412 protein-coding genes, 21 tRNA genes, 1 other RNA gene and 5 pseudogenes (1 of these 439 cut by a window edge) are annotated in these 461373 nt (G+C 50.5%); 272 read left to right on the top strand and 167 right to left on the bottom strand.

Annotation, left to right across the window (positions count from 1 at the left end):
- Together AT746_RS07285 and AT746_RS07290 are read left to right on the top strand one after the other, a co-directional pair.
- A protein-coding gene (locus AT746_RS07285; RefSeq protein WP_062478449.1) for a DUF4386 domain-containing protein crosses the window boundary here: on the top strand, positions 1-241 show its final stretch. Its footprint begins 485 nt before the window's first position; only the last 241 of its 726 coding nucleotides appear in the window; its start codon lies beyond the left edge, outside the window; the stop codon is at positions 239-241.
- A gap of 21 nt (positions 242-262) precedes the next feature.
- Complete coding sequence (locus tag AT746_RS07290) at positions 263-742, top strand: hypothetical protein (RefSeq protein ID WP_062478452.1); 480 nt, start codon at positions 263-265, stop codon at positions 740-742.
- A 175-nt stretch (positions 743-917) separates the two neighbouring features.
- Here the strand turns inward: AT746_RS07290 and AT746_RS07295 are convergent, their stop codons facing one another.
- Complete coding sequence (locus AT746_RS07295; protein WP_062478456.1) at positions 918-1748, bottom strand: PEP-CTERM sorting domain-containing protein; 831 nt, start codon at positions 1746-1748, stop codon at positions 918-920.
- A gap of 326 nt (positions 1749-2074) precedes the next feature.
- On the opposite strand from AT746_RS07295, the gene AT746_RS07300 reads away from it, so the two are divergent.
- Entirely contained in the window at positions 2075-2752 is a 678-nt protein-coding gene (locus AT746_RS07300; RefSeq protein ID WP_062478458.1) for a type 1 glutamine amidotransferase domain-containing protein, read from the top strand.
- 391 nt (positions 2753-3143) lie between these two features.
- Complete coding sequence (locus AT746_RS07305; RefSeq protein WP_062478461.1) at positions 3144-5204, top strand: tetratricopeptide repeat protein; 2061 nt, start codon at positions 3144-3146, stop codon at positions 5202-5204.
- Between the two features lie 31 nt (positions 5205-5235).
- Here the strand turns inward: AT746_RS07305 and AT746_RS07310 are convergent, their stop codons facing one another.
- The 4 genes from AT746_RS07310 to bfr all read right to left on the bottom strand — a co-directional run bounded on the left by AT746_RS07310 (position 5236) and on the right by bfr (position 10808).
- Positions 5236-5808 (bottom strand): PEP-CTERM sorting domain-containing protein, encoded by a 573-nt coding sequence (locus tag AT746_RS07310; protein ID WP_062478464.1) that lies wholly within the window; start codon positions 5806-5808, stop codon positions 5236-5238.
- A 58-nt stretch (positions 5809-5866) separates the two neighbouring features.
- Complete coding sequence (locus AT746_RS07315) at positions 5867-8938, bottom strand: PKD domain-containing protein (protein WP_062478467.1); 3072 nt, start codon at positions 8936-8938, stop codon at positions 5867-5869.
- Positions 8938-9993 (bottom strand): PPC domain-containing protein, encoded by a 1056-nt coding sequence (locus tag AT746_RS07320; RefSeq protein WP_062478471.1) that lies wholly within the window; start codon positions 9991-9993, stop codon positions 8938-8940. The genes AT746_RS07315 and AT746_RS07320 overlap by 1 nt, the downstream gene beginning before the upstream one ends.
- A gap of 347 nt (positions 9994-10340) precedes the next feature.
- Positions 10341-10808 carry a bacterioferritin gene (bfr, locus tag AT746_RS07325; RefSeq protein ID WP_062478474.1) on the bottom strand — a complete coding sequence of 156 codons (468 nt, stop codon included), beginning with the start codon at positions 10806-10808 and terminating at the stop codon, positions 10341-10343.
- 239 nt (positions 10809-11047) lie between these two features.
- Between bfr and AT746_RS07330 the strand changes: the two genes are divergently transcribed.
- A complete protein-coding gene (locus AT746_RS07330; RefSeq protein ID WP_062478477.1) occupies positions 11048-12112 on the top strand; it encodes a saccharopine dehydrogenase family protein in 1065 nt (354 codons plus the stop codon).
- A gap of 69 nt (positions 12113-12181) precedes the next feature.
- Here AT746_RS07330 and AT746_RS07335 read toward each other — a convergent pair whose 3' ends face one another.
- The 5 genes from AT746_RS07335 to AT746_RS07355 form a co-directional block, all read right to left on the bottom strand.
- Positions 12182-12766: a CBS domain-containing protein gene (locus AT746_RS07335; protein ID WP_062478480.1), complete on the bottom strand. Its 585-nt coding sequence runs from the start codon at positions 12764-12766 to the stop codon at positions 12182-12184.
- An 84-nt stretch (positions 12767-12850) separates the two neighbouring features.
- On the bottom strand, positions 12851-13177 hold the full coding sequence (locus AT746_RS07340) for a hypothetical protein (RefSeq protein WP_062478483.1): 327 nt from the start codon (positions 13175-13177) through the stop codon (positions 12851-12853).
- Positions 13178-13290: 113 nt separating this feature from the next.
- Complete coding sequence (locus AT746_RS07345) at positions 13291-14037, bottom strand: DUF3307 domain-containing protein (RefSeq protein ID WP_062478486.1); 747 nt, start codon at positions 14035-14037, stop codon at positions 13291-13293.
- Positions 14030-14464: a hypothetical protein gene (locus AT746_RS07350; protein WP_062478489.1), complete on the bottom strand. Its 435-nt coding sequence runs from the start codon at positions 14462-14464 to the stop codon at positions 14030-14032. The genes AT746_RS07345 and AT746_RS07350 overlap by 8 nt, the downstream gene beginning before the upstream one ends.
- Positions 14458-14655 carry a hypothetical protein gene (locus AT746_RS07355; protein WP_062478492.1) on the bottom strand — a complete coding sequence of 66 codons (198 nt, stop codon included), beginning with the start codon at positions 14653-14655 and terminating at the stop codon, positions 14458-14460. Before AT746_RS07355 ends, AT746_RS07350 begins: the two co-directional genes overlap by 7 nt.
- A gap of 293 nt (positions 14656-14948) precedes the next feature.
- Here AT746_RS07355 and AT746_RS07360 point away from each other — a divergent pair, with 293 nt between their 5' ends.
- Positions 14949-15524, top strand: coding sequence for a PEP-CTERM sorting domain-containing protein (locus AT746_RS07360; protein ID WP_197414341.1), 576 nt, complete (start codon positions 14949-14951; stop codon positions 15522-15524).
- Positions 15525-15621: 97 nt separating this feature from the next.
- On the opposite strand, the gene AT746_RS07365 is transcribed toward AT746_RS07360, so the two are convergent.
- Positions 15622-16890, bottom strand: coding sequence for a YeaH/YhbH family protein (locus AT746_RS07365; RefSeq protein WP_062478498.1), 1269 nt, complete (start codon positions 16888-16890; stop codon positions 15622-15624).
- 18 nt (positions 16891-16908) lie between these two features.
- Positions 16909-18831: a PrkA family serine protein kinase gene (locus AT746_RS07370; protein WP_062478501.1), complete on the bottom strand. Its 1923-nt coding sequence runs from the start codon at positions 18829-18831 to the stop codon at positions 16909-16911.
- Between the two features lie 263 nt (positions 18832-19094).
- Here AT746_RS07370 and AT746_RS07375 point away from each other — a divergent pair, with 263 nt between their 5' ends.
- Both AT746_RS07375 and AT746_RS07380 read left to right on the top strand, forming a co-directional pair.
- Complete coding sequence (locus tag AT746_RS07375) at positions 19095-21038, top strand: RecQ family ATP-dependent DNA helicase (RefSeq protein WP_062478505.1); 1944 nt, start codon at positions 19095-19097, stop codon at positions 21036-21038.
- 55 nt (positions 21039-21093) lie between these two features.
- The gene (locus AT746_RS07380) at positions 21094-21765 is read left to right on the top strand and encodes a glutathione S-transferase (RefSeq protein ID WP_062478508.1); all 672 of its coding nucleotides are present in this window, start codon (positions 21094-21096) and stop codon (positions 21763-21765) included.
- A gap of 119 nt (positions 21766-21884) precedes the next feature.
- Here the strand turns inward: AT746_RS07380 and AT746_RS07385 are convergent, their stop codons facing one another.
- Positions 21885-23333 carry a PLP-dependent aminotransferase family protein gene (locus tag AT746_RS07385; RefSeq protein WP_062478511.1) on the bottom strand — a complete coding sequence of 483 codons (1449 nt, stop codon included), beginning with the start codon at positions 23331-23333 and terminating at the stop codon, positions 21885-21887.
- A gap of 100 nt (positions 23334-23433) precedes the next feature.
- Between AT746_RS07385 and AT746_RS07390 the strand changes: the two genes are divergently transcribed.
- Complete coding sequence (locus AT746_RS07390; protein WP_062478514.1) at positions 23434-24348, top strand: DMT family transporter; 915 nt, start codon at positions 23434-23436, stop codon at positions 24346-24348.
- A gap of 1 nt (position 24349) precedes the next feature.
- Here AT746_RS07390 and AT746_RS07395 read toward each other — a convergent pair whose 3' ends face one another.
- The 9 genes from AT746_RS07395 to AT746_RS07435 all read right to left on the bottom strand — a co-directional run bounded on the left by AT746_RS07395 (position 24350) and on the right by AT746_RS07435 (position 33442).
- A complete protein-coding gene (locus AT746_RS07395) occupies positions 24350-24979 on the bottom strand; it encodes a DUF2490 domain-containing protein (RefSeq protein WP_062478517.1) in 630 nt (209 codons plus the stop codon).
- A 226-nt stretch (positions 24980-25205) separates the two neighbouring features.
- Positions 25206-26471: a metal-dependent hydrolase family protein gene (locus AT746_RS07400; RefSeq protein WP_062478520.1), complete on the bottom strand. Its 1266-nt coding sequence runs from the start codon at positions 26469-26471 to the stop codon at positions 25206-25208.
- An 84-nt stretch (positions 26472-26555) separates the two neighbouring features.
- Complete coding sequence (gene lnt / locus AT746_RS07405; protein ID WP_082633185.1) at positions 26556-28088, bottom strand: apolipoprotein N-acyltransferase; 1533 nt, start codon at positions 28086-28088, stop codon at positions 26556-26558.
- Entirely contained in the window at positions 28066-28941 is an 876-nt protein-coding gene (gene corC, locus AT746_RS07410; protein ID WP_062478523.1) for a CNNM family magnesium/cobalt transport protein CorC, read from the bottom strand. The genes lnt and corC overlap by 23 nt, the downstream gene beginning before the upstream one ends.
- Before the next feature lie 51 nt (positions 28942-28992).
- On the bottom strand, positions 28993-29454 hold the full coding sequence (gene ybeY / locus AT746_RS07415) for an rRNA maturation RNase YbeY (protein ID WP_062478531.1): 462 nt from the start codon (positions 29452-29454) through the stop codon (positions 28993-28995).
- On the bottom strand, positions 29451-30515 hold the full coding sequence (locus tag AT746_RS07420; protein ID WP_062478534.1) for a PhoH family protein: 1065 nt from the start codon (positions 30513-30515) through the stop codon (positions 29451-29453). Before AT746_RS07420 ends, ybeY begins: the two co-directional genes overlap by 4 nt.
- 9 nt (positions 30516-30524) lie before the next feature.
- Positions 30525-31958, bottom strand: a complete 1434-nt coding sequence (miaB, locus tag AT746_RS07425; protein WP_062478537.1) for a tRNA (N6-isopentenyl adenosine(37)-C2)-methylthiotransferase MiaB — start codon at positions 31956-31958, stop codon at positions 30525-30527.
- 186 nt (positions 31959-32144) lie between these two features.
- Positions 32145-32996 carry a DMT family transporter gene (locus AT746_RS07430; RefSeq protein ID WP_062478540.1) on the bottom strand — a complete coding sequence of 284 codons (852 nt, stop codon included), beginning with the start codon at positions 32994-32996 and terminating at the stop codon, positions 32145-32147.
- 125 nt (positions 32997-33121) lie between these two features.
- Complete coding sequence (locus AT746_RS07435) at positions 33122-33442, bottom strand: hypothetical protein (protein WP_062478543.1); 321 nt, start codon at positions 33440-33442, stop codon at positions 33122-33124.
- Between the two features lie 193 nt (positions 33443-33635).
- Here AT746_RS07435 and AT746_RS07440 point away from each other — a divergent pair, with 193 nt between their 5' ends.
- Positions 33636-34811: an FAD-dependent monooxygenase gene (locus AT746_RS07440; RefSeq protein WP_231731040.1), complete on the top strand. Its 1176-nt coding sequence runs from the start codon at positions 33636-33638 to the stop codon at positions 34809-34811.
- 298 nt (positions 34812-35109) lie between these two features.
- Here AT746_RS07440 and AT746_RS07445 read toward each other — a convergent pair whose 3' ends face one another.
- Positions 35110-36018: a LysR family transcriptional regulator gene (locus AT746_RS07445; RefSeq protein WP_062478546.1), complete on the bottom strand. Its 909-nt coding sequence runs from the start codon at positions 36016-36018 to the stop codon at positions 35110-35112.
- A gap of 112 nt (positions 36019-36130) precedes the next feature.
- Between AT746_RS07445 and AT746_RS07450 the strand changes: the two genes are divergently transcribed.
- The 3 genes from AT746_RS07450 (at position 36131) to AT746_RS07460 (ending at position 38782) form a co-directional block, all read left to right on the top strand.
- On the top strand, positions 36131-36988 hold the full coding sequence (locus AT746_RS07450) for a pirin family protein (RefSeq protein WP_231731041.1): 858 nt from the start codon (positions 36131-36133) through the stop codon (positions 36986-36988).
- Between the two features lie 80 nt (positions 36989-37068).
- Positions 37069-37695 (top strand): isochorismate family cysteine hydrolase YcaC, encoded by a 627-nt coding sequence (ycaC, locus tag AT746_RS07455; RefSeq protein ID WP_062478553.1) that lies wholly within the window; start codon positions 37069-37071, stop codon positions 37693-37695.
- A gap of 112 nt (positions 37696-37807) precedes the next feature.
- A complete protein-coding gene (locus AT746_RS07460) occupies positions 37808-38782 on the top strand; it encodes a hypothetical protein (protein ID WP_062478556.1) in 975 nt (324 codons plus the stop codon).
- Between the two features lie 34 nt (positions 38783-38816).
- On the opposite strand, the gene AT746_RS07465 is transcribed toward AT746_RS07460, so the two are convergent.
- The 14 genes from AT746_RS07465 to lolB form a co-directional block, all read right to left on the bottom strand.
- Positions 38817-39431 (bottom strand): FMN-binding negative transcriptional regulator, encoded by a 615-nt coding sequence (locus AT746_RS07465; RefSeq protein WP_062478559.1) that lies wholly within the window; start codon positions 39429-39431, stop codon positions 38817-38819.
- A 33-nt stretch (positions 39432-39464) separates the two neighbouring features.
- Positions 39465-40094 carry a glutathione S-transferase N-terminal domain-containing protein gene (locus AT746_RS07470; protein WP_062478563.1) on the bottom strand — a complete coding sequence of 210 codons (630 nt, stop codon included), beginning with the start codon at positions 40092-40094 and terminating at the stop codon, positions 39465-39467.
- Between the two features lie 22 nt (positions 40095-40116).
- Positions 40117-41559 (bottom strand): alanine/glycine:cation symporter family protein, encoded by a 1443-nt coding sequence (locus AT746_RS07475; protein ID WP_062484066.1) that lies wholly within the window; start codon positions 41557-41559, stop codon positions 40117-40119.
- Between the two features lie 517 nt (positions 41560-42076).
- A tRNA-Gln gene (locus AT746_RS07480) sits at positions 42077-42151 on the bottom strand.
- 30 nt (positions 42152-42181) lie between these two features.
- Positions 42182-42256: transfer RNA gene (locus tag AT746_RS07485), tRNA-Gln, on the bottom strand.
- A 6-nt stretch (positions 42257-42262) separates the two neighbouring features.
- Positions 42263-42347: transfer RNA gene (locus AT746_RS07490), tRNA-Leu, on the bottom strand.
- Between the two features lie 8 nt (positions 42348-42355).
- Positions 42356-42432: transfer RNA gene (locus AT746_RS07495), tRNA-Met, on the bottom strand.
- 223 nt (positions 42433-42655) lie between these two features.
- Positions 42656-43747, bottom strand: coding sequence for a redox-regulated ATPase YchF (gene ychF / locus AT746_RS07500; protein ID WP_062478567.1), 1092 nt, complete (start codon positions 43745-43747; stop codon positions 42656-42658).
- A 16-nt stretch (positions 43748-43763) separates the two neighbouring features.
- Complete coding sequence (pth, locus tag AT746_RS07505) at positions 43764-44348, bottom strand: aminoacyl-tRNA hydrolase (protein WP_062478570.1); 585 nt, start codon at positions 44346-44348, stop codon at positions 43764-43766.
- Positions 44348-45001, bottom strand: coding sequence for a 50S ribosomal protein L25/general stress protein Ctc (locus tag AT746_RS07510; protein ID WP_062478573.1), 654 nt, complete (start codon positions 44999-45001; stop codon positions 44348-44350). The genes pth and AT746_RS07510 overlap by 1 nt, the downstream gene beginning before the upstream one ends.
- A 137-nt stretch (positions 45002-45138) precedes the next feature.
- Positions 45139-45528 carry a hypothetical protein gene (locus AT746_RS07515; RefSeq protein ID WP_062478576.1) on the bottom strand — a complete coding sequence of 130 codons (390 nt, stop codon included), beginning with the start codon at positions 45526-45528 and terminating at the stop codon, positions 45139-45141.
- Between the two features lie 387 nt (positions 45529-45915).
- Positions 45916-46863 carry a ribose-phosphate pyrophosphokinase gene (locus AT746_RS07520; protein ID WP_062484068.1) on the bottom strand — a complete coding sequence of 316 codons (948 nt, stop codon included), beginning with the start codon at positions 46861-46863 and terminating at the stop codon, positions 45916-45918.
- A gap of 22 nt (positions 46864-46885) precedes the next feature.
- The gene (ispE, locus tag AT746_RS07525; RefSeq protein ID WP_062478579.1) at positions 46886-47755 is read right to left on the bottom strand and encodes a 4-(cytidine 5'-diphospho)-2-C-methyl-D-erythritol kinase; all 870 of its coding nucleotides are present in this window, start codon (positions 47753-47755) and stop codon (positions 46886-46888) included.
- The gene (gene lolB, locus AT746_RS07530) at positions 47740-48333 is read right to left on the bottom strand and encodes a lipoprotein insertase outer membrane protein LolB (protein WP_062478582.1); all 594 of its coding nucleotides are present in this window, start codon (positions 48331-48333) and stop codon (positions 47740-47742) included. The genes ispE and lolB overlap by 16 nt, the downstream gene beginning before the upstream one ends.
- A gap of 130 nt (positions 48334-48463) precedes the next feature.
- Here lolB and hemA point away from each other — a divergent pair, with 130 nt between their 5' ends.
- The 8 genes and pseudogenes from hemA to kdsA all read left to right on the top strand — a co-directional run bounded on the left by hemA (position 48464) and on the right by kdsA (position 56927).
- Positions 48464-49720: a glutamyl-tRNA reductase gene (hemA, locus tag AT746_RS07535; RefSeq protein ID WP_062478585.1), complete on the top strand. Its 1257-nt coding sequence runs from the start codon at positions 48464-48466 to the stop codon at positions 49718-49720.
- A gap of 56 nt (positions 49721-49776) precedes the next feature.
- A complete protein-coding gene (gene prfA / locus AT746_RS07540; protein WP_062478588.1) occupies positions 49777-50865 on the top strand; it encodes a peptide chain release factor 1 in 1089 nt (362 codons plus the stop codon).
- The gene (gene prmC / locus AT746_RS07545; RefSeq protein ID WP_062478592.1) at positions 50855-51721 is read left to right on the top strand and encodes a peptide chain release factor N(5)-glutamine methyltransferase; all 867 of its coding nucleotides are present in this window, start codon (positions 50855-50857) and stop codon (positions 51719-51721) included. Before prfA ends, prmC begins: the two co-directional genes overlap by 11 nt.
- 77 nt (positions 51722-51798) lie before the next feature.
- Positions 51799-53385 carry a DUF3369 domain-containing protein gene (locus tag AT746_RS07550; protein ID WP_062478597.1) on the top strand — a complete coding sequence of 529 codons (1587 nt, stop codon included), beginning with the start codon at positions 51799-51801 and terminating at the stop codon, positions 53383-53385.
- A 131-nt stretch (positions 53386-53516) separates the two neighbouring features.
- Positions 53517-53894: a SirB2 family protein gene (locus tag AT746_RS07555; protein WP_062478600.1), complete on the top strand. Its 378-nt coding sequence runs from the start codon at positions 53517-53519 to the stop codon at positions 53892-53894.
- A gap of 78 nt (positions 53895-53972) precedes the next feature.
- On the top strand, positions 53973-54788 hold the full coding sequence (locus AT746_RS07560; protein WP_062478603.1) for a SirB1 family protein: 816 nt from the start codon (positions 53973-53975) through the stop codon (positions 54786-54788).
- A 44-nt stretch (positions 54789-54832) separates the two neighbouring features.
- The gene (locus AT746_RS07565) at positions 54833-56080 is read left to right on the top strand and encodes a DUF819 domain-containing protein (RefSeq protein ID WP_062478608.1); all 1248 of its coding nucleotides are present in this window, start codon (positions 54833-54835) and stop codon (positions 56078-56080) included.
- Positions 56077-56927, top strand: a pseudogene (gene kdsA / locus AT746_RS07570) (3-deoxy-8-phosphooctulonate synthase). Before AT746_RS07565 ends, kdsA begins: the two are co-directional and overlap by 4 nt.
- Before the next feature lie 169 nt (positions 56928-57096).
- On the opposite strand, the gene AT746_RS07575 reads toward kdsA, so the two are convergent.
- Complete coding sequence (locus tag AT746_RS07575; protein ID WP_062478611.1) at positions 57097-57360, bottom strand: hypothetical protein; 264 nt, start codon at positions 57358-57360, stop codon at positions 57097-57099.
- 192 nt (positions 57361-57552) lie between these two features.
- Here AT746_RS07575 and AT746_RS07580 point away from each other — a divergent pair, with 192 nt between their 5' ends.
- Genes AT746_RS07580 through rlmM form a run of 4 tightly spaced genes read left to right on the top strand, consistent with a single transcriptional unit; the run spans position 57553 to position 60488 of the window.
- Entirely contained in the window at positions 57553-58464 is a 912-nt protein-coding gene (locus AT746_RS07580; protein ID WP_062478614.1) for a transcriptional regulator GcvA, read from the top strand.
- Complete coding sequence (locus tag AT746_RS07585) at positions 58445-59062, top strand: alpha/beta family hydrolase (protein WP_231731043.1); 618 nt, start codon at positions 58445-58447, stop codon at positions 59060-59062. Before AT746_RS07580 ends, AT746_RS07585 begins: the two co-directional genes overlap by 20 nt.
- Positions 59059-59430 carry a DUF423 domain-containing protein gene (locus tag AT746_RS07590; protein WP_062478617.1) on the top strand — a complete coding sequence of 124 codons (372 nt, stop codon included), beginning with the start codon at positions 59059-59061 and terminating at the stop codon, positions 59428-59430. The genes AT746_RS07585 and AT746_RS07590 overlap by 4 nt, the downstream gene beginning before the upstream one ends.
- Positions 59427-60488, top strand: coding sequence for a 23S rRNA (cytidine(2498)-2'-O)-methyltransferase RlmM (rlmM, locus tag AT746_RS07595; RefSeq protein WP_062478620.1), 1062 nt, complete (start codon positions 59427-59429; stop codon positions 60486-60488). Before AT746_RS07590 ends, rlmM begins: the two co-directional genes overlap by 4 nt.
- 5 nt (positions 60489-60493) lie before the next feature.
- Here rlmM and AT746_RS07600 read toward each other — a convergent pair whose 3' ends face one another.
- The 4 genes from AT746_RS07600 to AT746_RS07615 form a co-directional block, all read right to left on the bottom strand.
- The gene (locus tag AT746_RS07600) at positions 60494-61336 is read right to left on the bottom strand and encodes a hypothetical protein (RefSeq protein WP_156413648.1); all 843 of its coding nucleotides are present in this window, start codon (positions 61334-61336) and stop codon (positions 60494-60496) included.
- 870 nt (positions 61337-62206) lie between these two features.
- Positions 62207-62282, bottom strand: a tRNA-Lys gene (locus tag AT746_RS07605).
- Between the two features lie 145 nt (positions 62283-62427).
- Positions 62428-62503 (bottom strand) — tRNA-Lys (locus AT746_RS07610).
- 342 nt (positions 62504-62845) lie between these two features.
- Positions 62846-63583 carry a ferredoxin--NADP reductase gene (locus tag AT746_RS07615; protein ID WP_062478627.1) on the bottom strand — a complete coding sequence of 246 codons (738 nt, stop codon included), beginning with the start codon at positions 63581-63583 and terminating at the stop codon, positions 62846-62848.
- A gap of 193 nt (positions 63584-63776) precedes the next feature.
- Here AT746_RS07615 and nadA point away from each other — a divergent pair, with 193 nt between their 5' ends.
- Positions 63777-64835, top strand: a complete 1059-nt coding sequence (gene nadA, locus AT746_RS07620) for a quinolinate synthase NadA (protein WP_062484072.1) — start codon at positions 63777-63779, stop codon at positions 64833-64835.
- Positions 64836-65000: 165 nt separating this feature from the next.
- Entirely contained in the window at positions 65001-66329 is a 1329-nt protein-coding gene (locus AT746_RS07625; RefSeq protein WP_062478629.1) for a M28 family metallopeptidase, read from the top strand.
- 66 nt (positions 66330-66395) lie between these two features.
- On the opposite strand, the gene AT746_RS07630 is transcribed toward AT746_RS07625, so the two are convergent.
- Both AT746_RS07630 and AT746_RS07645 read right to left on the bottom strand, forming a co-directional pair.
- Positions 66396-68267: a cation:proton antiporter gene (locus AT746_RS07630; protein ID WP_062478631.1), complete on the bottom strand. Its 1872-nt coding sequence runs from the start codon at positions 68265-68267 to the stop codon at positions 66396-66398.
- Positions 68268-69185: 918 nt separating this feature from the next.
- A tRNA-Ser gene (locus AT746_RS07645) sits at positions 69186-69273 on the bottom strand.
- Between the two features lie 447 nt (positions 69274-69720).
- Here AT746_RS07645 and AT746_RS07650 point away from each other — a divergent pair.
- The 11 genes from AT746_RS07650 (at position 69721) to AT746_RS07700 (ending at position 80074) form a co-directional block, all read left to right on the top strand.
- Positions 69721-71694 carry an ATP-dependent DNA helicase gene (locus tag AT746_RS07650; RefSeq protein WP_062478638.1) on the top strand — a complete coding sequence of 658 codons (1974 nt, stop codon included), beginning with the start codon at positions 69721-69723 and terminating at the stop codon, positions 71692-71694.
- Complete coding sequence (gene tsaB, locus AT746_RS07655) at positions 71691-72392, top strand: tRNA (adenosine(37)-N6)-threonylcarbamoyltransferase complex dimerization subunit type 1 TsaB (RefSeq protein WP_062478641.1); 702 nt, start codon at positions 71691-71693, stop codon at positions 72390-72392. Before AT746_RS07650 ends, tsaB begins: the two co-directional genes overlap by 4 nt.
- A gap of 94 nt (positions 72393-72486) precedes the next feature.
- A complete protein-coding gene (locus AT746_RS07660; RefSeq protein WP_062478645.1) occupies positions 72487-72804 on the top strand; it encodes a hypothetical protein in 318 nt (105 codons plus the stop codon).
- Between the two features lie 155 nt (positions 72805-72959).
- Positions 72960-73664 carry a Slp family lipoprotein gene (locus AT746_RS07665; protein WP_082633188.1) on the top strand — a complete coding sequence of 235 codons (705 nt, stop codon included), beginning with the start codon at positions 72960-72962 and terminating at the stop codon, positions 73662-73664.
- 138 nt (positions 73665-73802) lie between these two features.
- Positions 73803-74654: an alpha/beta fold hydrolase gene (locus AT746_RS07670; protein WP_062478647.1), complete on the top strand. Its 852-nt coding sequence runs from the start codon at positions 73803-73805 to the stop codon at positions 74652-74654.
- 127 nt (positions 74655-74781) lie between these two features.
- Positions 74782-76437 (top strand): long-chain-fatty-acid--CoA ligase FadD, encoded by a 1656-nt coding sequence (fadD, locus tag AT746_RS07675; RefSeq protein ID WP_062478650.1) that lies wholly within the window; start codon positions 74782-74784, stop codon positions 76435-76437.
- Between the two features lie 39 nt (positions 76438-76476).
- The gene (gene rnd / locus AT746_RS07680) at positions 76477-77613 is read left to right on the top strand and encodes a ribonuclease D (RefSeq protein WP_062478654.1); all 1137 of its coding nucleotides are present in this window, start codon (positions 76477-76479) and stop codon (positions 77611-77613) included.
- A gap of 42 nt (positions 77614-77655) precedes the next feature.
- Entirely contained in the window at positions 77656-77931 is a 276-nt protein-coding gene (locus tag AT746_RS07685) for a YcgL domain-containing protein (protein WP_062478658.1), read from the top strand.
- A 13-nt stretch (positions 77932-77944) separates the two neighbouring features.
- The gene (locus AT746_RS07690) at positions 77945-78913 is read left to right on the top strand and encodes a lytic murein transglycosylase (protein WP_062478661.1); all 969 of its coding nucleotides are present in this window, start codon (positions 77945-77947) and stop codon (positions 78911-78913) included.
- Complete coding sequence (locus AT746_RS07695) at positions 78913-79587, top strand: fumarylacetoacetate hydrolase family protein (protein ID WP_062478663.1); 675 nt, start codon at positions 78913-78915, stop codon at positions 79585-79587. Before AT746_RS07690 ends, AT746_RS07695 begins: the two co-directional genes overlap by 1 nt.
- On the top strand, positions 79580-80074 hold the full coding sequence (locus AT746_RS07700; RefSeq protein WP_082633189.1) for a YcgN family cysteine cluster protein: 495 nt from the start codon (positions 79580-79582) through the stop codon (positions 80072-80074). The genes AT746_RS07695 and AT746_RS07700 overlap by 8 nt, the downstream gene beginning before the upstream one ends.
- Before the next feature lie 75 nt (positions 80075-80149).
- Here AT746_RS07700 and AT746_RS07705 read toward each other — a convergent pair whose 3' ends face one another.
- Entirely contained in the window at positions 80150-80875 is a 726-nt protein-coding gene (locus AT746_RS07705; protein ID WP_062478667.1) for a hypothetical protein, read from the bottom strand.
- Positions 80872-81789 (bottom strand): aminotransferase class IV, encoded by a 918-nt coding sequence (locus AT746_RS07710; RefSeq protein WP_062478669.1) that lies wholly within the window; start codon positions 81787-81789, stop codon positions 80872-80874. The genes AT746_RS07705 and AT746_RS07710 overlap by 4 nt, the downstream gene beginning before the upstream one ends.
- 103 nt (positions 81790-81892) lie before the next feature.
- Here AT746_RS07710 and AT746_RS07715 point away from each other — a divergent pair, with 103 nt between their 5' ends.
- Positions 81893-82645 carry a transporter substrate-binding domain-containing protein gene (locus tag AT746_RS07715; protein ID WP_197414342.1) on the top strand — a complete coding sequence of 251 codons (753 nt, stop codon included), beginning with the start codon at positions 81893-81895 and terminating at the stop codon, positions 82643-82645.
- A gap of 50 nt (positions 82646-82695) precedes the next feature.
- Here the strand turns inward: AT746_RS07715 and AT746_RS07720 are convergent, their stop codons facing one another.
- The 3 genes from AT746_RS07720 to AT746_RS19920 form a co-directional block, all read right to left on the bottom strand.
- A complete protein-coding gene (locus AT746_RS07720; protein ID WP_231731044.1) occupies positions 82696-83091 on the bottom strand; it encodes a DUF3718 domain-containing protein in 396 nt (131 codons plus the stop codon).
- A gap of 179 nt (positions 83092-83270) precedes the next feature.
- The gene (locus tag AT746_RS07725; RefSeq protein WP_197414343.1) at positions 83271-84002 is read right to left on the bottom strand and encodes a sulfite exporter TauE/SafE family protein; all 732 of its coding nucleotides are present in this window, start codon (positions 84000-84002) and stop codon (positions 83271-83273) included.
- Positions 83996-84346 (bottom strand): hypothetical protein, encoded by a 351-nt coding sequence (locus AT746_RS19920; RefSeq protein WP_197414344.1) that lies wholly within the window; start codon positions 84344-84346, stop codon positions 83996-83998. The genes AT746_RS07725 and AT746_RS19920 overlap by 7 nt, the downstream gene beginning before the upstream one ends.
- Before the next feature lie 195 nt (positions 84347-84541).
- Between AT746_RS19920 and AT746_RS07730 the strand changes: the two genes are divergently transcribed.
- From AT746_RS07730 to AT746_RS07740, 3 genes are all read left to right on the top strand, one after another.
- Positions 84542-85240, top strand: a complete 699-nt coding sequence (locus tag AT746_RS07730) for a tellurite resistance TerB family protein (protein WP_062478678.1) — start codon at positions 84542-84544, stop codon at positions 85238-85240.
- Positions 85240-85698, top strand: coding sequence for a DUF6265 family protein (locus tag AT746_RS07735; RefSeq protein ID WP_062478680.1), 459 nt, complete (start codon positions 85240-85242; stop codon positions 85696-85698). Before AT746_RS07730 ends, AT746_RS07735 begins: the two co-directional genes overlap by 1 nt.
- Positions 85699-85788: 90 nt before the next feature.
- Positions 85789-86331, top strand: a complete 543-nt coding sequence (locus tag AT746_RS07740) for a DUF6942 family protein (RefSeq protein WP_062478683.1) — start codon at positions 85789-85791, stop codon at positions 86329-86331.
- Here the strand turns inward: AT746_RS07740 and AT746_RS07745 are convergent.
- From AT746_RS07745 to smpB, 7 genes are all read right to left on the bottom strand, one after another.
- Positions 86275-87282 carry a hypothetical protein gene (locus AT746_RS07745; RefSeq protein ID WP_062478686.1) on the bottom strand — a complete coding sequence of 336 codons (1008 nt, stop codon included), beginning with the start codon at positions 87280-87282 and terminating at the stop codon, positions 86275-86277. The two genes, AT746_RS07740 and AT746_RS07745, sit on opposite strands and share 57 nt — an antisense overlap.
- Before the next feature lie 275 nt (positions 87283-87557).
- A complete protein-coding gene (locus AT746_RS07750; protein ID WP_231731045.1) occupies positions 87558-87944 on the bottom strand; it encodes a hypothetical protein in 387 nt (128 codons plus the stop codon).
- 129 nt (positions 87945-88073) lie between these two features.
- Positions 88074-89300 (bottom strand): threonine/serine ThrE exporter family protein, encoded by a 1227-nt coding sequence (locus AT746_RS07755; RefSeq protein WP_062478689.1) that lies wholly within the window; start codon positions 89298-89300, stop codon positions 88074-88076.
- Positions 89301-89431: 131 nt separating this feature from the next.
- A complete protein-coding gene (locus AT746_RS07760; RefSeq protein WP_062478692.1) occupies positions 89432-89800 on the bottom strand; it encodes a helix-turn-helix domain-containing protein in 369 nt (122 codons plus the stop codon).
- A 41-nt stretch (positions 89801-89841) separates the two neighbouring features.
- The gene (locus tag AT746_RS07765; RefSeq protein ID WP_062478696.1) at positions 89842-90144 is read right to left on the bottom strand and encodes a type II toxin-antitoxin system HigB family toxin; all 303 of its coding nucleotides are present in this window, start codon (positions 90142-90144) and stop codon (positions 89842-89844) included.
- A 121-nt stretch (positions 90145-90265) separates the two neighbouring features.
- Positions 90266-90626, bottom strand: a transfer-messenger RNA (tmRNA) gene (gene ssrA, locus AT746_RS07770).
- A 67-nt stretch (positions 90627-90693) separates the two neighbouring features.
- A complete protein-coding gene (gene smpB, locus AT746_RS07775) occupies positions 90694-91173 on the bottom strand; it encodes an SsrA-binding protein SmpB (protein WP_062478700.1) in 480 nt (159 codons plus the stop codon).
- 183 nt (positions 91174-91356) lie between these two features.
- Here smpB and AT746_RS07780 point away from each other — a divergent pair, with 183 nt between their 5' ends.
- Complete coding sequence (locus tag AT746_RS07780; RefSeq protein WP_062478705.1) at positions 91357-91794, top strand: type II toxin-antitoxin system RatA family toxin; 438 nt, start codon at positions 91357-91359, stop codon at positions 91792-91794.
- Positions 91784-92143 carry an RnfH family protein gene (locus tag AT746_RS07785; protein ID WP_062478708.1) on the top strand — a complete coding sequence of 120 codons (360 nt, stop codon included), beginning with the start codon at positions 91784-91786 and terminating at the stop codon, positions 92141-92143. The genes AT746_RS07780 and AT746_RS07785 overlap by 11 nt, the downstream gene beginning before the upstream one ends.
- A 45-nt stretch (positions 92144-92188) precedes the next feature.
- Here the strand turns inward: AT746_RS07785 and AT746_RS07790 are convergent, their stop codons facing one another.
- From AT746_RS07790 to nadK, 3 genes are all read right to left on the bottom strand, one after another.
- Positions 92189-92548, bottom strand: coding sequence for an outer membrane protein assembly factor BamE (locus AT746_RS07790; RefSeq protein WP_062484078.1), 360 nt, complete (start codon positions 92546-92548; stop codon positions 92189-92191).
- Between the two features lie 133 nt (positions 92549-92681).
- Complete coding sequence (gene recN / locus AT746_RS07795) at positions 92682-94337, bottom strand: DNA repair protein RecN (RefSeq protein ID WP_062478713.1); 1656 nt, start codon at positions 94335-94337, stop codon at positions 92682-92684.
- A gap of 126 nt (positions 94338-94463) precedes the next feature.
- A complete protein-coding gene (gene nadK / locus AT746_RS07800; RefSeq protein WP_062484080.1) occupies positions 94464-95345 on the bottom strand; it encodes an NAD(+) kinase in 882 nt (293 codons plus the stop codon).
- 179 nt (positions 95346-95524) lie between these two features.
- Between nadK and grpE the strand changes: the two genes are divergently transcribed.
- The 3 genes from grpE (at position 95525) to dnaJ (ending at position 99588) form a co-directional block, all read left to right on the top strand.
- Positions 95525-96139, top strand: a complete 615-nt coding sequence (gene grpE, locus AT746_RS07805) for a nucleotide exchange factor GrpE (RefSeq protein ID WP_062478716.1) — start codon at positions 95525-95527, stop codon at positions 96137-96139.
- A 278-nt stretch (positions 96140-96417) separates the two neighbouring features.
- Positions 96418-98358, top strand: a complete 1941-nt coding sequence (dnaK, locus tag AT746_RS07810) for a molecular chaperone DnaK (protein ID WP_062478719.1) — start codon at positions 96418-96420, stop codon at positions 98356-98358.
- Positions 98359-98454: 96 nt separating this feature from the next.
- Positions 98455-99588, top strand: coding sequence for a molecular chaperone DnaJ (gene dnaJ, locus AT746_RS07815; RefSeq protein WP_062478723.1), 1134 nt, complete (start codon positions 98455-98457; stop codon positions 99586-99588).
- A 116-nt stretch (positions 99589-99704) separates the two neighbouring features.
- On the opposite strand, the gene AT746_RS19780 is transcribed toward dnaJ, so the two are convergent.
- On the bottom strand, positions 99705-99845 hold the full coding sequence (locus AT746_RS19780; RefSeq protein ID WP_156413649.1) for a hypothetical protein: 141 nt from the start codon (positions 99843-99845) through the stop codon (positions 99705-99707).
- 97 nt (positions 99846-99942) lie between these two features.
- On the opposite strand from AT746_RS19780, the gene AT746_RS07820 reads away from it, so the two are divergent.
- From AT746_RS07820 to AT746_RS07905, 17 genes are all read left to right on the top strand, one after another.
- Positions 99943-100857, top strand: a complete 915-nt coding sequence (locus tag AT746_RS07820; protein WP_062478726.1) for a LysR substrate-binding domain-containing protein — start codon at positions 99943-99945, stop codon at positions 100855-100857.
- 326 nt (positions 100858-101183) lie between these two features.
- On the top strand, positions 101184-101813 hold the full coding sequence (locus AT746_RS19615) for a methyltransferase domain-containing protein (RefSeq protein ID WP_082633191.1): 630 nt from the start codon (positions 101184-101186) through the stop codon (positions 101811-101813).
- Complete coding sequence (locus tag AT746_RS07835; RefSeq protein WP_197414345.1) at positions 101810-102907, top strand: sugar-transfer associated ATP-grasp domain-containing protein; 1098 nt, start codon at positions 101810-101812, stop codon at positions 102905-102907. Before AT746_RS19615 ends, AT746_RS07835 begins: the two co-directional genes overlap by 4 nt.
- 78 nt (positions 102908-102985) lie before the next feature.
- Positions 102986-103732, top strand: coding sequence for a prolyl oligopeptidase family serine peptidase (locus AT746_RS07840; protein WP_197414346.1), 747 nt, complete (start codon positions 102986-102988; stop codon positions 103730-103732).
- 6 nt (positions 103733-103738) lie between these two features.
- Positions 103739-104455, top strand: coding sequence for a substrate-binding periplasmic protein (locus AT746_RS07845; RefSeq protein WP_062478743.1), 717 nt, complete (start codon positions 103739-103741; stop codon positions 104453-104455).
- Positions 104456-104577: 122 nt separating this feature from the next.
- Positions 104578-105378, top strand: coding sequence for a 4-hydroxy-tetrahydrodipicolinate reductase (gene dapB / locus AT746_RS07850; RefSeq protein WP_062478746.1), 801 nt, complete (start codon positions 104578-104580; stop codon positions 105376-105378).
- A 289-nt stretch (positions 105379-105667) separates the two neighbouring features.
- Complete coding sequence (gene carA / locus AT746_RS07855; RefSeq protein ID WP_062478749.1) at positions 105668-106798, top strand: glutamine-hydrolyzing carbamoyl-phosphate synthase small subunit; 1131 nt, start codon at positions 105668-105670, stop codon at positions 106796-106798.
- A gap of 11 nt (positions 106799-106809) precedes the next feature.
- On the top strand, positions 106810-110031 hold the full coding sequence (gene carB, locus AT746_RS07860; RefSeq protein ID WP_062478752.1) for a carbamoyl-phosphate synthase large subunit: 3222 nt from the start codon (positions 106810-106812) through the stop codon (positions 110029-110031).
- Positions 110031-110507 carry a transcription elongation factor GreA gene (gene greA / locus AT746_RS07865; RefSeq protein WP_062478756.1) on the top strand — a complete coding sequence of 159 codons (477 nt, stop codon included), beginning with the start codon at positions 110031-110033 and terminating at the stop codon, positions 110505-110507. Before carB ends, greA begins: the two co-directional genes overlap by 1 nt.
- A 1070-nt stretch (positions 110508-111577) precedes the next feature.
- Positions 111578-114043, top strand: a complete 2466-nt coding sequence (locus AT746_RS07870) for a TonB-dependent receptor (protein WP_062478760.1) — start codon at positions 111578-111580, stop codon at positions 114041-114043.
- Positions 114044-114112: 69 nt separating this feature from the next.
- Positions 114113-115468: a hypothetical protein gene (locus AT746_RS07875; RefSeq protein WP_062478763.1), complete on the top strand. Its 1356-nt coding sequence runs from the start codon at positions 114113-114115 to the stop codon at positions 115466-115468.
- Between the two features lie 188 nt (positions 115469-115656).
- Entirely contained in the window at positions 115657-116859 is a 1203-nt protein-coding gene (gene chrA / locus AT746_RS07880) for a chromate efflux transporter (RefSeq protein WP_062478767.1), read from the top strand.
- Between the two features lie 147 nt (positions 116860-117006).
- On the top strand, positions 117007-118902 hold the full coding sequence (locus AT746_RS07885; protein ID WP_062478770.1) for a PhoX family protein: 1896 nt from the start codon (positions 117007-117009) through the stop codon (positions 118900-118902).
- Between the two features lie 11 nt (positions 118903-118913).
- Positions 118914-119912, top strand: a complete 999-nt coding sequence (locus AT746_RS07890; protein WP_062478773.1) for a CobW family GTP-binding protein — start codon at positions 118914-118916, stop codon at positions 119910-119912.
- A 263-nt stretch (positions 119913-120175) separates the two neighbouring features.
- Entirely contained in the window at positions 120176-120385 is a 210-nt protein-coding gene (gene cspE, locus AT746_RS07895) for a cold-shock protein (RefSeq protein WP_062478776.1), read from the top strand.
- A gap of 644 nt (positions 120386-121029) precedes the next feature.
- A complete protein-coding gene (locus AT746_RS07900; protein WP_062478779.1) occupies positions 121030-121707 on the top strand; it encodes an ABC transporter ATP-binding protein in 678 nt (225 codons plus the stop codon).
- Complete coding sequence (locus tag AT746_RS07905; RefSeq protein ID WP_062478782.1) at positions 121701-123056, top strand: ABC transporter permease; 1356 nt, start codon at positions 121701-121703, stop codon at positions 123054-123056. The genes AT746_RS07900 and AT746_RS07905 overlap by 7 nt, the downstream gene beginning before the upstream one ends.
- Positions 123057-123071: 15 nt before the next feature.
- On the opposite strand, the gene AT746_RS07910 is transcribed toward AT746_RS07905, so the two are convergent.
- The 6 genes from AT746_RS07910 to AT746_RS07935 form a co-directional block, all read right to left on the bottom strand.
- Positions 123072-123461 (bottom strand): hypothetical protein, encoded by a 390-nt coding sequence (locus AT746_RS07910; RefSeq protein WP_062478785.1) that lies wholly within the window; start codon positions 123459-123461, stop codon positions 123072-123074.
- 24 nt (positions 123462-123485) lie between these two features.
- Complete coding sequence (locus AT746_RS07915) at positions 123486-123695, bottom strand: DUF3820 family protein (RefSeq protein WP_062484082.1); 210 nt, start codon at positions 123693-123695, stop codon at positions 123486-123488.
- 2 nt (positions 123696-123697) lie between these two features.
- Complete coding sequence (locus tag AT746_RS07920) at positions 123698-125500, bottom strand: ABCB family ABC transporter ATP-binding protein/permease (protein WP_062478789.1); 1803 nt, start codon at positions 125498-125500, stop codon at positions 123698-123700.
- Positions 125501-125524: 24 nt separating this feature from the next.
- Positions 125525-127147: a response regulator gene (locus AT746_RS07925; RefSeq protein WP_062478793.1), complete on the bottom strand. Its 1623-nt coding sequence runs from the start codon at positions 127145-127147 to the stop codon at positions 125525-125527.
- Positions 127148-127912: 765 nt separating this feature from the next.
- Positions 127913-127988 (bottom strand) — tRNA-Val (locus AT746_RS07930).
- A gap of 144 nt (positions 127989-128132) precedes the next feature.
- Positions 128133-128208, bottom strand: a tRNA-Val gene (locus AT746_RS07935).
- 266 nt (positions 128209-128474) lie between these two features.
- On the opposite strand from AT746_RS07935, the gene gltX reads away from it, so the two are divergent.
- From gltX to AT746_RS07970, 7 genes are all read left to right on the top strand, one after another.
- On the top strand, positions 128475-129878 hold the full coding sequence (gene gltX, locus AT746_RS07940; RefSeq protein ID WP_062478796.1) for a glutamate--tRNA ligase: 1404 nt from the start codon (positions 128475-128477) through the stop codon (positions 129876-129878).
- Positions 129879-129944: 66 nt separating this feature from the next.
- Positions 129945-130020: transfer RNA gene (locus AT746_RS07945), tRNA-Ala, on the top strand.
- Positions 130021-130058: 38 nt separating this feature from the next.
- A tRNA-Glu gene (locus tag AT746_RS07950) sits at positions 130059-130134 on the top strand.
- Positions 130135-130254: 120 nt separating this feature from the next.
- Positions 130255-130330 (top strand) — tRNA-Glu (locus AT746_RS07955).
- Between the two features lie 232 nt (positions 130331-130562).
- Positions 130563-130638, top strand: a tRNA-Ala gene (locus AT746_RS07960).
- A gap of 220 nt (positions 130639-130858) precedes the next feature.
- A tRNA-Glu gene (locus AT746_RS07965) sits at positions 130859-130934 on the top strand.
- 357 nt (positions 130935-131291) lie between these two features.
- Positions 131292-133049 (top strand): putative bifunctional diguanylate cyclase/phosphodiesterase, encoded by a 1758-nt coding sequence (locus tag AT746_RS07970; protein WP_231731046.1) that lies wholly within the window; start codon positions 131292-131294, stop codon positions 133047-133049.
- Positions 133050-133063: 14 nt separating this feature from the next.
- Here the strand turns inward: AT746_RS07970 and pyk are convergent, their stop codons facing one another.
- Positions 133064-134500: a pyruvate kinase gene (pyk, locus tag AT746_RS07975; protein ID WP_062478800.1), complete on the bottom strand. Its 1437-nt coding sequence runs from the start codon at positions 134498-134500 to the stop codon at positions 133064-133066.
- Between the two features lie 229 nt (positions 134501-134729).
- The gene (locus tag AT746_RS07980; protein ID WP_062478802.1) at positions 134730-135581 is read right to left on the bottom strand and encodes a MurR/RpiR family transcriptional regulator; all 852 of its coding nucleotides are present in this window, start codon (positions 135579-135581) and stop codon (positions 134730-134732) included.
- Positions 135582-135829: 248 nt separating this feature from the next.
- On the opposite strand from AT746_RS07980, the gene zwf reads away from it, so the two are divergent.
- From zwf to AT746_RS08005, 5 genes are read left to right on the top strand one after another with little or no spacing between them, the layout of a single operon-like run.
- A complete protein-coding gene (gene zwf / locus AT746_RS07985) occupies positions 135830-137329 on the top strand; it encodes a glucose-6-phosphate dehydrogenase (RefSeq protein ID WP_062478805.1) in 1500 nt (499 codons plus the stop codon).
- Entirely contained in the window at positions 137326-138012 is a 687-nt protein-coding gene (gene pgl / locus AT746_RS07990; protein ID WP_062478808.1) for a 6-phosphogluconolactonase, read from the top strand. Before zwf ends, pgl begins: the two co-directional genes overlap by 4 nt.
- 14 nt (positions 138013-138026) lie before the next feature.
- Positions 138027-139856, top strand: coding sequence for a phosphogluconate dehydratase (gene edd / locus AT746_RS07995; protein WP_062478811.1), 1830 nt, complete (start codon positions 138027-138029; stop codon positions 139854-139856).
- Positions 139853-140806, top strand: a complete 954-nt coding sequence (locus tag AT746_RS08000; RefSeq protein WP_156413650.1) for a glucokinase — start codon at positions 139853-139855, stop codon at positions 140804-140806. The genes edd and AT746_RS08000 overlap by 4 nt, the downstream gene beginning before the upstream one ends.
- A 4-nt stretch (positions 140807-140810) precedes the next feature.
- A complete protein-coding gene (locus tag AT746_RS08005) occupies positions 140811-141464 on the top strand; it encodes a bifunctional 4-hydroxy-2-oxoglutarate aldolase/2-dehydro-3-deoxy-phosphogluconate aldolase (protein ID WP_062478814.1) in 654 nt (217 codons plus the stop codon).
- A 385-nt stretch (positions 141465-141849) separates the two neighbouring features.
- Here AT746_RS08005 and AT746_RS08010 read toward each other — a convergent pair whose 3' ends face one another.
- Positions 141850-142689: a D-hexose-6-phosphate mutarotase gene (locus AT746_RS08010; RefSeq protein ID WP_062478817.1), complete on the bottom strand. Its 840-nt coding sequence runs from the start codon at positions 142687-142689 to the stop codon at positions 141850-141852.
- 73 nt (positions 142690-142762) lie between these two features.
- Positions 142763-143770 carry a type I glyceraldehyde-3-phosphate dehydrogenase gene (gene gap / locus AT746_RS08015; RefSeq protein WP_062478820.1) on the bottom strand — a complete coding sequence of 336 codons (1008 nt, stop codon included), beginning with the start codon at positions 143768-143770 and terminating at the stop codon, positions 142763-142765.
- 199 nt (positions 143771-143969) lie between these two features.
- Between gap and malQ the strand changes: the two genes are divergently transcribed.
- The 4 genes from malQ to gndA all read left to right on the top strand — a co-directional run bounded on the left by malQ (position 143970) and on the right by gndA (position 152074).
- Positions 143970-146174, top strand: a complete 2205-nt coding sequence (gene malQ, locus AT746_RS08020) for a 4-alpha-glucanotransferase (RefSeq protein ID WP_062478825.1) — start codon at positions 143970-143972, stop codon at positions 146172-146174.
- Between the two features lies 1 nt (position 146175).
- On the top strand, positions 146176-148380 hold the full coding sequence (glgB, locus tag AT746_RS08025; protein WP_156413651.1) for a 1,4-alpha-glucan branching protein GlgB: 2205 nt from the start codon (positions 146176-146178) through the stop codon (positions 148378-148380).
- Positions 148373-150457, top strand: coding sequence for a glycogen debranching protein GlgX (gene glgX / locus AT746_RS08030; RefSeq protein ID WP_062478830.1), 2085 nt, complete (start codon positions 148373-148375; stop codon positions 150455-150457). The genes glgB and glgX overlap by 8 nt, the downstream gene beginning before the upstream one ends.
- Positions 150458-150541: 84 nt before the next feature.
- Entirely contained in the window at positions 150542-152074 is a 1533-nt protein-coding gene (gndA, locus tag AT746_RS08035) for an NADP-dependent phosphogluconate dehydrogenase (RefSeq protein WP_062478834.1), read from the top strand.
- Positions 152075-152140: 66 nt separating this feature from the next.
- Here gndA and AT746_RS08040 read toward each other — a convergent pair whose 3' ends face one another.
- Positions 152141-152935 (bottom strand): DUF2989 domain-containing protein, encoded by a 795-nt coding sequence (locus AT746_RS08040; protein WP_062478837.1) that lies wholly within the window; start codon positions 152933-152935, stop codon positions 152141-152143.
- A gap of 261 nt (positions 152936-153196) precedes the next feature.
- On the opposite strand from AT746_RS08040, the gene AT746_RS08045 reads away from it, so the two are divergent.
- Positions 153197-154660 carry a glyceraldehyde-3-phosphate dehydrogenase gene (locus tag AT746_RS08045; RefSeq protein ID WP_062478839.1) on the top strand — a complete coding sequence of 488 codons (1464 nt, stop codon included), beginning with the start codon at positions 153197-153199 and terminating at the stop codon, positions 154658-154660.
- A 70-nt stretch (positions 154661-154730) separates the two neighbouring features.
- On the opposite strand, the gene AT746_RS08050 is transcribed toward AT746_RS08045, so the two are convergent.
- Both AT746_RS08050 and AT746_RS08055 read right to left on the bottom strand, forming a co-directional pair.
- The gene (locus AT746_RS08050) at positions 154731-155492 is read right to left on the bottom strand and encodes a hypothetical protein (protein WP_062478841.1); all 762 of its coding nucleotides are present in this window, start codon (positions 155490-155492) and stop codon (positions 154731-154733) included.
- Positions 155493-155501: 9 nt separating this feature from the next.
- The gene (locus tag AT746_RS08055) at positions 155502-156056 is read right to left on the bottom strand and encodes a M15 family metallopeptidase (protein WP_062478844.1); all 555 of its coding nucleotides are present in this window, start codon (positions 156054-156056) and stop codon (positions 155502-155504) included.
- A 175-nt stretch (positions 156057-156231) separates the two neighbouring features.
- Here AT746_RS08055 and AT746_RS08060 point away from each other — a divergent pair, with 175 nt between their 5' ends.
- The 6 genes from AT746_RS08060 to AT746_RS08085 all read left to right on the top strand — a co-directional run bounded on the left by AT746_RS08060 (position 156232) and on the right by AT746_RS08085 (position 161566).
- Positions 156232-156744: a TlpA family protein disulfide reductase gene (locus AT746_RS08060; protein ID WP_062478846.1), complete on the top strand. Its 513-nt coding sequence runs from the start codon at positions 156232-156234 to the stop codon at positions 156742-156744.
- Between the two features lie 101 nt (positions 156745-156845).
- On the top strand, positions 156846-157970 hold the full coding sequence (locus tag AT746_RS08065; protein ID WP_062478849.1) for a M14 family metallopeptidase: 1125 nt from the start codon (positions 156846-156848) through the stop codon (positions 157968-157970).
- A gap of 119 nt (positions 157971-158089) precedes the next feature.
- Entirely contained in the window at positions 158090-159730 is a 1641-nt protein-coding gene (locus tag AT746_RS08070; RefSeq protein WP_197414367.1) for an AGCS family amino acid carrier protein, read from the top strand.
- Positions 159731-159891: 161 nt separating this feature from the next.
- Positions 159892-160287 (top strand): zinc ribbon domain-containing protein, encoded by a 396-nt coding sequence (locus tag AT746_RS08075; RefSeq protein WP_062478856.1) that lies wholly within the window; start codon positions 159892-159894, stop codon positions 160285-160287.
- Complete coding sequence (locus AT746_RS08080) at positions 160284-160559, top strand: YeaC family protein (protein ID WP_062478859.1); 276 nt, start codon at positions 160284-160286, stop codon at positions 160557-160559. The genes AT746_RS08075 and AT746_RS08080 overlap by 4 nt, the downstream gene beginning before the upstream one ends.
- Before the next feature lie 245 nt (positions 160560-160804).
- Positions 160805-161566, top strand: a complete 762-nt coding sequence (locus tag AT746_RS08085) for a substrate-binding periplasmic protein (RefSeq protein WP_062478863.1) — start codon at positions 160805-160807, stop codon at positions 161564-161566.
- Between the two features lie 31 nt (positions 161567-161597).
- Here the strand turns inward: AT746_RS08085 and cmoB are convergent, their stop codons facing one another.
- The 3 genes from cmoB to AT746_RS08100 all read right to left on the bottom strand — a co-directional run bounded on the left by cmoB (position 161598) and on the right by AT746_RS08100 (position 164563).
- A complete protein-coding gene (gene cmoB / locus AT746_RS08090; RefSeq protein ID WP_156413652.1) occupies positions 161598-162566 on the bottom strand; it encodes a tRNA 5-methoxyuridine(34)/uridine 5-oxyacetic acid(34) synthase CmoB in 969 nt (322 codons plus the stop codon).
- A 3-nt stretch (positions 162567-162569) separates the two neighbouring features.
- Complete coding sequence (cmoA, locus tag AT746_RS08095) at positions 162570-163301, bottom strand: carboxy-S-adenosyl-L-methionine synthase CmoA (RefSeq protein ID WP_062484090.1); 732 nt, start codon at positions 163299-163301, stop codon at positions 162570-162572.
- A 107-nt stretch (positions 163302-163408) separates the two neighbouring features.
- On the bottom strand, positions 163409-164563 hold the full coding sequence (locus AT746_RS08100) for a DcaP family trimeric outer membrane transporter (protein ID WP_082633193.1): 1155 nt from the start codon (positions 164561-164563) through the stop codon (positions 163409-163411).
- A 278-nt stretch (positions 164564-164841) separates the two neighbouring features.
- Between AT746_RS08100 and acs the strand changes: the two genes are divergently transcribed.
- The 5 genes from acs (at position 164842) to AT746_RS08125 (ending at position 169853) form a co-directional block, all read left to right on the top strand.
- Complete coding sequence (gene acs, locus AT746_RS08105; protein WP_062478870.1) at positions 164842-166785, top strand: acetate--CoA ligase; 1944 nt, start codon at positions 164842-164844, stop codon at positions 166783-166785.
- 82 nt (positions 166786-166867) lie between these two features.
- A complete protein-coding gene (locus AT746_RS08110) occupies positions 166868-167530 on the top strand; it encodes a response regulator transcription factor (RefSeq protein ID WP_062478872.1) in 663 nt (220 codons plus the stop codon).
- A 70-nt stretch (positions 167531-167600) separates the two neighbouring features.
- Entirely contained in the window at positions 167601-168605 is a 1005-nt protein-coding gene (gene add, locus AT746_RS08115; RefSeq protein ID WP_062478875.1) for an adenosine deaminase, read from the top strand.
- A gap of 89 nt (positions 168606-168694) precedes the next feature.
- Complete coding sequence (locus AT746_RS08120; protein ID WP_062478878.1) at positions 168695-169525, top strand: alpha/beta hydrolase; 831 nt, start codon at positions 168695-168697, stop codon at positions 169523-169525.
- A 118-nt stretch (positions 169526-169643) separates the two neighbouring features.
- Positions 169644-169853 (top strand): DUF3185 family protein, encoded by a 210-nt coding sequence (locus AT746_RS08125; protein WP_062478881.1) that lies wholly within the window; start codon positions 169644-169646, stop codon positions 169851-169853.
- Positions 169854-169929: 76 nt separating this feature from the next.
- Here the strand turns inward: AT746_RS08125 and AT746_RS08130 are convergent, their stop codons facing one another.
- Positions 169930-171852 (bottom strand): alpha/beta hydrolase family esterase, encoded by a 1923-nt coding sequence (locus AT746_RS08130; RefSeq protein WP_062478888.1) that lies wholly within the window; start codon positions 171850-171852, stop codon positions 169930-169932.
- A 343-nt stretch (positions 171853-172195) separates the two neighbouring features.
- A complete protein-coding gene (locus tag AT746_RS08135; RefSeq protein ID WP_062478892.1) occupies positions 172196-172591 on the bottom strand; it encodes a hypothetical protein in 396 nt (131 codons plus the stop codon).
- A gap of 83 nt (positions 172592-172674) precedes the next feature.
- Here AT746_RS08135 and AT746_RS08140 point away from each other — a divergent pair, with 83 nt between their 5' ends.
- Together AT746_RS08140 and AT746_RS20280 are read left to right on the top strand one after the other, a co-directional pair.
- Positions 172675-173223, top strand: a complete 549-nt coding sequence (locus AT746_RS08140; RefSeq protein ID WP_062478895.1) for a DUF2058 domain-containing protein — start codon at positions 172675-172677, stop codon at positions 173221-173223.
- 268 nt (positions 173224-173491) lie between these two features.
- Positions 173492-173539 (top strand): annotated as a pseudogene (locus tag AT746_RS20280) (hypothetical protein); the annotation flags it as partial.
- 330 nt (positions 173540-173869) lie between these two features.
- On the opposite strand, the gene ansA reads toward AT746_RS20280, so the two are convergent.
- Positions 173870-174877 (bottom strand): asparaginase, encoded by a 1008-nt coding sequence (gene ansA / locus AT746_RS08145; protein WP_062478899.1) that lies wholly within the window; start codon positions 174875-174877, stop codon positions 173870-173872.
- Positions 174878-175139: 262 nt separating this feature from the next.
- Between ansA and AT746_RS08150 the strand changes: the two genes are divergently transcribed.
- The 14 genes and pseudogenes from AT746_RS08150 to hsdR all read left to right on the top strand — a co-directional run bounded on the left by AT746_RS08150 (position 175140) and on the right by hsdR (position 188263).
- On the top strand, positions 175140-175337 hold the full coding sequence (locus tag AT746_RS08150; protein ID WP_062478902.1) for a hypothetical protein: 198 nt from the start codon (positions 175140-175142) through the stop codon (positions 175335-175337).
- Positions 175338-175454: 117 nt separating this feature from the next.
- Positions 175455-176099: a UvrY/SirA/GacA family response regulator transcription factor gene (gene uvrY, locus AT746_RS08155; protein ID WP_062478906.1), complete on the top strand. Its 645-nt coding sequence runs from the start codon at positions 175455-175457 to the stop codon at positions 176097-176099.
- A gap of 45 nt (positions 176100-176144) precedes the next feature.
- Positions 176145-177971: an excinuclease ABC subunit UvrC gene (uvrC, locus tag AT746_RS08160; RefSeq protein WP_062478909.1), complete on the top strand. Its 1827-nt coding sequence runs from the start codon at positions 176145-176147 to the stop codon at positions 177969-177971.
- A gap of 81 nt (positions 177972-178052) precedes the next feature.
- Positions 178053-178616, top strand: a complete 564-nt coding sequence (pgsA, locus tag AT746_RS08165; protein ID WP_062478914.1) for a CDP-diacylglycerol--glycerol-3-phosphate 3-phosphatidyltransferase — start codon at positions 178053-178055, stop codon at positions 178614-178616.
- Between the two features lie 260 nt (positions 178617-178876).
- Positions 178877-178952 (top strand) — tRNA-Gly (locus AT746_RS08170).
- An 11-nt stretch (positions 178953-178963) separates the two neighbouring features.
- Positions 178964-179037: transfer RNA gene (locus AT746_RS08175), tRNA-Cys, on the top strand.
- Between the two features lie 39 nt (positions 179038-179076).
- A tRNA-Leu gene (locus tag AT746_RS08180) sits at positions 179077-179163 on the top strand.
- Positions 179164-180080: 917 nt separating this feature from the next.
- Positions 180081-180635: a hypothetical protein gene (locus AT746_RS08185; RefSeq protein ID WP_062478918.1), complete on the top strand. Its 555-nt coding sequence runs from the start codon at positions 180081-180083 to the stop codon at positions 180633-180635.
- 129 nt (positions 180636-180764) lie between these two features.
- A complete protein-coding gene (locus AT746_RS08190; RefSeq protein ID WP_062478922.1) occupies positions 180765-182267 on the top strand; it encodes an N-6 DNA methylase in 1503 nt (500 codons plus the stop codon).
- Complete coding sequence (locus AT746_RS19620) at positions 182264-184093, top strand: restriction endonuclease subunit S (RefSeq protein ID WP_082633194.1); 1830 nt, start codon at positions 182264-182266, stop codon at positions 184091-184093. Before AT746_RS08190 ends, AT746_RS19620 begins: the two co-directional genes overlap by 4 nt.
- A gap of 56 nt (positions 184094-184149) precedes the next feature.
- A complete protein-coding gene (locus AT746_RS19790) occupies positions 184150-184302 on the top strand; it encodes a hypothetical protein (RefSeq protein ID WP_156413653.1) in 153 nt (50 codons plus the stop codon).
- 60 nt (positions 184303-184362) lie between these two features.
- Positions 184363-184941, top strand: a complete 579-nt coding sequence (locus AT746_RS08200) for a type IV toxin-antitoxin system AbiEi family antitoxin domain-containing protein (protein WP_231731047.1) — start codon at positions 184363-184365, stop codon at positions 184939-184941.
- On the top strand, positions 184941-185852 hold the full coding sequence (locus AT746_RS08205; protein WP_062478926.1) for a nucleotidyl transferase AbiEii/AbiGii toxin family protein: 912 nt from the start codon (positions 184941-184943) through the stop codon (positions 185850-185852). The genes AT746_RS08200 and AT746_RS08205 overlap by 1 nt, the downstream gene beginning before the upstream one ends.
- A pseudogene (gene hsdR, locus AT746_RS08210) lies at positions 185849-188263 on the top strand (EcoAI/FtnUII family type I restriction enzme subunit R). The gene AT746_RS08205 and the pseudogene hsdR overlap by 4 nt, the downstream one beginning before the upstream one ends.
- Before the next feature lie 232 nt (positions 188264-188495).
- Here hsdR and AT746_RS08215 read toward each other — a convergent pair.
- Entirely contained in the window at positions 188496-189863 is a 1368-nt protein-coding gene (locus AT746_RS08215) for a M24 family metallopeptidase (RefSeq protein ID WP_062478929.1), read from the bottom strand.
- Between the two features lie 273 nt (positions 189864-190136).
- Between AT746_RS08215 and AT746_RS08225 the strand changes: the two genes are divergently transcribed.
- The 5 genes from AT746_RS08225 to AT746_RS08250 all read left to right on the top strand — a co-directional run bounded on the left by AT746_RS08225 (position 190137) and on the right by AT746_RS08250 (position 193094).
- Positions 190137-190937 carry a trypsin-like serine protease gene (locus AT746_RS08225; RefSeq protein ID WP_062478934.1) on the top strand — a complete coding sequence of 267 codons (801 nt, stop codon included), beginning with the start codon at positions 190137-190139 and terminating at the stop codon, positions 190935-190937.
- A 58-nt stretch (positions 190938-190995) separates the two neighbouring features.
- Positions 190996-191259, top strand: coding sequence for a type II toxin-antitoxin system Phd/YefM family antitoxin (locus AT746_RS08230; RefSeq protein WP_062478936.1), 264 nt, complete (start codon positions 190996-190998; stop codon positions 191257-191259).
- Positions 191260-191349: 90 nt separating this feature from the next.
- On the top strand, positions 191350-191724 hold the full coding sequence (locus tag AT746_RS08235; RefSeq protein ID WP_062478938.1) for a hypothetical protein: 375 nt from the start codon (positions 191350-191352) through the stop codon (positions 191722-191724).
- Positions 191725-192118: 394 nt separating this feature from the next.
- Positions 192119-192430, top strand: coding sequence for a cupin domain-containing protein (locus AT746_RS08245; RefSeq protein ID WP_062478944.1), 312 nt, complete (start codon positions 192119-192121; stop codon positions 192428-192430).
- An 85-nt stretch (positions 192431-192515) separates the two neighbouring features.
- Positions 192516-193094: a pyridoxine/pyridoxamine 5'-phosphate oxidase gene (locus AT746_RS08250; RefSeq protein WP_062478948.1), complete on the top strand. Its 579-nt coding sequence runs from the start codon at positions 192516-192518 to the stop codon at positions 193092-193094.
- Between the two features lie 109 nt (positions 193095-193203).
- Here AT746_RS08250 and AT746_RS08255 read toward each other — a convergent pair whose 3' ends face one another.
- From AT746_RS08255 to AT746_RS08265, 3 genes are read right to left on the bottom strand one after another with little or no spacing between them, the layout of a single operon-like run.
- Entirely contained in the window at positions 193204-193413 is a 210-nt protein-coding gene (locus tag AT746_RS08255) for a tautomerase family protein (RefSeq protein ID WP_062478952.1), read from the bottom strand.
- The gene (locus tag AT746_RS08260; RefSeq protein ID WP_062478956.1) at positions 193401-193811 is read right to left on the bottom strand and encodes a nuclear transport factor 2 family protein; all 411 of its coding nucleotides are present in this window, start codon (positions 193809-193811) and stop codon (positions 193401-193403) included. Before AT746_RS08260 ends, AT746_RS08255 begins: the two co-directional genes overlap by 13 nt.
- Positions 193808-194410, bottom strand: a complete 603-nt coding sequence (locus tag AT746_RS08265; protein WP_062478959.1) for a glutathione S-transferase family protein — start codon at positions 194408-194410, stop codon at positions 193808-193810. The genes AT746_RS08260 and AT746_RS08265 overlap by 4 nt, the downstream gene beginning before the upstream one ends.
- Before the next feature lie 115 nt (positions 194411-194525).
- Here AT746_RS08265 and AT746_RS08270 point away from each other — a divergent pair, with 115 nt between their 5' ends.
- The 8 genes from AT746_RS08270 (at position 194526) to AT746_RS08305 (ending at position 200269) form a co-directional block, all read left to right on the top strand.
- A complete protein-coding gene (locus AT746_RS08270; RefSeq protein WP_062478963.1) occupies positions 194526-195419 on the top strand; it encodes a LysR family transcriptional regulator in 894 nt (297 codons plus the stop codon).
- A gap of 311 nt (positions 195420-195730) precedes the next feature.
- The gene (locus AT746_RS08275) at positions 195731-196147 is read left to right on the top strand and encodes a GNAT family N-acetyltransferase (RefSeq protein WP_062478966.1); all 417 of its coding nucleotides are present in this window, start codon (positions 195731-195733) and stop codon (positions 196145-196147) included.
- 77 nt (positions 196148-196224) lie between these two features.
- The gene (locus AT746_RS08280; protein ID WP_062478969.1) at positions 196225-196578 is read left to right on the top strand and encodes a hypothetical protein; all 354 of its coding nucleotides are present in this window, start codon (positions 196225-196227) and stop codon (positions 196576-196578) included.
- A gap of 173 nt (positions 196579-196751) precedes the next feature.
- On the top strand, positions 196752-197120 hold the full coding sequence (locus tag AT746_RS08285) for a cupin domain-containing protein (RefSeq protein WP_062478973.1): 369 nt from the start codon (positions 196752-196754) through the stop codon (positions 197118-197120).
- A 58-nt stretch (positions 197121-197178) separates the two neighbouring features.
- On the top strand, positions 197179-197772 hold the full coding sequence (locus tag AT746_RS08290) for a class I SAM-dependent DNA methyltransferase (RefSeq protein ID WP_062478976.1): 594 nt from the start codon (positions 197179-197181) through the stop codon (positions 197770-197772).
- 134 nt (positions 197773-197906) lie between these two features.
- Positions 197907-198965 (top strand): alpha/beta hydrolase, encoded by a 1059-nt coding sequence (locus AT746_RS08295; RefSeq protein WP_062478979.1) that lies wholly within the window; start codon positions 197907-197909, stop codon positions 198963-198965.
- Positions 198966-199000: 35 nt separating this feature from the next.
- Positions 199001-199720: an alpha/beta hydrolase gene (locus tag AT746_RS08300; RefSeq protein WP_335338210.1), complete on the top strand. Its 720-nt coding sequence runs from the start codon at positions 199001-199003 to the stop codon at positions 199718-199720.
- A gap of 219 nt (positions 199721-199939) precedes the next feature.
- Positions 199940-200269 (top strand): antibiotic biosynthesis monooxygenase family protein, encoded by a 330-nt coding sequence (locus AT746_RS08305; protein WP_197414347.1) that lies wholly within the window; start codon positions 199940-199942, stop codon positions 200267-200269.
- Positions 200270-200497: 228 nt separating this feature from the next.
- Here AT746_RS08305 and AT746_RS08310 read toward each other — a convergent pair whose 3' ends face one another.
- Positions 200498-200704, bottom strand: a complete 207-nt coding sequence (locus AT746_RS08310; RefSeq protein WP_062478985.1) for a DUF4287 domain-containing protein — start codon at positions 200702-200704, stop codon at positions 200498-200500.
- Positions 200705-201031: 327 nt separating this feature from the next.
- Here AT746_RS08310 and AT746_RS08315 point away from each other — a divergent pair, with 327 nt between their 5' ends.
- Positions 201032-201781 carry a LytR/AlgR family response regulator transcription factor gene (locus AT746_RS08315; protein ID WP_062478988.1) on the top strand — a complete coding sequence of 250 codons (750 nt, stop codon included), beginning with the start codon at positions 201032-201034 and terminating at the stop codon, positions 201779-201781.
- Here AT746_RS08315 and AT746_RS08320 read toward each other — a convergent pair.
- Both AT746_RS08320 and AT746_RS08325 read right to left on the bottom strand, forming a co-directional pair.
- Positions 201768-202247 (bottom strand): (2Fe-2S)-binding protein, encoded by a 480-nt coding sequence (locus AT746_RS08320; protein ID WP_062478990.1) that lies wholly within the window; start codon positions 202245-202247, stop codon positions 201768-201770. The genes AT746_RS08315 and AT746_RS08320 overlap by 14 nt on opposite strands.
- A gap of 17 nt (positions 202248-202264) precedes the next feature.
- A complete protein-coding gene (locus AT746_RS08325) occupies positions 202265-204475 on the bottom strand; it encodes a xanthine dehydrogenase family protein molybdopterin-binding subunit (protein WP_062478993.1) in 2211 nt (736 codons plus the stop codon).
- A 148-nt stretch (positions 204476-204623) separates the two neighbouring features.
- Between AT746_RS08325 and AT746_RS08330 the strand changes: the two genes are divergently transcribed.
- A complete protein-coding gene (locus AT746_RS08330; protein WP_062478997.1) occupies positions 204624-204911 on the top strand; it encodes a YciI family protein in 288 nt (95 codons plus the stop codon).
- Between the two features lie 86 nt (positions 204912-204997).
- Here the strand turns inward: AT746_RS08330 and AT746_RS08335 are convergent, their stop codons facing one another.
- On the bottom strand, positions 204998-205471 hold the full coding sequence (locus AT746_RS08335; RefSeq protein WP_062479001.1) for a DUF1203 domain-containing protein: 474 nt from the start codon (positions 205469-205471) through the stop codon (positions 204998-205000).
- Positions 205472-205626: 155 nt separating this feature from the next.
- On the opposite strand from AT746_RS08335, the gene AT746_RS08340 reads away from it, so the two are divergent.
- The 26 genes from AT746_RS08340 to AT746_RS08465 all read left to right on the top strand — a co-directional run bounded on the left by AT746_RS08340 (position 205627) and on the right by AT746_RS08465 (position 224188).
- Positions 205627-206478, top strand: coding sequence for a bifunctional transcriptional activator/DNA repair enzyme AdaA (locus AT746_RS08340; RefSeq protein ID WP_062479004.1), 852 nt, complete (start codon positions 205627-205629; stop codon positions 206476-206478).
- 88 nt (positions 206479-206566) lie between these two features.
- Positions 206567-208495 carry a TonB-dependent receptor domain-containing protein gene (locus AT746_RS08345; RefSeq protein WP_062479007.1) on the top strand — a complete coding sequence of 643 codons (1929 nt, stop codon included), beginning with the start codon at positions 206567-206569 and terminating at the stop codon, positions 208493-208495.
- A 207-nt stretch (positions 208496-208702) separates the two neighbouring features.
- Positions 208703-209296 (top strand): TetR/AcrR family transcriptional regulator, encoded by a 594-nt coding sequence (locus AT746_RS08350; RefSeq protein ID WP_062479010.1) that lies wholly within the window; start codon positions 208703-208705, stop codon positions 209294-209296.
- Entirely contained in the window at positions 209296-209583 is a 288-nt protein-coding gene (locus tag AT746_RS08355) for a YciI family protein (protein ID WP_062479012.1), read from the top strand. Before AT746_RS08350 ends, AT746_RS08355 begins: the two co-directional genes overlap by 1 nt.
- Before the next feature lie 15 nt (positions 209584-209598).
- Positions 209599-210213 carry a DNA-3-methyladenine glycosylase I gene (locus AT746_RS08360; protein ID WP_062479015.1) on the top strand — a complete coding sequence of 205 codons (615 nt, stop codon included), beginning with the start codon at positions 209599-209601 and terminating at the stop codon, positions 210211-210213.
- 106 nt (positions 210214-210319) lie between these two features.
- Complete coding sequence (gene fos, locus AT746_RS08365; protein WP_062479019.1) at positions 210320-210718, top strand: fosfomycin resistance glutathione transferase; 399 nt, start codon at positions 210320-210322, stop codon at positions 210716-210718.
- 125 nt (positions 210719-210843) lie between these two features.
- Complete coding sequence (locus tag AT746_RS08370; protein ID WP_062479024.1) at positions 210844-211167, top strand: ArsR/SmtB family transcription factor; 324 nt, start codon at positions 210844-210846, stop codon at positions 211165-211167.
- Positions 211164-211574, top strand: a complete 411-nt coding sequence (locus tag AT746_RS08375) for an SRPBCC family protein (RefSeq protein ID WP_062479028.1) — start codon at positions 211164-211166, stop codon at positions 211572-211574. The genes AT746_RS08370 and AT746_RS08375 overlap by 4 nt, the downstream gene beginning before the upstream one ends.
- Before the next feature lie 27 nt (positions 211575-211601).
- Positions 211602-211982 (top strand): hypothetical protein, encoded by a 381-nt coding sequence (locus tag AT746_RS08380; RefSeq protein ID WP_062479031.1) that lies wholly within the window; start codon positions 211602-211604, stop codon positions 211980-211982.
- 28 nt (positions 211983-212010) lie between these two features.
- Positions 212011-212469, top strand: a complete 459-nt coding sequence (locus AT746_RS08385) for a DUF1801 domain-containing protein (RefSeq protein WP_062479035.1) — start codon at positions 212011-212013, stop codon at positions 212467-212469.
- A 114-nt stretch (positions 212470-212583) separates the two neighbouring features.
- Positions 212584-212886 (top strand): antibiotic biosynthesis monooxygenase family protein, encoded by a 303-nt coding sequence (locus tag AT746_RS08390; protein ID WP_062479038.1) that lies wholly within the window; start codon positions 212584-212586, stop codon positions 212884-212886.
- 166 nt (positions 212887-213052) lie between these two features.
- Entirely contained in the window at positions 213053-214879 is a 1827-nt protein-coding gene (locus AT746_RS08395; RefSeq protein WP_062479043.1) for a GGDEF domain-containing protein, read from the top strand.
- Positions 214880-215206: 327 nt separating this feature from the next.
- Positions 215207-216046, top strand: coding sequence for a helix-turn-helix domain-containing protein (locus AT746_RS08400; protein ID WP_062479047.1), 840 nt, complete (start codon positions 215207-215209; stop codon positions 216044-216046).
- Positions 216033-216371 carry a putative quinol monooxygenase gene (locus tag AT746_RS08405; protein ID WP_062479050.1) on the top strand — a complete coding sequence of 113 codons (339 nt, stop codon included), beginning with the start codon at positions 216033-216035 and terminating at the stop codon, positions 216369-216371. Before AT746_RS08400 ends, AT746_RS08405 begins: the two co-directional genes overlap by 14 nt.
- 30 nt (positions 216372-216401) lie before the next feature.
- Positions 216402-217094: a glutathione S-transferase family protein gene (locus tag AT746_RS08410; protein WP_062479053.1), complete on the top strand. Its 693-nt coding sequence runs from the start codon at positions 216402-216404 to the stop codon at positions 217092-217094.
- Between the two features lie 38 nt (positions 217095-217132).
- Positions 217133-217714 carry a YdeI/OmpD-associated family protein gene (locus AT746_RS08415; RefSeq protein ID WP_062479057.1) on the top strand — a complete coding sequence of 194 codons (582 nt, stop codon included), beginning with the start codon at positions 217133-217135 and terminating at the stop codon, positions 217712-217714.
- A gap of 30 nt (positions 217715-217744) precedes the next feature.
- Entirely contained in the window at positions 217745-218965 is a 1221-nt protein-coding gene (locus tag AT746_RS08420; RefSeq protein WP_062479060.1) for a winged helix-turn-helix domain-containing protein, read from the top strand.
- A 35-nt stretch (positions 218966-219000) separates the two neighbouring features.
- Positions 219001-219630, top strand: coding sequence for a hypothetical protein (locus tag AT746_RS08425; RefSeq protein ID WP_062479064.1), 630 nt, complete (start codon positions 219001-219003; stop codon positions 219628-219630).
- A gap of 20 nt (positions 219631-219650) precedes the next feature.
- Complete coding sequence (locus tag AT746_RS08430) at positions 219651-220109, top strand: SRPBCC family protein (RefSeq protein WP_062479067.1); 459 nt, start codon at positions 219651-219653, stop codon at positions 220107-220109.
- 64 nt (positions 220110-220173) lie between these two features.
- Entirely contained in the window at positions 220174-220977 is an 804-nt protein-coding gene (locus AT746_RS08435) for an AraC family transcriptional regulator (protein ID WP_062479071.1), read from the top strand.
- Between the two features lie 56 nt (positions 220978-221033).
- The gene (locus AT746_RS08440; RefSeq protein ID WP_062479075.1) at positions 221034-221432 is read left to right on the top strand and encodes a VOC family protein; all 399 of its coding nucleotides are present in this window, start codon (positions 221034-221036) and stop codon (positions 221430-221432) included.
- A 161-nt stretch (positions 221433-221593) separates the two neighbouring features.
- Entirely contained in the window at positions 221594-221998 is a 405-nt protein-coding gene (locus AT746_RS08445) for a VOC family protein (RefSeq protein WP_062479077.1), read from the top strand.
- Positions 221999-222059: 61 nt separating this feature from the next.
- Entirely contained in the window at positions 222060-222488 is a 429-nt protein-coding gene (locus AT746_RS08450) for an SRPBCC family protein (RefSeq protein WP_062479081.1), read from the top strand.
- An 85-nt stretch (positions 222489-222573) separates the two neighbouring features.
- Positions 222574-223137 (top strand): dihydrofolate reductase family protein, encoded by a 564-nt coding sequence (locus AT746_RS08455; protein ID WP_062479084.1) that lies wholly within the window; start codon positions 222574-222576, stop codon positions 223135-223137.
- Between the two features lie 175 nt (positions 223138-223312).
- Entirely contained in the window at positions 223313-223663 is a 351-nt protein-coding gene (locus AT746_RS08460) for a hypothetical protein (RefSeq protein WP_062479088.1), read from the top strand.
- Positions 223664-223816: 153 nt separating this feature from the next.
- Positions 223817-224188 carry a hypothetical protein gene (locus tag AT746_RS08465; protein ID WP_062479092.1) on the top strand — a complete coding sequence of 124 codons (372 nt, stop codon included), beginning with the start codon at positions 223817-223819 and terminating at the stop codon, positions 224186-224188.
- A gap of 34 nt (positions 224189-224222) precedes the next feature.
- Here AT746_RS08465 and AT746_RS08470 read toward each other — a convergent pair whose 3' ends face one another.
- Positions 224223-224765, bottom strand: a complete 543-nt coding sequence (locus AT746_RS08470; protein ID WP_062479096.1) for a hypothetical protein — start codon at positions 224763-224765, stop codon at positions 224223-224225.
- Between the two features lie 202 nt (positions 224766-224967).
- Between AT746_RS08470 and AT746_RS08475 the strand changes: the two genes are divergently transcribed.
- Positions 224968-226881: an SLC13 family permease gene (locus AT746_RS08475; RefSeq protein WP_062479101.1), complete on the top strand. Its 1914-nt coding sequence runs from the start codon at positions 224968-224970 to the stop codon at positions 226879-226881.
- Between the two features lie 13 nt (positions 226882-226894).
- Here AT746_RS08475 and AT746_RS08480 read toward each other — a convergent pair.
- The 3 genes and pseudogenes from AT746_RS08480 to AT746_RS08490 all read right to left on the bottom strand — a co-directional run bounded on the left by AT746_RS08480 (position 226895) and on the right by AT746_RS08490 (position 230166).
- Positions 226895-227192: pseudogene (locus AT746_RS08480) on the bottom strand (DUF1428 domain-containing protein).
- A gap of 158 nt (positions 227193-227350) precedes the next feature.
- The gene (locus AT746_RS08485; protein ID WP_197414348.1) at positions 227351-227803 is read right to left on the bottom strand and encodes a GNAT family N-acetyltransferase; all 453 of its coding nucleotides are present in this window, start codon (positions 227801-227803) and stop codon (positions 227351-227353) included.
- A 119-nt stretch (positions 227804-227922) separates the two neighbouring features.
- The gene (locus tag AT746_RS08490; protein WP_156413654.1) at positions 227923-230166 is read right to left on the bottom strand and encodes a TonB-dependent receptor; all 2244 of its coding nucleotides are present in this window, start codon (positions 230164-230166) and stop codon (positions 227923-227925) included.
- Positions 230167-230642: 476 nt separating this feature from the next.
- On the opposite strand from AT746_RS08490, the gene AT746_RS08495 reads away from it, so the two are divergent.
- From AT746_RS08495 to AT746_RS08510, 4 genes are all read left to right on the top strand, one after another.
- Positions 230643-232493, top strand: a complete 1851-nt coding sequence (locus tag AT746_RS08495; RefSeq protein WP_062479108.1) for a PAS domain S-box protein — start codon at positions 230643-230645, stop codon at positions 232491-232493.
- A complete protein-coding gene (locus AT746_RS19625) occupies positions 232490-233158 on the top strand; it encodes a response regulator (protein WP_082633198.1) in 669 nt (222 codons plus the stop codon). The genes AT746_RS08495 and AT746_RS19625 overlap by 4 nt, the downstream gene beginning before the upstream one ends.
- Before the next feature lie 136 nt (positions 233159-233294).
- Positions 233295-236468, top strand: a complete 3174-nt coding sequence (locus tag AT746_RS08505) for an EAL domain-containing protein (protein ID WP_062479112.1) — start codon at positions 233295-233297, stop codon at positions 236466-236468.
- A gap of 104 nt (positions 236469-236572) precedes the next feature.
- Positions 236573-237607: a cupin-like domain-containing protein gene (locus AT746_RS08510; protein ID WP_062479117.1), complete on the top strand. Its 1035-nt coding sequence runs from the start codon at positions 236573-236575 to the stop codon at positions 237605-237607.
- Between the two features lie 8 nt (positions 237608-237615).
- Here AT746_RS08510 and AT746_RS08515 read toward each other — a convergent pair whose 3' ends face one another.
- The 12 genes from AT746_RS08515 to AT746_RS08575 all read right to left on the bottom strand — a co-directional run bounded on the left by AT746_RS08515 (position 237616) and on the right by AT746_RS08575 (position 256870).
- Positions 237616-238824, bottom strand: coding sequence for a bifunctional alpha/beta hydrolase/OsmC family protein (locus AT746_RS08515; RefSeq protein WP_062479120.1), 1209 nt, complete (start codon positions 238822-238824; stop codon positions 237616-237618).
- 80 nt (positions 238825-238904) lie between these two features.
- Positions 238905-241970, bottom strand: a complete 3066-nt coding sequence (locus tag AT746_RS08520) for an efflux RND transporter permease subunit (RefSeq protein ID WP_062479123.1) — start codon at positions 241968-241970, stop codon at positions 238905-238907.
- Positions 241957-245253 (bottom strand): efflux RND transporter permease subunit, encoded by a 3297-nt coding sequence (locus AT746_RS08525; protein WP_062479126.1) that lies wholly within the window; start codon positions 245251-245253, stop codon positions 241957-241959. Before AT746_RS08525 ends, AT746_RS08520 begins: the two co-directional genes overlap by 14 nt.
- Positions 245254-245271: 18 nt before the next feature.
- Positions 245272-246336 carry an efflux RND transporter periplasmic adaptor subunit gene (locus AT746_RS08530; protein ID WP_062479129.1) on the bottom strand — a complete coding sequence of 355 codons (1065 nt, stop codon included), beginning with the start codon at positions 246334-246336 and terminating at the stop codon, positions 245272-245274.
- A gap of 323 nt (positions 246337-246659) precedes the next feature.
- Positions 246660-247625 (bottom strand): D-cysteine desulfhydrase family protein, encoded by a 966-nt coding sequence (locus AT746_RS08535; protein ID WP_062479133.1) that lies wholly within the window; start codon positions 247623-247625, stop codon positions 246660-246662.
- The gene (locus AT746_RS08540) at positions 247625-248152 is read right to left on the bottom strand and encodes a mechanosensitive ion channel family protein (RefSeq protein ID WP_062479138.1); all 528 of its coding nucleotides are present in this window, start codon (positions 248150-248152) and stop codon (positions 247625-247627) included. The genes AT746_RS08535 and AT746_RS08540 overlap by 1 nt, the downstream gene beginning before the upstream one ends.
- A 3-nt stretch (positions 248153-248155) precedes the next feature.
- Positions 248156-248479 (bottom strand): YdbL family protein, encoded by a 324-nt coding sequence (locus tag AT746_RS08545; RefSeq protein ID WP_420480307.1) that lies wholly within the window; start codon positions 248477-248479, stop codon positions 248156-248158.
- Between the two features lie 7 nt (positions 248480-248486).
- The gene (locus AT746_RS08550; RefSeq protein WP_373286106.1) at positions 248487-248633 is read right to left on the bottom strand and encodes a YnbE family lipoprotein; all 147 of its coding nucleotides are present in this window, start codon (positions 248631-248633) and stop codon (positions 248487-248489) included.
- Positions 248634-248670: 37 nt separating this feature from the next.
- Positions 248671-251136 carry a YdbH domain-containing protein gene (locus tag AT746_RS08555; RefSeq protein ID WP_062479150.1) on the bottom strand — a complete coding sequence of 822 codons (2466 nt, stop codon included), beginning with the start codon at positions 251134-251136 and terminating at the stop codon, positions 248671-248673.
- A gap of 58 nt (positions 251137-251194) precedes the next feature.
- Positions 251195-252247 (bottom strand): efflux RND transporter periplasmic adaptor subunit, encoded by a 1053-nt coding sequence (locus tag AT746_RS08560; protein ID WP_062479153.1) that lies wholly within the window; start codon positions 252245-252247, stop codon positions 251195-251197.
- 3 nt (positions 252248-252250) lie between these two features.
- Positions 252251-255355, bottom strand: coding sequence for an efflux RND transporter permease subunit (locus tag AT746_RS08565; protein ID WP_062479156.1), 3105 nt, complete (start codon positions 255353-255355; stop codon positions 252251-252253).
- Between the two features lie 234 nt (positions 255356-255589).
- Positions 255590-256870 (bottom strand): citrate synthase, encoded by a 1281-nt coding sequence (locus AT746_RS08575; protein ID WP_062479162.1) that lies wholly within the window; start codon positions 256868-256870, stop codon positions 255590-255592.
- 656 nt (positions 256871-257526) lie between these two features.
- Here AT746_RS08575 and sdhC point away from each other — a divergent pair.
- The 11 genes from sdhC to glnS all read left to right on the top strand — a co-directional run bounded on the left by sdhC (position 257527) and on the right by glnS (position 272089).
- Positions 257527-257901 carry a succinate dehydrogenase, cytochrome b556 subunit gene (gene sdhC, locus AT746_RS08580; RefSeq protein ID WP_062479166.1) on the top strand — a complete coding sequence of 125 codons (375 nt, stop codon included), beginning with the start codon at positions 257527-257529 and terminating at the stop codon, positions 257899-257901.
- Positions 257898-258245 carry a succinate dehydrogenase, hydrophobic membrane anchor protein gene (sdhD, locus tag AT746_RS08585; protein ID WP_062479171.1) on the top strand — a complete coding sequence of 116 codons (348 nt, stop codon included), beginning with the start codon at positions 257898-257900 and terminating at the stop codon, positions 258243-258245. The genes sdhC and sdhD overlap by 4 nt, the downstream gene beginning before the upstream one ends.
- Positions 258246-260018 carry a succinate dehydrogenase flavoprotein subunit gene (gene sdhA, locus AT746_RS08590; protein WP_062479174.1) on the top strand — a complete coding sequence of 591 codons (1773 nt, stop codon included), beginning with the start codon at positions 258246-258248 and terminating at the stop codon, positions 260016-260018. It abuts the gene before it with no gap.
- Between the two features lie 11 nt (positions 260019-260029).
- Positions 260030-260740 (top strand): succinate dehydrogenase iron-sulfur subunit, encoded by a 711-nt coding sequence (locus AT746_RS08595; RefSeq protein WP_062479178.1) that lies wholly within the window; start codon positions 260030-260032, stop codon positions 260738-260740.
- A 200-nt stretch (positions 260741-260940) separates the two neighbouring features.
- Complete coding sequence (locus tag AT746_RS08600; RefSeq protein ID WP_062479181.1) at positions 260941-263763, top strand: 2-oxoglutarate dehydrogenase E1 component; 2823 nt, start codon at positions 260941-260943, stop codon at positions 263761-263763.
- Positions 263764-263773: 10 nt separating this feature from the next.
- Entirely contained in the window at positions 263774-265345 is a 1572-nt protein-coding gene (odhB, locus tag AT746_RS08605; protein WP_062479184.1) for a 2-oxoglutarate dehydrogenase complex dihydrolipoyllysine-residue succinyltransferase, read from the top strand.
- 244 nt (positions 265346-265589) lie between these two features.
- A complete protein-coding gene (gene sucC, locus AT746_RS08610; protein ID WP_062484101.1) occupies positions 265590-266759 on the top strand; it encodes an ADP-forming succinate--CoA ligase subunit beta in 1170 nt (389 codons plus the stop codon).
- Entirely contained in the window at positions 266756-267628 is an 873-nt protein-coding gene (sucD, locus tag AT746_RS08615) for a succinate--CoA ligase subunit alpha (RefSeq protein WP_062479189.1), read from the top strand. The genes sucC and sucD overlap by 4 nt, the downstream gene beginning before the upstream one ends.
- Positions 267629-267752: 124 nt before the next feature.
- Entirely contained in the window at positions 267753-267983 is a 231-nt protein-coding gene (locus tag AT746_RS20230; RefSeq protein ID WP_335338211.1) for a hypothetical protein, read from the top strand.
- 3 nt (positions 267984-267986) lie between these two features.
- Entirely contained in the window at positions 267987-270308 is a 2322-nt protein-coding gene (locus AT746_RS08620; RefSeq protein WP_335338212.1) for an acylase, read from the top strand.
- Positions 270309-270427: 119 nt separating this feature from the next.
- A complete protein-coding gene (gene glnS, locus AT746_RS08625; protein WP_062479192.1) occupies positions 270428-272089 on the top strand; it encodes a glutamine--tRNA ligase in 1662 nt (553 codons plus the stop codon).
- A 181-nt stretch (positions 272090-272270) separates the two neighbouring features.
- Here glnS and AT746_RS08630 read toward each other — a convergent pair whose 3' ends face one another.
- Positions 272271-273014: a YciK family oxidoreductase gene (locus AT746_RS08630; protein ID WP_062479195.1), complete on the bottom strand. Its 744-nt coding sequence runs from the start codon at positions 273012-273014 to the stop codon at positions 272271-272273.
- A gap of 284 nt (positions 273015-273298) precedes the next feature.
- On the opposite strand from AT746_RS08630, the gene AT746_RS08635 reads away from it, so the two are divergent.
- A complete protein-coding gene (locus AT746_RS08635) occupies positions 273299-275866 on the top strand; it encodes a VolA/Pla-1 family phospholipase (protein WP_062479198.1) in 2568 nt (855 codons plus the stop codon).
- Positions 275867-276068: 202 nt separating this feature from the next.
- A complete protein-coding gene (gene sohB, locus AT746_RS08640; RefSeq protein WP_062479201.1) occupies positions 276069-277085 on the top strand; it encodes a protease SohB in 1017 nt (338 codons plus the stop codon).
- Positions 277086-277342: 257 nt separating this feature from the next.
- On the opposite strand, the gene AT746_RS08645 is transcribed toward sohB, so the two are convergent.
- Positions 277343-278689, bottom strand: coding sequence for a dicarboxylate/amino acid:cation symporter (locus tag AT746_RS08645; RefSeq protein WP_062479204.1), 1347 nt, complete (start codon positions 278687-278689; stop codon positions 277343-277345).
- Between the two features lie 122 nt (positions 278690-278811).
- Between AT746_RS08645 and AT746_RS08650 the strand changes: the two genes are divergently transcribed.
- Positions 278812-281112 (top strand): Ig-like domain-containing protein, encoded by a 2301-nt coding sequence (locus tag AT746_RS08650; RefSeq protein WP_062479206.1) that lies wholly within the window; start codon positions 278812-278814, stop codon positions 281110-281112.
- 66 nt (positions 281113-281178) lie between these two features.
- On the opposite strand, the gene astB is transcribed toward AT746_RS08650, so the two are convergent.
- The gene (gene astB / locus AT746_RS08655) at positions 281179-282516 is read right to left on the bottom strand and encodes an N-succinylarginine dihydrolase (protein WP_062479209.1); all 1338 of its coding nucleotides are present in this window, start codon (positions 282514-282516) and stop codon (positions 281179-281181) included.
- 626 nt (positions 282517-283142) lie between these two features.
- Between astB and topA the strand changes: the two genes are divergently transcribed.
- From topA to AT746_RS19630, 3 genes are all read left to right on the top strand, one after another.
- Positions 283143-285779 (top strand): type I DNA topoisomerase, encoded by a 2637-nt coding sequence (topA, locus tag AT746_RS08660; RefSeq protein ID WP_062479212.1) that lies wholly within the window; start codon positions 283143-283145, stop codon positions 285777-285779.
- 676 nt (positions 285780-286455) lie between these two features.
- Positions 286456-287127: a YoaK family protein gene (locus AT746_RS08665; RefSeq protein WP_062479215.1), complete on the top strand. Its 672-nt coding sequence runs from the start codon at positions 286456-286458 to the stop codon at positions 287125-287127.
- Between the two features lie 40 nt (positions 287128-287167).
- Positions 287168-287323, top strand: a complete 156-nt coding sequence (locus AT746_RS19630) for a DUF2256 domain-containing protein (protein ID WP_082633200.1) — start codon at positions 287168-287170, stop codon at positions 287321-287323.
- 319 nt (positions 287324-287642) lie between these two features.
- Here the strand turns inward: AT746_RS19630 and AT746_RS19795 are convergent, their stop codons facing one another.
- Genes AT746_RS19795 through AT746_RS08685 form a run of 5 tightly spaced genes read right to left on the bottom strand, consistent with a single transcriptional unit; the run spans position 287643 to position 292197 of the window.
- Positions 287643-287894, bottom strand: coding sequence for a hypothetical protein (locus AT746_RS19795; RefSeq protein ID WP_156413655.1), 252 nt, complete (start codon positions 287892-287894; stop codon positions 287643-287645).
- A 57-nt stretch (positions 287895-287951) separates the two neighbouring features.
- Positions 287952-288713 carry a 3-hydroxybutyrate dehydrogenase gene (locus tag AT746_RS08670; RefSeq protein ID WP_062479218.1) on the bottom strand — a complete coding sequence of 254 codons (762 nt, stop codon included), beginning with the start codon at positions 288711-288713 and terminating at the stop codon, positions 287952-287954.
- 1 nt (position 288714) lies between these two features.
- Positions 288715-289695 (bottom strand): PHB depolymerase family esterase, encoded by a 981-nt coding sequence (locus AT746_RS08675; RefSeq protein ID WP_062479221.1) that lies wholly within the window; start codon positions 289693-289695, stop codon positions 288715-288717.
- A gap of 4 nt (positions 289696-289699) precedes the next feature.
- Entirely contained in the window at positions 289700-290851 is a 1152-nt protein-coding gene (locus AT746_RS08680) for an E22 family MetX-like putative esterase (protein WP_231731050.1), read from the bottom strand.
- A gap of 50 nt (positions 290852-290901) precedes the next feature.
- Entirely contained in the window at positions 290902-292197 is a 1296-nt protein-coding gene (locus AT746_RS08685; protein ID WP_062479229.1) for a GntP family permease, read from the bottom strand.
- A gap of 288 nt (positions 292198-292485) precedes the next feature.
- On the opposite strand from AT746_RS08685, the gene AT746_RS08690 reads away from it, so the two are divergent.
- Positions 292486-294780, top strand: a complete 2295-nt coding sequence (locus AT746_RS08690) for a TonB-dependent receptor (protein WP_062479232.1) — start codon at positions 292486-292488, stop codon at positions 294778-294780.
- A 101-nt stretch (positions 294781-294881) separates the two neighbouring features.
- Positions 294882-295547 (top strand): response regulator transcription factor, encoded by a 666-nt coding sequence (locus AT746_RS08695; protein ID WP_062479236.1) that lies wholly within the window; start codon positions 294882-294884, stop codon positions 295545-295547.
- On the opposite strand, the gene AT746_RS08700 is transcribed toward AT746_RS08695, so the two are convergent.
- Complete coding sequence (locus tag AT746_RS08700; RefSeq protein ID WP_062479239.1) at positions 295542-296666, bottom strand: threonine aldolase family protein; 1125 nt, start codon at positions 296664-296666, stop codon at positions 295542-295544. The genes AT746_RS08695 and AT746_RS08700 overlap by 6 nt on opposite strands.
- Positions 296666-300025: a PAS domain-containing hybrid sensor histidine kinase/response regulator gene (locus AT746_RS08705; RefSeq protein WP_062479242.1), complete on the bottom strand. Its 3360-nt coding sequence runs from the start codon at positions 300023-300025 to the stop codon at positions 296666-296668. Before AT746_RS08705 ends, AT746_RS08700 begins: the two co-directional genes overlap by 1 nt.
- Positions 300026-300200: 175 nt before the next feature.
- On the opposite strand from AT746_RS08705, the gene AT746_RS08710 reads away from it, so the two are divergent.
- The 6 genes from AT746_RS08710 (at position 300201) to AT746_RS08735 (ending at position 305782) form a co-directional block, all read left to right on the top strand.
- Positions 300201-300845, top strand: coding sequence for a hypothetical protein (locus AT746_RS08710; RefSeq protein WP_062479246.1), 645 nt, complete (start codon positions 300201-300203; stop codon positions 300843-300845).
- 2 nt (positions 300846-300847) lie between these two features.
- The gene (locus AT746_RS08715) at positions 300848-301633 is read left to right on the top strand and encodes a copper resistance protein NlpE N-terminal domain-containing protein (protein WP_062479249.1); all 786 of its coding nucleotides are present in this window, start codon (positions 300848-300850) and stop codon (positions 301631-301633) included.
- Between the two features lie 364 nt (positions 301634-301997).
- Positions 301998-302399, top strand: coding sequence for a hypothetical protein (locus AT746_RS08720; RefSeq protein WP_062479252.1), 402 nt, complete (start codon positions 301998-302000; stop codon positions 302397-302399).
- A 136-nt stretch (positions 302400-302535) separates the two neighbouring features.
- Positions 302536-303174: a hypothetical protein gene (locus AT746_RS08725; RefSeq protein WP_062479255.1), complete on the top strand. Its 639-nt coding sequence runs from the start codon at positions 302536-302538 to the stop codon at positions 303172-303174.
- Between the two features lie 139 nt (positions 303175-303313).
- Entirely contained in the window at positions 303314-304987 is a 1674-nt protein-coding gene (locus AT746_RS08730; RefSeq protein WP_062479259.1) for an AIPR family protein, read from the top strand.
- Positions 304988-305068: 81 nt separating this feature from the next.
- Positions 305069-305782 carry a cyclodeaminase/cyclohydrolase family protein gene (locus AT746_RS08735; RefSeq protein WP_197414349.1) on the top strand — a complete coding sequence of 238 codons (714 nt, stop codon included), beginning with the start codon at positions 305069-305071 and terminating at the stop codon, positions 305780-305782.
- Positions 305783-305933: 151 nt separating this feature from the next.
- Here AT746_RS08735 and AT746_RS20020 read toward each other — a convergent pair whose 3' ends face one another.
- On the bottom strand, positions 305934-306065 hold the full coding sequence (locus AT746_RS20020) for a hypothetical protein (RefSeq protein ID WP_335338213.1): 132 nt from the start codon (positions 306063-306065) through the stop codon (positions 305934-305936).
- 83 nt (positions 306066-306148) lie between these two features.
- On the opposite strand from AT746_RS20020, the gene AT746_RS08740 reads away from it, so the two are divergent.
- Together AT746_RS08740 and AT746_RS08745 are read left to right on the top strand one after the other, a co-directional pair.
- Entirely contained in the window at positions 306149-306514 is a 366-nt protein-coding gene (locus tag AT746_RS08740; protein ID WP_062479265.1) for a type II toxin-antitoxin system RelE/ParE family toxin, read from the top strand.
- 1 nt (position 306515) lies between these two features.
- Positions 306516-306821, top strand: coding sequence for a helix-turn-helix domain-containing protein (locus AT746_RS08745; RefSeq protein ID WP_062479269.1), 306 nt, complete (start codon positions 306516-306518; stop codon positions 306819-306821).
- Positions 306822-306844: 23 nt separating this feature from the next.
- On the opposite strand, the gene AT746_RS08750 is transcribed toward AT746_RS08745, so the two are convergent.
- From AT746_RS08750 to AT746_RS08775, 6 genes are all read right to left on the bottom strand, one after another.
- Positions 306845-307738 (bottom strand): hydroxymethylglutaryl-CoA lyase, encoded by an 894-nt coding sequence (locus tag AT746_RS08750; protein ID WP_062479272.1) that lies wholly within the window; start codon positions 307736-307738, stop codon positions 306845-306847.
- 286 nt (positions 307739-308024) lie between these two features.
- Positions 308025-310037, bottom strand: coding sequence for an acetyl/propionyl/methylcrotonyl-CoA carboxylase subunit alpha (locus tag AT746_RS08755; RefSeq protein ID WP_062479276.1), 2013 nt, complete (start codon positions 310035-310037; stop codon positions 308025-308027).
- Between the two features lie 2 nt (positions 310038-310039).
- Positions 310040-310828: an enoyl-CoA hydratase/isomerase family protein gene (locus AT746_RS08760; RefSeq protein WP_062479280.1), complete on the bottom strand. Its 789-nt coding sequence runs from the start codon at positions 310826-310828 to the stop codon at positions 310040-310042.
- 9 nt (positions 310829-310837) lie between these two features.
- Positions 310838-312445, bottom strand: a complete 1608-nt coding sequence (locus AT746_RS08765; protein ID WP_062479283.1) for a carboxyl transferase domain-containing protein — start codon at positions 312443-312445, stop codon at positions 310838-310840.
- Between the two features lie 197 nt (positions 312446-312642).
- Entirely contained in the window at positions 312643-313812 is a 1170-nt protein-coding gene (locus tag AT746_RS08770) for an isovaleryl-CoA dehydrogenase (protein WP_062479286.1), read from the bottom strand.
- A complete protein-coding gene (locus AT746_RS08775) occupies positions 313809-314207 on the bottom strand; it encodes a MerR family transcriptional regulator (RefSeq protein WP_062479289.1) in 399 nt (132 codons plus the stop codon). Before AT746_RS08775 ends, AT746_RS08770 begins: the two co-directional genes overlap by 4 nt.
- Before the next feature lie 234 nt (positions 314208-314441).
- Here AT746_RS08775 and AT746_RS08780 point away from each other — a divergent pair, with 234 nt between their 5' ends.
- Positions 314442-315620, top strand: a complete 1179-nt coding sequence (locus tag AT746_RS08780) for a thiolase family protein (RefSeq protein WP_062479292.1) — start codon at positions 314442-314444, stop codon at positions 315618-315620.
- Between the two features lie 338 nt (positions 315621-315958).
- Here AT746_RS08780 and AT746_RS08785 read toward each other — a convergent pair whose 3' ends face one another.
- Positions 315959-317317, bottom strand: a complete 1359-nt coding sequence (locus tag AT746_RS08785; protein ID WP_062479296.1) for an MATE family efflux transporter — start codon at positions 317315-317317, stop codon at positions 315959-315961.
- 765 nt (positions 317318-318082) lie between these two features.
- Between AT746_RS08785 and AT746_RS08795 the strand changes: the two genes are divergently transcribed.
- Both AT746_RS08795 and AT746_RS08800 read left to right on the top strand, forming a co-directional pair.
- Complete coding sequence (locus AT746_RS08795; protein WP_062479302.1) at positions 318083-318697, top strand: ANTAR domain-containing response regulator; 615 nt, start codon at positions 318083-318085, stop codon at positions 318695-318697.
- Positions 318698-318700: 3 nt separating this feature from the next.
- A complete protein-coding gene (locus AT746_RS08800) occupies positions 318701-319798 on the top strand; it encodes a CmpA/NrtA family ABC transporter substrate-binding protein (RefSeq protein ID WP_062479305.1) in 1098 nt (365 codons plus the stop codon).
- On the opposite strand, the gene AT746_RS19805 is transcribed toward AT746_RS08800, so the two are convergent.
- The gene (locus tag AT746_RS19805) at positions 319762-320244 is read right to left on the bottom strand and encodes a hypothetical protein (RefSeq protein WP_156413656.1); all 483 of its coding nucleotides are present in this window, start codon (positions 320242-320244) and stop codon (positions 319762-319764) included. The genes AT746_RS08800 and AT746_RS19805 overlap by 37 nt on opposite strands.
- Positions 320245-320262: 18 nt before the next feature.
- Between AT746_RS19805 and AT746_RS08805 the strand changes: the two genes are divergently transcribed.
- The 9 genes from AT746_RS08805 to AT746_RS08845 all read left to right on the top strand — a co-directional run bounded on the left by AT746_RS08805 (position 320263) and on the right by AT746_RS08845 (position 337045).
- A complete protein-coding gene (locus AT746_RS08805; protein WP_062479308.1) occupies positions 320263-321732 on the top strand; it encodes a NarK family nitrate/nitrite MFS transporter in 1470 nt (489 codons plus the stop codon).
- 11 nt (positions 321733-321743) lie between these two features.
- Positions 321744-323522, top strand: a complete 1779-nt coding sequence (locus AT746_RS08810; RefSeq protein WP_197414350.1) for a bifunctional protein-serine/threonine kinase/phosphatase — start codon at positions 321744-321746, stop codon at positions 323520-323522.
- Positions 323523-324622: 1100 nt separating this feature from the next.
- Entirely contained in the window at positions 324623-327151 is a 2529-nt protein-coding gene (gene nirB, locus AT746_RS08815; RefSeq protein WP_062479311.1) for a nitrite reductase large subunit NirB, read from the top strand.
- Between the two features lie 81 nt (positions 327152-327232).
- Positions 327233-327589 carry a nitrite reductase small subunit NirD gene (gene nirD / locus AT746_RS08820; protein WP_062479315.1) on the top strand — a complete coding sequence of 119 codons (357 nt, stop codon included), beginning with the start codon at positions 327233-327235 and terminating at the stop codon, positions 327587-327589.
- Positions 327589-330288: a nitrate reductase gene (locus AT746_RS08825; RefSeq protein WP_062479318.1), complete on the top strand. Its 2700-nt coding sequence runs from the start codon at positions 327589-327591 to the stop codon at positions 330286-330288. The genes nirD and AT746_RS08825 overlap by 1 nt, the downstream gene beginning before the upstream one ends.
- Positions 330285-331205: a uroporphyrinogen-III C-methyltransferase gene (gene cobA / locus AT746_RS08830; protein WP_082633201.1), complete on the top strand. Its 921-nt coding sequence runs from the start codon at positions 330285-330287 to the stop codon at positions 331203-331205. Before AT746_RS08825 ends, cobA begins: the two co-directional genes overlap by 4 nt.
- A 72-nt stretch (positions 331206-331277) precedes the next feature.
- On the top strand, positions 331278-332468 hold the full coding sequence (locus AT746_RS08835) for a hypothetical protein (protein WP_062479324.1): 1191 nt from the start codon (positions 331278-331280) through the stop codon (positions 332466-332468).
- A gap of 356 nt (positions 332469-332824) precedes the next feature.
- Complete coding sequence (locus tag AT746_RS08840; protein ID WP_156413657.1) at positions 332825-336157, top strand: amidohydrolase family protein; 3333 nt, start codon at positions 332825-332827, stop codon at positions 336155-336157.
- A 177-nt stretch (positions 336158-336334) separates the two neighbouring features.
- A complete protein-coding gene (locus tag AT746_RS08845; protein WP_062479331.1) occupies positions 336335-337045 on the top strand; it encodes a substrate-binding periplasmic protein in 711 nt (236 codons plus the stop codon).
- Positions 337046-337156: 111 nt separating this feature from the next.
- On the opposite strand, the gene sppA is transcribed toward AT746_RS08845, so the two are convergent.
- Positions 337157-339016, bottom strand: coding sequence for a signal peptide peptidase SppA (gene sppA, locus AT746_RS08850; protein ID WP_062479334.1), 1860 nt, complete (start codon positions 339014-339016; stop codon positions 337157-337159).
- A gap of 191 nt (positions 339017-339207) precedes the next feature.
- Between sppA and AT746_RS08855 the strand changes: the two genes are divergently transcribed.
- Together AT746_RS08855 and AT746_RS08860 are read left to right on the top strand one after the other, a co-directional pair.
- On the top strand, positions 339208-341235 hold the full coding sequence (locus AT746_RS08855) for an NADPH-dependent 2,4-dienoyl-CoA reductase (RefSeq protein ID WP_062479337.1): 2028 nt from the start codon (positions 339208-339210) through the stop codon (positions 341233-341235).
- A 183-nt stretch (positions 341236-341418) separates the two neighbouring features.
- Positions 341419-341922 (top strand): nuclear transport factor 2 family protein, encoded by a 504-nt coding sequence (locus tag AT746_RS08860; RefSeq protein ID WP_062479340.1) that lies wholly within the window; start codon positions 341419-341421, stop codon positions 341920-341922.
- Positions 341923-341940: 18 nt separating this feature from the next.
- On the opposite strand, the gene AT746_RS08865 is transcribed toward AT746_RS08860, so the two are convergent.
- Positions 341941-342159 carry a helix-turn-helix domain-containing protein gene (locus AT746_RS08865; protein WP_062479345.1) on the bottom strand — a complete coding sequence of 73 codons (219 nt, stop codon included), beginning with the start codon at positions 342157-342159 and terminating at the stop codon, positions 341941-341943.
- A gap of 9 nt (positions 342160-342168) precedes the next feature.
- Positions 342169-342690: a DUF2975 domain-containing protein gene (locus AT746_RS08870; RefSeq protein ID WP_062479348.1), complete on the bottom strand. Its 522-nt coding sequence runs from the start codon at positions 342688-342690 to the stop codon at positions 342169-342171.
- 77 nt (positions 342691-342767) lie between these two features.
- Here AT746_RS08870 and AT746_RS08875 point away from each other — a divergent pair, with 77 nt between their 5' ends.
- Together AT746_RS08875 and AT746_RS19810 are read left to right on the top strand one after the other, a co-directional pair.
- Entirely contained in the window at positions 342768-343118 is a 351-nt protein-coding gene (locus tag AT746_RS08875; protein WP_156413658.1) for a hypothetical protein, read from the top strand.
- Positions 343115-343342: a hypothetical protein gene (locus AT746_RS19810; protein WP_156413659.1), complete on the top strand. Its 228-nt coding sequence runs from the start codon at positions 343115-343117 to the stop codon at positions 343340-343342. Before AT746_RS08875 ends, AT746_RS19810 begins: the two co-directional genes overlap by 4 nt.
- Positions 343343-343364: 22 nt before the next feature.
- Here AT746_RS19810 and AT746_RS08880 read toward each other — a convergent pair whose 3' ends face one another.
- The 5 genes from AT746_RS08880 to AT746_RS08905 form a co-directional block, all read right to left on the bottom strand.
- Positions 343365-345119 (bottom strand): GGDEF domain-containing protein, encoded by a 1755-nt coding sequence (locus tag AT746_RS08880; RefSeq protein ID WP_062479353.1) that lies wholly within the window; start codon positions 345117-345119, stop codon positions 343365-343367.
- Positions 345120-345121: 2 nt separating this feature from the next.
- Positions 345122-345334, bottom strand: a complete 213-nt coding sequence (locus tag AT746_RS08885; protein WP_062479356.1) for a hypothetical protein — start codon at positions 345332-345334, stop codon at positions 345122-345124.
- Positions 345335-345478: 144 nt separating this feature from the next.
- Positions 345479-346021 carry a GNAT family N-acetyltransferase gene (locus AT746_RS08890; RefSeq protein WP_197414351.1) on the bottom strand — a complete coding sequence of 181 codons (543 nt, stop codon included), beginning with the start codon at positions 346019-346021 and terminating at the stop codon, positions 345479-345481.
- Between the two features lie 316 nt (positions 346022-346337).
- Positions 346338-347126, bottom strand: a complete 789-nt coding sequence (locus AT746_RS08900; RefSeq protein ID WP_062479367.1) for an SAM-dependent methyltransferase — start codon at positions 347124-347126, stop codon at positions 346338-346340.
- A 64-nt stretch (positions 347127-347190) separates the two neighbouring features.
- Positions 347191-348501 carry a pepsin-like aspartic protease gene (locus AT746_RS08905; RefSeq protein ID WP_062479370.1) on the bottom strand — a complete coding sequence of 437 codons (1311 nt, stop codon included), beginning with the start codon at positions 348499-348501 and terminating at the stop codon, positions 347191-347193.
- Positions 348502-348715: 214 nt separating this feature from the next.
- Here AT746_RS08905 and AT746_RS08910 point away from each other — a divergent pair, with 214 nt between their 5' ends.
- The 3 genes from AT746_RS08910 (at position 348716) to AT746_RS08920 (ending at position 351099) form a co-directional block, all read left to right on the top strand.
- Positions 348716-349324, top strand: a complete 609-nt coding sequence (locus AT746_RS08910) for a DUF6151 family protein (protein WP_062479373.1) — start codon at positions 348716-348718, stop codon at positions 349322-349324.
- A 91-nt stretch (positions 349325-349415) separates the two neighbouring features.
- Positions 349416-350711 (top strand): hypothetical protein, encoded by a 1296-nt coding sequence (locus AT746_RS08915; RefSeq protein WP_062479376.1) that lies wholly within the window; start codon positions 349416-349418, stop codon positions 350709-350711.
- 1 nt (position 350712) lies between these two features.
- Complete coding sequence (locus AT746_RS08920; protein ID WP_062479380.1) at positions 350713-351099, top strand: hypothetical protein; 387 nt, start codon at positions 350713-350715, stop codon at positions 351097-351099.
- Positions 351100-351189: 90 nt separating this feature from the next.
- On the opposite strand, the gene rne is transcribed toward AT746_RS08920, so the two are convergent.
- Positions 351190-354546, bottom strand: a complete 3357-nt coding sequence (gene rne, locus AT746_RS08925) for a ribonuclease E (RefSeq protein ID WP_335338214.1) — start codon at positions 354544-354546, stop codon at positions 351190-351192.
- A 631-nt stretch (positions 354547-355177) separates the two neighbouring features.
- Here rne and rluC point away from each other — a divergent pair.
- A complete protein-coding gene (gene rluC, locus AT746_RS08930) occupies positions 355178-356131 on the top strand; it encodes a 23S rRNA pseudouridine(955/2504/2580) synthase RluC (protein ID WP_062479386.1) in 954 nt (317 codons plus the stop codon).
- 5 nt (positions 356132-356136) lie between these two features.
- The gene (locus AT746_RS08935; RefSeq protein ID WP_062479389.1) at positions 356137-356778 is read left to right on the top strand and encodes an HAD family hydrolase; all 642 of its coding nucleotides are present in this window, start codon (positions 356137-356139) and stop codon (positions 356776-356778) included.
- 433 nt (positions 356779-357211) lie between these two features.
- On the opposite strand, the gene AT746_RS08940 is transcribed toward AT746_RS08935, so the two are convergent.
- Positions 357212-357793, bottom strand: coding sequence for a Maf family protein (locus AT746_RS08940; RefSeq protein ID WP_062479392.1), 582 nt, complete (start codon positions 357791-357793; stop codon positions 357212-357214).
- Positions 357794-357926: 133 nt separating this feature from the next.
- Here AT746_RS08940 and yceD point away from each other — a divergent pair, with 133 nt between their 5' ends.
- The 17 genes from yceD (at position 357927) to AT746_RS09025 (ending at position 372680) form a co-directional block, all read left to right on the top strand.
- A complete protein-coding gene (gene yceD / locus AT746_RS08945) occupies positions 357927-358454 on the top strand; it encodes a 23S rRNA accumulation protein YceD (protein ID WP_062479395.1) in 528 nt (175 codons plus the stop codon).
- Between the two features lie 3 nt (positions 358455-358457).
- Positions 358458-358628, top strand: a complete 171-nt coding sequence (gene rpmF / locus AT746_RS08950) for a 50S ribosomal protein L32 (RefSeq protein WP_062479398.1) — start codon at positions 358458-358460, stop codon at positions 358626-358628.
- Positions 358629-358639: 11 nt separating this feature from the next.
- Positions 358640-359665 (top strand): phosphate acyltransferase PlsX, encoded by a 1026-nt coding sequence (gene plsX, locus AT746_RS08955; protein WP_062479401.1) that lies wholly within the window; start codon positions 358640-358642, stop codon positions 359663-359665.
- A gap of 3 nt (positions 359666-359668) precedes the next feature.
- A complete protein-coding gene (locus AT746_RS08960; protein WP_062479404.1) occupies positions 359669-360628 on the top strand; it encodes a beta-ketoacyl-ACP synthase III in 960 nt (319 codons plus the stop codon).
- 304 nt (positions 360629-360932) lie between these two features.
- Positions 360933-361868, top strand: coding sequence for an ACP S-malonyltransferase (fabD, locus tag AT746_RS08965; RefSeq protein ID WP_062479408.1), 936 nt, complete (start codon positions 360933-360935; stop codon positions 361866-361868).
- Positions 361869-362606, top strand: a complete 738-nt coding sequence (gene fabG, locus AT746_RS08970) for a 3-oxoacyl-ACP reductase FabG (RefSeq protein ID WP_062479411.1) — start codon at positions 361869-361871, stop codon at positions 362604-362606.
- 146 nt (positions 362607-362752) lie between these two features.
- The gene (gene acpP / locus AT746_RS08975) at positions 362753-362992 is read left to right on the top strand and encodes an acyl carrier protein (RefSeq protein WP_062479413.1); all 240 of its coding nucleotides are present in this window, start codon (positions 362753-362755) and stop codon (positions 362990-362992) included.
- Between the two features lie 212 nt (positions 362993-363204).
- Positions 363205-364443 carry a beta-ketoacyl-ACP synthase II gene (gene fabF / locus AT746_RS08980; protein WP_062479416.1) on the top strand — a complete coding sequence of 413 codons (1239 nt, stop codon included), beginning with the start codon at positions 363205-363207 and terminating at the stop codon, positions 364441-364443.
- 623 nt (positions 364444-365066) lie between these two features.
- Positions 365067-365870 carry an aminodeoxychorismate lyase gene (pabC, locus tag AT746_RS08985; protein WP_082633204.1) on the top strand — a complete coding sequence of 268 codons (804 nt, stop codon included), beginning with the start codon at positions 365067-365069 and terminating at the stop codon, positions 365868-365870.
- A complete protein-coding gene (gene mltG / locus AT746_RS08990) occupies positions 365867-366859 on the top strand; it encodes an endolytic transglycosylase MltG (protein WP_156413661.1) in 993 nt (330 codons plus the stop codon). Before pabC ends, mltG begins: the two co-directional genes overlap by 4 nt.
- A 356-nt stretch (positions 366860-367215) precedes the next feature.
- Complete coding sequence (tmk, locus tag AT746_RS08995; RefSeq protein ID WP_062479420.1) at positions 367216-367833, top strand: dTMP kinase; 618 nt, start codon at positions 367216-367218, stop codon at positions 367831-367833.
- Positions 367830-368321 (top strand): AAA family ATPase, encoded by a 492-nt coding sequence (locus AT746_RS20025; RefSeq protein ID WP_062479424.1) that lies wholly within the window; start codon positions 367830-367832, stop codon positions 368319-368321. Before tmk ends, AT746_RS20025 begins: the two co-directional genes overlap by 4 nt.
- A gap of 19 nt (positions 368322-368340) precedes the next feature.
- Positions 368341-368715 carry a hypothetical protein gene (locus AT746_RS20030; RefSeq protein ID WP_062479427.1) on the top strand — a complete coding sequence of 125 codons (375 nt, stop codon included), beginning with the start codon at positions 368341-368343 and terminating at the stop codon, positions 368713-368715.
- A gap of 4 nt (positions 368716-368719) precedes the next feature.
- Entirely contained in the window at positions 368720-369496 is a 777-nt protein-coding gene (locus tag AT746_RS09010; protein WP_062479430.1) for a TatD family hydrolase, read from the top strand.
- Positions 369497-369519: 23 nt separating this feature from the next.
- A complete protein-coding gene (locus AT746_RS09015; protein ID WP_062479433.1) occupies positions 369520-370440 on the top strand; it encodes an arginine deiminase-related protein in 921 nt (306 codons plus the stop codon).
- 216 nt (positions 370441-370656) lie between these two features.
- Positions 370657-372000 carry a hypothetical protein gene (locus tag AT746_RS09020; protein WP_062479437.1) on the top strand — a complete coding sequence of 448 codons (1344 nt, stop codon included), beginning with the start codon at positions 370657-370659 and terminating at the stop codon, positions 371998-372000.
- A gap of 149 nt (positions 372001-372149) precedes the next feature.
- On the top strand, positions 372150-372680 hold the full coding sequence (locus AT746_RS09025) for a hypothetical protein (protein WP_062479440.1): 531 nt from the start codon (positions 372150-372152) through the stop codon (positions 372678-372680).
- A gap of 26 nt (positions 372681-372706) precedes the next feature.
- Here the strand turns inward: AT746_RS09025 and AT746_RS09030 are convergent, their stop codons facing one another.
- Entirely contained in the window at positions 372707-373759 is a 1053-nt protein-coding gene (locus AT746_RS09030; protein ID WP_062479444.1) for a TonB family protein, read from the bottom strand.
- 475 nt (positions 373760-374234) lie between these two features.
- On the opposite strand from AT746_RS09030, the gene AT746_RS09035 reads away from it, so the two are divergent.
- The 3 genes from AT746_RS09035 (at position 374235) to AT746_RS09045 (ending at position 376361) form a co-directional block, all read left to right on the top strand.
- Positions 374235-375245 (top strand): rhodanese-related sulfurtransferase, encoded by a 1011-nt coding sequence (locus AT746_RS09035; protein ID WP_062479446.1) that lies wholly within the window; start codon positions 374235-374237, stop codon positions 375243-375245.
- 95 nt (positions 375246-375340) lie between these two features.
- On the top strand, positions 375341-375586 hold the full coding sequence (locus AT746_RS09040; protein ID WP_062479448.1) for an EF-hand domain-containing protein: 246 nt from the start codon (positions 375341-375343) through the stop codon (positions 375584-375586).
- 310 nt (positions 375587-375896) lie between these two features.
- Positions 375897-376361, top strand: coding sequence for a nuclear transport factor 2 family protein (locus AT746_RS09045; protein ID WP_062479450.1), 465 nt, complete (start codon positions 375897-375899; stop codon positions 376359-376361).
- A 43-nt stretch (positions 376362-376404) separates the two neighbouring features.
- On the opposite strand, the gene ald is transcribed toward AT746_RS09045, so the two are convergent.
- Positions 376405-377535, bottom strand: coding sequence for an alanine dehydrogenase (gene ald / locus AT746_RS09050; protein WP_062479453.1), 1131 nt, complete (start codon positions 377533-377535; stop codon positions 376405-376407).
- Positions 377536-377662: 127 nt separating this feature from the next.
- Between ald and lrp the strand changes: the two genes are divergently transcribed.
- The 7 genes from lrp (at position 377663) to AT746_RS20170 (ending at position 384724) form a co-directional block, all read left to right on the top strand.
- Positions 377663-378148, top strand: a complete 486-nt coding sequence (gene lrp / locus AT746_RS09055) for a leucine-responsive transcriptional regulator Lrp (protein ID WP_062479456.1) — start codon at positions 377663-377665, stop codon at positions 378146-378148.
- A 90-nt stretch (positions 378149-378238) separates the two neighbouring features.
- The gene (locus AT746_RS20235) at positions 378239-380587 is read left to right on the top strand and encodes a DNA translocase FtsK (RefSeq protein WP_062479459.1); all 2349 of its coding nucleotides are present in this window, start codon (positions 378239-378241) and stop codon (positions 380585-380587) included.
- A 93-nt stretch (positions 380588-380680) separates the two neighbouring features.
- Positions 380681-381298, top strand: coding sequence for an outer membrane lipoprotein chaperone LolA (gene lolA / locus AT746_RS09065; RefSeq protein WP_062479461.1), 618 nt, complete (start codon positions 380681-380683; stop codon positions 381296-381298).
- Between the two features lie 12 nt (positions 381299-381310).
- Positions 381311-382630: a replication-associated recombination protein A gene (locus tag AT746_RS09070; RefSeq protein ID WP_062479465.1), complete on the top strand. Its 1320-nt coding sequence runs from the start codon at positions 381311-381313 to the stop codon at positions 382628-382630.
- Positions 382611-383009 carry a fluoride efflux transporter CrcB gene (gene crcB, locus AT746_RS09075; RefSeq protein ID WP_062479468.1) on the top strand — a complete coding sequence of 133 codons (399 nt, stop codon included), beginning with the start codon at positions 382611-382613 and terminating at the stop codon, positions 383007-383009. Before AT746_RS09070 ends, crcB begins: the two co-directional genes overlap by 20 nt.
- A gap of 9 nt (positions 383010-383018) precedes the next feature.
- The gene (serS, locus tag AT746_RS09080; RefSeq protein ID WP_062479470.1) at positions 383019-384308 is read left to right on the top strand and encodes a serine--tRNA ligase; all 1290 of its coding nucleotides are present in this window, start codon (positions 383019-383021) and stop codon (positions 384306-384308) included.
- Positions 384309-384589: 281 nt separating this feature from the next.
- Complete coding sequence (locus tag AT746_RS20170) at positions 384590-384724, top strand: hypothetical protein (protein ID WP_257721081.1); 135 nt, start codon at positions 384590-384592, stop codon at positions 384722-384724.
- Between the two features lie 19 nt (positions 384725-384743).
- Here the strand turns inward: AT746_RS20170 and AT746_RS09085 are convergent, their stop codons facing one another.
- The 5 genes from AT746_RS09085 to AT746_RS09105 are packed head-to-tail and all read right to left on the bottom strand — an operon-like array spanning position 384744 to position 386828.
- Positions 384744-385082: a TusE/DsrC/DsvC family sulfur relay protein gene (locus tag AT746_RS09085; RefSeq protein ID WP_062479473.1), complete on the bottom strand. Its 339-nt coding sequence runs from the start codon at positions 385080-385082 to the stop codon at positions 384744-384746.
- Entirely contained in the window at positions 385082-385357 is a 276-nt protein-coding gene (gene tusB, locus AT746_RS09090) for a sulfurtransferase complex subunit TusB (protein WP_062479474.1), read from the bottom strand. Before tusB ends, AT746_RS09085 begins: the two co-directional genes overlap by 1 nt.
- On the bottom strand, positions 385357-385722 hold the full coding sequence (tusC, locus tag AT746_RS09095; RefSeq protein ID WP_231731051.1) for a sulfurtransferase complex subunit TusC: 366 nt from the start codon (positions 385720-385722) through the stop codon (positions 385357-385359). The genes tusB and tusC overlap by 1 nt, the downstream gene beginning before the upstream one ends.
- Positions 385719-386105, bottom strand: a complete 387-nt coding sequence (tusD, locus tag AT746_RS09100) for a sulfurtransferase complex subunit TusD (protein ID WP_062479475.1) — start codon at positions 386103-386105, stop codon at positions 385719-385721. The genes tusC and tusD overlap by 4 nt, the downstream gene beginning before the upstream one ends.
- 54 nt (positions 386106-386159) lie before the next feature.
- Entirely contained in the window at positions 386160-386828 is a 669-nt protein-coding gene (locus AT746_RS09105; protein WP_062479476.1) for a Bax inhibitor-1/YccA family protein, read from the bottom strand.
- A gap of 226 nt (positions 386829-387054) precedes the next feature.
- Here AT746_RS09105 and AT746_RS09110 point away from each other — a divergent pair.
- From AT746_RS09110 to AT746_RS09120, 3 genes are all read left to right on the top strand, one after another.
- Positions 387055-387146 (top strand) — tRNA-Ser (locus tag AT746_RS09110).
- Positions 387147-387653: 507 nt separating this feature from the next.
- Entirely contained in the window at positions 387654-388094 is a 441-nt protein-coding gene (locus AT746_RS09115) for a DUF1772 domain-containing protein (protein WP_062479477.1), read from the top strand.
- Positions 388095-388245: 151 nt separating this feature from the next.
- Positions 388246-389004 (top strand): prenyltransferase, encoded by a 759-nt coding sequence (locus tag AT746_RS09120; RefSeq protein WP_257721082.1) that lies wholly within the window; start codon positions 388246-388248, stop codon positions 389002-389004.
- Here AT746_RS09120 and AT746_RS09125 read toward each other — a convergent pair.
- The 5 genes from AT746_RS09125 to AT746_RS09145 all read right to left on the bottom strand — a co-directional run bounded on the left by AT746_RS09125 (position 388981) and on the right by AT746_RS09145 (position 392620).
- Entirely contained in the window at positions 388981-389970 is a 990-nt protein-coding gene (locus tag AT746_RS09125; protein ID WP_062479483.1) for a DUF3080 family protein, read from the bottom strand. The genes AT746_RS09120 and AT746_RS09125 overlap by 24 nt on opposite strands.
- 12 nt (positions 389971-389982) lie before the next feature.
- Positions 389983-390183 (bottom strand): CPXCG motif-containing cysteine-rich protein, encoded by a 201-nt coding sequence (locus tag AT746_RS09130; protein WP_062479486.1) that lies wholly within the window; start codon positions 390181-390183, stop codon positions 389983-389985.
- 82 nt (positions 390184-390265) lie between these two features.
- Positions 390266-391015 carry a pteridine reductase gene (locus AT746_RS09135; RefSeq protein ID WP_062479489.1) on the bottom strand — a complete coding sequence of 250 codons (750 nt, stop codon included), beginning with the start codon at positions 391013-391015 and terminating at the stop codon, positions 390266-390268.
- 54 nt (positions 391016-391069) lie between these two features.
- The gene (locus AT746_RS09140; protein WP_062479492.1) at positions 391070-391927 is read right to left on the bottom strand and encodes a fructosamine kinase family protein; all 858 of its coding nucleotides are present in this window, start codon (positions 391925-391927) and stop codon (positions 391070-391072) included.
- A gap of 69 nt (positions 391928-391996) precedes the next feature.
- Positions 391997-392620 carry an START domain-containing protein gene (locus tag AT746_RS09145; protein WP_156413662.1) on the bottom strand — a complete coding sequence of 208 codons (624 nt, stop codon included), beginning with the start codon at positions 392618-392620 and terminating at the stop codon, positions 391997-391999.
- A gap of 212 nt (positions 392621-392832) precedes the next feature.
- On the opposite strand from AT746_RS09145, the gene thrS reads away from it, so the two are divergent.
- The 9 genes from thrS (at position 392833) to phrB (ending at position 402499) form a co-directional block, all read left to right on the top strand.
- Complete coding sequence (gene thrS / locus AT746_RS09150) at positions 392833-394749, top strand: threonine--tRNA ligase (protein WP_062479499.1); 1917 nt, start codon at positions 392833-392835, stop codon at positions 394747-394749.
- A gap of 19 nt (positions 394750-394768) precedes the next feature.
- Complete coding sequence (gene infC, locus AT746_RS09155) at positions 394769-395311, top strand: translation initiation factor IF-3 (protein ID WP_082633206.1); 543 nt, start codon at positions 394769-394771, stop codon at positions 395309-395311.
- A gap of 84 nt (positions 395312-395395) precedes the next feature.
- The gene (gene rpmI, locus AT746_RS19635) at positions 395396-395593 is read left to right on the top strand and encodes a 50S ribosomal protein L35 (protein ID WP_082633207.1); all 198 of its coding nucleotides are present in this window, start codon (positions 395396-395398) and stop codon (positions 395591-395593) included.
- Positions 395594-395613: 20 nt separating this feature from the next.
- Positions 395614-395970: a 50S ribosomal protein L20 gene (gene rplT, locus AT746_RS09160; protein ID WP_062479503.1), complete on the top strand. Its 357-nt coding sequence runs from the start codon at positions 395614-395616 to the stop codon at positions 395968-395970.
- A 220-nt stretch (positions 395971-396190) separates the two neighbouring features.
- Positions 396191-397171, top strand: coding sequence for a phenylalanine--tRNA ligase subunit alpha (gene pheS, locus AT746_RS09165; protein WP_062479506.1), 981 nt, complete (start codon positions 396191-396193; stop codon positions 397169-397171).
- A gap of 10 nt (positions 397172-397181) precedes the next feature.
- A complete protein-coding gene (gene pheT / locus AT746_RS09170; RefSeq protein ID WP_062479509.1) occupies positions 397182-399575 on the top strand; it encodes a phenylalanine--tRNA ligase subunit beta in 2394 nt (797 codons plus the stop codon).
- A 3-nt stretch (positions 399576-399578) separates the two neighbouring features.
- Positions 399579-399875, top strand: a complete 297-nt coding sequence (locus tag AT746_RS09175) for an integration host factor subunit alpha (protein ID WP_062479512.1) — start codon at positions 399579-399581, stop codon at positions 399873-399875.
- A gap of 232 nt (positions 399876-400107) precedes the next feature.
- Positions 400108-401058: a YbgA family protein gene (locus AT746_RS09180; RefSeq protein WP_062479515.1), complete on the top strand. Its 951-nt coding sequence runs from the start codon at positions 400108-400110 to the stop codon at positions 401056-401058.
- A 1-nt stretch (position 401059) separates the two neighbouring features.
- Positions 401060-402499, top strand: a complete 1440-nt coding sequence (phrB, locus tag AT746_RS09185; protein WP_062479518.1) for a deoxyribodipyrimidine photo-lyase — start codon at positions 401060-401062, stop codon at positions 402497-402499.
- A 60-nt stretch (positions 402500-402559) separates the two neighbouring features.
- Here the strand turns inward: phrB and AT746_RS09190 are convergent, their stop codons facing one another.
- The gene (locus AT746_RS09190) at positions 402560-402943 is read right to left on the bottom strand and encodes a hypothetical protein (RefSeq protein WP_062479521.1); all 384 of its coding nucleotides are present in this window, start codon (positions 402941-402943) and stop codon (positions 402560-402562) included.
- A 168-nt stretch (positions 402944-403111) separates the two neighbouring features.
- On the opposite strand from AT746_RS09190, the gene AT746_RS09195 reads away from it, so the two are divergent.
- Both AT746_RS09195 and AT746_RS09200 read left to right on the top strand, forming a co-directional pair.
- Entirely contained in the window at positions 403112-403867 is a 756-nt protein-coding gene (locus AT746_RS09195) for a Nif3-like dinuclear metal center hexameric protein (protein ID WP_156413763.1), read from the top strand.
- Between the two features lie 6 nt (positions 403868-403873).
- Entirely contained in the window at positions 403874-404638 is a 765-nt protein-coding gene (locus tag AT746_RS09200) for a methyltransferase domain-containing protein (protein WP_062479527.1), read from the top strand.
- On the opposite strand, the gene AT746_RS09205 is transcribed toward AT746_RS09200, so the two are convergent.
- Together AT746_RS09205 and AT746_RS09210 are read right to left on the bottom strand one after the other, a co-directional pair.
- A complete protein-coding gene (locus AT746_RS09205) occupies positions 404622-405608 on the bottom strand; it encodes a 2-hydroxyacid dehydrogenase (protein WP_062479530.1) in 987 nt (328 codons plus the stop codon). The genes AT746_RS09200 and AT746_RS09205 overlap by 17 nt on opposite strands.
- A gap of 17 nt (positions 405609-405625) precedes the next feature.
- Positions 405626-406123: a glutathione peroxidase gene (locus AT746_RS09210; RefSeq protein WP_062479533.1), complete on the bottom strand. Its 498-nt coding sequence runs from the start codon at positions 406121-406123 to the stop codon at positions 405626-405628.
- Positions 406124-406211: 88 nt separating this feature from the next.
- Between AT746_RS09210 and AT746_RS09215 the strand changes: the two genes are divergently transcribed.
- Positions 406212-407081 carry an NAD(P)-dependent oxidoreductase gene (locus AT746_RS09215; RefSeq protein WP_062479537.1) on the top strand — a complete coding sequence of 290 codons (870 nt, stop codon included), beginning with the start codon at positions 406212-406214 and terminating at the stop codon, positions 407079-407081.
- Between the two features lie 11 nt (positions 407082-407092).
- On the opposite strand, the gene AT746_RS09220 is transcribed toward AT746_RS09215, so the two are convergent.
- Complete coding sequence (locus tag AT746_RS09220; protein ID WP_062479541.1) at positions 407093-408751, bottom strand: DUF342 domain-containing protein; 1659 nt, start codon at positions 408749-408751, stop codon at positions 407093-407095.
- Between the two features lie 55 nt (positions 408752-408806).
- The gene (sbcB, locus tag AT746_RS09225; protein WP_062479545.1) at positions 408807-410237 is read right to left on the bottom strand and encodes an exodeoxyribonuclease I; all 1431 of its coding nucleotides are present in this window, start codon (positions 410235-410237) and stop codon (positions 408807-408809) included.
- 164 nt (positions 410238-410401) lie between these two features.
- Between sbcB and AT746_RS09230 the strand changes: the two genes are divergently transcribed.
- The 4 genes from AT746_RS09230 (at position 410402) to AT746_RS09245 (ending at position 416273) form a co-directional block, all read left to right on the top strand.
- On the top strand, positions 410402-411424 hold the full coding sequence (locus AT746_RS09230) for an isoaspartyl peptidase/L-asparaginase family protein (RefSeq protein WP_062484110.1): 1023 nt from the start codon (positions 410402-410404) through the stop codon (positions 411422-411424).
- 111 nt (positions 411425-411535) lie between these two features.
- Positions 411536-411955 carry a CBS domain-containing protein gene (locus AT746_RS09235; protein ID WP_062479548.1) on the top strand — a complete coding sequence of 140 codons (420 nt, stop codon included), beginning with the start codon at positions 411536-411538 and terminating at the stop codon, positions 411953-411955.
- A gap of 82 nt (positions 411956-412037) precedes the next feature.
- Positions 412038-415877 carry an ATP-dependent RNA helicase HrpA gene (gene hrpA, locus AT746_RS09240; protein WP_257721083.1) on the top strand — a complete coding sequence of 1280 codons (3840 nt, stop codon included), beginning with the start codon at positions 412038-412040 and terminating at the stop codon, positions 415875-415877.
- A 96-nt stretch (positions 415878-415973) separates the two neighbouring features.
- Entirely contained in the window at positions 415974-416273 is a 300-nt protein-coding gene (locus tag AT746_RS09245) for a PilZ domain-containing protein (RefSeq protein WP_062479554.1), read from the top strand.
- A gap of 38 nt (positions 416274-416311) precedes the next feature.
- Here AT746_RS09245 and AT746_RS09250 read toward each other — a convergent pair whose 3' ends face one another.
- Entirely contained in the window at positions 416312-417499 is a 1188-nt protein-coding gene (locus AT746_RS09250; RefSeq protein WP_062479557.1) for a class I SAM-dependent methyltransferase, read from the bottom strand.
- Between the two features lie 51 nt (positions 417500-417550).
- Here AT746_RS09250 and yccX point away from each other — a divergent pair, with 51 nt between their 5' ends.
- Together yccX and AT746_RS09260 are read left to right on the top strand one after the other, a co-directional pair.
- Complete coding sequence (yccX, locus tag AT746_RS09255; protein ID WP_062479569.1) at positions 417551-417823, top strand: acylphosphatase; 273 nt, start codon at positions 417551-417553, stop codon at positions 417821-417823.
- A complete protein-coding gene (locus tag AT746_RS09260; RefSeq protein ID WP_062479572.1) occupies positions 417823-418788 on the top strand; it encodes an NAD(P)H-quinone oxidoreductase in 966 nt (321 codons plus the stop codon). Before yccX ends, AT746_RS09260 begins: the two co-directional genes overlap by 1 nt.
- On the opposite strand, the gene rnhA is transcribed toward AT746_RS09260, so the two are convergent.
- Positions 418785-419249, bottom strand: coding sequence for a ribonuclease HI (rnhA, locus tag AT746_RS09265; RefSeq protein ID WP_062479575.1), 465 nt, complete (start codon positions 419247-419249; stop codon positions 418785-418787). The genes AT746_RS09260 and rnhA overlap by 4 nt on opposite strands.
- A gap of 82 nt (positions 419250-419331) precedes the next feature.
- Between rnhA and dnaQ the strand changes: the two genes are divergently transcribed.
- The 6 genes from dnaQ to AT746_RS09295 all read left to right on the top strand — a co-directional run bounded on the left by dnaQ (position 419332) and on the right by AT746_RS09295 (position 423184).
- Positions 419332-420045 (top strand): DNA polymerase III subunit epsilon, encoded by a 714-nt coding sequence (gene dnaQ, locus AT746_RS09270; protein WP_062479578.1) that lies wholly within the window; start codon positions 419332-419334, stop codon positions 420043-420045.
- Between the two features lies 1 nt (position 420046).
- Entirely contained in the window at positions 420047-421426 is a 1380-nt protein-coding gene (locus AT746_RS09275; protein WP_082633209.1) for a TIGR03503 family protein, read from the top strand.
- A gap of 199 nt (positions 421427-421625) precedes the next feature.
- Positions 421626-421702, top strand: a tRNA-Asp gene (locus AT746_RS09280).
- Positions 421703-421731: 29 nt separating this feature from the next.
- Positions 421732-421808, top strand: a tRNA-Asp gene (locus AT746_RS09285).
- A 19-nt stretch (positions 421809-421827) separates the two neighbouring features.
- A tRNA-Asp gene (locus AT746_RS09290) sits at positions 421828-421904 on the top strand.
- A gap of 452 nt (positions 421905-422356) precedes the next feature.
- The gene (locus AT746_RS09295) at positions 422357-423184 is read left to right on the top strand and encodes a MipA/OmpV family protein (RefSeq protein ID WP_062479581.1); all 828 of its coding nucleotides are present in this window, start codon (positions 422357-422359) and stop codon (positions 423182-423184) included.
- A gap of 238 nt (positions 423185-423422) precedes the next feature.
- On the opposite strand, the gene fadE is transcribed toward AT746_RS09295, so the two are convergent.
- From fadE to purM, 4 genes are all read right to left on the bottom strand, one after another.
- On the bottom strand, positions 423423-425885 hold the full coding sequence (gene fadE, locus AT746_RS09300) for an acyl-CoA dehydrogenase FadE (RefSeq protein ID WP_062479584.1): 2463 nt from the start codon (positions 425883-425885) through the stop codon (positions 423423-423425).
- A gap of 450 nt (positions 425886-426335) precedes the next feature.
- A complete protein-coding gene (locus AT746_RS09305; protein ID WP_197414352.1) occupies positions 426336-427064 on the bottom strand; it encodes a DUF3108 domain-containing protein in 729 nt (242 codons plus the stop codon).
- Positions 427012-427650 (bottom strand): phosphoribosylglycinamide formyltransferase, encoded by a 639-nt coding sequence (purN, locus tag AT746_RS09310; protein WP_062479590.1) that lies wholly within the window; start codon positions 427648-427650, stop codon positions 427012-427014. The genes AT746_RS09305 and purN overlap by 53 nt, the downstream gene beginning before the upstream one ends.
- A 3-nt stretch (positions 427651-427653) precedes the next feature.
- Positions 427654-428691: a phosphoribosylformylglycinamidine cyclo-ligase gene (gene purM, locus AT746_RS09315; RefSeq protein WP_062479594.1), complete on the bottom strand. Its 1038-nt coding sequence runs from the start codon at positions 428689-428691 to the stop codon at positions 427654-427656.
- A gap of 199 nt (positions 428692-428890) precedes the next feature.
- Here purM and AT746_RS09320 point away from each other — a divergent pair, with 199 nt between their 5' ends.
- Both AT746_RS09320 and hda read left to right on the top strand, forming a co-directional pair.
- Complete coding sequence (locus AT746_RS09320) at positions 428891-429967, top strand: DUF2066 domain-containing protein (RefSeq protein WP_062479598.1); 1077 nt, start codon at positions 428891-428893, stop codon at positions 429965-429967.
- Positions 429964-430662 (top strand): DnaA regulatory inactivator Hda, encoded by a 699-nt coding sequence (gene hda / locus AT746_RS09325; protein WP_062479600.1) that lies wholly within the window; start codon positions 429964-429966, stop codon positions 430660-430662. Before AT746_RS09320 ends, hda begins: the two co-directional genes overlap by 4 nt.
- A gap of 23 nt (positions 430663-430685) precedes the next feature.
- Here the strand turns inward: hda and AT746_RS09330 are convergent, their stop codons facing one another.
- The 3 genes from AT746_RS09330 to arsC are packed head-to-tail and all read right to left on the bottom strand — an operon-like array spanning position 430686 to position 432009.
- Entirely contained in the window at positions 430686-431069 is a 384-nt protein-coding gene (locus AT746_RS09330; protein ID WP_062479602.1) for a DUF2069 domain-containing protein, read from the bottom strand.
- 2 nt (positions 431070-431071) lie between these two features.
- On the bottom strand, positions 431072-431662 hold the full coding sequence (gene wrbA / locus AT746_RS09335; RefSeq protein ID WP_062479605.1) for an NAD(P)H:quinone oxidoreductase: 591 nt from the start codon (positions 431660-431662) through the stop codon (positions 431072-431074).
- Complete coding sequence (arsC, locus tag AT746_RS09340; RefSeq protein ID WP_062479606.1) at positions 431662-432009, bottom strand: arsenate reductase (glutaredoxin); 348 nt, start codon at positions 432007-432009, stop codon at positions 431662-431664. The genes wrbA and arsC overlap by 1 nt, the downstream gene beginning before the upstream one ends.
- Positions 432010-432168: 159 nt before the next feature.
- On the opposite strand from arsC, the gene AT746_RS09345 reads away from it, so the two are divergent.
- Positions 432169-432642: a TlpA disulfide reductase family protein gene (locus tag AT746_RS09345; RefSeq protein ID WP_062479608.1), complete on the top strand. Its 474-nt coding sequence runs from the start codon at positions 432169-432171 to the stop codon at positions 432640-432642.
- Between the two features lie 10 nt (positions 432643-432652).
- Here AT746_RS09345 and AT746_RS09350 read toward each other — a convergent pair whose 3' ends face one another.
- The gene (locus AT746_RS09350) at positions 432653-434053 is read right to left on the bottom strand and encodes a M48 family metalloprotease (protein WP_231731053.1); all 1401 of its coding nucleotides are present in this window, start codon (positions 434051-434053) and stop codon (positions 432653-432655) included.
- Between the two features lie 452 nt (positions 434054-434505).
- Between AT746_RS09350 and AT746_RS09360 the strand changes: the two genes are divergently transcribed.
- Positions 434506-435600 (top strand): AI-2E family transporter, encoded by a 1095-nt coding sequence (locus tag AT746_RS09360; RefSeq protein ID WP_062479614.1) that lies wholly within the window; start codon positions 434506-434508, stop codon positions 435598-435600.
- Between the two features lie 34 nt (positions 435601-435634).
- Here the strand turns inward: AT746_RS09360 and bcp are convergent, their stop codons facing one another.
- Both bcp and AT746_RS09370 read right to left on the bottom strand, forming a co-directional pair.
- Positions 435635-436102: a thioredoxin-dependent thiol peroxidase gene (gene bcp / locus AT746_RS09365; RefSeq protein ID WP_062479616.1), complete on the bottom strand. Its 468-nt coding sequence runs from the start codon at positions 436100-436102 to the stop codon at positions 435635-435637.
- 21 nt (positions 436103-436123) lie between these two features.
- Entirely contained in the window at positions 436124-436651 is a 528-nt protein-coding gene (locus AT746_RS09370) for a glycine cleavage system protein R (protein WP_062479618.1), read from the bottom strand.
- Positions 436652-436817: 166 nt separating this feature from the next.
- Here AT746_RS09370 and dapA point away from each other — a divergent pair, with 166 nt between their 5' ends.
- The 3 genes from dapA to purC are packed head-to-tail and all read left to right on the top strand — an operon-like array spanning position 436818 to position 439549.
- The gene (dapA, locus tag AT746_RS09375; RefSeq protein ID WP_062479620.1) at positions 436818-437699 is read left to right on the top strand and encodes a 4-hydroxy-tetrahydrodipicolinate synthase; all 882 of its coding nucleotides are present in this window, start codon (positions 436818-436820) and stop codon (positions 437697-437699) included.
- Between the two features lie 9 nt (positions 437700-437708).
- Positions 437709-438815 (top strand): outer membrane protein assembly factor BamC, encoded by a 1107-nt coding sequence (bamC, locus tag AT746_RS09380; protein ID WP_062479622.1) that lies wholly within the window; start codon positions 437709-437711, stop codon positions 438813-438815.
- A 20-nt stretch (positions 438816-438835) separates the two neighbouring features.
- Positions 438836-439549, top strand: a complete 714-nt coding sequence (gene purC / locus AT746_RS09385) for a phosphoribosylaminoimidazolesuccinocarboxamide synthase (RefSeq protein WP_062479624.1) — start codon at positions 438836-438838, stop codon at positions 439547-439549.
- A 58-nt stretch (positions 439550-439607) separates the two neighbouring features.
- Here the strand turns inward: purC and AT746_RS20175 are convergent, their stop codons facing one another.
- The gene (locus AT746_RS20175; protein ID WP_062479626.1) at positions 439608-443462 is read right to left on the bottom strand and encodes a S8 family serine peptidase; all 3855 of its coding nucleotides are present in this window, start codon (positions 443460-443462) and stop codon (positions 439608-439610) included.
- 291 nt (positions 443463-443753) lie between these two features.
- Here AT746_RS20175 and AT746_RS09395 point away from each other — a divergent pair, with 291 nt between their 5' ends.
- The 3 genes and pseudogenes from AT746_RS09395 to AT746_RS09405 all read left to right on the top strand — a co-directional run bounded on the left by AT746_RS09395 (position 443754) and on the right by AT746_RS09405 (position 447566).
- Positions 443754-444938, top strand: a complete 1185-nt coding sequence (locus tag AT746_RS09395) for a thiamine pyrophosphate-dependent dehydrogenase E1 component subunit alpha (protein WP_062479628.1) — start codon at positions 443754-443756, stop codon at positions 444936-444938.
- Positions 444939-444940: 2 nt separating this feature from the next.
- The gene (locus AT746_RS09400) at positions 444941-445918 is read left to right on the top strand and encodes an alpha-ketoacid dehydrogenase subunit beta (protein ID WP_062479630.1); all 978 of its coding nucleotides are present in this window, start codon (positions 444941-444943) and stop codon (positions 445916-445918) included.
- A gap of 11 nt (positions 445919-445929) precedes the next feature.
- Positions 445930-447566, top strand: a pseudogene (locus AT746_RS09405) (dihydrolipoyllysine-residue acetyltransferase).
- Between the two features lie 62 nt (positions 447567-447628).
- Here the strand turns inward: AT746_RS09405 and AT746_RS09410 are convergent.
- Entirely contained in the window at positions 447629-448117 is a 489-nt protein-coding gene (locus tag AT746_RS09410; protein WP_062479632.1) for a hypothetical protein, read from the bottom strand.
- Between the two features lie 167 nt (positions 448118-448284).
- On the opposite strand from AT746_RS09410, the gene AT746_RS09415 reads away from it, so the two are divergent.
- Positions 448285-450582, top strand: coding sequence for a winged helix-turn-helix domain-containing protein (locus AT746_RS09415; protein ID WP_062479634.1), 2298 nt, complete (start codon positions 448285-448287; stop codon positions 450580-450582).
- An 18-nt stretch (positions 450583-450600) separates the two neighbouring features.
- On the opposite strand, the gene AT746_RS09420 is transcribed toward AT746_RS09415, so the two are convergent.
- From AT746_RS09420 to AT746_RS09435, 4 genes are all read right to left on the bottom strand, one after another.
- On the bottom strand, positions 450601-450960 hold the full coding sequence (locus tag AT746_RS09420) for a cytochrome b5 domain-containing protein (RefSeq protein ID WP_062479636.1): 360 nt from the start codon (positions 450958-450960) through the stop codon (positions 450601-450603).
- An 11-nt stretch (positions 450961-450971) separates the two neighbouring features.
- Entirely contained in the window at positions 450972-452297 is a 1326-nt protein-coding gene (locus AT746_RS09425; RefSeq protein WP_062479638.1) for a ferric reductase-like transmembrane domain-containing protein, read from the bottom strand.
- Entirely contained in the window at positions 452287-454419 is a 2133-nt protein-coding gene (locus tag AT746_RS09430; protein WP_062479640.1) for an MtrB/PioB family decaheme-associated outer membrane protein, read from the bottom strand. Before AT746_RS09430 ends, AT746_RS09425 begins: the two co-directional genes overlap by 11 nt.
- An 87-nt stretch (positions 454420-454506) precedes the next feature.
- Entirely contained in the window at positions 454507-455460 is a 954-nt protein-coding gene (locus AT746_RS09435; RefSeq protein ID WP_062479642.1) for a DmsE family decaheme c-type cytochrome, read from the bottom strand.
- A 198-nt stretch (positions 455461-455658) separates the two neighbouring features.
- Here AT746_RS09435 and AT746_RS09440 point away from each other — a divergent pair, with 198 nt between their 5' ends.
- From AT746_RS09440 to AT746_RS09460, 5 genes are all read left to right on the top strand, one after another.
- Complete coding sequence (locus AT746_RS09440; RefSeq protein WP_082633214.1) at positions 455659-456936, top strand: metal-dependent hydrolase family protein; 1278 nt, start codon at positions 455659-455661, stop codon at positions 456934-456936.
- A 93-nt stretch (positions 456937-457029) separates the two neighbouring features.
- Complete coding sequence (locus tag AT746_RS09445; protein ID WP_062479644.1) at positions 457030-457872, top strand: 23S rRNA (adenine(2030)-N(6))-methyltransferase RlmJ; 843 nt, start codon at positions 457030-457032, stop codon at positions 457870-457872.
- A 5-nt stretch (positions 457873-457877) separates the two neighbouring features.
- Positions 457878-459710 carry a serine/threonine protein kinase gene (locus AT746_RS09450; protein WP_062479646.1) on the top strand — a complete coding sequence of 611 codons (1833 nt, stop codon included), beginning with the start codon at positions 457878-457880 and terminating at the stop codon, positions 459708-459710.
- A 7-nt stretch (positions 459711-459717) separates the two neighbouring features.
- Positions 459718-460578, top strand: coding sequence for an acyl-CoA thioesterase II (gene tesB, locus AT746_RS09455; RefSeq protein WP_062479648.1), 861 nt, complete (start codon positions 459718-459720; stop codon positions 460576-460578).
- A complete protein-coding gene (locus AT746_RS09460; RefSeq protein ID WP_062479650.1) occupies positions 460578-461099 on the top strand; it encodes a gamma carbonic anhydrase family protein in 522 nt (173 codons plus the stop codon). The genes tesB and AT746_RS09460 overlap by 1 nt, the downstream gene beginning before the upstream one ends.
- The last annotated feature ends 274 nt before the right edge of the window (positions 461100-461373 follow it).

Below are 461373 nucleotides of genomic sequence, written 5' to 3' on the forward strand. Positions count from 1 at the left end.
CTTGCTGCTCTATTGTGCTGACTATTTTCCAAGGTTTATCGGAGCGTTAATGATCGTTGCCGGATTAAGCTATCTGACCAACAGCCTTACGTTGCTAATCGCTCCTTCTCTGTCTGGTGTTGTATTCCCCATATTGATACTTTCTTTAATCGCAGAGCTCACCTTTGCCCTGTGGTTAATTTTTAAGGGCGTCGACGCCCGGGAATGGCAACGAAATGTTAGTAAAGGAGTCGCTTATTAATGTTCCATCATAGGAAAAAACATGCAATCAGATAAAAATACACTCTTAATCATTGGCGCTATTTGCAGCTTTGCAGCGGCCCTGGCCCATCTGGGTTGTATTGTTTTTGGCGGTGACTGGTATCGTTTCTTTGGTGCTGGCGAGCAAATGGCGAGTATGGCTGAGCAGGGACTCTGGTACCCGACCATTGTCACCTCAGTATTGGTTGTGGTGCTGTTGGTCTGGTCACTCTATGCCTTATCAGGTGCAAGGGTCATAACCCGGTTACCTTTGCTTCGTTCAGGTTTGTGTGCCATCTCTGCAATTTATCTGATCCGCGGTGTCGCCTTTATCTGGCTGATGCCAATGTTTCCCGAAAACAGCCTGACATTCTGGCTGGTAAGCTCAGGGGTTTGTTTAACTATCGGCCTGCTTTATGCGCTAGGCACGTATCAGGTCTGGGAGAGCCGAACAGCCGCAATGGCCGGGCTCAGAAACCCATCGCCACGGAGTCTTAGGTAATACTATAAACTCCTGACTTATGTTCATTGTCCGTCTTTGCTGACAAGCCTGCCAGACCGGTCTGATATGGTATTGTCGTGAACAGGTGAAAGTGGGTTGAAGTTAATTTTCTGCAAGGATATTTCAGACAACACCCGCGCAGGCATGTTTAACAACAACCCTTTTTAGGCATCATTCAGGATTGCTTTATCCGGCGGAAACCAAGCGCGGCCAGCCCTAAACCTAAGATCGCCAGGCTCGATGGCTCAGGAACTGACGTCGGACTCAGAAAAGCACCAGAGCCAGATGTAAAGGTTGCTCCGCCCAGATCGGTAAAGCTGAAGGTGCTGGTATTGAGAAAGTCTGTATAGGCGTTGTCACCAGAGGCATAGGCGTTGGCGAGAATTGCAACACCATAGGTTCTGCCTTGCTCAGCGACAAAAGAACCGCTTAATACCTCATCAAAAGAGTACAGACCATAATCACCGTCCTGAGCACTTTGATAAAATCCGGTATAGCTGATTTCATTGGCACTCTCTACCGGATCTGTATCGTCAAAAATGCCAAAGAATGATTCGGTTTCCAGCCAGCTCTGCATGCCGGTAATGTCGTAAATTCTGACATAAGACTGAAAGTAAGCTGAATCGAAGATTGAATCTGTATAAAAACTGCCATCAACACCGAAGTTGTAGCTGATAGTAGTCGGTGTCAGTAAACCGGAAAACTCAATAGTATCGAAAATGGTTACCAGTGCCTGCCCGGAGCCACCTTTAGAATACGAACTGGCGCCCACAACACCAGTTGACGTGTCAGCTCTGAGAGCAAGGCTTGTGGATGAATCTTCATAACTCTGTGTATAGGCTGAATTGGCCGTATCGGTTTCCAGTAAATGACTGCCTGATGTATCAGCGAGGATAACTGTTTCAATGGCTGATCTTTGCGTTATTACGCCAGCATGCGCTGAAGAACTAAAACCTGCTAACGCCAATAACCCCAAAGTCACCGGAACAGTATATTTTGACAACATAATTTTTCCTTATTATTCACTATTAAAATGGTATATATCGTTAAAAAACGATTAATTTAAGCAAGTCCCGGGCCTATATTTTAATTATTTGATTTTAATGTGTTTTTTTTCTCTTTTGTATGACACTTTTACTACGATTTGAGCAATCTGTTAAGTATACTGACAGCGTCAGCAGTACAGGGCATGATTAAGGTGGTTTTTGTGATCTAAATTCTACTGAATCAACAATACAAATGGTCTGTCTTTTTAATAACTTTGTACTGCAGATCTTTTAAGTCTTCATAGACTTGGCTCTGCCATATAAGAAAACAGGAGATTAAATAAAGATGAAAATACTGATGGTGCTGACCTCACACAACAAGCTGGGGGATACCGGCGAGAAAACCGGGTTCTGGCTGGAGGAATTTGCCAGCCCTTATTATGTGTTTAAGGATGCTGGTGCCGAGGTGGTGCTGGCTTCACCTAAAGGCGGTCAGCCGCCCCTTGACCCAAACAGCGAAGGTGAAGATTTTCAGACCGAAGACACTCGCCGTTTTGACCAGGATAAACAGGCGCAACAGCAGCTTGCCAACACACAAAAGCTCAGTGAAATAAATCCTGAAGAGTTTGACGGGGTCTTTTACCCCGGCGGTCACGGGCCTTTATGGGATCTGACCCACAATCAACATTCTGTTGACCTTATTGCTCAGACCCTGCTCACCAATAAGCCGTTGGCAGCGGTGTGCCATGCTCCTGCCGTGCTTACTGAAGTCAGGACCAATCAGGGCGTATCGCTGATAAAGGGTAAATCTGTTACCGGTTTTTCTAACAGTGAAGAGGCGGCGGTGAACCTGACAGAAGTTGTGCCATTTTTACTTGAAGACAAACTTAAAGCACTGGGAGGCAGTTATAAAAAAGCCGATGACTGGGCCAGCTTTGTGCAGGTGGATGGCCGCCTGATAACCGGTCAGAACCCGGCATCTTCCGCCGATACTGCCAGAGCATTGCTTAAGCAATTGCAATAAACCAGAATCACTGGGTGTCGGATGTCCGGCACTCAGGCTGTTGAGCCCGCCAGATTACCTCACCCAAGATTATCTTGCTGACGCTTTCAGATCTCAAAGCCGCCATCAAGAGGTGGTAGCCAGACCCTCTGGCATAGAGTGATAAATATCAGTACCTCTGCTGTCATCACTACTATAACCCGCAGCGGTATGGCGAAGCGTACAAACAAAAACCTTGACCCTTTATGGATGGGATAGTTAGATGTTTATGGCAAAGACGATAGTCAGGGATCGCGGATAATTTTTCCTATGATTGACATCAGGCTGTTACACGTCGGCACTACAGTTTCAGGCAGAGGCTCACCTAATAACACTGAGGTGAGATCCTGGCGAATGTTTTCAGGAGGAGAATGTGAGCGGCAAACAAGGCTCAGGAACGCGAAGTGGCAGCAAACGGGCGAGAGGTGTGCAGGCCTCGCCTGCCAAGTTACGTGCAGCTCAGCTGGCAGCCGGAATAAAATCGCAGACAGAAGTTGCCAGGCGTATTCAGGATGCTGAAGGGTTAGATAAACTTCCCCGTACGATGGTCAACCGCGTGTTTCGCGGCGGATCCGTCGATCCTGTCAGTATCGAGCGGGTGGCCCGGGCGCTGGATACTGATGCCTGGGCGTTGTACCTCACCTCTAAAGAAGCTGACAGTGCTGAGTATTCTGCGCACCGGGACACTGAGCCTGAAAAACTTCAGTTATCGGCGGATAGCGAACAAACCGGGGCAAACCAATCAATCAGTCTGACATCATTCTCCATGTTCTGGCTTTGGTCTGGTCTGGCCCTGATACTGTTAATCCTGTTTCTGCTTAATGTTATTCAGGCCGATGACAGTAAAGAAAGTGACATGCTCACATCCGGTCCGGTCTCTTTAATTCCTGTGAGTATATTAATACGTGCATCGAACGCCGGGGTGGAGCCTCTTGTCGAATCGATGCAAACAGCCTTAGCCGATGATTTTTCTGTGGCAGCGTTAAAACCACAACAACCCTCAGCGTCTGCAATGGCTGTTGATTTAGCCAGGGAATATCAGGCTGATGCTGTTGTAACCCTGGATGCTCAGCGTCATGGTCGCTACCAGAGACTGCGGGCCATGGCATTTTACAATGGCAGCGAAAGGGTATTCTGGTACAAGGTAGTAGGACATACCGTTGTATCTCAGCAGGCTCAACTATTAGCCGGACAGATCAGTAACCGGCTGCGCGAGCTTATACACACGGGCGCGGCGGCGCAGATGCTAACGGATAGCAGGATCCGGGCCTGGGACAATTATCTGCAGGCGAGACAGCTGATGGATGCCCATAAGCTGGAAAGCTGGGTTGAGTCTGATAAGACCCTTAATCTGCTATACACTGCGCTGAAAGATTACCCGGATTTTGCTGAAGGTGAAGCGGCCCTGTGTGAAACCTTTGTCTGGTACAGCTACGAGGGGTATGAAAAAGATCGGTTACAACAGGCAGAAAAACATTGCCAGAGGGCAACCATGCTGGCGCCAGAGAACAGTTACGTAATGGCCTCTCAGGCCTTGTTTGAACGCCGCACTTTGGGCCCGGTGGCGGGGGTTGAGGCTTATCAGCGAGTGCTGAGATTATGGCCTGACAATCTCGATGCCTTGCAGGGGTTGGGGGCCAGCTATCTGCTGTCCTTCAACGAAGCATCTTCGGAAATAGAGAATGTATCCGGGCTTGCCGAGCAAACCTTGCGCAAGGTTTTGCAGATTGAACCCGAATACTGGTTCAATCACTATCGAATGGCCAGCCATTATTTTTATCAGGGCAGAATGGATGAGAGTCTGGCGTATTTCCAACAAGCTGCTGATCTGGGAAAAAAAGCGGTGGCTTATAGCGGTGCAGGCGTGGTCGCGGTTTGTCTGGATAACCTGAAACAAGGGCGAGAGGCGTTTGAGCAGCTTCAGGCTTTGCACCCGAAAAATCATCTGGCTGATGAACAACTTGGATTGATTGCGTATCTTCAGGCTGATTATGCACTGTCACTGCAGCACCGGCTTTCAGCGATTGAAAAGATGGGGGACCCGGACCAGATTGTGTATCATCAGGTATGGGGTGCACTGGCGGCATCTTATTTGGGGGTGGATGATAAATCCGGCGCCCGGCGGGCGTTGCATAAAGCGCTAAGGGTGATTCAGCGTGATAAGTTAAGAAACAGCCAGTCCATATGGGGTGAAATAGGTGAGATATATTATCGCGTGAAACTTAACAGGATTGCCGGACAGGACATTACGGTGAGCGATCACGAACGTCAACGATTACTGCACCTGGCTAGTCAGGAATTGCAGCCGGCCGCTGTAACCACACTTGCGCTTACTTTCGATGAACTAGGAGAAGAGCAAGTGTCAGATACGCTCTGGCAAAAGGCAATTGATTTGTGCCCTGTATATCAGAGGCTGAAGTTGGCGCTGAACTGATAACGGCGGCTTTTGCCGCCGTGAGTCGCCTTTATCGGTTTGTTTTCATTCTGACAGCCAGTGCCCCAAGCAGCAACAAGGCGATGGTGCCGGGCTCAGGAACCGGATTACCGTCTGGCTGTGCACTTACATTTAACGTAGCAGCGAAGTGCTGTGCAGAAAGCTCAAAACCAAAACCGTCAGACAACAACACATCAGAAAACGCGATCATGCTGCTGCCAACTGCATCGGCACTGAAGTTCAGTGTGGCCAGGTGCAATGCATCGGCCTGAGTGCTTAGATCGAACTGCGAAGACAGGCTGGCCAGATTTAGAGTGCCGGCACCGCCGAGGCTATAACCAAAGTCGAGCCAGTCATCGTTAAACAGCACCGATTGAAACGACGTTATGGCATGATCAAACACAAAGCCGATGTCAAAGCCGCCCAGATCTGAGGAATCCAGCCCTGAGATCCACAGCTCCAGACTGATATTGTCGCCGAGATAATAGTTCTGTTCCACCGCTGCAGCCTCGTTATTGAAAGACAGAATGGGGGCTGCAACGCTGCTGTAAGACAGACCACAGGCAATGATTCCTGCGGTAATGATTTTTGTTAGTTTGTCCATTTTTATGCTCCTGAATTCTCTGGCCTGAGCTCAGGCCAGAGTTAGTGGTTATCGTTGTTTAATTAATCGTCGGCGTAGCGCATCCGGGCAATGAGCATTGCCGCACACAGCCTCTTGCATCCAGCACATTAATGATGCCGTCACCGTTCCAGTCCGCTCTATCGGTGTTATCGTTGGCGGGGGTATTACGTCTGGCCATGATGGCGCGGATATCTGTCGCATCAATCACCAGATCGCCGTCAATATCACACATCTGCGGCTCGGCAGCTTCATCTACTGTTACCGTCAGGGTGTCATTGTCGTTGGCCAGGCCATCAGAGACACTGAGTTGTAACAGGTATTGACCTGCGATATCCGGGGTAAACATAGCTTCAGCCTGACTGGCTGCTGTGATGAGCGCTTCACTATCATTCGGAGTGCTCAGTAGTTGCCACTGGTAGCTTAGCGGTTGTGGGTTGTTATCAGGATCATAGCTCTGACTACCATTAAGTAGCACCGTGTCACCGAGTTCAATCTGTTGGTCAGCCCCTGCGTTTGCCACCGGAATAGCATTTTCGGTGACAGTCACCACCACAGAATCGGTCTCCGCGACGTCATTGCTGCTCACATGCAGTTGCAGCACATAGGTACCGGTAACATCTGCTGTAAATATCGCTACAGCCTGGTCTGATGCGCTGATATCCTCGTTGCCAAGGCTACTGCCCGTCGCTACTGAAATAAACTGCCATTGGTAGCTGAGTTCATCGCAGTCGGCAGAAGCACTGGTATCTGAACCATTCAGCTCTGCCACTGTTCCCAGTTCAGTGCTGAAATCAGCTCCTGCTGAGACACTGAGTTCACAGATAATCTCATTGGTGATAGTGACGCTGAGTGTGGCCGTGTCAGACAGGTCACCATCGCTAACACTGAGTAGCAGTTCAAATGTTCCTTGTGCATCGGCAGTAAAGCTGGCTAACGGGCTGTTGGCGCTGCTGATATTATCGTCTGTCAGTTCGCTGCCAGTGGGCACACCGACAAATTGCCATTGATAACTCAGCGGTGAAGGACCATTGTCTGCATCAGAGCTGCCACTGCCGTCAAGCAATATCGTGCTGCCAATGCTGAGTTCACCTGAATAAACGGCATTTGCCTGAGGTGCGACATTGGTGGCGATTGCCTCAATCGTAACCGCATCCTGTGTACTGCTATCCTCAGCGTCACTGACAATCAGACCTATGGTGTAATCGCCCGCCATATCCGGAGTAAAATAAGGTGCTACAGAATCGGCGTTCTCTAACATGACATTACTGCCAACTGGCATGCTCAGAAATTGCCATTGATAGCTAATCAAATCACCATCAGCATCTACGGATTCTGAGCCATCAAGATTAACCAGGCTGTTAACCGGCACACTCTGATCTTCCCCGGCATCGGCGACTGGAATGCGGTTGAGTACTGAGACCAGGACCTCGGCGCTATCACTCAGCAGGCCATCATTGACGGTCAACTGGAAGCGGTATTCTCCGCTTACGTCAGCCTGTATGCTGGCTATCGCAACATTGGCGCTTTCAATATCGGTGTCAGTAAGCACACTGTCGTCAGGTACAGAAATCAATTGCCACAAATAACTCAGAGGTTGTGGCGCATCGTCAGGGTCAAATGACCCGCTACCATCGAGGTTAATCACTTCTCCACGATAAGCCTCAGCCGGTGCAATGGCCACCGCCACGGGCTGCTGTGGATCCGGTGGGGCATCAGGCAGATTGTAATCCAGCCGGTACGGGCCGATGCCGGTATCGTTGACGGTGCCGGAACTGTTATCCATCACCATCAAGGTATAGATGCCATCATCCGGCAGGCTATAGTCAATCAGTTCTGCAACCGTAGTCCCTCCGCGCTGGGTGAGATAGGTGCCGTTTTGTGCAAACAGATAGAGATATGGGGCCAGATTTGTCTCGTCGATATCCGTCACGCTGATATTGATAATATCACCGGCCTCACCGCTAAAGGTAAAGGTATCCAGATCACCGAGATCGATATATTCTTCCAAACTGCCGACACCGTCGATCTGGCCATGTTCATTGGCACCGGGCACTCTGACCAGATAGAGCTGGTAATCACCGGTGCCGGTATCATCAACGGTACCGGAGCGGTTATCCATCACCAGTACGGTATAGGTGCCGGTTTGTACGGCGGTAAAGCTGGCTTTGGAGACGGTATTGCCCTGTCCGTGCGTGACATAGCTGCCATCGGGGGCATACACCACCAGATAAGCAGACAGGTTGGTCTGATTAATATTGGCTGTGGAAAGCTGAACGAATTCACCGATACCGGCCTCAAAAGACCAGGTGTCGATATCGCCCAGCTCAATGGTTTCTTGTACAAAGCCACCGTTTATCAGACTGCCATGCTCGGCCACCGGCGGAATAGCCAGATACAGGCGATAATCACCGGTGCCGGTATCATCAACGGTACCGGAGCGGTTATCCATCACCAGTACGGTATAGGTGCCGGTTTGTACGGCGGTAAAGCTGGCTTTGGAGACGGTATTGCCCTGTCCGTGCGTGACATAGCTGCCATCGGGGGCATACACCACCAGATAAGCAGACAGGTTGGTCTGATTAATATCGGCTGTGGAAAGCTGAACGAATTCACCGATACCGGCCTCAAAAGACCAGGTGTCGATATCGCCCAGCTCAATGGTTTCTTGTACAAAGCCACCGTTTATCAGACTGCCATGCTCGGCCACCGGCGGAATAGCCAGATACAGGCGATAATCACCGGTGCCGGTATCATCAACGGTACCGGAGCGGTTATCCATCACCAGTACGGTATAGGTGCCGCTTTGTGCGGCGGTAAAGTTGGCTTTGGAGACGGTATTGCCCTGTCCGTGTGTGACATAGCTGCCGTCGGGGGCATACACCGCCAGATAGGCGGAGAGGTCAGTGTTATTGACATCGGTCAGTGACAACTGCACAACCTGCCCGGCACTGGTATCAAAAGACCAGGTGTCGATATCGCCCAGCTCAATGGTTTCTTGTACAAAGCCACCGTTTATCAGACTGCCATGCTCGGCCACCGGCGGAATAGCCAGATACAGGCGATAATCACCGGTGCCGGTATCATCAACGGTACCGGAGCGGTTATCCATCACCAGTACGGTATAGGTGCCGCTTTGTGCGGCGGTAAAGTTGGCTTTGGAGACGGTATTGCCCTGTCCGTGTGTGACATAGCTGCCGTCGGGGCATACACCGCCAGATAGGCGGAGAGGTCAGTGTTATTGACATCGGTCAGTGACAACTGCACAACCTGCCCGGCACTGGTATCAAAAGACCAGGTGTCGATATCGCCCAGCTCAATGGTTTCTTGTACATAGTCACCGTTAACCAGACTGCCATGCTCGGCCACCGGCGGAATAGCCAGATACAGGCGATAATCACCGGTGCCGGTATCATTAACGGTACCGGAGTTATTATCCATCACCAGTACGGTATAGGTGCCGCTTTGTGCGGCGGTAAAGTTGGCTTTGGAGACGGTATTGCCCTGTCCGTGTGTGACATAGCTGCCGTCGGGGGCATACACCGCCAGATAGGCGGAGAGGTCAGTGTTATTGACATCGGTCAGTGACAACTGCACAACCTGCCCGGCACTGGTATCGAAAGACCAGGTGTCGATATCGCCCAGCTCAATGGTTTCTTGTACATAGTCACCGTTAACCAGACTGCCATGCTCTGCCACCGGCGGAATAGCCAGATAAACTGAGTAATTGCCCATACCGGTGTCGTTATCCGTGCCGGAGTTGTTGTCTCGAATAGTGATGGTATAAGTGCCTGATAGTGACGCCGTAACGTTGATCTTGGAGATCCGGTTACCCTGGCCTGTGCTGACAGTATTACCATCTGGACCTGACAGCGTTGCCAAAGCCGACAACGAAGTATCGTTGATATCGACAACAGATATAAATATCTGGCTGCCAGCGTTGGCGTTAAATGTCCAGTTATCCTGCTCTCCCACAAATGAGATTGCGCCGCTGACAATACCACCATTTTGTAAGCTGTCTGCGGTGGCCGACAGAGGAAATATACTGACTGAAGCCAGAATCGACAGACTAAGCCATCTTTTCAGCCATTTCCGTGTTCTGACTGAAGCTGATTTGAATTGCCGATAACAGAGCAAGCTCTGTATCAATGAGAGAGAGGTTCGCATAACAGATCCTTTTCCTTGTTAAAAACTCTGACCACAGGGTCCAACGCCTGGTACTGCTAGGCATAAATGTCTATCGCTGTTTGGCAGCTCAGCGACAATCAGCCGGACTTCTCCGGCTATGCACATCTTTTAGTTTTGTCAGTAAACATCTGCTTGGGGAATAGACTCTGATCGTTAGCTGAACCTGTAATGGCTTATCTGATGCTAAATGGTGTTAACTGCTTCAATGTGGTGTGGGTGGTGAGAAAGCATAGGAGAGTGGATCTGAGAATGCTGACAGGGAAGTGAAAATCATATCTGGCCAGGGAGGGGCAATTGGCGCCCCCCGATGACGTCTTATCAGCTGATTACATCTGTGACTGCTGATAGTTGGGCAGGCCCATAAGCTTAATCAGGCGAAGCTGTTGCTCCAGCCAGTAAGCGTGATCTTCCTCGGTGTCTTTAAGCAGGGTAGTAAGCATATTGCGGCTGACAAAATCCTGCTCCTGCTCACAGAGTTTTATCGTATCTTTGAGCAGTTTTTGTACCCCGTATTCCAGATCCAGATCGTTTTGCAGCATTGAGGGCACGTCTTTGCCCACAGCAATGCTCTCTCTGGTCGCCATATCCGGCGTACCCTCAAGAAACAGAATGCGTTCGATTAAAGCGCTGGCGTGATCTTTTTCATCATTGAATTCATGATCGATACGTTCAAACAGCTTATTCAGTCCCCAGTCCTGATACATACGGGAGTGGATGAAGTACTGATCCATGGCGGTAAGTTCGTTCGCCAGCAGTCGATTAAGCGCATCGATGACTTTGGCATTACCTTTCATATTGAGTCCTGTTGATATTGGTAAACCTTAGTGCCCAAGTTTAGCCTAAATGTCAGGAAATATGAATTTTTACTTTTTAAATCAACGTATTAATAAATGGTAGTGATTCTTGTTGGCACTTCGTTTTGGGCTTAAACGCGGGCTTGCCAAATTTAATTCATACAATTGTTTGAATCTTGCTAAGGTTTATGAAATTAATAGGCTTAGCGAATAACAAGAAAATTTCTGACGGAGCAATTATGCAGAACAAGTGGATGATATACGGTGCCAATGGCTATAGCGCGGAGTTAATTGCCAGAGAAGCAAAAAAACGTGGTATGACACCGGTATTGGCAGGCCGTAATAAAGAGAAGGTTAATGCTCTGGCAAAACAACTTGGACTGGAGGCGGTGATTGTCGATCTCTCAGAAGGGCAAAAATTGCGTGAAAGTCTCAAAGACATGACACTGGTGCTGCATTGTGCCGGCCCTTTCTCTGCTACGCACAAACCTATGCTGGAGGCCTGTATTGACACCTCCACCCATTATTTTGATATTACCGGCGAGATTGCGGTGTTTGAACATGCCCATAGTGCTGAGGTGAGCCAGCGCGCCAAAGAGGCAGGCATAATGGTTTGCCCCGGTGTGGGTTTTGATGTGGTACCAACAGACTGCCTGGCGGCAAAACTGAAACAGGCGCTGCCTGGTGCGACGCATCTTGAGCTGGCGTATAAGGCTGCCAAACATCTTAGTCCGGGCACCGCAAAAACCTCTGTCGAGAGTATGGGAGGGCTATGTCAGGTTCGTGAGAATGGCAGCATTAAAGGTATTTACTCTAAAACCCGGCAGATCGATTTTGGTGAAGGCGAGCGCCTGGCCATGACCATTCCCTGGGGGGATGTCAGTACGGCTTATCACAGTACCGGCATAGAAAATGTGGCGGTGTATGTGCCCGTGCATCCCAAAACGGTGGCAAAGATGCACAAAATCCAGAAATGGCGCTGGTTCTATGGTTTGTCTTTTGTGCAGAATATGACTAAAAAGCAAATCGAAAAGAAGATCTCCGGTCCGGACGAAAACCTGCGTCAGGCCAGCCCGACCTACCTTTGGGGGCAGGTATGGGATGAGCAGGGCAATAAGCGTACCGCCCGTTTTACCACGCCTAACGGTTACGACCTGACTATTACGGCGCCTCTGGCGATGGTCAGTGCGGTGATAAATGGCGAAGTAAGCGCCACAGGCAGTATTACGCCATCACAGTTAATGGGCGAGGACTTTGTCTGGAGCCTGCCAGAGGTTACCCCTCTGGAGTGGGTAGATGCCTAGTCTGAGAAAAATGGTATACCAGGCGCATCGGGTGCGCCTGGGTTTATCACCTGATTTCTAATCTGTTATTCAGGTCAACTCGGCGTGGTTGTGGATGATATTGAAAATATCTTTAAAGCTATGGGCTGTGATATTCGTATTCTGAGGGATTTTCATTGCCCTCAGAATTTCCCGAATACAGATGACCCCGCACAGTTGATCCTGCTCATCCACAACCATCGCAAACTCTTCATCCAATTGTTGCATGGTATGGAGTAGTTCACCGACTGTGGCTGACTCTAATTCCTGGTATCGGATACCCTTTAACTTTTCTCTGGGAATCATCATGTCTTCGGCGTTGAGCTCAGTTCTTCTGAGGCCTTTGCATTCGCAGGTGATCAAAACCTTGCGGCTACAGAGATCGGCATAGCTGATTAACCCTATGATCCCTGAAGGACTTTGACTCACCAAAGCGTACTTGCTCTGGTTTTTCTGCATGCGGAAAACAACGTCATCGATTCCGGCATATTTATCCACGATCAGGGGGGAAGCCCCGCAGAAGGTGTTGAGTAAAGAAGATACCGGGCTTTGTAAGTCCAGCACGGGGGTAGTATGTTCTGTGCAGTATTGACCAATCTTATCCAGACCCAGCGTTTTCAATTTTTTATACAGCATTTGTTGTCTCCAACCAATTCAAGCAGCGTATCCCGGGCAGTCCGACAGGCAGAGAGTGGCGGTCCCCCCGGGGGTAATTAGTACTTATCTGTGACGCTGCGGTGGTGGAGCCCTGGGCTGATAGCCAGGAATATCATGCTGTTGATGGGAAGTCTGTGCGACAGATATCTGCCAGAAACTGTCAAAACAGGGAGGATCTGTGTTGAAGCTGACATTGATATCATCAGTGTCAGGCTCTTCTTCAGCCCATGTAAGGTGGCTTTGCACCGGATCCTGCTGCAGTGCTTTGCTGGCATCGGCTAATCCGCTGCTATTGACCGGCTCAACATATAACAGGCATACCCAGGCACTGAGGCTTAATAAGAGCCATTGAGGGATCCGACTGCGGTGTTGGGTCTGTTGCTGCATCATGCCGACGAAATCTGCGGTGTTATTGCTAATATGGATATGGCGGTGAAAAATACAAGCCCTGACAAGTTATAAAGCACAGAGATTAGGGTGATTTACAGTTTTAGTGAACGCCGTCACTGCCAGTTAATCAGGGCTCGTACACCCAGGCCCAGCAGAATAGTCATGGTGGTGCTGAGCAGGGTACCAAGCATCACATACTCGGTAAGCTGACGATCCTGTTGCCGGGTGAGATCACCGAAGCGAAATATGGACTTGGCCGCCAGTAAAAAGCCAATGCCTGCATATTGTTCTAACAAAACAAAAGTCAGGATCAATGTTCTTTCAATCAGGCCAATAACGTGGCCGGCACTGGGCAGACTGCTGTCGCTTTCGGTATGCCACTTCTTCAGTGCCATGGCAATCATGAAGGAAAACGGACGCAGAACAATCAGATAAGCGCTTAACAGCAGCAGCGTGTTGAGGTTGAGCAGGTGTTGCCAGAAGTATTCTGTAAGCTGCCAGGCCTGAGATGTCTGCAGCCATATCCATATCAGCACCAGCAGGTGCAAGATCTGATCGAGCACAAAAAAATACAGATTTCTTGGACAGTAGGATTTTATCAGGTCGATGGCGTAGTGGCTCAACCCCAGCACGATTGCCAATATTAACGGCTGAGTCAGAGTAAAACCCCAGCCATACCAGGTTTGCCAGCATACCAGTATCAGCAGAGATAAAGATGCGTGCAGCAGCCCATGATAAATCAGCTTTATCGAGCGGTAATGGCATTGCTGTCGATCCTTTATCCAGCTTAGTGGCTGGAAATAGAAGTCCGCCAGCAGGTGACCAATCAGCAAAGCAACGAGTAACAGTAATTCATCCATGAAAACACCTTTTAAAGAGTTGTTGGCTGTGCAGAACAAATTCCTGCAACAACTGATAATGACCCTGATTCAGTAAACGGGTGGCATTGACCCTTGAGCTGTCCAGACGCCGGGCAATGGCCTGATGACTATTATCGGCCAAAGTAAAGTATTCATACAATGCACAGGCCTGTCTCTTACTGATTTGGCTGATAAGGGTGTCGGCAAATTGCAATAATAAGGGCATATGAAACTGGTATTGCTGATTCGAACTGTTAATGCTCAGGCGCTGCTGGGTAGTCATATTGTCCAGCCCCTTACCGGACAGGGTGAAGGCCTCTCCTGTAGCGGTTTTGATATCGGCTCTGGGATTACTGACACTGCCGAAGCCTGTGCTGATGCGGGCGTCCCACCCATGGCTTATCAGGCCCAGGCGGATAATCAGCATGCCTGATATCGCTCTGTCAGGATCAGGTAGTAATAGCTGAAAGGCATCCCCCGGAAAATATTATAGCGGCCCTGTGCTGTACTGACTGTGGTAAGCAACTGATTCAGCTGATATAACAGGTTATCATACTGCTCAGAAGGGATTTTACCTGAATCTATCAGATCCCCTGTGAGTACCGCATATTCGGCCATATTGTTTTGTCAAAGTGATAAGTGGTCGTATAAAAGTAACCCAAATAGATTACATTGTAAAATGTAATCTAAAACGGTTACTTCAGTGTTTATCCCCGGCTTGAACAACAGTACTGGATATACAGAATAGAGTGTCGAAATATTTAACAAGTGATCGCATTGAACAACATAAGTTATTGATAAATATGGCTGGCATGTTATTTGCTTTAGTTTTGGTGACTGTAAAATTGTTTTAAGTCTTAACGAGGTACTCAAAGATGTCTGTCACCAAATTATGTCGTATGGGATCTGTTTTGGGAATAACCCTTTTGCTTAGCTTTACTGCAAAAGCCACTCTGATTTCTGCTGATTTTCGTACTGAAGCAAACCTGCCTGACTACCGGAATGGCCTGCCACTGATTTATGAAACCCTTGGTCAGTCCATTGGGGCCGGTGCAGAACTGAATAATACCCATTTTGTGCAAAACCCGGATAACTGGAGTGGCGGTGTTGTATGGATGGATTTTGATGCTGCGACCAATATTCTGACCCTTGATTCTCAGGATTTGTTGGACTTCCAGATTTTTGATGCCTGGATAAGCAATATTGTTTTCTCTCAGCCCGGGCAAAGTATCACAGGCATCAGTTTGCTGAGCGATGACCTTACCGATGTAGGAGTTGTTCCCGGTTTGTCTTTTACTGCCGACAGTCTGCATATCAGCTACGATAGTATGCCGGACATTTTTAACTTTACAGGTGGTAGTGCCACGTTCCAGATCGAGCTTGGCGAGACAGATGTTGTCGCGGTGCCAGAGCCACTGCCGTTAACCTTGTTGGGCTTAGGCTTAGTCGGGCTCGTGCTGACACGCAGAAAGCAGACAGCTAACTGATTGAGGCCCTGATGTTGGCCTGACCTGAGTGCTGTAAAACAGAGAAAGCCAGATAGAAACTCTATCTGGCTTTTTTAATGGTCGTCAATAAGCTGTTTTACGCTGCCTGTTTTTTGAACAGCTCTCTGAATACCGGGTAGATATCTTCCACATCGCGGATATGCTTTATGGCGAAGTTATCGAACACACCGGTCAGGCTTTCATATTGGCGCCACAGACTCTGGTGCTGACGCTGGGTAATTTCGATATAGGCGTAGTAGCGCACCACCGGCAGTAGTTTGTTCACCAGTAGTTCGGTGCACTGTGGTGAGTCATCGGCCCAGTTATCACCATCTGAGGCCTGAGCGGCATAGATATTCCATTCGTTACTGGGATAGCGAGCCTGAATAATCTCATCCATCAGCTTCAATGCACTGGAGACGATGGTGCCGCCGGTTTCCTGTGAGTAGAAAAATTCGTGTTCATCCACCTCTTTTGCCTGGGTGTGATGGCGGATATACACCACCTCTACATTTTTGTAGGTGCGGGTCAGAAACAGATAGAGCAGTATATAAAAGCGCTTGGCCATATCCTTAGTGGCCTGATCCATGGAGCCGGATACATCCATCAGGCAGAACATCACTGCCTTACTGGTGGGCAGAGGACGTTTTTCAAAATTGCGAAAGCGCAGGTCAATGGCATCCAGAAACGGCACTTTGGCGATACGGGCCTTGAGCTCGGCGATTTCGGCTTCCAGCCGGGTAATGTCCAGTTGATGATCATGTTTATCCTTTTTCAGGGCTTCAAGCTCTTCTTCCAGCTCACGCAATTGGCGACGTTTACCTCCGGTTAAGGCGATACGCCGGGCCATGGAGCCGCGCAGGGAACGAATAATATCCAGGTTGCTGGGTACGCCGTCGGTTTTAAAACCGCTTCGATAGGTTTTGTACTCAACCAGTTTGTCCAGTTGCGTCTTTTTCAGGTTGGGCAGGGCCAGATCTTCAAACAGCAGATCCAGATATTCGTCTTTGGAAATCTGAAATACGAAGTCGTCTTCCCCTTCGCCGCTGTCTGAGGCTTCACCCTCTCCGCTGCCACCGGACTGGCCGCCCAGTGGGCGCTGAATACGATCTCCCTGACTGAACTGATCGTTACCGGGGTGTACCATATCCCGCTCGCCACCCTTACCGGTGTGAAATATTGGTTCCCTGATATCCCGGGTGGGAATATTAACACTCTCGCCCGTTTCCACATCAGTGACACTGCGTTTACTGATGGCATCGGAAACCGCCTTTTTTATCTGCTGCTTATAGCGGCGGATAAAACGCTGACGGTTGACCGTACTCTTGCCTTTGCTGTTCTCTCTTCTGTCGATAAAGTGCGCCATACTGCTCTCCTGTGCACCTTAAGATGACTTGCGAACGCGCAGATACCACTCACATAACAACCTGACCTGTTTTCTGGTATAGCCTTTTTCGGTCATACGTTTGACAAAATCATCGTGTTTTTGCTGATCTTCCGCGCTGCTCTTGGCATTAAAGGAAATCACCGGCAGCAAGTCTTCGGTGTTGGAGAACATTTTCTTCTCGATGACGGTGCGCAATTTCTCATAGCTGGTCCATGCGGGGTTTTTGCCTTTGTTATTGGCTCTGGCACGCAGCACAAAGTTAACGATCTCATTGCGAAAATCTTTGGGGTTGCTGATCCCTGCGGGCTTTTCTATTTTCTCCAGCTCGGCATTCAGGGCTTCACGGTCAAATAACTGGCCGGTTTCCGGGTCGCGATACTCCTGATCCTGGATCCAGAAGTCGGCATAAGTGACATAACGGTCAAACAGGTTCTGTCCGTACTCTGAATATGACTCCAGGTAGGCGGTCTGGATCTCTTTGCCGATAAATTCCACATATTTGGGGATCAGATAACCTTTGAGAAACTCTTTATAACGCTCGGCAGTTTCAGGCGGAAACTGTTCCCGTTCAATTTGCCGCTCCAGCACATAAAACAGGTGTACCGGATTGGCGGCCACTTCCTGCGCATCGAAGTTGAATACCTTTGAGAGGATCTTAAAGGCAAAACGGGTACTTAATCCCTCCATGCCCTCATCGACACCGGCATAGTCACGGTATTCCTGATAAGACTTGGCTTTGGGATCGGTATCTTTAAGGCTTTCACCGTCATACACCCGCATTTTCGAATAAATGCTGGAGTTTTCCGGCTCTTTAAGCCGTGACAGCACAGTGAACTGAGACAGGATCTCCAGTGTGCCGGGGGCACAGGGCGCACCACTGAGCTCACTGTTTTCAATCAGTTTGCGGTAGATTTTCTGCTCTTCGGTCATACGCAGGCAGTAAGGCACTTTGACGATATAGACCCGGTCCAGGAAGGCCTCGTTGTTGCGGTTATTGCGAAAACTCATCCACTCAGATTCATTGGAGTGGGCCAGAATAATGCCGTCGAAGGGCAGGGCAGAAAACCCTTCTGTGGGGTTATAGTTTCCTTCCTGAGTCGCTGTCAGTAATGGGTGCAGCACCTTAATCGGTGCTTTGAACATCTCAACAAATTCCATCAGTCCCTGATTGGCTTTGCACAGAGCGCCGGAATAGCTGTAGGCGTCAGGATCATTCTGGGCAAACTGCTCCAGTTTGCGGATATCCACTTTACCCACCAAAGATGAGATGTCCTGGTTATTGTCATCACCGGGCTCGGTTTTGGCGACCGCTACCTGATCCAGTACTGACGGGTGCATTTTTACCACGCGGAACTGCGACACATCGCCGTTGTACTCATGCAGTCGCTTTCTGGCCCAGGGTGACATAATGGTTTTCAGATAGCGGCCTGGAATGCCGTATTCCTTTTCCAGAATCTCACCGTCTTCGTTGATATCAAACAAACACAGAGGATGATCGTTGACCGGAGAGCCTTTGATGCAGTAAACCGGCACTTTTTGCATCAGTTCCTTAAGTTTTTCGGCCAGTGAGGATTTACCGCCGCCTACAGGGCCTAACAAATACAGGATCTGTTTTTTCTCTTCCAGACCCTGAGCGGCATGTTTGAGATAGGAGACAATCTGCTCTATGGACTCCTCCATACCAAAAAAATCATCGAAGGCCGGGTAGTGGGAGATAACACGGTTTGAGAAGATGCGGCTGAGGGCTGGATCCTGCGAAGTATCCAGAGTCTGAGGCTCGCCAATTGCCAGCAACAGACGCTCTGCAGCATTGGCATAGGCCGACTTGTCCTGCTTACACAGCTCGAGAAACTCGCTGATGCTGTACTCTTCTTCCTTGTGGGCTTCGTATCGTTGTTGGTAGTGTTCGAAAATACCCATAAACCACCTCCGGGATAATCACTGGACTTGCTAATAGGAAATAAGGACACCTTTTTAACAGGTTGTCTTTAAAAGGTTAGACCCTATTTGCCATCTCTGTGTTGCAATTTATCGAATTAGTTTGTGGATAAGACGATTTTCCTGAACAAAAAAATCGCCTGTGTTCAACTGGATATAGACTGGCAGTGTAAACAGATCAGTTCTGCCATTTTACAGTGCGTTATACTTAGCGGTCATACCGCGGTCACAACTAAGGAAGGATCATGTACCAGCAAAGCCTGCAAAAGATATTCGGGTTTAATCAGCTCAGGCCGGGTCAGCAAGAGGTGGTTGAAGCGGTGCTCAACGGTCAGTCGGCAGCGGCTATTTTTCCTACTGGTTCCGGTAAATCCTTATGTTATCAGTTACCGGCTCTGCATTTGCCCCATCTGACCCTGGTCGTATCACCCTTATTAGCACTGATGCAGGATCAATTGAGCTTTTTGCAACAAAAGGGCATTGCGGCCGGAAGTATCGATTCACAGCAGAGTCACGACCAGCAACAACAGGTGATGGCGGACGCCCGCAGCGGTAAACTGAAAATCCTGATGATTTCGGTGGAGCGCCTTAAAAATGAGCGCTTCCGCCATTTTATTGCTCAGGTGCCGCTGTCACTGTTGGTGGTGGATGAGGCTCATTGTATTTCTGAGTGGGGGCACAACTTTCGTCCCGATTATCTGAAACTGCCACAGTACCGGCAAGACCTGAATATTCCTCAGGTGCTGCTGCTCACTGCTACTGCAACTCCTGCTGTGATAGAAGACATGTGCAGTAAATTTTCCATCGCTAAAGACAATGTGGTGGTAACCGGCTTTTATCGGCAGAATCTGGACTTGTCTGTGATGGGGGTTGGCGAAGCGCAGAAGCTGGCGGTGTTAAAGGATTTACTTGGCGCCGACTCAAAGGTTTCCAGTATCGTCTATGTGACGCTGCAACACACTGCTGAGCAGGTTGCACAGCAGCTAAAGCAGTCCGGCATCGAGGCGCAGGCCTATCATGCCGGTATGGACAGTGAGCGGCGCGAACAGGTGCAAAGGGATTTCATGTCAGGTGTAACCCCTTGTATTGTTGCTACTATTGCCTTTGGTATGGGCATTGATAAGGCCGATATTCGCCGGGTTATTCATTTCGATCTGCCTAAATCCATAGAGAATTACAGTCAGGAAATTGGTCGCGCCGGGCGCGATGGCAAAACCGCTTTTTGTACTGTGCTGGCAAACAGAAGCCACCTGACCTTGTTACAGAATTTTGTTTATGGTGACACGCCGGATAAGCAAGGTATTGCTCTGGTATTGGAACAGATTAAGCAGCAAACCGGTGACTGGGCGATTCAGTTATATAGCCTGTCTGCCCAGAGTAATATTCGCCAGTTACCGTTGAAAACCTTGCTGGTTTACCTGCAGTTACAAGGCGTGCTCGCACCCAAATTCAGTTATTTCGCCGAATACAAGTTTAAAACCCGGATGCCGGAAGATGAGATTATTAACCGTTTTGAAGGGGAACGACGGCAATTTGTCAGCCAGCTGTTTGCTGCTTCTGCGAAGGCGAAGACCTGGCACAGTGTGGATTTTGATTTGCTCTGGCAACAGTACCAGGGGGATCGTAAGCGCGCGCTAACGGCACTGGAGTATTTCAGTGACAAGGAATGGATTGAACTGCAAAGCAGCAAAATGACTGAGGTGTACGAAATTATCGATAGCAGCTGGCAGGTTGACGTATTGTCATCCCGGCTCTATGCGCTTTTTGTTACTCGTCAGAACAGTGAAATAAAACGTATTGATGCGATGCTGGCACTGTTTGAGGGGGAGCAATGCCTGAGCCAGGCGCTGGCGCGTTATTTCGCAGACGAACAGGCACCAAAGCATTGTGGACATTGTTCCGTTTGTCGGGGCCAGCCCGCAGTGCTGCCAGCACCGGGGAGTTTGCCGCCCCTGCCGTCGGCATCGCTGAGTGACTGGTGTCAGCCTTATCTGGATGCAGCAGAGCAGTTACAAAAACCGGTCTGCAACGAAGCGCTGGCGCGTTTTCTCTGTGGTATCCGCACTCCCGATACCACCTTGCTCAAGGCTGCGAAGATGCCCGGATTTGCAAGACTTGAGGCCTATCCTTATGTTGTGGTGCTGGAGCAGGTAAAACAAACCATGTCGTTATTACGCAATCAAAACTGATCGCAATGTCAGTACTTGCGTATTATCAGCCATCATACTTACAACAAGGATTTTCATGCTTACTCTGCATCATCTTAATAACAGCCGTTCACAGCGGATCCTCTGGCTGCTGGAAGAACTTGGACTGGACTATCAGATTCAACATTATCAGCGCGACAGTAAGACTATGCTGGCACCGGACAGTCTCAAGGCTGTGCACCCGCTCGGCAAATCGCCGCTTCTGACCGACGGTGATAAGGTGTTAGCCGAATCCGGCGCCATTATTCATTATTTGTGCAGCCGCTATGGCAAGCAAGACTGGATCCCGGCAGAGTCCGGCGATGAGCATGAAGCCTATCACTACTGGCTGCATTTTGCCGAAGGCTCACTGATGCCGCCCATGTTGCTGAAACTGGTGATGGATAAGGTACGTACCAGCCCGATGCCGTTTTTTATAAGACCCGTTGCCAGAAAAATTGCCGATAAGGCGATGAAATCCTTTATCGGCCCTAACCTTAAAAATAATTTTGCTTTTGTCGAGCAACAACTTGAAGGCCGTCAGTGGCTGGCAGGTCATCAGCCAACAGGGGCAGATATACAGATGAGCTTCCCTCTGGAAGCCGCAGTAGCACGTGGGCTGGCCGAAGAACAAACACACCCCAATATCTGTGCTTATGTGGCGCAAATCCATAGTCGCGAAGCCTATCAAAAAGCCCTTAAAGCTGGTGGTGAATACGCCTACGCCTGATGCTTCAATCCAAAACACGAAAAAGAAATTTCACCACAGAGACACGAAGGGCACAGAGAAATAAAGAAGATTAAACCGTAAATACTTCAATGCCCTCTGTGTTCTCTGTGACTCTGTGGTTATTCTTGCCTTTCTCTGGATGCTACTATTTTTCCAAGGCGTAACAATGCCTCTTCGACCTTATCCGTCCAGGGCAGACCATAGCTAAGCCGCACACAATGACGGTAGCGATCAGAAGGGGCGAACAGGGTGCCGGGCATCAGACTGATACCCGCATCTAAAGCCTGATGAAAAAGCTGGCTGCCGTCAGTTTTACGATGCAGCTCCAGCCACAAAACGGCCCCGCCAGCTGGATTGGTCAGACGTATATGATCGCCAAAACTGTCCAGAATACAGGCACGCATGCGCTCTTTGTTGGTAAACAGCACCTGGCGTAACTGGCGCAGATAGCGGTCGTACTCACCGCTGACCAGATATTCTGTCAATGCCCATTGATTTAACAGTGCCGAGGAGCATGACAACGCCCGTTTAAGCCTGGCAGCGGCTGCGGCGTATTCAGGACTCAGCAGCCAGCCAACCCGGTGCCCGGGTGCGGCGGTTTTGGAAAATGAGGAACAGGTAATCACCAGGCCTTTCTGTGAATAACATTGCGCGGGCTTGCCCCGTTGGCTGTCGAAATACAGATCGCCGTATACATCATCTTCAATAAGGCCAATGTTTTTATTTTCCAGTAACGACACCAGAGCCTGTTTATCGTCTTCGCTCAGCCTTACACCCATTGGATTGGTAATGGAGGACGAAAACACACAGGCTTTTATCGGGTGTTTTTCAATGGCGCTGGCCACATCATCCAGGCTCAGGCCGGTTTCGGCGCATAAGGGGATTTCATAGGCCAGCATGCCCAGACTTTCGATCAGCTCCAGAATGCCAAAATAGCAGGGTGACTCTACGGCAATAATATCACCGGGTTTGGCCAGCAATTGCAGAGATATGGCCAGAGCTTCCTGAGCACCGTTGGTGATCACCAGCTGTTCAGGGGTGGTATTCAGCCCCATATCCAGATAGCGCAATACCAGTTGTCTTCTCAGCGGCTCAAACCCCGCGAAAGGTCCGTAACCTATGGCATGCTCCCTGGCGCTGCTCATCACCCTGCGCGTCCATCTGGCCAGAGCCCTGTCGTTGGGCAGTGCCCCAACCGGATTACTGATACCAAAAGGCACTGCACCAGGCGTATGTACGGCGTTATGGACCTGTTCAATCAGTTCCTGACGGCTGACCGGCACCGCATTGGCCGCCATTCGCGTTTTGCGTGGCGAGCTGGATCGGGTACTGAAACTGGTGAGGTAATACCCGGATTTAGGACGGGACTCGAGTAAACCGATACGTTCTAGCTCCTCATAGGCCTGCCTGACAGTGGGAATACTGATCCTGAGTTTTTCAGCCAGGTTGCGCAGGGAAGGAATACGATCGCCTGCTCTGAGGGTACCGTTATCACGCATATCACGGATAAGATCTGCCACCTGCCGGTACAGGTAGCGATTTTCCTGACGATCTATCTGCCTGTTCATTTAAACTGTATAGGTCACTTTTCTAAAAACTGTATATGGTAAGTATACAGATCGATAGTAAGCTATGGCTACTGACTGATTAAACTTTTGTTCTGAACCGATGAAAAACACACTGCTTTATATGGTGACAGTATTGATCTGGGGTTCCACCTGGCTGGCGATTGAATTTCAGCTTGGTACGGTTGCGCCTGAAGTTTCATTGGTGTATCGCTTTGCCATGGCTGCGCTGCTGATGTGGGGGTATTGCCTGTACCGGAAATTGCCGATGGGCTATAGCCTGGTGCAACATGGCTTTTTTATGCTGCTGGCCGCTTGTAATTTTGGCTTCAACTATCTGGTGTTGTATTGGGCGCAGGAGCACCTTACTTCGGCACTGGCCTCCATCGCCTTTTCGACTTTGCTGATGATGAATATCGTTAATACCAGACTGTTTTTTGGTAAACCCGTAGCCGGTCGTATTTATGTGGGCGCCTTGCTGGGGATTGCCGGCATTGCCATGTTGTTTTACAAAGATCTGCAGAGCCTTGAACTGGCCAGCACCACCCTGCTGGGGTTAATGTTGGCCTTGGCCGGTACCCTGATCGCTTCTTTTGGCAATATGGTCAGCGTGCGTAATTCCAGGCGTGAAGTCGGGGTGTTACAGGGGAATGCCTGGGGCATGCTGTATGGCGCACTGATGCTGAGCGGGGTCGTGTGGGCCAGCGGTGCCAGCTTCAGTTTTGATCTTCGCCCTGCCTATATCCTGAGTCTGCTGTATCTGGCGGTATTTGGCACCGTGATTGCCTTTGCCACGTATTTTGCATTGCTGAAGAATATCGGCCCGGAAAAGGCCAGTTATGTAATTGTATTGTTTCCGCTGGTGGCGGTGATATTGAGTATCTGGTTTGAAGGCTTTGTCTGGAATGCCTACACCCTTGGCGGATTTGCTCTGGTGCTATTGGGTAATGGCCTGGTATTGACGCCACTGGCAAGGTTACGCCAGTGGTTTGGTCCGCGTATCAGTCTGGCAGAATGAGTCAGAATTTGTAACTGAATTTACTGCCCAGCACATGCTCTGAGGTATTGTTACTGTTGTTTTGATACAGGCAATATAGTTCCAGTCCCCAACGAGAGGTGAGTGCTCTGCTGTATCCCAGGGCGCTGCGTGACTTATCAAAACGGCTATTGTCGGTCAGATAGTAGAAGTATTCGTAGCTGCCGAACAGACTATAGCCGTCAAAACTGCGGCTGAGCTTACCTCTTAATCTGCCCCGCAAGACATGGTCACCGTGACGCCAGCGATTTTCGGCTTTCAGTCGGCTGGCAAAACTCCAGTCTGGATTCAGGGACATCTTATGGGTGATATAGGGTGTGATACGGGTTTCATCGGTATGCGAACCACTGAGGCTCTCAGTATTCTCATAGCGCACTTCTAACCCCCCTGTCAGACTGTCTGTCAGGGCCCGGCTTACACTCAGCTTGATGTTTGTCAGATAGAGGTCAGTGCCGTCACGCATTTTCTGTTCAGATTCAATTCCAACACCGTATTCCTGTACCTTGGTTTTAGCGCTGAAGGCATTCCACCATTCGTCAACTGCAAGAGCCGCTGAGCTGGCTGAAGTTAATAGGACTATCAATATAAATTTGAAACCGGCTTGTTGAAACATAAGCTCGCCTGTCAAAAAAAGTACATAAAAATGACACAAAAGTGTCATAAAGCTTGGCGGCGAATTATACGGAAGTTAAGTTGGAGGTCAATCAGCAGGTTTATACCAATCCGCACAGACAATTGCTCTCTCAGAGCAGCTCAGAAGGGGCCTGGCTACCGGTAGATTGGTATCAATAGCGATAAGGTGGTTGAGACACCTTATCGGGAATCTAATATACCGAGACTCAGGGACGTGTTATCAGTTGTCCTTCCTTAAATACCCAACTGACTTGTTCCAGCAGGCTGATATTTTCCAGAGGATTTCCCGGCACGGCGATAATATCGGCCAGTTTACCTTGCTCCAGACTGCCCAGATTGTCCCGTTCACCCAGCATGGTGGCGGAATTAATCGTCGCGGCCTGGATAGCCTGCAGGGGTGTCATGCCAAATTTCACCATGCGTGAGAATTGTCTGGCATTCTGTCCATGGGGGTAAACACCGGCGTCAGATCCAAACACCATTTTAACACCAGCCTTGACCGCGCTGCTGAAGCTCTCACGCTGTTTGCTGCCCACCAGACGTTCTTTGGCCAGACTCTCTTCAAGAATACCGGCCTTCTCTCCTTCACCGAGAATATATTCTGTGGTGTAGATATCCATAGACAGATAGGTGCCTTTCTCCAGCGCAAGATTTATGGCCTCTTCATCCAGAAAGCTGGCGTGTTCAACACTGGTGACACCGGCTCGGATCGCCGCCTTAATGCCACTCAGACCGTGGGCATGGGCAGCGACGCCAATACCGCGCAGGCTGGCTTCATCCACCAGGGCGTCCATCTCTTGCTGACTGTATTGTTGGGCTCCCACTTTGGTGCCTTTGGACAATACGCCACCTGTTGCGCAAAACTTGATCCAGTCGGCACCGTATTTCACGTTCATGCGGACTTTTTCACGAACCTGCCAGGGGCCGTCAGCGGCAGCAGCAGATTTATCCTGATATTCGTAAGGTAACAGGTTGTTATCGCAGTGACCGCCGGTGATCCCCAGCGACATACCGGCGGCAAAGATGCGCGGCCCTATCAGTTCACCCTCGGCAATGGCATCGCGTAAGGCAATATCTGCATAGCCAGGAGCGCCCACATTTCTGACAGTAGTAAAACCTGTTTCGATGGTCTTTCTGGCATTACTCACCCCGGTAAGAGTTTTACGTGGCAGTGACTGAGCCAGGCGTTTATATCCATGCAGTCTGGCGTCACTGTTCAGGTGCACATGCATATCCATCAGCCCCGGCAACAAAGTTTGCCCCTTCAGTTCCAGCACTTTGGCATCTTCGGGAATGCTGAGCTGGTTCTGACTACCAATCTGTAAAATACGATTGTCTTTAATCACCACCAGCGGATTAGCGATCAGCTTGCCGCTGTGAACATCGAGCATGGCATCGGCTTTAAGCACCAGGGATTGTGCCTGAAGGCCAACACTGACCAGAAGCAGGCTGATAAAGAGTCTGATTTGCATGGTTATTTCCGGATAAGAATAAGGGTTACAGCTTAGGGCCTGAGCTCACCCTGCACAAGGGCAAGACTTCGGGATGCGGTATTTTCAGGATAAAAACCTGGCACTGCGGGGTAACCACAGCGCTAAAACGGCGGCTAACAGGCTGAGAATGATCGTCCATAGCTCACCAAACCGGGCATAGGGTGTGGTGCCTTTATATAAAGGCACCTGTGTTCTTAGTACGTCGGCTTCAAATTGTGGTAACTGATCCATTATGCGGCCATCAGCATCAATCACGCCGGTAATACCATTGTTGGTGGCCCTTAATACCGGCAAACCAAACTCTCTGGCTCTGACTCTGGCAATCTCCATATGCTGGTGTGGCCCATGGGAACGACCAAACCAGGCGTCATTGCTGACTGTAAGGATAAAATCTGTGTAGGGATGCAAATTGGCACTTACCTGTCGTGGAAAGGCAATCTCGAAGCAAATGGCCGGAGCCAGACGGTAACCGTTAGCCGTCAGGTTAGTTTGCTGATAGTCGCCTCGGCTGAATGAAGACATCGGCAAATCAAAAATCGGCGCCAGCCCTCTGAGCCAGTCTTCCATGGGAATAAACTCGCCGATAGGCAGCAGGTGGTGTTTGGCATAGCGGTTGGCGTGAGGGTAGGCATAGTGACCCTGTTTCTCGCCATTCTGACTGCCCAGGCCAACCAATTGATTGTAGGCATTGCCTGATTCAAAGTTGTAGTTGACGACACCGGTGATTAATCCGGAGCCCTGACTGGCAAGTTGCTGGTCCAGTTCTGCCAGGTAATTCAGTGCCATAGGCTCAAGCTTAGGCACAGCGGCTTCAGGCCAGATAATCAAATCGGCATCCAGATGAGGTTCGGTCATCTGCCGGTATTTGTTCATGGTGGGAATATCCTGTTCCGGAACCCAGCGAAGTTCCTGCTTGATATTGCCCTGCACCATAACCACATCGACCTGTTTGTTTTTCGGTGTTGTCCACTGATACTGGCCGGTAAGATAGCCACCGCCATAAAGGGTGATAAGTAACAGTGCCGCGATAAGCCAATTTTTACGCGGTATCAGCCAGGCCAGTGCACAGGCAAACATCACCAGCAAAAGACTGACGCCGGTTTCACCGATAACCGGCATCCAGCCGGCGAGGGGGCTGTCGATCTGGCTGTAGCCAATAGATAACCAGGGAAAGCCGGTTAATACCCAGCTACGCAGCCATTCAGTCAGCAGCCAGATAAAAGGAATGGCCAGGGGCCAGTATTTCTGTTGGAAAGCTTTTACCAGAATCCAGCAGGCCAGTGCCGGATACAGCGCCAGATAGGCACAAAGCAACAGCATCAGACCGATAGATCCGGCCAGCGGCAGGCCGCCAAAATCAGCAATGCTGACATGCACCCAACTGATGCCGGCTCCGAACCAGCCTAAACCGAAACAGAATCCCAGCCGGGCCGGGAAAGCCCTGCCTTTTTGTTCCAATAACCAGAACAAAGCGGCCAGTAATAGCGGCGTCAGATACCAGTGCGAAAAAGGGGCATAGCTGAGGGTTAATCCCGCCCCGGCGAGCGCCGCCAGGGAGCAGGGAATTAACCGGTCAGCCTTTTTGATCGTCGTCATCCTGGCGGGGTAAACTCACTTTAAGTTGAATCAGGCGGCGCTTGTCGGCATGCGCAACCCGAAACTCGATACCACCGATCTCCACTGCCTCGTCACGCATGGGCATATGGCCGAAGGCCTTGAGCACAATACCGCCTATGGTATCGGCTTCTTCTTCGCTGAAGCCGGTTTCAAAAAATTGATTAAAATCCTCTACCGACGTCAGTGCCTTGACCGAGTAAGTGTATTTATTCAGCGGGCGGATATTATCCTGTTCCTGCTCGTCCACATCATGCTCATCTTCAATTTCACCCACAATCAGCTCCAGAATATCCTCAATGGTTACCAGTCCTGACACGCCGCCGTACTCATCCACAACAATGGCCATATGGTAGCGCTCTTCGCGAAACTCGCGCAGCAGCACATCCACTCTTTTGCTTTCAGGTACAATAATGGCAGGGCGGAGCACATCTTTGAGTTTGAACTCTTTTTCCGGCGAGAAGGCATAGGTCAGCAGATCTTTGGCCAGTAAAATGCCCTCGATATGATCTTTGTCTTCATTAATCACCGGGAATCTGGAGTGAGCCGATTCCAGCATCACCGGCAAAAACTCTTTTACGCTTTGCTCAATGCCGATGGTAACGATTTGCGCTCTGGGGATCATAATGTCCCGCACGCGCATTTCACTGATCTCCAGTACACCATCAATCATTTCCCGGGTGGCTGAATCGATCACCTCCCGTTGCTCGGCTTCGGTGATCACCTCGGCCAGTTCTTCGCGGTTTTGCGGTTCTCCCGAAAAGGTCTGAACTATCTTTTCCAGCCAGCCCTTATTGGCAGAACCGTTACTAGAGTGGGGGTTGTCGTCGCTCATGAGCTCCAGTCTTTTAATTAGTGAGGGTTATCACTCTCAACAAGAGTAATATCATTCCTGATCCTGATAGGGATCGTCAATTGCTAATTTTGCCAGGATGGCGATTTCCATCTCTTCCATCTGCCTGGCATCTTCGTCATCTATATGGTCGTAGCCGAGCAAATGCAAGGCGCCATGAATCGTCATATGGGCCCAATGGTGCAATAACGGCTTGTTTTGCGCCCTGGCCTCCTGTTCAACCACCTCTGCGCAGATCACCAGATCGCCAAGCAGGTTTATCGGTATTCCGGCTGGCGCTTCAAAGGGAAATGACAATACATTGGTTGGCTTCGGGCGGTCCCGGTACTGCTGATTAAGCTGTTGGCTTTCTTCGCTGCTGACCAGGCGTATGGTGATCTCTGCTCCCGGATGGCCGGCTCCGTCCAGAGCCGCATCCAGCCACAGCTGAAAATGATCAGCTGTGGGTAACTGCATACCTTCGCAGGCAACCTGCAGATCCAGTAAGGCGCTCACCCGGAAGATTTTCCGCCAGAGGGCTGGTTGTTATTTTGTTGTTCGCGCATGGCCTGCTGTTTTTTCTCGCGCAGTATTTCCTGTTCACGCTCATGTTCTTCATAGGCCATGACGATACGGGTGACCACAGGGTGGCGCACCACATCGTTGGCATTAAAGAAGTTAAATGAAATGTCGTTGACGTCTTTGAGCACTTCGATAGCGTGGCGCAGGCCACTGCGGGCACCGCGGGGTAAGTCCACCTGAGTGATATCACCGGTGATCACGGCCTTGGAGTTAAAACCGATGCGGGTCAGGAACATCTTCATTTGTTCCACCGTGGTGTTCTGACTCTCATCCAGAATAATAAAGGCATCATTGAGGGTGCGGCCACGCATATAGGCCAGCGGTGCCACTTCGATAATATTGCGCTCAATCAGCTTTTCCACTTTCTCAAAGCCAAGCATTTCGAACAGGGCGTCATATAAGGGACGCAGATAAGGATCGACTTTTTGCGACAGATCCCCGGGTAAAAAACCCAGCTTTTCGCCGGCTTCCACTGCCGGGCGGGTCAGCAGAATACGACGGATTTCCTGACGCTCAAGGGCGTCCACGGCACTGGCTACCGCCAGGTAGGTTTTACCGGTACCGGCAGGCCCTACGCCAAAGCAGATATCATGGCTGACAATATTCTGCACATACTGAGACTGGTGCGGGTTGCGGGGTTTGACTACGCCTCTTTTGGTCTTGATATGCACTTCTTTGCCGTACTTGCCTGCTTCTGCCTGCTCCAGACACTTGGCTTCCTGAATTGCCAGGTGTACTTTTTCCGGCGCCAGATCCGGGATCTGGCCTTTCACCGGCTGGGTTTCGATATACAGCAACTTCAACAGCTCAGAGGTGGCCACCGCCTGCTGCGACTTGCCCAGCACCTTGAAGTGATTGTCGCGGTAGCTGATTTCCACCCCTAAACGGCGTTCAATCTGTTTGATATTGTCATCAAAGGGACCACACAGGCTGGATAAGCGCTTGTGATCATTAGGTTCCAGTACAATTTCATTACTGACAAGAGTGTTGGACAAAGAGGACTCCTAAGTTGGTATATGTTGACCCACACCCAGCCCGTCAGGCTGGCTGACGGCCTGCTTGCGGATAATGGTCTGTGGTGCCACGCTGACCCGCAGGCCCATGTCCTGTTCCCGCCTGACCAGCTCGCCGCGCAGGGAATTGGCAAACACATCGACAATCTTCACATCGACAAATTCCCCAATCATATCCGGGCTGCCTTCAAAGTTAACCACCCGGTTGTTCTCTGTACGGCCGGAGAGCTCCATCGGGTTTTTCTTCGAAGGGCCTTCCACCAGAATGCGCTGCTCTGTGCCAAGCATATTGCGGGCAATACGCATGGCCTGCTGGGTAATACGTTGCTGTAACAGCTGCAGACGCTGCTTCTTGGTGTCTTCACTGACATCATCAGGCACATCGGCCGCCGGAGTGCCGGGACGGGCGCTGTAGATAAAACTGAAGCTAAGATCAAAGTCCATCGCCTGGATGAGATCCATAGTGGCCTCAAAATCGGCATCGGTCTCACCGGGGAAGCCGATGATAAAATCTGATGACATGCTTAAATTGGGGCGGACTTTTTTCAGCTTACGGATCTTGGATTTGTACTCAATGGCAGTATGGCCGCGCTTCATCAATGCCAGAATGCGATCTGAACCACTTTGCACCGGCAAATGCAGATGATCCACCAGTTCAGGAATTTCCGTGTAGGCCTGGATAATATCATCGGTAAACTCCACCGGATGTGAGGTGGTATAGCGAATACGATCGATACCGTCGATGGCAGCAACCAGTTGCAACAGTTCGGCAAAAGTACAGATACTGCCGTCATATTGCTCGCCGCGATAGGCGTTAACGTTCTGCCCCAGCAGGTTGACTTCACGCACACCCTGCTGCGCCAGTTGCGCAATCTCAAAAATTACATCATCGGCCGGGCGGCTGACTTCTTCGCCGCGGGTGTAGGGCACCACACAGAAACTGCAGTATTTGGAACAGCCTTCCATAATTGAAACAAAAGCAGTGGGCCCTTCGGCTCTGGGCTCTGGCAGCCGATCAAACTTTTCAATCTCGGGGAAGCTGATATCTACCACCGGGTTTTTATCCCCTTTGACCTGGTTGATCATCTCCGGCAGACGGTGCAGTGTTTGCGGCCCAAACACGATATCCACAAAAGGGGCGCGCTCACGGATATGATCCCCTTCCTGAGAGGCCACACAGCCGCCGACACCTATTATCAGTCCGGGGTTGGTCTTTTTCAGGTTTTTCCAGCGACCAAGCTGATGGAACACCTTTTCCTGCGCCTTTTCACGTATGGAACAGGTATTCAGCAGGATGATATCGGCATCCTCAGGATTTTCGGTGGCCTGGTAACCATGAGTTGAATCAAGCAGGTCGGCCATTTTCTCCGAGTCATACTCGTTCATCTGGCAACCCCAGGTTTTAATAAAGAGTTTCTTGCTCATACTGCCTTAAAAACTAAAAAAGGAAGGTGTTCAACGCGCTCAACCTTCCTGATGAAAATAGAAATCGACGTAAAATCAGACCGGCTATTTTACCGCCAAATGCCATGCTATGCCAGTAATGCCGCCGCGGGTCTTTGATTAAAACATAAGTAGTGACAACATAACTGAAATGTCCAGGTCGCGGGATCACCACAACCACCGCTGACGCAGGGTCATGTTGGCCGCCCAGATGATCAGTACCGCCCCGCCAATCAAGCCTGCAGAAATAGGCTCTGCCCAGAAAATATAGCCCAGCAAAGCGGCAAAAAAGACACTGGAATAGGTGAGCAGACCGATGCGTACCGGCGAAGCCAGTTGAAAGGCTTTGGTCATCAACAGTTGCCCGGCTGCAGCCATCACTCCCATTAATCCGAGCCATTTCCACACGGCTTCGGGCAGGGCGTGCCAGTTTAACAGCATGGGAACAAGCGATACGATTGTGGCCAGAAAGGTGAAGTAAAATACGATGCGGGCCGGTGGCTCTGAACCTGAGAGCTTACGGATAGTGCACTTTGTAAAGGCCACCAGGGTGGCACAGATCAGTGCCAGCAGAATAAAGAGGTTCATGTTTTCCCCTTCCGGGCGCAGGATAAAGCCCGCGCCGATAAAGCCCAGGCCGATAGCCATCAGGCTCTTATGGCTGATCAGCTCTTTGAGCCAGATGCGGGCGATAATCGGCACAATAAAAGGTGCCACCAGCAGAGCCATCATCGCCTGCGCCAGCGGAATGTGGGCCAGCACATAGAAAAAACAGTACATGGCAATCAGTCCGGAGGTAGAACGCAACAGGTGCAGACCAAAATGCTCTGTCTTAAGTCCGACTTTGCCCATTCTCAGTATCCAGGGCATCAGCGCAATAAGAGCAAACAGGTTGCGGAAAAATACCAGCTGAAACTGGTTCATATCAGTGCTGAGATGCTTTACCAGTGCACCAATCCCGGCGAACAGCGCTTCGGCAACTATCAGACAAATGGCACCGACAACAACGGGTGAGCCCATGATATTCCGTATGCTTGAAAAAAGAGCGGTATTTTATCAGAAGCCCGTACAGTTATTTAGCGCGTAAAAAGGCCACTTCCATAAATGTGTGTTGGTTGGGAGCGGAAGTGGCCAAGGGAACGCAGTTATTCGTATGTTGCCTGACTGTCGGGATGGTTACTCAGAGCATCTGTTAACCTAGTTGGACGCCTGGCCAGCTTTTGTGAGGCCTGTTGTTGATACTGACGGAAAAAATCTTCTGTTTGCTCATCGATATCACTGCTCAGCAGATGCTCCATCTCCTGCTTAAATTGCAGGTAATGGGTCAGCGCCAGATCGACTTTCTCACTGAAGCTGTAGTGAAAGCTGTATTGCATATACTCATTTGTCTGACTGGCAGACAAGGCGGAAAAACTGCTGCTGGTTAATGCTAGGCTCAGCAACAGGGCTTTGATAGAGATTTTCATAACGGACTCACTGATTAAATTATTGATGACTGCTGTACTATATGTAGCCTTTAACATCTCAAAGGTTGTATTGCTGTTGTAATAATCTGTGTCAGAACACCGCCACAGTTATGTATGCTTACAAACAGAGAAAAAACAGCTGTTTGTCGCCAGAGGCGGTCGTTAATCGTGGTACGATTCGGGCAGTATGAATATGACAAAAAAGACGATGCAAAAATTTGACGTAATGGTGATTGGCGGCAGTATGACCGGCGCTGCAATGGCGCTGGGACTTGCCCGTCAGAACTATTCTGTTGCGGTGGTTGAGCCGCACATGCCGGCTCCCTTTGCCGCAGATTCAGTGCCGGATATCAGAGTTTCGGCTATCAGCGCCGCGTCTCGTACTTTGCTTGAGCAACTGGGCGCCTGGCAAAGCCTTGAGGCGATGCGGGTCTGCCCATACCGGCGTTTATCGGTGTGGGAGGACGGCGCCCGCACGGATTTTACTGCCGAAGATATTCCTGCCCGTCAACTCGGGCATATTATTGAGAACAGCCTGATTCAGCGTGCGCTTTATGAGGTCTTACAACAAAGCAGCCGGGTAAAATGGTTTAATGCCGGATTAGACTGCTTTGTTGAGCAGAATACCAATAATGTAATCCTGACTGATGGCAGTGAAATATCTGCGGCGCTTTTAATTGGCGCAGATGGAGGGCACTCGAAAGTGCGTCAGCAACTGGGTATTGGCATCTGTGGCTGGCAGTATAAGCAACAGGCCCTGGCGGTGAGTGTGAAAACCCATGCTCCGCAGCAGGATATTACCTGGCAACAGTTTGTTCCCAGTGGGCCTATGGCTTTTTTACCCTTGTATGATGGCTATGCCTCGCTGGTATGGTATCACCAGGCGGAGCAGATCCAGTGGCTGAAAGCCTTGTCTGACAGCGATCTCAAAACAGAAATTAAACAGGCATTTCCCGCAGAGCTGATGGATTTTGACATCCTTTCCAGGGCATCTTTCCCGCTGAGCAGACAGCATGCCAGTGAATATGTGACAAACAACGCCGTGTTGATTGGAGACGCTGCCCATACCATTAATCCGCTGGCCGGGCAGGGCCTGAACCTTGGCTTTAAAGATGTTGCCTGTTTAATGACGGAGCTGGAGGATAAAAGCTGGCTGGATAGCGCCCATCAGCTCGGCCAGGCTCTGACTCGCTATGAGCGTAAACGCAGGCCGGATAATCTGCTGATGATGTCGGCCATGGATGTGATCTACAAAACGTTCAGCACCGAAATTCTGCCGGTCACACAGCTGCGCCGCTTAGGTTTAAGGCTGGCTCAGCATGCCGGACCGCTTAAAAAACAGGTGACCCGCTATGCCATGGGTATTTAAGTTGTCAGCGTTGAGGAGGACGTTATCAGCAGACAGCTCTGATAGTCGTTTTTCAAACTATGTGGCGCTCTGATACTCGATGGTTAACAAATTCCATTCTTCGTGCTCTTCGAGCACTTCGTGGTCTGAAAAAAGTCGTTAATCACGAAGAACGCGAAGGGCACGAAGAGGGCAACAGAATGATGCTTTAAAACCCTCCGCGCCTTTGCGCCCCGGCGAGATCTAAAACCAAAAAGCCTGATGAGCTCGCAGAGGCGCGGAGGACGCTGAGGAGGTAAGTTGAAATCGGTCTGCTTATTCAGTCTTCCATAATCTGCGTATAGCGCTCTACCAGAAAATCGATCAGAGCCCTTACTGCAGGTAACATACCCCGGCGGGAGGGAAACACCATATGGATCATTTCCCGGCGTGGCTCCCAGTCCGGCAATATTTTTATCAGTGTACCGGCTTCAAGCTGTTCTCCCAGCATCAGTAAAGGCAACTGAACGATGCCTACCCCGGCAATGGCTGCGCTTCTTAATGCCATCATATCCGTGGTGGTGTAGCGGGGCGTAAAATCAATATGCTGCTTTCGTCCATCTCTATGCTGCAGTACCCACTGGTGCTGTTCCTGCGGCGTGGCACGGCTCATACTGGGCCAGCGGATTAGATCATCCGGGTGTTGTGGCAATCCGTTCTGTAGTTCGATTAGCGCCGGACTGGCGACCAGACACTGACCCCGATCAGACAGAATCCGCAATGCCAGATCACTGTCCTGAAGCGGTAAGGGGCGAACACGCAATGCGATATCCACGCCTTCTGCCATGACATCAACCCGCCTGTTGGTGGCTTCAAGGTAGACTGACACCTGTGGATAGCAGGCCATAAAATCTGCCAGCATCTGACCCACATGAAAATGCAGCAGGCCCACCGGGCAGGTTACTTTAATGCACCCTTTAGGCTCAGCTTTGATACTGTCGATGGTCTCCTGCGCGGCTTCTGCCTCTACCAGCATCGCCTGACAATGCTCATAGTAGCGCTGTCCCACTTCGGTAATCAAAAAGTGTCGGGTTGAGCGCTGAATTAACCGTACTCCAAGACGTTCCTCCAGCGCCGCTATGCGCCGACTTAGCCGCGACTTAGCCACACCCAGCGCCCGCCCAGCAGGGGCGAAACCACCATATTTTACCGCCTGTACGAAATAGTAGAGGTCGTTTAAGTCCTGCATCGTTTTCCCTCTTGTCGTTGCAATATTGCAACGCTGCATCGCGAATTATTAGTCTACTGCATTTTTAAATACAAATATAAGCTTAAGTCATAAGGTATTTATCGGAGCAGCAATGATGAAAAAAGTTCTTGAAGTGCGTGGTAAAGCAGGGCGCCACTGGGTAGGAAACGGCTTTCCGGTGCGCTCAATGTTCTCATATCGCAGCCATCCGCAGGTGCTGAGCCCTTTCTTATTACTGGATCACGCCGGGCCCGCGGAGTTTGCCCCGACAAGGATGCCAAGAGGTGTGGGGCAACATCCGCACCGTGGTTTTGAAACGGTGACAATTGTTTATCAGGGTGAAGTGGCTCACCGCGACAGCACCGGTGAAGGCGGGGTGGTTGGCCCCGGCGACGTTCAGTGGATGACGGCAGGCAGAGGTATTGTGCATGAAGAGTTTCACAGCCCGGGTTTTACGGCCAAAGGTGGCACCCTGGAAATGGTGCAGTTATGGGTTAACTTGCCTGCCAAAGATAAGATGACCACCCCAGCCTATCAGGGCATTCGTGATGAACGGATCCCTTCAGTGCAACTGAATAAAGGGGCCGGCAGTGTCAGGGTGATCGCCGGTGAATATAAAGGTATCGCCGGGCCTGCCAGCACTTTTACGCCCCTTAACCTGTGGGATGTGCAATTAAAGGCTGACAGCCAAAGTCAGTTTTTGCTTCCTGATGGCTGGGGCGCTGGGTTGGCAGTTCTGCAAGGTGAGGTACGGGTCAATGGTGAAACGAAAGCCAGTGGTTCAGAGCTTGTGGTACTCACAGCCGAAGGGCAGGAGATCTCTGTTGAGGCGATGGCCGATACCAGATTGTTGCTGCTCAGCGGTGAACCCATCGATGAACCTGTGGTAGGCCAGGGCCCTTTCGTGATGAACAGTTATGATGAAATCGAACAGGCCTTCCGGGATTTTCAGCGTGGTGATTTCTCTTAAAACATTGATGCCGCTCCGACATTGGCGGCACCGATCCACGGGGCGATTATCGCCCTTTCAATTAGCAAAAGGAGCTAAATATGAGCAATTCCTACAAACGTTTAAACAAAGATGATGCCGCCGTACTATTGGTTGATCACCAGACCGGCTTATTATCGCTGGTGCGGGATATCGATCCTGATCGTTTTAAGAATAATGTACTGGCACTGGCGGATTTGGCGAAGTACTTTGAACTGCCGACGATCCTGACTACCAGTTTTGAAGACGGCCCTAATGGTCCATTAGTGCCGGAGCTAAAAGAGACCTTCGCTGATGCCCCGTTTATTGCCCGCCCTGGACAGATCAATGCCTGGGACAATGATGACTTTGTCAATGCGGTTAAAGCGACAGGTAAAAAGCAACTGATTATCGCCGGAGTAGTGACCGAAGTCTGTGTTGCCTTTCCGACGCTATCGGCGCTGGCTGAAGGCTTTGACGTGTTTGTGGTAACCGATGCGTCCGGTACCTTTAACGAACTGACCAGGGATTCAGCCTGGGATCGTATGTCTTCGGCCGGTGCACAACTGATCACCTGGTTCGGTGTGGCCTGTGAACTGCACCGCGACTGGCGAAATGATGTGGAAGGGCTGGGGCAGTTGTTCTCAAACCATATCCCTGACTATCGCAATCTGATGAACAGTTATGCGACGCTGATGGCAGCAAAGTAGTCGCTGTGTACGGCCAGCTCCGATGGCTGGCCGTTTTCTCGGGTTATACTGCACATCCCCGGCATGTTTTCTTCTATACTTTATTGTTTTTAAAAGCAAAATGGGAGAGAACATGACAACGATAAGAGTCTTGCTGACTTCGCTGCTGAGTTTGCCACTGATGGCAATGGCAAATCCTGTGGCGGACATTCAGGAGTGGACAGTTCCATGGCCTGACACTCGCCCCCGCGATCCCTATGTTGCAGGCCCTGACCTGATCTGGTTTGTGGGCCAGAAAGCGGATTATGCCGCCACCTTTGTTCCTTCCGACGCTGAATTCAAACGTTATGATCTGCCTGAGGGGGCAGGGCCCCATAATGTTATCGTCGATAAACGTGGCGCCTGGTATGCCGGTAACCGAGACGGCCATATTGGTCTGATTAACCCACAAAACGGCGATATCCGGCGCTTCGAATTGCCGGGTGAGGGGCGCCGCGATGTCCATACTATGGCCTTTACCTCACAGGGGGATATCTGGTTTACTGTTCAACAAGGTAACAAAGTCGGATTTCTGGATACCGAATCTGGGGAATTTACCCTGTACCCTGTAGAAACTGAAGATGCACGGCCTTATGGGCTGGTGGTATATCAGGATCAGCCCTGGATTGTTTACTTTGCCAGTAATGAGGTGGCAACGGTAAAAGACGGCAAATTGAAGGTGTTTCCGTTGCCTCGTAAAAACACCCTGCCACGACGGGTAGCGGTTACCAGTGATGGCTTTGTCTGGTATGTGGACTACGCTGAAGGGTATCTCGGCCGGTTAAATCCGGACAATGGTGAGGTAAAGGAGTGGCTGGCCCCGGCTGCGGCACTATCGCGCCCTTATGCCATGGCGACCGATAAAAAAGGCTGGTTATGGCTGGTGGAAACAGGTGTGCAACCGAATCGTCTGGTTGGATTTAATCCCACCACTGAAATCTTCACCGACCCTGTGGAGATACCGAGTGGCGGCGGGACGGTGCGGCATATGGTGTACGATCCTGACAGCCACAGTCTGTGGTTTGGCACCGATGCTAATACGCTGGGGCAGGCAAGGCTGAACAACTGAACGCAAAAATCATGCAAAGCGTGATGAGAACGGGTTACTGTCCTGTACCTGAACCTCGCTCTCTCATATAGGCCGCCAGTAACCTGGCATCGGCGGATGGACTGTTTTGCAGTGCTGCATAGACCCCTTGCTGATCCTCCTGTTTGCGGTGCTGGCCAAGTTTTTCCTTAGCCTGGATCTCATCAACAACGACTTTAAAGCCTACCACTGCCTGGCGCAGGCGCTGCTGATAGTCAGCAGGCATAATCTCAGGGGTATCCAACAGCGATGGTTCGTATTTTCTGACCAGCTCTTCCATCGCGCTGTGATTTTCATCATCACTGATAAGCTCAATCTTTCCGTAGCAATGCACGGCGGCATAGTTCCAGGTAGGCACGGCAGGCGCTCTAGCATACCAGGAAGGTGAGATATAAGCGTGGGGGCCATTGAAGATCACCAGTACCCGTTGCCCCTGAAGCTCCTTATGATGCGGATTGGCTTTGGCCATATGACCGTAAAGACAACCCTTGTCACCCTCGTCAGAGGTGAATACTAACGGCAGGTGACTGGCGTTGAGATTGTCTGAAATCACAATCCCGAATCCGTGCCCGGCAATAAAATCGGCGATGGCTGAGGGTTCAGCCATCTGCATGTTGTCTGGGATATACATAGAACTTGTACCCGGTACTGTTAAAGGTTGCTGTTATTCAGGGAAGTTATGTTGCCAGCAGGCCATCAGCTTTGGATGCCCGTCCACACGCCGGGCAATGTTATAGACTGCTGGACAATGTTGCGCGAACCAGTCCCGCCCCGGCTGCCAGCGGGTCATAACGCAAAGGTAGATATCCAGTGCCGAAAAGGACCTGTTTGTCGGGAATTGTTCGGTCTGAACAGCTTCCTCAACTATCTTCCACAATCGCGAACGATATTGCCCGACGTTTTTGCTGAAATCTTCCTGAGCGGATTTATCAGTGACAAACCTCGACGGATCATCCTTGTAGGTGAAGGTGGGATAGATGTTGGCGATCAGAAAGACTAACCAGCGCAAAAAGGCACAGCGTTCGGGGCTGTCGGCTGCGGGAACTAACTCGTCACTTTTAGTGATATCGGCAAGATACAGAGTGATTGCTGCACTTTCCGTTATCACCTGACCATCAGGCATCACCAGCGTCGGGATTTGTGCCAGCGGGTTAACCCGGGTTAAACGCTCACGGGCACCGTGAGAACGAAATAAATCGCCAACAGACTCAAATTCAAAGGGCAACTGATACCACTGTAGTTGTGCTTCAATGAGGGCTGATCCCCAGCCTGGCTCTCCAAATAATTTATACATCCGCTGTCCTGCAAATAAAAATTCAATTTTTTAGTCGGGCTTGTTCAGGTTTATTGGCATTGCCACCATCCCAGATATTATCTTCAGTGGCACCCTGGATCTCACAGTTGCCATGCTGGTACTGGGGCTCCTTGCCTCGTTTGCGCTGATTCAGGTAATCCTGGCTAACGGCGACGATGGTGGGGGTTAGCCAGACAATGGCGATAATATTGATTACTGTCATCAGCCCCAGCGCCATATCCGCCAGTGCCCAGACATGAGGCAGAGAGGCCATAGAGCCCCAGAGGATCATCAACAGATAGCCTACCGTATAAACACTGCGCCCCGTGCGGTTATCCAGCTTAAACATATGCAGGTTACTCTCACCATAGGCGTAATTGGCCACCACTGAGGTAAAAGCAAATAAACTGATGGCAGCGGCAACGAAATCATTGCCGCCATTGCCTAAGTGAAAGGACATGGCATCCTGAGTCATACGAATGCCCTCCATCTGCTCACCTTGCTCCCCTCCGGCAAGCAGAATTATTACCGCGGTGCAGGTACACAGCACCAGGGTGTCTAGAAATACCCCCAGCATCTGCACATAACCCTGGCTGGCGGGGTGGTTAGGATTGGGCGTGGCACTGGCCGCTGCATGGGGCACACTGCCGGAACCGGCTTCGTTGGAATATAAACCGCGCTGAATGCCATGCTTAATAGCCGCTCCCAGCGCACCATAACCGGCTTCCTGCAGACCAAAAGCAGAACTGAAAATATTTGCCAGTATCCCGGGTACCATTTCAATGTTATACAGGGTGATGCCAACAGCAACCAGCACATAGCTGATGCCCATAAAGGGGATCATCCATTCGGCGAAACGGGCAATACCGCGCAATCCGCCGATAACAATCACCCCGGCAAGCAGAATAATGACGATACCAGCGTTAAAGGTATCGATACCATAGGCATGATTTAACGCATCGGTAATAGAGTTAGCCTGCACGGCGCTGAAAATAAAGCCGTAGCCTAAAAATAAACAAAGGGAAAAGGTAATCGCCAGCCAGCGCTTATTTAAGCCCTGCTGAATATAGTAAGCGGGGCCGCCACGGTATTCGCCCTTACTGTCTCTGACTTTATAGAGTTGCCCGAGCAAACTTTCGGCAAAGCCGGTGGCCATACCGAGAATGGCAATCACCCACATCCAGAATATGGCACCGGCACCGCCGAGGGAAATGGCCACGGCCACCCCGGCCAGATTACCGGTGCCGACCCGTGCAGAGAGGCTGGTACACAGTGCCTGAAACGAACTGATACCGGCTTTATCGCTTTTGCTGCTGCCTTTGAGCAGGCTGAACATATGGGTAAACTGGCGCAGTTGGACGCCGCCGAGACGGAAACTGAACCAGAAACCGGCCACAACCAGCATGATAATCAATAACCAGCCCCAGAGCACACCATTGACGGCAGTAACAAGTTCGTGGATCACAGACATATTCTTATTGTTGTTGATGATGGTGTAATACTGTCGGGAATAAGGCGCGCTGTCCAGAGCTAAGCTGTGAACTAAAAAGAAAGAACATATTCACCACAGAGGCACGGAGAACACAGAGAAGTAAAAGGGGCTAATCGCTTAATCCCTCAGCCTTGTATACAGACGAACAGCTTATTATTTCACGCAGAGGCGCTAAGACGCAGGGTTAAAAGATCCTGATTGTCATCAGGATGACGGGGCCTGTGGACATTTAATATTTCGTGTTTTTGGTGCCTTTAGTGGTTGAAATGCTTTTTACCACCAACCACACTAAAATCATGAAAAGAGAATTTACCGCAGAGTCGCGGAGGGCGCAGAGAAGTAAAATGGTTAATCCCATAATACCTCAGCGTTCTTTGCGGCTCTGCGGTGCAAGGCTTTCAGACCTCTGTGTTCTCTGTGTCTCTGTGGTTTATCTTCTTTTATCGTCAGATACAAAAAAGCCGCTCGTTTGAGCGGCTTTTTAAATATATGGCTGGGGTAGCTGGACTCGAACCAACGAATGGCGGGATCAAAACCCGCTGCCTTACCACTTGGCTATACCCCAATTGTTGGACTCATACGCGAAGAAAGGATATGGCTGGGGTAGCTGGACTCGAACCAACGAATGGCGGGATCAAAACCCGCTGCCTTACCACTTGGCTATACCCCAACAACATGGTGCGGAAGGAGAGACTCGAACTCTCACGCCGTGAAGCACTGGAACCTAAATCCAGCGTGTCTACCAATTTCACCACTTCCGCAAGATTGATGGTGGCTAAGGCGGGATTCGAACCTGCGACCCCAGCATTATGAGTGCTGTGCTCTAACCAACTGAGCTACTTAGCCACACTATACTCGCGTTGAGTGGCGCGTATTATGCTGATCTGCCTGATGATGGTCAACCCCTTTTTTGACAACCCTTGTCTGACTGAGCAGGAACTGAGCAAGTTGGGTAAATTTTAACTTTCAGGGCTTTCGCAGATTAATTGCAGGTAACAGGGTAAAAGTCAGGATAATAAAAAGCCGGTCAGTGACCGGCTCTGTAACCAGATTTAATCAGAGTAGGGCATTAGACGTTAAAACGGAAATGAATCACATCGCCGTCTTTGACAATGTATTCCTTACCCTCTAAGCGCCATTTGCCGGCATCCTTGGCACCTTGCTCGCCTTTATATTCGATAAAGTGGTCGTAACCCACCACTTCGGCGCGAATAAAGCCTTTTTCAAAGTCGGTATGGATTTTACCCGCCGCCTGCGGTGCCGTTGAACCGATTGGGAAGGTCCAGGCGCGCACCTCTTTGACTCCGGCGGTAAAGTAGGTGTTGAGGTTAAGCAGGTCGTAACCGGCACGGATAACCCGGTTCAGACCCGGCTCGTCGAGTCCCATATCGGCCATAAATTCAGCCTTCTCTTCTTCTTCGAGCTCGGCAATTTCTGATTCAATTTCAGCGCATACTGCTACGACTACAGCATTTTCACCTTCAGCCATCTCCCTGACCTTATCCAGGTGAGGATTGTTTTCAAAGCCATCGTCGTTAACATTGGCGATATACATGGTGGGCTTGAGGGTCAGGAAATTCATATAGGCGATGGCTGCCAGTTCCTCTTTTTCCAGCTCCACTGAGCGCAGCATATTGCCCTGATCCAGATGGGGTTTGATTTTCTCCAGCACCTGAACCTCAAACTTTGCGTCTTTATCGCCACCTTTGGCACGTTTACCAACTCTCAGCAGGGCCTTTTCGCAGGTATCCAGATCCGCCAGAGCCAGTTCGGTATTGATGACCTCAATGTCATCGGCCGGGTTAACGCCACCGGCAACATGCACAATATTGTCATTTTCAAAGCAGCGTACTACATGGCCTATGGCATCAGTTTCGCGGATATTGGCCAGAAATTTATTACCCAGCCCTTCTCCTTTTGAGGCACCGGCTACCAGTCCGGCAATATCCACGAATTCCATGGTGGTAGGGATAACGCGCTGGGGGTTGACGATTGCCGCGAGTTTGTCCAGGCGGGTATCGGGCACAGGCACCACGCCGGTGTTTGGTTCAATGGTGCAAAAAGGAAAGTTAGCTGCCTCAATACCGGCCTTGGTCAGGGCGTTGAACAATGTGGATTTACCCACGTTCGGCAAACCCACTATGCCACATTTAAAACCCATGAAAGTATCCTCTGCGTTAATCTGCTTTGAAGGAATGCAGGCGATTCATCGCTCTGGTCATTCCGTCTTTAATTAATATTTCTGTGCAACGCACCGCTTCATCGATGGCTGCTTCAATTTTTTCCTGCTCATCAGGCCGTGCCTTGCCAAGAACATGGCCGGTCACCTGACTTTTATGCCCGGGGTGGCCAATGCCAATGCGCAGACGATGAAAGCCTTTATCATTACCCAGTTTGCTGACGATATCGCGGATACCGTTTTGACTGGCACTGCCGCCAGTCTTGAGTTTTACTACACCCGGTGGTAAATCCAGCTCATCATAGGCCACCAGAATTTCGTCCGTGGCGATACGATAAAAGTTTGCCATGGCCGCTACGGACTGACCACTGCGATTCATAAAGGTAGTAGGATAGAGCAATCTGATATCCTGACCGGCGATGGTCAGACGGGCGGTGTACCCAAAGAACTTGGCTTCCGCTTTAAGGGAAACATGGAACTGTCTGGCGAGGGCATTAACATACCAGGCACCGGCATTGTGCCTGGTATTTTCATATTCAGGGCCCGGATTTCCCAGGCCCACAATCAGCTTCACCAAGAGGATTACTCCTCAGTCTTGGCTTCTTCCTCGCCGTCGTCAGCTGCAGTTTCTTCATCGTCTTCCGCTGCTGCTACTTTGGCTGCTTTGATGGTTACCACTGCCAGATCGTGGTCTTCACCTTTGGCCAGCTCTGTCAGGGTAGCGCCTTTTGGCATAACCAAATCAGACAAGTGCAGGGTCTGACCCATTTCTACGTTAAGCAGATCCACTTCGATATACTCAGGCAGATCATGTGGCAGACACTGTATTTCCACGTCAGCCATGTGATGCTCGGCATGACCACCTTCAAGTTTGATCGCCTTGGCTTTATCTTCGTTGATAAAGTGCAGAGGAACATGAGTGGTTACCGCCTGTTTGGCATCAACACGCAGGAAATCAAGGTGAGTCAGCTTAGGCTTATAAGGATGGCGCTGGATATCTTTAACCAGAGCTTCCACTTTTTTGCCGCCGATGTTCAGGGTCAGAACGTGGCTGTAAAAGGCTTCAAAATCCTGAGCCTGGTTTACTTTATTGTGATCCAGGGTCAGGGCTACAGGCTCTTTGCCCGCGCCGTATAGGATCGCAGGTACTTTGTCAGCATGACGCAGGCGGCGGCTCGCACCTTTCCCCAGGTCTGTGCGGACTTCTGCATCCAGGGTAAAAATCGCTTCAGACATAATATACTCCAAAATTTAAGTGTGTTCGGACTTCGCGACCAAAATCCGAAAAGTCTCTGACCTTATAATGATGATAAGGCAGGCCCCAAGAAAAGGGCGGCGAATTCTAACACTGGGAAAGGGGGGATACAAGAAAGTTAGTGCGTAATACCACTGCTGCGCACGCCAGATTCGTCCAGGATCTTGATATTAATGATGCGTACAAGGGTGCCGAACTGCTGATATGTGACCATATCTGTGACTTTTTCTGCTTCTACCTCAACGATCAGGCCGTGACGGCGGAATTCCTGTGCCAGTCCCATGGGCTGATATTTGCTGCCATCTTTGGCAATCAGAGCAAAAAAACCACCTTCCAGATTTTTAAACACCACTTCGGCGGTAAAACGGATAGTTTCTTTTTCAGAGGCTTGAGTATTCATATTTTCTGATGCCTGATTGGCGTTTTGTGTTTGTGAAGGTGTATTGGACTCTGCCTGACAGGCAAATAACAGCGGCAGGGCAATAACAGCAATCAGCGAGATTTTCATGACGCATCCTTAGCAACACATTGTGAGCGCCATCTTATATCAATAGTCCTGGCATTGTCATTGAATCACAGGCCTTTATCGCTGGTTCGTCATCCTGATGAAAATAGGAGCTTAATTCCTGCTGATTCGAATCTTAGTGCAAATGGATCTCGCTGAGGCGCAAAGACGCGGAGAAATACGGAATTAGCACTAAGGGCTGGTGGTTGGTGAATAGCTTTTTATTCATAATTCAGCATTCATCACTCAGCCCTAATCACTCCCCTGCGTCTCAGTGCCTCTGCGAGAGGTAATTATAGGCTCGTGACTTTAGCGTTTTTGGTGGTGAAATGCTTTAAATAAAAATGCCGGAACAGGTCCGGCATTTTCACTATTATGTGTCGTTAAAAATTAATACTCGAACATGGCCGAGATAGATTCTTCGTTACTGACCCGGCGAATGGCTTCGGCCAGCATATCCGACAGACTCAGTTGCTTGACCTTACCCAGCGCTTTGATTTGTGGCGACAGCGGGATACTGTCGGTGACGATGATTTCATCCATTACCGACTCTTCCAGGTTTTTAGCTGCATTGCCTGAGAATATGGCGTGGGTGGCATAGGCGAAGACCCGGCGGGCGCCATGATCTTTAAGAGCCTGAGCCGCTTTGCACAGGGTTCCGCCCGTATCAATCATGTCATCAACGATAATACAGTCTCTGTCCTGTACATCACCGATAATATGCATCACCTGTGAGACATTGGCTTTGGGACGACGTTTATCGATAATCGCCAGATCCAGATCGTTCATTACTTTGGCCAGGGCTCTGGCTCTGACCACACCGCCAATATCGGGGGATACCACTACCGGATTGACGAATTCCCTTTCACGCATATCTTCAAGCAGAATCGGCGTACCAAAAGCATTGTCCACCGGCACATCGAAGAAGCCCTGAATCTGTTCGGCATGTAAATCGACGGTAAGCACCCGGTCAACACCCACATTAGACAGGAAATCAGCCACCACTTTGGCGGTGATAGGCACCCTGGCTGAACGGACCCGGCGGTCCTGGCGGGCATAACCAAAATAGGGTAATACAGCAGTGATACGACCGGCTGACGCTCGGCGCAGGGCGTCGATCATGACAATGAGTTCCATCAGGTTGTCATTGGTGGGGGCGCAGGTTGACTGGATAATAAAGACATCAGAGCCACGTACATTCTCGTGTATTTCGACGCTGATTTCACCATCGCTGAAGCGTCCTACGCTGGCGTGCCCGAGCTTGGTGTAGAGCCGGTCGGCGACTTTCTGGGCGAGTTCTGGTACGGCATTACCAGCAAATAACTTCATATCCGGCACGGTAGGATCCTCAATGAGCTGTCTAAATTGTTTGGTCGGCATTTCTCAATCTGTCCAGCTTTTGCTGCAAAGGTGACTGGTTAACCCCTTGTGCGACAAAGCCATGACACCCTTCTGGTAGCTGAGAAAGCAGGTTTTCTGCCTGGTTCTGGTTATCACAAATGGCGAACAGACTCGAACCCGTTCCCGTCATCCGCGACGGCGCGTATTCTAACAACCAGTGTAACAGATTTGCAACTTGCGGGTGAGTGGCACAAACCAGTTTTTGGCAGTCGTTATGGGTATTTTCAAACTGATAATCCCGCCAATCCATAGGGGCTGTGTCCCGGGGTAAATCCGGATGACCGAAGATTCCGGCAGTAGAAATTTCAATGCCGGGATTCACCACCAGAAAAAACTTCTGAGGCTGAGGTGCCGGGGTTAAGGTTTCCCCCACGCCGGATGCAAAAGCCGTATTGCCATGCACAAATACCGGTACATCGGCGCCAAGTTGCAAGCCCAGTTGTGCCAGTTGTTGCGTGCTTAAGTGGCACTGCCATAAATAATTCAGCGCCACCAGGGTGGTGGCGGCATTAGATGAGCCCCCGCCGATACCGCCGCCCATGGGCAGGCGTTTGTCCAGCCAGATGCGGCAACCTTTGCTGATATCAGAATGCCGTTGTAAAAGCGTCGCGGCCCGCACAATCAGGTTATCCTGGTTAGCGACTCCGGGGATGGGTGTCATCAGCTCAATGTCCGGGTGTCCGGTTATCTCAAAGCGCAGGCTATCGCCGTAATCCAACATCTGAAACAGACTTTGCAACTGGTGGTAACCATCAGGGCGGCGACCGGTGATATGTAAAAACAGGTTGAGTTTGGCCGGTGAAGGCCAGTTGATCAGTTCAGTTGCCATGCATCAACCCGTATTTTAATTCTGTTAGGACCGGCCTGCAGACTGATCTGGTGCGGTAACAACGTCTCGCCTGTTTGTCTGTAATCACTGTAGTTCACCACCCAGCCATCAGCAGTTTGCAGGCGGCTGACCAATCCATTGTCGGAGAACTCGGCCTGTGCCTCTGCGCTGGTCTGGCCTTTGACCCACTGACTGATGGATTCGACCGGAATGGTCCATCCGAGTAGCTCATACAGCAGTGCTGCAGCGTTGATATGCTGATAAAGCTTATCGTCGTATTGCAGTTCAACCTGGCCCTGATGTTTTTCCAGCAGTAAAATATTGGTTCCGAGGAAACTGCTCAGGTTTACGCGGAAATCTTTATCCTGCTGGCGCCAGTTCAGGCTGGCACTGAATTTATCCTGTTCTGAGCGAAACGCCAGTTTGCCTCTTATCTGCCAGTTTCTGATTTGTTGCAGTTGCTTCTGATGGCTCTGAGCATTAACTGAATATTGCGGCACGGGTCGGGTGGCACAGGCGCTAATCAGTATAATCAGGATACTGATTACCATCAGGCGGCAAAGGTTAACTGCTTGCATTTGATAACAGCGGGATGGGTAATGTGGCTTATGGGAACACAGAACCCGGGATGCTTTCAATAGTTTTGGCTTTTGCGTACAATGCCACGCCGTAACCGCTCACTCTCAGGCATTAACACACGACTCCACCATGGCGCTAATTGCATTCGGTATAAATCACAACACGGCTCCGGTGGAAGTCAGAGAAAAGGTGGCCTTTTCTGCTGACAGCCAGCTTGCAGCCTTGCTTGCCCTGAAAGAACAACTGGGTAGCCAGGAGTCGGTGATCTTGTCTACCTGCAACCGTACCGAAATCTATGCTGATGTGAATGTGTCGGAGCAGCAACTGGGGCAGTGGCTGGCGGCGTTCCATCAACTCGATAACAGTGCCATTGAAAACGCCAGTTATTGTTTTACTCAAGATCAGGCAATCAGGCATCTGATGCGTGTGGCCAGTGGGCTGGATTCCATGGTGTTGGGTGAGCCGCAGATCCTGGGGCAGGTAAAACAGGCCTATACCAGTGCCAGACATAGCGGCATGGTCGGCAGTGGATTCGATCGTTTGTTTCAGCAAACCTTTTCCGTGGCCAAGAAAGTGCGCTCCGATACGGATATCGGCGCTAATGCGGTGTCAGTGGCCTTTGCGGCCGTGCAGCTGGCAAAACATATCTTCTCATCCCTGAACAAAGTCAATGTGCTGCTGATTGGTGCCGGGGAAACCATTGAGCTGGTAGCACGACATTTACACGAGCAAAAGGTGCAGAGTATCAGGGTCGCTAACCGGACCCTAAGCCGCGCAAGCGAGATGGCGCAGCCATTGGGAGCGGATGTGATCACCCTGGCCCAGATCCCGGACCATCTGCATGAAGCCGATGTGGTCATCAGTTCAACCGCCAGTCAGTTGCCTATTCTTGGGAAGGGGGTAGTGGAGCGGGCGCTGAAAAAACGCCGGCATCAGCCCATGTTTCTGGTGGATCTTGCGGTGCCCAGAGATGTGGAAAGTGAAGTGGCAGAGTTAGATGATGCCTACCTGTATACGGTGGATGATTTGCAGCAAATTGTGCAGGAGAATCGTGCCTCCCGCCAATCTGCGGCAGAAAAAGCCGAAGCCCTGATTGAGCAGGGCGTTGCAGAATTTTTAATCTGGCATGATACCCTGGCTTCAGTGGACCTGGTGCGTTCGTATCGTGAGCAGAGTGAGGCGCATAAACAGAAATTACAGCAACGTGCCCTGAAGCAATTACAGGAAGGTAAGGATGCTGAGGCAGTGATCGCTGAGCTGGCAAATAAGCTCACCAACAGTTTGATCCATGCTCCTACCAAGGCGATTAAACACGCGGCGGCTAACAAAGATCAAAGTACACTGGAGCTGCTCAGACAGGCGCTGGGTCTGGACACAACCAGGTGACTTTAAAGTACAGGCTCGTATTTTGAGGGGGCCGGGTATTTGTATTTAGGAAAACTATGAAAGAATCGGTACTGCATAAACTCGAATCATTGATTGAACGTTTTGATGAGGTTCAGGCGCTGCTGAGTGAACCTGATGTGATTAACGATCAGAATAAATTCAGAGGGTTATCTAAGGAATACGCTCAGTTAGAAGAGCTGGTGAAATGTTTCCGGGAGTACCGCCAGGCTCAACAGGAGCTGGAGAACGCTCGTGAGATGCAGCAGGAAAGCGATGCTGAAATCCGTGAGATGGCAGAAGAAGAGGCCAAGCTGGCTAAGGAGACCCTGAGCGCTCTGGAGAGCGAATTACAGATTCTGTTGTTGCCTAAAGATCCTAAAGACGATCTCAACTGTTTTATTGAAATCCGCGCCGGGGCCGGCGGTGATGAGGCGGCTATCTTTGCCGGTGATTTGTTTCGCATGTACAGCCGTTACGCCGAACACAAAGGCTGGCGGGTTGAGCTGGTCAGCGCCAGTGAAGGTGAACATGGGGGCTATAAAGAGGTCATCGCCAATATGGTTGGTGACGGCTGCTACGGTATCCTTAAATTTGAGTCCGGTGGCCACAGAGTTCAGCGGGTTCCGGAAACAGAGTCTCAGGGGCGCATTCACACCTCAGCCTGCACTGTTGCTGTATTGCCTGAGCTGCCTGAATCAGAAGCCATTGATATTAACCCGGCAGATTTGCGGGTCGATACCTATCGCGCCAGCGGAGCCGGTGGTCAGCACGTGAATAAAACCGACTCTGCTATTCGGTTAACCCACCTCCCCACCGGGCTGGTGGTGGAATGTCAGGATGAACGCTCGCAACATAAGAATCGTGCTAAGGCTATGTCAGTGTTGCAGGCCAGACTGAATCAACTGGAACAGGACAAACGTACCGCACAGGAAGCCAGCACCAGGCGTTTGTTAGTGGGCAGCGGTGATCGTTCTGAGCGAATACGCACATATAACTTTCCCCAGGGCAGGGTAACGGATCACCGAATCAACCTGACGCTCTACCGGCTCGATGATGTGGTGCAGGGAGATCTGGATGCCATTCTCGATCCTATTCGTCAGGAGCATCAGGCTGACTTGCTGGCTTCGTTGTCGGATGAAAGCTGAATTACCTGCACTGTCTTCAGCCCTGAGCTGGGCCCGGCTGGTATTGCAACAATCTGATTTGGGTGATGCCGACCCGCTGGTAGACAGCAAGGTGTTGCTTTGCCACTGCCTGCAACAGCCTCTGGTGTATTTGCACACCTGGCCTGACCGATTGTTATCTCAGCAGCAATGGCAGACCTATCAACAACTGATTGAACAACGGCAACAGGGTATTCCCGTAGCCCACCTGACTAAAGAGCGGGGGTTCTGGAACCTGTCCCTTGCCGTCAGTGATAAAACTCTGATCCCCCGTTCTGATACTGAAGTGTTAGTGGAACAGGCTCTGTCATTATTTGATGCGTCACCCATTGAGGTGCTGGATCTGGGCACCGGAACCGGGGCAATCGCGCTGGCGCTGGCCAGTGAACGACCACAGTGGCAGCTGACTGCAACAGATTTTGATGCCGAAGTGGTGGCACTGGCTCAATCCAACGCCAACCGTAATCACATTTCCAATATTCATATTCTGCAAAGTGACTGGTTTGCCGGGCTTGCCGGAAAATCTTTTTCCATGATCGTCAGTAACCCCCCTTATATAGAGTCTGACAGTCCATTTTTACAACAGGGCGATGTCCGCTTCGAGCCCTTGTCGGCACTGGTGGCAGAGCAACAGGGCATGGCCGATCTGGAGCATATCATTGCTCATGCCGGAAAATATCTGCTTGATTCCGGCTGGCTGGTACTGGAACATGGCTTTGAGCAAGGTCAGAAAGTGCGTCATGCGCTGCAACACCATGGATTTGCTGAGGTAACCAGTATCAGAGACTACGCTGGTCTTGAACGGGTTTCCTTCGGCAAGTTGCTGAAAAAGAAGTGAAATTTTATGGCGCTGAGGGCCATGCCGGTCTATAAGTAAGTTTTGCATAACTATAAAAATCCAAGGAGACGTCCACTATGTCTGATGAGCTGTTGTTTATGGATGAGACCGAAGATGAGGTAGTGGGCGAACGCAGTAACTGGAAAGTGCTGATTGTAGACGATGAGCCTGAAGTGCATGCCGTTACCAAACTGGCCCTGAGTGATTTTGTTTTTCAGGATAAAGGTATTGAATTTATCAGCGCCTACTCCGGAGCCGAAGCAAAAGAGATTTTTCTTACTCACAACGACATTGCCATTGTGCTTTTAGATGTGGTGATGGAAACCGATGATGCCGGTTTGCAGGTGGCCGAATTTATCCGCAATGATGCCAATAATCACTTCACCCGTATTATTCTGCGTACCGGACAACCAGGCCAGGCACCAGAACGGGATGTCATCATCAATTATGATATTAACGATTATAAATCCAAAACAGAACTGACGGCTCAGAAGCTGTTTACTGTGGTCATCGCAACCCTGCGTTCTTACCGGGATATCATCGTTATTGAAGAAAACCGTCAGGGGCTGGAGAAAATTATCGCGGCCTCTGCTGATCTGTTCAGTATCCATTCTCTGGAAAACTTTATCGACGGTATTGTTCAGCAACTATCGTCGCTGATAGGCGGTACTCAGGATGCCGCGTACATCACCTCTGCCGTGGCCGGCCCCAGACCTATAGACAACGAGGAGTCATCGCAATTCTATATTTTCAGCGGTAAGGGTGATTTTGCCAACCATGAAGGCCAGACTCTCGATGCAGTGCTTGATGGTGAACAGTTGGCGTCCTGTAATAAAGCGCTAGAAGATCAGGATATTGTTTATCAGGATGAATATCTTGTGGCCTATTGCAACAGCAAAACCCTCAATGGTTCTTTGCTGTATCTGTCCGGACTGCCCAGAAAGCTGACGCCCACAGATAAACACCTGCTACAGATATTCTCCCAGAACGTACAAATCGCCTTTGATAATGTGCTGCTGACCAAAGACATTGAGGATACCCAAAGAGAGATTGTCGAGCGCCTGGGACAGGCGCTGGAGCGGCAGATGGGTGGAGGCAAACATATCCAGCGAATGACCATGATTTGTGAACTGCTTGGTCGTGAATATGGCCTGGAAAAAGAAGAAATTAATATCCTTAAGCTTGCCATTCCGCTGCACGATGTGGGCAAGCTGAAAATTCCTGAGGCCATTTTGCTCAAGCCTGGTCAACTGAATGATGAAGAAAAAGAGGTTGTACGTCACCATACTGAGTTTGGCTATCAGTTGTTAAAAGATTCCAGACGACCGATTATTCAGGCTGCCGCGAAAATGGCCAGAGATCATCATGAACACTGGGACGGCAATGGTTATCCTCAGGGACTGAAGGGAGATGAAATCAGTATCTTCAGCCGCATTACCGCGCTGGCTGATGTGTTTGATGCGCTGCAGGCGCGGCGCTGTTATAAGGATGCCTGGCCAATGGAAAAGGTGCTGGAAAATATTCAGGCGCAGCGGGGTAAGCAGTTTGAGCCAAAGCTTGTGGATATCCTTCTGGACAACAAAGATAAGCTGGAAGCTATCGCCGTGGCTTATCCTGATGATCTGGCTATTCAGCAGGACGGTGATGGGCATGACAGCCCCTAAACGGTGATTTATCCGGCTAAATTAACCTGTCTGACATGGAGTTAGCCGTAAAGTCTGATTCTTAACTCGATTTTCCTTTCTGAACACAGTAAATTTGCAGCCTGGATAATTACAATAATAAGGTCCGTAGTATGTACGCCATGGTCAAACATCTCCATCTCACCGTTATATCCATCAGTCTGGCACTGTTTATCCTGCGTTTTTTCTGGACAATGCGTGGCTCCGCCATGTTGCAGAAAAAATGGGTGAAAGTGGTCCCTCATGCCGTTGATACGCTGTTGCTGATTACTGCTGTCTGGCTGTGTGTGCTGATCGCTCAGTACCCCTTTGTGCATGCATGGGTAACGGAAAAACTGTTTGCGGTATTGTTGTATATTCTGATGGGTCTGGTTGCGCTTAAACTTGGACGCACGGTGTTTATTCGCTGGGTAGGCTTTGTTGGTGCACTGGCCTGGCTGGTGTTTGCGGCCAAAGTCGCGATCATGAAGCAGCCCTTGTTGTTTGGCTGAGGCCTGAAGCCTGAAGCCTGCCAGAGCATACCTGATGTCTGATACAGGCCGATACCTCCTGTTTATGAGCTTTCTGCGATGAACACTTCTATACAGCATGCACTGGATAAAGATGACGTGTTGAGCGCTTCGTTGCTGGTGGCACAGCAATTTGACGCGGATATGCCGTTATCGTTTTACCTGTCCATGATGAAACAGTGGGAAACATTGTTTCGCTCCCGAATTAATTTTCGCTCTTCAACGCATCAACAGGTACTGCAGCTAAACAAGCTGTTTTTCACTGAACTGGGCTTTGCCGGCCAACCCAGAAATCTGTTGGCCTCGAATTATGCCCTGATGGATCAGGTCATGCTTTATCGTAACGGTTGTGCGGTATGTTTGTGCATGCTTTATTGTCACCTTGCCCGGGCCATGGGACTCGATGCCACGGGCGTCAGTTTTCCGGGTCATTATCTGGTCAGGGTGAGACTCAGCGACAGACAGTATCAGTTTATGGATGCCCTGAGCGGTAAGACATTGAGCTGGCCAGAGCTGGAGCAGCTATATCACCAGATCGCCGGGGATGACAAAGAAGAAAGTATGCCGGCCGGCTTTGTGATGCCGGCCAGTAACCGCGACATGCTGATACGCCAGTTGCAGAACCTGAAAGGGGCATTTATCAATCAGGATCAGTTTCAACAGGCGCTGACGGTGAGTGATTTGCTGGTGATGTTGAGCCCGGACGATCCCTATGAGCGTCGTGGCAGAGGCTGGCTTTTACAGCAACTTAACTGTCATGGCGGTGCTTACGCCGATTATCGGTACTATATTCGTCAGTGTCCACAGGACCCTGCCGCCCATTTACTTAAATTACAGCTGCGCAGTCACAGCCTGAAGTCAGTAGTGCTGCACTAAAGGTCCTGACTGCTCAGGTTTGCTGGTTAGAAGAAGGAGTTAAAATGACAGAAACGGCATTGATTACCAACGACGCAGTGGTAATAGGCATGCTCGCGCTGATCCTTGGTGGCGTGTTCTATACGGCAGGCAGTCCCCATCCGTTCTGGCAGAAATTTTACCGTTTCGTGCCGACGCTGATCCTCTGTTACTTCCTGCCATCTCTGCTGACCACTTTTGGCATTGTGGATGCGTCGAGTTCCAATGCGTATTATGTGGCCTCCCGGTTCTTGCTGCCCGCCTGTCTGATTCTGCTTACCCTGAGTATGGATTTGCGCTCGGTATTTAACCTTGGTCCCAAGGCGCTGATTTTATTTTTTACCGGCACCATAGGTATTGTGGTTGGTGGCCCGATTGCAATGTTGATCATGTCAGCAGTGGCGCCGGAGGCCATGGGTGGACAGGGGCCGGATGAAGTCTGGCGCGGACTGACCACCATTGCCGGAAGCTGGATTGGTGGAGGTGCCAACCAGGCGGCCATGAAAGAAATCTTCGAAGTAGGCGGCGGTATTTTCTCCACCATGGTGACGGTGGATATTATCATCGCCAATATCTGGCTCGCTGTGCTGTTGGTGATGGCGGCTAACGCCAAAAAGCTGGATGCAAAAAGTGGCGCTGACACCTCTGCCATCGAAGTGATGATCACTAAGGTGCAGAAGTTTGAGACCGAGAATATGCGTATTCCGCAATTGCGGGATATGATCATGATTTTCGCGGTGGGCTTTGGCGCCTGTGGTGTGGCCCACTTCCTGGCGGATGTCACTGTGCCCTTTATGGAATCCTATGCACCCTGGGGCAAAGAATTCAGCTTGCACAGCGGCTTTTTCTGGCTGGTAGTGTTCGCCACCACCATAGGTATCGCCCTGTCTTTTACCCGGGTGCGCCAGTTGGAGCATGTGGGTGCATCCCGGATCGGTAGTTTGTTTGTGTATATTCTGGTGACCACCATCGGTCTGCAAATGGATATCACCAAGATTGTTGATACACCGGTTTTCTTTGTGCTGGGTATTATATGGATGCTGGTGCATGCCGGACTGATGTTGCTGGTGGCAAAGATCATTCGCGCGCCGGTCTTTTATATGGCGGTGGGCAGTCAGGCTAATGTGGGCGGCGTGGCCTCTGCGCCTATTGTGGCGGCGGCATTTCATCCCTCACTGGCACCAGTAGGAGTATTGCTGGCCGTGGTCGGCTATGGTCTGGGCACCTACATGGCTTATCTGTGTGGCATTATTATGAAAGGAGTTGCCGGATGAATAATCAGCAGTTGATCAATGTCGCCGGGCTGGACGTGGCCAATGATAAACCTTTCGTGTTGTTTGGTGGCATGAATGTGCTGGAGTCCAGAGATCTGGCCATGCGCATTGCCGAGCACTATAAGGAAGTCACCCAGCGTCTGGGGATCCCTTATGTTTTCAAGGCCTCATTTGATAAGGCCAATCGTTCATCGGTGCATTCCTACCGGGGCCCGGGCATGGAAGAGGGCCTTAAGATTTTTGCCGAAATTAAAGCGACCTTCGATGTCCCCCTGATCACCGATGTGCATGAACCCTGGCAGGCCGTGCCGGTGGCAGAGGTGGTGGATGTGATTCAGTTACCGGCGTTTCTGGCTCGTCAGACCGATCTGGTAGTGGCGATGGCCAAAACCGGGGCCGTGATCAATGTGAAGAAGCCACAATTTCTGGCACCCCATGAAATGCGCCATATCATCAATAAGTTTATGGAAGCGGGCAATGACAGGATTATCCTCTGTGAACGGGGTAGCTGCTTTGGTTATAACAATCTGGTCGTGGATATGCTGGGCATGGATGAAATGAAAGCCTATGCTCCGGTGATTTTCGATGCCACTCATGCCCTGCAAAAGCCAGGGGGCGGACTGATTCTGCTGATGGCCGCCGGGCGCAGGCGGCGCAACTGGCGCGCAGCGGTATGGCTCTGGGGCTGGCCGGGTTATTTATCGAAGCTCATCCTGATCCCGATCAGGCTAAATGTGACGGCCCTTGTGCGCTGCCACTGGCCCGATTAGAGGGCTATCTTGAGCAAATGAAGGCGCTGGATGATTTGATTAAAGACTTTGCGCCACTGGACACCAGCTCAAGCTGATGGTTTTTTTAAGGTTGATGCTCTGGCATACAGGTTTCAGGCGGACGCAGAGGTCCGCCTGAAGGCGTAATTATGAAATATCTGTTTGACTGCAAGGGCAGTTAAACAAGGCGTCCATACCAGCACGAACCGGTCATTCGCTTCCTTTAAGGTTGCAGAATTTCCGGGTTTACTCAGACGCCGAAGCTTTTACCGGTGTCAGTACCTTAGTTTCATTTTTTGCCAGCATTGGCGATTGTTTTTGTTCGGCTGTCGGTTTGCTCAGGCGCTTAAGCTCTGCCATAACCGGCAAATCCAGATTAATCACGGCTTCCCTGATATACTCATTGCCTTGCTGCAACAGCCAGTCTTTGTTGGTGATTTCTTCAGCACCGGCCTGTTGGGCGCCAATCAGTGCTAGGCCGAGGGTAATAAGTCTGGTAAAGTTTTTCATCTGCTAACCTCTAGTTAAATTAATGTTAAAATTACGCTTTTGTGAGAGAGTTGTTAAAAATTTGCTATCTTAACTAATTAACCATAAAGGCTTTTTTCTCTCACGGTTAAAATATAACCTGTTATTGACTCGACTTAAATTGACATTAATTGAGTCAATATCATTAGAAAAACTAATGGAAGTGTCACCCCTATGTCACGTAGACTGCCACCACTGAATTCTCTTAAGGCTTTTGAGGCTGCGGCCCGTCATCTCAGCTTTACTAAGGCGGCCGATGAACTCTTTGTGACACAGGCCGCGGTAAGCCATCAGATTAAGTCCCTTGAGTCTTTTTTGGGGATGAAACTGTTTTTACGCAAAAACAGGACACTGCTTTTGACCGAAGAGGGGCAGGGGTACTACCTGGATATCAAAGATATTTTCAGTTCATTGCAGGATGCCACCCAGCGGTTGCTGGCAAGAGGAGCAAAAGGAGCAATTACAGTCGCCTTGCCACCCAGCTTTGCCATCCAGTGGCTGGTGCCGAGGATCAATAAATTCAGCGCCGAACACCCTGATATCGATGTGCGTATCAAGGCGGTGGATTTTGATGAAGGACATCTGACCGATGATGTGGATGTGGCTGTGTATTATGGCAAGGGGCGCTGGAACGGATTGCTTGCTGACAAATTGCATACTGAGTACCTGACCCCCATCTGCTCTCCCATGTTGTTTCAGTCTGACAAACCCCTTGAAGAGTTAGATGACTTACGTCATCACACGCTGTTGCATGATGCCTCAAGAGAAGCCTGGAAGAACTGGATCCGACACTTTAATGTGCAGGGCGTTAATGTGAACCAGGGCCCGGTGTTTAGTCATTCCATGCTGGTGTTGCAGGCAGCAGCGCTGGGACAGGGGATTGCGCTGGGACACAGCGTGTTAGCCAGGCCTGAAATTCAGGCGGGGCGCTTAATCTGCCCCTTTGATGAAAAATTGATTACCAGAAATGCTTATTATCTGGTTTGCCATGAATCTCAGGCTGAGCTGGGAAAAATTGCCACCTTCCGCCAGTGGGTGATCAATCAGGTACAGGAAGAACAGCAAGATGATGTTATTGACCAGTAAGGCTGAGCAGCCTGTTGCCGCTCTGCTGCTCGCCCATGGCGCCGGGGCAGGCATGCACAGTGAATTTATGCAGCAACTGGCACAGCTGTTGTGTGGCCAGGGGATAAGGGTGCACAGGTTTAATTTTACCTATATGCAGCGCAGTGAAACCGAATGTAAACGCCGCCCGCCAGAACGCCTGCCTAAGCTCAGTGCGGATTTTATTAGCGCCATCGCCAGTGTAACAGACGATCTGCCGCTGTTTATTGGTGGCAAATCTATGGGCGGCCGAGTGGCCTCAATGCTTGAAGAACAGCAAAAGGTCAGAGGTTGCCTGTGTTACGGCTATCCGTTTCACCCTCCCGGTAAGCCAGATAAACTGCGCACAGAACATCTGCTTAAAGACGGCAAGCCGGTGTTGATCCTGCAGGGGGAAAGGGACCCGTTCGGCAACAGGGCCGAATCAGAGTCTTATCCCTTGCACCAGCGGGTAAGGCGGGTTTATGTACCGGATGGTGAACACAGCTTTAAACCACGCAAAGCTTCCGGCGTTTCTTTGGCGCAGAATATGGATTTTGCCGCACAACAAAGTGTTGAGTTTATTAAGGAGCAACTATGAACTGGATCCTAACCGCAGGCGCCTTTTTAGCCATGACAGGTGTGATGCTGGGAGCTTTTGCCGCTCACGGTCTCAAGGGGCGGCTCGAAGAGAGCATGATGTCGGCTTTTCAGACCGCAGTGCAATATCAGCTCTGGCATAGTCTGGCGCTGATCCTGCTGGTGCTGTTGTACCGCCATCAGCCGCAGCCCATGTTGCAATGGTCCGCTATCAGCATATTAGTGGGTATTGTACTGTTCAGCGGCAGCTTGTATTTGCTGGCCTTAACCGGTATTCGATGGTTTGGCCCGATCACCCCTCTGGGTGGGCTGGCGATGATCCTGGGTTGGCTGCTGTTGCTGATTGCCAGCATCCGGAGCGCATTGTGACGAGATCATTACTGGCCTATTGTCGCCCTGGCTTTGAAGGCGATCTGGCCAATGAGCTGCAGGATGAAGCTGCCAGCATTGAGGTATATGGCTTTGCCCGTACCCAAAGTGGTACTGGCTTTGTCTTGTTTGAATGTTATCAGAGTGGCGATGCGCAAAAACTGGCCAAACAGTTGTCTGTACAGCACCTGGTTTTTGCCCGCCAGATCTTTGTTTGTGTGGCCAGATTACAGAGTCTGGATGCGGCAGATCGTATCAGCCCGATTTTGCAAGCCTGCAGTGACTTTCCACAATGTGGCGAACTCAGGGTGGAATACCCTGATACAACAGAGGGCAGGGAGCTGTCCCGGTTCTGTCGCAAGTTTACCGTGCCTTTGCGCCAGGCCTTACGCAAAAACGGCACACTGAGTAAAAAAGAGCGACCAGACAAACCGGTGTTTTTTGCCTTTTTTACCCAAAGCCATGAAGTATTCGTTGGTTATGCTGAGCCGGCTCAGATTTCTCCCTGGCCACAGGGAATACTGAGGTTAAAGGCGCCACCGGATGCGCCAAGCCGCTCAAGCCTGAAGCTGGATGAGGCCATTCAGGTGTTTCTCAGCAAAAGTGAGCAGGAAACCCGCTTACAAGGGGGCATGCAGGCAGTAGACCTGGGAGCCTGCCCCGGCGGCTGGACCTATCAGTTGGTCAGGCGGGGGTTATTTGTACAGGCGGTCGACAACGGTGCTATGGCCGAAAGCCTGATGGAGACCGGGCAGGTGCGCTATTTTGCCGAGGACGGTTTTAAGTTCGAGCCGAAGAAGAAAAACATCCACTGGCTGGTTTGTGACATGGTCGAGCAGCCGCAAAGAGTGGCGCGGCTGATGGCGAGCTGGCTGGCCAAAGGCTGGTGCCAGGAAGCGATTTTTAATCTTAAGCTACCGATGAAACGGCGGTATGAATCCTGGCAACAGGCAGAGCAGGAAATTGCTGACCAGCTAAATGGTATTCCTTACAGTCTGCAGGCCAAACATCTCTACCATGACCGTGAAGAAATCACCCTGCATTTGCGACGCCGCTAAAAAGCCTATCCCCGCGAGGGCTGTTCCCCGGTTTCACAAATAGCAATCAGATTGTTGTCAGTGAGCTGATGGGGTTGATCCAGTGCCAGTGTCTCTTCACCACGAGTTTCACTGGAGTCCCAGCTGGAGTCATAGGCACGATGATATTTGCGGTCAAGGATCACCAGCCTGTCACCCACTACCTGATAGTAGGTCTGTGTATGGGCCTGTGCTTCCATAGTAAAAAAGATAAAGGCGCGGCCTTTACCGGAAAAGTTAATTTCCGATTTCAGCGGGAAACCTTTTTCGTCAATCCAGATGCGATATTCTCCGTCAAAGCGCTTTACATAATCCCGTACCTTTTTATTACTGATCACCGCCTCCAGAGGCAGGTCAAAATTCAGCAGACGTACCTCACCAAGCTCGCAAGTGCCGGGTTCTTCACCCTGATATTGGGCTTTTTGGATAAAGCGCAGCAGATTAGCTGCTGCAGAGAGTTTTGACTTCAGCTCGCTGGCTTCGAGATTATTGACTGCATCCTGAGTTGGAGTCGATGCGTCTTCATCCTCTGATTTTAGACTGGCTTCCTGTTCCATGACTTCCAGTATGGCTTTGCGGTAGGTAATTTGCAGACCTTTGCCGTCATCAGCGAGCAGGATGTCTGCGGATCCTTGCTGCTCCTTGAGATCGTTGCCCTCTCCGCGCTTCTCGGTAAAGGTATTGGTTAACGTGGCACTTATTGGCGTCGTGCCCTTAAGACTCTCCAGCGCTTGTTGTAAATCAGTTAATCCATCTGCCAGACTCGTTGACGAAGACAGCATTGTGCCAATCAATACTAATAGAGTGAGACTGTTTTTTATCCGTAACATGGTGATCTCTTGAGCCATTTGCAGTAGATACAGGATATTGTACCCGGATCGGATTCAACAGCGGTTTTTTATTAATCCGCAGCAGAATTTGTTTCATGATGTTTACTGCCCAGGGAGAGACCCCCAGGTAAGACGGGAGCTCAAAGCAAACTGTTCTGTCTGCTCAGTTTAAATGTCTGTGGGTTTTCTCCAAAAACTAGAAAGACGTTTGGTCATGCCCGAGTGTCGTTATCGGTCATCCAGTGACCTTTGCTGATGGTAAATTTACCGCAGAGCCCAGAGGACGCAGAGACGTTGTCCCTTCTCTTCTCTGCGAACTCCGCGACTCAGCGGTGAGAATGTCTTTTTATTTGTATTTTTACTCCGGGCGCCCCTTCGGCTGTTCACCAAGAATTGTAGGAGCAATTCAGAACAGCTTTAGCTGGCCTGCGCCGCAGGTGAGCTACAGGGATGTAGCGAATAATAACGCTCCCGGTGTTTTAGTCGAGCCAGATCGCTGGTTCTCACCCAGCACGACAAAGTGCTAAGTGTTACTTCTGAGTTTACTTGGGAAGATCCGGGTATCTGAGGATTGTGGTGGGTCGTGCTGGATTACTCCGGGGAATCATCCTTGACTTTGCGCCCCATCAGGTGATGGAGCAAACACATCCCTGATGATCGGCCCCCAGCTCGCTTATCCACGACCTCGCGTTCAGGCGGGCGGCGCGGTGCGCCTGAAGATTCCGCCTTCACCCTTCGGGCCGCGCTGCGCGCGCTCTAAAACGCTCCCGGCGTTTTAGTCAAACCAGAACGCTGGTTCTCACCCAGCACGACAAAGTGCTAAGTGTTACTTCTGAGTTTACTTGGGAAGATTCGGGTATCTGAGGATTGTGGTGGGTCGTGCTGGATTCGAACCAGCGACCAATTGATTAAAAGTCAACTGCTCTACCAACTGAGCTAACGACCCACAATCTGACATCTTTTTTGTGCTCCGTTGGCTGCGCAGTTGACTTTTAACGTCCACTACTCCCTGAGCTAACGACCCACAATCTTACTTGGAAAGGACAGAATTTTTTGCTTCTTCTTCCACTGGGTGGAGTATTGAGAAGAAGTGGTGGGTCGTGCTGGATTCGAACCAGCGACCAATTGATTAAAAGTCAACTGCTCTACCAACTGAGCTAACGACCCACATTCTAAAACCTTTTTGTGCTCCGTTGGTTCTGCAGTTGACTTTTAACGTCCACTACTCCCTGAACTAGCGACTCACAATCTTACAATTTTTTGTGCTCCGTTGGCTCCGCAGTTGACTTTTAATGTCCACTACTCCCTGAGCTAACGACCCACATTTAAAACCGTTTTGCCGTCTGTCACGACGGGCGCATATATTACTGAAATCCTGACCTGGTGCAAGCCAATTATGGATTTAAATGACATTTTTCTGTCTGAATGGTCTAAAACTAGCCTGATTGCACAAAATTAGCACCAAAGCAGTGAAACAAGCACTGATCTGTGCCGCAAAAGGGCTGTTTTTCACCAGTATCTTTCCATACTGATATGACCAGGATTACGTTTAAGGTTTTTCTTCAGCCCTTTTTCCATCAACAGTGTTTGAGTATCGGCGATCATGGCCGGATTGCCGCAGAGCATCACATGACTGTGTTCCGGCGTTATTGCTATGCCAGCACATTGCTCCAGCTGACCTTTTTCAAGGGCCTGTGGAATCCGGTAGTTCAGGGTGTCCTGCAGTGACTCCCGGGTAATACTGGTGAGATATGAGAAACGAGAGTCTTTTTCAGTGCTCAATGCCTGTAACTCCTCATTATATGCCAAATCCCTGGCAAATCTGACCCCGTATACCAGTACAATATGTTCAAAGCGTTGCCAGGGAGCCTCTGTGCGCAACATAGAGATAAAGGGACCGACTGCGGTGCCGGTGGCCAGCATCCATAAATCTCTGGCCTCGGGCACCCAGTCCAGAGTCATAAAGCCACTGGCTTTGGCGCTGACATGCAGAGTATCTCCAGGCTGTAATTGGTGCAGTGCGGGGGAAAGCAGACCATCTTCGACACTGATCAACAGTACTTCCAGCAAATCACTTTCAGGAGCGTTTACCAGCGAGTAGGCTCTGCCCACTCGCTTTTCGTCCAGGTCCAGCCCCAGCTTAACAAACTGACCCGCAGTAAAATCGCCTATATCCGCATCGATAAAGAGCGAGAACAGTTCATTGTTCCAATCAATGCGTTTTACTACCTTACCCTGTGTCCACATCCTTTGACTCCTTCAAGATTTATTTACAGTCTGACCTGATCCAGGCCTGAGGGAATTGAGAATTTCTTTTGCCACTGTTGTCTCAGACTAAAACATCAGTGTTACAAGGAGCAATGCCTATTATCATCCCATACCATTTAAGTTTCAGGAGCGGTATAATCTGCGCCCTTTTAAGCGGATGCCGAGCAGCAGTATGAGCCAGACACAGACCATAGACACGCTTGATTATCATTTTCCGGCCAAGCCCCGGCCGCTGAGTACAGAGCAAAAAGCGGATTATCGGACGCAAATTAAAGCCTTACTGGAACAAAAGGATGCAGTGCTGGTAGCTCATTACTACACAGATCCTGAAATTCAGGCGTTGGCAGAAGAAACCAAGGGTTGTGTGGCGGACTCACTGGAAATGGCCCGTTTTGGTCGTGATGCTGATGCACAGACCCTGATTGTTGCTGGTGTGCGTTTTATGGGTGAGACGGCGAAGATCCTGAGCCCGGAGAAAACGGTACTAATGCCGACTCTGGAAGCCACCTGCTCGCTGGATCTCGGTTGCCCAGCTGACAAATTCAGTGCCTTTTGTGATCAGCATCCGGATCATACTGTTGTGGTTTACGCCAATACCTCTGCGGCGGTAAAAGCCCGGGCAGACTGGGTTGTTACCTCCAGTATTGCGCTGGAGATTGTTGAGCATCTGGACAGTCAGGGGAAAAAGATCCTCTGGGGGCCTGATCGCCATCTCGGTGCCTATATTGAAAAACAAACCGGTGCTCAAATGCTGATGTGGCAGGGTGCTTGTGTGGTGCACGATGAGTTCAAAGCCCGGGCGTTAAAAGCACTCAAAGAGCAATATCCTGACGCTGCCATATTGGTTCATCCTGAGTCACCGGCCAATGTGGTTGATTTGGCTGATGCTGTGGGTTCCACCTCGCAATTGATCAAAGCGGCTCAGGACTTGCCGAATCAGCACCTGATCGTGGCCACCGACAAAGGCATTTTTTACAAGATGCAGCAGGCCGCACCGGGCAAGACTTTTGTGGAAGCGCCAACGGGCGGCAATGGTGCCACCTGTCGCAGTTGCGCCCATTGCCCCTGGATGGCCATGAACGGATTACAGGCAATTCACGAGGCGTTGACCGATAACACCGGTCACGAAATTTTTGTGGATGAAGCAACCCGCCAGAAAGCTCTTGTGCCATTAGACCGGATGCTGGATTTTGCTGCAGCCCATAAAATGAAAGTTAAAGGTAACGCCTGAGTTTAAATCTCTGCAGGTTCAGCAGACGCTGAGCCTGCCAATTGCTCGCTTTATCTCCGTCCCCCTGTTCAGGCTGTTTTTCCATGCTAGGCTGACTCCTCAAACCCACAAGTGTTGAGGTGTTAAGTGTTAAAGCCTTTTATTCCGTTGGCGTTATTACCGGCAATGATAAGTGTTCCGGTAATATCTGCTGAGAGCGACGTTGAACAACAACTGCACGATATTGCGGCCAGGGTGTCTGCTGAGCGTATAGAGCAGGATATCCGTACCCTGGTGAGCTTCGGTACCCGCCATACCTTGTCTGAAACACAATCTGATACACGAGGGATCGGCGCGGCAAGGCGCTGGATAAAGGACGAATTTGAGCGCATTTCAGCAGATTGTGGTGGTTGTCTTGAAGTGTACTTTCAATCGGATGTAATCGAAGGGGAAACCCGCATTCCTGAGGCTACAGAAGTGGTCAGCGTGATAGCAGTGCAGAAAGGTCATACCGACCCCGATCGCTATGTGGTGATGTCAGGAGATATCGATTCCCGTGTTTCTGATGTGATGAATGCCACCGCCGATGCCCCGGGAGCGAATGATAATGCCTCCGGCGTTGCAGGCACGCTGGAAGCGGCCAGAGTGTTAAGTCAGTATCAGTTCCATGGCTCAGTTGTTTATGCGGCGCTGGCCGGTGAGGAGCAAGGCCTGTTTGGCGGAAAAATTATGGCCCGCAAGGCAAAGGAAGATGGCTGGCGCGTCAAAGCGGTACTGAATAATGACATGATTGGTAATATCGCCGGTATTAATGGTGTGGTGAATAATACCACTGCCCGGCTTTTCTCAGAAGGTACCCGCAAGACAGAAACCCCGGAGGAAGCCCGTATGAGACGTTTTACCGGCGGTGAAGTGGACTCGCCCTCACGTAATCTGGCCCGGTTTATTGACCGTATTGCTGACCGTTATATTCCTAATCTCGATACCATGATGGTTTATCGCCTCGATCGTTTCGGTCGGGGAGGGCATCACCGGCCTTTCAATGATGAAGGGTTTCCTGCGATCCGCATTATGGAAACCAACGAGCATTATGATCGTCAGCACCAGGATCTGCGCACGGAAAATGGTACTGAATACGGGGATACACTCGATGGCGTAAACTTTGAGTATGCCGCCAAGCTGACCGGGCTGAATGCCGTATCACTGGCCAGCATGGCCTGGGCGCCAGCTCCTCCTGCATCAGTGAAGATCGATGGGGCTGTTACGCCAGATACAACCCTGAGCTGGGCAACAGCGAACGGTAATGAGAAAGAGTTGGTCAAGGGGTACCGTATTTATTGGCGTTATACCGACCAGCCCCAGTGGCAGTTCAGCCGCTATGTGGGCAATGTCACTGAATTTACCCTTGAGAATGTGGTAATTGATAACTACTTCTTCGGCGTGGCCAGTGTGGCAGAGAATGGCCTGGAAAGCCCGGTAGTATTTCCGGGGGCCGCTGGCTCATTTGGAGACTAATTCTTACCGTGGAGCTGCAAAATAATACTGCGGCTCCATGTTTCCAGTTCAGTGACTTTCCGGGCATTACTCATTGGTTCTTTTATCTTCATCTTCGGGCGTATCTTTGCTCTGTTCAGCCTCTTCTTTTTTCTGGTTTTTCAGCTCTTTTTCCATATTTTTCGGTGCAAAGTACAGTAATGTTGTTCCCGGGTTAAGTTTAATACTGCGCTCTGCAGTTTGTAGCCAGAGCTTACCCTGAGGGGACAGCCCACCCACCAGTAGCCATTCACTGCCGGGTTCACCGAGACGCTCTTTGAGCTTCTCAAAGTCAAAGCTTTCACTGAGTTTGGTGGTTTGCATGGTCCAGCCGTCATCAAGCCACTGATGCAGGGCTTCAAACGTCGCATCCGGGTTAAAGGCGCCATAACCACGCTGCTGCAGGGATAAACGTTTTTGTGCCTGATTGGACTCTTTGTGAATAGCGAACTGGAAGGTTCGGTGGTGGCCAAATTCCTTGCCCTGAGCCTTACACACCAGGGCATTGTAATAATCATTGTCAGTGGCCGCTAACAGATGACTGAGGTGTTCAATTTCCAGCTCGTGGTGCGCATGCTCAGAGAGGATCTCACCATAGTAAATTTTGATACCGTCCATGCGCAGAGCTTTTAGGCGATGATAGGCACCATCTGCTACCAGTACATCGATATTCAGTTTTTTTAAGGCCTGCGCCAGTACCTGAGTCCAGCGCGAAGCGCCGATGATCAACAGGCCGTTTTCCGACTGTGCCGCTAAACCCAGCTTGCGGGCCAGATTTCCCAGCGTCAGACCATGGGCCAGTACGGTAACAATAATGATCAGGAAAACAATGGGCAGCAGTTTTTCTGCATCGGCATAGCCGGCGCTGACCAACGCAGGCCCGAATATCCCGGCCGAGGCTGCTGCGACTATGCCTCGCGGTGCAATCCAGGCCAGCAGCAATTTATCCTGCTTGCGGATAGCACCACCCAGGGTAGCAAGAAAGATGGTCAGCGGGCGGATAATCAGCAGTACCACCAGTACAAAGGCCAGCACCTGCCAGTTAATTTCATCCAGTTGACTGAATTTAAGTTGCGATGGAATGATGATAAAGAGCACAGAAAGCAAAATGACGGTCAGGTTTTCCTTGAAGTGCTGGAGCGATTCACGCTCCACCAGATTCATATTACCAATCACTACTCCCATAACGGTGACCGTCAGCAAGCCAGCTTCATGTTGGATAAGATTGCTGGCCCAATAGGCAATAAGCACCAGTACCATCAGCATGGGCGCTTTTAAATGCACAGGTACCGAGCCGCGACGATAGAGCCAGCCTGTCAGCCAGCCACCCAGGCCACCAAATAGTGCGGCAGCAAAAATGGCCGCGCCCATGCCGGTAAGCGTCTGCACCAGACCGGTATCGGCAAGTGTGAAATACTGAAAGGTCAGCACGGCCAGTAATACGCCAATAGGGTCGTTAACAATACCTTCCCATTTAAGCAGCGAGGCCGATTCCTGATTGAGTTTGGCCTGGCGTAACAGGGGCAAAATAACCGTGGGTCCGGTTACCACTAAAATGGCACCCAGTACCCAGGCCACAGGCCAGCTCAGACCGGCAATATAATGAGCAGCCAGGCCTCCGAACAGCCATCCCAGCGGTGGACCCAGAATGGTAAGACGGCGGATCCCATGACCCATGCGGCGAAATTCACTGAGTTTTAAATCCATCCCCCCTTCAAACAGGATAATCGCCACACCCAGGCCAATCAGCTCGGTCAGTTCTGTTTGTGATAATCCCAGCTCTATGACTCCTGTAACGGGGCCAAGCATTACCCCGGAGGCTATAAGCACCACAATGGCTGGCAGTCTGAGCTGGGCAGCCAGCCACTGACTGGCGATACCGGCTGAAAGGATAATCAGTACCAAAGTGGCGATATGCATAGAAATCCTGATGTCCCGTTTTTAAAGTTAAAACTGACTATCAACATACTGTGGAATTGGATTTTGCGCAAAGAAAAGCAGGATAGGTTGGGCGTTTGCCACAGGATACTTAGAAGCAAAAAAGTGGAGTTCGCCATACAGAATAAAAACGTTCACACAAGTCGTGTTTGCTTGTTTCGTACCTTCCTGGCCCGACACAAATCAACGATCTTTATACTGGCAACTATACTCTATGTTTAGGGCTCAACACTGAAATTAGCTGTATATAAAGAACCTGCCAGGGAGAGAAAAATGCGGGGAAGGAAAAAGCATCGAAGTAAGGGGGTAGCTCTGGTTATTTGCTACGGTCTTGCTGCCGGAATAGCTATTGGCACAGTCACGGGCTTAATATATGGTCAGGTGGCTTATTTCGGGGTCATAGGAATGTTGATTGGGGCGGCAGCGGGCATAGTAATTGGTATTCTGTTTGGACGAAAGTTTGCAAAGTATTCAGGGGATTAGTTTACTTTGGTGATTAAACTGGCGATAGCCCTGGACGCTTGCGACCGGACGCCAGAAAGCAGAAAACCCGGCGTAGTTTGCCGGGTTTTCTTCATTAATATGGCGGTGAGGGAGGGATTACAAAATACATCCCTGTATTTTGCCCTTCGGGCCAGCCTTCGGCTGTTCTAAAACGTTCCCGACGTTTTAGTCGAACCAAAGGGTTCGAACCAAGTCCTCCCGTCACCGGGTCAAATAAAAAAGCCCCGGCAAACTGCACCGAGGCTTTTTTGTTTGATATGGCGGTGAGGGGTGAACTTCGCTTTCTTTAGACGCATAGCGCCGCGCGAAGTGAACGGGCGATAGCCCTGGACGCTTGCGACCGGACGCCAGAAAGCAGAAAACCCGGCGTAGTTTGCCGGGTTTTCTTCATTAATATGGCGGTGAGGGAGGGATTCGAACCCTCGATACGTTGCCGTATACACACTTTCCAGGCGTGCTCCTTCAGCCACTCGGACACCTCACCTAAATCTTATTGTTTGCCGCGTTTTTTGAAGCCTTGTTGCAAAGTGGCTTCAGGAGCACTACGGCGTGCTCGTTGCTCCGGGCGTCCTGCCCTGCGCCCCTTCGGGGCCATCCTGCGGATGTCCAAATTTGTTCCTGACAAATTTGTCAGCCACTCGGACACCTCACCTAAATCTTGTTATCTGCCGTGTTTTTGAAGCCTTGTTGCAAGTTGGCTTCAGGAGCACTGCGGCGTGCTCGTTGCTCTGGCGAGTAAATCTCAGCCGTTTAAGCGCCGCGTATGGTAGGGAATTCATTCAGCTTAATCAAGCAAAAAATCAATAACCCTGGCTATTCGCTGGCTTTATAGACGAATCGTCCTTTTGATCTGTTCGGATTAAGTGATTGCAGTCAGTTGAATAAGCTTTTGTTATACTGCCGCGGTTATCAGAGCGAGTCAGGAGTGTCCGTGCCATCAGTTAAACAGATTTTTGCCAGTGACGGGGCTCTGTCTCAGCAGGTCGGGGGCTTTGTGCCCAGGGCCGAGCAAACCGAGATGGCCACCTCGGTGGATAAAGCGATAAAAGACAAAGCACAACTAGTGGTAGAGGCGGGTACTGGTACCGGTAAAACTTTTGCGTATCTGGTGCCGGCGCTGGCCAGTGATAAAAAGGTGATCGTTTCCACCGGGACGAAAAACTTGCAGGAGCAGTTGTTTCACCGTGACCTGCCTATTGTGAAAAAGGCACTCGGCAGCAATAAGAAAACCGTGTTGCTGAAAGGCCGGGCTAATTACCTGTGCCTGCACCGCTTATCTCAGCACGGTGGCAACTCGGTTTTGTTTGAAAAGCAGACCCTGCACCAGATGAGCCAGGTCAGAGAATGGGCCAACAGCACCAAAAGTGGTGACATGGGCGAGCTGAAAAGCCTGCCGGAAGACGCCAAAGTGCTGCCTTTTGTCACTTCTACCGTAGACAATTGTCTGGGTAAAGACTGCCCCGATTATGATGACTGTTATCTGGTAAAAGCCAGGCGCAAGGCGCTGGATGCGGATATGGTGGTGGTTAATCATCATCTGTTTTTCGCCGATATGGCGCTCAAAGATACCGGTTTTGGCGAACTGATCCCCGAGGCGGATGTGGTGCTGTTTGATGAAGCTCATCAAATCCCGGATATTGCCAGTGAGTATTTTGGTGAAGCACTATCCAGCAGGCAACTGGCGGAGATGGGCTCGGACATGGAAATGGTCTATCGCACCAAGCTCAAAGACGCCGGGCAGCTTAGCAAGGCTGCAGAAAAGCTGCGGGTCAGTGCCATGGATCTGCGTCTGCAATTTCCACAGCAACCGCAAAAGGGCAACTGGCAGCAGGCACTGATGACCGAAACAGTGCAAAACCAGATAACCCGCCTGAGCGATGCGTTGGATCTGGTGTACGAAGTGCTAAAAGTGCATCTCGGACGCGATAAGGATCTCGACAGCGTGTATGAACGTTGCATTCAGGCCAGAGGGCGCCTGGCGAGACTTACCGATACCGAAAAGCAGGGCGTCAGCTTGTGGTATGAAACCACGCCCAAGCATATTATTTTGCACCTGACGCCGCTTTCTATTGCACAGCGCTTTGCCGATTATATCGAAACACCCAAACGCAGCTGGATTTTTACTTCTGCCACCTTGATGGTGGACGGCGGTTTTGAGCACTTTACCGGCCAGATGGGACTCAAACAGGCGCGCACACTGGGCCTCGAAAGTCCTTTTGATTACCAGCAGCAGGCTTTGTTGTGTGTGCCAAGATACTTGCCCGAGCCCACGGCGAAAGACCGCAGCGAAGCACTGGTTAACGTATCGCTTGAGCTGATCAAAGCCAGTGAAGGCCGCTGTTTTTTACTCTTCACCAGTCACTTTATGCTGCGGCAGGTAGCCAGGGCACTGGAAGAGAGAATTTCCAACCCGATACTGGTGCAGGGCAGCACCAGTAAAGGCGCGCTGTTGGAGGAATATCTTTCCTCGGGCAACGGTGTGCTACTGGGCACCAGTGCCTTTTGGGAGGGGGTAGATGTCAGGGGCAGTGATTTGACCTGTGTGCTGATTGACAAACTGCCCTTTGCGGCGCCGGATGATCCGTTGCTGGAGGCGAAAATTAACGATTGTAAAAAACACGGCGGCAACCCTTTTGCTCAGATCCAGATCCCCAGAGCCGTGATTGCCCTGAAACAGGGCGCGGGCAGGTTAATCCGCGATACCTCAGACAAAGGCGTGTTGGTGATTTGTGATAACCGTCTGGTGACCCGTGATTACGGGCGAATTTTTCTTACCAGCTTGCCGCCAATGCAGCGAACCCGCACGTTGAACAAGGCTGTAGAATTCTTACAGCAGTTGCAGATCCCACAATCTGAAGCGCAGTCAGTTAGCCAACCTGAACAACAAGAGACCCACGCATTATGAATATTCTGGTCATAGATACGGCCACCGAAGGCTGCTCCGTTGCCCTTAGTCGTAACAGCGGCAGTGCACAGGAAGAAATACTTGAGGTGTTTGAGCTGTGTCCACAGCAGCATAGTCAGCGATTGTTACCCATGGTGGATCAATTGTTGTCTGAAGCACAAATGACTCTTAAGGACTTTGATGTATTGGCTTTTGGGCGTGGGCCCGGCAGCTTTACCGGTGTGCGCATCGCCACAGGTATGGTTCAGGGGCTGGCCTTTGGTGCAGATTTACCTGTTGTGGGAGTATCCACTTTGGCGGCCATGGCCCAGCAGGCCATCATGCAACAAAACAAGGACAATATTGCTGCCGCAATTGATGCCCGTATGGGTGAAGTCTACTGGGGCTGTTATCAGTCCTGTCAGGGCAAGGCAGAACTGATTGAACAAGAAAGGGTACTGCCACCAGAGGAAGCGGCCGCCATGATTGAGGCAAGTCCACAAAGCTGGTGTGGTGTGGGTACTGGTTGGGCCGCCTATCCGCAACTGGATAGCCTGACCAGGGTGGAAAAAGATACTAACATCCTTTACCCCGTGGCTCGTTATATGTTGCCGTTGGCACAGGTCGCCTTCGAACAGGGGGAAGCCGTCAGCGCAGACAAAGCGGAGCCGGTTTATCTGCGTGATAAGGTGACCTGGAAGAAGTTGCCTGGCAGATAAAGGAACGATTTTTGCAGAGTTTTTGTATATGTTTTGCTAGTCAGAGATCAAGCACTATGCTGTGTAGTTGGCTGGTCCTGTTGATGGAAACACGGTGGAAATAGAGTCTTCCTTAGTTGCGTCACAACAAGGTCTGATTGTTAATCCTGCGATTAAAGAAACATCGCGGGAGGCTAATCCGCGCCAGCAACAGGATAATGCCCCTACTGAACTACCCCGTTCGCAGACTGTCATTCGCCAGGGCAGTGAAGAGTCTCAGGTTGAGGCCGAGCGCTATCGCAAACAGCAGCAACAGTTTTATGACCAGCCAGAGCCCCGCAATCGCCAGGCTATCGATGCCTATCAAAGCCTTTCCCGTCTACAGGTCAGAGAGCAGATCCAACAATCCATGGGAATCGATACCTACGTCTGAAGGTATTGCAGGGATTGTGATTAGCTCAGCGGCCGTACCTGATCCAGTTCAGTATAGATTCAGTTAAAAACCACATAATGTAACTAGTGAGTTTCAGGCTTTGTGTTAACCTGATGATATGCAATCAGGAATGTCGAATTGAAGGAGTAAAGTATATGAAACGACTTTTATTTGTGGCAATGATACTGGGGTTGGCGGGATGTAGCACCATCCCGGAGCCCATACAACTGAAAGACGAGAGCAATCTGCTGAGTTATCAGCAGGTGTCTGCCAGCCCGGAGCAAACTTCGGGTAATAAGGTCCGCTGGGGTGGTGTGATCGCCAGAGTCGATAATCTCAAGGAAAATACCCGTCTAGAGATGTTGTATTACCCCCTCAAGAGCTACGGCCGTCCTGTTACCAGTGATGAAAGTGCTGGTCGTTTCAGGGTCTATATAGACGGCTTTCTCGATCCTATGGTGTATAAAACAGGGCGTTTGCTCACCGTGATAGGTGAAGTCGGTGGCAGTGAATCCGGTACGGTTGGTGAACATGAATATGTGTTCCCTGTGATTAATGCCAGCGGCTACCATATGTGGAAGAATGTAGACAGAGTCAGTGTATCTACAGTCGGCGTGGGCATGGGGTATTGGCCTGGTTATTACTCTTCCTGGTATGGCTGGCATTTATGGCCTTACCATCAGCGTTTGATTATTCGTTCAAGAAATTCAACTGGGCATTGGCCGACTAATTCGGGTTCTGCAGATAGTCCCCGCCCAAGGCCTGAAAGTTCGCCATCACCGGCTCCCAGACCGAGGCCCGCCCAGTCCCAGCCACGGCAAAATAACAACCGTGATATGGGTAAAATACAGCGGCATTAAATTGCCGCCTTGTCGGACAATACGGCAAAAAAATTACAGAAGGCGGCAATATTTTGCCGCCTTCTGTTTTTGGTAAAAGCCGGTTGCATCGGCTAGGGGAAATCTTTAAGGTCAGTTTTATTTTCCCTCAGGACAATAATGACAGACATTTCTTTTCAACTGCGCCACCAGCGTATCAGTGGGCAGCGTTTCGGTGATCCTAACGGGACAAAAGTATTGGCATTGCATGGCTGGCTGGATAACAGTGCCAGTTTTATTCCCCTTGCAGAGCATCTTCAGAATGTTGATTTACTCGCCATTGATTTAATCGGCCATGGCCACTCTGACCATCGCAGCGCCGACGCTCACTACCACCTGCCTGACTGGGTGCAGGATATTTATGAGCTGACTCAGTCACTGGGCTGGAAAGAGTTCCATCTGCTGGGGCATTCTCTGGGCGGCATCATCAGCTCGTTGTATGCGGCGACTTTTCCTGAACAGATTCTCACACTGACCATGATAGAAGCCTTTGGCCCCTTGAGCCGCGAGGCTGAAAGTAGTCCCGCGCAGTTACGGGAGTCAGTATTAAGCCGGATTGAAATTGACAAAAAACAAGCCAGGCACCCTCCGTCACTGGAGCGTGCAGCTACGGCCCGCATGATGGCAGGGGATCTTAGCCGTGAGTCGGCAAAGTTGCTGGTACAGCGCAATCTGTCAGAGGATGAACAAGGTCTGAAATGGCGCACTGACAGAAGGCTCAGAACCATCTCGTCACTGAGAATGACAGAAGAGCAGGCTACTGCCTTTCTCCGCAGCATCAGTAGCCCGGTGCTGGCTATCACTGGCAGCACTGGTTTTGAAAAAGTCCGACTGAATCAGCAAAATCGCGCTGCTCTGATTAAAAACTTACAGGCAACAGAGTGCGAAGGAGGCCATCATCTGCATATGGATAATCCACAGCCGGTGGCAGAGCAACTACTGAGATTCTGGCAGGATTGCGGCACAAGCTAACAGGCCGACTTTAGTCATTTATCTTTTCTGGGGCTTTGGCTACTATAGTGGTCAGACCCCTTGTTAAAAAGTGGTTAAAATAACAACAGGTTCACCATAATAACGAGAAAAGCCCTTAGGAGGCATTGTGGAAAAGACTTGGCTAGAGCATTACCCTGCTGAAATCCCTGCCGAAATCGATGCAGATCATTATTCATCCATTATTGATATTTTCGAACAGTCGGTAAAAAAGTACGCCGATAAAGTCGCATTTATCAATATGGGCAAGGAAATCACTTATGCCGAGCTGGACAATTATACCCTCCAGTTTGCCGCTTACCTTCAGAATATGGGGCTTAAAAAGGGCGATGCCGTAGCCATCATGATGCCCAACCTGTTGCAGAATCCAGTGGCGATTTTTGGTGTGCTAAGGGCGGGGCTGACGGTGGTGAATGTTAACCCCTTGTATACCGCAAGAGAGCTGAAACATCAGTTAAATGACTCTGATGCCAAGGCCATTGTCATTGTCGAGAACTTCGCCCATACCCTGGCTGAGGTGATCAGTGAAACTAAGGTTAAGCAGGTTTTCCTGACTCAGATTGGCGATATGTTGCCGGCTCCCAAACGCTGGCTGGTGAACTTTGTTATCAAACATATCAAAAAGATGGTGCCCTCATACTCGCTTTCAAATACCAAGGGGTTTATGGACGCGATCCATGCCGGTAAATCCATGACCTATACCCGCCCCGATGTAAGTGGAGACTGTATCGCCTTTTTGCAATATACCGGTGGCACGACAGGGGTCTCCAAAGGGGCCATGCTCACCCATCGCAATATGGTTGCCAATCTTGAGCAAATTTCAGTGATTCTGGAGCCTGTGATGAATGACTCTGAAGAGCTGGTAGTGACGGCCCTGCCGCTTTATCATATCTTTGCGCTGACAGCGAATTGCCTGACCTTTGTGAAATATGGCTGCAAAAACCTGCTGATCACCAACCCCCGGGATATGCCGGGTTTTGTCAAGGAACTGGCCAAATACCCCTTTACCGTATTAACCGGCGTCAACACCTTGTTTAACGGCTTGCTGAATACTCCGGGATTCAAGGATCTGGACTTCAGTAATTTTAAGTTTGCTTTGGGCGGTGGCATGGCAGTGCAGCGTCCGGTTGCAGAGAAGTGGCAAAAAGTCACTGGCCATGTTCTGCTGGAAGGTTACGGGTTGACTGAGTGCTGCCCTGTGGTGAGTATTAATTATCCGACTATCACACCAGAATATACCGGTTCTATCGGTATGCCGGTACCCTCTACTGACGTTAAGCTGATAGATGAAGAGGGCAATCTGGTAGCACCCGGTGAGCCAGGGGAACTCTATGTGAAAGGCCCCCAGGTGATGAAGGGCTATCTGAACCGCGAAGAAGCAACCAGGGAAGTGCTGAATGACGGCTGGCTGGCTACCGGCGATATCGCCCGCATGGACGAAAAAGGCTGTTTCTTTATTGTTGACCGTAAAAAAGACATGATCCTGGTGTCTGGTTTCAATGTTTTTCCCAATGAAATCGAAGAAGTGGCGGCCATGCATGATGGTGTTGCTGAAGTGGCGGCAGTGGGTGTGGCCAATGAGGCAACCGGTGAGGCAGTTAAACTTTTTGTAGTGAAAAAAGATGCCTCTCTCACCGAAGAAGAGTTAATTGCCCATTGCCGTAAGCATCTTACCGGGTATAAAGTACCTAAACAGGTGGAGTTCCGTGAGGAACTGCCGAAAACCAATGTGGGTAAAATCCTCAGGCGGGAATTAAGGGAGTAGTCGAAAAACCGGCGCCAGCCGGTTTTTTCATTTAAGCAGATGCAGTATCAGTTAATCGAAAAAGATCAGGAGCTGGCGGACTATTGCCGTCAGGCCTCACAGCAACCCTTTGTCGCCGTGGATACAGAATTTGTGCGCACCCGCACCCTGTACCCCAGACTCGGCCTGGTTCAGCTCTATGATGGTCAGCAACTGGCGCTGGTGGATCCGGTGGCCATCAGTGATCTCTCACCACTGAAAAATCTGCTCACCGATGAGGGCATCATTAAGGTGTTGCATGCCTGCTCGGAGGATCTGGAAACTTTTGCATCAGCTCTGGGAGTGATGCCAACAAGGGTTTTTGATACTCAGGTGGCCGCAGCCATGCTGAATATGGGGCCTTCGCTGGGCTATGCCAGGCTGGTAGAAGAAATGTCAGGCGTTACGCTGGATAAAGGTGAGTCACGTACCGATTGGTTAGCTCGCCCCTTAAGCCCCCAACAACTGCATTATGCTGCCAACGATGTGCTGTATTTATTTGATCTTTATCCGCAACTGGCAGAGCAAATTGAACAGCAACAAAAAACGGCCTGGGTGTTTGCCGAAGTATTACAACTCATTGCTAAAAAACAGGCCGAATTACCGCTGGAATACGCTTATCTGACAGTAAAGAATAACTGGCAACTTAAGGGCCGGGCACTGGCGGTACTCAAGGAGTTGGCGAGCTGGCGATTACAAACGGCCAGAAAACGGGATATTGCCCTTAACTTTGTGCTTAAGGAACAGGCAATGCTGGAACTGGCAAGGCGTCAGCCTGGTTCGAAGAATGCCCTGCACGGGATTAGCGATCTGATGCCTCAGGATATTCGCCGTCATGGCGATAGTTTGCTTGAGGTCATCAGCCAGGCACTGGCATTGCCGCCGGAGCATTACCCGGCGAGAGTCGAGAGGCTGGTGGAATTTCCGGCTTATAAGAAAACCTCCAAAGCCCTGAGGGATATGTGCGAGAAGGTTGCGCTGCAAAATGGTTTGCCGATTGAGATGTTAGGGTCAAAAAAACAGCTCAATCAATTACTCAAATGGCTGTGGTTTGAACTCGATGAGAGTAAACTAATGGGTCTGAAACCGGATCTTATCAGCGGTTGGCGTGAACCCTTGCTAAAAGAAGGCATTGAGCGGATTTTACCAGCCTGCTGATGGTCAGGGATTAACCAGCCCAACAGGAGAAACCCAGCCAGCATGTTGTGCGCTATTTATAAAAGCAGCAAAAAAGATCAGACCTATCTGTTTGTCGCTAAACGGGATGACTTTTCCTCAGTCCCTGAAGCCCTGATGAAAAGCTTCGGTAAGCCTGTACTTAGCATGATGATTCAGCTTAAAGCCGATACCAGACTTGCTGTCAGTGATCCGCAGAAGATCATGGATGCACTGCAGGGCCAGGGTTATTATTTGCAACTGCCACCGCCTCAGGAAGACCTGCTGGCACAATTCAAACAGCAACAAACCTTCAAATAACAGGAGTTATTTAATGACCAGAGTCTTATGCGTACTGGCCTTTGTCATCAGTACGGCTGTCGCCGCCAAACCAAGCTTTGATGAATATGTAGCTACTCTGAAGCAGGAAGCCATTGAGCAGGGTTATGAGAAGGAGTTTGTTGAGCAGGCTTTTGCAGATATCAAGTTCTACGAGCGAGCGGTCAGTTCTGATAAGAATCAGCCGGAGTTTAAACTCACCCTGGATAAGTACCTCTCAACTCGCGTGCCTGACTGGAAAGTCAAACAGGCCGTAGAGAAGTACCGTGAGCATCAGCAGGTGCTCGAGCAGGTAGGTGAAAAGTTTGGCGTACAGCCCCGGTTTATCGTGGCGCTGTGGGGTAATGAGAGCAACTTTGGCCGTATTCAGGGTGATTACCCGGTGGTATCAGCCCTGGCAACCCTGGCTTATGAAGGGCGTCGTGAAGCGCTGTTTAAAAAGCAGCTGTTTGCCGCCCTGAAAATTCTTGAACAAGGGCATATCAGTAAAGAGCAGTTTCTTGGTTCCTGGGCCGGAGCCATGGGCCAGAGTCAGTTTATGCCCACCTCCTTTAATGCCTATGCTTATGATTTTGACGGCGATGGCAAGAAGGACATCTGGCAGAATCCGGCCGATGTGTTCGCCTCAATTGCCAATTACCTCAAATCAGCGGGCTGGGATGACAGCCTGACCTGGGGCCGCCAGGTGAGTCTGCCGGAAGACTTTGATTACTCCCTGGCAGGACTGGACAAAGACAAAATGAAAAGACTGTCTGAATGGCAGGAACTGGGCGTGCGACGCTATGATGGCAGCGATCTGCCTGGCCGTGATGTCAGGGCCAGCCTGATTATGCCGGATGATGAAAAGGGCCGTATCTTTCTGGTTTATAAAAACTTTCATAGCCTGATGAACTGGAATCGCTCCACCTATTTCGGCAGTGCTGTGGGTTATTTATCTGATCGCATCAACGCTGAGCTGAACTGATGAGCGATTATGTCCATCAGGATAATCAGGGGCAGCCTGTCGGGTTGCCGGTGGGGAAAATAGTCTGTGTCGGGCGCAATTATCTGGATCATATTCAGGAACTGAACAACGAAGTGCCTGACAAGCCCTTATTGTTTATCAAACCTTCTACCTCACTGCAGCGCTTTGCAGGTGACCTTGCAATCCCTGCAGATCAGGGAGAATGTCACAATGAGCTGGAAGTGGCGGTGTTGATAAAAAACAAACTCAGCCATGCCCAACCTGCACAGGTTAAGGAAGCGATCTGGGGTTATGGGCTGGCACTGGATCTGACCCTGCGTGAGGTGCAAAGTGATCTTAAGGCCAAAGGGCAACCCTGGGAGCGGGCCAAAGCCTTTGATGGCAGTTGCCCGGTCAGTGATTTTATACCGGCGGCGAGAATAACTGACGAAACGAATATTGATTTTACCCTGCAGGTCAATCAGTCTGTGCGCCAGCAGGGCAATACTAAGATGATGATGTACCCGATAGCGGAACTGATCGGTGAGATTTCCCGTGTTTTTACCCTGTTACCCGGTGACATCGTGCTGACAGGTACACCAAAAGGTGTCGGGCCGCTGCGCACAGGCGACCTTCTGCATGCCAGCCTGAGTGATTTACTGCAGGCGAAAGCCAGTGTGGTGAGCCGTGACTGAAGATAAATTCTGGGAGAATAAGACGCTGGAACAGATGAACGACAGGGAATGGGAAGCCCTGTGTGATGGCTGCGGCAAATGCTGTCTACAGAAGTTTATCGAAGACGATGAAGGGCAGGGGGAATCTACAGCGGAGATTAACGCTGGTGAAGAGATTCACTATACCAATATCGTTTGCCATTTACTGAACACCAAAAGCTGTCAGTGTACCCAGTATCAAAAGCGCACCCAACTGGTGCCTGACTGTGTCAAGCTGACCAAAGACAACCTCAAAGATATTTTCTTTATGCCGCAAAGCTGCAGTTATCGGCGGGTTTATGAGGGTCGGGGATTGCCCTCATGGCACCCACTTCTGCATAAAGGGAAAAAATCCGCCATGCACAAGGCCGGTATGTCGGTAAGAGGCAAAACCGTACCAGATGACGAACATTCACTGGATGATTTTGAAGATTATATTGTCAGCTGGCCCCTTAAGGATCTGGATTGACCTCAGGACAGTTCTTAAAAACCTGGCATCCCTGCCTGTACTAACCTGCTCGTCCTATAAGCTGGAATGCCCATTTCAGGGCGCCAGCGCCCGTTGCTTCATTTCCTGATAAAACGGCATACAGCTGTCTGCCACTGCCTGCTGCTGTGCTGTCAGTTCGGGTAAGGTATCGCGCGGGCCACCAAAACCGGTTGAGTCTTCTACCGAGTGATACCAGTGTGGTGCCCACACACCATCTGAATCGCGCTTACCTTTTGGCCAGCTCAGCATCTGTGGGTAAAATGACACATCCAGCGCTTTACAGATGGCTTTTAGCATAGGCTCAGGAGAACCTAACAGTGCATCAGAGTCCACCACCGGAATGTTCTGAGCACTGATCTCACAAAGTTGCTGGTACAGTGTGTACTGACGTTCAATACCTATGTCGGCGGCGTCGCACTGGCCCATACTGCGGGTGTAAGAATCCACCACTTTGGCCGGATGACGGATTAGAAAACAGTGGCGTAATGATGCACACCAGCTCATATCTGCCTGCTCGGGAATATGATGGGTCATCTGTTTCTGGTATTGCAGCGCAGAGGATACCGGCCCCTGGCTCAGCTCACGGGCCACAGCGTCAAAGTCACTGTTCTGCGCGGCTAATATTTCCTGCTGGTAAGGATGAACAGCCCCGGTCTGAGTTAAAAAGCTGGCGTAAAAGGGTTCATCCACCACTTGTGTATCAGGGCGGTTTTCCCAGCTTCTCATCATCGCGGTAGAGATATTACGTGGTCCTGACCACATGGCTATCCGTATTGTCATGCCTCACCTTTGCTATGTTGTTCGATAAGCTCAATATAATGCTGCTGAAGTTGTCTGATCATGGGGTTTTCACCTTGGCCAATCTTTCGTCCGTCCACTTCTCGCACCGGCGTCAGGCCGGCGAAGGTGCCGGTGACAAAGGCCTCATCGGCGCCATACACCTCACTGAGACTAAAATTCTTTTCATAGACCGGGATTTGTTGCTGTTTGCACAGATTGATCACATTGCGCCGGGTAATACCGTCCAGGCAATAGTCGCCGCTGGAGGTCCAGACCTCGCCTTCGCGAATGATAAAGAAGTGGGTGGAATTACAGGTCGCGACAAAACCATGGGGGTCGAGCATCAGTGATTCGTCGGCCCCGGCCTTGGCGGCCTGAATGCAGGCAAAAATACAGTTCAGCTTGGAATGGGTATTCAGCTTTGGATCCTGCACATCGGGGTAGCCCCGGCGCACATGGCTGGTAAACAGCCGGATACCGGAAAAATCAGGTTGTACCAGCGGCGTTTTAAATTCCGCGATAATCACGATAGTCGCGCCGCCTACAGTCATGCGTGGATCCTGATAGGGGGTGGCTTTAACACCCCGGGTTACCATTAAACGAATATGTACCCCGTCATGCATTTCATTGGCGTCACAGGTGCTTTTAATACGCTGAATCATTTCCTGTGGGTCAATGCCAATATCCATATCCAGTGCCTTGGCACCGTCGTAGAGTCTCTTCATATGCTGATCAATAAAAGCCAGCTTGCCATGATGCAGGCGGATCCCTTCCCATACGCCATCACCAAGAATAAAACCGCTGTCAAATACTGAGATTTTTGCGTCTTGTCGTGGGAATAACTCACCATTGATATTAATCAGGATATTCTGGTTTCTGGGGTCATCCTGATACTCATGTGTACCTTTACCCATATTCGGCTCCATAATGTTGCAATATGCTCAGCTTAACTTACTGTAATACTATTGAATAATGTCTCATACATTACGGTGTTGTGACCACAACGGGGGTAAAGATTTGCGCCAAGTGATTTGTCTGGCAGGACTGCTTACCGTTAGCTGCATGTCTTATGCTGAGCCACCGGCCACAAAGCAGAAATTAACCATTGGTGTGCAGGCCATTAACCATTATCCCCACTATGACTTTACCAGCGGTACGCTGCGCGGTTTTGCCGGCGACTTGTTCCGCTTATTTGCAAAAACCAACCAGCTTGAACTGGAGTTTGTGCCGTTGCCGGTTAAGCGCTTGTCAAAAGAAGTGCATGGCTCGGTGGATTTTGTTTACCCTGATAACCCAAAATGGCAGGCGTTGAGAGAAGGTGACGATGGCAGGCACTACAGTCAGCCAGTGATATCAAACTGGGGTGTGGCGCTGGTGTTACCGGAAAATAAAGATATCAGCCTTGATCAGTTAAGCTCTGTATCTATTGTACGGGGGTTTACGCCCACTAAATGGATGCCGCTGCAGTCGCAATATGGTTATCAGTTTGTAGAAGTACAGAATACCCGAACGGCTGCGATGATGGCGCTCAAAGGCAGAGTGGACGCCGCTGAAGTGGAATACCATGTTGCTATGCATCATCTTGGCGATTTGGGCCTGGAGGAGACTCTGGTGGTGGCAGAATCTTTGCCCCAGTCCAGCGTTTGGTACCATGTTTCCACCATTGAGGCTCTGGATATGCTGGAGCGCTTCGATCTCTTTCTGCTGGAGGAAAGTCTGTCAATACAGGCTCTTGCCGAAGCATATCACCTTACCAGCACTACAAAATAAAAAAATCCCGCCAGTTGGCGGGATTAAGAAAACAGGGAGAGTTTAAAATGTTAGCTGATACGTGACAGCAGTTCCTGGCCGATTTCGGTGCTCAGATGACCGTTGTTTTCGGCCCACTGCTTAAGTTCCATACCATCTTTTTCGGCACCGGTCAGATCGGTTTTGCTCATGCGCTTGATCATGTAGGTACCGGTTTCAACAGAGTTGTTCTCCATTGAGTAACGAATAAGGCTGCTACCGCCACAGCTGATGCCGGTGTAGTAATCACCCAGGCGCAGTCTGTAGTCGTCCTGAACCTGACGCAGTTTCTTACGCAGTTCAGATTTGTCATCGTTTTTCACGATAGTGCAGATGTTTGCCAGGTCGTCGTTAATATCTGCGAAACTCGCAGGAGCGAAAACCAGAGCAGAAAGGGTAGTGATAATTGCGATTGCTGACTTTTTCATAATGTTGCCTCTTAAGTTTTTAAAGTGTAACTGTCTTGACGGAAGCTATCGTATGAAAAAGCAGCACGGGCAAACAGGGGGCAGTTTGGTACCCTGGTATGAGAAATGATACTTATAATGCTGTGCAGGGATAAAACTAAATACGTTCAGCCCTTGTGACTAAAGGGCTGACGTAAAGATTACCGGCTTCTCTCTTCGGCCAGCTTTTTTGCAGTATTGGTTGAATTTTCAGGCTTTTTTTCTTCAGGTTGCTCTATTTGTTCGCCGACCAGCCTCGCTCCCCAGCGGCGCAAGCCTTCGAAACCCCATAAACAAACTGCTACAGCCAGCAGCGATATAAGAGTGCCGGTAATGCCAAGCGTTTTTTGTTCGTTAAACAAAGTCCACACAAACTGGCCAACACAGAGTGTAGCTACCACTAATAGTGTGGGTTTGCGACCAATACGGTCAACAATAAAGACGCCCAGCGGCGCCCCGATAGCCACTACCGGGGCCGCTGCCAGCCAGTTTTCAAAGGTGCCAGGCTGCAGTCCGTCTCCGACTGTGGTCTTTACCAATACGCCCAGCACAGAGGTATAGGCCATAATTACCACGGAAGAGGGAATGGCAATTTTCAGGTCGGCGCGGCACAGCAATACCAGCGCCGTGTACAACACCATATCGATACCGACTCCGGTGACGGCGGCGACGGTAGCGCCGGCCAGCAAACCCAGCCACAGACCAAGACGGAAATCCCAGTTCTCATCAAATTCTGTCATGCCACTATGCCCGGCAATTTCATTTAGCCGGTATAAATGCAGCAGACCAAAGCTCGCCCAGACCACGGCAAAGGTGAGCTTAATCCACAGTTCAGGAATATAAGGGGCGATAAAGAAAATACCCAGGGGAGTGCCCACCAGCGCACCTAACATGGCACCCTGCAAAATGGCCCAGGCCAGCGGCTGGCGGCGGCACAGAATAAAATGCTGGCGCTGACCATGCCGATTGACTGAATCGCGAAACTGAAATCACGCCCCAGGCTGGCAGGCAGATCGAATAGCAATACCAGTACCGGAAAACCAACGGTGCCGCCCCCCATTGGTGTGGATCCTGCCGCATAGCTGCCGATGGCCATCGCCAGTGCCATCGGCCAGTGGGCAACAGCCTCTGACCAAAGCTTCTGACCGATAATTAAATACAGCCAGACACAGAAAAAAGCACCCAGGCACACTAACCATATCCATAAATATTGTCTGGGAGGGGAATGAAAGGTCATTGAGGCCAACTGCTAATCAAGGAAGGCAAAAGTTTACCAGCGGCAAAATAAAAAGACTATGTCTTCCCGATATCAGCCCCTTATCACCGTAAAAAGAACTTTTACAATTTTGCTGCGTACTTATTAGCTACGCCTGGCTGTGACCGTGCATAATAGATTTGAAATCGGTTTAACAAACATCCTACAGAGGTGCTTATGAATACCAGAGGGTTACTCGATCAGTTAATGAAATCCGGTGATCAGTTGCTGGGGCAGGTGAAAAATCAAAAAAACGCTGCCAGCGGCAAAGGGCAGGGAGGCGGCTTATCGGACCTGATGTCCGGTTTTGGTGGCGGTGCGGTAACCGGTGGTGCTTTAGGGCTGCTGTTAGGTAGCAAAAAAGGGCGTAAGCTTGGCGGCAAGGTACTGACCTATGGCGGCCTGGCTGCACTGGGCGTAGTGGCTTACAAGGCTTATTCAAGCTATCAGAAAAAACAGAATATGGCCGCAGCCGAGCCGCAAACCATTGACCGGTTGCCCGATGCCCAGGCCGAACAACATGCTCTGGCCATTTTGCGGGCATTAATCGGTGCTGCTAAATCAGATGGACATATCGATGAACGGGAGCGGCAACTGATTAATGAAGAAATGGCCAAACTGGACAATCAGCAGGACACCCGCCAGTGGTTGCAGCAGGAACTGGCTAAACCCCTCGACCCGGCTGAGGTGGCTGGTGCTGCCAGTACCCCGGAGGTCGCTGCCGAGATGTATCTGGCCAGTTTGCTGGTTGTGGATGAACAGAATTATATGGAGCGCTCTTACCTGCAGGAACTGGCACGGCAAATGCGACTGGATCCGGCGCTGCAACAGGAACTGGATGCTCAGGCCAGCCAGGCGCTTAATCGGGCCGGGTGATGAAAACAACCTTTTTCTTACCCGGTTTACTGATACTCACGCTGTCAGTAAGCTCGAAAGCACAAACCCTTGAAGACCTGAACTGGATGTCGGGCTACTGGGTTTCTTCTGAGGGCGGAGCCACGCTTGAAGAACTCTGGATGCCTGCTTCAGGCGGTATGATGGTGGGGCTTAACCGAAGTGTTTATGCCAATGGCCGCTCCGCTTTCGAGTACCTGCGGATTGCAGAATCTGATTCATCCATTGTTTACCTGGCCAGCCCCGGAGGATCAGTTCCTGTGCCCTTTATACTTAAAGAAGTAACCGATTCTAAAGCAGTGTTTGAAAACCTTGAGCACGATTTTCCTCAAAGGATAATTTATTCTGTGTCTGGCGACCAGTTAACGGCCCGGATAGAAGATGAAAGCGGCGCAAAAGGGCAGCAATGGATCTGGAGAAAAGCCAATTTTAAACCCTGATGTTATGTTGAAACTCTATGGCCCTGCGCCATTTGGATGGTTATTTGCCGTCACCATAAAGGTATGGCCCTGTCTGCGATGGCAAAGCTAATGGCGCATTATGGTATTAACGGGCTGGGTGACCACAACGCCAGATTCAGGGTATATATTGGCAATCGCCCCGATCATGAATTCGGTAAAGCTGGAATTGTTGCTCTTACTCAGGAGGATATTCTGCGGATTGGTCAGCACTGTGGCAACGGCTGGCGTAAAGTGTTTAATGTTTATGCCAAGTTAGCTTTTACCCTGCCGCCGTCTTTCGGATTCAAACGGAACTTCAGAAGCTGGCAGCAATATCGGGATAACAGTTTACTGCAACAGGGCAGTAACACGGCACTGTTATTTACACCGCCTGATCTTACTAACCGTCCTGATTGCGTGCATATTGTTATGGGCCGCACTTATGCCAAATCCCTGGACCTGGGGGAGGGGCTCCGATGGATTAACCCGGAGTTTGCCGTCGACCATACAAAGCGACTGATCGTCTGTCCGTATTTTGATTACCGGCAACTTTCCAATATCAAAATTCTGTTTTTATCAGATTTGATAGAGCGTACTTTCTTTGAGTTGTTCATACAGCGCTCCATTGGCTGATAACAACGCTTTGCGCTTTTCGTTTTCTACGGTGTTACGTTGCGCCTCTTCTAACAGGGCTTCTTTTTGCTTTTCAAGCATGCTGATCAGTTGCTTCTTCTGTTCACTGCTCAAACTGTCATCATTGCTGACAGCCTGAATACGCTCTTCAATTTCATTGAGCTTTTCGCGATCAATCCCCATTCTGGCGTCAATCAGCAGTTGAATAATATCCTTGTGCGTACTGTCAGTGACGGCAGTGCTCTGCCTGGCCTGATCCTGATTCGTCGTCTGGCCAGCACGATTGCTGTCACTTGCAGCAGCCTGGTTTGAGGTGGCTGGAATCGCATTAAGCTGATCTTCGAAACGGTCATAAAGCGTTTTAAGCTCCCGATTTTGCTCAGTCCAGCCTTCTCGGCTGACCCGAAACTCAAGATTACCGCGTAACAGACCGAAAAACTGTGCGACACCTTGTTGGCCCCACTGCTGCTCTGGTGGCAGTACCGGTTTCTGAGGCATGCCCTCAATCTGAATCCCGTAGATGGCAAGGTGCATATGAAATCCCTGTAATCCCTTTTCCATCTCACTCATGCCCTCGGTGGCTTTATCCCATGCGATTTTGACGTGTTCGGGCGCATTCACCGGTGGGAAAATAATTGAGCGGGCCAGGCCTACCTCGACAATGCCATCATTGTTCAGATCAACCTTATCTGAATGATCTGGCTGGCTTAGCAGGTTGGCCGCTCCTTCTTCTGACAGCCCGCGAGGATTAATCGGATCAGCCAGTGAATTGGCTTTTTGCAGCAGCGCCAGTTGCTCGGGGGACATTGCCAGAAGACGCTGTTTAGCGCTGCCTGATTCACTTCTGGCTTGCTCCAGCAATGCACCAAACTGCTGAATTTCATCCTGACTAAGCTGGCGTCGGTTCAACAATGTGATAGATCTGTCGCTGAACTGAATACTGTCGATCATGCTGCTTTCCTTTTGTATCGGGTCGTTGGCTTGCCGAGATGAGGAGTAACAGGCGGCAATAATTTGCCCGGGTGTCAGGGCACATTTTCGGAGAAGACAGGTGAACTGTGTTGTGTCCGGGCTTAACGGCAGTCGCCACTGCTTTGCTGTTGTCTCTTCGCCTTATTCAATTAATCAGGTAAGCAAATATCAAACCAAAAGCAGTGCTGGAGCGAGTTAGCCCCTGAAGTAATCACAGACTCTGTATGAGCTGAATTATCACGGCGTGCTGGCCGTCAGTTATTACCGCCAAGCATCTCTCGTAGTTTTTTCTCGGCAAGTTCAGCCGGGGTCAGGGGGGCATCTTCTTTATTCCGTTCTTGTTCAGGCGGGGCATCACCAAACAGGGCCGCCAGTTCCGCTTTGGCGCGTTGGGATTTATCCTGATAACCCCCTTTGTAAGCATCAGTGGCAGGCTTAAAGTAATCGCAAAAGTTGGCTTTTTCGGTATCGGATTGTGACTCGGCGCGGTCTTCATCACAGCCTCTGTGGCCGAAATGTTCGCACATTTTGCACACATGCTGATCAGCCTGACATTGTGCACAGACTTCCCGCCGGGACATGGGCAGAATCAGATCTGCCAACGTTTCGCCGCAGTGCCAGCACTGATATTGTTGTGACATGATGACTCTCCCGGAGCATAAACTGAACGGCAGTATCCAATGATGCTACGCCACAAACTCTTGCTGCACAAATCAGGAGTGAGAAACCAGCCAGCTTGTTTTCAACCTGAAATAACGGTGCGCTGATTTTTATAACGCCTTTTTTGTCGGCATGACTGCATTGGCAAAAATTAATCCTGCAACCAGCGACATAAAAATCAGAAAGGTTTCCTGACCCACATGCTCAGCTTTGACAAAATCCTGCCCTTCGACAAAGGAATTCAGACCTATATAAGTTTTGGAGCCGGGCACCAGTACGATCAGGCCCTGCATGATCACTATGCTGGCCGGGGCATTGGCAAATCGGGTAAACAGATTTGAATAAACACCTACCGCGAAGGCACCGGCAAAGGTGGCCAGCCCAAAGGCCAGATAGGGAGCGCTGAGGATACTGGTACCATAGGCAATAAAGCCCGATAACAAGGCCCAGGGAGCATGCCTGATGCGAATTCTGAACAGCACCACCAATGCCGTGCAAAGCAGCATAATGGCAAACCAGGCTGTCCATCTTGGCAAGGGTTCAGGTGCAATAAATTCACTCTGACCAAACAGTCCAAAGCCTAAGGAAATCCCCAGAAACGCCCCGAAATAGAGCTTAAACAGCATCATCAGGGCATCCATCACCCGCGCTGTACCCGAAACCAGGTGCCGGGCAGACAACTCGGCCAGTCCAAGAGCCAGCGCCAGACCCGGAATAAACACAATAATCGACGACAACACCACCAGGCGGATATTAATACTGGCATCCACATAATTGCTGATGGCACAGGCCAGCAGCCCGGATACCAGCGCTACCACAGGCTCCAGCATATGGGTGACCCGTTTGGACTTTGCCGCCCACAGCACCCACAGGTACACCACCAGGCCAATAGCGGCCGACCAGAGCACATCGTTCCAGCTTGAACCCAACAACATGGCAAAGGCGCCGGTGGAGAGGCAAAATGCGGTACCGGTGATCAGCTTGCCATAAGGGTTAGGCAGGGCATTGATTTCATCCAGCAGCCGGTCTGCTTCACTCAGGCTTAGTTTGCCTTCCAGTAACTGAGTGACCAGCTCATCGGTACGGGCCAGAGAGCCAAGATCCAGGTCGCCGGGCTGAACCCGTGCGGCATGGGTGTATTCGTCCTCGTGCTTATCGCTCCAGATCACAAAAGTCATGGAAGTGGGGGTGGAGATAAAAGAGGCATGCACACCCAGATAGGTGGCCACTTCTGTCAGATGGGCTTCCTGACGAAACGCAGGGGTGCCGTACTTGTGTAGCATCTTGCCAAGTTTGACGATAAATTTACGGATCTGTACGAATTCTGCCTTATCCACCTTGAGATCTCTTTTGTTTGCTGTGCCTATGTCTGAGCGAATCGGCGCGGATTCTAGTGCCAATGCCCACTATGAACAACGACTATTTTTTATCCCTTTTGGATTAGATAATTTATTTTTACGAGAAAAAATCAAAGATGTGTCTGAGGTGGTTTGATCAGTGATTCAGCAGGAATACCCAGGCCTTGATGAAGTCTCCAGATCATTTTTAAGGTCAGTGAACGCTTATGATTCAGGATCTCATAAACGCGATTGCTTTTGCCGATCATTGGCTCAAGATCTTTTACGGTTAGGCCTTTGCGTTCCATTTCGAATTTTATGGCCTCAACAGGATCCGGCAATTCCATAGGAAAATGCCTCGCTTCATAAGCCTCGATCAATGTGACCATGACATCAAGCTTTTCACCTTCCGGCGTATCCGTTTTGGCCATCATCAGGCCCTCAATCTCTTTTAATGCCGCCTGATAGTCGGCATCAGTTCTAATTGGTTTAATGTTCATAATTAACGCTCTCCAACCCCTGTTAACTGCGAGGTGCCAGGCTAAATCGTTTGGGCATCAATTTTATCGTACTGCACATGAGTGCCAATAAAACGGATGTATACGACTCGATAGGCGTAGTTGCTCCAAACGACCAGTTGGTACTTATTGCCTGCGATATTGAAAACCACACGCCCATCTTTGAGGATACTGGCATTTCTGAAGTCCTGTTTCACATCAGCCGGTGTACCCCAGTCAGCAGCCAGTGCATGACGATACCAGGCCAGTGTCGGCTCTTTAGCATCCAGACAGTCAGGATTATTTTCCCAGAATGCTTTCAGTGTGGACAAGGCTATTATTCTCATAAAACGAGAATAGTCCCAAAATGGGACGTTTGTCAATGTGAATCAGCTAAGCAACAAACAGGCAGGTGGTATAAAGCGGCCAATAAAAAACCCCATGCCTTGCGGCACAGGGTTTGTTATTTGGTGGAGCTGGGGGGACTTGAACCCCCGTCCAGAAAGCGTCTACCGTTGGTACTACATGCTTATTTTGTCTTTTATTTAACTATTTCGAACTCCGACAAACAGGATTTCTCATAGCGGTCCTGATTCTATTTCGCGGTTCAACCCCAGGCGGGTTTCCCTCGCTAGTTCATGTTGATGACCTTCCGAACCTCTACCCATGAACGAAGTTTGAGTGGAAGGGCTCACGGCCGGTTATTAAGCGGCGAGAGCGTAGTTTTCGTCGTTTGCGACTACTTTAAATGCGGCTTTTTAAAGAGGCCAACCGCTCCTCTGCATGCACCTCGGGCGTCCAGAATCCTGTCGAATCCAAAATCAGCCCCGAAATCTTTCACACAACGACTATGTGAGGCTACAGTGTACCATATTCAAGGCCCTGAGAATAAAAATTTAGGCGCTGTGCTTCATAATTCGTTCTTTCTGGCGTTCCCAGTCACGGTTTTTCACCGTATCCCGCTTGTCCTGGTTGTGTTTACCCTTGGCAAGGTAGATTTCTACCTTTACCCAGCACTTCTTCCAGTACATGGCGGTAGCGACTATCGAATAGCCCTGACGTTCACGGGCACCGATCAGGCGATTGATTTCCCGTTGTTTTAACAGCAGTTTACGGGATCGGTCAGGATCGCACACCACATGGCTGGAGGCTTCCTTCAGCGGCTGAATACTGCAGCCCAGTAAAAAAGCTTCGCCATTGTGGATAATCACATAACTGTCGGAGAGGTTGACCTTACCGGCACGGATGCTTTTGACTTCCCAGCCCTGTAGTGACAGACCTGCTTCGAACTTATCTTCGAGGAAATACTCGTGGCGGGCTTTTTTATTCAGCGCAATGGTGCTGCTTTGTTTGGATTTGTTCGTCTTTTTGTTCATCGGCGGTATTATACTCAAGTTGCCTTAAAGCACCAGTATCCTCAGCGGTAAAAGCTGTAGCGGGCCTGCATCTTGAAGCAAATTAGGGTTATACTGCAACGAATTTTTTATTAGCGGCTGGCAGGCCTGTCGTTATATCCGTGTTGCTCCTTTTTTTGGGTGGAGCGTAGTAAGGGAGTTTTGATGGCGAATGTGAATCGTAGTGCACTGGTTAGCTACAGTGCTGAGTCCATGTTTGATCTGGTCAACGATGTTGATGCCTATCCGCAGTTTCTGCCCGGTTGCGCCGAGACAAGGGTGCATGAAGCCGATGAAAACCATATGAAAGCCTCGATCCTGATCAGTAAAGGCGGTTTGCGCCAGTGGTTCACCACCCAAAACCAGCTTAAGCGCGGTGAATATATTCGTATGGAACTGATTGAGGGTCCTTTCAGCCATTTAACCGGCGGCTGGCGCTTTACGCCCTTGTCTGAGGATGCCTGTAAAATCGAACTGGATCTGCAGTTTGAATTTGCCAGTCGTCTGGCTCAGGCGGCATTTGGAAAAATCTTCAGCAGCGTTGCCAGTAATATGGTGGCGGCCTTTACCCAGCGGGCCAGGGAGGTTTACGGTGACAGATAAACAGATTCGCCTGGAAGTGACCTATGCCTTACCGGATCAGCAGGCGTTGCTGGAGGTGGTGGTAGAGCAGGGGGCTACGGTTGAGCAGGCGATTAAGGCCTCGGGGATACTGCGTCGTTTTCCGCAGATCGATCTGCAAAACAGTAAAGTCGGTATCTGGTACAAAAGCTGTAAACTCGATGATCAGCCCAAAGAAGGGGATCGAATCGCCATCTACCGGCCACTGATCGCCGATCCCAAGGAAGTCAGACGGCGCAGGGCGGAGAAAGCCAAACAGGAAGGCCGCGCTGACAAAGTCACCGGCGGCCGGGTGAATCCCTTAAAACGAAAAGAGCAGGGGGCAGAGTAGTCCCGGGCTGATTTGTGGCCAGCCCGATATTCTTTATGCTGGGTATTATTCTGGTTGCGGATCCAGTGGGGTATTAAAACTCTCTGGCTGGTCAAAATCACCCTGCATGGTGGTCAGCGCACCCTCTTCAAACTCCAGAATCAGCTCTTTACGCACATCTTCACCGCTCATACCGCGTTTCATGGTGTAAACGTAATACCATTTGTCTTCATTGAAGGCATCTTCCACCACGGGTTTGCCGAGTATAAAAGCCACCTGTTCCTTGCTCATTTGTACCCGCAGTTTATCGATATCATCCTGATCCAGATAGTTACCCTGGGGAATATCAATACGGTAAATCCAGCTCTGACAGGCTTGCAGGCTGAAGATAAGGACGAGGCTGATTAAGAGTTTTTTATAGGTCATAGTAATTCGGTCTTCACTGAGTGGCTGCATCCTAACTTTTTGCCGGGAAACTGTCTACGCCAGATCGCCGGGATAAAACATAAAGCCCCGACAGATTTATTTTTCATACAGCCGGGGCGCCGTTTAAGAGCGCTTAACCTGCGAGAAGTTCCCTGGCATTGGCCAGAGCAGTTGGGGTGAGCTTATCGCCGGTTAACAAACGGGCCAGCTCTTCCACTCTTTGTTCCTGCTCCAGTGCCTGCATATGGGTCTCTGTGGTACTGCCGTCACTGAATTTAGTCACCAGCATCTGATTGTGAGCACTGGCTGCCACCTGCGGCAGATGGGTCACACAAAGCACCTGGGCCTTTTCACCGAGCTTACGCAGCAACTGGCCGACAACAGAAGCGGTAGGGCCGCTGATGCCGGAATCGACTTCATCAAATATCAGGGTGGGCACCTGGTGGCTGGTGATCACCTGTACCGCCAGGCCAATACGGGATAATTCACCCCCGGAGGCCACTTTTTCCAGCACCTCTGGTGGCTGCCCCGGGTTAGTGGCAACCAGTAAGTGAATTTGATCCAGTCCGTGGCGGCTGATGGTGGCACTGGGGTCGAATTCCACTTCCACCTCGACACAGGCCTGGGCCATGTTCATTTTACGGATACGCTGTTCAATCTCAGCGGCCAGTTTATTACCGGCCTGTTGTCTGGACTGGCTCAGTGCCTGTGCCTGCTGAACATAATCCTGTCTGAGTACGTCGAGCTTGTCAGCCAGCTGTTCAAGGCGGTCATCATCCTGCTGTAATTGCTGGTATTCCTGCAATAACTGCTGATGGTGCTGATACAGATTTTCCGGCACCACCTGATGCTTACGGGCCAGTTCCATAGCCTTGGAAAAGCGCTCTTCTACCTGTTGCATCCGCAGTGGATCGATTTCCAGCCCTTCCACATAGTCGCGCAGTTGCACGGCCGCTTCGTCTATCTGAATACTGGCCTCAGAAAGCAGCTCGATAATAGGTACCAGGCTGGCATCCTGCTCCTGCAACTCAGACAACCTGTCTACCGCATGCTGAATCAGAGACAGGGCATTGATTTCATCGTCATCGTATAGCTGGTGAAAACTCAGTTGTGACTGCTCAAGCAAACTCTGGCTGTGGCTGAGGCGTTTGTGCTCTTTCTCCAGGCTGGCAAACTCTTCTTCCTCGATGGCAAAGTCATTGAGTTCCTGTACCTGATATTCAAGTAGCTGACGGCGTGCTTCGCGATGCTCCCGGTTTTGCAGCAAGGCCTGATAGTCCTGCTTACTTTTTTGCAACTGTTCAAAGGCCTGTCGGACCTTTTCCTGCAGCGGTTGATGAGCGGCAAAATCATCCACAATGCGGCGCTGATTATCAGCCTTGAGCAGTTGCTGATGGGCATGCTGACCATGAATGCTGATCAACAGGTTACCCAGCACCTTAAGTTGTTGCAGTGAGGCGGGGATACCGTTGATGTAGGCTTTAGAGCGCCCTTCGGCGGAGATCACGCGGCGGATGATACATTCCTCGGTGTCCATGTCCTGTTCACTGAGCCAGCGCCTGGCCGAAGGTAAATCATCCAGAGTGAAGCTGGCCGTGATCTCGGCTTTTTTTGCGCCTTTTCGGACCATTGACGCTTCGGCTCTGTCGCCTAAACACAGCCCGAGGGCATCAATGGCTATAGATTTACCGGCGCCGGTCTCGCCGGTAACGGCTGTCATGCCCTGTGCGAACTCAATGTCGAGAGACTGAACGATAGCAAAATGTCGAATAGAAAGTTGTACCAGCATCCTGAACCCCTGTTTACCTATACAGTTAACTGTAACTATATACAGTTAAATATTCCTGTCCAGCATCTGATTAAAATTTTTCCTCACCCCGAACACCTGACTCCTCGCACCTCACCCCTCTCCTCACTAATACAGTTTGCTGCCCCAGCCAAGCTTGGCACGCAGCACGCTGAAATAGTTATAACTTTTAGGGTGGATAAGGCGCAGGGTATAGGGATTTTTGCGGATCCGGATCTCATCGCCAGGCAGCACGCTCAATACCACATGGCCATCACAACTTACCTGCAGGGTTTCGGTGTTGTCCTGAGAGATCACCAGTCGTATTTCACTGTTGGCATCCAGCACAATGGGCCGGCTGCTGAGGGTATGGGGAAACATTGGCACCAGGGTCAGGGCATCAAGGTTAGGCATCAGTATAGGGCCGCCGCCAGAGAGGGAATAGGCAGTGGAGCCGGTAGGCGTGGCGATAATCAGGCCGTCAGAGCGTTGGCTGAAGACAAACTGTTCATCCACATGCACCTCAAACTCCATCATATGGGCTACTTCGCTGTGGTGCACAACGGCCTCGTTAACCGCCGCATTACTGCTTTTAAGCTGATCATGGCGATACACTTCCACTTCCAGCAAAAAACGTTGTTCGGTGACGTAGTTCCCGGCAAAAATATCGTCTAACTGGGTTTCAATATTATCCGGATGGATATCGGTTAAAAATCCCAGATTGCCCCGGTTAACGCCCACCACGCCCACATTAAAACGGGACAACACCCTGGCAGCACCCAGCATATTACCGTCACCGCCCACCACTATGGCCAGATCGGCCTGTTTGCCAATACTGACCAAATCCATGACCTCGGCACCATCCTGATCCAGCTCCAATGCCACCCGCTGTTCCACTAATACCCTGAACTGGTGGCTGGTGAGATAGTCGTATATCGCCCTCAGGCTTTCATTGGCTCCCTGATGATTGGGTTTACCGATCAAGCCTATGGTTTTAAAGCGCTCTTGCATGGCAATGGCCTGTTTCCGGTTGGAAAACAATTTGTCTTTTATCCTAATGCCAAAGAGGGTAACTGTCGCGGCAAATAATGCAATAGTCAGCAAGTCGTAAAAAAAACCTTGAATCGTCGCAAACCAACCCCATTTACTGCTGCAACCTGAATTACAGACTTAGTTAGACGGAGAGCCGAATGAGCAACGAGCAGCAGCCACAACAAGACGAGCAGCAGCCGGAAACTGAAATCAAGCAGGACAACCCGGCAGAGCAGGCTGCAGAGGAAGAGCAGAAGCTCAGTCCTGAGCAGCAGCGAATTGCAGAGCTGGAACAGGCGCTGGAGAACGCAGAAAACACCATCAGGGATCAGAAAGATTCTGTGCTCAGGGCCAGAGCGGATATGGAAAATGCCCGTAAACGGGCAGAAGCCGAAATCGATAAGGCCAGAAAGTTTGCGCTGGAGCGTTTTGCCGGTGAGCTGCTGACAGTAGTGGATAATCTGGAGCGCGCGCTGCAGGTGGCCGATGCCAGCAATGAGGCGGTGAAACCTTTAATTGAAGGGGTGGAGCTGACGCACAAGTCATTTATCTCCACCATCGAGAAATTCGGTATCCAGGTGATTGACCCGCAGGGTGAGAGCTTTAATCCGGACCTGCATCAGGCGATGTCGATGCAGGAAAGCGCCGAGGTGGAGCCGAATTCTGTTATCGCTGTCATGCAAAAAGGCTATCAGCTTAACGGCCGTTTGTTACGTCCGGCCATGGTGATGGTATCCCGCGCCCCCGAAGGTGGTGTGGATACCGAAGCATAAACCTGAATTCGGCAGTTGACACACGGACGATAGCACATCTCCTTGATTCGGCTGGCTATATGAAAAAATGCCTCATCACCAATAAGGTGACCACGGATTTTTTCATTACGCCATCCAAATCAGATAGATGCACTCTCGTCTCGCACGCAACTGCAGAATCCAGGTTAAACAATAGACACAAATTTACTGGGGATTTTTTTGCCCTTGTTATTGAAAACAAGCACTGGCATCCCCACAAAAGTAGCAACTGGTATTAACGAATATTTTGGAGTGGACTAATGGGCAGAATCATTGGTATTGACTTAGGTACAACGAACTCATGTGTTGCCGTTCTTGACGGTGACAAACCTCGTGTTATTGAAAATGCAGAAGGGGATCGTACCACCCCCTCAATTATTGCTTTCACCAAAGACGGTGAAACGCTTGTCGGCCAGCCTGCCAAACGTCAGGCGGTAACGAATCCAAAAAACACCCTGTTTGCCATCAAGCGTTTGATTGGCCGTCGCTGGGAAGATAAAGAAGTGCAGCGTGATATCGATATCATGCCCTTCGGTATTATCAAAGCAGATAACGGTGATGCCTGGATTGAAGTGAACGACAAGAAGATGGCGCCGCCGCAGGTTTCTGCCGAAGTGCTGAAAAAGATGAAAAAGACCGCAGAGGATTACCTCGGTGAAGAAGTGACGGCTGCGGTGATTACCGTACCGGCCTACTTTAACGATTCTCAGCGTCAGGCCACAAAAGATGCCGGACGTATCGCCGGTCTGGAAGTAAAACGTATCATCAACGAACCCACAGCCGCTGCCCTTGCTTATGGCATGGACAAGAAAAAAGGCGACAACGTGGTTGCCGTTTATGACCTCGGTGGTGGTACCTTTGATATTTCCATTATCGAAATTGATGAAGTGGAAGGCGAGCACACCTTCGAAGTACTTGCCACCAACGGTGACACCCACTTAGGTGGTGAAGACTTTGATAACCGTCTGATCACCTATCTGGTCGATGAGTTCAAGAAAGATCAGGGTATGGATCTGCGTAAAGATCCGCTTGCCATGCAGCGACTCAAAGAAGCGGCAGAAAAAGCCAAGATTGAACTGTCTTCTGCACAGCAGACAGAAGTCAATCTGCCTTATATTACCGCTGACGCGTCAGGTCCTAAACACCTGACGATCAAAGTGACCCGTGCCAAGCTCGAATCACTGGTTGAAGATATGGTGAAAGAGTCCTTAGGGCCGGTTAAGCAGGCTCTGGCCGATGCAGACCTGTCTGTGTCAGACATTAACGACATCATCATGGTTGGCGGCCAGACCCGTATGCCACTGGTGCAAAAATATGTAACGGAATTCTTTGGCAAAGAGCCGCGCAGAGATGTTAACCCCGATGAAGCCGTAGCAGTAGGTGCGGCGATTCAGGGGGGGGTACTGGCCGGTGATGTCAAAGACGTACTCTTGCTCGACGTTACGCCACTGTCTCTGGGTATTGAAACCATGGGCGGTGTAATGACCAAGCTGATTGAGAAAAACACCACTATTCCGACCAAGAAGTCGCAGGTGTTCTCAACAGCAGAAGACAACCAGTCTGCGGTTACTGTGCATGTTATGCAGGGTGAACGTAAACAGGCTGCCGGTAACAAGTCACTGGGGCAATTCAACCTTGAGGGTATCCGCCCGGCGATGCGTGGTGCACCACAGATTGAAGTGACCTTCGATCTTGATGCTGACGGCATCCTGCATGTGTCGGCTAAGGATAAAGACACCGGCAAAGAGCAGAAGATCACTATCCAGGCTTCAAGCGGTCTGTCTGAAGATGAAGTGAATCAAATGGTACAGGACGCCGAAGCGAACGCCGAAGCGGATAAGAAGTTTGAGGAACTGGTGCAGGCCCGTAACCAGGCTGACGGACTGGTACATTCCACCCGTAAGCAGGTTGAAGAGGCCGGCGATGCGCTGAGTGAGGAAGATAAGACTCAGATCGAAACCGCTGTCTCAGCACTGGAAGCGGCAATCAAGAGCGACGACAAGTCTGAGATTGAAGCCAAGACTCAGGAGCTGATCCAGGCCTCTGCCAAACTGATGGAAGTTGCTCAGGCCAAGGCCGCAGCGGAGGGAGCTGAAGGTGCAGCAGGCGGTGATGCCCAGTCATCTTCAGCCAAGGCGGATGACGATGTGGTGGACGCCGAGTTTGAAGAAGTGAAAGACGACGATAAAAAGTCCTCTTAAGTGATCGATGCGGTCACATTGTGATTGCCGATAACGTCGGGCGCAGAGGATAACTCCTTTTGCGCCCGAGTTTGTATTCGGAGGCGAGCAAGCAATATGTCGAAGCGAGACTATTACGAAGCGTTAGGGGTATCCAGAGATGCCTCGGAGCGTGATATTAAAAAGGCCTATAAACGCCTGGCGATGAAATATCACCCTGACCGTAATCAGGGCGATAAGGCATTAGAGGAAAAGTTTAAGGAAGCACAGGAGGCATATGAGGTCTTAACCGATCCCCAGAAACGTGCAGCCTATGATCAATATGGTCACGCCGGTGTCGATCCTAATCGTGGCGGCGGTCATGGCGCGGGTCATGCCGATTTTGGTGATATTTTCGGTGATGTGTTTGGCGATATCTTTGGTGGTGGCCGCCGCCAGCAATCGCGGGCCCGTCAGGGCGCAGATCTGCGCTATAACCTCGAGCTTTCTCTGGAAGAAGCCGTTCGCGGCAAGAATGTAGAGATCCGTATTCCTACTCTGGTGGGCTGTGATGAGTGCGACGGTTCAGGGGCTAAGAAAGGCTCCAGCCCCACCACTTGCCCTACCTGTCATGGTCAGGGCCAGGTACAGATGCGGCAGGGATTCTTTGCCGTACAACAGACCTGTCCTACCTGTTCCGGGCGCGGCAAAATTATTTCTGACCCCTGTCGTAAGTGTCATGGCCAGGGTCGGGTAGAGAAAAGTAAAACCCTGTCGGTGAAAGTGCCGGCCGGTGTCGATACCGGTGACAGGATTCGTTTATCCGGTGAAGGCGAAGCGGGAGAACTGGGCGGCCCTGCCGGTGATCTTTATGTGCAGGTGCATATCAAAGAGCACCCGATTTTTGTCCGTGATGGCAATAACCTCTATTGTGAGGTGCCTATCAGCTTTACCCGTGCGGCCCTCGGTGGTGAGGTGCATGTACCGACTCTTGAAGGTAAGGTCAAACTGAAAATCTCCCCGGAAACCCAGACCGGACGTATGTTCCGTCTGCGTGGCAAGGGCGTGAAGTCGGTGCGTAACGGTGCCGTCGGCGATCTGATGTGTAAAGTTGTGGTGGAAACCCCGGTAAACCTCAACAGCAAACAGAAAGAGCTGCTTGAAGAGCTGGATAAATCCATGGGTACCGGCGATGAAGCCGCCAAATACCGGCCCAAGGAGAAGGGCTTTTTCGACGGAGTGAAAAAGTTTTTTGATGATCTGACCGGCTGAACGGGCCCCGCTGAATAAGTACTTAAAAAACCACAAAACGACTCTGTTTTGTGGTTTTTTTCTATCCGGGATTAAATAAATCCAGCCGTAAGCAGGCGCAATCAAGTTGAGCACTATTACTTGTACTTAACCATCTGCTCGGTTTTCAACGCCTTGCCGATACGCCTTAACCATAACTCAATTCTGCTTTCCTGCACCCTTGCATTCTTTGCCTTGCCTGAGCTATCTTGCTGTTTTAATTTGGATTGGCTGTTCATCTTCGTGCTGTCCTTTAAATTATCTGCGAACAAATAATGGCGCAGGAGTGAACAGAAAACGAACGATAAATAATTAACTTTAAAATAAGTAAAACTTATGGATAAGCGACTGAGACATATTGCATTACTGCGTTGTTTTGCGGCGGCGGCCAAACATCAGAGTTACAGCGTGGCTGCGCGGGAACTGGCTATCACTCAGGCGGCGGTGAGTCAGCAAATTCGCAGCCTGGAACAGCAGTTGATGGTCAAGCTCTTCGCCCGCAAAGGGCGGGCAATGGTATTGACCAGTCAGGGCAGAACCTTACAGGAGTATGTTTCCAGAGCGTTTTCTCTGCTATCTGAAGGGTTTGATCGGGTACAGGTCGAGCCTGAGGAGGGGATCCTGAATGTTACCACTGGTCTGTCTTTTGCGTCGATCTGGCTGGTGCCGAGGTTATGGAGGTTTGCGGCATTATATCCTTCGATCAACGTTAAAGTGTTTGTTTCTGTAGAACTGGAAGATGTGCGCCACTCAGGACTGGATGTTGCCATTCGTCAGGGGGATACCATTGACCCTTCAGTCTACAGTGAACTGTTATTTATCGATCCGGTATTCCCGGTCTGCTCCCCCAGTCTGATTGAAAAAAACAATATTCAGACGCCGGAGCAAATTGGTTGTTGTCAACTGGTTGAAGCCACAGGAAAGGGCCGGTTTAGTTGGAAAAACTGGTTTGATATTGCCGGCGTAAAAATGCACAGTAGTCAGATGAGCTGGCTGGAAGTGTCGACACTGGAGATGGGCATCAATGCCGTGATGGCCGGTCAGGGAGTGTGTCTGGCGTCATCTTGTCTGGTCTCGGATCTGATTAAGAACGGGTTATTGGCCAAACCTTTTAATATCAGTATTGAACCCGGGCAGCGTTTTACTTTGCTGTACGATCAGGACTCACCGCGCATCGCCAGGATTAAAGTGTTCAGCGAATGGTTGAAGCAGGAATTGAAGCGCGCCGGTATTGCTACACAGCAAGGTTAGCAGAGCCTGCAGGCTAAAGTATTCAAGTCTGCCCTGGCAGTAAAAAAACGATTTTGTTTAGTGATTTTTAATATCCGGGATGGTGCAAACGGAGCGGGGCCAGAACAGACAGTCACTAATTCTCTGCGACTTACGTAATAGTCAGCAGCGTCAACTCAAAATGAGAGGACAATGATGTGGGAGTAGTGATCGCCAATGTTTGATACCTATCAGGAGATATTCAACAATCGCGCCTGGAGTTATCATCAGGCCATGCAGTCAGTGCCTGATGCGCGTAGATTAGAGTTTGAAATTGCACTGGAATACCTGCAGCCTGAAACAGGGCAGTGGATAGTCGATATGCCCTCCGGGGGGGATACCTTAAACAGTATATCCATGATCCCTCAGTCAACTTACTCTTTGTTGAAACCACCCCCGAGTTTGCCCGGCATTGTCCTCAATCATCTCATTGCAGGCGTCTGATTGGAGGCTTTGACAGCCTGCCAGTCCAAAAAAACAGCGTAGAGCGCTTGCTATCACTGGCAGCATTACATCACGTAGAAGATAAATCCCGGTTCTTCAGGGAATGTCATCGGGTTTTGAGTTCGTGCGGACGTCTGGTGATTGGTGATGTGTATGCGGATACTGCGCAAGCCCGCTTTTTAAATGAATTTGTCGACGAGTTTAATTCCATGGGACATAAAGGGGACTTTCTGACAGCGGATATTGACTCGCAGATAGCAGACAATGGCTTTGACGTTTGCCGTCAACAGCAACACCCCTTTTGTTGGTTCTTTTCCTCGCAACAGCAGATGCTGGCGTATTGCCGCGATCTGTTTGGAATTGACCTGGCTGACGATAAGGTACTGATGCAGGGGATAGAGGAATATCTGACTCCTGAATGGCGGGGAGATTGCGTCACACTGCAGTGGAGTCTGCATTATATCTGTGCCAGACCACTGGAGTTGGGGGCGTGATACCGCTAAAGCATCTGATTCGTCGTTGTAAGAATAGTCTCAACCGCCTGTCTGATAAATGTCAGTCTGTCTCCGTTGCATCTCAGAGGGTAAAGCAACAAAACGGCATTAGTTACTCAAGACAGTATTCTGAGTTGCTGACGTTGTTTATGCTCAAACGGCTGGGCCCTCTGATGTATTACGAAGCCCAGCTTTGGCGGCCTGAATTGTCTTTTAAAGACAAGATGGGGTTTCTCAATTCACAGCAGTATCAACGGCGGCTTGCACAGCTCAACCCCGTTCCTTACCGGAAGCTGTCTCAGCATAAAGTCACGGAGAAGGCGCTGTTACAATTGGCCGGAATTCCCACCCCCGCTTTCGCAGGGTTTTTTCATCCGCAGAAAGGTTTCGCGCAACGGGGCGAGCCTTTGCGCTGCGCGACTGAACTCAGTGATATGTTGTCATTGTGTATTGGCAAAACATTGTGTTTCAAACCAACAGAAGGCTGGGGCGGAAGTGGTTTTGTGGCGGCACAGGTAAAGGCAGAAAATGAGCGTTTGTATCTTATACCCTTAGGGCAAAACGAAAAGCTTAGCGTGCCCGAATTTGTCAGCCGATATTTGCGGTCAGCACAAGGTATGCTGATTGAACATTACCTGGTACAGCACAGTGTCATGGCTGATTTTAATCCCGATAGTGTCAATACATTGCGGATCTGGGTAAAGCAGACTCATGGCGAAGCTCAGGTATTGGGAGTCATTCTGCGTATTGGTCGCCGACATGCTGTTGTGGATAATGCCAGTCAGGGCGGCTTTATTGCGCGGGTGAATATGATGACAGGGCAGTTGCAACGCGCCATGACGACCGAGCTTTTACCCGTTGAATTTGATACGCACCCGGATTCAGGCGTGCAACTGACAGGACGTCAATTGCCCTACTGGGATGAATGCCTGGCGTTAGCCAGAAAAACCCTTAGCGTCTTTCCTCATTCCCGGTTTGCAGGCCTGGATATGGCCATTAGTAAGACCGGGCCTGTTATTATTGAATTGAATCTGGAGCCGGACAAAGTGACTGCCCGAAATTTTGGGCTGCCGCTGAAGCAGCTTTTGAGTTAGTCTTTGCCGATGTTAAGTATTGATTAACGGGCAAATGCGATGGTGATAAAGTTCTGTTTTACACTCATATTAACCTTGATGATGTCATTCACAGCACAAGCGAATGCTTATAAAGCTCTTGTTTTCAGCCATCAGGGAGAGACTCTGCCCTACCGTATTCTCTATCCACTGAATTTTGATCCTGAACAATCCTATCCTTTAGTGCTGTTTCTGCACGGCGCAGGTGAAAGGGGGGATGATAATCTTGCTCAGCTTACCCATGGTGCCGAACTGTTTGCCCGGGAGGCAATCCAGCGAGAGTATCCGGCGATAGTGGTATTCCCGCAGGCCGCGGAGGAGGACTACTGGGCCAATGTCGATGTTAATAGTGAATCCAGTCCTTATAAATTGCGATTTGCGGACAAGGACGCGCAGCCCACCCAGGCCATGCAATTGCTGTTGGGATTGATGGATGAATTGAGCTCAGAGCCTTTTGTTGATCAACAACGAATTTATGTAGGTGGCTTATCCATGGGTGGCATGGGTACTTATGAAATACTTGCCAGGCGCCCAAAGATGTTTGCCGCAGCTATCGCTATTTGTGGTGGCGGTAATCTGAAAAACGCCGGTCATTATCGTCAGGGATTGCCACTCTGGGCTTTTCACGGCGAAGATGATGAGGTGGTTGATGCGGATTTATCAGAGCAAATGGTCGCGGCCATTAATCAGCATGGTGGTAATGCCAGGCTCACTTTGTATAAAGATACCGGCCATAATAGCTGGGACAAGGCTTTTTCAGAGCCGGACCTGTTTCCCTGGTTGTTTTCTCATCAACTCGACGATTAATTGCCGATGAGACTAATTGTATTTGTTATATTGCTGTTGGCGGGGAATGCTGTTGCCGGTGAGCCTCCCGTACCGGTTAAAGTCGGATTGCACTATTCGGCTCCCTGGGCTTATGCCGATGCCGATGGAAAGCTTCAGGGTATTGATTACGATATCGTCAGACATGTTTTCGAACAGCTCGGTGTTGAGGTGGAAATAGAGCTGTTTGCTTATGAGCGACTGATCCAGAAATTTCGTGACAAAGAACTGGATTATGTCAGCCCCATGGCCTTTGAAATCAAAGGAGCACACCAGACCCGGGATTACCTTGATATTCAGGATGTTGCAGTAACCAGGGCGGGAGATGGTATCGTACTGCAAAAGATGGCGGACCTGCGCGGCAAAGCGGTGGTGGCTTATCAAAAGGCCAGTGAGGTATTAGGGGCAGATTTTAAATCAGCACTTCAGGAAACTGCTTATATGGAGATGGCTGATCGGGAGCGCCAGCTGGATTTGCTGATAAACAGCAAGGTCGATGTGGTTGTCGGGGATCGCAGGGTGCTGGAGTATTTCAGTCATAAAAACTATGGTGAAGGTAAAATCACAGTACATAGTATATTCCCACCAACCAGTTATCCGGGGGCCTTCTGGGATGCGGAGCTGACCCATTCTTTTAACCGGGTGCTGCATAAGATGCGTGAAGCCGGGCAGTTGCAAAAATACCATTCCAGCTCCCGCCACTGAAAAGCCTTATAGCCGAACAGCAATCTTTTTTGTAAGGTTGTTACCCGCTGACATTAAGCCAGTATTAATCTGATTGATGTAAGACACACTCTATTTCATCAAAATAGCGACACGGGAAACACATGAAAACAGGTATTTTTGGTGCCAATGGCCGCATGGGCCGGGTATTGATTGAAGCAGTGACGCAGGAGCCTCAGGCAGAACTCAGCGCCGCCATAGTGCGCTCAGGTTCGGACTGGCTGGGGATGGATGTTGGTCAACTGGCCGGTATTGGCGACCAGGGTCTGGCGGTAACAGACCGGCCGGAACAACAAGCCGACGAACTGGATGTCATGATCGACTTTACCCTGCCTGATGCGTTAAAAACCAATCTGGACTGGTGTCTTGCTCACAATAAACCTGTGGTAATAGGTACAACGGGTCTGAACGATGAGCAAAAAGTGTTGCTTGAGCGAGCATCAGAGCAAATCCCCATTGTGTTTGCGGCTAATTATAGTGTGGGTGTTAACCTGTTGCTGAATCTGCTTAAACAGACAGCCAGGGTAATGGGGCAAAGCTGCGATATCGAGATCTGGGAGGCTCATCACCGGCATAAGCTGGACGCTCCCTCTGGTACCGCTGTGGCTATGGGTGAGGCCATTGCCGATGAACTGGGCCGGGATCTGGGCAAAGACGCTGTTTATGGGCGTAAAGGCCATACCGGTGAGCGGCCACATCAACAGATCGGTTTTGCTACCATCAGGGCCGGAGATATCGTCGGTGAGCACACCGCCATGTTCGCCGATATTGGTGAGCGCATTGAGCTCACTCACAAAGCCAGTAGTCGCCTGACCTTTGCCAAAGGCGCATTAAGGGCTGCCCTGTGGTTAAAAGACAAACCCGCAGGGCTTTACAGCATGCAGCAGGTGCTGGGGCTGGAATAGTAAAGCCCAGATAAGTGCATGTTATGGAGGTTTGGATTAATTTTTAATCTTAAAGCGCTATTTTTAGTTATTATCTATTTGATATTAGACCTCAGGGTCAATTTAAGGTAGACTATTACGAATTTGCCAAATTTTTGCATTTGACCGGAGTGTCCGGCTTGTATAGTCAGCAAAAACAAGTAGACGGGATGTAGCCAGCTTTCATTTTTGAAACTGATTACGCCCGTTTTTTTTGAGTTGCCAGTCTACCCCTGCGTTTAGCCGCGGGGGCAGCGAATAGGAGGTTGACTTGACTAAATCCGCCCTTTTGGTCCTTGAAGACGGTTCAGTTTTCAAAGGTACCGCCATCGGAGCTGAAGGTGTCGCAGTTGGGGAGGTGGTATTTAATACCGCCATGACAGGTTATCAGGAAATATTGACCGACCCTTCTTACACCGAACAGATCGTAACCCTCACTTATCCCCACATCGGCAATACCGGTACCAACGACGAAGACACTGAATCCCACAAGGTGATGGCCAAAGGCCTGGTGATCCGTGATTTACCGCTGATTGCCAGCAATTTCCGTAATCAGCTCTGTTTGTCTGACTATCTGAAGAAACACAATATTCTCGGAATTGCCGACATTGATACCCGGCGTCTGACGCGGATTCTGCGGACCAGCGGTGCGCAAAACGGCTGTATTGTGGCCGGTGATAATCTGGATGAGAGCAAAGCCCTTGACCAGGCGAAAGCTTTTCCTGGCCTCAAAGGCATGGATTTAGCTAAGGTGGTGTGTACTGACAAGCCCTACGAGTGGAACCATGGTAGCTGGCAACTGGGCAGTGGACATCAGGAAAACCGACAGGATCTGCCTTACCATGTGGTTGCTTACGATTTTGGTGCCAAGCGCAACATTCTGCGTATGTTGGTGGACCGTGGCTGCAAACTGACACTGGTACCGGCACAGACCAGTGCCGAAGACGTGCTGGCCATGAACCCTGATGGGGTCTTCTTATCTAACGGCCCGGGCGACCCCGAGCCCTGCACTTATGCCATTGAGGCGATTAAAGCCCTGTTGGAAAAGGACCTGCCTATTCTCGGTATTTGTCTGGGCCATCAACTTCTGGCCCTGGCCAGCGGTGCAAAAACCGAGAAAATGAAATTCGGTCATCATGGTGCTAACCATCCGGTAAAAGATATCGCCAATAACAGAGTGATGATCACCAGTCAGAATCATGGCTTTGCGGTGGACAAGGACAGCATGCCGGACAATCTCGACGTCACACATATTTCATTGTTTGATGATTCAATTCAGGGTATCCATCGCTCTGATAAACCGGCTTTCAGTTTTCAGGGGCACCCTGAGGCCAGTCCGGGCCCCCATGACGCCGCACCTTTGTTTGATCATTTCATCGAACTTATCCAAGCAAGCAAGTAACGGGGAAGAGCATGCCAAAACGTACAGATATAAAAAGTATTCTTATTATCGGCGCTGGTCCCATCGTTATCGGCCAGGCCTGTGAATTCGATTATTCCGGGGCTCAGGCGTGTAAAGCCCTGCGCGAAGAAGGCTACCGGGTGATCCTGGTCAATTCCAATCCGGCTACCATCATGACTGATCCGGAAATGGCCGATGCCACCTATATCGAGCCTATTCACTGGGAAGTGGTAAAGAAAATCATCGAAAAAGAGCGCCCCGATGCCATACTGCCGACCATGGGCGGGCAAACAGCTCTTAACTGTGCACTGGAACTGGATAAGTACGGCGTACTGGAAGAGTTTGGCGTGGAGATGATCGGCGCCACGGCTGATGCTATCGACAAAGCAGAAGACCGGGATCGTTTTGATCAGGCCATGAAAGCCATCGGTCTGGCGTGTCCCAGAGCGGAGATTGCCCAGAGTATGGAGCAGGCTCACGATGTACTCAGTCGCATTGGTTTCCCTTGTATTATCCGTCCCTCCTTTACCATGGGCGGCACCGGTGGCGGCATTGCTTATAACGTTGAAGAGTTTGAAGAAATTTGCCGGCGCGGGCTGGATTTATCGCCCACCAAAGAGCTGCTGATCGACGAATCCCTGATTGGCTGGAAAGAGTATGAAATGGAGGTGGTACGGGATAAAAACGATAACTGCATTATCGTCTGTACCATTGAGAATATCGACCCTATGGGCATTCACACCGGTGACTCTATTACTGTGGCACCGGCACAGACGCTGACCGATAAAGAATTCCAGATTATGCGTAATGCGGCACTGGCGGTATTGCGTGAAATCGGTGTGGAAACCGGCGGCTCAAATGTGCAGTTTGGTGTTGACCCTGAAACCGGGCGCCTGGTGATCATCGAGATGAACCCCAGGGTATCCCGTTCTTCGGCACTCGCATCCAAGGCAACCGGCTTCCCGATTGCTAAAGTAGCCGCCAAACTGGCGGTGGGTTATACCCTGGATGAGCTTTCTAATGAAATTACCGGCGGTCTGACGCCTGCTTCTTTTGAGCCGGCCATCGACTATGTAGTGACCAAAATACCCCGCTTTAACTTTGAGAAATTTGCCGGCTCTAATGATCGCTTAACCACACAGATGAAATCTGTGGGTGAGGTGATGGCCATCGGCCGTAATCAGCAGGAATCGTTGCAAAAAGCCATGCGTGGACTGGAACAGAATGTCTCTGGCTTTGATCCCGTGGTGGACTTATCTGACTCTGATGCCAGAACCAAAATTGTGCGTGAGCTGCGAGAGGCAGGAGCCGAACGCCTGTGGTATATCGCTGATGCCTTCCGCCTGGGGATGGGCGTCGATGAGGTGTTTGAACTGACCAATATCGATCCCTGGTTCCTGGTGCAGATTGAAGAACTGGTGCAGTTAGAAACTAAGGTCGAAAAACTGGGCTTAGCCGGTATCGATGCAACCCTGATGCGCACACTTAAGCGCAAAGGTTTCTCCGATACCAGACTGGCAGATATTCTGGGGGTGGCGGAAGCCGATGTGCGCGGTCAGCGTCACGAAATGGATATCAAACCAGTGTACAAAAGGGTGGATACCTGTGCCGCAGAATTTGCTACCAGCACCGCTTACATGTATTCCACCTATGACGAAGAGTGTGAAGCCGACCCCAGTGACCGCGATAAGATCATGGTGCTCGGCGGCGGGCCTAACCGCATAGGTCAGGGCATAGAATTTGACTATTGCTGCGTACATGCGGCGCTGGCCATGCGCGAAGACGGTTACGAAACCATTATGGTCAACTGTAACCCTGAGACCGTTTCCACCGATTATGATACCTCCGACAGGTTGTATTTTGAGCCTGTGACTTTAGAAGATGTACTGGAAATTGTCCGGGTTGAGCAACCTAAAGGGGTGATTGTGCAGTACGGTGGCCAGACGCCACTGAAACTGGCGCGGGCGCTGGAAGCCAATGGGGTGCCCATTATCGGTACCACTCCGGATGCTATCGACAGGGCAGAAGACAGAGAGCGCTTCCTGCAGATGGTACATAAGCTGGATCTGAAACAACCTGCCAATGCGACGGTCAGCAATATCGAGCAGGCTATTGAACAGGCCAAACGTATCGGCTTCCCGTTGGTGGTGCGCCCTTCTTATGTATTGGGTGGCCGGGCCATGGAAATTGTGTATGACATCAAGGATCTGAAGCGTTATCTCACTGAGGCGGTTAAGGTTTCCAACGAATCTCCGGTATTGCTGGACAGATTCCTCGATGATGCCATTGAAGTAGACGTGGATGCTGTCAGTGACGGTGAGACCGTGGTTATGGGCGGTATTATGGAGCACATTGAGCAGGCCGGAGTGCATTCCGGTGATTCGGCCTGTTCCTTGCCACCTTACTCACTGCCGCAGGAAATTCAGGATAAGATGCGCGATCAGGTTCGGGCCATGGCTCTGGAGCTTGGAGTGGTCGGCCTGATGAATACCCAGTTTGCGGTGAAAGACGGTGAAGTGTATCTGATTGAAGTCAACCCGCGCGCTGCACGAACCATTCCTTTTGTCTCTAAAGCTACCGGTGTGCCGCTGGCAAAAATTGCTGCCCGGGCCATGGCCGGTCAGAAACTGACCAAACAGGGCTTTACCAGCGAAGTGATACCTCCTTACTACTCGGTTAAAGAAGTGGTGATCCCCTTTGCTAAATTCCAGGGTGTGGATCCCTTGCTGGGCCCTGAGATGCGCAGTACCGGCGAGGTAATGGGAGTAGGAGAGAGCTTTGAGGAAGCCTACGCCAAGGCGAATCTTGGTGCTGGCGCGCCGTTGCCCAAGCAAGGCAAAGCGCTGTTGTCCGTGCGCGGGAACGACAAGCGCCGGGTCATAGAACTGGCCAAAGCCATGCTCGCCAAGGGCTTTAAGCTCGAGGCCACCAAAGGCACTGCGCTGGTGCTCAACGAAGCGGGTCTGGATTGCGCGGTAGTGAATAAACTTGCCGAAGGTCGCCCCAATATCGTCGATGCGATCAAAAATGGTGAGTACTGCTACATTATAAATACGACCGAAGGCAGACAGGCAATTAACGATTCTGTATATATCAGACGGGAAGCCCTGTTGAATAAAGTGGCGTACACCACCACTATGAATGCAGCCTTTGCAACCATGAATGCGCAGGAGGCCGACGATCGTGCCCGCGTTAATTCATTACAAGAACTACATGAGAGAGTGACTCGTTAATGCAATCAATCCCAATGACAGCCAAAGGCGCAGAGATGTTGCGCAAAGAGCTGAATGAACTTAAATCGGTAAAAAGGCCGCAAATTATTCAGGCTATCGCTGAAGCCAGAGAGCATGGCGATCTTAAGGAAAATGCCGAATACCATGCCGCTCGTGAGCAACAAGGCTTCTGCGAAGGAAGAATTCAGGATATCGAAGCCAAGCTGTCTAACGCACAGATTATCGATGTCACCAAACTGCCTAATACGGGCAAGATCATCTTTGGTACCACAGTGACATTGTTAAACGTGGATACAGAAGAAGAGACCACTTACCGGATAGTGGGTGATGACGAAGCGGATCTGAAACAGAATATGATTTCGGTTAATTCGCCTATTGCCAGAGGTATAATCGGTAAAGAGCTTGATGATGTTGTGCCGATTAACACCCCGGCGGGTGTGGTGGAATATGAAATTATTGATGTGAAGTACGTTTAACCTGCTTTAGGGTGATACTCCTTCTCTAAATGGCGCCTTCTGGCGCCATTTTTGTTCGTCTCATCCCTGAGACTCACCCGCTTCGCGGGCCAGCTGAAGCTGTCCTAAAACTCTCCCGGAGTTTTAGTGTTCGTCTGCGTCCATGTAGCTCACCCGCTTCGCGGGCCAGCTAAAGCTGTCCAATTTGGTTCCAGACCAAATAGTTTTTACTCGTGTAAAGCAAGGTAACCGAAAGAAAGTACGCCCCTAACGCCACATAAAGTCCGGTCATGGCGAAAGCCGGTCGCGGAGATTCACGTCCGAAGTTCAGTCTCCGCTTAATTTTCATCCCTGAAAATTATCCACCTTTTCCACATCACCCTGCCCGGACGTGGCGTTTTAAGGGGGAATTAAGAGGCGGCTTCGCCGCCTTAACCGCGAATATAGCGTCCCGTTGCAGAAGCGGGCTTACCGCACTGGCGAACAGGGACGTTCGCCAGAGGCCGCTACCCTTACATGGATGTTACCTAAGGCCGGTGCGATAAGTAAGCCTGCTTAGAAAACGGGATCAGAAGCTGTCCTGAGCGAGGGACTTTTCGGTTACCTTTGTGTCCTTACAAAGGTAACTGGCTCGAAGGGACGAGAGACATAAAAGACAGGGAGGTCGATGTCTCGTTTAAGTCAACTTTCAATAGTTAGATATCTTTAACTGACATGCATAACGCCTTCTGGCGCCATTTTTGTTCGTCTCATCCCTGAGACTCACCCGCTTCGCGGGCCAGCTGAAGCTGTCCTAAAACTCTCCCGGAGTTTTAGTGTTCGTCTGCGTCCATGTAGCTCACCCGCTTTGCGGGTCAGCTAAAGCTGTCCTAAGACTCTCCCGGAATTTTAGCGTTGGCAGGCTGCTGTTGCCTGTCGGCATTTTTACGCTGTTTGTCCTGTTTCCGATAAAAGAGTTGAATTCCGTAATTGTTATAATATAACATATTGGAAGTTGAGCGGCGATAAAATGGCTTTATACTTATTTTTGCCAATGCTGGCTAAGTCGTCCGCCTTGTTTTGGTTATGATATAACATTGTTCGGGAGTAAGATGAAAAAACTAACAACACTGGCTGCTACTATCGGAGCCTTGCTTTCTCCTCTCGCCGCAGCCCAGTCTCTGGAAGGTCGTATCACAGATTCTGACGGCGTGCCTGTGGCAGGTGCCAGGATCCAAATTATGGGTACCAATCAGACCCAGACATCTGATCAGCAGGGCAGGTTTCAGTTTGATAAGGTCCGGGCCGGGACACTGGAATTACATCTGTCAGCCCGGCGTTTTTCGCATCTGAATCAGGACGTTCAGGTTCCCGAAGAAGGTCTTAAAGATCTTAAGCTGACCATGCTTAATACCAGTATTGAAGTGGTGGATGTCACCGCCACACCTTTTCATTCCTCGGCACTGGAATCCTCTATTCCGGTCAGTGTGCTGGCAGGCGACTCCTTGCGGATGCGCCAGGCCTCTACCTTAGGCGATACCCTTAAAAACGAAGTGGGGGTGCATAGTAGTTTCTACGCTTCTGTTGCCAGCAGCCCAATCATCCGCGGGCTTGACGGTCCCAGAGTGATGATTACACAAAATGGCCTGGACGCTGGTGATGCGTCCCGGGTAGGGCCTGATCATCTGGTGTCGTCCGAGACCAGTACCGCTACCCAGATTGAAGTGCTGCGAGGCCCCTCTACCTTATTTTATGGCAGCGGTGCCATAGGCGGCGTGGTGAATGTGGTGGACAACCGTGTTCCCAAAGACACCGTTACGCGTGGAGAAGCGACCCTGGAGCGGGATTCGGTAAATAGTCAGAAACTGGCATCGGCTTCCTTAAACAGCGGCAGCGGAAATCTTGGTCTGTATCTGGATGGATTCTGGCGCGAGAGTGATGACTACCGTATCCCTGGCCATGCAGAAACAGAGTCAGAGCACGACGATCATGCTCATGAAGAGGACGAAGAAGGTTATGGCCGGGTAGAAAATACGGCATCAGAATCTCAGGGCTTTACCTTAGGTGGCAGTTATTTATTAGACAATGGCTTTGTTGGTTTCTCCTATGGTCGTATGGATCGCGAATATGGCATTCCCGGTCATGCACATGGTGATGAAGAGGAGCATGACCATGATGAGGAGGCTGAGGGCGAAGAAACCGTTTATGCCGATATGCAGCAGGACAGATTTCAGCTTTTAAGTGAACTGAGTTTTGATCATGCTTTTATCAGCGGTGTTAATACCAAATTTGCCTATACCGATTATGAGCATGCAGAAATTGAAAATGGTGAAATCGGCACCTTGTTTAAAAACAACAGCAAAGAAGCCCGGGTCGAGCTCTTACACCAGCATTATCATGATTGGCGTGGTGGCCTGAGTTTGCATTACAAACAGAGTGACTTTGAAGCGCAGGGGGATGAGGCGTTTGCGCCGCCTTCAGATACCGAAATGCTGGCATTAGCCTGGATGGAGGAAAAGCATTTCGGTGATGTGCTGGTGCAATTGGGTGCCCGTATTGAGAGAGTTGAAATTAATGCAGATCAGGTGCGCTTGCCAGCATCTGCGGTGCATGGTGATGAAGAGCATGCAGATGAACATGGAGATGAAGATGAGCACGGAGATGAGCTGACACGGGTGTTCACTGCTAAACATGAATTCGAACCCTACAGCCTGTCTGCAGGTCTGGTGTGGGATTTTCACCCCGGATATAACCTTGGGGTATCTTTGTCACGTTCTCAACGGGCTCCTTCTGCGGCAGAACTGTTGTCTTTCGGACCTCATATCGGTACCAACAGTTTTGAAGTGGGAGCCATTTTCGGACTGTTTGAAGATGAAGATGGTGAACCTTATCTTGATGTAACCGATAAGCAGGTTGATCTGGAATCTTCTACAAACCTGGACATCAGTTTACGAAAAATCAGCGGCGATTTTGGCTTTATTCTGAATGCCTTTTATAACCAGGCTGATGACTTTTACTATCAGCGTGCTACCGGGTTGTTTGCCGGAGACGGGCATGACCACGGTGAAGATGAGCATGGTCATGAAGAGGAAGAACATGGGGCTGAAGAGGAGCTACATGCTGATGAACTACCGGTATTTATCTTCGCACAGGAAGATGTGATTCTGCATGGTTTTGAGGCCCAGCTAAGCTGGCAGATTAATGCGCCGTTCAAACTGGTGGTACAGGGTGATTATATCCGTGCCAGATTAAAGCAGGGTGGCGATTTACCAAGGACACCGCCCCTTCGTCTTGGTGCCAACCTTAAATATGAACAGGATCAGATTAGCGCTGATATTGGCCTGACCCGCTACTTTAAACAGGACAAGATAGCCGAACTGGAAACGGAGACTGCCGGTTATACCCTGCTCGATGCCAGTGTCACCTATCACCTGCCGCTGAACGGCAATGAGCTGGCGTTTTATCTTAAAGGTAGCAACCTGACCGATGAAGAGGCCAGGGTACACACCTCTTTCTTAAAAGATATCGCACCTTTACCGGGTCGTTCTCTGGCTGTCGGCGTGCGCGGTTATTTCTGATTTAGTTCAGGCAGAGAGTGCAATGCTCTCTGCGTCAAAATATTCAGTCGAAAATATAAGGGAATAAGAATGATGCAATCCAAAGTGAGTTTATTGGCCCTGATGGTATCTGCCGCACTACTGGGTGGCTGTGGTGATGCTACCACCACAATTGTGGAAAAAGAGCCAATTGTTGAAGACGACCATGATGATGATGATCACGACCATGGTGACGCAGAGGGCAATGCTGGTCGCCTGGTCGTCAGTGCAAAAGATGCCAATCAGGTTAGTGTTTTTGATTTAAATGATAACGATTTGTTGGCTGACTTTACTACCATCAATCCGGTTAGCGCCTTGCACGCCACTTCCGGTTCCAGATACGCTATGCTGGTGCAGCGCAACCAGGATCTGGTGGAGTTCATCGATGGTGGACTATGGCAGGAAGAACATGGTGATCACTTCGATACCTTTGAACAAGACCCTGCCATGGCAGAGTTTTCGCTTAATGACAGCCGACCCACTCATATTACTCATGGTGAAGGGCAAACGGCGGTATTTTTTGACGGTAACGCAGATGCAGGTATTCCTGCCGCAGTTGCTGTCTTTGGTGAGCACACTGTCGAGGAAAATGGGGAATTTTCGTTACTGCACTACAACGTCAATATGCACGGTGCTGCTCAGGCCCGTGGTGAGTACCTGATCTCCACGGTGCGTGATGCCGACAGTGACAGTTCGTTGCCTGATAAGATTGCGCTTTTCCATCAGCACGATGATCACTTCGATATGGAACAGGTGTTTGATGTCAGTTGCCCGGGCTTACACGGTAGCGCACAGAACCATGATTTTATAAGTTTTGCCTGTACAGACGGTGTGGTAGTGATTGAACAGGACGGTAATAACTTTGCTGCCAGCAAAATTGCTAATACCGGGGACTTTGCCGAAGGCATGCGCGTCGGTAGCCTGATTGGCCATCATGATAACGGGACCTTTATCGGCATCGCCGGTACGGCGTTGTTCTCAATTGATCCTGAACATGGCGAAATAACCAGTATTGACTGGCAGAATGAAGACAGCGCCCGCCCTGTAGGCTATGGCTTTGTCGAACATGGTGAAGGCTTTGTGGTGCTGGATGACAGCGGTCATCTGACCATCCTTGAGCATCATGATCATGAGCACGAAGGTGAGGAAGAAGAAGAGTCTTCCTGGGAATTCGGCGCCAAAGTGCATGTCAGTGAGGAAGCAGAAGAGATGCCTGAGGGCAGTAGCTTTTCAATGACGATATCTCATGCACAAGATGTAGTGTATATCTCCGATCCCATTGCCGGCCATGTCGTTAATGTGGATCTTGACAGTGCAGAAATCAGCGGTGAGCTGGAACTGGATTTTACCCCGGATAAGCTCCTCTGGTTGGGGATTGGTGCAGAAGAAGATGGGCACGATCACTGATGCTGTTTTACGTTGAATAATAAAAGGTGGCGCAGGTCACCTTTTTTGTGAGCTACGTCCATGTAGCTCACCCGCTCCGCGGGCCAGCTGAAGCTGTCCTGAAATTCTCCCGGAATTTTAGTGATTGGCTGCGGTGAATCCTTTAGTCTGTTTTGTTAACTATATCCGGATATATAGCGGTATTTGAGATGGCTTCAGAGAAAATTCCCAGACTTGGTTTTTTTACCCTATTAGGCATATTTTTACGCCTGGGGTTAACCAGCTTTGGTGGCCCGGTGGCACACCTGGGGTATTTCCGGCACGAATTTGTCGAAAAGCGTAAATGGCTGAGTGAACAGGCTTATGCTGAGCTGGTGGCGGTGTGTCAGTTTATGCCAGGACCGGCCAGCAGTCAGGTGGGGATTGGTCTGGGTTTGCAATGGGGCGGCATCCGCGGTGCTCTGGCATCCTGGCTGGGCTTTACCTTGCCATCTGCTGTTATCATGCTGCTATTTGCGCTGTATTCCGGCGAAATAACGCAATATTTTGGCAGTGACTGGCTGCATGGCCTGAAAGTGGTGGCCGTGGCCGTCGTCGCGCAGGCCCTTTGGGGAATGGGGCGAAGTTTATGCCCTGATCTGCCCCGTATCAGTATTGGCGTGCTATCCGCAGTGGTGTTGTTGATGTTGCCGGGTGTGGGAGCTCAGATAGCGTTAATCGTTGCCGGTGGTCTGGCGGGGTGGTGGCTGCTGAGCAGTTCTGAGCATCATCCACAGCATGATGCAATGACAGTACCGCTGAGCAAACGAACCGGTGGTTTACTGTTGTTGGTTTTCGTCGTGCTGTTGACTTTATTGCCGCTGCTGGCAACCAGCACCGGCAATCCGTTACTGGAACTGTTTGATCGTTTTTATCGTGCCGGGGCGCTGGTGTTTGGTGGGGGGCATGTGGTGCTGCCCCTGTTACAGGCCGAAGTCGTGCCAATGGGATTGGTCAGCAATGACACCTTCCTGGCCGGATATGGTGCAGCGCAGGCTGTGCCCGGGCCGCTGTTTACCTTTGCCGCGTTTCTAGGGGGGGCTGCGCAGGGGCCGGTTTCCGGGGGTGTCGGCGCTTCGGTGGCGCTGATAGCGATATTTTTGCCGGCCTTTTTGCTGGTAATGGGGGCGCTACCTTTCTGGTCATCACTACGGCGTTTTCCTGCCGTGCAGCAGGCGCTGAAGGGGATTAATGCCGCTGTAGTGGGGATTCTGCTGGCGGCTTTCTATCAGCCAGTCTGGCAAAGCGGAATCCTTACTGCCCTGGATTTTTCTCTGGTATTGCTGGCTTTTGCCATGTTGATGTTCTGGAAGATTCCGCCTTACCTGGTGGTGCTGTTTTGTGCCGTGGCAGCGGGCATGGGCTGGCACTGACAGAGATTAGTCCGGAACAAGCACCTGATCTTGAGTCTGACAACAGGTCATATGGGCTGAGCAAACTTTCTCCTGTTAAAGGTTTTGTCATTATTTTGTGAAACACTTTTACGCAAACTTTTCAGATAATTAAATCAGAGACAATTGATGCCTGAACAAAAACCGAAACAAAACCGTGCGCCAGCTTTTGCCCATATCCTCGCCGCCCGTCTGTCCCGCCGCCACGCGCTCAAGGGACTGGGACTGGGTGGCAGTGCGATAATGCTGGCCGGTTGTGGTGTGCCTGCCCCGGCTGCCAAACAAGCTGCTGAGTCAGTGGCTGAGCAGGGCACGTTGAGTTTTACCGAGCTGGCACATGGTCTGGACAAGCATCTGGCGGTGGCACAAGGGTATCAGGCTCAGGTACTGGTGCGTTGGGGGGATCCGCTGTTCAGTGGTGCACCAGAGTTTGATCCTTCGCAACAAAGTGCTGAACGGCAGATGCAGCAATTTGGTTATAACAATGACTTTGTTGGTTTTGTGTCTCTGCCGCTGGGTTCAGATAACTCTGACCATGGTTTGCTGGTGGTCAATCATGAGTATACGCGACCCAGCATGATGTATCCCGGTTCACCTGAGCGGAATCAGTTGGATAAGGATATGGCGCTAAATGACATGATGGCCCATGGCCTCAGTGTGGTGGAAATTGAAAAGCGTCCTGACGGCCAGTGGCAGCTTATTCTGGACTCAGAATACAACCGCCGTATTACCCCTCAAACGGAAATGCAGATGACCGGCCCGGCGGCCGGCAACTCCCGGCTTATTACCGCCGACAGCGCCGATGGGGTCCGTACACTGGGAACCTATGGTAACTGTGCCGGTGGTGTCACGCCCTGGGGCACTATCCTGACCGGTGAAGAAAATGTGGATTTCTTCTTTGGCGGTGATTTTAAAGACTCAGGTGAGCAGGAAAACTACCAACGCTTTGGTATGACTGAAAAACATCGTGGCAGCTGGTCAAGGCACTTTAATCGCTGGGACATGAGTCAGACCCCGGCCGAACCTTTGCATGTGGGCTGGATAGTGGAAATCGACCCCTTTGATCCACAATCTGTGCCGAAAAAGCGGACCGTACTGGGGCGCTATAAACATGAAGGGGCTAACGTGTTTATCAATACCGATGGCCATGTAGTGGCTTACAGCGGCGATGATGAGCAGTTTGAATACCTGTATAAGTTTGTCAGCAAGAATATCTATCAGCCCGACAATCGCATGGCTAATCTGCAGTTGCTGGATGAGGGAACATTATACTGTGCCCGCTTCAGTGATGATGGCACTATGCAATGGCTGCCACTGATATTTGGACAAGGCCCTCTGAGCGAAGAAAATGGTTTCAGCAGTCAGGGCGATGTACTACTGGATTGTCGCAGGGCCGCCGATTTACTGGGCGCTACGCCGATGGACAGGCCCGAAGATGTGGAAGTGAATCCGGTCAACGGTAAGGTCTATGTAATGCTGACTAACAACAGCCGTCGCAGCGAAGAGCAGCGTGATGGTCCTAACCCGAGAGCGAAAAATCGCGCGGGTCAGATCCTTGAACTCAGTCCGGTTGATGGCGATCACAGCAAAGAACATTTCACCTGGGAGATGTTGCTGATCGCAGGCCCTAAGGATGAGCAGGGCACCCGGTATCATCCGGATATCAGCGAAAATGGCTGGCTGGCGAATCCGGACAACTGTACTTTTGATAAACTGGGTAACCTTTGGATTGCCACCGACGGTGCCGAGCAATATCAAATGGCTGACGGGGTCTGGGCCTGCGAGGTGGAAGGGGAGCGACGGGCGCTGACCAAGCGGTTTTTACGTACGCCGGTTGGTGCAGAACTGTGCGGGCCGTTTTTCACCCCCGACTCTGAAAACTTTTTTTGTGCGGTTCAGCATCCCGGTGACAAGAGCAGCTTTGAGCAGCCCTCCACCCGCTGGCCGGATTTTGACCCCGACATGCCGCCAAGGCCTTCTGTGGTGGTGATCACCAAAACCGGTGGCGGACGGGTAGGAAGCTAAGAGTATGATTAATGCAGATTATTAAGCGGGCCGTTGCCACCAATATCATCACCGGCTTTCTTGGCGTGGGTAAGTCTACCGCCATAAGACATTTGTTGAACAACAAACCGGAGGGTGAAATCTGGGCGGTGCTGGTGAATGAATTTGGTGAGGTTGGCATTGACGGCAATATGCTCAGACAAAATGGTGATAACAAGCAGTTGTATATCAAAGAAGTGCCGGGGGGATGCATGTGTTGCACCTCCGGCCTGCCGATGCAAATAGCGCTGAATTTATTGCTGGCGCAAAGCAAGCCCGATCGACTGTTAATTGAACCCACAGGCCTGGGTCACCCCCTTGAGGTCCTGCAAAACTTAAGTGCAGAGCATTATCGCGGCATTCTTGATCTGCGTCAGACTCTGACACTGGTTGATGCCCGTAAAGCCAAAGATAAGCGCTACCGTGAACATCCGATTTTTCGTCAGCAAATTCAGGTAGCAGACAGATTGATTGCCAATAAGTCGGATCTTTATCAGCCTGATGATCCTGATTCACTAAAAGCATTGGCATTGGAACTGGGGTATCAGGGGGAGATTACTTCTGTCACTCAGGGACAGTTGGATCCTAACTGGTTGCAGGGTAAGGCCGGATTCGGGCAGTCGCTGATAAATGCAGAAAGGGACCGGACAGAAGAGGGTGCTGAAGCGCTGGAGGCCCTCAGTGCACCAGATGCGGGTTTTATTCGTCGCCAGGCCCGTGCCGATGGATTTTATAGCTGTGGCTGGGTATTCGCGCCCTCTGCGTGCTTTAATTTTACCGCATTGATGTCGTTGCTTTTAGGGCTGGATATGCAGCGTGTTAAGGCCATTATGCGCACGGAAAAGGGCTGGTTTGTGTTTAATCAGGTTGACGGTGTTCTCAGTACCAGTGAGCTGACGGAAGGCATGGACAGCCGCCTGGAGTGCATCAGCGACAGTGAAACTGAATTTGACTCACTGGAACAGGCCTTGCAACAGGTGCAAATACGCTGATAAATCGCTAAGTAATTCGTTTAATTGTTATTTAAAGCTGTACAAAGGGGGAAAAGCTGTTATTGTAGATCCCGGCCTGCAGCGTCAGACCCGTTATTTACAACATAGTTATGCTTTAAGATCTATTGCTACATTTACCTCAAACGTTTTTGTCATTAAGTCTTTGCGTGTTGCCCAAATAATTAATCAGATTCGCAGGCATTATTACTCATCACATTATGTGTTGAGCGTTAGTTATATATATATGTTTTTTGGAGACTTAAATGTCAAAAACAACTGGTACCGTTAAGTGGTTTAACGAAGATAAAGGTTTTGGTTTCATTACACCTGCAGACAGCAGCAAGGACGTGTTTGTACACTTCCGCGCAATCTCTGGTGACGGATTCAAAACACTGGTAGAAGGCCAATCTGTTTCTTTTGAAGTAGAACAAGGTCAAAAAGGTCCTCAGGCCGTTAACGTAGTTCCCCAGTAAATTCTGACAGGCTTGTTTACAGGCCAAATGACGAATTCTTTAAAAGCCGCTGATTTCAGCGGCTTTTTTGTTAACTACATCCATGTAGTTAACCTGCTGCGCAGGCCAGCTAAAGCTGTCCTAATGCGCTCCTGGCGCTTTAGTGTTCGTCTCATCCCTGAGACTCACCCGCTTCGCGGGCTAGCTAAAGCTGTCCTAAAACGCTCCCGCAATGTAGGTCGGGTTTTGACAGTAAAGGTCTACGAAAACACTCCTCAAAAGCCATTTTCACCACAGAGCCACAGAGATCACAGAGCGTGGAAAGGGTATTAACATCTCTGCGCCTTTGCGCCTCAGCGAGATCACAAGAAAAAATGTAGGTCGGGATTTATCCCGACAGGAAAAAACCTGATCACCCGAAAGGCACGAAAAACACGAAAAATGTCAAAGCGGTTAACCATTCAAATCTCTGTGCCTCTCTGTGCCCTCTGAGCCTGCGTGGTTAATCATGTCTTTCGTAAAGGTCACTGGATGCCCGCTAACGGCACTCGGGCATGACCGGGCGTCTTTCTCGCACCGGTGTACTAAATAAGTGTGCTCCGCTTTGCTGACACCTATTCGAGTAAAGGTTATATTATAACAAAATCAATTCAGGGCGAGGTGTGATGGAGCCGGTAATTCAGCTTGATAAGGTAAAATTTGCCTGGCAGGACAAGGCGGTACTGAATATTGAACACTGGCAGGTGGAAAAAGGCCAGAAGGTGTTTTTGTACGGGCCATCAGGCAGTGGCAAGTCTACTTTGCTGAATCTGCTTTGTGGTATTCTGACGCCTCAGCAGGGCAGTATCAGCGTTCTCACACAAGAACTGACCCGTCTCAAAGCCGGTGCCCGTGATCGCTTCCGGGCCCGGCATATCGGGGTGATTTTCCAACAGTTTAATTTACTGCCTTATATGACAGTACGGCAGAATATTATGCTGGCAGCCTGGTTTGGCCGGGCTGAGTCTGCCGAATCCGGGCATCTGCAGCAGATCACTGGCCAGTTACAACTAAGCAATGAGCTGCTGGAACGCAAAGCCGGTGAGCTTAGTGTCGGGCAGCAGCAGCGGGTGGCCGTGGCCAGAGCGCTGCTGAATCATCCTGAGATTATTATCGCCGATGAACCTACCTCGGCGTTGGATTCAGAGTTACGGGATCAGTTTGTGGATTTGCTGCTTCAATGCTGCGAAAAAAATCAGGCCACCGTGGTGTTTGTCAGCCACGACAAGACTCTGGCTGGGCACTTCGATCAACAACAAAATTTGTCTGAACTGAACAATATCAGTGAGGAGATCTTATGTTGATTCGCCTTGCCAGAGCCAGTTTATGGAGCCGCAAGCTGACGGTGTTGCTGACAGTGGTCTCTATTGCCGTCAGTACCTTTATTATTCTGGGAGTGGATCATCTGAAAAATGAGATGCGATCCAGTTTCAGCCGCACGGTTTCGGGGGTGGATCTGATTGTAGGTGCCAGAACCGGCCCCACCAATCTGTTATTGTACTCGGTGTTTCGTATTGGCAATCCAACCAACAATATCTCCTGGCAGAGTTATCAGAAACTCAGCCAGTCGCAGGAAGTAGCCTGGGCGGTGCCGTTATCTCTGGGAGATTCCCATAAAGGTTACAGGGTACTGGGTACCACTGCGGCTTACTTTGAGCATTTTAAGTATGGCCAGTCACAGCCACTGAAGCTAAAGGATGGTCAGGTATTTGAAGGGGCGCTAGAGGCGGTTGTGGGTGCCGAGGTGGCAGCAAAACTGGGGTATAAGGTTGGTAGTGAACTGGTGATTTCCCATGGTACCGGAGAGGTCAGCTTTACCCATCATGATGCCCATCCGTTTAAGGTGACAGGTATACTGGCACCGACCGGTACGCCTGTAGATCAGACGGTGCATGTGTCGTTAAGTTCGATTGAAGCGATACATGAAACACCTCAGCGAACGGCTTTATCCCGTCCACAAAAATCCTTCCAAAGCCAGCAGGAACATAAGCACGATCTTTCATCTGCTGACACCTATCATCAGCACCCGAAAGAGGAAAGTGGAAGCCATCAGCATAGTGACAACCAAAGCGAGCACAGGGTTGATGATAATCTAATTCCTGATTCGGTCAGCGCCATGTTGGTGGGGCTTAAGTCCCGTATCGGCGTGCTGACTTTTCAGAGAAAGGTTAATCAGTATCAGGATGAAGCCTTGCTGGGTATTATTCCCGGCGTGGCGCTGTCAGAGCTTTGGCAGATGATGGGCATGGCTGAACGGGCACTGGCGCTGATTGCCTTACTGGTGTTGGTGGCCAGTATGCTGGGTATGACGACCATGTTACTGGCATCTATGCGTGAGCGGGAGAGAGAAATTGCGGTATTGCGGGCTATCGGTGCTCATGCCAGTTTTGTGGTGCTGATTATAGAGATGGAAGCCATATTGATTGCACTGGCAGGGGCGGTGCTGGGCTACGTGCTGTTAGCCACAGCGCTGGCGGGGCTGGGAAGTTGGATCACCGCTGAGTACGGGCTGTTTATCAGTGCTTTACCTTTGTCAGCATCCACTTTAGGTTATCTGGCGCTGATTGTTGCGCTGGCCGCTGTGCTGGCTTTATTTCCCGCCTGGCTTTCTTATCGCGGTGCCCTTGCCAGAGGGTTAAGCGTCAGGATGTAGGATGATTGGTCAGCTCTAATTTAATAGCTGGTCGATACTGAGGATCCCGCAGGCCTGCTCAAACAGGGCCTGTTGGCGTTCCTGTTCTGTGAGAATGCCGGTTAAGGGAGTATTGCGTCTGAGCTTTCGCATACGGGGGCTGTCCTCGAGCAGCGTACGGTACATCAATTGTGGATCCTGCTGCAGTTGCTCCAAAGCACAATACCAGGTCAGGTAGGCACCATGGCGAAGGCGCCCGCTTTCCCTGCGCTGCTCCAGGGTATCCAGAACCTGTGTAATCAGTGACGGCTGCTTACAGAGTTTATCCAGCATAGCTTTATGCAGAATGAGTATCTGACGATCAATATTTTTATCTTTAATGCCGCTCTTTTTAATCTGATACGGACGTTGTGATTTGGATCTCATTAGCCCTGTATTAATTTTCTGAAGTTATCGTAATAAAGGCCGGAGCATAGCCTCCAGGCCATTGACCTTAATTTCATGGATCAGCGCCAGTTGCTGACCGAGTTTTCCTTCGGGGAAGCCCTGTCCGGCAAACCAGACCAGATAGGGTTCGGGCAGTTCCAGCAGTCGGCGACCGGCATATTTGCCAAAGGGCATAGTCTGGTTAACTGCCTCGATCAGTGCCTGTTTATCCATCATTATCCGGACTCCTTATCGCGGCGCTGATGCTGCTGGGCATGCCAGAGCCGGGCGTAGTAACCCTCGGTTTGCAGTAACTGCTGATGGTTTCCCTGTTCCACTATTGCGCCTTCACTCATCACCAGAATTTTATCTGCATCCACTACGGTTGAGAGCCGGTGGGCGATCACTAAACTGGTATGGCCGCTGGAGACCTCTGTGAAGGCTTTGAGTATGGCTTGCTCCGACTGGCTATCCAAAGAGGATGTGGCTTCGTCAAACAACAGAATCGGCGGGCGTTTGAGGATCACCCGGGCAATGGCGACCCGCTGTTTTTCACCGCCTGAAAGCTTCAGGCCCCGTTCTCCGACCTGAGTCTGGTGCCCTTTGGGCAGCGTGCGAATAAAGTTATCCAGATGGGCCATGCGGATGGCATCCAGTACCTCCTGCTCACTGGCATCGGGACGGGCGTAACGGATATTCTCGAAGATACTGTCATTAAACAGTACGGTGTCCTGTGGCACGATGCCGATGGCCTGTCGCAGGGATTGTTGGGTAACGGCGGCAATATCCTGACCATCAATCAAAATCTTACCCTCGATGGTGTCGTAAAAGCGAAACAGCAGTTTGATCAGAGTGGACTTACCGGCACCGGACTCACCCACAATGGCGACTTTCTGGCCCGGGCTGACAGTAAAATCAACCTGTCTGAGAATAGGGCGGTCAGACTGATAACGGAAACTCACCTGTTGAAAACGGATGCCGCCACCCTCTACCTTAAGATCCTGAGCATCAGGTGCATCGGCAATCGCCGGTTGTTTATCCAGCAGCTTGAACAGGTTTTCAATATTTGCCAGCGCACCGCGAATTTCGCGATACACAAAGCCTAGGAAATTCAGCGGCATAAATATCTGCATGGTAAAGGCATTGATCAAAACAAAATCACCTATGGTCATCCGTTCCTCTACCACGCCATTGGCGGCCATCAGCATCATCGCGGTCATGGCACTGGCTATCACCAGAGCCTGGCCGCCATTGAGTACAAACAGCGATAAGCGGTTTTTACGTCGGGCCTGCTCCCAGCCAGCCAGGTCCTGGTCATAACGACGGGCTTCATAGGTTTCGTTGTTAAAGTATTTTACCGTTTCATAGTTCAGCAGGCTGTCGATGGCTCTGGAGTTGGTTGATGAGTCGGCCTGATTCACTTCGCGCACGTACTGGGTGCGCCAGTGGGTAGCTCTGACAGAAAATCCCACATAACAGATCACCGAGGCGAGAATAATGACCGCAAAGCTGACTCCATAGTGATAGAACAACAAGCCGACTACCATGGCGATTTCGAGCAGGGTGGGAACGATATTAAACACCATAAAGCGCATCAGAAAGCCGATGCCGGTGGTGCCCCGCTCAATATCCCTTGATAGTCCGCCGGTCTGACGGTTCAGGTGAAAGTCGAGATCCAGACGGTGCAGGTGTTCGAAGACCTGTAATCCGAGACGACGCATGGCCCGTTCGGTAACCCGGCCAAACAAGGTGTCGCGCAGCTCACCAAAAAGTACATTGAACAGTCGTAACAGACCATAGGCCAGGATCAACATCAGGGGAACGGCAAGCAGTGTCTGTACGCCTTTTTCGAGATTGAGATTGTCGACCACATGTTTAAGGATAAAAGGCATACCAACGCTGGCCAGCTTGGCACCCACAAGGCACAACATGGCAAGAACAATGCGGCCCTTAAATTCGCGCAAGTAAGGTAGCAGCTGCCAGATAACCGACCAGGGAACGGGCTGATCAGGATCGACAGGAAATTTATTGCGACGCATTGAAACAGGCGAACCGGTGCGGCATTAAATCACTTCCTGTAGAAAGGATTTGACTCTGAGATAACGTTGTTCCTGCTCTTCGTTGAGCTGACCATTTTCTATTGTGCTGATACAGCGTTTGACCACCGTATTAGCATGTTCAGATATGCCTTGCTCTTTTGCTTTCATCACGATGGCCTGCAGCAGGTTCAGCGCAATGGACGCATTCTTGGGCATCAGCGTATAGGCTTGCCTGAAGCTGCGCATGGCGCTGTCGAGTTCGCCTTTCTGATAGTAGTCCACGGCACTGTTATTGAGCTCTTTCGGTGTTTGTCTGATGGCCGTTTTTTCTTTCTTCTCTTGTTTAATATAGCGAAGGAAAAGCTCTCCTTGTTCCGGATTGCGCTGACAACGCAGCTCTATTTCGTCGAGCACCTCCAGACAGCGTTCGTACAGGCCAAGTGCGTGAAATACCTTGGCTTTGTCGAGTAAATCTTCAAAATCATCGGTATCCAGTGAATCACCGCTGAGTTGCTCTATCAGTGTGCGCGCTCTTTCTTTCTCATCCTGCAGATACAGCAATCTTGCGTTAATCACCTTCATTTGCTCCTGCAGTTCCGTTTTGGGAAAGGCAATCTGGAACTGGCGGATATAATCGTTGGCCTGTTTGATCAGGTTAGCTGTATCTTTGTCATCAGCTGTCATAGCAAAATCAATACCGGCGCGGGCCACATTGATATAATTTTGCGGCTTGTCGTGGATTGAGTGTTTGGCAAATTTAACGATACGTTTGGCGGCTTCAAACTGGGTCTCGTAGTCATGAGTGAGCCGGGACAAGGCGATTGCTGCATTATGGCGGCGCAGGTTGCGAGGGGAGATTTCCGAGGCCATCAGCACGGTCTCCAGCGCTGACTCGAAGTCCTCCTGTTTTACATTCAGACCATAAAGTAGATCGTAAGCCATCAGCTGTGAATCTGGCTTAAAAGCCAGTTGTAGTATGAGCTTTTCCGCTTCTTCGTCTTCATCAAGTTTAATCAGCGCATTGACCAGCCCCAACTGTGCCCAGGCAAAAGGCTGCACATTAATAATGGCGCGATAAAAATCTCTCGCCTGTTCGGTCATATCGCAGGCCAGTAACAGTTCACCTTTGGTTTTTAGTGCCAGTGGGAAGAACTCGGCGTTATCAGGATTGGTGAGGAAATTCTCGACTTCATCCAGAGCCTTGTGCAATTCATCTTTTTCCATCAGTTGATAGACGTTGCGCAGGGCACGTTTGCGCTTAAGTACTTTGGTCAGACGCTTGTCGAGATCTTTGACGCTAAAGGGTTTAGCAAGAAAGTCATCTGGTTGCAGTTCAATAATGCTGTGCACCAGCTCGGAACTGGTGTCGGCACTGATAAACACAAAAGCGGTACTAAGGGGCAGGGCATTGGTACTTTTCAACTGGTCGTAGAGATAGTACCCATCCTGATCCTTTTTCAGGTTGTATGAGCAGACAATCAGGTCAAAGTGCTCTTCTTCAACATATTTAAGGGCACTGGTGGCCTTGTCGACATAGGTAACGTTACGCAAGCCGAGCTCTTCCAGAGCATATTTCATATATCCTTGCGCCAGAACCTGATCATCAACGATCAGTACCTTACATGATGAAGCCAGTTTTGCGTCCATAACCCGTCTAAAAATCACAATGCTGTAAGTAGTTTATCGTAGATTGCAGTGTGGAAATAAGGAAAAAGACGAAATTAACCGCTGACAGGCTGTTTTAACCACGAAATATACAGAAGAGCCTGCTCACCACAAAGACATGGGGGCACAGAGGTTTCAGTATATTAAAGGAAATGGTGGATGGTACCGGGTTGGAATCAGTGACCCCTGTGTTGTAACGGGAGCGGGTGGTGCTGGCACCGACCTGTATTTCATTCAGTATAGTAAGGGAAATGGTGGATGGTACCGGGTTGGAATCAGTGATGCCCGTGTTGCAATAAGAGCGGGTGGTGCTGGCACCGACCTGTATTTCATTCAGTATAGTAAGGGAAATGGTGGGTGGTACCGGGTTGGAATCAGTGATGCCCGTGTTGTAACGAGAGCGGGTGGTGCTGGCACCGACCTATATTACATTTGGAATATTAAGGAAAATGGTGGATGGTACTGGGTTCGAACCAGTGACCCCCGTGTTGTAACGGGAGCGGGTGGTGCTGGCACCGACCTGTATTTCATTCAGTTTAGTAAGGGAAATGGTGGGTGGTACTGGGTTGGAATCAGTGATGCCCGTGTTGCAATAAGAGCGGGTGGTGCTGGCACCGACCTGTATTTCATTCAGAATAGTAAAGGAAATGGTGGATGGTACCGGGCTGGAATCAGTGATGCCCGTGTTGTAACGGGAGCGGGTGGTGCTGGCACCGACCTGTATTTCATTCAGTATAGTAAGGGAAATGGTGGATGGTACTGGGTTCGAACCAGTGACCCCCGCCTTGTAAGGGCGGTGCTCTCCCAGCTGAGCTAACCATCCAGGGAAAGAAGTTATAACCTTTAAAAAACGAGTTATATTTAAAAATGGTGGATGGTACTGGGTTTTAATCAGTCACCACCGTGTTGTTAAAAAGAGTGGGTGGTGCTGGCACCGCCTGACGTATCTAACAACAATTCATGAAAATGGTGGATGGTACTGGGTTCGAACCAGTGACCCCCGCCTTGTAAGGGCGGTGCTCTCCCAGCTGAGCTAACCATCCGCTCGTTTTCTGACTCACCAAGTTATCCTCGGCAAGTGGAGGCGTATTATAGGGAGGCTGTTTAAGCTGTCAACTCTAAATTGCAAAAGTACAACTGAATGGATAAAAAGCACCCAGACAGTATAAAAAGCCAACAGGGTGCGCATTTAAACTCTGCTATTTGCTGAATATCAGGTCGGGAGCCGGTGGGAGATAGGTTTCTGAACACAAGGCTGTTAAAATGCGCCAGCATTACTTACCCAATCAATCCTAGGAAGATACAGACAATGACAGTGGTTACCCGTTTTGCGCCAAGTCCCACAGGTTACCTCCATGTAGGCGGAGCGCGCACAGCACTCTATTCCTGGCTATATGCTAAGAGTCAGGGCGGAAAATTTGTGTTGAGAATTGAAGATACGGATATTGAACGTTCAACACAGGCGGCCATAGATGCGATTCTTGAAGGTATGGAATGGTTGGGGCTGAGCTGGGATGAGGGTCCTTACTATCAAACTAAGCGCTTTGATCGCTATAGGGAAATCATCCAGAAATTGCTGGATGAGGGAAAAGCTTATAAGTGTTATTGCTCCAGAGAGCGACTGGAAAAGTTGCGTGAAACGCAGATGGAGCAAGGTGTTAAACCTAAATATGATGGTAAATGCCGTGATGCTTCAGAGCAGTCGGGTGATTATGTAATTCGTTTTAAGAATCCCCAGCAGGGCAGTGTGGTCATAGAAGATCATATTCGTGGCAAGATCGAAATCAGTAATAATGAACTGGATGATCTGATTATTCAGCGCACTGATGGTACTCCTACGTATAACTTCTGTGTGGTGGTGGACGACTGGGATATGGGGATATCTCATGTGGTGCGAGGGGAAGACCATATCAATAATACCCCCAGACAGATCAACATTCTCAAGGCCTTAGGTGCCCCGGTGCCGGAATATGCTCATGTATCCATGATTCTGGGGGACGATGGTAAGAAGCTTTCCAAGCGTCATGGTGCCGTTGGGGTAATGCAGTATCGGGATGATGGCTTTTTGCCTCAGGCCTTGCTGAATTATCTGGTCAGGCTGGGCTGGTCCCATGGTGATCAGGAAATCTTTAGCGTTGATGAAATGATCGAGCATTTCAGCCTGGATGATATTGGCCAGTCCGCTTCCGCCTTCAACACGGAGAAACTGATTTGGCTCAATCAGCACTATATTAAATCGTTGCCGGCAAGCGAGGTGGCGAAACATGCACAGTGGCATTTCCGGCAACAAGGTATAGATACCAGTAAGGGGCCGACATTGGAACAGGTAATAGAGATTCAGGCTGATCGGGTAAAGACTTTAAAAGAACTGGCCGAGGTCAGCCGCTATTTCTATGAGGATTTTGATGAATTTGACGAGAAAGCGGCGAAGAAACATTTACGTCCAGTGGCCAGAGAAGCGCTGGAAATCGTAAAGGTTAAGCTGTTGGCCGTGCAAAGCTGGGAGCCTCAAAGTCTGCACCAGGCGATCAATGACACGGCTGATGAATTAGGTGTGGGTATGGGGAAAGTTGGTATGCCGTTAAGGGTAGCGGTTACAGGTTCAGGGAATTCGCCTTCTTTAGATATCACCTTGAATTTGTTGAATATTAAACAAGTTGAACAGCGTTTAGACAAAGCGCTCAATTATATAGCAAACAGAGAAAATTCTTAAAAAAAGCGTTGACATAAAAAGGGGGGGTGCCTAGAATGCGCCCCGCTGTCAGATAACGGCAATGCCGGGGCTATAGCTCAGCCGGGAGAGCGCTTGCATGGCATGCAAGAGGTCGGCGGTTCGATCCCGCCTAGCTCCACCAAGATTAGGTATTTTGCCAGCGCGAAATACAAAAGTCCTGTCCCCTTCGTCTAGAGGCCTAGGACACCGCCCTTTCACGGCGGTAACAGGGGTTCGAATCCCCTAGGGGACGCCATATATAAGAACTGAAAGTGCACACACAATTGATTGTGTCACATAAGGGTGAGAATCCGCAGTTCGAACAACGAGTCCGAAATTTAAGGAAGCGTTGTAGTAAAGAGTTTAGAAAGTCCTTGTCCCCTTCGTCTAGAGGCCTAGGACACCGCCCTTTCACGGCGGTAACAGGGGTTCGAATCCCCTAGGGGACGCCATATTCCAGAACTGAAAGTGGACACAATATTGATTGTGTCACACAGGGGTGAGAACCCCTGCGGTTCGACTAAAACGCCGGGAGCGTTTTGGAACAGCCGAAGGCTGGCCCGAAGGGCGCAGGGCAGGGAGAGCCCGGAGTAATCCCCTAGGGGACGCCATATTCCAGAACTGAAGGTGAACACATCATTGGGTGTCTCACTTGGACGCAGCCCTTCAGTAAAGTAGTTTTTAGGGGCTATAGCTCAGCTGGGAGAGCGCTTGCATGGCATGCAAGAGGTCGGCGGTTCGATCCCGCCTAGCTCCACCAAGATTAAGTATTTCGCCAGTGGGAAATACCAAAGTCCTTGTCCCCTTCGTCTAGAGGCCCAGGACACCGCCCTTTCACGGCGGTAACAGAGTTCGACTAATTTGCCGGGAGCAAATTAGAACAGCCGCAGGCTGGCCCGAAGGGCGAAGGACAGGATGTCCGGAGTAATCCCCAGGGGATTCAGAGCGCCGGTGGGTAAGAAATAGTTTAGAAAGTCCTTGTCCCCTTCGTCTAGAGGCCTAGGACACCGCCCTTTCACGGCGGTAACAGGGGTTCGAATCCCCTAGGGGACGCCATATCTAAGAACTGAAATGCACACAAAATTGATTGTGTCGCATAGGGGTGAGAACCCCTGCGGTTCGACTAAATTGTAGGGAACAATTTAGAACGTGCTTAGCACGGCCCGAAGGGCGCAGGGCAGGGAGAGCCCGGAGTAATCCCCTAGGGGACGCCATATTCTAAAGCCCGTTCAGTAATGAACGGGCTTTTTTTATGCCCTGAAGTCTTCAGATGTATATTTTCCTAACAGTATTATTTCCATTTCTTTCAAAAAGTTACCTAAACTGTACTGATAACCCTCAGGTAATACTGAGTAACAGCAGATACAGTTACTGTATTGTTTGTTACTGAGAGGGTATAAGGAGATACAGATAATGCTTGAAAACCATGGCCAGACGATGCCCCCGCTCTCCGCCATCAATAATGGGGAGTCGCTTTCCGCTGTTAAACAGAGTGAGCAGAAGTTTTATGAACTGATTGAAAGCCTGCCAATGGTCGCGGTCCAGGGCTATAACAAAAAGCGTCAGGTTATATACTGGAACGAGGCAAGTCGGCGTCTGTATGGTTATACCAGGGAAGAAGCTCAGGGGCGTCTACTTGAAGATCTTATCATTCCGGACTTTATGCATAAGGACGTGATTAAAGCACACCAGAACTGGCTGGATAAAAACATCAGCATACCGGCAGAAGAAATTGAACTGCAACACAAAGATGGTCATTTTGTGCCTGTTTATTCCAGTCATGTGATGATTAAGCAGGATAGCGGTGACTGCGAAATGTTTTGCATCGATATCAGTTTGCAGGAGCAGAAAAAGGCCAGGGAAGATCTGCGTAAAATGGCCAGCTTCGACGATTTAACTCAATTACCTAATCGCAGATTGATGGAAGTGGAGTTATCAGCACGTCTGGCAGAGGCAGGACGATTTAAACGGGACATGGCGGTTGTATTTATTGACCTGGATAATTTTAAACTGATCAATGACACCCTCGGCCACCATTTCGGCGATCAGTTATTAAAGCAGGTTGCTGACGCGATGAAAGCAGAAATCAGGGACTGTGATCTGCTTACCCGATTCGGCGGGGATGAGTTTGTTTTGTTGTTACTCGACTTTGAAGGGGCTGAGGGCATTCATGAACTGCTGCAGCGCCTGATCAATGCCCTTGATAAGGGGTTTGTGCTGGATGGAGACTGTTACCAGGTGACAGCCAGCTTTGGTGTCAGCCTTTTTCCTGATGATGGGGTAACGGTCGCTGAACTGATGGGTAACGCAGATGCCGCCATGTATCAGGCAAAAGGGAAGGGTAAAAACAGCATCTGTTTCTATACCTCGGATATTAATGACCGGTTGGTTCACTATCAGGATATAACGGCACTGCTACGACGGGCCATTGTTGCAGATAGTCTGCAACTCTATTTTCAACCACAGATGGATTTGAACTCGTCAGACATGGGTTCCTGTGAAGCACTGTTGCGGTGCTTTGATGATAAGGCCAGGCCTGTTTCTCCCGCAATCTTTATTCCTGTGGCGGAAAAGTCAGGCCTGATTAATCGCATAGGAGACTGGGTTCTGGACGCCGCCTGTAAGCAGTTGCGTGCCTGGCAGGGCACGGCACTGGAAAAGACGAGAATAGACATTAACCTCTCGGGCCGACAACTGACGAATCATCACCTGGCCGATCATATTTTGCGCACACTGCAGGATTATGGGCTGGATCCAAGTCAGCTGGGTCTGGAATTGACAGAAAATGAAGTAATAGGTGGCGATGAAGAGCAAATAGGCCAACTGGAAAGGCTTAAACAGGCTGGCGTACACATTTCTATTGATGATTTCGGTACCGGTTACTCATCTTTGGTTTATTTGCGTAAGTTACCAGTGTGCAGCCTGAAGATTGATCGAAGCTTTCTTCATCACGCGATGGAGAATGATAGTGACATGGCGATTATGCAGGCCATGATTACAGTGGGACATCGGTTAGGATTAAAAGTCGTGGTAGAAGGAGTGGAAACCCCGGAGCAGGATAAACTGGTCAGGGATTTAGGCTGTGATCTGGCGCAGGGATTTCTGTATGCCCGGCCAATGCCGGCGGAAAAAATGCCGGCATTCCTGGCGGATATGAACTCTGGTGATTAAGATTTCAGGACGTTTCAGGATACCGTAACAATCTTACAGCCATTAGTGGCGCCTTCGGTTTCCATTTCATCTCCGTAGGTCATAATGAACTGATCTCCGGATTGCACCAGGCCGTGCTCTTTGAGACAGTCAATGACAGTCTGTTTGAGTTTACCGGGCGGGCATTGGGTTGAGTCAAAAAATACCGGTTTCACCCCACGATACAACGCCATCACATTGAGTGAACTTTGATGGCGGGAGAGGCCGTAAATGGGTAATGAGCTGGTGATCCTGGACATCAGCCTAGCCGTGCCACCACTTTCCGTCAGTGCAACAATGGCTTTAATCGTCGACAGGTGATTTGCTGCATAGACCGCAGATAATGCTGTTGTTTCACTGATAGAGGTGAAATGCTCGTCCATGCGATGCTTGGAGATTTGTACGCTCGGGTGGGTTTCTGCACCCTCACAAACCCTCGCCATGGCCTTGACAGTTTCTACCGGGAACTGGCCCGCTGCAGTCTCAGCAGAAAGCATCACTGCATCTGTTCCATCAAGCACGGCATTGGCTACATCCATCACTTCTGCCCTGGTAGGCATCGGGCTTGATATCATGGATTCCATCATTTGCGTGGCGGTGATCACAACTTTGTTAAGCTGGCGGGAACGGGAGATCAGTTTTTTCTGCACGCCGACCAGTTCTGCATCGCCAATCTCGACTCCGAGATCGCCGCGGGCCACCATTACCGCATCACTGGCAATAATCACATCGTCAATGGCCTCGTCACTGGCCACGGCTTCTGCGCGCTCAACCTTGGCGCAAATCTTGGCTTTACAACCCGCTTCCTCTGCCAGTCTTCTGGCATAACGCAAATCGTCACCATTACGGGGGAAAGAAACTGCCAGGTAGTCAACCGACATGGCGGCGGCTGTCTTAATATCCTGTTTGTCTTTCTCTGTCAGTGCTTCTGCGGAAAGCCCGCCACCGAGACGGTTGATGCCTTTGTTATTTGACAGTTTCCCGCCCACCGTGACTTCGGTATTAACTCTGTTACCCTGAACATCGGTGACTTTCAGCTGTATACGACCATCATCGAGTAGCAGTATATCTCCGGTGCTGACATCAGCGGGCAGAGCTTTGTAATCGATACCGACACAATGGGCATCCCCGCTGTCATTATCCATGTCGGCATCGAGACTGAAGTTGTCGCCTACCGCCAGCTCTACAGCACCCTGTTTAAAGCGGGCTACCCTAATTTTAGGCCCCTGAAGATCGCCCAGTATGGCGACATACTTACCCAGTTTCTGCGCCACGGTTCTAACTTTTTTAGCGCGTTCAATATGATCCTGAGCGGTGCCGTGGGAAAAGTTCATTCTGACTACATTTGCGCCTGCAGCAATCACGGCTTCTATGGATTGCTCAGTGTCAGTCGCGGGACCCAGGGTGGCTACGATTTTAGTTCTTCTTAACATGGGGAATGTCTCTCTTGTCACAGTTCACAGAATATCAGCTTTCGATAAGACTACATGAAGGATAGTGTTTTTTGTAATTTTATTACAAAATTTTAGCGGAAAAGGCTGTTAATGTGAAATATTTTGACGATTAGACGAGTTCTGACGCCAGAATAGCAATGACTGGATGTTCTGACACCTATGATTGTCTCGAAGGTAAAGCAGAACGGCTGTGCGCGCCGGTTATCTGCTACTGCTGTTTTCTGTCGTAACGGGACTCTCGCAGGGTATCTTTAACCCGTTTAAGGTTCTCCCTGAATTTAGTGCCCCTGCGCAGGGTGAAGCCAGTGGCAAGCACATCAATAAGGGTCAACTGTGCGATACGGGAGGCCATTGGCATATACATGTCAGTATCTTCCGGCACATCCAGTGAGATCACCAGTGAGCATTCTTTTGCCAGCGGGCTGTCTTTAGAGGTGATGCCGATGACTGTGGCATCATTGCCGCGCGCAATCTGGGCAATTTCCACCAGACTTTTGGTGCGACCTGTATGTGAAATCAGCACCACAACATCTTCTTCACAGCTGTTCATACAGCTCATGCGTTGCATCAGAATGTCATCAAAGTAGATCACCGGCACATTGAAACGGAAGAATTTGTTCAGTGCATCATGTGCCACTGAAGCTGAGGCGCCCAGACCAAAAAAAGAAATCTTCTGCGCCTGAGTCAGCAGATCCACCACCCGGTTGATCACATTGATATCCAGTGACTGGCGTGCCACTTCTAAGGAGGCCATGGTGGACTCGAAAATCTTCTTGGTATATTCCTGTGGCCCGTCTGACTCCTCAACATGCCGGTTTACATAAGGCGTGCCGTTAGCCAGGCTTTGGGCCAGATGCAGTTTGAAATCCGGAAAGCCTTTGGTATCCAGGCGCCGGCAGAACCGGTTAACCGTGGGCTCGCTGACATTAGACTGTTTCGCCAGGGTGGCAATACTTGAATGGATGGCTGTCTGGGGATCGGCCAGTATGACTTCGGCTACTTTGCGTTCAGATTTACTGAAAACGGCCTGACTCTGGGTAATTTTTTCTAAAATGTTCATAGTGATGACAGCTTCTACTTATAATGTGTAAAACAGTATCTGTAATTTTTTAACAGATTTGCGGGGGATTTACCCGCAGAATCGGCAAATTATTTTCTCTGCTGAGAAAAAACCGGCCTCAATCTTGTAATTTTATTACATTTAATGTTAACTATTAGGCAAGTTTACCAAGTCAGCCGAGCGTTATTTAGTAAATTTACCGCGTTTTGGTAATTTTTTTCGAATTATTTTTATTCAGGTTGAAACTTATGGCGTTGGAAAATACCGTTGAAGCATGTGACTTTGTTATCTTTGGCACCAAAGGTGATCTCGCCCGTCGCAAATTGCTTCCATCATTATATCAATTGGAAAGAGCCGGTCTGATACACGCGGATACGCGCATTGTCGGTGTCGCCCGCAACCAGATGGAACTTAAAGAGTATGTCCAGCTGGTAAAAGAAAACCTGCAGGAATTTATGTCCGAAAAGCTGGATGCGGCGGTCTGGAAGACCTTCTCTGCCAAGCTGGACTATCTGTGTGTGGATATGAAAGATCATGCCGGATACGCTGTGTTCAAAGAGCATGTGGATGCTGACCGGACTATGGTGTGCTATCTGGCTACGCCACCTTCGATTTATGGTGATATCTGTAAGGGGCTGCATCAGGCAGGGGTGATCGATCCTTCTATGCGTGTGGTGCTGGAAAAACCTATCGGTCACGATTTGGCTTCTTCTAAGGTGATAAACGAACAGGTTGCGACTTACTTTAAAGAAAACCAGATCTACCGTATTGATCACTATCTGGGCAAAGAAACGGTGCTTAACCTTATAGCACTGCGGTTTGCCAATTCTATTTTTGCGACTAACTGGGATCACAACTGTATCGACCATGTGCAGATCAGTGTGGCCGAGTCTGTCGGCATTGAAGGGCGCTGGGGTTATTTCGATGAAGCCGGTCAGATGCGGGATATGGTGCAAAACCATTTGTTGCAGATTTTAAGCCTCATCGCTATGGAGCCGCCCACGACACTGGATGCTGATGCGATACGTGATGAAAAGCTAAAGGTACTTAAGGCGCTACGTCCCATTAATAGCTCCAATGTGTCAGAGAAAACGGTGCGTGGACAGTATAGTTCGGGTTTTGTCAGAGGGCAGGAAGTACCGGGTTATCTGGAAGAGCCTGATGCCAACCAGAAGAGCGAGACGGAAAGCTTTGTGGCACTTAAAGTCGAACTGGATAACTGGCGCTGGGCCGGCGTGCCTTTCTATTTGCGTACAGGTAAACGCATGCCCACTAAGGTCAGTGAGATTGTGATTTACTTCAAGTCGCAGCCTCATAACCTGTTTAAAGACAGTTTTTCCAAATTGCCACCAAATAAGCTGACCATTCGTCTGCAGCCGGATGAAGCCGTTGAAGTGACGGTGATGAATAAAGTGCCGGGGCTGACAGGCTCCAGTTCTATGAACCTACAGAAAACCAAGCTGGATTTGAGCTTCTCAGAAACCTTCAGTGACGAGCGTATTGCCGATGCCTACGAAAAGTTGTTGCTGGAAGTGATGCTGGGTAATCAGGCATTGTTTGTTCGCCGGGATGAGATTGAACAGGCCTGGACCTGGGTAGATGGCATTATTGATGCCTGGAACAACAGCAATGAACCACCTGAAGCCTATCAGGCAGGAACCTGGGGGCCGGTGGCCTCAATCGCATTGCTGGCCCGGGATGATCGCGCCTGGTATGAGAGCAAAGTCGGCAAGAAGGGAAAACAATGAAACAGAATCTTTTCAGCAGTACCGAAGCGCTGAATAAAAGCTTTGCTGAACGCATCGTTAAAATACTAGAGCAGAGCATCGCCGAGAATGGCCGGGCCAGTCTGATTGTTTCAGGTGGCAGAACGCCTCAGGCATTGTTTGCTGAACTGAGTCAGACCGATCTGGACTGGTCGAAAGTAGTAGTGAGCCTGGCTGACGAACGCTGGGTGGATACCAATGATGATGCCAGTAACGAAAAAATGGTGCGCACACACCTGCTTAAAAATAATGCTGCTGAAGCTACCTTTATCGGCCTTAAAACAGACGCAGAAGAAGCAAAGGATGGCGTTGATAGTTGTATTAATCACCTCACTCAGATCCCAAGGCCTTTTGATGTGGTGATTCTGGGCATGGGTGAGGATGGGCATACCGCATCCTTATTCCCTTGTTCTGCTCAGATCGGCGAAGGCCTGGATCGCAACAACCAGAATGCGTATCTGGCTGTGCAGCCAACCACAGCGCCAAACTGGCGTATGTCTCTGTCACTGTCAGCGCTGCTTAACAGCAGGCAGGTATTTTTGCATTTACAGGGTGATAAGAAAAAAGCCGTGTTGGATCAGGCACTGGCCGGAACTGACGAATTCGAGATGCCTATCCGGGCCGTATTGAACAATACGGATGTGGAGTTGATGTGGGCACCCTAAAACAGGAGAAATCCATGAATCCAATTATCCAGCGAGTTACCGACAGGATTATTAAGCGCAGTCAGAAAACCCGCGACGAATATCTTCAGAAAATTGACAAGGCGCGTCGGGACGGGCCGCACAGAGGCGTACTGTCTTGCGGAAACCTGGCTCATGGCTTTGCAGCCTGCAACCCGGATGACAAGTCCTCATTGCGCAGCATGACCAAAGCCAATATCGCCATTGTCTCTGCCTACAATGACATGCTTTCTGCCCATCAGCCCTATGAAACCTACCCGCAACTGATCAAACAGGCGGTGCATGAAGTTGGCAGTGTGGCGCAGTTTGCCGGCGGTGTGCCGGCCATGTGTGACGGTGTCACTCAGGGTAATCCGGGCATGGATCTGAGCCTGATGAGCCGCGATGTTATAGCCCAGGCTACCGCCGTTGGTCTGTCGCACAATATGTTTGACGGTGCACTGATGATGGGGATCTGTGACAAGATTGTTCCCGGACTGTTGATTGGTTCTCTGAGCTTTGGCCATCTGCCTACGGTATTTGTGCCAGCCGGCCCCATGCCATCGGGTATTCCCAATAAGGAAAAGGCTCGTGTACGCCAGGCTTATGCCGAAGGTAAGGCCAGCCGCGAAGATTTGCTCGAAGCCGAGTCCAATTCTTATCACTCTGCCGGTACCTGTACTTTTTACGGCACCGCCAACAGTAATCAGATGGTGGTGGAGATCATGGGCCTGCATTTACCCGGATCTTCTTTTGTCAATCCAGGTACACCGCTGCGGGATGCACTGACTAAAGCGGCTGCGGTACAGGCAACCCGCCTGACGGATCTTGGCGATAACTATATGCCGATTGGTCATATTGTGGATGCCAAAGCCATCGTCAATGGTCTGGTGGGTCTGCTTGCCACGGGTGGTTCGACTAACCACACCATGCATCTGGTGGCCGTGGCGCGCGCGGCAGGCTTCCTGATTAACTGGGATGATTTTTCTGATATTTCCAATGCCGTTCCGCTGATGACAAAGATTTACCCCAACGGCTCGGCAGATATTAACCACTTTACTGCTGCCGGCGGCACAGCGTTATTGATTCGCGAATTGCTGGATGCCGGTCTTTTGCATGAAGATGTGAACACCATCTGTGGCAAAGGCCTGCGACGCTACACTCAGGAGCCGATTCTCGAAGACGGCAAGCTGGTATGGCGTGATGGCCCTGAAAAATCTCTGGATCCGGAAGTGCTGGCCAGTGTTGATGCGCCCTTCAAACCTAACGGTGGTTTGAGTGTACTCAATGGTAATCTGGGGCGTGGGGTGATTAAGACCTCTGCCTTGCGAGAGAAAAAGACCCATATCAAGGCGCCGGCAGTGGTTTTTGAGGATCAGTTTGACCTCAATCGCGCTTTTAAGGCCGGTGAACTGGATAAGGATTGTATCGTTGTGGTGCGATTCCAGGGGCCTAAAGCCATCGGTATGCCCGAATTGCACAGTCTGACACCGCCTCTGGGCGTATTGCAGGACAGAGGCTATAAAGTGGCGCTGGTCACTGACGGGCGTATGTCCGGTGCCTCAGGTAAAGTCCCTGCGGCAATTCATGTGACGCCTGAGGCCTACGATGGCGGATTACTGGCCAAAGTACACAATGGTGACATGATTGAACTGAACGCCGATACCGGTGAGATCAATCTGCTGGTTGATGACAAAGAGCTGGCACAAAGAGAGAACCAGCCAGCGGGCATCGAACACCACCTTCAGGGTATGGGGCGTGAGCTGTTTGCCGGTATGCGCTCCAACCTCACCGGTGCAGAAGAGGGTGCATGTTCCTTGTTTGTAAAACAGGAGCAGGCGCTGTGAAGGCAAGTTTTGTAGCCGATGTCGGCGGAACCAATATCCGCCTGGCTAAGGTCATTGAAGGTCAGCTAAGTGATATTGAAAAGTATCTTTGTAATGACTTTGACACTATCAGCGATGCCATTGAGCATTATTGCGCCCGTCATCCTGAAGCCGAATTTGTTGCCGGTTGTATCGCGATTGCCTGCCCGGTAGACAAAGATGTGATCAAGATGACCAACCATCACTGGCAGTTTTCCAAAAGCCAGTTGCAACAGGATTTAGGTCTGAGCTGGCTGGATGTCATTAATGACTATATGGCTATTTCTATGTCTCTGCCTCAGCTCAGCGCCGATCAGAAGTTGCAGATTGGTGGTGGTACTGCGGTTGACAACCAGCCTATCGCTGTTTTCGGGCCGGGTACCGGCCTGGGTGTTGGCCATCTGGTGATGACCTCCGAAGGCTGGATGAGCCTGGATGGTGAAGGTGGCCATGTGGATTTCGCTCCGGTGGATGACATGGATCTGGTGGTGTGGCAATTCCTGCGTAATAAATATGGCCACGCCTCGGCAGAGGAAGTGCTCTCTGGTCGTGGGCTGGTGCAGATCTATCAGGCTATTGCCGAGCACCAGGGGCGTTTTGCTGACCTTACCGAGCCGGCGGATATTACCGAGCGGGCATTGAGTAATCGTTGTGATCTGTGTGTATTAACATTGCAGCAGTTTTGCCGGGTGATGGGCAGTTTCGCCGGTAACCTGGCTCTTAATCTCGGTACGTTCGGTGGTGTTTATATTGCCGGTGGGATCGCCTCACGATTTATTGATTTTCTGATGCAGAGCGATTTCCGCTCCCGCTTCGAAGCCAAGGGGCGTTTTGCGCCTTATGTGGCGGCGATACCCACCTATCTGATTACTGAGCCTGAACATGGCTTGATTGGCACAGCCGCCTATCTGACGCAGCATTATAAAGGTTAATTTCATGACTAAAGACTGGATGATTTCTTCTGAGCAACTTTTCAATCAGGGACCTGTAGTACCTGTTCTGGTAATTAAAGACGTTGCTCATGCCGTACCACTGGCGAAGGCCCTGATCGAGGGGGGGATTCGCGTACTGGAAGTGACCTTACGTACGCCTGCGGCACTGGATGTAATACGTGAGATAGCCAGCAAAGTGCCGGAAGCCATGATAGGCGCCGGTACTGTCACTAACGCCGCTCAATTAAAAGAAGTGGCCGAAGCGGGTGCCAAGTTTGCTATCAGCCCGGGGTTAACTACCGAGTTGCTGGAAGCGGGCAATCAGGCTAATATTGCCCTGATCCCTGGTGTATCTTCTATCTCTGAGCTGATGAAGGGGCGGGATCTGGGTTACACCCATTTTAAATTCTTCCCTGCCGAAGCCTCTGGCGGCATTAAGGCGCTTAAATCCATCGGAGGACCTTTTCCTGATGTGGTGTTTTGCCCCACAGGCGGCATCTCTGCCAATAACTATCTGGATTATCTGGCCCTGCCCAATGTGCGCTGCGTAGGCGGCTCCTGGCTGGCACCGGATGATGTCGTGGAAGCCGGAGACTGGAGCAAAATCACCGAACTGGCCAGCCAGGCGGTTAAGGGTGCAGAAAAGCTGGCCGAGTAGGCTGGCTTTCACCAACCTGATTACCTCCAGTTGCCTCTGCGGCATTATTTTCAACCATTACCACACGAAAGGCACGAAAAGGAAATTTAATCACAGAGACGCGGAGGTCACAGAGGTTTTAAGGCAAAAGGCCTGCTGTTCTTCGTGACTATGGGGCTATATTGGATCTCGCAGAGGCGCAAAGGCGCGGAGAAATACAGAATTGGTGCTAAGAGCTGAGATGTAAAGAGCCTATAAACTTCTGTGCTCTTTGTGTCTCGGTGGTGAATAACTTGATATTCATAATTCCATCACTCTCCCCTGCGTTTCCGGACAAACAGCTATTAAAACCAGCGGAAACATTATTGTCAGGGGTACGGAGGCCCTGTCGTTTGTTCTTGGGCTATTACCCAATTCTCTGCGTCAGGGTATGGGTCTCGCCGGCTTGTAAGGTCTTACCCCGAGTTACTGCCGTTTCGATACACAGCATATGCTGATATTCCTGCTCCGGCATATCGGCCATTTCGGCGGCTTTTTGCAGGCCGGGATTCCAGACTACAATGCTGTCGTGACCCGAAGAGCCAATAGCCATTTGCTGCACGTTATCCTCTAACACAACCTTGTCGGCAGTACACAGGTGAATACGATCTGTTTCGGCAAGGATGTTGTAGGGAGATGGGGTAGGTAGCAGGCTGTTCTGTTGCACCTTGTCGATATACTGGCCGCTTAACCCCTGTATCTGAACCTGGCTGATATCACTGACCTTAAAGTAGCTGTGTAGTGCAGCGCGGAATTCAAAAGCGCTGTGGCCGGTGTTTCTGGTGACCAGGCTAATGCTTAACTGTTCGCCGACGTGGATAACCAGTGAGACCTCAGCATCGCCTTCAAATCCTTTGCCTGTGCTTTGCACTGGCTGAAGCACCAGTTCAGTACAATCAGAGGCATCATTGATATGCACGATATTCCAGGGCTGAGTGCGCAAATAGCCATGGGCAGGCAGGCCAGGCTGCTGATGGGCAGCAAACCAGGGCCAGCAAACCGGGATACCGCCGCGAATGGCTTTGGTGCCGTCCATGATTGCCTCAGGACTCAGCCACAAACGTTCGAGGTTATCCTTCTTTGGTATAAAACTGAGCATATGGCCACCGTAAAGCGACAATACCGCAGTGGCGGACTGATTATCCACATTGACTAACTCCAGGCCCTTATCTGAAGTACGTTGAGACACATGAGCGGACAGTTTCACCGGATTCTCCTTCGCAATAAAAAAGCGGCCTGAGGCCGCTTTATATAATATTAGTTAAGATTTAATTTAACAATCAAAGGCTTAGCCAGTATTGTGCATTATCCAGCATACGATTACTAAAGCCCCATTCGTTATCATACCATGACATCACTTTGACCAGGTTACCCTGCACCTTGGTCTGGGTGGCATCAAAGATAGACGAGTAAGGAATATGATTAAAGTCAACGGACACCAGAGGCAGCTCGTTTATCGACAGCACTTCATTCATGGGAGATTTCGCTGCGGCATCGGCGATGATTTTATTCACCTCTTCAACGCTGGTTTCGCGGCTGGCAACGAAGTTCAGATCGACCACAGAGACATTGATTACCGGTACCCTTACAGCCATACCGTCCACTTTGCCGTTCAGTTCCGGCACAACCAGGCCTACTGCGGCAGCGGCGCCTGTTTTGGCGGGGATCATAGACATAGCAGCAGCGCGGGCACGGCGTACATCGGTGTGATAGACGTCGCTTAAGCGCTGATCATTGGTGTAGGCATGGATAGTGGTCATCAGGCCATTTTCGATGCCCAGAGCGTCATTCAGGGGCTTGGCGATAGGGGCCAGGCAGTTGGTGGTACAGGATGCGTTGGAAATAACCGTCATATCGGAGGTCAGCACATCATGGTTAACACCATATACTACAGTGGCATCCACTTCTTTACCCGGAGCAGAAATAATGACTTTTCTGGCGCCAGCCTGAATGTGCATTTCGGCATCAGATTTTTTGGTAAACAGGCCGGTACATTCGAAGACAACATCAATACCCAGCTCTTTCCAGGGTAAATCAGCAGGGTTGCGCTCGCTGAAGGTGAGGATCTTGTCATCATTGATATAAATTGCCTGATCATCATGATTAACCTTAGCCCCAAAGCGCCCATGAGCGGTATCATACTTAACCAGATGGGCGTTAATGGCGGCGTCGCCTAAATCATTGATGGCAACAATTTGCAGATCGTAGTTTTTTTCTGCTTCGTAGAGGGCACGTAAAACGTTACGGCCTATACGTCCAAAACCGTTAATCGCGACTTTAATTGTCATTTGGACTCCTTATTCGCTGTTTATGTGAAAATTAATTACAGAAATTATGGATCAAACTGCCGGATAAGGCAAAAATATGTCAGAATAATGTTGTTAAATTACAATGATGGTTGTGTGCAAAGGACAACGGCATGAGCTATGTTAGATTTCTTACAACTATTCAGCCTGCACACCAACCCCTTTGAGGTGTTAATAATTGATGAAAGTATCACTGACCGATCAACTCGCCGAACTGCGCGGAATCGAATCTAATTACATTGATGCCTGGGGCAAGCCCATGGAGGTTGAGCCCCAAAGCAAACATCGCATTCTCGAAGCTATGGGGTACGATCTCAAAGACGAGCAGCAATTACAGCATCAAATTCAGCAGGAGTCAGAGCAGGCCTGGCTGGAACCTCTTGATCCGGTCATGGTAAAACGCCAGAACGAACAGCTGGTGATTGCCCTGCGCTTACCCATAGAACTGGTCAATGATGAGATGATCCTGCGCATTCACACGGAGCAGGGTGCAGAGGTTGAACAGCGGGTAGTGGCGGCTGAGGGAGAACTGATCGATGCGGCGCATATCCAGGACGGCGAATTTCAGGAATACCTGATCGATGTCAATCAGTCACTGGAGCTTGGATATCATCAGCTCAGTCTGCTGGCGGAGGATGAAGACGAAATCGCATCCATGCGCCTGATTATCGCCCCGCAGGCCTGTTATAAACCTGAAGCCATCGACAGGGGGCAGAAAGTCTGGGGCTTAAGTGTGCAGCTATATTGTCTGCGCAGCGAACATAACTGGGGCATCGGTGATTTTTCAGATCTCTGTTATCTGCTTGAACAGGCAGCAGAGCAGGGGGCCCACTTTGTGGGGCTTAACCCTATTCATGCGCTGTATCCGGCCAACCCTGATGCCTGCAGTCCCTATGCTCCGTCTTCCCGTCGCTGGCTGAACTTTATCTACCTGGATGTGACAGCTATTGACGGATTTGAACAGCCAGAAGTGCAGAAGCTGGTGAACAGCAGTGAATTCCAGGCACGGCTTGGTCATCTGCGCAATGTCGATTACGTCGATTATCAGGGCGTAACTGAACTTAAACTGCAGGCACTGGATCTGTTGTTTGAGCATTACAATCAGCAATACCTTAAAGGCAATACCAGACAGAACCGGTCGTTTAAGGCCTTTACAGAAGCAGGCGGCGAAAGCCTGCAAATATTGGCCTGTTATGACGCCTTGCAGGAACACCTGAAAAAGCAGGGTAAGGATTACTGGGGCTGGCCGGTATTTCCCAAGGGTCTGCAGGAATATCATTTACCTGAAGTCGCCAAATTCAGAAAAGCCCATGGCCAGCGAATTAAGTTCTATCTGTTTTTGCAGTGGCAGGCCGCATTGCAACTGGAAAAAGCCCACAAGCTGGCAGAGCAAAAACAGATGTGTATCGGCATTTATCGTGATTTGGCCGTAGGTGTGAGTGAAGGTAGCGCTGAGATATGGGGTAACAAAGCCTTATATGCCACCGACGCCAGTGTCGGTGCGCCGCCTGATATTCTCGGTCCTCTGGGCCAGGACTGGGGCTTGCCACCTATGGATCCCCAGCAGCTTTACCGTCAGCAGTATCAGCCTGTTATCGATCTGTTCCGTTCCAATATGCAGTCCTGCGGTGCCTTACGTATTGATCATGTGATGGCGCTGCTACGTTTGTGGTGGGTGCCTAAAGGCAACAGTGCCAAAAAAGGCAGTTATGTCTATTATCCGGTTGATGATTTGCTGGGGATCCTGGCGCTGGAAAGTCAGCGTAATCAGGTATTAGTGATAGGAGAAGATCTGGGCACGGTACCGGAAGAGATACGACAGACCCTTGCCAGTAACGGTGTGTATTCTTACCGGGTATTCTTTTTTGAACAGGCAGAAGACGGCGGATTCTTCTCGCCTGGCCATTACCCTGAGCAGTCCATGGCGACGCTGACGACTCATGATATGCCCACCCTCACAGGTTACTGGCATTGTCTGGATCTGGAATTGGGCAAGAGTCTTGATCTTTATCCCTCTGAGGAGATATTGAAGGAACTTTACGATTCCCGCCATGACAACAAACAGCGGATCCTGGACACCCTGCATGGTCATGGTTCAGTGCCTGAGTGGATGGGTCGCTATGTTGAGCAGGTGGGAATGAGTAAAGAGCTGAATCATGGCTTACAGCTGCATATGGCAACCGGCAGCAGTGCTTTGCTGAGCCTGCAACTGGAAGACTGGCTGGAAATGGATAAGCCGGTTAATGTACCGGGAACCAGCTCTGAATATCCTAACTGGCAACGAAAGCTGAGTAAGCCGCTGGAGTCTGTTTTTTCCAGCGAAGCTTTGCAGGGGCTTGCCAGAGGGTTAACCGAACGCAGACAAAACGCAAGTGACGGAGAGTAGTATGAGTCAGGCTGTGGTGAATATCGAGCAATTGGTTCAGGCCTCCTGTGCCACCCCTTTTGCCTGTCTGGGACCCCAGCCTGTGGCGTCGGGCTATGTGATCAATGCCTGGTTGCCAGGTGCTGAAAAGGTCACGGTCAGGGCCATTGAGACGGATAAAAAACTCGGTGATGCAAAGCCCGAAGGTCACAGCAGTCTGTTTCGGCTGACCATTAGCACCGAAGCACCGCCACCGCCTTACTATTATGAGGTATCGGGCAAAGAGGGCGATTATCACAGAGTCGACCCTTATCAGTTTCAGGAGCAGGCTTATCATGCCGTGCATTTTGTCGATCATCTTCCGCAGAATGTTTATAACCAGTTAGGTGCCCAGCTGGTCAGTCTGGATATTGGCCTGGCCGAACCTGTCTGTGGTACCCGTTTTGCAGTGTATGCACCCAATGCTTCAGCCGTATCGCTGATTGGCGAGTTTAACTGGTGGGACGGTTCTGCGTTACCCATGCAAAAAACCGACCTTGGCTATTGGGTCTTGTTTGTTCCCGGCATAGAAGCAGGCAACAGATATAAATACCAGATCAAAGACCGATACGGCAATACTTTACCTCATAAGGCCGACCCGGTCGGCTTTTATGCCGATCAATACCCGTCACATGCCTCTCTTGTTTACGATCATAACCAATATCAGTGGCAGGACGACAGTTGGCGTAAACAGGCCGCAAAAGACAAATACACCAACCCCATGAGCATCTACGAGGTGCACCTGGGTTCGTGGAAACGCAAAATACAGGGTAATGAGGCGCAGTACCTGAGCTATCGGGAGCTGGCAGAGCAGTTGATCCCCTATGTCAAACAGATGGGCTACACCCATATGGAGCTGCTGCCGGTATCTGAATATCCTTTTGACGGCTCCTGGGGGTATCAGCCTGTTGGCCTGTTTGCCCCTACCAGCCGTTTTGGTAACCCTGATGAGTTCAAATATTTTGTCGATCAGTGTCACCAGCAGGGCATAGGTGTGATCATTGACTGGGTGCCGGCCCACTTTCCGGAAGACGGTCATGGCCTGGCCAGATTTGATGGTACCCATGTCTACGAGTACGAAGATCCGCGCAAGGGATGGCATCCGGACTGGAATTCCTGCATCTATGATTTTGGTAAAGACACAGTACGTCAGTTCCTGGTGGCTAATGCGCTGTACTGGGTGGATAAGTTTCATATTGACGGCCTGCGGGTGGATGCCGTGGCCTCGATGCTTTATCTGGATTATTCCCGGGAAGACGGAGAGTGGGTTCCGAATGTGGACGGCGGTAACCATAACTATGAAGCCATCAGCCTGCTCAAGTGGATGAATGAAGAGGTGTATAAAGCCTTCCCTCATGCCATGACGATTGCAGAGGAGTCCACCTCTTTTGCCAAAGTCTCACGCCCTGTGTTTGAAGGGGGCTTAGGCTTTGGCTTTAAATGGAATATGGGCTGGATGCATGACTCACTGCACTATATTACCAAAGATCCGTCCTACCGCCGCTATCATCACAATGAGATGACTTTCTCGATGGTGTATGCCTTTGATGAAAATTTTGTGCTGCCGATCTCCCATGATGAAGTGGTGCACGGTAAAGGCTCACTGCTGCGCAAGATGCCCGGCGATGAATGGCAGCAAGCGGCTAATCAGCGCTGTTATGCCGCCTTTATGTATGGTCATCCGGGCAAGAAATTGAATTTTATGGGCAATGAAATCGGTCAGGCGGCAGAGTGGAACCATGACAGTTCGATCCAGTGGCATTTGCTTGAATTCGACAAGCATCAGGGGATGCAGAAACTCTATCGGCAATTAAATCACCTTTATTGTCAGACACCTTCCTTGTATGAATGTGATCATCAGCCCCACGGCTTTGAATGGATAGATCATCATAATGCAGAGCAGAGTATTCTGTCTTTTATGCGCAAATCCGCCGATGGTCGCCAGAAAGTTTATATTATCAGCAACTTTACACCGGTCCCCAGAGAGCAATTTCGTCTGGGGGTGGATGAGCCAGGTGAGTATGAGGTGCTGCTGAATTCTGATGACGACCAGTACTGGGGCAGTGGCTATGCAACACAAACCAGGCTGAGCGCCGAGTCACAGTCCTGGCATGGACGGGCTCATTCAATTCGCTTTAATTTGCCGCCGCTGGCTACCCTTTATATTCTGTTTAATGCCGATGACTGACCATTACCGGATTAGCGCCGGATATCCCGAACCTCTGGGTGCTACTTTGACCGATGATGGTTGTAATTTTGCCGTGCATGCACCCCAGGCAGTGGTGGTGACCCTGTGTTTTTTCCATGGCGATACCGAAGAGCCATTGTTTGAGGTGGTGCTGCCGGTAAAAACCGGTAAAGTCTGGCATGGTCATATCAGCGGTGTGACAGAGAGTATGCTCTACGGGTACCGGGTAGAGGGACCTGAGCAGCCTCAACAGGGCGAACAGCTGGATGCGCAGAAGCTGTTGATCGACCCCTATGCCCGTTGTCTGAACCGGTCGGCGAGCTGGAACGCCCGCCAGTATGCTGGCGATAGTCAGTTTATGCTGCCCAAGGCGGTAGTTTGTGCACCACCAGAACCCTATCCGTCAGAACTGCGCCCCCGTCATGGCAGTCATGAACTGATTTTGTACGAGGTCCATGTAAAGGGCATCAGTCAGTTACATCCCCGGGTAAAAGAGGCACACAGAGGTAAATATCTTGGTCTGTGTGACCCGGCCGTGATAGGGCACCTACAGGAACTTGGAATTACCGCTGTGCAATTGATGCCGGTAGCAGCCTTTATGCCCGAGCCTTATATTAGCGACAAGGGGCTGACTAACTACTGGGGCTATAACCCGATCAACTTTTTCAGCCCGGATCCCCGTTATGCCGTTGAAGATCCGATAGCAGAATTTAAAACCATGGTGCTAGCCCTGCACCGGGCCGGCATTGAGGTGATTCTGGATGTGGTATTCAACCATACCGCAGAAGGCGGCAGTGACGGGCCCATCTTAAGTTTTAAGGGTTTCGACAACCAGTCTTACTACCTGTTTGAACAAAATGAATTTGGGGTACCTGATTACCAGCGTTATCTGAATAATTCCGGTTGTGGCAATACTGTCAATACCGCTCATCCTGTGGTGATGAAGCTGGTGATGGATGCGTTGCGTTACTGGGTGGAAATCATGGGCGTAGACGGTTTTCGTTTTGACCTGGCGGCGGGATTGGGCAGGGATCCCTATGATTTCAGCACCCAGTCAGGCTTTTTGCGGGCTATTCGTCAGGATCCGGTGCTCTCCCGCACCCGCCTTATTGCCGAGCCCTGGGATATAGGTATGGGCGGATACCGGCTCGGACAGTTTCCGTCACACTGGCACGAATGCAATGATAAATACCGCGATCAGGTGCGTTCATTCTGGCGCGGCGACAAGGGCATGACCAGCTCCTTTGCCACCCGGCTGTTGGGTTCAAGAGATATCTTTCACAAAGGTCATCGCAGTATTCATAGTTCGGTAAATATGATCACCTACCATGATGGTTTTACCCTGCAGGATCTGGTCTCCTATAAAGAACGTCACAACGAAGACAACCTCGAGCAAAACCGTGATGGCCATGGTCATAACCTTTCGGCCAATTATGGTGTGGAAGGACCCAGCAAAGATCAGGAAATCGTCGCCCTGCGTGAACGTCAGAAGCGCAACCTGTTTGCCACCTTATTGTTCTCACAGGGAATCCCCCATATTCTCGGCGGCGACGAACTCAGCCGCAGCCAGCAAGGCAACAATAATGCCTATTGTCAGGACAATGAAATCAGCTGGTGGAACTGGGAGCAGACCCGCCGCAGCACGGATTTTCTTGATTTTTGTAAGATGGTCATACGCCTGCGCAGAGAGAGTGAGCTGTTAAGTCATCTGAACCTGCACGATGACGACTTCAGCAATCAATATAATGTGGAGAAAGTCGGCTGGTATCGCCCGGATGGAGCCAGAAAAGTGGTGGATGACTGGCATGATGAGAATAATCAGGCCTTTGCCGTGGAGCTTAAAGGTGAGGGTGATAAGGCCGAACATTGGTTGTTACTTTTTAATGCCAGTAAGCATGATGTGAAATTTGATTTACCCTCAAAAGACACGGACTGGTACCTGCTGTTGAATACGGCGGATAGCGATTTGTCTGGCTGTGGCGAGAGAGGCTACTGTAGCAAATTCACCCTGGCATATAAAAGCCTGTGCCTGTTTGCTAATAAGGGCACCGCCGAGATGCTGCAAAGAGGCGAGTGAGCGTGCCTTAACCGGCGCTTTGAGATATAATCCCGCGCAATTTTTTATGGCCCCGCCGGGCGTGACAATAAACAGGACGCACAGATGACAGATGATAAGCAGCTTTGTGACATAGGTTTTATTGGCTTGGGGGTGATGGGTAAAAACCTGACCCTTAATCTGGCAGACAACGGCTATCGCATCGCCTGTTTTGACCTGGATCAGACCAAGGTTGACGGCATCCTGGCTCAGGATGCCGCCGAGCGGGGCGATAAGGCCGCCCGTATTGTCGGTTGTCGTTCCTATACTGAACTGTTATCACGACTCAAGGCGCCTCACCTGATTATTGTTTCCGTGCCCGCCGGTGAGCCGGTGGATCATGTGTGTAATCATCTGATTGATGCCGGTATTGGTGCTGATGATATTGTGGTCGACACCGGCAACAGCCTGTGGACGGATTCGGTTGCCAGAGAACAGCACTTTAAGGGCAAGTTTATTTTCTTTTCCACTGCCGTATCCGGCGGTGAAGTGGGTGCCCGGTTCGGGCCCTCACTGATGCCATCCGGCGATCCCTATGCCTGGACCCGGATTAAACCTGTGTGGGAAGCCATCGCGGCTAAAGTGGATCCAGCTACCGGCAAACCACTGCCTGCCAAAGGGCCGGGTCAGCCTGTCACAGAAGGCGAGCCTTGTGCCACCTATATCGGGCCTGTGGGTGCCGGGCACTATGTGAAGATGGTGCACAATGGCATTGAATATGCGGACATGCAGCTGATCTGTGAAGCTTATCAGGTGATGCGTCAGGGACTGGGTATGGCACCGCAAGATATCGCTGCCACCTTCAGAACCTGGAATCAGGGGGTACTGAACAGCTATCTGATTGAAATCAGCGCCGAAGTACTGGAAAAACAGGATGATGAAACCGGTGAACCACTGGTGGATATGATCATGGACAAGGCCGGCCAGAAAGGCACTGGCCTGTGGACCGCGGTCAGTGCCCTGCAGGTTGGCAGTCCGGCGCAAACCATCGCTCAGGCGGTGTTTGCCCGCAGTATTTCCAGTCTTAAAAAGGAGCGGGTGCATGCGGCCACAATGCTTAAAGGTCCTGAACCTGTTGAATTGAGCAGTGATGAGAAACAGCAGGCGGTCAACAATTTGCAGGATGCCCTGTATTGCTCAAAAATCTGCGCCTATGCACAGGGCTTCCAGTTGATGGATATGGCCAGCAAGGAACATGGCTGGAAACTGGACTTTGCCGAGATCGCTAAGATCTGGCGGGCAGGCTGTATTATCCGCGCGGTATTTTTACAGTCTATCACCCAGGCCTATGCCAGTAATGATGAACTGGCGAACCTATTACTGGATCCGTTTTTTGCCAGCCAGATTCAGGCCTTTCAGCGCAACTGGCGTCAGGCTGTGGCCGATGCAACGCTGATGGGCATACCCTGCGCAGCCATGTCATCGGCACTGAATTATTATGACTCATATCGTAGCGAAACCTTACCGGCTAATTTGCTGCAGGGGCAGCGGGATTACTTTGGTGCGCACACTTATGAGCGTGTTGACCAGCCGGAAGGGCGCAAATTCCATATAGAATGGAGCCAACCCGGGCAGCCACAGGTACAAATTAAAAAATAATTACTGAAAGTTTATTACAGTAACAGCGCCATAGGGTTTATTTAAACTGTATGGCGCTCTGACGTTTTAGGGCGCCTTAAAGCGCCCGTCCTGTAGCTGGTCAATGATTTTTTCTGCCTTATTCTCAATCGGTCCGGCTTGTTTGGATTGTTGATGCAGAATCACCTCAATACTGGTCAGATTAAGGTTGTCGACACCAAATTCCCGACCCACGTAGCCCCACAGATAAGCCCAGTCGAATTGCTCTTCCTTCATAAATAAACTGCTCAGACTGCGGAAAATTTCGCTATCGATGTTGTCGTCATCTTCATAGAGCTCCAGCGCCCTGTACAGAAGACGAATGGCTTTGATTCGATCGAACTTGATGTAGTAACTGGCCAGCGCCACCTGCATCTCCGGATACTCCATCTGCGGTGTGTTTTCATAGGCCAGAAAACCTTTTAAGGCCTCCTCATTCTGGAATCGTGACCAGTGGTAATAGAGCAGGTGAGGGCTGTCGACGGCCCGGGTTTGCTGTGCCAGCCGCCTGAGCTCACGCTCTGCAGTGAGCAGGCCTTTGACCCGTTCTGATTTTCTCTCTTTGAGTTTGATATGTTCAATCTGCGAGGCTTTGGCAATGCACTTTTTATAGGCTTCAAAATTCAGCAACTGCTCATAGGTACCGCGATCAGTGGGAGCCTGTGACTGAGCATAACGGTTTTTGATGATCAGGGCTTTTTCTGCCCGGCACCAACTGTCCGGGTTCAGATCTCCGCACATTTGTGGCTGTTGTTTACAGATATCTTTTACTGTTAATGAGTTTAAACCGTCGCAGGCTGTTAGTGTCAGCAACAGCAAACAGAGCAGTGGAGTTTTGTGCATACGCACTCCAAAAATGAAGAAAAATTACCTACAAAAGGCGGCTAAACAGGCTTTTGAGGCCGATATTGAAACTTTATCACAATTTGGCTAGGGCCCACTGTTTCTTTAAAATAGCGGCCGCTTCTGACAATGCCAAGCACTTATATGTCCGGGCAAGCTGAAAATATGGATTTCGGTGACTTCGGGGATAGATTAAATCCGGGGCATTGGCAGTTCGCCGCAGATTTTTTAATCAACTGTAACGACGTAAAGGCTGAGTGAATGAACCACCAACATGAGCAAGAATTACTGAATAGCTGGCAGGAAAGACAGGAATACGCTGAGAAAATGCAGCCCCTGCTGGGTAAGTTATATCGGGACAAAGCGGTTGAAATCAATCTTTATGGGCGCCCTTTGCTGGGAGCCAACAGTATCGATATCATCAAAGCTCATCGTATGGTGCGTCTGCATACCTGCAACAAATTGCGTCTGCGCGAGAGCTGGCCTTTGCTTGAAGCCTTGAGTGAAATGAAGCTGGCACCGGCACAGGTGGATCTGGGTAAACTGGCTTATAACTTTCATTTTACTGACAAAGCGGCCGGCAGGGATGTGCAAAGCTACTTGCGTGACGAGCTGGCACAGATTGTCGATAAAGAAGATGAACACCAGCCTCAGGATGTGGTGCTGTACGGATTTGGCCGTATTGGCCGGTTGCTGGCAAGATTGCTGATTGAGCGTCATGGCCGCAACAATAAACTGCGTCTGCGTGCTGTTGTGGTGCGCGGCGGCAAAGAGGGGGACCTGGAAAAACGTGCCAGCTTGTTGCGTCGTGATTCAGTGCATGGTCCGTTCAATGGCAGTATTACGGTGGATCACGAGCGCAGCGCCATCAAAGCCAATGGTGCCTATATTCAGATCATCTACGCCAACAGTCCGGCTGAGGTGGATTACACTCAGTACGGTATCAATGATGCGATTGTGATTGATAACACCGGCATGTGGCGTGACCGCGACGGTCTGGGCCAGCATTTAGCGTCCAAAGGGGCGAAAAAGGTGTTGCTGACAGCCCCTGGCAAGGGTGATATCAAGAATATCGTTTACGGTGTTAACCATCAGGATATCACTGCAGAAGATCATATTCTGTCCGCGGCCAGTTGTACCACCAATGCCATTACCCCTGTGCTGCGTGCACTGGATGAGCATTTCGGTATCGAAAACGGCCACGTGGAGACGGTGCATTCTTACACCAACGATCAGAACCTTATCGATAATTATCACAAGGCCGAGCGCCGTGGTCGCGCCGCCCCCCTGAATATGGTGATCACCGAAACCGGTGCCGCTAAGGCGGTGGCCAAGGCATACCCTAAATTATCCGGCAAGCTGACCGGTAATGCGATCCGTGTGCCGACGCCGAATGTGTCACTGGCAATCCTGAACCTGAATCTGGGTAAAGAAGTCAGCCGTGATGAAGTGAATGAATTCTTACGCAAAGCGGCATTGTTTTCCGATCTGCAACATCAGATTGATTACACTGCCTCAACAGAGCTGGTCTCCACTGATTTAGTCGGCTCCCGTTTTGCCTCTGTGGTGGACTCTCAGGCAACAATCGCATCCGGTGATCGGGCTACCCTGTATGTCTGGTATGACAATGAGTTTGGCTACAGCTGCCAGGTGATGCGCGTCGTGCAGGACATGGCCGGCCAGCCTGTACCGACCTTGCCAGCATCAACGGAAAAATTAGGCTGAGAATACCTTCAGCCACCGTTATCAGTAAAAAGGGCTTCATATGAAGCCCTTTTTTCATCAATCCGCAGGGTTATTTTTTAAACCAGTTACGAATATCTGCCACCAGACTCACGCCCTGTGTCAGGCTGTCTTTGACCACAGAATGAGGGGCAAACTGCCCTTCCGGTGCTTTGTCTGCCACGCCACGAATTTTACCGATTTCTCTTAAACCCATATAGCTGATGATAATGCCGACGACCCAGGGCATCGACTCGACGTAGAGTTTACCGGCAAAGGTTGTGGGACCATGACCTTCGGCAAACAGGCGCACTATGGCATCCATGGCTCCGGGGTCGGCATTTTGGGGAAAGCGCATGACGCCAAATACATATTCAAAAGCGTTAAAGGGTTCTATCCAGCGCTTGAGAAAGGGCAGCCAGGTAACAATTAAATGTTGGATCAGATCCACCATCACCAGAAAAAACGGGAATAACACGTAGTAGACCATCCAGCGCACAGCCCAGGGCCGGGTGGTCATGCGCATCACGGCAATTTGTGAGGCGGCGTCCTGACTGAGTTTCTCGGTCAGGCTCTGATCTATCAGTCCGATTTCCATGGCCAGCCTTTCGTTCTGTGCCACATATTTATCCACTTCTCTGGCCATGATTTCAGCCCAGCGGTTTTGCTGATCAACGGGCAACTGTTGAATTTCAGTGCGCAATTCTTCCGGTGTGGATGACACTGAGGGGTGGCCGCTGATTTGTTGTACCGCCTCTTTGCCTTTGCTGAACAGCTCAGATACCTTGCCTACGGCATTCAGAATACCGGGAATGGCAGCGACAAGTTGCAACATAAGGTTCTCCTAGGTTAATTGCGTTTTTTTGAGCAGTTTATTTTCCAGCAGGGTGGCCTGCAGGGTATCTGGAGTGAGTACCTTTAAGGGATTGCTGCCAGCTCGAACCTGAGCGTGGGGGTATTCGCGAAACCCCGTCCAGTCTCCGGCCCAGAACATGCCCACCTGACGAACGGCTTCACCGTATGCATCCCAGTACATTTGTGCCTGCAGATAATTCCAGGCCGGTTTGCCACCGATAAGCGGAACGGCGTCCCAGGCTTCGCCATAGTTATGCCAGGATTCTCCCGGCGCAGCATTGGTAACATGAGGCCCATAGCAAGGCCCCACTGATTCAAGAATATTGGCGAGAAAGGCGAAGCCACGCTGGTTGAATTTTGCTATCTTGCGATCAATTTCGACCCTTGAGCGGGATTGCCGGTAGAGTCTGGCCTGTTCTTCCAGTGTTCTTAAGGTGCAGTAAATCAGCAGTTCAAAGCCAGTGGCCTGTTCACAGGCCCGGATAACCTGTTCGGCTTTGGCTTTTGCGGCCGGAACAAGGTCGTTGAGATCGCGGGAGGCCATGGTCCTTTCTCCGGGCCGTTGGTAACAGCATTAATGTAGTCGAGGAAATGGTTAGTGCAAAATTTAACCACATTTATTTCCTGGCGAGGCCTGCTCTTATCAGCTAACGCTGAAAGTTCTGTGTGCATAATCGGGTCTGCTGCGTAACGACAAACAACGACACATCTGAGGAGATATGGGCGAGCACTCTGACAACAAGAAAAGCAACACCTGGTGGCAGTGGCCCGTATTACTGGTGGCCCTGGCTGGGGTGTATCTTTGGCAGACCAGAGGTTTGCTGGATACCGGCAATCAGGTGAATACCACGGCCCTGCCTTTATTGGCGGGTGGCAGCGCGCCTATTGTAGAGGGGCAGGGAAAGCCTACACTGGTTTATTTTTTTGCGCCCTGGTGCCAGATTTGCAGCCTCAGTATTGGCAATCTGGATGATTTGGATGCAGAGCGAATCAATATTAAGAAGGTCGCCATGGATTATGCCAGCCTGGAGAACGTCTGGCAGTTTGTTAAGGATCATGATGTGCAGGGTGAGATACTGCTCGGTCATGAAGGATTAAAGCAGCAATTCAGAGTTTATGGTTATCCCACTTACTATATTCTCGATAAAGACGGTAAGGTGCTGGCAAGGGATATGGGTTACAGTTCGGGGCTCGGTCTGAAGCTCAGACAATGGCTCGCCACTGACAGTTGAATATTTTTTGAGCGTCGGTGAGGCGAGGGGATGTACAGAGTATGAGAATCAAAAGGGATTGTGGTAGATTAGCCTCGTCACTCACTACAAGTCATATATCAATGAGAATAAGCTGCAATTTTGATAGCGGTAACATCCAGGTTATCAGTGCCGATGCACCCGATGATATCCGCCTTAAAATAAGAAAAGACAACCAGTCGGATTTTTATCAGTGGTTCCATTTTCGCCTCGAAACCACGCCAATGACTAATCATAAAATTCACATCGGTGATTTAGCCAAGTCCGCTTACCCAGAAGGCTGGCAGGGATATCAGGCGGTTGCTTCTTATGATCGTCAGGAGTGGTTCAGGGTAGATGCCAGTTTTGACGGTGATACTCTGACTATCGATCACACCCCCGAATATGCTACTACCTATTACGCTTACTTTGCTCCATATAGCTACGAACGCCACCTTGATTTATTGGCCTGGGCGCAAACGTCCTTCGACTGCGAATTAAGCCATCTTGGCGAGACCCTTGATGGTCGTGATATGTCGCTATTGAGTGTGGGTCAGCATGAAGAAGGCAAAAAGGTTATCTGGATTGTGGCCCGTCAGCATCCCGGTGAAACCATGGCCGAGTGGCTGGTCGAGGGGCTACTGGAACGCCTGCTGGATGAAGATGACGGACTGGCCCGTTCACTGCTGGAACAGGCGGTGTTCTATATCGTGCCGAATATGAATCCGGACGGTTCAGTCAGAGGTCATCTGCGTACCAACGCCAAGGGCATTAACCTGAATCGCGAATGGGCACACCCATCTCTGGAAAACAGCCCTGAAGTCTATTATGTGCGCGAAAAAATGCAGCAGACCGGCGTGGATATGTTTCTTGATGTGCACGGTGATGAGGCTCTGCCGTATAATTTTCTCGCCGGTGGCGAAGGGATCCCCAATTATTGTGAAAAAATTGCTCATCAGGAGGCTACCTTCAAGCAGACATTACTGGCGGTAACACCTGAGTTTCAGGATACCTATGGCTATCCCAAGGATAAACCCGGTGAGGCCAACCTTACCGTCGCCTCCAATGCCATCGGCAACAGCTTTAAGTGCCTGGCTTATACTCTGGAAATGCCGTTTAAGGATAATGCCGATTTACCTGATGCCGCCTACGGCTGGTCGCCTGTGCGTTGTAAAAAACTTGGCGAAGATGTATTGGTAGCCATTCACGGCGTCATGAACCAACTTTAAGATAATCAAGACTCGGCCTGGCTGCCATCTGGTGACAGGTTCATAATCACTGAAATTATAATCATAACAAGGGGTTAGTGTTGGAATTCTTTAATCAGATATTGCTCTCTCTGGATGGCATGCTCGGTGGAGCCGTGTGGTTTCCCTATGTACTGCTTGGTGTGGGTCTGTTTTTTACCCTTTATCTTGGCTTTCCACAGGTACGTTATTTCAAACATGCCTGGCTGGTGGTCACTGGCAAGTTGGATCGAAAAGGCATGCCCGGTGATACTACGCACTTTCAGGCGCTGACCACCGCATTGTCGGGTACGGTGGGTACAGGAAACATCGGTGGTGTGGCCTTCGCTATCTTCCTTGGTGGCCCTGCAGCCTTGTTCTGGATGTGGGCTACGGCATTTTTGGGGATGACAACCAAGTTTGTGGAAGTGACCCTGTCCCATAAATACCGCGTACAGACCGAAGACGGCACCATGGCCGGTGGGCCCATGTATTACATGGACAGACGGCTGAATATGAAATGGCTGGCCATTGCCTTTGCAATTGCCACGGTCATCAGTTCATTCGGCACAGGTAACCTGCCACAGATTAACAACATTGCCCAGGGCATGCAGGCCACTTTTGGTCTTGACCCTATGCTTACCGGTGCAGTGCTGGCGGTATTGCTGGCGCTGGTGATCCTCGGTGGTATCCGTCGAATTGCTAAAGTCACCTCAAAAATAGTGCCTTTGATGTCTGTGCTCTATGTGGTCGGGGCGCTGGCGGTGATCTTCTATAATCTTGAGAATATCGGCCCGGCCTTTGCCTCAGTGATTTCTGATGCCTTTACGGGCTCTGCTGCTGCTGGCGGCTTTTTGGGTGCGACTATTGCCTATGCTTTTAACCGCGGGGTAAACCGAGGCCTGTTTTCTAACGAAGCGGGGCAGGGGTCTGCACCAATTGCCCACGCCTCAGCCAAGGCCGATGAGCCGGTTTCAGAGGGCATGGTGTCGATTCTGGAGCCTTTTATCGATACTATTATTATCTGTACGCTGACCGGGCTGGTGATCCTCTCTTCCGGTGTCTGGAAAGAGAAGTTTGATAACGTGTTTGAACGGGCAGATATGCAGATCCTGGCAGGCACCTATTCTGACCAGAAAGAGGCTGACAAACAGCAATTGTATCTGTATCTGAACGACGCCACGGGTCACAGTGTTGAACGTTATAACGGTAAAGTGGAAGTGGTGTCCGGTAAGCCGCTGAACCGTGATTTTACGGTGATCAATGCCCGCTCTGTGGCCGAAGATGTGGTTTTCAGTGTCGGCTCAAGGGAAGATTTGTTTACGGGCACCCTGAATATTCAGGACGGACGCCTTGAGAAAGACAATATTGTCGTTTCCGGTAAATCCCTGATCCACTCGGCGCAACTGACAACACAGGCCTTCACCCGCGGCTATTTCGGCGACTATGGTCAGTATATTGTCTCTATCGGTTTGCTGCTGTTCGCGTTTTCAACGGCCATCGCCTGGTCCTATTATGGTGACCGGGCGATGACCTATTTGCTCGGCCCCCGTTCTGTTATGCCCTACCGGGTATTCTACGTAGCCGGGTTTTTCTGGGCCTCTTTCTCAGATACGACCCTGGTCTGGAACCTGGCGGCAGTGGCCATAGTCGTGATGACCTTACCCAACCTGTTCGGTATTTTGCTGCTGCGTAAAGAGATGAAGCAAACCGTGAAGGAGTACTGGGATGACTATGAGAAAAAGACCACCGAGAAGTCCTGAACCAGGCTGATCTGTCTTAACATACTCGTATATCGCGCAGCCCTTGCTGCGCGATATACGTTTTGCCACCAGCGTTAAGCCAGTCTTTTCTCGTTGCCGCTTCGATAAGCTGGTAGCTTTTGGTAACATTATTCAATTAACGATCAACAACAGGAGCGAGTATGGCGCTGATTGATTGCCCATCCTGTAAGAAGAAGATTTCTGATAAGGCAGACAGCTGCCAGCACTGCGGTTTTGCCATTGGCGAGGCCAGTCGTGATGATATTTTGCGTAAACAGCAGTTTCACCGTTTCAAACGTATGCAGTCGATCCAGACCCAATCTATACTGGCGATGCTGATGTTTGTGGCGGGTTTTGCCATTCTTTACTGGGGAGATGGGCCCTCGCGGGAACTTGGCTGTGAGTTCTCCCTGAATCTGATTAAAGACGGCGGTGCATTGTGTCTCTGGCACGGCCAGACTCAGTATAATCTGGCAATAGGCTGCTCTGTAATAGGCTTTATCTGGTATATCGTCAATCGTGTTCGCATGATTTTTATTAAGAAGTCCGGCAGATGAACATTCAACAGATGGTCAGTGTTATGACCCCAGAAGTATACGAGCGTTTATCTCAGGCGGTAGAGACCGGAAAATGGCCCGATGGCCAGCCTTTGTCTGAGTCTCAGCGGGAGACCAGCATGCAGGCAGTGATGCTTTATCAGGCCACTGTGCTTAAGTCTGATGAACATATGACTGTAGGTGAGAGTGGTGAGATAGTGCACAAATCCAAACAAGACTTACGGCAATCTTTTAACAGCGATATAGCCCGGTTTAAGGCAGAAGATCTTTAGCCGCTCGACGCAGGAAGTGAGGCAATCATCTCTAACAGGTGCAAGCGGGGCCGATGAGGGATACACTGACAGTACAGTCTGATTTTATGTGACAAATGACACAGAGGATCAACTCCGGACCTGTTACCAACAGCGAATAGGGATATATAACCCAGATTGGCGCGGTTGTTTGCTCGAAGATTACGCATTGTTGCCTGCAATGGAAAATACAGGACTTGTTGCAGCGATGCTTTAGAGTCATTGGTATGAAGTTATTCAGACTATTGGTGTTGCTCTCTTTTGGCCTGTTCAGTAGTGTCTTAAGTGCTGAAAAGCTGTTGTTTGTGGCAGAGGATCTGCCCCCCTATCATTTTATTAATCAGCAAGGCGAGAAAGATGGCGCCCTGTATGAGATTGTTCTGGCACTGATTGAACAATCCGGCACAGAAGCCGACATTCACTTTACCCCCTGGGCCCGCGCCTATGATATGAGCCTGAATCAGCCCAATGTGATTATGATTTCAGTGCTTAAAACGCCCGTCCGGCAAAAGCATTTTCAATGGATTGGTGAGATTTATCGCGCCGAAGCCTTTTTTGTAAAGCTGAAAAGTCGCCGGGATTTGCGCATTGGCTCGCTGGAACAGGCGCGTAATCATGTGGTGGGCACCATCAGAGGCTACGGTGCGGAGCAATACTTACGCAGAAATGGTTTCAGTGAGGTGCGCGAGAATCTCGCCCTGAGTGTCGAGTATCATCAGCTTTGGGGTATGCTGTTTAAGGGCCGTGTGGATCTGCTGTTTACCAATACTCTGGGCCTGATGGTGGAAGTGCCAAAAGCGGGTTTTGACCCCGGGCAGGTTGAAAAAGCTTATGCAGTGTTGGATTTTCCGAATGAGCTACATCTGGCTACCGGCCTGGACACATCCGAGGCGGTAGTTGAGAGGCTGCGCGGCAGTTTGCAGCAGCTCAAGGAACAGGGAATTTATCAGAGTATTCTTAGTAAGTGGGGTCTGACTGACAGTGAGTAATGATCGCTGATTAGCAATTATAGCTGTGACTTCAGATGGAGGCGATGAGCACTGCACGTACAGGAGCAGGGTAGCCTTCAACGGTTTTCGTTGGATCCTGTGGATCAAGAAAGTCCGCCAGAGAATGATTGGTCATCCATTCTGTGCTGCGTTGCTCGTCGGTTGAGGTGGTACTGATATCCACTGTGCGGATCTGCTTAAAACCTACCCTGGCCATCCAGGCTGTCAGTGCTGCAGTGCTGGGAATAAACCAGACATTTCGCATTTGTGCATAGCGTTCGCCGGGCACCAAAACAGTATGTTCATCCCCTTCAACCACCAGGGTTTCCAGCACCAGTTCGCCACCGGGTTTAAGTTGTGCTTTGAGCTCATAGAGAAAATCGATGGGGCTTTTACGATGATACAACACCCCCATCGAAAACACCGTATCAAAAGCTTTCAGCTCTGGTAGTTGCTCAACGCCCAGCGGCAGCATATGGATATTCGGAGCCGGATAAAAGTGGCGTATGGCCAGAAACTGCATCAAAAATAGCGGGAAGGGATCGATGCCCACCACCAGTTCAGCCTCCTCACCGAGCATACGCCACAGGTGGTAGCCGCTGCCGCAGCCCACATCCAATACCTTTTTGCCTTTCAGCGTACTCAGATGGGGGCGTACTCTGTCCCATTTCCAGTCGGAGCGCCATTCCGTATCCAGATCGATGCCGTGCAAACAGAAGGGGCCTTTGCGCCAGGGTTTAAACTGCATTAACAGTCCGGTGATCTGCCTGGTGGTGTACTCATCCACGCCTTCACCATCACCTATGGTGACACTGTTTTTCAGATCCGTCTTATCAGCCGTAATCGCCGGTAACTTATCGAGTAATTTCTGCCATTTCTGCAGATCTTTTTTATGCTGGCGTTGCCAGTCACCCAGCTGTGCCGGCAAGTCTTCCAGCCAGTGACTGAGATCAGAACCGGCGAGCTGGCGGTAGAACTGCTGAAAAATCTGCATCATCATCCTTTACTTGATTGCCACCATGGAGGCGAAATTAAAACATTTGAACCACAGCACTATGTCACTGAAACCGGCCTGATGCAGACGTTGTTCATGTTCGGCGAAACTGTCAGTGAGCATAACGTTTTCCAGTGCAGAACGTTTCTGACTGATCTCCAGCTCAGAATAGCCGTTGCGCCGTTTAAATTCATGATGCAGATCGACCAGCAGGGTATTGCCCTGTTCACTGGGATGACGGATTTTTTCCGATAATATCAGCACACCGCCGGGTTTCAGGCCCTGATAGATCTTTTTAAGAATCGCCCCGCGTTGTTCAGGCTGTATAAATTGCAGGGTAAAGTTCATCACGACCATTGAGGCATTGCTGATGGGGACCTGTTGTAAATCCTCACACAGCACCTGAATGGGTACCGGGGATTTAAATGCCTGCAGATGACGTTCACAGCGCTCGATCATCGCCGGGGAGTTATCCACTGCAATTATTTTACAGCCCGGCGTCTGCACATAACGGCTGATGGCCAGACTGACGGCACCTAAAGAGCAGCCTAAATCATATAAGTGAGAGTCTGCTTCGGCGTAGCGCCCCGCCATCTGACCAATCGCATCGACAATGGTGCTGTAACCTGGCACGGAACGCTGGATCATATCAGGAAAGACTTCAGCCACATTTTCATCGAAGCGAAAATCAGATACCTGCTCAGCAGGTTTGGAATAGATGGCGTCTTTGGGGGATGAAATCATGACCAGTGTTTGTGGGCTTAAGGGGCGGCCATTTTAGTTGGAATACAAAGTGCCGACAACCCCGGGGTTTGTCGGCACTTCTGGCTGGAAATGTTTAAATGATTTCAGAAAGCGTACTTGGCAGAAAACTGCAGCCTGTCCATGTCGCCTTCCAGGCCATTTTCGACATCCCGCTGTGCGTGTGCATATTCAACACCAAAACTCAGCTCTTTACTTGGTGAGTAGATGGCATTGACCCTGACACTGCGGGTGCTCTCTGTGACTCCCATTCCGGTCAGCGCCGTGTCATTGTCTGCGCTAAACCAGGAATAACTCAGGGTTGAACGCCACTGTTCGCTCCATAAATGGCGGTACGCAATCAATCCGCCGCTGGAGTCGATACTCTCCAGTTCGCCGCTGGCATTCAGCACCGCGCCGTTGGCGGCATTAATACCAAGGTAGCGGCCCATACCGGCACCGGTGTTAAACATCATTCTGACATCGTTACGACCCAGGTTTACCTTGGCTGATACGCTCAGCGCTGCGGCTGTTTCGGTGCTATCGATAGCATTACCGTCATCATAGGCAAGCTGGCGAATCAAGGTCGCTGCACTGATATGTCCCCAATCCTGTTTGAGGGTATAACGTAACACCAGATCCGGTACGCCGTTGTCATCGGCCACAATGCGGCCACCGCCGCCAAAGGGCGTGACTGTGGTTTCCGGATTTTCCAGGGCGACAGACAAGCCACCTGCGGAGTAACGAACCATCGCCTGGCGAACAAAGATGGTACCGTCCGTTGCACCTATAAAATCCAGGGTTTCCGGTAATACGGAAACATCCTGAAAGGTGCTCCAGGTCTGACCAAATAACCAGCCATCGTACTCAATTGTGGCAATCCGCATTCGTGGGCTGTAAGAATTAGATACCCGTTCATCACCATTTGGGGTGGCCATAAAATCCAGCTCAATAGTGGCTTTCAGTGCTTTGCCATTGGACAGGGTGGTATTACTGGAAAAGTTAAACCGGGTCTGTCTGGCGTGCATATCGAAGGCGGTACCTTCATCTTCGCCACCAACAGGGGTCAGTCCGGGGATATAAAAGTCACGGCCAATATTACCTGAGGGTAAGGTACCATCGGAGTATTGGCTGGCAATGGCGTCTAATTTGATATAGCCGCCGAAATTAAACTCGGTATTATTCAGACTGGCCGCGCTGGCTGATGCAGCGCTCAGTGCGCTCAGTAACAGGGTAGATCTGAGTATTGTGCAGGGTTTCATTTTTTATCCTCGTTTTTACTTTCCATTAACAATCCTGCACGGAAGCAATTTGCTCAATCCGACCTTAGTCTATTCGACTAAGGTCGGCTCAGTTTTACTTTAGTTATAATCAGAGCTGTTGTGCTGTAGTTAAGGGTGTTTTAATTTATTGTTAATGGTGCCGTTAAGACTAAGGTCTAATATGTTAACTTCACCTGCCCCTTACCATTGAGGCATGCCCAACAGAGCGCAAAACCCGGACGCAGTCTTCGCGGTTTTAACAAATTGGAGATCAGACTATGTTGCATAAAGTACACCCCGTTTCTTCTTATCCGGCCCGCAAGACTCATGCTGATAAAGCAGAGTATCAGCGTTTGTATAAGTGGTCCGTAGAAGACCCGGAAGGTTTCTGGGCGCAGCAGGGCAAGCGACTGGACTGGATCAAACCTTTTAGCCGGGTTAAGCAAACCAGTTTTGCAAAGGGTAAGGTGGATATACAGTGGTTCGCCGATGGTCAGCTTAATGCCAGCTACAACTGTATCGATCGCCATCTGAAGAAAAACCCTGATGCCACTGCCATTATCTGGGAAGGTGATGATCCGGCAATGGACAAGACCATCAGCTATCAGCAGATGCACGATGAAGTCTGCCGGCTTGCCAACGCCATGAAAGCCAAAGGGGTGGGTAAAGGTGACAGGGTCATTATTTATATGCCGATGATCCCGGAAGCGGCTTTTGCCATGCTCGCCTGTGCCCGCATTGGTGCCGTTCATTCGGTGATTTTTGGTGGCTTTTCTCCCAATGCTATTGCCGATCGGGTAGAAGATTGTCAGGCGAAAATGGTTATCACGGCTAATTTTGGTCGCCGCGGTGGAAACAAAGTGGCCCTTAAGGCCAATGTTGATAAAGCGCTTGAGCGGGAAAATACAGCCTGCATTGAATCGGTTATCGTATTTAAGCTGCTCGAAGAAGAGACCAGTATGGTTGCGGATCGCGATCACTGGTGGCACGACGCAGCCGGCGCCTGTGAGCCAGTGTGTGAGCCTGAGCCAATGAACGCCGAAGATCCGTTGTTTGTACTGTATACGTCCGGCTCCACCGGCAAGCCCAAAGGGGTGGTGCATACCACTGGTGGTTATCTGGCTTATGCATCTATCACTCATGAGTATGTGTTTGACTATCAGCCCGGTGATGTTTACTGGTGTGCGGCAGATGTGGGCTGGATCACCGGTCACACTTATATTGTCTATGGTCCTTTTGCTAACGGCGCAGTTTCGCTGATGTTTGAAGGAGTACCCACCTACCCGGATGTGCGTCGTATGGCGCAGGTGGTGGATAAACATAAAGTCAATATCCTGTATACCGCGCCTACCGCTATTCGTGCGCTGATGGCAAAAGGTGATTTACCGGCCCAGGGCACGAACAGAGATTCATTGCGCTTATTAGGCAGTGTGGGCGAACCGATCAATCCGGAAGCCTGGGACTGGTATCACGACAAAATCGGTAATAAGCAATGTCCCATTGTGGATACCTGGTGGCAGACTGAAACCGGCGGTGTGATGATTTCGCCACTACCCGGTGCCACAGATCTCAAGCCTGGTTCGGCTACCCTGCCGTTTTTCGGTGTCAAGCCGGCGCTGGTGGACAGCGAAGGTAACTTCCTCGAAGGTGCGGTATCCGGTAATCTGGTGATCACCGATTCCTGGCCAGGGCAGGCCCGCACTGTATGGGGCGATCATGACAGGTTTGAGCAAACCTATTTCAGCACTTACGCCAATTTATATTTTACCGGCGATGGTGCCCGCCGGGATGAAGATGGTTACTTCTGGATCACCGGTCGGGTCGATGACGTACTCAATGTATCAGGCCACCGTCTGGGTACCGCCGAGATAGAAAGTTCGCTGGTTGAGCATCCGGCTGTTGCCGAAGCCGCTGTGGTCGGTTACCCCCATGATATTAAAGGGCAGGGCATTTATGTGTATGTGTTGCCCACTGACGGCGTTGAGATCACCGAGGAGCTGACCAAAGAGGTGCGCCAGTTTGTCAGGGATGATCTGAGTCCTATCGCCAGCCCTGATTTTATTCAGTGGACACCGGGCCTGCCGAAAACCCGCTCCGGTAAAATCATGCGTCGCATTCTGCGCAAGATCGCCGCCAATGAGTTTGACAGTCTGGGCGATACCTCAACCCTGGCCGATCCTGCGGTAGTGGATGAGCTGATTCAAAACCGGCTGAATAAGTAAGTCTGTGAATATCATCTGCCACTGGTGTCCGGCATGAAAATGTCGGACACTAGCACTCAGATTTAACCGAGTGGCACATAGCATGGCTAAGTTTCTGATCGCTGATGATCACCCTTTATTCAGAGAAGCTTTGGCTGGCGCCTTACAGCAGCGCTTTTCACCGCTGGAACTGGTGCAGTCCGACTCGCTTGACAGCACTCTGGCATGCATGCAGCAACATGATGATCTTGATCTGGTGTTGCTGGATTTGCATATGCCCGGTTCTGGTGATTTGTATGGTTTGATCCGGGTACGCCAGGACTTTCCTATGGTGCCGGTGGCTGTGATTTCCGGCAGTGAAAACCCACAGGTGGTGGCGAAGGTCATGAGCTTTGGCGCGCTGGGCTTTATTCCCAAGTCTTCCTCCTCAGAGCAAATCGCCGGTGCTATCAATGCCATTTTAGAAGGCGATAACTGGGTACCCGAAGCGCTACAGGGCGAAATTCAGTACATTGATGATCAAAACCGCGAACTGGCAGCCAAAGTCGCCGAACTGACCCCGCAGCAATACAAGGTGTTGTGTTTTATTCACAACGGCCTTCTGAACAAACAGATCGGCTATGAACTGGGCATTACCGAAGCGACAGTAAAAGCCCATGTGACTGCCATATTCCGCAAGCTTGATGTTTACAGCCGCACTCAGGCGGTACTGCTGGCAGAAAAGCTGCAACTCGAACCTCCGCAGAGTCCTGTTTCCCAGGACTGAACACTGTCGCTGTTAATGCCTGAAGGGATTGATATACTGACCTTTTATGGCTCATCAAAGGGAAGTAATTATGATCAACCCCAATCTGCCACTGACAGATTTGCATCGTCATCTGGACGGCAATATTCGCCCCCGCACTATCTGGGAACTGGCCCAACAACACGGTATTAAGTTGCCAGCAGACAGTTACGAAGCCTTACTGCCACTGACACAGGTACAGGGCCAGACCAGTGATCTGCTGGATTTTCTGCAAAAGCTGGATTACGGGGTTTCAGTGCTGGCCGATATCGATGCCTGCTACCGGGTGGCGATGGAAAATATGGAAGACGCTCACGAATCCGGGCTGGATTATGTAGAGCTGCGTTTTTCGCCTTACTATATGGCCCGCACCTTTGAGCTGGATATGGTGCAGGTGGTTGAAGCGGTTATCGACGGAGTCAGAGCCGGTAGTGAGAAGTTCGGTATTCAGGCTAACCTTATCGGTATTCTCAGCCGTACCTTTGGTGCCGAAATCTGCTGTAAGGAACTGGATTCTTTATTGGCCTGTAAAGACAGGATCACGGCGCTGGATTTAGCCGGTGATGAACTGGGCTATCCGGCGGAGCTGTTTCTGGATCACTTTAAGCTGGCCCGGGATGCCGGCTGGCAAATTACCGTGCATGCCGGCGAGGCAGACGGCCCGAAAAGTATCTGGAATGCCATAGAAAAACTCGGTGCCAGCCGTATCGGTCATGGTGTGGCCGCGACTCAGGATGACAAACTGATGGAGTACATGGCCAAAAATCTGATTGCGGTGGAGTCTTGTCCCACTTCCAATTATCAGACCGCCACCTTAAAGGCTATTGCTGATTCACCCATGCCGCTGTTTCTTGAGCGTGGCTTGTGCGTGACCCTGAATACGGACGATCCGGCGGTGTCCAATATCAATCTGGAAAATGAGTATCGGGTCGCTAAGGAAATTATCGGTCTGAGTGATGCTCAGCTTGAGCAGGTTCAGCGCAATGGTGTGACCGCTGCTTTTATCTCTGAGCAGGATAAAAAGGCCCTGTATGCCCGCAAGGCAGAAACGGCCTAGAGATTATTGCCGGGCCCGACCCGGCTTTTTCAAGAGAAGCATGATGTGGCGATGGAATATCCGCCGCAACGGCCTTAACAGGTGACAGAGTGATAAAAGTGAACTGGTTGATTATGCTGGCCCTGTTGCCTGCTTTATTGCAGGCCTCTGTCAGATTGCCCGGAACGGAGCAACTGAGCGTTGCCGATGCCGGTACTGGCGTGGGTTTTCAGATTGCGGTTCAGCTGCCACCGGATTATTACAAGCCAGAGGCGTTTAAGATCCGCTATCCTGTTGTCTATCTGCATGGTGATATCAGTGACTTTGCGCTGGTGGTTGGTGCCAGTCGCAATGCTATGCAGCAAGGCAGCATTAAACCAGCCATCATCGTGGCGCTCTCCCGTGAACACAATCGTCAGGAACTCATCGCTCCGGGCACGGCTATTCAGCGGCTTCATTATGGCGAACAGCTATTTGAGTACCAGCGCTTTTTAACCCGCCAGTTGATCCCGTTGGTTGAACGGCGCTACCGGGCGACAGACAAAGAGCGCACCTTTATTGGTAAAAATGGTGGTGCATTACTGGGGCTGTATCTGATGGCCAATGAGCCAGGGCTGTTTACCAGTATGCTGCTCGGCAGCCCGGCCTTCTGGTATGACAATCACAATAGTCTTAATAAACTGATTGATGCAGTAAACAGTAGACAGGTGACACATGCACGGATCTTTGTCGGTGTCGGTCAACTGGAAACACCCATACATCAACAAGGCACAGAAGATTTAGTCAGTGATGCCATTGATATGCAGACCCGTATATCAGCCTGGCGTTATCCGGGGCTGGAACTGAAGCTGATGTTGGTACCTGATGCCGACAACAGCACCGCGTTTCCCACCACAGTTACCCAGGGGATGCATTGGCTGAGCAAAACACCTCAGCAATAATCTCAACAACTGCCCTGATTAGTAATACCAATTATTTAGTTCAATTGGTATTACTGTACAGCCCCGGCGGAAGTGTCTATGCTGAGATTGCATGTAAGCTACGAAAAGGAATATAAGAATGGCAACAAACGCAACTACTAAAGTTATCAGTCTGGTGTTAATGATCGTCGGTATTGGTCTGGCGGTATGGGGTTTCAGAGAAGCGGATTCACCAATGGGCGAGGTAACTGAAACCGTAACCGGATCTTATGCGGATGAAACTATGATGATGCTGATTGGCGGCGCGGTAAGTTTTGTCGTCGGCCTGTATCTGTTTATAAAAAAATAACCCGCGCTATTAATATGCTTTAAAAAGACACCGGGTGGCCTGCTCAGCTGCCACTCAGTGTCTTATATTGATTACTCTATTCTGTACAAGAACTCAGATACCAGTTTACCCCGTCATCCGATGAGAGCGTATTGGTGCCCCAGGTCGAGCCTGGCATGGCATCGTCACTGCCATTGGCAAAGTAATCCGGGCTGTAGTAATTGCCTGTGCTGTAGGCCCGCCCCGCTACTTTGTGGTAGTAATTACTGGTGCTGACTTCTTCGCAGTCAGCCGGTGGTGGATCATTATCGCCCCCATCATCCCCATTTCCGGGGGCACTGCTGCAACTTTGTGCCGGTCCGGAACAGGAGTTGTCATCGTCCTGCCACTGGCACTGATTGCTGGCAACAAGTATTTCATTGAGCTTGAAGCTGTCAGTACCGTATTCAAGATAGCAGTTGGCATAATTAGTGTAATCCAGTCGTCCGGCACTGATATGCTGGTCCAGCGTTGCCATCTGGCCGGCATCAATATCGAAGCTCAGACTATCGGAAATTAACAGACCCCTGTTGTCTGTTGCTGTGACGATAGCGGTGTTGTTGCCACCAGGTAAATCACAGGTGCTGGCGCTAAAATCATTGCCAATGACAGAGGCAGTAATATCACCATTATCAAAACTGACAACGACACTGGCCAGATCCTGATTTACATCCACTACCTTACCGCTCACCGTGGCGCACTGAGCATCAACATTGACTTCGAGGTCGCTTAATACCGGTGCCTGGGGGGGCGGCTCAGGACCGACTCTGGCTGTGGTTTGATAGGATTCACCCGCCAGACCTTCGCTGTCAGTGGCAGTAGTGCTGATTAGATAAAGATCATCGGCCAGGGGCGGGCTATTGAGCAGGAAATTATCACTGGCTTCCACAGTGGTGCTGGCTGTGACTTCAATACCAGAGGTGTTGGTAAATATCGCATCGATGCTTTGTACCGAGGTTTCGGTATCGATGGCTTTACCGCTGATGCTGATGACATCGGCGCTGACACTGACATTGATATCTGACAGGGCAGGGCCGGTGTTGCGGTTCACTCTCTGATTATTGTCGAGGAAGTATTGGCCGAGATAGCGGGCATAGTTTATGCCGGCACCGTTGATATAACTGCCACTGGCTCCCTGACCTCCTGACCAGGCGTGATCCACATTGTCAAACCAGAGCATGGAAACACGGCCATCCTGCCACAGAATCTCATCTGCAGTGCGCCCGCTGCCCTCGTTAATCTGATTGGTACCGGGTAACTGGCTGACACCATAAAGTGCGGCCATGCCTTCGGCATTTTGCTCGTTATAACACTGATTCACCGTGGTATCGTCGCGACCAAAAGCCATTGAGGCAACCTGGGAGTTAAAAAAGCTGCCATAGCTTGCGCCGTACTGACTGCATCTTGTCTGCACATCGGCTGTTTCACAGGGTCCGAGTGCACCATTGGAACTGGTGCCTATACTCGGCCCGGCGCTGATGCCCATACCGGCAAATACATCAGGCGCCAGGCAGGCGGTGGTATTGGCAAAGCTGGCACCGGAAGAGAGCCCGGCAATGTATACCTGATTAGCGTCGATCCCACGATTACTGTCACCAGACAGGGCATTGGCCAGGGAGATCAGATTCTTATAATCCCCGGCAGTGCGTGACTTGGTTCCCTGCCAGTAAGACCAGCAGCTGAAACCTGCTTTATTCATGGCATCGGGCACAGCGATTACCAGGCCAAATTCTTCGGCGGCATCTTCTAAATTGGCCGACAGGTAGGCGTCAATACTCTGAGTACAGCCATGTAACACAATCAGCAGGCCTTTGCCCTCACCAATAGCTGATATGGTATCAGGCGTATAGATATGTACCTTGTTAAATCCGCCGATGCTGACGTTGTTCTGCCAGCTACCCGCCTGGCTGACTGACGCCATCGCCATGCAGAAAAGACTGAAAAATGGCAATGCCAGAGATTGCCGGAGTGTTCTTATCATTACTTGCTCCATTTCTTTAATTATTATTGGATGAAGCCAGTACCCCCAATGCAGCTCCTGAAACTGAGAATTCCCTGATTACGGGAGAGCACTTCATCAAATGCCCATCTGTCTGACTCATTGCTCTGTTAAGAGCCGGGTCTGAATTGAATGGGTAGTATTACAATAGGACGGCAGGTTAAAAAATAACCTACTACTTTAGTGCTGTGGGGGAGGGCTGGAACAATTGTTATTTCCCTTTAAGGTGCCAGGACGCAAATAGTTTTGATTCTGAGGCCGTTTTTTTCTGCGCCTTAGTCTCTTAAGCGAAGTATCTTGTGTTGAAGGCGGGATAGCTCCTCAGCTACCAAAGTTCTGGCAGCAGGGTAATAAACATCAGCACAATATAGGGAAAGGCAACGGTAGGGCGCAGGGCTGAGCGCAGATACTGTGCGATTAAGGAGACCAGCCCCGGGCGGTTTTGTTGCCAGTTAGTATACAGGGGCAACAGGGGCTGCTCTGCCAAAGTAGTTTCCAGTGACAACAAGCTGGCTTCGAGTCTGGCCTGAAAGGTTTTCCAGATGCCTTCCTGCAGCCAAAGTACGCAAAGCAGCAACAACAAAGGCCAGTAACTGAGATGGCTGATCAAACCGCCCAGAGTGGTGAGTACAGCAATCAGTTTGATCACCAGCGCCATATTCTCATAGTGTTCGTACTGGCGATGTAGCGTCAGCCATTGTTCCTGACGTATCTTTTCCATTATTACTTCCTGTTTAGTGGTTTTTCAGATTTGGCGAATTGGGGTAGTATACCCGCCTGATTCTAATACAGGTAAGTCCCCATATGGCACTTTCTCTTCAGGAACAATTGCTTAAGGCCGGACTGGCAGACAAGCAAAAAGCGCAGAAGATCAAAACTGAAAAGCGCAAGAAAGCCAAACAGCAGAAAAAACATAAGCTGGAACAAACCGACGAAGCCAGACTGGCAGCAGAACAAGCGCTTGAAGCAAAAAAAGCCAAAGATCGTGAGCTCAATGAGCAGGCCAGGCTGGACGCCGAGAAAAAAGCCATAGCCGCGCAGATAAAACAGCTTATCGAAGTTAACCGTCAGCCTAAGGGCAACGGTGATATCGCCTGCAATTTTACCGATGGTACCAAGGTAAAACATATCTATGTGGATAAGGGCACGCACAAACATATCAGCCAGGGCAAACTGGCGATCGTGAAATTCAGCGACAGCTATGAAGTGGTGCCCATGCCGGTGGCGGATAAAATCGCCGAGCGTGACGCCGAGCTGGTGCTGTTCCGTGCCGATAAAGTAGAGCAGAGCAGCGATGAGCAGGCCGATGACTGGTACGCCGAGTATGAAATCCCCGACGATTTAATGTGGTAAAGCAGTTGTCAGTCGTAGCCCGTATAAAGCGAAGCGGAATACGGGTGCTGTCTGTCATGCCCGAATGCCGTTATCGGGAATGTCCAGCACCTTTGATTGCAAGGTTTTATTGATCGGCACATCACTAATTCAATGGTTGCTGGGCATCCAGCGCCTTGTTCTTTACTCCAACAGGCTCAAACATCACAAACGCTACGCCATAAAAACCTTGTCATCCTGATGACAATCAGGATCTTTTAATCCTGGCAGAGAAGGTTCAGGCTTTTGTAATGACTGGTACGCCGAGTATGAAATCCCTGATGATTTAATGTGGTGAAGCAGTTATCAGCTATCAGTCCTCAGTGGTCAGCAAATGTCTGGTGTTGCGCTACGGAGTCTGATTTGGCTGCTGGGGATGAGTCAGGGCACCGGATTCCCGCTAACAACATGCTGGAGTGACCGACTGTCGTGCCCGAATGTAGTTGTCGGGCATCCAGCGCCTTGTCTTTTACTCCGAAAGGTAACACTAAAGGCACGAAATCTTATCTTGCTATATCAGAGTCGCAGAGGAATACGAAGTCAATGCAATGCCATCTTTGCGTCTCAGCGCCTCTGCGAGAATTGATTAAATGTTCGTGATTTTCCTGTGGTTAGTGGTTCAGCGCGGCTATACCGAGAGTTCGCCGCGCAGATTAGTCGTCAGTTTTTCCCGGACTTCATCTGTGCTCAGGTTCTGGCTGAGCAGATAATGCAGTTTTGCCAGTGCCGCTTCGAGGGTCATATCGCCACCTGATACCACTCCCACTTCGGCCAGTGCATTACCGGTGGCATAACCGGCCATGTTCACTTTGCCGCGCAGGCACTGCGTGCAGTTGAGCACAATAATATTCTGCTCGCGGGCGGCCTTAAGCTGTTCCAGTAACGCCGGATTCTGGGGCGCATTGCCGACGCCGTAGCTCAGCAATATCAGCGCATTTACCGGCTGTTGTATTGTATTTCGTATCACTTCGGCGCTGATTCCGGGATATAGAGTCACCACACCGATAGGCTGAGCCTTGACCGGGCTGACCTGAAGCTCCCGCGCTTCGATAGGCTGAACCTTGCCCTCAACCACCTCAATATTAATACCGGCTTCCAGTAACGGCCCAAAGTTAGGTGAGCCAAAGGCATTAAAACCGTCAGCGTGGATCTTGCGGCTGCGGTTACCCCGCAAAAGCTGGTTGTTAAAAAACAGGCAGACTTCATGAACAGGGTAATTCGCGGCCAGAAACAGCGAATTAAGCAGGTTTACCTGGCCGTCACTGCGCAGCTCCGCCAGCGGAATCTGTGAGCCGGTTACAATCACCGGCTTGCTCAGATTTTCGAACATAAACGACAGCGCCGAGGCGGTATAAGCCATAGTATCGGTGCCGTGCAGAATGATAAAACCGTCATAATCCTGATAGTTGGCTTTGATATCATCGGCGATATGCTGCCAGTCGGTGGGCGACATATCCGAGGAGTCCATCAGCTCGTCATATTCATGGATGGTAAACTGCGGCATTTCCTGGCGGTGGAACTCCGGCATTTTGGCCAGCGTCTGTGACAGAAATCCCGGCACACACACATAACCTTTGCTGGAGGGACGCATGCCGATGGTGCCACCGGTGTAGGCTACGTAGATGTGTTTTTTCATAAGGTTTATGCCAGATACAGGGATTTGGCGTTATTCTACTGTCTCAAAGCCTAATCAACCAGTGCCAGCGATCGGGCTTATTGATAATGTGCTTTTCCCATTCGTTTGCGATAAATTATGCTCAGTCATACCCAACAACAATGAATAAAGAACAAATTATCAGCAAATACCACCGTACACCCCGCATATCACGGAGTATTTGTGGTAAACCCAAGTGCTAGTTTAAGGTTACTTGGTTATACTTAATGAGGTAAGGTAACGGATGGTAAAAAAAGTCAAACTGATCGTTTTTGACTGTCGTTGCGGTGGCGAGCCCAAAGGGCCGGAGCCAGTGCCTGGTTGTCATGACAGATGGCGAATATCCTGCGCGGTGGCGCTCTGCGAGGCCATGAATACGGGGCAGGGTAAAGAAGATGTCATCAAAGGCTGGAACCGACTCAGCAGCAGCTTTTACCGTTGATTACATTTTGTTGCAAGTAGCGGAGTCTGTTTTATTGCAACATACAAAATCTAGAGAGAATTTGTGGTCAGGGAACACTATAAAAAGCTCGAAAAGAAAAATAGCCGGAGCTAACCCTTGATAAAAATACTACTGGTGGATGATCATGATTTGGTGCGAACCGGTATCAGATTGATCCTCAAAGCCGAAACCTCCTTTAAAGTGATAGGCGAAGCCAACAGCGGTGAAGAGGCCGTGAAGTTTTGCCGCAATCAGGAACCCGACGTGGTGTTAATGGACATGAATATGCCGGGTATGGGAGGCCTGGAAGCCACTAAGAAGATCCTGCGTTACAGCCCTGATATCAAAGTGATTGTGCTTTCCATGTACAAGGAAAATCCGATCCCAACCAAGGTGATGCAATCGGGTGCCTGGGGCTTTATCACCAAAGATGCCGAATCTGAGGAAATGAACCGCGCCATCTTTCAGGTGTGTGCCGGGCAGAAATACATTGCCCCGGAGATCGCCCAGCAGATAGCCCTTGGCAGGCTGGATTCCAATGAATCAGACCCCTTTAAACAGCTTTCAGACAGAGAGCTGCAGATCATGATCATGCTGACCAAAGGCATTAAGGTGCCGGATATCGCCACCAAACTGAGTATTACGCCGAAAACCGTGAATACCTATCGCTACCGTATGTTTGAAAAACTCGGTGTTACCGGAGATGTTGAATTGACCCATCTGGCGCTGCGCCATAAGCTGATCAGTCACGAACAGTCTTAAGCCGCACTTTATTGCTTCGCGGCATACAATCAGACCCTATTATTTATGACAGACAGCGCCAGCTTCGATCATCAGGCCTTTATTAAAAATCTGACCCCGCAACCCGGGGTCTACCGCATGTATAACCTTAAAGGCGAGGTGATCTATGTGGGCAAGGCGCGCAATCTGAAAAAGCGTGTGGCCAGCTACTTTCGGGCCAACCTCGACAGCGTAAAAACCCAGTCACTGGTGCGCCAGATTGCCAGCATGGATGTGACGGTAACCCATACCGAAACAGAAGCCTTTATTCTTGAAAACAACTACATCAAGAAGTACAAGCCGCGCTATAACGTATTGCTGCGGGATGACAAATCCTACCCCTTTATTCTGCTGAGTGAGCATGAGCATCCGCGCCTGACGGTACACCGCGGCCCGCGTAAGAAAAAGGGCGAGTATTTTGGCCCGTATCCGAGCGCTTCTGCCGTGCGTGAAAGCCTGCGCACCATGCAAAAGCTGTTTCCCATTCGCCAGTGCGAAGACAGTTACTATAAAGCCCGTACCCGGCCCTGTTTGCAATACCAGCTTAAACGCTGTGCCGGGCCCTGCGTTGAAGGCCTGGTGAGTGAAGAGGAATATGCTCAGCAGGTACAACTGGCAAGGTTGTTCCTCAAAGGTCGCAATGCTGAGGTGATCGACACCCTGGTCAAAAAGATGGAGCAGGCAAGCCTGGACTTGCGTTTTGAAGCGGCGGCCCGTTACCGGGATCAGATCAGTGCCCTGCGCAAGGTTCAGGAGCAACAGTGGGTGAGCGGCGATCAGCCCGAGATGGATGTATTTGGTTTTGCCTATAAAAACGGTATTGCCAGCGTGCAGGGCTTTTTTATCCGCGATAATAAGCTCTTAGGCAGTAAGAGCTTTTTCCCCAGGGTGCCGGGCGAGGCTGAGCCAGCGGAGGTGTTCCAGTCATTTATCCTGCAGTTTTATCTGTCCGGGAATAAATCCATTCCCCGCCAGATTGTGTTGCCTTTGGCATTGAATGAGCCCGACGCCATTGCCGAGGTACTGAGCAAGCAGGCCGGCCACAACGTGAAGTTTTTCCAGGGCGCCCGGGATGAAAAACGCCGCTATCTGGATTTGGCCAATACCAATGCCATGAATGCGCTGGAAACCCAGCAGAGCAATCAGAAATCGGTGTTTGCCCGTTTTCTGGAGCTGGAACAGGTGCTGGAGCTGGATAATCCGATTCAGCGCATGGAATGTTTTGATATCAGCCATACCTCAGGCCAGCAGACCGTGGCTTCCTGCGTGGTATTTAACCGCGAAGGGCCGTTTAAAAGCGACTACCGGCGCTACAATATCGAAGGCGTTACCCCCGGCGATGACTATGCGGCCATGGGGCAGGCGCTCAAACGGCGCTATCGCAATATCAAGGATCCGGCTAAAATTCCGGATATCCTGTTTATCGATGGCGGTAAGGGCCAGCTGGCACAGGCTGAAGAATGCTTTGAAGACTGGCCTCACGAGAAAATGCCGATGCTGATTGGGGTCGCCAAAGGCACCAGCCGCAAACCCGGGCTGGAAACGCTGATTCTGGCCGGCAGCCATGCCACCATTCCACTGAACGCGGATTCATCGGCGCTGCATCTGATTCAGCATATTCGCGATGAGGCACACCGTTTTGCCATTACCGGCCACCGCAATCGCCGCCAGAAGGCCAAAACCCAGTCCAGGCTTGAGAGTATTCCGGGGGTAGGGGCAAAGCGCCGTCAGAGCATGCTGAAATACTTAGGTGGTATGCAGGAAGTGCTTAAAGCCAGCGCCTCGGAGCTGGCGAAAGTGCCCGGCATCAGTGCCGAGCTGGCAGAGGATATTTATCAATACCTTCATCATTAAATTTGTCAGGCCAAGCTGGTCGGATTAGGTTAAGATTGGCGGTTGAAAAAGAGCAATAAGAGTCAGAGACAGATATTCAGTATGTGGACCATTCCCAACATTCTTACCACCTTGCGGGTTTTTCTGATCCCGGTATTTGTGATCGTATATTTCCTCGACTGGAAATGGGCTCATCAGGCTGCGGCCTTTATTTTCTGGCTGGCAGCGATCACCGACTGGTTTGACGGTTATCTGGCCAGGAGGCTGGGGCAAACCACTGCCTTTGGTGCGTTTTTCGACCCGGTGGCTGACAAGCTGATTGTGTGCGCCGCGCTGCTGATGATTATCCATCACTACGACACCGTATGGATCACGGTTTCTGCTATTTTGCTGATGTCACGGGAGATTTTTGTCTCGGCCTTAAGAGAGTGGATGGCCGAATCAGGCAAAAGCGCCGAGGTACGGGTGTCTTTTATCGGCAAGGCTAAGACCATGGCGCAGATGCTGGCGCTGATTGGCCTGCTATCTGAGCTGGAAGTGTTTATGGGCATCCCCATTTATTGGGTGACGCTGGGCAAGATATTGCTGGCCATTGCTACTGTGCTGTCGGTGTGGTCGATGCTGGCCTATCTGAAAGCTGCCTGGAAACATCTGGTGGCAGAATAGCCGCTGACCGCAAAGACTTGTGTGAAAACAGCACACTTGAGTCAAAAAACCAGCACTCGGCATGAAAAAGCCACTTTTGTGGTTGACAGCCAAGGCGTTGAAGGTAGAATTCAGCGTCACGTTTAGCCGGTGGTAACTTATCGGCAATGGCAAAATACAGGACGTATTTTGTAATAGCTCAGCAAAGCTATGCAGTTGAATCCCGGTAACGGGTATCAGTAGTGCAATGGACTGATTTTTAAAAGTTAAAACAGAATTATGCGGGAATAGCTCAGCTGGTAGAGCACAACCTTGCCAAGGTTGGGGTCGCGAGTTCGAATCTCGTTTCCCGCTCCAATTCTTACACAGGCGGAATGGCAGAATGGCTATGCAGCGGATTGCAAATCCGTGGATCTCGGTTCGACTCCGGGTTCCGCCTCCATATTGATATCATCGTTATACAAGCAAAAATCCCCCCGATGCCCGGGTGGTGAAATTGGTAGACACAAGGGATTTAAAATCCCTCGATCGCAAGGTCGTGCCGGTTCAAGTCCGGCCCCGGGCACCACATCTGATTTATTCACTTTGGCAACTCTCACAAACGCATAGGCGTCATCTTGTATCGCCAGCCGGACTATTCCAGCCAAAAATCACAGATTTTTGTCGTTCAGCCAGGCGGAGCTTCGCTCCTACAGAAACTGGCTTCACCCAGCCCCGGGCACCATTATTTATCTGTATTTCTTCCCTATTAATTTACCTCATTCGTACCCGTTTTCTTTTCAGTAAGACCGGCCTTAAACCGACGCTTCGCGTGCGGTTCAGGTGCTCGCCACATCCATGTGGCTCACCCGCTTCGCGGGCCAGCTAAAGCTGTCAAATATTGCTCCCGGCAATATTTTCCGGCTCGGGCACCACATCTGATTTATTTACCTCACCATTTATACAAACGCACAGGCGTCATCTTGTATCGCCAGCCGGACTATTCCAGCCAAAAATCACAGATTTTTGTCGTTCAGCCAGGCGGAGCTTCGCTCCTACAGAAACTGGCTTCACCCAGCCCCGGGCACCATTATTTATCTGTATTTCTTCCCTATTAATTTACCTCATTCGTACCCGTTTTCTTTTCAGTAAGACCGGCCTTAAACCGACGCTTCGCGTGCGGTTCAGGTGCTCGCCACATCCATGTGGCTCACCCGCTTCGCGGGCCAGCTAAAGCTGTCAAATATTGCTCTCGGCAATATTTTCCGGCTCGGGCACCACATCTGATTTATTTACCCTAGCAATTCTGACAAACGCACAGGCGCCATCTGGTATCGCCAGCCGGACTATTCCAGCCAAAAATCACAGATTTTTGTCGTTCAGCCAGACGGAGCTTCGCTCCTACAGTGGAATTGGAGGGGTGAACATGCTACAAAACCAAAACAAGGAAGACCTCCGCACTTAAACACGGAACCCTTCCTGTATAAAACCCTAGCTGTTATAAAGATGTTTGAAGATATACAAGAATTTATGGGCCTTGTCGCATCCGGCGAGGTGGAGATCTACAACGAGTTCAGCTTGCAGCACGAACTTGGCATCTTCCTTCGTTCGAAGCACCCCGCTTACAGGGTTGAGTTCGAACGAAACATTGGGCATTTCGGCGTTCAGAAGCAGGGATTTGCAAAGAGGGAGATAGACATCTCGATAATAGAGCGGGATACAGCGAAACCCATGGGAGTCATTGAATTGAAGTATCCCCGAAATGGCCAGATTCCGGAGCAGGTATACAGCTTCTGCAAAGACATACAGTTTATTGAACAGCTCGTTCAAACAGGCTTCAGGGCGGGAGCATTCGTTGCAGTTGTAGACGATCCTCTTTTTTACCAGGGAAGAGACGAGGGGATCTATTCCATGTTTCGAAATGGAGCGCCGATCCACGGTATAATCAGCAAACCCACTGGTGCCAGAGATTCTCAGGTGGAAATTACCGGCACATATCAGGCAGAGTGGAAAAAGATAAATAGCAGAACGAAGTGGTGCCTTATTGAGGTTGCCAGTTAACAAGGCCAGGCACGGCGAAGGCTTTGCCGGAGCGGCCTTGTTTTCACTCCAAAGCCGCGCATGCTAAAGGCATTAACCCATAAAGCCCAGACTTTGGCATAATCCAACAAACTAAACGCAGGATCCTGAATGTTCGAACAAACTTTCCGCAATATCGATGACGTACTCTGGAAAGAGGCCGGTTGCGCTACGGAGCTGGACTACACCGAGCAGACTTCGTGGATGCTGTTTCTTAAGTACCTGGACGACCTGGAGTATGAGCGCGCCCAGGAGGCGGAGCTGGTGGGTAAGGCGTATCAGTATGTGATTGACGAGCCCTACCGCTGGTCGGCCTGGGCTGCGCCGAAAACGGCCAGCGGCGAGTTCGACCATGACAAGGCGCTGACCGGCGCCGATCTGATTGCCTTCGTCAACGGCGAGCTGTTCCCCTACTTGCAGGGGTTCAGGGAGCGGGCCAGCGATACCGATACGCTGGAATACCGCATCGGTGAGATCTTCAGCGAGATCCGCAACAAGTTTGCCAGTGGCTACAGCCTGCGTGATGCGCTGGAGCTGATCGATACGCTGAGCTTCCGCTCACAGGCCGAAAAACACGAGTTGTCGCACCTGTACGAAGCCAAGATCAAGAACATGGGCAATGCCGGGCGCAATGGCGGCGAGTATTACACCCCGCGCCCGCTGATCCGCGCCATGATCCGGGTGGTCAATCCGACCATCGGCGAGCGCATTTATGACGCTGCGGCCGGGTCGGCGGGCTTTTTGTGCGAAGCGCATGATTATCTGCGCTATGGTTTTCAGGAACAGGGGCCGGATGGCGCTTCTGGCAAAAATGGCGACGGCAGCCATCTGTCCACCGCTGACCTCGATACCCTGCAAAAGCGCACCTTCTACGCCAAGGAGAAGAAAAGCCTGCCCTATGTGATCGGCATTATGAATATGATCCTGCACGGCATCGAGACGCCCAATATCGTCCATACCAACAGCCTGACTGAGAATCTGGCCGATATTCAGGAAAAGGACCGTTTCGATGTGATCCTCGCCAACCCGCCCTTTGGCGGCAAGGAGCGCAAGGAGATACAGCAGAACTTCACCATCAAGACCGGCGAGACGGCCTTTCTGTTCCTGCAGCACTTCATCAAGTATCTGCGCGCCGGTGGCCGGGCGGCCATCGTTATCAAAAACACTTTTTTATCCAATTCTGACAACGCCTCCCGCACCCTGCGCAAGGAACTGCTGGACAACTGCAACCTGCACACCATTCTCGACTGCCCCGGCGGCACCTTCCTCGGCGCCGGGGTCAAGACCGTGGTGCTGTTCTTTGAAAAAGGCGCGCCCACGCGCAAGATCTGGCATTACCAGCTCGACCCCGGCCGTAGCCTGGGCAAGACCAATCCGTTGAACGACAACGACCTAGCCGACTTTGTCGCCCGCCAGGCTGGTTTTGAGGACTCGGACAACAGCTGGACCGTGGACGTGGCCGATATCGATCCCGACAGCGTCGATCTCTCGGTAAAAAACCCCAATAAGGCCGGGGCCGAACCCCTGCGCGACCCCGAAGTGATTATTAACGAGATTGAAACGCTGGATAAGGAAAGTGAGGAAATCCTGGAAGGGATTCGGGGGATGTTATGACTGACAGATGGAAACACCAAGTAATCGGAGAAATATGTACCGTTATAGCCGGACAGTCCCCAAAAGGCAGTGCTTATAACAATGAGGGGGATGGACTGCCTTTCTATCAAGGTAAAAAACATTTTGGGCGAATGTACATTCGCCAACCTTCCACCTGGACTCGCATTGTCACGAAGGAGGCGGAACCTGGCGATATTCTTATGTCAGTGCGTGCACCGGTGGGGCCGATTAATTTTGCAACTGAAAAAGCGTGTATTGGTCGTGGTCTTGCTGCAATTCGACCTGGCAAGAATATTGATAGGATGTACTTGTTTTACTGGCTTCTTTTTAAACAGGAAGAAATCAAGGGAAGTGAGGGTGCGGTTTTTGCGTCTATCAACAAAAAACAAATTGAAGAAATCGCTGTGGATCTCCCACCCCTCTCCGAACAAAAACGCATTGTCGCCATCCTCGATGAGGCCTTTGCCGGGATCGACACAGCTATCGCCAACACCCAAAAGAACTTCGCCAACGCCCGCGAGTTATTTGAGAGTTATCTGAATTCGGTGTTCAGCAAGCGGGGTGAGAGGTGGATTGACTTGACTCTGAGGGAGGTTTGTAAAGATTATGGTCGCGGAAAATCAAAGCATCGCCCAAGAAATGACCCGAAACTCTTCGGCGGAAAGTATCCATTTATCCAGACTGGCGACGTGCGCAACAGCGACCATTTGATTATGGAGTATACCACGACCTATAACGAGTCGGGGTTGGCGCAAAGCAAGCTTTGGCCGAAAGGAACTATTTGCATAACAATTGCTGCGAATATTGCTGAAACTGGCATTCTTGATTTTGATGCCTGTTTTCCGGATAGCATTATTGGCTTAGTGATAGATGAGACTATAGCTTCAAGTACGTATGTTGAGTTTCTTTTGCAATCTGTAAGGAGCATCCTCAAGGCAAAAGGAAAAGGTAGCGCACAAGATAACATCAACCTTGCTACTTTTGAGAACGAGAAATTCCCCTTTCCGCCGATAAAGAATCAGTTAGAGATCATTGAGGGCCTTCAAGAGATTAGATCGGCCGTAAGGCAGCTTGAGTCCATCTACCAACAAAAACTTACCGCCCTGGCCGAACTCAAACAATCCCTGTTGCAAAAAGCCTTCTCCGGCGAGCTGACGGCGGGCAATGTGGTGCCCATCATCTCAGCGCAAAAATCGAGTGTACCGCCAAGTACCGATTCGCCCGCTTTTGCTGCCCATATTATGGCGGTGGCTTATCACTGGCATGAAGCCGAGAGAAAAGATAAAACCTTTGGCCATGTAAAGGCACAGAAAACCCTGCACCTGGTGGAAGCACTGGCCCGGATCGATCTGGGGCGGGTGCCTGTTAAGGACGCCGCTGGCCCCAATGATTTCGCCCATATGCGCTCGGCCGAGCAATGGGCCAGAGAGCATGATTTTTACGATTTTGTGCAGCGTCCAGCGGGCCAGCGGGGCTATGACTTTGTCAAAGGCAAGCGCTACAGCGAATGGTTGGCCCGAGCGCTGGATGCGGTTGAGCCGTACAAGAGCGCCCTGGACCGGGTGGTGAACCTGCTGATGCCGCTGGATACCCAAAAAGCGGAACTGGTTGCCACCGTCTATGCGGCCTGGAATAACCTGCTGCTGGATGGTCACAAGCCCACTGAGGCAGAGATTGTCTGCGAGGCGCGGGACAACTGGCATCCGGACAAGCAGCAATACACACAGCAGCAATTTCGCGAGGCCATCGAGCAGCTTCGCAGCCACTCCATGGTGCCTACCGGTACCGGCAAGCGGGTAACCGGGCAGGAGAGTTTCGCGCTATGAATCCCCAAGGGGGCGGGCAAACGTGCGAAGCAGGATATGGCTGATAAGGAGGTCGCGTGACAGCCGATGCCCGGAACCCCATTGTTATTTTTGAGGATGCCGACAAGGCCGTCGAGGTACGTCTGGTCACCGGCATCGGCCGCCGTCTGCAGGATTTGACCGTCTGGCCAATATCAGACAAACTGTCACCAGATAAATATACATGGTGACACTCTGTCTGGTTTATGATGGCCGTCCAACACTCACACACTCCTGCTTCCGGCGACCCCGTGGCGCTGTTTCGCGCTCACGGCGGCCAGCTGCGTCTGAGCGAGGCGCTGGCGCTGGGGCTCAATCGTTACCAGTTCTACAAGCTGCGCGATCAGGGCGTGATCGAGCCGGTCAGCCGCGGCCTGTACCGTCTCGCCGAACTGCCCCCCGTGAGCGACCCGGATCTGCTGGCGGTGGCCACGCGCTTTCCCAGGGCTGTGCTGTGCCTGGTCTCCGCGCTGGCCTGGCACGAATTGACGACGCAGATCCCCCGGCGTATCGATCTGGCCGTGGCGCGCAACGCGCGCCTGCCGGTGCAGGATTACCCGCCGGTGCAGGGCTACCGCTTTTCCGGCAAGCGATTCAACAGCGGCATCGAGCGGCATGATCTTGATGGCATCGAGCTGCGGGTCTACTCGCCCGAAAAGACCCTGGCCGACTGCTTTGCCTTTCGCAACAGCCTGGGCATGGACGTGGTGCTGGAAACGCTCGAGCTCTACCGCAAGCGTCGGCGGCCTGACTACACGAAGATCCTGGAATATGCGCGCATCTGTCGGGTTGAGAAGCTGATGCGCCCCTATCTCGAGGCCGGCCGTTGATGGGTAATATCGCCGCCTCTATCCGCCAGCGCTTGCTCAACCTGTCGCGTGAACAGCAGCGACCGTTCCAGGAAGTGCTCCAGTTTTACCTGATGGAACGGTTTCTCTATCGTCTGAGCCGATCGGAACATGCCGACCGCTTTGTGCTCAAGGGCGCGTTGATGCTGCAGGTGTGGGAATCGCCACAGGCGCGGCCGACCATGGATATCGACATGCTGGGGCGAACCGACAATAATCCGGACGCGTTGTTGGCGCAGCTTCGCGAGGTGGTCAACACCGATCTCAGCGCCGAGGATGGCCTGATCTTTGACGGCGACTCGCTTGAGGCCGAAACGATTACCGAGGATGCCGACTACGAAGGCTTGCGCATCCGCGGACGGGCCGAACTGAACGGGGCCCGGGTAAGGCTGCAACTGGATATCGGTTTCGGCGATACCGTGGTGCCCGAACCGCAGTTGATTCGCTATCCTGTGCTGCTGGATCTGCCAGCACCGGAACTGCTGTGCTACAGCCGTGAATCGGCCATTGCGGAGAAACTGCAGGCTATGGTGGCATTGGGGCCGATCAACAGCCGGATGAAGGATTTCTACGATATCTGGTTGCTTTCCCGCCAGTTCAGCTTCGACAGGCATGTTCTGGTGCAGGCCATCTCCGCAACCTTTGCAAGACGGCATACACCTATGCCGGAACCGCCTCTCTTTGCCCCCGGTTTCGCCACCGACAAGCAGCCCCAGTGGCGCGCTTTTTTGCGCCGTCTGGGGCAAGACGTTCCCGCCGAGTTGGCGTTTGCTGCGGTGCTGGAGGTAATCGAAAACTTTGTCGGATACGCACTAAAGGCCGACAAAGCCGGCTTGCCGGCAATGCACTGGCCGCCCGGTGGATCCTGGCGAAAAAAGGAGAAAGGACTGTGAGGCAATCCGGACTCAACGAAGCCGAGACTCGCGCCGAGCTGATCGATCCGGCCCTGAAAGCGGCGGGTTGGGGGGTGGTGGACGCCAGCCGGGTGCGGCGCGAGATGATTACTCTGGGCCGATTGCAGGGCGCGGGCAAGCGGGCAAAGCAGGACATCGCCGATTATGTGCTGATCTACCGCGGCCAGAAGCTGGCGGTGATTGAGGCTAAGAAACGCAGCCTGCCGGTCACCGAAGGGCTGGCCTAGGCCAAGCGCTACGCCGAGCGCCTGCAAGCCCGTTTTGCCTACTCGACCAACGGTGATGGCCTTTACCGCATCGACATGAAAACCGGTGCCGAAGGGGAGGTGGCGGGCTATCCCACGCCCGACGAACTCTGGGCCGAGACCTTTGGCGGCGCGAACGAGGCCATCAACAGCTGGCGCGAACGCTTCGGCGCGGTGCCCTTCGAAGACAAGGGCGGCTTCTGGCAACCGCGCTATTACCAGCACAACGCCATCAATCAGGCGCTGGAGGCGATTGCTGCCGGGCGCGAGCGGATCCTGCTGACGCTGGCTACCGGCACCGGCAAAACCGCCATTGCTTTTCAGATCTCCTGGAAGCTGTTTCACGCCCGCTGGAGCCTGGCGGCACGGGCAACCGGCAAGCCGGCGCGCCAGCCTCGCATTCTGTTTCTGGCCGATCGCAATATCCTCGCCAATCAGGCCTTCAATGATTTCTCTGCCTTTCCCGAGGATGCGCTGGTGCGCATCGACCCGGAAACCATCCGCAAGAAGGGCCGGGTACCGAAGAACGGTAATGTGTTTTTTACCATCTTCCAGACCTTTATGACGGGGCGCGATGCTACCGGCAACCCCGCGCCGAACTTCGGCGACTACCCGCCGGACTTCTTTGATTTTATCGTTATCGACGAGTGCCATCGCGGTGGTGCCAATGATGAAAGCAACTGGCGCGGTATTCTTGAGTATTTTTCGCCCGCCGTGCAACTGGGCCTGACTGCCACGCCCAAGCGTCGGCACAACGCCGATACCTACGCTTACTTCGGTGAGCCGGTATATGTGTATTCGCTTAAGGACGGCATCAACGATGGCTTCCTGACGCCGTTTCGGGTGCGCCAGATCGCCACCACCCTGGATGATTATGTGTATACCGCCGATGACCAGATCATTGAGGGCGAGATTGAGGAAGGTAAGCGATACACCGAGGACGACTTTAACCGCGTTATCGAGATCCGTGAACGGGAGCAATATCGGGTCAGGGTGTTCATGGAACAGATCGACCAGCGGGAGAAAACGCTGGTGTTCTGCGCCACCCAGGAGCACGCGTTGGCGGTGCGTGATCTTATCAATCAGATGAAGACCAGCACTGATCCGCACTACTGCGAGCGCGTGACTGCCAACGACGGTGCCGAGGGCGAGCGTTTCCTGAAGCAGTTTCAGGACAACGAGAAAACTATTCCCACCATACTGACCACCTCGCAGAAACTCTCCACCGGAGTGGATGCCCGCAATGTACGTAACATCGTGCTGATGAGGCCGGTGAACTCGATGATCGAGTTCAAGCAGATCATCGGCCGGGGTACCCGTCTGTATGACGGCAAGGACTATTTCACGATTTTTGATTTCGTGAAGGCCTACGAACACTTTAACGACCCGGAGTGGGATGGCGAGCCGCTGGCGCCGGAACCCTGTGCCTCCTGCGGCCAGCAGCCCTGTATTTGTGCCATCGAACCACCACGGCCCTGCCCGGTCTGTGGAGAGCGCCCGTGTCGTTGCGAGAAGGAGCCCCCTGAACCTTGCGAGGTTTGCGGCGAACATCCCTGCGTGTGCGAGAAACGCAGAAAGGTGAAGGTAAAGCTGGCCGACGGCAAAGAGCGCACCATCCAGCATATGAGCGCCACCAGCTTCTGGAGCCCTGACGGTAAGCCCATTTCCGCTGCCGAGTTTGTTCAGCGCCTGTTTGGCGAGTTGCCGGCACTGTTTGCTGATGAAGATGAGCTGCGTACCGTGTGGGGCCGTCCGGATACCCGCCGTAAACTGCTCGAAGGGCTGGAAGAAAAGGGCTACGGCGTGGATCAATTGCGGGAGGTTAGTAAACTTATCGAGGCCGAAAACAGCGACCTCTATGACGTACTGGCTTATATCGCGTTCAACCAGGCCCCGGTGACACGCGCCGAGCGGGTGGATTCACACAGAGACGCCATCTTTCAGGGACATGACTACCGGCAACAGGACTTTTTGCGCTTTGTGCTTGATCATTATGTTGCGCGAGGCGTGGGTGAACTTTCAACCGACAAGCTGCCACAGTTGATTGAACTGAAATACTACAGCCTGGGGGATGCCGTTCGTGAACTTGGCCCGGCGGGCCAGATTCGGGAGGTTTTTGTGGAATTTCAGCAGCATTTGTATTGAGGTACGGCCAATGCCGGTGCCAACACGGGACTGCATCTGGAAAGGATTTTTCATGCCCGTATTAAAAGTAAAGCGTTTGCTTGAAGTAAGGGGATAAAGTTTGTTCTTCCACTGCAAGGTGCGTGAGCAGCGATGAGCGATGCAGCTTGCTTTGACTGATATGCGTAAAGTTCAGGTGCTCGCCACATCCATGTGGCTCGCCCGCTGCGCGGGCCGGTTAAAGCTGTCAAATCTAGCGCACCAGATGCCATTGGGTCTGTCGGCCGGCTAGATAAATTACCTGTTTGCCATCAAAGTAGGCGCTTTGTTCCAGCTTGATTTGCACCCACTGATCCTGCCATTCCGGTACTTGTTGTTTGATATTGCCTTCAATGGCATAGGCAGTATTGGCGTGCAGTGGCCAGTCACCCTGTACCGGCGTGTCACCCTGGTTATCCCACATGCCGATGGTAGGCCCCGGTGCATGGCCCACAAAGCCGATGGCATGGGTGTAAGTACTTTGGTTGATGTTGTGTTTGTCGGCAGCCTTATGGGTTGCGGTCAGAATCTGGTTGCCGCTGCGGCCGGTTTTAAACTCTGTTGTGAGCAAATCCTGCCAGTGGTTGCCCGTTGCCAGGGCTGCTTTTAATCCGTCCGGGGCATCGGTTTCGCCGTTTTTCAGCACATAGGCCATTTCCTGGGTGTCGGTACACAGCTTCAGGTAGCAGATGCCGACATCGGTGTGCAGCACGTCACCCCGTTCAATGGTACCGCTGATACCGCAGTACGGGCTGTCGGATTCACAATGCAGGCCGGGGCGCTGCAGATTCACATAGGGCATAAACCATACCGGCAAATCGAGTTGTTCAAAGCGCTCGCGAAGATACCAGGCCACATCGTCAGTGTGAGTCACACCGGGGGTGATGACTTTATTGCTGAAACCTTCGGCAATCACGGCGCGGGCCAGGCTGACAATCTGCGGGTACAGGTCAATTTCTGCTTGTGTACGCTGTTCCAGCCAGCGTACTACTAAATTTTCTGCGGGCACTAAGCGGTTCTGGTATTCAGAAGGCAGTACCTGCAACAGTTTCTGGTGCAGGCCTGAGGTTAAGCCATCGGCTACCGGCCAGTGCTCAGAGATATTAATGCCGATTTGCTTAGGCTTACGTTTCGTAATCTCATCGGCCAGCGCCTGCCATTGCTGCTCTAAATCGCCACCGGCCCAGGCTGATGTATAAGGTTCACCCAGCGGATATCGGTTTACCGATAACTTCTCCACACTGCCGTCGGCCTTGCGGCTGAACAGCAACATGGTGGTGCGCCGGGCGGCAAAAGTGGGTTGTGGCACCAGGGTAAAATACACCGGGTCTTCGGCATATTCGCGGTTAATAATCAGCCACATATCCAGATCAGATTCCGCCATCAGCTGCGGCAGCAACTGTTCCAGTCGCTGATTGAGAATCTTATTCTCCGGTGCTATCCGCTCTCTGGGCGTCAGCACATGGTAGTTATCGGCACTCACAAGCTGCCGCCCCTGACCAAAGGGTTCTGTTTTCGCCTGAATAAGAAGGGGAATAAGCAGCAACGCCGATAATGTGGCCCGGATAAGTGATACTTTCATACTCGCCTCTGTGATGTTTTTATATGGCCGTGATTATTCAGCTTACTCTACCGCGCCCGACGCTAAAGAGTAGAGTATTTGGTCGCTTTAAACACATTGCCTGTCGCGGAGTCTGCACATATGCGCAAATGCGCAAATGCTCCTTCCTTAGACTGGCGCATCCCTGGCAGCCATGGTACAAAAAACAAAACAAGGAAGTCTTCCGCACAGAAACACGGAAAATCTCCGCAGAAAAACGTTAGCCCCTCGAAGGCGTTACCAAAGGAATCATACATGCCCCGACTCTTGTTGCTCACATTGCTTGTTGTTTCTCTCGGCGCAAGCGCTATTGTCATTCGCCAAGACGTAGATGACTCAAATTATCGGGTTCAGGCATCTGAGTTTTCTGCTCTGGCTGACATGCCTGGTGAGGGGCATGGTGTTTTGGTTGCCCCACAGTGGGTTGTTACCGCTGCCCATGCGATCACTTGGCAATCTGAAATCAAACAGATAACTATTGCCGGTATATCCAGAGATGTTGAGCGTATCCTGATACACCCGGGCTACAAAGCGCCATCGGAAAAGTTACGTGAGCAGGCGCTGGCCACCTGGGACTGGACGCTTTTCAGGGTTCTGCTTTCATCTTCAGATGACATTGCACTGCTGAAATTGACCCAACCCGTTACTGACGTTTCTCCTGTAGCAATTAATAGGAGCAACGACGAGTTCGGCAAAATAATCAAGATCATAGGAAAAGGGGCGACGGGCAATGGAGTCAGTGGATACGAATTTAGCAGCTCCCACCGTACTGAGCTTCGCCGTGCGTTCAATAACGTCACCAGTGCCGATGGTCGCTGGCTTTGTTATGTGTTTGACAAACCGGCTGATGCGTTGCCCCTTGAAGGTGGCTCAGGCAATGGTGACAGCGGCGGACCAGTGCTTATCCAGGCAGAGAAAGGGTGGTTGTTGGCCGGATTGACGTCATGGTCTGATCTTCAAAGTACGAACAGAACGCCCGGGCGCTATGGACAAATCAGTTGTAATGTTCGTTTGAGCCATTACAAAGACTGGATTGAAAGTGTTATCTCTGAATAGCCGTAAAATGGGCTAACAAGTTACTCGCGTTTGTAGCGGGAATTTTCAAGGAGCAATAATGACGATAGGCGTTAAGGTGTCAGACTTCAGGGCCGGAATTGCATCCTTTGTGAAACAGATTAAAGAGACTCATCGCCCTATGGTGTTAACTCAGCGAGGACGTGGGGTTGCCGTTCTTGTTGGTGTGCACGAGTACCAGCGCATGCAGGAGCGATTGGTACTGCTCGAAGATATTTGTTGCGCCAAGGCGCAGATTGAGGCTGGCGACGGCATTCCTCATGCACAAGCGAAGGATATGGTTTTAAGGAAATTGCGTCAGTGAAGCTGGAATGGTCACCGCTTGCGTTGCAGCGTGTGAAAGAAATTGCCGTCTGAGATGAGTTTATTGGCCCGGATTACCAGGAGCATCCCGTTGTTGTATAAAAAATCTCTGTTTATGGTGGCGATTACCCTTGCTATGTCTGCCTGTACAACCGGGCGCCTTGAGTATGTAACGCCTCAGGGTGAAACAAAATTCGCCTGTGAAACCGAATATACCTGGCAGCCCAGTGTTGATAAGTTCGCGGTTGAATACGTTCTGGCTTATTGCGCAAGGCAGGCAGCAGAGCAGGGTAATCAGGTAGTCAGAAAAGAACTGCTGGAACTGGATTTATCTGTGCCTGAACCGCCACAAGGTGAAGTCTGGAGCTATGAGCTGGCCAGGAAACATCACAAGCAGGGACGGCTTACGGATAAAGAATATGGCTACCTGATCGCGTACATAGATTTGGGTCAGGATAAGCACTAGCACAGAATGAACAGACTCAGTATTAAACGTATCGCTCTGTACGCTGGCCTGATTGCGGTGGTTGTGGGGGCCGTGGTCTTTGCGCTGAACTGGTTACTCTGGGGGGGGCATGCCCGGGTATGGTGTGTTGCTGTTTCCAGGCAATTTTATGCTGGTATATGTATGGCACCCCCTATTCACCGAAGAGATAGATTTCTGGCCCAAACTGGCACTTCAGCTTAGCGGGCAGTTTATTGTTGTTGTGGCTTTTACGGCGTTGTTAGCTTGTTTAATAAAAAGATTACTGCCAGCTTGCTGGCCTTAACCAAGGCCTGTTCCGGGCATTGAGGTGCTGGTATTCGGCCAGAATTGCACCCTGTTCAAAGTGTTCCACTTATCACTACGGAGAAGATCGTTGGAAGTTATCAGAAGTAAGGCGTTCAGGGCCGACCGGGCCTGGGGCGCAAAAGATATCGCTAATATGAATGGTATTACCACCCGCCTGCACTGGACAGATCAACCCTACAAATGGCACGTTAATGATGGCGAAGAGGTGTTTGTGGTGCTCGATGGCCGGGTTGAGATGTTTTACCGGGTAAGCGGCAAGGAGGAGTCAACGGTTTTAGAACCCGGCGATATTTTCTTTGCCTCAACAGGCACTGAGCATGTCGCTCATCCGATAGGTGAAGCCAGGATACTGGTTGTTGAAAATGAAGGTAGCGTATAGCCAGAGCATTGACCTGGCTTTCTATGTTGTCTGCAATGTTCGCGGCGTTTATGGCTGCGTTATTACCTGAGCAAGGCCGGGATTTATGAATAATCCGATAGATAAGTTTAAAACCTGGTGGCAGGAAGCTTTAGCTGAAAGCCCGTTGCAGCAGAAAAGTGCGGTATGTGTGTCAACGATTGATGAACAAGGCTTTCCAACCGGAAGGTTTGTTGATTTGAAATCCGTCGGTGAAAATGGCTTCGTTTTTTGTACCTGTTTTGATTCTGCCAAGGGCCGGCAGATTGAGCGTAATGCTAAAACAGCAATAACGGCCTGGTGGGATCATTCTGGCTATCAGGTTCGCATTGTGGGTACATCTGAATTGATCACTGCTGGTGAGGCAGACCAGTTCTGGGCAGCACGCAACAAAAGCGCGCAATTAACCACTACAGCCTTTGAACAAAGTGAACCGACGGCCTCAGAAGCAGAGTTAGCGGCACGACTTGAGGATGCCTCTGCAAAGTTTGCCGAACAAGATATTCCGAGGCCGGATAACTGGGGTGGCTACTGTGTGAAACCCATATCTATTGAGTTTTTGACATTCCGCGAGAGTCGGTTACATCTGCGGGAATTATTTGTTTATAAAGAAAATGGCTGGGTTAAACAGCTACTTCAGCCATAAGCGGTAAACACGCAAAGGGATTGGGGGCATCTAAGGTGCTTTTGGGGCTCAGATGTAATAGCTCAGATGCAAACAAAGGGGGATAGCCCATCCCCCGGAATCGTTTTGGTTAGATTTGTTTTGCGCTCTTGCGCAGTTCGGTTACCACCTGATAGCCAATGCCCCAGTTGTCGGTACTGACCTCTTCAATCAGCACAAAGGTGGTGTGGGGCTCTTTGTTCAGCACATCTGCCAGTAACTGAGTAGTGCCCTTAACCAGTTGGCGTTTTTGCTCGGCGGTAACGCCTTCGTCGGTTACTTTGATATTTACGTATGGCATGGTTTCTCCTCGGTTTTATTGAGTGGGGTAAAGGGATTGTCGGCATAGAGCTTAGAGACAATGCGCCAGTCGCCATCTTCTTTAAGCAGCCCCAGATAGTCGATAAATTGCCTGCCCAGCAGCGGACAGCTCACTTTTGCCATGGCCTGTTCGCCGCAAAGCTCTATTGACAGAACCTGGTAGGCAAAAGGGTGGCCCAGTGCCTCAGGCACGGGCCGGTTTGCCACCAGTTCCAGCCATTGTTTTTTGCTGCGCCGGACTCCCGGTGCATAAAGGCGGGCATGGGGATCAAAAATACTGCTCAGTTTTTGGGTATCAGCCCGGTGCAGGCCATCAAAGTACTGCATCAGAATCGCCTGAACGGCCTGCAGATCATGGGTACCGGCATTCTGGCTCATGATACCTGGCGTTCCGCGGCCTGAGTGGCCTGATAACTGGGGCGGGCTCTGACTTTGTCAATCATCGCCTGGCAACGGGGGCCGATGGGGATCTCAACCGGGAAGAACTGCCCCCAGTTTGCATACACTGCCAGCAAAATATCCGCAGGGGAGAGGCTGTGCCCGCCCGTGTATGGCTGATCTGCCAGCTTGTTTTCTACCTGTTGCCACAGCCGGGTAACCTGATCAGCCGCTGCGATCAGGGCCTGTTGCTTTGCATTACCTTCATCCATAACGCTGTTGATAAAAAACAATTTGCTGTACGCCGGATGCATAGTGGCATTGGCAAACATCAGATTTTCAATCGCCTGTTGCCGTGCCCCGGCATCACCAGGCAATAGGTCGTTGGCGTGCTTTTCCAGCAGATAAAGAATAATCGCCGCCCCTTCGGTCAGTACCTTACCCTCAGCTTCAAGGGCGGGCACGGCACCGACAGGATTGATCTGCTGATAATCGGCTACCCTGGCTTTGCTCTGCAATTCAAAGGGTTGCTCAAGTTCCCGTAAAATCACCTGAATCGCTAAAGAGCAGGCGCCGGGTGAGAAATACAGTTTGTACATGGTGATCTCCTGTTGTTAAACGCTCCGCTGATTCGGAACACCACCAATATAAAGCGACGTATTAGGTTGATATATGGCTATAATGCGATAACTCTTTTTCCAAAATCGAAACAATATGGATAAGTTTAAAGCCATGAAGTGCTTTGTGCGGGTGGTGGAACTGGGCAGTTTCAGCAAGGTGGCAGAGCAAAGCGGTGCCAGCAAGTCGATGATCAGTAAGCAGATCAGCAGCCTGGAAGCAGAGCTGGGAGCAAGGTTATTACAGCGCACTACGCGCCGATTGCAGCTGACTCAGTTAGGAGCGGAATATCTGCAGCGCTGCCGCGAGATCCTCAGGCAACTGGATGATACCGAAGCCCATATTCAGGAGCAGCAGCAAGTGCCTAAAGGCAGGCTCAGGATCAACGCCGCCATGGCTCTGGGTTTAACCGCGCTGGCCCCGGCTTTTACCGAATTTATGCGCCAGTACCCGGATATCGAACTGGATATACAACTAAGCGATGAAGCGCAGGATTTGCTGGAGCATAATTTTGATCTGGGCTTGCGCGTAGCCAGTCAGCCATTTGATTCAGGTTATGTTGGTAAGGCCATCACCCAATTTAGTTACAGCATCTGTGCATCACCTACGTATTTGCAGCAAAATGGGCCGATTAATCACCCCGACGACCTGCTTAATCACCAATGTTTTGAATACAGCTATTTTCGCAGTAAAAACCTGTGGCCGGTGGGCGTAGAGGGCGTGGTTATAGGTGGCAGGCTTAAGGCCAACAGCTCAGTGTTTTTACTGGATATGGTCAAACAAGGCATGGGCGTGGGTTTTATTCCCCGTTTTATCAGCCACCCTGCACTGCAGTCCGGTGAGGTCGTAGAAGTGCTGGCCAGTGAACAAAAACCTAGAATGACCCTCTATGCCCTGTATCCTGTACGGCATTTTGCGCCTCCCAGACTCAGCCGCTTTATTGAGTTTTTACAGAACTGGTTTGCCCGGCATCCTTATCTTTGCAGCTAGCAAAGCGTTTTTAGCTGATGCGCCAGCAATAATTGTCATTGTGAATAACTATGTATGCATAAAGCGGTTCATCATCCGCAAAAAATCTGGCACTATTGCCGCGTTCCAGAACCAGACAAAGAGCCACCATGGAAAGTAGCCAGATACACAACACAGGGAGTCAGTGCCTTTTGCATTCCTGCAGTACAATTTATCAGTCAAGTTCACATTTGGCGGCGGCTAATACGCATACTTTTCTGCCAGCCGGTGCGCCGGATTGTGGCGATGCCCATTGCCAATGTTATAAAGATTAACAGCAGAGCTACCCGTCAATGTCAGCCCAGTTTGAAATACTCAATATTGCTCCGGAACCTGAGGATTTTATGTATCTTCGGGAATCTGCCGGATGGCGCAATCCGGATTTGCAGACGGTGACAGAGAGTATTGCTAATACTCTTTTTTGGGTAACAATCTGGCTGAATAAAAATTTGGTCGCCACTGCGCGCATTGTTGGAGACGGCACCATGTACTTTTATATTCAGGACGTTATCGTACTCCCTTCTCACCAGGGGCGGGGGTTAGGCAGTCTGTTAATGTGCAAGCTGGAAGGATATTTACAAAAGCAATGTGTTCCCGGTGCAACGGTTGGGCTGCTGTCAGCCTTTGGTAAGGAATCGTTTTATGAAAAGTTTGGTTATTCCATACGCAATGGTGAAACCCTCGGGTTCGGGATGTGTAAGTTTATGTAGTGACGGACAGAGTTGTTTTTCATTGATTATCTGAATTCAGGTTATAGAGAATACGTTGTTTAAAAACCGGAGAGAACATGGAACGTTTGCACAAAAATACCACTACTGCGCTTTTTATTTCAGCCATTGCACTGGCAATGGTTTCCATACTGGCTGTTAATATTCTTCCCCAGTTTCAGGAGATACTTAGAGGTTTTGACGCGAAGCCATCATTTTGGGTTGGCTGGGTGTATGTCAGTTACTCATATTGGTGGGTGTTGGCAGCGATGGTGTTCCTGCACTTTATGCTGTCGTTGATTCCGGATATTAAGTACTCCCGCAGATTCCAGAAAGTCTCCGTTCAGGTGGCGATGTCTGGCCTGGTGGTCTCGTTTTTACTGATTATATTTTCGATACTGGCTATTTATTTGCCAGTGTTACAAAGCGCTTAACAATATTTGCCGACTGAGCACATCGCCAGGAAATAATCCCAGTTTGAGGTTAAGCGTGAGCAATTTATTTGTGCTTGTACACTGAGCGCTCAGGAACAGGCGCGGGTTGTAAGGTTACTTCCCGATTCCAATCGGGTTCTGTTGGCAAGGTTATTTTAATGAGGGGATCGCAAATGCAGCATAAGCCGATAAATTTTATGGATAAGCTCGCCCTGTTCTCGGAGCAGTGGTCGCCTAAAGTTGTGGCAGAGATGAATGACTACCAGTTTAAACTGGTAAAACTGGAAGGTGATTTCGTCTGGCATGATCATCAGAACACTGATGAAACCTTTATTGTATTAAAAGGAAATCTTCGGATTGATTTCAGAGAGGGGAGCGTGGATTTGGCTGAGGGCGAGATGTATGTCGTGCCCAAAGGCGTTGAACACAAGCCCTATGCCGAAAAGGAAGTTGAGGTGTTGCTGATTGAACCTAAAGGCGTACTGAATACAGGTGACGGCGAAGTGGGTGAGCGCACGGCTACCAATGATGTATGGATATAGAATCAAGCAACAGATGATCTGCGCTGTAAGCGCGAGACTACGGCGTTAAGGGCCTGATATGGAACCCGCTATTACAGGACAAAAGTACGACAAGATTGCCCAGTGGTGGCATGATCAGCATGTCGGTTCTTTATACGGTGTGAGTCAGCTTGAAAGAGCACTGGGGTTCACTTCGAACCGTAACAAAGCCCTTGACGTAGGTTGTGGTGCGGGAGGACGGTTTATTCGTGTGCTGCAAGATTACGGATTTTCAATCACTGGCCTTGATGTATCGAAAGAGATGGTAAAGCTGGCCGCCGAAAACCATCCCGGGCATACTTTTCATCACCAAGACATATGCATCTGGGATACGACGGAAATATTCGATTTTATTGTTGCATGGGACAGTATTTTTCATTTGCCACTTGCTATGCAAAAGCCGGTGTTAACCAAATTGTGCCAGATGCTGACACAAAGCGGTGTGCTGATGTATACCTTTGGCAATGACGAAGGAGACCACACCGATAGGTGGCACAATGACACCTTCTATTACAGCTCTGTTGGCATTAACGAAAATATGCAGTTATTGATGCAGAACGGCTTATCCGTTGTTCATCTGGAGCTGGATCAATATCCGGAAAAACATGTATACGCCATTGCCATAAGACCGTAACTGATAAATAGTGGGCATATTGATCCTTTGCAATGGCGCACAGTCTCTTGTTCTGGACACTATAAATAGATCCAAAATTTGGTCGATGCGGGCGGCAGCCCCTGGAAATAAAATATCAACAAGGAGTTATGTTAATGCGAGTTTTGGTTTTATGTGCGTTTTTGCTGCTTTCTTATGCGGTGTCAGCTTCTGATTTAATATTAGCCCGCCAGGTTACGCTGGAATCGAAATCGCTGGGTGAAGAAAGAGAATTACTGATCCGGCTTCCTGATGGATACGCTCCAGAGAAAGCGACCTATCCGGTGTTGTATCTCCTTCATGGGCAGTGGGATATGTTGCCTGCACTGTCCACGCTGGACCTGTTGGCAGATGAAATACCTGACTTTATTGTGGTCGGTATACAAAGCAAAGGCCCGGAGCTAAAGCCAGTAAAGGGCGAGTTCACGCCTTTTACCAGGTTTCTTACGCAGGAGCTGGTGCCCTATATAAAACAACATTATGCAACGGCACCGTTTAGTATTCTCTCGGGCCATTCTAACTCCGGCCGTTTTGTGATGGACCGCTGGCTGGCAAATGATCCGCAGTTTTCTCAATTCTATGCGTTTAGTCCCTCACTGGATGACGGTTATATTGTAGAGCGAGTCATGGAAACGTCGCCTGAATCGCTGCCAAACAGGGCTCCGCTTGTTATCACTATCGCCAGTGAAGGGGAGCATATGCAGGCTCCTTTTGACAAACTGGCTCAAACGCTCGAACAGCAGCCTGAGCTGGACTTTTCCTTTCAGAAGTTTCCTGAGCAATCCCACAGAACAACCAAACATCCGTCTATGCAGTTTGCACTGCAAACAACCTTTAAAGGCTGGGAGCCGAGCTATGAAACCAAGGTTGGTGGGTTAGACGGCCTGACAAGCCATTATTCCAACTTGAGCAAACAATTCGGATTCCGGGTAGATGTGCCAACCGAGACATTACAAAAGCTTACAGCCTACTACGCGATTTCTGAGGATAAGGATGCGGTAGATAGCCTGAATCAGATAATCTCGTTTACTCTTAAGCAATCAGAAACCGGCTCCGATGCCTTATTTGAAATCGCTGATTACTTGTCAGCAAACGGCTATGAAGAAGCTGGTGAGTCGGTGTTGAAGGGCATTTGCAGTGAAGCAAATGAGCTTATTAAGCGTTGCGGGAGTTAACCTGGTCAATGAAGTATCTTTCAGGTGTTTTATTATTGATTGCTATCACAGCGGGTTCGGCTAACGCAGAGGTAATTTATGATCAATCCCGCGAGAGGGAGATCCCTGTTGAGATTAGCTATCCTGGCGATCCGGCCGGTTGCACTCCAGACACTCAATGCCCGGTCGCTTTTCTCAGTGCGGGGTATGGTGTACCTCATACTGCTTATTCGTTTTTGGTCAAGCAGTTGAACGAACAGGGTTATATGGTAGTGGCGGTAGGCCATGAACTGCCCGGTGATCCCCCGCTTTCTGTGCAGGGCGATCTTTATCAGACCCGAAGCGAGAACTGGAGCAGGGGAGCCAATACCCTGGCTTTTCTGCAAAAAACGCTGCAATCCCGCTACCCCAGTTATGACTTTAATGCGCTGTTGCTGGTTGGGCACTCCAATGGCGGGGATATCTCGGCGTGGCTGGCCAACGAGAATAAAGCCTATGTAAAGACAGTTATAAGCCTGGATCACCGCCGTGTGCCCTTGCCGCGCAATAAGGATATTGGGGTGCTATCGATACGGGCCAGTGACTTTTCCGCCGACAAAGGCGTGTTACCTTCTGAGCAGGAACAACAGCACTACGGCAGTTGTGTAGTAAGAATCCCGCAGGCGAAACACAATGATATGTCGGACTATGGCCCGCCCTGGTTAAAAGAACGAATCTTATCGTTGGTAACAAGTTATCTGACGGGGCAACCCTGTAGTCAGATACAGCAACGCTGAGTTTCCGGGGCACTGAGCACCAGTAAGAAAAGCTCCCACCTTAAAGGCCTTCTTTGCTGCCAATATGACTCTCTATGCTCTGTATCCCTGAAGGCATTTATACATTGACCTCAACTTATATTCAGGTTTTATGCTTCTCACGTGTGTGTAAAGGGGCGGTGCTCTTCGTTCCTGTTCGACGCACAAATTAAGCTTTGGTCCAAACTAAGGAGGTTGACCGTGTCAAATAAAATGGCCCTTTACCGGGTTGATAAGTTTTCAGTACCACAGGCTGCACGTGAAGAGTTTCTGCAAAGAATTTGTGATACTCACCAGGTGCTGCGGCGTCAGCCAGGCTTCATTCGGGATGTACTGCTCGAACAGGTCGAGGGTCCTGGTAGATTCAATATTGTCACGATTGCGGAATGGGAAAGCCAGGAGGCAATTGATGCTGCACGTACTGTGGTTATGGAGGCTCACGCAAAAAGTGGATTTAGTCCGCAGGAAACGATGGCCAGGCTTGGCGTCGAGGCTGATATTGCAAATTACAGGCCTGTTGATGTCAAATAAATCACTCCAGCCGACCGCGTAAGCGTGGCGGCTGAGCTTCAGCATCAACTACCAGGAGAGTAAGGAATCGTTATATGAAAAGTTTGGCTATTCCTACGCAATGGCGGAAGTCCTGAGTTTGGCAAGACAGTTTCTATTATTGATACAGAAAACTACAAACCAACAGTGCCTCCCACTGACGAGAAATTTGTTGCTCCCTTTGCCATTCTAAAGCTCCCCCTTTATCGCCTAAAGTCCTTCTTTGCTACGCAAATGAGCCACAAGCGCATTTGCGTGGCCATGCCCAAGCTCGTGCTCATTCTTGAGCCAGGTCACCATGTCCATATGCTTTTGTTGCTTAAGCAGGTTGAACCAATGGTTAATTTCAAATCCATGCTTTTTTTCAATAGAAGGAAAGTATGATGCCGGGCCTTTTACGTTTTTCTCGTCAGACATTTGTGCCTCCACAGGAAATTAATTACGAATGATTGGAAGAATATTTCTGAGCCTGTCTTTTCTTAGCCAGAGGGTTGACCACATGACATTACCCAGTGTCTGTTTGGTCGTCTAATCGCAATAGCCGAGTGAGGTGGTCGCGATTCGACAGTGTTCAGAAAATTATTTTGCTTTGGCTACGATAAGGTTGCAGTGTTATGCTAATCAGGCCCATGCTTAATTAACAAACAGGTTCCTGAAACCATGTTTAAACCTATTGCCACAATTTTGCAATCAGGGGGCATCAACTGGTATTCCTGTCTCCGGTGTAAGGAGTTTTTAGCGCCCATGCTTGGCTGGAGCCTGTTTCTGCTTGCGCTCACCTGTTATTGCCTGATTTATAAACAGGTTCTGTTTGCTACATCCCTTAGCTGGGCCATCGCCTGGGAAACTTTAATCTGGGCCTGTCGCGAATGGGCTGTGTGGCTGGTACTGACGCCGGCAGTCTTTCTGCTGTGGCGTGATCGTCAACAGACAGCCCGTTCCCTGAGGCGGCAATGGCTATGGTGTGCTGGCCTGCTTGCCATTGCCCTGCTGGCCAGGATCGGTCTCGACCTTATATCAAGCACAGGCGATGAGGTTATTAGTCTGGTCATTTTATTCCCGCGTTATCTGGCGGCATCTTTAGTAGTGATGCTGGTATGGCGCTTGTACCTCCGGCCTCAGGTGGCGGCACCAACTGACAGTACAGCACCGGCAAATACATCATGTCCCGACAGTATTATGGTCAGCAAAGGCAATGGTCAGACGCTGCTTGCCATTGATAAAATCCAGTGGCTAGGCGCCTGTGGCAACTATGTTGAAGTACATACCTTTGAGTCGAGCTATCTGCTGCGTGCCACCATGCAGCAATTGCAGGACAGATTACCGGCAGAGCGTTTCCTGCGTATTCATCGTTCCTATATGGTTAACCGCCAGGCCATCTACAGTATTACCGGGCGCCCATCGGGAAGCGGTGATGTAACACTGAAGAACGGCCGCACTCTGGCGCTGAGCAAAAGCTATCGCAAGGCGCTGCAGCAGTTTAAGATTCGGTAATCTTATCGGCCTGGTCATCAGCCACCTGTCTGATTGCCTTGTGAATCCGGGTATAGGCGCCGCATCGACAAATATTGGTCATATTGTCGCAAATCTGCTGTTCGGTAGGCTGTCTGATACGCTCCAGCAACGATACCGCTGTCATAATCTGCCCGGCCTGGCAGTAACCACATTGAGGCACATCCAGATCCAGCCAGGCTTGCTGCACCGGATGTAACCGGGTGCCCTGGGCCAGTCCTTCAATAGTGCGTATGCGACTGCCTTGCAATTTTCCCACCGGCAACAGGCAGGAACGCACCGCAGCGCCATCTAAATGTACGGTACATGCGCCGCATTGCCCTATGCCGCAGCCGAACTTGCTGCCGGTCAGCTGCAACTTTTCCCGCAGAAACCACAGCAACGGCATCTGCGTTTCATCCGGGCCCGCTTCAACTTGCTGATCATTTACAAAAAACAGAGTAGACATCTTAGCTCCCACTTTGGTTATATCTGAATATGGTCGGCAAAGGGCATGCGACGCAGGCGGATGCCACTGGCCGAGTAGATGGCGTTAGCCAGGGCAGCAGGTGCCGGTGCTACTGGCGGTTCGCCCACACCGGTCGGGGATTTGTCCCCTTCGATGATCTCAATATCGATTTCCAGCGGCGCTTCCCGCATGCGTATCCAGCGTAATTGGTCGAAATTGCGGGTCTGTACCTGGCTATCATCAATCAGCACATCATTGAAAAGCGCGGCATTGAGACCATCAATAAAACCGCCTTCCATTTGTGCACGAATATGATTGGGGTTCACCGCCAGACCGCAATCGATAACCCCCCAGGCTTTTTGTATCGAAAGTTGCTGTTCTTTATCAAACTGCACTTGCAGTACAAACACCACATAGGTACCAAAGGTAAAGTGTCCTGCAATGCCAAGGCCCTGGCCCTTTTCTAGCTGCCGCCCCCAACCAGCCATCTCTGCCGCACGACGATAGCAATTGGCCATTCTGCCGGAATCAATCTGCCTGGCCGCCCAGAAATTGATCGGATAGATCCTGGCTGGTTTCATTAATGCCAGGCGAAATGCCAGCGGATCAGTATTCGCAGCATGCGCCAGTTCATCCAGCATGGACTCTATTGCGAAGGCTTGCTGCATTTGTCCTGGTCCTCGCCATGCTCCAAGCGGAAACGGCTGTTCTGTGTTCAGGCTTTCAATTCGGCAGTCTTCAACCAGGTGAGCGGGAAATCCATGAGATTCGGCTTCACCGCCGGTTTGTGCCTGGCGCATATGCCAGCCATGGATCCGCTGGTTTTTCAGCCCGGCCTTTATCTGTATGGCCGCAGCGGGAGCAAAGAAATCCCGCTCCATGTCGTTTTCGCGGGTCCAGATTACCTTAACCGGGTGGCCGACCTTATGGCTGAGCCAAATGGCTTCGCTAAGAAAGTCGGCTTCACCTTTTCGTCCAAAGCCTCCGCCCATGCGTTTGTTGCGGACCTCTACCTTAAGGGCATCTATGCCGGTTAACCGTTCGACCTCCAGGGCGGCCTGGTGGGGCCATTGATGGCCAACAACCACCGTCGCGCCGTTTTGCTGTATATCGGCGATACAATTAAGCGGCTCCATGCAGGCATGGCTCAGCAGGGCGCGTTCATAGGTGTATTCCAGCACCTGATCTGCTCGCAGTATTGCCTGCGATGCATCGCCATCGTCCCGAAGCAGCTTGCCCGGTAGTGAAGACTGAGCCAGTGCCTTAAGCGCTTTCCTGTGCGCCACTGTACTCAGACCAGCGTATCGGCTGGTGTCTTTCCATGTGGTGTTAAGAGCCGCTTTGCCTTGCATTGCGGCCCAGTAGCTGTCGGCCAGTACTGCAATGCCTGCGGCACGGAGCTGGGTTTCGCCGCCGGGCCAGTGGGAACCTGTTTCGTGTGGTGTTTCTATCACCAGTCTGACTCCGGGGATCGCCAGGGCCGCATCTCTGTTGTAGTGAGCAATTTGTGCACCCATGGTTGGTGCCCGGTCAATCACTACCTGCAATGCATTAGGGTAGTGTTCATCTATACCGAACAGCGGCCTGCCGGTAATGATATCTCTGGCATCGATTGATGGCTGATCCTTGCCGATAATAGTAAATTGTGATGGCTGCTTGAGCTGAAGCTGACTAACATCTACGACTTTGTGAGATGCCTTTTCAGCGAGCTCCCCATAGCGGAGTGTGCGGCCTGTGAGGGTATCGGTAACAATGCTGTTTCTGGCCGTTAACCTGTTTGCATCACATCCCCAACGCTCTGCCGCTTCTTCAATCAGCATTCGCCGTACCGTGGCCCCTGCGCTACGCAGATAATGCCAGTTGTTTTTCAGGGTCTGGCTGCCGCCGGTGCCGATCTGCGCATGCGCATAAACCAGGCTGCCTTCCTCGTCGCGCTTCAGGTAAGTCGGCATCTCTGAACTGAATTCGATCAGAGACCAGTCCAGATCCATTTCATCGGCGAGGATCATCGGTCCGGCAGTGCGCATAAACTGTCCCATTTCCATGATCGGGGATTGCATGGTGACCGAGTTGTTATTGTGAATACTGACGTAAACACACCACTGTGAAGATACTGATTCAGATTCCTGTTTACTCTTGCCTCTGCCGGGAAAATGAACACTGATCAGCATCGAACCGGTTATCAGTGCCGAAATTTTCAGAAAATGCCGTCGTTGTGGATCCTGCATAGTTCCCCCTGAATATAGAAACAGGTCAATGTGCCCGTTAGTCCTGACGACAAGCTAGATTGCTCAGGCAACAGGGGGCAAGCTCCCTGGGATAAATGGACGAAATCCGTGTTGAATGTCAAAACAACACACAACCGGAGGTGCTTTAATGTTTATTGTTCTGTTACGGTTTTCGGAAAACAAAACCCGGGCCAGCGAATTTAAGGAGGGGCACAATCAATGGATCCGAAAAGGCTACGAGGATTGCGTTTTTTTGATGGTTGGCAGCTTGCAGCCCGGTATTGGCGGCTCAGTGATTACCCACGGCGAATCCAGACAGGCTCTGGAAAAACGGGTTAACCAGCATCCCTTTGTCACTGAGAATATCGTTCGTGCAGAAATACTCGAGATTGAACCGAAGAAGGCCGATGAGCGGCTGAGCTTTCTTTTAGACTGAAATGACCGGGGGCAGTGACTGCCCTCGGTTATCTGTTTGCAATGATTCTGATTAAAGGCAACTGCTTTGTTTAATGTTCATCTGCGTTAACTTCGATGTGCGGCGGCCAGATAACAACCCCGTGTCGCGCTATGGATATGCACGTAAGCACAGCCGGGCAGCGCCAGTAATTCCCTGATAATTACATCAGCTTCCGTGCCCTGGCATACGCGGCCATCCAGCATCATCTGATCTCCATCAAACGCTCTCAGGCTCAGGATCTTGCGCGCTATCATTGGCGGCACAGTACCAGGACCTGGCAACTGTGACGCAGTCAAACCATTCTTGCTGATAAAAATAGCATGGGAGGATTGGTAGGGCCCGGGCCCAGGTAAATGATTATAATTCAGCAGCAAGACAATATCGCCTTCTTCCGCGTCTTTGAGACTCAAACGGCATGGAAAGCCCGATGCTTTGTTCACAGTCACCTGAACTATGCCTTGCTGTTGCAGCTCTGCTTGAGTAAGACTGAATAAATGTTCAAACTGCTGTGGTTCTAATGGCTGTATTTGGTAAGACATAACGATTTCCTCTGTTTAGCGAGCGCACAGTTTAGAGCTGCGCTGGCAGAACATTCGATCCGTTTATTGCCAAATTTACGCAGAAAGCCGCAAGTTCCGGAGCGAAACCTCAAAGTGGAGCTGTCACTCTACACTTCAATGATGCGGAGGTTTCTATGAGTAAAAATAATAGTAAACAACGAATTATGGCGTTGGCAGATTATATAGAGCAGCATGCCGAGAAAAGTCTTGATCTGGAGCATCTGGCTTCTGAAGCTGCGGTTAGTCCTTATCATTTACAACGCACTTTCCGTCAGTTGTTTGGTGTGTCACCGAAACAATTCCAGAATGCTATCCGGGTGCAAAGACTGAAACAATCTTTGCGGGATGGTACAGCGATCAGCCAGGCTATTTATGAAGCAGGCTTTGGCTCCGTCAGCCGGGTGTATGAACAACTCGATCAAAATTTCGGTATGACCCTGACGGAATACAAAGCTGGAGCCGATGAATTAGACATTCACTTTGCACTTCGCCAGACCAAACTCGGTTTATTGTTGATGGCGGCGACAGAACGCGGCGTTTGTTTTGTGCATTTTGGCCAGTCAGCTTCGACGCTTGTTCTGGCTCTGCATCAGGAGTTCCCTAAAGCTCGCTTACTCACAACACCGGAGCACTCTGAGCCAGCACTGGATCTGTGGATAGACGCATTGGAGCAATACTTAGCTGCAACAGGGCCTAGGCCCGAACTGCCACTACATTTAATCGGCACAGCCTTTCAGTTATCGGTCTGGCGTTTTCTGAGTAATCTTAAAAACGGTGAAACCGTCAGTTATGCAGATGTGGCCAGGGGCATTGCCAGACCATCAGCCTACAGAGCCGCAGCTAATGCCTGCGGCGCCAATAAAGTTGCGGTGTTGATTCCTTGTCACCGGGTGCTTCGTGGTGATGGCGGTATGGGAGGGTACCGCTGGGGAGTGGAACGTAAACAGCAACTGCTGGATTTAGAGGTAAACACGGTCAGTCCTTGAACCTGTTCCGCAAGAATCGGAGTGCACGCAGCTATCAACCTCTCCAGAATATATATTCTGCAATTGAGCAAAATTCTGGAGAAGTATAATGAAAACAGCTACATCGATATTACTGTTATGGGCAGTCAGCACAACCAGCAGCCAGGCCTCCTCACTGGTGACTGAAGAAGCCAGTGATGCTTTTGGAATTAATGATGGTCTGGATAGCATAGGTATTTACGATTCGGCATCAGTGAGGGGGTTTGATTTATTTGCTGCAGGTAATTACAGGGTGAACGGCAGCTATTTTGTTAAAAGTTCAGGTATCAGCCACTTCTTTGTTCAGTCAACCACTGTACATATTGGTTTGGGGGTGGCTGGTATGGATTTTCCTGGCCCTTCCGGGGTTATTAACTTTCGGTTACATGATCCAAAAGCTGATGAACCCAGCCAGTGGCGCACGGGTATTGAGCAATTCGGCACTTATTTTAATGAAGGTCAATTTAAAGGAATATCGGATGATGGTCATTTTAGTTATTCCGCCGGAGTGGCGGTAGAAAGCAATAAAGGCACATCTCAGGGAGGAAGTGGCCACACAACCTTAGCAGCAGGAACGGCCCGTTATTCTCCGAACACAAACAGTACCTGGCAATGGTTTGCTGGAGAATACGACTACCACAGAGCTGGGACTTTTCTTATTAAGCTATCTTCGGACGCCATGGCTTTACCAGCTCCGATAAAACGAGAACGCTACCTCGGGCAAAGTTGGGCAACAGAGACGGGGCAACGCCGTATTGCCGGTGTGTTACAACATCAGCAATTGACTGAAAACTGGAGTTTGCACTCATCCCTGGTCTTCTCAGAAGACGATCCAAATATGGCCTTTACTCAATTGTTCACTGATGTTCAGCCTTCCGGACAAGCACAAAGCAGCTATTTTGTTGCAGGAACCCAACGTTTTACTGCGTGGTCGGGGGAAAGCAAATTGATACGAGATTGGCGGGAGCATGGATACAGACACCGCTTTGCGATGACTTTACGCGGGCGTAACAGCAGCAACCATTATGGCGGCAATATGGTACTGGATACCGCGCCAGTCTTACTTGGTGGTAAGCCGGCTGAACAGCTGGCGCCAGACTGGCAGTCACTCAGACCACGAGTACATGACGAAGTGCAGCAATATGGACTGGGTCTGGCATATGCGCTGCAGTGGCCAAATCAGACGCAACTTAGCGTTGGGCTAATGCAGCAAAGTTATAAAAAGTTACTCACGGCAACAACACAACATAAAGAATCACATGATGAACAATTGCTGTTGCCTAGTTTCAGTCTGACCTATCCGGTGTCTGACCGCTGGTTGCTGTACAGCAGCTACAGCGAGGGGCTGGAGGAGTCGGGTATAGCGCCTGCAGGAACAGCAAATCCGGGGCAGGTGCTCGAAGCAGTGAAGTCGAAACAAAAAGAGTTCGGCACTAAAGGTACCGTGTTGCAAAACCTGACTCTGATCGCGAGCTTATTTGAAACAGAGAAGCAGTTCGCGGGAGTGGATCCTGGTACCAACATGTATCAGCTAATAGGACAAGCCCGTCATCGGGGATTGGAGTTATCGCTGACTGGTGAAATTAATTCCGAATGGCACTGGCTGGCGGGTGGTGTATTTACTGCAGCGAAATTGGACCGTAACATTCAAACTACTTTGGGTGACAAGCCTGTAGGAGTGCCAGATCGTAAACTTATCAGCCATCTGGTCTATAAACCAACTTGGTCAGAGGGATTACAACTGGATCTAAATCTGGACCATGTGGGCAGTCGTGCCGCTAGCAGCAGGGTTATATCGGACGGACAACAGTTACAGGAAGGAAGCTACACCACCGTGGACTTTGGTTTTCGTTACCGAGTGCCTTCATTACCAGCGCTGGAATTAAGAGGGCAAATATTTAATCTCCTAAATGAGTACAGCTGGAGTGTTAGTTCAGCAGAATCATTAACTTATATTCCTGGTCGTAGCTTTCGGTTACGCCTGCATTACAGTTTCTAATTCTAGTGAGACAGAACATATCACAGCAATTAGTTGCAGGAAGCCGTACCATTCAATCTATACCCGCTTTAAGGCTCAGCGGGGCAGGCTTTTACGCCGCGCTATCAATTAACCTGTTATTTCACTTGATCTATTAGGTCGCTTGTCCTAATGTTCAAATCTAGGACATTCGTCCTAGTTTGTTGGCAAAGTATCCGGGAGCATTGAATGGCAAACAAGCTGACAAGAGAGTGCATTGTCGAGGCGGCGGACCGGTTGTTCTACGAGCAGGGATTTGAGCACACCTCTTTTGCGCAAATCGCCCAAGCCGTAGGGATCTCCCGGGGAAACTTCTATTACCACTTCAAAACCAAGGATGACATTCTGGATGCGGTTATTGCTTATCGTGTGGTCCGCACCAGTTCTATGCTGGATAACTGGGAGGTGCAGGGTGATCGCCCATCTGATCGCATCCGCAGCTTTATCGGCATCCTGGTGATGAATCAGGCCAGAATCAAACGTTATGGTTGCCCGGTTGGTACGCTCTGTACCGAGCTGGCCAAGCTTAACCATCCAGCCAGAGAGAATGCCAATGAGCTGTTTATCTTATTCAGAGTCTGGTTGCGCAGACAATTTGAGCTGCTTGGTCGCGAGCAAGACGCCGATGCGTTGGCGATGCATCTGTTGGCCTTTAGTCAGGGTGTGGCAACTTTGGCTAATGCCTTTGAGGATGAAGGGTTTATCGATAGCGAAGTGAGTAGCCTGAATGCCTGGCTGGAATCTGTTGAACGTCAAAATAACACACAACCGGAGGTGCTTTAATGTTTATTGTTCTGTTACGGTTCTCGGAAGACAAAACCCGGGCCAGCGAGTTTATGGAGGGGCACAATCAATGGATCCGAAAAGGTTTTGAGGATTGCGTTTTTCTGATGATTGGCAGCTTGCAGCCCGGTCTTGGCGGTTCAGTGATTGCCCACGGCGAATCCAGACAGGCTCTGGAAAAACGGGTTAACCAGGATCCCTTTGTCACTGAGAATATCGTTCGTGCAGAAATACTCGAATTCGAACCGAAGAAGGCCGATGAGCGGCTGAGCTTTCTTTTTGACTGAATAGGGAAATGAAAGATGAATACTACCGTTAAAGGCCCGGATGGCCAGCCTCGTTGTCGTTGGTGCTCCGCCGCGCCGGAGTTTATTGCTTATCATGACAAGGAATGGGGTTATCCCGTTGATGACGATACCAGGTTGTTTGAAAAACTCTGTCTTGAGAGCTTTCAATCCGGTTTGAGCTGGCGCACGATACTTGCCAAGCGTGATAATTTTCGTGCTGCATTCGCACACTTTGACTTTAACAAGGTGGCAGGATTTGAACAGAGCGATATCGACAGGCTACTTTCTGATAAAGGAATTGTCCGCCATCGGGGGAAGATTGAAGCGGTTATTAATAACGCCAGGCGGGCACAGGAGATGGTGCAGCAGGAGGGTTCACTGGCCGCTTTTTTCTGGCGTTTTGAGCCCAAAGCTGATGAACTGGCTGAGCCACAGACGGCTTCAACTTCTGAGCAGTCCGTCGCGCTCTCCAAAGCGCTGAAAAAGCAGGGTTGGAAGTTTGTTGGCCCGACAACGGTTTATGCCTTTATGCAGGCCATGGGGCTGATCAACGATCATGCAGAAGGCTGCGTTTTCAGGGATAAAGCCGAACAGGACAGAGCAGGGTTCAGACGGCCTGATCCGGTATAGCTCCTGGCAAAGTAGCCAGCATCCGGAAGCCTCAGTAATTTGGCTGCTAAACAACTGCCGCTTTACCCTTAATCTTGACCTGTACTTTGTTTTATAAGGACGTTTTATGCTCCGCGGAGTAAATCATATCACCATCGCGGTAACCGACCTGAATCGGTCACTGGCGTTTTACACTGAGTTGTTGGGTATGAAAGCCCATGTCCGCTGGGATAGTGGTGCTTACCTTAGCCTTGGTGATGTGTGGTTTTGCCTGTCCTGTGACGAGGCCTCACCGGGTAAGGATTACTCACATATTGCACTGGATATCGCCGAAGAGGATTATGCCGCTTTTGCCGGGAAGCTACGCTCGGCAGAAGTGAGAGAATGGAAGCAAAACAAGAGTGAAGGGCGGTCTTTGTACTTTCTTGACCCTGATGGCCATAAGCTTGAAGCCCACTGCGGCAGCTTACAGAGCCGCTTAACCTCACTAGAATCCAGGCCTTACCCGGGGCTTGAATGGCTTTAGCCAGGTACAAGGGTGACATCAGTTCTTATCTGATGACCTCAGTGACAACATTTTCTTTATTGCTATTGACCAACTCATAACTATTCGGTTATAAATAAAGCATAACCAACGAGTTATGGATTGTAATGCCCCAGAACCAGGATATTCTGTTTAAGACCCTGTCGGATCCGACCCGACGGGCCATTTTTGAGCGACTGTGCCGTGACGGAGATCTCACCGTCGGCGCATTGACCGCCCAGGCGGGCGTGTCACAACCTGCAGTGTCAAAGCATCTCGGCATTCTGAAGCAGGCCGGGTTGGTGCGTGATGACCATAAGGGTCGCCAGACGCACTACAGTGCCCAGCCCGACGCCCTGGCTCCTTTGGTGGACTGGACAACTCAGATGGCCGGGTTCTGGCAGCGCCGGTTTAATGATCTTGAAGACCTGTTGAAAAGGATGGACCAATGAATAATACCCCAACTGAAACCCGCTCTGTCATTGTTGAGCGGGAGCTTCCGCATCCACCAGAGAAGATCTGGCGCGCACTGACCGAGCCCATGTTGATTGAAGAGTGGCTAATGAAAAGCGACTTCAGGCCCGTAGTCGACCATCATTTCGAACTGGATTTTGAATGGGGTGCGGTCAGTTGTCAGGTATTGGAGGTACAGCCCCATGAGAAGCTGACTTACACCTGGAATTCCGGTGCGTTGAAAACAGTTGTGACCTGGACGCTTACGCCAACTAGTGCCGGAACCCGCCTGCACATGGCGCAGGAAGGTTTTCAAAGCGAACATCCCCGTTATTACACCGGTGCCCAGGCTGGTTGGCCAAGGTTTATGGAGGCTCTGGAGCGGGTATTGGCCCGGTTAGATTAAACAAAGCAAGGATTAGGGAAATCAACGATGAATATTTTTTTATGGATATTACAGATACTGGTAGCCCTGCATACTGCCATCGGCGCGGTATGGAAGCTTTCCAACACCAGCGAGCAGACCATGGCATCGTTTGCGGTGATCCCTCATGGGGTCTGGCTGGCAATGGCCGCACTCGAGTTGCTTTGTGCTCTGGCTTTGCTGCTCCCGGCATTAAATCGATCTCTCGGCAAACTGATACCTGTCGCCGCAGGTCTGATCGTGGCTGAAATGTTGGTTTTTTGTTGGCTGCAATTCTCTTTTGGAGAGGGAGATTATACACCTATGATTTATTGGCTGGTTGTTGCGGCTATCTGTGCGTTTATTGCTTATGGCAGAGGTGTGCTGGTACCGTTAAAACAGCGCAGCTGAACGCCACAGAAGATAAAAGGAAAAGAACATGGAGAAAGGATCCAAACAAGCCTCCCGGCATCAGGACAAGCCGAATAGTCAGCCGGTTCTCTTATCAGGTGGTAATCCACAGATAGCCAAAGCCGACGGTGATCAGCCGGTGCAGACTTATATTGCAGCGATGCCGGGTTGGAAAGCGGACGCAGGACGTCGACTTGATTCATTAATTGTGAGCCACGTGCCCCGGGTGCGCAAAGCAGTGAGATGGAATACTCCCTTTTACGGCATTGAAGGTAAGGGATGGTTTCTGGCTTTTCACTGTCTGACAAAGTACATCAAGGTGGCATTTCTCAACGGTGCATCTTTGCAGCCGATGCCGCCGGTGGAGTCCAAAGATCAAAATACGCGTTATTTCCACATATACGAAGATGAGCCTTTCGATGAGGTACTTTTGAGTGACTGGATCGAACAGGCATCAGCGCTGCCAGGCGATCAGCTATTCAAATAGATAAATCAGTTAACTGATTAACGACTTGACGACTATCTATCTTTTTACAGGTGCACCAGTAAGGTATTGCGATGCCCCAAGGCTTTTTAATTAACAGACGTTCAGGAGATTTTTATGTTTGTGGTGATTTTCCGGGCAAAGGTCCGTCAGTTTGACGAAGAATATTCGCAAACGGCGGCACGTATGCGGGAACTGGCAATTAACGAGTTTGGTTGTCTGGAGTTTACAGCGGTAACTGAGGGCAATGATGAGGTGGCCCTGTCGTACTGGCCTTCAGAAGAGCACATCAGGCGCTGGCGCGCCCATCCTGAACATCGGGCCGCGCAGCAGCGGGGAAAGGAAAAGTGGTACGCGTCCTATTCTGTGCAGGTGGCGGAAACTTCCCGCCAGTACAGCTCTTCTGTTGATAACAGCTAAACGTGAGATTGGAACGCCGGGTTACCGAAAAGTTGATATTCAGGCCAGCTAATGCAGTGAAGTGTATTACAATACACTAAGGTCTTATGGGAGAAACCATGGAGTCAGTCCCACGGCAATTGCATAACAATCAGTGACACCAATGTCTATTATCCAGGAGGGTATAATGACTGTATCCAATTATCAGAAACCCGAGATTCCTGCGGACGAGGAAGAGCGACTCAGTGAGCTGAATCGACTGAACATACTGGATACTGCGGCGGAAGTTCGCTTTGATCGCTATACCTCAATGGTGGCAGATATTTTCGATTTCCCGGTGGTGCTGGTTTCATTGGTAAGCCACGATCGTCAGTGGTTCAAATCCTCAATCGGATTGGATTTAAAGGAGTGTCCCCGGGATATTTCCCTTTGCGGTCATGCCATTGTCCAGCAGGGCGTCATGGTGATACCGGATACGCTAAAAGACAAGCGATTCGCCAATAATCCGCTGGTGACGGGCGAGCCGTACATTCGCTTTTACGCTGGTGCTGTGGTGCATTCGCCCAAGGGACAACCGCTGGGCACCCTGTGCCTGATAGACCACGAGCCGCGGGAGTTTAATGAACAACAGTGTAAGCGATTGCGCCAGTTTGCAGAACTGATAGAGAGTGAGATTAAACACAACTCCGATCTTGAAGAGTTGCGCGCGTCAGTGGAATTCTCAGCGTTTTACGACCCCCTTACCCAGCTTCCCAACCGGCGACTGCTGACCGACCGGCTTGAAAAACTACTCGAGCTTTCAGAGTTTGAAAAGCGTCAGGTGGCGGTATTGCTGTTCAATGTTGCTGGTCTGCGTCTGTTTAATCAGAGCCTGGGCACCGAGGCCGGCGACGAATTGTTGCGCCAGCTAGCCGACCGACTCCAGGGTTGCTGTCCGGCTGGTGGCACAGTGGCGCGCCTGCAGGCCGATGAATTTGTGCTGGTCTTTCCTTCCCTTAATTCAAACAAGAATCATATCGATAAGGTGGCTGAACAGGCCCGAGCTGCGCTGGTGAAATCATTCCGGCTGATGAGCAAGGAGCACTACATCCGGGTACAAATCGGCGCCAGTGTTTTCCCCGACAATGGCGTAACTTCGGCGGGGTTACTCGAGCAAGCCTCAGCGGCAATTCGCTTTGCCGGTCAGGGCGAGCCGGGGGCAATTTGTTATTTCAATAAAGCCGAATCGGAGAGCATTTCCGAGAACCTGAAAATCGAGTCCAGTTTGCGGGGGGCGCTGGAAAATAATGAGTTCAGTTTGCTTTACCAGCCCATAGTCAATCTGGAAGACGCTAAGCTTGCTGGCGTTGAAGCCCTGTTGCGCTGGCATAATAAGGAACTGGGGAGTGTCCCACCGGATAAGTTTATCCCTATCGCGGAAAGAAATGGGCTGATAGTGGCCATAGGCCGCTGGGTGCAGCAAGAAGTCTGCCGGCAGATCAAATGCTGGAGCACTCAGAATAGCTGGGCGTTGCCGGTTGCCATCAATGTCGCCGCCGCAGAGTTGCTGCAGCCTGAGTTTTCCACAAACCTTATTCAGCGCATGGAAGCAGATGGCATAGCGCCGGAGCTGCTGTGGGTAGAAGTAACAGAGTTTTCCCTGGCATCCGACTCTCCCACTGTGGATGAAAACCTGGCCTTGTTGAGTAAGGCGCAGATAAGGGTTCATATCGATGATTTCGGTACCGGTTATTCATCACTTTCTTATTTGCAGCGCATGCCCATCAGCAGCCTTAAAATAGACCGTTCTTTTATCAACGGCTTGCCCCACAATAATCAGGAACTAGCGCTTACCCGCTCGATCCTCAGTATGTCTTCAGATCTGGGGCTTGCCACTGTTGCTGAGGGTATTGAGAACCGGCAACAGTATGATTTTCTGCGCGACAGCGGCTGTAAGATGGGACAGGGTTTTCTGCTGGCCCGTCCTCTGCAGGCTTCAGAAATAGAGGGCCTGCGCGATCGTTCTCTGATCTGAGACCGGGCCGGACAGCAACCGGGAAAGGAAAAGTGGTACGCATCCTATTCTGTGCAGGTGGCGGAAATTTCCCGCCAGTACAGCTCTTCATAATAAACGGATTACTTTTATCAAAGGTTTGTCACCTTTTTGATCAGAGCCGTTTGAATAAAATCTTATAATGCGTTTTTGTAGCCCGCCATCGCTATAAGCTCGTGGAAATGTCGCATTTTTACAAGACGCAGATTATTGCAACGAACACAATACAGGCCATCAATCCGCAATTGATTGCAGACTATTACCTGCAAGGTAATAGTCTGCATTTACCAATGGGGTAAAGTACGTTGCATGAAACAGGTTAATTTAACCGTTGGGCAGTTACTAAGGCAGTGGCGACAACAGCGGCGCTTAAGTCAGTTTGGTTTGGCCATTGAGGCGGAAATCTCCCAGCGTCACCTGAGTTTTATAGAATCCGGCCGGGCATTGCCCAGCCGGGACATGATACTGCGTCTGGCTGAGCCGTTGGATATCCCACTGCGGGAGCGCAATATTCTGCTGACTACTGCGGGCTATGCGCCTGTGTACAGTGAGACCAGGCCAGAAACTCCTGGCCATGCGCAGGTGCAGCAGTTTGTGCAGTTTATTCTTGATGGTTGCGAGCCGTTTCCGGCGCTGGCCGTGGATCGTCACTGGCAGTTATACGCCTCGAACAAGGCGTTGTTAAGGTTGCTTAGCGATATACCGCAGAGCTTGTTGCAGCCACCGATAAATGTGCTGCAACTTAGCCTGCATCCACAGGGGCTGGCACCGCGCATTGCAAATTACGACCAGTGGCGTGAGCACATCTTGTTGCGACTTGAGCATCAGATCCGCGACACTGCCGATGCCGGTCTGAGTGAGTTACTGCAACAGCTAAGCCAATACCCGCCACCTGCGAACGCCAGGCCAATAAGTGAACCTGCGACAGAACAGCTGGTGCAGCTGGCCGTGCCTATGCAACTGCAGACTGAGCTGGGAACGTTGTCACTCATCAGCACGACAACCGTGTTTGGCACGCCAACCGACGTTACCTTGTCGGAACTGGCGATTGAATGTTTTTTTCCGGCTGATGAAAACAGCGCTGTTTTATTACGGGAACTGGCTGCCACCAGGATTGAATCAGAAGGAGATAGTAATGACATCGAGTAATGATGAGATGGCATTTTACGTAACATTGCAGATCAAGCCGGAAAAGGTCGATGAATGGCTTCAGGCGGTGAACGATATTATTGAACAGATGGCAAAAGAAACGGCTTTTATCTGCTGTCATTTGCAGCGTGACCTGTTTAATCCCTGCACTTTTACTCTGTTTGAGAAATGGCGCGAAGCATCGATGGAGACCTTTCTGGCTAATCAGATGCATCCTTATCGGTATGCCTATGAGCAAAAATTGCCCGAGTATCTTCAGGCACCAAGACAGGCCGCTATCTTAACGCCGTATGATTTTCTCCCTTCCAGCAAAAGGAAAAGGTAATTTTGAGCTTTAATTACAGGACAACCAAAAATGCTTCGTCTTTACATCGGTAATAAGAATTACTCTTCCTGGTCACTGAGGCCATGGATTTTATTAAGGCAGCTTAATATTCCGTTCGAAGAGAAATTAACACCTTTTGGCAATATCAACGGCACATCTGCTTTTTCGGAATTTTCTCCTACAGGAAGAGTCCCTTGCCTGGAAGATGATGGACTTACAGTATGGGATTCCCTGGCTATCGTTGAATATATCTCGGAAATGGATAAGGCCGTTTGGCCCGCCAGGAGAGAAGCAAGAGCCTGGGCCAGAAGTGTTGCCGCAGAGATGCACTCAGGCTTCCCCCATATAAGAAATGTCTGCACTATGAATTGCGGCCTCAGGATAAAATTGTCGCAGTGGACTTCTGCGCTTCTCAGTGAATGGCGCCGGTTGGATGATATTTGGTGCGAAGGTTTAAGCCGGTTCGGTGGGCCATTTCTGGCAGGAGAGCAATTTACCGCGGTTGATGCATTCTTTTCGCCCGTGGCTTTTCGGGTACAAACCTATTCTCCACAACTATCCCGGACTGCAGAGGAATACATACAACGTTTGCTGCGGTTACCTTATATGCTCAACTGGTATGAGAGCGCCCTCCGGGAAGAATGGCGTGACGAGGAACATGAACAGGAGGCTCGTGAAGCTGGCATATGGCTACAGGATTTGCGACGGGATGCAGTATTATAAAACTTATCTCTGTATACGAGTTTAGGGAGCATCAGTAAATGAGCAGCGAGGACGCAAACGTTACCCTATTGTTACGTCAGCAAAACTGGCATAACGAAAGAAATAAGCTCAGGGAGATCATTCTTGACTGTGGCCTCACCGAGCAGGTCAGGTGGGGCAAGTTATGCTATCAGTTTGAGAACGGCAATGTGGTGATCATCTATGGCCTTAAGCACTACTGTGCGCTTGGTTTTTTTAAGGGGGCTTTGTTACAGGATCCCCACGGGATGCTGGTTAAACCGGGTCAACATTCACAATCCATGCGCCAAATCCGTTTCACCACCCTGGAAGAAATTGGTGACAAGGAGGAATACATAAGAGTCTATATTAATCATGCCCTGGATATTGAAAGAGCGGGTCTGCAAGTCGAGTTTAAGGAAAAGGACAACATCAGGGCACCCCAGGAGCTTGAGGCCAAAATGGCAGAAATGCCGGCATTGAAAGTGGCATTTGAGGCGCTGACCCCGGGGCGACAGAGGGGCTATATTTTGCACTTCATTGGGGCGAAGCAGTCTAAAACCCGTATTGCACGAATTGAAAAGTGCATTCCCAAAATCCTCGCAGGCAAGGGGCTGTCTTAGGATGCAAGCCAACTTCGTAAGGGCTTTGTGATGGAATCGCAGATAAGGGAGGCGGCAGAGGCGCTGGCCATCGGCGATCCGTTAGCGGCGCTGAACCGGGTTGCATTGCGGGACGACCCGTCGGCACTTGCTCTGCGTGGGATCGCCATGGCACAACTGGGCGAATTTGATCGCGCCAGGGTGTTACTTCGTGGTGCGGTGCGGGCATTTGGTCCGAAACAGCTGCTGGCCCGCGCCAGGTGTATTGTGGCTGAGGCAGAAATAGCCCTGGCTTCGCGGGATCTTGGCTGGCCTGTTAAGGCGCTGAATGAAGCACAGCAAACACTTGAAAAACACGGCGATCAGTTGAATGCAGTGTATGCGCGATATGTCGGGGCCCGGCGCCTGCTGCTGATAGGGCAACCCGATAAAGCAGCACAGGAAGTCGATGCTGACAACCCGGCATCACTGCCCCCGGCGTTGGAAACGATCCGCGAGCTTATTATCTCTGGTATCGCCATTCGTCGCCTTGAAGTCCGGCGCGCGCGCAGTGCGCTTAAGCAAGCCGAACGAAGTTCACATGAGGCGCGTATCCCGGCGCTGGTGGCGGAAGTTGCTAATGTGATTGAAAGTCTGGAACTGCCCGCCGCCCGGTTGATTACACAGCGTTGTGAACGTTATGTGCTGCTTGATGAAGTCGAGGAGTTGATGAGTTCGAAAGCGTTTATCGTCGATGCGTGCCGCCATAGTGTGCGACTGGATGGCCAGGTGGTATCGCTGGTAACCCGCCCGGTACTTTTTACCTTACTACGCGTTATGGCTGAAGCCTGGCCAGATGATGTATCCCGTGATGAGCTGGTTGCACGTGCATTTCGCGCCAAAGGTGTTGATGAGTCGTATCGTGCACGCCTTAGGGTCGAAATCGGACGGCTACGCCGTCTGTTGAAACCACTGGCGAAGGTGCGCGCCACATCACAGGGCTTCGTACTGGAGCCGGTCGGTGCCCGTAAAGTCGTTGTGCTTGCCATGCCAATCGAGGAAAAGCATGGGGTGGTGCTGGCATTGCTTTCTGACGGTGAATGCTGGTCAAGTTCTGCCATTGCGTTGGCGCTGAATTGGGGACAACGCAGTGTACAGCGGGCACTCGATGCCCTGGCCAGCGAGGAAAAAGTCTGCTCTTTCGGCCGCGGCAGAGCTCGTCGCTGGAGAATACCACCCATGCCCGGATTCGCGACAATCTTGTTACTCCCGGCTGCTTTGCCTGTTGACTAGAATACACTCGTGATCAAGTCAGCAAGGAGATGAAAATGAAAAAATTAAACGCAGAGATCCTCAATGAGTACGGCCCCTATCAGGGAGCGGAAGCGGTTCATGGTGTTACCTTCGATGGTAAGCGTGTCTGGTTTGCGTCGGGTGACAAACTCAATGCCATTGACCCTGACAGCACAAAACCAGTGGATTCCATCAATATTTCAGCAGAAGCAGGAACGGCTTTCGATGGGCGCCACCTGTTTCAGATTGCAAACGATAAGATTCAGAAGCTCGATCCGACAACAGGTCAGGTATTAGCAACCATTCCTGCTCCGGATGGTAGTTCGGGACTCGCATGGGCAGAAGGTTCACTCTGGGTCGGGCAGTACCAGAAACGTAAAATTGTTCAGTTGGATCCGCAGACAGGCGAGGTGCTTCGTGATATCGAGTCCAACCGGTATGTTACCGGTGTAACCTGGCTGAATGGTGAACTCTGGCATGGCACCTGGGAGGATGACAACAGCGAACTCAGGCGCCTTAACCCGCAATCCGGTGAGGTTATTGATAGCTTCGCAATGCCCCAGGGTACCGGCGTGTCGGGGCTTGAGTCCGATGGTCGTGATCGTTTCTTCTGTGGTGGCGGAAACAGCGGAAAGTTAAGAGTTGTTCGCTGCATCAGAGATTGATAAGGATAAAAGGAGCGATCATGGTTGATATCATTCATAGAGTCGGAATAAAAGCGCCTGTTTCAGAGGTATATAAGTCCCTGGCGACCACTGCAGGTGTGGCAAGGTGGTGGACGCAGGAAACCCACGGAGACTCTGAGCCCGGGGGGATCACAGAAGTCGTATTCAACAGCCCCGCAGGTGAGAAAGTGGGCGAAATGAAGATGGAAGTGATGGCCTCAGAACCTGATAAGAAGGTGCATTGGCGCTTTATATCCGGGCCGCAGGAATGGATAGGAACCGATGCTATCTTCGATCTGTCCCGGGAAGGAGAGTACAGTATTGTTCTTTTCGGTCATAAAAACTGGCGTCAGGGCGGCGAGTTTATGGCCCACTGCAGTATGAAGTGGGCTACCTTTATGCTGAGTCTTAAACAACTGCTGGAAACGGGGCAAGGTAAACCCTCGCCTCATGATGTCAAAATCGATAACTGGAACTAGGTACAGATCATGCTCCGGGTTTTATACAGGCGTCACCGGTTTTTTGCTATAGCGGGATACCGGTGTGTTTATTAGTTCGGCTGAAATAACGTATCAGGGGCAGGTCAGACAGCGGGGCGCTTATCTGACCTTGCGTCCTGGCTTACCTCTCAGCCAATGGGTAAATTGCTTCTGGCAACTGAGGGTACCCGCCGGCGAATTTGTTTACCGCGTTGTGCCCGATAATTGTGTTGACTGGATCTTCGACCTCAGCGCCAAAGAAGAAAGCTTTATGGTCAGGCCTTTTGTTTCGCCAGTGGAATTTCCTATATCAGGCCCGGCGTCCTATTTTGGTATCAGGTTCCACGCGCTGGCCTGCCAGGGGCTGATCGGGGCTCCTGTCGGCGAATGGGCGGGGGAGGAGAATAGTATCGATGCTAAACAGCTTATTGATCCGTTGATTTCAGAGCAGGTGCAGGAGGTAATTTCACTAACCGATCAGTTCAGTCAGCGATGTGAGTTGCTTTTGGCTGCATTGCCGCAGCTGTTGCACGTTCCCAGGGTTGACCGGCGATTGGCAGGCTTTATCCTCAGTACCTGTAAAGGGCTGGCTACCGGCGCCTATCTGACCCGGTTGGATAGCACCGATTTTGGTATATCCGCCCGTCAGCTTCGCCGTTTAAGCCAGTTGCATCTGGGGCTGTCACCGAAGAATTTTCTGAAAGTGGCCAGGTTTCAGGCGGCGCTCCATTTGCTCAATTCAAAAGAACACCGGGGCGTCTGGGCCGGCCACTTTTACGACCAATCCCACTTTATCCGCGAGTTTAAGGCGCTGGCCGGGACTACGCCGGGAAATTTTCTGAATATGTCCGTTTTGTACAATAAATAAGGCCTGGGGTGGCGCTATATTCAGCTTTGGTAACAGCAAAACAAAGGAGCAATACCATGATTGATATTCAGGCGACATTTCCGGTAATGGTGGCGAAAAATCTGGACAAGCTGGAGCACTTCTATACCGGGGTTTTCGGTTTTGAGGCGGTGTTTTTTGACCCCGATTTTTACCTGCACCTGGTTTCACCGGCCACAGGCGCCCAGTTGGGCTTTCTGCATGCCAATCATCAAACACAGCCTGCTTTTCTTCATCCATTAATGTGTACTGATGGCTATGTGATCAGCTTTGAAGTGAGTGATGCAACAAAAGCTTATGCCGAAGCGAAGAGATTGGACTTGCCTGTTGTGATGGCGATGAAAGATGAAGAGTGGGGACAAAGACACTTTATCCTTGAAGATCCGGCTGGTTTTAAAGTCGACATTGTAGAGCACCAGCAAAGCCCTACAAACTGACAAGTTTTGTAACAGCTTGATCCATGCCGGGCTAAGCTGCCCGGTGTTAGAGTGAATGCAACGATGCATTACGCGCCAAGCCTGGCATTTTTTAATGTCACCGGGCAAGTGGCTTAATCTGCAATAAAAATTAAGGCTTTGGTTTTAAACATGGAGTGAAGATGAAATCTATTACGACATTTCTGATGTTTGTAGGTGAACAGGCGGGGAAGACCGAAGAGGCCGTTAACTTTTACACTTCATTATTTTCTGATTCTGAAGTTCTCTCCATTGAGCACTATGGTGCCGGTGAAAACGAGCCTGAGGGGGCAGTTAAAATCGCCAGGTTTACCCTCAATGGCACCTTGTTTATGGCCATGGACAGCCACCTGGAGCACAAATTCAGCTTTACGCCTTCTATCTCAATGTATGTTGAGTGTGAATCTGAACGGGAAATCGACGAGGTATTTGGTGCCCTGGCGGATGGTGGCGCTGAGCTTATGCCATTGGATAATTATGGTTTCAGTAAAAAATTCGGCTGGCTGAATGACCGCTATGGCGTGTCCTGGCAGCTGAACCTTATTTGATCAGTCCCCGATTACTTATAGAAAATAGTTTTAGTCTCTCAATGATTAAGGATAAATCCCGATGGCAAATATAGAACATATTCAATATATCAATGTGCCGGTGGCGCAGGTTTATAACGCCCTGACTTCTACCGAAGGTTTGTCTGAGGTCTGGACGCGGGAGTTGAATGTGACAGCGCAGCCAGGTGCGATCAATGAATTTGGCTTTGGCGACGAGCCACCAACCCTGATGGAAATCGTCGAATTGGTTCCGGATAAAACCATCCTCTGGCACTGTGTGGGTTCCGACCCGGAATGGATAGGCACAAAGATCAGCTTTGAGCTTGAACAAAAGCAAGGGAAAACCTCGGTGCGGCTGCGCCATATGGACTGGCAGGATGTGACCGAGTTCTATCGTTTCTGTAATTATAACTGGGCCATTTTCCTGTTAAGTCTGAAGCAGTATTGCGAAGAAGGCAGGGGGATCCCTTTTCAGGAACGGAAATTCTAATCCTTTGCAGATAATAAGCCATAAGCTGTCGAAAGCTCCGTTTACCATGCGACTGTAGCTTATACATTTTGTACAGGGGGTGTGAATGGCCCATGTAATTCACTCCATCAACATTACCGCCAGTGGATTGTGCCATCATCTGGACAGTGCTGTTGATCGGCAGCACCATCAGTATGCGCTGGATCTGACTGCTTCGGCTGAGGCTTTGATATTGGGCAGAAACACCTTTGGTTTATTTATGCAGTTCTGGCCTGGCGCATCTGAAAGAGATGACTTACCTGCAGACGTTGTGGCGCTGGCCAGGGCATTTAGCAGGATCCCCAAGTATGTGGTTTCAAGTCGGCCAACTGAACTGACATGGAACAACACTACCCCTATTCAGGGCCCGGCGCTGGACAATGTCTCCAGGCAATTGGCGAGGATACCCGGTACTGTGGTTGTTTTTGGCAGCCCCGGTCTGGCCACAAGCCTGTTAAATGAAGGGCTGATCGATGAAATTCACATTCTCGCCCAGCCCTTTATCGGCACGCAGGGGCCAAGGGCTTATAATGGATTAGAGCAGCGCGCAGAACTTAAACTTTTAATAGCAGAACCACTGTCATCTGAAGTCGTGCTGCTGCGCTATAAGGTGATAAAACCAGCCCCATAAGGTCTCAGCTGAACACTCCTGGGCGGCCTGAGCAGAATCTCCGCCATGTCAGATACTATCGTAAGAAATCCTTTCCCAGGAAGGCAATTTTTTGAAACGGCAATTCTTGACCAAATTAAAAAAGCTGGCCAATATAAAACTGTGATTAAGCATAAACAGGGAACAGGACGTGGTTATGAACAACAAGCTGAAATTAAAAGAGGGGATGTTTGGGTTAATCCTGGTTGTAATCAGCGGTTGTGCCACTGACGTGAAAGATAAATATGCCAGTATTGAAAATCTTTCTGATTCAGAGCGGAACCAGGCACTTAAAGATTGCTTTGATTATGACCTGAGTAAGACTGAGCGACAGGATTGTTTACTGCGCTACGCGCCTCCTGAAGTGGGCTATGAATGCAAGAATGTGCAGGTGTCAGGCAGCCGGTTTACCGAACGGGTCTGCTCTACTGCCAGTAAGCGATACTATGAGCGCACTATGTCCAAGGAAACATTGGATAAGATCCAGCGGCATTCAAAGAGTTATTAAATCGACTCGTTGGGCCGCGCTTTAATGTTGTTATAACGCTCACCTGGCAATGAGTTTGAGCGATGAATGCCCTTATTCTTGCGTTAAGCCTCAGACTGTTATCCCAGCCAGTAACTAAACTGTTAACTGCTTCTTACCAACCGGACAGCAGGGATGAAACCCCAATTCAAAGCAGGCAATAATATTGCCATGAAAATCCCACCTCATGAATATCAGCAAACCTTAAGTTTTTACCGCGATGTGATTGGTCTCAAGCCTGTTCCGGTTACCGAAGAAGATGCCACTCCGCGCTTTGAATTTGGCGATAAGATACTGTGGCTGGATAAAGTCAGTGGCCTTAGTCAGGCAGAGATCTGGCTGGAGATTCTGACCGATGACATGGACAGTGCTGCTGATTTTCTGAGTTCCCGGGATTGTGCCCGTTGTGATGATGTTGAGCCCTTGCCCGACGGGTTCAAAGGTTTCTGGGTGGCTAACCCCGGCAATATCATTCACCTGATTTGCGAGTCCGACAAAGTTAACTAGAAAGAACACTAGCTTAGCCATTCATATGGATGGTTTAAGCCAGCTTGAGCAGGCTTGCGGGAACCATGTCTAATGAGTCAATCAGTCCCAGCAGGCCACCTACCTCGTGGCTGTGAAACGCACAATTTACGAAATTGGGCAGCAGGCAGGCCTTGCGGGCATAGCCGTTGGTGTCAAAGTTAATGCCGCTGATCTTTTCAATAATACTTTCCGGTAACGCCAGGCGAGTGGCCAGAAACATATGTCGAGAGGCACGGTAACGGCGCACTTCTGCCAGAAAAAATACATCGCAGCTAAAGCGTTTTACTGCATCGGGGTTATTGTTGAGGATATAGTCGGCCAGCAGCAGGGGAATCAGAGTGCGGTTTTCCGTCTCGCTGTTATCCTCGCTCAACACAATGGCTGTGCGACCAAGCCGGGTGGCATTGGGCGGCAATAACACGCCTTTATCAGCGGTGCTGAAGGTTTTATGTACCACTACACAGTTAAGCTGTTCCGCCAATGCCAGGGTGTCGACCACCTCGTCTTTGGTACAATGATCGACCAGTTTTTGCAGATATTCACCTCTGGAACTCATGTATGGCTCTGCCTTTATCTGATGGCGTTTTGTCGTGTTGAAAATTTCAACAGGTTTACCCCATTATCGTTGCCGTTGCGCAGGAAAAGCAACATCAAGCCTGCTCATGACTCAACAATTGGTTGATTTTCAATTTGTCTTTTTACTGATAGCCTGAAGTCATTGTTTATTATCGCCCGTCACGGATATCAATAAGGGAAATATGACACAAGAGCAGCTAACAATACTGGGCATACTGGTGGGCACCATGGTGATGTTTCTGTGGGGCCGCTGGCGCCACGACATGGTGGCGCTGGGTGCTTTACTGGCCTGTGTGGTAAGCGGGCTGATAACACAGGAGCAGGCCTTCAGCGGTTTTGCGCATCCTGCGGTGATCACAGTAGCTTGTGTGCTGGTGCTCAGCCGTGGATTACAGACATCCGGTGCCGTGGATGCACTGACCCGCAAAGTGTTGCCGGCCAAAGCCGGCATTACGCTCAGTCTTGCAGCCCTGGTTGGTGTTGCCGCCTTGCTATCGGGAATTATGAATAATGTGGGTGCCATGGCGTTGTTAATGCCGGTGGCGGTGCAGATGGCGCGCAGACTGGACTTGCCACCGGGGCAAATCCTGATGCCGCTGGCATTTGGCACGATTTTAGGTGGCATGACAACGCTTATCGGTACACCGCCAAATCTGATTGTGGCCGGTTTTCGCCAGCAATCTGGTTTGCAGAGCTTTTCAATGTTTGATTTCACTCCGGTCGGGCTGGCCGTCGCTTTGGGTGGCGTGGTTTTTGTTGTTCTATTGGGCTGGCGGCTGGTGCCGGGACGCAAACAAAGCGGAGTGGAAGGCTTTGAATCGGGAGCTTATGTTACCGAGACCAGAGTAGAAGAGGGCAGTAAAGCTGAAGGGAAGAGTCTGCGTGAAATTCAGCAGGCGCTGGATGACAATGACGCTCAGGTTCTGGCGCTGGTGCGTCATGAAATGCGCATGAATGCGCCAAACCCTTATCGTACTGTCAGGGCCGGAGACATCCTGGTGATCGAGGCGGAAACGGAGGTGCTGTCGAACGTGCTGTCAGGCTTAGGGCTGAAACTTGAAGAGGCAAAAGACACCAGATCTGAAGATACGGATCCGGAAGATTCTGAGCAGGATACCGACAAAGAACAGAAAAGCCAGATGGCTGACATGGCCGCAAAGGAGAATAACGCGCCACAATCAACTGGCACACCGGATAAGGACGAGGACAAAGAGGAAGACGAAGACAATCAGGATGACAGCGATATTGTGCTCAGTGAACTGGTGGTACTGCCGGGCTCGCAATTAAATGGTCGTTCTGCGGCTGAGCTATCGCTGCGCACCCGCTATGGCTTAAACCTGCTGGCCTTGTCCCGCCAGGGACACAGGTCGATAAAAAGATTGCGGCAAACTGCATTGAAATCTGGTGATATGCTGCTGATGCAGGGCACCAAAGAAACCATTACCGAGTTCGGTGCCGACAATGGTTGCGTGCCATTAGCTGAGCGGGAGCTGAGTATTCCGGATACCAGAAAAGCCTGGCAGGCGAGCCTGATAATGCTGTTCGCGGTAGGTACGGCCGCGTTGGGTATTTTGCCGGCGGCAATCACTTTTACCATCGGCGTACTCGCCTCTATGGTACTGCGAACAGTACCGCCAAGGGCTGTGTATCAGTATATCGACTGGCCGGTGATTGTGCTGCTGGCGGCTTTGATACCCGTAGCGGAGGCCATGGAGACCACCGGTGCCGCCGCTCTTATCGCAGAATTTTTATTAAATTCGGTAGCCTTGGGGGATGCGGTAGTGGGCCTGATCCTGATTATGGTGGTGACCATGTTCTTATCGGACTTGATGAACAATGCTGCCACAGCAGCCATGATGTGTCCTATTGCGCTGGGTACGGCAACGGCGCTGGGGGTGAGTGCCGATTCGTTTTTAATGGCGGTGGCGATTGGTGCGTCCTGTGCATTTTTAACGCCCATAGGTCATCAGAATAACACCATGATACTCGGTCCCGGGGGATTCCGTTTCGGTGATTACTGGCGCATGGGATTGCCCCTGGAAGTGTTGGTGGTGGGTATCAGCATTCCGATGCTGTTATGGATCTGGCCTTTGTAATATGTGGAGAGAGCTAAGTGTGCAGCACGGTTGAAAAACCACCATAGATTAATCGTTTTCCGTCGAACGGCATTGGGTTATTTGCCGGATCCATGCGAGGATCTTGCATGATGCGTTTCCATCCAACATCAAGCACCTCTTTTGAAGGCCAGACAGCCCATGAAAATACGACAACTTCATTTTCTTTGTATTTTACCGATTTGGGAAATGAAGTAACCTCGCCTTCCGGCACATCGTCCCCCCCCGTTTTCATATATCTCAATCGCACCGTATTCTTTAAAAACATCCGCCATAGTTCTGGCTTGTTCAATATATTCCTACTTTTTATTTTTTGGCACCGGAATGACGAAACCATCAATGTATGACATAGTTATTTCCTCATTGTTGTGATTCATCAGAGTTTGTATACATTACACTTTTATCCTGTGCGTCCAGTGAAGTGAATTGGACGGCGATAGCCCTGCACGGGTTATGCGACATCATTACTCATCAAATCAATTGTGAGCAATGGTAATTGCCGCTGTGGGATACTCTGAGACTCTCTAGAGCCAAATATTTTACCTCCTGCTGCCCGATAGAAACCTTCCGCATTGGGGTCACTCTGGATTGTTATCTTATCTCCACCGAGCTGTCTCACCAGACGTTTTGCGTGATTCATCAACAATTTTCCAATGCCTTTGCCAATGACAGCCGGCTCGACAAACAGGGCTTCTAATTCAAATTCCCGCTCACTAAGCTTAGCAATTGCATAGTAACCTAATAACCCCGAATCTCCCTCGGCAACGTAGTAATGACGGATGGCAGAATTCAATAATTGTTCTGTGACAGCCAGTTCATTGCGGCAAGCCCGCATGAATGATTGCGAATATCCCCAATAGGCTTTTGAACGAATGGCCAGCTCCGTTAATTTATCGGCTTCCACAGGGTTAGCAACTCTGATTGTTGCTCGGACAGTCATCTTGCTTAATGCTCTTCAGATCTGGTAAACAATAGCCGAAAAGCCCGCGTTACAGGCGGGCTTTTTGGGGTGATGCCCTCTAATCAGTAAAAGTTCTTTCTGAACTCTATACCAAAAATACGGGGATCATTCACAAACACCGTGTTGTTATTAAAGTCGATGGCGCCGCGGATATTGTCCCTGTCGGTGATATTGCGGCCAAACAGGGCAACACTGTATTCATCAACAAAGTTTTCATAGCCTATGCGCAGACCACCTTCGTAGTTACCACTGATATTAAATTCCTCCGCTTCATAGAGAAACAGGTTAGTATCGCCCTGCCAGGCCCAGTCGGTATAAACAAATAATTCACCGTCGTCACCCATGGGCATGGTGTAGCGGGCGGTAATATTAAAGATGGTTTTAGGTGCCTGAGGGAAGGGGTTACCGTCGATCAGGGCATTGCCGTCTACTAAAGGGTCAAGCACCGTACACTGGCCAGAGCCGCAAGGGGCTACCGTCAGCGTGGCATCGTCCAGTTCTGTATCATTGTAGCTGTAGCCTGCGGTTAAGGTCAGGTTGTCACTGGCAAGGTATTCGATATCCACTTCAAAGCCCTTACCGTTGCCTTTATCGGCATTGATTAACTGGTTACCCTGAGTCTCGCCGCCAATGGCCGAAAGCTGAATATCGTCTATCTGATAGTAGAAAATCGCCGTGTTCAGACGCAGGGTGTCTTGCAGAAAATCCGATTTAAAGCCGAATTCAATCGAGTCGATGGTTTCTGAGTCGGCAACCGAGGGCGGTGCTTCAAAAGCCACATCCCGGCCCTGAATAGTCTGGGCCCGGAAGCCGCGGGCAATCCGGCCAAACACCATGGAATCAGAGGATATCTGATAGTTGGCAGAGAGTTCCCAGCTCACCTGATTATCATCCACATTGATATCTTCATAATCCTGAATTTGCGCGGCACCAATTACCAGCGCAAAGCCATCAACATTCTGATCACCGACTCTGAAGTCTTTCTCATCATAGGTGTAACGAACGCCGCCGGTTAAGGTCAGTTTATCTGAAAGTTCATAAGAGCCCTGACCGAACAGCGCCCAGGTGAGGTTTTCATGGAATACGGTGGTGGCACCGAAGAAGCCGTCAACGCTGGTAACCCCAAAGGAAGAGTCGAAATAGAAGCCTCCGAACTGCCAGTCATAGCCATCGGTGCCGCTACTGGCAAAGCGGATTTCCTGAGTGAATTGCTTAAGATCTTCTAGTCTGTCTTCAGTAACAGCATCGAAGGGGATAAAGCCCGGGCCTTCTCCGGCAACACCACCGTCAATATCGCCTTTGCCACGGCCGTCGGCGGTTTCATAAGCGCTAATTGAGGTCAGGGTAAAACCGTCAAACTCTTTGTCCAGTTTCAGCGAGGCACCATCACCATTGTAGCGCTGGAAGTTATTATCCCCCTGGTTATAAGAAACCCGATCGCGGTCATAACTGTCGTTCAGCTTGTTACTGCCGGTATCCACGCCGTTGGCACGGAAAATCGATGAGGTGCCGTTTAAATCTCTGGTATGCAGGTTTAAAAGGGCGCTGAAGTCATCCAGTTCATACAGCAACTGTAAACGGGCCGCATTTTCATGAAAGCCGCCCATGGCGTCTTTCTCCCCGGTGTATTCATTATCTATCCAGTCTCCCCGATTCTGTGACAGCACGGATAGCCTGAAGGACAGCTCATCGGTAATGCCATTACCTATTGCCGCCTCAACATTCAGGGTACCGAGTGTGCCCAGAGCCGTTTCCAGTACGGCATCAAAATCCTGACTGGGTTTGACCGTATCAAATTTGATGATGCCGGCGGTGGTATTGCGGCCAAACAGGGTGCCCTGAGGGCCACGAATCACTTCGACCCGCTCCACGTCAAACAAGGGGAAGCTTTTTAAGATCACGTTTTCCATCACGACTTCGTCCATGATGATGGAAACCGGCTGCGAGGCGGCCAGATCAAAGTCGGTATTACCCAAGCCCCGTATATAAAAGCGCGGTGCGGCGCGGCCATTGGATGACTCGGCATACAGGCCGGGTACACGGCTGGCCAGGGCCAGAATATCTTCACCAGCGGAAAACATATTTTCAAATTTCTCACCGCTTAAGGTGGCGATTGAAATGGGCACTTCCTGGATACTCTGGGTTCGTTTTTGTGCGGTGACAGTTATCTGTTCCAGTACTTTGGTATCTTTTGAACTGTCGCCCTGGTCCTGTTGGGCCAGGGCCGGAGTAGCTGCTAATACAGCCTGAATGCACAGGGCTGCTGCCGTTTTGGTCGGGCTAAAGATATTGTCGGTTATTTTCATTTGTGTGTACCTGTTGAGTGTCCAGGTTAAAGCCTAGCTTGTTTTATGGATGTTACTAAGCTACTTAAGTGTAAGGGGAAATTACCCGGCTGCAATTCTGTGATCAGCGATGCCGACAGGGTAAACAGGTACATGGCTCTGGCCTGATACGGGTGATGGCTTTGCCTTATGTATTGTTCAGGGCCGGAATAACAATAGGGCAATATCAGCTGAATCTGTCAGGAAAGGGCTGCACTTGAGTCTATCACTATGATTCTGCTACAAATTGTTAACCCCTGTGGGTGAAAATTAGCGTTAGTGAGCGCCGTATACTTTACTCTGTAAGGTATCAACAAGTGATTGTAATCAGATGTGAGGTGGCTGTTTGTCTTGATAAATCGGCTTGTAGCTGAACGGTCTCTGGTCTGACATATGGCCTACTGTTGCAGGCTTATCAATTCGAAGTCATGATAGGTCGGAAAAGGGATGCTTTTTTTATGGCTGAAGACTTATACAGATTGTTGGTTGACGAAAGCCCGGATGCGCTAATTGCCACATCTCTGAAAGGTGAGGTTTTGCTCTGGAATCTGGGTGCAGAGAGCACATTTGGTTATTCTCAGGAAGAAGCCATAGGCAAGTCCATCTATGACCTGATTATCCCTCCGGATCGTGTAAAAGAAGAACGCGATATTCAAAAGCAGGCGCGCACATCTGATGTGGCAACTTATGAATCCCTGCGTCAACGCAAAGGCGGTTCGCTGATATATATCAACATCTCGACGCGGGCGGTTAAGGGCAGCGACGGCGAAATTAAGTATTTTGTAACCAATAAAAAGGATGTAACCCGTCAGAAAATTGAACGCGATGCAAAGCTGCTGGCCGCCAGATATCTTAATCTGCTGGAGTCAATGCCTGACGCCATCGTGATGGTGAACGTTACCGGTCGTATCGTGATGTCTAATACCCAGGCCGAGTCGATGTTTGGCTGGTCGCGAACACAACTATTGGGTAAATCTATTGAAGTCTTGATGCCTCAGCGCTTCGCTCACTCTCACGTCGGACATCGCTCCAAATACTTTTCTCAACCCGGAACCCGCTCTATGGGCGCCAGTCTCGAACTGTACGGACTACGTAAAGATAAAAGTGAGTTTCCCGTAGAAGTCAGTCTCAGTCCTATCGAGACAGAGGAAGGCACCATGGTGATGAGCGCAATCCGCGATATCACCGAACGAAAAAAAGCCGAGAACAAGTTCCGGGATCTGCTGGAGTCCGCCCCCGATGCGATGATTATCGTAAGTCGCGACGGCAATATTGTGCTGGTTAACTCACAATCACAAAAGTTATTCGGCTACAGCCGTCAGGAGTTGCTGGGCCAGAAGGTTGAAATGTTGTTGCCTTCCCGTTTTCATGCCAAACATCCCAGGCATCGCGACTCGTTCTTTGCAGAGCCCCGGGTTCGGCCCATGGGGGTGGGACTGGAGCTGTATGGAAAACGCAAGGACGGTACTGAATTTCCGATTGAGATCAGCCTCAGCCCGCTGGATACAGAAGAGGGGGTGCTGGTTTCCAGTGCGATTCGCGATATCTCTGAACGTAAGCGGGTAGAGCGTGAGTTGCAGAATAAGAATCTTGAGCTTGAGAAAGCCAACAGTGCCAAGGACAATTTCCTGGCGACCATGAGTCACGAGTTGCGTACGCCCCTGAACGCCATTATCGGATTTACCGGAACCCTGTTAATGAAATTACCCGGTCCGCTGACTGTTGATCAGGACAAACAGCTGCGGACTATCCGTGGCAGCGCCAGGCATTTGTTGTCTTTGATTAATGACTTACTCGATCTGGCTAAAATCGGGGCTGGAAAAATAGAGCTGAAATCAGAGCGGATTGATTGTCGGGATATCATACAGGAGGTAGTGGCGACATTGCGTCAGTCAGCTGAAGACAAAGGCTTGTCGTTAGAGTGTAAGCTGCCGTCGGGGAAAATGATGGTAAAAGCGGACAGAAGAGCCTTGAGTCAGATAGTACTCAACCTGATTAACAATGCCATAAAGTTCACGCAAAAAGGGCATGTCAGGATTAGCTGCAAACGCAGTAAAGTGAACAGAAGCAATCTTATTAATATCACTGTCAGCGATACCGGCATGGGTATCCGTAAGGAGGACCAGGCCCGGCTGTTTTCTGCATTTTATCGGGTAGATTCCAATTCAACTACGCCGCAGGAGGGAACCGGTCTGGGGTTACATTTAAGCCAAAGACTTGCTGACCTTATGGACGGTGAGATCATCTGTCAGAGTGAGTATGGTCAGGGCAGCGAGTTTTCCCTGCGGCTAAGGGAGAGCAATAAATGAGCGCTAAGGTACTGACCATTGAAGATAACCCGGACAATCTGGCACTGATGGTCTACATATTGGAAGCCTTCGAATTTGAAGTCGAAACCGCTACCGATGGTGTCAGCGGTCTGGAGGCGGCGTCGCGGGTCAGGCCTGATTTAATTCTCTGTGATATCCAGATGCCGGAAATGGATGGCTATGAGGTGATTCGACATTTAAAAAATGACGATAAGCTGGCTCATATACCGGTGATAGCGGTGACTGCCTTTGCCATGGAGGTTGACGGTCAGAAGATTCAGCAAGCCGGGTTTGATGGCTACATCACTAAGCCTATTGAGCCGGAGAGCTTTGTTGAGCAGATTCAGGCATTTTTATCACCAGCCACGACGCCGTCGCCGAAGGTGTCTTTTACCGCCAGGGAATCGACGCCCACAAGCTGGAAAAAGGTCATACTGGTGGTGGATGACCAGCCGGTTAATCTGGAGCTGGCGACCAGTTTGCTGGAGCATTATGGGTATCGTGTGCTTCGTGCTCAGGGCATGAAAAAAGCGCAAATGATTTTACGGGACAGAGTACCAGACCTGATACTGTCGGATGTCTGTATGGATGATGGCAATGGTTACGATTTGATTCGTGCCGTTAAGGCGGAACCGGCGTTACAGGAAGTACCTTTTGTTTTTTAACCTCGACAGCCATTTGTGAGAAAGAGCGCGCAAAAGGACTTGAACTGGGGGCAGACAAGTTCCTGTTTCGACCGATGGAACCACAGGATTTATTGCGAGAAGTAGAACAATGCTTAGATCGAAAGGGACAACAGCAGTGACAACCATATTGGTGGTTGATGATCATGCAGTTAGCCGGGAATTTCTCACCACATTATTCGGCTACCGTGGTTATCGGGTACTCGAAGCAGCAGATGGTAAGGAAGCACTGCAAAAGGTGCGGGAAGCCCATCCGGATCTGGTTGTTGCCGATGTACTGATGCCGACGATGGATGGCTTTGAGTTTGTTAAACGGGTCAGGGCAGAGCCAGACATAGAGCAAACCCGGGTGATTTTCTATACGGCCAGTTATCATGAGCATGAGGCAAAAAATCTGGCCAGCAGTTGTGGTGTATCTGATGTACTGACCAAACCCAGTGATCCTGAAATTGTATTGGATACAGTGGAGCGGGTCCTTAAAGAAGTGACTGTGCTATCCCCAATGCCTGAAAGAGAGCAACTGGATCAGCGACATTTGCAGTTGCTCACCAATAAACTCAAATATCTGGCCGATGACTTAGGCTCCACCAATGAACGCTATGCCACGCTGATTGAAATTAACCTGCAACTGGCATCGGAACGTGATCCCAAGGCGCTGATGGACAGTCTGTGTCAGATCTCCCGCAAGTTGATTGGGGCAAAATATGCGGTGCTGGCGGTCAAAGAAAAGCACGATCACAGTCGGCTTTATACCTCATTTAGTGGTTTCACCGAGGAGGTGTCTGCGAAGATGCAGGTTACCGACTTGTGGCAAGGCAATATCGCCAGCCAGATGAAGAAGCAAAAAACCGTACGCAGGGAAAATATTAACAGGCAGAAGCGTAATCCGGGACTTCCCTCCGGTCACCCTGATGTGAACTCAGTACTTGCCGTTCCGATTATGTCTTTATCCAAAATATACGGCTGGATCTGTTTGAGTGAGAGACTCGGAGCAGAGAAATTCAATGAAGAGGACGAAAGACTGCTCACCATACTGGCGGCTCAGGCCGGAAGAATTTATGAAAATGGCAGTTTATATGCCAGCTTATTAGAGCAGGAGGAGCGGTTCAGACAGATTGCCGAGAATATCCATGATGTGTTTTGGCTGGTGTCAGTGGAAACGGGCGAAGATATTTATATCAGCCCGGCGTTTGAAGATGTTTGGGGACGTTCCAACAAACCCGGCGACAAACGCTCTGATAGCTGGATGGATGCAGTGCACCCGGAAGATCGCAAGCTGATACCCACCGAGCTGAATGAGGATACAGAATATGATCTGGAATACCGGATAATCAGACCTGACGGCTCGGTTCGTTGGATCCATGATCGCGGTTTTCCTGTCCACAATGCACAGGGGCAGGTTTATCGTTTTGCCGGTATTGCCAAGGATATTACCAAGCGTAAATCAGACGAAGAAAAGATTGCCCGTCTCACCCGGATTTATTCAGTGCTGAGTCAGATTAACTCTGCCATTGTCAGGATTCACGAACGCAAAGCATTGTTTGAAGAAGTTTGCCACATTGCAGTAGAGCACGGCAAACTTGCATTGGCCTGGCTTGGCAAGTTGGAGCCGGGTACAGGTGAGATCACACAGGTGGTATACCGAAACGGTGATCCCAAAACAAGCACTCTTACAGACAGCCTTGATGGGCTCAATGCGAATAATGCCGGGGCCGGAATTTTAGGAAAGTCTGTATCCCGGATTGAGCCGGTGTATTGTAACGATATCAGCACCGCGAAATCTGTTGGCTCGTTTGGTCGGGAAGCCCTAAAGCAAGGATATTACTCTGTTGTGTCATTACCGATACAAGCCGAAGAGCAGGTCGTAGGTATGCTTGTTTTGTTCGCAAAAGAAAAAGGTTTCTTCGATGCTACTGAGATGAAATTGCTGAACGAGTTAGCCAATGACATTTCCTTTGCTCTGGACTATATCAAGAAGACGGAGCAGGCTAACTATCTTGCCTACTATGATGCGCTGACCGGGTTGTCTAACCGGACCCTGTTTCACGAACGTCTGAGCCAGCTTATTCATATCTCACAACACGAATCTGAGCGCCTGGCGTTAGTGATCATAGATGTGGATCGGTTTAAGACCATCAATGATACCTTCGGTCGCCAGGCTGGCGACAGCCTGATTCGACAATTGGCGCAAAGATTGCGAAAGAAAGTGAAAGACTCGGCACATCTTGCCAGAGTGGGCGCCGATCAGTTCGCGTTATTACTTCCCGATTTCAGACATGCAGATGATGTTGCCAGAACCCTGGATTACCTTCTTAAGGTCTGTGTGGACGAACCATTTAAGCTTAATGGTGATGACCTAAGAGTTTCAGCCAAAGCGGGCATCGCATTATTTCCGGAAGATGGAGATAATGCGGAGTCGCTATTTCTCAATGCAGAGCTGGCGGTAAAAGGGGCTAAGAACAAAGGCGCCCCCTTTGTATTCTTTGACCGGCAGATGTCGGACAAGGTCACCAAGTCTCTGGAAATGGAGAATATGTTACGTCAGGCTCTGGAGAATAATCAGTTTGTGCTGTTTTACCAGCCTAAAGTGGACCTGAAAACGGGCCGGATTAGTGGTCTGGAAGCCTTGATTCGTTGGCAAAGCCCGACTCTGGGGCTGGTATCTCCGGTTCATTTTATTCCTCTGCTGGAGCAAACCGGATTGATTCTTGATGTTGGTAACTGGGTTATGGAGCAGGCCGTGAGAGATATTCTCAGCTGGCAGCAACAAGGTGTCATTGTGCCGCGGGTTGCGGTCAATGTATCTGCGTTTCAATTAAAACAAAGTGACTTTGTTGCCAGAACCAGTCAAGTGGTGAGTGCCCTGGGGGCGGATATGTTGCTGGATCTGGAGCTGACAGAGAGTATGCTGCTGGGAGACGTTGAAGACAGCTTAAGTAAGCTCTCTGCGATCAGAGCACTAGGATTAGAAGTGGCCATTGACGATTTTGGTACCGGCTATTCATCTCTTAGTTATATTGCCCGTCTGCCTATAGATAGCCTGAAAATTGACCGTTCATTTATTATCAAGATGTCACAGCACGACTATGACATGATCATTGTTTCGACCATTATCACTATGGCTCACAATATGGGACTTAAAGTCGTTGCCGAAGGTGTTGATGATATCAGGCAACTTAATATCTTAAAGAATATGGGGTGTGATCAGGTACAGGGGTATTTATTCAGTCATCCAATATCATCGGAAGCAATACAGGCTTTACTGATTCAGGGTAACCCTTTTCGTTTGTAACAACAGACAATAGGTACTAATAGCCGCTGGCCACCCAGGCAGTCTGTTTTAACCCCGTATATCTTTGCTAAGATAGCGCCCTGGCCGAATTAAGATCAAACACTATGCCCTGTGATAAACAGACTGATTACCTTCTTGAAACCCTTCCACAGCCTGTTATTTACCACAGCATGACCCCACAGCGTTTTAGCACTGATGTGGTGCCGAAGTTTGAGCCTGCGGTATTTAAAGGCTTTGCCCGGGACTGGGATATCGTTAAGGCAGCCAGGCAGAGCGCCGGGGATGCGGCCGGTTATCTGCAACAACGGGCGGCCAGAATCGTGCACAGAATGGTGATTGCCCCGGCTGATATAAAGGGCCGTATTGGCTACAACCAGAGTCTTGATGGCATGAACTTTCAGCTACAGGATATTGATCTTGCCAGGGGCATTGAGCAGATGATCAATTGTGACAGCCAGGCTCAGGAGCAGCGCTGCTTTCAATCTGTACCGGTCACCTCCGGGTTTCCCGCTTTACTGGATAAGATCCCTAATCCCCTTGTCAGTGACACGGCCAAGCCATTTGTCTGGGTAGGTAATCGTTTGACGGTGTCTCCTCATTTTGATGAGGCCAACAATATTGCTGTGGTAGCGACGGGGCGAAGGCGTTTCACGTTTTTTCCGCCGGAGCAGTTAGCTAATCTGTATATCGGCCCGCTTAATTATACACCCGCTGGCCAGCCAGTAAGTCTGGTGGATTTACACGAACCTGATCTGCTGCGTTTTCCCCGCTATGCCGAGGCGTATCAACATGGTCTGTCGGTCGAACTGGAAGCCGGCGATGCAGTGTATATTCCCTCACCCTGGTGGCACCATGTGCAATCGCTGGAGCCCTTCAATATTCTGGTTAACTATTGGTGGAGCGGCTCATTCGTTTCCAGTTCTATGCCTTTTACCTTTTTGTTGCACGGCATGCAGGTAACCAAAAATATGACACCGGGCCAGCGCCAGGCCTGGAAAAGCATTCTCGATCATTATCTTTTTGATGAGGGCGCAGATCCCGCCGCTCACATTCCGGAACCTGCCCGTGGGGTTCTGGGACAACTGACACCGGAGATGGCCGCTCAGTTGCACCAGTGGCTGGCTCAGCAAATACGCTGATTGACTAATTATTTGGCTCGATTGGTATCAACCAGTACTGATTTAACGGTCAGATGGCTGTGCAGGGTTTTATGTACCGGGCATTTATTGGCAATCTCTAACAGCCGCTGGCGCTGGGCCTGATCCAGCTCTCCTTTGAGCGTGATTTGGCGTTCAATCACTTCCAGATTATCACCTTCACAATCCGCGCAGTCCTTGCCATGTTGGCGCTGATGGCTGAGGGTTACCTCCACGTGCTCCAGCGGTAGCTTTTTATGCGTGGCATACATTCTCAGCGTCATGGCGGTGCAGGCGCCTAATGCGGCCAGCAGATGCTCATAAGGATCGGGGCCCATATTCTCTCCACCCATGTCTTTGGGCTCATCGGCCAGCCAGTAATGGCTGTCACTGCTGACATGCTGGGTGAATTTGTGGTTTTTCTCCGCCACCTTAACCTGGCCTGGTGCAACGTTGGTCTGCGGTTGCACAGGACTGATGTAACGGCCGGCCCAGGCTGAGATAACATTGGCGGCGTATTCGGCATCGGCTTTTCGGGTTAAAAGGTGATCGGCATCGTCAAGACTGATAAAGCTTTTTGGATGCCTGGCATCCTGATAAATCTTCTCAGCTTCATTAATACTGACCTGGGTGTCGCCAGGTGCATGCATAATTAACAGCGCTTTGTTCAGCTGTGTAAGCCCCATGCCCTGGTATTGGTCGATATCATCCAGAAACTGTTTTTGAATGTGAAAGTGGCGATGACCCAGTCTGACCCGGGCCTGACCCTGTTGCTCAATCTGTTCTACGGCATCGCCAAAATTCTTAATCACATGGCTGGCATTGTAAGGTGCACCGATAGTGACCAGCGCTTTAACTTCCGGCACCTTGTCTGCCATTGCCAGTATCGCCGCACCGCCAAGGCTGTGACCAATCAGAAGCTGCGGCGCCTGATAATTCTGGCGCAAAAACTCACAGGCCTTGAGTAAATCCCCGATATTGGAGGAAAAATTAGTATTGGCAAAATCGCCGTCACTGTTACCAAGGCCGGTAAAGTCAAAGCGCAACACCGCGATACCCTTTTGGGTAAGGGCTCTGGCAATACGTGAAGCCGCCGCAATGTCTTTGGTACAGGTAAAGCAGTGGGCGAACAGGGTATAACAGCGTGGGGGACTCAGTGGCATCTCGAGCAGGCCGCTTAAATTACCGTCACTGCCAGCAAAACTGACCTCGATGCGCATGGTTTTTTCCTTAACAGGGATAACTGAGCGTTATGATGCCAGTTATCCCCGTTAAACAACAGTGCAGGAATTAAGCGGGTTTATGCACCACTAATCCGGCTCACCAGTGCTTTGCTGTTGGCGATCATCTGGCCGGTTTTCTGGCGCAGTTTCAACAATAGCAAATAGGTCAGTGGCAGCAACAGCAGGCTGGTCAGGGTTGAGAACAGCAAGCCGCCAATGATAGCAATTGCCATGGGTGAGTAGGGCGGGCCGTCACCACCAATCTGTGTACCGCCCAGCGCCAGAGGTATCAGTCCCAGAATGGTAGTGGCGACGGTCATCAGTATCGGCCGGACTCTGTTCAGGCAGCCTTCGATAATGGCGTCAGTGGCTTTATAGCCTTCGTCAATAAGCTGATTCACCCGATCAACCAGCACGATACCGTTATTGACCACGATACCCATCAGGATCAACATCCCTATCATGCCCATAATCGACATCGAGGTGCCGGTGAGCAAAAAGGCCCAGAATACCCCGGTAAAGGAAAACAGCAGTGAGGTGATTACGGCAGTGGGTAACAGCAGGGATTCAAACAATGCGGCCATCACGATATAAATCATACACACAGCCAGCAGCATATTGATCTGCATCACCGATTCATTTTCATTCTGATTACGGAAACTGCCATCCAGCGTCCAGCTGTAGCCGGCGGGCAGCTCAATGTTAGCCATAATATTTTCAATACCTTTGCGGGCCTGTTCCAGTGTGGCAACTTCTTCAAGATTAGCGCCGATAGCCAGAGCGGTCTGACGATGGTAACGGCGAATCTCAGAAAGCCTTGGCACGATGCGGATATCGGCCAGCATATCCAGGGTCACATTCTGGGTTTCACTGCGTTTGACGGTAAGGTTTTTAAGCGCCTCTACCGAATGTTGCAGATTTTCATCAAACATCAGGCGAATATCCACCTCTCCGGTGTCACCATGGCGGAAGGTGCGCAGATTATTGCCGCGCAGAGCCGTGGTGACCACATTGGCCACGTCTTCGGCGCTGATGCCGAAACGAAAGGCTTTCTGCCTGTCTACCAATATCTGCAGCTCTTCTTTGTCGGCGCTGATATCGGCGCGCACATCGGTCAGGCCCGGTACCGATTTAAGTACAGGCACAATACGATCGGCCATTTCCATCAGTACCTCAGAAGACTGGCCGAGCAGGGTCAGACGCACACCACCGTTTTGTTGATTCCAGCTGAAGCTGGGTTTAGCTCTGACAAAAGACGGAAAATCCTCCTTGATCATTTCCTTGATCTTGTTCTGCTTAATCGGTAATTCGTCATTCAGGGTAATACCTGATACGGCATGGCCGGTATTGTAATAGCTGTACACCTGTTTGATATGGAACCGCTGCTGATTGGCATACAAATAGGCTTCCATGCGATCCACTTCTTTTTCTACTTCTTCAAGGCTGTAGTTACCCTGAATATTGTAATTAAGCCACAGCTGATTATTGGGGTTCTCATTATCCTGATCGCTGCTGACCACCCCCATGGGGATTGCGGTGCTGATCAGAATTCCCAGAGCAATCAACGCGGTTTTGCCCTGATGAGCCAGGGTCCAGTGAAGGGCTGACTGATACAGACGCCGGAAGCGCCCTGGTCCGCGATCATTCTGCTTGCGCCTTGGCTTCAGGCGGCTGGTCAGAAGTGGGATCAGGGTCTGGGCAATCAGCAAAGAGGCGAACAGAGAAATACAAATAGCGATCGCCACATGTTCCAGAAATACCGTGACATTGACCTTTGTGCCGATAATATTGGGTAAGAATACAATCGCGGTAGTGGCAGTACCGGCGATGACCGCCAGGCTGACCTTGGAGACACCGGCCTTAGTGGCTTTAATGGCATCGGGCTCGGATTCTTTTTCATGGAAGATGCTCTCAGTGACCACCACCGCATTATCAACCAGCATCCCCACCGCCAGCATCAGGCCCATCATTGACAGTATATTCAGGCTGTAACCCATAAAATACATACAGGCCAGCGCGATACAGATGGAAAAGGGCACAGATAACACCACTATCAGGGTGCTGGTCCACTGACGTAAGAAGCCGTACAGCACCAGTACCGAGAGCAGGGCACCGATCAAACCCGCCTGCAGCAGATCGCTGAGTGACTCTGTGACGCTGTCTGCTTCATCCTGCATGATAAACAGCTTGATACCGTTAAAGGCCGGATTGTCATTGGCCTGGTCTATCACATCCAGTACCGCCTGAGAAACCTCGACCAGATTGCTGGTGGATTCGCGGAAAATATTCAGGCCGATGGCATAGCTGCGATCCAGGTGGCGGCCTTCGGTGCGTTTGGGACTTTCATAATTGATATCGGCAATGTCTTTGAGGTGAATGCCCCGGCGGACGATCAGATCTTCAATCTCTTGTTTTGAGCGAAACTCACCCTGAGGGTTGACCATAATCTTCTGGTTTAAATCTTCTATATGACCGGCGCTCATGGAGAAATTGGCATCCCTGAGGGTCTTGCTCAGTTCATTGACATCCACATGCAAGGCGGCGATACGGTTTGAGTCAAGGCGTATGGCAATTTGCTTTTTGAGCACACCGTAAAGCTCCACTTTGGAGACACCGGGTACCCGCTCGATGGGCATTTTCAGATTGCGTTCAAGCAGATCATAGGCGTTGGACAGGTCCCGCTCGCTGGATATGCGCAGTTGAAAGATTGGCATATCATTGGTGTTGAACTTGTATACCAGAACCCGTTCCACATCCTGGGGCAGTTCGTCGCGGATGGCATCGATCTGTTCTCGGGCTTCGATACTCTTGGCACTGATATTCTCATCCCAGGCAAACTCAAGGAAGATTTCCGCTCTGTCTTCATTGGAAGTGGAGGTCATGCGCTTGATACCGGAGAGGGTGGCCAACGCCTCCTCTACCGGCTTGGTGATCATCCTCTCAACTTCAGCCGGGCTGGCGTCTTTGTAGGGCACCTGCACCACGAGCTGCGGAATATCGATGCCGGGAAATTTCTCCAGTGGCAGCAGCCGGCTTGCGAGCAGCCCCATCAGCAGCATGGAAAAGAAAAACATGCACAGAGTAACGGGTTTGCGGATAGCAAAGGCGGCCAGTGAGGCGCCCATATTATCAAACTGCTTCATGGCTAAGCTCCCCATTAACAGACGCCGGGACAAAGGCCTTGCGATCAAACAGGCTGTAAAGCACCGGGATCAGCAGCAGGGTGAGCAGGGTGGCAAAGGCCAGCCCCCAGATCACGGTCACCGCCATGGGAGTGCGGATTTCTGCACCTTCACCCAGGCCCAGCGCCATGGGTAATAAGCCTAAGGTGGTGGTGAGTGTGGTCATCAGTATCGGTCGCAGACGGCTGCTGGCGGCCTCGAAAATGGCACTGTGTTTGTCGCTGCCGGCGGCGCGAAGCTGATTGATTCGGTCCACCAGTACGATGGCGTTGTTGACCACAATACCGGCAAGCATAATCAACCCGATAAACACCACCACGCTGATATGGGTGCCGCTCAGATACAGGCCGTAAATGGAGCCAGCGCAGGCCAGCGGCACAGTAAACAGGATCAGAAACGGATGCAGCAAGGACTCAAACTGTGAGGCCATCACCAGATAAACCATAAATATCGCCAGCAGCAGGGCCAGTTTGAGGGAATCGAAAGATACCTGCATTTCTTCATTCTGGCCGGCCACACGGGCCTGCATAGTCAGTGGCAGGTTCAACTGATTCACCAGCTGTTTGGCCGCCAGCGCCCCTTCGCCGAGATCGCCATAAGCCAGGTTAGCCGAGATGATGGCTACCCGCTCCTGACCTATCCGGGTGATTTCGCTTGGGCCCACTGACATCTGAATGTCGGCCACCGCATCCAGCACAATGGCCGGGCTTTGCCCCGGGTTGACAATCATATTGCCGATATCGGTAATGGAATCCCGTTGATCTGCCTGGCTGCGCACCAGAATGTCCACCTTGCGATCATCGATGGAATAGCGGCTGGCGATCTCACCGCCTATTTTAGCGGACACCAGTTTTGCCACATCAGAGGCGGTCAGCCCTAACTGGGCCAGTTTGGCGTGATTAAAATAGATCTTCAGCTCAGGATGACCGGCTTCAAGACTGGACTTAATATCCACAAAACGATCCTGTTGTTGCATCATGGCGACCAGCCGGTCGGCCTGGCGTGACAATGCGCCGAGCTCATAGCCGGTGATTTCAATCTCCAGCGGCGTGCTGAAACTGAACAGCTGCGGGCTGCCGAACTTGGCTTTAACACCGGGTTGTGTGCGCAGATACTCGCGCATCTGCTCTTTTACCTTAAGTTCATCCTCAGCGCTGCTGTCGGCACTCATCACCACATTAAGTTTGCCCCAGTAGTCGCCGCCCTGTGCACTGGAGGCATTCATCAGACTGCCGGTACCGGCCAGCGAGTAGGTACGTTCAACTTTATCCAGTGCGTTGGTAAAATCGGTCAGTCCGGCGATGATGGTATCGGTTTGTTCAAGCCGGGCACCGGTTGGCAGGTTCACTTCTACGTGGAATTCACCCTGTGCCATAGACGGAATCAGTTCCATGCCCAGTCTTGGCAGCAATAACACCGAAGCCAGAGACAGGCCAACAATGCTGAACAGTACCAGTATCCGCTGTTTCAGTGCACGGGCCAGTACGGCGGCATAAAAGCCCTCGATGGCGCTGAACAGGCGGTCGAAGGCCCAGAGTACCGGGCGCAGGATAACGCCGAAACACTTACCCAGTAACGCTTTAGTGCCGATGAGAAAGGTACTGAAGGCAAAGCTGATCAGATAGATGAGTCTGGATATCAGCCAGACCAGTTTGGCAAAGGGCCACAGCATAATGTTGATAATACGACTGAACCTGCCTGGTGTTTTGGTTTTGTTGTCAGCACTGAGATCCAACTGGTCACGGGGGGCATCCGCTTGCGGCTGTTTTTCTCTGGAGGCCAGCATGGGGATCAGGGTCAGAGCTACCACCAAGGATACACCCAGGGCGAACGTCACGGTCAGGGCCTGATCGCTGAACAACTGCCCCGCAATGCCTTTTACGAACACCAGTGGGAAAAATACCGCCATAGTAGTGAGGGTGGAGGCCACGATGGCGCTGGACACTTCTTTAGTGCCTTTGGCCGCAGCCTCGGTTTTGTCTGTATTGTGCTGTTTATGACGGTCGATATTTTCCAGCACCACAATACTGTTATCCACCAATAAACCGATAGCCAGGGCAATGCCGCCTAAGCTCATGATATTCAGGCTGATATCATTAGCGTACATCAGGTTGAAGGTGGCGATTATAGACACCGGAATCGACAGTGAAATGATCAGGGTGGGCCAGAGGTTTTTAAGAAACAGATACAGCACCACCATGGCCAGCAGGCCGCCGACGATACCGGCGGATTTCACCTGTTCGATGGCGCTGGCGATAAAGCGGGACTGATCGTAGACCTTGGCTAACTGATAACTGCCAGGCAGCTCCTTTTTAACCTGCTCAAGACGCTGACGCACATTTTCGGCCACCTGAACGGTGTTGGCATCGCCCTCTTTATAAATGGCGATTTCCACGCCCTCAAGGCCATCGAAGCGGGTGATGGCATCACGCTCTTTGTGGCTGTCACGTACCTCGGCGATATCCATAAGGCGTATATGCCGGCCTTCGCGGGTGGCCACAAACAGGTGACGCATCTGATCCAGATCGCGGAACTGATTTAAGGTGCGTACCAGGTATTCGCGGCTGCCTTCCTGTACCCGGCCGCCTGAGCTGTTTATATTCTCTGCTTTGAGTCGCTGAATAACTTCGTCCATGGTGATATTCAGCTGACTGGCTTTTTGTTGGTTCACCAATACCTGAATCTCATTTTCCAGTCCGCCGCCGACTTTGACTGAGGCTACCCCGTTTACCGACTCCAGCTTGCGCTTGATTTGTTCTTCGGCAAATACCCGCAGGCGTTTGTGGGCCTGCAGGTCGCCGGGCAGCAGGTCGCTTTGGGTCAGGCCCAGTCGCAGAACAGGATCCATATCCGGGTTAAAACGCATCAGCAGCGGTTTTTTCACATCCAGAGGCAATTGCAGTACATCGAGTTTCTCACGCACGTCGAGACTGGCCATATCCATATCTGTACCCCATTCAAACTCGAGGATGACGTCAGACTGGCCAGCTTTGGACATGGATTTCACGCTGCGCACACCCTTGACCACACCGATGCTCTCTTCCACCGGCTTTGACACCAGCTGTTCCACTTCCGCTGGCGCGGCACCAGGGTAGTCGGCTCGAATAGTCAGGGTAGGGTAGGAAAGTTCAGGCAGTAAATTCAGTGCCAGTCTTGATAATGACACCATGCCAAACAGCATGATGGCAAAGGTAAACATGCACACGGTAACCGGCCGTTTTACGGCAATATCCACAATACTCATAACAGATTCCTTCGGGATTTAGCCGTTAACCACTTCGACGGTGGCCTGATCTTTAAGGTTATGATGACCAGTGATCACCACCTGCTCATCACCACTAAGACCCTGCAGTACTTCTACTTTGTCGCCTTCACTAAAGCCTGTGACCACTTCCTGTTTGCTGGCAATGCCGTCTTTGACCACAAACACTGAAGTCTTGTCGTCGATATTCAGCATCGCGCGGCGGGGCAGCAAGGTGGCGTTCTGATGGGTAGCGTAATTGAGGTTTACCTGGGCAAACATACCGGCTTTAAGCTGGTTTTGTGGATTAGGAACCCGCAAAGTGACTTTAAAGGTGCCGGTCTGTGAATCGATAACCGGGCTGATACGTTCTACAAAGGCTTCAACCTGTTGTTCGCCTAATGCGGTGATGGTAAGACCGGCTGCCTGATCTTTATGCACGCTTGGCAGTTCTTTTTCCGGCAGATGAACCACACCATAGAGTTCTTTTTGCTGCACGATATGGAACATACGTTCGCGCTGGAACGACTCGGTCAGGTTGCCGACTTTGGCATTACGTTCTGCAATAAAGCCTGAAATCGGCGCCGTAATAGTGGTTTCAGCAAGATCCAGGCGGGCCAGATCCAGATCAGCTTTGGCGGCATCGTAAGCGGCGCTGAGTTTATCGAAGGTATCATCACTGACCAGCTTTCTTGCATGCATGTCACGGACTTTTTTCAGTTCTTTTTCGATACTGCTGAGGTTGGCCTGTGATCTGTCCAGATTAAGCTGATAACGCTCAGTCTCCAGTCGCGCCAGGGCTTGCCCTTTTTCCACATAGTCGCCTTCTTCCACCAGAATTTCGCGAATGATGCCGGAGGCCCGGGCCACCACAAAGGCTTCTTCTTTGGCTTCCAGAATAGCGGTGGTGCTGTAGGCGGAGGAAATATCGCCTTTACTCAGACCTGCCACCTCTACCGGGATGGCAATCACCTCTTTGGCCGTGTCGGTATTAGTTTTTGCATCGGCGCCACCACAACCGCTGAGCAGACTGGCGGAGGTGAATAATGAGAGGGCAAAGGCTGATTTAATCAATTTGTTATACATGTCCCTGATATCCTGGTGTTAGTGAATACATAATGACGAGTCTGTTAATCACATACTCTTTACTAATTGTTTTTGCATAGCCTGTGCCAGATATAAAACCCTTTGAAAACAATATTATAGATAGGGCTTGTAATTGCGTTTAGTAAATCACGCCACTTGATTGATAAATCTGACCAATAAATGACAAAACCTGATTAGTAGCGAAAAGGAAACACAAAAATAATAGCCGTGAACCGGGTGGTTCAGTAGCGGGGAATTGTAAGCAAATAAGTAATACCAAACCGCATAGTGCAATTATCTATGCGGATTGGTATTAACAGCAATCAGCTGATTTTATCGGCATAGGCAAACAGAGCCGGTGCGCCGCCGGTATGCCAGAACAGTACTCTGTCCTCAGCACTGAAATAACCCTGTCTGATTAAATCTAACAGACCGGCAAAGGCGCGACCGGTATACACAGGATCCAGTAAAATGGCCTCACTCTGGGCGAGGGTCTCAATGGCCTGTTTCTCAGCGTCACCCACTACCGCATAGCCACCACCGAGATAATCAGTATTAAGAAATACATCCTGCTCGCTGAATGACTCAAGTCCAAGCTGCGCGGCAGTCTGATTGCTGAGCTCCAGCACCCGCCCGGCAAAGCTTTGCTCTGCTGATTCGGCCTTATCGATACGGATACCCAGAATTTTTGTTTTAGCACCTGTCATTCTGGCCCCATTGAGCAACCCGGCATGGGTTCCCCCGGAAGCGGAGGCAAAAACAATATGGCTGAATGCCAGTTCAGTTTGTTGTTGCAATTCGGCCATGGCATTGACATAGCCCAGGGCGCCGGTGACATTGGAGCCACCATAGGGCACCACAAACGGGCGCTTGTCAGCGCTTTTCAGGCTTTCAACCAGCGCCGGAATATCTTCACCTTTGCGCTTTTCACCGGCCCAGTGAATCCGTGCATTAAACAGCTTATCCAATAGCAGGTTACCGTTAACCTGCGCGGGCTCCTCGCCACCTAACACCAGATGACATTCCAGCCCCAGCCGCGCCGCCGCAGCGGCAGTTTGTCGACAGTGGTTAGACTGAATAGCACCGGCGGTAATAATGCAATCTGCCTTTTGCTCTGTGGCTTCGGCGAGAATATATTCCAGCTTACGGGTCTTGTTGCCGCCTAAGGCCAGGCCGGTAAGATCATCACGCTTAATCCACAGTTGTGGTCCTTTAAGGTGCTCGCTTAATCGCAGCATTGGTTCTACAGGAGTGGGCAAAATTCCCAACGGCAGTCGTTTAGTCAGCATTAGTCGGACTCCGGTTGTTCGGGCTTGTGAACCGGTTTTTCGCTCATGGGAAGCTTAATCACCGGGGTTTGCAGGATCAGACTATTGGGATAGGTGATCAGCTCACCTTCGTCTTTTCTGATCATCACATGGAAGGTACTGATCTCCTCAATCACGCCCACCATTTCATAGTCTTTATTGGCAACCTGAATACGATCGCCGACCCGATAGGGGAAGTTAAAGAAGATCAGAATACCCGAGGTGACATTGCTGAGAATGGACCACTGGGCTACCAAAGCGACACCTAATATGGCGAAGGTGGAGGATAAAAACACCACCAGATTGGCGTAGTCGATTCCCAGTATCATCAGCGCAGCGAAAAGAAACACCACTACGTGGCTAATGCCTAATACTTTCTTGATCAGCGCTTTACGTTTGTTTGGCGCTTCTTTGGTTTCCACTACCCGGCGTACAAAGATACGGATAGCCGTACCACTGAGAAAATACAATCCAAGCAGTATCAGCAGCAACAGGATCTGGTTCTGCATGGCTTATTTCTTCACCCAGTTGCCGCTGAGCAACACATAGTGACCCGCCTGGGTTTTCTCTATGGCCTTTTTACCGGCCAGCGCTTCCACCTGTTCGAGCTTAATATTATTTTGCCTGGCCAGTTGCTCATATTTAGCTTTACGTTTGCTATTGATCTCCTGCACCAGCTCCTGCACACCCTGTGCTTCTTTAATGATACCCAGATAGCCATCGGTTTGTTCACCTACCAGTCCCTGTTCTTTGGCCTCATCCAGTTCGATGGCAGCGGCGCTGAAGGCCAGCAGTATAAACGGCAGAATAAAAAGTGTTTTGAGTAATTTCATCATATGCTCCTTAGAATAATTCACTGTCTTCACTGAACAGATCATCCAGCTCTTTATCCACTTTGACCCGGATTTGGTGATCGACTTTCACGTTCAGGTTAATGGTAATGGGTTCTTTGGTTTCCACCTGCACTTTATGGGTACAGGCAGATAACATCAGGCCTGCCACTAACAGGCTGACAATCTTCACGGCCTCAATCCTCATTTATTCCTTGCTCCAGTTTGTCTTGTATTTCTTCACCCAGGCGCAATGCTCTGAGTAACGTAAAGATATTCTCTTCATGGGTGTAATTAAAATTCACATCCTGTTTTTTATCCGGATTACGTCCTTTTATCTGCATATCAAGAAAGAGTAATCCATTTGGCTGCATACTGACATCGGAATTCAGCTCTGTGAACTCCAGGTTTTGTAACAGCGACAGCACCGGTTCCAATTGTGGCTGACTCTGCTTAAGCGCAGCAAAGGCGGCATTATCTGTTATCTGCAGTTTTCCATGATTCAGGTTAAACATACTGCCATTGCGAATTTCCACCTGTCGATTGTGGATATGCAGCGGAATATTGCCGCTGACCCGCCCCTGAACATCGATTCCGGTTTCCTGTTGCAGTTCCAGAATACGGGCCATATCCAAATTGTTAAGGGTCAGCAGGCTGCGTTGAGGTTCATCCGTTAAGATCAGCTTGTCCAGTTTAAACTGACCATCAAATAACTGCCCCTTTAACTCCTCAATCACAACATCACTCTCTTGTGATTTTATAAGCGCACTCACTGCACGGATATCCACACCTGTTTGCAGTGAATCTACTGTCAGAGTAGCGGGGGCAATCTGAAGCTTACCTGAATCCTGTTTACCATCCAGCATAAGATTCATGCCCTTTGCCAGGTATTTGCCATAGGCCATTTCCACATCGCTGATGGTCAAATTGCCCGTGCCTCGCCCCGTATTTAATCGGTAATCAAGGTTGGCGCTTATCTTACCCTGACCAGCCCGGATAGGCGGGCTTTGTTGTTGCAGCAGATTGTTGAGCAGCTTTACCGGTTGCGCCGGGATCTTTAAATCAAATCGCTGTTGCTGCTGCGACAGTTCGGCATAAAAACCTGAGGCGAGACTGAATGTATGAGCGGATGTCAGATTATCCAGCGCTGTAGTGGGTTGGTTAATAGCTATTGTGGTGTGGGCCTGATGCGTCAGTTTCGGTTGTTTGATTTCTGTGCCCTGCACAAGGACAAGTTTCGCACTGCTTGTGCCCTTAAGACTAAACGCACTGCCATCATAACCGAAGCTGTTCTTATGTCGTAACGCTGCCACCTGCAGCAAGTTGCTGGTCAGTCTGTCGGCGCTGATATCTATCTCACCCTGCAGTTTTTTAAGATCGGCAGAACTCAGGCTGAGTTTAAGTTGCAGTTTTTCACCACCAAGTGCCCCCTGAGCCAGGGAGTCCATGGTCATTGATATGTCAGTGTCCAGCCCCTGTTCGGGTTGATAACTGGCATCTAAGTCAACCTGCAGAGCCGACAGCGTGATACCTTTGTAATCAAACTGTTCAATGACAAGGTGATGATTGGTTGCACTAACGCTTATGTTATCAGGCAGTGTGTGGGTTGTAAGCGCGGTGACATCATTGATTTTCAGTTTTCCTTCACCCTGCCAATGACCTGACTTATTGTCTGCTTGCAGCAGATAAGCCGCGCTGAGTTGCTGGAAATCCGAGGCGACATCCTTCAGGGTTAGTACTGCCTTCAGCGGTAACTCGCTGCGGATATTGATTTCTGGTGCTGCAATGCTCTGAGGCTCCAGATTAACTGGCTCAGGTATCTGAAGGACTAATTTATCAGGCTGCCACTTCGTCAATGATTCGGGTAACAAGTGAGAACAGCCTTGTGCGAATAAACTGACAGGCAGCGTCGAGAGATCCACTATGGCCTGCTGACTGAGAATATCTACACGAAGACCAAGGCTGCCACTGGCTTCAATTTGCACCGTGCAGGGAGGCTCTGCATCTGATTCAGCCAGGATTACAGATCCCTCAGTACTGAGTTGGTGCTGGCTGTCCAGGGTCTGTCCATCAAATGTCCAGTTGGTCTGAATCGGGTTGTGACCAATCTTCTGCTCAAGGTTCGCTGGCAGCTCTGCCAGTGACGCCAGATCTGCCGGGTGCCATTTAAGGGTGCCGCTTAAAAGGTTGTTTTCAAGTCTTGCTTGCAGCAGTACCGGGCCACTCAGGCGCAACTGTGGCTGATGGTATTCAAGAGAGAGGTTGACGGGTGTTTTAAGCAGGGGGCTGGAGAGCTTGATATTACTGATATTGATAGCAGGCAGATCCGGGATCTGCCATTTAAGCGCTCTGGCCGGTTGATCTGAAGAGGAACCTGGTGGTTGTTGCTGGTGCAAAACATCGACCTTGTTGATGTTCAGTGACCTTGCGCTGTGGTCCCACTCAGCCTGCTGCACCCTGATATCCGCCTGGGGTGACGACAGGCATACCTCATCAATAGTCACCTTGCTCAGGCCGTTTAAGTGAAAATCAAGGCACTCAATAGTGACAGCGTAGGATTTCAGATAGAGGTTTGCCAGTCCCATTAGCAGGGGATTACGGGCAAACCAGATGGCTGTTAATAACAATAACAGCAGTGCAGTCCCTGTCAGTGCTTTTTTCATAACCTGCCTGGTATGGAGAATCAGAACTCCAGAGTGTACTCAGATGAAGCTGTCAATATCAACTGTTGGTAATGCTGACTCGCTGGCCATCGGTGAGCCGCTCAGCACCTCTGGTGGCAACGCGGTCACCGGCTTTGAGCCCGTCGCTTTTAACGCTGACCCAGTCCTGTTCACCAGGACCAACAATGACCTTCTGGCGATGGGCCACATTTTGCTCGTCTACCACTACCACAAATGTTCCTTCCTGGCGCAGCAACAGGGCATCCCGATGCACTCTGAGCCGGTTACTGTCCGATGCGGTCGGTAAGCTGGCAGTAATATGCTGACCCGCTGTCCAATTGCCGGAATTTGTTAATGGCAGTGATACACGTATCTCGAATGCCTGTGAGCGCATATTGGCACTGGGGATAAGGGTACTGACCGCCGCCAACAGACTTTCACCCTGTTGATGTAACAACACCTGTTCAGTCTGGCGTATCGCCTCAAGATATTTCACCGGTACCTGAATACGGGCTTCCAGCTGATAGGTGTCCAGCAACATCAGCAAGGCATCGCTGCGGTTCACATCCGTGCCGGCTTCACGCAAACGTTCGGTAATGACGCCGGAATAAGGCGCCAGAATGGCAGTGTGTTGTAATTGATCTTCAATTTGTGCCAGCCTGAGCTGTGCGATGTGGAGATCAGATTCGGCCAGAGCAAAACGTGAGCGCATTTGCGCCAGTTCAAAGGCCGATGCGCTGTGGGTTTTAGCCAGTTCAGCCAGACGTTCAGTTTCACCGTGCAGATAATCCATCTCAATACGGGCCCGTTTGATCTGCGCCTGCTGCTCCTGTTGCTGCAGTTGCAGCGGCAGGGGATCTATCTGTGCCACTTTCTGGTCTTTTTGAACTTGCGCACCGGGTTCAGCAATCCACTGTAAACGTCCGGCCACACCCGCGGTCAATTGTGCGTTGTTGCGACTGTATATACTGCCGACAAATTCCACTTTGGGGCTGACAGTAAGCTCCTGTACCTGTTCTACCGACACCGGAGTTAACTGCTGAGGTTCCGCGGCTGACAGGCCATGGCTTATAAACACCATGGAGACAAGTAATTTAAGATAAGGGTTCATGGGTTACTCCGCGTGGATTTTTGATAAATGATTAACAGTGACCATGTCCTGTAGTTGCCGTGTGTCTGCCAGTCTCAGCAAGGCAGGTAGCAGAACCAGAGTGAACAGGGCGCTGATGGCCATGCCACCGACGATAACCGTGGCCAGCCCTCTGTAGATTTCGGAGCCCACGCCAGGCATCAGCATCAGTGGCAACATGCCGAACAGGCTGGTCAGGGTGCTCATATAAACCGGGCGGGCACGGATGCTGACCGCCTGCTCGGTGGCATCACGTAAACTCAGGCCTTCTGACTGGCTGCGCCGGGTCTGATCCACCAACAATATGGCATTATTGACCACCAGCCCCAGCAGGATGATAAAACCTATCATGGTCAGCAAATCCAGTGACTGGAAACTAAACAGGTTGAGCAGCCAAAGGCTGAGTACACCACCGGCCACCGCCATCGGCATTACGCTGAGCACCAGCAAGCTGTCTCGCAACGATTTAAACAGTGCCGTCATCAGTAAAAACAGAATAAAGATAGCCAGCACAAAATTCAGTGCCATTTCTTCAATGGCCTGATTCATGCGATTAGCATTACCACTGACCTGGACACTGGCATCGGCTGGCAGTTCGGCGCGGATGAGCGGCAGTATTTCTGCTTCGATGGTGGCCATGGCCTCCTGCAGAGACAGCGTCTCAGGAGGGTTTAAAATCAGACTCACCGTGCGCTTGCCATTGACCCGGCGTAACTGACTCGGTCCAACCGTGCGGGTCACATCGGCCAGTTCCCCCATCATTTGTATTCCCGCCAGCGGTGTATAAACCGGCAACGCGGCCAGTTGATCGGGATGCTGCCAGTTTTGGGCGCGCAGAATAATGTTCATTCTGTCGTTACCGTCAAAGTATTCGCTGACGAACAGCCCGCCGGTCAGGGCCCTGACCATATTCGCCATCTCAGCGCGTGTCAGCCCCGCATCACTGATGCGTCTGTCATTGGGTAACAGGCGTAATTCCGGTTCGGTCATGGCCAGGCCCGGCACAGGCTGAGCACTGATATCCGGCATCACCTGATTAATCCGCTCAATAGCTTTGGCTGCTGTTTGCATTAAGGGCTCAAGATTCGGCCCCTGCAAATCAATATTAATGGAGCGGCCGTTGCCACCACCTGAGACATTGATCATTGAGCCTCTGAACAAAAATGCCTGGGTATCCGGCAGGTCACTGAGTACCTGAGTGCGGATTTCGGTCATGAGCTCTTCTACCCGGGTTGGATCATCGGCGTAAATAAAGCCGCCACTGGCGTTAGGGCCGAAGGTATAAAAGTTGTAGCTTTTAATTGCCGGTTGTTTGTCGCCATTCATATAGGGGGCGAGGCGATTTTTAATGCGCATGGCAAGCTCTTGTTCCAGAAAATCAATATTGCCACCCGGGGGCAGATTGAAGTTATAGAAAAAGCCATCAATGGGCGCACGGGGCATAAAGTCTGTTTTCGGTAACAAAAAAGCGATGACCAGTAATGATCCGAACAATAATCCGCCAATCCAGCCAAGACGTTTGCTGTGGCTGTCGGTTAGCACCATGAGTCTGGCCGCCAGCTTGTGCCAGTACTTTTGCAGCGGATCCTGCGCTTCTTTGTGCGTCAGGGCAAATCGGCTGACCAGGGGAATGATGGTGATGGCGGATAGCATCGAAGCGATCACAGCCACAGACAGGGTCAGGGCCAGATCGGAAAATAGCTGGCCTTCGATGCCCTGCATTTGCAATATGGGCAGAAAGATCGCTACGCTGGTGGCTGTAGAGGCAAACAGGGCGCCGGTAACCTGGGTGGCGCCTTTGAATACGGCCTTTTTGTCGTCCAGCCCGGTTGTTTTCAGGCGCACGATGTTTTCCTGCACAATAATAGCGGCGTCCAGTACCAGCCCTACAGCAAAAGCGATGCCGGCCAGTGAAATCACATTCAGTGATCGATCCAGCAGATTCAGGGCTAAAAAGGCCACCATTACCGAAAAAGGAATGCTCAGGGCAATAATTAAGGTAGCCCGCCAGCTTCGCAGAAAAAGCCATAAAATCCCCAGTGCCAGCAACACACCAAGGCCCAGGTTGCTTTTTACCAGGGTCAGCGCGTTACGAATATGCTGAGATGAATCAAAACTTAAATCGATTTGCAGACCATGTTGCGCCAGTGGGCCCTGATTCAGCTCGCTGATCACCCTGTTGATATCATCCAGTAAGGCGACGGAATTAGCGCCATTAGTGCGCTGTACCGTGATGTAGTAGGCCGGTGCGCCATTGCGAAGGGTCAGGCCTGCTCTGTCTGTAAGGGTGCGCTCGACACTGGCAATATCATTGAGGTAAACCGGTACACCGTCCACTTCTGCAATGATTAATTGTCCCATCTGTTCAATCTGATACTGACCGGCAAAGCGAACCGTATACTGACGGCGTCCCACATCGGCAAAGCCACCTGAGGCATCGGTGGCGCCGGCCAGCCGGTTGCGGATAGAGCTGATGGGAATACCCAGTGAGGCGGCTTTGCGGGCATCGAAGGTGATGCGCACTTCTTCGGCCCGCTGGCTGTTGAGATTAACCTGTGACACGCCGGCAATTCCTGCCAGCCGGGGCTCAACCAGATCTTCAATCACATCCTGATAGACAGAAATATCCGGTGCCGGATTGTTATCAATGGTTCTGATCAACAGCGATGCGGCCGCCGATGTGCCACCCTGATTGCCACCGCCGGCACTGATAACAGGATCAAAAGCATCAACCGGCAAAGGGGGGGCCTGATTCAGCCGGTTGATCACATCCAGCATTGCACCTTGCATGTCGGTACCGACTTCATAGGTGAGGGTTATGTTGCCAAAGCCACGCTGAATATTGGTGGTGATCTCTGTGACGCCAGGGGTATTGCGAACAGCATCTTCCAGTGGTTCGATAATCACCGACTCCACCTCTTCAGGTGCGGCATTTCGCCACCCCGAGCCGATGTTAATCTGAGGTTGTTCGATATCCGGAATCAGTTGTATTGGTAGTTTAAACAGCGAAATGATGCCAAACACCAGCAACAACGCCATCAATACGAACACCGCTGCCGGATTTTTTATACTTGTTCGGGTCAGGTTCATAGACTTGGGATATTGTTATTAAGTTGGCAGAAGCCTAGCCTGAACGGTTTTTTGCGCCATGGCTTTGCGCCCACTGACAGCAAATCCGGGGTGAAAAAGGCACCGGTTAATACTCTGTTACAGACTGAAATATCTGAGGCCTGCAGGGTTACATTTGCAAGTGGCTGTCTGTTGCATAAAAAAATGCCAGTCAGATTGTCTGACTGGCATTTTTATAACAGGTACGGACGCTAATTATTTTTTCAGCGGGGTATATTCTCGCTGCGCATGGCCGGTATAGAGCTGACGAGGGCGACCAATTTTCTGCCCGGGCTGGCTGAGCATTTCATGCCAGTGAGAGATCCAGCCAACAGTACGAGCCAGCGCAAAGATACAGGTAAACATGTTAGTGGGGATACCTATGGCTTTAAGCACGATGCCCGAGTAGAAGTCAACATTCGGGAACAGCTTCTTCTCTTTAAAGTAAGGGTCGCTGACCGCAATGCGCTCCAGTTCCATGGCCACATCCAGTAACGGATCCTTGATATTCAGCTCTGCCAGTACTTCGTGGCAGCTTTCACGCATTACCGTGGCACGGGGATCGTAGTTCTTGTAAACCCGGTGACCGAAGCCCATCAGACGGAAAGGATCATTCTTGTCCTTGGCCCGTTCAATAAATTCGGGAATACGATCCACAGAGCCGATTTCTTCCAGCATATTCAGACAGGCTTCGTTGGCACCGCCATGGGCGGGGCCCCACAATGAAGCAACACCAGCGGCAATACAGGCATAGGGATTGGCCCCTGAAGAACCGGCCAGTCTGACGGTGGAGGTGGAAGCGTTCTGCTCGTGATCCGCATGCAGGGTGAAAATGCGATCCATGGCCCGAATCACCGCTTCACTGGAATGATAGGGTTCGGCCGGTACTGAGAACATCATATTCAGGAAGTTCTCAGCGAAAGACAACTCGTTACGTGGATAGACAAAAGGCTGACCCACATTGTATTTGTAGCACATGGCGACCAGGGTCGGCATTTTTGCCACCAGGCGATAAGCACTGCGGATACGCTGATCCGGGTCGGCAATATCCAGGTCATCATGATAGAAAGACGCCATTGCGCCTACAGTACCGCACAGCATTGCCATCGGGTGGGCATCGCGTCTGAAGCCACGGAAGAAATTATTGACCTGATCATGTACCAGGGTATGGCGGGTAATGGTGTGCTTGAATTCAGCATATTGCTCGGCGTTGGGTGCTTCACCATGCAGCAGCATGTAACATACTTCTAAATATTCAGCTTCGCGGGCCAGATCTTCGATCGAGTATCCACGATGTAACAGCACCCCGTTGGCACCATCGATATAGGTGATATCAGATTCGCAGGAACCGGTGGCCATAAAGCCGGGGTCGAAAGTGAAATAGCCATTCGCGCCCAGGGGTCTTACGTCGATGACGTCATTGCCCGCAGTCCCGGATAAAATAGGAAGTTCGATTTCCTTATCACCTACCTTCATGATGGCTTTTTTATCTGCCATAAGATGCTCTCCTTCAGATTGCTTCTGTGGTGTTTAATGGAACTTTTCAGCTCTTTGCATACGCTAAGAAATGCTTCCCGGATTAACGGGAAAATCTCACATAGGCATAAAAAGTGCGGCTATTTGTACTGATATTAGCTGCTCAAGTCAATTTTAATGCGTTTTCGTTCGATATCTATTCAACTAAAGTCCAGTGTTCCTGAACGCTTGCAAAACGCTATGCTATCGCCGCGCTACAGCTACTGACATCGGCAGGCTTTGCTTCTATCGCTGTTTGAGGCAGGACAGCAATTCTTCTGCTCAGGGGCAGCGCAGCATTGATCCTGACTGATGTTTCAGAACTATTTTATCAGACAAGGTCGTGTTGTGAACAAAATACGAGGGCTTAAAAAAGTCGTAGAGTGATTTTTGTTCAATTGATGCTTTACTATGTCGTCGAAGGCCGATTCGGTTGTAACAAAAATTGTAATTATGCATTTGGCTGGATATACTTTGCATCGTTTAAGTATCGGTGTTTGTAGCATTTTTTTAACAAATGGCATGTCACCACGTCACTCAAAAACGACGGCTTGAATCCTTGAGGTGTTAATCGAGCGCAAGGCGAGATTAATAGCGATAAAAATTCAAACCCTACAGGGTAATACGGGCAACAAATCGTGAAAAAACAAAGACCAGTAAATCTACAGCTTAATACGATTAGTTTTCCTCCTTCTGCTATTTCGTCCATCTTGCATCGGATCACCGGTGTCGCCATGTTTTTCGCCCTGATCTTTGTGATCTGGGCCTGGGCGGTGTCAGTATCTTCTGCAGAGGGCTATGCGATGGTGGTGGAATGTATGAATGGTGTGCTTGGCAAGGTGATTGCTATTGGTACGGCATCAGCGTTTATTTACCATCTCCTTGGTGGGATCCGTCATCTGGTGATGGATATGGGCCACTGGGAAGAGCTGCAATCCGGTGATGTCAGCGCCAAGGCCGTTATCGTCTTGTGGATCGTGCTGACCATAGTAGTAGGAGTCATTCTGATATGATTACCAATCAGGCGAGTTTTAAACGTGACGGCGTTCAGGATTATGTATCTCTGCGCGCAACAGCAGTAATCATTACGGCCTTTGCGTTGTATATGCTGTGGTTTTTTGTTTCAACCCCAACTGTAACCTATGAAATCTGGCGTGATCTGTTTGCCGGCCTCGGTATGAAAGTGTTTACCCTGGCGGCGCTGATCAGCATCATGATCCATGTGCGCATTGGTTTGTGGCAGGTGCTGACAGATTATGTCAAGGCGCCCGGTTTACGAGCGTCATTACAGTTTATATTGAACCTGATGGCTTTCGCCTATGTGGCAGTTGGCCTGTTTGTACTGTGGGGTGTGTAAGTGACTATTCCAATTCGCGAATTTGATGCAGTGGTAATTGGCGCCGGTGGCGCCGGCATGCGTGCTGCCCTGCAAATTTCTCAGTCAGGCAAATCCTGTGCCTTACTCTCTAAGGTCTTTCCGACCCGTTCTCATACTGTGTCGGCGCAAGGTGGTATTACCGTTGCGCTGGGCAATGCCCACGAAGATAACTGGGAATGGCACATGTATGACACGGTAAAAGGGTCTGATTACATCGGTGACCAGGATGCCATCGAATATATGTGTAAGAACGGTCCCGAAGCCATTATTGAAATGGAGAATATGGGGCTGCCGTTTTCCCGCTTCGAAAATGGACGTGTTTATCAGCGTCCTTTCGGTGGTCAGTCCAAGGAATTTGGTGGTGAGCAGGCGGCGCGCACTGCGGCTGCGGCTGACCGCACCGGTCATGCTTTGTTGCATTTGCTTTATCAACAGAACGTTAAGAATAAAACCAAGGTCTTCAGTGAATGGTATGCGCTCGATCTGGTGAAAAACCAGGACGGTGACGTGGTAGGTTGTACTGCCATCGATATCGAAACCGGTGAAGTGGTTTACTTCAAATCCAAAGCCGTTGTGCTGGCGACCGGTGGCGCAGGCAGAATCTATGCATCTACCACCAATGCTCACATTAATACCGGTGATGGCGTCGGCATGGCTCTGCGTGCTGGTGTTTCTATGCAGGACATGGAAATGTGGCAGTTCCATCCCACAGGTATAGCCGGTGCCGGTACGCTGGTAACAGAAGGCTGCCGTGGAGAGGGTGGTTATCTGCTGAATAAAGACGGCGAACGCTTTATGGAGCGCTATGCACCAAATGCGAAAGATTTAGCCGGTCGTGATGTGGTTGCGCGCTCAATGATGACGGAAATCCGTGAAGGCCGCGGTTGTGAAGGCCCATGGGGTACCCATCTTAAACTTAAACTGGACCACCTGGGTAAAGAAGTGCTGGAGTCCCGTCTGCCGGGTATTCTGGAGTTGTCCCGTACCTTTGCCCATGTAGACCCGGTTAAAGAACCGATTCCGGTTATCCCAACCTGCCATTACATGATGGGCGGTATCCCGACCAATGTTGATGGTCAGGCCATCAGAGTCGATGAGCAGGGTAAGGATCATGTGGTTAAAGGTCTGTTTGCCTGCGGCGAAATAGCTTGTGTATCCGTACATGGCGCCAATCGTCTGGGCGGTAACTCGTTGCTGGATTTGGTGGTGTTCGGTCGGGCTACCGGCATGCATCTGGGTAAAGCCCTGGACGAGATTGGTGACCAGCGCGATGCTTCTGAATCTGACCTTGAAGCTGCAATGTCCCGCTTCAATCGCTGGGAAAGTTCCGAGGTGGGTAAAGGTGAAGATCCGGTACAGATTAAGAAGGACATGCAGGAATGCATGCAGCTTAATTTCTCTGTGTTCCGTGAGGGTGATGCCATGGCTACTGGTCTGGCCGAGCTTAAAGAGATCCGTGAGCGTCTGCAAAATGCCCGTCTGGATGACAAGAGTAATGATTTCAATACCCAGCGTATTGAATGTCTGGAACTCGACAATCTGATGGAAACGGCTTATGCAACAGCGGTTGCAGCTAACTTCCGTACAGAGAGCCGCGGCGCTCACAGTCGTTTTGATTATCCGGATCGCGATGACGAAAACTGGTTGTGCCACAGTGTCTATCGGCCTGAGTCTGAATCTATGCTCAAGCGCCAGGTAAATATGTCACCAAAACTGCGCGAGGCCTTCCCACCGAAGGCCCGGACTTACTAGAGGAGCATAAGATGAAATTGAAGTTCTCAATTTATCGTTACAATCCTGATGTCGATAATGCCCCTCGCATGCAGGACTATGAGCTGGATGTAGAAGAAGGCCGTGACATGATGGTGCTGGATGCACTGATTTTGCTCAAAGAGCAGGATCCGACGCTGGCGTTTCGCCGCTCATGCCGTGAAGGGGTGTGTGGCTCTGATGGCGTGAATATGAACGGCAAAAATGGTCTGGCCTGTATCACGCCATTGTCTGCTTTGGGTAAAGGGAAAGTCGTTGTACGCCCATTGCCCGGACTGCCAGTAGTCAGGGATCTGGTTGTAGACATGAGCCAGTTCTATACTCAGTACGAGAAAATTAAGCCTTATCTGATCAACAATGACACGAAGCCGCCGGCGCGGGAGTACCTGCAAAGCCCTGAAGAGCGTGAAAAGCTTGATGGCTTATATGAGTGTATTCTTTGTGCCTGTTGCTCTACATCCTGTCCGTCGTTCTGGTGGAATCCGGATAAGTTTATCGGCCCGGCCGGGTTGCTGCATGCTTATCGTTTTCTGGCTGACAGCCGTGACACGGCAACCGAAGAGCGACTCAGCGAGCTGGATGATGCCTTCAGTGTATTCCGTTGCCACGGCATTATGAATTGTGTCAGCGTTTGTCCAAAAGGGCTGAATCCGACCAAGGCAATTGGTCAGATTAAATCAATGCTATTGCAACGCGCTGTTTAGTGAAAGGGGATCCGTTAGTGCCACAATCAATTAGCAGAATAGCGGACAGATAAATGTTGATAGCTAGATAGCCATCCGACACCGGATGGCTATTTTATTATGGTAAAGAGGGCCTTGCACGAGCGGGGTACCTTGAAAAGTGACACAGCCGGTGTCAGTAAAGAGTAGTTAATTCCTGTCTTAATGATTAAGGGACAAAAATGCTAGAAAGCGTGATGAAAGCATGGTGGGATTCGTCTCACATGGCTGGTGGAAACGCTGCTTATATAGAAGAACTCTATGAAGCATATCTGGATGATCCTAAGAGCGTATCCGAGCAGTGGCGTGAGGTTTTCGACCAGTTACCTAAGGTAAATGGTGTCGAGCTGGAGTCAAACCACAGTGAGATCCGTGAGCAGTTTCGCGCCATGGCACAGATGGGGCCCATGAGCCGTGTCAGTGCCGCTCCGGCAGGTGCCTCTGCCAGTGATCAGAAACAGGTTAAGGTTCTGCAGTTGATCAATGCCTATCGTTTTCGCGGTCATCAGCATGCCAACCTCGACCCTCTGGGTCTGTGGCAACAGGAAAGGGTCAGGGATCTTGAACTGTCTCATCATGAACTAAACGAATCCGATTTCGACATCAATTTTAATGTGGGTTCCTATGCCATCGGCCAGGAAACCATGCCTCTGGGTGAGCTGTTCAAGTCTCTTAATCGTACCTATTGCAGCTCAATTGGTGCTGAGTACATGCACATCACCAATACCGAGCAGAAGCGCTGGCTGCAACAGCGTTTTGAATCGGTACAGGCAAGGCCAACCTTTGAGCGTGATACCAAAATCGGCATTCTAAAGGGGCTGGTCGCTGCTGATGGCATGGAGAAGTATCTCGGCTCTAAATTTCCCGGTGCCAAACGCTTCTCGCTTGAAGGCGGCGACGCGCTGATCCCGATGCTGAAAAACCTGATTAACCACGCCGGCAGCAATGGTGCTAAAGAAGTGGTGATCGGCATGGCTCACCGGGGGCGCTTAAATGTTCTGGTGAACGTGCTGGGTAAAAACCCTTCAGTATTGTTTGACGAATTTGCCGGTAAACATGACGAGTCTCTGGGCTCTGGTGATGTGAAGTATCACGCGGGTTACTCTTCTGATTTTGCCACTCCGGGCGGGAATGTGCATCTTGCTCTGGCCTTTAACCCCTCACATCTGGAGATTGTTAATCCGGTGGTCATTGGTTCTGTTCGGGCTCGTCTGGACAGAAGGGGCTGTAAGGATGGCTCGGCGGTGTTACCTGTGACGATTCATGGCGATGCGGCTATCGCAGGACAGGGGGTGGTTCAGGAAACCTTCAATATGTCACAAACCCGTGGTTTTGCCGTTGGCGGAACCGTGCGTATCGTGATTAATAATCAGGTGGGCTTTACCACCTCCAAGACTGAAGATGCCCGTTCAACTCAGTATTGTACCGATATCGCCAAGATGGTGCAGGCGCCGATTTTCCATGTGAATGCCGATGATCCTGAAGCCGTTGTGTTCGTGACGAACCTGGCGATAGATTACCGTAATACCTTTAAACGGGATGTGGTCATTGATCTGGTCTGTTACCGCCGCCATGGTCACAATGAAGCCGATGAGCCGAGTGCTACTCAGCCGGTTATGTATAAGAAAATTAAAAAGCACCCCGTAGCCCGTCAGTTGTATGCTGATCAGTTAATGGCCGAGGGTATCATCGAAAAACATGAGGTGGAGAAGCTGGTCAGCGACTACCGCGCCGCACTGGACCACGGTGCCTGTGTGGTGGATGAATGGCGCCCTATGACCGAGCACTCTGTTGATTGGTCGCCTTATATTGGCCACGACTGGGACACTAAATATGACGGTGCCTTGTCAGTTGAAAAGCTCAAAGAACTGGGCGAGCGAGTTTGCCATGTTCCTGATGATTTCACACTGAATTCCCGTGTGAACAAGCTTTATCAGGACAGGGCGGCGATGATCGCCGGTGATAAGAAGCTGGACTGGGGCTGTGCCGAGTTGCTGGCCTACGCGTCGGTAGTCGACAGAGGGGACCGGATACGTATCTGTGGTCAGGACTCTGGCCGGGGCACCTTCTTCCACCGCCATGCGGTATTGCACAATCAGGAAGATGGTCAGACCTATATGCCATTACAGCATGTATCTGAAGAGCAGGGGCCGATTGAAATTTATGACTCTGTACTCTCCGAAGAAGCGGTAATGGCCTTTGAATACGGTTATTCCACCGCTGAGCCTGGCTGTCTGACGATCTGGGAAGCCCAGTTTGGCGATTTTGCCAATGGCGCGCAGGTTGTGATCGATCAGTTCCTCAGCTCCGGTGAGCATAAATGGGGGCGCCTCTGTGGTCTGACCCTGTTGCTGCCTCACGGTTACGAAGGGCAGGGGCCGGAGCACAGCTCTGCCCGTCTGGAGCGCTTCCTGCAGCTATGCGCCGACCACAACTGGCAAATCTGTGTGCCTTCTACTCCGGCTCAGGTTTACAATATGTTGCGCCGGCAGATGGTTCGCCCCATGCGTCGTCCATTAATTGTGATGTCACCGAAATCTTTGTTGCGCCATGCCCAGGCCACTTCCAGTCTGGAAGAACTGGCAGAAGGTCAGTTTAAGAATGTCATCGGTGAGATTGATGATATGGATGCCAAGAAGGTAAAGCGGGTGGTGATGTGCTCTGGTAAGGTTTTTTATGATCTGCTGGACCAGCGCCGTAAGAATGAGCAGGACGACGTTGCCATTATTCGTATTGAGCAGCTGTATCCGTTTCCTCATGAAGAAATTGCAGAAGTACTTAAACCTTATCAGCATGTTAAGGATTGGGTATGGTGTCAGGAAGAGCCACAGAACCAGGGTGCCTGGTATTGTAGTCAGCACCACTTTTATGCTGCGATCCCACAGGGTACCAAGTTAACTTATGCAGGGCGCTCTGCATCTGCTTCGCCAGCCGTAGGCTATGTTTCATTGCACAACCAGCAACAAAAAGCCCTGGTTGATGATGCATTATCGATAAAGAAATAAAGGGACCACTATGACCATTGAAATTAAAGTTCCGGTATTGCCCGAATCCGTGGCCGACGCCACTATTGCCACCTGGCATGTTAAGCCTGGTGACAGTGTCTCCAGAGATCAGAATCTGGTCGACATAGAAACCGATAAAGTGGTTCTTGAAGTGGTGGCGCCCGCCGATGGTGTGATTGGCGAAATCATTGAAGAAGAGGGTGCCACTGTGGGCGCTGAACAGGTTATTGCCAAACTGGATGAAGGTAAATCATCAGGTGGCTCATCGGATAAGAAAGCGTCAGATAAGAGTGACGAGGACAGCGAAGATGACTCCGGTGACAACGGTGATTCGGATGATAAAGATACCGAGAAAAAACAGGCTCCTGTAAGCGGCAAAGGCAAGAACATGGAAATTAAGGTTCCTGTACTGCCGGAATCTGTGGCTGATGCCACTATCGCCACCTGGCATGTAGAAGCGGGAGAGTCGGTATCCCGGGATCAGAATCTGGTGGATATCGAAACCGATAAAGTGGTACTTGAAGTGGTCGCGCCAGCTGATGGCACGCTTTCAGAGATCCTTGCTAAAGAAGGCGATACCGTTACCGCCGAGCAGGTTATCGCCAATTTCAGTGCCGGCGGTTCAGGATCCGCCGATTCAAAAGACAGCAAGCAGGAAAAATCAGAATCCTCATCCGATGACAGCTCCGGTGATGCACTCAGCCCTTCTGTACGCAGATTGCTGGCAGAAAAAGGTGTGGATGCCGCTAAGGTGAAAGGTACTGGCAAGAACGGCCGTATCACCAAAGAAGATGTGGAAAAATACCTCAAAGGCGGCGACAAATCGGATAGTAAATCCTCAGGCGAGCAGGCTACCCCTGCTGCTGTGGCTGGCACTGCGGATCGTACCGAAAAACGTGTACCTATGACCCGCCTGCGCAAGACCATCGCTAACCGTCTGCTGGAGGCGAAAAACTCCACCGCCATGCTGACCACCTTTAACGAGGTGAATATGCATCCGGTAATGAGCCTGCGCAAGCAATATCAGGAAGCCTTCGAGAAGCGCCATGGTGTGCGCCTTGGCTTTATGTCCTTCTATGTTAAGGCGGTAGTGGAAGCACTCAAGCGCTTCCCTGAAGTGAATGCGTCTATCGATGGTGATGATATCTGCTATCACAACTACTTTGATATCTCGATGGCCGTATCCACACCCCGTGGTCTGGTCACACCCGTCCTGCGTGATTGTGATCAGCTGTCTATGGCAGACATTGAAAAAGGCATCAAGGAACTGGCTGTTAAGGGCCGTGATGGCAAGCTGTCCATGGATGATCTGCAGGGTGGGAATTTCACCATCACCAACGGTGGCGTGTTTGGCTCACTGATGTCGACGCCTATTATCAACCCGCCGCAAAGCGCGATTCTGGGTATGCATAAGATTCAGGATCGGCCCATGGCCGTGGATGGCAAGGTGGAGATTCTGCCAATGATGTACCTGGCCTTGTCTTATGATCACCGCATCATCGATGGTAAAGAGTCGGTGGGCTTCCTGGTGACAATCAAAGAGTTGCTGGAAGATCCAACCCGTCTGTTACTGGACGTGTAATGGCAAGGGAGTCTCCTCTGAGACTCCGCTAAAGAACAGGCTCTGCTATGGTTTACTGTGGCAGGGCAAAAGTGCTTAGTTCACAGATTGTTCTAAGTGCACGCGGTTTATACCAACGGGTATTAGGCCGTGATCTGGGGGGGACCCCGCGAGCCGGCACTGATGCCGGATAACCCGCCGGAATGTGAATTTCGGTAAATTCTGACTGCAGATGCAGTTTTTCGCAAAAAACGGAAAGAACACCATGAACTTGCATGAATATCAGGGCAAAAAACTCTTTGCCGAATATGGTTTACCCGTTTCCGAAGGGTATGCTGCCGAAACACCTCAGGCAGCAGTAGAAGCCGCTGAGCGTATCGGTGGCAATGAATGGGTGGTTAAGTGTCAGGTGCACGCCGGTGGCCGCGGTAAGGCCGGTGGTGTCAAACTGGTTAAAACCAAAGATGAGATCCGTCAGTTTGCACAGCATTGGCTGGGTAAGAACCTGGTGACTTATCAGACTGATGAACAGGGTCAGCCAGTAAACAAAATTCTGGTTGAGTCCTGCACTGATATCGATAAAGAGCTGTATTTAGGTGCTGTGGTTGACCGTGCCAGTCGACGTATCGTGTTTATGGCTTCCACTGAAGGCGGTGTTGAGATTGAGAAAGTGGCGGAAGAAACCCCTGAGAAAATTCTCAAGGCAGCCATTGACCCGCTGGTTGGCGCGCAGCCTTATCAGGCCCGTGAAATTGCTTTTAAACTGGGCCTTGAAGGCGTTCAGGTTAAGCAGTTTACTAAGATTTTCCTCGGCCTGGCGAAGATGTTTGAAGATCTGGATGTGGCGCTGATTGAAGTCAATCCGCTGGTCATTAACAGCGATGGCGATCTCCACTGTCTGGATGCCAAACTGGTTGTGGACAGCAATGCGCTGTACCGTCAGCCTAAAGTACAGGATATGCATGATCCTTCCCAGGAAGATGCCCGTGAAGCACAGGCTGCCAAGTGGGAACTGAACTATGTGGCACTGGATGGCAATATCGGTTGTATGGTAAACGGGGCCGGTCTGGCCATGGGTACCATGGATATCGTTAAATTACATGGCGGTGCACCGGCTAATTTCCTGGATGTTGGGGGCGGTGCCACCAAAGAGCGGGTAACCGAAGCCTTCAAAATTATCCTGTCTGACAGCAATGTACAGGCGGTATTGGTGAACATTTTCGGTGGTATTGTACGCTGTGACATGATCGCCGAGGGCATTATCGGTGCCGTAGAGGAAGTAGGCGTCAATGTTCCTGTGGTAGTGCGCTTAGAGGGTAATAACGCCGAACTGGGCACCAAAAAACTGGAAGAATGTGATCTGAATATTATTGCCGCTACCAGCCTGACCGATGCAGCTGAGAAAGTGGTAGCCGCAGCCGGAGGTGCAGCATGAGCGTCTTGATTGATAAAAATACCAAAGTGATCTGCCAGGGTTTTACTGGTGGTCAGGGTACCTTTCACTCTGAGCAGGCGATTGCCTATGGTACGCAGATGGTTGGTGGTGTGACGCCGGGTAAAGGTGGCACTGAACACCTGGGACTGCCGGTTTTTAATACCGTGCGTGAAGCCGTTGAAGCCACTGGTGCCACGGCGACTGTGATCTATGTCCCCGCGCCGTTTTGTAAAGACTCTATTGTTGAAGCAGCCGATGCCGGTATCGAACTGATTGTTTGTATCACCGAAGGTATTCCCACCATCGATATGCTGTACGTTAAAGAGTATATCGATAACAAAGGTGTGCGCATGATCGGGCCTAACTGCCCGGGCGTGATCACCCCTGATGAGTGTAAGATCGGTATCATGCCTGGCCATATTCACAAGGCGGGTAAAGTGGGTATCGTATCCCGTTCAGGAACGCTGACCTATGAAGCGGTTAAGCAGACTACCGATGAAGGTTTTGGTCAGTCTACCTGTGTGGGTATCGGTGGCGATCCTATTCCGGGCTCTAACTTTATCGATATTCTTGAGCTGTTCGAAAAAGATCCAAAAACCGAAGCTATCGTGATGATCGGTGAAATCGGTGGTACCGCTGAAGAAGAAGCGGCGGCTTATATCAAAGAGCATGTGACTAAGCCGGTGGTGTCGTACATCGCTGGTGTTACTGCGCCTCCGGGTAAACGTATGGGTCATGCCGGAGCCATTATCTCAGGTGGTAAAGGCACAGCAGACGATAAGTTTAAAGCCCTTCAGGATGCCGGTGTTACTACTGTGCGTTCACTGGCTGATATCGGTAAGGCGCTGCGCGAAGCCACTGGCTGGTAAAGTGCTGAACTGAAATGCAGTATAAAAACCCGCTTCCGAGCGGGTTTTTTTATGCCCGGTGGTTGAAGGACTGACCAGTTGGCAGCATACTGATGGTGTTAATAAAACGTTAAGGACAGACCTGATGGGAACACAGACATTAACCGGATTTCGTTACTCACTATTATCACTGGCCCTGTTGGGGCTGAGCGGCTGTCTCGACAGCGACACCGGTGAGCTGCCGACACCGACGCCGCCGCCCACAGGTTCTCCCGCACCAGCTCCTGAGCCCGAGCCCTTACCACCGCAGCCTGAACTCAGCACCTTTGCCCCTGATGATGAGCCGGTCAGTGCCAGTATCACCTGGACCGATTAAGGTGTGCCCTATGTCAAAGCCGATAATCTCGAAGGGCTGGGTTATGGTGTAGGTTACAGCTTCGCCAATGACAATATCTGTATCCTGGCAGACCAGATTATTAAATTTAACTCTCAGCGCTCGCGCTTTTTCGGCCCTCATACGCCAGGTTCTGATGACAATGCCAATCTTATTAATGATTTCGGTTTTCTGACTCTGGGGATCCGCGATAATGCCGAGCAGAATTACGCTCAGCTTAGTGAACCAACCCGGGCATTACTGGAAGGCTATGCGCAGGGATACAACGAGTATCTTGCTACCACAGGCGTTAATAATATTGACCCCGGTTGCGCCGGTCAGCCCTGGGTACAGTCCATCAGTGCTTTGGATCTGCTTACCTATGCACAGGGTGTGGCCCTGTTGCCCGGAGCCAGCAATTTTGTTGGCGCCATGTTTATTGCCGCACCACCAGGGCAGGACTTTGCACCCGGTCCGGCCTCTGCTGGCCAGCTTCCGGAGAATATGAAATTTGATGTGCAGGTTAATGGTATTCCCGATGCTAACCCCACCGAGGAGGGTTCTAATGGCTGGGCTTTGGGGAGTGATCTGACTGCCAGTGGGCAGGGCATGTTGCTGGCCAACCCCCATTTTCCTCATACCGGTAATCAGCGCTTCTGGCAATTTGGCACAGAAATTCCTGGTCAGCTGAAAGTTGTCGGGGGATCTTTGTCCGGCATGCCGGGCATAGTTAATATTGGCTTTAATAAAGATGTTGCCTGGACCCATACATTTTCTACCGCCGATCACTTTATTTTGCACCGGCTCAGTCTGGATCCGGAGAATCCTGAGGGCACCAGCTATCTGCTGGATGGTGAGCCGGTTGATATGACCACTAAGACGTTGCAGGTAGAGGTTGCGGTGGCGCCCGGTGTGACCACCATGCTGGAGAAAACCAGTTATTACAGTGAATTCGGGCCAGTTATCGTGGTGCCGGGGGCCTTGCCATGGGGAACGGATTTTACTGGTAGTAAAGTGGCTTTTGCTATTAATGATGCCAACCTGCCTAATTTTGATGTATTTGATCACTGGCTGGGCCTGAACCGGGCCCGCAATATCGAAGAATACAAAGCCGTATTCAAAGCGCGTACCGGTATAGTATTTAATAATGCCATGGCCACGGATAAAGACGGCAAGGTGTTTTATATCGATGGTTCGTCCGTGCCGGGTTTGTCGCCAGAGGCGGTACAAGCCTGGTCACGGGATGTGTTTTATCAAAGCTTTAGCCAGGAAGCCGGTCTGACTATCGTACCGGGGAACTCAAGCCTGTATCTGACCCAGGGCACCATAGAGTATGAGCGCGCGCCGAAGTTAGAGCGTACGGATTTTGTGCAAAACTCCAATAACAGTTACTGGCTGACCAATCCGGCCGAGCCTATTACTGACGTGCCGCTTTTATATGGCACCACCAATACTCAGCAGTCCTTGCGCTCCAGAATGGGGCAGAAGATGTTGGCAGAGGGTGGATCAGATAATGGTTTATTTACACTGGCCGATCTGCGCGATGCACTGACCAATAATCGCAATTATTTAGGTGAAGCTATCCTTGATAGCCTATTGACAGCCTGTACCGCCAGAGGTGATGAAGGCGTGCTGGTAGACGAACAGAGCGTCAGTATCGCGCCTGCCTGTGATGCCCTGGCCATGTGGGATGGACGCATGAATCTCGGCAGTGCCGGTGCCATGATGTTCCGCGAATTTGCCACTGAGTTTAATAATGATCCTCAGTGGCGGGTGCCATTCAGCCCTCAGGACCCGTTAAATACGCCCAGAGACCTGGATGCAAACGATAAAGTACTGCAACAACTGGCAACGGCAATGTTGAGAATACAGGATGCGGGACTGGCTGTGGATGTGACGCTGGGTGAAGTACAGTTTGTTGAACGCAGTCTGCCTGACGGCAGCCCTTCGGGCGTGCGCCTGCCCTGGGCCGGTGCCAATAATGTGGAAGGGGGCTTTAATGTGTTTCGTTCCAACATGGCCAACGACGGTCTGATTCTGCCTCGGCACACCTACCCACAGCTACCCGGCTCACAGATGAGTGAGCAAGGCTACCATATTACCTATGGCTCTAGCTGGAAGTTTGTGATGGAATTCACAGAACAGGGGCCAGAGGCCGAAGGTATTCTGACTTATTCTCAGTCAAGAAACCTGCTTTCGGATCACTATTCGGATCAAACGGAACTGTACTCCCAACAGCCTCAGCTACGGCCGATCTATTATCATAATGAGGATATTCAGGCTAATAGCATAAAAACACTGGAGCTAAACAGCAGTCAGGGTGACTAGGTTCCCCTCGCTATACAGTCAAACGCCGGTCAACTGACCGGCGTTGTTGTATTCTGCATCGCTATAATACCTGCTACAATCGGCGTTTTGTTTCTTCATGCACTGATATAGGGGTTCAGATGGCCGAGACTGATGTGCGTCCGACCAATTTTATTCGTCAAATTATCGATAAAGATCTGGCTGAAGGTAAGCACCAGCAGATCCATACCCGTTTCCCGCCGGAGCCAAACGGATATCTGCATATCGGCCATGCCAAGTCGATTTGCCTGAACTTTGGCCTGGCACAGGATTATCAGGGTTTGTGTAACCTGCGTTTTGACGATACCAACCCCGAAAAGGAAAATATCGACTTTGTTAATTCCATCAAAGACGATGTTCACTGGCTGGGTTTTCAGTGGCATGGTGAGGTTTGCTATTCCTCCGGTTACTTCGATCAGTTGCACGGCTTTGCCACTGAACTGATTGAAAAGGGCCTGGCTTATGTGGATTTTTCCACCCAGGAAAAGATGCGTGAAATGCGTGGCACCCTGAAACAGCCGGGCGTGAACAGCCCGTATCGGGATACTTCGGTAGAAGAGAATCTTAAGCAGTTTGCCAAAATGACTGCCGGTGAATATGCCGAAGGCGAATGTGTGCTCAGAGCCAAAATTGATATGGCTTCGCCCTTTATGTGCATGCGCGACCCGGCCATTTACCGGGTGCGTTTTGCCCATCATCATCAGACCGGGGATAAGTGGTGCGTGTACCCCATGTACGATTTTACCCATTGTATCTCTGATGCCATTGAAGGGATCACCCATTCACTCTGTACGCTGGAGTTTCAGGATAACCGGCGCCTGTACGACTGGGTGCTGGATAATATCACTATTGAGGCCAGGCCCAGACAGTATGAATTTTCACGCCTGAATCTGGAATACACGGTACTGAGTAAGCGTAAGCTGATTCAACTGGTCAGTGAGAAGCATGTTGATGGATGGGACGACCCACGTATGCCGACTATTGCCGGTTTGCGCCGTCGTGGCTACACCCCGGCTTCAATACGTGAGTTTTGTAAGCGAATTGGTGTGACCAAGATGGACAATATGGTTGAGATGGGCGTGCTGGAGTCCTGTATTCGCGATGATCTTAATCAGAATGCGGCTCGCGCCATGGCAGTGTTGGATCCGGTTAAGGTGGTGATTGAAAACTACCCCCAGGATAAAACAGAAATCCTGACCGCGCCTAACCATCCGTCCGATGAGAGTATGGGCAGCCGTGAAATTCCTTTTGGTCGTGAACTCTTTATTGAACGGGAAGATTTTCGTGAAGAAGCGAATAAAAAGTTCAAGCGGCTGGTATTAGGTAAAGAAGTGCGTTTGCGTAATGCTTACTTTCTTAAAGCCGAGCGCGTTGAAAAGGACGAACAGGGTGAGATACAGACCATCTATTGCACTTATGACGCCGACACCCTGGGTAAGGATCCTGCCGATGGCCGCAAAGCCAAAGGCGTGATCCACTGGGTCAGCGCAGACAAAGGTGTGCCTGCTGAAATTCGGCTCTATGACAGACTATTTAAACTGCCAAATCCGGCGGCAGAAGAGAATCTTACTGAGTGCCTGAATCCACAGTCGCTGAAAATAGTACAGGGAGTCGTAGAGCCCAGCCTGGTTAACGCCGAACCCGGGAAGGCCCTGCAGTTTGAGCGCATTGGCTATTTCTGTAAAGACAAGCACGCAGACAAGCTGGTGTTTAATCGCACCGTCAGCCTGCGTGATACCTGGGCGAAAATAGAAGGTCAGTGAGATAGTTGTCAGCTTGTAGCCCGTCAAGAAACGAAGCGGATTGCGGGATAGTCCAGAGCTCTGCTGGATTCTTTATAGATGATCTCGCAGAGTCGCTGAGGCGCAGGGTGAGTAGAATATTTCTTCCTTCTCTGCGTCTTGGCGCCTCTGCGCGAGATTAAATTACACTTGTAACAGGCAACTACTTCGGTTGGGCATCCAGGCTCTGGCCGTTGACCTTCAGGCTATTGTCACTCATCAGATACAGATACACCGGCATGATCTCTTCCGGTGTTTTTAACTGCATAGGATTTTCGCCGGGGTAAGCCCTGGCACGCATGCTGGTACGGGTGGCTCCGGGATTAATACAGTTAAAACGTATTGAGCTGCCGGAATATTCATCTGCCAGTACCTGCATCATGCCTTCGGTGGCAAATTTAGATATAGCATAAGCGCCCCAGTAAGCCCGGCCCTTGCGTCCGACACCGGATGAGGTAAATACCACCGATGCTGCCGGTGCCAGCTTTAACACTGGCAATAATGCCTGGGTCATAAAAAACTCACTGTTGAGATTAACCTGCATCACTTGCTGCCATTCCTGCTCAGGAATCTGGCTAAAGGGCCGCAAATTACCTAATACACCAGCATTGTGCAGCAGACCGTCGAGCTGACCAAATTGTTCTTTAATGGTCTGAGCTAACTGCTGATAGTGGTTGGGCGTTGCACCCTCCAGATCCAGTGGCACAATGGCAGGCTCCTTGCCACCCTCTGCAACAATTTGATCGTAAACCGCTTCCAGCTTTTTGACGGTGCGGCCGAGCAGTATTACCTCTGCGCCATGTCTGGCAAACTCCAGGGCTGCCGTTTTGCCAATACCATCGCCGGCGCCGGTGATCAGGATAACTTTGTTTTGTAGCGCGTTTTCAGTAACTTGATATGAAGACATAGTGGATAAAAGCTGTTTTGAACAGGTCAGGATTCTAACACTTAATCAGTCTGTTGTGGGCTCAAATCTGAATACATCGACTTTGTCACAAGCAATTAACAAATCTTTGCAAAAGGCTAGCAAAGTCAATAATATTGCAGTAACTTTAACTGGTCGTACATGTTGGTGAAGCCCACACTGGATCAGTCGGCAGACAGGTTGCCCGGGGGCATCCATACTGGCGAATGATAGACATCCATTGGCTCGGTGGAACAAAAACAAAAACAGGATTTTGGGGAGACACAATGAAAAAATTAATAATAAGCGCGACAGTCGCAGCAGCTCTGGGGCTCTCAGGCTGTGGCGGTGAAGACACGCTGAATGATGTGAGAAATGAAGCGAATCAGGATCCTGCGAAACCCTTCGCCCGAATAGTGTTTGATCCTGCCTCAAGTGATCTGAATATTCCCAATGATCTGTTAATGATTCCAAACGGGAGCTTTTTCGACTTCACCCTGAACACCGAAGGTGATGCTACTTTCGACCCGTCAAATCCTCAGCATGCCTTAAGCGCACTGGATGGCTGGTCGACACATCATCCTTTTCAGATCCGCGTTAACATGCCGGATAGTGTATCGCTTGACAGCCAGTCAGCCGGAGCAGGCGCAATTCGTTTGTATGAAGCCACTCAGGCTCTGGAAGGCGACAGTGCTACCTGCCAGGCTATTGCTGCACAGGCTGCTGCACCAGGATTACCTTGTGAACTGGGTGAAGAACTCACCTGGGGTGTGGACTTTATTACGCAGGTCAGCGATGCCGAAGGCGGCACCATTAGTGTAGTGCCCTTAAAGCCCTTAAAAGCCGCACAAGGCTATATGCTGGTAGTCACTGATGAACTGATGGATTCAGAGGGGCGCTCAGTCCGGGGCTCAAACAGCTGGGAGCTGGCCCGTCAAAACCCCGAGACCAATCCGCTTGGCTCTGCAGAACAAAAACAGCTGCAGAATATTCTCAATTTCTTTATGACTCTGCTGGGTGGTGAAGGTTTTGCCCGGGAAGACGTGTCCTATGCTGCCTATTTCTCGACCCAGTCGGCAGGTACAGTGCTTTCTACCGTTAAGCAGTTACAGATAGGTCGGTTTGCTCAGGCCTTCGGAGCAGCGCTGGCCGGTGGTGCTGATCAGGCTGCAGCAATGCAGGCTGCCGCTCAGTTTTTGCCTGCTATTCCGGTTTCCGAAGCCGCAGTGCCTGATGCGTTCAGCGCTGTCGCGCCGGGTGTGCTGGGTGCACAAACCTGGGCCCAGTTGGGAGCCCTTGGTTTAGACTCTTGTGCTGGTTTAGCAGCAGGCATGTCAAGTGCTAATCCTCAGATTGCAGGTACTGCACAACAGGTATTCGGCCAGTTAGGCGCGTTTTGTGCAGCCAGTATGAAACAGGGGTCAATAACCTTACCCTATTACCTGAGTACCACCAACCCACAGGGGGACTGGTGGCGTGCAGCCTGCACCAATGGCGCAATGCTGCAGGCCTTGGGTCAGGAGCAGGTGGCATCGCTGATTGCTCAGGGCCAGGTGGGTGATAACAACCTGTTTTGCCAACAGGCTTCACAGGGGCAACTGGTTGATCTGGACCTGAGTGTGCTGGGAATGGACGACCCAAGACATCTTACCAAGGTTAATCCGATTCCACAGGCTCAGAGCGAACAGAATATTGAGGTGCAGATTACGGTGCCTGATCCGTCGTTTGCCAATATGATCAATGCCCAGCTTGGTCAACCCGCCATCTCCAAACCAGACAGTGGATGGCCTGTGGTGATATTGCAACACGGTATTACCTCCAAGAAGCAGGACATGCTGGCGGTCACCGGTGCGTTGTCGCTGGCGGGCTTTGCCACTGTGGCTATCGATCATCCATTACACGCCAGTCGTGGATTTGAAATTGGCGGTCAGCCAGTCAATGCATCCAACGGTTTTGGCGGCAGTGCGACGGATTACCTGAACCTGTCCAGTCTGCTGACAGCAAGGGACAATGTGCGCCAGAGTATCGCCGATATTATGGGCCTGAGACTGGGTCTGAATGCAGTGGTAGATACCACTGGCGGCACCGTGGATCTTGACGGCAGCAATGTCTCCTTTATGGGGCATTCCTTAGGTGCTATTACCGGAACGGCTGCAGTAGCATTGGCAAACAACAGCTTAGGTGGCGATCTGGCCAACTTTGACGGTATGTATGCCATGAATGCAGCAACTCTGGCTAATCCGGGTGGTGGCATAGCCGGCTTCCTGCTTGAATCACCTGCTTTTGCGCCGCTGATAAAGGCTTCTCTGTTGTCACAGGCGTTGCCGGAATTCCAACAGGCGTTGCAACAATATATGCAGGCTAATGGTATCGCAGAGGTTACGCCTGAATTGTTGACAGCTTTCTATCCGGTATTTGAGTCTCAGTTAAGCGCAGAGCAATTAGCAGAGGCGAACGCCACCTTCTCATCCTTTACCTTTGCTGCGCAAACGGTGATTGATGCCGGTGATCCGAATAACTATGCGGCAATGCTGGGGGCCAGTACTCCGGTACATATGCTGCTGGTTGTCGGTGATGGTGGTGAGATGAACCTGCCGGATCAGGTTGTGCCTGTTGAGACCAGTCTGCCGCTGTCGGGTGGTAAGCCGCTGGCCCAGCAGATGGGACTGCCGGCTGTGAATAGCACTACCCAGGGAAGTGGCGTGGTCAGTTTCCTTGAGGGCACCCACAGCTCGATTCTGGATCCGGGTCCAAGCGCGGCGGCCACTACGGAAATGCAGCGTCAGTTGGCTACCTTTATGGCGACCATGGGCACCACTATTCTGGTAACAGATACCTCGGTGGTTGCACAGTAAGGCGAGTCAACAGACCTTTTTAGAAAGCCAGGCCAGTTGAGCCTGGCTTTTTTATGTCCAGGGATGGACGGTATGCCGGGGTTGTCGGGAACAGATCTTCGGCGATGTCCGGAATTTCCCGGGCCCACGCGGCAACGATTGAATACCGTCATAATGCCCTTATTATATCCACTGGCTTTTTCGAATTAACGGAGTATCAAGCTTGGAATTTTTATACGAATACGGACTCTTTGCCGCCAAGGCTGCAACCCTGGTCATTGCCATCCTGCTTGCTGTGGGAGGGATTGTTGGTCTGGCGAGTAAACAAAAGCAACGTAAAGGCGAACTCGAAATTCATTCAATATCAGAGCGCATTGATGAATTGAAAGAGCAGGCTAACAACTTATTGCTTGGTAAAGATGAGGCTAAAAAGCTTCAGAAAGAAGAAAAGAAACGAAAAAAGGCAGAAAAAAAAGGCGAATCAGAAAACAAACCCAACCTCTTTGTTGTAGATTTCAAGGGTTCAATGGATGCCCATGAGGTGGACAGCCTGCGCGAAGAGATCACAGCCATACTCTGTGTTGCCAGGCCTGAAGATGAAGTGCTGGTCAGGCTGGAGTCCGGTGGTGGTGTTGTGCATGGTTATGGTCTGGCCGCTTCGCAGTTGCAGCGCCTCAGAGACGCGAATATCCGGCTCACCGTAGCCGTTGATAAGGTCGCCGCCAGTGGTGGCTATATGATGGCCTGTGTGGCGGATAAGCTTATCGCTTCCAAGTTTGCCATTATCGGGTCAATCGGCGTGATTGCACAATTACCAAATTTTAATAAGTTGCTGAAAAAGAATGATATTGACTGGGAGCAGCATACAGCAGGTCAGTACAAGCGCACGCTGACACTGTTTGGAGAAAATAATGAAGCAGGGCGCAAGAAGTTCCGGGAGGAGCTTGAGCAGGTGCATCTGCTGTTTAAAGACTTTGTTGGCGAACACCGCAAAGAACTGGATCTGGATAAAGTGGCAACCGGAGAGTACTGGTACGGCATTCAGGCTAAAGAGATGAATCTGGTGGATGAGCTGAGCACCTCAGATGACTATCTGTTGGCTGCCAATCAGAATCATAAAATTTATCAGGTTAAATATAGCCTGAAGAAAAATCTGATGGATAAGCTTGGTAAAGCGGCCAGTATTGCCGTTGAGTCCACCATTGGCCGCTTATGGCAAAAGTCCCAGCATCCTTATTAACCATTCCACTACAGAGACATCCAGCAACCTTTGAGGCTAATACCAAGTAAAACTGAACCAACTTAGTATTCAAAGGTGCTGGACAGGCAGAGGGCACCAAGTCAGAAAAGGGCTTTAACATCTCTGCGTCTTTGCGCCTCTGCGAGATCAAATGAATAAAAGCTTAAGATCTCGCAGCGGCGTAGCCTGCAAGGAGCGAAGCGGATTGCGGGGTTGAGTCTCCCCGAATTCCGCTTTGCTGCATACGGGCTACAGTTTTATTTATTCTTTTCGAAGTGTTCAAAGTCCACGTCTTCCTCGCGAGTGCCGGCGTCAGGGTCGTTATAGCGGGCTATGTCCAGCTCGCCTTCACTTTTCGCCACGATAGTGGCGACAGTACAATCCCCGGTGACATTGACCGCAGTGCGGGTCATATCCAGTAATCTGTCAACGCCGATGATCAGCGCGATACCTTCTACCGGCAGGCCTACTTGTTGCAATACCATAGCCAGCATAATCAGGCCTACACCTGGTACCCCTGCGGTACCGATGGATGCCAGAGTGGCGGTCAGAATTACCATCAGATAATCGGCGACCGAGAGATCGACTGCATACACCTGAGCAATAAAGACAGTTGCCACTCCCTGCATAATGGCGGTGCCATCCATATTGATGGTAGCGCCAAGGGGTATGGTAAAAGATGAAACCGAGTTATTAATACCCAGTTTATTTCTGGCCGTTTCCAGTGTCACTGGCAAAGTGGCACTGCTGCTTGAGGTACTGAAGGCAAACAGTGCCGCATCGCGCATTTTGCGCATCAGCATCATTGGGTTCATACCCGATAAAACTTTAAGCAATATCGGGTAGGTCACCAGGCCGTGTACAGCCAGCACAAACAGCACCAGGAAGAAATATTTAACCAGGCTGGCAAAAGTATCGAATCCGATAGTTGCCGAGAGTTTCGCCATTAGCGCAAATACGCCGTAAGGCGCCAGATTCATTAAGATAGTGACCAGGCGCATGACCACCTTATTAAGATCTTCAAATACTTTGCCCAGCCTGTCGCCAGCGCTTCCGGCCATGGCCATGGCAACTCCGAAAAGCACCGCAAATACGATGATCTGAAGCATATTCCCTTCAGCCATCGCATTGATCGGATTAGTCGGGAACATATCAATAATCACCTGGGCCAGTGACGGTGCCTCAGTGGCGCTGAACTCCACATCGGCCTGAAGATTAATGCCTTCCCCGGGAGAGACCAGAATCGCAAAAGTGATGGCCAGTGTAATGGCGATGGCGGTAGTAAGCAGATACAGGCCAATGGATTTTCCGCCTAACCTTCCCAGCTTACTGGGCTCACTGAGATTGCAGGTACCGCAAACCAGCGAGATAAAAACCAGCGGCACCACCAGCATTTGCAGGCTGGCGATAAATATCTGACCAATAATATTAAATATACCATCGACCAAAAGTGTATACGTTGAAACCTCAAGGCCGAATACCCCAAACGTAAAATCTCCGCTATCATCAAACAGGTTTCGGAGTAGTATGCCGATAAGTATTCCGGCAATCATGCCGAAAAAGATTCTGGTGGTTAAACTGTATTTTTGTGCGGGGTTGGCCATAAGGGTTCCGGTCGTTGTTCTTATTAGCGGCTAAGACTAACAAGTTTGATGGGTAAGCTGAACTGAAAAAGAACATAAAAGGTTCGGATTTTCCATGCTGATTCAAAACAAGGGAGAAAAGAATGAGATCAACTCTAAGGGCCATATTAGCAGGCCTGGTAAGTCTGGCGATGGTCGCCTGTGGCGGCGGTGGTTCAGTAAGCAGAGATGATTCAGGCGGTGGGTCTGGCTCGGATCAAAACGGTGTTGTCACCATTGAGTTTGAAGTGCTGGATTCATCAGGCAACAGCGTTGATACCAATGAACAACAACTCAGTGCTTCCGAGCCCTGGACTATTAATGCCACCGTCAAAGAGGACTCGGCAACCTCGTCCGGTCAGTTGGTTACCTTCACTCTGCCAGTGGCGGGCTATGCGACACTCTCTCCCTCCAGTGGCACTGCCACTACCAATAACGACGGTGTTGCCAGTATTGAGGTGCGGGCCGGTGATACGGCCGGTGGTTTCAGTGTGGTGGCTACTGCAGCAGACAGTGAGGAATTTACCTTAAACCTGACGTCAGCCGGTGATGGTAATCAGTCTACGGTGGATGTTGCCAAGCTTTCGGTGTTTGCCAGTACCACCCAGTTGCCTTCTTCAGGTTCTGATGAGGTAGAGATTATTGTACTGGCTCAGGACGAGGCTAACGCCTTAATGGAGAATGTTGAAGTCAGTTTCGCAGCCAGTTCAGGCCAGCTTAGCCAGGCAAGTATCACCACAGGTGCCGATGGCACGGCAAGAAATATTCTCACAACCCTTAATGAACCGGAAAATCGGGAGATTCTGATTACCGCCAGAGCCGGAGGTATTACCCGTGAACTGACCGTTAATGTGGTGGGTACTGAGATCCGGCTTAATGCGCCTTCGTCTGTGATTTTGAATGACAGTACCAATATCACTATTAATGTTGCTGATTCAGATGGGCAGGGGATTCCCAATCAACCAGTAACCCTGACGTCAGCCAATGGCAATACGCTTTCTGATGAGACGCCTGTTACCGATGCCACAGGTCAGGTAAGTGTCACTTTCCAGGCTGAGAATTCAGGTGTGGATGTGATTACCGCGACTGCCCTGAACACCAGTGGTTCAGTCAATATCAGTGTGCAGCAGGATGAGTTCAGCTTTACCCAGACGCCGCAGTCAGATGTGGAACTGGGTGATGATGCGTCATTGACGATCACCTGGTTAAGAGAAGGACAACCTTTTGTTGGTGGAGATATCAGTCTGAATACCACCCGGGGCACTCTTTCAGTTACCCAGGGGGTAACGAATGCCAACGGTCAGTTCAGCGTGACGATCAGTTCTGCCAATGCGGGGCCTGCATCCATATATGCCAAGGGGGAAGATGGCGCAGGCAATATCGTCAACAGCAGGGCAGATATGGAGTTTGTCGCTACTGAAGTGGACAATATTATTGTTGATGCGAGTCCAAAATCTATAGGACCCGACGGACAGAAAAGTACCATTACGGCAGTACTCAGAGATCCGCAAGGCAATCTGGTTAAGGGCAAAACCATCAACTTTACGCTGGATGATGTCACCGGTGGTAGTATCGACCCTGCAGTAGCCGTGACGGACAGCAAAGGGTTAGCATCGACAGTCTATACCTCTAATACTGTGACTACGGGTCAGGATGCGGTGGTGGTCACTGCTACTGAACAACAATCCAGTATTGCTGAATCCACCTCAATAACGGTGGGTAACAGGGCGCAGTTTATCTCGCTGGGTACCGGTAATACCATTCAGGAGCCGGATGAAACCAGCTACCTGAAAGTGTTTACTGTGTTTGTTACCGATGTGGACTCTAACCCTGTATCAGGGGCAGATCTGACGATTACCGGCACCCCTGTTAAATATACAGAGCTGCTGGACCCTAATGCCGAACCAGGTGATGACAATTATGGGGTGCGCAGGGCGGCCTTTAATAAAGGCTATTGGTCTCCTTATCCCAGTGAAGAGGACTTCGAATACTGGGTGCCTGTATTTACCCAGGGCTGCGCCAATGAAGACGTAGACAGCGATGGCCTGCTGGATCCTAATGAGGATACTAATGGTGATGGAGAGTTGTCACCGGGTAACATTATCTCTATTGATGGCAATGTAACCACGGATGAGAACGGTCAGGCCCTGATCGAGCTGCGCTATCCACAGACCTATGGTGCCTGGGTAATGGTGAAGATTTCGGTCAGCACCGGGGTGACGGGCTCTGAATCCACCACCAGTCAGTTCTATCGGCTTGGTGTATCGAATGCAGACCTGGTTATTGAAAACTCCCGTCCTAACACCAATCCATTTGGTGACGGTCGTAACTTTGTCGAAGACCCTGATAATCCGGGTACTATGATAGATGATGGTTCAGCCAGAACCTGTACCAATACTCTTTAAGGTTATATCTGAGAGATAAAAAAACCCGCCAATTGGCGGGTTTTTGTTGTTACGGAAGAAGTAAACTCAGCGCTGGAAGGGGTAGACCGAACCCAGTTTAAGAATTTGCGTCAGTTCATCCAGGGCGCTGCGTGATTCCATCAGCAACTGAGGGTCACGCAGATCATCAAAACTCAGTTCATCACGATAATGCTTATCTACCCAGGTGTTCAGGCGTTCAAACTGGGCATCATTAATTAACGTGTTGGGGTTAACGGCGTCCACCTCCTGATCCGTCAGCGCTACGCGCAGACGCAGGCAAGCCGGGCCACCGCCATTGCGCATACTCTGTTTAACGTCAAAGTAGTGGACTTTCTTTATTGGCGTATCCAATGTCACCAGTTTGTCCAGGTAGGCTGAAACCGCAGGGTTTTCCTGGCACTCAGTGGGTGCAATAATCGCCATCTCGCCATTTGGCTGGGTGATGATCTGAGTGTTGAACAGATAGGTCTTTACCGCATCTTCAACAGACACATCGGCCGTGTTGACCTTAATAAAGTGAACCTTTTCCTGGCCAAATTTACGCTGGATTTCGTCCAGCTTAGCCTGGGTGTCGAAGAAAGCCTGCTCATGGTAGAACAGCACATTCTGATTACCCACAGAGATAACATCATTGTGGAATACGCCCTGATCTATCACATCAGGGTTTTGCTGCACATAGACCACATTTTCATCGCTTAAGCCATGCAGGCGGGCAATGGCCTGACAGGATTCCAGGGTTTGCCTGGCAGGGAAGCGCTTTGGTGACGGCTTACTGGTATCAAAGGCGTAGCGTCCATAACAGAAAATCTCGACACCCGGGCGACCATATTCAGTGCAAAGGCGGGTATGATTGGCCGCGCCTTCGTCGCCAAAATGCTCGTTATCCGGCAGGTGGCGGTGATGCACAAAGTATTTCTCATTGGCAAAGGTAGCCTGTAGTATGCGGCCGGTAACGTCTGGCTCCAGCGACCGATGAAACTTGTTGGTCAGGTTGGCCGGGGTAAAATGAACCCGGCCATCGGCGGTATCGGCACTGGGTGAGACGGTTGCGGCATTGGCGGTCCACATACTGGACGCGGAGCAGCAGGCCAGAAACACTTCAGTGGCTTGCTTGGCGGCTTTTTCCAGCACGTCCGCATCGCTGCCGGTAAAACCCAGGCGACGTAGTGTGACGATATCCGGGCGCTCCTGGGGCGCCAGCACACCCTGCAGCATGCCCATGTCAGCAAGGGCTTTCATCTTCTTCAGCCCCTGTTTTGCGGCTTGTCTGGGACTGCTGTTGGACTTGGCATTGTTTAGTGAAGCGACATTACCAAATGACAAACCTGCATAATTATGTGTAGGGCCGACTAATCCGTCGAAGTTGACTTCAAACTGTTTCATTATTTCCCCGATGGTTAAGTGTTTAAGAGGATGCTCTGCCTTCTGAAGCTCCTGAAATGACGTTTTTATGGGGCGGGTCTGAAGCAGAGAAAGTCATTATACGAGTTTTTAACAACCTGCCAAATTTGCATAATGGTAAATCTATGCATAATATTGCCGCCCGTTGAGAGTAAGTGAATAGGGCAGGAAAAGTTCAGCATAAGTATTTTCAACAATCTTTACATTTCAGTAAGTTAGATTGTTTTTGAACGCATAAATCTGCAATCAAAAAAAATTAAAATAATTTGCTGAAGACTGGCTAAATGGGCTTAAAAGCAATATCAGGACACAAATTCAGTCCGATGGAAGGATTTGTTTGTCAGGATGCCAATGCCGAAGCATCTGGATAACATTTGGTCATCTTTGCTGCCGGGTTTGTATGGATTGTGATTGAAAACCTGTAACGCAGTAACAATAACGGTAACACTGCCTCAGCCATTTTTATTCACCTGAGGCGCAAAACTAATACGTAAGAACACCTTGTTTTCCACCTTTTTTATAGATATATCTAAAAAGATGCAGTGCCGTGATGGCACCTTTTGGGCTTTCAATTAAAGTCAGCACACTAATATAAGAGCATACGTTATATGGCAAAGTCTCTGGTTATAGTCGAGTCCCCGGCAAAAGCTAAAACCATTAACAAGTATCTGGGTAAAGACTTCGTGGTGAAATCCAGCGTGGGACACATTCGCGATCTGCCCACTAAAGCACAGGGCAACGTTCCCGCCAAGAAACCAGCCAAAGAGCTTAAAACCTTCAGTGATGACAAGCGTGAAGCCTATTTGCGTGAGCACGAGTACCGCAAACTGGTTGACCGTATGGGTATTGACCCGCAGAACGACTGGGAAGCCCATTACGAGGTGCTCAGCGGCAAGGAAAAAGTCGTCAACGAGCTGAAGAAGCTGGCTAAGAATGCTGACACTGTCTATCTGGCAACGGATTTGGACCGCGAGGGGGAGGCGATTGCCTGGCACCTTCAGGAACTGATTGGCAAAAAGGATAAAGTCTTTAAGCGGGTGGTATTTAACGAAATCACAAAAAAAGCGATACAGGAGGCCTTCTCTCACCCCGGCGAAGTCAATGTTGACAGAGTTAATGCCCAGCAGGCCAGACGTTTTCTGGATCGGGTAGTGGGCTTTATGGTCTCGCCGCTGTTGTGGAAAAAGATTGCCCGGGGACTGTCAGCAGGGCGTGTACAGTCTGTGGCTGTGCGCCTGGTGGTGGACCGTGAACGGGAAATCAAGGCCTTTGTACCCGAAGAGTTCTGGGACGTGCACGCTGACCTGAACCGTGCGCAACAAAAACTGCGCATGCAGGTGGTGAAACAACAGGGCGAAGCCTTTAAACCCAGGAATAAACAGCAGACCGATGCGGCGGTGGCATTGCTGGAAAAGGCAGATTACGAGGTCATCAGCCGCGAATCGCGGCCGACCCAGAGCAAGCCCTCCGCGCCATTTATTACCTCTACCTTGCAGCAGGCAGCCAGTACCCGTTTAGGTTTTGGTGTGAAAAAGACCATGATGATGGCTCAAAGGCTTTATGAAGCGGGTCACATCACCTATATGCGTACTGATTCAACCAATCTGAGCAGCGAAGCAGTGGATGCCTGCCGCGAATATATCGATACTCAGTTTGGTGGTGACTATCTGCCCGGCGCGCCAATTAAATATGGCTCCAAAGAGGGTGCACAGGAAGCTCACGAGGCCATCAGGCCCTCCAGTGTGAAAATTAAGGCAGAGTCCCTGTCTGATATGGAACGGGATGCTCAGCGGCTGTATGAGCTTATCTGGCGTCAGTTTGTGGCATGCCAGATGACTCCGGCTAAATATGATGCCACCACCATCAGAGTTAAGGCCGGTGAATTTGAGCTGACTGCCAAGGGCCGGGTTCTGAAATTTGACGGCTGGACCCGGGTGCAAACCCAGGCCCGCAAAAAAGGTGAAGAAGATCTTATCCTGCCGGACGTAAAAGAAGGCGAAGTGCTAGAGCTCAAAGCGTTGGATCCCAAACAGCACTTTACCAAGCCTCCGGCCCGTTATTCTGAAGCATCCCTGGTTAAAGAGCTGGAAAAACGTGGCATCGGCAGACCTTCAACCTATGCCAGTATTATCTCTACTATCCAGGATCGGGGCTATGTCAGGCTGGAAAACAAGCGCTTCTATGCCGAGAAAATGGGCGAGATCGTCAATGACAGGCTGCTGGAAAACTTCCAGGATCTGATCAGCTACGATTTTACCGCCAATATGGAGCAGCATCTGGATGAAATTGCCGATGGTAAGCTCTACTGGAAACAGGTACTGAATGATTTTTACGGCGATTTCTATACCAAGCTGCTGAATGCGGAAAAGCCCGCCGAAGAAGGGGGCATGCGCGCCAACGAAGCAGTGATGACGGATATTCCCTGTTCCAAATGTGGTCGTCCCATGACCATACGTACCGCCAGCACCGGGGTTTTCCTGGGGTGCTCAGGCTACAGCCTGCCACCGAAAGAGCGCTGTACCAACACCATGAACCTGACACCGGGCGATGAAGTGGTGAAGGTGGATGATGAAGAAGAGCTGGAAACCGAAGTATTGCGCGCCAAACGCCGCTGCCAGCTATGTGGCACGGCCATGGACAGCTATCTGATAGATGAGAAACGTAAGCTGCACGTTTGCGGTAACACGCCGGTATGTAAAGGTGTGTATGTGGAGCAGGGCACCTTCAAGATCAAAGGTTATGATGGGCCGATCATAGAGTGTGACAAATGCGGCTCGAATATGGAGCTGAAAAACGGTCGCTTCGGTAAATATTTTGGCTGCACCAACAGCGAATGTAAGAATACCCGCAAGCTGCTCAGAAATGGTGAAGTGGCACCGCCTAAAGAAGATCCCGTAGATCTGCCGGAATTACCCTGTACCAAGTCGGATGCCCACTTTGTGCTGCGCGATGGCGCCTCAGGGATTTTTCTGGCGGCCCATAATTTTCCTAAATCCAGGGAAACAAGAGCACCTCTGGTTGAAGAGCTGGCCCGATTCCGCGATCGCTTACCAGAGAAATTTTTCTATCTTGCCGATGCCCCGCAAAGCGACCCCGATGGCAATAAGACCATGGTGCGCTACAGCCGCAAAACCAAGCAGCAGTATGTGACCTCTGAAAATGAGGACGGCAAGGCCACCGGCTGGAGTGCGTGGTACAAAGGCGGCAAATGGCAGGTAGACGATAAGCGTAAGGGTAAAAAGTAGCGACAGAAGTTTTCAGTTGTCAGCTGTAGCCTGGATGTAGCGAAGTGGAATCCGGGATAAAGTGTTTTTAAATCAAAAGATTAACCACAGAGGGATAAATCAATTTTAATCTCTGTGCTCTTTGTGTCTGTGGTGAATATTGTGCTTTTCGTGAGGTTGGTGGTGAAAAGGCACTCAACCACGAAAAACACTAAAGACACGAACCTAAAATGACCTCTCGCAGAGACGCAAAGGCGCAGAGAAGTGCAGGATTGGGGTTGTAAAGCCCCTGCGTCTCAGCGCCTCTGCGAGATCGAATTTAATCATGGTTTTCACCGCAAACTCGCAGAGAGCACAGAGGTATCATGGTTTTAGTCGTCCGCTGTCAGCCCTCAGATGTCAGTTTCTGAAGACTGAAAGCTGATTACTGAAGACTTTTCTGACTCCGCGCTCTCTGCGACTCCGCGGTGATATATATTTTTAGTCTGATTGGTGGAAAAGAAAAGGCACTGGATTCCCGCCAACAACAAGCGGGAATGACATCCGGTCATGCCCGAATGTCGTTATCGGGCATCCAGCGCCCCTGGACAAGAGTCATCACAGAGCACACAGAGGGAAAACCGCTTTAATCTCCGCGCCCTCTGCGACTCTGCGGTGAAATCTGTTTTGTGCTTTACGGCGTTATTAAGGGTTTGTATTGATCTCCAGATTACCCCGTTGGGTAGAATATGGTGCGTTTGTGCTGGCGTTTACCGCTGGTTGCATTAATGCTGTGGGCTTGCTGGGCTTCCAGCATCAGGCGATTTCTCATCTTTCCGGAACGGCTACACAACTGGGCTCGGAGATTGCCAATGCAGCGCTGACGGATACGACACATTTGCTGATGGTACTGATCAGTTTTTTGCTCGGCGCTGCTATTTCCGGAGTCATGCTTACTGGTCGCTCTTTGCAGTTAGGCAGACACTATGACTCCTTGCTGGTGATTGAATCTGTATTATTGCTGGCAGCGATCTACTTTCTGCAGCAGGGGTCTGTATACGGGCATTTCTTAGGCTCAGCCGCATGCGGGCTACAAAATGCACTGGCTACGACCTATAGTGGTGCTGTAATCCGCACCACACACCTGACAGGGATATTTACCGATTTGGGTATTATGTTAGGTGAGGCCCTCAGGGGTAAGCCGTTTGATAACCGTAAAGCGTTGTTGTTTATGCTGATTATCATTGGTTTTATTACTGGCGGAATAAGCGGTGCAATGCTGTTTGCCCAATACACATTCCTCACCTTGCTGTTGCCGGCAACCATTTGTCTGATATTGGCATTGGCATACCGTTTTTACCGTTCAACGATTTTACTGAAGCAGCAGTGATGAGGAAATCACTGGCCAGTCAATGCTCAAAGTGATCTGAATGAAAAAACAACATCTGCCACAGAAGACTTGTCCGGCCTGCGAACGGCCGTTTAGCTGGCGTAAAAAGTGGCAAAAATGCTGGGAACAGGTGGTTTATTGTTCCCAGCGTTGTCGAAATCAGCGTGAGAGAGCATTCAACCACGAAAAATACTAAGGCCGCGACGTGATGCTCAACGGACTTTTCAGTATTAAATGACTAACAGCAGAGACGCAGAGTACGCGACGTTTTGGCTATCGCTTGCTTTTAAATCTCCGCGCCCTTCATGGCTATAAGATAAATTTAACAATATAAAAGGCGCTGGATGCCCGATAACGACATTTGGGCATGACAGAATGTCGTTCCCGCGTGCGGTTGGCGGGAACCCAGTGCCTTGTTCTTTGCTGCAGACAACACGAAAAGTTAATGCCATCACAAAGACACAGAGCGCGCAGAAGTATCATGATTTTAGTCGTCCGCTGTCAGCCATCAGATATCAGTTTATGAAGCTATTAGCTGAAAACTTGCCTGACTCTGCGATCTCTGTGTCGCTGCGAGATCTTAAGCTTTTATTCGTTTTATCTCGCTGAGGCGCAAAGGCGCAGAGAAATACAGGATTGGCGTTGTAAAGCCCCTGCGGCTTAGCGTCTCGGCAAGAGATGGCTATTTGTTCGTGATTTTGGTGTTTTAAAAGCTCTGGACCACGAAAGGCACGAAAAACACGAAAGGGGTTAAAGCGTTTAATCATATAAATCTCTGTGTTCTCTGTGCCTCTGTGGTGATTATTATTGCTGCGGAGGGATAACTACCTCGCTACCCAGCCGCCGTCCAGAACCAGGGTCTGGCCGCAGATATTCTTCGCCGCCGGGCTGAGTAAAAACTCGGCGCAACCAGCCAGTTCCTGAATATCGATAAAGGCTTTTTTCGGCATAGGCTCGAGCATAATCTTGCGCACCACTTCCTCTTCGCTCATATTATTCTCTTTGGCCTGAGCGGCAATCTGCTGCTCTACCAGGGGGGTTTTTACATAAGAAGGGCACAGGGTATTGATGGTAATATCATGTTCACTGACTTCCAGCGCCAGGGTCTTGGCAAAGCCCAGTAAGCCATGCTTGGCCGATACATAAGCAGATTTAAACGGCGAGGCCACCAGTGAATGAATCGAGCCCACATTGATAATTCGGCCATAGTTGCGGGCTTTCATTTCAGGCAAAAAGACCTGTGTCAGCAGCGCCGGGCCCACCAGCATCACATTAATTAACTGTTGCCATTTGGCTGCCGGAAAGTCTTCCAGTCTGGCCACATGCTGAATACCGGCGTTATTCACCAGCACATCAATATGACCTATCTTATCCGGCAGTGCACCAACCTGTTCGGCATTACTCACATCCAGTGCTGCTGCGCTGGCATTGATGCCCTGGGATGTCAGGGTTTTGGCAGCCTGCTGAGCAGGTTCCAGATTAATATCGGCAATCACAATATTGTGGCCAAGCTGGCCAAGATGTGTAGCAATGCCCAGCCCAATGCCGCTGGCTCCGCCTGTGATTAAAATATCTTTGCTGCTCATATTATTCTCCTGCCAGATTGCGGACCATACTGGCTACCGCTTTGATCTGCTTGCCATTCTTATTGGCGTAATTTTCATCGGTATAGCCCCACCAGTCCCAACATGCCTGAGGATTCAGGGGCATCAGGGTGGACTTTTTGGTTTGCGGGTAAAGCACAACCGTATTATGGGCATCGGCCCATTCGTTCAGGCCGGTGAGGCGGGCGTAATCATTGCCCACCGCTTCAATATTCTGATTGCAGCCATGGAAGCTCACATGTACCTGGCAGCTCGCACCCTGCAAACAGGGAGCAGGGGCATAGAGATAAGCACTGTCGGCGAGGCCTGAAGCATCCTCTCCGCCCAATTGCTGTTGGTCGAGGGAATACAGTTGCCCCCTGGATGTCACCTTCTGGGTTGGTGTGGCCGCAATATGCTGCATCATTTCGCTGGCGGCATCATAACCGCAACTGGCAATAAAGGGCGTTTCAGAAACATCGCACGTTGTGCCGGCGTTTTCGGTGGGGAAATGATGGGCAAAGGGCTTGTCACTGATATAACGAACGTTGTCGGCTCCGGCCCAGGCCCGATACTGCTCAACCAGTTTATCGGTGACCGCAGCCAATACTTTTTTATCTTCGGTGCCGTGTAAGATCCAGACCTTATCGCCCGTCACATCACTAAGCGGGTTGATAAGATTCTGTTTTTCCCATTCCTTTACCGTAGTTTCAATGTCGGCCAGGTTGATGGGCTTATCCTGCTTGTTAACACACTGACCGAGCGCAGTCATGATGCTGTTGCGGGCACAATAGTAGGGCCCCCCGGCGATAACGCCAATGCCGGACACCCAGTCACTATGGGCAATATGAAACTGGCCGGCCATATAGCCGCCACTGGAAATGCCGGAGACAGTAATAGTATCTATATTCAGATCCAACTCCGGGATCTCAGCCATCGCCTGAGCGCTGGTGGTTAAGGCAACTGCCATAAACAGGGTTTTCATGGTTTTACTCCGAAGCTAAAAAGTCGCTCAGCACTGTGCTGGCCTGATCAATCTGACGCACACCGTTGAGATGGCCAAGGGGGCCGCTGATCTCATGATACTGGCTGTTTTTACCCAGGCTGCGCAGACGTTGATGTGTGTCTTTGGCCAGATAGGGCATCAGAATCAGATCATTATCAGCTGGCAGAAACAGGGTTTTGGCCTGAATACTATTCAGCCCCTGTTGCAGAGACGAGCCCTGTCCGGCCAGGTACAACTGACTGGCACGCACCAGATACAGGATATGATTGGCATCGGCAATTTTTGCCCGTTCTGCGGCCAGTTGATTCAGCCAGTTCACCACCTGATGAGAATTACCAATATCTTCAAGCGCAGCGGTCTCGATGGGCTGGTGCTCTGGGTTAACCTGGTTGATAAAATCCGGATGTACGGCATTTTGGGTAATCAGTGCTAAAGACGCTGTCATGCCTTTGAGAGGCGGTTCGCCGTCATAATAATTGCCATTATTCCAGTTCGCATCCAGTTTGATGGGGGTGGCCCAGTGCTCCAGTGCCGATACGGTCCAGGCATCCATATAACCCGAACCAATCACCGATACCATACGTTCCACCCAATCCGGGTAAGCGCTTGCCCATTCAATGGCCTGCAGTGAGCCCATGGACGGGCCGATGACTGCGTGCAGCTTACTGATACCCAGAGATTCGAGCAGGGCTTTTTGTACATTCACAAAATCACGAATGGTCACCACAGGGAAATCCAGAGCGTAGGGCTTGCCGGTATCCGGATTAATGCTGGCGGGGCCTGTGGTGATCACATTCGGGTCATGTACTCCCAGATTAACCAGTGAGTCGACACTGAGTACAAAGTACTGTTCGGTATCGATGGCCTTACCTGGACCGATAATCGCATCCCAGTAACCGGCTTCGGTGTCATCCGGATGATATTTGCCGGCAGCATGAGAATTGCCGGAAAAAAAATGGGTGATCAGGATCACATTGCTCTTATCGGCATTCAGCTCACCATAGCTTTCCCATCCCACCTGAACCTGTCTGATGGTCTTACCGCCAAAGGTGGTAAACTGGTCAAGTTCGAAACGTTTTTTTTCAGTCAGCAGGCTGTCAGCAGCTGCATGGTTAAACCCGGACAGAATCAGCATAAGTACAGCAACCGTCTTTATTGTTTGCATTGTTCTAATCATTTGATCCCTCAGAACCAGTTAAACAGAGCCACCGCCATGGCAAGGCCAATCAGCGGTACCACAACAGTCAGCGCACCAACGGCCCAGTAGGCTCGCTGATGGGTCTCACCGCAAATGGCGCGGATAGTGGTGACCACATAACCATTGTGGGGCAGGGAGTCCAGGGCACCTGATGAAATGGACACAATGCGATGCAGCTGTTCCGGATCCACGCCCTGATCCATATAATGTGGGCCAATCAGGGGCAGGGCGATGGCCTGGCCACCCGATGCCGAACCTGTCAGACCGGCAATCACACTGACTGCCACCGCAGCGCCGATCAGCTCATTTCCGGGTAATTGGGTCATTATCTCTACTGCAACCTGAAAGGCTTCTGTGGATTTGGCTACAGTGCCAAAACCCACCACCGCCGAGGTGTTACCGATGGCTACCAGCGCCCCTGTGGTACCGGCGCTGATGGCACCGTTGAGGTTGTGAAAGTGTTTAAAGTTGATCGCCATTAATGTCAGCACACCGCCACCCAGCGCTACAATCAGTGCCAGTTGTTGCAGGCTTTCATGAAAGCTGAAAGACAACACCAGTACCACTAACAGCGGAATAATACCTGTCATGGGGTGGGGGTAATCCCGTTCAGGGATGGCCGGGTCGCTGTCTCTGTGTTCAAAACGCTCCCCGTTATCCAGCGCTTTTTTGATCATGCGCTTGAGCCACCAGTAGCCGAAGCTAGCCATAAAAATTGCCACCACCAGAGATACCTCCCAGGCTGCAAATGGCGAGGTGCTAAGATATTTAATCGGGATCCAGTTCTGAATTTCCGGCGAGCCGGCAGAGGTCATGGTGAAAGTCACTGAGCCAAAGGCCAGCGCGGCAGGAATAAAGCGCCTTGGCAGATCGGCATCCTTAAACAGGCTCAGTGCCATCGGGTAGACGGAAAAGGCCACCACAAACACGCTGACGCCACCGTAGGTGAGAATGGCGCAGGCCATTACCACTGCCACTACCGCGTGTTTCATACCCAGTTTGCTGATAATCCAGCGGGCTACCGCATCAGCGGCGCCGGTGTCTTCCATAAATTTGCCAAACAGTGAGCCGAGCAAAAACATAAAGAACCAGGCGGCGATAAAGCCGGAGAAGCCGTCCATATAGGCGCCAACAAAATTGGTTTCACCGACAAAAACAGGGATACCACTGGTGAGAGCAACGATCAGGGCGCATAATGGCGCCGCGATAAAGAGGTTCATACCCCTGATGGTCAAGATAATGAGTAACAGCAGTCCGCCAACCAGACCCAATAAACTCAACATAATAAAATGTCCTTAGCATTAACTCCGTTAGCCGGAGTGTGAAATAACAGACAAGTACCGACTTACCGGCTGTTCGTCTTGATGACCTTTTGTTAACAAATGCCAAGTACTCTTATTCATACGAGCTCGTACATTGTGTGTCATACCTGGCTTTTGGCCCATAGTACTATGGTACAGCATACGTTTTTAACGGAATGATCTAGAGTAGCGATGACCTTGTTAATAAATGCAACAAAAAATAAACAAATAGGCTAACACCCGTTAAATAAGAAGTTAGAAGGAAACATCATGACCATGTTCACCTCACACAAGACCCTATGCGCATTGGCTGTATCCACCGCGCTTACCAGTGCTATGCCGGTTATGGCGCAGGAACAGCAAGAACAGGAAGAGAAGAAAGGCGGGCTGGAACGCATCGAGGTTACCGCCCGTAAGACCGTTGAAAGTATTCAGGAAGTGCCGATTGCACTGACTTCTGTTGGCGCTATTGATATCGCCGAGAGAGGGATTAGTACGGTTGTTGAATTGCAGCAACTGTCTCCCAATACCACATTGCAGAAAAGCCGTGGTACTAACTCGACGCTGACTGCCTTTATCCGCGGTGTGGGCCAGGAAGATCCACTGTGGGGCTATGAGCCAGGCGTAGGCATTTACGTAGATGATATCTATATGGCCCGTCCACAGGGTGCAGTACTGGATATCCTTAATGTTGAGCGCATCGAAGTACTGCGCGGCCCTCAGGGCTCACTGTATGGTAAAAATACCATCGGTGGTGCTGTGAAATATGTGACCAAGAAAATGACAGGTGCGACGGAGCTGTCGGTTAAAGGTACAGTGGGAACCTACTCGCAAAAAGATCTGAAGATCGCCGGTCAGATACCGCTGATTGAAGACACCCTTTTCCTGGGCGTGTCTTATGCCAACCTTAACCGCGATGGCTTTGGTGAGTTTCTTACCTCGGCGTTGCCTGGTCAGGATCGTGAAAACTACAACAAGGACGTTGAGGCGTATCGGGTAACTCTGGAATATAACCCGACTGACGATCTGTTTATCCGTCTGAACTATGATAAAACCGAAGATGACTCCAATGCCAAAGGAGGTTATCGCCTGTTGCCCAGTCTGCTGACTGACGCACCGGTGCCAGACAGCAAGTATGATTCCTACACCAGCCTGCCGACCTGGAACCGGGTGGAGAATGAAGGCATCAACCTGACCGTTGAGTGGGATATCAACAGCGAATTTGCATTTAAATCTATAACGTCAAAAAGAGAAAGTTACTCACCGACTAATATCGACTTCGATAATACCTCATTGCAGATTTTCGATGTGCCGGCCATCTACGATGATGAGCAGTTTACTCAGGAATTTCAGTTAAATTATGTGACTGATAACCTGACCATGGTTTCGGGCTTGTACTATTACACCGCCGATTCCTGTGGTCAGTTTGAGGCCATTCTGGGGATTCTCGGGCAGTCTCTTGGTGCGCCGGGTCTGACCCGTGAAGTACGCGGTTGCAGTAATGGTGACAGCATCGCGGCCTACGCCCAGGGCTCATACGATATTACCGATAAGCTCTCGGTTACTGCCGGTGCCCGTTACACCAAAGATGAAAAAGAAGCGACGGTCTTTAACGGTCTGGTGTTTGATAATATCTATCCTGAATCCGGTTGGGTGCCCGGATATGTGCGTAATGAAGACGTGATCAATGCCAGCGTGCTCAAAGTACTGGATGACAAAGAAGACTGGTCACGCTTTACGCCTCGCCTTGGCTTTGAATATCAGGCGACGCCTGATGTGATGCTTTATGCCGCTTACGCGCAGGGTTTTAAGTCGGGTACCTTTAACCCCCGAGCCTCAACACCGGAGCCAGCAGCCAACCCGGAAATTGTTGATTCCATTGAAATGGGCTTTAAGAGTGATCTGGGTGACTATGTTCGTTTAAATATGACCGTTTTCACTTTGGATCATGAAGATCGTCAGTATATCTCGGTGATACCTGATCCTGATGATTCCACTGTTCTGAACCAGCGCCTGGGTAATATTGGTCAATCCAGTGCCAAAGGCCTGGAAATGGATCTGACCGTTGCAGCAACAGATAACCTGGAGATGTACGCAAATCTCGGTTATATCAACGCCAAGTTTGATGAAGTTCGTTCCTTTGTGGATGCGGAGAACTTTATCGATATTTCTGATCGTTTCAGTGTTACCAATACACCTAAGGTGAATGCCAACGTCGGCTTTACCTATAACATGACTTCCTCTTATGGTGATTTTGTAATTAATGGTAACTACTACTATCGCACCAAGTATGATCTGGTGGAGCTGGATAACCTGCTGACTCAGGATGAATATGGCCTGCTTAACCTGGGTGTGAACTGGTACTCCAATGATGGTCAGTGGACAGTGGGCTTACATGGCAAGAACCTGACTAATGAGGAATATCTGGTCGGTAACTATGCCTTTATCGCCCGCGATCCTAACAACCCTGGTGAGTTCATCCCTGGATTAGGCGGTGATAATACGCTGATTGGTTACTATGGTGATCCCAGAACAGTCAGCCTCACGGTAGGCTATCAATTCTGATAATCAGAATGGAAAAAGGGGCGGTTTGTCGCCCCTTGCTTTTCCTCTTTCCCTGAAGGATAGTAGTCCGGCTTGTAACCTGAAATAAGTCTGTATCCCCTATGAGTAGTCAGCCCAGAGCCATCATTGCCGATGATCACCCCTTATTTCGCAGCGCCATGAAACAGGCGGTGCAAAGTACCCTGGGTGGCAATATTCTGGAAACCGCGAACCTTGATGATACCCTCAGCCTGTTACAACAGCACCCGGCCATAGAGCTGGTGTTTCTGGATCTGAATATGCCCGGTAATCAGGGGCTCACCGGCCTCACCACCTTGCATAATGCCTATCCTGGGGTGTTGGTGTTGATTGTGTCTGCAGAGGAAAATCCGGCGGTGATCCGCCGTGCCATCGATTTTGGCGCCAGCGGTTATATTCCCAAGTCAGCTTCATTGGATAAGATTGCCAATGCTGTGAATGCAGTGCTGGACGGTGAGCAATGGTTACCGGAAGAAATCGAACCGCTGATCCAAAAAGAGGGCAGCGCACAGGATCAGCATTTTGCCCGTAAACTGGAGTCGCTGACGCCTCATCAGTTCAGGGTACTCAAGCATCTGGCCAACGGCCTGTTAAATAAACAGATTGCCTATGAAATGCAGGTGCAGGAAACCACCATTAAACAGCATGTGTCGGCGATATTACGTAAGCTTGAAGTGATCAACCGCACTCAGGCCGGCGTGATGTTTAAACAGTTTATGGAAAAACCCGAACATCAGAGTCTGTCATAACTGACATCCTGCCAATACTTCCTTGCTGAATTTCTCCAGCCATTGTTGCCATTGCGCAGCAGGCAGGGCATTAAAGCCGTCACCGATGCTGATCTCCGAACAGATTTCATATTCTGATACGGCGTAAGGCGGCGGGATCAGACCAATCTGATGTTCATCTATCCAATGGCAGGCGAGTCTGAAAAATACCTCTGGCTTGCAGCGCAGTCTGAGCCTGAACATGCTGGTATCAGGGATCTCAGGCCAGGTATGCACGCCAGGCAGTGCGTTGAGCTGTTTTGCCAGCCATTTAGCCTGCTCGTGGCGCTGTGGCATTTGTGGTAAATGCTTCTCCAGACCGGCTCTGGCAGAGATCACATAAGGGGCTAAGGTGTGCAGATTAGCGCCCGCGCGGCGCTGCCAGATCCGCGCCTGGTCGATAAATGTAGCATCACCGAGCAGCATGGCACCGGCCATGCCGCCTAAGTCCTTATAAAAACTCACATACACTGAATCAAACAATGTGGCGATTCCCGCCAGGTTTTTGTTCCAGGCTGCAGGGCATTGCCATAATCTGGCGCCGTCCAGATGCAGTTTAATGCCCTGGCTGCGAGCCCAGTGGCACTGTTCGACGACGTCATCCCAATCAGGTAACTGGCCGCCAATTTCGCGCAGTGGCAGTTCCATTAAAACTGACGATAGCGGTTGTGTCCTGGTCAGCTCCTGTAGCTCAGAAAGTGTGGGCAGATTGTCACTTTGGCCCCATAAGTGCCCTTTTAAATGCCATAGTGCTTCATATCCGCTTTGCTCATGCAAAATCAGATGGCTGGTGGGATGCAGGGCGATATTGGCATTACTCACAGCGTCGGCCCAGATCTTAAGGGCCATCGGCTGGGCCAGGGTGCCACTGGGCAGAAACAGCCCCGAGGTTTTGCCAAGCAGTCTGGCAACCTGTTGCTCAAAATCTTCTATCAGCTTACCCTGACCGTAATAATCGGCGTTTTCGGCAATGCCGGTGTCGTCGGCTATCTGCTCTAAGGTCAGTTTCAGGCTCTGTGGTCTGTGGCGATGCAACCGCAACGGGCAAGCGGCAAAGGCGGCTGTATAGGCTTGTTGTGGGGTGTTTTTCATAACAGGCATTAAATCTCCAGTAACTTTCGGATCAGTCGTTTCAGTGCACCGGCCTTTACCGGTTTATGTAAAAAGCTGAAACCCGCCTCAATGGCCTGCTCTCTGATACTCTCTTCATAATTGGCAGAGTTGAGTATGGTAGGCACCTTTTTCCTCCACTGCTGATACAGCACCTGAGCCAGTTCTGTGCCAATGGCGCCGTGATCCAGATGATAGTCCATTACCAGCAGCGAAGGGGGTTCTGAGATGACATCCAGTGCCTGCTGTTGACTGGCGGCACAGAAGGTTTGTGCCCCCCATTGTTCAAATAACTGCGCCATGGCGGATAACACCTGAGGTTCGTTATCTACCAGCAATACCTTGTGGCCGCTTAAGAAAGCTGTTTTGTCGGGCTGTTCTGATTTGGCCACAGTGACCGTCCTGGCCTTGTTCTGCTGATAAGCGGGCAGGGCCACACAAAACCCGGTGCCCTTGCCAAGCTCTGAGTGCAGGCGGATAGGGTGGCCCAGCAGCTTGCTGATCCGCTCTACTATGGTCAGGCCAAGACCCAGGCCCTGTTTATTTTCCTGTTGCAGCTGATGAAATTCGTTGAAGATTTCCTGCTGCTGCTCTTTGGCAATGCCAGGGCCGGTGTCCCATACCTGGATCCAAATTCGGCCTTGTTGCCGTCTGCAGCCGATCAGAATCTTGCCTGTTGTGGTGTAGCGGATGGCGTTGGAGACCAGATTCTGCAATACCCGCCTGAGCAGTTTTTTGTCTGACTCAACCTGCATCGATGTGGGACAATATTTCAGCTCAAGCTGCTTTTGGGCGGCCAGCAGACGAAATTCTGCCACCAGCGGATCGAGAATATCCCTTAAGGCAAAGCGCTGGCGGTGTACTCTCAGCACGCCGGCATCGAGGCGGGTCATATCCAGCAACATGCCCAGCAACTCTTCGGCGTTATTCAGTGACTGCTGCAGCCCCCTGGCCAGCTCTGCCACCTCAGTGTGCTGGGTTTTCTGGCTGATCATACCGGCAAACAAGGTGGCGGCATTAAAGGGTTGCATCAGATCATGGCTGGCGGCAGCCAGAAATTTGGTCTTGCTCTCGTTGGCTTTTTCAGCGTCGAGTTTGGCGTATTCCAGAGCCTGATTGGTATGCTGCAATTGCTCGGTGCGCTCGGCTACCCGGTGCTCCAGGGTGTTTTTCGCTTCCTCGAGGGCCTGCTGGGTTTTCACATATTCGGTGATATCACTGTAGGTGGTGACAAAACCGCCCCCGGGCATGGGGTTACCCTGTAGCTCAATGACTCTGCCATCTGGTTGTGTGCGCAGGTATTTGTAGCTGCTGCCCTGGCGAATATAGCCAATACGCTTTTGTACCTCGGCGTCAAGATCGCCGATATCACCGAGCATGCCCCGCCTGGCATTAAACCTGAGTAATTCTTCCACCGTCAGCCCCGCCCGCACAAAACCGGCCGGATAATCAAACAGCTCTATATAACGCTGATTCCAGGCCAGTAATTTAAGATGGCGATCAACCACGCTGATCCCCTGTTCAATATGCTCAACAGAGGATTGCAAAAGCTCATAGTTAAACTGGTAGCTCTGGCTGGCTTCTTCCACCAGCCCCACCAGCTCGTCCAGCGGCACATGTTGCTGTTCGGTAATGGCAGAGAGCAGGATCCGGGCACTGGCATTGCCCACATGGGCGGACAGCTCGCGCTCAACCCGCTGGATCAACTGACCACTGGCATAGCTCATATTATTGGCCCGTTCAATTGCCGACTTAAGGTCCTGCTGCTGTGCCGGTGACAGCACTTTTTGGGTGACCGCCAGCAAAGAAGAAATCTTAATGGTCGGTGTAACCGGCTGCGGATTAACTTCAGTGGCGAGTCGTTGCCGGTAGCCGCCGCGCATCAGGCTCACCAGCACAAAACAGATAAGATTAATGCCCAGGCTCAGCAGCACGCCCTGACTCATAGCCTGGTCGCTGGGGGTGGATTCGAAATAATAACTGGCTTTTATACTCGGCCACAGCAGCCAGATGACCCAGCCACTGCAACCTGCCAGGGTTGCCAGAATCGCCGCCGTTTTGCTGGCCTGCTTCCAGTAAAGCGCAAACAACAAAGCCGGTGCCAGCTGTGCCAGCAACGCCATGGCAATAATGCCGCTGTTGACCAGAGGGGCGGTCTGACTCAGATACTGGGAATACAGATAGGCCAGGCCAATCACCAGCAGCACGGTCAGACGGCGGATATTAAGCAGGCTTTTCGGCCTCAGAGCCTGTTGCTGGTGAGGACGAAAATGCAGTTTCAGCCAAAGTGGCGTAATCAGATTATTAGCAATCATGATGCCCATGGCCAGGGTGGCGACAATGATCATGCTGGAAGCCGCAGATAAGCCACCGATAAAGGCAACCAAAGCGACCAGCGGCTCCTCAGCCAGCATCGGCAGGGCCAGCACATAAGTATCGGTGTTGGCCTCTGGCAGCAGTATCTTGCCCGCCAGGGCCACCGGCAGCACAAATAAATTGATTGCCAGCAGATAGAGCGGAAACAGCCAGCGGGCGGTGCGCAGTTCCTGCTCGCCGTTATTCTCCACGTAGTTGATATGAAACTGACGGGGCAGACAAAACATGGAACAAAAACCCAGCACCATATGGCTGATATACACCAGTGGGGCGGAACTGCTGGCCAGCACCTGACGGGCGGGCTCATGCAATTGCACTTTACCCAACAGATCCAGCATGCCGTCAAACATCATATAGCAGACAAACACCCCGACCAGAATAAAGGCCAGTAGTTTGACCACCGAGCCAAAGGCGATGGCCAGCATTAATCCCGGGTGTTTTTCGGTGAGGCTGAGGCTGCGGGTGCCGAACAAGATGGCAAAAATTGCCATCAGCAGGGCTACATAAAAGCTGGTTCCGCCCGGCCACTGCGGCTCGCCATCGGCTAGCAGATTGACACTGGTGGTAACAGCATCAAGTTGCAGCGCAGTGTAGGGCATGACGCCGACAAAGCATAGCAGGGTAACAAAGGCGGCAATCAGATGAGACTTGTTGTACTGGGTACCAATAAAATCTGCCAGCGAACTGACATTTTGTTGCTGGCAAAAATGGATAACCCTTCTTAGTAGCGGGTAACCAAAAGCAAACAGCAGAATGCTGCCCATATAAGTGGGCGTAAAGGCCCAGCCATAGGTAGCTGATTGTGCGGTAGTGCCAAAAAAGGCCCAGGAAGTACAGTGTATTCCCAGTGCCAGGCTGTAAATCACCGGTCTTTGAGCACCGGCACGATGAAAGCGGTCACCCCAGAAGCCTACAGCAAAGAGCAGGGCCAGATAGCCAATCGCCAGAATTGTCAGCAACCAGATACTAAACATGCAACAAATCTAAAAGAATCAATCACATCACTTTACCTTGCCACCAATCACTATGCTATAGCGCTATGGTGCTAGATATGGCGCGCCAATTGCTTTAAGACTGCTGAAGAATTGTTGAAACAGGAGCAAAGCGCATCTGTTTCTGAACTGAATTTAATCTACCAGGAAGGAAACCATGCAGATACAAAACGGTTTAAGCCTGTTCGATTATCTGGATGACCCGCAGAAATCGCAACAGAGCCTGCAGCAGATTGCCAGCAACGCCGGGCAGAACATCGGGGCTGAGTTAACTGAGCTGGGTCAGACCGGTCGTGAGCAAATGGACGACGTGCTGAAAAAGATCGAATCCGGCGAGTCGGCTGTGAAAATGCAGACACTGGACAATATGATTGCCTTTAACCTACGCCCCGTTGCCGCCGAGCTGCAGGATCTGGCCGATCGTCTTAATTTACCGCAGCCAGTATCGCTTCAGCAACAGCAGGGAAAGTGGCAGGTTGAAGGCGCGGATGCTGAGCCAGAGAATAAATCACTGCAACGCATGCAGCAGTATCTTGATGCGAATCAACCCTTACAGGACAAGCTCAGTCAGTTAAGTCGCCTTTCCGAAATGTACGAGTTAGGAAAAACCCGCGAGTTTGCCACTGAGCTAAAAGCACAAGACGTACTTGAGCAAAAGGTGGTGGACTTTTTAACCCACAGCCGGGATCATTTAAAAGCGGCCAGTGATATTTCTCTGTACCGCGAAGAGCTTAAAATACAATCCCGGGGCCAGGCCCAGAGCCTGTATGACAGTGCCCGCAAAACCTTAGGACTTGACTGATAATGCCGATTCAACTGTTGCTGATCCTGGCCGTATTGTTACTTGGCGCCTGTGCCACAACGGATAACAACCCTGTAGTAAAGAACACGCAATCAGAGCAGATGCAAAATGCAGATAATGCCCATACCAGCCGCAACGCGCTGGACTGGGCTGGCGTTTATGAAGGCGTGCTGCCCTGCGCAGATTGCGAGGGTATTCAGACCCGCCTGATGCTCTCAGCCGATGGCAATTACCAGTTGAGTGAAACCTATTTAGGCGAAGACAGCCGCGCCTTTCAGTCTAAAGGTGAATTTGAATGGCTGGATGATGGCCTGCGTATCCGCCTTTTGGGCCGGACTTCAGCTCCGGGGCTCTATCAGGTAGGAGAAAACCAGCTGTTTCATCTCGATCAGGATGGTCAGCGCATCAGCGGTGAACTGGCCGCGCAATATCGTCTTGCTAAACAGATCGGTTCTGAGATTGTGGGGGTAAAATGGCAGCTTACAGAACTGATGGGGCAGGAGATAGCCATCAATGCACAAAAGCCCGTGTATTTTACTATCGGCGCTGATATGCAGGTAACCGGCTTTGCCGGATGTAACCGTTTTTTCGGCAAAGTAACGCTTGAGCAGGGCCAGCGGCTGGCCTTTGATAAAATGGCCTCCACCATGATGGCCTGCCCGGCATTGCAGCAGGAAGGCAAGCTGCTAAAAGCTCTGGAAATGGCCGATAATTACAGCCTGCATCAGAGAAGGCTATCTCTGAATAAAGCCCGGATGGCCCCGCTGGCGCGATTTACGGCTCACTAAAACCACCACGCCTTGTGCTTTAACCCGGTCAGTTTCTCAAGCGTACAAGCCCGGCTCCTCGTACCCGCAGGCAGGTAAAGCTTATAAGCAAGCAGCCATCCCTCAGCGCTTTGTTTTGACATAAAGCAAAATCTAACTATATGATGCTCATAATAAAAATTTTTCTGACACGGAATTAGTCGGGTCTTATAGTGCCGCATTCCTACTTTCCGCAGAAAACGAGACCAGTCAATCGAGTGGGCTGGAATCATAAGCTTTTGTTTACTAAAGATAATATTGACTTTTAGCTACCAAACAAGAATAAGCAGTTTTGGATCTAGTCAGAAGTCGATCTAGTACACTTTATGTTCAGCAAGGAGAAAGTATGGAGCCTGTAACAATCATTGCTGGTATTTCAGCATTCTTACAAGCAACTCAAACATGGATGCAATATCGAGATTCATCAAGGGCTGCTGAAGCATTTAAGCTAGAAATGTTAAATGCACCCAAAAGGCCTGAGATTCTAAGCGATGCAAAACAAGTTGCTGATATAGTTCCACCAAAAGTATTAGAAACTTTATGGCAGCGTTCTAGAAAGTGTTGGAACAATTATATTGAAATGCTCGATGAACCAGATGGCACTTACACCCCTAAAGAGTTGGATGATGCAACTTTTGCTACAAATAACTGTGTGTGTAGGGAATTGAAAAGAATAAAGGTTGTGTTAGGGGGGCGGCTTCCACCTGGTAAAATGCAAGAAGCGTGGGATGTCGCTGGTTGTTCGTGAATTTAACAAGTCAAATTCAGCCGATCACTACAGTCGCTACCGCTTCTTTCGTGCCGGCTGATTTTCGGCGTTAGGTTTTACCAGTCCAATATGTAGCATCATCAGTAGTTTGGGCTTCTACAAAAAAGGAGATGTTATGAAATACTTAATTTTAATGTTTGTTACATTTATAAGTGTCAATGCTCTTGCAAATGAGAAAGCAGAGGCTTTAAAACATATAGCCAGCTTTGCTGATTCCATCTGTGGTAACTTGAGTCATGCTGGGGCAACTAGCAAAGTGGAATTTTCAGGTGAAGCTAAGGCTGAATTTAACAACTTACTGAAAAAGCTCGCTGATCTTGGGATATCGGGAAGTGGCAAATACAGTGCAAGTGACTTTTCTGGGGTTCCGCATGCCTCCTTGGCTGGCGCACTCTCAGACCAGAGAAAATGCAAGAGAGAAATGGCTAAACTTTTAAAAGATGATTTGCTTACGGAAAAAATTAAGTCTTGCAGGCTAAGAAGTCACGGTATTGAATATTATAAAAGTACTCAGGAATGGAGCTCAGAATCTGGCTATCAAAAGGGAGGACCTTCAAGGGCTAGTTATTGTGAAGCTAAGAGATCTGAACACGCTGCGAGCTATCCAAATAGAGTTGTTTCTTTAATTTCAGCAACCACTTCTCATAAAACTGAACGCAATCCATTTAAGCAGGACTACTACAACCATTTTTGTTCCTACAAAGATGAATGGGATCCTATTTACAAATTAAAGGAAAATAAAAACTGTCCGTAAAATAAAATCTAACAAAAAGCTATACTCAAAAAATTGTTGGCTACGCTCTAGCCTAGCAATTATCGCCAACAATTTTTTCCAGTTAGCTTAGCGTTAGCTCCTTGACAGCACACAGATATCAAATTACTAAGGAATAAATGTGGCTCAAAAAACAAATGATCAGATAATTCTTAAGCAGATAATCAAGGAGCGATGTGCTGAGTCTGGCGATGAGCTGACAGTGTCGGAGTATTTCGAAATATATTCTGCATCTGAAATACTTAAGAATTATGATCTTACCTACGATGACATTTTATATGGTATAGTAGGTGATGGTGGAGACGGCGGAATTGATTCAATCTATACTTTTATTAATGGCGAGCCATTAAAAGAAGATACGCTAGTCAATACCAATCAGAAAAAGAATAACATCGAACTTATTATAATTCAATCTAAGACTTCAGCCTCTTTTAAAGAGGATGCTGTAATCAAATTCAGGGAGTCAGCTCAGGACTTATTTAACCTAGCGAACAATCCAGACGATTATTCTGCACGCTACAACACTGATTTGATTGATAAGGTTAAACTTTTTAGAAATTCATATGCAAAGTTAGCAAAGACATTTCCAAAAGTAGAAATACGATATTTTTATGCATCACAGGGTGATGAAGTTCATCATAATGTATCAGGGAAAGTTCCAAAGCTGCAAGAAGATATTGTCAAAATGTTTGGTGGCGCTGATTTTTCATTTGAATTTATAGGTGCGTCTGAACTTCTTGAAATGACTAGAAATGTACCGTCTACTTCGAGAGTCCTCGAGGTTGCGGAATCACCGATTGGCACAACTGCCGGTAGTTATCTATGTCTTGTTACTCTGTCTAAGTACTACGAATTTATTTCTGACTCAGGGTCTTTGGCACGCAGTATATTCGAATCGAATGTTCGAGATTATCAGGGCAGCGTTGTAGTCAATACGGGCATCCGGAAGACACTTGAAAATAGACAATCAGAAAACTTTTGGTATCTAAATAATGGCGTAACCATCATTACCCCTAAAGCAGTAATGGCGGGAAAGCAACTTACAATTGAAGATCCTCAAATTGTTAATGGGTTGCAGACGTCACATGAAATATACCAATATTTCTCGCAGCTTGAGAATCACGAAGGTGATGAAAGAGCTGTGCTTGCAAGAGTGATCTGTGAAGAAGATGAAGAAGCTAGAGACAGAATTATACGAGCCACCAACAGTCAAACATCTATCCCGCCTGCCTCGCTAAGAAGTTCTGATGACATCCATAGAAATATTGAAGACTTTCTTAAGTCAAACGGTTACTACTACGACAGGAAGAAAAACTTTTATAAAAATCAGGGAATGCCTGTTTCTAAGATTATAAGTATCTCTTATATGGCTCAAGCTATGATGGCTATCATGCTTTTGAAACCAGATAGCGCAAGGGCTCGGCCTTCAACATTAATAAATTCTGACGTTGAATACAAAAAAATATTCAGCTTAGATAAGCCAATTGATATATATCTCAAAGCAATTCAAATAATGAAAGCTGTTGAAACACATCTGAAGCCTGAAAATAGCGAGATTCAGTTAGAAAGAAAGACAATCACGAATATTAAATTTTATGTGGCAATGGTGGCTAGTATTAAAACAGCCGGTTCTTCTCAAGATATAGAGCAAAAAATTTCGGATTTGCCAAACGTAGATTTAACTAGCGAGATACTTAATGAGTCGCTTCAACAAGTACTCGCAGAATTTGATGGGTTGGGAGCGACTGACCAAGTTGCAAAGGGGCCAGCTCTTGTAGCTAAACTGCTGAGCTAACAAGTTGCTGCGCTCCTAATTTTCCTGTGAGCAAGGCGTTAAGCAGCTACGGTATTGAAGAACTATGAAAAGGGGGCTAGTTTGAAGCAGGAAGAATTAAAAGGGGTTACAACAAAGCTAATCCTAGAAAGACCAGCAACTCAGCTTCTGAACGATTTTGGGGCAGGAAAGGCATCGCCAGGCTCTGGTAGCGCAGCTGCTCTGCTGAGCATACTGTCGGCGAAAATGATTATCACGGTGTGCGAGATCAGCACCACAAAGCATGAATGTGAAAAGTCTCATAAGGATTTCGGATTCATCTCTGTGCAAATTAAGGAAAAAATCGAACCCAGACTAAGAGAGCTATTCGAGCTTGATGCTAAAGACTTTGAAAAGGTCGTAGAACTCAGGGTTAAGAGAGACAAGTCTCATGATTCTGCGGAGAAGGCAAGATTTTCTAGAGACTCTCTAGATTTACTGGAAACTGCAACTGATTACACATTCGAGGTGGCTGATTTATCGTTTCTTCTTATGGAATATGGCATCACAGTATTCGAGCATGGATGGCATGCGGTCCGCGGTGATTCGGGAGTTTCAATAAGTGCCGCAATGTCAGGAATAATGTCTTCCATATTTATTATTAACCTCAACTTGAAAACTCTGACGCGAAGAAATTACGCAAGCGACAATCTAAAACGTCTTCAGTCTATCCAGAAGAAACTGGAAGAAATTCAGATAAGAGCTTTCTCTTGCGTCACCGCGATTAGCTCTGAATCTCTTGATTCTATCCAGTTGGAGCTGCTGAAAGATGCTTAACAAGCGCGTCAAAGCCCACACTAGACTTCCCCCGCTTTAACGGACAGGCATCACTAACCGAAAACACGGTAAATAGTGCCTGCACAGAAAAAAGTCAGATTCGCTTGTATTCAGCATAGCTAATCTGGCTGTTTGGTCTGCGTCCGCACCTTTATTGCGACAGGGCTTTAGCGACTTTGGAGTTAGTGCTGCGGCCAAGTTTTGCGGTAATCTGTTCACCAGCCTGAATCAGTTTATTCAGATCGATACCGGTTTCGATACCCATACCCATGAGCGTATCCACAGTACAAGACCCCGTGCGTGAAAATTATACTGTGCGAACTATACCACTTGGTGTTATAGTTTTGTGTGTGAAAAGGGAACGGAATGCGCATATATAAGTCAAAGTGGTTCACGAAGTGGGCCGGGAAAGAGGGGCTGACGGATAGCGCCCTCAAGGAAGCCGTCGGGGAAATGGAAAAAGGCTTAATCGATGCTGATCTGGGTGGCCATGTTTATAAAAAGCGAGCGTCCATTGAGGGGCAAGGAAAAAGCAGCGGTCTGAGGACCATCCTGGCGTTTAAGGTGGGTAACAAAGCCTTCTTTATGTACGGCTTCCCTAAGAACGCGCGGGATAACATAAACGGCAAAGAGTTGAAGGCATTTAAACGATTGGCAAAGGAGCTGTTGGGTTACAGTGAGGTCCAACTGAAAAACGCCGTTGAAACGGGCAGTATGGTAGAGGTGAAGTGAGATGAAAGACAGTATCTTAGATGTCATACATGACACAGCGAAAGACTTAAACGAGGCTGGCGTGATGGATGTGCAAACCATGCGCGAGTTCGATGCCTTATGCCTGCCTGAAGTTGAGAATTATGATGCCCACCGCATTAAAGCCATCCGCAAAAAGGCGCATGTGAGTCAGGCGGTGTTCGCCGCTTACCTCAACACTACACCATCAACAGTAAGGCAGTGGGAACAAGGCAGTAAAAAGCCGCGGGGTACCTCCCTCAAATTACTTAATCTGGTAGCCAATAAAGGCTTAGAGATCCTGGCATAATCATCGGCGCGATCACCGGTCAGTCATTGCGACAAAGCCCTTGCCACTTTTGAATTAGTGCTGCGGCCAAGCCTGGCGGTAATCTGTTCACCAGCGTGGATTAGCTTATCCAGATCGATACCGGTTTCTATGCCCATGCCGTGTAGCATATACACCACATCTTCTGTGGCTACGTTGCCCGACGCCCCTTTGGCATAAGGGCAGCCACCGAGCCCAGCCACGGCGCTGTCGATGACATTGATACCCTGTTGCAGGGCAATCAGGATATTGGCCAGTGCCTGGCCATAGGTATCGTGAAAATGTACCGCCAACTTCGCTTTGGGCACCACCTTGCATACGATATCTAGCATACTGGCGGTTTTTAGCGGGGTGCCGACGCCTATGGTATCGCCCAATGAAATTTCATAGCAGCCCATTTGCAGTAGCCTGTCTGACACCTCCGCCACCTTTTCAGCGCTGATGTCTCCTTCATAGGGGCAGCCCAGCACACAGGATACATAGCCACGCACTTTAATCTTGTTGGCCCCGGCGGTTGCCATCACCGGTGCGAAACGCTCCAGGCTTTCACTGATGCTGCAGTTGATGTTTTTTTGGGTGAAGCTCTCTGAGGCCGCACCAAAAATCGCCATCTCATCGGCCCCTGCCGCCAGCGCCGCTTCAAAGCCTTTCAGGTTGGGCGTCAGTGCTGAGTAAGTAACACCGGGTTTGCGCTTAATAGCCGCAAAAACCTCACCGCTGTCAGCCATTTGCGGTACCCATTTGGGCGACACAAAACTGCCCGTTTCCACCATATTCAGGCCGGCATCGGCGAGGTTTTCCACCAGTGCCACCTTGTCGGCAAGGGCTATCTGGCCCTTTTCATTCTGCAGCCCGTCACGGGGACCCACTTCCACGATTTTTACTTCTTTGGGATACATACTATTGCTCAAATAAATTCACCACAGAGCCACGGAGGACGCAGAGATATAAAATATATATCTTTTCCAACGTTCTCCCTCTGTGCTCTGTGATTTACATGTAGCCCGTCAAGGAGCGAAGCGGATTGCGGGATAGTTCGGGTTTATCCCCGTATTCCGCTGCGCTTTATACGGGCTACGCTTCTGTTGCTCAAATAAATTCACTACAGAGCCACGGAGGACACAGAGAAATAAAAGGTACTTGTCTCTTCAATGCTTTCCCTCTGTGTTCTCTGTGCCTATGTGGTTAGTTGTCTTCTGCCTCAAAGGCCAGCAGTTCGGCGCCGCCGTCGACCAGATCCCCTTGCTGGTAGAAAAACTCCGTGACTTTGCCATCGGATGGGGCTTTTAAGCTGTGCTCCATTTTCATCGCTTCCATAATCACCAGCTCCTGGCCTTTGCTGACCTGTTGACCCACCTCGACAACCAGTTTTACTACGGAACCATTCATGGGCGCGGTCAGCCCGCCACCATGCTGATCGTGATCCAGCAGGCCCAGATCCGGCAAATGCCGGCTAAAGTGCAGGGCACTGGACTGGGTATACAAGGAACAGCCATGCTGATTGCCGCTGATAGTGGCCCGCTGACGGTGGCCATTAATAATGGCGATCAGACTGTCGCCCTGGATCTCACCGGTGGCCTCAACCTGGAAGCGTTCGCCACTGATAATATAGCGCTGCTGACCGCTGCTCTCTGTTTGCTGTACCGTAACATTGTGGCAGGCCTCATGGATTTTTATCTCCAGCGTCTGCTGATATTGCTGGTTGCTGCGCCAGGCGGTCAGACTTTGCCAGGGTGACCAGGGATCCTGATGATGCTGGCTGAGTTTTTGATGTTCCTGCTGTTGGCTTAGTACCAGATACAGGGCTGCCAGTGGCAGTAAAGTGGCAATATCGGCTTCATTTTCAAGAAATATCTGTTTCTGATTCTTATCAATAAAACCGGTATCCAGTTGTGCCTGTTTAAAGGCTTTGGTGCTGACCAGGTTATACAAAAAATCAATATTGGTGGTCACACCCTTGATACGGTATTCAGACAGGGCTTTGACCAGGCGGCGCAGGGCTTTGTTGCGATCTTCGTCCCACACAATCAGCTTGGCAATCATGGGGTCGTAGTAGACAGAGACCTCATCACCCTGACGTACGCCGGTATCGACCCGCACATAATCAGACTCATCCGGGGGCTGCAAAAAATGCAGGGTGCCTGTTGCCGGCAGAAATTCATTATCGGGATCTTCGGCATAAATTCTGGCTTCAAAGGCATGGCCATTGATGGCAAGTTCAGACTGACTCAGGGGTAATTCTTCACCACTGGCGACGCGGATTTGCCATTCCACCAGATCCTGACCGCTGATCATTTCCGTGACCGGATGCTCTACCTGTAAACGGGTATTCATTTCCATAAAATAGAAGCTGCCGTCGGTATCAAGCAGGAACTCTACGGTACCGGCGCCCACATAATTAATGGCTTTGGCGGCTTTAAGGGCCGCTTCGCCCATCTGTGCGCGTAGTGCTTCTGATACGCCAGGGGCAGGGGCTTCTTCGATGACTTTTTGGTGGCGACGCTGCACCGAGCAATCACGCTCAAATAGATACACGCCGTTACCATGCAGATCGCAGAATACCTGAATCTCAACATGACGGGGCTGGGTCAGATATTTTTCCACCAGCATCTGATCATCGCCAAAACCGGCCATAGACTCACGTTTAGCCGCGGCCAGGGCCTGTTCAAATTCTTCGGCTTTGTGAACCTGGCGCATGCCTTTACCGCCGCCACCGGCAGCGGCTTTGAGCAGCACCGGGTAGCCCATTTTATCGGCTTCAGCTTTGAGGGTTTCGGGCGACTGGTCGTCACCGTGATAGCCGGGTACCAGCGGCACACCAGCAGCTTCCATGATCTTTTTCGCCGCAGATTTGGAGCCCATGGCGTCAATGGCGGCCACCGGCGGGCCGACGAAGATGATCTGATTGTCTTCGCACAGCCGGGCAAAGTTGGCGTTTTCCGACAAAAAGCCATAGCCGGGGTGAATCATATCGGCGCCTGTTTTGCGCGCCACTTCAATGATTTTTTCCGCCTGCAGATAGCTGTCTTTGGACGGCGCGGGGCCAATATGCACCGCTTCATCGGCCATTTGCACATGCAGGGCATTGGCATCGGCATCGGAGTACACCGCTACCGTGTGGATCCCCATGCGCTGGGCCGTTTTGATAACACGGCAACTGATTTCACCGCGGTTGGCGACAAGAAGTTTTACCAACATAATTACTCCTGGATCCAGTTGGGGCGGCGTTTTTCCAGAAAGGCGCTGAGGCCTTCCTGCCCTTGTTCTGACACTCTGATAGTGGCGATACGCAGGCTGGTTTTTTCCATCAGCTCTTCGTCGTCATCTTTGTGATCGGCAATATCGAAGATCAGTTGCTTGGCGGCACTGACAGCATCAGGGCTGTTTTTCAATAATTGTTCGATCAGCTCTTCTACTGTGCTGTCCAGCTCTTCTTCGGTGACCGCTTCGCTGAGCAGGCCTAAGCGCCGGGCGCGGCGGGCAGAAAACACTTCGGCAGTGGTAAAATAACGCCGAGCGATGCGTTTGCCGATGGCGTCAATCACATAAGGGGCGATGGTCGCCGGGATCAGGCCCAGTTTGACTTCGCTTAAACAGAACTTGCTCATTTTGCTGCCAATGGCCATATCACAGCAGGCAATAAGTCCCACCGCACCGCCAAAGGCAGCACCCTGAACCTTTGCCACTGTGGGCTTAGGCAGGGTATTTAAGGTATGTAGCATGGTGGCCAGGGCCCTGGCGTCGGCTACGTTCTCTTCAAAACTATAACCGGCCATGCGTTTCATCCAGTTGGCATCGGCGCCGGCACAGAAACTCTTACCATTGGCGGCCAGTACCAGCACCCGCACCTGATTGTCATCACCGGCGCGCTTAAACAGCCCGGTGAGCTCTTTGATCAGTACATCGTCAAAGGCGTTATGTTTGTGAGGCCGGTTCAGGGTAACGGTGGCCACCCCGCGTTTATCCACTTCATATAAAATATCTGACATGGGGCCTCCTTACATGCGGAACACCCCGAAACGGGTGTCCTCTATAGGTTTATTCAACGATGCTGAAAGGCACAGGCCAAGCACGGTACGGGTATCGGCGGGATCAATCACGCCGTCATCCCATAGGCGGGCTGAGGCGTAGTAGGGGTGCCCCTGGCGCTCATAATCATCAATAATCGGCTGTTTAAAGGCCTTTTCTTCTGCTTCACTCCAGTCTTCATCTTTGCGGGCTTTTTGATCCCGTTTAACCTGAGCCAGCACACCGGCAGCCTGCTCGCCGCCCATCACCGAGATGCGGGCATTGGGCCACATAAACAAAAAGCGCGGGTCGTACGCTCGGCCGCACATGCCGTAGTTACCGGCACCGAAACTACCGCCGATCAGAATAGTAAATTTGGGCACTTTGGCGCAGGCCACGGCGGTCACCATTTTCGCGCCATGTTTGGCAATGCCGCCGGCTTCGTATTGTTTGCCCACCATAAAGCCGGTGATATTCTGCAAAAATACCAGCGGGATTTTGCGCTGGGCGCACAGCTCAATAAAGTGAGCGCCTTTTTGTGCCGATTCTGAGAATAAAATCCCGTTATTGGCGACAATGCCGACCGGATAGCCGAAGATGCGTGCAAATCCACAGACTAAGGTGTTGCCGTAAAGGGCCTTAAATTCATCGAATTCTGAGCCATCCACCACGCGGGCAATGATTTCCCGCACATCATAAGACTGGCGGGTGTCTTTAGGCACGATGCCATAGATTTCATTGACGTCGTAAGCCGGATCCACAGGCTGGGTAAGCTGCAATGATACCGGCTTAGTACGGTTTAACCGTGCTACCGCATCCCGGGCAATTTTCAGCGCATGATGGTCATTGTTGGCCAGGTGGTCCGCCACCCCGGAGGTGCGACAGTGCACATCACCGCCGCCCAGCTCCTCGGCGCTGACCACTTCACCGGTTGCCGCTTTTACCAGCGGCGGGCCACCGAGAAAAATGGTGCCCTGTTCTTTGACAATAATGGACTCATCGGCCATGGCCGGAACATAGGCTCCACCTGCGGTGCAGGAGCCCATCACCACCGCGATTTGCGGAATATTGGCGGCTGATAAGTTGGCCTGATTATAAAAAATACGCCCGAAGTGCTCACGATCAGGGAACACTTCATCCTGACGGGGCAGGTTGGCACCGCCACTGTCGACCAGGTAGATACAGGGCAGGTTGTTTTGCTCGGCAATGGTCTGGGCGCGCAGGTGTTTTTTCACCGTAAGCGGGTAATAGGTGCCGCCTTTAACGGTGGCATCGTTCGCCACAATCATGCACTCAACACCGGAAACCCGGCCAATACCACATATAATGCCCGCCGCGGGCACATCGTCATCATAAACATGCAGCGCTGCCAGTTGTGACAGCTCTAAAAAAGGCGCACCGGGATCGAGCAGGGCTTCGATGCGCTCGCGGGGTAATAATTTGCCTCTGTCGGTATGACGCTGATTGGCTTTATCGCCACCACCCTGGCTGATGTTAGCAAATTGCTGACGCAGATCGTCCACCTGAGTCTGCATATGGGCGGCATTGTCGGCAAATTCCTGGCTCTTGGCATTAATTTTTGATTCTATTCGGGGCACAAGGCTCTCCTTTCTCAATTCACCACAGAGACACAGAGGTCACAGAGTGTATTAGATCACTGTTCTGAGACTTCTTCGTGACATCACTATGGTGCATTTTGTAAGCACACTCTATATTGCTGATTCATTGCTCACGGAGTACAAAAAATCCACCATTAATCCTCTGTGTTCTCCGTGCCTCTGTGGTGCAATATCAGTTAAGCCGATTCTTTAAACAGTTCGCGGCCGATCAGCATGCGGCGGATCTCTGAGGTGCCGGCGCCAATCTCATACAGCTTAGCATCTCTGAGCAAACGCCCTGTGGGGTACTCGTTGATATAGCCGTTACCGCCGAGCAACTGAATCGCATCCAGCGCCATTTTAGTGGCCAGTTCGGCAGAATACAGGATCACCGCAGCGGCATCTTTACGGGTGGTTTCACCACGATCGCAGGCTTTGGCTACGGTATAAACATAAGCACGGGCGGCATTCATCTGGGTATACATATCGGCAAGCTTGCCCTGTACCAGCTGAAATTCGCCGATACTCTGGCCAAACTGCTTTCTGTCATGAACATAAGGGATGACCACATCCATACAGGCCTGCATTATGCCCAGCGGGCCGCCGGAGAGCACTAGTCGTTCATAATCGAGGCCGCTCATCAGCACCTTTACGCCGCCGCCCTCAACACCCAGAATATTTTCAGCGGGTATTTCACAGTTATCGAACACCAGTTCGCAGGTATTGGAGGAGCGCATGCCCAGTTTGTCGAGTTTTTGTGCCTGGCTGAATCCCGGCGTGTCTTTTTCTACGATAAAAGCAGTAATGCCTTTAGAGCCTGCGTTGACATCGGTTTTGGCATAGATCACAAACACATGGGCATCGGGGCCGTTGGTGATCCACATTTTATTGCCGTTAAGAATGTACTTATCTCCCTGTTTTTTGGCGCTTAACTTCATGCTGACCACATCTGAGCCGGCATTTGGCTCACTCATGGCCAGCGCGCCGATATGCTCACCGCTGACCAGTTTCGGCAGGTATTTTTCCCGCTGGGCGTCGTTGCCGTTTTTATAAATCTGATTAACACACAGATTAGAATGGGCACCGTAACTTAAGCCAATGCCTGCGGACGCGCGGCTGATTTCTTCCATCGCCACCACATGGGCCAGATAACCCATGTCGGCACCGCCATATTGTTCCGATACGGTGACACCTAACAGGCCCATTTCGCCAAATTTAGGCCAAAGTTCGTTGGGAAAGGCATTGTTTTCATCGGCGCTTTCGGCCAGTGGCGCAATCTCGCCCTGGGCAAAGGCATAGACGTGGTCGCGAAGCATATCCACTTCTTCGCCAAGACCAAAATTCAGGGTAGGGTAATGGGCTTTCATGCGCGTTTTCCTCTTGTCAGTTGTTCCAGTTCCAGTCGACAGCGACTCTCCAGGTCGTCCAGCTCATTCATCAGCATCTGAATATCTTCCAGTTGTTGACGCATGCTGGCCCGCTTCAGGGCAATCATGTCCAGAATCACTTCATTTTGTGCCAGTGAGTTCTGATTACTGTCGTAAAGGTTAAACAGGGTTTTGGTTTCTGCCAGTGAAAAGCCGAGTCTTTTTCCTCTTAGGATCAGCTTCAGCCTGACTCTGTCTTTATTGTGATAGATGCGTGTCTGGCCACTACGCTCAGGGCACAGCAGCCCCTGCTCTTCATAGAAGCGGATGGATCGGGGCGTAATGTCAAATTCTTTTGCCAGTTCGCCAATGCTGTAGGTGCGGTTCTCGGCCATATCACTTTACGTTTACGTAAGCTGTAAGTTAACCTAAAGGTAAAGTAAGCGTAACAAGGCGTCAACACAGGGATGACCTTAGCAACTGGTCAACCTGTGAAAATGTTCATTATGCTGTACGTTCGACTTATGGTGCATTGCGCCCGTATTGGGTAATTTGTACAACAAAAGCCAGATTAGCTGGTCTGAGAACACACTCAGACCAGAGCACAGATCACAAACAGGGGATTAATGATGAGTAATAACGATGCAGTAGTGATAGTGGATGCCAGACGCACTCCCATGGGTGGCTTTCAGGGCGCTTTAGCACCTTTAAGTGGTGTTGAACTGGGTGCTCAGGCGATTAAAGCGCTGCTGGAAAAGCATGATGCTGATGCAGTGCAGGAAGTGTTTATGGGCTGTGTACTGCCAGCCGGGTTGGGGCAGTCTCCGGCCAGACAGGCGAGTTTAAAAGCCGGTTTGCCGCTATCTGCCGGTGTAACGACCATTAATAAAGTCTGTGGCTCGGGTATGAAAGCGGTGATGCTGGCTCATGATCTGATTAAGGCAGGCAGTATTGATACGGCGGTGGCCGGGGGCATGGAAAGCATGAGTAATGCGCCGTATCTGTTACCCAAAGCGCGAAGTGGCTATCGTATGGGTCATGGCCAGGTACTGGATCATATGATGCTGGACGGGCTGGAAAATGCCTATGATGGCAAAGCCATGGGCTGTTTTGCCCAGGACACTGCTGATAAAGAAAGGATCGATCGCCAGCAAATGGATGAGTTTGCTTTAACCTCCTTATCCCGCGCCAAACAGGCTATCAACAGTGGTGCCTTTGCCGATGAGATTACGCCGCTGACCATTGCAACCCGTAAGGGGGATATTACCGTAGATACCGATGAAGGGCCGGGCAACGCCATGCCGGATAAGATCCCCAATCTGCGTCCTGCATTTAAAAAAGACGGTACCATTACTGCCGCTAATTCAAGTTCTATTTCTGATGGTGCTGCAGCACTGCTGGTGATGCGCGAGTCGGTGGCGAAAGAAAAGGGCCTGACGCCAATGGCGCGGATTGTGGGACACAGTACCCATTCCATTGAACCTGAAAACTTTACCGTAGCGCCCGTTGGCGCCATGCAAAAGCTGCTGGATAAGGTTAACTGGCAGACCAGCGATGTGGATCTGTTTGAGATCAATGAAGCCTTTGCCATGGTGACCATGCTGGCGATTAAACAGCTGGAGCTGGATGCAGACAAGGTCAACGTCAATGGTGGTGCCTGTGCGCTGGGCCATCCTATAGGTGCTTCCGGTGCCCGGATTCTGGTCACTCTGCTGCATGCTCTGAAAAACCGGAATCTTAAAAAGGGTATCGCCTCACTCTGTATCGGCGGCGGCGAAGCGACAGCTATCGCAGTGGAAATGCTGTAGTTAGTGAGGTGTGAAGTGTGAGGGGAGAGGAGTAAGGGTGAAGGAGTGAGGGTGAGATGAAATCCCGCCTTTTTACCTACATGCCTTTCTCCGCGTCTTTGCGGTGTAGCCTGCAAGGAGCGAAGCGGATTGCGGGATTGAGTTTTCCCGGATTCCGCTTCGCTGCATCACGGGCTACGAGATATGAAAATCACCAAAGGTACGAACAAAAAAGCGATTCCACCACAGAGCCACGAAGGGCACAGAGAGGTAAAGGGAAATAAGCGGTTTAATCCTCTGTGCTATTCGTGGCTCTGTGGTTAAGGCTTTTAATTGCGTCCCTGCCAGAGCATCAACCTTTAACCGGTGATAATTTCTTCTTCTTTTACCCTTTGAATATACGCCAGGCGCCAGCCCAGGAAGATGGCGGCGCTGGTCAGGCCGACGATAAAGCCAATCCAGAAACCGGTGGCAGCCATCTTTGGCACTACCCAGTCGGTGAGCCCCAGAATGCAGCCAGTTGTTAATCCCACCCCCCAGTAAGACAGAAAACTGATATAGAACATGGCTTTGGCATCTTTATAGCCGCGCAGGGCACAGCCTGAGATCACCTGTATGGCGTCGGAAAACTGAAACACCGCCGCCAGAAACATCAGATCTGCCGCCATGCGTACCACTTCGGCATCGTTACTGTAGAGCTCAGCAATCTGAAAACGCAGCAAAAAGGAAATGCTGGCGGTCACAAGGGCGCAGCCGATACCCACAATCCAGGCGCCATGTACTGATTTTCTGGCATTTAAGGGTTTTTCTTCACCCAGCAGATAGCCCACTCTGATGGCCACGGCCAGGCCAATGCTTAAGGGGATCATAAACATCAGCGCAGAGAAATTCAGTGCCACCTGATGAGACGCCACAATCAGTGCCCCAAAGGGAGCCAGCAGCAGTGCCACCACAGAAAACAGCGACACCTCAAACAAAATGGTCATAGCAATAGGCAGGCCGAGGCGCACAATCTCCATGATCTCTGACAGCCTGGGGGCATACCAGCGGTTGAAAAACGGGTAGCGTGACATCTTGCGTGAATAGTGGGTGTAGGCCCAGGTGCATACCATCATGCCGGTAAATACCAGTGCGGTGGCAATACCACAACCGGCGCCGCCAAAAGCTGGTACGCCAAGCTTGCCGTAAATAAATACGTAATTAGCCGGAATATTAATCATCAGACCAACAAACATAATGATCATAGACGGGCGGGTGACCGAAAGGCCTTCACAGTACTGGCGCAGTACCTGATAGATGGCAAATGCCGGCATCCCCAGTAACATGTATTGCAGATACTCAAGGGTAATGCGCTCGAGCTCCGGCTCCATGTTCATCAGCTCTGCCAGCTGTGGCACTAAAAAGTAGCACAGTGCCAGCGGCACCGACATAAACAGCGACAGCCACAGGGTTTGCTGGCCTTTTTCAGGGATCTCTTCCACCTTTCTTGCCCCGTCAAGGCGCGAAACGATAGGCGGAAGGGCCAGAATAATGCCTTGCAGGAAAAACAGAATGGGCAGAATAATGCTCGACGCAATAGCCACCGCGGCCATATCCGTAGCGGATACCCGGCCGGCCATAATGGTGTCTGATACACCCATCAGGGTTTGCGTGACCTGAGCAATCAATAAAGGCCAGGCCAGTTTCACCAGTTGTCTTATTTCGTGAGCAAGACTCATAGATCACAGATTCGGGAGCAGTATTTCGGGCCGTATTTATACCATAAAGACACCGAAGCGGCCCGTGATTTACTCTGGAAAACAGGCTGAGATTACAAAAGAATACTTTTCAGCACTGAGATACAGAGAACACTGAGGTTATAAGGCTTTGTTCTCAGCGTCTTAGCGCCTCTGCGAGATAAACAAAAAGCAGATTGATCTCGCAGAGGCCCGGGGGCGCAGAGGTCTGAAGGTATTTACCCTGTAGCCCGTATAAAGCGAAGCGGAATACGGGTCTGAACACGACAGACACTAAAGTCACGAAAAGGGATGTTGACCCCATCTCTGTCGTGCCTTTAGTGTTTCTCGTGGTCGAATGTATTTTAACCACGAAAGCACGAAAAAGAGCGATTTCACCACGGAGACACAGGGAGCACAGAGTTTATCAGGCTTTTGTTCTCCGCGTCTTAGCGCCTCTGCGAGATAAACAAAAAACAGATCGATCTCGCAAAGGCGCAGGGGCGCAGAGATCTCAAGGTATTTATCTCTGTGGTTATTTTTGTCTTTTACCATCGTGAGCAAGTTTTTTGTGCCTGACTTGTGCAGTTGTTGCACCAAAATAGTGCTGGCAGTTTCCTGTCTGCCGCAAATATTGGCGTTTATCCGCAGACTTTATGGGTAGGGACCGATAACCCGCTGATCTTAAAGTTATCTTTTATGCTGGCGCGATTGTTGCCTTATACCAGCCATAGGCCTAGTGATGTTGTACCGAGGAATATACTGCCGATGAGCGGAGCGCCCACTGTTGCAGACAAAGCTCTGGAAATCCTGCTGATCGATGATGATCTGGACAGGGCGGCAGCCTTTAGTTCGGCACTGGATAGCTCCCGCTATCATGTGTCGCACCTGGTCAGTTCCCGCACGTCGCTGCTTAAGGAAGTGGATCAACTGAAGCCGGATATTATCGTGATTGATATTGAATCACCGGATCGGGACATTCTTGAAAGCCTCAGTACCTTATCCAGTTTTAATCCCAAACCGGTGGTGATGTTCTGTGAACAGGATGACTCACAGTTGATCAATCAGTCGGTGCAATCCGGTGTCAGCGCCTATGTGGTGGGCGATGTACCAGGTGGCAGGGTGCGCTCAATCCTGGACGCCGCCGTTGCCCGCTTCCAGCAATATCAAACCCTGAAGCAGGAACTGAATGAGACCAAAAATAAACTGGAATCCAGACGGGTGATTGAGAAAGCCAAAGCATTGCTGATGAATAAGAAAAACATGAGTGAAGCTAAAGCCTTTAACACCATGCGCAAGATGGCCATGGACAGTGGCCAGAAAATGGAGCAGGTGGCCGCCAATATTCTTTCCATTCTCACCACACTTGACGCACAGGACTAACAGATGCAGCAGAACAATAAAACACAATTGCAACTGGGATTCGTGCCCCTGACAGACAGTGCGCCATTGGTGATGGCAAAAGAGCTTGGTTTTTTTCAGGATGAAGGGCTGGATGTTGTACTCAGAAAACAGAATTCCTGGGCTACCCTGCGTGACAAACTGCAGGTTGGGATCCTGGATGGCGCGCAGATGCTTGCACCTATGCCGCTGGCCAGCCAGCTGGGTTTAGGCGGTAATCATGCCAGCATCATCACGCCCTTTATTCTCAGCTTTAATGGCAACGCCATCACCTTATCAGAGGCGTTGTGCCGGGAAGTTTGTCAGCTCCACGGCATGCCACTGAATAGCCTGCCGTTACCGCTCCCTGCGAGTTTGCTGAAGGCTGTGATTGACGAGCGATTGCACCAGGGCAGGCCGTTGCTGAAGTTCGCCACCGTATTTGCCTACAGCAGTCATTACTATCAGTTACGCCAGTGGTTCAGTGACGCAGATATTGAGCTGGGCACAGATGTGGAAGTACAGGTACTGCCGCCAACCAGTATGGTGGCGGCACTACATGAAGGCGTGGTGGACGGGTACTGTGTGGGAGGTCCCTGGAATGCCAAAGCTGTCAGAACCGGGCTGGGTATGACTGCAGTCAGCTCCTGTGATATCTGGCCTGATCAACCTGAGAAAGTCCTGGGGATCACAGAATCCTGGCAGCAGGCGAATCCTGATACCACAGTGGCACTGATCAAAGCCCTGAGGCGTGCCTGTGACTGGCTGGAAGTCGTACCGAATCGCTTTGAAGCAGCGCGGATCCTGAGCTCAGTCACTTATTTAAATGCGGATCTGGATGTGGTGGCGCCGGCGCTGCTCGGCAGTTGTCTGGTGCACCACCGCTTAGATCCCAGAACGATTCCCGCTTACAACCGATTCAGCAGTGCCGGGCAGGGGGGCGACAATAATCCCGATCCGGCCTATGCCCGCTTTTTGCTCAATCAGATGGTTGAAGCCGGGCATATACAATTGTCTCAGTATCAGCAACTCGATTCTGAGCAGGTATTTCGGGCCGATATTTACGCTCAGGCGTTGCAGCAAGTGCAAACAGCAGTTTTATAAGGACAATCTGGTTGCTGCACAACAACAGGGCGACCTTGCACTACCAAAGCAGCCTGCCAGAAAGAATAAAAACCGTATTTAATTGTAACCTTTTGAAAATAAAGAAAAATAAAACATGGCACAGCCTGTGCTTTAACTAATCTGCGTAAATGTGGAGGGTACTGTCGCCAATGAGAATTGCCGATAACCACAAGGGAAACTACGCGGCCAAAAGCTGCAAAATAATAATAAAGAGATGATGCAGCAGGGTCGCTGACAATAACAAGATGCCCCCACACAGCTTTTATCATAAAAGCTGAACAACAATTAGTTTGTCCGTTTCTGGCAATGATGCCGGTAACGGGCCAGGCAACGAAGCCCATGATTTCTGTGTAAGCAGAAACATGGGCTTTTTTTTTGGGCGATAGCAGGCACCGGTTTTTAAAAATATGCGGTGCATTCGTCATAACACGGAGATTTCGAGTATGAGCGGGTCTGACAGATTTAACCTTTTATCCTTTACAGGCAAAATGAAAGTTCTGCATCTGTCCTGGATAGCATTTTTTATCACCTTTGTGGTGTGGTTCAATCATGCACCGTTGTTGCAGGCGATTGCTGCGAGCCTGGGGCTGGACAGTCAGCAGGTAAAAACCTTGCTGATCCTGAACGTGGCGCTGACTATTCCGGCAAGGGTGATCATTGGCATGTTAACGGACCGCTTCGGTCCGCGTATTGTTTATTCCACACTGCTGGCAATCTGTTCCTTACCCTGCTTCTTATTTGCGCTGGCTGAGACCTTTATTCAGGCGGCCATTGCCCGCTTTATGCTCGGTTTTATCGGGGCCGGCTTTGTGATTGGCATCCGTATGGTCAGCGAGTGGTTCCCCAGTCAGGAACTGGGTACGGCCGAGGGCATTTATGGCGGCTGGGGGAATTTCGGATCGGCGGCGGCGGCCTTCAGCCTGCCTGCGCTGGCATTATGGCTTGGTGGGGATAACGGCTGGCGTTACGCCATCGCCCTAACCGGGTTGATGAGTCTGATTTTTGCTGTCATTTATTTTATGAGTGTCAGCGACACGCCAAAAGGTGCCACCTACTTCAAGCCAAAACAAAGTGGCGCCATGGAGGTCACCAGTGTCGGAGATTTCTTTTTTCTGCTGGTCATGAAGATCCCTATGTATGCGGCACTGGCCTTGTTGATATGGAAGCTGTCGCCAGCGGGAGTAAGCCTTGTCGGCTCTGAGCTGAGTCTGGTCTGCTACATTGGTCTGGTGTTGTTGTATCTGTGCGAGATCCGCCAGGTGTGGAAGATCAATCACAGTATTTTTAAACAACCTGTGCCCGAACTGCATCGCTATAAATTCAAACAGGTAGCGATACTCAATGTGCTGTACTTTGCGACCTTTGGCTCAGAACTGGCGGTGATCTCTATGTTGCCACTGTTTTTTGCCGAAACCTTTACCCTGACACCGGTAATGGCCGGTATGCTGGCCTCGGCGTATGCCTTTATGAATCTGATGTCGCGACCGGCAGGCGGCTGGCTGTCTGATAAGTTTGGCCGCAAGCCGGTGTTGTTGATCCTCACCGCAGGACTGGCGTTGGGCTACTTTATGATGAGCCATGTGAACGCAAGCTGGTCTTTGCCGCTGGCGGTCGCTGCGGTGATGTTATGTTCTTTCTTTGTACAATCCGGAGAGGGAGCGGTATTTGCGGTGGTACCCCTGATTAAACGTCGCCTGACCGGGCAGATTGCCGGCATGACCGGAGCCTACGGCAATGTGGGTGCAGTGGTGTATCTGACGGTGTTGTCATTTGTGGACTACAGCACCTTTTTTATGGTGATTGCGGCGACCGCATTAATGGGCTTTGCAGTGCTGTTGTTGATGGAAGAGCCTAAAGGCCATATTGCTGAAGTTGGTGAAGACGGCTCGGTAGAGCTGATCTCTGTATCCTGAACGAAGGTCAGATGATGAGTGCTAATCCGCCGGCCCATGGCAAAGACCTGTTAGCTCAGCAAAGCATTGATACCAGGTTATCAGATAAGCTTGAAGTGGAATTCGGCGGTAGCAGCCTGGCCGGTGCCAAGTCCGATAATCAGGATGCCCTGGCAGCGTATTATCCTGACAGTGCTTCGGCCCGCTTAAAGGGGGCCGTGGCCTGTATCGCCGATGGCGTCAGCAGCAGTGAGCAGGCCAGAATGGCAAGTCAGCTCAGTGTTACCCATTTTATTCAGGATTATTTCAGTACACCTGACAGCTGGGCGGTAAAAACTGCAGCGGCCAGAGTGCTGTCGGCACTGAATAACTGGTTAGTCCATCACGGACGTCAGTCACCGGGGCAGGCGGGTATGTTAACCACTTTCAGTGCCCTGATCTGCAAATCTGCCACTGCTCATTTTCTGCACATCGGCGACAGTCGCATTTACCGGCTGCGTGAACAGGAGCTGGAACAGCTGACTCAGGATCATAATCTGCATCAGGGCGGAGGCCGTTCTTTTCTGAGCCGGGCACTGGGCATGGATAATCACCTGGAGATTGACTATCGTCAGGAGGCGCTGCAGGCCGGGGACTGTTTTTTATTGTGTACAGACGGGGTATACGGCTGTTTGCCCGATAGTCAGTTACAGACTCTGCTCAAAGAATCGCAGACCCACCCGGAAGCGCTGGCAAAAAAGATCGCCAGGCAGGCGTTAGCCGCTGGCAGCCAGGACAATATCAGTTGCCTGATCGTCAGAGTCACTCAACTGCCCCGACAGGATGTGAATGAAACCCTCCGGCAACTGACCAGCAAGGTGATTCCGCCTGCGCTTAAGCCCGGCATGACACTGGATGGTTTTAAAGTCAGTCAGGTGCTGTATAACGGCCCCCGCAGTCATCTTTATCTGGTTGAGCATGATGACCGGGAAAAGCCGCTGGTACTGAAGACCCCCGATGTCCGCTTCGCCGATGATGCAGTTTATCTGGAAGCCTTCAGTCGCGAGCAATGGGCAGGGCGGCGAATTGATCATCCGGGTGTGATGAAAATCTATCCCTCCCCGGACAGTCCCTTTTTATACCATTTGTGTGAGTTTGTAGACGGTCAGACCCTGCGTCAGTGGATGCGGGATAACCCGCATCCTTCACTGGAACAGGCACGTAAGCTGGCTGTACAGCTGGTCAGTGCGCTGCGGGCTTTTCAGCGACAAGGCATGGTACATGGTGATCTTAAGCCAGAGAATATTATGGTACAGGCAGATGGTGAACTGAAAATCATTGATTTTGGTGCCGTGCAGGTCAGTGGCTTAGAAGAAATGGCGGCCGATATCACCTCACTTCAGCCACCCGGTGCACTGGATTACTGTGCACCGGAATACCTGCAAGGTGAAAAAGGCAGTGCCCAGAGCGATATGTTCTCGCTGGCTGTGATTTTGTATGAGGTGTTGTGCGGTGAACTGCCCTTTAAGCGCTCGGTACTGGCCCATCAGCACTCAGACAGCCGTTGTACCTGGCAATACCAGCCGCTTCGTCTGCGGCGGCCATCAGTTCCACTGTGGGCCGACCTGGCACTGAAAAAAGCTGTGGCAAAGCATCCGCGCAATCGTTATATGGCATTTTCTGAGTTGTTGCAGGATCTTACCCTGCCAAACCCTCAGTTGTTAAGGCATCAGCGCAGGATGCCTCTGATAGAACGGCATCCGGTTCAATTCTGGCAGTCTGTCAGCCTGCTGCTGGGGCTGTTGCTATTGCTGCAATGGGCGCTGCGCTGAAAACCTGTCTACCGCGAATTACATAATGAAAAGAAATTTAACCACGGAGGCACAGAGAGCAAAGATGTGAGAAGGTTTATATTCTTAGCGCCTTCGCGTCTCTGCGAGATCAAATAAAGAAAAGCAGGATGATCTCGCAGAGGTGCGGGGGCGCAAAGAAGAGCAATGTCTTAGAAGGGTCCAATTTATTGGACTTGTCTAAAAGTCTTCAACCACGAAGGACGCGAAGAGCACGAAGATGGCAACACAAGAACACCTTAAATCTGTGCGTCTCAGCGCCCCTGCGAGATCAAATAAAGAAAAGCGGGATGATCTCGCCAAGGCGCGGGGCGCAGAGAAGAGCAATATTTTGTAGTGTCCAATTTATTGGACTTGTCTAAAAGTCTTCAACCACGAAGGACGCGAAGAGCACGAAGATGGCAACACAAGAACACCTTAAATCTCCGCGTCTCAGCGCCCCTGCGAGATCAAATAAAGAAAAGCGGGATGATCTCGCCAAGGCGCGGGGGCGCAGAGAAGAGCAATATTTTGTAGGGTCCAATTTATTGGACTGGTCTAAAAGTCTTCAACCACGAAGGACGCGAAGAGCACGAAGATGGCAACACAAGAACACCTTAAATCTCCGCGTCTCAGCGCCCCTGCGAGATCAAATAAAGAAAAGCAGGATGATCTCGCAGAGGCGCGGGGGCGCAGAGGTTTAAAACAGTCCTTTCATCAGCGTAGCCTGTATAGAGCGAAGCGGAATACGGGGCTGTTTTTCGCGGTTGAAGGTGTTGTGCACCACCAGGGAGCAGGATTGCACTGTTAATGCGTGCAGTGCATATAGAAACAACAATGACTTTATGTATCTCTTTGAAAAATAATAATAAAAAGTATTGGCACTGGTTTTGCTGTCATTAAGAAGAGTAAAAAGAGTTAGTACAGAACCACAAATACATAACCGCCAGTCAGCAGGCAACGTTGCCTGACTGACGGCAGGGCAACGAAGCCCGCAGATCTGTCTTACTTCCGTCCGGAAGCAGACCGATGTGCGGGCTTTTTTTGTTTTTCTCAGTGGTTGCCGGATTGCGGGCAATTTAAAAAGACCAGAAGAGGTAAGGATGAAAAGTGCGAATAAGATCCTGGTGGTGGGCAACGGCATGGTCGGCCACCATTTTGTCGAACAGCTGAGCCAGCAAAACAGCCAGGCAGAGATCACCGTGTTGTGCGGTGAACCGCGCCTGGCCTATGACAGGGTGCATTTATCGGCGTTTTTCGATGGTAAAACTGCCGACGATCTGGCCCTGACCAGCGAAGCGCAGTATCACGACTGGGGGGTGAATTTTCTTACCCACGCCTGGGTGGAGAAGATTGACACTGAAGACAAGCAGGTTTGGCTCAAAGATGGCCGCCATCTGGCTTATGACAAACTGGTGCTGGCCACTGGCTCTTATCCTTTTGTACCGCCTGTCCCGGGTGGTGATCAGCCCCATTGTCTGGTTTATCGCACTATAGAAGATCTTGAAGCCATCGCTGCAAGTGCCGCCAGCAGCAAGGTGGGCGTGGTGATAGGTGGTGGTCTGCTGGGGCTGGAAGCGGCCAATGCGCTGAAACAACTCGGGCTTGAAACCCATGTGGTGGAGTTTGCGCCACAATTGATGGCGGTGCAGTTGGACGCCGGCGGTGGCCGTTTGTTGCGAGACAAGATTCAGGGCCTCGGTGTGCAGGTACATACCAGTAAGGCGACTGAAGAGATCGCTACCGGCAGCCAGTGTCGCTATCAGTTGCGTTTTAAGGACGGTGAGATACTGGAAACGGATATGGTGCTGTTTTCTGCCGGCATCCGCCCACAGGATAAACTGGCCAGAGATGCGGGTCTGGAACTGGGTGAACGGGGCGGGATTGTGATCAATGACCACTGCCAGACTTCAGATCCGTCGATCTATGCCATCGGCGAGTGCGCGCTGTGGCAGGGACGGATTTTTGGTCTGGTGGCACCGGGCTATCAGATGGCCAGAGCCGCAGCCAGCCACTTACAGGATGGCGATCTTAGCTTTACCGGTGCCGATATGAGCACCAAATTAAAGCTGTTGGGCGTTGAAGTGGGCAGCATCGGCGATGCCCATGGCAATACCCCGGGAGCCCTGAGCTATAGCTATGAAAATCAGCCAGAGGGAATTTATAAGAAAATTGTGGTGGATAAGGCCGAACAGAAACTGCTTGGTGCGGTACTGGTTGGTGATAGCTCAGATTACGATACCTTGCTGCAATTTGCGTTAAACGGTATCGAATTGCCGCAAAAACCTGAGTCGCTGATTTTGCCAGACAGTGCCGGTAAGCCGCTGCTCGGCGCCGATGCACTATCCGACAGCGCCACGGTTTGTTCCTGTCACAATGTTACCAAGGGCGATATTCATCAGGCCATAGAGCAGGGGGCCTGTGATCTTGGTGGGGTGAAAAGCTGCACCAAAGCCAGCAGCGGCTGCGGCGGTTGTGCCGGGCTGCTGAAGACCGTGGTTGAAACTGAGCTGGCTGAGCGTGGTGTGGAAGTCAAAAAAGATATCTGCGAGCACTTTGCCTATTCCCGTCAGGAGTTGTTTCATCTGGTACAGGTAGAGAAAATCCACACCTTTGACGAGTTGCTATCCCGTCATGGTAAGGGTTTGGGCTGTGATATCTGCAAACCCACGGTGGCCTCCATTCTGGCCTCAAACTGGAATGACTATATCCTCAGTAAAGAGCACTTCGGCTTACAGGACACCAATGACAGATTTCTTGCCAACTTACAAAAAGACGGCACCTATTCGGTGGTACCCAGAGTGCCGGCGGGTGAGATTACCCCTGAAAAACTCATTGTCATCGGTCAGGTGGCAAAAAAGTATCGGTTATATACCAAGATAACCGGTGGTCAGCGTATCGATCTGTTCGGTGCCAGAGTGGAACAGCTACCGGATATCTGGCGAGAACTGATCGAAGCGGGTTTTGAAACCGGTCATGCCTACGGCAAATCACTCAGAACCGTCAAATCCTGTGTCGGCAGTACCTGGTGTCGTTATGGCGTGCAGGACAGCACCGGCCAGGCCATTGCCATTGAGAATCGCTACAAGGGCTTACGTTCACCTCACAAAATCAAGATGGCGGTATCCGGCTGCACCCGCGAATGCGCCGAAGCCCAGAGTAAGGATGTGGGGGTAATTGCCACCGACAAAGGCTGGAACCTGTATGTCGGCGGCAATGGCGGCATGAAGCCACGCCATGCCGACCTGCTGGCGACGGATCTGGATACCGATACGCTGGTTCGCTACATCGACCGTTTTCTTATGTTCTACGTGCGCACTGCCGACAGGCTTCAGCGCACCTCGGTATGGCTGGAAAGTCTCGAAGGGGGGCTGGAGTATCTGCGCGAGGTGATTATCGATGACAAGCTGGGCCTGTGTGAGGAGCTGGAAGCGCAGATGCATCAGGTGGTGGGCACTTATCAGTGTGAATGGAAAAGCGCCATCAACGATCCGCAGAGCCTGCGCCAGTTCCGTCAGTTCGTTAACGCCGATGACGCCGATGTCAATATTCAGTTTGTGGAAGAACGGGGCCAGTTGCGCCCGGCCACCGAGCAGGAAAAAACCAGACCGGCCAAAACTGAAACCGTGTAGGTCGGAATTTATTCCGACAGAGACAGGTTCAGGCTTAATTAATTTGTCGGGATGAACCCCGACCTACAGTGGAGTAGCACCATGCGTTGGGTGACCCTTTGCAGACAAAACGATTTACTTGAAAATGCCGGCGTGGCGGCCATGTACGAGGATATCCATGGCGACAAGCATCAACTGGCTCTGTTCAGCCTGATTCAGGCCGGCAAACCCCATTTATTTGCCACTGGCAACTGGGATCCCATCGGCAAGGCCAATGTGCTGAGTAGGGGGATTCTTGGCTCAGTGGATGAAGAACCGGTGGTGGCGTCACCCTTGTATAAACAGCATTTTTCCCTGATCAGCGGACAATGTCTGGAGCAGCCTGATTGCAGTGTGCCAGTTTACGCGCTGCGGTTGCAGGGTGACTGGGTTCAGGTGGCGGAACAGGATTACATATAATGACAGGGCCGACAGTGATCGCTACCACCTGCCCCTATTGCGGCGTTGGTTGTGGTGTTGACGTGCGCATCAGTAAAAGTGGTGAAGAGGTCGCTTTGCAGAATGTCAGCGGCAGTCCGGAACATCCGGCCAACCACGGCAGGTTGTGTATCAAGGGCAGCAAACTGGCCCAGACCCAGCAGTCCCAGTCCCGTTTACTGAGCCCTGTGATGGATGGAGAAGAGGTTAGCTGGCAGCAGGCCATCAGTGCAGTGGCGCAAGGTTTGAAACATAGTATTGCAGAGCACGGCGCTGATTCGGTGGCCTTTTATGTTTCCGGCCAGTTACTGAGCGAAGATTATTATGTAGCCAATAAACTGCTCAAAGGCTACATCGGTAGCGCTAATATCGACACCAATTCAAGGTTGTGTATGTCTTCGGCGGTATCAGGTTATAAGCGCGCTTTTGGTGCCGATGCGGTGCCGTGCTGTTATGAAGACTTAGAACAGACGGATCTGCTGATCCTGACCGGTTCTAATGCTGCCTGGACCCATCCGGTGTTGTATCAGCGTATCGAGCGGGCTAAGGCCATACGCCCGCAGATGAAGGTGGTGGTGATCGATCCACGCCGAACCGCCAGCTGCGAGTCTGGCGATCTGCATCTGGCACTGAAACCGGGCACGGACGTGGCTCTGTTTAATGGCTTGCTGGCGTTTCTGGACCAACATAATGCGCTGGATAAGGCGTATATACAGGCTCACACATCAGGATTCGAGAGCTGTCTGGATAAGGCATCAGACTGGTCTGTGGCTACCGTGGCAGAATATTGTGATCTGGCAGAGGCAGACGTGTTGGCATTTTATCGCTGCTTTGCCGCCAGCGACCGTGCCGTGACCGCCTTTTGTATGGGGGTGAACCAGTCCAGCAGCGGCACCGATAAGGTCAATGCCATTATTAACTGCCATCTGGCCAGCGGCAAAATTGGCCGGCCCGGATGCGGGCCCTTTTCCCTGACCGGCCAGCCCAATGCCATGGGCGGGCGGGAAGTGGGCGGTCTGGCAACCATGCTGGCGGCGCACCTTGAATTTCAAAACCCTGAGCACAGAGACTGGCTGCAAGGGTTCTGGCAATCCCCTGCGATGGCGCAAAAACCCGGGCTGACCGCCACGGAATTAGTTTCTGCAATGGAGTCAGGGCAGATTAAAGCGCTGTGGATTATGGGCACTAACCCGCTGGTGAGTCTGCCGGATCGGAGCAGGGTAGAGCGGGCTCTTAACAACTGCCCGCTGGTGGTGGTGTCTGAGGTGGCAGCCAGCAACGACACCCTCAAATATGCTCATATCAGCCTGCCAGCAAGGCCCTGGGCCGAAAAAGACGGCACCGTAACCAACTCAGAGCGACGTATTTCGCGCCAGCGGGCGGTACTGCCGCCCACAGGACAGGCTAAAGCGGACTGGCAGATAATCTCACAAGTGGCTCAGGCCATGGGCTTTAACGGTTTTGACTACACCAGCCCGGCGCAGATTTTCGTGGAGCATGCACAATTAACAGCGCTGCATAATCAGGGCAGCAGAGCGCTGGATTTATCCGCACTCACTGAACTGACAGAGCAGCAATATCAGCAACTTGAGCCAGTGCAATGGCCGGTTAACAGCAACTATCCACAAGGCTGCAAGCGGCTTTTCACTGACGGAAAATTTTTTACCGATAATGAGCGTGCCCGTTTTATTGCCCTTGAGGTCAGAGAGCCAAAACAGCGTTGCAGTACCGATTTTCCTTTCGTCTTAAATTCAGGGCGAATAAGGGATCAGTGGCATACCATGACCCGCACCGGCAATTGTGCCGAGCTGATGGCCCATCAGCACAGCCCCTTTGTGGCTATGCATCCCCTTGATGCCGCTGATTTGGGTATTGAAGCCGGGCAACTGATGGTACTGAGCAGTGCATTGAGTAATGGGAAGGTGATCCTGGAGTTGCAACTGACACAGGATCAGCGCCGCGGTGAGCTGTACGCGCCCATGCACTGGAACAATGAATTTTGCAGCCATGGCAGTATTGCTCATCTGTATCGTGCAGACTGTGACCCCCATTCCATGCAGCCTGAGCTAAAACATGCAGCGGTTAACCTCAGCCGCGCTGATTTTGGCGCCTACGGTTTATTGCTAAGCCGCCAGCCGCTGGCCGTGCCAGCGTTACAGAAACTGGCCGATTACTGGCTGAAAATCCCCCTCGCAGAAGGCGTCTGTTATCAACTGGCCAGCGTATCGGACTCGCCAAAGTGGCACCAGGCAATGGCGGCGTTGCTTCCTACAGAGCAACAGCTGGCGTCCCACGGCCAGGCACTGAACTGTCTGGCCTTAGATCAGCAGAGATTAAGCTGGGCGCTGTTTACCGATCCAACAGGGCCCATTGAACTGCCTCTGGATTGGTTAAATACCGAACTGGGCAATCAAACATGTGACAGTGAAGCGCTCTCGGCATTGCTGCGCCGCTCCCCCCGGCAATCTCAGGGGCGACAGATTTGCAGCTGTTTTGGTATCGGCGAACAGGCCATTCTCGCAGCGATTTCAGAGGGGCATGACAGTATCGGCAAGCTGGGGCAACAGCTTGGCTGTGGTACCGGCTGTGGCTCCTGCAAGGCAGAGCTTAGTGCGCTTATTGATAGTTCGGCTCGCCCGAGCGTGGATCCGGACAAGATTATTATTCAGGAGGCAGTATGACGGCTTCGATTTTACCTTCCAGCCACTTCTTTCGACGACTATGGCGCAGTATGGTGCCCGCAGCCAATGAGCCTCGTGGTATGGCAACCCGGTCCCACAATGCAGCGAAAAGCGGCGGCAAAGGTGCGGTATATCTGGTGGGCGCAGGCCCCGGTGATGCTGAACTGCTTACCCTTAAAGCACTGAGGTTATTGCAACAGGCCGATTTGGTGTTGTACGACGATCTGGTATCGGCTGATGTACTGGCCCTTATCCCCCGTCATGTGGCCAGAACCTATGTGGGTAAACGCTGTAATCAGCACAGTATGAGCCAGGTGCAGATCTGTAATCTGTTGGTTGAAAAGGCGCTTCAGGGCAACAACATCGTGCGTTTAAAAGGTGGCGACCCGGCTATTTTTGCCCGCAGCACCGAAGAATGTCAGGCACTGACTCAAGCTGGTATCGGGTTTGCCATTGTACCGGGGATCACTGCCGCTTCAGGGCTTTCTGCCGGTTGCGGTATTGCGCTGACGCAGCGGGATTGTGCTCAGTCGGTGCGCTTTATTACTGCGCGTATGCAACAGGCCGAAACGGAACCCGACTGGCAGGCCCTGGCAACGGCCAGTGAGCAGGAAACCCTGGTGTTTTATATGGGCCTGAACAGGCTTGAGCTGATCTGCCAGAGACTGATGGCCGCGGGCATGGCAACCACAATGCCGGTGGCGCTGGTAGAAAATATCAGTTGTGCGGATCAGCAGGCGCTGTACGGGCATCTCGATGATATTGCTAAAAAGGCCAGGCAATCGAAGTTTACCGGCCCGGCGCTGATTGTGGTGGGTAAGGTGGTGGCACACCGCCAGGGTGTTAATCCGGATTTACTGCATATAGACGCATTAAACGAATTCACCACAGAGGCAATAGGATTTAATCGCTGTTAAAACCTCTGTGTTCTTTGTGGCTCTGTGGTGCGTTGCTTTTGGCACTGCTTGTCAATACTTCAGGAGATTAAGATGAAAAACTTAAAACTGCCGCTGGCGGTAGCGGCCTCGCTGTGCCTGCTATCCGCTGAAACCTATGCACAACAAGCGCAAAATGCAGCCGAAGCGCTACAAAATGCTAAGGTGGATTTGAGTCTGCGCTATCGCAGTGAATGGGTGGATCAAAAGGGCATTGATGAGAATGCCCTGGCCAATACCCTGAAAACCCGTTTTGCATATCAAAGCGGTGCATATCAGGGGCTAAAACTGGCTCTGGAGGTGGATAATGTCACCAGTATTGGCGGTGAAACCTATAACTCCACAGTAAACGGCAACACTAACCGCCCGGTGGTGGCCGACCCCACCAGCACTGAAGTGAATCTGGCCACGCTGTCATGGCAATATCAGGATATAAACTTGAGCGCCGGCCGCCATCGTATCAATCATGATAATCAGCGCTTTGTGGGTGGCGTGGGCTGGCGTCAGAATGAACAGACCTTTGATGGGTACCGAATCCAATACAGTTCCGCTAGCGCGCTTAAGCTGGATTACAGCTATATCACTAATGTAAACCGCATTTTCAGTGATAAAAGCCCGGCAGGTAATCTGCGCGGTAAATTGCAGCTGTTAAACGGCCAGTACCAACTGGCAGAGGGGCACCAGCTCAGCGGGTTTGGTTACTGGCTCGATTTTGATCAGGCACTAGCCCTGTCCACCCAAACTCTGGGGCTGAGTTATCGTGGGCAACTGGCGGGCCTGAACCTGCACGCTGCTTATGCCACACAACAGGATTATGCGGATAATCTTAAAGACTATTCGGCGGACTATTATCAGTTCGAACTCTCAGGAAAACTGGGGCAGGTAGGCTACACGGCCGGTATCGAAACCCTTGGCGGCGACAAGGGGGGCGTTTTTATTACCCCCTTGGCCACCTTGCACAAATTCCAGGGGTTTGCGGATAAATTTCTGAATACTCCGGCACAGGGGATAGAAGATATTTATCTGGGCGTAAGCAGCAGCTTCAACGATGTAACGTTTAATCTGACCTGGCATCAGTTTAACAGTGACAGAGGTGATATGGATTACGGCAATGAGTGGGATCTGAGCGCGGCCTATAAGGTTAACTCAACTGTCGGCCTGCTGGTTAAATACGCCCGCTATCAGGCCGATGAGTTTGCTACCGATACCGACAAACTGTGGCTGATGGTCTCGGCGAAACTCTGATTGCCGTAGGTACAGATTTTCAAGTATGACTCCGTTGCTGTCTTCGTGTGCTTCGTGCTCTTCGTGGTGAAAAATACTAACCACGAAGGACGCGAAGAGCACGAAATACACCCCCGTCATCCGGATAAATGCCAGTTATCACATTGAGGATTACTGTCTTTCTTTGTCAGGCTAAAGCCTGACCTACAACCGGCCCCGCGCCTTGGCGAGATCATTCTGCCTTTGTTCTTGGTTAATTCTTAGCTTATCCCGTTTACAGGGGGATCTGTCGCTATTTGCCTGCACAGGCTTACAAATCTTGTGGTTTTATGGCAAAAAAGCCTGTTGCTAACCACTATTAAAAACGCAAAAGGCATTTGACTGTGAACAGACGTAAACTGACTACCCTTAGCCTTGCTGTAATACTCGGCCTCAATCTCAGCGCTCCGGTGCTGGCTGAAAGTGAGCAAACTGATAACAGCGCGGAAAAACCCGAATGGGACGTACTTAACCCACCCTTTGAATTTAATACCGTTAAGATTGAAACTGACGAAACCACATGGTCGAGTCTGGATATTGCCCCTGACGGTCAATCTTTTGTGTTTGATATGCTCGGTGATATTTATACCGTGGGCATTAAAGGCGGTGAGGCCAAAGCTCTGACGTCGGACTTTGCCTTTAATATGCAGCCGAGTATCAGCCCTGATGGTAAACGTATTGCCTTTATCTCCGATCGTGGCGGCAATACCAATGTCTGGACCATGAATACCGATGGCAGCGATCTGAAGCAAGTCACCAAAATTGACAAAGATCTCATTCACTCGCCCAAATGGAGTCCTGATGGGCAGTATATTACGGTTATGCGCGGCATTGTCTCGCGGCGAAGCATTCCGGCCGGTGAGGTCTGGGTATTTCATCATGCGGGTGGTGATGGTCTGCCTATTGCCAAGCGCGGTGGTGGTGAACATGAACAAAAGAATATTGCCGATCCGGTATTCTCACCTGACGGCAAGTACCTTTATTACACTCAGGATGTGACCGCTGGTAGCGTATTTGAATATAACCGCGATCCGCTCAAAAGCATCTTTGCCATCAAGCGCTACGAGCGAGAAACCGGCGAAGAGATCACCATGGTCAGCGGTACCGGCGGGGCAGTAGTGCCGACACCATCACCGGATGGCAAAAAGCTTGCCTTTGTGCGCCGTATCCGTGAAAACACAGCACTGTTTATTAAGGATCTGGAGACGGGGGAAGAAACCCCCATCTATCGTGATCTGGAGCGCGACATGCAGGAGGGTTTCGGCTCTGAGGGCTATTATGCCTATTTTGACTGGAGCGCAGACAGCCAGGATATCCTGTTCTGGGCAGCGGGTAAGTTTAAGCGTCTGAATGTTGCAAGTGGTGAGGTGGCAGAGGTGCCGGTGACGGTAAAAACCGAAAAACAGATCGCCAAAACCCTGCGCTTTGATGTGGATGTGGCTCCCGATGAATTTGATGTCAAAATGATCCGTTGGGCGCAGAAGTCCCCCGATGGCAAGCGCATGGTGTTCCAGGCGCTGGGCAAGCTATATATTAAAAACCTGGAAACGGGCAAACAGCAGCGGCTGACCAATCAGAATGAGCATGATGAATTCTATCCGCGCTATTCCAATGATGGTAAACAGATTGTTTATACCACCTGGAATGATGAAAAATTCGGTAGTGTCAGAGTGATCCCGGCCCGTGGCGGCAAAAGCAAGGTCGTCACCAGCGAGCCCGGTCACTATGCCGAGCCGAGTTTCAGCACCGATGGCAAACTGGTGACTTACCGTAAGTTTACCGGTGGTTATCTGCTCTCACCCAAGTGGTCACTGGAGCCGGGTTTGTATGTGGCGGATATCGATTCCAGAGAAAATACGAAAGTCTCAACCTCAGGCTTTGCACCACATTTTGCCGGTGACAATAAGCGCGTTTATTTCACCGACTATACACCGGGCAGCAACGCCACCAAACGTAAACTGGTGAGTGTGAACCTTGGGGGTAAAGACAAGCGCGAACACCTCGACGGTAACAGCGAAGTGGTGGAATTCCGTTTGTCTCATGACAAAGAGTGGGTGGCTTTTACTTACCAGTATAATGCTTATATCGCCCCTTATGCTGAAACCGGTCAGCTCACAACCATAGGGCCGAAGATGAAATCTGTGCCGGTGCAGCAGGTGTCAGCGCGGGCCGGTGAATACCTGACGTGGCGGGCCGATAATCAGGCCCTGTCCTGGCATCATGGCGCGTTATTTTTTGAGCGCGAGTTAAAAGATGCCTTTGCCTTTCTCAAAGGCGCACCCGAAGTCTTGCCAGAGCCTCTGCAGCAGGGTATAGATTTGTCTTTTACCCAAAAGGCACATAAACCTTCAGGTATAAAAGCGCTGGTAGGCGGCACGCTGGTCACCATGCGTGATGCGGATAATACTCAGGAAGTGATTGAAAATGGCGTGGTGCTGATAGAAGGCAATCGCATTAAAGCGGTTGGCAGGCAAGGTGAAGTGGATGTTCCTGCCAGTGCGCAGGTGGTGGATATCACCGGCAAAACTCTGATCCCGGGTCTTGTGGATGCCCATGCTCACGGCTCTCAGGGCAGCAGTGAGATCATTCCCCGCCAGAACTGGCGTAACTATGCGGATCTGGCCTTTGGCGTGACCACCGTGCATGATCCGTCCAACGACACCACGGAAATCTTCGCCGCTTCGGAAATGCAGCGCAGCGGCGAGATCCTGGCACCGCGTATTTATTCTACCGGCACCATTTTATACGGCGCAAACTGGCCAGCCTACAAAGCCATTATTGAAGAGCCGGATGACGCCAAATTCCATCTGCAGCGCCTTAAGGATGTGGGTGCAATTTCGGTTAAAAGCTATAACCAGCCCCGCCGCGATGTGCGCCAACAGATCGTCGCTGCAGGTAGAGAGCTGGGGGTTATGGTAGTACCTGAGGGCGCGGGAAGGTTTCTCTACGATCTGACCATGCTGGTGGATGGTCATACAGGTCTTGAGCATTCCATTCCGCTGAACAAAGCCTATTCGGATGTAACGCAGTTGTGGCGGGCCTCCGGCTTTGGCTACACCCCCACTTATGTGGTGACCATGGGAACCCTGATGGGCGAGGAATTCTGGTACGATCGCACCGAGGTGTGGAAGAACGAGCGTCTGCTGCGCTACACCCCGCACTATATGCTTGACAGCCGTGCCATCCGCCGGCCTACCGCACCGGATGAACAGTACCATCATTTCTCGGTGGCCGAGTATTCCAAAGAACTCAGAGATAATGGTGTCAGCGTGCATATCGGTGCCCATGGTCAGCGTCCTGGCCTGGGAGCACACTGGGAGTTATGGCATATGCATCAGGGCGGTTTTACCCCCTGGGAAGCCCTGCGTGGCGGTACCATAGACGGCGCACGTCATCTGGGCATGGACAAAGACATCGGCAGCCTTGAAGCGGGTAAGCTGGCAGATATGGTGGTGATCGATGGCAATGTACTCGAAGATCTACACCGCTCTGAATATGTGACCCATACCGTGCTGAACGGGCGCATATTCGATACTGCTACCATGAACGAGCTGGGCAGCAAGGAAGAGCGTAAGCCGTTTTTCTTTGAACAGATGAATGTTTCCAGTATGCCTGAGCAGACACAGGCAGAGCTGGATGCCAAGGCTCAGCGTCATCACTGGGTGCACTGATCCATAGTTAGCTGGTTCTGAGCAAAAAAGCGGCTTCGGCCGCTTTTTTTTTTTTAAGTTTCAGGCTTGCTCAGAGGAAAGTTGCCGCTAGCGGATACTTCCATTATGGTCTGTTGGTAAAGTCCGGTATCGGCGGCTATGCTCAAGCTAGTGTGTATTTCGCGGTGTTTCATCATATTGTTAAAGTATTTTTTTATCCTGCTGATCTGTCTCTGGTCTGCGCTGAGCGTTGCTGAACAGGACTTTCGGGTTGTAACGGAAAATCATCCACCGGTACAGTATCTGCACCAGGGCAAGATATCCGGGCCAGCCACAGAAATCGTCCGTGATTTGCTTAAACGAACAGAAATTGAGGCCAGAATTGAGCTGATGCCCTGGGCCAGAGCTTATGATATCGCGCTGAACCGTCCTAAAGTGCTCATCTATTCCATGTTCAGAACTCCTGAGCGAGAGGATAAATTTTATTGGCTCAGAAGTGTCAGTGAACACAAGGTAGCGGTACTGGCTTTGCGGGAGCGGGATGATCTGGATTTCAGGCAGTTATCTGATGCAAAACCTCATCTGTTTGCGGTCATCCGCGGAGCCTATTCACTGGATTATTTAAAAAAAGCAGGATTTTCAGAACAGCAAAACCTCTTTATTGCCGCCACCATGAACGAGCAGGTGGACCTGTTGCTTAAAGGTAAGGTTGATCTGTTGTTCACCGATCCGGCGACGGTCCGTTACCGGCTTGAGCAACTCGGTCATGCTCCCGAACAGGTTAAAGTGGTGCTGGAATTGCCGGAGCTGGCGCAGGATCTCTACCTGGCGGTAAGTCTTGATACTGCCCCATACTGGATAGAAAAGCTTCAGCAGGCGGTGAAACAACAGCGGGCTGACGGAATCTAGTGTAGTTCTCCAGTTGCTTTCAATGTTTGTGTTAACAAAATTTCTGAACTGCATTAAGACCCATAAAAAAAGCCAGCGATTGCTGGCTTTTCTATTACCCTGTACTCCTTATTAAATCTGACAGGGCAGGCAGTAGGCGTATGCACCTTTGGGGTCATTCAGGCGTGCCATGGAGTCAAACTCTGATACCAGTTGTTTTACCAACGACATCAGGTGACTGTCCTGCTGACTCTCAAGGGCACCACCGAGCACTACTGATGCACCACTGAAAAATTCCTGCCAGAACTTTTCTTTGGCGGAAAGATCCCGGTCAATATACTTGCTGTCATATTTTTCAATGCCTGCCAGTTCGGCAGCGGCCGCAACGGCATCATCAAGATAGCCAAGCTTGTCAACCAGACCCAGTTCGCGGGCTGTCTCACCTATCCACACCCGGCCCTGGGCAATGCTGTCTACCTGTTGTTTTTCCATATCCCGCTCACGGGCCACTAGTGAAATAAACTGGTCATAGCCGTGCTCAATATTGCGCTGGATGATATCGGCGATTTTAGGATCCAACTCTCTGGCGGGGCTGAATCCGGCAAATTCCGTCGTACCCACACCATCGACATTGATGCCCAGATAATCCAGAGTATTTTCGTAGGTCATAAACATACCGAAGATACCGATAGAGCCTGTTATTGTACTCGGCGCTGCCCAGATCTGATCGGCCCCCGCAGAGATCCAGTAGCCACCGGAAGCGGCATAGGTACTCATAGACACCACCACAGGTTTGCCAGCGGCTTTAAGTTGCTCCACTTCCTGGCGGATCACTTCTGATGCAAAGGCGCTGCCACCGGGTGAGTCCACATGCAGCACCACAGATTTGACTGAATCATCCAGACGGGCTTTACGCAACAGTCTGGCGGTGCTATCGCCACCAATAGAACCGGCCTTCTGAGTACCATTTAAAATGGTACCCTTGGCGACCACAATACCCACTTTGTCGGCGTCACTGCTGCTCGGAATAAAGGGTATTTTGATGACATTGAGGTACTGCTTGTAAGTGATATGGTTGTAGCCTCTGGAAGACTCATTGCTGCCAGCAATATCGGCCAATTCGCTGCGGATCTCTTCGCGGGTACGCAGGCCGTCAACCCAACCGTTATCCAGCGCGTACTGAGCAAAGTCCCCCTCGGCGGCGTCAAATTTGGCGATAAACTGATCAAGCTTTTCATCAAAGTTATTGATATCCATATTCCGGGCAGTGGCGACATCTTGCTTATATTGTTGCCAAAGGGCACCAAGCCAGGCCTGATTAGCTTCCCTGGCGGCCTCTGACATATCGTCGCGGATAAAGGGCTCTACGGCAGATTTAAAGGTACCAACACGGAATACATGAGTGGAGGCTTTGATTTTCTCCAGCATGGACTTGAAGTACATGCGATAGCGGCCATAGCCGTCCAGCAGCATTCCGCCCATAGGATTCATATATACATGATCTGCGCGGCTGGCGAGATAGTACTGATTCTGGTTGTAGTAATCACCGATGGCATAAAGAGGCTTACCGCTGGTTTTAAAATCATCCAGCGCCGCGCCCAGTTGTTGTAATTTGTCCAGGCCAGCACTGCGCAGGCCTTGCAGATCCAGCACCAGGCTCTTAATACGGTTGTCCTGCTTAGCATTGTCGATGGTAAAAATTACATCGCGCAGTAATACTTCCGGCTTATCTTCCTTCTGATCGAAGGCTTCCTGCATAAACTTCTCGAAAGGATCGACGGCGGTTTTCTCAATCACCAGATCACCATTGAGATTCAGCACCAGCACCGCCTCATCGGGGACGGTAATCTTGCCATCGTCGGAGAGAATTGCCACCAGAATAAAAATGGCGAGGGCGATAAAAATAAGATTAAAAAACAACTTGCGGCAGAAGTTCAGAACGGCCCATATGCCGGAGAACAGTGCCTTGGTAAAACTCTTGCCTGTGGCCATAAAACTACTTCCTACAATTTAGTAACGCTATCCTATCCAAAGTGAGCGCAATACAAAAATGGCAAATGTAATTTTTTATGTATTGTGCGCGTAAACAGATCACCTTGCGTACAACTGTGCGCCCAATAGCGGGTGAAATTTCATCCGTTAATGGGTTAGACTGGTAACAGATTAGACCAGTTGAGAAGATGATGAGCAAGCACCCTCTGTACCCGAATCTGTTGTCACCCTTGGACTTAGGCTTTACCCGGCTTAAAAACCGTGTGTTGATGGGCTCCATGCACTTAGGCCTGGAAGAGGAAAAAGGCGGCCCGGAAAAACTCGCTGCCTTTTATGCCGAGCGCGCTGCAGGGGGAGTGGGGTTGATTGTTACAGGTGGGGTCAGTCCAAACAGACAGGGTTGGGTGTTTCCCTTTGCTTCAAGAATGAGTAACAAATCTCATGCCAAGGAGCATCAGGTGATCACCGAAGCCGTGCATCAGCATGACGGCAAAATCTGTATGCAGATTTTACATACGGGCCGTTATGGTTATCACCCCATCAATGTGGCGCCCTCTGCTATTAAAGCGCCTATTAATCCGTTTAAGCCCTGGCAGATGAGTAAAATGGGCATTCGCAGCACCATTAAAGATTACGCCAACAGCGCCGCCATGGCGAGGCTGGCGGGGTACGATGGCGTGGAAATCATGGGCTCGGAAGGTTACCTGATAAATCAGTTTTTATGCCCGCGAACCAATCAGCGCACCGATGAATGGGGCGGCAGCTTCGAAAACCGCGTGCGCTTTGCCGTTGAAATCGTCAAAGCGGTGCGCGACAAAGTTGGCAGTGATTTTATTGTTATTTTCCGCCTGTCGATGCTGGATCTGGTTGAAGGCGGCAGCGAATGGAGCGAGGTGGTGGCATTGGGCAAGATGCTCGAAGAGCAGGGTGTCACCCTGATAAACACGGGTATCGGCTGGCATGAGGCCAGGGTGCCCACTATTGTGACCTCGGTACCCAGAGCCGCGTTTACCTGGGTGACAGAAAAGATGAAAAAAGAACTCAGCGTGCCGCTGATCACCACCAACCGTATCAATATGCCTGATGTGGCAGAAAAAATACTCGCAGATGGCCAGGCGGATATGGTGTCGATGGCGAGGCCGTTCTTAGCCGATGCCGAGTTTGTGGTCAAAGCTGAGCAGCAGCGCGCCGATGAGATCAATACCTGTATCGCCTGTAATCAGGCCTGCCTGGATCACGTATTCAAGAAAAAACGCGCCAGCTGCCTGGTCAATCCCAGAGCCGGGTACGAAACCGAACTCAATTTCACCCTCACTAATCATAAGAAAAAGCTTGCGGTCGTGGGCTCCGGCCCTGCGGGCATGGCCTTTAGCTGTTACGCCGCAGAGCGGGGTCATGAGGTACACCTGTTTGATAAGGCCGCAGAAATCGGCGGCCAATTTAACTACGCCAAGCAAATACCCGGTAAAGAAGAGTTCTATGAAACCCTGCGCTATTTTACGCGTCGCATTGAGATCACCGGGGTAAAACTGCATCTGAACAGCCCGCAGACCGCAGAAAGTCTGCAGCAAGGCGGTTTTGATCAGGTGATCCTGGCCACAGGTATAAAACCCAGGCCGCTGGAGCTGTCCGGTGTGGATCATCCCAAAGTGCTCTCCTACCTGGATGTGCTCAGAGATCACAAGCCGGTGGGTAAAAAAGTCGCCATTATCGGTGCCGGTGGCATTGGCTTTGATGTAGCCGAATATCTGGCCGAGCCGGAATCACTGACCAGGGAGCCCGATCACTGGATGAAGTACTGGGGCATCGATAAAAGCTACCAACAACGCGGTGGCCTGACTGAGCGGCAGATAGATAAAACCGAGCGGGAAATCTGGCTGCTGCAACGTAAAACCAGCAAAGTAGGCAAGTACCTGGGTGCCACCAGTGGCTGGGTACACCGCAAAACCCTGCAAAGCCATAATGTGCAGATGGTACCCGGCGTTACCTATAAGAAGATTGATGACAAAGGCTTGTTGATTGAAGTCAACGAGAAAGAGAAGCTGCTGGAAGTGGATAATATAATTATCTGCGCCGGCCAGTTGCCCTTAAGAGAATTGCAACAGGAGCTGGAGCAGGCGGGTATCACCACCCATCTGATCGGCGGCGCCGATGTGGCCGCAGAGCTCGATGCCAAGCGCGCCATCCGCCAGGGCGCAGAACTGGCTGCCAGGATTTAACGGCGGATAGCCTCTTATGCTTTTTCGAAGTGAATATCAATAAAATGCAGATCAGCGCTCTTTGGCCTCGGCGTCCGAAAAGAAATATATCTTCCCGGAAGATGGGAAGATATTGGCTGAGGCGCGGGCAGGTATAAAATACCTGCAGAATGGTGTTGTGAAAATCAACAAGGGAGAGCACCAATGCGTTATCTGATATTTGTTCTTTTATTCACTATCAATAGTGCTGCCGCTGCTGAGCAGTCAGGCCCTGAAAGTGTTGTCGCAAAACTGTGGCAGGGGATTAGCCATGAGCCGAATCAGGCCTCGGATGTTGCGCTGTTAGAGCAACTTTTTCATCCTGATGGGACAGTTTATGGTGTGAGATATACAGATAATGCACCGGACCTGAGCAAAGTCACAGTAACTGAGTTTTTAAAGGCACTGGAGAAGGAGCGTGAAGCCGGATTCTACGAGTGTGAAGTGTTCAGGAAAATGCAGGTATATGACCGCTTTGCTACGGTATACAGCGTGGTGGAATCCCGTACTGATAAACAAGCCGTTGAACCTGATTTTACCGGTGTCAACAGTATCCAGCTCTACAAGGAGGGGCAGCAGTGGAAGATCCTGTCACTGTATTACCAGGTTGAAAACCCTGCGATCGCCATACCTCTTCAAAGTGGCCAATCGGGAAAATGCCTCCCGTAACAGCAGAACCTGTCCAGATCAGCCGGAGTTGTCCTCCGGCTGATATTCCAGAATATCCCCGGGCTGGCATTGCAGCACTTCACAAATCCGCTCCAGGGTGGAAAAGCGCACCCCTTTAACTTTACCGGTGCGCAGCAGCGACAGATTCTGCTCGGAAATACCCACTTCAGTGGCCAGTTCTTTACCGCGTATTTTACGTCTGGCCAGCATCACATCCAGATTAACTACAATAGGCACAGTGCTTTCCTAAATAAACTGCTTGTTTTCATTTTCGAGCTGGCTGCCTCTGACCAGCAGGTCACTCATTACCCACAGAATCATGGCCAGTGCGATCACCTTGATCTCACCGCTACCGAGCGAAACTGAGAGCATTTTCTCACCAGCAGGGTGGTTAAACGACAACAGCACACTGGAAAGGGTGAAATGCAGCGGTTTGGTCAGCGCCTGTACAAACAGCATGATAGCAAACAGGCGCAGGTCGCGGCTGTTACTGTGGTTAAATAACTCACCTTTGGCGAAGTTGGCAAAGGCCCGACGCAAAAAATACAACCCGGCCAGGCCGATGCCTATATAAATTAAGGTTAACAGCCACAGACTGTACCACTGGGTATCAGAGACTGTTTGCCATTGTATGGGTAAACTCAGATTACTTCTGGCCAGACTGGCAAACAGCTCAATATCGAGCAGCAGGTACAGCGCCGCTACCGGGGTGAGGATCAGTAATGCCGAGCAGCCGAGTGCGATTAGCAAGGAGAATTGACGAGTCATAATAAATCCGCTTGACGTAGTTGTTTAAAGTTAATAAATTAATGTTTTACGATAATTTGTCAAGAGGGATTTAAATAATGGTTCGAATTAATTTCAGTCTGGTGATGACGCTAATGCTGGGGCTATACACAACCAGTGCCCCGGCACTGACGGTACAGCAGTTTTCCGATATTTGTGCTTCAGCACCCGGTGAATGCAGTGAGCTCCCTGTTATTCAGGCTTATGTGGGTGGGGCTCTGGATTTGCTGGCCACCCTTGATGAACAGACGGAGTATCTGGAAACGCTGTATTGCAAAGAACCACAAAAGCTGTTTGATGTAGCGGCCATTGTCCGGTTTATGCAGCAGCAGCCTGAGCAATTCGCCAACAGCAATGCGATGTTATTGCTGATCCGTTATTTTGAACAATATGGCGGTTGCGAGAAATGAATAGGTTGAAGTTTGCTGTACTGATATTGCTAGTTGGCGCTACGGGTTGCAGTAATAAGGGCATGTATGAAAATTTACGTATCCATCAGCGCCAGGAATGCCTTGAAAGGCCCCCATCAGAATCTATTGAATGCCTGCAGCGTACCAATAAGTCTTTTGAGGAATACAAGCGCGAACGGGAAGAGGCGCTGAAAAAGCCATCATCCTCAGGAAATGAAAAATGACGGCGTTCTATAACAGAGGCTCTTACTGGGTCTGTTGGGTGGGTAACGGGTTAGCGGATGTATCCTGAATATAGCGGTACACCCGGTTGCGGCCATTTTCTTTGGACTGGTATAAGGCATGATCGGCACAGCCGTAGAGCTGGTCGAACTCATAGCTACATACCTGGGTATCAGCCACACCGAAGCTGGCGGTCAGGGTGAAATGCTCGCCACTGGGGCTGGTATCGATTGCCTCGATTGCCAGCCGACAGGCCTCTGCCACTTGCATGGCTTTGCCGATGGAGCAGCCTGGCAGTAATATCGCAAACTCCTCACCGCCCATACGGCCAATCTGGTCCTGCTCCCGGCAGACTCGTTTTAACGCATCTACTGCTGCCTTCAGGGCCCAGTCTCCAACCTGATGGCCGAATTGGTCGTTAACGTTTTTAAACAGATCCAGATCGAAAATCACAAATGCCAGTGGCTGATGCGTTTTTTTGTGATAGCTCAGCGCCGATTCGGCCACCTGGCTGAAATGGCCACGATTGGATATGCCGGTTAAATCATCGGTTTCCGCCTGTTGACGGATCTTCAGATGCATACGGCGGTTTTTATAGGCCCAGAGTACAACCATCAGAATTACCAGCATCAGAAAGGCCATAAACAGCCGGTTATTTTCCTGCTCTTCTTTGCTCAGTCGCGCCTGAGTTTTAAGCAGAGTATTTTCTTTGTCCAGTAAGGCAATCTGATTGGCCTTCTCTATAGCGTCGTGTTTAGCTTGCTGGATAGCTAACTGTTTGACTTTAACTTCGTCAAGATAGGTTTTGTCCGCTTCTGCGTATTTTTTGTAGTACTCCAGAGATTTTTCATAGGAACCTGTTTCAGAAAATATTTTCGAAAGAATATGAAATGCTTCGATCTTTGGGGGTAGGTAAGTACCTTCTTCATTTTGGGAAGCTTGAAGGCAACTTTCTATCGCTGACTCACTTCTTCTAAGTGAGTATTCTGTTTTGCAGAGTAGTGCATAAAAATCATATATTGCCGGTGGGTAATTTGTCTTTTTTATTTGTTCTAGTGATGCCAAAGCCAGAGTGTGTGCTTCTTCTAACTTGTTTGAATCGATTAAAAATGAGACCCAATAGGATTTTATAATTCCTGATATTAATTTTTCGCCTTGTTCTTCGCATTCTTTTATTGCATCTTCGAACTCGTTAGTTCCTATCGTTCCTTCTTCTGACTTTACTAGTGCTTCAATTTTTTGTCCATTAGCAAAACACGAGCTTCTCTTGCTTGGATTTCTGCTTAGAAGCGTTTCAGAATATTTTAGCGCTAAATCATGTTGTCCTAGTTGGTTGTACAGTATAGATGCTGAGATAAGCGACTGTTCAACAATTTCAGTTTCCCTGATTTTATCTAATTGACCCAGAAGATGTTCTAGTGACTTCAGTCCACTAACCCACTCATGCATCAATGCATAGTTATTAACAGACGATAAGATCGCTCTGTACTTAATATCACTGTCAGATGCTGAATACTTAGAAGATATAATATTATATCTTTTTACCCCCTCTACTAAATCACCGGAGTATGAAATTTCGTAAGCACTTAAATACTCGAATAACTCAAGTTGTTTAGGTGTCAGCTTAAGTGGATCTATATGTTTTAAAATCTTGCTCAGATCGGAAGGGGAAGAACTTCTAATCTTGTCAGCTTTAATAAGTAGGCTCTCATAATCTTCCTGTGCCAAGCTGTTAGTTGCGAAGATGATGAGAGCAATGGTTACAATTAATGTTTTCAATTTTATGCTGCTATTTTTTTGTCCTTATCTTTCTTGTTGTCATCTTTTTCCTCTTCCTCATCTTCCTCTGCGGGAACAAGCATGCATACTATCTTTTTTTCGCTCAGTTCTGAGATTAGTTCTTTAATTTTTTCAAGGCCACTCTTTTGTTTATGGAAATGACGTCTTCTATTTGCGTCAGCACCGATTTTTTCTAATAATTGAATAGCAGACATAATTATTCCTTTTATTTTTATTGAAGGTGGGTGGATTGCCGATGGTCGCTTTCCACGCCGGTTAATCTAGCACTATAGGTCAGGTTTGTTAACGGTTTTGTTGGTCGAACCAGGCTCGTTGGCAACTAGGTTGCCTTGTGCAAATTACGCCGTTGTGTCAACAGCCTGTTTCGGTATCCAGTTTTTGCGCAGAATATCGCAGGATTTGGCCGGGCCAAAAGGCGTTTCTTCTATGCTGCTATAGACGGTAAAGCCCAGGCGTTTTACAAACTTCTCTGTCGCCAATTGGGTGGCATTAAACTGAGCATGGATCCGCTCCAGCCCCAGATGATTAAAGCCATAATCTACCAGCGCGCCCATGCCTTCCACGGGATAACCCTTACCGTTAGACTTGGGCAGCAACATAATGCCAATCTCGGCTTCGGTCGTGTCTGGCTCTTGCCAGACAAGCCCCTGGATGCCAACAAAAGCGCCGGTCGCCCTTTCTTCAATGACCCAGCACAGGCGACTAAAGGGCCGTTCGCCGGTTTTAGACAGTGCATTATTAAAATGGGCCTCCGCTTGCTGCCCTGTAAATGGCCGGGTGATCTTACGCATTACCCTGGGGTTGGAGTAGAGTGCGCAATAATGCGCCTTATCTGCCTGAGTAAGCGGGCGGCAACAGAGCCTTGCAGTGCTGAATTCCATGCTATTGTGCATTTTGGCCAATGATTTACAGTTGTTTGATTAAATCAGACATATTATTTCCTTTTAAACGGGCAAAGGTGCTTCCCTGTACTTCTGCCCCGGTTATTATTGAGGTACGTCCCTGTTATCAGGTTTTACCACATGGTCCGGGCTCTGCGCTGATCCCTCAGCGTTCTGGTATAACAAGGCGCTGGGTTCCCGCCAAAAACCGCGGGAACGACAGTTTCTGTCATGCCCGAGTGCTGTTATCGGGCATCCAGCAGCCTTTGAATAACGATATGTGCCACCTTAGTGTTTTCTTTTCGTTCATCAGTGCTTAATCCAGCTCTGCCAGCCGCTCAAGTACCGCCTGATTTTTTGTCATTTTTACACTGGGTGGAATAGCCATAGTGGTATGCTGGTTTACCTCCACCCTGGCGAAATCCTTTAGCGGGATCCAGTCTATGCGGGTAGGGTCGATAGGCAGGGTAGGGGCTTCGTACAGGGCTACCTGGTGATCGGCCGGGTAGATTTCCAGCAGTAATTCCAGCAATACCTGACGATAGGCATTATCAGTGGTAAAGCGCGCGGCGGAGCGATCACCGGCGATGCCTACCTGCCAGAGGATCAGGTACGCTGAAGGGTCGACCCGGCGCTGGTAGAACATAAACTGGCTGGCCTCGAAATGTTGACAGCCGCTTTTGCCCGGGTCGATGCCCAAATCGGCAAACAGACAATCTTCAGCGGAAATGCCCGGCTCCATATGGGCCTCAAAACCTTCGCTTCTGGCGGTTTCAATCACCTTATGGGGCGCCCAGGCAAATACACCGGGGTGGCCGTAGAAGGCACCAACCACGTTTTTACCGGCGCGCACTTCCGCCATCATGGCTTCCACCATCTCGCGGTAGGTAACGCGCCTGTCTTTGCCTTCCTGATAGTAGATTTGCAGGCTGTGTACGTTAGGGTTCATCTCCTTGACCCAAAGCTCGACAATGGCGTTAGACACGCCGCAAAATACCACGTCGGCCTGTTCGATATAACTGCGGCACAAGGGGGCGATATGGGAGCCCAGGGTCATGCCGATGCCGACACAGACAATGCTGCCGGTTTTTGTGTTGGTTTCCATCAGGTGAGTGTTTCCTTTTTGTTGTTGGCGGTTACTGTACGAATGCAAAAGCCCATGTCCAGGATTAATTGTCCGGTTTTAAATGACTGAATTCCTTGCTTAGATGGCCAAGAAGATGACCCGAGAAGTCCCGCTTGGTGGCAAAGCGTATGGTTCCGGTGCCTCCGGTGCTGCGATCGAACAGGCAATAGTAATTATTTAACAGCGGCAGGCCAAGAATGCTCTGATTCGGCCAGTCGGGCACGGTGGTTATTTTAAAATAGGCCTGATTGGATTTGGGCGCATGGGCTTGCCAGTAGGTCTCTGGCTTTAAGGTCAGGCGCACAGGCATGCCTTGTTCACCGGTGAAATCCAGATGCAGGGGCGGCCAGTCACTGAGGTTTAGCTTAGCGAGGGGAATGCCCGCTTCTTCGCCACTGAAAGTTTGAAAGGGCGCCAGCAGCGCCTGAAAATCCGGATTGATGGCATAAAACTGTTCCATCAGGGCCTGGAATAAGGCCTGCGGCAGCACCACCAGAGTCGATCCGCTGTCGATGATGGCATTGGTGCGGTACCCCGGTTGTTCATTGCTTTGCAGGCGTGGTGCCTCGAGTGATTGCCCTTCGCCTAATTGCAGGCCAAGCAGCTCCACATTGTAGTATTTGTCATCCAGCACTTTGATGGAGCGAAAGGGCTCACGGTACAGATCCAGATGCAGTTTTGGTTTGCCAAGCACAAACAGCCCCTGATTAAGATGATGGGCGGCCAGTTTTGCCAGAGGGCAGCACGAATCGGTCTGGTAAATACTGGATCTGTGGGTCAACAGGGCAAACTGATTGGCGACCACCCCTTGCTCTTCCAGTTGGGTAAAATATGGGGTGAGCTGTCGGCGCGGATACTGATGAAGAAATTGCCGGTATTGATGGACCGATTTGTCCTGTTGCGCCGCATTCATCAAAAATGGATAGCTGTGCGCAGGTGAAACCTGATTTGCCTGCAGATATTGCTCAAGATCATAGGCCGGATTCAGGCCGCTGTAGGCCAGGCCCAGAATGCCGTCGGCATCCACAAAGCTTTGTGCCTGCTCTTTGCATGTGACAGCAACCTTAACCTTATTTAAGGCCGCGCTGTGACCCGGCAGCCCCATGCGCACCCGGGTTGTAACTACAGGTCCGTACCAGCCCCCTTTACCATAGATCACATCCTGAGCCAGGGATGTGGGCTGTAATGTAGTGTCATGTTCGGGTTTGTAGCTGCCATTATGCACTGCCAGGGTGCTGCTGCCTGTATCCAGCACCAGATTGACCGGGTGCTGATGGTGGCCAATATGGACACGGGCGCAATAGCCGCCTTTGGCATAGGTGTTATTGATGGGAATACGGACTGAGTGGGGCATACAGCAAACACTGCTTTTCTTTCAGCCTAACAAAGCCGTTTTTCAAAGCCAAGGCAATCGAACCATTAATCCGGAAAAAGATGGAGTGTTATTCGTTGATTAATGGTTGTCGCCATGGGTTGGTTTGGCCAGCATTGGCAGGCCGTGTGTTCACATAAAGCCGCAAAGTGGTAAAGTTGGTGTCTGTCACCACCTTTAACAGCGGATCAACAGGATGCACAAAATTCAATGTCAGTGCGGCAAATTGCAGGGGCATATAGAGGATAAAGGACTCAGTAGTCGAGTGATTTGTTATTGCGCTGATTGTCAGGCGTTCGCCAGATATCTGGAGCGTGCTGATAAGGTGCTGGATGCCCATGGCGGTACTGAAATTCTACAGGTGGCCCAGCCTCGCATAAAATTTACGCAGGGAGCGGAGCATCTTGCGATAATGCGGCTGAGCGAGAAGGGCTTGTTTCGCTGGTATTCCAGCTGCTGCAATACCCCATTGGGCAACACCCTGAGCAATCCCAAGCTCTCATTTATTGGTCTGATCCATTCATCTCTTGATGCGTCCCGCATAGAACAGGATTTCGGCAACAAAATTGCCAAAGTCAATGTGGCCTCGGCCACCGGTACACCAAAGCCAGAACAGACTGGATTGATGGGAACAATACTGCGCTTTATCGGAATGATTATTTCTGCCCGTATAAGTGGCCGATATAAACGATCACCATTGTTTACTCAAGCCGGCGAACCGGTGGCGCCGGTGACAGTACTCAGCCGTGAACAACGAAAAACATTGAAGTACGGAGACGGCCGGGGGCAGGCGGCGCAGAAATAGCTTATGTGAAGCTGATTACTTATATCCTGTTTTGGCGCACAAGCACCTTTAACGGTATGATTCTGATATAACCGCTAAACGGAACCTGAGAGTGTCAAGCGAACAAAGCCAGATAACCCCCACACGCCTTATCAGCATTGCGCCTTTTCGCACCCCGATTAATCTTCGCAGTGAACGACTGGCTGACGCTGAGCTGGAGCAGGTTCGCGCCGAACTGGCCGCTATGTTGCCTAACGATGGCTTTACAGTGCAGGCACCAGACTGGCCTTTTGGCTATGGATCGCTGAATCATGATGCCATTCCCGGCTTTTTTCAGCCCATAGCCTTTGTTGTTCCGACTGACGATTTGTTGCAATCCGTCAGTCAGGTGAGTAACGGTGCCAGATTGCTGGATTTTCAGGTGCATCTTTACGATGACACCATAGCGATACTTTTTGCTCAGTGGGAAGTGAGCGCAATGCCTTCAACGGCTCTGGACAGAGACCTTAGTGCGCTGACCAATAATCTGGTTTCAAGGGTAGTAGATGAGGTCATGCAACCTTTGGCAGGGAAACTGGCTAAAAGTACGCCGCTGTCCTGGCGCTGGCGCAGTATTGCTGAGTTTGTGGTGTACCGTGATATCGCCCGGCAGCAGCTGTTAAATCGCGACGCTCTGTGGGTGGCGCGCATTGCCCTGGTAAACAGCAACAGCGAAGACTACGCAAACTGGATGGCCTGGGCCGATGCCCAGGAAGACAGGATAGTACAGAATAAACAGTTTTCACTTTATGTGGGGTCGGGTAACAGCCTGCTGATTGATTGTGACTCGGAGCATGAGCAGCGCAATCTTGTCAGGGCTATGAGCCTGTGCCAGTTCTATTCTGTGATCCTGTCTTTGTATCTGCAGCAACTGAACGAAGATCTCAGTCAGTTAGAAAATTATGTAGCCCGCCGGGGAATTTCACGGGCTAAGAACAGGTTATTACGTCAGGTTGAGAATAAGCTCGATCATCTCGATTATGTGCGTCTTCAGCATGGGCAGGCACTTTATGGTGTGCAGGGAAGCAGGCGTACTATGGTCAGCAGCATTCATGAAGCCTGGAATACCACGGGCCAATTTGACAATGTAATGGGCTGGGCCGGATTACTCAGGGAGCGCATATCAAGGCGTTTTCAGGAGCGGCGGATGAAACAGGGCAAACTGGTGCAGGCGTTGCTGGCCTTTATTGGTGGCCTGGCAATACTGGATATTTCACTGGCGATGTTGAGTGAAAGTGAAGGCCTGCGTGAAGATCATCTGCCTGGAATGCTGGATCTGTTTTATCGTCTGCCTGCTGATGGGGTGCTTTATGCCGCCGTTGCCGTTGTGGTAGCCGTTGTGTTTCTGATTTACCGTAGCGAGTCCTGATATGAAAAGTTTTATACCAAGGCAACAGAGCCAGCGGGTAAAGATTATTGCCTTGCTCGGCTCAACGTCTTCAGAACTTGAAAAGGCTGGCGGCTATCTTGGCCGGCACTTAACCGAGTGTTTTGGCGGCGTGTTTATCAGTCAGGGGCAGGGATTCTGGTCAGAAGACGGTAATAAGGAGCAGCAACATTATTCACCGGACTCGGTGATGCAGGAGCAGAGCCTGCGGATTGAACTGCTGGTCATGCCCGAGCGCAAAAATAACGCACTGGAATTGCTACAGCGTGCAGTGCGCGATGCGAATCGTCAGTACCAGCTCGATTGCCACTACTTACATGTTGAAGTGATTGAGGCTACGGCCGCCCATATGGTGGTAGCCGATACCTGAGATCGGGCGTCAGGGCCAGATATAAGAAAGCCGCTGAAATCAGCGGCTTTTTTGATACTGCCCGTTTACAGGGCAGCTTACACAGCTACTTTACTGGCCCAGACTGGAGGGCTTGCCGGCAGGCGCATTGGCCTGATTGCTCAGACTCGACTGGCTGGCAGTTTTACCCGATTTTTTCAGTGCCTGGCGCTGTTCATTGTCGATCGCTGAGATAGAGATCTCGCTGAACTCTTCGCTCAGACTCGAGGGCTTGGCCATGGGGTGAGACATAAAGCTGGCTTTTTTCACCGGCTTTTCTGAGCTCACCTTGGCGGGCGTGTTATCTGCTTTTGCCCCGGCTTTGCTCTCAGACTCAGCTTTGACTTCAGGCTCAGGTTTGGCTTCAGGTTCAGCTTCCGGAGCCGTGTCTGCAGTTGCCTGCGCTTTAGTAACCTCTTCAGGCTGTTCCGGAGCATCTGTCTGTTCAGATACTTTTTCAGTCTTCACAGGCTCTGCTGCTTCAGCGGCTTGCTCTGGCTCAGCCGCGACCTTTTCTTCAGCCTTGTCATCTGTGTGTTCAAGCGCGATCTCTACCTGCTCAGGCGTCTTACGACGAGGCTTGCGGGGCGCTCTCTTGGGCTTTTCAGCTTTAGGCGCTTCAGCTTCTGCAGACTCTGACTTATCAGCGTCTTGCTGTTTCGCTTTTTCAGCCGTTGCAGGTGCATCAGCCTTACTGGCAGACTCTGTCACAGCAGGTTTTTCTGCCGGGGCTTTATCTGCATCACTGTCTTTGCTCTCAGCGACAGCGGTACTGCTATCATCCCTGGCTTCAGTTTGTTCAGCTGCTTGCTCCGGCTGTGCTTTTACAGGTTGTTCGGCTTGTACAGCCTCTTCACCTTTGTCGGTGTTGTCAGCCCCTACAATTTTACCGGCCTGAGCACTTTTTGCTTCTACCGCTGCTGAAGTGTTATCAACCGGTGGTACATCCTTATGCGGCTGTGGCTGACTTTCACTGGCAGCTTGTTCAGCCTCAGGCTGTCCGGCAGCGTCCTGAACTTCCTTATCCTGAGTGTCAGCCTGCTGTTCGTCCGCCTGATCTTTACGGCGTTTCTGACCCGCTGCGCGGATATGACGGGGCGAGCGACGGCTGCGATTGCGACCTGTGTCACTGGCTTTATCATCAGTGGCTTTTTCGTCAGTCGTCGTTACCTGACTTTCTGTGTCAGCATTATTATCCGCAGCACTTTGATCCGCCTCAGGCGTTTCAGGCTGTGAAGGTTGAGCCGGTTTCCTGCTCTGTGTTTTTGCCTCTGTTGCAGAGCTGCCCTGAGCGGCTTCTGCTGTTTCAGTGGCATTCTGCTCTATATTGGTAATCTCTTCTCTGTCCTGAACCCTTACGCTGCGTCTCTTATCGCGACGCTTGCGACGTTCTGCCAGTTGCTGCTTCTGCGTATCCTTGCCTTCGGTTGGCTCCTGCTTAGCCTGAACCGGCTGCTCCTGTTTAGCCTGAGTGGCTTGTTCCTGCTTGGGTTGCGATCTTGTTTGTTTCTTTTGTGTATCGGCATTCTCAGCACTGTCTCTGCGCGGTTTGCGTGTAGCTGGCTTGCGTTCCTGCTGACGCTCAGACTGAGGCTTGCCATCCTGAGGCTTGCTACGCCGACCTTCACCGCGACGGTTACTGGTTCTGCTACCACGCTGATTGCGCTGAGCATCTTTATCTTTGTTGCCGTCGCGGGCTGTTTTGACCTCGGCGGGCTCTTCTTTAAGCAGGTCGCCAAACCATTTGCCAAATCGTGCCAGCAATGAGGGGCCCTGAGGTTTACTTTCAGTGGTGGCCGCGGCAGCGGCGGGTTTGGCGGCCGGTGGCGCCTTAGGCGGAGCAATCAGGGTTTTCAGCACCGGCTCTTCACGGGCTGGCTGAGAGCTGGTCGGGCGATCGGCATCAGTGGTTTTAACTTCATCCAGCTCAACGTTATAGCTGACATCCTGTATCTGATCATCGCTTCTGTGACGAGATACCCTGAAATGGGGTGTCTCCAGATTCGGATTCGGAATAATCAGCAGGCTGACCTTGTGACGTTTTTCCAGGTCGGCTACAGAACGACGCTTTTCATTCAGCAGGTAGGTGGCCACACTGACCGGCACCTGGGCTTCAATCTGCCCGGTGTTGTCTTTAATGGCTTCTTCTTCCATCAGGCGCAGTACTGACAGCGCCAGTGATTCGGTACCGCGTACGGTGCCATGGCCGTCACAGCGAGGGCACACATGCTGGGCCGACTCACCCAGTGATGGACGCAGGCGTTGACGAGACATTTCCAGCAAACCGAAGCGGGAAATTCTGCCTAACTGAACCCGTGCTCTGTCGGGACGTACGGCATCTGTCAGGCGCTTTTCAACTTCACGCTGATGGCGTACCGGACCCATGTCGATAAAGTCGATAACAAACAGGCCACCGAGATCGCGAATACGTAATTGCCGGGCAATTTCATCGGCCGCTTCGAGATTGGTATTCAGAGCCGTTTCTTCGATATCACCGCCTTTAGTGGAACGCGATGAGTTGATGTCAATTGAGGTCAGGGCTTCAGTCTGGTCAATAACGATAGAGCCGCCTGAGGGCAGGCGTACATCACGCTGAAATGCCGATTCAATCTGACTTTCAATCTGGTAGTGGCTGAACAGGGGCACATCACCCTGATAGCGTTTTACGCGACTGGAAAAATCCGGGCGTACCAGTTCAATATGTTGTTTGGCCAGTTCGAAGATTTTCTCATCATCGATCAGGATCTCACCGATATCACGGCGCAGATAGTCACGGATAGCACGGATAATCACGTTGCTTTCCTGATGGATCAGGAAAGGGGCAGGGCGCGACTCTGAAGCCTCGGTGATGGCTTTCCAGTGGGTCAGCAGTACGCTTAAATCCCACTCCAGTTCTTCGAAGGATTTACCGACACCGGCAGTACGTACGATCAGTCCCATACCGTCAGGCAGGTTAAGCTTATTCAGTGCCTGTTTCAGTTCAGTGCGTTCGTCGCCTTCGATACGACGTGAAATGCCACCAGCCCGTGGATTATTGGGCATCAATACCAGGTAGCTGCCAGCCAGGCTGATAAAGGTGGTCAGGGCGGCACCTTTCTGGCCGCGCTCTTCTTTATCAATCTGTACGATCACTTCCTGGCCTTCCTTGATGGCGTCTTTTATCTGCGGACGGCCTTCAAAGTTGTAGCCTTTGGGGAAATAGGTACGGGCGATTTCTTTTAAGGGAAGGAAGCCGTGCCGCTCGGCACCATAATCGACAAAAGCCGCTTCCAGGCTGGGTTCAACCCGGGTGATTTTGCCTTTGTAGATGTTAGACTTTTTTTGCTCATGACCGGGGCTTTCAATGTCCAGGTCATACATTTTTTGCCCGTCTACCAGGGCAACACGCAACTCTTCTTGCTGGGTTGCGTTGATTAACATTCTTTTCATATTGTGACTCGATAGGTATCGATCACTATCGGCGAACAGTACACCACCAATCTAGTGTTTAGGGGCAGTCTCCCGACTGGCAGGTGGCTCTAGCCTGAGCAAATTCTCTACTTGTTTAATCTTTAATACTTGCCAGGCATGTATGGCCGGGCAGGTGTCTAAACTGGTCTTATGCTGTGCTTCGATAGCAATCTGGTAATAATAATTTGGTTATTTACCCGGGTTCCTTCATGTTGCAGGGTTTCCAGGGTATTCTGCTTAGGTTCTGTTTTGTCTGGCTTAAACGAACTATTACACTCTTCGCAGCCGACCTGTTTCGCTCATTCTTTACGCGTGTTATCGCTGTTGCGTACAGAACCCCATCTGCAATCTGGCAGAGATGGCCTTTTTCACGACCAAAAGCCCGGCGATTATCGCACGCTTTGAGTACCTCAGGCAAGTTAATAAAAAGTAAGGCTAATGGCTGTAATTTCAGTAGTTTGACCTGCAAATGCCGATATTTTTAAGCCCGGCAGTAAGGGGGCATGGTGACAGTACCCTGCAATAACAGCCTGTATTAAGGTTAACAGGCTGAAAAATCGGCGCAAAAAGCGTCGTAACCTGCCCCGGATTTCAGTAGAATAGTGGCCCTATGACAGAATCTATATCACCAAAAGTTCAATTTATCTCTGTGGATCCGGAGCTGGAAGGGCAAAGAATTGATAATTTTTTGCGCACTCAGCTCAAAGGGGTACCTAAGAGTCTGATTTATCGTATTTTGCGCAAAGGCGAAGTGCGGGTAAATAAAAAACGTATCAAGCCCGACTACAAATTACAGGCGAATGATCAGGTGCGTATCCCGCCGGTTAAAACGGCGGAAAAAAATGAAGGCCCGTCTGCCAAACTGGATAAAGTGTCGGCGCTGGAAGACTGCATTTTATATGAAGATGATTTACTGATTGCTATCAACAAACCATCGGGTATGGCGGTACATGGCGGTAGCGGACTAAGTTTTGGGGTGATAGAAGCATTGCGGGCGTTGCGGCCGCAGGATAAGTTTCTGGAGCTGGTACATCGCCTGGATCGGGATACGTCAGGCTGTTTATTGGTAGCCAAACGCCGCTCCTGCTTAAAAGCCCTGCATGAGCAGTTACGCGAAAAACAGGTAGACAAGCGCTACCAGGCTCTGGTGGTGGGTAACTGGCCTGACAGCAGGCACAAGGTTAAGGCTCCGCTGAATAAAAACACCCTTAAATCCGGCGAGCGCATGGTGTCGGTGGAATCTGAAGGTAAGGCCTCTGAAACCCGTTTTCGGGTGCTGGAGCATTTCAGTGGGGCAACCTTAGTTGAAGCCTTTCCGGTGACTGGCCGTACTCATCAGATTCGTGTGCATTGTCAGCATGCCGGTCATCCGATTGCCTGTGACAGCAAATATGGCGATGAAGATTTTGATAACAGAATGCGCAAATTGGGACTCAGACGCCTGTTCCTGCATGCCGGCAGTATCAGTTTTCTGCATCCCAGAACCGGTGAGACCCTGAAGTTGCAGGCACCGTTGGAACCGTCATTAAAAAAGGCGCTGGATGCCTTACGTCAGGAAGTTTAAGCCGTATGTATAAGTTGGTTATTTTTGATTGGGACGGCACCTTAATGGACTCATGCGGGCGGATTGTCTCTGCGATGCAGACATCAGCCCGGCGGGCCGGATTACCTGTGCCTCAGGAAGCCGCGGTCAGAGATATTATCGGTATCAGTCTGCGCCCGGCCATGCTCCGACTGTTTGGTGAGCTGCCATCCGCGCAGGCAGAAGAGTTGTTTGAACTCTATCGCCAGGAGTATGTAGAAAATGACCCAACACCAACACCGATGTTTGGCGGAGCCATTGAATTGCTGGAACAGATCAGACAGCGTCAGCTGTTGATGGCGGTGGCCACAGGTAAGGCCCGCAGGGGATTAAACCGGGTCTGGCAGCAAACCGGGACCGGGCATTTTTTCAGTGCTTCACGCTGTGGCGATGAGACCCGATCCAAGCCCGATCCCGATATGCTTGAACAGATTCTGGCCGAATTGGCGGTTCAGCCCCATGAAGCGCTGATGATAGGGGATACCTGTTATGACCTGCATATGGCCGAACAGTTGGGGATGGATCGCATCGGCGTCAGCTTCGGTGTGCACGAAGCAGCCCGCCTGCGCCAACACAAACCCAAAGCCATAGTAGACTCACTGGCTGAAATTGCTGAGTTTATATTGTAGGTCGGACTTTAGTCCGACAGCCGAATCCGAAAACACCAACCACCCTAGAAGAAATATTTACCACATAGGCACAGAGAGCACAGAGGCTTTAAAAGGTTTTCCACCTTAGAGCCGCTGAGCACGCGGAATTAATCAAGGTTACAGATTTAAATCTCCGGGCCCACTGCGGCTCTGCGGTAAATTTAACAAAAGCAAAGGTCGCTGGATGCCCGACAACGGCATTCGGACATGACCGACTGTCATTCCCGCGCACAGTTGGCGGGAATCCAGTGCCTTTTCTTTGCTTCTGTAGTTATTCTTGTTGTTTTTATAAAGGTGCTGACTTGCTACGCAATCTATATCAGCCGGTTGAGGAGCAATCGTTAACAGTACGGTTGTTGGTAAAAGGTTCTGATTTTCATCAGGATGACAGAGGTACAGGTTATCTGTCGGATTACACCAACGCATCGATACCTTTATTACGCAGCATTTCGCTGAGCAGAATCAGGGGCAGACCTATCAGGGTATTAGGGTCCCGTCCTTCCAGTCGTTCGAACAGGCAGATACCCAGCCCTTCGCTTTTAAAGCTGCCGGCACAATAATAAGGCTGCTCTTTACGCAGATAGCCTTCTATTTGCTGCTGGCTCAGTTTGCGAAACACCACATCAAAGGTTTCCACTTCCAGTTGACAGGTCTGATCGTGACTGTCATACAGACATAAACCGGTATAAAAACGCACGGTCTTGCCGCTGGCTGCATTGAGCTGTTCTATGGCCGTGTCGTGATCCAGGGGCTTGCCGATGATTTCATCGTCAACACAGGCCACCTGGTCTGAGCCGATGATCAGAGCATCGGGATGTGCGTGCGCAATACTGTGGGCTTTTTTCTTCGCCAGCCTGATGACCAGCTGTTCGGCAGACTCATTGCCATGGGGCGTTTCGTCGCAATGGGGAGAGTCACAGATAAAAGGCAGGCCTAACTTTTCCAGGCAGGCTTTTCGGTATACAGAGGTGGAGGCCAGAACAAGATCTTTCACCGATGAGTCCGTAAGGATGTTTTAAGCTGGCCTAATCTTAGCAACAATCTCTTCGCAGAGCAGCCAGCTAACCCATCACAGACTGTATATTTTCTTTGACTCCACCCCCTTCAGGCTATATTATGCGCGCCCTATGCAGAAAGTGAAACTGCCCAAGCAGCTTGATCCGATCAGAAATGCCATGAAACGCGCCGAGTATATCGGGGTGTTCAAGGCTAGTGATATGACCAGGTTGCAACAGGCGGTGGCAACCGCGGAACACGACATAGAAGTAGAAGTTAGTTTCAGTAAAGACGCACAGGAACTGGCTTTTTTTGAAGGTCGATTAGAAACGCAGGTGTCGCTTATCTGTGAAAGGTGTAATGAACCTTTCGCTCATCACTTGGAGGTGTCATTCTGCTATAGTCCTGTAAAGGACGGGCAAGACATCGATGAGTTACCGGAGGCTTACGAGCCGGTTGAAGTTGATGAACATGGAGAAATCAATTTACTCCAGCTTCTAGAAGATGAACTGATTTTGGCCCTGCCCATTGTGGCTTTTCACGCAGAAAAAGACTGCAAACGGGGTGGCGACGAAATGAGTTTTGGAGTAATTGAACCGGCCGCTGAGCGTCCAAACCCCTTTGCGGTGTTGAAAGAACTTAAGCGAGATCAGGAGTAGGTAATGGCGGTACAAAAGAATCGTAAAACCCGTTCAAAGCGTGGCATGCGTCGTTCGCATGATGCCTTAACAGCGGAAACCTTGTCTGTAGATTCCACGTCAGGTGAGACGCATCGTCGTCATCACGTAACAGATGACGGTTACTACAAAGGCAAAAAAGTCATCGCAAACTAAGCGAGCTGACTTTGACACATCTAACCATCGCGTTAGATATGATGGGGGGGGATAACGGCCCCCCCGTTACTATCGAAGCCGCAGTCCTTGCGGTGAAAGAATATTCACATCTTCATCTTATTCTCTGTGGCGACAGTGACATCATCCGCCATGGTTTAGAAAGCTATTCTGATCTTCCCGAAAAACGCTTAGAGATCCTGCATACCGAACAAAAGGTTGAAATGGATGAACGGCCCAGTAGCGCGCTGCGCAATAAACAGGACTCATCCATGCGCCGGGTGCTTGAACTGGTGGAACAGGGCAGGGCTGATGCCTGTGTCAGTGCCGGCAATACCGGTGCATTGCTGACCATGGCCTATTATGTGCTCAAGACTTTGCCGGGCATCGACAGACCCGCTTTGATTTCCTCTTTGCCGACATCAGGCAGACAAAAGGTGTATTTGCTTGATCTGGGTGCCAATGTGAACTGCGACTCAGAAATTCTGTTTCAGTATGCGGTGATGGGCTCGGTGATGGCAGAAGAAGTTGAAGGGATCAGCAAACCCAGGGTCGGGCTGTTAAATGTGGGTGAAGAACAGATAAAAGGTAATGATCAGGTCAAGCATACGGCGCAGATCCTCTCTTCAGTGCCGGGCATTAATTATATCGGTTATGTGGAAGGTAATGATATTTTTACCGGCAAGGCCGATGTCGTCGTGACCGATGGCTTTGTGGGCAATATCGCTTTAAAAGCCTGTGAGGGACTGGGTAAACTGATTCTGAACGAAGTTAAGCGGGTCTCAGGTAAAAATTTACTGACCCGCATGATGGCAAGACTGGCGCTGCCAATCCTGCGAAAAATCTACGCCAGGGTGAACCCCGACCAGTACAATGGCGCGAGTCTGATAGGATTGCGCGGAATTGTTGTGAAGAGCCACGGTAATGCCTCCAGCGAAGCATTACTCTATGCCATTAAAGAGGCCATGCACGAGGTCGACAGGCAGGTTCCGACAAAAATCAAACATAAAATAGAAACCCTTCTAATGGAAAGGCCCTGAACCATGTATTCGAGAATTATTGGCACCGGTAGTTATTATCCCAGCCAGGTGCGCACCAACGCCGATCTGGAGCAGATGGTCGATACCAACGACGAGTGGATTACCGACCGCACCGGTATCAAAGAAAGACGTATTATCGGCGATCACGAAACGGCCGCAACTATGGGGGCCGAAGCTTCACAAAAGGCGATTGAAGCGGCCGGTATCGACCCGCGTAGTATCGATATGATTGTCTGTGCCACAACCAGCCACAATAAAGCACTGCCAAGCGCCGCCTGTGATATTCAGAAAATTCTGCAACTGGATGGTATTCCTGCCTTTGATGTAGGTGCCGCCTGCGCCGGTTATTGTTACGCTCTGAGTGTGGCCGATCAGTATATTAAATCCGGCATGTGCAAACGCATACTGGTAGTGGGTACAGATTGTCTGAGCCGGTTAGTCTCGCCTGAGGATCGCACCATGGTAATCCTGTTTGGAGATGGGGCAGGGGCTACGCTGATTGAAGCCAGTGAAGAGCCGGGTATTCTCTCTACCCATATTCATGCTGCAGGCTCGTACAATGATCTGCTGTATGTGGGTAACCCGGAGCGTGGCAACGAGCAATCGGTACACGATAACTGGGGCGTGATGAAAGGCAATGAAGTGTTTAAAGTGGCTGTCACTAAGCTCAGCGAGGTGGTGGAACAAACACTGGCCGCTAACGATATGCAAAAGTCAGATTTAGACTGGCTGGTACCTCATCAGGCTAATTTCCGCATTATTAAAGCCACCGCCAGGAAGCTGGAAATGCCCATGGACAGAGTGGTGCTGACCCTGCAGGATTATGGTAATACCTCTGCAGCGACGGTACCCACCGCCCTGGATACGGCAATTCGCGATGGTCGCATCCAGCGTGGTCATAATTTACTTCTGGAAGCCTTTGGCGGCGGCTTTGCCTGGGCTTCGGCATTAGTGCGTTACTAAAAATAATTCTCCACAGAGATAAACATTGATCGTCATTCCGGCATGTTGTTAGCCGGAATCTTTTACAGACGGTGCTGTAATAAAGATTTAGCCACGGTGCTGCCGTTGGAAAGATCCTGAATCAAGTTCAGGATGACTGGTGACGTTCAGGATAAAGGGCAATGTTGAAGATAGCGAGCATGTTGTAGGTCGGGATTTATCCCGACAGCAATGAATAAGGTTACAGCCCTTGTCGGAATAAATTCCGACCTACAACCATAGCCTATGCGTCTCTGTGGTTTAAAAATTTAAATGGAGAGAATCTATGTCAAAAACCGCGTTTATTTTCCCCGGTCAGGGCTCTCAGGCTCTGGGGATGCTGGCCGAGCTGGCAGCAGAGTATCCTCTGGTTGAACAGACCTTTAGTGAGGCCAGTGATGTACTGGGCTATGATCTCTGGCAACTGGTACAACAGGGGCCAGAGGCAGACTTAAATCAGACTCAGCGCACCCAGCCAGCGCTGCTGGCAGCCAGTGTTGCTGTCTGGCGGGTGGCTCAGGCGCAGGGTGCAGAAAAACCGGATTTACTCGCAGGCCACAGCTTAGGAGAGTATTCGGCGCTGGTGTGTGCCGGAGTGATGGATTTTGCCGATGGCATTAAACTTACCGCCTTACGGGGCGAGTTTATGCAGCAGGCGGTGCCTGCTGGCACCGGCGCCATGGCAGCGATTATTGGTCTGGATGATGACAAGGTTGAGCAGGCCTGCGCAGAGGCTGCCGGTGATGAGGTGGTTTCAGCAGTAAATTACAACAGCCCGGGCCAGGTGGTGATTGCCGGGCACAAAGCTGCCGTTGAGCGGGCTATGGATGCCTGTAAAACCGCCGGGGCCAAACGGGCATTGCCCTTACCGGTGAGCGTACCCTCTCATTGTGCGCTGATGAAACCTGCCGCCGAAAAGCTGGCGGTGGAACTGCAAAAGCTGACCTTTAATGCACCTGTCATACCGGTGATCAATAATGTAGATGTAAAAGCAGAGCAGCAACCAGAGCAGATTAAAGATGCGCTGGTTCGCCAGTTGTTCAACCCGGTACGCTGGACTGAAAGTATGCAGAAAATGGCCGGCGAAGGGGTTTCACAGCTTTATGAAATGGGTCCGGGCAAGGTACTCACCGGGCTGGCAAAACGCATTGATAAGAGTCTGAATTGTGATGCGGTTAATACGCCTCAGGGGATTCAGATACTAACAGGAAAAGGTGAATAAATGTCTGACTTACAAGGTAAAGTTGCGCTGGTAACGGGCGCCAGTCGTGGCATAGGCAAAGCCATCGCCGAGCAGCTGGCGGCGCAGGGCGCCACCGTTATTGGTACCGCCACCTCCGAATCCGGCGCACAGAAAATCTCTGATTATCTGGGTGAAAAGGGTAAAGGCATGGCACTCAATGTGACCGAGCCTGAACAGATCGAAGCCTGCCTGGCGCAGATAAAAAGCGAGTTTGGAGACCCGGATATATTGGTAAATAATGCCGGTATCACCCGCGATAATCTGTTAATGCGCATGAAAGACGACGAATGGCAGAGTATTATGGATACCAACCTGACCTCGATATTTCGCATGTCAAAAGCCGTATTACGTGGCATGATGAAAAAACGCCAGGGCAGAATCGTCAATATAGGCTCTGTGGTGGGTAGCTCAGGTAACCCGGGGCAAGCCAACTATGCGGCGGCCAAAGCCGGTGTGATTGGTTTTTCCAAGTCACTGGCCCGTGAAGTAGCTTCCCGTGGTGTTACAGTGAATACGGTGGCACCGGGCTTTATTGATACCGATATGACCCAGTCACTGACCGATGAGCAAAAAGAAGCCATTTTTAAAGATATCCCGGCTAATCGTTTAGGCAACCCCGAAGAGATTGCCGCCACGGTGGCCTTTTTGGTGTCAGAGGGTGCTGCTTATATCACCGGTGAGACCATCCATGTTAATGGTGGTATGTTGATGGCCTGATAAAGGCCTGTTAATGAATATTTTTTGTGCTAGATTGTGGTTTGACCAGAAAAAAACTTTACGCTGTAGCTTGCAAGGCCTTAACTTGCAAAATACACTACTGCCAAATTTACATCTAGCGTCACTTTTAAGGGAAAACTAGAACTATGAGTAACATCGAAGAACGCGTAATCAAAATTATCGTTGAGCAACTGGGCGTTAAAGAAGAAGAAGTAAAATCTGAAGCCTCTTTCGTCGACGACCTGGGCGCTGATTCTCTGGATACAGTAGAGTTGGTAATGGCGCTGGAAGAAGAATTCGACACAGAGATCCCGGATGAAGAAGCCGAGAAGATCACTACTGTTCAGTCAGCCATTGACTACATTAACGCTCACAAAGACGCGTAAAAATAACCAGAAAACGGCTCACTCTGAGCCGTTTTTCCATCCCACCATCCAGCTCAGCATATGAACAGTTCAGGGCGCCCGAAGCCAAAGTTGGCTGCTGAATCAGGGCGGCAAATTTCAGTCGATATTTTTTTAGCTCCACCCTCAGACTTTTTTGCGAACCATTCTATGCTCATTGTGTCTGGTAATACATTTTCCTCTCGGAGGCCATCGTGTCCAAACGTCGTGTTGTTGTAACAGGTCTTGGCATGCTTTCACCTTTAGGGCTGGATGTCAGCACTACCTGGGATGCCTTGCTTGCCGGTAAAAGCGGCATTGGTAACCTTGAAACTTTTGATGTCAGCCAGTTTTCCACCCGCTTTGCCGGTGTAATAAAGGGCTTCGATGTTGAGCAGTACATGTCGAAAAAAGAAAGTCGGAAGATGGATCTTTTTATTCAGTACGGCATCGCCGCAGGTATGCAGGCGCTGAAAGACTCCGGTCTGGAGATCAAAGAAGCCAATGCAGAACGTGTCGGTGTTGCTGTCGGCTCTGGCATCGGCGGCTTAGGACTGATTGAAGAAAACCATTCAAAGCTGCTGGCCTCAGGCCCGCGTAAAATGTCTCCTTTCTTCGTACCATCCACTATCACCAATATGATTTCCGGCTTCTTGTCGATCATGGAAGGGCTGAAAGGCCCGAACCTTAATATAGTGACCGCCTGTACCACAGGTGTACACAATATTGGTGTGGCAGCCAGAACCATTGCCTATGGTGATGCCGATGCCATGCTGGCCGGTGGTGCCGAAGCGGCGATTACGCCGTTAGGTTTGGGCGGTTTTGCTGCAGCCCGGGCGCTGTCTTCCCGCAATGACGATCCACAGGCCGCCAGTCGTCCCTGGGACAAAGACAGAGATGGCTTTGTTATGGGTGATGGTGCCGGTGTGGTGATGCTGGAGGAATATGAGCAGGCCAAGGCCCGCGGTGCAAAAATTTATGCCGAACTGGTCGGTTTTGGTATGAGTGGTGATGCGTATCATATGACCTCGCCACCGGAAGATGGTGATGGCGCTGCACGCTCTATGGATAACGCCCTTAAAGATGCCGGCGTCAATGCCGAACAGGTGGGTTATATCAATGCTCACGGCACCTCGACTCCAGCAGGGGATGTGGCCGAAGCCAGGGCTGTGAAGCGGGTATTTGCCGGTTCAGCGCACAAGGTATTGGTCAGTTCCACTAAATCCATGACCGGCCACTTACTCGGCGCTGCCGGTGCCGTTGAAGCGATTTTTACCGCTCTGGCGCTGGTTGATCAGAAAGTACCGCCGACTATCAATCTGGATAATCCTGACGAAGGATGCGATTTGGATTTTGTGCCTCACACTGCCCGTGATGTGCAGATGGAATATGCCTTGTGCAACTCCTTCGGCTTTGGCGGCACTAATGGTTCGCTGCTGTTTAAAAAGATCTGAGCAGACGCCAAATCCTAACTGGTAAAATAAAACAAAGCCTGTAGAGTTCAACTTCTTACAGGCTTTTTTATGTCCAGGGATGGACGGTATGCCGGAGTTGTCGGGAACAGATCTCCGGCGATGTCCTGGGATGGACGGTATGCCGGAGTTGTCGGGAACAGATCTCCGGCGATATCCAGTGGCTGGCTGTGCCCGGAAAATGCGTAGCATTTTCAGTAGCCAGCGCGTAGGCATGGATGCCGAAGCTGGGCTTTGATTAAGGCAGGAGGCCTGATTCAAAAGGACGGTTGTAGGTCGGGCTTCAGCCCGACAGAGCAGAGAACGCCTATATTTGTCGGAATAAATTCCGACCTACAGGTGTACGGCGATCAATGTAGGTCAGGCTTCAGCCGACAGAGCAGATAACGTTTATATTTGTCGGAATAAATTCCGACCTACAGGTGTACGGCGATCAATGTAGGTCAGGCTTCAGCCGACAGAGCAGATAACGTTTATATTTGTCGGAATAAATTCCGACCTACAGGTGTACGGCGATCAATGTAGGGTCCAATTTATTGGACTACCGGGTATAGGGTTATGTTTAGATGTTTAATGATAAAAATTCGCAATAATAACATCAGGTTATGACCAGAATATTGATTAACGGCCAGCCACAAAACAGCCTGAGTGCCGCCGACAGGGCAGTGCAATATGGTGATGGCATCTTTACCACCATAAAAGTGGCTGACGGCAAGCCTGAGCACTGGCCATTGCATTATCAGCGCCTGATAAAAGGCCTGCAGATACTTGGCATTGATTTTGATAGCTGGGACAAAGTGCAGGATGCAATTAACGGTTTGGCGGACGAGGCACAAAATGCTGTGCTTAAACTGCTGATCAGTCGGGGTCAGGGTGGCCGCGGTTACCAGACTCCTAAAACGCAACAACCCCTTTGGATATTAACCCTTCACCCGATGCCTGAGCATTATCAACAGTGGCAGGAGCAGGGCGTTGAGCTGGGAATAAGCGAGATTCAGCTGGCCCGGCAGCCTAAGTTGGCTGGTATTAAGCATCTTAACCGTCTGGAGCAGGTGCTGGTAAAGTTGCATGCACCAGAGCAGGGGCCAGAAGATATGCTGGTTTGCGATACCCAGAACATGATGGTCGAGTGTTCGGCAGCGAACCTGTTCTGGCAAACCAATGGCCTCTGGTATACGCCGGATCTTCATCATGCCGGTGTTGCCGGAGTAATGCGCCAGCGGGTTCTTGAGCATTTTGAAGGGCGCGGCTGCCCTGTGATACAAGTGCAGGCGCCGCCCACGGCATTGACCCAGGCACAAGCTGTCTTTATCTGTAACAGTCTGATGGGCATTGTGCCGGTTAAACGCTTTGGGCAAGCAGAGTTTGCTATCGATAAAATAAGGCAACTTGCCAGGGAGATACTTTGAATAAATTTAAGTGGTTTTTACTGTTAGTAGTGCTGGCACTGTTAGCTATGGCCTGGGGTTACCGGACCTTGATGCAGCAGGTCAGTCAGCCACTGAATCTGACTGAGCCGACCGAGTTCACTCTCAAGCGCGGCCAGCATGTTAACCATCTGCTGCATTACCTGCGTGCAAACGATATGATCTCCAGCCGCTTTGCCCCCAGAGTGCTGGTAAAACTCAGACCGGAGCTGGCCCGGGTTAAGGCCGGTACTTATGAAATCGAACCCGGTATGAGTATATTGCAGTTGCTGAATATGCTGGTTGCGGGCAAAGAAAAGCTCTTTTCCATACAACTGGTGGAAGGCTTCCGCTGGCGGGACTGGCTGGCGCAGCTCAGGAACCATCCGAAACTGGATAGCAGCGGATTAACTGAAGACTTTATCCGGCAACTGGATCCGCAAGGTGGTAGCCTGGAAGGCTGGCTGATGCCGGATACCTACCATTTCGCCAACGGCACCGATGCCAGAGAGATTGTGCGCCAGGCCTATAAGCGCATGCAGCAGTTTTTGCAGCAGGCCTGGTTAACTGGCAATACCGACTTGCCCTATGCCAGTGCTTACGAGGCGCTGATTATGGCCTCGATCATCGAGAAAGAGACCGGCCTTGCAGAAGAGCGCAGCCGCATAGCCGCAGTGTTTGTAAACAGGTTGCGTAAAGGTATGCGCCTGCAGACTGACCCTACAGTTATTTACGGGATGGGTGAGGCCTTTGACGGCAATATTCGCCGCAAAGATCTGCGCGAAGCGACGGCCTACAATACCTATGTGATTAAAGGTCTGCCACCAACACCCATAGCCATGCCCAGCGCAGCGTCGGTGATGGCGGCGGTGAACCCCATAGACAGCGACGAGCTGTATTTTGTTTCCCGCAACGATGGTAGCCATGTGTTTTCCACTAACCTTGCCGATCACAACAAGGCAGTGAGAGAATACCAGCTTAATCAAAAGTAAAAGATGCTTTTTACCACAGAGACACGGAGAACACAGAGGTCTGATAATGTCTCTGCTCTGACGCCGCCCTCGTCATCCTGAACTTGTTTCAGGATCTCTGACAAACGGCAGCATGTCTAAGGATATAGAGTTAGTCATTCCCGGATAGCGGGAATCCAGTGCCACTGCGGTGAATTGAGTTAAATAAAAGGTCTCTGGATGCCCGATAACTACCTCGGGCATGACAAACATTGTTGAAGTTGAGTATTGGTGTTGTTGGTAAACAATAAAGTATTACACAGCAGAGAAAGGGGATTGATAAGCTATGTGCCATAACCCCCTCTGTGTTCTCTGTGCCTCTGTGGTGAATTAAGAATATGCCCGGTAAATTTATTGTAATTGAAGGTCTCGAAGGGGCCGGTAAAAGCTCTGCAGTAGCACTGGTAAAATCCTGCATCGAAGCTGCCGGACATCAACTGGTATGTACCCGTGAACCCGGCGGTACGCCCATGGCGGAAGCCATCCGCGACTGCGTGAAACAACAGTGGCAGGAAACCGTCACCATCGAGGCCGAATTGTTACTGATGTATGCGGCCAGAGTGCAATTGCTGGAAAATGTGATCCGCCCGGCACTAAGCCAGAACAAATGGGTGCTCGGCGATCGCCATGATCTCTCCTCCCGCGCTTATCAGGGCGGTGGCAGGCAGATTGATGACAGCCTGATTGAAAACCTGCGCGCCATCAGTTTAAAAGGTTTCACCCCGGATCTGACCCTGTATCTGGATGTGGATCCGGCCATTGGCCTTGAGCGGGCACGGGGGCGCGGCGAGCTGGACCGTATCGAACAGTCGGGCCTGGCCTTTTTTCAGCGTACCCGCGACAAATACCTGCAACTGGCCGCTGCGGATACCAGCATTAAGGTGATCGACGCCATGCAGCCGATGGAACAGGTTCATCAGCAGATCAAACAAACCCTGGATGCCTTTTTGTCATGATTTACCCCTGGTTTGAATCCCTGTTTCAACAGCTTGGCGAACGCATCCGCGCCGGGCAGCTACATCATGGCTTGCTATTGCTGGGCCCACAGGGGTTAGGTAAGCAAGAGCTGGCGCAGGAACTGGCCGGGTATCTGTTATGCCAGCAGGCACAGGCACAGCGCTGTGGTCAGTGCCAGTCCTGTAAGCTTTTTAACGCTGCTTCCCACCCGGATTTTTATCAGATTCAGAGTGATAAACAGATTGGCGTGGATGACATTCGCCAGGCCGGTACCAAACTCAGCGGCATGGCGCAGCTCTCCGGGGCCAAGGTACTGATTATTCACCAGGCCCACACCATGACTGAGTCTGCTTCTAATGCCTTATTAAAAACCCTGGAAGAGCCGGGGCAGGGCACTTATTTACTGCTTACCAGCAACAAACCTGAGCGTTTGCTGGCAACCATACTCAGCCGCTGTGAAAAAAATCCGCCTGCCAAAACCGGATAGTGCCCAAACACAGAGTTGGTTGCAGGCACAGCAACTTACAGCCGAGCCGGAGTTACTGGCCATGTATGGCAGTTCACCGTTGCAGCTTAAAGCCCTGTTAGAAGACAGTGACGGGCCGGATTATGCCGGTTTTAAACAACAACTGGCTGAGGTAATTGAAGGGAAAAAAGATGCGCTGGAGCTGGCCAACGCCTGGCAGGAGCAGGCCGACAGATTATTAGGCTGGCTACAGTTTGACCTGCTGCAACGGTTAAAACAACAGCCCCGGGATGATAGACTCTGGCACCTTTGTACACAGTGCACCAAAGCCAAAACCCAGGTCAGCAATCCGGGCCTGAATAAGGCGCTGTTGCTGAATACTGTATTGCAATCCTTAACCCAATTGAGGAACTGAAGTCGTGTTTGTAGATTCTCATTGCCATCTTGATCGCCTGGAACAAACCCCTGAACAACTGGCCCAGACCCTGGAGCAGGCCAGAGCCGCCGGTGTTGAGCATTTTCTGTGTGTCAGCGTATCGGTCAAAGACTATGACAGCATGCAAGAGGCGGTAAAAGACTTTAAGGATGTATCAGTGTCCTGCGGGGTACATCCGCTACACCAGGAAGATGCCTGCAGTTATGAAGAATTGCTGCAAAAAGCCAGTCGCCCTGAAGTGGTGGCCATAGGTGAAACAGGGCTGGATTACTACTACAGCGCAGAGACGCGCGATGTACAAAAACAGTCTTTTATCGACCATATCAAAGTGGCCAATGAGTTACACAAGCCGCTGATTATTCATACCCGCGACGCCCGCGAAGACACTATTGAGTTGTTAAAAGAGCACAAGGCGCCCCATACCAAAGGCGTGCTGCACTGCTTTACCGAAAGCCTGGAGATGGCAGAACAGGCCATGGTCATGGACTTTTATATCTCCATCTCCGGCATTGTCACTTTTAGAGCCGCCGAAGAGCTTAAAGAAGTGGTCAGACAGCTGCCACTGGAGCGCCTGTTGATTGAAACCGATTCCCCCTGGCTGGCACCGGTGCCGCACCGTGGCAAACAAAATCAACCGGCTTATGTCAAAGATGTGGCCCGGTATATTGCCGATCTGAAGCAGATGCCGCTGGCAGAATTGGCAAAAATCACCACAGACAATTTCTACCGGCTTTTTGATCGTATCCCTGTAAATCACTGATAAGGCCAGAGCAGGAACACAACATGAGCCAATGTACCTCTGCACTGGTGATGGTGCCGCCTAAGGATTTTAGCTTTAATAGCGAGACCGGCGCAGATAATGGTTTTCAGCAACGTCTTGCGCTCTCATCTGAGCAAATACGCCAGCAGGCCATGGTAGAGTTTAAGCAGATGGTGGCAAAACTCAGTCAAGCCGGTGTACAGGTGCTGGTTTTTGAGCCAGAGCAGAACGGGGCAAAAACCATGCCTGATGCGGTGTTCCCTAATAACTGGTTTACCACCGCTGCCGATGGCACGCTCGCGGTGTACCCCATGGCCACAGAAAATCGCAGACGGGAAGTGCAGCCGCAACAATTACGCGCTTTTTTGCAGCGGCAGGGCTTCACGGTAAATCATCTTCAAGACTGGCGCGCACAGGCTCAAAGCGGCGAGTACCTTGAAGGTACCGGTGTGATGGTATTTGACCATCAACACAAGCGCCTTTACGCGGCCCGTTCACTGCGCTGCCATACCCGGTTACTCGAAGCCTGTGCAAGCGCCCGTGAGTATCAGCTTCAGGCGTTTGATACCAGGCTTTCTACCGGTGAGCCGGTGTACCATACCAATGTGATGATGTCGGTCGGTGAGGGCTTTGCGGTCATTTGCGATGAGGTGATTGTAAAGTCCCAGCGTGAAAAGGTGATCAGCGCCTTAAAGCAGCATCATGAGGTTATCAGCATCAGCGAAACCCAGTTAGGCCAGTTCTGCGGCAATATTCTGCAGATGAAAACCACCCGCGGCGAGCCATTGATCCTGATGTCACAATCTGCCTTTGACGGTTTTACCCGACAGCAAAAAGATCAGCTAAGCCGCCACGGTAAACTGTTACCCTTTGCCATTCCCACCATAGAACAAATCGGCGGCGGCAGCGTGCGCTGTATGCTGGCAGAGATTTTTTTGCCATAGCACAGATACCAGTTTTAGCCTAAGTACATTGAAAAGCTGAACATTTTCAGCAACAGAGAATTGCACTGCTCCCGGCGCTGGGGCATAGTTACGTAGAGAATGAGTTCGGTTCTCCTATGCCGGCAATCTTCAAAATAGTTCATTTAGTCAGGCTATCTCTGCTCTCTGAATTGCAAGTATGTTGGAAGGCCGGGTAACTTATAAAGGAAATGGATTATGGATAGTAAGCTTCGGATATTTGGGATAGGGAGTCTGCTTTTTTTGAGCGCCTGTGGTGGCGGAAGTGGTGATACCAAATCAAATAGCCCCCCGGCAGATGGTGGCAATACGCCGCCTGCAGCTCAGGGAATGTTTAGCCTGGATACAGTCAAATCAAACTATTGTGATATCGAAAGTCCTTATCCGGGCGTTGACGTATTAGTGCACGATGAGGAAGGAGAAATAATCGCTTCCCTTGCAACGGATTCACAAGGCAAACTCGAAGCCGAATGGCCTGCGGGTGCTGCTCACGTAACTGTTATTGGAGAAGCAAACGGAAGTGGTAAGCCGGTTACAGAGATCACTTCAAAATTAGATACCGGGCCAATTGATCTCGGCGTATTCAGTTTTACAGATTCTCAGAATAAAGTTGGCTGTAACTGCCGTGATATCAGACTAGAGTTGGGCGAGTTAGATGCCAGTTATCCTGATTATCAGTTCTACTCCAGCTTCCAATCCAGTTTCCTATCTCCTTCTGCCGAGATGATGGTTCAGGTGTGTGATAATGATGACACCATAGATGTGATGCTGAAATCAGACGCTGCGGCGCATGCCATTGCCGGTCAACTGACAATAGGTGGGGAGTCGCGCTTTGTGCTCAAACCGGAAGATTTTACCGCAGAAGGAGTGCCGGTTGAGGTTAACTTAGCCGTGCCGGATGCTACTGAATTCGCTGGAAATTGGTACAGCGTTTCATGGGATAAGAGAAAAGGGCAGTGGTACCATACTACCCAGAATCTCGCCAATCCCGACAACCTTTTTATTTTCCCGGCATTGTCGGAGTTTAATGTTGTCAGATATCTTGCGGTGGAATCAGGAGTTGTAGATGGCCTTGATTTCAGTATGGCAACATTCAGTTACCGTACGGTTCCGGATAACGGAGAGGCTGAGGCTTATACCCCAATGTTTCCTGATCAGGGGCTGGCTGAGAGTTTTAGCTCCTTTAGTGATGCTGTTGCTGGTCAGGGCGATACAATGTTTGATTTCACTGTATTTAATGAAAAAGTTAATACATTCAGACTTGATATTGGAGTGGTGGATTCTAACAACGGTAGACTGAGTTGGTTAATTGTAGCCCCTCCAAAAGGAAAAATACCTGATCTGGATCTACCTCAAGTTTATAAGTCACGAATTGAGTCAGGTGAGATAAATTCTATTCAATTCTTACTGTCTGCCTATGGTTCATCTTCTTATGACGATTACTTAAGAGAATATACCGAGGCTTCCAGATCCGAGAACTGGTATCAATCAGAATTATATGATGACTATGACTACCTAAGCTTCCTGGTCTACCTTCGATAAGAGATAGGATTTCGCATTATCGGGGGAGAATTTCCCCCAAAATAATCTACGTCAAACACAATAGGGGTGACATTTTACAGCAGCGTCATAATACTGTGGGTTTTTGTGCGGCTGGTAGCGGGGCTCCAGGTTTTTAAGGGATTAAAATCATGAGGAAGAAAAAGGTTTTCTGGTCAATATGGAGTATTTTTACCGTCTCTGTAATTTTGTTTTTCTATGCTTTGGGTGAACTGGAGCAAATGGATTTTGGTAAGTCAGTTATTCTTACGGCCATCCCACTGGTAGCTGCAATCCCCTCTATCGCTGGGTTAAAGGCAGCGATGATAGATAGGCTAAAGGTATTCTCAAATAAATTTCAGTGGTTAAAGCCCTTAGCTTTAATCATTGGCGGGATCTCACTGGCGGTGTTTTTGTATGGTTTTCTCTGCAAAAGCTGTTTCTGGGCGATGGACCAGTATTTGATCCCCGCTGGCATTTCTCTGCTGTGGTCAGGGGCGCTGTATTGGTTTCTTGTTGCCTTTCCTGATGTCCCTGACAAACCTTCCCCGGATGAAAGATTTTTCAGCAAGCTTTCAGTCAGATTTAAAAGGTTCGTCTATTTACTCTTTGCCCTTACAGGCCTGGTTTTAACCATGGCCATTGTGGTTTTTACTGTCAGAGGCTTAAGGATTTGGCTGTAAAGCTAAAGCCAGAGCAAATTTGATGCTTAACCTCGCATATAAAACCGGAAACTGACTTCGGTTTCGGCTTCTACCGGTTTACCGTTTTCAAATTTGGGCGCATAGCGCCACTTTTTCAGGGCGTCTTTAATGGCCTGTACAAAAGAAGACGGCCCTACCTGTGCCGTTACTTCGGGGTCTCTTACAAAGCCTTCCTTATCCACTTTGATGTTCAGCACCACCGTGCCGGTTTTACCCGTAGCAGCGGCGTTATAAGGGTAATCAGGCATCAGGCGAAACAGCGGAACCTGCTCCTGAGTATCTTCCCAGGGTTGCATGGCACCAATTTGTTGGCAATGTTCTGTGGCCTGTTCACTTTGCCCCAGACTTTCATAAGCGTGAATCAGAAAACTGCGGGTCAGAATCTCATAAGGGTGAGTCTTTTCCAGTCCGGAAAAGGCAGCCATATTCTGATTTAACAGGGTTACTGCATCCTTATAGTCTTTTCTGGCGATGTGATACTTTGCCAGATAAACCTTACTTTCTATCAATAAGGTATCATCAGGCTCCAGCGCTTCGCTGAGTACCTGATGCGCCTCTTCAAGTAATGAGGCATGCCGTGATTGCTGTTCCAGATACTCCTGGCCGACAATCAGTTTAATTTGTCCGGCTTGCGCAGCGGGTTTGTCATCAGCCAGGTTCGCGGCCCGACGGAGTATCGCCAATGCGCCTTTTCTGTTGCTTTGCAGGCGGCTGATCTCAATCAGTGGATCTAACAGCTCAACGGCTTTCACACCATAATGCTGCTCGTAAATCTCAATTGCCATTTCAAACAGCTTAACGGCCGAAAAGGCGTCAGTTTCTCGCAGTGCCAGCCCATAATTGTGCGCCAAAGCCGCAGTATTAGTATGCTTTGCACCGTACAGTTCACCGCCCAACGCAAAGGCCTGGTTGGCAGCACTGATGATGTCATCCCGTGAACCATTTTGCAGTGATTGCTGATAGGCCTGAAATGCCTGTGCAAAATCCTGGCTCAGATCGGCATTGGCATGGAAGGATAAGATTGCTGCAAGGATTGCGGCACGCAGAGGAAATTTCATAATGAAGTCCTTTTCAGTGTTGTTCGCTGCTTGTTTTATATTTATTGAGTTACCGTAAAGGAAGTTGTCTTTAATGGCAAATTTGCCAGGGGAATTCGAAAATTATTCGTTGTTGTTATAGAATGCGCGCCGGTTTGGCAGTCTGCTGATTACGCACTGCCTGTTGGTCTCAAGCTCCGGTAAAATACCCAAATGACCTCAATTTGTCGATTTCAGCGGGAGGTAAAAGCGTTTTAGGCAAGGCAGGTGTTGACAGGTTTAGTGGGCCTAAATCAACAACATCTAACGCAGCATAAAACGCTTTTAGCCCCGCCCTCCGGGAGCCACTGGGCACTTCCACTGCTGTGTTACACTGGTTCGAAAGGTAGACGACATTCCTTCTCCAGTGTGCCTTGCATTGAAAGCGCCCAGTGGCTCTGAAACTGACAAATTGAGGTCACTTGGGTATCTGTTCCGGTTCGCTTAAGGAAAAAAGATGTCTGAAGTTATTGTTTGCGCGCTGTATAAGTTCGCTACCCTGGATAATTATCAATCCATTCGCCAGCCCCTGCATCAGTTAATGGAAGAGCAGGGCATTAAAGGTACGCTGTTACTGGCCCATGAAGGCATAAACGGTACCGTTTCCGGCAGCCGTGAAGCCATTGATACTCTGTTGGCCTGGCTGAATCAGGATCCGCGCCTGAACCCAATCAGTTACAAAGAATCAGTCGATGCCGAACAGCCTTTTCACCGTACTAAGGTTAAGCTGAAAAAAGAGATCGTAACCATGGGCGTTGAGGGCATCGATCCGCGCCAGACCGTGGGTACCTATGTTCAGCCCCGCGAGTGGAATGATTTAATCAGCGATCCTGAAGTATTGTTAATCGATACCCGCAATGACTATGAGATTGAAATCGGCACCTTTAAAAATGCGGTCAATCCGAAAACCGATTCTTTCCGTGAGTTTCCTCAGTATGTGAAAGAACAGCTGGACCCGGCCAGACACAAGAAAGTGGCCATGTTCTGCACCGGCGGTATTCGCTGTGAAAAATCCACCGCCTACTTAAAAGAGCAGGGCTTTGATGAGGTTTACCACTTAGAAGGCGGTATTCTTAAATATCTTGAAGAGATGCCAAAAGAAAACAGTTTATGGGAAGGGGACTGTTTTGTATTTGATAATCGCGTGGCGGTGAATCACGATTTGGAGCGCAGCGGTTATGATCAGTGCTATGCCTGTCGATTGCCGATCACAGAAGAAGATAAACACAGTGAGCAGTATGAGCGCGGTGTTAGCTGCCCCCGTTGTTATGGCACCCACAGTGAAGAACAGATTGCCCGCTTCCGTGAGCGTGAAAAGCAGGTAACCCTGGCCCGCCAGCGCAATGAAGAGCATGTAGGCTCCGAAGCCAGAGAGGCCATGGAAAAACGCCGTCGACAGAAGGCTGAAGAAAAACGCGCCCGCGCACTGGCGGCGAAAGCCGCAAAAAAGTCGAAGTTAAAAAATTAGCAAACCCTTGTTGAGGTCAGTCAAAATCCAGTAAACTGGCCTCATTACACCATCCAATATTCTGTGTTGAAGTACCAACACACAGGGAGAGAAAAATGTCAGACAAGGCATTAACAGACAGTCAGGTTGCAGAAGTCCGCAAGGAGTTTGATTTTTTTGACAGCGATAACAACGGCATGATCGATCTCGGTGAGTTTATCGAGCTGTTAACCGTATTGTCACCTAAAACCAAGGTTAAAGCGGTGCAGGAAGCCTTTGATCTGATTGATGAAAACGCAGACGGTCATATCGACTTCAATGAATTTCTGACCTGGTGGCAGCAAGGCTGGTGGGAATACTAAGGTCGTTATACGTTTTTTCAGCCAGATGATCCCTTGAATTAAGCAAAGCGTCTACGGAGTAGGCGCTTTTTATTTTTTGCATTCTGGTTTATGTACTGAGCAGTCACATTTTCTCTCTTCTTTTAGTGATATGCTCAGTTTCATGGATAGCAGCGCGCTACAGAAAGAGTACACATCTTGAAGGCCCAGTCGGGCCCTTTTTTGTTTTATACAAATCGTCTAGCCAGTCTCTCTTTTAGCAGTTAATAGTCTAATGAGGTGTAGGGCGCATACTATAGTTGATGCTCCACTCAACCTGTTTAAGAAAAAAATGAAAAAGATCTCTTATCTGGCTGCCGCTTTGTGTTGCTTGTCTGCAGCTGTGCTGGCAGATACCGCCGCAGAAGTGCAAATGACCATCGAGAAAAATAACGCTTACACCAAAGCGAATATGCAGTCTCCTGCAGACCCAACCTCAGCGAAGGGCTCCATGGAGTTCTGGTCGAGTGGTGGATTAATGCAATCCGTTCCTGCGTCATCGCCGGTGCAGAAGTTCGAACGCTTTGGGCTTACCCCAAAACATATCCATGTGATTACCCTGGAGGAGGGGAAGTCAGCCGTGGCGATGTACTATTCAGAAGGTGCGTACCAGCCTGAGGGCATGGCGCTGACATCAAACTATCTGACCCGGGTCACCGAGGTCTATGTCAAAGAAAGTGGTAAATGGAAAGTGCGCGTCGCGCATTTTTCACCGGTTTCAGGTGGTGAAGGTACCAAGCAAACCAGTCTCGACTAAAACAAAAAAAAGCGCCCTCGGGCGCTTTTTTTTACAGGCTAATTCAGCCATTTAACGCGGTGTGGGGGTCTTCGTATGTCAGCCCCAGTTTTTCACCTAAGGCATCGACAACCGCTTTGTAGGTCACTTTCCCTTCGTGCACATTCAGACCATTGAGTAAGTGTTGGTCTTCCAGCATGGCTTTTTTCGGGCCTTTATTGGCCAGCGCCAGACCGAAGGGCAGAGTGGCGTTATTCAGCGCCATGGTTGAGGTTCTGGCCACACCGCCTGGCATGTTAGCCACGCAGTAATGCACCACACCATCAATGGTATATACAGGGTCCTGATGGGTTGTGGCTTTGGAAGTTTCAAAACAACCGCCCTGGTCAATGGCCACATCCACTACCACAGAACCTTCTTTCATATTGCGGATATGCTCGCGGGTCAGCAGTTTAGGCGCTGCAGCCCCGGGGATCAGTACCGCGCCAACCACCAAATCAGCGTGCGCAGAATAATGTTCTATAGCATCTACGGTAGAGAATACGGTTTTCACCTGGCCATTGAAAATATCATCCAGTTCACGCAAACGGGGCAGGGAACGATCCAGAATGGTCACATCGGCGCCAAGGCCTAAGGCCATTTTTGCTGCATTGGTACCGACCACGCCGCCACCAATCACCAACACTTTACCAGGGGCTACACCGGGCACACCACCTAGCAGGGTGCCGCTGCCGCCATGGGCTTTTTCCAGATAATGAGCACCGGCCTGCACTGACATACGTCCGGCTACTTCGCTCATTGGCGCCAGCAGAGGCAGGCCGTTGCGGTTATCGGTTACAGTTTCATAGGCGATACAGGTTGCACCTGAGGCGACCAGTAATTCGGTCTGAGTAGGATCCGGTGCCAGGTGTAAAAAGGTGTACAGGGTCTGGCCTTTTCTGAGCATCTTGCACTCATGGGGCTGAGGCTCTTTGACCTTTACGATCATGTCAGCTTTGGCGAAGATCTCTTCCGGCGTATCGATAATGCTGGCGCCAGCGGCAACGTATTGCTCATTGGTAAAACCAATGGCGGCGCCACCGTTATTTTCTACAATCACCTGATGACCATGGGTGACAAATTCTTTAACGGCGGCCGGGGTCAGGCCAATGCGATATTCATGGTTTTTTATTTCTTTGGGTACACCGATCAACATGCTTTATCTCACCTTGGTAACAATTTTGTAAAGGCGAAGTATAGGGTAAGTTTTTCAGCAGGTTGTACTGAATATAATTCAGAATCAGGATATAGTGCTGCTATAAATCGGTTCGTCAGATGAATATATGCTGGTAAAAACACCTAAACATCTCGATCGTATTGACCGCAATATCCTTGTAGAGCTGCAAAAAGACGGTCGTATATCTAATGTAGAGCTGTCGCGCAGAGTGGGCCTGAGCCCGACACCATGCCTTGAGCGTGTGCGGCGTCTGGAGCAACAAGGCTATATTCTTGGTTACTATGCCCGGCTCGATCCCACCAAGCTCGGAGCAGCCATGCTGGTGTTTGTGGAGATTACATTAACCAAGACCTCGGTAGATATCTTCGAAGAATTTTCTGCTGCAGTGAAAAGGCATGAGGATATTCAGGAATGCCATCTGGTTTCCGGGGATTTTGATTTTCTGCTCAAGGCTCGCGTGGCGGATATGTCCAGCTACCGCAAACTGCTGGGCGACACCTTACTGAGGCTGCCAGGTGTGAGCGAGTCCCGCACCTACGTAGTGATGGAAGAAGTTAAACATACCAGTACCATTAAAATAAGCCTGAAGTAACGTTGAACTTTCAACGCTAGGATTTTACCCCCATGACTGGTATCTTTTAGGGCTGATTGCAGTCTGACAATAATGATTACGAAAACCTCTATGGCGCGACTTTCCGGTACCCAAAGGATTATGGAAGTGGGCATGATAGTAAGCAGTGTCTTTGCCCTGTTTCTGTTGCTCGCTCTGGCTTCATTTGACCCCGCTGATCCAAGCTGGAGTCAGGCCGGCTTCCGTGAACAAGTAGAAAATGCAGCAGGCCCCGTCGGAGCCTGGTTTTCCGATATCCTGCTCAACAGCTTTGGCTATATCGCCTACCTTTTTCCGTTTGGGGCCGCGTTATTCGGCTGGTTTTTATTCCAGCAGACCAAGCAACTCTCCGAAATTGATTATCTGACTATAGGTCTGCGCCTAATTGGCGTGATTCTGCTGCTGGTGGGTGCTACCGGGCTGGCCAGTCTTAATTTCGATGATCTCTTTGTGTTCTCAGCCGGCGGTTTTGTCGGTGATGTGATCAGTTCCCGACTGCTGCCATATTTTAATCTGGCCGGCACCATCTTATTGTTACTGTGCTTTTTCTGTACCGGTTTTACCCTGATGACAGGGATTTCCTGGCTGGCAATTATCGATACCACAGGGGCCGGCACTATAACTGCAGTAAATGGCCTGATGCGGCTGCCCGCAAAAGTTCAGGGGGCCAATATGCCGGGCCTGCCAAGGCTCAGTTTTAATCCGCTGAAACGGCAAAAAGACGACAATCCTCAGCATAATGGGGCGTCAAATACAGAGCCTGCATTCGCTGCATTTACTCAATCCAAGCGTGAACCTGTGCTCGAATCAGGCTTTGCCGATGAATCTGTTATCAGTGAACCGGTTTACAATGAGCCTGCTGTAAAAAGAAAAGCGGCCAAAGCACCGGCAAAAAATATTAAGGAACAACCACAAACCCAAGGCTCTGAAGCGGTGGGGGAGATGCCCACAGTGGAGTTGCTCGACAGACCCGACAAGGTTAAAAACCCTATTACTCAGGAAGAGCTGGAGTCGGTATCCCGTCTGGTGGAAGCCAAACTGATGGACTTTGGCATCGAAGCCAGAGTGGTGGGGGTGTATCCGGGGCCGGTGATCACCCGTTTTGAGCTGGATCTGGCGCCTGGCGTAAAGGTCAGCAAGATATCCGGCTTGTCCAAAGATCTGGCCCGGGCTTTATCGGCTATCTCTGTACGGGTGGTGGAAGTGATCCCCGGAAAATCGGTAATCGGCCTGGAATTACCGAATAAAAACCGTGAAATGGTGCGTTTGTCTGAGGTCATCGAATGTGATGCCTTCCAGAAGTCCGGCTCTAATCTGACCATGGTGCTGGGCACGGATATTTCCGGTAAACCCGTAGTGGTGGATCTGGCCCGTATGCCTCATTTGCTGGTTGCCGGTACCACAGGTTCGGGTAAGTCGGTGGGGGTCAATGTGATGATCCTCAGTCTGCTGTACAAATCTACCCCCGAAGACGTGCGCCTGATCATGATCGACCCCAAGATGCTGGAATTGTCGGTTTATGAAGGCATTCCCCATCTGCTGGCTGAGGTGGTCACCGATATGAAAGAGGCGGCCAATGCGCTGCGCTGGTGTGTGGGAGAAATGGAGCGCCGCTATCGGCTGATGTCGGCCTTAGGCGTACGTAATCTTAAGGGCTATAACGCCAAGATTGCTGATGCCATTGCGCGGGGTGAACCGATTAAAGACCCGCTGTGGAAGCCGGAACAGAGCATGGAGCCTGAAGCACCGGATCTGGAAAAACTGCCGAGTATCGTGGTGGTGGTGGATGAGTTTGCCGATATGATGATGATCGTAGGCAAAAAGGTTGAAGAGCTGATTGCCCGTATCGCGCAAAAAGCCCGTGCCGCCGGTATTCATCTGATCCTGGCCACGCAGCGCCCTTCAGTAGATGTGATCACCGGTCTGATTAAGGCCAATATCCCTACCCGTATTGCCTTTCAGGTGTCATCGAAAATTGATTCGAGAACCATTTTAGACCAGCAGGGTGCCGAAGCCTTGCTGGGAGCCGGTGATATGCTTTATCTGCCTCCGGGCAGCGGTGTGCCGACCCGTGTTCACGGTGCCTTTGTTGACGATCATGAAGTGCATGCGGTGGTGGCCGACTGGCAAAAACGCGGCAAACCCGATTATATCGATGAAATTCTCTCCGGCGAGGGCAGTGGTGAGATCATGTTGCCCGGCGAGCAGGCGGAAGGGGATGATGAGTCTGACCCCCTTTATGATGAGGCGGTAGCCTTTGTGACCCAGAATCGTCGCGCCTCGGTGTCAAGCGTACAGCGCCAGTTTCGCATCGGTTATAACCGTGCGGCCCGTATTGTCGAGCAAATGGAACATTCTGGTGTGGTCAGTGCCCAGGGGCACAATGGCAACCGCGAAGTACTGGCACCGCCACCTCCATGAGAATTCTCGCTGTTGAGTTGGTAAATCTCCTGTTCAGGCTGTACTCAGCTTCAATGTCGACAATGGTGTTTTAAAAAATTGGTTGTTAAACGAATGATTAAAAAGTTTCTGTGTGTATGTGCTCTGGTATTGTCGCTTCCTTCCGCGGCCTCTGAGACAGAAAACAGCGCCGCTGAATTAAAGGCCCGGCTAAGTGAACTGCACAGTTTTGAGGCCGGCTTTGAACAGCAGGTTACGGATATGCAGGGAGAATTGCTGCAGTCGGCAACGGGTAAACTGCAGTTGCAGCAACCCAACAAAATGCGCTGGCAACTCTATGAACCTGATGAAACGACGCTTATTGCCGACGGTGACACAGTCTGGCATATCGATCCTTTTATGGAGCAGGTGATTGCCTATGAGCAGAGCCTGGCTGTGCAGGGCAACCCGCTGATTCTGCTGGCTGAACCAGACAGCGATCACTGGCAGTCCTTTCAGATAAGCCAGCCAGAGCCTGATCGTTTCGTGATAAAAAGTGAATCCGAAGACAGTCAGGTTGCCAGTTTAAGCCTTACCTTTGAGGATGATGTGCTGGTGCAACTGACCTTTGAGGATCGCCAGCAGCAGCGCACCCAAATGGTCTTTAGCCAGATTGCCAGCAATATTGCACTGGCTCCTGAATTGTTCGAATTCACCCTGCCGGAAGGTTATGAGCTTGATGATCAGCGCTAGAAGGTGCGGGGAATGAGCCAGTCTTTTGACTTTGGTGAGCAGAAACCCTTTGTGCCACTGGCCGCCAGAATGCGGCCTGTTCATATTGATGATTATATGGGCCAGCAGCATATTCTGGGGCCGGGAAAACCGCTGCGTGCGGCGCTGGAGCAGGGCAAGGCCCATTCCATGATCCTGTGGGGCCCGCCGGGTACCGGAAAAACCACCCTGGCGGAGCTGATCGCCCACTATGTGGATGCCCATGTGGAGCGCATTTCCGCGGTGACCTCGGGGATCAAAGATATTCGTCTGGCCATAGAGAGTGCCCGCCATCAGGCGGCCTCAATGGGCAAAAAGACCCTGTTGTTTGTGGATGAGGTGCATCGCTTTAATAAAAGTCAGCAGGATGCATTTTTACCTCATATTGAAGATGGCACCGTCATCTTTATCGGCGCCACCACCGAAAACCCGTCGTTTGAGCTTAACAGTGCACTGCTGTCCCGTGCCCGTGTGTATGTGCTGAAAAAGCTCACCCGTGAAGACCTCAGCGCCATGTTACAACGCGCCCTGGCTAGCGAAGAGTTCAGCCAGATTCAGTTGGAGGATGAGGCGGCAGCGCTGTTATGTGAATTGTCAGGCGGTGATGGACGCAGATTGCTGAATTACCTGGAGCTGGCGGCGGATTTTGCTCAGCAGGGGCAGATCAACACCGAGGCGATCAAAGAAGCGGTTGGCGGCAAAGTCATGAGTTTTGACAAAGGCGGCGATCAGTTTTATGACATGCTCTCGGCCTTGCACAAGTCCGTCAGAGGCTCCAGCCCTGATGGCGCCCTGTACTGGTATGCAAGAATGCTCGAGGGCGGTTGCGATGCGCTGGTGATTGCCAGACGCCTGCTGGCCATTGCCTCAGAAGATATCGGCAATGCCGATCCCAGAGCGCTGCAGATCTGTTTAAACGGCTGGGATATTTATCACAGAGTGGGCCCGGCAGAAGGCGAACGGGCGATTGCCCAGGCGCTGATTTATTGTGCCTGCGCGGCCAAAAGCAATGCCGTGTATATGGCCTTTAGTCAGGCCAAGGCTGATGCGAAGGACTTACCCGATTATGAGGTACCCCATCATTTACGCAATGCGCCGACTAAATTAATGAAAGAGCAGGGCTTTGGTGAGCAGTATCGCTATGCCCACAATGAGCCGGGTGCCTATGCCGCCGGAGAGGTCTATTTGCCACCAGAGATACAGGAAAAACGCTACTATCAGCCCAGTGAACGGGGCCTGGAAAAGCAAATTCGCGCCAAACTGGAGCACTTAGCTCAACAGGATCAGCAAAGCGATGTTCAGCGCTACAAGTAGTCTCGGGCTGTATATGGTTATAGCCCTTGGCGGCGCCCTGGGGGCCTGCCTGCGTTATTTTATTTCCCAAATGGCGTTGCAATGGTTTGGCAAAGGTTTCCCCTTTGGTACACTAGCGGTCAATATTCTGGGCTCCTGCCTTTTGGGCATCGTTTACGGGCTGATTGAGAGCGAATATGTCGCCGGGCACCCCTGGCGTACGTTTTTAAGCATCGGTTTTATTGGCGCCCTGACCACGTTTTCCACCTTCTCGCTGGATACCCTGTTGCTGATGCAGCAAGGGGCCTGGCTGAAGGCTGGTATGAATATCCTGTTGAACCTGTTTGCCTGCCTGCTGGCGGCCTGGTTAGGCATTAAATTGATTATGATGAAAGGTTAATCACAGAGCATGTTAGATCCTAAATATTTGCGTAATGACATTGAGCAAACCCGTGAAAGATTGCTAAGCCGTGGCTTTGAGCTGGATATACAGCAGTTTCAGCAACTGGAAGAAAAGCGCAAAGCCTTACAGGTACGTACTCAGGATCTGCAGAATGAACGTAATGTGCGCTCAAAAAACATCGGCAAGGCTAAGGCGGCCGGTGAAGATATCGCCCCCTTGCTGGCTGAAGTGGGCCAGTTAGGTGATGAGCTGGATGCGGCCAAAGCTGAGCTGAGCCAGTTACTCGACGAGATAAACCAGTTGTCTCTGACGCTGCCGAACCTGCCCCATGAGTCAGTGCCAACCGGAAAAGATGAATCGGAAAATGTCGAAATCGAACGTTGGGGTAAGCCCCGCCAGTTTAGTTTTGAGGTGAAAGATCATGTGGATCTGGCGGCTGAGCTGGGCAAAGGGCTGGATTTTGAGACGGCGGTAAAGCTCAGCGGCTCGCGTTTTGTGGTGATGCGCGGCAAAATTGCCCGTCTGCACCGTGCACTGACACAGTTTATGCTCGATTTGCATACCAATGAGCATGAATATCAGGAAGTCTATGTGCCTTATCTGGTCAATGCTGACAGCCTCACCGGTACCGGGCAGTTGCCAAAGTTCGGTGAAGATCTTTTTCATACCGGTCCTGCCACAGAAGAAGGGCAGGGCTTGTCTCTGATCCCCACCGCTGAGGTGCCACTGACCAATATTGGCCGGGATGAAATATTCCCTGCCGATGCGCTGCCTGTGCGTCTTACGGCCCACACGCCCTGTTTTCGCAGCGAAGCGGGCTCTTACGGCAGAGATACCCGCGGGCTGATCCGTCAGCATCAGTTTGACAAGGTTGAACTGGTGCAACTGGTTCACCCGCAAAAGTCCTTTGAGGCACTGGAAGAACTCACAGAACATGCGGAAAAGGTATTGCGTTTGTTGGGGTTACCCTATCGGAAAATGCTGCTGTGCACCGGAGATATGGGCTTTGGCGCCTGTAAAACCTATGATCTTGAAGTGTGGCTGCCGGCACAGGACTGCTACCGTGAAATTTCCTCCTGCTCTAATATGCTGGATTTCCAGTCGCGCCGGATGCAGGCGCGTTTCCGTAACCCGGAAACCAACAAGCCGGAGCTGCTGCACACCTTAAATGGCTCGGGCCTGGCGGTTGGGCGTACACTGGTGGCGATACTGGAAAACTATCAGCAGGAAGATGGCAGTATTGAAGTACCGGATGTGTTGCGTCCTTATATGGGTGGTCTGGAAAAGATAGTCTGAGCAGCGAAATGTTGAGGTTTACAAGGCTATAGGCCGGACTTTATGTCCATGGATGGACGGTATGCCGGAAATGTCAGGAACATTTTTTCGGCGATGTCCATGGATGGACGGTATGTCGACGTTGCAGGGAAACATATCGTCGACGAGCCCGACAAACATATGATGTCGGGATAAATCCCGACCTACGGTCCGAGCCGTCCATTACACACGTCTGTTGGTATTAATGCTGATTGATGGCGTTTGTGCTTTAATAACAATAAGTAAGCAGCGTAGTGACACTAATGAAAGTAACCTCAGATGTGCGGCTTTTGATGAAGCTGCTGTATTACACCACCATGATCATTACCATGGGGTTGGTGCTGTATCTGTTCTGGCTGGCGTTTGTGGCGGTTTATAATGGCCTGATTGCCATGTAATACCAGTCCGCACAGATAATTAAAGGCATTTGGCTGGCTTGGGTAGCCCTGCGATTTTGGTGGCCTGTTTAGCCGGCCCATCAGGGAACAAGCGATGCAGATAGCGGCTGTTGCCTTTTTCCGGGCCAAACTTCGCCGCCATGGCTTTGACCAGTGCACGGATCGCCGGGCTGGTATTAAACTCAAGGTAAAATTCCCTGACAAAACGCACCACCTCCCAGTGGGCCTCGCTCATTTCAATCCCTTCTTTTTCTGCTAATGTGGCCGCTAACGCTTCGTTCCATTCCTGATGATCTTTAAGATAACCGGACTTATCCAGCGCAATCCTGCGGCCCTCAAATTCAATCTCTTGTGTCATTACCAGGTTACCGTTTTGTCGTATTTCAGGGTAAGCGCTACAAAGCCCGCATAGTCGATAACTTCAATACCCTCACAAGCGCCATCTAATCCACGTGCTTGCCTGTCTTCCCTCAGCGCGTAGATGTTTTTTATGCCTGTGTTGGCTAAATCTTTGCCCCTTTGTGCATAGACAGCATTCTGAATCAGTAATACGCCATCGCTCTTCTCAATGGCGCTCAGGCATTGGCTGAACGCGTCTGTGGCCGGGCTTTGGGTAAGGATATGCAGAATCATCAGAAATTCACTATATGATCAAATTTGGCCAGCACGGCGCGCCATTGCTGCGGTGACTGCAGATCGGCCTGAATACAAAGATCCTCAGCATTTATACCTCGTTGCGCCAGGCTGTCAGTGCAGACCACCGGCTGACTGACATCGTAAAAATCCAGCGCAGCAAAGGTTTTGCTGTAGTTTTTACGGCCAATCGCCACACTGTGTTGATTCTTTAACAGCTGGTAGACGCCATCACCGATAAAAAACAGCGTCACCGGTTGCCCGAAGGTGCCACTAACCAGCGCCAGATCCAGTGCCTCCTGACCATCAGAGGTACCATGAGGCGGATGCCGATTAATAATAGCGAGCGAAGGTAATGACATCATAATTGTACTACCCGATCAGCCTCATTCATCAGCTCGATCAGCTGGCCCAGACCACTGGCCTGAAAGGGAGGTTTAAGACTGCTCCCTGGTATGCCCTGTTCAGCGGCATCGGTTTCGCTGATGACCCCACGGCGGGCCGCAGCACTGACACACACATGCAGGGGAATACCCTGTTGCGCCAGTTCCAGCCAGGCACAGTAGGGCTGGAACTCATCACCAGGAACGGATTGCAGGGCATTGGCATTGTGTACACCGTCCTGATAGAAAAAGATCCCGCTGAGCTGGTGTCCGGCATCAAGGGCCGCCCGTGCAAAATTAAGCGCGCTGGCAGCACCTTGCTGATCAAAGGGGGAGGAGGTTACGACAAGAGAAAATTTAGCCATGGCTGAAAAATAAACGCCCCGCAGTGCGGGGCGTATCCGGTAAAAGGGTTACGCTCAGTCGTCGCCGCCGAAAGCACCCAGCAGGTGCAGGATAGAAACGAACAGGTTGTAGATGCTCAGGTACAGACTGACCGTGGCACGGATATAGTTGGTTTCGCCACCGTTGATGATACGGCTGGTATCAAACAGGATAAAACCAGACATGATCAGCACGATGCCGGCACTAATAGCCAGGCTCATGGCCGGAATTTGTAGGAAGATATTAGCAATAGCCGCCACAATTGCCACAATCAGGCCGATCATCAGAAAGCCGCCCATAAAAGAGAAGTCTTTTTTGGTGGTCAGCGCATAAGCAGACAGACCAAAGAACACCAGGGCTGTGGCACCGAAGGCCTGAGCAATTAACTGCGGGCCACCGGCGAATCCGGCGTAGTAGTTGAGGGTGTAACCGAGCGAGCCGCCCAGTAAACCAGTAAAGGCAAAAACCCAGAAGATACCGGAAGCAGAATCTGCTTTCTTATGCACCACAAACAGCAATACAAAGGCGCCGATACTCATGGCGATAGAAGCCAGTGGAGAAATACCGATTGCCATAGTTGCAACAGCACATACGGCGCTAAAGGCCAGCGTCATCGCCAGCAAGCTGTAGGTATTGCGCAAGACCTTGTTAGTCTGTAGCGCAGAAACCTGCGATGAACTGCTATGAAGGGTTCTTTGTTCCATTTTTTACTCCGCGTTTAACAGGCTAAATAATTCAACCGTACTCTATGACGTATTTGTATGGCCTTTAGTTCCGTTTTTCAAGCAATACCGTAACTGGCAACCAACATATCCGTCAGATTGCTGAATACTACAGCAATCTGGTTAAAGATACGTCACTCGGCGACGATTAGTTTAATTTAGACTTTACAATATTCACAAAGCTCATTAGGATACGCCCCACTTAAACGGAGAGTTGGCAGAGCTCGGTTGAATGCACCTGACTTGAAATCAGGCGAAGGGTCAAACCTTCCGGGGGTTCGAATCCCTCACTCTCCGCCATATTAAACGAAAAAAGCCCCTGCGCAGTCCGCAGGGGCTTTTTTCGTTTAAGGCGGTCGAGTCGAGGACTTGGTTCGAACCCCTCGGTTCGACAAAAATGTAGGGAACATTTTTGGACAGCCGAAGGCTGGTCGCGAAGCGACGAAATACAAGGACGTATTTCGCAATCCCTCACGGTGCATCAGCTAACTCAGATGCTCAGCTCAGCAGCTGTTCATCGGGGCTTTTTTCGTTTAAGGCGGTCGAGTCGAGGACTTGGTTCGAACCCCTCGGTTCGACAAAAATGTAGGGAACATTTTTGGACAGCCGAAGGCTGGTCGCGAAGCGACGAAATACAGGGACGTATTTCACAATCCCTCACGGCTCAACATGGTGTTCATTTTTATTTGCTTCACTCCTTTCCCAAAACAGATGTAACGCTTTGTTACGTAAAGCGCTTTACTCCACCTCGGCAATCCATTTATGCTTGCCAGCAGGTATTACCAATCCAGATAAAAGGAGTTATCGATGCTTGCAGCAGTTCAGTTTGTTGCCATTGCTTGCGCGCTGATTTTTACCGGCGCGGCGGTGTATATTAATTTAGTGGAACATCCCACCCGCCTCAGTTTTTCCAATTCCATTGCGTTGTCTGTGTGGCTGCCCAGTTATAAACGGGCTACGCGAATGCAGGCGCCGCTTGCGCTGATCAGTGGTTTTGCTGCAGCCTGGGTCTGGTGGTTAAATGGCAGTCTGGCATGGTTATTTGCCGGTGTACTGATTCTGTTGGTTGTCCCTTTTACCTTTGCCGTGATTATGCCGGTAAATGTTGAACTGCAGCGCACAGATCTTGAGCCGGAATCAGTGCGTACGCGCAGGTTACTTGAAAGCTGGGGCAGATTACATGGTGTCAGAAGTGTACTGGCTTTACTGTCATCCTGTTTAATGCTGGCTCAATTGGTAGGGCGTTAGCGATTAAAACAAAACGCAATATGGCTATAACGCTGCTGAAAACTCTTAGACCTGGATTTCTGCTGCTGAGTGTCTCGGTTATTTTTCTGGCTGTGACTACCGCCTGTTATCTGCAGGGCACAATTGACTGGCCAAAAGTGCCCAGATACTCTTGTGTGCATTGTTTGGACATATCAGCGTTAATTGCCTGAATGAATATCAGGACTTTCGCTCAGGTCTGGATTTCAAAACCATCAAAACCCCTTTCAGCGGTGGCAGTGGCGCCTTGCCTGAGCATCCTCAGGCTGCGCCTGCCGTGCTAGTGATGGCTGTGGTCAGCTTGGTGCTTTGCGTATCACTGGGTTTGTATCTGGTCAATGGCATGGGCTGGCTAGCCTATGGCATGGGATTATTGGCGGTGACACTTATTCTCAGCTACACACGTTGGCTTAACCGCATGCCTCTGGTGTGTTTAATGGCACCGGGCACGGGTTTTGGTATTGTGATGGTGACCGGTTCAATATATGTGCTGACCGGGCGTTTGGAGCTGTTTGGGCTGGTTGTGTCACTGCTCCCCTTTTTTCTGGTTAATAATCTCTTACTGGTAAACCAATACCCGGATATTAAAGCTGATCGCGAACATGGCCGTCGTACCGCGCCGGGTCATTATGGCACAAAAGCCAGTAACCGGATCTACGCATTCTTTAGCTTATGCTGCGGACTTACGTTGATAGTGGTTCTGCTGATGGCTCAGGGCAGGGGATGGTCTTGGTTACTAATGTTGCCATTGCTACTGAATATAAAGGTGTTGTCCGGCCTTGTCAGAGAAAACTATCAGGCAGCGGGCTTTCAGAAAACCATGGCCTTAAATGTGATGGTGACCTTGTTGGTGCCGGTGCTGACGGGATTATGGCTGATTGGCCGGGGGTGATAGATTGCACTTTTCAAACAATACCTGCCAGAACCTTATATGCTCACTAAGGCTGTGACGGTAGTGTTCAAACTCAGTCTGACGCTGATCCAGCCAGTCACTCATCGGTGGGTGTGCCTGCAGTAATGATTGCCACAGCGGCATGAGCTGGTAATAGATATCATTGGTCCGACTTGCCAGGGGCTGAATTTGCTTAACAAAAAACAGCCCGAATACGTTACGCAGATATTTCACCTGCTCCAGCGCCTTACCATCCGGGCATTGTATATCTCTGGCGTGCAGCCATTGGGTCAGCGCACTCAGGTGTAACTGAAGCATTCGCTGGGTCCTGAATACCCGTGCCATCAAACGTGCCTGTTGTAATTGTTGCAGGTGCTGTTCCAGTTCACCTGAGTGATGCGGCTGTGCTGATTCCGGGCTTAAGCTCAGCAGGTATTGCAGAGACTGGCGGGTTTCACTCAGGCGGTCAGTTTGTTTGCTCTGCACCCAGCCGCTGTTGCGGCCAAGGGCATGGCGAATTTCCTCACTTTCAAGTAGGCGTTGCCACTGAAGGTTCAGTGCAGTTTGCTTTTGTTGTTGCCAGTGGCGTAATTGCTGTTTAAGTGCAGCATCTTGTGTGCTGTTCAGACATGACTGTAAGGCCTGCAGCAGCTTAAGCTCATAAATATATCGCTGCGACGGCGCCTGAATTTTCCCCAGCGCGGTGTTGCGCTCAGCAACAAGGCTGTAGAGGCTGCAGTCCCTGAGCTGATAAAAGTCTTTGATGCTGATTTGGAGCGTATCTTTTGATGTCTGCTGTTTGGGCGGCACAGGCAAAGGGGGCATATCGGCAAGTTCTGCACCAGGGTGATCCAGCACGCTTGCCAGACGCTGACTGTATTCCCCGGTGGTGTCATTAATATCGGCCTGAAAACTACAGCCGCTCAGAATCATGGTTGTTATCAGTATCAGCGGTTTAAATGGCAAGGTTGCCCCTTGTCAGTAGTATTGCTCGTCGTCGGCGTTAATACGGTAACTGAGCTTGCTATGTTCTTCGTCCACATGCAGGGTAATGCGTATGGGGTGACAGCAATTTGTACAGTCTTCATAGTAATCCTGATCACCCTGGCTGTAATCAAGGAGTAAATGCATTCCATGACCGCAATGGGGGCAATCGACATGAACGTTTTTTGCTTTCATGCTGTTCTCCTGCTTTTGATGGGTTAATATTCCTGACCTCAAAGTGCCGCTGAACTTATCCCTCTAATCTCTCTGAAATACACTAAAGAGGACCGTTACCAGCAAGGCTGCGGCCACCATCTACTTTCAGGATCTGGCCGGTTACGTAAGCAGCGTTCAGCAAAAAGCCTACTGCGCCGGTAATGTCCTCTATGCCACCCATGCGCTGCAAAGGCACCTTTGCCAGCACCGCGCTTTTTTCCTGCTCAGAGATCTCTTTACTCGGCCATAAAATGGCACCGGGAGCTATAGCGTTGACTCTGATATCCGGTGCGAGTTCCACTGCCAGAGATTCAGTCATACTCACCAGTGCCGATTTGGCCATGCAATATACGCTGTGTGCAGGTAACGGCCGCAATGCATGAATGTCTGCCATATTAATGATAGTGCCTTGCCGGCTTTTAAGCTCGTCGCTAAGGGCCTGAGATAAAAATAACGGCGCCATAGCGTTGCTGCCCATCAGGGTATGCCAGTCCTGCTGTTTAATCTGACCTATGGGGGTCGGATAAAAAGCTGAGGCGTTGTTGATTAATCCGTCCAGGCGGCCAAATGCCGCAGGAATTTCCTCTGCCAACCGGCTTAAATCCCGGTGTTCACAAAGATCCCCGCTGACCAGCGCTGCAGACCCTCTGCGCCGGGCATTAAGTGTCTGTTGCAGCGTTTTAGCTTCATCCAGCGAATGCTGACAATGCAGTACAACGCGATAGCCCTGTTGATGAACAAAGCGGGCGATGGCGGCTCCCAGGCGTTTGGCGCTGCCACTGATGAAAATCACTTTTTGTGTGTCTTGCATAAAGGTACAGATGGATGATGGAGAATACGGGGCACAGTATGCAAAGCCGCGCTGTTAGTCCATATTATTTAGCTGGCTCTGGGCACTGTGGATATACTGGCCCCCAAATAACAGAGCGTGATTGAGGTTGTGATAAAGCTGGTAAACAGGTTTGCGATACTGGTACTGGTCACTTAAGGGCCAGATTTCTTCATAGCCCTGATAAAAGGCCTCGGGGAAACGGCCAAAAAATTCGGTCATGGCAATATCTGTCTCCCGGTCACCGAAATAAAAGGCCGGATCGTACAGCACTGGTTTGTTTTTCCAGAACCCGGTATTTCCCTGCCACAGATCGCCGTGCAGCGGTGAGGCCGGAGGAGTATGGCCTGCCAGTAATTGTCTGACCCGTTCAACTACCTTGTCGACATCGACCTTCAGAACGCCTTTCTCAACCAGTAATTGCAGCATATAGCCGATGCGCTGCTCAGCGAAAAACTGACACCATTTCTTTTGCCAGCCGTTGGGTTGCAGGGTGGCACCGATGTAATTATCTTCCTGCCAGCCGTACATCTGCTGATGATCTGACTGATGCAGTCTGGCCAACTGTTGCCCGAACAGATGCCATTGTTCGTGGCTACCCTCCTGCATATGCAAATACTCCAGTACCAGAAATCCGGACTGGGAGGTTTTGCCTACGCAGATAACCTTAGGTACTTTGAAGAATTGTCCCTGATTCAGCTTTTCCAGGCCGGCCGCTTCTGTTTCAAGTCGTGTGAGCTCTGAAGTATCTGCGACTTTGACGAAGAAACGGCGCTGGCCGTCGGTAATGCGAAAGGCGCGGGTATAGAATTGCTCGTGTAACTGGCGAATATCATCACAGATAAAATCCTGTCCCAGCTGCTCGCTGATCTGTTCACTGATAAAGTGCCACATAGGAACTGAATATAAGATGAAACTTGCTCTTAGTATGGAACAGATGTCAGGGCCGTGATCAAAAATTTTCTATTTCTTTACCGTCTCTGTCTGGCCCAGTTTATCTGCGAGATTGTTGAAGGTTTTATAAGTACCTGAAACCAATAGAGAACGTGACAACCATCGGGGGATATTGCCCGCTGCATCACCACTTCCCTGATAGCAAATCAGAGTGTGATCCTGTTGCGGTAGCAGGCGCCATAAGCCATTAACGTTCAGCATTCTGACCGTTTCGGGGGTAACAGGGTGACGGTCACTGGCATCGGAAATTTCAATTCTCAGTTCTGAGTCATCAGGGGCACTGACAATGCGCGAAAGCGTCACCATATCTCTGTCCTTTACCGGCCATGGGGCGTTAAAGATCGTGTGCACTAAATCTTCGTTTGCTTTGGGTTGTTCCAGCAAAGTGACTTGTCTGGCGCTATGGATCCATTCAGGGGCTTTTTCGGTGTCTCTCAGTAAAGTCAGAAAGGCTTCAGGAGCGCTTTTCACCCGGGTGATGGCGAGAATTTCAAAGCTGTTTCCCGCCCTTCGGGCATAGACTTCGACATTTTCATCTGCCTTACGCTCTTCCCATCCCTGTGAGGGGGTAAGACATGCAGCCTCGATAAACAAGGCGCAGCAAAGTAGCGTCAATAACAGTGAAAATTGCATCTGAGTGCCGAAATGGATATAGTTGGCCGGATCCTGATATGGCAGATAAACGCACTGCAACCGCCTTATACGCTATATCGGGGTACATGTCTGATTGTAGCAGACAACGATGCTGATAAATGAATTTTGTATCAACACCCGCCAGGGTGTTTTTTATTGATTAAAAGAAACAAGTGGCGCTTGGTTTGTGTCACCACTGTTGAGGAATTTACATGCCCCTGATTACGCTTCCCGATGGCAGTCAACGCCAGTTTGAACAACCCGTTTCTGTGTTAGATGTAGCCAATGATATCGGCCCGGGCCTGGCCAAGGCCACCATTGCCGGCAAGGTAGATGGAAAACTGACCGATGCCTGCGATCTTATTCACCATGATGCCAGCTTACAGATCATTACTGCCAAAGATGATGAGGGGCTGGAGATCATCCGCCATTCCTGTGCCCACTTGCTGGGTCACGCCATTAAGCAGCTGTGGCCTGATACACAAATGGCCATTGGCCCGGTTATCGACAATGGCTTCTATTACGATGTGGACCTGGATCATGCCCTGAGTCAGGACGATCTGGATAAACTAGAGAAGCGCATGCTCGAACTGGCTAAAACCCAATACGAGGTGGTGAAAGAGGTGGTCAGCTGGCAACAGGCCAGAGATACTTTTGAGCAGCGGGGCGAACCCTACAAGATGCAGATTCTGGATGAGAATATCAGCCGCGACGACAAGCCGGCGCTGTATCATCATCAGGAATATACCGATATGTGCCGCGGCCCTCATGTGCCGGGCATGAAGTTTTGCCAGCACTTCAAGTTAATGAAAGTGGCAGGCGCGTACTGGCGCGGTGACAGCAACAATAAAATGTTGCAGCGGGTGTATGGCACCGCCTGGGCCGATAAGAAGCAACTCAAGGCCTATTTGCAGCGCCTGGAAGAAGCGGAAAAACGCGATCACCGTAAAATAGGCAAAGCACTGGATTTATTCCACTGGCAGGAAGAAGCGCCGGGCATGGTGTTCTGGCACAACGATGGCTGGACTATCTACACCGAGCTGGAAAAGTATATTCGTGAAAAACTGCGCGAATATGAATACGACGAAGTAAAAGGCCCGTTGATGATGGACCGCTCTTTGTGGGAGAAGTCCGGTCACTGGGACAAGTACGCCGAGAACATGTTCACCACAGAATCTGAAAAGCGTGAATATGCCATTAAGCCCATGAACTGCCCTGGCCACGTACAGATCTTTAACCAGGGGCTGAAATCCTATCGCGATCTGCCTTTGCGGATGGCCGAATTTGGCTGTTGTCACCGTAATGAGCCCTCCGGTGCATTGCACGGATTGATGCGGGTACGTGGATTCACTCAGGACGATGCACATATCTTCTGTACCGAAGAGCAGATCCTCGCTGAAGTCGGCAGTTGTATCGATATGGTGTATGAAACCTACAAGACTTTTGGTTTTGAAAAGGTTGCGGTAAAGCTCTCTACCCGCCCTGAAAAGCGCGTGGGCAGCGATGAAATCTGGGATAAATCAGAAAAGGCACTGGCCGAAGCACTGCAGGCCAAAGACATTGAGTTCCAGTATCTGCCCGGAGAAGGCGCCTTTTACGGCCCCAAGATTGAATTTACATTGCATGACTGTCTGGAGCGTGCCTGGCAATGCGGTACTATTCAGCTTGATTTCTCGATGCCGGGCCGTCTTGGCAGCACTTATGTGGCCGAAGATGGCGAGCGTAAGGTGCCGGTGATGATCCACCGTGCGATTCTGGGGTCACTGGAGCGTTTTATCGGTATACTGACCGAAGAGTATTCGGGGTTGTTTCCATTATGGCTGGCGCCGACTCAGGCGGTGGTACTAAATATTACCGATAATCAGGGTGAATATTCACGTAATGTGGTGAAAAAGTTACAACAATCGGGACTTAGAGCAAAGTCTGACTTGAGAAATGAGAAGATAGGCTTTAAAATCCGCGAGCACACTTTACGGCGAGTGCCGTATATGCTGGTTGTCGGTGATAAAGAAATGGAAGCTGGCGAGGTAGCAGTACGGACGCGCAAAGGTGAGGACTTGGGTAAATTGAGTGTTGAAGACTTTATTAAGCTTGCAACACAACAGGTCGATAGCAAACTAATTGATTAATTTCGTGGAGGAATAGCACATTAAAGGCGCTAACAATCGGGGTCAAGATTCGGCAAAAGCCCGCATTAACGAAGAAATAAAACTAAAAGAAGTTCGTTTGATCGGTATGGATGGTGATCAGTTGGGGATTGTATCTCTGACTGAAGCATTGGAAAAAGCAGCTGAAGTAGAGCTGGACTTGGTTGAGATTAGCCCCAATGCCGAGCCGCCAGTCTGTAAGATCATGGACTACGGCAAATTCCTTTTCGAAAAGAGTAAGGCTCAGAAAGAGCAAAAGAAAAAGACAAAGCAAATTCAGGTCAAGGAGGTGAAATTCCGCCCTGGCACTGATGAAGGCGATTACCAGGTCAAACTGCGCAACCTGCGTCGCTTTCTCGAAGGGGGTGATAAAACCAAAGTCACGATCCGCTTCCGCGGCCGTGAAATGGCACACCAGGAGATTGGCATTGATCTTCTCAATCGGATTAAAACCGATTTGGAAGAACTGGCCACCTGCGAGTCTTTCCCCAGAAGGGTGGAAGGCAGACAGATGATCATGGTGCTGGCCCCCATTAAGAAGTAGTAAAGGTTTACAAGTATTTTGGTGACTGCGCACTAAAATCACCTTGCTGCTGGTTTTTAACATTAACAATGCGGAGTTTTAGCAATGTCTAAAATGAAGAGTAACAGCGGTGCTGCGAAGCGATTCAAAAAATCAGCTTCCGGTCGCTTTAAAACAAAACAGTCTCACTTGCGTCACATTCTGACCAAGAAGAGCTCTAAGCGTAAACGCCACTTGCGTGGTAAAAAACTGGCCCATGATTCGGATACTGCGTTAATCCAACGCATGTTGCCGTACGCTTAAGCACAAAGGAGACTTAAAAGATGGCAAGAGTAAAACGTGGTGTTATTGCACGTGCCCGTCATAAAAAGGTACTGAAGCAAGCCAAAGGTTATTACGGAGCCCGTTCACGGGTCTATCGCGTTGCTGTACAGGCGGTTACCAAGGCCGGCCAGTATGCATACCGTGACCGTCGTCAGAAGAAACGTCAATTCCGTCAACTGTGGATTGCACGTATCAATGCGGCCTCCCGTCAGAATGGTTTGTCATACAGCCGTTTCATTAACGGTCTGAAAAAGGCGTCTGTCGAAATTGATCGTAAGATCCTGGCCGACATCGCTGTACATGACAAAACAGCTTTCAGCGCACTGGTAGAAACTGCCAAAGGCGCATTAGCTTAATTTAAACCATTAAGCTTAAGTTCTTTCTTGGGAAACGGGGAGCCGGATGCTCCCCGTTTTCTTTTCCAGAATCAGAACTACATTCCTTGCTTGCGCAGAATAGTTACAACAATGCGAAAGTGTAGCGATAAGCTGGTGAAAAACCGGCGTTTTCGTGTAAAATCCCTCTTTTATTTTTCTCTCGTGACCCTCTCACGATTGCTTATTTTTCGGAGTAGACATGGATCTTGATGCGATCAGCAAAGAGGCCGAAGCGCAGATCAGCAATGCAGCAGATCTGAACAGTCTGGACAAAGTCAGAGTCGAGTACCTTGGCAAGAAAGGCCGGTTGACTGAATTGCTTAAGGGGCTTGGCAAACTTTCTGCACAAGAGCGCCCGGCTGCCGGTGAACGAATCAATAAAGCCAAACAGCATATTCAGGTTTTAATCAATCAGCGCGGTGAATTACTCCGTCGTCAGGAACTTGATGCCAGACTGGCAGAGGAAAAGATCGATGTCACTCTGCCAGGCAGGGGCAGACAGCCTGGTGGTTTACACCCGGTCAGTCGCACTATCGCCCGTATTGAAGACTTTTTCGGTGAACTGGGTTTTGCAGTAAAATCCGGTCCGGAAATTGAAGACGGTTTTCACAACTTCGATGCCCTGAATATTCCGGCCAATCATCCGGCGCGGGCCGATCATGATACCTTTTATTTTAACCCTGACCTGATGCTGCGTACGCAGACCTCAGGTGTGCAGATCCGCACCATGGAAGCGGAGAAGCCGCCGCTGAGGATCATTTCTCCGGGCCGTGTTTACCGTAATGATTACGATCAGACCCACACGCCAATGTTTCATCAGGTAGAAGGGCTGATGGTGGACAAGAACGTCAGCTTTGCCGAGCTTAAAGGCATTCTGCATGACTTTCTTAATCATTTCTTCGAACAGGAAATGCAGGTTCGTTTCCGGCCTTCTTACTTTCCCTTCACTGAGCCTTCCGCTGAGGTGGATGTGATGGGGCAGAACGGCAAGTGGCTGGAAGTGCTGGGTTGCGGCATGGTTCATCCAAATGTACTTAAAGCGGTGAATATCGATCCCGAGCAATATACCGGCTTTGCCTTTGGTATGGGTGTTGAACGCCTGACCATGTTGCGCTATCAGGTCAATGATCTGCGCGCTTTCTTCGAAAATGATCTGCGCTTTTTGAAACAGTTTAATTAGGATTCGGTGAATGAAATTCAGTGAGAAGTGGTTAAGAGACTGGGTTAATCCGCAAATATCCAGCGACGAACTGGCCGAACAGTTATCTATGGCCGGGCTGGAAGTGGATGGCACTGAGGCTGTTGCTCCGGCATTTTCCGGTGTCGTGGTGGGTGAAGTAGTGGAATGTGGCCAGCACCCTGATGCGGATAAATTGCAGGTAACCAAAGTGGACGCAGGGCAGGGTGAGCTGTTGGATATCGTCTGCGGCGCGCCGAACTGCCGTCAGGGACTGAAGGTGGCGGTCGCCGTTGTTGGTGCCGTATTACCTGGCGATTTTAAGATTAAAAAGGCCAAACTCCGTGGCCAGCCCTCCAATGGCATGCTCTGCTCCTGGTCTGAGCTGGGCCTCTCTGATGATCACGATGGCATTCTGGAACTGCCAGCCGATACCCCTGTGGGTACTGATTTTCGCCAATTGCTGCAATTAGATGATATCAGCATCGAAGTGGACCTGACCCCAAACCGCGCAGATTGTCTGGGTATTAAGGGTATCGCAAGAGAGGTTGGGGTACTGACCCGGACCGATGTCAATCACCTGGCGATTGAGCCTGTGGCGCCGGTCAGCGACAGTAAACGCAATATTTCCTTGCAGGCCCCTTCAGCCTGCCCCCGTTATCTGGGCCGGGTTATCGAAAATATCAATATGGACGCCGTCACACCGCTGTGGATGAAAGAAAGACTGCGTCGCAGTGGTATTCGCAGCATCGATCCTGTGGTGGATGTGACCAACTATGTATTGTTGGAGCTGGGTCATCCCATGCATGCCTTCGATAACGATGTGCTTGAGGGCGATATTCTGGTACGGCTGGCCACGCCAGAGGAAAAACTGGTGCTACTGGATGGTGAAGAGGTCGGACTGAATACCGATACGCTGGTGATTGCCGATGAGAAGAAACCTCTGGCTATGGCCGGTATTTTCGGCGGTAAAGCCTCAGGTGTTACCGATAACAGCCGTAATATTTTCCTGGAAAGTGCATTTTTTGCCCCTGATGCCATCATGGGCCGCGCCCGCCAGTATGGTCTGCATACGGACGCATCCCATCGTTATGAACGCGGCGTTGACCCACAGCTTCAGCGCGACGCCATGGAACGGGCCACGGCTTTATTGCTGGAGATAGTCGGCGGTACACCGGGCCCTGTGGTTGAGGCGAAAAGTCAGGCCGATTTGCCGGCGGCGGCAAATGTGAGTTTGCGTCGTGACAGGCTGGATAGGGTCATAGGACTTCATATCGACGCCGACAGGGTCAGCGATATTCTCAAACGCCTGGGCTTTGAGGTCAGTTACAGTGAAAACGAGCAGCGCTGGCAGGTCAGTGTACCCTCCTATCGTTTTGATATCAGTATTGAAGAAGATCTGATTGAAGAAGTAGCACGGGTCTACGGTTATCATAATGTGCCGGAAGTGGCCCCGGTTGCCAGTCTGAAAATGAATGGCCAGCCCGAGCAGCAAACGCCCCTTAGCCTGCTGAAGCAGCGTCTTATCAGTGCTGGCTTTCAGGAGGCTATTACCTATTCGTTTGTCGATCCTAAAGTGCAGCAGAGCCTGTTCCCTGATTTAACGCCTCTGGACCTGCCTCATCCTATTTCTGTGGACATGTCCTCTATGCGGGTCAGCCTGTGGCCCGGTTTGTTGCAGGCGGTGTCCTACAATCAGAAGCGTCAGCAATCGACGCTGGCGCTGTTTGAGACTGGCCTGCGCTTTGTGCCGGATAGCAGTGAAACCACTGGCGTTCGCCAGCAGGCGGTGATCGGTGGGGTGATGGCGGGATTACGCCAGGCTGAACACTGGGATCTGCAAACCACTGCAGTGGACTTTTTTGACCTGAAAGCGGCGGTTGAGAGCCTGTTGGCAACAACCTCTGCGCCGCAATCTTTCAGCTTTAAGGCGGTTCAGCATAGTGCATTGCATCCTGGGCAGGCTGCAGCGGTGTATCGTGGAGATCGTCAGATAGGCATACTTGGTGCCTTGCATCCACAGTTTGAGAAGTCGCTGAAGTTAAATGGCCGGGCCTTTGTGTTTGAAATCGAACTTGAGGCTTTGTGTCAGCGCAGTCTTCCCCAGGCTGAGGAGATCTCCCGTTACCCTGCGAACCGGCGGGATATCGCTGTTGTTGTCGATGAACAGCATGCATTGGGAGATATATTACGATGCATAGAAAAATTTGGCGGAAATCAACTAGTTGGCCTAAACTTGTTTGACATCTATAAGGGTAAAGGTATTGCCGAAGGGCACCATAGTCTGGCAATATCAATGACTCTGCAGGATCCGGCGAGAACTCTCGAAGAACATGAGATTCAGGCTGTGGTAGAACGTATTCTGGCTGCATTGTCAGAAAAATTTGGTGCATCTCTGAGGGATTAAATTATGGCGCTGACCAAAGCCGATATGGCGGAACATTTGTTTGAAAAACTAGGCATTAACAAACGTGATGCTAAGGACCTGGTGGAAGCGTTTTTTGAGGAAGTCAGAGAAGCGCTGGAATCCGGTGAACAGGTCAAATTATCAGGATTTGGCAACTTTGATCTGCGTGAGAAGAACGAACGGCCCGGGAGAAATCCTAAAACCGGTGAAGACATTCCCATCAAGGCCCGTCGGGTAGTGACTTTCCGACCCGGACAGAAGCTGAAAAGCCGGGTTGAAAGCAGTAAGCCCCTAAGCTGAGCTGACTATAAAATACAGAACGCACCTTAAAAGGTGCGTTTTTTGTATTCTACGTTTATGCAGATCACACTATGCGCCAGTCAGCTGAAGATCGCCTGAAACGCTCCGGACATTTACCGGTGTTTAGTGCGTAGACAGATTGATCTTAAGCCCCGGATTAACGTACAAGGTTGATTAAATCAGTCTGTGGGCGTTCAGGTGCCCGCTGTTAAACTCAGGTAGTGTTAATGTCATGGCTCATACCATCAATAAACCTTTAGTCGGCATCAGCAGTTGTGTGCTGGGAGAAAAAGTGCGTTATGACGGCGGTCATAAACGCTCGGCTTTTGTTACGGATTCGCTGGCTGATTTTGTCCGTTTTGTGCCCGCCTGCCCGGAGATGGGTATTGGCATGCCGGTGCCCAGACCCACTATTCATATCAGAGAGATAGATGAGCAGCAGCGATTGACCGACAGTCGCGATGCGAATTTGGATCATACCGACAAAATGCAGGCGTTTTTTTCTGCAAGATTACCGCAACTAAGCAAACTCGATGGTTATGTTCTGGCGGCCAAGTCTCCAAGTTGTGGTATGGAGCGAATCAAGGTTTACTCAGATAAGGGCGAATTGCTGCACCGCAAGGGGCAGGGGCTGTTTGTACAACTGCTCAAACAACAATTTCCTGACCTGCCAATGGAGGAAGATGGTCGCCTGAATGACGAGGGGTTAAGAGAGAGTTTTATCACCCGTTTATTCGCCTATCATGATTTTCGCCAGCAGGTTACTGAACAGCTCAGCACCGGAGCTCTGGTGGGTTTTCACAGCCAGTACAAAATGCTGGTGATGGCATACAACCCTCAGGCTTATCAGGCTCTGGGCCGGTTGGTTGCCGGGGCCAAAGGTCAGGAAGAGGTCACCGCCCGCCAGTACCTGACATTGATGATGCATGCATTGAGCAAGCCCACCAACAGGCGTAAACATACTAATGTGCTGATGCATTTTCAGGGCTATTTTAAAAAGCAGCTGGATAAAGCGGATAAGCAGGAATTATCTGAACAGATAGATAAATACCGGCGCGGCTATCTGCCCTTAATGGCGCCGGTGACTTTGTTGCGCCATCATCTTAAAAACCATCCTAATAGCTATCTGCAGCAACAGCGTTATTTACAGCCTTATCCTGAAGCGCTGGGGTTAAGGGGCTAATATGTCTGCCTTAGTCTGGTTAAGAAGCGATCTGAGATCTGTCTGGCATTCACCTTTTAGTTATGCGACTGAGCATCACAGTGAGGTGAGTGCAGTGTTTTTTGTTACTCACAAGCAATGGCAACATTATGGTCTGGCCACCATTAAACTGGATTTGCTGGTACGCAGACTACTGGAGCTGAAAAATGAGTTACAGGCCAGAGGCATCGGGCTGAATCTGGTCAGCGTACCAACCTTTGCTGATATTCCTGAGACACTGGCAACATTATGCCGGGAACATGACATTACCAAGCTGTACTTTAACGCCGAGTATGAATTGGATGAGCGCAACAGAGATAAAGCGGTTAAGGTCAGGCTGGCTGAAGAAGGCGTCGAATCTGGTGTGTTTCATGATACCTGTGCCTGTCGCCCGGATAAGATTCTGAATCAGAGCGCTGAGCCCTACAAGGTGTTCACGCCCTATTTTAAGGTCTGGCTGGAGCAACTTAAATCTACATTAATGCCGGTTCCCGGCATTAAAAAGGTCAGTCAGAGTCAGATATTTAAGCAAAGTCTGAGCACCGATGAGGATTTGATATCCGGGTTGTTAACCCAGGAGTCTGATGACTGGCCTGCTGCTCAGGAGGCGATATTGCAGCGCTTGTCCGGATATCTTGAGGAGGATGTGGCTGAATATAACGAGCTGCGGGATATTCCGTCACAACCTGGTACCAGTAAGCTTTCACCATACTTCTCAATGGGCTCGCTAAGCCCGGTGCAGGTCGCTAATGCCATGCTTAACCGCTTTGGTGATAAGCTGTTTGAACCTGGTGGTGGTGCCTATACCTGGCTGAAGGAACTGGCCTGGCGGGATTTTTATCGCTATGTGATGTATCACTTTCCCCATGTCTGCCGGCACCAGTGCTTTTCAACTAAGTACGATAGCTTTGCTTGGCAATCAGACAAGATATTGTTTAAAGCCTGGTGTGAAGGTCAGACCGGTTATCCTATTGTGGATGCAGCCATGCGCTGCCTGAATCAAACGGGCTGGATGCATAACCGGTTGCGGATGGTGGTTGCGAGTTTTCTGGCCAAGCATTTGCGATTGCCCTGGCGCTGGGGTGAAGACTATTTTATGAATAAGCTTATTGATGGCGATTTTGCCTCCAACAACGGTGGCTGGCAATGGAGCGCATCCACAGGTACTGATGCCGCTCCCTATTTTCGTATATTTAATCCGGCCAGCCAGGGTAAGCGCTACGACGAAGAGGGCGAGTTTTTATTGAAATGGGTGCCTGAGCTATCGGCTGTACCGAAAAAATACCTGCATGAGCCACAAAAATGGTCAGAGGCTGCCAGCCTTAATTATCCGGTGCCTGTGGTTGAACATAAGCAGGCTGTGAGTGAGACCAAGGCTCAATTTGCGAATTTTCTCAGGTCGTCCACAGAGTCTCAGAAATAAGACAAAAAAAGCGGCTTGTCAGCCGCTTTTTTTCTGTTCAGAGTTTTCCTTACCGGTTTCTTACCGGGGCAGGCGACACTGATGATCTTTATTCGTCAGTTGTTCGGCCCACATGGCTTTAACTGAAAAGTCAGAGCTTTTGGCTTTTTTAGCTTTCTTGGCTTTTGCCGGTGCTGCTGCTTTTTTCGCAGCAGGTTTGGCTTTTTCTTTGGCCGGAGCAGCCTTTTTCTCAACCGCTTTCTCTGCCTTTGCAGCCGGAGCTTTGGTTTTCTTGTCCGCAGAGAGTGAATCGGCCAGTTCTTCCAACTGAGCCAGGCGCATATTCTTGCCGCCATCTACGCTGTACCAGCCGCCTTTGGCTTCCAGTTTTGGTGCTTTACCCTTCGCAGCTTTATAGGCAGCGGTGAATTTTTCTATGACTTGCTCTTTATCCAGTTTACTCATAATTAGAGATCTCTTAATACTTTTATCAGTACCTTTATTTTGAGTGATTAAAAACGCAGAATGGGTATGTATACCTTTAACAAGGCAGAATGAGTATATATACCTTGTTTGCTTTTTAATGTCTAATTTTCACCCCATTTGTTAACAAAACAGGCGATTTTTAACGTGATAGTGCGAGATAAACTGACTGAGTATCTGAATAAACTGCTTTCTCCTGACAGCATCAGGGACTATTGCCCAAACGGTTTACAGGTTGAGGGTAAAAGCCAGATCCATAAGCTGGTGACCGGTGTCACCGCCAGTCAGGCTCTGATTGATAAGGCAATTGCAATCGATGCAGATGCCATTTTTGTGCACCATGGCTATTTCTGGAAAGGAGAAAACCCGTGTATTAAGGGCATGAAAAAGCGCAGACTGGCCAGTTTGCTTGCTCATGATATAAACCTCTATGCCTATCATTTGCCGCTGGATATCCATCCTGTGCTTGGCAATAACGCACAACTTGCACGGCTGCTGGATATTCAGGTCAGCGGTGGACTGGACGCCACTGATCCGAAATCTGTTGCGATGCGCGGGCGCTTAGAGACCCCGCTGTCGGTGTCCCAGTTAAGCGAACGAATTACCCGGCGCCTTGCCAGACAGCCTCTGACAGAGGCGAATGAAGACAAGCGCATCAGCACGGTGGCCTGGTGCACGGGCGGTGGGCAGGGCTTTATTGAGCAGGCTGCAGAGCAGGGCATCGACGCCTTTATTACCGGGGAAGTGTCTGAGCAGACCATACATACGGCCAGAGAGGCGGGTATTGCATTTTTTGCAGCAGGCCATCACGCTACCGAGCGTTATGGTGCTAAAGCAGTCGGGGAACACCTGGCAGGGCAGCTTGATCTGCAGGTGGAATTTATCGATATCGACAACCCGGCATAAATATTCATGAATAAACAATGGCAACAGGATCAGAGTTTTGATCAGATAGCTGATAAGTTCGAAAAGAATATCTATGGCACCAGCAAGGGCCGGTTACGACATGAGTTGCTGCTGCATTATCTGCATCAGCATCTCCCGGCGGGCTCGCTTGATTGCCTTGATGCCGGTGGTGGCACCGGTGTGATGGCAAAGGAGATGCTGAGTCTGGGGCACAGGGTACTGGTGAATGATATTTCTGGTCAGGCCCTGGAAATGGCACAGAAAAAGCTCTCAGGGTTTCCTGACGTCAATTTTCACTGCGGTGCGCTGCAAAGTCTGGAACCTGAGCGAAATTTTGACCTGATTCTTTGCCATGCGGTGCTGGAATGGCTCAGTGATCCTTTCGATGCTTTAACCCATCTGCTAAAGCGCTTAAAACCCGGTGGCTATCTGTCCTTAAGTTTTTTTAACCGGGATGCCCATCTGTTCAGTAATTTGCTGTATGGCAATTTTGATTATATCGATAAAGACTTTGTGGTCAGCAACAGAGTGCGGCTTAATCCGAACAATGCCTTACCACCTTCTGAGGTACTGGATTTTATACAGAAGGCGGGGCTGGAGATCAGACACAAGGCAGGAATACGCTGCTTTCATGATTATATGCGCGATAAAACCATGCAAAGCAGTCACTACCAACAAATCAAAGCCAGAGAAATCCAATATGGCTCGACCCACCCCTATTTATGGCTGGGCCGGTATTTTCATCTGATAGCCCTTAAACCAGAAAGCTGACTTCATCCCGCTCGCCTCTGGCTGCCAGGGTCAGGTTACGCATGGTGGTTTCGGCAATCTGTTTCAGTGCCTGTTGGGTGAAAAAGCCCTGATGACCAGTGATCAGCACATTGGGGAAGGTCAGCAAACGCAGAAACACATCGTCCTGGATAATCTCACTGGATAAGTCTTCAAAGAACAAATCACCTTCCATTTCATAAACATCCAGCCCCAGATAGCCAATTTTCTCTGTCTTCAGACCGCGGATCACGGCACTGGTATCGATCAGGCCGCCTCTGGAGGTGTTGATCAACATCACACCATCTTTCATCTGCGCGATGCTGGCATCGTTAATCATATGGTGAGTTTGCGGTGTTAAGGGGCAGTGCAATGAGATAATCTCAGATTCACACATCAACTGTTCAGGCGTGACATAACGGGCGCCCAGAGTGACCGCTTCTTCTGATTCAACCGGGTCACAACATAATACGGAGCAACCTAAGCCCTTTAAGATCCTGATGGTGGCCACACCAATACGGCCGGTACCGATAATACCCACAGTTCTGCCATGCAGATTAAATCCCAGTAATCCCTCTATGGAAAAATTGCCTTCTTTAATCCTGTTATAGGCTTTGTGCAGTTTGCGGTTCAGGGTCAGTATCAGCGCCAGCGTATGTTCGGCAACCGCTTCAGGGGAATAAGCCGGTACTCTTGAAACACTGATACCGCACTCTTTAGCCGCATCCAGATCGATATTGTTAAACCCCGCACAGCGCAGGGCAATGTGTCTGATGCCCTGCTGTTTTAGCTGCTGGATTACCTCTTTATCTAATTGATCGTTCACAAATACGCAGATGACATCGAAATCCGCGGCCAGTGGCAGAGTTTGCCGGTTAAGTCTCGCTTCAATAAATTGCAGATCGAAGTCCTGATTAGCCTGTAGCAGGGAATCCTTGTCATACTGTTTGGCACTGAACACACCGACTTTCATATACTTGCGCTCCTTTGCTAAATGGATTCACCGGCAATCAGGGCTTCAATATCCTGCCTGATCTCATCGGGTTTGGTGGTAGAGCCATAGCGTCTGACCACATTTCCCTGTTTATCTACTAAAAATTTGGTGAAGTTCCACTTGATACTTTTACTCCCCAGCACACCGCGGGCCTTGTCCTTAAGATAGTTGTATAAGGGTTCGGCCTGATCGCCATTAACATCCACTTTTTTAAACAGTGGAAAGCTGGTCTGGTAGTTTAGATCGCAGAATTGCTGGATCTGTTCTTCAGAGCCGGGTTCCTGACCGCCAAACTGATTACAGGGAAAGGCCAGGATCTCCAGCCCCTTATCGCGGTAATCCCGGTAAAGCTGCTCCAGTCCTTCGTACTGAGGCGTAAAGCCGCATTTGCTGGCGGTATTTACGATCAACAGCACTTTATTGCTGAAGTCCGCCATAGATTGTTTGTTGCCATCGATTTTTTCCACTTCGAAGTCGTACAGGCTTTCTGTCATAATTGTTCCCTGGAATATGCGGGGCTGAAACTACTGCTCAGCATAACATTTTAAATTTGTATCAAGGTATCACAAGAAGGAAAATCCCATGGGGCAGAAAGTCGCATTTATTGGCTTGGGGGTAATGGGTTATCCCATGGCGGGCCATTTGCAGAAATCCGGATATCAGGTTTGCGTCTATAACCGCACCGCGTCAAAAGCCAGTAAATGGGTTCAGGAATATGCAGGTACAATGGCGGATAGCCCCAGGCAGGCTGCAGAAGGCGCAGCGCTCGTCTTCGTCTGCGTCGGCAACGATGATGATCTCAGATCTGTGGTGCTCTCAGAGCAAGGGGCGCTGGCTGGAATGAGCCCCGGCACCGTGTTGGTTGACCATACCACTGCATCAGCCAAAGTGGCCAAAGAGCTTTATCAGATTGCACAGCAGCGACAGATAGGCTTTCTTGATGCGCCGGTATCCGGTGGTCAGGCAGGAGCCGAGAATGGCGTACTGACGGTAATGACTGGTGGAGACCCATCGGTTTTCGCTGATGCAGAACCGGCCATGCAGGCTTACGCCCGTTGCTGCAAGTTGCTGGGACCTGCTGGTACAGGGCAAATGGCAAAAATGATGAACCAGATTTGCATTGCCGGTGTAGTGCAGGGATTGGCTGAGGCGCTGAATTTTGGTCAGCAGGCAGGACTGGATTGTGAAGCTGTGGTTGAGGTGATCAGTCAGGGTGCGGCGCAGTCCTGGCAGATGCAGAATCGTTATCAAAGTATGCTCAAAGGGGAATATGACTTTGGTTTCGCTGTAGACTGGATGCGTAAAGATCTGGATATTGCCCTGCAACAGGCCAGAGAACTGGGCGTGACATTGCCACTCACTGCTCTGGTGGATCAGTTCTACGCAGATGTTCAGAACATGGGCGGCGGCCGCTGGGATACCTCCAGCTTACTGGCCCGGTTACCTAAGTAACCGGACCGTCATTAATCTGGCTTAAAGTGCCATTGATGCTCGAAATAATAAACCTGGCCGTTAGCATATTCGCGGTCAGCTTTCCAGGTTCGGTTATTGAGCTTTAGCACTACCCCGGGGTGAATCTTCTTGCTCGCCCGCATGCGGGTGATAAGCAGATAATCATCCTTGGCCTTACGCAGGGCTTCCGTCTTTTTGGTGACCCAGTCGAGCAGCTTCTCTTCGCCTTTGTACAGGCTCATGATGCGGTTAACTTTTTCAGAAAGCTCTTTGGGCATGCGCTTCTTCCTGATGATGTCGACCTTGCCTTTATGGCGATAGTAGTTGTTCTGAAGCTGTTTCAGCAGCTCTTCAAACTCATCTTTACGTTCTATCAGGAAGTTATAGCCATCACTGAAATCAATAAACAGGTTAGAGCCGGAAACCGCGCCGATAACGCCGGCCTTAATTTCATCCTGGCACTGAATTTCACAACCAAACAGATTGCCATTGGGATTTTCCATCGGGCCAACTATGACACCGCCGCCGCAAACGATGCGGCTGTGAGCTAACTGCTTGCCGACGGTCACATTGCCACTACAGCTGATATCCAGTCCCTGCCCATGCTGAACATGCACACTGCCTTTGGCAATTAGCTTGGTATTATACTCTGTGGTATCAGTATCACTCTGCTTGCCCATGGCCCCCTGAGTAATGATGATGTCGCCACCGGCCTGGATGTGAGCCGATTCGACAAAACCGTTAATGGTTACATCACCGGTGGCAATGATGATCATTTTCTCGGTGACATCACCGTTTACGATTACCGCACCTTCGTAGTTGATATTACCAGTGCCGACATTGACTCCTTTAGTGATGTAGGTTTCATCCACCCACATGTCACCATTCTGGAATTTCGGCATACCGGATATTTCAGCCAGCAACAGATTCTCATCATCGGGGCTGACGACAATACCACTGCCTGCTTTGATTGGCAGCCACTCTCCGGCCACCGGAGTCAGGGTTTCTCCCCGCACTGTATAGCCGTTCCGTCCATCACTGGGCGGTAACCTTTGTAATACCGGGGTTCCGGCTTTGACACAGATAATGTCGCCCAAATCGCGCATATCGACCCGGCTTTTGCTGACTTCCTGGGGCTGCAGAATTCTTTCCAGTGCATTGGGCACCAGCGGTGAGAGTCGGGAAGGGCGCCCGTTCCTGGCTGGCAGGCCTTTGGCGATAATTTCCCGTATCACTGTACCTGGTGGTTCTTCCTTGTTGGCTCTGTCTACAATGCGCCGCAGATGGTTTTTACCTAAACCTTTGCGGATACCGGCTTTGCGGGCAAGTTTGACGAGTTGGATTACGGCTGGGTTTTTGCCACCCTGAGCGGTAGTCATAACGATTTCAGCAGCCATATCCGAGTCCAGCATAACAAACTGAACTTCGGCATCGCGTTTTTCTGCAATGCGCTCGTCTATGATTTTGTGGCTGTTGTTCTCTTTGGCATTGTGGACTTCCTGCTCAATTTTGACCAGGGAGCCGTCGAACACCAGAAAGTCTTTTTGCTCACTGTCCTGCAGCAACTGTAACATGTCGCTGGCTTTCAGCTTGCCTTTTACTTCACTGGTATCGACTCTGATCCTCAGAAACAGACCACTGTCTTCTAATGTGAGGGTAACTCCGTCCATACTCCAGCCTGAATTTACCTTGTGCTATCTAGTTATCGACAGCCACAGCCTAACGTTAAATACTCTGTGCATATTGATACAGTGCGCGCAAAATTGCCAGTTTGTTTGCATCCTGTGCATTAAGCTCACCGAGTCGCTCTATTTCCTGCAGATATTCCTGCATTTTTATACTGCCAGGCGAATCGGGATCTAAAAGTCTGAACTGCCTGTGTCGCTGCCATTGTTCCAGCTCATTGGCGTTTAAGGTAGCAGGATAGTTGCGGGCTCTGTATCTGAATAATAATGTATTCAGACGGTTATCATCGAACTTCCAGTTTAGTGAGGCCAGTTGCTCCGGATGGCAGTGATGGACCTGTTCAGCCTTGCTCTTATCCGCATCAGAAAGAAAGCCGCCGGTATACAGCGCATGATCGGCATCCCGTTGCTGGTCGTCTCTTGGCGTATCAAAGACATCCTGTAGTTTTTGTTCCAGTCCCTCGCTGGCTTTGATCTTATCCAGATTGCTCAGGCACACAGCGCGGTTGATCCCCAGCCGCTGCGCATTTTCCTGGGTCAGGGTTTTCGCCGGTGCGATTACCGGACACTTATTGATATGGATAAGCTTGATCGGCAGGCGCTGCTCGTTTTCATCCAGCAACGCCTGAGGGGTATAGAGTTTTTCTCTGAGTTCTCCGGCAGGTAAGTCAAACAGGGGCTGGGGATCTAATGCCAGATTAAGGGCAATAATGGCATTTTTATTAGTCGGGTGCGGGCAAACAGGTACCACCCAGGTACAACAGCCATTAGCTGCGGGTAACTTAGAGGAAATATGTACCAGCGGCGTCTTATGCTGCCAGTCAATCAGCTTGCTGACTTCCTTTTTTAAACGCAGATTGAAAAGATACTCGTAAAGTTTAGGGTGTTTATCTCTGATTAATTTTGCCAGAGCAATTGTGGCATAGACATCTGACATAGCATCGTGGGCATCCCGATGAGATATATCATTGGCTTCACTTAAACGCTCCAGACGAAAGCTGGGGGTGCCATCTTCATTAGTTGGCCAGTTGATGCCTTCGGGTCTCAGTGCATAACAGGCCCTGACCAAATCGATGATATCCCAGCGGCTGTTACCCTGCTGCCACTCGCGGGCATAGGGGTCATAAAAATTACGGTAAAACAGGTTACGCGTAACCTCGTCATCGAAGCGAATACTGTTGTAGCCTGCAGCGCAGGTCCCGGGCTCTGAGAAGATTGCGTGAATCTTGTTAGCAAACTCTGCTTCAATCATTCCATCACGCAGAGACTGCTGCGGGGTAATGCCGGTAATCAGACTTGCCTGGGGTTGAGGCAGGTAATCGCTGGGGATCTGACAGTAAAAATTGACCGGTTTACCGATGATATTCAGCTTAAGGTCGGTTCTGATACCGGCGAATTGTACCGCAGGATCCTTGGTCGGATTGGCACCCCAGGTCTCGTAGTCGTGCCAGAAAATGGACGGGTCAGACAATGTTACTTCCAGTGTTGTTGCTTATGCCCTGCATCAGAGCAAATCAGCGCGTTAAACTCAAGTTATATACCAACCCACGCAGATAATTGTCTACTCAGCGAGCGCTGTTATCTACGCGGATTGGTATTATGATAACCTGCAGCAAAGTCATCGGAGAACTAAAAATGAAAAACGCACTTTTACTTACCAGCTTTTGTTTCTTAGCTTTTGTGCAGCAGGGGGCGATGGCTGAAACGACAGGGCAAAGTCCCATTGCTATCGTTATTCATGGTGGTGCAGGTACCATTAACCGGGCCAATATGAGTGAGGAAAGGGAACAGCAATACCGGGCCAAACTGGAGCAGGCGATTAAGGCCGGTCACGCCCTGTTAGCACAGGGTGCTAGCAGCCTGGATGCGACTATAGCGGCTATTCAGGTCATGGAAGAATCGGAACTGTTTAACGCCGGCAAAGGTGCGGTATATACCTATGAAGGCGCTCATGAACTGGATGCCTCGATTATGTGGGGCAAAAACCGCCAGGCTGGTGCGGTGGCAGGGGTGAAAACCATCAAAAGCCCTATTGCTCTGGCCAGAGCCGTAATGGAAAAGTCTGATCACGTTATGCTCAGTGGCCGCGGCGCAGAAACCTTTGCAGAGTCGCTGGGATTTGAAAAAGTGCCGAATACTTACTTCGACAGTGACGCTCGTTTTGAACAGCTGCAAAAAGCTAAAGAAACCCTGAAACTCGATAAAACGGCGCAGTCAGACCCTCTGCTGCTGGATTACAAGTTCGGCACGGTAGGGGCGGTAGCGCTGGATAAAAATGGTAATCTGGCGGCGGCCACCTCTACTGGAGGTATGACTGCCAAGCGATGGGGCCGTATTGGTGACTCCCCGGTTATCGGTGCCGGAACCTTTGCCGATAATCAAAGCTGTGCGGTGTCGGCGACCGGACATGGTGAATATTTCATTCGCTACAATGTCGCTGCGGATATCTGTGCCAGAGTGGCGTATCAGAAGGTTACTGCGGCACAGGCGGCGGATGAAGTGATCCACAATGTACTCAAGCCTGTGGGCGGTACAGGCGGTGTTATTGTGATGGATAACAAGGGCAATATCAGCCAGCCATTTAATACTCAGGGCATGTACCGGGCCAGCATCGACACCCAGGGCAAGCTCAGTGTCGGCATTTATGGGGAAGAATAGCTTTATGGTTGTTTTTGCAGGATAAATTGACGATAAGCCGGGAATAAATCTGTTTCGGGGTCTATCTTTATAGTGACGTATCACTAAATTGACAATAACAGAGGAAGCGCGATGGAATCCTTGAAAGTCAGCGATTATATGAACCCCAGACCTGTCACTTTTACCCGTGATATGACGGTAGCACTAGCGGTAGAAAGATTATTGCAGGCGCACCAGACGGGGGGCCCGGTTATCAATGAGCATCGTAAACTGGTGGGGTTTTTATCTGAGCAGGATTGTCTGACCAAGATGCTGGAGTCCAGCTATTACCGGGAACAGGTGGCCAGAGTGGCTGAGATCATGCGCACCGAAGTGCTTTCGATCAAACCTTATATGTCTATTATTGAGCTGGCTCAGCAGATGCTGCATGAAAAGCCCAAAGTATATCCGGTGGTAGACGATGACGGGTATCTGCTGGGCAGTATTACCCGCTCTCAGGTATTACATGCCATGGATATTCAGTTGCATGCTGGTTATAAACGGGCAGGCTGAAAAGTTTATTCTCAGTTCAGAGTAGAAATCCTGCCCGCCATCTTCTAGGATCGTCGCCTTTATCACGACACAGCGGTTTCTATTGTCCACTGCAACTCTCAGACAACGTATTCAACAGTGCATGAGTTCTGAGCGTCATGCACTGCGTATGGCGTTAAAAGAAACAACCAATAATCCACAAGGCCTGCAAAAGCTCGAAGCACGAATTGCCGCTTCAGAAGCTCGCAGGCAGTCCCGCGAGCAGCAAAAACCTGACATAGACTATCTGGATCTGCCTGTTACCCAGAGCAGGGATGAAATCGCCAGGGCCATTGACGAGAATCAGGTGGTGATTATTGCCGGTGAAACCGGATCCGGTAAAACCACCCAAATTCCCAAAATTTGTCTGGAGCTGGGCCGGGGTGTTGCCGGGCTTATTGGCCATACACAGCCCAGGCGCCTGGCGGCCCGCACTGTGGCTAACCGGATTGCCGAAGAACTGGGCAGCAAGTTGGGTGAAACCGTAGGTTACAAGGTTCGCTTTACCGATCAGGTGAGTGAAAACAGCTATATCAAACTGATGACCGACGGCATATTACTGGCCGAGATCCAAAGGGATCGCTTTTTAAACCAGTATGACACCATCATTATCGATGAGGCTCACGAGCGCAGCCTTAACATCGACTTTATCCTCGGTTATCTGAAGCAGCTGTTACCCAAACGGCCCGATCTGAAACTCATCATCACCAGTGCCACAATCGATCCGGAACGTTTTGCCCGCCATTTTGATGATGCCCCGGTGATCACTGTGACGGGCCGCACTTACCCGGTTGAGGTACGGTACCGGGCGATGGACGAGGCGGAGGATAAAGACAGAGATCAACTGGATGCCATTATCGACGCCGTGAATGAGCTGGCACGGGAAAGCCATGGCGATATTCTGGTGTTTCTGGCCGGTGAACGGGATATCCGCGATACCGCTGAAGGTCTGAAACGCCAACAATGGCGCAATACAGAGATATTGCCATTGTATTCACGCCTGACAAACGCCGAGCAGAACCGCATTTTCGCGCCCCACAGCGGCCGGCGCATTGTACTGGCCACCAATGTGGCAGAAACGTCACTGACGGTACCGGGAATCAAGTATGTGATCGATCCCGGCTTTGCCCGTTTATCCCGTTACAGCTTTCGTAGCAAGGTGCAGCGTCTGCCTATCGAAGCGGTGTCCCAGGCTTCAGCCAATCAGCGGGCAGGGCGCTGTGGACGTGTTTCTGAGGGTATCTGTATACGCCTTTATTCAGAACAGGATTTTTTATCCCGGCCGGAATTTACCGACCCGGAGATCCTGCGCACTAATCTGGCCTCGGTGATCCTGCAAATGCTGTCTCTTGGCCTGGGTAATATTGAGGCCTTTCCATTCTTGCAGGAGCCGGATAGCCGTCATATTAAAGATGGCTTCAGGCTGTTACATGAACTGGGCGCAGTCAGCTCAGCCAAAAGCGCCACAAAACTGACCTCATTGGGGCGTCAGATTGCCCGTTTGCCTATTGATCCCCGTTATGCCCGGATGCTGGTGGAAGCGGCGTCACTGAACTGTCTGCAGGAGGTTATTATTATCGCTGCAGGCTTATCCATTCAGGATCCCCGCGAGCGGCCCCATGATAAGCGCCAGGCAGCCGATGAAGCCCATAGTCAGTTTGCCGATAAGGAGTCGGATTTTCTGTCTTACCTGAAGCTCTGGTATGCATTCAGGGCCGAGCAGAAGCAGCTTACCAATAACCAGTTACGCAAATGGTGTAAGAGCCATTTTATAAATTATCTCAGATTGCGGGAATGGCAGGATATTGTCAGTCAGCTCAAGCAGGGCATTGTCGAACTCGGCTTTCGCCTTAACAGCGAAGAGGCCGACTATGAGGTGATCCACCAGGCGATGGCCAGCGGGCTGTTATCCCATATTGGTTTTAAAGATAAAGAGCGTGAATATCTGGGCGCGCGCAACAGCCGTTTTATGATCTTTCCCGGCTCTGGAGTAGCTAAGGCCGCTCCAAAATGGGTCATGGCAGCAGAGTTGGTGGAAACCTCGAGGCTGTTTGCCCGGGATGTGGCGAAAATTGATCCCACCTGGCTGGAGAGATTGGCCTCACACCTGACCAAGTCCCATTATTCTGAACCCTACTGGTCGAAGAAACAGGGAGCGGTGATGGCGATGGAGCGTGTCACCCTGTTCGGACTGGATATTGTGCGCGAAAGGCGGGTTAATTACAGCCGTCTGGATCCTGTTATCAGCCGGGATATTTTTATTCGTGAAGCACTGGTCAATCTGGATACCAAACTGAATCAGGAGTTTCTTACTCATAACCAGCAATTGGTTGAGCAGGTTGAAGAGCTGGAAGCCAAATCCAGACGACGGGATATTCTGGTGGATGAAGAGCATCTGGTGGCGTTTTATCAGCAGCGCCTGCCCCAGGATATTTGCACCGAAGCGGGCTTTCGCAAGTGGTGGTCCAGACAACAGGATAAGGATTGCCTTAAATTCAGACTGGATGAACTGATGCAGCAGGATGCCGACCATATCAGTGCGCTGGATTATCCCGATCACTGGCAACAGGGCAATCTCAGGCTGCCATTGGTGTATCACTTCGATCCTAAAGATCCTGACGACGGGGTCAGCGTTCTGATCCCCCTGCCTCTGCTGAATCAGGTGGTCAACAAAGGCTTCGACTGGCATGTGCCGGGGTTAAGAGAAGAGCTTATTACTGCACTAATCCGTGGATTGCCGAAGCGCATGCGGCGTAATTTTGTACCGGCGCCGGATTACGCCAAAGCCTGTATGCAGAGGATCGAACCTTGCGATACGCCGTTCCTGGATGCGCTGACACAGACCCTGAAAAAAATCACCGGCGTTGAAGTACCCGAAGAGGATTGGCAGTGGCAAAGTCTGCCGGTGCATCTGCAAATGCACTTCAAGGTAGTAGATGAAAAAGACCAGGTGCTGGCTCAGGATAAAGATCTGAATCTGCTGCAGCAGAAGCTGCAGGACAAGGTGAAACAGACTCTGAAAAAGGCGGCGACGCCGAAACTGGAAAAATCCGGGCTGACACAATGGTCGGTCGGTGAATTACCGGCTGAGTTTGTAAAGGGGCAGGGCAACTATCAGGTTAAGGCCTTTGTGGCATTGAGTGATGACAAGACTTCCGTCTCGGTCAGACTCTTTGACCAGCCCTGGCTGGCCGCTCAGGCCCACCGCCAGGGGCTGAAACGCCTGCTGTTACTGAATTTGCCGTCACCGGTTAAATACCTGCAACAGAAACTGCCGAATAAGGCCAAACTAGGCCTGTACTTTAATCCTTTTGGCCAGATTCATGCGCTGATAATGGATTGTATTGACGCCGCAATGGATACGCTTATCGGCCCACAACCGCAACAAATCAGAACCCCTGAGCAGTTTGAGCAATTACAGCAGCAGGTGGCCGGTGAGCTTAATCCACTGGTGCTGGATATTGCGGTAAAAGTGGAGAAAGGCCTGACTACGGCCCACCAGGTGCATAAAAAGCTTAAAGGCAATATTCCGCTGAATATGATCAGTGCCACCGGTGATGTTAAAGCGAATCTGGATGAGCTGGTGTACCCGGGATTTGTCAGCGAAGTGGGAGTTGCCAGGCTGGATGACTGGAACCGTTATCTGCAGGCTATCGCCAAACGACTGGAAAAGCTCAGTATCGATGTATCCAGAGACAGGCAGCATCAGCTGGAAATTGAAAAGGTGCAGGCTGCCTGGCAGGCCTGTTTAAACAAGCTGCCCAAAGGGCAGCCGGTACCTGAACAATTAGAGGAAGTGAAGTGGATGATCCAGGAGCTCAGGGTGTCATTTTTTGCTCAGCAGCTGGGCACAGCCTATCCGATTTCCCAGAAGCGCATCCTTAATCACTTACAGCAGTTTTAAGCTGTTTGATTGACAACATCAGGTGGGCGCAATATAAAGGTGGTGTGCGATCAAAGGGGCAGTATCCCAATTGGTACTAAATGAGAGGGACGGGTTATGCTTGGCTATGATGATAAGCGGGATTTTTTCCGTATGATGGTAAACAGCAGCTGTGAGTTGGTTATCACAGATGATGAATCGAGCAGGAGCGTATCTGCTATTTGTAAAGACTTAAGTGCCACCGGCATGTCTTTCGAGGTGGATGAGTCTATTGAACTGGGTACGGTGGTGCAGGCATTACTGGAGTCTACCAACAGTCAGATTCCGTCACTTAATGCCAAAGCCAAGGTGGTGCGCTGCGAACCCGCCAGTGACTCCAGTTATGTAGTAGGTGTAGAGATTATTGAGATGCGATAATCAGCCCGGGCCAGAGTATTCCGGCCCTGCGTCAGTGACTACAGTACACGGCAGACCAGGCCCTTAAGATAGTAACCTTCCGGGTAGGTACTGGCTACAGGATGATCGGCTGCCTGTGACAGGCGCTCAAGAAACTGCACTTCCCGGCCGGCATCCAGTGCCGCATCGGCTACCACCTTGTGAAACAATTCCTGTGGCATCAGCCCGGAACAGGAAAAGGTACACAAAATCCCCCCTTGTTCCAGCAACTGCATAGCGTACATATTAATGTCTTTATAGCCCCGACAGGCACGGTTTAAACCGGCTTTGCTGTCGACAAACTTCGGCGGATCGAGAATGATCTGGTCAAATCTTCTGCCTTGTTCTGCATAATCTCTGAGAGCCTGAAACACATCCGCTTTGACAAATTCGGCTTTACTCAGATCCAGCTGATTAATCTCCAGATTACGCCTGGCCATTTGCAGGGCATCCTCCGACACATCCATATTAATCACTTTCGCGGCACCGGCGGCAAGGGCATAACTGGCAAAGGTGCCGGTGTAGCTGAAGCAATTGAGTACCGTCTTGTCCCTGGCGTAACTGGCGGCAATGGCCCTGTTTTCGCGCTGATCCAGATAGAAACCGGTTTTGTGACCCTGACGGGGGTCCAGCAATACCTTTATGCCATTTTCCTCGATACAAACCTGTTCAGGGATCTCTCCGGTCAGTTCCTGAACCAGTGGTTCAAGCCCTTCCTTGGTTCTTACTGCTACATCGGAGCGCTCAAGGATGGCGCAATCCGGGAAACACTTTTGCAAGGCCCAGACAATCTTGCTGCGATGCCTGTCTGCTCCGGCGCTGAGCAACTGGCAGACCAGCACATTATCGTATTTGTCGATGGTGACGCCAGGCAGCCGGTCAGATTCTGCAGCCACAACCCGAAATCCGGTCAGGCCATGACGGGCGATCAGCGCCTGGCGGCCGGCCAGGGCAGATTCGATACGGCGCAGAAAAAAGCCGTTATCGATAACTTCCTGCTGATCAAAGCTCCAGACACGGATCTGTATCTGAGATTGTGGTGACCAGGCCCCTTTGGCCAGCCATTTTCCCTCGCTGGAAAAGATCTCCACCGTATCGCCCGCTCTCAGTTTGCCATTCTGTTTGTCGATGGCGCTGGCAAAAACCCACGGATGTCGGCGCAGCAGCGACTTTTCCCGCTGCGGATGCAAAACAACGCTGGATGTCATAGCATAATCCCGGTGGTCAGATTTCAATGGCGCGATTGTACAGAGGATCCTATGACGCAACAATGTATTAAGGTGAGGGTAACAGGCAAGGTTCAGGGGGTATTTTTTCGCCGCAGTACTCAGCAGCAGGCACAGCAACTTGGGCTTAACGGCTATGCCAAGAACCTGAGTGACGGCAGTGTCGAAGTGTTAGCCTGTGGTGAGAGCAGTGCGCTGGCAAAGCTTGAGGCATTCTTACATCAGGGCCCGCCAGACAGTGAGGTTGAGCACGTAGAGGTGCAGGCCGTTGCCGATGCACAACCTGACGGCTTCAGGGTACTGTGATGCGTTACATTAGACACCATGAAGATGGCGCAATGAATATTGACCAGATGCCGGTTCCGGCTTTGCAGTCGGGGCAGGTATTAGTCAGGGTAACCTCATTTGGTATTAACCGGGCCGATCTTTTGCAGCGCCAGGGCAAATACCCGCCACCAGCGGGTGAGAGTGAAATCCTCGGTCTGGAAGTGGCCGGTGAAGTGGCCGATGCCGGCGATTGTGGCAACTGGCAACAAGGGGATCGGGTCTGTGGTCTGGTTGCCGGTGGTGGCTATGCGGAATATGTTGCGGTAAATGCAGAGCATTTAATGCGGGTACCGGACACGCTGGAGCTGATGGATGCAGGCGGACTGGCGGAGGTCTTTCTGACCGCCTACCAGGCCTTGTTTTTACTGGGTAATCTTCAGGGTGGTGAATCGGTGCTGATACATGCCGGGGCAAGCGGTGTGGGATCAGCGGCTGTTCAGCTGGCCAGATTTAAAGGCGCGCGGGTAGCGGTGACAGCGTCTTCTGAACAAAAGCTCGGGTTCTGCCAGCAACTTGGGGCGCAACTGTTGATCAATTATCAGCAACAGGATTTTGCCAAACAAATCAAAGAACAATGGCAAGGGGTGGATCTGGTGATTGATATTGTCGCCGGCGATTATGTCAATGCAAATATCAGGGCCCTGAACCTGGATGGCAGAATCATACAACTGGCGATGTTAGCCGGGCGCTATGTGGAAAAGCTGGATATGGCCAGGATGCTGCAAAAACGGGCCAGTCTGAGGGCATCAACCTTACGTAACCGCAGTGACGGCTATAAAACCGACCTGGTTAAGGCATTCAGTCATGATTGCCTGAGCGCCTTTGCCACCAATGAGCTGAAAGTGTGTGTTGATCAGCACTACCGCGCTGATGATATCGCTGCGGCTCATGACCAACTACAAGCTAATCACAACTGTGGCAAGCTGATTGGCTATTGGGACTAACCGGGACTAAAGCCGCTGTCCTCAACCAGCTTTTTACCCTCTGCGGCAGTGCGGGCCAGTTCGTCGCAGCGCTCGTTTTCAGTATGTCCGCTGTGCCCTTTAACCCAGTGCCAGTGTATTTTATGTTTCTGGCTTAGCTGGTCCAGCTGTTGCCAGAGGTCGACATTTTTCACCGGCTTTTTATCTGAGGTGCGCCAGCCATTCTTGCGCCAGTTATGGATCCACTGATTAATACCCTGGCGCAGATACTGGCTGTCGGTGGTCAGGTGGATTTCACAGGCTTCTTTGAGGCTTTTAAGTGCGGCCACGGCGGCCATCATTTCCATTCTGTTGTTGGTGGTCAGCTGGTAGCCCTTGCTGAGCTCTTTGGTATGGCTGTTATATTTCATCACCACGCCGTAACCACCGGGACCGGGGTTACCCAGACAGGAGCCGTCAGTATAAATAGCAATTTTTTTCATTATTAATTTTTATTTCCCTGATTTTACTGCATGCTCGGCAGTATAATCACCGTAAAGCCAAATGAATAGGAGCAGACAGCGAATGCGGCAAATCGTTCTTGATACTGAAACCACAGGTATCGATCCCAAACAGGGGCATAAAATCATTGAAATAGGTTGTGTGGAATTGATCAATCGCCGTCTCACCGGTGAACACTTTCATGTTTATGTCAATCCGCAGCGGGAAGTGGAACAGGAAGCCATTGACGTTCACGGTATCACCAACGAAATGCTGACCGATAAGCCAACCTTTTCACAAGTTTCCGATGATTTTTGTGCCTTTATACAAGGAGCACAACTGGTGATCCATAACGCCGCCTTTGATGTGGGCTTTATGGACCATGAATTTCTGCTGACCGGCAAAAAGCCAGGGTTTACCCGCACCATCTGCTCGGTGCTGGACACCCTGGAACTGGCGCGGCGACTGCATCCGGGGCAAAAGAATAATCTTGATGCCTTATGTAAACGTTATGGCATCGACAACTCTCATCGTACTTTGCACGGCGCCTTGCTGGATGCCGAGATCCTGGCTGATGTTTACCTGTTGATGACAGGCGGGCAGACTGCGCTGAATCTGTCGGGTAACAATGCCAACGATGAAAACGGCAAGCCTGATGGGATCCGACGGCTTGCTGCTGACAGAGCTCCCCTAAAGGTTCTTCGTGCTTCTGCCGATGAACTCAAAGAACATGAAAACCGTCTAGATCTGATTGAAAGCAAGGGCGGAAGTTGTATCTGGCGCCATCCAGCGGAGTAATATGATTAAAAGCCTAAGCCTACTAATAGCACTGACATTCACATCAGTGCTGGCAGCTCAGCAATCCGAACCGGGGCAGGAGACGGTAGCGGCGCCGCCTAATCCTATTTCCATGCTCTCTTCAGACGAATACCTCAACAGTATTGAACTGCTCCAGAACCGGTTTCGTATCGATTATAAAGTGGATGAAATCACCCTGGTGTTTTTCAGGGAGTACGGTTCGGCTCCGGTTGTGTTGGTGCGCCCTGATGGCAGCAAGATTTATCCCCGCGACGATGATTCAGGTGATGAGATCCAGTGGTATGACGATACCACTTATGATCTGGTAAGAATAAAACAGCCCATGCCAGGCCCCTGGCAGGCAGTCGGGCAGTTATTGCCTGGCAGTAAGGTGATGGTGGTCAGTGATATTCGCCTCCAGACTGAACCGCTGCCAGAGCTGGTCTTCTCCGGCGAATTACTAAAGCTGACGGCCACACTGACTAACGGTGGCGAACCCATTGAATATGTGGAATTTGGCAATGCGGTGGAACTGAGCGTTGAGTTTATCAGTACCAATAATCCTGACTTCACCAACTTTGGTGCCGAGACTGAACTGGTAGCCCGCTATGAAGATAATGGCATGGGCATGGATGAATATCCCATGGATGGCATTTTTACTGGGCAATTTAATCTGAATATTCCTGAAGGGCAGTGGAAGCCGCTCTACCGAACCACTACCGCCATGTTTACCCGCGAAGAAGAGGGAGAACCCCTGGTACTGTTACCTAATCCTGTGCAGGTGTCGGTGGATCAGGATCAGGGCAATGGTCGGCATAACCTGATTATCGATGTAGACAGGGAGATGGTGGATATCGAAAGCCTGCTGGTAAATGGCAAGATTCGTTATCCTAATGGTGATGTACTGAGTTTTTCTGTGACCGAGGGCTCAGACGAGGCCAGGGTGCAGGAAATACTCAATATTGAATATGGCGTTTTCAGAATAAAGATGACCGCCTATGGCAAAACAGTAGGTGGTCGTGATTTTATTCTGGATGTGCCGGAATTCAGTTTTCTCTCTGAACCTCCGGTGCCGCAACAACCCGAAGCTGGCGCCGATGAAGGTATAACAAATGTGGATCTGGAAGCCCGCGCCAGTGCAGAACTGACTGCTATGAGCCAGGGGGCGCAGGAAATGGACCCTGAAGCCGGGATCAGTGACAGCAACCTGTGGCTGATTATTATGCTGGCCAACCTGGTGCTGGTGATCGGCGGCGGGGTACTGATCTGGTACTTTATGTTTGCCAAAACAAAACTGGCCAACCCAATGACGAAGCTACCGTCATTGTTCAGCAAAAAGAAAAAAGCGGCCAAAGCGGCAGATAGTGTTGCAGGTTCCTGATTGTATCCGGGGAACCAACTGAACGGAAAATATCCAGTTTGATTAATAATGCCGCAAACGGCTCTCCAGAGCGCCGTTTTAAGGTTTTTTAGCGGAAAAAGAGGTTGACTCACTCAGGGGTAAACCGTATCATCTGCGCCGCAGTTGGGGATGAGCGCCTTGCTTTTATGTCTTAACTGCTTGATTTATATAAGAAACTGGAGCGGTAGTTCAGTTGGTTAGAATACCGGCCTGTCACGCCGGGGGTCGCGGGTTCGAGTCCCGTCCGCTCCGCCATTTCTTATCTAGGTCCCATTGTTTGTGTTGGAGCGGTAGTTCAGTTGGTTAGAATACCGGCCTGTCACGCCGGGGGTCGCGGGTTCGAGTCCCGTCCGCTCCGCCAACACACAAAGAGATTCAGCGGAGCGGTAGTTCAGTTGGTTAGAATACCGGCCTGTCACGCCGGGGGTCGCGGGTTCGAGTCCCGTCCGCTCCGCCACAGTCTCTCTTAATTCCAGATATCCCTTAAGCTATATCCGCCATACCCTGGCCACTATCTGTTTTATTTCTTTCGTTTTACTTCCTTTGCTTTGCCAGTAGATGCAATTTACTACTTCAGCACTCCCGGCACGAAAAGGACTATAAAATTGTCAGGAGCCAGCTGGAAGGCCTTACCCTGTTAAGCCCAATAGTGTTATATGATTGAAAACACGCGGTAAATCCTCTTACGCTGCGCTATCCTGCTCCACTTAGAGTCCAGCCATGTCGTTCTCTGAACTGCAAAGCTGCGCTTCGGTTTCACGCTCACCCCTTAACGCTCAGCCACAGTGCGTGGAGATATAAATAATGCGCTTCTGTGTGATCTCTTTAATGAAATCCCGCTTATAACTAGCACAGATTAGCTGGCCTGGGGCAGTAAGCTGCCTCAGGTAAAACGAGAGTGGGATCTATATGAAAAAACTTAACTGCTTGTTATCGATCATTTTTATCCAAAGCTTTTTCTTTCCAATCGCGTTAGCGCAGGAGGAGAATACCGCGATGGTTCCGTTGCCCTCAGTTGACGATTTCTCCAGAGGCAAGGATGGCTGGAGCTTCGGGCTGGGTTTAGGGGTTGAATATGAAACCGCCTACGAAGGATCAGATGAATTTGGATTGGAAATCCAGCCGGCTGGCGCAGTGCAGTGGCGTAAAGGTGACAATATTTTCTACTTTGCCGGTGAAGCACTCGGCTGGCGTGGTCTTCGCGCTGATACCTGGCTATTAGAGGCCGCCGTGGGCTTTGATGATGGCCGTGAAGAGAGTGATTCCGACGATGGCCGGTTGGATGGGCTTGGTGATCAGGATGAAGGTGCTGAACTTGTGCTACAAGCGCGTCGGGCGCTCGATTCTGACTGGCGTTATTGGCTGGTTGGTCGTGCCGTAACCGGTGGTGACGGAAATCTTGGGCTGCTTGGAGTGGGCCGCCGTTTCGGCGACCAATTCGACGGCACCGGTTCTGAACTTAACTTTGTTGTGGTCTTTCACGACAGTGAATATGCCAACAAAGGTTTCGGCATAGACCAGGGCCAGGCGGCTGCATCCGGCTTAAGAGAGACCACGCTCAGTGGTGGATTACGCTCGGTTGGCATTGATTACAATTATCACCACTACATCAATAAGCACTGGCAGATCTACGGCGAGGCACTTTTTGAGTATTTTGGCAGTGAGGTCCGGGATAGCCCAATCGCTCGCAGTAACTACGAGGCGGAAATAGGCATCGGCTTTATTTACCTGTTCTAAAGCCAGTATATTTTTGTTTGAAAGTAAGCGGTATACCGTCTATCCCTGGACACTAAAATTTCAGGAGAATTTTAGGACAGCTTGAGCTGGCCCGCGTAGCGGGGAGTACCATGGACGGTACGAAATCGCCGAAAAAATGTTCCTGACATTTTCGGCATACCGTCCATCCCTGGACATAAAAAAGCCAGTCAGGTATCTGACTGGCTTTAGCGTTTAGCGGCAGGTTTTATCCTGGCGTCTAAGCGGCCCTGGCCGATTTCTTTTTGTCTTTTTGCAGCAGGCTTTTATCTGCCATCAGCTCTTCGGTATCGAAGTCATCCACATTGATGGTTTCCAGGCGCTGTGTTTCGGTGCGTCTTAGCAATTCTGCTTCCTGCTCAGTCAGTACGCCCAGCTCCAGGCCTTTGTCGGCAACTTTGTCCAGCTGTACAAAGGGGAAGCGCTCATTCGCCGCTTTACACACCTTGTCATACAGCGGCTCAGAGGCCAGTACATCATCCAGGGCCTGTTCCAGCATACCGAACGGATTGCCCTCTTCACGGCTGAGGTATTGTCCCTGCCCGAGTCTGTCACGGCTTTCACAAGGGGTCTGCAGAATATTGGCAATCTGATGATCGAGTTTATCTGAAGGGCGCGTAAAGCTTTTGCCAAATGGCATCACAATCAGTTTAAGCACCTTACCCAAAGCATTAGATGGGAAGTTGTCCAGCAGTTCTTCCATTGCCAGCTGAGCGCGGTACAAGCTGTCCTGCATAGCCCAGTGAACCAGCGGTAAATCTGCCTTCTGACGGCCTTCATCTTCGTAGCGCTTGAGTACCGCACTGCCCAGATACACATAACTGAGAATATCACCAAGACGGGCAGACACCCGCTCGCGACGCTTCAGTTCACCACCGAGCACGCCCATGGAAATATCGGTCAGAAAGGCGAGGTTAGAACTGAGTCGCTCCATGCCCTGATAGTATCTTCTGGTTTCGTCTTTATAGGGGCTGCCGGCCAGTTTTGCGCCGGTTAGCGAGAACCACAGGCTGCGCAGGAAGTTACTGATGGCAAAACCAATATGGCCAAACAGGGCCTGATCAAACTCTTTCAGGCTTTCTGCGCTATCCGTATTCTGTGCCGCGTAGAGCTCTTTAAGCACATAAGGGTGACAACGCATGGCACCCTGGCCGAAGATCATCATATTGCGGGTCAGAATATTTGCCCCTTCAACGGTAATGGCGATAGGGGCACCCTGATAACCACGGCCCACATAGTTTTTCGGCCCCAGGATAATGCCTTTACCACCATGTACGTCCATGGAGTCATTTACCACCTGGCGCATTTTTTCGGTCAGGTGATATTTGCAGATAGCCGAGATAACGGACGGTTTATGGCCTATATCCAGGCCTTTGGTGGTCATGCTGGTCACCGCATCCATCAGGTAGGCGTTACCGCCGATGCGCCCGAGCATTTCTTCGACCCCTTCCATTTTACCTACCGGCAATTTGAACTGGCGACGAATACGGGCATAAGCACCGGTAGCCAGCGCCACGGTCTTGGAGCCACCGGCGGAGTTTGAGGGCAAGGTAATACAGCGGCCCACCGACAGGCATTCCACCAGCATACGCCAGCCCTGACCGGCCATCTTCGGCCCGCCGATAATAAAATCCAGTGGTACAAACAGGTCTTTACCGCGAATAGGCCCATTCTGAAACGGAATATTCAGCGGGAAATGACGGCGGCCGATATCCAGGCCTTTCAGATCGGCAGGGATCAGCGCACAGGTGATACCCAGCTCTTTCTCCTCACCCAGTAATCCTTCGGGATCCTGCAGTTTAAACGCCAGACCAACGATAGTGGCAACAGGTGCCAGCGTGATATAGCGCTTATTAAATGTCAGTTTCATTCCCAGAACTTCTTTGCCTTCCCACTCGCCATGGCAGATAACGCCGGTATCAGGAATGGAGCCAGCATCTGAGCCTGCTTCAGGGCCGGTCAGGGCAAAGCAGGGGATCTCTTCACCTGTTGCCAGGCGCGGCAGAAAGTGGTCCTTTTGCTCCTGAGTGCCATAATGCTGCAACAGCTCACCGGGGCCCAGAGAGTTAGGTACGCCAACAGTGGAGGCCAGTACAATACCGGCACCAGAGAGTTTCTGTAGTACTCTGGACTGGGCATAAGCCGAGAATTCCAGGCCGCCGTATTCTTTTTTAATGATCATGGCAAAGAACTTATTATCTTTGAGGTATTGCCATAACTCAGGCGGTAAATCGGCACGGGTGTGGTTAATTTCCCATTCATCAGCCATGCGGCAGGCTTCTTCGACGGGGCCGTCCAGAAAGGCCTGTTCTTCAGCGCTCAGGCGGGCTTTAGGAACAGCATGCAGTTTTTGCCAGTCAGGCTTGCCGCTGAAAATATCACCATCCCACCAGACTGTGCCGGCATCGATGGCTTCCTGCTCAGTGCGGGACATTTCCGGCATGATCTTCTTATACAGGCGAAGAACCGGGGCGGTCATATAGGTTTTGCGGATGTTACTGATATTCAGTGGCAGCGCCAGTACCAGAAATACGATCCAGGAAAACAGGCCTATATGGCCGGCAATGGAGCCAATGGCCAGGATTGCTGCTACCAGCATGGTGGTAACAGAGAGTTTCAGACGCCAGTAACTGGCAACACCTAAAGTGATTAATACCAGTAATAGCCAGAATGTTGTTTGCATGATATCTCCAGTTGTAAGAGGTCTGACCAGATGTGAGAAAAATAGGCTTTTTATCGCCAAAGGTCAAGCCTTAAGGATCAAATGCCTGTACTGCAGACCGGAAACTTTTAGTCGTAACAGATACTAGAGCGTGTTGACCTTTGCTGTATATTTTTGCAACGCGTTGTGCGGTATTTATACAATGAAGCGCAAATGTGGTGTAGTTGTTCTACATGAATGCGTGCTGAAGCAGTAGAAATGCCGCACAAACGTTGCCCAAAGGGTTCTTCCTAAACGCTTTTTACTCTTTGTTGCTTATTTTTGACTTAATCCATTAGGCCTGCAAATAAGCGCCGCGATTAAAAAGCGTTTAGTTAGAACAAAATTCATACAGAAAAGGTCAACACGCTCTAATAATAGTTGTTTTCAGACAGGGGGGATCAGTTCAAGCCGGCGCTTAGACACACAAACTTATTTGGCGTTGCTGGTATAGGATTCCAGCTGAATATCCAGTTGCTCTTTGCCATTTTTGAGCTGTCTCAGGCGGACCATCTGATAATCCAGCTCGGGTGCCAGCCAGATAAGTGTCTCTCTTTTACTGTTCTCCCTGACTTTTTGTAGTTTGAGTGTGTTCATATCTCCCACAGGCAGAGACAGTTTTTCTTCGCCGACCATTTCAAAGGTTTCCTCGTCGGGCTGGCCCTTCTCGTTGATGGTCTGGTAACTGAAGCGGGTCTCACCGGCGGCCAGACGACGCCTGATATCCAGATGAAAAAGTTGATTGTCCATCTCGCCTTGCCAGGGCAGTGTTTTGTCCTGGTTGATGGTTATCTCTTTGGCGTCAGCAGAGAACCGCACTTCGGTGCTTCTGTCTTTGCCTGTGCCAGTGCGCTTGAAACGATAATGCCGGGGGCTCAGTTGCTTGTCAGTTACTGCAAAGGTACTGGTTTCACTGCGCTTATCTGACAAAAATAAAAAGGAAGCCGAAGATTGAAACTTGAGGGTATAGTCTCCGGCCTCATTCTCGGCCAGTGTCTGGGTAGCGCTGCCCAGCTCCATACCTGAACGGAAGGCTTTATACTGAGCATTAAAAGGGGTTAACGAAAAGGCGCTGACAGACTGGCACAACATCAGCGCTGCCAGAGCACTAATCCGCAGCATAGCCCTGTGGTGGAACAACCTTGTTATCGAGTAAAACATTTCCATCCTGTAATACTAACCTGTCTTCGCAGAACCACTTTACGACTAGCGGATACAGACAAAGTTCCTGCTCTCTGACCCGCTCTGCCAGTTCCTGCTCGGTATCGTCTTCAAAAACCGGTACCTTTGCCTGCAGTATAACAGGCCCGCCATCGAGTTCCGGGGTAACAAAATGTACACTGGCCCCGTGCTCAGCGTCCTTTGCTTCCAGGGCGCGCCGGTGCGTATGCAGGCCTTTGTATTTGGGTAACAGGGAAGGGTGGATGTTGAGCATGCGGCCCTGATAGTGATCGACAAAATCGTCACTGAGAATGCGCATAAAACCTGCCAACACCACCAGGTCAGTATTGAACTGGTCGATCTCTGCCATCAGTGCCTGATCATAGCTGTGGCGATCAGCATACTCTTTGTGGCTGAGAACCCGGGTTGGGATCCCGGCCTGTTCTGCACGCTGTAATCCATAGGCATCGGCCTGATTGGAGATAACGGCACTGATGCGTCCATTAATCTGATTCTTGTCAATGCTGTCGATAATGGACTGCAGATTGGTGCCGTTGCCGGAAATCAGTACAACAATAGATTTCATGGTTCAGCGGATCTCGACCTGACTGCCACCTTCTGCGGGTGCCACCTTGCCGATCAGCCATGCCGTTTCTCCCTCTGCCTGCAGCAGTTCCACGGCAGCTTCGGCATGCTCCTGTGGTACAGCGATAAGCAAGCCTACTCCGCAGTTAAAAGTGCGGTACATTTCATGGGTAGTGACGTTGCCCTGGTGCTGCAACCAACTGAAGATTGATGGCCATTGCCAGCTGCTGCCGTCGATAACCGCTTTGGCGTCATCCGGCAATACCCGGGGAATATTTTCCCAGAAACCGCCGCCGGTAATATGAGAAATGGCATGTACCGGCAGTGACTGAATTAATTTCAGCACCGGTTTGACATAGATTCTGGTGGGCTCGAGCAGATGCTCGGCGATTGTTCTGTCTTCCAGCATGGCATCGGTGCTGGCACCACTGACTTCAATGATCTTGCGGATCAGTGAAAAACCATTGGAGTGAGGGCCGGAAGAGGCCAGCGCAATAAGGTTGTCGCCTGAGGCCACTTTGCTGCCATCGATAACATCATCGGCTTCCACCACACCGACACAAAAGCCTGCAATATCATAGTCATCACCATGATACATACCGGGCATTTCGGCGGTTTCTCCACCTATCAGGGCACAACCTGACAGTTCACAACCTTTACCTATACCTGCAACCACTTCGGTGGCGTTATCCACATTCAGCTTGCCGGTGGCGTAATAATCGAGGAAAAACAGCGGCTCGGCGCCCTGAACAATCAGATCGTTAACACACATGGCCACCAGATCTATGCCAACCCCGTCGTGGCGGCCAAGATCCATCGCCAGTCTGAGCTTAGTGCCGACACCATCTGTACCTGAAACCAAAAGCGGATTTTTATACTTCTGAGGTATGGCGCACAAGGCGCCGAAACCACCCAGTCCACCCCTGACTTCCGGCCGGTGGGTCTTTTTGGTTACACTTTTAATGCGTTCGACCAACTGGTTTCCGGCATCGATATCAACACCGGCATCTTTATAACTCAGGGAGGGCTTGGAATCGCTCACGGCTGTCCTCATTTAACAGGCAAAAAATTTGCGGCGATTTTATCAGTTTCAAACCCTATTGGGTATCCGCAAAACCCGGCTGCGGTTAACTTGTGATTAATATCGCCGATGGAGTTGCCGCTTCAGGGGATAAATTAGGATGAAATCTGTAGCCAATTCAAAGACAATAAGGCTCCCAATAGCAGGTTAAGTGAGACCTATGAAACAAATCCTGACGATGCTGATAGGCGGCCTCTGGCTGCTGAGTCAGTCTGCCGGCGCCGCCCTGGTGCAGGGGTTGTATGAGGCCAGAGTCCCTATCGCCCAGCAATCTGTAAAAGTGCAGAAACAGGCGGCCAGAGAGGCCATGGCGCAGGTTTTGGTAAAAATAAAAGGCAATAAGGATGTGCTCGACAGTCAGGTGATCCAGTCAAAACTGGGACAGGCCGAAGACTATATCCGTCAGTATCGTTTCGATAATGAAAAGGGCCAGGGATATTTTATTGCCAGTTTTGATGGCGATAAAATTGATGACCTGGTCCGTGCCGCAGGATTCGCCGTGTGGGGTAATCGTCGCCCCTCTACACTGGTCTGGCTGGCTATTGAAAACCCCGATACCAGAGAGCGAACGCTGATTTCAGAGTTGCGGCGCACTGAGGAAACCCTGGGTATGCTAGATGCTGCCCGTAACAGGGGAATTATCCTCAACTTTCCGTTGCTGGATATTGAAGATCTGAACCGTGTGGGGGTGTTTGATGTGTGGGGGCGCTTTACCGGCCAGTTGCTGGCGGCCAGTGAGCGCTATGAAGTGGAAGTTATGCTAAGTGCCAGGATGTATCAGGTGGAAATCGCCGATTCCGAAGCACAACCTGCTGAGACTCAATGGCAACTTGACTGGAACTATGTGATGCCGGGGCTTCAGCAGGAAGGAACCCTGACGGCTAAGACGAAAGAGGACATACTCAGGGAGCTGGTAAATCATCATGCGGATATTCTGGCTATGAGTTTTGTCGGTGAGGGCAACGAACAGGGAGCCAGCCTGGTTGAATTGCAGTTCAACAATGTCAGCGATCTGGATACTTACGTCAGGATTACCCGGATTTTACAGAGCCTGTCAGTGGTTTCTCATGCGTCTCTTGAACAACTTTCCGGAAGTGTGGGTATTTTCAAAGTGCGACTTTCAGGCAGCGAGCAGGGCCTGATCAATGCCATTGGTCTGGAAGACCGGATTCAGCGCCAGCGCGATCAGTTTGGTCAGCCTATGGAAGCGTTACAGTTTAACTGGGTTGAGCTATGAGTTCACAGTTGTACTTGCCGGTTCAACTGCCAGACGATGAAAATTTCGAGAGTTTTTATGCCGGGCAGAACCAGCAGTTGGTCAGCCATCTGAAAAGCTGGTCTGTTTCCTCTCAGCGGCCCTTTCTGACCTATATCAGCGGCGAACCGGGGCAGGGTAAAAGCCATTTGCTTTACAGCCTGTGTAATCTGGCCGCCGACAATAGCCAGACCTGCGCCTATGTCGGATTGAAAAATCATGCTGAGCTGGCACCTGAGGTGCTCTCGGGTCTGGAACTGATGGACTATGTCTGTGTTGATGATATTCATCTGCTTGAGGGCAAAAGTGACTGGCAGCAGGCGGTATTTGATCTGATTAACAGAGTGCGCGAGCAGGGCCAGTGCAAAATGGTGATATCCGCCATTCAGGGGCCAAAGCAGGTGCCTCTGGCACTGGCGGATTTACGCTCCAGATTAAGCTGGGGGCTGAGCTTTCATCTGCAGCCGCTGACTGATGATATGCGTACCGAGGTATTGGTGGCCAGAGCCTACAGGCGGGGTATGACGATGCCCTCAGAGGTTGCCCGTTTTCTGATTAATCACTGTCACCGGGATATGCCGGCCCTGATGAATGTGCTTGAACAACTTGATGTGTCGAGCCTGCAGGCCAGTCATAAACTGACCATTCCTTTTGTAAAAAAAGTGCTGAATCTCTGATTTAAGAGGCAACCGCCTTATTCTCAGTCAGCCTGTTTCTTTTTTAATCCCAGCCCCAGTTCTCTGCCTCTTAGACGGGCAAAAAAACTACAACCAATAAATGCCAGAGAAGCCAGCACGATTTCAATAGCGGCATACAGGCGCTCGTTTTCAAGGGCGTATACAGCAGTCAGTCCGTGCAGCAGATAGAACATTAATACAAAATTGGCCCAGGCATGGGTGTAGGGTCTGGCCCTGAGGATGCCGGAAAGAGGGAACAGCAGCGGCACAACCCACATCAGGGTGATAAAAAGCACTGAATACCCTTCATCTTCGCCCAACAGGAAATGCCACAACAGTACCCACAGTAATAGTGACAGATAGGAAATCAGCGCCAGTTGTCTGAAAAAGCGTGTCTTCGGGGACAAAGTTATACTCCTAATTTTAAGGCCAGATCGGCAAGTCGTTTGCCCTGGGCCAGACAGATGGCCTGTTCGGAATCCGTTAATTTACAGTTATTGTTCATTCCGGCGTGATGGCTCGGGCCATAGGGAGTGCCACCAGAGGATGTGCTGTTCAGTTCAGGCACGGTGTAAGGTGTTCCCATAAGCAGCATGCCATGATGCAGCAGAGGCAGCATCATACTCAGCAGAGTGGATTCCTGACCACCATGCAGACTGCCACTCGAAGTAAAGACACAAGCCGGCTTACCGGATAAGGCGCCGGATAACCAGAGCCCCGACGTACCGTCCCAGAAATGCTTCATGGCAGATGCCATATTGCCAAATCGCGTAGGGCTGCCAAGGGCCAGTGCCTGACAATTTTCCAGCTCATCCAGGCTGACATAGGGATCACCGGCATCGGGTACAGCCGCTTCAGTGCCTGTTATTCTGGTGGTGACCTCAGGCACAGTGCGCAAGCGAGCCTCCAGGCCTGCTTGTTCAATGCCTTGTGCGATTTTGCAGGCCAGATTCCGGGTACTGCCGTTACGACTGTAATATAAAACCAGCGCATAACTCATCAGAGAATTTCCAGCACCTGTTCCGGGGGCCGGCCAATTCGGGCCTTATTGGCGTTAATGACTACCGGGCGTTCGAGCAGTACCGGGTTTTCTGCCATGGCCTCAATCAGCTGTTGCTCAGTTGCCTGGGCAAGGTTCAGAGATTTATACAGGCTCTCTTTGACCCGCATCATCTGGCGGACAGAATCAAACCCGAGCTTCTGCTGTAAGTTGACTAATTGCTGTTGATCAAGAGGGGTCTTCAGATATTGTATAACCTCAGGCTGAATACCTTGATCCTCCAGCAGAGCCAGAGTCTGTCTGCTTTTGGAGCATCTGGGGTTATGTAAAATCTGAATCTGTGACATGCTGAATAGCCCTTGTATTGTGTTAAAGCAGCATGATAGCAAAGGCGGGTAGTAGGGTACATTTTATGATTGTTATCATCTGCTCTGATCAGAGTACAGTATGCTGCAGAGTCAGCAATGACTGTCAGATATGGTTAAATATGCAAAGAGGAATCTAAGTTGCGGCAAAAAATCCTTCTCAGTATTGCAGCCCTGCTCGCATTGGCTACAGGGGTGGCGGTTAATCAGTGGTATGCCAGTGATTTTATGACGCTGGACGGAGAAAAGCACCGCTGGCGTGATTATCAGGGCCAATGGGTGGTAGTTAACTACTTCGCTGAGTGGTGTGCCCCCTGCCTGCGTGAGTTGCCAGAATTAAATCATTTCTCGGCGATGACAAAGGACAGTGATATTACGCTGCTGGGGGTCAGCTATGACAGATTGTCGGAGACTGAACTGGCAGGTCTGGTGGATAAATACTCCATTGAATTTCCGCTGATCCTGTCAGAGCCCCCACCGCAAATGCCCAACCAGAGACCCAACAGTCTGCCGGCTACTTATATTATCGGTCCTGATGGAGAGGTAGTGCGGCAATTGATGGGGGAGCAGGAAGCTGATTTGCTGCTGAAGATTGTTGAGCGCCTGGCAGAGTAACAGCCCTCTATCAGAGTTTTTTCAGGCGGTTCTCCGCCTCCCGCATCTGTTCAATACGGGCAAGGATCCGCTGCTTATCTATTACGCTGTTTTCAGTGAAGTTGTAGGCGGTTTTCAGTTCATCCACGGCGCGGGTATAGGCAGAATTCAGGGCGTAAACCTCAGCCCGGGCCTGATGCATTTCCAGTCGCTGGCCACTCTCGCCGTAGGCGTCAGTGAGCATCTGATAACTGAGCAGATGATTCGGATTTACCAGTAAATAGTCTTTAAGGTGACTGACCGCTCTGCCATATTCTTTGTTCTGGATCAGGGCATTGGCAAGATTCAGTACCAGTACTCTGTTTCTGGGCTGGAGTTTCAATAATGCAGAGAGTCGCTTGATAGCCCGCTCATGTTGTCCTGTTGCCAGTGCGATATCGGTAAAGGTATCGACATAGAACAGATTTTCACTGTCCTGTTGCATCAGGTTTTCTATCAGAGAAGCTGCTTCAGCGTATTCTTCCTCTGCCAGCAGCGACAGGGCCAGCCCATACTGACTACTTTTGATTTCAACTTCGGTACTGGCGTTGCTGAGCCAATCACGAAAATACCTGACCCGCTGTTTACTATCCAGAGAGTATCTGGCCTGAATGCGTGCCTTAACCAACTGAAATGCCAGGCTGTCAGGGCGGTTTATGGTCGCATAATTGGCGACCCGGGCCTTCATATCAGCAACCCTGGATTCAGGTAATGGGTGAGTCATTAAAAATGCGGGGGGCTTGGACACATAGCGAAACTGCGCCGCCAGCTTGCCGAAAAAACTCGCCGATGCCTGAGGCTCAAAACCTGCTCTGGCAAGGATTTCAATGCCCACCCGATCGGCTTCTTTTTCGTTACTGCGGGTGTAATTGATCATGGCCTGCTGGCCGGCGGCCTGGCCAGCGCTGATGGCTGCCATACCCGCTTCGGGATTTGCCAGTGCCAGCAGGATCCCGCCAAGCATGGAAACCACCTGCAAGGGAGAAGCATTCTGTCTGGCCTCAAGGCTGCGGGCAATATGGCGTTGGGTCACGTGAGCGATTTCGTGCGCCACGACTGAGGCCAGTTCACTTTCATTGTCGGCTGTCACAATCAGGCCGGTATGAACACCGATGTGACCGCCATAAAAAGCAAAAGCGTTAATACTGTTGCTGTTAATGGGAAAAAAACGGAAAGGGAATTTGGCATTGTCGGCCTGAGCCACAAGGCGATTACCCAGATCCTGAATGTATTCTTCGATAAGGGGGTCATTAATGATCGGCGCCTGGGCCCGCAACTGGCGCATGATCACTTCACCAATCAGCATTTCTTTATCAATACTGATGGCGCTGGAAGCCACCACACCGATTTCCGGTAATGTATTTCTGTCAGAATCGGATCTCACCTGGGCCATGTTTGAAAAGGCCATACAACTGAGACAAAGAAGAACCGCTCTTATCATCTTAACACTCATCGGAATCAGGATAGGCTTTGAGCCAGCGTGGCCGGGTTAAGTTCAGCCAGACAATCATAAAAATTAAAAATACCTCATTGGCGAGCGCAAACCAATGTTTAAACTGATTAAAGACCACCAATAAGATAATATGTGGGCCGTTTTGTCAGTTTAAAAGGTGTGAGATTGAGTGTTCTGGACCTTTCGGCTTTATCCTGCCCTTTGGCCTTACTGGAACTGAAACGTTGGCTGCACAAACAGACCCGGAATGAAGGGCTGTACTTGATTCTCAGAGCTGACTCAGCCGATAATCGGGATGTGCTAAACTGGCTTGAAAAGCAGCGCATTGGGCTGCAGCCAACTCATGCCTCAGGCACCCAACATCACTATCGACTTATTTTCAAGGAACCCCAATGTTAGAGGTGTTTAGCAACTGGTATAAGGAAAAATTTTCCGATCCCGCTTCCGTTGCCTTACTTTTGCTGTTACTGGCCGTCTTTGCTGTGTTTGTTTTCTGGGGCGAAATGCTTGCCCCGGTTCTGGTGGCGATTGTTATTGCCTATTTACTGGAATGGCCGGTCAGTAAACTGGTCAGAAGGGGCTTGGGAAGAACCTGGGCGACAACATTGATTCTGATTTTATTTACCAGCCTCAGCGCGCTGGCATTGGTAGGCTTGTTACCCGTTATCTGGCGCCAGGCAATCAATTTGCTGATGGAGTTGCCACAGATATGGCTGGAGGCACAAGCCTGGTTGAGTTCTCTGCCTGAACAATATCCTGGCATTCTGGTTCAGTCAGACATCGACAACGCGCTGAGTGGTGTCAATGACAGGGTAGTGGGGCTGGGTGAAGATATTATCAGTGCCTCATTCAGCTCTATTGTCAGCATGGTTGCGCTCTTGATCTATCTGATCCTGGTTCCTCTGATGGTGTTTTTTATGCTCAAGGACAAGAATGAGTTGCTGACCAATATCTCGAATATCATGCCGCGGGACAGACGGTTGGTGAAGCAGGTGGCACTGGAGATGAATACTCAGATTATCAATTACATTCGCGGCAAGGTGCTGGAAATTCTGATTGTGGGTACCATGAGTACCGTGACCTTTGCTTTGATGGATCTGCGTTACTCGTTGTTGTTAGGAGTACTGGTTGGCTTTTCCGTGCTTATTCCCTACATCGGTGCAGCAGTGGTGACCTTCCCGGTGGCAGCAGTGGCGTTGTTTCAGTGGGGGGTGACACCGCCATTCTGGTACCTGATGGTTGCTTATGGAATCATTCAGGCACTGGATGGTAATCTGATCGTACCCATTCTGTTTTCAGAAGCCGTTAGCCTGCACCCTGTCTATATTATTATCGCAGTACTTTTCTTTGGTGGTTTGTGGGGGTTCTGGGGGGTGTTTTTCGCAATTCCGCTGGCCACTCTGGTTAAGGCCTTGCTCAATGCCTGGTCGGGTACTAACGGCAGTTTATTGCGCAGCGAGCCCGCTAAAATAACCGAGCAGGCATAAACAGCAGTAGTGCGGCGCACTACTGCTGTTTCTTTTAATAATCTTGCAAGTAGTTCAGCACTACCTGGTGGTGATCTTTGGTTTTAAATTTATCAAAGACTTTCTCTACTTTTCCCTGTTCGTCAATCAAAAAACTGATTCGGTGGATGCCATCATATTCCTTACCCATAAACTTTTTTGGGCCCCAGACACCAAAAGCGTCAGCAACGGTATGGTCTTCATCAGATAACAACGTGAAGTTAAGGGACTCTTTGTCTATAAATTTGGGCAGGCGCTTAACCGGATCCGGACTGATACCCAGCACAATAACGTTATGCTTTTCCAGTTCCGTTTTGCTGTCACGAAGGTTCTGCGCCTGAACCGTGCAGCCCGGTGTCATGGCTTTAGGGTAAAAATACACCAGGACTTTTTTTCCCTTTAAATCAGCCAGGCTGACACTGTTATTATTCTGATCCGGCAGGGTAAATTGTGGTGCCGGTTGTCCCGCTTCAATCATGTTCATAATCACCTCATTGCTTTGGTTTTAATGCTTTGGCTTAATGGTGCCTTGTAAGTTAAGTTCCCCGAGCCTGCCAGCAAAGGCCTGACTTATGGCGTCAATATCCGTCTCTTTGGGCATGCTGACGACCATCTTGCAGGTCATCATCTCGGCATCACCCTCCTTATCACGGTAGGTATTTTGCCGGAAGGCCGTCACTGTTATATCGAATTCGGCGAAAAAGGCCGTGATATGGTGAATGACACCCAGTGCATCACGGCCGGAAATCTCAACATCGGCCAGATGTACCAGATCCTGGCGATGGTGTTGTCTGGTACGTTTCATCATTGACAGCAGATCATGCTGTTGACACACCTGGGGGATCTGAAATTCAGCCTTGGCAATGGCGCCCTGAGATCCTTCGAGGATCATGGTCAGAGAGAAGTCCTGACCATAAACTGCCTGGCGACTGTCCAGAATATTGCAGTGGCAGGCTCCCACAGTAGCGGCGAGGGTACTGAGAATGCCTATCTTGTCTGTCCCCAGTATGGTGACAATAAGTTGATGTTTCATAAGCTGTCGAGTCAGTGTCCGAAGGTCGGCAAGTCTATCATAATGTTGATATTTCTCTATGGATCCGTTAGAGGCCGGCGAATCTGTTGTAACTCATGATTAAATCCAGCTTGTTTTTAACCCCTGACCTCTTTACCATTGTGCGCTTAATTTTCCGGGGGCAATAATGTTCAAAGGCAGTATCGTAGCGCTTGTAACGCCGATGACAGAAAACGGCGACGTTGATTATCCATCTCTGCAAAAACTGGTTGAATTTCATATCCAATCCGGTACTGACGGACTGGTTGCGGTAGGTACCACAGGCGAGTCCGCTACTTTGCCTATGCAAGAGCATATCGAGGTGGTCAGAAAAATCGTCGAATATGCGGGAAAACGTATCAGAGTCATTTCAGGCAGCGGTGCCAATTCCACTTCAGAAGCGATTGAACTCAGTCAGGCTTCTGCAGAAGTCGGTGCGGATGGCCTGTTAAGCGTGGTGCCTTACTATAACAAGCCTCAGCAACGGGGAATGGTAGCGCATTTTGAGAAAGTCGCCGATGCCTGCGAGCTGCCGTTGTTACTTTATAATGTACCCGGTCGCACTGTGGCTGATATGTTACCGCAGACCACTGCAGAACTTGCGGCTCATCCCCGGATTGTCGGTCTTAAAGACGCTACAGGTGATTTAAACCGCTTGCAGGAATTAAAGCGGATACTACCAGAAGATTTTATTTTACTCAGTGGCGATGATCCCACTGGTTGTGAATTTATGTTACAGGGCGGACATGGTGTGATTTCTGTCACGGCCAATGTCGTCCCCGCGCTGATGGCTAAATTATGTAAGGCTGCCACCAGTGGAGCCCGCAGTGAGGCGGAGCAAACAGACAAATCCCTGCAGGCATTGCATCAGGCCCTGTTTATTGAACCTAATCCTGTTATGCCCAAGTGGGCACTGTATCGAATGGGGATGATCCCGACACCGGTTTTGAGATTACCCATGGTGGAACCGGAACTCGCCAGCCAAAAAACCATCGAAGCAGTGTTACATGATATCGGCGTAATTTCCTGAGGAGCTTTCATGATTCGTAATTCAGTGCTTGCACTATCATCAATACTGGTGCTGGCTGCCTGCTCAACACCACAAGAGCGGCGTATCGCCAACGATGATTTTGAGTATTTAAAGCAAGATAATCGTCAGACCCTGAAGGTTCCAGAAGGGCTGCGAGCTCCCCAGCAGAGCCGGGAGTACCAGATTCCTGAACTGGGGCCGGACGCGCCGAGGAATTTGTTAGGCGAAAAGTTACAAGTACTCTCTCCCCCACTGGTACTGCCCCTGGTCACAGGATCTCATGTTGAAGAAGGACAACGCAGCGCCACCGTATTTTTTGATCAGGTCGATGACAGTCAGCCACTGGACACCTCGGTGTGGGGCAGTCTGATAAGCTATCTGGAGGAGCAGGGCATAGGTGTTGATTCCTTTGATAAAGACGCCGGCACCCTGGTTACCGACTGGATGCTGATGGAAACAGAACTGGATACCGGATGGTTTGACTGGACTACCACAGAGCGCAGTGTTGGCCGGCGCTTTGAATTCAAACTGGATGTGAAGCCTCACGGTCGTACTGCGGCACTGAAAGTAAGACTTAAAGACTATCTGGAAACAGTAGGGAAGCAGACACGTTCGGCAGAAGAGCTGAACGCCGATGATATCCGTCGCAATGAAGTGGATATCCTTAACCGGGTTATTGGACATTATCAACAGCAATTACAGATCGCCAACATCCGCAAGGTCAGAGAAATTCGCCAGGGCATGAATATGCAAATGGGTAGTAATGCCAAAGGCGAGCCGGCATTTATTGTTGAGGGAGATTACGATATAGCCTGGACCCGTATTCAACTGGTATTGCGCAAACTGGGCTTCAACGTCAAGGATCTGGATAAGTCTAATGGTCTGCTTTTTGTGTCCTATGAAGGTAGTGAAAGCAGCTGGTGGGACAGTTTGTGGGGGAATGATGATGATCTGCCCCTGGAAAAGCAGGAATACCGTTTGCACCTGAGCAGGTTAGAGGACAAGACGGTGATTACCTTTATGGATAATGAAAGTAATAATCTGTCTGAAAACTTACTCTCGGGTATTTTCCAGCCTTTCTCTGACACCATGGCTGCCAACAATCTGGATATTTAACTTTTTAAGAGAACCATTGAATGGAAAAGAGAACTGAGCTTTACCGGGGTAAAGCGAAAACCGTTTTTACAACCGACGATCCTGCTCGTCTTGTCCTGCATTTCAGGAATGACACCTCAGCCTTTGATGGTGAGAAAATCGAACAGCTTGAACGTAAAGGAATGATTAATAACAAGTTTAATCATTTCATTATGTCTAAACTGGAGCAGGCAGGTGTCCCTACTCAGGTTGAGGCACTGTTGTCTGATACCGACTCGTTAGTAAAAAAACTGGATATGATCCCGGTTGAGTGTGTGGTCAGAAATATTGCTGCCGGTTCGATTTGCCGTCGTCTGGGGATTGAAGAAGGCACCGTGCTGAACCCGCCCACCTTTGAATTTTTCCTGAAAAACGATGCGTTGCATGATCCGATGATCAATGAATCGCACATCAAGACTTTTGGCTGGGCAGAAGATGCTCACATCGAGCAGATGAAAGCCCTGACATTTAAAGTTAACGATGTCCTCAAAACACTGTTTGATGATGCCGGTATGCTGTTAGTTGACTACAAGCTGGAGTTTGGCCTGTTTGGCGGCCAAATAACCTTGGGTGATGAAATTACCCCGGATGGATGCCGTTTATGGGACAAAGAAACCCGTAAAAAGATGGATAAAGACAGGTTCCGTCAGGGCCTCGGCAATGTGGTCGAAGCGTACGAAGAAGTGTCTGCCCGCCTTGGTATTAAACTGGACTAAGGCACTTAATTTTACCAATATAATAAAAAGCAGGGGCCTGGCCCCTGCTTTTTTTTTGCTAATGTTCTCTGCTCGCTGCTATCACTATCCTGCTGAGTGCCAATAGCAATACTGCCCATAAGCTCAAGGACAGACTTCCCCCTCCGGATCCGCTGTTATTCTGTGCTGCTCTGGGATTAACCGTTACCAACACGTTTGCCTGGCTGCTTAGCCCTGTTTGATCTGTGACCGTTACCTGAAACCCCAGAGTCGTGGGGCTACTGACAACAGGTAAGCGAACAGAGGGCTGCAGTACAGTCTGATCGAAGGTCACTGAGCTTCCTGAGGTTTGTTGCCAGCTAACAGTTAATGGATCGTCGTTAGGATCGCTGGCTGTCGCCATCAATGTGACAGAATCTCCCGAGGTCGCTGATATTGATGCCTCGTTTTGATTATTGATCAGAACCTGCGGCGGCCCCTCTACCTGAACCCGGGGCGTTGGTGCATGCTGCTCCTCTTTCGTGCCAGGGTGCTGGGGTAACTGTGAGCTGAGGCTGACATCAACAGGGCCACCGGGATGATCGTCGTCAATCTGCAGGGTAAAGGAAAGGATGCTGGCACCCCCTGTACCCGCCGCTTTTAGCACTTGCCAGCGTATGCCGTTCTCAGTCAGACTGAAGTCACCACTGACACTTTCAGACAACAACTGGGTGTTATCCGGTACATGGGCATCGATCCGGTAGCTTCTGTTTTCGCTGTCGGGATTGGCCGCTACCCTGACCTGATAGCTGACCTGATCACCGGGCTGCACACGCTGAGCTGACAAGAGTGAAAGCGTCACATCATCTTCCTGCCTGGTCAGATCCACAAGAAACAAGCCAAGATTGCCGGGAACATCAGTATCGGTACCCAGATCCAGTGCGCCATAGACTTTGTCACCGGTCTGCATGTCCAGATCCCAGCCGACTCTGAGTGTGAAGGGCTGTTGTGCGCTGACCGATTGGGGGCCGCTTAATGTCAGGTTGTCACTCTGACTGCCATCGACAATAGCGTGACTCAGCGTGAAACCGTCTTTGGCACTGCCGCTGCCCTGCCAGTTTTGTACTAACACCCAATAATTCCCCGCATCAGGAAGGGCCAGTTCGATCTTTTCCAGGGCCGTCGAGCCAGCGCTGAGAGTCACAAGTTCACTTTCCTGGGCAATGCCATCATTGTTCGCATCCCGGCCCAGCCACAGATCCAGATCCGGTGCCTGACTCTGTGTAATCTCGACAATAAAGCGTTTGGATTGAGGCGGAAGATTAAAAGTAAAAGTCGCAACACCATCATTCAGATCATCAAATACGTCGGCGTTGTCGCTGTCTTCAGCCACTTGATCTTGTTGTGATTGCGCCACTGTCAGCCCATATGAGCGCACGGTCAGATCTTCAATATCTACTGTCCGCACATCGTCTATCAGCAGACTATCGGCGTCGCGTCTGGCCTCAATGACCAGATGTTCAGGCAAGGTGGTCAGTTTGGGTTGTACTGCAACAGGCATGGATAGTTTCTGACCCGTTGAGGATTCAAGCTGCACAGATGCAAACACCCATTCTCCCTCTGTTGCCGAAGAAGCGTCGGCAGCAATGCTCAGTGTTTGCACCTCGCTGGCATCAATACTGAATTGCTCAGGCAGTACCGTAATTTCAGCAGCGCTATTTGTGTTGACGACCGTTGCCACCCAGCTATCACTTTGTGTGCCTTTCAGCCGGCGGATCCAGCTGCAGGAGCTGAAACAGTCTGCATCAGCCACAGAGGCCAGGTTAAGTGCAGCCGGTTCACCGCCGTTGTCCGGATTTGCGGCCTGATATTCAGCGATACTGATATCCATAACCAGACCACTTTGCGCGGCGGCGCTGACATTGAGCATACCAGAGCCCATATCGAAAGGATCGGAAAGCGTGACACCATCTTCTTTAAAGGTGACCGGATTGGCGGTAAGCATCAGTGCAGATTGTATTTCTGCGGCACTCCAGTCTGGATGGAGTCCGCGCAGCAGTGCTGCCGCGCCCGCCACGCTTGGCGCCGCCATGGAGGTGCCGCTTAAAAAGGCAAAATCCGCAGGATCGGGAATATCCTTAAACCCTTCAGGCTGCTCGTCGGCATAAGCCGACCAGATCTCAACTCCCGGTGCGACCATGCTTGGCGTGATCACATCACTGAGCAGATTATTCGGGCCCCGGGAGGTGAAATCCGCAGCAATATTGGCCAATTCCGGCTCAGAGCCAATTTCACTGGCACTGATGCGGGCCTGATGACCTGTGCCACTGGCCAGCCAGCTTCGCAGTGCATTGCCATCCGCTGCGGTTATCTGAATAGCAGGTAGCACATGATTGTCTGCCACCAGATTTTCGGCGCCGCCGTCAATATTGGCCAACACCATGCCTCCTGCACCCCCGGCTTTGACGTGCTTGCCCTTGTCGACTCTTGCAATTTCTCCGCGCTCACACAGCACAATCTCGCCATTAAAGGTACCGGCAGGAAAAGGCTGAAGACACTGGGCCGGATCGCCATCCGCACCATTGGGGTTGGTGAAATCTCCGGCATAGACGATGGCGGCACTGATACCGGCTGTTTTCCCTTCACCTTCGATGGTCGACGGCGCTGCCGTATCGCCACCGGAGAAACTATTCAGGGTCTTGCTGCTGAAAACCCTGTCATGGGTATATGCGCCAACGGTCAGCACCCAGGGGGCAGAGGCATCAGAGGAGGCGGTTTCCGGTTGTGGACCACTATTACCGGCTGAATGAGTGACAATCACCCCGGCTTCTCTGGCATTCAGAAAGGCCAGGCCTTTACTGCCTTGCCAGGGTGAGGTCAATTCGGCACCGATGGAATGATTGAGCACATCGACGCCGTCTATGATCGCCTGTTCCACCGCAGCGACGACCAAATCTGTCCAGCATCCGGAGAAACCAATACTGTCATCTTCGCCGGGTTCACAGACCTGGTAGCTGATGATATTGGCTCGCGGCGCGATGCCTGCTATCCGATCGAAGGTGAAATCCGGCATCGCATCACCGCTGGCATCTAACAGAGGCTGATTTAAGAGCACATTACCTGCTGCAACGCCGGCCACATGAGAGCCGTGACCGTTATAATCCTCGCCCACTTCAGGCGTGCCCGGAGCAAAATCATCGTATTGAGAGGTGATCCGATCATAGCTGTAGACTCCGATCAGTTTGTTATTACACAGGGCCGGCTCAGAGACACAATCACCGAGGTAAGTGCCAAGGGGATTCTGATGCTGATAACCATCACCGGCGGTTTCACTGAATGACGGATGATCAGTGTTGATACCCGTATCCAGTACGCCCACAATTATCCCTTCACCCTGAAACGCTTCCTGCCCCTGTTGTCCCGACCAGACCAGGTCTGCCCCTGTCCAGCCCGGACCTGAATCACTGTTAAGCGGAACCAACCTGGAACGTTCCACAAAGGCTACCTCTGGCAATCGGGCTATCTCTGCCGCCTGTTTCTGGGTTAACTCTAATACCAGCGCATTGAGTGCATACTGAAAGTTTGCCAGCGGAGCTTTGGCTCTGATGCTACCGGGGATGCGGGCGAGGAAATCCTGTTGTTGTTGTCGTAACGTGGCGGCATAACGCTGTACCTGAGATGAGCTGGCATCCAGGCGCCGGAATCCGCCAAGGTTGTCCGTTGATAGGGTGCTCTGAGGGCCAGTTTTATTAAACTGGCGACTAAGTGCGGCAACGGACGGACTTTGTAATCTGACAATATAAGTATATACCCCGGCAGCAAGTCCCGGCTCCTTGGCAAATTTATTCTGCTGCTTTGACAGCTGTGGTTTGGTCATTCCCTGACTGAGTGCTGCTGACTGCAATAACAGACATGCACTGACAGCAGCAGACAACATTTTCATGGGCATATTCATATCTGTTACTCCGGTTTAATTGCGCCAGATGGCCTTGCTTGTATGGGGGTATAATAAACAAAATGGACCTGTGAATGTTTGTACCTTGTTCAGCAAATGTGGATCACTTGTTAAAATTAGGCTGTTCATCCTAATTTTATTGTCTGACTTGGTCATCACATACTAATTAAATCCTGTCCGGCCAGCTAAAAAGCAACACCTTGTGGAGTATCCTCTACTAGTATAGTCAGCAATATCAACAGCAGAACCGGACGCTTAGGGTTACCGGTTTACGAACAGTAAAGGCAAAATATGAAAGACAGAAATCATCTTTCTAACGTCGGTCTTGTTCACGAGGTCAGTATCATTGAAAACGGCCTTATCGACATTCCCATGTTGCAGATTTTACAGCCAGATGGCACCCCCCATAAGAAGGCCAAAGTGCCGGAGTTGGATCAGCAACTGGCACTGAAAATCTATCGTACTATGCGTTTTATCCGTGTGCTCGACGAGCGTATGGTGGCAGCGCAGCGCCAGGGCCGGATCAGCTTTTATCTGGCCAGCACCGGCGAAGAGGCCGCCAGTGTCGCCAGTGCAGCGGCCCTTAAGCCGCAGGATATGATTATGTCTCAGTATCGTGAACAAGGCGCTCTGGCATTTCGCGGTTATAGTACCGAAGCCTTTATGAATCAGATGTTCAGCAATGAAAAAGAAGCCAATAAAGGGCGGCAGATGCCGATTCACTACGGTGACAAGGCGCTTAACTTTATGACCATCTCTTCGCCGCTGGGCACTCAGATCCCACAGGCATCGGGTTATGCCTATGGTCAGAAGATGGCCGGGGAAGAAGCCATCACCATCTGTTACTTTGGTGAAGGGGCAGCTTCGGAAGGGGACTTTCATGCAGGTCTGAATATGGCTGCGGTGCTGAACTGCCCGGTCATCTTCTTCTGTCGTAACAACGGTTACGCCATTTCTACGCCGGCGGAAGAGCAGTTTGCCGGTGATGGTATCGCCTCACGTGGCTTAGGTTATGGGGTGAAAACTATCCGCGTAGATGGCAATGATACCTTTGCCGTGTATGCGGCCACCCAGCAGGCTCGGGCCATAGCGCTTAAAGACAACTGTCCGGTACTGATCGAAGCCATGACCTATCGTCTGGCGGCCCATTCCACGTCTGATGATCCCACTGGCTATCGCTCCAAAGACGAAGAGGCCCGGTGGCAGCAAAAAGATCCTATTGCCCGACTCGGCGCCTGGCTGAAAAATAAAGGCTGGCTGGACGAAGAGCAGGAAAACAAGGATCTCGAAAAAATACGTCAGGAAGTGTTACAGGAGCTCAAAAGGGTAGAGAAAGTGCCGATCTGTAAAATTGATGAAATTATCGAAGATGTGTACGACACGCCGCCCTGGCATTTAAAAGAGCAACTGAGCGAGCTTAAGAAACATATGGCCAAATACCCCGAGGCCTATCCGAAAACATCAGGGAGGCTGTAACCATGGCGAAAATGAATTTATTGCAAGCAATCAATAACGCCCTGATCACCGCCATGGAAGAAAATGAAAAGGTCATGGTATTTGGCGAAGACGTGGGCCATTTTGGTGGTGTGTTCAGAGCCACCAGTAACCTGCAACAAAAATTTGGCCGTGATCGTTGTTTCAATACACCTTTGACAGAGCAGGGCATCATTGGCTTTGCCAACGGTCTGGCGTCACAGGGTTCAGTGCCCGTGGCAGAGATCCAGTTCGGCGATTATATTTTCCCGGCTTTTGACCAGATCGTTAATGAAACGGCCAAGTGGCGCTATCGCTCCGGTGGTCAGTTCAGTTGCGGCACGCTGACCATCCGTACCCCTTATGGCGGTGGTATTGCCGGAGGGCACTACCATTCACAGTCTCCTGAGGCCTATTTTGCCCATACGCCAGGTTTGAAGATCGTGATTCCCCGCAATCCTTATCAGGCAAAAGGCTTGTTGCTGGCCTCGATTCGTGACGATAATCCGGTACTGTTTATGGAGCCAAAACGGCTGTATCGTGCATCAACAGGTGAGGTGCCGGAAGAGGATTACACCCTGCCGCTGGGTAAGGCCGAGATCACCAAATCCGGCACCGATATTACCCTGCTCGCCTGGGGCGCACAGATGGAAGTGATCGATAAAGCGACCGAGCTGGCGCAAAAAGAAGGCATTGACGCCGAAGTGATCGACCTGCGTAGTATTTTGCCCTGGGATGCCGAAACCGTCTGTGAGTCGGTGGTCAAGACCGGGCGCTTACTGATTTCCCATGAAGCGCCTCTGACCGGTGGTTTTGCCAGTGAGATCGCGGCCACGGTGCAGGATAAGTGCTTTTTAAATCTGGAATCGCCTATTGCCCGGGTCTGTGGCCTGGATACACCCTATCCGCTGGCCCATGAGAAAGAATATATGCCGGATCACCTCAAGGTATTTGAGGCCATCAAACGCACAGTTCATTACTAGGAGCCGAGTTTATGAAAGATTTTATATTACCGGATATCGGCGAAGGCATAGTGGAATGCGAACTGGTGGAATGGCTGGTCGAGGAAGGCGATAAAATTGTTGAGGATCAGCCCGTCGCCGATGTGATGACCGACAAAGCCCTGGTACAGATCCCCGCCATGGATACCGGCGTGGTGAAGAAGCTGTATTACAAGAAGGGTGAAATCGCGAAGGTCCATGAACCCTTATTTGCTATGGAGGTAGAGGGTGAAGGCGGGACTCAGGCCAGTGAAAAAGCCAGCGGTGATGAGCAAGCCCAAAGCAGCGATGACAGCCCTTCAGCCAGTGCTGATGGGAAATATCAAAGTGGCGGCAAACAGGTCGAGGATTTTATCCTGCCGGATATCGGTGAGGGTATCGTCGAGTGTGAACTGGTAGAGTGGCTGGTCGAAGAAGGTGATGAAATTACCGAAGATCAGCCCGTTGCCGATGTGATGACCGACAAAGCCCTGGTGCAGATCCCCTCTAAGTTTAATGGCAAAGTGATCAAGCGTTACTACCAGAAAGGCGAGATTGCCAAAGTTCATGAGCCCTTGTTTGCCATAGAAATAGATGCAGAACCGGGCTCAGCGCCGCCTGCAACAAAGAGTGCCGGTAAATCTGCGGCATCAGAACCTGACAACCAAAAGCAAAGCGCCAAAAGTGATGCAACTGCAGCTTCCAAACAGGAAAAATTTCCCGGCGGGGAGTTTGACCCTGAACCGGCACCGCCGGGTAAAGCCCTGGCCAGCCCCGCTGTCAGGCGTTTAGCCAGAGAGCTGGAAGTGGATCTGAGCAAAGTACAGGGTAGCGGTAAAAAAGGCCGGGTCATGAAGCAGGACCTGCGGGCACTTAAGCAGCAGGATTCTGAGTCATCGCAGCAACCCGAACAAACTGCGACTAAAGGGCAGGTGCAAAGCTCTGGTGGCACCAGAGTTGAGCCGATTCGCGGTGTGCGCGCGGCGATGGCGAAACAGATGTCGGCGTCGGTATTCAGCATCCCTCATTTCAGCGTCAGCGATGAAATTGAAATGGATGCACTGATGGCGGCCCGGGCGCAGCTCAAACCTGAATTTGAAAAACAGGGCGTTAAGCTCAGCTTTATGCCCTTTATTATCAAAGCCATGTCACTGGCGCTGAAACAGTTTCCCATCGTCAATGCCCAGGTCAATGAGGATTGCACCGAACTGACCTATTTTGATGATCACAACATTGGTATGGCGGTGGACTCGAAAATTGGCTTGCTGGTGCCCAATATCAAAGGGTTCAGCATTTAAGCCTGTTTGAAATTGCCAAAGAGGCCAACCGCCTGATCGAACAGGCCAGGGAAGGGCGCCTGCCGGGCGGGGATCTTAAAAGCGGCACCATCAGTATCTCTAATGTGGGTGTGATTGGTGGCACGGTGGCGACACCGGTTATCAATAAACCGGAATCGGCGATTGTGGCGCTGGGCAAGATCCAGCGTCTGCCACGCTTTGACGAGCAGGATAATGTCAGACCCGTGAATATTATGCATATCAGCTGGTCAGGGGATCACCGGATTATCGACGGAGCCACGATGGTCAGGTTCAGCAACCTGTGGAAATCCTATCTGGAAAATCCGCTGGCGATGCTGGCCGATATGAAGTAATTCAGAAATAACGAAAAAGCCCGCATAATGCGGGCTTTTGTTTGGCACAGAAAAGATCTGCCTTAGTTAAGACTGCTGAGTATCTGCGTGCCGCTGTCTGCTGCTGAAAGTCGTGCCAGATTGCGCTCCGCCAGACTATTTGCGGGGTTGAGTTCTGTGGCCCTTTGCATATCCTGCAGGCTCAGTTCGGTTTTACTCTGAACATAGTGCAGCACAGCACGGTTGTTATAGGCAATACTTTGATCGCGCTTGTTATTGTGCTGTTCAATAGCCTGATCGCAATAGGTTGAAGCGTTACTGAGCTGGCCAAGGGCGATATAAGCCACGCACAGATTGGTGTGAGCAGGGGCCGTCAGTTCGCGCATGCGGGTGTTACCCAGCAACGTCTGAAGTTTATGGATGCCGGCCTGGTATTGCCCGGCTTCAATGTTTCTTACGCCCGGTATATCCTGATAACTGGTTTTCAGCTCCAGGTTGCCATGAGCCTGAGCATGGCTTATGGCGACAAAAGACAAGGCGAGGGTGGTGGTTTTGAATATTGATTTGAACATGGCAAAGCCCCTTATAAATAACACTTGTTGTGAACCTGACTGGTTTATATTGTCGGTACCAGATCGGTTATAAGTGACAACCAGAGCTTGCGCCTGACGGACAAAGAATGAAAAGCTAATGTTTTGCTAATGGAGAACTTGATGGTGGATAACAGGATGCAGGCCTGATGCAGGAAGGGAAATCCCCGGACGGGCAATTTAGCATAGAAAATTTTCGAATCGATGCCGGTAATAACAGTATCTACCACGAGCATCAGGTTCTTCATGTTGAGCCACGGGCTATGCATGTACTCTGGGTACTGGCCGAACATGCCGGACAGACCGTAGAGCGGGAGGTGTTGTTTAGTCGCGTCTGGGGGCAGCAGGTTGTAGTAGAAGAAGCACTGACCCGCACTATTTCCCAGCTCAGAAAAGCCCTCAATGACAGCCATTCCAGACAACTTATCCAGACCATACCGAAAAAAGGCTATCGCCTTGCCTGTGAGGTTAACTGGCAGAATCCGCAATCTGCAGAGGCTGCGGATAACACCGAAAGTGTGGAACAACATAGCCAATCAGCACGGAATACTTCGGCTGCTAAAAGCGCTCTGACTTCGAAGCCATTTTGGCTGGCAGGACTATTTGTCATACTGATATTGCTGGCATTTACCCTTAACCGATTCACTCAGCCCACTGTGGAATACAATAGCTCTGTGCCGGATAAACCGCGGATCAGCGTTCTTCCTCTGAAAAATCTGTCAGGTAATCCTCAACATGATTATCTGGCCAATGGCATTGCCGAGGAAGTACTGACATCACTGGCACAAACACCGGGTTTGGCGGTGGCATCCCGTTATTCAGCCTTCTCATTTGGCAACACTGACCTTACTCCCCGGCAGATTGCCGAACAGCTTAAGGTAAGATATCTGCTGGTGGGTAAACTGCAGGGCATTGATGAGCGGGGATATCAGATTCAGGTGGAACTGGTGGATACCAGAAGTGAGGTGGATGTGTGGCGCCGCAGTTATGCCGGGCCGCAGAAGCAGCTCAGCAAGGTCAGCCACCAGATTAGCTCCGATGTGCGGGATTATTTAGTGCCACAGGCATCAGTGACAGGAAATAATCAATGGTCTGCCGCCCGCATTGATGTAGAGGCCTATCAGCACTACCTGCAAGGTCAGTACTGGTGGATGAATGGTTCAACCAGCGAGTGGTTTTACCGGGCAGAGAAAGCCTTTCTGGATGCGATTAAGATAGCGCCGGATTTTGCCGCGGCCCATGGCAGCCTGGCATATATCTATGCCAGATATCAGTTTCATGATATTTATATGAACAAAGAGGATGCCATCGACAAGTCCCGCCAGGCCATCGATACGGCCATGGCACTGGATCCTGAGCAGGTGGACGCTTTGCATGCTCAGGCGATTCTGGCGACTCTGGACCACCACTTCGAGGATGCCGAAAAAGCACTGCAACAGGCTCTGGCGGTGCGCTCTCCCAATGCTCAGGCATGGTATCTGTATTCTGAGCTGGCACTGGTACAAAATCAGCCAGACCAGGCGCTGGATTACGCGCTACGAGCCAGAGAGGCAGATCCTCTCTCGCCCTGGGTCAATATTAATCTGGCCATGGTTTACTATTATCTTGGCCAGTATGAGCAGGCTCTGCAGGCCATCTCGGTGGCTCAGAATGTGGATCCGGAATATAGCTGGAGCTATGTCTGGCAGGCCAGAATACTGCATAAAACCGGACGGTTGGCGGAGGCAATTCTGGCCATGCAAAAATGCCTTAGTCTGGATCCCGGCTCTGCTGCAAACAGTGCCTATCTGGGATTGTTATATCTGGAGCTTGATAAGCAACCCGAGGCGGCCAACTGGTTTGAGCGCACCGCCTCCTTATATGGTGACTCCGTTGACGCCCGCTTCTGGAAAAACTTTATTCGTCTGGGATATCAGAACCTGGAACCGCAGATAAGCCTGAGCATGCTGCAATCCATGCAGTCGACCCGCACTGGCACCTATAATCTGTTGCCCTTAATGCGTCATCTTTATCTGGCACTTGATCGCCAAAAGCAGGGATTTACCTCACTGGCACAGATGCAGCCTTCCCCCCTTGAGCCTGATACCACAGTAAATATCCGCAATAGTGAATTAGCACTGGCACTGCAGGTCCTGAGTGAGGATAGAAAGATTAAAAAAGCGCTGAATCAACAATTCAGGGAACTCCTGTCCCAATTTCCACAGTGGGCGCTGTACTCTGGGTTCAGGGCTAATCACCTGCTGATACAAGGCCAGACAGAGCGGGCGCTGGCGGTGTTATTGCAGGCATATCAAAAGGGTTGGATCCCTCTGTGGTGGCTTTTTATCCAAGCCGATCAGAGTGATAATGCCAGGGCATTAAAGGCCTTACCTGCATTTAACAAGCTGAGCGCCTTAATCGGGGCTAAACAACAACAGCAGCGGCAACAGCTGAACCAGAGGGACTAAATCAGGATATGTGCTGAGTTAATCTTCTTTAAGCACGCCAATCTGATAACCGGCCATCATGTCCCAGGCAGTCTGACTGTGGTTGTTGCCATAACCTTTGGTCTTCATGCCTTCTGTTGCCTCCTTTCCGCACCAGTTTGCCATAACAATGGCAGGGGCAGGATGTTTGGGTATATATTTGCTGAAATCATACACCCGGCTTTCAATCACCATCCAGCAATCTTCAGTGGTATTATGCAGGGCTACTTCTGCCAGAGTATAGCCAGTTTTCTCCTCTGCGGCATCAGAAGGGGTTACAGGCACAAGCCAAAATAGCATCAGCAATGTTCCTACACATGACCAGAAGGCAATAAAGGCGGCGAATCCAACTTGCTTCATTTCATTTCTCCTTATAAAAGTACAAATTCTTCAGTGGTGATGCGGTTTAATGGCACACCGGCATCCGTTAATATTCTGCGGCTGCTGTCAATAAGCGGTACCGGACCGCAAATATAAGCTTCTCTGTGGCTAAAATCCGGGCAATGCTGTTTAATAAAACAGCTGGTCAGAGGTCCTTGCTGGTAAAAAAAGTGGGGGGTAAAACTTAGGCCGGAAATACTATCAGACAATTTTTGTAGTTCATCGCCGAATACCAGTCTTGCTTCATCCTGCACACAATAAATGAGATGAATATTCACGTCCTGACTGAGTCTGGCATGGTGTCTGAGCCGTGCCAGAAAAGGGGTGATGCCGATGCCACCGGCAATCCATAACTCCGACTGATCCGGGCTGGCCTTAGGGTCAAAAAAGCGACCATAGGGGCCCTCTACACTGACTTCTGTGTTAATTGCAAGGTTTTGCAATGCCCGGCTGCCATCACCCAGTGCTTTGATGGCCATACGCAGGGTCGGCTCACAAGGCGACGAAGACAGCGTATATGGGTGTTCTTCGTTGTTGCCAGACTCCAGCTCGCGGCAAAAGGGGGTAAAATAAACAAACTGACCCGGCTGGTATTTCAGATGAGCCCGCTGAGGCTGTAGCGTCAGTTCCACCACATTATTCGCAGGGTGTGTAATTTCAGTTACCTTATAGGGCAGGCGACCACGCCAGCGCGAGAATATCCAGCGGTAGCCGATAGCACCAAGGGCCATCAATGCCAGCAAACCCCAGACAATATCTCCCCAATGACCGGGCAGGGTGCGACTGAGCATCAGCGTGTGCACCAAAGCAAATACCACAGTGACACCACTTAAGTTGTGCATCCATTTCCAGCGCTGGTAATCAGGCTTACCGAAAAAGGCAAAAGTCGGGGCCATAAAAATCATTAAGGCGATAAGTGCCACCCAGCCCCAAAGCACGGGTCTTTGTGAAGAGAACAATGTATTCACTGCAGCGTTCAGGGAGATTTCCGCGGCGGCAAAAGCGAGTAATAAGGGATGGGTGAGGATCATCAAAAAGCCAATGGCACCCAGCAGATGATGCAGTTTCCATAATTTAGTCAGTCCGCCAAAGGGTTGATCAAAACCCGGTACCCTGCAACAGAGTATGGCGGCCACCAGCAATAACGCCATCCCCCAGATGCCGGTCAGACGTCCCAGCAGATTCAACAGCGCCCCGGCAGATGAAAAATCTGAGGCAGTGATAAACAACAGGGCTAAAAGGCCGGGCAGAATGGCCAGTGTGAAGGTGATGATTTTACTTTGTGAGAGTACCACTGGTGCTGCCTTAATATTCATATCGATAACTTAAGCCCAACCAGGTCGCCTGATACCGGGGGCTCCGCTGCCCGGGTAACAGAACATTGCTAAGGGTATTCATTGCGACATTATCCAGGGCAAAATCATCGCTGTCGTAGGTCTCCCTGATAAGAGTCAGTGCTGCAGATGATGATGCAGATAAATGATAGCGTGCAGTCAGATTCGCTGTATTTAATTGTGTTTTAAGATCCGGCAGCGGTGCGCTTTGCAAGACGCTGCCATGATGATTGATCATCTCACCGACAGAACGACTGTGGTTAAATGACATTGACAGATCCAGGGTTCCTTGTGCCTGCCAGTCAGAAAAGGCCGGTCTGAGGCCCTGACGTTCCAGGCTAAATCCCAGTGTCTGAAAATCATCGCTGGCACTGACTTGCCAGTTGCGCTGTGGATCGAAAGCTTCAGCCGGAGCAAATCCGCGAAAGGAGCGGCCGGATTGCTGATATTGATAGTTGTCATAGCTATAAAATCCGGAAAGTTGCCAGTCCTTATCGCTGATATAACTGATATTGCCGTTAACCGAGTACATCTTTGAGCTGTTGAGTCCGAAGTGGCCGTCAGGATAGGTATCCTGGTTCCAGCTTAGTTGTGCCCCCAGACTCAGCGAAGTCTGAGGGTACCAGTCCGCTTGTAACGACACGCTATCCCGGTCCCGTTCACTCAGGTAGTACTTGCGCAGTAAGGGATGGTTCTCAAACTCTTCGGCCTCTGTAGTGCCGGGAACATGAGTCTGAATCAGTGGCCGGTTGCCAATATAGTCATCGGTGCGTCGCTGCTGGTGAGAATAACTGACTGCCATCGCCAGTGTCTCAAAGTAATGGCTGCGAAAGCCCAGGCGGATATCATTTTCCCTGGCCCGGGTAATTTCTGAATAATCCCGACGGGTGTCCGTGTAGTGATAACCCGCCTGTAACTGTGTTGCTGTCATTAGCCGCCAGTTCGCCTCGAGGTTTGCCTTACGTTTACTCAGGCTGTAAGGACGATTTAACCTGGCATCGGCAAAGCCCTGCTGATAAGCGGCATCGCCGGCAACCCGCTGGTAGGCTGCCACAGGCGTCTGATTGTCTCTGTCACGGTACGCTAACCTGGCGATCAGATTCAGGCCCGATAAGGGTCGTGAACTCAGGCGCAGATTGAGGTTAGTGGTGTCCACCCTGCCATCCAGCGACTGCATGGGCAGGGAAGCATTAACAATCAGCCGGGAGTTCGCAGTATAGGATAAAAAGCTCTGATTCTGAGATTGGCGTCCCAGTGCGGCATCAAGATAAAGCCGTGTGTAAGGTGTGAAGCGATAACTCCCGTTGACGCGAAACTGATGCGCCTGGTTATCCGGCTCTGTGGCCATCTGATTGATGCCATCAGGGAAACCCACCCCCGCAGCCCACTGAGGATGTTGTCCGAAGGCCGTGGGCCAGATTACTGAGGTCAGGGTATTGTCAAAAAATGAGCCGTGATAGCCCAGTGTCCAGCTTAACCTGCTGCCCAGATATGCCAGAGAAATACTGGCCTGATGGGTCTGATGATCCACTGGTGCCGCCAGTAAAACCGCGCGCACATTGCCACCGCTGGAACCCGTGGCACCGCCAAGGGCCTTGGTCCCTGTGACGCTGTCCCGGCGAAAATCAACATTCAAGGCCCAGTTTTCACCCAGGTTCCGCTGATAATCCAGTTCCAGCCAGTGGCGCTTGTGCCTGAGGCTGACAGGGTTCAGATGATCAGAAACAGAGGTCATGCCCGCAGTGGTGTTATCGTTAACCTGCCAGTTGCCTGGCAAGCTGAATTTTGCCAATCCGGTACTGTAAAAAGGGGTATGGGCATCATCATAGTCATATCCTGATATCTGGCGCCAGTTCAGATCCACTGACTGGTTATCATCAAACTGTCCTTTGAGCATAAAACGTGCAGACGACAGACCGAGTTGATTAGCTCCAATCTGCCATTTATCGGTGTCTGTGAATCCGGGCAAGAGCAGGTCAATATTAACAAATGGCGTGAACCCCAGGTCATTGACACCATGGGAACTGCCAAACTGCCAGGCATCCTGGTCAAGGTATCCGAGACTGGCTTCAATATTCCCCTGCAAAGATTCAGTGGCTTGCACGCACAAACCACTGCTCAGGCATAGCAGGAGCAGGCTTACGCAGTTTGCAGGGAGTGTTCTGTGGGTGAATAGGGTCATCGGCATGCCTTAGCGGGTCAGGCCCGAGCCTGACGGATGATTGCTGCCGTGTACCTGAGAATGACAATTCATACAGTCTTTACCCAGTAAATTAGAGGATGCGCCCCTTGGTGGAATACCGGTACCGCTTTCCTGATTACTCGGATGAAAGGCGGCCTGATGACATTGCTGACACAGAAAAGGCGTTCGGGCGTTGAGTAACGCATTGTGGTTGGAGCCATGGGGTGTATGGCAACTACTGCAATCTTCGGTTACCGGCGCGTGTTCCCATAAAAAGGGACCGCGTTTCTCTGCATGGCAGTCAAGACACTGTTCATTCAGAGTGAAGGCTTTCAGTTCCGCCGGTCCCGGTCCGCCATGGGGTGAATGACAGTCGATGCAGTTCATATGGCCTGAACGCAGCGGGTGGCTGGAGGGGCGCATTATCTGAGCACGCTGGCGCTGATGGCAGTCCATACACTGATTGTTAAGTTGCACAAACTTTTTCATCGCGTCATCCTCCTGATGGATGGTGTGACAGCTGGTGCAGCCCTGTTGACTGAACTCATGGGCACTGCCGGCCCAATAATGCCCGGCCGTATCCTGGTGACAGTCTAAACATACCTCATCGCGCTGCTGAGCAGGCTGATCTGAATTAAAAACCATAGCAGGCGGCGGACGCACCCCATTCACCAGCTTTAAATGACTGGCACTTGGACCATGACAGCTCTGGCAACCCTGCTGGTTGGTCGAAAAAGGGGTGTTTTCAGATGAGGATTGTCCATGCACACTGTGCATCACACTCTCGGCTGGATGGTCACTGTCAGCACCATGGCACATCAGGCACAGCTTTGGATCATTGGGCATATATTCCCGCTCAATATCCGTTGTTTCGCTGCTAATTGAATTGCCGGACAGTATGGTGAAAGCCATAAGCCAACCCGCCAGCCACAATTTTGATGCGCCCTTGCTGAGTATTTTCATTGATTTCCTGTCAAATGATATTCCCCCAAGCATACTAGTACAGAAATTCCTTATCTGTCGGCACAGACGTATTGTTTTTTGAGCTATATCAATAAGAAATGTCTTTGGATAGTGGCTATCTATCTGTTGCTATGTAGATTATGTTATGCAGCTGTTACCTTACCTGGCATTCAGGATTTCAAAGATAAGGGGATTGCTGTGCAACAGCTAAAATATCTGATTTTTACTCTTACGCTGATATGTGTTTTAAACAGTGCAGCATTGGCGGCCACACCGCTGGTCGTCAAAGCCAGTCGTTATCTTGATGTGCAAAGCGGCGAAGTGATTTCTCCCGCTGTCTTTGTTGTTGAAGGAGGACTGATCGCCGGCATAAATCCGCAAAGTCTGCCTGATGATGCCAGAATTCTTGAACTGGGAGACTTAACCCTGTTGCCCGGTTTTATGGATATGCACAGCCACGTCACGCTGGATTATTTTAATGATGATCACTGGACCACTGCGCCGGTAATGGAAACCTCCGCAGACTGGGCGTTACATGGTGTTAAATTTGGTCTTGAAATGCTTGAAGCAGGATTCACCACGGTTCGTGATGCCGGTGGTTTTCCGGGCTTTCCCGATGTTGCCCTGATGCGGGCCATCGATAAGGGGCATGTTGTTGGCCCACGTATGTTCCCGGCTGGTCACTATATTTCCATTACCGGCGGCCATTGCGACATTACCGGGTTCGCGCCTGGGATCCAGGAGCTTGGTCCCAAACAGGGTATAGCTGATGGCAAGGCAGAACTGCTCAAGGCCATTCGTTATCAGGCCAAACATGGTGTCAAAGTGATCAAGGTCTGTGCCACCGCCGGTGTATTTTCAAAAGGTGATAGCCCGGGAGCGCAGCAATATTCTGACGAAGAGTTGAACATTATTGTTGAGGAAAGCTCACGGCATGGTCTTAAGGTAATGGCTCACGCACATGGCAGTGAGGGCATTATGGCGGCGGTAAAAGCCGGCGTTGCCTCCATAGAGCACGGCTCTATGCTGACACCGGAGATTGTTGAGGAAATGAAAGCGCGGGGCACATACTATGTCCCGACAATACATTTAAATGACCTGCCGCTGCCCCCTGAAACACCGAGCTGGACAGTTAAAAAGAATGAATTTCTTAAACCTCATGTGGAAAACAGTTTCAGGCTCGCTCTGAAGCACAACATCAAGATTGCGCTGGGCAGTGATGCAGGGGTGATGCAGCATAAAGATGCTCGTCTGGAATTTTATGCCATGGTTAAACGGGGAATGAGCCCGTTGCACGCTATTCAAAGTGCCACCGTCAATGCTGCAGACTTACTTGGGGTATCTGACCGTGGGCAGTTAAAAACCGGAATGCTGGCCGATATGGTTGCAGTCAGCGGCCACCCCTTAGAGGATATACAAACCCTTGAAGACGTTAAGGTAGTAATCAAAGGGGGCAAGGTTATTAAGGGGGACTGACGGGCTTTGTCAGAAAGCAAAGACCGGCGTGCCAGCAGAGCGGAAATCCCTTAAACTGTCGTCAGTCAGTTAAAACTTAATTGGGATCATTCATTGTTCAGTTACCGTCATGCCTTTCATGCTGGCAATCATGCCGATGTACTGAAACATCTGTGTCAGATGTTATTGCTGGAAAAACTCTGCAGCAAAGATAAGGCTTTTGTTTATATTGACACCCATGCCGGTGCCGGAATCTATGATTTAACCTCTGAACAGGCACAGAAAACCTCAGAGTATCAGGCCGGAATTGATGCCTTATCCGATGCTTCCTGCCAGAACCCTCATATTCGCGCTTATTTAAAACTGGTTGAGCAGTACCGAAAGCAAAATCGCTATCCGGGCTCTCCTGAAATCGCCAGAAGGTTGTGCCGTGCACAGGACAGCCTGCAATTAATGGAGTGGCATAATAACGAAGTACAGCAACTTGCAACAAACTTTAAGCAGCAGAGACGGGTAAAGGTGCATCACCGTGATGGCTTTGAAGGCCTGGTGGCCATCACCCCCCCCAAACCGGCCCGCGGCATGGTGTTGATCGATCCCTCCTATGAACTGGAAACAGACTATCAGGTGCTGCCCGACACCCTGAATAAGGCCTATAAGCGCTGGCAGACCGGCATCTATGCAATCTGGTATCCACTTTTAGCTAGAAAGCGGGATCGCAGTCACAGCATGCTCGAGACGATTCGCCGAGGCCCATATACCTCGGTGCTGGATATTCAGCTCAGTGTGGCGCCACAGGATGAGCAGTTAGGGATGCACGGCTCGGGGATGCTGATTATTAATCCCCCCTGGCAGTTTGACCAGCATATAGAGGCAATGCTGCCTGAGCTGGTAAAGGCGCTGGGGCAGGGCGGTGAAGGAACATATCAGGTTCGCTGGCTGGCACAGCGGGATTAGCATTCATGTCAGTACCGGATTCCCGACTCAAGCATTTTTATATTCCCGATGAACAGTCCATCTATCTGCTCTCTCATCAGGACGCCCAAAAGCTAAAGGACTGGATTAATCTGTGTATAGAGCAACTGGAACTATTGGGCTATAAGAACATCGAGCTGATTGGGAAAGGGGCCTTTGGTTTTGCTTTTGCCGGTGTTAATGAACGCAATCAGCAATTGGTGTTTAAATTTTCCCGTATTAACCTGCCTCAGCATGTTCAGGACAGGCTCGAAGAGGAAGCCTATATGCTCAGTCAGGTGGATCACCCCAGGGTGCCACAACTGGAAGAGTTCCAGCGGATTAAGAAACAGGCGATTATGGTGATGGAGCGGGCCAGGGGCCAGGATCTGGAGCAGGTTTCTCTGCAAAAGGGGCCGCTGCCAGCGCGCTTAGTGGTAAAAATTGCCGTGCAACTGGCCGAATTGCTCTGGAGTTTGCGTCAGCATAAGCACAAAGGCCACATTAAACCTATTGTGCATGGGGATATTAAGCCCTCAAACCTGGTGTTTGATGAAGAGAATGAACAAGTGGCCCTGATAGACTGGGGCTCCTGTGTCTATGCCCAGCTTGATGCCGGGGGGCATTACGTGGGTAATAATGTGATGGATCTGATGTCCAGCGATCTGCAGCAGACCAATGCCAGGCTGGGCGATGTGTATTTTATCGGCGAAGAGCAGCTAAATGGCGCACTTTCCAGTCCCCGCTTCGATGAGCAGGGGGTGGCCAGCACCCTGTATGCACTGGCGTCCGGGCAATCCTGTCGCTTTGGCACCCAGGTGATTACGCCCAATGCACTGGGGTTGCCACAGGAGCTGGCTCAGACGCTGACCGCCATGCTCAGCGACGATGCTGATACACGGCGCAAGGGCGGCGATTATTTTATGCACAACGCCGGTTATTTGCGCAATCTGGTGTTTGCAGATAGCGAAAGTCCTGAGCATCAACCGGTGATCCCCTGCTGGACACACCATGGTGATAAACCTATCGATACCGTGGTCTACAGCTCCAGAAAGTCCTTTTTACGGGCCGAGTCTATCGAAGATGAACTGCGCTACCTGAATGATGAACAGTTTGAACGTTATTATAAAAATTATATGCAAGGCATGGGGCAGACCGAAAAGGCCTTTATTTCTGCGGTGAGTCGTCTCGGCCGTTACCCGGTAGTGGGCGGCCTGGCGGTGCGCTGGCATCCAGAGGGGATTTATATCGATTCGAGCCTGAACCTGCACGATCCTTCAATGAAGTATTCCTTTGAGGTGTCGGTGAACAATGTGGTGACACTGGCACGGGCCATTCACAGGGTCGGAGTATTTAAAAGCTGTATGTTTAATGCCCGGGATACATTGCATCTGGAGCGCACGGATGTGCAGCAACCCTTTATTCCTGAGCCCGGTATGGCGATCCCCTATGAGGTCAGTCGTATCTCTGTGGAAGAGGCACAAAGTCGTATGCATTCCTACTTTGAAGATGGCGATGACCCGGACGAATTACTTAAACTTCCTCCGGAGATACTGGCTATTCTCAGTGAGTTAAATGATATTCACCACACAGGTTGTATTATCTTTGAAGCACTGGAAACCCATCTCAAGGTACACAGTTACTACACTTTGCTGGATCACAGTAAAGAGAAGCGGTTCCGCAACCTGTTAAAACAACTTATCGGCCATATACCCCAAATAGAAGGGGTAGGCATATCCGGTTTTATGAAGCTGCCCTATAAAGATACCCGCTTTTTTGAGCACATGGCGTCTCTGCCCGATAAGTTTTATCCTCGTAACCCCTTAGAAATGAGATCCTAAAAGCATGATGAATTCTGTACAACTGAGTGAATTACTGACCCTGGAACGACTGGAAAAGGGCCTGTATCGTGGCCTGAGCTGGGATCTGGGATTTCGTGCCCTGTTTGGCGGCCAGGTGATGGGCCAGGCTCTGGCTGCCGCACAGCAAACTGTTGAGGCAGATCGCGTCGCCCATTCCATGCATTGCTATTTCTTGCTGCCCGGTGATGCCAATCAGTCCGTGGTCTACGACGTTGAATTTATTCGCGATGGACGCAGTTTCTGTACCCGGCGGGTCAAAGCTATTCAGAACGGCAGAACGATTTTTTATATGACCGCTTCATTTCAGATCAAAGAACAAGGCCTGACCCATCAGCACGGGGATATGCCGCAAGTACCGGAGCCGGAGAGTCTGGAGCCGGATATTCGCTTTTATGAAAATGTGCTGGACAAGCTGCCTGCCAATATGGTGGAAAAGCTGGCTTATCATCGCCCCATAGACATGCGTACGGTGCAGGCCATAAATCCTATGAAGCCAAAGGTTGCGCCACCTACCCGCAACGTGTGGATGAAAAGTGTCGAATCATTGGGTGATGAACTGAATACCCATCAAACCACCTTAACCTACGCCTCTGATTACTATTTTCTGGTCACGGCTTTGCAGCCTCACGGTATGTCCATCATGCATCCGAATATCCGTATGGCGACCATTGATCATGCCATGTGGTTCCACCGCCCGTTTCGGTTCGATGACTGGTTGTTGTATTGCATGGAGAGTCCATTTTCTGGTGGCTCAAGGGGATTTGCCCGGGGCCAGATTTTTAATCGTCAGGGCGAACTGGTGGCGTCAACTATGCAGGAAGGCCTGATGCGCAAGGTGGAAAAATAATGTTATATGCTCTGGATACAAAACAGCCCACCCTGGCAAAAAATGTGTATATCGCCCCGGGCGCTCATCTCATCGGTGATGTAAGACTGGGGGAGAATGCCTCAGTCTGGTTTAATGCGGTGATCCGTGCCGATAATCATGAAATCATCATTGGCGCCAGAACCAATATTCAGGACGGCGCCATCCTGCATACCGATGAAGACGTACCCTTAACCCTGGCCACCGGTGTTACCGTCGGTCACAAAGCCATGTTACATGGCTGCGTGATAGATGATTACAGTCTTATCGGCATTAATGCGGTGATACTCAATGGCGCCAGTATCGGTAAACACTGCCTGATAGGGGCCAATGCCCTGATCACCGAAAACATGCAGATCCCTGATCGCAGTCTGGTGGTGGGCAGCCCTGCTAAAGTGATTCGTCAGCTTAATGATCAGCAGTGCAGGATGCTGGAGGCCTCAGCGGCACATTATGTAGAGAATGCCAGGCGCTTTGATCTTAATCTGAAGCGAACCAGCTAAAAAAAGGCCCAGAGAACCGGGGAGGTTCCTGGGCTTAGGGGAATGGCTCGTATTTGAGCCGTGCGCTAACTTTTAAGGCCTGGAAAAACGGAAAATTTTGTCACCATTGCTCAAGCCGGACTGTAATTGTAGAACAAGCCTGAATGTTTTTTAAACAATTTTCTTATTTAAATAAATTATGTATTAAAAACATGATTTTATAATATCAGTATAAGACATCCTGCAAGCTTGTAATCACAACTTCTGCAGAGTTTATCCACAGCATTATGCCCAG

The sequence above is a fragment of the Lacimicrobium alkaliphilum genome (genome assembly GCF_001466725.1).
Classification (GTDB): Bacteria; Pseudomonadota; Gammaproteobacteria; order Enterobacterales; family Alteromonadaceae; genus Lacimicrobium; species Lacimicrobium alkaliphilum_B.

Bases quoted from the DNA above. Each gene is read 5' to 3' on its own strand.
- AT746_RS08370 (WP_062479024.1), top strand. From the start codon at position 210,844: ATGCCCCAGAACCAGGATATTCTGTTTAAGACCCTGTCGGATCCGACC.
- ycaC (WP_062478553.1), top strand. From the start codon at position 37,069: ATGAGCAATTCCTACAAACGTTTAAACAAAGATGATGCCGCCGTACTA.
- AT746_RS08395 (WP_062479043.1), top strand. From the start codon at position 213,053: ATGACTGTATCCAATTATCAGAAACCCGAGATTCCTGCGGACGAGGAA.
- AT746_RS08295 (WP_062478979.1), top strand. From the start codon at position 197,907: ATGCGAGTTTTGGTTTTATGTGCGTTTTTGCTGCTTTCTTATGCGGTG.
- thrS (WP_062479499.1), top strand. From the start codon at position 392,833: ATGCCCCTGATTACGCTTCCCGATGGCAGTCAACGCCAGTTTGAACAA.
- purC (WP_062479624.1), top strand. From the start codon at position 438,836: ATGGAAAAGAGAACTGAGCTTTACCGGGGTAAAGCGAAAACCGTTTTT.
- AT746_RS07590 (WP_062478617.1), top strand. From the start codon at position 59,059: ATGAACTGGATCCTAACCGCAGGCGCCTTTTTAGCCATGACAGGTGTG.
- AT746_RS07970 (WP_231731046.1), top strand. From the start codon at position 131,292: ATGCTTGAAAACCATGGCCAGACGATGCCCCCGCTCTCCGCCATCAAT.
- AT746_RS07465 (WP_062478559.1), bottom strand. From the start codon at position 39,431: ATGTATATCCCAGACAACATGCAGATGGCTGAACCCTCAGCCATCGCC.
- AT746_RS08900 (WP_062479367.1), bottom strand. From the start codon at position 347,126: ATGGAAACCAACACAAAAACCGGCAGCATTGTCTGTGTCGGCATCGGC.
- rnd (WP_062478654.1), top strand. From the start codon at position 76,477: ATGCAGTATCAGTTAATCGAAAAAGATCAGGAGCTGGCGGACTATTGC.
- AT746_RS08215 (WP_062478929.1), bottom strand. From the start codon at position 189,863: ATGAAAGTATCACTTATCCGGGCCACATTATCGGCGTTGCTGCTTATT.
- dnaK (WP_062478719.1), top strand. From the start codon at position 96,418: ATGGGCAGAATCATTGGTATTGACTTAGGTACAACGAACTCATGTGTT.
- AT746_RS08250 (WP_062478948.1), top strand. From the start codon at position 192,516: ATGAATAATCCGATAGATAAGTTTAAAACCTGGTGGCAGGAAGCTTTA.
- AT746_RS08875 (WP_156413658.1), top strand. From the start codon at position 342,768: ATGGTTCGAATTAATTTCAGTCTGGTGATGACGCTAATGCTGGGGCTA.
- yceD (WP_062479395.1), top strand. From the start codon at position 357,927: ATGCAGAAAGTGAAACTGCCCAAGCAGCTTGATCCGATCAGAAATGCC.
- AT746_RS08645 (WP_062479204.1), bottom strand. From the start codon at position 278,689: ATGGCCAACCCCGCACAAAAATACAGTTTAACCACCAGAATCTTTTTC.
- AT746_RS08935 (WP_062479389.1), top strand. From the start codon at position 356,137: ATGTATAAGTTGGTTATTTTTGATTGGGACGGCACCTTAATGGACTCA.
- AT746_RS09415 (WP_062479634.1), top strand. From the start codon at position 448,285: ATGCAGGAAGGGAAATCCCCGGACGGGCAATTTAGCATAGAAAATTTT.
- AT746_RS09135 (WP_062479489.1), bottom strand. From the start codon at position 391,015: ATGCAAGACACACAAAAAGTGATTTTCATCAGTGGCAGCGCCAAACGC.
- AT746_RS09305 (WP_197414352.1), bottom strand. From the start codon at position 427,064: ATGTTTTACTCGATAACAAGGTTGTTCCACCACAGGGCTATGCTGCGG.
- AT746_RS08110 (WP_062478872.1), top strand. From the start codon at position 166,868: ATGGCTAAGTTTCTGATCGCTGATGATCACCCTTTATTCAGAGAAGCT.
- AT746_RS09450 (WP_062479646.1), top strand. From the start codon at position 457,878: ATGTCAGTACCGGATTCCCGACTCAAGCATTTTTATATTCCCGATGAA.
- AT746_RS08530 (WP_062479129.1), bottom strand. From the start codon at position 246,336: ATGTATAACAAATTGATTAAATCAGCCTTTGCCCTCTCATTATTCACC.
- rpmI (WP_082633207.1), top strand. From the start codon at position 395,396: ATGTCTAAAATGAAGAGTAACAGCGGTGCTGCGAAGCGATTCAAAAAA.
- AT746_RS07580 (WP_062478614.1), top strand. From the start codon at position 57,553: ATGTCACGTAGACTGCCACCACTGAATTCTCTTAAGGCTTTTGAGGCT.
- AT746_RS09215 (WP_062479537.1), top strand. From the start codon at position 406,212: ATGGGGCAGAAAGTCGCATTTATTGGCTTGGGGGTAATGGGTTATCCC.
- AT746_RS08130 (WP_062478888.1), bottom strand. From the start codon at position 171,852: ATGATAAGAACACTCCGGCAATCTCTGGCATTGCCATTTTTCAGTCTT.
- AT746_RS08835 (WP_062479324.1), top strand. From the start codon at position 331,278: ATGAAAAACTTAAAACTGCCGCTGGCGGTAGCGGCCTCGCTGTGCCTG.
- arsC (WP_062479606.1), bottom strand. From the start codon at position 432,009: ATGTCACAGATTCAGATTTTACATAACCCCAGATGCTCCAAAAGCAGA.
- AT746_RS07560 (WP_062478603.1), top strand. From the start codon at position 53,973: ATGAACACTTCTATACAGCATGCACTGGATAAAGATGACGTGTTGAGC.
- AT746_RS09320 (WP_062479598.1), top strand. From the start codon at position 428,891: ATGAAACAAATCCTGACGATGCTGATAGGCGGCCTCTGGCTGCTGAGT.
- AT746_RS08420 (WP_062479060.1), top strand. From the start codon at position 217,745: ATGGAATCGCAGATAAGGGAGGCGGCAGAGGCGCTGGCCATCGGCGAT.
- bfr (WP_062478474.1), bottom strand. From the start codon at position 10,808: ATGAAAGGTAATGCCAAAGTCATCGATGCGCTTAATCGACTGCTGGCG.
- astB (WP_062479209.1), bottom strand. From the start codon at position 282,516: ATGAAACAGTTTGAAGTCAACTTCGACGGATTAGTCGGCCCTACACAT.
- AT746_RS08870 (WP_062479348.1), bottom strand. From the start codon at position 342,690: ATGACTCGTCAATTCTCCTTGCTAATCGCACTCGGCTGCTCGGCATTA.
- AT746_RS08910 (WP_062479373.1), top strand. From the start codon at position 348,716: ATGCACAAAATTCAATGTCAGTGCGGCAAATTGCAGGGGCATATAGAG.
- AT746_RS07745 (WP_062478686.1), bottom strand. From the start codon at position 87,282: ATGATCGACAGTATTCAGTTCAGCGACAGATCTATCACATTGTTGAAC.
- AT746_RS07760 (WP_062478692.1), bottom strand. From the start codon at position 89,800: ATGAACATTAAACCAATTAGAACTGATGCCGACTATCAGGCGGCATTA.
- rnhA (WP_062479575.1), bottom strand. From the start codon at position 419,249: ATGAAAAAAATTGCTATTTATACTGACGGCTCCTGTCTGGGTAACCCC.
- AT746_RS07585 (WP_231731043.1), top strand. From the start codon at position 58,445: ATGATGTTATTGACCAGTAAGGCTGAGCAGCCTGTTGCCGCTCTGCTG.
- AT746_RS07510 (WP_062478573.1), bottom strand. From the start codon at position 45,001: ATGTCTGAAGCGATTTTTACCCTGGATGCAGAAGTCCGCACAGACCTG.
- gndA (WP_062478834.1), top strand. From the start codon at position 150,542: ATGACAGATGATAAGCAGCTTTGTGACATAGGTTTTATTGGCTTGGGG.
- recN (WP_062478713.1), bottom strand. From the start codon at position 94,337: ATGCTGGTACAACTTTCTATTCGACATTTTGCTATCGTTCAGTCTCTC.
- AT746_RS09015 (WP_062479433.1), top strand. From the start codon at position 369,520: ATGAGCCAATGTACCTCTGCACTGGTGATGGTGCCGCCTAAGGATTTT.
- AT746_RS09410 (WP_062479632.1), bottom strand. From the start codon at position 448,117: ATGTTCAAATCAATATTCAAAACCACCACCCTCGCCTTGTCTTTTGTC.
- acs (WP_062478870.1), top strand. From the start codon at position 164,842: ATGTTGCATAAAGTACACCCCGTTTCTTCTTATCCGGCCCGCAAGACT.
- AT746_RS08455 (WP_062479084.1), top strand. From the start codon at position 222,574: ATGGCCCATGTAATTCACTCCATCAACATTACCGCCAGTGGATTGTGC.
- AT746_RS07705 (WP_062478667.1), bottom strand. From the start codon at position 80,875: ATGACAATACGGATAGCCATGTGGTCAGGACCACGTAATATCTCTACC.
- AT746_RS08740 (WP_062479265.1), top strand. From the start codon at position 306,149: ATGCGCATATATAAGTCAAAGTGGTTCACGAAGTGGGCCGGGAAAGAG.
- AT746_RS09210 (WP_062479533.1), bottom strand. From the start codon at position 406,123: ATGACAGAAAGCCTGTACGACTTCGAAGTGGAAAAAATCGATGGCAAC.
- AT746_RS08390 (WP_062479038.1), top strand. From the start codon at position 212,584: ATGTTTGTGGTGATTTTCCGGGCAAAGGTCCGTCAGTTTGACGAAGAA.
- AT746_RS08350 (WP_062479010.1), top strand. From the start codon at position 208,703: ATGGCAAACAAGCTGACAAGAGAGTGCATTGTCGAGGCGGCGGACCGG.
- AT746_RS08040 (WP_062478837.1), bottom strand. From the start codon at position 152,935: ATGCACAAAACTCCACTGCTCTGTTTGCTGTTGCTGACACTAACAGCC.
- AT746_RS08595 (WP_062479178.1), top strand. From the start codon at position 260,030: ATGAAATTGAAGTTCTCAATTTATCGTTACAATCCTGATGTCGATAAT.
- AT746_RS09180 (WP_062479515.1), top strand. From the start codon at position 400,108: ATGGCTCATACCATCAATAAACCTTTAGTCGGCATCAGCAGTTGTGTG.
- AT746_RS08705 (WP_062479242.1), bottom strand. From the start codon at position 300,025: ATGTTTAGTATCTGGTTGCTGACAATTCTGGCGATTGGCTATCTGGCC.
- AT746_RS08470 (WP_062479096.1), bottom strand. From the start codon at position 224,765: ATGAGTTCCAGAGGTGAATATCTGCAAAAACTGGTCGATCATTGTACC.
- AT746_RS20175 (WP_062479626.1), bottom strand. From the start codon at position 443,462: ATGAATATGCCCATGAAAATGTTGTCTGCTGCTGTCAGTGCATGTCTG.
- AT746_RS08430 (WP_062479067.1), top strand. From the start codon at position 219,651: ATGGTTGATATCATTCATAGAGTCGGAATAAAAGCGCCTGTTTCAGAG.
- AT746_RS09040 (WP_062479448.1), top strand. From the start codon at position 375,341: ATGTCAGACAAGGCATTAACAGACAGTCAGGTTGCAGAAGTCCGCAAG.
- AT746_RS19625 (WP_082633198.1), top strand. From the start codon at position 232,490: ATGAGCGCTAAGGTACTGACCATTGAAGATAACCCGGACAATCTGGCA.
- tusC (WP_231731051.1), bottom strand. From the start codon at position 385,722: ATGATGTCATTACCTTCGCTCGCTATTATTAATCGGCATCCGCCTCAT.
- AT746_RS08325 (WP_062478993.1), bottom strand. From the start codon at position 204,475: ATGCAGGATCCACAACGACGGCATTTTCTGAAAATTTCGGCACTGATA.
- prmC (WP_062478592.1), top strand. From the start codon at position 50,855: ATGAAAGCTGAATTACCTGCACTGTCTTCAGCCCTGAGCTGGGCCCGG.
- AT746_RS09460 (WP_062479650.1), top strand. From the start codon at position 460,578: ATGTTATATGCTCTGGATACAAAACAGCCCACCCTGGCAAAAAATGTG.
- AT746_RS08445 (WP_062479077.1), top strand. From the start codon at position 221,594: ATGAAATCTATTACGACATTTCTGATGTTTGTAGGTGAACAGGCGGGG.
- corC (WP_062478523.1), bottom strand. From the start codon at position 28,941: ATGAGCGACGACAACCCCCACTCTAGTAACGGTTCTGCCAATAAGGGC.
- AT746_RS09295 (WP_062479581.1), top strand. From the start codon at position 422,357: ATGAAAAAACTTAACTGCTTGTTATCGATCATTTTTATCCAAAGCTTT.
- AT746_RS08150 (WP_062478902.1), top strand. From the start codon at position 175,140: ATGGTAAAAAAAGTCAAACTGATCGTTTTTGACTGTCGTTGCGGTGGC.
- AT746_RS07730 (WP_062478678.1), top strand. From the start codon at position 84,542: ATGAATACCAGAGGGTTACTCGATCAGTTAATGAAATCCGGTGATCAG.
- fos (WP_062479019.1), top strand. From the start codon at position 210,320: ATGCTCCGCGGAGTAAATCATATCACCATCGCGGTAACCGACCTGAAT.
- AT746_RS09175 (WP_062479512.1), top strand. From the start codon at position 399,579: ATGGCGCTGACCAAAGCCGATATGGCGGAACATTTGTTTGAAAAACTA.
- AT746_RS07575 (WP_062478611.1), bottom strand. From the start codon at position 57,360: ATGAAAAACTTTACCAGACTTATTACCCTCGGCCTAGCACTGATTGGC.
- AT746_RS07900 (WP_062478779.1), top strand. From the start codon at position 121,030: ATGGAGCCGGTAATTCAGCTTGATAAGGTAAAATTTGCCTGGCAGGAC.
- AT746_RS08690 (WP_062479232.1), top strand. From the start codon at position 292,486: ATGACCATGTTCACCTCACACAAGACCCTATGCGCATTGGCTGTATCC.
- AT746_RS20170 (WP_257721081.1), top strand. From the start codon at position 384,590: ATGAAAGTAACCTCAGATGTGCGGCTTTTGATGAAGCTGCTGTATTAC.
- fabG (WP_062479411.1), top strand. From the start codon at position 361,869: ATGTCTGACTTACAAGGTAAAGTTGCGCTGGTAACGGGCGCCAGTCGT.
- ychF (WP_062478567.1), bottom strand. From the start codon at position 43,747: ATGGGTTTTAAATGTGGCATAGTGGGTTTGCCGAACGTGGGTAAATCC.
- AT746_RS07340 (WP_062478483.1), bottom strand. From the start codon at position 13,177: ATGATGCAGCAACAGACCCAACACCGCAGTCGGATCCCTCAATGGCTC.
- AT746_RS08375 (WP_062479028.1), top strand. From the start codon at position 211,164: ATGAATAATACCCCAACTGAAACCCGCTCTGTCATTGTTGAGCGGGAG.
- purN (WP_062479590.1), bottom strand. From the start codon at position 427,650: ATGAAATCTATTGTTGTACTGATTTCCGGCAACGGCACCAATCTGCAG.
- AT746_RS08510 (WP_062479117.1), top strand. From the start codon at position 236,573: ATGCCCTGTGATAAACAGACTGATTACCTTCTTGAAACCCTTCCACAG.
- dapA (WP_062479620.1), top strand. From the start codon at position 436,818: ATGTTCAAAGGCAGTATCGTAGCGCTTGTAACGCCGATGACAGAAAAC.
- AT746_RS08780 (WP_062479292.1), top strand. From the start codon at position 314,442: ATGAGTAATAACGATGCAGTAGTGATAGTGGATGCCAGACGCACTCCC.
- AT746_RS07790 (WP_062484078.1), bottom strand. From the start codon at position 92,548: ATGACCTATAAAAAACTCTTAATCAGCCTCGTCCTTATCTTCAGCCTG.
- AT746_RS08855 (WP_062479337.1), top strand. From the start codon at position 339,208: ATGAGCAAGCACCCTCTGTACCCGAATCTGTTGTCACCCTTGGACTTA.
- tsaB (WP_062478641.1), top strand. From the start codon at position 71,691: ATGAATATTCTGGTCATAGATACGGCCACCGAAGGCTGCTCCGTTGCC.
- AT746_RS08825 (WP_062479318.1), top strand. From the start codon at position 327,589: ATGACAGGGCCGACAGTGATCGCTACCACCTGCCCCTATTGCGGCGTT.
- AT746_RS09145 (WP_156413662.1), bottom strand. From the start codon at position 392,620: ATGCAATTTTCACTGTTATTGACGCTACTTTGCTGCGCCTTGTTTATC.
- lnt (WP_082633185.1), bottom strand. From the start codon at position 28,088: ATGACGACGATCAAAAAGGCTGACCGGTTAATTCCCTGCTCCCTGGCG.
- AT746_RS07875 (WP_062478763.1), top strand. From the start codon at position 114,113: ATGATGCAATCCAAAGTGAGTTTATTGGCCCTGATGGTATCTGCCGCA.
- AT746_RS08225 (WP_062478934.1), top strand. From the start codon at position 190,137: ATGCCCCGACTCTTGTTGCTCACATTGCTTGTTGTTTCTCTCGGCGCA.
- AT746_RS07615 (WP_062478627.1), bottom strand. From the start codon at position 63,583: ATGTGGACACAGGGTAAGGTAGTAAAACGCATTGATTGGAACAATGAA.
- AT746_RS08320 (WP_062478990.1), bottom strand. From the start codon at position 202,247: ATGTCTACTCTGTTTTTTGTAAATGATCAGCAAGTTGAAGCGGGCCCG.
- AT746_RS07870 (WP_062478760.1), top strand. From the start codon at position 111,578: ATGAAAAAACTAACAACACTGGCTGCTACTATCGGAGCCTTGCTTTCT.
- AT746_RS09260 (WP_062479572.1), top strand. From the start codon at position 417,823: ATGCGTTACATTAGACACCATGAAGATGGCGCAATGAATATTGACCAG.
- AT746_RS08205 (WP_062478926.1), top strand. From the start codon at position 184,941: ATGGGTAATATCGCCGCCTCTATCCGCCAGCGCTTGCTCAACCTGTCG.
- AT746_RS07780 (WP_062478705.1), top strand. From the start codon at position 91,357: ATGGCGAATGTGAATCGTAGTGCACTGGTTAGCTACAGTGCTGAGTCC.
- rne (WP_335338214.1), bottom strand. From the start codon at position 354,546: ATGAAAAGAATGTTAATCAACGCAACCCAGCAAGAAGAGTTGCGTGTT.
- sdhD (WP_062479171.1), top strand. From the start codon at position 257,898: ATGATTACCAATCAGGCGAGTTTTAAACGTGACGGCGTTCAGGATTAT.
- AT746_RS09105 (WP_062479476.1), bottom strand. From the start codon at position 386,828: ATGGAACAAAGAACCCTTCATAGCAGTTCATCGCAGGTTTCTGCGCTA.
- AT746_RS09250 (WP_062479557.1), bottom strand. From the start codon at position 417,499: ATGACATCCAGCGTTGTTTTGCATCCGCAGCGGGAAAAGTCGCTGCTG.
- AT746_RS08775 (WP_062479289.1), bottom strand. From the start codon at position 314,207: ATGGCCGAGAACCGCACCTACAGCATTGGCGAACTGGCAAAAGAATTT.
- AT746_RS08135 (WP_062478892.1), bottom strand. From the start codon at position 172,591: ATGGAAAAGATACGTCAGGAACAATGGCTGACGCTACATCGCCAGTAC.
- AT746_RS08230 (WP_062478936.1), top strand. From the start codon at position 190,996: ATGACGATAGGCGTTAAGGTGTCAGACTTCAGGGCCGGAATTGCATCC.
- AT746_RS07915 (WP_062484082.1), bottom strand. From the start codon at position 123,695: ATGGATAAACAGGCACTGATCGAGGCAGTTAACCAGACTATGCCCTTT.
- AT746_RS08345 (WP_062479007.1), top strand. From the start codon at position 206,567: ATGAAAACAGCTACATCGATATTACTGTTATGGGCAGTCAGCACAACC.
- AT746_RS08860 (WP_062479340.1), top strand. From the start codon at position 341,419: ATGCGTTATCTGATATTTGTTCTTTTATTCACTATCAATAGTGCTGCC.
- AT746_RS07980 (WP_062478802.1), bottom strand. From the start codon at position 135,581: ATGAACATTTTAGAAAAAATTACCCAGAGTCAGGCCGTTTTCAGTAAA.
- AT746_RS09245 (WP_062479554.1), top strand. From the start codon at position 415,974: ATGCTTGGCTATGATGATAAGCGGGATTTTTTCCGTATGATGGTAAAC.
- AT746_RS07600 (WP_156413648.1), bottom strand. From the start codon at position 61,336: ATGTTACGGATAAAAAACAGTCTCACTCTATTAGTATTGATTGGCACA.
- AT746_RS08715 (WP_062479249.1), top strand. From the start codon at position 300,848: ATGCCGATTCAACTGTTGCTGATCCTGGCCGTATTGTTACTTGGCGCC.
- acpP (WP_062479413.1), top strand. From the start codon at position 362,753: ATGAGTAACATCGAAGAACGCGTAATCAAAATTATCGTTGAGCAACTG.
- AT746_RS07310 (WP_062478464.1), bottom strand. From the start codon at position 5,808: ATGGACAAACTAACAAAAATCATTACCGCAGGAATCATTGCCTGTGGT.
- fadE (WP_062479584.1), bottom strand. From the start codon at position 425,885: ATGCAAACAACATTCTGGCTATTACTGGTATTAATCACTTTAGGTGTT.
- AT746_RS07710 (WP_062478669.1), bottom strand. From the start codon at position 81,789: ATGGGTAAAGGTACACATGAGTATCAGGATGACCCCAGAAACCAGAAT.
- zwf (WP_062478805.1), top strand. From the start codon at position 135,830: ATGGCGTTGGAAAATACCGTTGAAGCATGTGACTTTGTTATCTTTGGC.
- AT746_RS09425 (WP_062479638.1), bottom strand. From the start codon at position 452,297: ATGAATATTAAGGCAGCACCAGTGGTACTCTCACAAAGTAAAATCATC.
- AT746_RS08415 (WP_062479057.1), top strand. From the start codon at position 217,133: ATGAGCAGCGAGGACGCAAACGTTACCCTATTGTTACGTCAGCAAAAC.
- AT746_RS08290 (WP_062478976.1), top strand. From the start codon at position 197,179: ATGGAACCCGCTATTACAGGACAAAAGTACGACAAGATTGCCCAGTGG.
- AT746_RS07750 (WP_231731045.1), bottom strand. From the start codon at position 87,944: ATGTCACAACAATATCAGTGCTGGCACTGCGGCGAAACGTTGGCAGAT.
- AT746_RS08495 (WP_062479108.1), top strand. From the start codon at position 230,643: ATGGCTGAAGACTTATACAGATTGTTGGTTGACGAAAGCCCGGATGCG.
- AT746_RS08265 (WP_062478959.1), bottom strand. From the start codon at position 194,410: ATGTACAAACTGTATTTCTCACCCGGCGCCTGCTCTTTAGCGATTCAG.
- AT746_RS08425 (WP_062479064.1), top strand. From the start codon at position 219,001: ATGAAAAAATTAAACGCAGAGATCCTCAATGAGTACGGCCCCTATCAG.
- odhB (WP_062479184.1), top strand. From the start codon at position 263,774: ATGACCATTGAAATTAAAGTTCCGGTATTGCCCGAATCCGTGGCCGAC.
- pabC (WP_082633204.1), top strand. From the start codon at position 365,067: ATGACCAGAATATTGATTAACGGCCAGCCACAAAACAGCCTGAGTGCC.
- AT746_RS07670 (WP_062478647.1), top strand. From the start codon at position 73,803: ATGACAGACATTTCTTTTCAACTGCGCCACCAGCGTATCAGTGGGCAG.
- pheT (WP_062479509.1), top strand. From the start codon at position 397,182: ATGAAATTCAGTGAGAAGTGGTTAAGAGACTGGGTTAATCCGCAAATA.
- AT746_RS07390 (WP_062478514.1), top strand. From the start codon at position 23,434: ATGAAAAACACACTGCTTTATATGGTGACAGTATTGATCTGGGGTTCC.
- AT746_RS07925 (WP_062478793.1), bottom strand. From the start codon at position 127,147: ATGGACGCAAAACTGGCTTCATCATGTAAGGTACTGATCGTTGATGAT.
- crcB (WP_062479468.1), top strand. From the start codon at position 382,611: ATGTTCAGCGCTACAAGTAGTCTCGGGCTGTATATGGTTATAGCCCTT.
- AT746_RS08560 (WP_062479153.1), bottom strand. From the start codon at position 252,247: ATGAACCCTTATCTTAAATTACTTGTCTCCATGGTGTTTATAAGCCAT.
- AT746_RS08185 (WP_062478918.1), top strand. From the start codon at position 180,081: ATGTTTGAAGATATACAAGAATTTATGGGCCTTGTCGCATCCGGCGAG.
- dnaJ (WP_062478723.1), top strand. From the start codon at position 98,455: ATGTCGAAGCGAGACTATTACGAAGCGTTAGGGGTATCCAGAGATGCC.
- glgX (WP_062478830.1), top strand. From the start codon at position 148,373: ATGACTGACCATTACCGGATTAGCGCCGGATATCCCGAACCTCTGGGT.
- AT746_RS20230 (WP_335338211.1), top strand. From the start codon at position 267,753: ATGGGAACACAGACATTAACCGGATTTCGTTACTCACTATTATCACTG.
- AT746_RS08785 (WP_062479296.1), bottom strand. From the start codon at position 317,317: ATGAGTCTTGCTCACGAAATAAGACAACTGGTGAAACTGGCCTGGCCT.
- AT746_RS07300 (WP_062478458.1), top strand. From the start codon at position 2,075: ATGAAAATACTGATGGTGCTGACCTCACACAACAAGCTGGGGGATACC.
- AT746_RS08085 (WP_062478863.1), top strand. From the start codon at position 160,805: ATGAAGTTATTCAGACTATTGGTGTTGCTCTCTTTTGGCCTGTTCAGT.
- AT746_RS09420 (WP_062479636.1), bottom strand. From the start codon at position 450,960: ATGAAGCAAGTTGGATTCGCCGCCTTTATTGCCTTCTGGTCATGTGTA.
- phrB (WP_062479518.1), top strand. From the start codon at position 401,060: ATGTCTGCCTTAGTCTGGTTAAGAAGCGATCTGAGATCTGTCTGGCAT.
- AT746_RS08360 (WP_062479015.1), top strand. From the start codon at position 209,599: ATGAATACTACCGTTAAAGGCCCGGATGGCCAGCCTCGTTGTCGTTGG.
- chrA (WP_062478767.1), top strand. From the start codon at position 115,657: ATGGCTTCAGAGAAAATTCCCAGACTTGGTTTTTTTACCCTATTAGGC.
- glgB (WP_156413651.1), top strand. From the start codon at position 146,176: ATGAGTCAGGCTGTGGTGAATATCGAGCAATTGGTTCAGGCCTCCTGT.
- AT746_RS08920 (WP_062479380.1), top strand. From the start codon at position 350,713: ATGAAAAGTTTTATACCAAGGCAACAGAGCCAGCGGGTAAAGATTATT.
- AT746_RS09045 (WP_062479450.1), top strand. From the start codon at position 375,897: ATGAAAAAGATCTCTTATCTGGCTGCCGCTTTGTGTTGCTTGTCTGCA.
- AT746_RS08770 (WP_062479286.1), bottom strand. From the start codon at position 313,812: ATGAAAGCCCATTACCCTACCCTGAATTTTGGTCTTGGCGAAGAAGTG.
- AT746_RS08745 (WP_062479269.1), top strand. From the start codon at position 306,516: ATGAAAGACAGTATCTTAGATGTCATACATGACACAGCGAAAGACTTA.
- AT746_RS07885 (WP_062478770.1), top strand. From the start codon at position 117,007: ATGCCTGAACAAAAACCGAAACAAAACCGTGCGCCAGCTTTTGCCCAT.
- AT746_RS08555 (WP_062479150.1), bottom strand. From the start codon at position 251,136: ATGAAAAAAGCACTGACAGGGACTGCACTGCTGTTATTGTTATTAACA.
- AT746_RS08450 (WP_062479081.1), top strand. From the start codon at position 222,060: ATGGCAAATATAGAACATATTCAATATATCAATGTGCCGGTGGCGCAG.
- AT746_RS08045 (WP_062478839.1), top strand. From the start codon at position 153,197: ATGAACCACCAACATGAGCAAGAATTACTGAATAGCTGGCAGGAAAGA.
- tesB (WP_062479648.1), top strand. From the start codon at position 459,718: ATGAATTCTGTACAACTGAGTGAATTACTGACCCTGGAACGACTGGAA.
- dnaQ (WP_062479578.1), top strand. From the start codon at position 419,332: ATGCGGCAAATCGTTCTTGATACTGAAACCACAGGTATCGATCCCAAA.
- AT746_RS07695 (WP_062478663.1), top strand. From the start codon at position 78,913: ATGAGCGATTATGTCCATCAGGATAATCAGGGGCAGCCTGTCGGGTTG.
- AT746_RS08680 (WP_231731050.1), bottom strand. From the start codon at position 290,851: ATGCTGATTCTGTCCGGGTTTAACCATGCAGCTGCTGACAGCCTGCTG.
- AT746_RS07735 (WP_062478680.1), top strand. From the start codon at position 85,240: ATGAAAACAACCTTTTTCTTACCCGGTTTACTGATACTCACGCTGTCA.
- AT746_RS19780 (WP_156413649.1), bottom strand. From the start codon at position 99,845: ATGAACAGCCAATCCAAATTAAAACAGCAAGATAGCTCAGGCAAGGCA.
- AT746_RS08280 (WP_062478969.1), top strand. From the start codon at position 196,225: ATGGAACGTTTGCACAAAAATACCACTACTGCGCTTTTTATTTCAGCC.
- pgl (WP_062478808.1), top strand. From the start codon at position 137,326: ATGAAACAGAATCTTTTCAGCAGTACCGAAGCGCTGAATAAAAGCTTT.
- AT746_RS08335 (WP_062479001.1), bottom strand. From the start codon at position 205,471: ATGTCTTACCAAATACAGCCATTAGAACCACAGCAGTTTGAACATTTA.
- dapB (WP_062478746.1), top strand. From the start codon at position 104,578: ATGAAAACAGGTATTTTTGGTGCCAATGGCCGCATGGGCCGGGTATTG.
- AT746_RS09395 (WP_062479628.1), top strand. From the start codon at position 443,754: ATGAAAGACAGAAATCATCTTTCTAACGTCGGTCTTGTTCACGAGGTC.
- AT746_RS07345 (WP_062478486.1), bottom strand. From the start codon at position 14,037: ATGGATGAATTACTGTTACTCGTTGCTTTGCTGATTGGTCACCTGCTG.
- nadK (WP_062484080.1), bottom strand. From the start codon at position 95,345: ATGCAAGAGCGCTTTAAAACCATAGGCTTGATCGGTAAACCCAATCAT.
- cmoB (WP_156413652.1), bottom strand. From the start codon at position 162,566: ATGATGATGCAGATTTTTCAGCAGTTCTACCGCCAGCTCGCCGGTTCT.
- AT746_RS08075 (WP_062478856.1), top strand. From the start codon at position 159,892: ATGGCGCTGATTGATTGCCCATCCTGTAAGAAGAAGATTTCTGATAAG.
- AT746_RS08550 (WP_373286106.1), bottom strand. From the start codon at position 248,633: ATGTTATCTGCCTGTACCCATAAAGTGCAGGTGGAAACCAAAGAACCC.
- AT746_RS19795 (WP_156413655.1), bottom strand. From the start codon at position 287,894: ATGATTAAACGCTTTAACCCCTTTCGTGTTTTTCGTGCCTTTCGTGGT.
- AT746_RS08405 (WP_062479050.1), top strand. From the start codon at position 216,033: ATGACATCGAGTAATGATGAGATGGCATTTTACGTAACATTGCAGATC.
- sucC (WP_062484101.1), top strand. From the start codon at position 265,590: ATGAACTTGCATGAATATCAGGGCAAAAAACTCTTTGCCGAATATGGT.
- AT746_RS08255 (WP_062478952.1), bottom strand. From the start codon at position 193,413: ATGCCATACGTAAATATCAAAGTAACCGACGAAGGCGTTACCGCCGAG.
- AT746_RS09235 (WP_062479548.1), top strand. From the start codon at position 411,536: ATGGAATCCTTGAAAGTCAGCGATTATATGAACCCCAGACCTGTCACT.
- AT746_RS09140 (WP_062479492.1), bottom strand. From the start codon at position 391,927: ATGTGGCACTTTATCAGTGAACAGATCAGCGAGCAGCTGGGACAGGAT.
- tusB (WP_062479474.1), bottom strand. From the start codon at position 385,357: ATGATTCTGCATATCCTTACCCAAAGCCCGGCCACAGACGCGTTCAGC.
- AT746_RS08190 (WP_062478922.1), top strand. From the start codon at position 180,765: ATGTTCGAACAAACTTTCCGCAATATCGATGACGTACTCTGGAAAGAG.
- AT746_RS07920 (WP_062478789.1), bottom strand. From the start codon at position 125,500: ATGCGTCGCAATAAATTTCCTGTCGATCCTGATCAGCCCGTTCCCTGG.
- AT746_RS09020 (WP_062479437.1), top strand. From the start codon at position 370,657: ATGGATAGTAAGCTTCGGATATTTGGGATAGGGAGTCTGCTTTTTTTG.
- AT746_RS08465 (WP_062479092.1), top strand. From the start codon at position 223,817: ATGAAACCCCAATTCAAAGCAGGCAATAATATTGCCATGAAAATCCCA.
- AT746_RS08070 (WP_197414367.1), top strand. From the start codon at position 158,090: ATGCTCGGTGGAGCCGTGTGGTTTCCCTATGTACTGCTTGGTGTGGGT.
- nadA (WP_062484072.1), top strand. From the start codon at position 63,777: ATGAGCCAGACACAGACCATAGACACGCTTGATTATCATTTTCCGGCC.
- AT746_RS09220 (WP_062479541.1), bottom strand. From the start codon at position 408,751: ATGGACGGAGTTACCCTCACATTAGAAGACAGTGGTCTGTTTCTGAGG.
- AT746_RS07690 (WP_062478661.1), top strand. From the start codon at position 77,945: ATGACCAGAGTCTTATGCGTACTGGCCTTTGTCATCAGTACGGCTGTC.
- rplT (WP_062479503.1), top strand. From the start codon at position 395,614: ATGGCAAGAGTAAAACGTGGTGTTATTGCACGTGCCCGTCATAAAAAG.
- nirB (WP_062479311.1), top strand. From the start codon at position 324,623: ATGAAAAGTGCGAATAAGATCCTGGTGGTGGGCAACGGCATGGTCGGC.
- AT746_RS08565 (WP_062479156.1), bottom strand. From the start codon at position 255,355: ATGAACCTGACCCGAACAAGTATAAAAAATCCGGCAGCGGTGTTCGTA.
- AT746_RS07435 (WP_062478543.1), bottom strand. From the start codon at position 33,442: ATGAAAATCTCTATCAAAGCCCTGTTGCTGAGCCTAGCATTAACCAGC.
- AT746_RS08670 (WP_062479218.1), bottom strand. From the start codon at position 288,713: ATGAGCAGCAAAGATATTTTAATCACAGGCGGAGCCAGCGGCATTGGG.
- AT746_RS09200 (WP_062479527.1), top strand. From the start codon at position 403,874: ATGAATAAACAATGGCAACAGGATCAGAGTTTTGATCAGATAGCTGAT.
- AT746_RS08475 (WP_062479101.1), top strand. From the start codon at position 224,968: ATGACACAAGAGCAGCTAACAATACTGGGCATACTGGTGGGCACCATG.
- AT746_RS07295 (WP_062478456.1), bottom strand. From the start codon at position 1,748: ATGTTGTCAAAATATACTGTTCCGGTGACTTTGGGGTTATTGGCGTTA.
- AT746_RS08380 (WP_062479031.1), top strand. From the start codon at position 211,602: ATGAATATTTTTTTATGGATATTACAGATACTGGTAGCCCTGCATACT.
- AT746_RS20025 (WP_062479424.1), top strand. From the start codon at position 367,830: ATGATTTACCCCTGGTTTGAATCCCTGTTTCAACAGCTTGGCGAACGC.
- AT746_RS09400 (WP_062479630.1), top strand. From the start codon at position 444,941: ATGGCGAAAATGAATTTATTGCAAGCAATCAATAACGCCCTGATCACC.
- AT746_RS07315 (WP_062478467.1), bottom strand. From the start codon at position 8,938: ATGGATAACCGCTCCGGTACCGTTGATGATACCGGCACCGGTGATTAT.
- AT746_RS09030 (WP_062479444.1), bottom strand. From the start codon at position 373,759: ATGAAATTTCCTCTGCGTGCCGCAATCCTTGCAGCAATCTTATCCTTC.
- AT746_RS08065 (WP_062478849.1), top strand. From the start codon at position 156,846: ATGAGAATAAGCTGCAATTTTGATAGCGGTAACATCCAGGTTATCAGT.
- AT746_RS08385 (WP_062479035.1), top strand. From the start codon at position 212,011: ATGGAGAAAGGATCCAAACAAGCCTCCCGGCATCAGGACAAGCCGAAT.
- AT746_RS07550 (WP_062478597.1), top strand. From the start codon at position 51,799: ATGTCTGATGAGCTGTTGTTTATGGATGAGACCGAAGATGAGGTAGTG.
- AT746_RS19630 (WP_082633200.1), top strand. From the start codon at position 287,168: ATGAAAAAACAACATCTGCCACAGAAGACTTGTCCGGCCTGCGAACGG.
- bamC (WP_062479622.1), top strand. From the start codon at position 437,709: ATGATTCGTAATTCAGTGCTTGCACTATCATCAATACTGGTGCTGGCT.
- AT746_RS19810 (WP_156413659.1), top strand. From the start codon at position 343,115: ATGAATAGGTTGAAGTTTGCTGTACTGATATTGCTAGTTGGCGCTACG.
- miaB (WP_062478537.1), bottom strand. From the start codon at position 31,958: ATGAGCAAGAAACTCTTTATTAAAACCTGGGGTTGCCAGATGAACGAG.
- gap (WP_062478820.1), bottom strand. From the start codon at position 143,770: ATGACAATTAAAGTCGCGATTAACGGTTTTGGACGTATAGGCCGTAAC.
- yccX (WP_062479569.1), top strand. From the start codon at position 417,551: ATGACGCAACAATGTATTAAGGTGAGGGTAACAGGCAAGGTTCAGGGG.
- AT746_RS07665 (WP_082633188.1), top strand. From the start codon at position 72,960: ATGAAACGACTTTTATTTGTGGCAATGATACTGGGGTTGGCGGGATGT.
- pyk (WP_062478800.1), bottom strand. From the start codon at position 134,500: ATGTTAAGAAGAACTAAAATCGTAGCCACCCTGGGTCCCGCGACTGAC.
- AT746_RS07845 (WP_062478743.1), top strand. From the start codon at position 103,739: ATGAGACTAATTGTATTTGTTATATTGCTGTTGGCGGGGAATGCTGTT.
- rluC (WP_062479386.1), top strand. From the start codon at position 355,178: ATGACAGAATCTATATCACCAAAAGTTCAATTTATCTCTGTGGATCCG.
- AT746_RS08755 (WP_062479276.1), bottom strand. From the start codon at position 310,037: ATGTTGGTAAAACTTCTTGTCGCCAACCGCGGTGAAATCAGTTGCCGT.
- AT746_RS09370 (WP_062479618.1), bottom strand. From the start codon at position 436,651: ATGAAACATCAACTTATTGTCACCATACTGGGGACAGACAAGATAGGC.
- AT746_RS07470 (WP_062478563.1), bottom strand. From the start codon at position 40,094: ATGTATAAATTATTTGGAGAGCCAGGCTGGGGATCAGCCCTCATTGAA.
- ansA (WP_062478899.1), bottom strand. From the start codon at position 174,877: ATGAAAAAACACATCTACGTAGCCTACACCGGTGGCACCATCGGCATG.
- lolA (WP_062479461.1), top strand. From the start codon at position 380,681: ATGATTAAAAAGTTTCTGTGTGTATGTGCTCTGGTATTGTCGCTTCCT.
- AT746_RS09070 (WP_062479465.1), top strand. From the start codon at position 381,311: ATGAGCCAGTCTTTTGACTTTGGTGAGCAGAAACCCTTTGTGCCACTG.
- AT746_RS19920 (WP_197414344.1), bottom strand. From the start codon at position 84,346: ATGACCTTTCATTCCCCTCCCAGACAATATTTATGGATATGGTTAGTG.
- uvrC (WP_062478909.1), top strand. From the start codon at position 176,145: ATGACAGACAGCGCCAGCTTCGATCATCAGGCCTTTATTAAAAATCTG.
- tmk (WP_062479420.1), top strand. From the start codon at position 367,216: ATGCCCGGTAAATTTATTGTAATTGAAGGTCTCGAAGGGGCCGGTAAA.
- AT746_RS07370 (WP_062478501.1), bottom strand. From the start codon at position 18,831: ATGGGTATTTTCGAACACTACCAACAACGATACGAAGCCCACAAGGAA.
- hda (WP_062479600.1), top strand. From the start codon at position 429,964: ATGAGTTCACAGTTGTACTTGCCGGTTCAACTGCCAGACGATGAAAAT.
- AT746_RS08635 (WP_062479198.1), top strand. From the start codon at position 273,299: ATGAAAAAATTAATAATAAGCGCGACAGTCGCAGCAGCTCTGGGGCTC.
- AT746_RS07890 (WP_062478773.1), top strand. From the start codon at position 118,914: ATGCAGATTATTAAGCGGGCCGTTGCCACCAATATCATCACCGGCTTT.
- pheS (WP_062479506.1), top strand. From the start codon at position 396,191: ATGGATCTTGATGCGATCAGCAAAGAGGCCGAAGCGCAGATCAGCAAT.
- tusD (WP_062479475.1), bottom strand. From the start codon at position 386,105: ATGGCTAAATTTTCTCTTGTCGTAACCTCCTCCCCCTTTGATCAGCAA.
- AT746_RS07350 (WP_062478489.1), bottom strand. From the start codon at position 14,464: ATGCTGATTATCCGCCTGGGCCTGATAAGCCATGGGTGGGACGCCCGC.
- AT746_RS09115 (WP_062479477.1), top strand. From the start codon at position 387,654: ATGCTTGCAGCAGTTCAGTTTGTTGCCATTGCTTGCGCGCTGATTTTT.
- AT746_RS07460 (WP_062478556.1), top strand. From the start codon at position 37,808: ATGACAACGATAAGAGTCTTGCTGACTTCGCTGCTGAGTTTGCCACTG.
- AT746_RS07445 (WP_062478546.1), bottom strand. From the start codon at position 36,018: ATGCAGGACTTAAACGACCTCTACTATTTCGTACAGGCGGTAAAATAT.
- AT746_RS09035 (WP_062479446.1), top strand. From the start codon at position 374,235: ATGTCTGAAGTTATTGTTTGCGCGCTGTATAAGTTCGCTACCCTGGAT.
- AT746_RS08520 (WP_062479123.1), bottom strand. From the start codon at position 241,970: ATGAAGCAGTTTGATAATATGGGCGCCTCACTGGCCGCCTTTGCTATC.
- AT746_RS08315 (WP_062478988.1), top strand. From the start codon at position 201,032: ATGCTTGGCTGGAGCCTGTTTCTGCTTGCGCTCACCTGTTATTGCCTG.
- AT746_RS08285 (WP_062478973.1), top strand. From the start codon at position 196,752: ATGCAGCATAAGCCGATAAATTTTATGGATAAGCTCGCCCTGTTCTCG.
- smpB (WP_062478700.1), bottom strand. From the start codon at position 91,173: ATGAACAAAAAGACGAACAAATCCAAACAAAGCAGCACCATTGCGCTG.
- AT746_RS07330 (WP_062478477.1), top strand. From the start codon at position 11,048: ATGCAGAACAAGTGGATGATATACGGTGCCAATGGCTATAGCGCGGAG.
- AT746_RS07740 (WP_062478683.1), top strand. From the start codon at position 85,789: ATGGCGCATTATGGTATTAACGGGCTGGGTGACCACAACGCCAGATTC.
- AT746_RS08005 (WP_062478814.1), top strand. From the start codon at position 140,811: ATGACTAAAGACTGGATGATTTCTTCTGAGCAACTTTTCAATCAGGGA.
- pgsA (WP_062478914.1), top strand. From the start codon at position 178,053: ATGTGGACCATTCCCAACATTCTTACCACCTTGCGGGTTTTTCTGATC.
- AT746_RS07910 (WP_062478785.1), bottom strand. From the start codon at position 123,461: ATGAGATCCAAATCACAACGTCCGTATCAGATTAAAAAGAGCGGCATT.
- AT746_RS07335 (WP_062478480.1), bottom strand. From the start codon at position 12,766: ATGCTGTATAAAAAATTGAAAACGCTGGGTCTGGATAAGATTGGTCAA.
- AT746_RS07355 (WP_062478492.1), bottom strand. From the start codon at position 14,655: ATGGCCGAATATGCGGTACTCACAGGGGATCTGATAGATTCAGGTAAA.
- AT746_RS08540 (WP_062479138.1), bottom strand. From the start codon at position 248,152: ATGCAGAACCAGATCCTGTTGCTGCTGATACTGCTTGGATTGTATTTT.
- AT746_RS08650 (WP_062479206.1), top strand. From the start codon at position 278,812: ATGAGATCAACTCTAAGGGCCATATTAGCAGGCCTGGTAAGTCTGGCG.
- AT746_RS08685 (WP_062479229.1), bottom strand. From the start codon at position 292,197: ATGTTGAGTTTATTGGGTCTGGTTGGCGGACTGCTGTTACTCATTATC.
- rpmF (WP_062479398.1), top strand. From the start codon at position 358,458: ATGGCGGTACAAAAGAATCGTAAAACCCGTTCAAAGCGTGGCATGCGT.
- AT746_RS08800 (WP_062479305.1), top strand. From the start codon at position 318,701: ATGCAGCAGAACAATAAAACACAATTGCAACTGGGATTCGTGCCCCTG.
- AT746_RS07290 (WP_062478452.1), top strand. From the start codon at position 263: ATGCAATCAGATAAAAATACACTCTTAATCATTGGCGCTATTTGCAGC.
- greA (WP_062478756.1), top strand. From the start codon at position 110,031: ATGCAATCAATCCCAATGACAGCCAAAGGCGCAGAGATGTTGCGCAAA.
- AT746_RS09085 (WP_062479473.1), bottom strand. From the start codon at position 385,082: ATGACACAAGAGATTGAATTTGAGGGCCGCAGGATTGCGCTGGATAAG.
- AT746_RS08410 (WP_062479053.1), top strand. From the start codon at position 216,402: ATGCTTCGTCTTTACATCGGTAATAAGAATTACTCTTCCTGGTCACTG.
- AT746_RS08885 (WP_062479356.1), bottom strand. From the start codon at position 345,334: ATGTCTGCTATTCAATTATTAGAAAAAATCGGTGCTGACGCAAATAGA.
- AT746_RS09205 (WP_062479530.1), bottom strand. From the start codon at position 405,608: ATGAAAGTCGGTGTGTTCAGTGCCAAACAGTATGACAAGGATTCCCTG.
- topA (WP_062479212.1), top strand. From the start codon at position 283,143: ATGGCAAAGTCTCTGGTTATAGTCGAGTCCCCGGCAAAAGCTAAAACC.
- AT746_RS07320 (WP_062478471.1), bottom strand. From the start codon at position 9,993: ATGCGAACCTCTCTCTCATTGATACAGAGCTTGCTCTGTTATCGGCAA.
- AT746_RS08600 (WP_062479181.1), top strand. From the start codon at position 260,941: ATGCTAGAAAGCGTGATGAAAGCATGGTGGGATTCGTCTCACATGGCT.
- AT746_RS09190 (WP_062479521.1), bottom strand. From the start codon at position 402,943: ATGAGTAAACTGGATAAAGAGCAAGTCATAGAAAAATTCACCGCTGCC.
- AT746_RS08795 (WP_062479302.1), top strand. From the start codon at position 318,083: ATGAGCGGAGCGCCCACTGTTGCAGACAAAGCTCTGGAAATCCTGCTG.
- AT746_RS08270 (WP_062478963.1), top strand. From the start codon at position 194,526: ATGGATAAGTTTAAAGCCATGAAGTGCTTTGTGCGGGTGGTGGAACTG.
- grpE (WP_062478716.1), top strand. From the start codon at position 95,525: ATGAGCAACGAGCAGCAGCCACAACAAGACGAGCAGCAGCCGGAAACT.
- AT746_RS08310 (WP_062478985.1), bottom strand. From the start codon at position 200,704: ATGTCTGACGAGAAAAACGTAAAAGGCCCGGCATCATACTTTCCTTCT.
- AT746_RS08575 (WP_062479162.1), bottom strand. From the start codon at position 256,870: ATGGCAGATAAAAAAGCCATCATGAAGGTAGGTGATAAGGAAATCGAA.
- AT746_RS09025 (WP_062479440.1), top strand. From the start codon at position 372,150: ATGAGGAAGAAAAAGGTTTTCTGGTCAATATGGAGTATTTTTACCGTC.
- AT746_RS08140 (WP_062478895.1), top strand. From the start codon at position 172,675: ATGGCACTTTCTCTTCAGGAACAATTGCTTAAGGCCGGACTGGCAGAC.
- sppA (WP_062479334.1), bottom strand. From the start codon at position 339,016: ATGGCCACAGGCAAGAGTTTTACCAAGGCACTGTTCTCCGGCATATGG.
- AT746_RS07765 (WP_062478696.1), bottom strand. From the start codon at position 90,144: ATGAGAATAATAGCCTTGTCCACACTGAAAGCATTCTGGGAAAATAAT.
- AT746_RS08080 (WP_062478859.1), top strand. From the start codon at position 160,284: ATGAACATTCAACAGATGGTCAGTGTTATGACCCCAGAAGTATACGAG.
- lolB (WP_062478582.1), bottom strand. From the start codon at position 48,333: ATGCAAGCAGTTAACCTTTGCCGCCTGATGGTAATCAGTATCCTGATT.
- AT746_RS07430 (WP_062478540.1), bottom strand. From the start codon at position 32,996: ATGGGCTCACCCGTTGTTGTCGGTGCCATTTGTCTGATAGTTGCCGAA.
- AT746_RS07515 (WP_062478576.1), bottom strand. From the start codon at position 45,528: ATGAAAATCTCGCTGATTGCTGTTATTGCCCTGCCGCTGTTATTTGCC.
- cspE (WP_062478776.1), top strand. From the start codon at position 120,176: ATGTCAAAAACAACTGGTACCGTTAAGTGGTTTAACGAAGATAAAGGT.
- AT746_RS08340 (WP_062479004.1), top strand. From the start codon at position 205,627: ATGAGTAAAAATAATAGTAAACAACGAATTATGGCGTTGGCAGATTAT.
- AT746_RS07440 (WP_231731040.1), top strand. From the start codon at position 33,636: ATGACAAAAAAGACGATGCAAAAATTTGACGTAATGGTGATTGGCGGC.
- add (WP_062478875.1), top strand. From the start codon at position 167,601: ATGATCAACCCCAATCTGCCACTGACAGATTTGCATCGTCATCTGGAC.
- AT746_RS07400 (WP_062478520.1), bottom strand. From the start codon at position 26,471: ATGCAAATCAGACTCTTTATCAGCCTGCTTCTGGTCAGTGTTGGCCTT.
- AT746_RS08515 (WP_062479120.1), bottom strand. From the start codon at position 238,824: ATGCGCATCGAGGTCAGTTTTGCTGGCAGTGACGGTAATTTAAGCGGC.
- malQ (WP_062478825.1), top strand. From the start codon at position 143,970: ATGAAAGTATCACTGACCGATCAACTCGCCGAACTGCGCGGAATCGAA.
- AT746_RS08100 (WP_082633193.1), bottom strand. From the start codon at position 164,563: ATGAAACCCTGCACAATACTCAGATCTACCCTGTTACTGAGCGCACTG.
- edd (WP_062478811.1), top strand. From the start codon at position 138,027: ATGAATCCAATTATCCAGCGAGTTACCGACAGGATTATTAAGCGCAGT.
- AT746_RS08960 (WP_062479404.1), top strand. From the start codon at position 359,669: ATGTATTCGAGAATTATTGGCACCGGTAGTTATTATCCCAGCCAGGTG.
- AT746_RS08055 (WP_062478844.1), bottom strand. From the start codon at position 156,056: ATGGCCTCCCGCGATCTCAACGACCTTGTTCCGGCCGCAAAAGCCAAA.
- AT746_RS07685 (WP_062478658.1), top strand. From the start codon at position 77,656: ATGTTGTGCGCTATTTATAAAAGCAGCAAAAAAGATCAGACCTATCTG.
- AT746_RS07380 (WP_062478508.1), top strand. From the start codon at position 21,094: ATGCTTACTCTGCATCATCTTAATAACAGCCGTTCACAGCGGATCCTC.
- AT746_RS08805 (WP_062479308.1), top strand. From the start codon at position 320,263: ATGAGCGGGTCTGACAGATTTAACCTTTTATCCTTTACAGGCAAAATG.
- AT746_RS09230 (WP_062484110.1), top strand. From the start codon at position 410,402: ATGAAAAACGCACTTTTACTTACCAGCTTTTGTTTCTTAGCTTTTGTG.
- AT746_RS08050 (WP_062478841.1), bottom strand. From the start codon at position 155,492: ATGTTGCAACTTGTCGCTGCCATTCCCGGTATTCTGAATGCCGTAGGC.
- AT746_RS08525 (WP_062479126.1), bottom strand. From the start codon at position 245,253: ATGAGTATTGTGGATATTGCCGTAAAACGGCCGGTTACCGTGTGCATG.
- AT746_RS08700 (WP_062479239.1), bottom strand. From the start codon at position 296,666: ATGCCTGTTATGAAAAACACCCCACAACAAGCCTATACAGCCGCCTTT.
- cobA (WP_082633201.1), top strand. From the start codon at position 330,285: ATGACGGCTTCGATTTTACCTTCCAGCCACTTCTTTCGACGACTATGG.
- AT746_RS08720 (WP_062479252.1), top strand. From the start codon at position 301,998: ATGGAGCCTGTAACAATCATTGCTGGTATTTCAGCATTCTTACAAGCA.
- AT746_RS07565 (WP_062478608.1), top strand. From the start codon at position 54,833: ATGACAGAAACGGCATTGATTACCAACGACGCAGTGGTAATAGGCATG.
- AT746_RS07625 (WP_062478629.1), top strand. From the start codon at position 65,001: ATGATAAGTGTTCCGGTAATATCTGCTGAGAGCGACGTTGAACAACAA.
- AT746_RS07395 (WP_062478517.1), bottom strand. From the start codon at position 24,979: ATGTTTCAACAAGCCGGTTTCAAATTTATATTGATAGTCCTATTAACT.
- AT746_RS07840 (WP_197414346.1), top strand. From the start codon at position 102,986: ATGATGTCATTCACAGCACAAGCGAATGCTTATAAAGCTCTTGTTTTC.
- AT746_RS07725 (WP_197414343.1), bottom strand. From the start codon at position 84,002: ATGTTAGGTGCGCTGGTGGGCACTCCCCTGGGTATTTTCTTTATCGCC.
- AT746_RS08490 (WP_156413654.1), bottom strand. From the start codon at position 230,166: ATGAAAATAACCGACAATATCTTTAGCCCGACCAAAACGGCAGCAGCC.
- AT746_RS09435 (WP_062479642.1), bottom strand. From the start codon at position 455,460: ATGAAAATACTCAGCAAGGGCGCATCAAAATTGTGGCTGGCGGGTTGG.
- AT746_RS09350 (WP_231731053.1), bottom strand. From the start codon at position 434,053: ATGGCCCAGGTGAGATCCGATTCTGACAGAAATACATTACCGGAAATC.
- AT746_RS07365 (WP_062478498.1), bottom strand. From the start codon at position 16,890: ATGGCGCACTTTATCGACAGAAGAGAGAACAGCAAAGGCAAGAGTACG.
- AT746_RS08400 (WP_062479047.1), top strand. From the start codon at position 215,207: ATGAAACAGGTTAATTTAACCGTTGGGCAGTTACTAAGGCAGTGGCGA.
- sucD (WP_062479189.1), top strand. From the start codon at position 266,756: ATGAGCGTCTTGATTGATAAAAATACCAAAGTGATCTGCCAGGGTTTT.
- AT746_RS19620 (WP_082633194.1), top strand. From the start codon at position 182,264: ATGACTGACAGATGGAAACACCAAGTAATCGGAGAAATATGTACCGTT.
- AT746_RS19805 (WP_156413656.1), bottom strand. From the start codon at position 320,244: ATGACGAATGCACCGCATATTTTTAAAAACCGGTGCCTGCTATCGCCC.
- AT746_RS08355 (WP_062479012.1), top strand. From the start codon at position 209,296: ATGTTTATTGTTCTGTTACGGTTCTCGGAAGACAAAACCCGGGCCAGC.
- lrp (WP_062479456.1), top strand. From the start codon at position 377,663: ATGCTGGTAAAAACACCTAAACATCTCGATCGTATTGACCGCAATATC.
- AT746_RS07720 (WP_231731044.1), bottom strand. From the start codon at position 83,091: ATGAAAAAGTCAGCAATCGCAATTATCACTACCCTTTCTGCTCTGGTT.
- AT746_RS08060 (WP_062478846.1), top strand. From the start codon at position 156,232: ATGGGCGAGCACTCTGACAACAAGAAAAGCAACACCTGGTGGCAGTGG.
- glnS (WP_062479192.1), top strand. From the start codon at position 270,428: ATGGCCGAGACTGATGTGCGTCCGACCAATTTTATTCGTCAAATTATC.
- AT746_RS08440 (WP_062479075.1), top strand. From the start codon at position 221,034: ATGATTGATATTCAGGCGACATTTCCGGTAATGGTGGCGAAAAATCTG.
- gltX (WP_062478796.1), top strand. From the start codon at position 128,475: ATGACAGTGGTTACCCGTTTTGCGCCAAGTCCCACAGGTTACCTCCAT.
- AT746_RS08890 (WP_197414351.1), bottom strand. From the start codon at position 346,021: ATGGAATTCAGCACTGCAAGGCTCTGTTGCCGCCCGCTTACTCAGGCA.
- bcp (WP_062479616.1), bottom strand. From the start codon at position 436,102: ATGAACATGATTGAAGCGGGACAACCGGCACCACAATTTACCCTGCCG.
- serS (WP_062479470.1), top strand. From the start codon at position 383,019: ATGTTAGATCCTAAATATTTGCGTAATGACATTGAGCAAACCCGTGAA.
- AT746_RS09360 (WP_062479614.1), top strand. From the start codon at position 434,506: ATGTTAGAGGTGTTTAGCAACTGGTATAAGGAAAAATTTTCCGATCCC.
- AT746_RS08760 (WP_062479280.1), bottom strand. From the start codon at position 310,828: ATGTCAGATATTTTATATGAAGTGGATAAACGCGGGGTGGCCACCGTT.
- nirD (WP_062479315.1), top strand. From the start codon at position 327,233: ATGCGTTGGGTGACCCTTTGCAGACAAAACGATTTACTTGAAAATGCC.
- AT746_RS08275 (WP_062478966.1), top strand. From the start codon at position 195,731: ATGTCAGCCCAGTTTGAAATACTCAATATTGCTCCGGAACCTGAGGAT.
- AT746_RS07375 (WP_062478505.1), top strand. From the start codon at position 19,095: ATGTACCAGCAAAGCCTGCAAAAGATATTCGGGTTTAATCAGCTCAGG.
- AT746_RS07820 (WP_062478726.1), top strand. From the start codon at position 99,943: ATGGATAAGCGACTGAGACATATTGCATTACTGCGTTGTTTTGCGGCG.
- AT746_RS08460 (WP_062479088.1), top strand. From the start codon at position 223,313: ATGAACAACAAGCTGAAATTAAAAGAGGGGATGTTTGGGTTAATCCTG.
- hemA (WP_062478585.1), top strand. From the start codon at position 48,464: ATGGCGCTAATTGCATTCGGTATAAATCACAACACGGCTCCGGTGGAA.
- AT746_RS08630 (WP_062479195.1), bottom strand. From the start codon at position 273,014: ATGTCTTCATATCAAGTTACTGAAAACGCGCTACAAAACAAAGTTATC.
- AT746_RS08750 (WP_062479272.1), bottom strand. From the start codon at position 307,738: ATGTATCCCAAAGAAGTAAAAATCGTGGAAGTGGGTCCCCGTGACGGG.
- prfA (WP_062478588.1), top strand. From the start codon at position 49,777: ATGAAAGAATCGGTACTGCATAAACTCGAATCATTGATTGAACGTTTT.
- AT746_RS09275 (WP_082633209.1), top strand. From the start codon at position 420,047: ATGATTAAAAGCCTAAGCCTACTAATAGCACTGACATTCACATCAGTG.
- AT746_RS07905 (WP_062478782.1), top strand. From the start codon at position 121,701: ATGTTGATTCGCCTTGCCAGAGCCAGTTTATGGAGCCGCAAGCTGACG.
- AT746_RS08695 (WP_062479236.1), top strand. From the start codon at position 294,882: ATGAGTAGTCAGCCCAGAGCCATCATTGCCGATGATCACCCCTTATTT.
- AT746_RS07555 (WP_062478600.1), top strand. From the start codon at position 53,517: ATGTACGCCATGGTCAAACATCTCCATCTCACCGTTATATCCATCAGT.
- AT746_RS08725 (WP_062479255.1), top strand. From the start codon at position 302,536: ATGAAATACTTAATTTTAATGTTTGTTACATTTATAAGTGTCAATGCT.
- AT746_RS07450 (WP_231731041.1), top strand. From the start codon at position 36,131: ATGATGAAAAAAGTTCTTGAAGTGCGTGGTAAAGCAGGGCGCCACTGG.
- AT746_RS08125 (WP_062478881.1), top strand. From the start codon at position 169,644: ATGGCAACAAACGCAACTACTAAAGTTATCAGTCTGGTGTTAATGATC.
- carB (WP_062478752.1), top strand. From the start codon at position 106,810: ATGCCAAAACGTACAGATATAAAAAGTATTCTTATTATCGGCGCTGGT.
- AT746_RS08545 (WP_420480307.1), bottom strand. From the start codon at position 248,479: ATGATGAAATTACTCAAAACACTTTTTATTCTGCCGTTTATACTGCTG.
- wrbA (WP_062479605.1), bottom strand. From the start codon at position 431,662: ATGAGTTATGCGCTGGTTTTATATTACAGTCGTAACGGCAGTACCCGG.
- AT746_RS09130 (WP_062479486.1), bottom strand. From the start codon at position 390,183: ATGAAAGCAAAAAACGTTCATGTCGATTGCCCCCATTGCGGTCATGGA.
- fabD (WP_062479408.1), top strand. From the start codon at position 360,933: ATGTCAAAAACCGCGTTTATTTTCCCCGGTCAGGGCTCTCAGGCTCTG.
- AT746_RS08535 (WP_062479133.1), bottom strand. From the start codon at position 247,625: ATGCTGACTAAACGACTGCCGTTGGGAATTTTGCCCACTCCTGTAGAA.
- AT746_RS08330 (WP_062478997.1), top strand. From the start codon at position 204,624: ATGTTTATTGTTCTGTTACGGTTTTCGGAAAACAAAACCCGGGCCAGC.
- AT746_RS20235 (WP_062479459.1), top strand. From the start codon at position 378,239: ATGGCGCGACTTTCCGGTACCCAAAGGATTATGGAAGTGGGCATGATA.
- ald (WP_062479453.1), bottom strand. From the start codon at position 377,535: ATGTTGATCGGTGTACCCAAAGAAATAAAAAACCATGAATATCGCATT.
- AT746_RS08710 (WP_062479246.1), top strand. From the start codon at position 300,201: ATGCAGATACAAAACGGTTTAAGCCTGTTCGATTATCTGGATGACCCG.
- AT746_RS07385 (WP_062478511.1), bottom strand. From the start codon at position 23,333: ATGAACAGGCAGATAGATCGTCAGGAAAATCGCTACCTGTACCGGCAG.
- AT746_RS08675 (WP_062479221.1), bottom strand. From the start codon at position 289,695: ATGAAAACCCTGTTTATGGCAGTTGCCTTAACCACCAGCGCTCAGGCG.
- ispE (WP_062478579.1), bottom strand. From the start codon at position 47,755: ATGGCAACTGAACTGATCAACTGGCCTTCACCGGCCAAACTCAACCTG.
- AT746_RS07630 (WP_062478631.1), bottom strand. From the start codon at position 68,267: ATGCATATCGCCACTTTGGTACTGATTATCCTTTCAGCCGGTATCGCC.
- AT746_RS08260 (WP_062478956.1), bottom strand. From the start codon at position 193,811: ATGAGCCAGAATGCCGGTACCCATGATCTGCAGGCCGTTCAGGCGATT.
- AT746_RS08905 (WP_062479370.1), bottom strand. From the start codon at position 348,501: ATGCCCCACTCAGTCCGTATTCCCATCAATAACACCTATGCCAAAGGC.
- AT746_RS08810 (WP_197414350.1), top strand. From the start codon at position 321,744: ATGATGAGTGCTAATCCGCCGGCCCATGGCAAAGACCTGTTAGCTCAG.